Here is a 453,442-nt window from a genome sequence, read left to right as displayed (position 1 = left end):
TGAACAGGCAACGGAATATGATTCACCTTAATAAAACCCCCACCCTTTTCTTGATTGGGGAGGGGGTTTTCGTTTTTAAGATAATATTAATCTTCCTATGCTAATTCCATCAGCCCGCAACTCCTAGTTAGGGGCATATGGGGGGGAATATCTGATGGCTCGCTACACACATCAGCCATTATAATATTTCAATGTAGCCTTCTGTTCCATGAACACGAATTCGTTGCCCGTCTTTTATCAGTCGGGTAGCATTTTCAACTCCAACAACTGCTGGTAAGCCATATTCACGCGCGATAACTGCTCCATGAGTCATCAATCCACCAACTTCGGTGACTAGGCCTTTTATGGATACAAACAATGGTGTCCAGCTAGGATCAGTAAAGGAGGTCACTAAGATATCTCCCTCTTCTAGAACAGCATCTTCCATGTTTAAGATGACACGTGCTCGTCCCTCTATAACTCCGGACGAAACGGGTAGACCTACAATGGCTTCGGATGGGAGATTTTCTCGTTTGTACTGACCTACAATGATTTCACCTTCAGACGTGATAACACGTGGTGGTGTTAGTTTTTCGTATAACTTGTACTCGTCTTTTCGTTTGCTGATGATCTGGTAATCCAGTTGATTTGTGCGTACGGCTTCGTGAAGTTCTTCAAACGTAAGATCGAATATATCTTCTTTTTCATGAATAACGCCCGCTTGTACGAGTCGTTCGGCTTCTTTCAGTAAAGCCTGCTTATAAACGAAGTAGCGATGAACCATGCCGTATTTTGGATATTCCCGGTAACCGCTGAAATTCCGGATCAGGTCGATCATCCGTTTTGTTTCTTTGGCTTTTTGATCACCATCCGGTAATTGCTTCAATCGATCTAATAACTCTAGCTCTTTTTGTAAAGCTTCCTGTCGCCCTTGCTCAAATTTCCGATGGCTGGCATTAGGCTTAAAGTTTTTGATGTTACCCAGAATCAACGGGAGAAGTGTAATAGGTTTCTCGCTCCAACGAATTCTAGAAATATCGATTTCCCCGACACATCGCATTCCGTATTTGCTGAGATAATCATAGATAGCGTATCGGGTTTCCTGTCCACCATGCAACTTAAGCAGTTCATCTAAAAAATGATCATCTTTTACATGTTGTAAATAATCAATGACTTCCGGATAAGGACGAATCACATCTGCGACATCTAATAGCGCCAGACCCATTTCCGAAGTAATATTGTTGGGGACAGATTGAGAAAGCGTATCTGCTGCGTTTTTTTCACCCAACCATTCGTTCATTTTTTCATTGATCCATGTTGAAGCATTCATAGCAGCCATAATCACAGCCGAACTTTGCGGGTCAAACAAAATCTTCTTTAATTGCTGGATATCTTCCAAGATAAAATCAAATAAATCGGATCCTGATTTAATTTGGATGTCTTGTTTTAACTCTTCTATCGATATTTGACTGCGCTTAATCAGATCAGAAACGATGGTGGGGTCGTTTTCGATTAGTACTTGAGATCCCGCAGACGACATACTTTTATTACTTTTACCGAGACTCTGTTCTCTTTGATCATTTGGTAATGATTTTATAAAGTCTCGTTCTACGATGGTCATAAGTGCGTCTTTTAAGAGCGGATCGTGTTGTCCCATGCCATTTAATAAAAATTTTCTGCTCTCAGGTGATGCCAGATTATGCGTGACATCAACAAATAACCTTCCACCAGCTTTACGCATAGGTGCAGAAGTCGTCAACAGAAAAAAAGACAATCCCAGTGGTTTTATGGGATCCGTCATCATTTGTTGATGACCGACAGAGATATAGACGTGATTTTCCTGATCATCCGCTTCAGGGATCGGATATAAAGTCGTGATGGGCCGACTCTGGACAATATAAAAAGTATCGTCTACCAAACACCATTCGATATCTTGCGGCTGGCCGAAATGAGCTTCGATCTGTCTTCCGATGCATGCCAATTGTAAAATTTGTTCATCAGTCAGTGTTTGGGTCTTTTGCTGGTCAGGATCGATCTGCTGTGTTTCTGTTCCGCCTTCTTTTCGTCCATAGATAGCCAATTTTTTGGCTGCTACCCTCTTATCGACGATTTGCCCATCCTGTACTTTATAACAATCGGCAGATACCAAGCCAGAGACCAGTGCTTCACCAAGTCCAAAACTGGCATCGATGGATAACACCTTTCGGTTGCAAGTAATTGGATCAGCGGTAAATAAAATCCCCGAAGTCTGCGGGAAAACCATCCTTTGAACGATAACGGATAAATAAACCTGGCTGTGGTCAAATCCATTTTGCATACGGTAGATCACCGCGCGATCCGTAAATAGGGAAGCCCAGCATTTGCTGATATGCTGCAAGATGGCATCAACGCCGATGATATTTAAATAGGTATCTTGTTGACCGGCAAAAGAGGCATGTGGTAAATCTTCAGCAGTCGCACTAGAACGCACTGCATAAGCATGTTCTTCCCCAAACCGGGAGATATTGTAAGCAACTGCTTTCACAACATCGGAAGGAATTTCCGCTTTTATAAGGATTTCCCGAATCTTCCCGCTGATTTCAGCGATTTGATCTCGATCTTCTACTTTTAACATGGTTAGCTGATCCAACAAAGCATGATACGTTTCGTTTTGTTCGATGGCTTTTTGAAACCCCACGGTTGTAACACAAAATCCTTCGGGTACTTGGATCCCTTCAATTTTTGATAATTCTCCTAAATGTAACCCTTTTCCGCCAACAACCATCAGCTGTGTTTTTTCCATTTCCTGAAAACCGAGAACCAATGAACTCATTCTACATCTCCCCTTCGAAAAAAATTGACAAGAGCTTCCCAGCATGATATAATTAAAATATAAAATGGATATCTATGTACTTTTATAAGGAAACAGACGTAGTCTGATTATATCAGCGTGTCTGTTTTTGTGCAATACAAAAAGAACCTGAGTAATTTTACCAGGTTCTTTCTTAATTTTTTGAACTAACTTGCTTTGTTAGTTGAGTCCTTATTTATAAATTAATATTCCGACTTAGTTTTTGTATACGGAACTTTGAGTTATTTGAGACTCATAATGATTAAAATATATAGCCTGGATAAGCTTATTACGAGTAATAAGTTCCGATCCCTTACAGGAACTTTATTCTAAAGAAAGAGCAATAAAAGTAATCAAGAAAAAGATGATCAATAAACAAAGCAACACCCAACTTTTATACTAGGTGTTGTTTTCGCTTCGTTTCGCAACAACCTATTATCTTTGTTAACCATGCCTAAGTTGTAAGCTTTTTTGATAGTATCTAATACCTGCGAATCCATTACAGAAAGGCTGCCTCCATCATTCAATCTCGATTTCCAATAATCTAAAGACTTATTTAGGTAGTGAGCTTTTTTATTCTCGGGTTCAACTACCTCATTTTTTTAAGTTTTTCACAGAATTCACTAAAACCAATGGATCTACTAGGAGCTGTGTTATTTCCCCTAGCCAAGCTGCAAAATGCTAAGAATTTTGGATCTTTAGTGATATCATAATTAGCTGTGCTAATCACCTTGTTCACTCTCTTTCAAGACGTCTGCAAACGGCTACTTTGTTTGTACTTAATATGTTTCGTGATATATTAAAGAAAACCATACAAGTGAGGATGTATCATGACAAAACATCAGATCTATACAATGAGTGTCGCAAGGGTCTATCCCCTTTATGTTACGAAGGTGGAGAAAAAAGGACGTACGAAAACAGAAGTCGATGAAATCATACGTTGGTTGACAGGACATAGCCAGGAAGAGTTAGAAGCGCAACTGGAAAAACAGGCAGACTTTGAGACATTCTTTGCGGAAGCCCCCCAACTGAATCCTTCACGAGCTTTGATCAAAGGTATGGTCTGCGGTGTCCGAGTGGAAGACATCGAAGAACCAACTATGCAGGAAATTCGTTATTTGGATAAACTGATCGATGAGTTAGCAAAGGGAAAAGCGATGGAGAAGATTTTGCGAAAATAATAATTAAAACGAATTCCATATATAAAATATAAAAGAAGGTGTTTTATTGTTGAATCCGCAATAATCTTGAAACTTCAGGCAAGAAGCAGAAAATGATCAAACTTTATTCCAAACCAACATTATTTTGAAATCATTTGTGTATAGTATAATATCCCCTGTATATTAGGTTTGCTCACTCAAGAGAGTCTTGCTCATCCCCTAATGAAAGGGGTGAGCTTATTTCCAGTATTGATGCTAATGCTTGTTTATAATCGCCATACTCGGCCAAAGATATGTAAGTATCAGACATCTTGGCGTCTTCAAATTTTGCAGAAACGCTGCTCAAGAAAGCAATTTTCATATCGATATGGTCAATCCATTGTTCTGTAACACCGATGTGATCATGATAAAATGCTTTGATGTTGTCAGCACCCTTGCCTGAGAACTCACTGTCATCCAGGTCAGCTACAGCTTTAAATGCTTTTCTGACGTAACCATTTGTGACCTTAGTTCCTTATACTCTTTGGTTCTTTTATCCGCTTCAGAGAGTAAAGATTCAGCTTCAAATACCTTCATATCATTCTCCTTCCAGCCTATTCTATGTAAATTTTACCACAATCAACTATTTCAATAACAGAAAAGACAGCCAAATCTGACTGTCTTATACACCGCATTATCTTGTTCTATAATAATTTTCTGCGGTATAATAGCGCCATTCCCAAAAAGTTGCCCCATTGGATTCTATATACCGATCTAGAAATATCTCAAAATTTAAATTTAATGGTGTATACTCTCCTATTTCTAATATAAAAAGATAGTTGGGATCCCCTTTATCCAATTTATCTTTGTCGATCATCAAATGACACCCTTCTAATAAGTGACCAATTGGGATACCATTGATGCCTTCAAACAAATCCTCATATTTCAATTCTTCTTCAATCTCTTCAAGGCTAAATAAATAAAGTCCTCCACCTATATTCTCCCCATCAGCAAGTATCTGAAAAATTTTCGCACCGTTATGCAGTGTAATAAACTTCTGATAATCATCTGGAAAGGTAAGCTGGTGTTTAGCCTCAAAGCTTTGAATGTCATTCAGGGTTGCTTTGTCCTGTGAAAATGTAACAAGGAACTCCATGATATATCCTTCAGAACAAAACAATTTAATGGCTCCTTTTTCATCTAAGAGACTTTTCAAACCGTTTACTGTCTTATGAACAAAGTTAGTCAAATACATCACCCCATTATTGTTCTTGTAACGAGAATAAATGTCCCTTTTGGCATACAAATTCCAAAAGATATGAACAGATCGTGATAGACGCCCTTTTCATTGAATATAATGCAATAAATTCAAAAAAGAGGTGCCTCCCAAAAGTGAATTCTCTAATGAATGAAGACATGATGAAGATTATTAGAAATGGCCTTAGCGCATCGCATCATTCAAAGCATATTATTGTTGTGGGAGCTGGATTGGCCGGGCTTGTATCAGCATCTTTGCTAAAAAATGCCGGTCACAGAGTGACGATTCTTGAAGCGAGCGGCAGAGCTGGCGGCCGTGTCTGCACTTTGAGATCTCCCTTTAGTGATGGTTTGTACTTGAACGTTGGTCCGATGCGCATACCGAATAACCATTTGCTAACCTTAGAATATATAAAAAAATTCAGGCTGCCAACAAATGTATTTATCAACAGAACCCCAATGGACATCATTTATACGAATGGAATCCTAACACGTCTCCATATTTTTGAACGAAATCCTCAAATATTAAGATACCCTGTTGCACCGAACGAACAAGGGAAAACGGCTGAAGAGCTAATGCTTTCTGTATTGCAGCCAATATTAAATTTTATTAATCAAGATCCTGCAAGAAATTGGCGGATTGTTGAAAAACAATACAAGAATGAATCGTTAAGCTCATTCTTAAACACTTTCTTTTCATATGGAGCAATCGATATGATTGGTGTACTTTTGGATATGGAAGCGTATATGGGTATGTCCCTTGTTGAAGCGTTACGGGAATCAATCTTTTTTACATCGCCATCTCACTTCTATGAGATAACAGGCGGCATGGATCGACTTCCTCATGCGTTTCTTCCTCAATTAAAAACAAATATTCTATACCATCAAAAAATGATGAAAATTTCTCAAAATGAGAACAGCGTTACGATCCATTGTCAGCATCAACAAACAGCAGAACATGTAGCGTTCACAGCTGATCTTGCTATTATAACTATTCCTTTTTCAACATTGCGATTTGTAAAAGTGGAACCATACCATTCTTTTTCTTACTATAAACGGAGGGCAATCCGCGAACTAAACTATATAAGCGCAACAAAAATCGGCATAGAGTTTAAAAGCCGATTTTGGGAAAAAGCCGGGCAACGCGGCGGCAAATCAATTACTGATCTTCCGATTCGATTTTCGTATTATCCAAGCACTGGTATTGGAGCAAATGGACATGCTGTTGTTCTGGCGAGTTATACATGGGCAGATGAGGCACTGATGTGGGACAGTCTTTCAGAAGATGAGCGTATTCAGTATACTTTACTCAATTTATCTGAAATATATGGCGATATTGTATGGTCTGAATTTGTGTCCGGCGCCTCTTTTAGCTGGAGTCAGAACCCTTATTCTTCGGGGGCCTTTACAGCTTTCGAACCAGGACAAGAATTAGAGCTTTATCCTTATATCCCTGTCCCTGAGGGAAGAATTCATTTCGCTGGAGAACATGTCTCACTCACTCATGCGTGGATGCAAGGCGCGATTGAATCAGGAATACGTGCCGCTTATGAAGTCAATCGTTTATCTTAGATCCTAAATCCTGCGCACATCTAGTGTTAACGCTGGGTGACATAAAAAAATGTTGCTTTTTATACTATACCTGTTCTTCTCTATTTTTCTCTGACTTACATTTCTTGAAAACCAGTATAAATCCAAAAGGAATTTTGTAACAAATACAGAATTGGAAGTATAAGCGCAAAAAAGATGTCTAACCCCTTATCTCAAAGACAAAAACTGCGCTTATATTAAAAGAAAGAGGTGTCTTTAGAATGGTTCATTTTAAAAACTGCCCTGATCCTTCTCTAAACGCCAATTCTCAGTCTCACCCCGAATTTTCATCTGAATTAGAACATATTAAGGCAAGAATGCAAAACTTTATTAAGCATTCCGTTACAGATCAAAATATCGAAGTTACTGACGCGAGGGTGACGGCTGAAGGAGAGATCACCTCTCTTTTAAAAGAACGTCTCGACAAGGAATACTTTAAACTTTTATCTAAGATCACCCGGGAAGTAAATGTGGAAGATTTTGGCGCTGTTCCAGATGGAAGAGATAATACGGAAGCTTTTCGAAAGGCAATCGGGAATGGTCGCGTCAAAGTGAACGTTCCCGCCGGAGAATACCTCGTTCAGGGGATTAAACTTCCATCCTGGACAACAATTGTCGGACAAGGTAAAGGGATTACTGTAATTAAATTGCATGAAGACACTCCAGCACATGAATGGGTGATTACTAATGATGATTATCAAAATGGGAATCGCAATATTTTCGTCCAAGGAATGTCATTAGACTGGAATCCAAGTAGACAATGCGGAGTGAGAAATCCTGGGGGACAATTCTCCAGTTGTTTAACTTTTGCTAAGGTTGAATATGGATGGATCAAAGATGTGGAAGCTATTAACGCAGGTCTTCATGGTATTGATATCACATCGCCTACGTATGATCATTTGCCTGATACCGATTGGACAAAAGACGGATCAAGATATATTTGGATTGATAACTGTGTGACATACGGTTCAGGAGACGACGGCATTACCACCCATTACAGCGAATACATCTTTATTTCAAACTGCCATTCAGGAAATCCGCGAGGAACAGAGTTTGTAGAAGGTGTTTCTAACTCCAACGGAATAGAAGTTGACGACGGCTCTAGGCATGTGTGGCTTTTGAATAACTTTACAAGCGGAAACATCCGCGGAGTAGAAGTAAAAGCCCATGAACTGTGGCCGGCCTCTCAAAACGTCCATATCATAGGCCATGTTTCTTATCGCGATGTTCGTGCATTTGATCTTCGCCATATTGGTCACCATCAAATTACAGATCCTGAAAGCACAACGGCATACGATGTCACACTCATTGATTGCTCAGCAATTGAACCAGTTTTCAACTCACTTTATGATGCTGTGACACCTAGAGCGCTGGTTATTTCAGCATATAAAAACGTTAATGTAAGCGGATTCACAGCAATTGGTGATCCAGATTATGATTATAAAGGAAATCCTGTCGTGGCTTTGCAATATCGTAGTCAAAATATAACCATTAATGGTATTAAAATTCGCGGGTTTAAAAAAGCTGGTGTTGATATTAATTTATCAGGCGGATCAAATAAAACTGATTATATTAAAATTTCGAACTTCGATATTTATAAATCTGCTCCAAAAGGAATTTCAATCGGTGGCGGTCTCTATAATGTGAATATACTAAATGGAACGATGATTACTGATAACGGGATAGTTGGAATCCAGTCGCCCAATAATCAGGCCACAATTCTCGGTGTACAGTCAGAAGGTTATAGTGTAGCAGCCTCAATCAAAGGCCAAACATACCAACAAATCCCAATCAATTTGAAAGGAGGCATACAGCTTGCAACAACCTCTGGCTTTGCCGTTAACCAAACAAGTGCAGTTATAGCAGGTACCGGTGGTATTACGGCGCGCGGAGAAAGAAATGCGGTCATTAGCTCTTCTGGTGGCTCCAGCACAGAAGGCTCTCGCGCATTAATCGTTTCTTCAAACAATGCACATATTACACATATTAAAGGAAATCATGTATCAAGAACAATACTGTCTTCTGAAAATATTATACTTGAAGAACCATACACCGTGGCAGGAGGTCATCAATCAATGAAATGGCTTCTTGACTCTGTTAGGGGAAACGGGACGTTTGCCGGGGCGATCAGTTCTTCTTTAGGTGGATATGGAGAGTATTTTGAGAGTTCAACTGGACAATTAATCCATACTGGTACAATCGTGACTTTAAGAGGTGAAAAAATAGCACCCGCAGATGTAGGAGATTATATGCTTGGCGTTATTTCAGAAACTTCAGCTTTCATTTCAGGAGCATCCAGTTTCGTCTGGCAGGGACGTTATTTGACAAATGAGTTTGGCGGATTCATTTATGAGATGGTGACTGACGAGGAAAGCGGTGAACTCATACGTGTTCCCAAACAAAATCCAGACTATGATACAGCGCTGGAGGCAAATTATCATTCACGGGCAGCAAGAGACGAATGGCATGTAGTAGGGTTGGTAGGCAAACATTATGTGCGTATTGACGAAACTGTCAGTCAAGGAAATTATCTTACGGCACATAATGGGATAGGAACAAAAGCAGCTGAAGGAAGCTGGAAAGTAATGAAAATAACCTCTGCTTATACGTCAGAAAAAGGGTATGGTATCGCTCTGACCGTCATCAAATAGTGGATACTAGGACCAGTTCAATATATCCAAATGTTTAATCTATATCTAAGTGTTTTTCATTCCTTGTATGTTAATAACAAGTTTTTTCAATCTATCTTCATAACCTAAAAATTCGTTCATTTTCTGAATCTAAGACTTGTAATAAATCAACTTTAATATTATGGATCAAAAAGTTGAGAAAACTTCCCCTTAGCGCTATTCATAAAACCACCACCTATTGAAATTTAGCAAATGGATAAATAATATTATATTTTAGTGATAATACCTTTGTATGTTTAATAAAATTATTTTTTTAAAGATATGAAGGGGCAAGGTATAGAGTGTGCTAAGCTTTATCTTCGTAAAGTTTGTGAAATCCCAGCTGAACCTTTCTCAACTATGAATGGAAGAGCATACTAACTTATAACACTTTAAGAAATGCCTTAGCACACAATAACAGTATTTTTGATAAATCTAATTTAATACTGAACCTCCAGGACTCACACTTGCAAAGCCCTCCCGTAAAAAGGACAGCATATTATACTCAATCGAATTAAAAAGAGATTTTCTTGATGAAGTCTTTAAAACAATGAAGGAGATCCGAAATAAACTGGAGCAGCAGTGAGATATTTCTTGCTGCTTTCTTTATTTCTTCAGGATGTAGACAATATAACACTAACAGTTTGGTTAGTTAGTTAATCCCAAATCAGCTCCATCAAACTTAAATTCAATTTCTTTATTGCTTCCTAAAGTTGAATCTAAATTGTTTTCATGTAGCACCTTCATTAAATCCTGAAATAATTTAACGTTGTTCAATTAATTGCCCTCCCCTAATTCAGCCGCAGTATCAATAACCATCTGTTCAAATTCATCAGCTTAATCAGTCCCAATTAATCAAATAATGATTGCAGCCTTTCTACTACAGTTTTCACTTTTTCCAATGACTCTTTTGGGAACTCATAGATGATCGGATAAAGGAAGGCGGAAGTCGATATTCCTGAGCTCAGATTAAAACTCAATCTGTTTCTTAATATCTTTATGAATGTCTAGATCACAGAATTCCTTCACAATATTTAAACTAAGCAAGTCAAACTGTACTGATCTTACTCATATCAATGCCTTTTTCTTGTGCTTCTATTGGCCCTTTTAGGAAAATCTCAAACATCTTTTGCAGTTTGAGTAAAACCAAAGTGAGGATAGATATATACATAGTACTCATCATTCAGCCCTTTTGTTTCTTATCAATATTCCTTGATAGTGTTTTAACTCCTGATGCATTTAATTTTTTGAGATGCTATTTTTAAAACCAAAATAAAAACACCTATTAAGATGGACTCACGTTCCCAAATCAACACTGACATTAATGAATGGTTTATCATAACTTCTACCTGTAATTTCGTCATACTCAGCAGGAGTAATATGCCCCCGCGATAAATGCTTCTCCTTCTCCGACCTCAGTGCCTGAATCGTGAAAGGTGAAGGGTGTAACTTCGGGTTCAATTTTCGAGGCAATTTCTTATAGTCGCAATCTGACATTATACGCTCTACTTACATAAATCTGATTAAAACTTATACTTTATTTAAAATATATTATTTTATATAGTTTCTTAAAAACGTTTTCGCTATATGGATATTGAAGACCGAAAATGGAGGAATGGGGGAGACCTTCAAAGAGCACTTCATTTTTCAAAAAAAGAATGGAGACCAAAGGCTGCCGATAATTAGTCGACAGCCTTAATGATTAGGACTCTTATTTTATATATATTACTCAGTAAAATCTATAACCATACGGCCGGTAACTTTGCCTTGTTCCATTTCATCAAATATATCATTAACATCTTGGATTGGACGCTTTGTCACTTTAGGTACAACCTTACCGTCTGTAGCAAATTGGAAAGCTTCCTTCAGGTCTTCTCTAGTACCTACTAAAGAACCTACTACTTGAATCTGCAGCTAGAGTATTGAGACTAAGAGGTGCATTAAATTGTTAGATGAAGAAGGATTATGTGAAGATGTCTGTTGAGAGCAAGCGCTGACTACAAAAAATACCGCTATTAAACAAAAAATTGATAGCATTCTCATTTTATAGGGTAAGTTTTAAAACCTGATGGAGAATACCCTACCTCCAGCAATGCCAAGGCCGTTCGCCTAGTAGAAAACGACCTTTAACCATTACTAACGATTTTAATAATCATTTACTATACCCGAGGCATATATTGGGATTCCAACTAAAAGACCGTCGCCTCTTAGTAACTCACAATAACAATGATTATAAAATTTCTCAAGGAACGATCAGCAGCCCGTTAGCTATTCTCCTGATTATAGATGAGCTGTTACCACACTGTTACGTTAGAACTTCCACTACTTTGATATCCCTCTGTCGCTAAGACTTGGTAAGACCAATTACTACCTAGATTCATTCCATGACTCTTCCATGCGTTAACATGATTGCTGAAAGTGATTGTAGCGTTGCTTCCAGTTGGTCTCTTTGACTGGCGAACACTCCAGTACTGCGTAAAAGTAGTGCTTGGGCCATCAATGGAAGGTGCGTTATAACGTGTAGTTGTATATATGTCATATGTACCCCCATCACTGTTTACAGTACCTTTATACGTTCCAGTAGGTCTATAAGTACCCCATGAATCCACTACGTAATATTCTATGAGAGGAGATCTCGTCCAACCATATAAAGTCAAATATCCATTGCCATTCGGCGCCCAAACTCCGGCATTATAGTTTATTGTCCTAAATGGCGAACCTGTAGTCCAACCTTTACCAACAACGAAATTTCCGGTATTAGACCAATTAACACTGTAATTCCCGCCAGACCCATTGACAGCGTTTACTATTCCGCCCCCATCAGTCCAATTTTGCCAGTAGTCTGTGCTAGCTGCAGAGGCGGTTGACGAAAACAAGCTAATACTCAATAAAGCTGCCGTTAATCCAACTAAGAATTTCTTTTTAAAGTTAAACATATGTTACCTCCCATAATATTTTTTCTGACTTTGACATGAGGTAGCACTCGTATATATTTAAAACATTCTTAATTACTAACGCCAAAGCTTTTGATCGTCCCCTTCAAAATAATACCACGAATTCATAAGTGAATATTAATAATATTTGTAATTTAATTACAAATACCTAAAAATTTCATTATAAATGGTCTTGTTCCACCATAGCCTTATCCTTTTTTTCATAGAATCACAATTCTTGTTTCTAAATCTGATGGCGTAATATCTGTAATTAATCCGCATTCGAACCATTTCGTATAAAGGAGATATCCATTAGAGATTGTGAAGTCATTGTAGCTGCTTCAGGTTTTGCTACTGACTTTGAAACGTTTCATGTCCAAAAAATCAGCTCATAAGATTGTTTACTGTGTCTTCGATGTTATCTACAAAGACGGTCAGTCAATTGCTTCTAAGCCGCTCACTGTGCGTAAGACTGTTCTGAACTCACTTGAACTGAATCATCCAAATGTTTGTGTTATCGAAGGAATACAAGGTAACGGACTCGCTTACTTCAATCTGGTCAAAGAAATGAACTTAGAGGGAATCGTACTCAAGAAACCTGACTCCTCTTTTGAAACTAATAAACGTTCAAATAATTGGCTGAAAGTGATCAATTATGATTACACTGAAGTTCTCATAACCGACTATACCAAAAAGGATAATCTGTCTTATCCTGATGGAACTGCAGCTGGGTTTATGGAATTTATGCCACAAGCAGAACGAGGCAAGTTTTATTCTATGAAACAAGTAAAGTCTGAATCTGACGAATATGTATTTATTGAACCTATCTTATGTAAGGTTAAGCACAGATTTAAGACCAAGCGCGGTAAACTCCGCATCCCTTCCTTCGAAGCCTGAAGAGTATAATCTCTCCGTTACATAACTCTTTAGTGCAAAACCCTTTAAAGTTGTATGAAAATCTAGTACATGGATCAATTAGTTTTCATCCATTCATCGAAGCTATAGGGATAATCGACAGTCTTTATAAACCTATTTCTTTTGCCTTCTGACGGGTTTTCATACATCCCTCATAGCTGTAAGCCCAAATTTCTTTATAAACTCTTAATTCACCGGTTTTTGAAATGTATGTCTAAAGCTATTGATTAGCTCCCGCATATTACCGCCATGTGAAAACCCATTTGCTCTATAGCCTAATTGGTATGGCTAAACGCCTTCCCCTGTGTAATTATCAACGAAGAACAGCTTTGTTTTAAATCTGAAATAAGCTACACGATCCTTTGACTTACAAAAGAAAATACGTCTATCAATGCTTCCGATAAGCTTTATCAGGTCGTTAATATCATTCATGCGTTTTATTTGCTCTTGATTTGGTAATATAGTTTTTATAACTATTTCACTCACAATTAAAAAGTTACCCTTGCATTCCTTCAGCCGCCATGCTATATTCATATAGCGATGAGCTGAATTGTGTAAGCCGATGTACATGCCCTTTGCGGCACACACGAATGTGGCGTGTGGTGCATCGCCTCAATACGCAAAGACGTTTGCCTAAGGCAAACGTCTTTTTTATGTTATCCGATTTTTGTACCGTTTGGGACGGATTGTCCCGGCTGCAGCAGGACGACATCGCCCTGGCCGGGAATGCCCCCGAGGACCAAAACTTCCGATTTAAATCCCGCGATCCGACGCGGCGGAAAGTTGACGACTGCTATGATTTGCTTGTTGATGAGATCTTCCGGCTGATAACGTTTCGTGATTTGCGCGCTCGATTGTTTCATGCCGATTTCTGCTCCAAAGTCAATCAAAAGCTTAATGGCCGGGACTCTTGCTTCAGGAAATTCCTCCGCTTTTACAATAGTGCCTGTCCTGATATCCAATTTCTCAAAGTCTTCAATGACTGCCATATCAATAACTCCTTTTTCTCCTATTATAAAAGAGGTGTATGAGGTTTGTTTAACAGAAGGACCATCATTTTTTATCCGAATATAAGGTATTTCGATATAGCCGGGGCGGCATGCCTGTACTTTTCGTAAACCATCTTGTAAATGAAGAAAGATTTTGAAAGCCCAGCGCCTCGCTCACGTTAGTAAGGGGTTCCTTTTTCTCTATCAGCATTCGTTTCGCTTCCTCGAGACGAAGATTGGCAATATAGCTCTGCGGAGACTTCCCGGTCTGCTTCTTGAACCAGCTTGAATAGTAAGCTGGATGGTAATGCTCGATTTCAGCCAGCTTTTTAATCGTCAGCCGCTCAGATAAATGGCTGTGAATATAGGCAATTGAGGCGCAGGTATGGGATTGCAGCTTTTCTTTTATGTATTGAACAAGCATATGCAGCGAGTTTGCTGTGCCGGCCTTTGCTTCCTCCGTCAGCAAATACCTGATTGATGACCAGAAAGGATCAAGTACAGCTTCAATTCCCGATCCTGCATGATACTCATCAATTTTCATCGCATAAAGCGGAACATCCAGTACAAGACATTCATTTCTGCCGATTGAACGGAAACGATGCTCGCACTCAGGCGGAATATATAAAATCCGATCCGGCTTTAATGTCACCTCGCGCCCCTCCGTCTCAAGATCAATACTCCCTTCAAGCGGAAAAAGAAATTGGCTGTACGCGTGCTTATGTGAATGATAAAGGCGTGTATATGTCCGTTTTTCGCAAATAATCTCTTGAAGCGAGTCCATCAGCAAGCTCCTTCCTTTGGTCATTTTTTGATCCGGTAATGGTGTTCCGATATAGGCGAAAATCCGATTTTTTCATATAAAGAAACTGCCGCAAGGTTTTCTTTCAGCACTTGCAGATACATGTGCTTTGCCCCGTTGCTGATTGCCCATTCAGTCAACACCCTGATTACTTGAGTTCCCGCCCCTTTTCCTCTATGCTCCTTGGCTACAACGATGTTACTGAGTCCGCCATAGCCACCAATGACAGAAGCCGTTCCAACCGCTGTCAGGCTCCCTTGGTCATACATCGTGAAAAAGGTTTTACACGGCGGCATTCGTTCGAAAATGTATGCATAACCTCGATGCCGCTCAGGTGAAAATTCTTCCAATTGAATAAAATTATCAATCCAAACAGAAGACGGTACCTGTTCCCACTTGTATGTAAATCGGCGATTGTCTTCTGTACGGTTCATAATGTCCCGGCACAATGCAGTCATTTGAAAACACTCGTCTGCCTTTTCATAGCCCCTGTCTGCCAATACGTCATCAAGCCCTTTCGGAGATGCATTACTGATATGAAAACAAACAGGCAAGCCTAAGCTTTTATAAAAATGCTCGGCCTCTTGCTGGAATTCTCCTTCAGGCATATCCGCAGAAGTCCATACGCTGTTCGCCCTTTTGGTTACGCCAAAGTTGGCTCTGAGAAGCCACTGTCCCATGCTTTTCTGAATATAAGACGGCCATGAAGCTGCCGCTAACTGCTCAATTTTATGAATATCATCCATAGCATAATGTCTCTCCCCTATGTATACTACCATGACATTATACAATATTCAGAAATATAAGACATCTATTTATTAGTTTACATAATATTTTTATTGTTAATAGATAATCCTGACAAAAACATCCGAATTGAAAATGACAGACTTTCTGAAATATCCTCTTCACGTTCAAATGCTTCTTTTGCGATTAAAGCAGTAAAGCCATGAAGCAAACTTCTGAGCCCCCTTGTCGCGTGAATGGCAGTCTTTTCGCATGCATATCTATTTTCAATGAGCAGATTCGTCACAAGCTGGACAATTTGGTCTGACACGATTTCCGCCCTTTTGTCCTGAACCTTAAGCAAAGCCGCCTCATAATATCCGGGATTTCCAACTGCAAAATCAACATATGCATGAGCTAAATAAAGCAGAGCGGCATCTCCCTTTTGTTCGGTTACAGAGGCTGCCATTTGATCAAAAAGCTTTGTCAGCCCGTTGACAGCAAGCTCTGTTCTGATTGCTTGCAGCCCGTTGACATGATTATACAGCGATGGAGGGCGAACATTCATTTTTTTAGACAGTGCGGCAAGCGTGACACTATTCAAGCCTTCCTGATCGGCAATCTCCGCTGCCGCGTCTACAATCATTTTTTGGTTCAATCCTATTCTGGGTGACATGCTATCATCCTTTCTTTGCTTTTTGTATCGCCTTTCGCATCCGCTCTGAGGGTAATCTCAGAAAATTCCCATGTCCGACAGCGAGACAGGAAGGCGCCTTGTCGGCGAGCAATTGTGCGCTTTTGATGGCCTCCTCCTTATTCCATGTGGCGAAGGCAGGAAAAGGAAACGTCCATTTTACCTGGCCTGATACAGCAATTCCTCCGCGTAATTGAAATGCATCTCCTGCTATTATAATGCCGTTTCTTGTATCAAGAAATGACATGCTGCCCGGTGTATGGCCCGGTGTTGGAATTGCAAGCAGAGAACCAATTGTTTCACCGCCCGTCAGCAGCTGGTGAGGCTTTGTTTGCACGTGTTTCGGAATACCCCCTTTTATAGGTGTCTGCGGCTCATCATGACGCAAGGATGTATCACCTTGCAGCAGAAAAGAATCCCGTTCTGAGATCATCACCTTTGCATGAGGAAACGCTTGTGTCAATGTATCCAGTGATCCGACATGATCCCCATGTGCATGGGTCAATAAAATATGCTGAAGCGGTTTTCCCAGCTGATTTACAGCTTGAATAATTCCTTTATAGCTGCTTGGAATTGCAGCATCAACAAGGGTGACTTCGTTTTCTTCCTCTACTAAATAGCAATTGACCGGAAACAAAACTGGAAAAAAAGTCAGCTGCCAAACCGTTTGATTCTGGGTAACTCTCATCTTTTTATTCCCCCTAACAAAAAACTAATGGCATTAGTTTCATTATAACTAACACCATTAGTTTTTCAAGAGTTTATTAATTTTTTATGGCGACATAAATATTAACTTTCGCCCGTTGAGGTACTGCTGCACTTTGGTCATACATCTCAAAGTCACCTGTATATGTACGCAGATGACGCTTATCCCAAGTCCAAATTTCCTTCCATGTTTCAAGCACAATCTCTTCAATAGGGCCGATTCTGGAAGTGAAAACGGCATAAGCGGAAGCCGGCAAATCAATGTTTTCATACGGTTCCGGAAGAGTCCCGCTGTCCTCCTGAAACGCTCCGACTGAAAATGTGTAAAACCCATTCGTCTCCTGTTCGTAATTGGAATATAAGGCGATAATGCTTTGATCTTTTTCAGCCTGTGAGAAAAGAACGCTCATATCCTGCTGCCAGAATTGGTCCCATAGGGCCGGGATCCGCCTTTTTTCTGTCATTTCCAATGCGTTGCTTGTCCGCTGTGATAGTCCGGCAAACCGTTTCTGTTTTAAGTGTGTTTTATGTGAAAAACTCATATGTTCCCTCCTTTTTACCTAGATTATAAAAAAAGAAACCTGACAGCAGTGTGTCAGGTTTCATATACTTTTTGCATTTGATGAATGGTATCTTTTACTTTATCCCGTATATGAAGGGGTTCTAAAACCTCAATATCCTTCCCGAACTGCAGCAAAAAACCGATCAGCCATTGATCTTCAGGAAGAGAAATCACTGCCCGGCAGTTTTCATGTTCATCACAATGAAGAACTTCAGATCCGAACCATTCACATATGCGCTGACGTGCTGGCTGCTGAACAAGAATAACCAGTTCAGTTAAACGGTCCTTTTCGTACCAATTCCTATCCCACGGCAAGATATCCAGCTGAATGTCTTTTCTGATAAAGGAATTTTGTAAAATGGCCATATCTTTCATCCGGTTAAGTTTAAAAAAGCGAAAATCGTTTCTAACCAGACAATAGGCGTATAAATACCAGTGCCCCGCCTTGCAAACCAATGTGTAGGGTTCTGTTTCACGAAGAAGTGTTTCCCCGCTTGCGTTCGTATATGTAAATGATATCGTTGACAATCGGTCGATGGCGGCACTGATTTTCTCACGAAGTGCCTTTTGATCCTCAGTATGGCCCCAAGCCGTCATGTCGATAAACCATTTTTCTGTTTGATGCTTAAATGCTTCAGCAGATTGCTCCGGTACGAGGTGCTTAATTTTTTGATAAGCTGTGCTGTGAGAAGCAGGTTCACACATGGAAGAGACACTCTGCAAAGCGGACGCAATCGCAAACAGCTCCTCCTCTTTCAGCCACTCTCTCTCAAGCCGATACGTTTCCATAATACCAATTCCGCCCCCGGAGCCCTGTGAAGTCACAATCGGAATACCAGCTCTATTAATCGTATCAATATCACGGTAAATTGTTCTGACGGATACTTCAAACAGCTCAGCAAGTTCAGCAGCCTGCACTTGTTTTTTGCTGATTAATAACACAACAATCGCTAACAAACGTTCCAGTTTCATTCTGTGCACCTTTTCTTCTTTTCATTTCCAACAAATTCAATCATAACATTTTTATAAAGCTTGGGCATATCTATTATGCGGCCCAAAGACACTTCGCATATGTTATGAAAACAGGGGTTTCCCCTTCTTTTTTATGTTCAGTATTTGATTTCAACTACTATTTCGAACCGGATAAGCATACACTTCTCAACGGAGGGGATTTCACATCATGCATTTTACACTTCAGAGCGTTTATCCTGCCATGATTATTATCTTTTTTCTGTATAAAAAAATTAAAAGGTCCATCGGATATCAGCCGCTGAAGCCTCACTGGCTGTTCACCCGTATGATTCTTTTCTCGCTGTTTGCTTTTGGTCTTTCGGTCTTCAGTATCACTCACCCTTTTTTATATGGATCTCTCATTTTGGGCATTCTTGGCGGATGGCTCCTTGTCTTTTTCGCTAAGAAAAACATCTCCTTTGAAAAACGCAGAGGAAAAATCTATTTTCGGACTCATATTTGGGTAGAAATGATTCTCTTAACTTTATTTCTATCAAGATTTCTGTATCGAGTGACAGAGCTTTATCTTACCTCGCCTAATCTTAACAGCCTTGTATCTTACAGTCAGTCAATCGGAACTGATCCTCTGACAATTGGCGTCTTTTTTCTGATAGCCGTTTATTATATCGGGTTTTCTTCTTTTGTCATCAAATTCAGCAGAAACGAACTCGATCAGAACGGACACGATAAAGAAAAAGACATCCTTGCCCGCTAGCAGCGATTAAGCAAGGATGTCTTTTTTAATCGTGTTGTGTATGATGGATCATTTGCTGAAGAACATCTAAAACGTGTTCATCCTCCGGAGAGTAATAAATAGATGTTCCTTCTCTGCGCGATTTTACAAGCCGGAGATTTTTTAAGAATCTAAGCTGGTGGGAAACTGTGGATTGCAGTAAATTCAGCTTTTCTGCAATTCCGTTTACAGCATGTTCACCCTGGGATAATAAATGGAGAATTCTGATTCTGGTAGGATCAGAAAGCGCTTTGAATGTTTGCGCGACGAGAAACAGCGTCTCCTCGTCCAGATCAGCAGCCGTCCGTTCCGTTTCTCTAAATTCAGTCATAAGTATCACCTTTCTTTATTCATAGTTTTATCTTATAACAAATGTGCTTGAGTGCAAACCAGCTTGCTCGTGTTCCAATTCAATCTCATAGTTTAAATTTATGTTTCAAATCAGGTTTTTACTTGGTCTGATATACCGTTCTGTGTCATAATAAAAAGGTCATACTGCTCCAAACATTGAGGGTGAAACACAGTGAAGAAAAAGAGAAAAGGCTGTTTCGCTGCTGCGGGTTTTATGATGATTTTTGTCTTTGTCATCGCCTCTTTTTTATTGGTCTTGCTTTTTTTCAACCGGGATTTAATCAAAAAACTTCCGATCGATACAAAAACGATTGTTTTGGAACGTTTAACCGATTATAAACCGTTGGTGGAAGACGAGCTTGAAAACAAAGGACTCTCTAATTATACATCACTCATACTTGGCATGATGTATCAGGAGTCAAAAGGAAAAGGCAATGATCCCATGCAGTCCTCTGAATCTCTGGGGTTAAAACGCAATGAGATAACAGACCCTCAACTCAGTGTTAAACAAGGCATCAAGCAATTTACCCTCATGTACAAGACCGGTAAGGAAAAAGGTGTAGATTTGGATACAATCATTCAAAGCTACAACATGGGGGCAGGTTATATTGATTTTGTAGCTGAACATGGAGGAACGCATACTGAGGAATTGGCAAAACAATACTCCGAGCAGCAAGTCAAAAAAAATCCCGAGCTGTATACTTGCGGGGGAAATGCAAATAATTTCCGCTATCCGTATTGCTACGGTGATTACACGTATGCAGAAAAAGTAAAAGAAAAAACAAAAACTGTTGAAGAATCTTTGCAGGTTGCAACACTTGAAACCATGGAATCAAAGGCTCATGAATAGGAGTCTATCAATTTACTGACAGAAGCCCAAAAACTGATTTGGGCTTTTGTCATGTTTACAAGCTCAAAAAAAAGCCATACTCAGTATGGCTTTTAATAATACGGTGATATCATCAGATATACAATAACGCCTGTAAGACTTACATACAGCCATAGAGGCATTGTCCATCTGGCAATTTTTTTATGGCGCTTCACCTGCATGCTGAAGCCTCTGATCAGCGTAAACAGCGCAAGCGGCACAATGATTGCAGAAAGGCAGATATGCGTAATTAAAATAAAGAAGTAAATCGGGCGCATAATACCTTCTCCGCCATAAAGCGTATTCTCCGCAATCGAATGGTAAGTAACATAGCAAATCAAAAATAGTAATGTTGTTGTGAAAGCGGCTAAAATAAAGCGTTTATGAGCTTTGATATTTTTCTGTTTAATCATAATCAGCGCGGCCAATAAGAAGATAAATGTAAAGCTGTTGAATATCGCATTCAGCATTGGCAAAATGTGAATATTCGCATGGCTGAACTGATCTAATTTAGGCATAAAAAACAGCACTGCGATTAAACCGTTAATCAGAACTGTCAGCGTAAGGACAATCCCCGTATAATTTTTCGGTTTATTTTCTGTTTGATTCATTTGATGACCTCTCCTAATTTGTACTGGCTATCCAAATCGTATGCAAATTCAAAGAAGATGTCAACGTTTTCGATTGCTTCGTCAGAAATTAGACACACTTCAAAGGCCGGCGGCTTTTAGCCCCGGCCCTGTTAGATTTATGCCTCTTTGATCAAATGCTCAACGACCTTATGTTCATTTTCATTCAGCAGGTTCTTTTGGATTTTTGAATGAATCGGTTTATTCATATGCTGATCCAAGATATCGGCCGTTTCTTTATCGCCGGCGATGACCATTCGTTCCCACCTTTTTGCGGCAGCTTTTTGATCAAGGTTGGCAGCCAGCCGCTTATACAGTCTCGTTTGATTCTCCGTTACATGTTCCCTCATTTGGTTCTCTTCAAATGGTGCCGCTTTGTTTACAGAGGAATGGCAATTCTCCCAAGACTCATTGATGATATCATACTCATAATGCTCCACCGCCTCAATTTTACCTAAAATGGTTTCAATAATTTTCACTTCATGCTGCTGAGTTAAAATAAACGCCGTACTTGGGTACGTTTGGCGCAAATCCTTCAGCTGATCCAGAACAGCTGTTTCTTCCCAGTAAAATCTTGTTTCTACAGGGATTTGAAGTTTAATTGGTTCCCATATGCCGCTGTCAGAAACAAAAAATACGAGACTGCGGGGCATGTCTTTTCCCATTTCATTGAGGTATTGGTCAATTTTCGTTCTGATTCCATCCAGACACTTCTCTTCCTCTGGATCACTTGCTGCCAAATACTCTTTCAATCTGCCGAATCCCGACTTTAAGGCAATTTTCCATTCTCCCCCCTGCTGATCTGGATCCCTCATGTCTGTATTGAGATATAGGGAGAGAATTTTATCCGGCGGTTCCAATCGGACATACTGTAATTTCTTAATCAATGAATCAATCGCCATTCCGATTCCTCCTTTTTCACAGGTTAGTTTTCTTTTTCCTCTCTTAAAAACGATCAAACCTTACTTTGCGCTAAATTCTAGTAATAATGGATTTGTTGTTTACAATGCCCTTCTCATCTAATACAATTGATAACTGTGTTTCTAAGCTGATTTTGAAAGGAGTTTGATCTTGTTTACTGCTGAAGAAAAAAATCGTCAAGAACTTGAAGAAGAACTAAATGATTTAGAATTTCAAATTTACCGCATGCAGGAGAATATGAAGGATCTATCTAAAGATGCCAAAGTGCTTGGTATTGATCAATCGAAACATGATGAGTGGATGATCGTTTCCTCGATTGATGATGGCCAAACATGCAAAATTATGCTTACCGATTGTAAAACGGCTTATAGAGGAAAAGGCTGTTTTTCACTTGTAGCGTCTTACAAGGACGATGTCATTCATATCGGCGACATAAAAGGCCCTCCGAATCACGGGTTTGGTTCCATTTGCATGAAATATTTAAAAGATATCGCCAGAGACCACAATATTCCGAAAGTCACCGGCGACATTGCCAAGCGGGACTGGAATCATGTAGACCGGCTGATTCATTTTTATGAAAAACATCAATTCAAAGTATGCGTTGATCATGATACACAATCAGGCAGCATTAAGTGGGTTGATTTGTAAAAAAAGTCTGGAAGAATGAGTCAAGTTGTGCTGTAATGGTGTAAAACCATTGATGGAGGATTCTATGTACGCCTCAAAACTGAAAAAGGGAGACGAAATCCGGATCGTGTCTCCCGCGACCAGCATGTCTATATTATCAAATGAAGCAAAAATTCAAGCAAAAACGGCGTTAGAACGCTTAGGTTATCGGGTGACTATCGCCGAACATGCAAATGAATGTAACGAATTTGATTCCTCTTCTATCGAATCAAGAGTTCATGATCTGCATGAAGCCTTTTTCGACCCAGATGTTAAAGCGATTTTAACGACACTCGGCGGCTTCAATTCAAATCAGCTGCTTCGCTATCTTGATTACGAGAAAATCAAAAAGCATCCAAAAATTCTGTGCGGCTATTCCGATATAACGGCTCTTTGCAACGCCATTTATCAAAAAACGGGTCTTGTTACTTATTCAGGTCCCCACTTTTCAACATTTGCAATGAAAAAAGGGCTCGATTATACAAAAGAGTATTTTCTTTCTTGCTGCGCTTCGGACGATCCGTTTGAGATTCACCCTTCAAGCGAGTGGAGCGATGACCGCTGGTTTTCGGATCAAGAAAACAGGCGATTTTATCCTAATAACGGCCCTATTGTAATCCAAGAGGGTTATGCAGAAGGCACTTTGATAGGCGGAAACCTTTGCACACTTAATTTGCTGCAGGGTACGGAGTATTTTCCCGAAACAGAACATACCATTTTATTGATTGAAGATGATTATATGTCAGACATCCACATGTTTGACCGCGATCTGCAATCACTCATCCATCTTCCCTCCTTCTCAAATGTTAAGGCAATTATGATCGGCAGATTTCAAAAAGCATCAAACGTATCAATAGATCTTGTGAAAGCCATGATTGGAACAAAAAAAGAATTATCCGGCCTCCCAATCATCGCAAATATAAATGCCGGACACACCTCACCAATTGCCACGTTTCCTATAGGAGGAACATGCAGGATTGAAGCTGTTTCTGGTACATCACGAATATGGATCGATAAACATTAATCAGCTTGTAAATTTCTTTTTTACAAGCTTTTTCAGCGTAAACATTTATGCAGACGCACGAGGACATGACAAATGTCATATATGATGCATGATGTGTGCTACTACAAAGGACTTCTCTCATTCGCGTATACTGAACTGAGACACACAATGAGAGGATACTTACTATGACTGAACAAACCATTGCACATAAACAAAAACAGCTTACAAAGCAAGTCGCCGCTTTTGCTAAGCCCGAAACAAAAAACAGCCTGATTCAGCTTTTGAACACGTTTATTCCTTTCTTCGGATTGTGGTTTCTGGCTTATTTCAGCCTCAACGTCTCCTATCTCCTTACGTTAGCATTAACAGTAATTGCCGCAGGATTTTTGACAAGAATTTTTATCATCTTCCATGACTGCTGCCATCAATCATTTTTCAAACAAAAGCGCTATAACCATATTCTCGGTTTTCTGACAGGTGTTCTGACTTTATTCCCCTATCTTCAATGGCAGCACAGCCATTCGATTCATCACGCGACAAGCAGCAACCTGGATAAACGCGGAACGGGTGACATCTGGATGTTAACAGTAAACGAATATAAAGCTGCATCCAGACGAACAAAGCTTGCATACAGACTTTATAGAAATCCGTTTATCATGTTTATTCTCGGACCGATTTATGTTTTTCTAATCACCAACCGTTTTAACAAAAAAGGCGCAAGACGTAAGGAGCGTGTAAACACATACCTTACGAATCTGGCCATTGCGGCGTTGGCTGCTGCTTGCTGTCTGATCTTTGGCTGGCAATCGTTTTTGCTGGTGCAAGGCCCAATTTTTCTGATCTCAGGTTCAATCGGTGTGTGGCTGTTTTATGTTCAGCATACATTTGAAGATTCTTATTTTGAAGCAGATGAAAACTGGAGTTACGTTCAGGCTGCTGTGGAAGGCAGTTCGTTTTATAAACTCCCGAAACTGCTTCAATGGCTGACAGGCAATATCGGTTACCACCACGTTCATCATTTAAGTCCAAAAGTGCCTAATTATAAGCTTGAAGTTGCTCATGAACATCACGAACCATTAAAAAATGTACCGACAATTACCTTAAAAACAAGCCTGCAATCACTTGCATTCCGCCTTTGGGATGAAGATAAAAAACAATTTGTGTCATTTCGGGATATCAAACATATACCTTTCAGCCTTCCGCCTGATTCAACAGAAAAACAGAAACTGCGGAAGAACGCCTGACAATGAAGGAGGTCTTCTCTTATACACAAGAAGGCTTCCTTTTTATTGTTCGAGGGTGCATTCTGGCTTTCGCAATGATAAAGTTACATGTAAGATGAAAAGTTGAAAATGAGGTAATATTATGATTAAAAAGCATTTTACATTTCAAAAACTAAGCGGGATTACGCCCTATATATGGACGATATTTTTCATCCTCCCCTTCTACTTTATATGGAAATCATCATCTACATTTGTTATTATTGTCGGCATCATTTTGACGCTTTTATTTTTTTTGGTATATCGATTTGCTTTTGTCTCTAAAGGCTGGGCCATTTATTTGTGGGCGTTTTTGTTAATTGGCATTTCAACTGCCTCTATTACGCTGTTCAGTTATATTTATTTTGCTTTTTTTATCGCGTATTTTATTGGAAACATAAAGGACCGCGTTCCCTTTCATATTTTATATTACGTCCATTTAATAAGCGCAGCCGTCGCAGCTAATTTCAGCCTCGTATTAAAAAAGGAATTCTTTCTGACTCAAATTCCTTTCGTCGTTATTACTCTCATCAGCGCGATTTTATTGCCCTTTAGTATAAGAATCCGCAAGGAGCGCGAACGGCTGGAAGAAAAACTCGAGGATGCAAATGAACGGATTGCCGAGTTGGTGAAATTAGAAGAGCGGCAGCGAATTGCCCGCGACCTCCACGATACACTTGGGCAAAAGCTTTCTCTAATTGGTTTAAAAAGCGACTTGGCAAGAAAATTGATATACAAAGATCCCGAACAAGCAGCACGTGAACTGAAAAGTGTACAGCAAACAGCGAGAACTTCTTTAAATGAAGTAAGAAAGATCGTATCCTCTATGAAAGGCATCCGGCTCAAGGATGAACTGATCAACATCAAACAAATTCTCGAAGCAGCTGACATTACGTTTATCTATGAAGAAGAGAAATGGCCCGAAAATATCTCATTGCTTAATGAAAACATTTTGAGCATGTGCTTAAAGGAAGCTGTCACAAATGTCGTCAAACACAGTCAGGCTAAAACTTGCCGAGTTGACATTCAGCAGCTATGGAAGGAAGTTGTCATTACAGTTTCTGACGATGGAACATTCCAAGGAGAAGAAAAATTCTATTCAAAAGGTCATGGCTTACTCGGTATGAGAGAACGGCTTGAATTTGCAAACGGGAGCCTTCACATCGATACCAAAAACGGCACCAAGCTTACCATGGCAATTCCTAATAACTCAAAATAAACAAAAAGGATGGCTTACATGATTAGTATATTTATTGCGGAAGATCAGCAAATGCTGCTGGGCGCTTTAGGATCACTTCTAAACTTAGAAGACGATATGGAAGTCGTAGGCAAAGGTACAACCGGTCAAGATGCTGTTGATTTTGTCAAAAAACATCAGCCTGATGTATGCATTATGGACATTGAAATGCCTGGAAAAACGGGGCTTGAAGCTGCTGAGGAGTTAAAGGATACAGGCTGCAAAATTATTATCTTAACCACCTTTGCCAGACCTGGCTACTTTCAGAGAGCCATTAAAGCAGGCGTTAAAGGCTATTTGTTAAAAGACAGTCCGAGCGAAGAGCTCGCAAGCGCCATTCGAAGCGTCATGAACGGAAAACGCATCTATGCACCTGAGCTGATGGAGGACATGTACAGCGAAGCTAACCCTCTTACAGATAGGGAAAAAGAAGTGCTTGAACTTGTGGCTGACGGTAAAAACACAAAAGAAATCGCTCAGGAACTCAGCATCAAAAGCGGGACGGTGCGAAATTATATCTCAATAATTCTAGAAAAGCTTGAAGTGAAAAACCGAATTGAAGCCATTACTCGGTCAAAGGAAAAAGGCTGGTTTAAATAAAAAGGATCTTGGCGATGCCAAGGTCCTTTTTGTAACCCCAGCTTTACGTGTTTCAAGGTGTTAGATTCTCTTGCGGATTGTGATCGAGTTTATATTCTGTCAGAAGCTAACAGCCACTAAAAATGGAAAAAGTACGGCAAGGATGTACAGAAAATAAATGTGTTAAATAGATTTTTGATAAGCCGTATAAAACAATATGGTCTGGTATCGTTTGCAGCTAAAGCCGCACTTTTTTTGTAAGAAACCGATGACGACTGCTGCTAATATCGGCACTTTTAAAAGGATGTATAGCCCCTTTGGCGTATAAAAAAATGGTGCGGTGACCATCGATACAATCCCAAGAACTGCAACGAAAAGCCGCCCTGTTTTGATGAGACAAGTTCATCTGCATGTTACATATACCGAGTTGTATGTGTCCAGAGTAAACATGCTAATGGTAATAGCTTAATATCGCGGTGAATACATTATGGCAATAAATCGGCAATCGGCGGAGGCTATACACTGAAAGCGCTCTCAATTCCGCCCCATATAATTGAAAGGCAAGCACTCCGAGGACGACTAAAACCGCCGAGGAGTTTAAAGAAACCCTATAAAAGAGCGCCCTTTTGTCCTTCAGCTAAATTTTTTCGCTCCTAATGCCTGCTGAACGATCGCTTGGTTAACAGCCCTATAAATTGATTAATAGCCCTATAATCGTCGGCCACTGCACACCTTCCGAATTACTGATATCAATTGAATTGAGTTTTTCAGTATGGAAAGCCGTCCGTTGAGCAACTCCGCACCCAAAGCGACGAGCTTCCGATATAGTCCTTCCTCCAATAAAACCTATTTATCACACGTGAAAACATCGGGACCACTTTTCTTTTATCAGCATATGATATAAACATCTCTAAACAGAACGAAAAAAGACACAAGCTAAAAGCTCGCGTCTTTTCTCACAATCTATATGATTAGTTTAAGATTTTTACATTTACAGTTTTGACGCCCCAATTAGATGCATCACTTTTATTTGGTACAAATACGTCGATTTTATTTCCTTTAATAGCGCCGCCAGTGTCTGCTGCTGTTGCTTCACCGTAGCCTTCAACATAGACTTTAGAACCTAGTGGAATCACATTAGGATCAACCGCGATGACTTTCGCGTTCGGGTTCTTATTTAAGTCGATGCCTGTTGCCGTAACGCCGGAAATGCCGCCGTCGTTAGCAGTGTAAGCAGTAGCAGTAACTGTTAGTTCTTTTGAAGCTTCTTGATTATTTGTATTTGATTGAACAGCCTTCTCTTCTGTGTTAACAGAAGTTTCTGCCTCAGCCTTTGTTTCTTGTTTAGGTTGCTGTTGTACAGCTTCTTGTTTTGGTTGCTCTTTTTGCACAGCCTCTTGTTTTGGTGCAGTTTGAGGTGCGCTTGTTTGCGCATTCTCAGTAACTGTGTTTGCTGCTGTTGCCTGACCTTTTACTGAAAGTGTAGATCCAGCATAGATCATATCAGAGCTTAGGTTATTCCAAACTTTCAGGTTGTTGACTGTCGTACCGAATTTTTGAGCAATCTTAGAAAGCGTATCTCCCGCTTTAATTGTATATTGCCCAGAAGTGGTTGTTTCTTCTGAAGAAATGGTCAGTTTTTCTCCTGCAAAGATTTTATCAGAAGTTAACTTGTTCCATTCTTTTAAGTCCTTTAGGTTCACTCCGTTTTTCTGAGAGATTCCCCAGAGCGTATCACCCTTTTGCACCGTGATTTCTTTTGCAGAAGCGTGAGCTCCGAATGCAGTTGTTGAAAGTGCAGCAACTGCTACAAAGGACATAATCGTCTTCTTCATAAGTAAATCCTCCCTTGTTAGCTTTTTATTGGCGGCTAACAGGTGATATCGTAACACACGTAAATGTCAAATCAATAACAAAAAGATATGATTTAGATTACAGTTCCTTTACATGAAGGATTTCTCTGTGTTGGAAAGACTTGCTGAACCCTTGATATAATAGGCTTCGCAAGTCTTTTTGATTTGAACCAAAAAAGAGAAAATAAAATGTGTTTTTTATAGAAAAAAAAGTTGATTTTCTGTTTTTTTAGTCTGTCATCCCTGCATAAGCTTGTATTTCTTGTAAAAAAAGCCGGCCGTATTTTGCTCTTTTTTGTTCTCCGACGCCTTTTATAGACAAAAGTTCCTCGTCATTTACTGGCTGTTTGCCTGACATTTCTTTTAACGTTTGGTCAGAAAATACGACAAAAGGCGGAACCCCCTGCTCTGCCGCAATTTCTTTGCGAACCATGCGCAATCGTTCAAACAGCTCGTCATTTTCAGTAATCGCAACCGCTTTTAATGCTTCTTTTCTCGTTACTGATAATTCTCCTTTCAGCACATTCCTTCCTTTACTGCTGACAAAAAGAGTCGGAAATGTTCCGTCTGACATCCTGATGAAATCGTCAGAAATAAGAAATTCAATAAAATCACTGATTTCCCCTACTGATTGGTGTTTTAATATCCCGTATGTTGAGAGGTCGGAAAAGCCGTTTTCAAGAACTTTTTTATTTTTAGAGCCGGCGAGCACCTGGGCAACCATCGTCTTGCCAAACCGTTCTTTCATGCGAATGATACAAGATAAGACCATTTGCGCCTCCCGTGTCACATCATGGGCCGTCCTTGTATCAGTGCAGTTTCCGCACTGTCCGCACGCATCAGGCTCCTTTTCTCCGAAATACATAAGGATAAAACGCTGCAGACAATCTTCCGTGTGACAATAGTCGACCATTTGTCTCAGCTTTTTTAAATCCTGCTTTTGTTTTTCTTCATGTTCTGATTGTTCAATTAAAAAACGCTGCACCATAATATCCTGCGGTGAAAACAGGAGAACACATTCACTGTCAAGACCGTCCCGCCCAGCTCGTCCAGCCTCTTGATAGTAGCTTTCCATATCTTTCGGAATTTGTGCATGCAGAACAAATCTGATATTTGATTTATCAATGCCCATTCCAAAAGCAGACGTTGCCACCATCACTTGCAGCTCATCATTAAGAAACCTTTCCTGCTGCTCTTTTCTGACATCATCAGCCAAGCCTCCGTGATACCGGCCTGCACTGATCTGATTTCGTTTCAATCTCTCATAAATCCGATCAGCTTCTTTTCTGGTCGCTGTATAGACAATGCCCGCTTCATGTTTGTTCTTTTGCACATATTCATCAATAAAACGATCCTTATTTTCTCCTTTTGCTACTTTAAAGGTTAAATTATCACGGGAAAATCCGGTATATACCGTGTTTTCTTTTTGAATATGCAGCTGTTTGCAAATATCCTCATGAACCTCGGGTGTTGCTGTTGCTGTTAATGCCATCATGACAGGTTTGTCATGTAATTCTCGGAACAAAATTTCAATATTTCTGTAGCTGGGCCTAAAATCGTGGCCCCATTGAGAAATACAGTGCGCCTCGTCTATTGCGACCAAAGGAACATCAATGCCCTGCAAAATCCGAATAAAATCCATGGACGTTAATCGCTCCGGTGTAATGTAAAAAAGCTTATAAGCCCCTTCTTTGAGCCCGTTCAGCCTCTCATATATTTCCTGATTGGATTGTGTGCTGTTAATGTAGGCGGCGTTAATCCCCGCTTCTTCTAACGCATCTACTTGATCCTTCATCAAGGAAATCAAAGGCGAAATGACGATCGTTGTCCCTTCAAACATCAGTGCCGGGATTTGATAGCAAATCGATTTGCCTCCTCCCGTCGGCATAATGCAGACCGTGTTTTGCCTTTCTTCCGTCACCGAGCGGATCGCTTCCTCCTGGCCGATGCGGAGCTTTTCATAACCGAAATAATGGGCCAGAAGGGATTGGGCTCTATGTAACATAACGTGTAAACCTCGCTTTTCCTTGAATTTCTCCCATCATATCATAAAAAAGCGGCCTTCATTTCTTTCACACAGAAATTGAATTTTCACTATACCTACCTTTTTTAGATAAAATAAAAAGCCATTTCCAAAAAGGAAATGGCTTTCGCTACGTCTTGCCGTATGCAAGTAAGAAAGTTTTAAACCACCACTCCTCAAAGTGGGTGTTTGCAGAAACGTTCCTGTCGTCCTCTGCAATGGAGGCATGACATTCCGGCTTCGATATAAAACTCCCTATTACAGCTTAAAGGTTAAAACTTAATTAACAATACGCACAAAGTAGCTTCTTTTATATAGTACATCATCAGTCGTTTTTTATCAAGGGGTCAGAACAATTGTTTAGAAAAACTTTTTTCAGCCATTAAAACTGTTATTTCGCTATTATATCTGATAATTCGACAAATAAAAAATATATCAAAATAGAAAAACAGCCATCATAGCGAAAAGGAATGATCACTTTCTTCTATATAATATGTATACAAAAAACTCCTATCTCATGGATAGGAGTTTTGACTTGATTAGAATTTTGCAGCAAGATCTTTTGCTTCTTGTAAACCTTTTTCAATGATGTCTTGTGCTTGATCAGGCGCTGCATTATGTCCTTCGATGACAACTGTTTGCAAGTCTTGAACACCCCAGAAACCAATAACAGTTTTCATGAAGTTTAATGACATTTCAAGTGCAGCCATTGGTCCTTCAGAGTAAACGCCGCCGCGAGCGTTAAGAAGCACAACTTTTTTGCCGCCCATTAAACCAACTGGACCTTCTTGTGTGTATTTGAAAGTAACGCCTGCGCGAGACAGGTAATCAACATAAGTATGAAGCACTGCCGGCACTGTGAAGTTCCAAAGCGGGAATGCGAAAACAACTTTGTCAGCTTTTACAAACTGATTCAGATATTTGTCAGCAATTGCAGCTTGTTTTTTCTCTTCTTCTGTCATTTCCATTCCTTGACCAGCTTTAAATGTTCCGTTAATCATATCTCTTCCAAGGTAAGGAAGGTTTTCTTTATGAAGATCTAATTCAACCACTTCATCATTAGGGTTGTTTTCTTTATAAGCAGCTAAGAAAGCTTCGTAAAGTTTAGTTGAAACGCCTTCTTCAGCTGTACGGTCGCTTGATTTTACAAATAATACTGTAGACATTTGTATTCCTCCCGGTAAACTTTTTATATTTACTTACAAATAGTATGTTACTTTCTTTTTTACTCGAAGTCAATCACTTTATTTTGAATATGAGATTTTTTTTCAAAAAAAAGCAAGTACACCTAATATCGGTGTACTTGCTTATCATTTTTACTTTGAATCTTGTTCACGATCCAAAATCTCATACGTCTGTGAGCTTTTTTGGTCAACTGTTTCTTTATTGGATAGATCCTTTACCTGTTCATGAAACTCTCTTTCAAATGACGGAGCATCTGTCTCTAATTCATCCTCCATATCAGCTTGAGCTCCAACTGTCATTCTTGCATAAGGAACAGCTTCGAGCCTTTCGTAGGGAATGTCTTGGCCGGTTTTTTCACACACTCCGTAAGTTCCGTCTTTCATCTTTTGTAATGCATGGTTGACCTCCTCTAACAGCTCCCGGTCTATTTCTCTCACCGTTTGGTCTGTCATCCGGTCTGTGACGAGCGTTCCGTGATCTGCCATGTGGTTGTCAACCCCATTTGAAAGCTCCCCCACTTCTTCCGTCATTGATTCTGTTTCCTTTTTCTCGCCAGACAATTCTTTTTGCATATCGAGCAATTTATGGTAGAGATGCTGTGTTTGTTCTTTTGTCAGTGACATGTGTATCCTCTCCTTTCTATCCTGTTTCCCGTTTCGCCCTCTGTCAAACATGGGAACTTTGATGGAAAGTTGAGCTACTGTCTTTTTGAACGGATTGTGACCGCCGGCGATGATGGTGTGGGATTTCTTTGGCACATTTTGTCCTGCTTAGTTGTGTTAACAGAACGAGCATGTGCGCATTGCTCTGTATGTATATAAAAAAAAGCCTAACCATTTTTTGAACGGCTGGCTCGTCAAATATTCAGCTGCACAAATGCTTTGTCAGCACCGCTTGAACTTCGCTTAAATCGGTGTCTTTTGCAAATTCTAATTCAAAAGTTTTGCTTCTTGTCATCAGTAAAAGCCCAGTGTCTGGATCAAACATGCCCGCTTCTTGGATCGCAAAGCTTTCAATTGTTTTATATGGAAGAAATACACGAACCTTCTTTTTAGAAAACATTTTATTGTCAAAGAAAATGATCCGTTTATTTGTAAAGCAAATTTGGTCAACCCGGAGCTTATAAATCGATTCTATTCTTTCCCCTTCAACGAGCAAAGCTTCAAGCTTCTTTGCGTCCGTTGATCTGCTAACAGAAAAAATACCCAATGAAGAACCCCTCTTTCTGCGTTTATCTATTTGTTTTATCATTCATTACATAAAAATAAGTCCTTTATCCCTATATAAGAATACGACATAGAAGACATTTAAACCATTACGAACAGATTACATTTTTCAAATTTTTGATTTGTTTTTCGTCTTTTAAGCTGTTGTCATCAAGTAATACGCACGTATAGAGAAAAAAGTTTCAATATTCAGCAATATTTTTTTAAAAAGGTTTTAAAGTTTCATTGATTTTGTTTTATTTTTCCTGTTTTAACCATAAAAAAACGCAGCTGAGCTGCGGTTTTTTATATCCTCGGCTTTATTCAGGCATTAAACCTCTTCGAAGTATTCTTTATAATAGCCTCCGACTTTATTCGTATTGTCGATCACAAATAGAAACTCCTCTGTTTCATTTTTCACTTCATATTCTTTTCCCGGAGTTAAAACGCGGTTCACGATATATTTTTTTGCGTTTGTCTGCACACATTTTACCTTTTTGATTGTTTCTTTTTCAAGCCAATTGTTATGAATCATGATGAAATCTCCTTTACTTATCTATAAGCTTATTGTAGCTTTTTTCTTTTGTAAATTGCAATATCGGTTATTCATTGATTTTGCCTTGTTTTCTATTATAGAATGTTTGTATACGCTTACTCTTACTGCAAATAACACAGCTTATTTCTGCTATTCAATCAAGGAATTAATGTGCTATCACCAAGAATCTCAAAACAGACCATAAAAATTGACTGGAGGTTTGTTACGGATGAGTTCTTTAACGATGCAAGTGACGAAAAGGCTGGAGACATTTTTACAGGGAACAAAGAAGCTTTATATTGATGGAAAGTTTGTTCCGAGTGCCTCAGGGGCAACCTTTGATACTCCCAACCCGGCAACCGGCGAAACCTTGATGACGCTGTATGAAGCCCAGGCTGCGGATGTGGACAAAGCGGTTAAAGCTGCCCGGAAAGCCTTTGACCAAGGCGAATGGAGAACAATGTCTCCAGCTTCGAGAAGCAGACTGATGTATAAACTGGCAGACTTAATGGAAGAGCATAAAACTGAGCTTGCTCAGCTTGAAACGCTCGATAACGGAAAACCGATAAATGAAACGACTAATGGAGATATTCCGCTGGCTATTGAGCATATGCGCTATTACGCTGGCTGGTGCACAAAAATAACAGGACAGACGATCCCGGTTTCCGGCGCCTATTTTAATTATACGCGCCATGAGCCTGTCGGCGTCGTCGGCCAGATCATTCCATGGAATTTCCCGCTCCTGATGGCGATGTGGAAAATGGGTGCGGCTCTTGCAACAGGCTGTACTATCGTGCTCAAACCGGCTGAACAAACGCCGCTTTCAGCTCTTTATTTAGCAGAATTAATTGACCAAGCCGGTTTCCCTGACGGTGTAATCAATATCATTCCGGGATTCGGTGAAGATGCGGGAGAAGCGCTGACGAACCACGAAGCGGTTGATAAAATTGCCTTTACCGGTTCCACTGAAATCGGAAAGAAAATCATGTCTACCGCTGCGAAAAGCATTAAGCGTGTTACATTGGAGCTGGGCGGAAAATCACCTAATATTCTTCTGCCGGATGCGAATTTGAAAAAAGCGATCCCAGGCGCTTTAAACGGTGTGATGTTCAACCAAGGCCAAGTCTGCTGTGCGGGCTCGCGCGTTTTCATTCATAAAGACCAATACGATGAAGTTGTTAATGAGATGGTGTCCTATGCTGAATCACTCCGCCAAGGAGCGGGCCTTCATAAAGATACACAAATCGGGCCTCTCGTGAGCAAGGAACAGCACGAACGCGTTCTTTCCTATATTCAAAAAGGAAAAGATGAAGGAGCAAAAGCAGTGACTGGCGGAAGCTGTCCTTTTGAAGAAGGGTATTTTGTCGCACCGACTGTGTTTGCGAATGTTGAAGACGAGATGACCATCGCAAAAGAAGAAATTTTTGGTCCGGTGCTGACTGCCATTCCGTACGAAACTGTCGATGAAGTCATTGAACGAGCAAATCATTCAGAATATGGACTCGCGGCCGGACTATGGACAGAGAACGTCAAGCAGGCCCACTATATCGCGGACCGTCTTCAAGCGGGAACCATCTGGGTGAACTGCTATAATGTGTTTGACGCGGCGTCTCCGTTCGGCGGTTATAAACAGTCGGGACTCGGAAGAGAAATGGGATCCTATGCCTTAGATAACTACACAGAAGTCAAAAGTGTATGGATTAATCTCGAAGACTAACATGCATGTCAAAAAAACTGCTGCCTGCCAGCAGTTTTTTTCTTTCTGTAATGGCGGTAAAAGACGCTGAATATATATGCTTCTGAAGGAGTTGAGCGTGATGGGCACACTTCAGGAGAAAGTGAGGCGTTATCAAAAGAAAACCATTGCAGAGTTAAGAGACAGGCAAAACGCTGACGGTTCGTGGACATTTTGCTTTGAAGGACCAATCATGACAAATTCCTTTTTTATTTTGCTCCTCACCTCACTTGATGATGGGGAGAATGAAAAAGAACTGATATCAGCGCTGGCAGCGGGCATTCGCGAAAAACAGCAGTCCGACGGCACATTTATCAATTATCCCGATGAAACGAGCGGAAATATAACGGCTACCGTCCAAGGATATGTCGGGATGCTGGCCTCAGGATGTTTTCACGGATCTGACCCGCACATGAGGAAAGCTGAACAATTTATCATTTCACATGGCGGCCTGAAACATGTTCATTTCATGACAAAATGGATGCTTGCTGCGAACGGGCTGTACCCTTGGCCTGTTTTGTATTTACCATTATCACTCATGGCGCTCCCCCCAACATTACCGGTTCATTTCTATCAGTTCAGCGCATATGCCCGAATTCATTTTGCTCCTATGGCTGTAACACTCAACCAGCGATTTGTTCTTAAAAACCGCAATATTCCATCTCTTCATCATCTCGATCCGCACATGACAAAAAACCCTTTCACTTGGCTTCGATCCGATGCTTTTGAAGAAAGAGATCTCACGTCTTTATTGTCACATTGGAAACGGATTTTTCATGCACCATTTGCTTTTCAGCAGCTGGGCTTACAGACAGCTAAAACGTATATGCTGGACCGGATTGAAAAAGACGGAACATTATATAGCTATGCGAGCGCAACCATATTTATGGTTTACAGCCTTCTATCACTTGGCGTGTCGCGCCACTCTTCTATCATTAGGAGGGCAATTAAAGGCATCAAATCGCTAGTGACAGAGTGCAGCCGGATTCCTTATCTTGAAAACTCTACTTCAACTGTTTGGGATACTGCTCTGATCAGCTATGCCCTTCAAAAAAACGACGTGACCGAAACAGACAGCTCTATTACAAAAGCATCCGCCTTTTTGCTAGAACGACAGCATACCAAAATAGCAGATTGGTCTGTCAAAAATCCGGACGTACCTCCCGGCGGCTGGGGATTTTCAAACATCAATACAAATAACCCTGACTGTGATGACACTGCAGCCGTATTAAAAGCGATACCCCGAAGTTATTCTCCTTCAGCTTGGGAGCGAGGATTGTCTTGGCTTTTATCAATGCAAAACAATGACGGCGGATTTTCTGCTTTTGAAAAAAATGTGAACCATCCTCTGATCCGCCTTCTCCCGCTTGAATCCGCCGAGGACGCGGCAGTTGACCCTTCAACCGCCGACCTCACCGGACGTGTGTTGCACTTTTTAGGCGAGAAAGCCGGTTTTACAGAGAAACATCAACATATTCAGCGCGCTGTGAACTGGCTTTTCGAACATCAAGAACAAAATGGGTCTTGGTACGGGAGATGGGGGGTTTGCTACATTTACGGCACATGGGCTGCTCTTACAGGTATGCATGCCTGCGGGGTTAACCGAAAGCACCCTGCTATACAAAAGGCCCTGCGCTGGCTCAAGTCCATACAGCTTGATGACGGCAGCTGGGGAGAATCCTGCAAAAGCGCCGAAATCAAAACGTATGTACCGCTGCATAGAGGAACCATTGTACAAACGTCTTGGGCTTTAGACGCTTTGCTCACTTACGAAAATCCCGAACACCCATCAATTGTGAAAGGTATGCAATACCTTACTGACAGCAGTTCTCATGGCGCCGATAGTCTGGCCTATCCAGCAGGAATCGGATTGCCAAAGCAATTTTATATCCGCTATCACAGCTATCCATATGTATTCTCTTTGCTGGCTGTCGGGAAGTATTTGAATGCTATTGAAAAGGAGACAGCAAATGAAACGTGAATCTTATCAAACGGAGATGTTCAATTGGTGTGAAGCCCTGAAGGATCAGATTCAAAAACGAGGACAGCTTGATCAGTTTGAAGATCAAATCGACAAGATGATTGAAGCACTAGAAGATGATCAAACAACAGAAGAAGATTGGTATAATCAGGCTGCTGCCCTTTATCGGGATATTACAGAATCAGAGGATACAAGTGAAAGACGCGCTTATGTCCCTATAGGGAAACATGTGCTGCCAAAGCTTCCGTACAAATATTCCGCCTTAGAGCCTTATATTTCACGCGAGATTATGGTCCTTCATCATACGAAGCATCATCAAAGCTATGTTGACGGTCTGAACAAAGCAGAATTAGAGCTTAAGAAAGCGAGAGCATCAAAGAATTTTGATTTGGTCACTCATTGGGAAAGAGAGCTTGCATTCCATGGAGCAGGCCATTATTTGCACAGTATTTTCTGGTTTTCAATGCATCCAAACGGAAAAAGGCGTCCTACGGGCGCATTGTTCCAAATGATTGATCTTTCATTTGGAAGCTATTCCGCTTTTAAAGAACATTTCACGCAGGCCGCTAAAAAAGTAGAAGGTGTCGGCTGGGCCATTTTGGTCTGGGCACCTCGATCGGGACGGTTGGAGATCTTAACGGCAGAAAAGCACCAGCATTTCAGCCAATGGGATGTGATCCCTCTTTTACCGCTTGACGTATGGGAACATGCCTACTATTTGCAATATAAAAATGACCGGGCGAGCTACGTTGATCATTGGTGGAATGTCGTGGATTGGCGTGAGGCAGAAAAACGTTTTGAGCAAGCAAAAGAAGTTGTTTGGAAACTCTATTAAAAAAAGCCCCCTTTTCCCGGGGGCTTCTTGTTTTAAAAAATGCCTAACACATGTAAAAATACGATGATGATGGCAACAGGTGAAAGATAACGAATGAGCAGGAGCCAAACCGCAAACCACTTTCGTTTGAGGCTGGAACCGCTTTTCAGCTCGTCGAACAAATCCTGTTTCGGTATTTTTAACGGAACAAAAATAGAAATCAATAACGCGCCTAACGGCATTAAAATATTGCTTACAAGATAGTCTGCCGCATCAAAAATGGACAAGTGAAATATAGAGACGTCACTTAAGACACCGTATGATAATGCAGATGGCACTCCGACAATAAAAATAGCAATACCGCCTAACCAAGCGAATCGTTTTCTTTTATTGACATCGCCTTTTGAAAGCACTGCGACCAAAATTTCCAGCATTGAAAAAGCGGATGTTAGTGCCGCAAATAAAAATAGAAGTAAAAATGCTAATAAAAAGATAATTCCGAACGGCATTTGATTAAATACAGTCGGCAGCACGTTAAATAACAGGACCGGCCCTTGGTCTGGTTTGAGGCCGAATGAAAAGACAGCTGGAAAAATCGCAATTCCGGCCATTACAGCAACAAGCACGTTCAATACCGTTACAGATACAGCGGATTGCACCAGATTTTCCTGTTTCTCTAAATAAGAGCTATACGTTACCATGACAGATACACCAACACTTAGTAAGAAAAAGGATTGTCCCATCGCATATAAAATCGTATTGGCATCAATTGCGGTTAAATCAGGCATCAGGAAAAACTTAAGGCCTTCCATTGCGCCATCAAGTGTAATGGAACGCACCATTAATATGACAAATAATATAAAAAGCGCCGGCATTAATACTTGGCTTGCTTTTTCAATTCCGCTGCTTACCCCTTTTGCAACAACTAAAATTGTCACCACCATAAAGAGCAGCTGGCCTCCTACAGCCAAATAAGGATTTGAAATCGTACTTGCAAATATCGTATCAAAACCAGATGTTTGCGATAAACCGCCAGTAAAGCCTTTGATAATATAAACTAAAATCCACCCGCCAACGACACTGTAGAAAGATAAAAGAATAAAGCACGTCGCCATGCCTAAATAACCGATCCAATGCCACTTCGTTCCTGGAGCAAGTGTTTTATAGGACTGAACGGCATCTTTCTGTGTTTTTCTGCCTATGATGAATTCACCTAACAATAAAGGCAGTCCGATTAAAACTGTAAATAAAATAAAAATAAGTAAAAATGCGCCTCCTCCGCTGGTGCCTGCTACATACGGAAATTTCCATATCGCGCCAAGCCCGATAGCTGATCCTGCCGCGGCTAAAATAAAGCCGAGCTTCGAAGACCATTGATTCGCTTCCTTCACCCTATCACTCCTATTTTATCTAACCATTATAAAGATTCATTGTAAGAATATCTTCCTATATAGTCAAGAACATTTTGATTAGTTTACATAATATATCTACTGTCATCTATTTAAACCAATCCGCCTATTGATATTGAATTATTCAGAAAATTAATTATAATAAGAGAATGTTTAAAATTTTGCGAGAATTTCTGCTGAAGTTCTTGATAAATGTGTAAGGAGTGTTTTTATGGACATCATTAGAAAAATAAGTCATTTCGCGGGACAAACCTTCGGCATATGGGTCATTGTGTTTGCCGTACTGGGTTTTTCTTTCCCGTCTTTATTTACGTGGATCAGTTCTTATATTACGATTTTTCTTGGCATTATCATGTTTGGAATGGGTCTTACATTGCAAGCCGGTGATTTCAAAGAGCTGCTCAGAAAGCCTTGGCACGTCATTATTGGAGTGATTGCTCAGTATACCATCATGCCGCTCGTTGCTTTTGGATTGGCATTTGGGCTGCATCTCCCAGCTGAAATTGCAGTGGGTGTTATTCTTGTGGGGTGTTGCCCTGGGGGAACTGCATCTAATGTCATGACATTTTTAGCAAAAGGAAATACGGCGCTTTCTGTTGCTGTTACAACAATTTCTACCTTGTTGGCACCTGTTTTAACTCCGGTTTTGATTATGCTGTTTGCAAATGAATGGCTTCCAGTCTCGCCGGGGTCTTTGTTTATTTCAATCTTACAGGCTGTTTTATTTCCGATCATTGCAGGCCTGATCGTCAAAATGTTTTTCAGAAAACAAGTCGCAAAAGCCGTGCATGCCCTTCCGCTTGTTTCTGTCATTGGCATCGTTGCAATTGTCTCAGCTGTTGTCAGCGGCAACCGGGAAAATCTGCTTCAATCAGGGTTGCTCATTTTTTCTGTTGTCATCCTGCATAACGGTATCGGTTATTTGCTTGGATTTCTTTGCGCAAAGCTTTTAAAAATGGATTATCCGTCTCAAAAAGCGATTGCAATCGAAGTCGGCATGCAAAATTCAGGACTTGGGGCGGCACTAGCCACGGCTCATTTCTCACCGCTATCTGCCGTACCAAGCGCGATATTCAGTGTGTGGCATAACCTTTCAGGTTCCATGCTTGCAACATATTGGTCAAAAAAAGCGAAAAAGAAACAAACAGCATCAACCAGCACTAATCTATCTCTTTAAATCGGCATACAAAAAAGGTACATCACTTTATCGTGATGTACCTTTTTTTATTAGCCCTCTAATAAAAGCTGTTCAGGATCTTCCAGTAAATTTTTGATTGTCACTAGGAAACCAACCGCTTCTTTACCGTCTACAATCCGGTGATCATAAGATAAAGCGATATACATCATCGGACGGTTTTCGAAGCGCTCTTCATCAATTGCCACAGGGCGCAGCTGAATCTTATGCATGCCCAGTATACCGACTTGAGGACTGTTTAAAATCGGAGTCGACATCAGTGAACCAAAAGTCCCTCCGTTTGTAATGGTGAAAGAGCCCCCCTGTAGCTCACTAAGGGTTAATTTATTGTTTCTTGCTTTTTTCGCAAGCTCGCCAATTTCTTTTTCGATTCCTGCAAATGTCAGGCGGTCCGCATCCCGTACAACCGGAACGACAAGGCCTTCATCAGCCGCAACAGCGATCCCAATATCGTAGAATTTCTTAACGATCAGCTCATCGCCTTGAATTTCCGCATTCAGCAGCGGATATTTTTTCAACGCAGCTACGACCGCTTTCGTAAAGAAAGACATGAAGCCGAGCTTCACTTCGTTTTGCTCAAAGAATTGATCTTTGCGGCGTTTTCTGAGATTCATGACAGCCGTCATGTCTACTTCATTAAATGTAGTCAGCATCGCCGATGTTTGCTGTACCTCTACAAGGCGTTTTGCAATCGTTTGTCTGCGGCGTGACATTTTTTGCACTTCAACAGGTTTCTCAAAGCTTTGCTGTGCTTTTTGAGCCTGAGGCTGCTGCTGTTTTTGCTGAGGAGCCGGTTTTGACGATGGTTTTTCGTACGCTTCGACATCATGCTTGCGCACTCTTCCTAACGGATCTCCCGTTGGAACCTGAGACAAGTCAATTCCTTTCTCTCTTGCCAGCTTACGGGCTGAAGGAGAAGCGATCGTTCTTGATTTTGCTTCGGCTTGCGTTTCCTCGCTCACCTCTTGTGCCGCTGGTTCAGCTTGCTTCTCTACTTTTTCGCTTTCCTTGCTTTCAGCTTTCTCTGAAGGAGCAGGGGCAGAACTTTCACCCGCGCCTTCTGAAATCGTACCGATAATTTCTCCAACCTGGACGGTATCACCCGAATCTTTCAATACCTCTTGAAGTACACCCGATTCTTCTGCTGTCAATTCAACATTTACTTTATCCGTTTCTAGTTCAAGCAGATATTCACCCTGTTCTACATAATCACCAGGCTGCTTTAACCATTGGGCTATTGTTCCTTCTGAGATTGATTCTGCTAATTCAGGTACCTTAATTTCCGCCATTTTTTCATTTCCCCCTTAGTTTTTGCGAGTCAAGCTATCAGATACAATACGTTCCTGTTCTTTTTTATGAACTGTCGGATCTCCCTCTGCAGGGCTGGATCGTCTTCTTCGTCCAATATATTGAACGCTTACTCCCTGTGGTGCAATTTCTGTCAAATACGGGCTGATATAACTCCAAGCCCCCATGTTCTGCGGCTCTTCCTGCACCCAAACGATTTCTTTCAGGTTCGGAAGTTTTGCAAATAATTCTTTGACTCCTTTTGCCGGGAATGGATACAGCTGTTCAATTCTCGCAATGTGAAGCCACTCTTTACCGTCTTCTAATTTATTGAAATGATCACTGATGTCTATGGACACTTTACCGCTGGATAATACAAGTCTGGTTACTTTTTCATAGTCATGAGAAAGTCCGGACTGTTCGTAAACAGGCTGGAAGCGGCTTTCGCTGAGCTCCTGCACTTCCGAAACCGTATTCGGATTACGAAGAAGGCTCTTCGGCGTCATAATGACGAGCGGTCTGATCTCTTCACGAAGCAGCATTTTCGCCTGTCTTCTTAAAATATGGAAATACTGTGCAGCGCTTGTCAGGTTGGCAACCGTCCAGTTGTTCTCCGCGGCAAGCTGCAGGAACCGCTCGATTCTTCCGCTTGAGTGCTCAGGCCCCTGTCCCTCGTAACCGTGCGGAAGCAGCATAACTAATCCAGATTTTTGGCCCCATTTCGCACGTCCGGCAGAAATGAATTGGTCAAAATACACTTGAGCAGCGTTGGCAAAATCTCCGTACTGCGCTTCCCACATGACAAGCGTTTCCGGTGAATGCACGTTATAGCCGTATTCAAAGCCGAGAACCGATCCTTCAGACAGCGGGCTGTTATGAACAGCAAAAGATGTACCGCAGTCAGATAAGTGATGAAGCGGCACAAATTCTTCACCCGTCTCACTGTCATGAAGCACAAGGTTTCTTTGGGCGAACGTTCCGCGCTCGGAATCCTGTCCTGTTAAACGAATCGGTGTTCCGTCTTTCAAAATAGAAGCAAACGCAAGTGATTCAGCCAAAGACCATTCCACTTTTCTGTCATCATCAAACGCCTTTGCGCGTCTTTCTAATATGCGCTTTAACTTGCCGAAAACGTTAAATGACTCCGGCCAGTTGACCAATTCGCCATTTAGCTTGCGGAGCACATCAAAATCAATGGATGTGTCCACATCAGGGAAACCGTTTGAAACAGGCTCTGGAAGTTCAATTTCACAGGCGGTATGTTCCTTTTTAGCCGGCACTTTCTGATAAGCATCCTCAATGCGCTTCGTTACCGATTTTTCGATGTTTTGAACAACTTCCTCGGCAAGCACGCCTTCTTTCACAAGCTTTTCGGCGAAAATTTGTTTGACGGTCGGATGCTTTCTGACAGCATCATACAGCATTGGCTGAGTGGTTGACGGCTCATCCATTTCGTTGTGTCCGTAGCGTCTGTACCCGATCAAGTCAATTAGAAAGTCCTTGTTGAATGTTTTTCGGTATTCGACGGCAAACTTAACAGCTGAAAGACAGGCTTCAGGATCGTCCGCATTTACGTGAACAATCGGAATTTCATAACCCTTCGCCAGGTCACTGGCATAGTTTGTCGATCTTGATTCAGCGCTTTCTGTTGTGAATCCGATCATGTTATTGGCGATAATATGAATCGCACCGCCTACTTGATACCCTTTTAAAGAGCTTAAATTCAATGTTTCAGCAACAATTCCTTCCCCAGGGAATGCAGCGTCTCCATGAATTAAAATGGCAAGCGATTTTGTTTCATCCTGCACCGGGTATCCGCTTTGTGTTCTTGTTTCTTGTGCAGCTCTTGTACTGCCTTCAACAATTGGATTGATAAATTCCAAGTGGCTCGGGTTGTTTGCTAACGTAATGCGTGCTGATTTTGTTTCAGCGTCTTGAAGCTCCCGATTCGCCCCCAGATGGTATTTCACATCCCCTGTCCATCCGTAGCTGATTCCGATTGATCCCTCAGACGGGACAAGATCTTTGTTCGGCGCATGCTGGAATTCAGAGAAAATGATTTCATACGGTTTGCCGAGCACGTGTGCCAAGACATTCAGGCGCCCCCTGTGCGCCATCCCGATGTTGACACTCGTCGTGCCAGATTTGACAGATTGTGCAATAATGTCATCCAGCACTGGTACAAGAGCGTCCAGACCCTCAATGGAAAAGCGCTTCTGTCCGACGAATGTGCGGTGCAAAAACTGCTCGAAGCCCTCTACTTCTGTCAGTCTCTCCAGCACAGCCGACAGTTTTTCAGCTGAGTTCTTCTGGAACAGCTCGCCAGATTCAATCTTTCTCGTCAGCCACTCACGCTCATTGAAGTCATGCACATGGTCAAATTCAAATGAGATCGTTCTTTTATAGGTATTTCGTAAATACTGAATGGCTTCTAGACCGTTCGTAATGTTTTTAGGAGCGTCTTTACAAATTACTGACGCAGGTATTGCTTTTATTTCCTCTTCTGTTAGCCCGTAATCGGATAATGGAAAGAGTTCGCTCTTTTTCCCATCCTTTCTGAGCGGATTGACGGAAGCGTTTAAATGGCCATAGGTTCGGATATCTTCTGCAAGTCTGACTGCGGATGCGATCTTTTGAATCAGATCGGCTGTAACACGTCCCTTTTCTTTTGTTCCCGAGGCCTCTTTTATATCGCTTGGCGGAGCACCGAGCTCGTCGAACATGTCCTTTAGATCCGAATCAATGCTGTTCGGATCCTGGGTATACTGATCGTAAAGCTCCAGCGCATAGCCGAGGTTCGGACCGTAAAAATCTTCCCAATTCATTCGTTGTTTCATACTATTTTGAAACATTTGAATATTACCCCCAACTTAGATAATCAAGTGAATGATTCACTATCTTAAAATAACTTTCGAACGCTGTGTCCAAAATTATGTAATAAAAACGCTTCCAACGATATTTTACCACTGTTTGCAATTTGATTCTACCTTGATTGTTCACAAAATAGTAAAAAACCTTTATAAAAAACAAAAAATTTAATCATTTGAAAAAAGAAACGCCAAAAAGCATAGGATAATGGGCTATCCTATGCTTTTATGGAGCAGTTTTTTCAGCAGCGGATACAGAACATCCGGGAGCTGATCAACATCCGGGACAAATATACTGAATTTTCCGTACATATCCTGAATGGTCTTCATTTGCGATTCTTCTATTTCTGAGTTGGAGAGAAAAACATTTATCACTTCAATTCCTCTTTTTCGAGCTTCAATAACCGCTTCACTTGTATCGACAATCCCGTTTTGTTCATAGCCAAACGCGGCCGGCTCTCCATCTGAGAAAACGATTAAGAACTTTTGTGCCTCGCTGCGCTGCAGCAATTTTTTCGTCATCTGCCGGATCGCATAGCCGTCACGGTTATCTTCCTCAGGCTCAAGCTGCATAATGGCAGGCCCAGCATCTTGTCTTAATGACGATTGGAAAGGAATAACCGTATTGAAATAGTTTGGCTGGCTTGTTTCGGTTGCATCGTTTGTGTCCTCCCAGAAGCCGACAATCTGATGCGGAACCGCTACCGACTTCAACGCTTCGTGAAACAACACGATTCCCCGTTTTGTTTCGTCCATTTTGTCGAACATGCTGGCTGAACAGTCGACCAGCAATGTAAAAACTGCGTCAATTTCTGAAGATGGTTCTTGCTTTTTGTAGAATAGACGCGGATTTCGCTCAGTGAAGTAGCGCAGAAGCTTATTGTTCAGCCGTCCGGCATGAAGGTCTGTTCTCGGCAATGTTTTTTTATGCTCCAGCGTTTTTTGAATCATTTGTTTTAAACGCTTTTGATACGATTCAATCGTTTTTGCCTGCTGTTTATAGAAAAGCTCCTCTTCACTGGTTGCCGGCTGAGGTTCTTTGTAAATCGGAAATGCGTATTTATTTTCTTTGCCGTCAGCCATACCCGCTCCGTTCGGCTGGTCTTTTTGGGACTCCAGCGCTTCCAGCTTGGAATAGTCTTTCCGTTTTGTTTGTCTGGCTGATCCTTGGACAGAACCAAGGGCTTGATCTCCATCGTCGCCTTCCCTTGAAGCGTCTTTACCTAAATCTGATTTTGCGCCGTGCTCAATATCGAATTGAAGGAAGCTTTTAGCCGGTGCTTCTGTTTCCCGGTGCCACGTCGGCATTTCTTCTTCATGAATATCCTCATCACCGTCTGATTTTTTCGGAAGCGTGATGTCATCACTTAGCTTAGGCGCTTTTTTCTCTTCTTCAAATAACGGGTGTTCCGCAGCTTTTGCGTAATCAAGCTCAGGCAAAAAGAAGTAGGTGTTGAGCATATCCTTATCGAGCACCTCTTCAAGCCCGTCCATGAGGTCTTCAACAATTTTCAGAACCTGCCGTGTCGAATCTGCTTCATACACGCGAAGGAGCTGCTGCTCAATAAACGGGCGCATCAGATCAATATCTTCACGCATAGACGGAAGGGTTTCGAGCGGCGATTCCGTTGTTAGCTTGACATAGATCGCACAAAAGAGCGCATCCGTAAAAATGCTTCGTTCTAAATTTAAGGTCAGCTGGGTAGAGAAGTGTTTTCTGTACATGTCTTTTCGCTTCGCAAATACATGTTTAGTACCCGGACGCTCGTGTTTGATGCATTCTTCAATTCTGATGTCCTCAAGCAGCATAAACAGCTGCTTGGCAAAGCTTTTGAACGTAAGATGCCGATGGATATCATCCAAAAAGTTCGCAAACTCTTGCAGCGAGCTATATCTCGTTCCGACCGAACGCAGGTAGACGTCGCTTTTCAGACCCGCCTCCATGTCCTCAGCTGCTCTGTCTTTCCAAAAGTGGCTCATATAGATTTTCTTTTCAAATGGATTGTAATAGGACTGAACGCCATACTCCACTTCTACCGCTTCACTCTTGGTAAGTGTTTTGGCCAAATCAGTCAGCATCATAAATAAAAACGAATCAATTGTGCTGTCGTTAAATTTGATAAATTTCATCGCAGCTCCCTCATTCAAACAGAGTTTCTGCAATATTTCGAACGGCCGCCTTTTCCCGGTCATCATCAAGCTTCTCTACAATTCCCCGTTCGATGGCACGACGCGGCGGAATATAAGCGGCTAAATCACATGTATCGATTAAAGCCCTGATGGATGCCGCTTCTTCAGACACCTGTCCGTTATTGGCCTGAACAATCAGGTCAGAGGAAAGCGTGATAAACCGGTCAATCAATTTCTCATCTTGCAGAGCTGACTGAGACATAAGCACTTGTTTCAGCAGCTCGCCTTTAATATAAGGCACATCGATGATGACAAAACGGTTTTTCAATGCTTCATTCAGCGGAACAGTTCCAACATAGCCTTCATTGATGGCTGCAATGACTCCGAATCCGCCTTTAGCCCGAATGACCTCGCCTGTAAACGGATTTGTCATCATTTTTCTGTAATCTAATACACCGTTTAAAATGGGCAGTGTTTCCGGCTTTGCCATATTGATTTCATCTATATAAAGAAAATGGCCTTCCTTCATGGCTTTTGTGACAGGCCCTGAAACAAACTCGATCGTCGCCTGGCCAGATTGATTTTCAATCGTTTTATAGCCGACCAAGGCTTCTGCATCCAAGTCAACTGAACAGTTGACACTGTGCATCGGTTTATGAAAATAGCTGGACAATGTTTCTGCCAGCTTTGTTTTTCCTGAGCCTGTAGGCCCTTTCAGCAAGACATTTTTTCCCATGGCTAATGCGATAATGGCGTCGAATAAAATGGCTTCATCCTCCGCCTCATAGCCTGACGTCCCTATGAGTGACTGAAACTCTGGGGAAATTGGCTGATCTTTATATGATACAAGTTTTTTTTGTATATCTTCCGGCAATGTTAAGTGCTGTAATTGAGTTGTCATAGACAGGTTCCCTTTCCTATTCGTATTCCATTAACGAGTATACTAAAAAAGCCCCTGTATGCTCAATACAAAAGGGCTTGGATGATATTACTGCTTCTCGTTATTGCCTGAAAGGGCTCCGCAGACGATACGCGCACCTGAATTCCCGCTTGGATTCGTCAAATAATCGTCGGCATGTTCATGAATAATAAACGCACTCCCGTCCTGGTCGAGAATATTTAGTTTACTTCCTTTTTTCAGTGAGGTGTCCGGCGCATTCATAATGACATCTACTTTTCCATCAGCACCGACTTCAAGGTTCGGCAGATCTCCGGCATGATGCCCCATCGGATTGTTGAAGCCGTGTTCTTTGTTCAGCGGATTAAAGTGACCTCCCGCGGATTCAAAATCCGGCCTGACACATGAACCTTTCTCATGGATATGAAAACCGAGTGAAGCGCCGGGCCGCAGGCTGTTTGCGGAAATATGAATGTCGAGTCCTTCGTCTTCTGATTCTTTCAGTTCTATAAAACCGACTGCTTTGCCTTCACGATTAACCAGCTGGACATGATGACCAAACGCTGACGTTTCAACCGCTTCTTTTTCCGGTACCCGCTTAGGAGGGTCAGGAGGGTTTTGTCCGCATCCCGCAGCTCCCAGTGCCGTCACCATCATCAACAGCAAGAGACGGTACATACTGTCTCCCCCTTGTTTTTTCTAACAGTGTGGTCAATCATTGTCTGATATAAACAAAAAAGCCTATAAAAAGGCTTTTTGTACTCATTTTTAAAAATAACTTCTTGCGCCCAAGTAGCGCTGTTTCCAATACGAATTGCTGAGATTGGAAATGTCTACGCCCGATGAGCTTGCATGAATAAAATCTCCTCCGCCTAGGTAAATCCCCATGTGAGACGGGCCGGATTTATATGTGGTAAAGAAGACAAAATCCCCGACTGACGGCTGGCTGACTTTTTGCATGACATTCCAATACCCTGCCGTACTCAATCTTGATATCGATGATACATTATTAATGAGGTAATAAATGAAGCCGCTGCAATCAAAACCGGCAGGCGTGTTTCCTCCCCAGCGGTACGGCACTCCGACATATTTTTTCGCTTCTGTTATCATTCTGTCAATCTTCGAGCCTATTTGAATGTTTGACCCTGAGTTATCTTTTGGCTTTGTCTGATTTGAATTGTTAGACTTTGTTGTTCCCGAAATAGTCAGAACCTGTCCGATTTGCAGCACATCAGATGACAAATTGTTTTTATCACGGATGCTTTGCACAGTGACTCCGAGCTGATTCGCGATTTTCCACAGCGAATCGCCTGCTTTCACCTTGTATGTAGTTGTTTTGGAGGAATTGGAGTTTGACGGCTTCTTGGAACCGCTGTTTCCGCTCTTGGGCGAGCTGCTTCCTTTTATTTTGAGTACCTGTTTAGGATAAAGCGTATCTGATGTTAAGCCATTTAATGTTTTCAATTCAGCTACTGTCATATTTAAGCTGTTTGCAATTTTCCACAGTGAGTCACCAAGCTTAACTGTATATGTACTTTTTGAAGAGCCTGAAGAATTGGAACCGCTGTTTTTCTTTGATCCATTTGAGCCGCTTGAACTGCTTGTCCCTTTGATCTTAAGCTTTTGCCCTGGACGAATCAGGTCACTGCTCAGGCTGTTTAAGCTTTTAAGCTCAGAAACACTCATTTTATGATTTTTAGCAATCATCCATAGCGAGTCACCATATGCAACAGTGTACGTTGACGTTTTGCTTGAGTTTGATGAAGATGTCGTGCTTTTTTTGCTGTTTTCAGGAATCTTAAGGCTTTGTCCGACATAAAGCACCGACGATTTCAATTTGTTTTCGGATTTCAGTTTGGATATTGTCGTATCATATTGGCGGGAAAGTTTCCAAAGAGAATCACCGCTTTTTACTTTTATCGTTTTTGCTTCCGCGGGCGCTGCTGCCATCGATGACCCAACAACTGCGGAAACAGCCAAGCCGGCTACAATCTTCTTTTTCATTCATTCAACCTCCTAAACTGTTTATTGCTCAAAAAACAGATAGTATTTTATTTCCAAAAATGGCGCACATCAGTTTTATCGTCACTTCTTCAAAAAGTTAAATCCTTTTCAAACATTCGGCAGCAAATTCAGCATCGTTCGACCTTTAAATCTTCAAATAAATACCTAACATTTTACATAACCTGCATCTATTTTTCGAAAGTCTAAGGAACTATTTTAGCGGGGCAAAAATGATGGTTTTCTATTGATGAACGAAGCAGATTTTCCTCCTTTCTTGTCTGTTTTTCTTATCAATTCTCTATTGGCGTGTCAAATCCCTTCCTCTGCTTTCTTACGAAAATTCCAAAATGCCTGTTCTTTTGATAAGAACAGGCATTTATATTATGCGTTGGCTGATTGAGTTTTGTGCTTCACAACTTCAAGAATGCTGTCGGCCGCTTTTTTAGAACCGCCTGCTGCTTTCAGTGATTGTCCAATTTCTTTTGCCTTTTCAGCATACACAGGATTGTTCATCACTTCTTGAATCGTTTCTTTCAGAAGGCTTTTAGATAGTTGATCTTTTTTCAGAACTTTCCCTGCGCCGATTTTTTCCACTTGATTTCCGACGGCAAATTGGTCAGCTCCCATGGGAATAACAACAAGCGGAGTTTCAAAATACAAACCTTCACTTGTGCTGTTCATTCCGCCGTGGGTCACAAATAAACTGGCCCTTTTCAGGATCTCAAGCTGAGGGACATACGGGCGTACAATGAAATTCTCCGGAATGTCGTTTAACTCATTTGCTTTGATATGCTTGCCGATGGAAAGCACAACCTTACCGTCAAAGTCTTTACAAACCTCAAGACATTGATTAAAAAACTGCTTTTGATTGTTAAAAATGGTTCCCATCGAAATAAACAGCACGTTTTCATTGTCAATCCGCTCAAATGGGAAATCATTGTTTCCGGCTCTTTCCGTAATTGAAGGACCAACAAATACGTACTGATCGCCGAATTGCTCAGCCATTGGCTGAAATTCCCTTGATGTAAAGACAATCGTCAAGTCCCCCTCTGAAGAAAAAACGTCAAATGGCTTTTTGATCCCTGCCTGAAAATCAGTATTTAATGTTTCTGCAAGCTGCTTGTAAGATTCATAATGAGGCGAATCTTCAAATGATCCTCTCATGTAAGCACCCATCATTTCCTTTAGAAATTCCTCATTCATCGCAAAGGTTGTACACAGTGAAAATCTCGGCAGCTTCAACAGGTTAGCAATGATTTTACCGGCCAGTAGGTGGTGATCATATATGACATAATCATACGACTCATGTTTGACTTCATCATAAATATGAGACGCGATATCCTTACAGCCTTTCAAAAAAGCGCAGATCATTTCTGTGAAATCTCTTTCTTCATCTCCGGTTGCATTCTTTCCGAAGTAATCTTCCCGGAAATCATGATACTCACGAAACTCAATATCAAGAGCTGCAATTTTTTCTTTGTATTCCTTCACTGCGTAGTAGGTAATATGTTCTCCCCGTGATTTCAACTCCTTCATTACACCGATAGACGGATTAATATGCCCTTCACCGGGAAAACCGATCATTAATACATTAGCCATGCGGCAGCACCCTTCCTTTAAAAATTTATGTAATATTTTATACGGTACTATAAATACATAATCAGGTAAAGTATTTAACTTAATTAATATTCATTAGATATAACTTTTCTACCAGTTTATATTTCCTGCCTTCAAGACAAAAAGCATTCAGCTTGAAGTGAATGCTTTAAAAAAGATCCGAATTCAGTCATTTTGTCTCATGATAGGATTCATTATCAGGCCCTTATATTTATTTTTACGTTCTTGGCGAAATTAACGGATATAATACACCGTCTTTTGCAAACGACATCTTCCCTGTCTCCTCTGAAACAACGAGCACAAGCGCGTCCGTATACCCCGACATTCCAAGAGCCGCGCGGTGCCGTGTTCCCAGATGGATATCCACTTCCTTTGTTGTCAGCGGGAGTACATTAGCTGCTGACACGAGTTTATTTTCCCTTACCAATAAAGCGCCGTCATGAAGAGGATTTCCGGGGAAAAAGATGCTCTCAATTAATGAAGCGCTGATCTCCGCATGAAGGGATGTTCCTTTTTGAATAAAATGTTCAACAGGGTCCGCTCTTTCAATCACAATTAAAGCACCATGCTTATGTTCCGATAAGGCTTTAATCGCCTTGGCCAGCTCAATAAATGCCGGCGTAAATTCCTCAATGTATGATTGCAAATAAAAGGATGATGCGATCCCCTGCATGTCCTGAAAAATATGCCCCAATTCATCTAATTCACAAAGGAGGCACTGGTCTTTTTCATGAAGCGCCTTCAAGATTAGCGATGCATCACCTAATATTTGCTCTAAGTACACTTGTATTTTCCCCTTGAATGCATTTTCTGACATCTGCTCATAACGCATAGACCTTCATCTCCTTTTCAAAATTCCAACTTTTCACGCATGCTTATCTTATTGATGCACATTCTATTGGTAAAGGAGGGATGTAAAGAATGGAAATCGAAAGAATCATTCAGTATATTTGCACCTTTTTAGGCGTGATTTCGCTTTCTTTTATTTATGCCCAAATGTTTAGAAAAACGAAACCGACAAAAAAAGAATAGGCCTGGCGTTCATTGCTTTTTATACATAAAATGTTATAATTTCTCTCGTTATGAAAAAGAAACGGAGATCAATGTATGAAAGAAACTCGAAACGCCCGGCAGAAGATCAAACAGCTTTTGCACATTTTAATTCCGATATTAATTACCCAGGCGGGGCTATCTCTTATGACTTTTTTAGATACTGTAATGTCAGGGAAAGTCAGCCCCGCTGATTTAGCCGGTGTCGCCATTGGCTCAAGTCTTTGGACCCCTGTTTATACAGGACTTGCAGGCATATTAATGGCGGTCACCCCGATTGTCGCTCAGCTTTTAGGCGCTGGAAAAAAACAGAAGATTCCCTTTACTGTTTTACAGGCTGTATACGTGGCCGCGCTTCTTAGCATCGCCGTTTTAGCGATTGGATATGCTGCGGTTGACCTTATTCTTGGCCGATTAGACCTTGAGGCTCATGTGCATCAGATTGCCAAACACTTTTTAGGGTTTTTATCGCTGGGAATTTTCCCTTTATTTGTTTACACTGTTTTGAGATCATTCATTGACTCATTAGGGAAAACGAGAGTCACAATGATGATTACACTCAGTTCTCTTCCGATCAATTTTGTATTGAATTACGTACTCATCTTTGGGAAATTCGGAATGCCTGCCCTTGGCGGCGTCGGCGCCGGGCTAGCGTCCGCGCTTACATATTGGTGTATCTGCATCATCAGTTTTTTCATTATTCATAAAGCCGCGCCATTTTCCGAATACGGGATTTTCCTTACAATGTATAAGTTCTCTTGGAAAGCATGTAAAAATATGCTCAAAATCGGGCTGCCTATTGGGTTCGCCGTGTTTTTTGAAACGAGCATTTTCGCAGCTGTCACGCTTCTGATGAGCCATTTTGATACAGTGACCATCGCGTCCCACCAGGCGGCCATGAACTTTGCTTCGCTTTTATATATGCTGCCGCTTAGCGTGTCCATGGCTTTAACAATTGTTGTCGGTTTTGAAGCCGGTGCAGCCCGATTTAAGGATGCACGCTCATATAGCTTGATCGGCATCATGATGGCGATTGGCTTTTCTTTGTTAACTGCAGCCTGTATCCTGTCATTTAGAGCGCAAATTGCCGGCATGTACACTTCTGACCCCGATGTGCTCCTGCTGACACAGCACTTTTTAATTTATGCGCTGTTTTTTCAGCTTTCCGATGCTGTGGCCGCACCTATCCAGGGAGCGCTCAGAGGATACAAAGATGTGAACTATACGCTTGCGGCCGCATTTGTCTCTTACTGGGTCATTGGCCTTCCTGTCGGTTATGCGGTCGGTACGTTTACAAGCCTTGGCGCGTTCGGTTATTGGATCGGGTTAATTGCAGGACTCGCCGCCGGGGCAGTTGGGCTGTTTTTCAGGCTGGCTAAACTGCAAAAACGTTATTCGCAAAAACAATACAGTTAAAAGAGGTGATCATACATGGCAAAAAATAAAAAATTATACGAATATCTTTCTCAGCATGCGGAGACCATCAGTTCAACATGGTATGAAACAATTGAGGAGACTGATCCGAATTCCATATATGCATCAACAGACACTGCTGTCATTCACAATTTAAAGAGCCAGAATCTTGCCTTCAACTATAAAATAAACCGTATTTTTATAGATGATGAAGATGTGTACCTGCCTATACTGAAAGAATGGGCCTTTGAAGTCACACAGGATCAAGAGCATTTAAAGACTCCTATCCACTATATTATCCGGGAGTTTGTTAGAGTGAGAGATTTATATGTTTCCTATGTGAAAGAATTTGTCCATATCAATCAGGACACTGTGAAAGGCGAAGAAGCCGAAGACCTTTATCACGCCCTTATAAAAGCGTTTGATCTTGTGATTCATATTTTTATAGAAAAAATGTACAAAAACACAAGTCTTCAGCTTCAAGCCCAAAAAGATATGATTACTGAATTAAGCGCGCCGGTCATCGTGCTGTTTCACAGCGTCGGGCTGCTGCCTTTAATCGGAGATATTGATACAGTCCGCGCCAAACTGATTATGGAAAACACACTGCATCAATGTGCGGAGAAAAAGGTGACACAGCTGTATATTGATTTGTCAGGAGTAGCTGTTATTGATACGATGGTTGCCCACCAGCTGTTCAGTCTGATTGAGGCGCTTCGTTTAATCGGCGTTTCATCAACTTTGTCGGGAATCCGACCTGAAATAGCGCAAACAGCGGTTCAGCTTGGTTTGTCTTTCGAAGATATTTCCCTGAGATCCACCCTCGCTTCAGCGATTGCATCTGACTTGAAATTAAAAAAGGTATAAGGCTAAAGGCCTTATACCTTTTTGATTAATCATTCCATTGATACGTCCAATATACTTCTTCTTCAAACCATGTTGCCATAACAGGTTCATTGTTTTTCAATTTTTCTTCAAGCTCTCTGAGCATGCCTTCTGTTTGAGTGCGGTGAGCTCTTAACGCATTCATTTTAATATCAGCTACTTCTTTGATATCAAGTACGACATCTGCTTCGCCGAGAACTTCTTCTCTATTGCGTGTAATCGCCATGCAGAGCGTGCGCGGACGATCTTCTTTCTTTTTGCGGTACAATGCACGGATTACCGCTTCTCCGCATGCATCATGGTCAGGGTGCACGCCGTGTCCAGGATAAAATGTGACAATTAAACTTGGTTTTACATCATCTATGATTTCTTCCATAATATCAGCCAAATACTCATCGTCTTCAAATTCGAGCGTTTTGTCACGGAGCCCAAGCATCCGAAGGTCATTGATATCCATTTCTTTGCATGCGTTAATAAGCTCTTGTTTTCTTAATAGCGGCAACGTTTCCCGATTCGCAAAAAATGGATCGCCCATATTTCTGCCCATTTCACCTAAAGTGGCGCAGGCGTACGTAACCGGAATGTCTTTTTTTCTGTTTAAGGCAATCAGGCCTGCCACTCCATATGATTCGTCATCAGGGTGAGGCAGGATTACAAGTACATGTTCTTTCATTATTTTTCACCCTTTTCTTTAAACTGTGAACGGTTTTTCACTGATTTGCAGAGAAATAGCCAGTTTACCGCCCGGCAGGTGTCCTGCCATTAATAAACGGTTGTCTTCATCTACCGTGTATTCAGTCAAGCCTTCAGCATAAATCCAGCCGTCTTCTGTTTTTAAACCAACCCGAAAAGGGCCGTTTCCTTTAATTTTCGCCTGATGATAGGTAACTTTTGCATTGCGGATGTATGCAACAACCGTCATGTTTTTTTCATTTAAGTGCGCTGAATAAGAACCGGTTGTGGTTTCTAAATGAATATATACAGGGCGGTCCGCATATCGTTCTAAAGATGCTTGCACATCTTCTTTTATGATTGCTTTCATGATTGCTCCCCTCTTTCTTCTTTTAAATGCTCTGCGCGTTCTGTATGTAATTTGACCAGCTGATATTTCACAGCCGGTTCGAGCTGTGAATTCACAATGCGCTGGATCGCAGCAAAATATTTTTCCAGCATCGGTTTCCGGAGTCTCGGATGTGTACGTTTATCCAAGAGCTCTAGATCAATCGCCTCTGCTACCGCTTCTGCGTCATCACTAGCGAAAGATCGGTTGTTCCAAAGTGAAGCGTAGGCTTTCACTATCTCTTTATCATTGTCCATCGTCTTGCTCCTTTATGTCTTACATACATGAAATGATTATACATAATATATGGTTCAGCTGAAAAGCCAAAGGCCTCAGTGGCTTTTTGACGCCCGTTTCCACTTTATTTGTGAAAACGTAAACAAGAGCAGCGCAGCCCATATACAGCTGAATGTAAAAGCCTTCGAGCTTGAAAATGGCTCATGATAAACAAACAGCCCGATCAGCAAAGTAATGGTCGGTGCAATATATTGTAAGATACCGACTTGGTACAGCGGCAGCCGTTTCGCTCCTTCCGCAAACAATAATAGCGGCAGCGCCGTAAATACACCGGCAAAAAAGAGAAGCATCCACGCCCCCCTGCTTTCTGCACCCACGGGCTGGATATGGCCGCTCAGCAGCAAATATCCCAAAGCAATCGGCATAATCATGAATGTTTCCAGCGTTAAACCAATGGCGCTCGACAGGCTTGTTCTTTTTTTGCTTAACCCGTACAGCCCAAAGCTGAATGCAAGCAGAAGCGCAACATAAGGAATGGAGCCGTATTGGAACGCCGAGATAATAACGCCGGCCGCCGCAATCGAAACCGCCACCAATTGCAGGCGATTCAGTTTTTCCTTTAGAAATAAAATTCCAAGGAGCACTGATACAAGCGGATTAATGTAATAGCCAAGACTAGCCTCAAGCAAAAAGCCATGGTTGACAGCCCATATGTATACAAACCAGTTAATCGAAATCAGGATAGAAGCGAGAAATAATGAAAGGATGCCGCCTTTCTTTTTCAAAGAGCGCAGCTCCTGCCACCCTGTTTTCCATTGCCGCAAGAAAAAAAGCACGATACACATAAAAACAAAAGACCATATAATACGGTGAGCCAAAATATCAAGGGCCGGCAGCTGTTCGAGAAGCTTCCAATAGAGCGGAAAGAGCCCCCACATGAGAAAGGAAACGGCTGTGTAAAGAACGCCTTTTTTTGTTTCTGAGTATTGCATTTATATCCCCACCTTTCTTTAGAGTATCTTATATTATATCACGTGAAAGATCAGGCGGGCATATACTATTTTGTCCGTAAAGAAAGGGTGTGATGACGATGTTTGAGTGGAACAAGTACTTTCCTTTCCACAATCAATTTTCCAAGGAAGCATTAAAAAAAGCAGATCCAAAAGAAGTTGAAACGTATGTAAATCGTGTAATGGAAAGTGTGTTCGGCAGTGATTATGCGGCTCAATTTCCTTTCCGCGATCCTCTCCCCCAAAAAGAACAGCCCGCCAAATCTGCTAAACCTGATATAGATATATTTGAAACAACAGACCATGTGTTTGTAAAGGTGCCAATCAGCGAAAGCCAGCTGGAACAGTTGAAAATCAAACACACTTCTCACGCATTAATGATAGAAAATTTTCCGAATTTGGATCATCCGAAAAAAATAAGCCTGCCTTGTTTAGTCAAACGCAAAGGAACAAAAGCCGTCTATAAGGATGGCCTTCTGGAAGTCATGTTTCAAAAGCAGCAAGACTACAATATGTCCGAGGTAGAAATCATCCGATAAAAAACGGCCTGCACCGATGCAGGCCGTTTTTGTTAATAGAAACCGGGATATCCGCCGTATGGCACGCCGGCACCAAAACCGTACGGTGCGCCTCCGTAACCATACGGGACAGGCGGATAAGCATAGGGACGAGGTGCGTTAAACAGAGCACTCCCGAGAAAACCGCCTAATAAACCGCCGACTAAAGGAGCGCCAAACAAGAAAGGATTGCGCGCCGGATATCCGGCAGGATCTGGGTTCCCGCGATAATATGAATGATGAGGGTACATGATTTTTCCTCCTTTATATCTGCCTATACGTAAAGTATTCAACAAGGAAGAAAAACGATTGGGCTATGGACTGAATCTGGGTATTGTTACATCACAAGCCCTGCCAATAACACACAACCGAGCCCTGTTACTGAGAGAACTGTTGTAAGCAGCGTCCAGGTTTGAAAGGTTTCTTTCATGCTCAAACCGAAAAATTCCTTTACCATCCAAAATCCTGCATCATTTACATGACATGCGATGACACTTCCCGCTCCGGTTGCCAGTACCATCAATGCCGGGTTTACACTGCCTGCCTCCATAAGCGGAGCTGCCATTCCCGCAGTGGTAAGCGCAGCCACAGTAGCAGAGCCCAAACACAGGCGCAGAACCGCAGCGATGATCCATGCAACGAGCAGCGGCGACATGTTTGTTTGACTGAAAAGATCAGCAACATAATCACCGACCCCGCCGTCAATCAGAACCTGTTTAAACGCCCCTCCCCCTCCTATGATAAGCAGCATCATCGCGATTTGTGAAATCGATTCGGATAACGATTTGCTAATCTCCTTCATAGGTATTTTACGCGCATATCCCATCGTATAGAGCGCAAGCAAAAGTGAAATGAGCATTGCCGTCCCCGGAGTGCCGATAAATTCTATGATGTCTTTTTCTCTTGAATGTTCTTTGAGTAATAAAGAAAAAACAGTCGCAATGGCCATAAAGATAACTGGAAATAAAGATGTGACAACACTGATCCCAAAGCTTGGTGTTTCATCCAGCTGAAATTCTTTCCGCGGCCCTAACGCCGATAAATTTCCGCGCTTTTGATACGCACCGGGAAACCGCTTCATCGCAAATTTATTAAATAAGGGCCCGGCAATCACAGTCGTCGGAACTGCGATGATGATTCCAAAAAGCAACACTTGACCAATATGGGCGCCGTATGCGACTGAGATGGCAGTTGGCGCAGGATGCGGGGGCAAAAATCCGTGAGTGACATTTAAGGCGGCTGCCATCGGGATTCCCAGATAGAGAAAAGGCATTTTTAATTCTTTGGCAATCGCATAAACAATCGGAATCAACAGAACAAGACCCACTTCAAAAAACAGGGCTATGCCGATGATAAACGAGGCAATGACCACCGCCGCCTGTATTCGTTTCCTCCCAAATTTGTCAATCAGCGTAATGGCAATGCGATAGCCGCCCCCAGCATCTGAGACGAGCCTTCCGAGCATCGCACCAAGCCCAAACACTAAAGCTAAATGTCCGAGCTGCCCGCCTATACCCGCTTCAATTGAAAGAACGATTTTATTGATATCCATCCCAAGTCCGATGGCTACTAAAAATGAAACGACAATAAGTGAGACAAAAGTATTTAATTTTACTTTAATAATGAGAAATAACAGAATCAGCACTCCGACAGCAACGATTAAAATCGGCATGGTACCCCTCCAAATGTGTTTTAAAAATGAATTCGGCACTATTTAAGCCCAGCAAACAGAAAACGCTTTCACTAATAACTAAAAAAATGTTGGTTATATGATTGTTATATTTTGATCAACTAGTGTATTCATACTAATCTCCTAATCAATGACTGTCAATTGTTTTTATGAGTTTTTCTCAATTATCTAACGCCTATCCTATCGATTTGTTAGTTATATGTTGATTAACTTTTGGTTATATGTTATGTTTTTTATCAAGCTAGCAGCCAGTTTTCATATCTATCCATTGTCTGGAAGCAAATCGAACAATATGAAAACAGACTTCACAAGAGGAGGAATTCACATGCCATTATTACGTTTTGATGTAATTGAAGGGCGTGACGAAAAATCACTGCAATTGTTATTAGATAATGCTCACAAAGCGATGGTCGAAGCGTTTGGTGTTCCGGAAAGAGACCGTTATCAAATTGTCCATCAGCATCCGGCAAACGAGCTTATGATCCAGGATACAGGATTAGGATTTCAAAGAACTAAGGATCTGGTCATCATCAGTATAACGAGCAAAACAAGAACAGAAAGCCAAAAGGAAAAATTGTATGCCCTGCTGGCTGAAAAGCTAGAAGCAGAATGCGGTATTTCCCCAGAAGACCTAATGGTTTCCATTACCGAGAATGGTGACGCAGACTGGAGTTTCGGTCTTGGTGAGGCGCAATTTTTGAATGGAAAACTATAAAATAATGAAACATAGTAAAAAAGAGAGCCTCATCAGAAGCTCTCTTTTATAATTCTCTCATTTCTTTTTAATAAAAGCGGAAATCCCAAATTTGGTGGATAGAACCTGGATCTCCTTTTTCAAATCCAGTTTCGATGCCAATGTAATTCCAATGGAAGCTGACTGGGTTTTGGCAGTAAATATAAAATCTAGGCAGATAGAGTTCCGTTTTGACGATTTGCAAAACGAGATAAATGATGATCCCCATTTACAAGAGGTTAGCTGCTAATCATTTTTTCACAGATTGGAACATTCCCTATTTTTGTATATCCACTTCATATTCACATTACTTTGTAAACCTGTAAAAGCCATTTTGACAAATATAAAAAGTCATGTAAACGGTATGAACCACCACCCCTTACATGACTTTATTATTGAAATAAAGACTCTTTCCCGGACGCCTCTTTCCTTATTTCTCTTCTTCACACACTGTTTCACCGGGCTCGCAAAATTGATCGGCCCAAGCCTGCATCTCTTGGAATACAGCTTGAAGCGCTGTTCCTTTTTCAGTCAGCGTGTAGATGACTTTGACCGGCGTTTCAGGGAGAACCTGCCGCTGGACGATCTCGTTTTGTTCAAGCTCCTTAAGGCGTTCTGCAAGCATTTTTTGGCTGATCATCGGTATTGTTTCCGTTATCTCTTTAAACCGTTTCGGCCCATCCATTAGCACATGGATGATCAGACCGTTCCATCGTTTTCCCAGCAATGAAAAAGCGGATTCCATTTTAGGGCACATTGTATTTCCCACAAGTCTTCATCCCTTCATCTATTGATTGACATGTATTCAATGATCCATTACAATAATCTTTCAAGTTACATTTAGTAAGCTTCTAACTTTTCTATTATCATACCACGTTTATCCGAAGGAGGAAACACTATGACGAATACTCTGGATGTTTTAAAAGCACGTGCATCTGTAAAGGAATATGATACAAATGCCCCGATCTCTAAGGAAGAGCTGACTGAGCTATTGGACCTTGCCGCTAAAGCGCCTTCAGCTTGGAACCTTCAGCATTGGCATTTCACAGTATTCCACAGCGATGAATCAAAAGCGGCGCTTCTTCCTGTAGCGTATAATCAAAAACAAATCGTTGAGTCTTCTGCTGTTGTCGCTATTTTAGGCGATTTAAAGGCAAATGAAAACGGAGAAGAAGTTTACGCTGAATTGGCAAGCCAAGGCTATATTACAGATGAAATCAAACAAACATTGCTCGGCCAAATTAACGGCGCCTACCAAAGCGAACAATTCGCACGTGATTCTGCTTTCTTAAATGCTTCTTTAGCCGCTATGCAGCTTATGATTGCCGCAAAAGCAAAGGGTTATGACACTTGCGCAATCGGCGGATTTAACAAAGAGCAGTTCCAAAAGCAATTTGATATCAGTGAGCGCTATGTTCCGGTTATGCTTATTTCAATCGGAAAAGCATTGAAACCTGCCCATCAAAGCAACCGCTTATCGCTTTCAAAAGTGTCAACTTGGCTGTAAGGATATGAAAAACCTTAGTCCGAAATACGGACTAAGGTTTTTTTATACAATCGCATTTTTGTACCATTCACGAGCCTGTTCAGCTTCATGCTGCGTCAGCTGATGGCCCCCATCCTGCCAGAATACGGAGGCTGATGCCCCGCTGTCACGTAAATAGCTGTGAAGCTCTTCTGATTCTTCCTTCGTGCAGAGAGGATCGTATTTCCCGGCACCGATAAAAACTGGGAGTCCCGTCATATCAGGCAGCGTGATACCGCGAACCGGAACCATCGGATGATGCAGAATAGCCCCTTTTAAGACATCTTTATAATGGAAAAGCAGGCTTGCTGCAATATTTGCGCCGTTTGAATAACCGACTGCAATCACTCGGCCGCGGTCAAATTGATGCATTTCTGCAGCCTCGTCGATAAAATCTTTCAATTCTCTTGTCCGCTCCACGAGGTCCTTTTCATCAAAGACACCTTCACTCAGGCGTTTGAAAAATCGCGGCATTCCATTTTCAAGCACCGATCCTCTGACACCAAGCAAATGGGCATGAGGGTCTATAAACCGTCCCAATGAAAGCAGATCGTGTTCATTACCGCCTGTTCCATGCAGCAGCAGCAGTACGTTGTCAGATGTGCCTTTTTCGTAAATATGCTTCATCGTAAATTCCCCCTTTTAAAGTTCAGGCAACATGTCTGTTATTTGTTGTCTATGTTTCTCCAGCCATACAGGCAATTTTAATGAGGTCCCCAGCTCATCAAACGTTTCATCTGTCATAAAGCCCGGTTCATCTGTGGCGATTTCAAATAAGATACCGCCTTTCTCCCTGAAATAAACGGATGTAAAGTATTCTCTGTCAAGGATTTCTGACGAAGGAAGGTGGTTTTCCGCAATAATCGGCAGCCATTTCGCCTGTTCCTCTTTCGTTGTCCGAAACGCCACATGGTGGACCGTGCCATAACCTCCCACCCCTCTTTTTTCAGGGTGTAAATGTACGTCAATGACGCCCCCGATGGCCGCTGAGGATATCAGTCTGACAATCTGGTCTTCTTCAGCCGCTTTGGAGTATCCGAGACTTTCCGTTAACAATTGAATGGTCGCATGCGGGTCGTAGGAATACAGCAGCACGCCTTTCATTCCCGTAATCGCCTCATATTCTGAAATGCCGTCAGGTGTCCACTCACTTTTATCGCTTTCCTCATCCTCTATGATCGCTAATGGAAGGTCTTCTGTATCATGAAAAACAAGCGCCTTTTCACCGAATATCGTTTTTTCCTCCAGTTTCAGCCCGTTTTTCTCAAGACGTTCCTTCCAAAAAGACAAGGAGCCTTTTGGAACTGAAAAGTACACCCGGCCCGCTTGGCCTTTGCCTACCGTTCCCTGTCCGCTTCCTTGGAACGGGAAAAAGGTCATAATTGTACCGGGATCTCCATTTTGGTTCCCGAAGTAAAAATGATACGTTGCGGGATCATCGAAGTTTACTGTTTTTTTGACAAGCCGAAGCCCGAGCACTTCTGTATAAAATCGCAAGTTTTCTTGCGGATCTCTGGCGAATGCTGTGACATGGTGCAATCCTTCTGTTTTCATTTTCCCACTCCTATTTATCTCGATTTCAAGATATTTATTATTTTAAACCTTTATTAAGCAGGATGCAAACGATGTGTTTTGATTAAATAATTGAAAAAATCATTTTTTTCTAATAATTATCTTGTGATCTTATCTTACAACTGCTATTATAGTGAGCATTATCATGTTTCAGGAGGAAAGTAAATGGTTAAAAAAGCACTTATTGTTATTCTCATTCTTTTGCCATTCGCCCAACTTGCGCTATTGCCGCTTGTGAATCGAATTGAACCGATTATGTTCGGCCTTCCGTTTTTCCACCTTTGGCTGCTGTTGTGGATTATCATTACGCCGTTATGCTCGTTTGGCATTTACCAGATGCAAAAAAAAGATGGAGGGCTTGAATAATGCAAGGGAATCTCACTGCACTTCTCATTACAGCTGTTATCGTTTTAACCGTTGTCTGTATCGGATTTCTCGCCGGAAGAGACAAATCTTCACGCACCTCAGTGGAAGAATGGTCTGTCGGAGGCAGACGCTTTGGCGGCCTTCTCGTCTGGTTTTTAGTAGGCGCTGACCTCTATACGGCATATACTTTCTTAGGGTTAACCAGTACTGCTTATACGGGCGGAAGTGTTGCATTTTTCGCCATTCCTTATTCTGTATTGGCCTACTTTATCGCCTACTTCTTCCTGCCGAAACTTTGGAAAGTTGCGAAAATTCATAAATTAACGACACTTGCGGATTACGCCCGGGAACGTTTTGACAGTAAGCTTTTAGCAAGCCTTGTTGCCATCGTCGGTGTGCTGATGCTTATTCCGTACATATGCCTTCAGCTGAGCGGCATTCAAGATACCCTCCAGGTTGCCGGCACCGGATATATTAATGTAAAATTCGTTGTCATCATCTCATTTATTCTTGTTGCTCTTTACACATTCTTCAGCGGGATTAAAGGTCCTACATTTACAGCTATTATTAAAGACATTTTAGTATGGGTTATTATGCTGTTTATGGTGGTGTCCCTTCCTCTCATTCATTTTAACGGCTGGACGCCAATGATTGACACGTTAGTAAAGGAAGCGCCTCAAATGCTGACGATACCGGCTGATGGACCAAAAGGCATTCCTTGGTTTATCACAGCATCTATTGTTTCCGCTCTGGCACTTTTTATGTGGGCACATGCCGCTACAGGAGTTTTCACAGCGAAAAGCGCCGATGCAGTAAGAAAAAACAGCATGTTTTTACCGCTTTATAATATTGTTTTAATTTTGGTCATATTTCTTGGTTTTATCGCATTTCTTGTTCTGCCGGAAGATACAAATCCAAGACTGGCGCTGCTGCATTTGATTCAAACATCTTACGGCGGCGTGGCACAAGGTTTTGCATATTCCACTATCGCTCTTGCTTCATTGATTCCTTGTTCCATCATGGCAATCGGGGCATCAAACTTATTTGCAAATAACCTATATCGGGATTTGATTCATCCGAATGTGTCTCAAAGCAAGCTGACACTTGTCACACGTTCAATGGTGTTTGTTGTCATCGGCCTTGCGCTTCTGTTTGGAATGCTGTTCCCGACTGCCTTAGTGACACTCCAGTTATTAGGCGTATCCGGCATGGTGCAAATCTTCCCGGCGATTGCTGTCAGCCTATTCTGGAAAAACCAAACGAAAGAAGCGACAGTTATAGGATTATTGGTCGGTCTTGCGGTTACGTTTATTGTGTATACCACTCAATCCGCACATGGCATTTATGAAGGGTTCTGGGGATTGGCCGCCAATATCATCGCTGTGGTTATTCTCAACCCGCTGTTCGTCAAAAAAGCAGGGTCCAATCTTGTTATTGAAGGTTTATTTGGTAATAAACAAGACCAAAACCCGAATCAAAAGGGGGCATAAAAAAACCCATACGCGGCAGCCGCGTATGGGTTTTTTACATTTCTTTTTTCAGTGTTTCAATTGCTTTTTCCATTTGCGTATCATTATTTGACAGCTTCTTTTGAAGTTCCGTCATTAATTTCGTTGTTGTATCGCCAGTCAGTACGCCAGTTTCTTTCAGCTTCTCTTTTTTCTGGAACTGTTTGACCACAGATGCAAAATCCTGATCATACGTACTGTTCACTTTCACCTGATAGCCAAGCGCTTTGAACATTTGCTGAGCTACTTTGACGTTGGTGCCTGAATCACCTGACTTGTACGTTTTATCCGCATCCAAATACGGCAGTTTCGCGTAATCAGGCAGCTCTGCTTTCACTTGAGGCTTGATACCTTTTTTGTGAATCCATTCACCGTCGGCAGTCAGCCATTTGGCGACTGTCAGTTTGACGGTAGAGCCATCATCATATTCTTTTGCTGTCTGCACTGTGCCCTTGCCAAATGTCGTTTCACCGATTAATGGTATGCCTGACGATTCGTGAAGGGCAGCGGCCATAATTTCGGCGGCGCTGGCTGTGCCGTCATTCACTAAAACGACGGTCGGTTTGGTCACTGTTCGTTCTTTTTCAGCCTTCATGACTTCTTTAGAACCGTTTTTGTATTCAACCTGCATGATGTTTTTCCCTTTATCAATAAACAGGTTGCTCATTGTAATCGCTTGGTCCATTAAGCCGCCCGGGTTGCCCCTTAAGTCTAAAATATAGCCTTTGGCGCCTTTTTTCTCTAAACTGTCAATCGCACTCGTCAGCTCTTTAGCAGTTGTTTCAGAGAAAGAAGTGATTTGGATTTCGCCGATGTTGTTGTCTTTCATCTCAGAATAGACGGTCTCTACAGGAATGGTATCGCGCTTAATGGAAAGATCGATATTTCCGACTCCCGCTCTGTTCAGCTCAAGCTTCACTTTTGTGCCCTTTTTGCCGCGGATTAAAGCGACAGCTTGATTTACATTCATGCCTTTGACGCTTTTTCCGTTCACCTTAAGGATTTGGTCCCTCGGTTTGATTCCGGCTTTTTCAGCAGGTGAACCTTTAATCGGCGATACAATAAGGATTTCACCGTCTTTCTCCTCTACTTGGGCTCCGATGCCTTCAAAGGATGCGGAAATCGTCTCATCGAATGATTTTGCTTCCTCTTGATCCATATATGTGGAATACGGATCATCCAGAGATTCAATCATTCCTTTAATTGCTCCGTCTACTAATTTGTCATCATCTGTCTTTTGGTAGTAATCACTTTTGATTTGCTCATACGCTTTATTTAATTTGTCGAACTCGCTGTCTCCCATGCTTGCTGATTTCTGGCCCAGGATGCTGGAATTGCCCGTAATAAATAAAGTAAGCGCTGAAGCGACAACCGCAGTGATCAGCACAATAAAAAACAGTTTTAATTGCCGTTTCAATTAAACACCACCTTTTTCTTCTTACATTATTATCATGGACGAATTCTTATTCGTCAACTCGGAGCAGAAATGAAAGAGAAAACGCCCTTCTTTCGCTTTTCATAAACCTATGTCTTTATACGACATATGATAAAGAAAAAGGAGGATTCGATATTGAGCCGATATTTAGAAATGCTGTCCTTATTCGGTGTCGCAGGGGCGCATCCAGGCGGGCTGGCTTTTTCAAAAGCGGTCTTGCAAAAAGCTGCCCCCTCCCCAGATCAGCCGATTCTTGATGCCGGATGCGGAACAGGCCAAACAGCGGCTTACTTAGGACATTTACTGTATCCTGTAACAGTCGTTGATAAAGACCCTATCATGCTTGAGAAAGCGAAAAAAAGATTTGCAAATGAAGGGCTTGCCATCACTGCATATCAGGCAGAGCTGGAACATCTCCCGTTCTCTTCTGAGTCCTTTTCCTGCGTCCTGTCAGAATCGGTCCTCAGTTTTTCTGATTTGACGCCCTCTCTCCAAGAAATTTCAAGAGTATTGAAGCCCGGCGGGATGCTGATTGGTATTGAAGCAGCTTTAAAAAAATCGATGCCGCCTGCAGAAAAAAAGCGAATGATGGATTTCTACGGTTTTACTTGTTTACATGAAGAAACCGAGTGGCATAAAACTCTTAGGTCTTATGGTTTTCAAAAAACGGAAGCGATAACACTTCTTCCAGATGACATGGAATTTGAACCGACCACAGAAATGGATTTATCGCAAACGATCGCTCCTATCTACTACGATACGCTTCAAACACATTATGAACTCATGCAGATATATAGCGAGTTCATGGGACATTGTATCTTTGTCGCGCATAAGTAAAACGGCGTATCGCCCCCTGTTTTCGTCCAACCTTTTTATCCTATCTATCATATGCTGATAGAAAGTCAGTATAGGAGGGAAACAATATTGGAGAGATATTACCATCTTTGCAGAAACCATCAAGGTAAAGTCGTCAGAATTACAGAGAGAGGCGGAAGAGTTCACGTCGGCAGAATTACACGTGTAACAAGAGACAAAGTTTTTATAGCTCCGACCGGCGGAGGGCCAAGAGGTTTTGGTTACGGATATTGGGGCGGTTATTGGGGATACGGAGCGGCTTACGGTATTTCCCTCGGTTTAATTGCAGGAGTGGCTCTGGCTGGTTTATTCTTCTGGTAAGCATAGAATAAATGTATGAACAAATGCTAGATTCACCAAACACAATAAAGCCCGCTTATCAATTGTAAGCGGGCTTTTACTGTTAGATTTTCTTCACTTTTTCAAAGTACTCTTCTAGCGTTAAATCATTATCATGGATGACCTTTGCGGCCTTTTTGCCTACATAGCGCAGGTGCCATGGCTCATATTCGTATTTGGTGATATCTTCTTTATTTTTTGGATAGCGAATGATAAAGCCATATTTATAAGCATTGTCCTGCACCCATTTTCCGTCTGCCGTGTTGCCGAACGCTTCATTTATCTGAAAACCGTTGCTTCGGCTCGAGATGTCCATCGCAAGGCCTGTTTGGTGCTCGCTTTCACCCGGATAAGCGACCGCTTCCCTTGCCTTCTTTTCCCCTTTTAGGCTGACTTCATTGTTAAAAATGACTTGCTGTCTGTCATACGAACGGTATCCTGAAACAGCTGCCAGTTCATAGCCTTCCTTTTTCGCAGCATCGAACATCGTTTTTAATGCGTCGGCCGCTTCCTTTCTGATGTAACGTTTTTGAATCTTTTCTTCAAAAGAGAACTCTACATCAGGTATGACTAGATCACTAGGTTCATAGTTTCCGGGCAGTGCGTATTCTTTATTGACAAGCGCGAGTATGTTTTCTGGATTTTGAATGGTTTCCAGACCGTCCACTTCTTTAATATTATTGAAATATTTGCTTTCCAATGAAAACGCACTGTCCTGAGTGTTTGCTTTTTTGCTGTCAGCTGTTTTTTGTTCAGTTTGCTTTGTTTCTGCTGTGGTTTTCGTATCCTTTTGAGCATCTCCGTTTGACATGCTGCAGCCGGCTCCGACTATTGCCGTTACACTCAGAGCGGCAGCCAGTGAAAACCATTTACCGGACTTTTTCATATTACATTACCTTCCTTTTATCAATCGTTTCCGCATTCATAAAGAAGAGGCTGCCGGCACCCAGCACGCCTCTTGATTTATTTTATTGTGATACGGAATGTAAAGCCACTTCTATCATATCATGAAATGTCGTTTGACGCTCTTCCGCTGTCGTTTCTTCTCCTGTTAATACGTGATCGCTCACGGTGAGAATTGACAGCGCTTTTCTTCCGTGCTTCGCTGCTAATGTATACAATGCAGTCGTTTCCATCTCTACGCCCAGGACACCGTATTTTGCAAGCTTTTCGATTTGCGAATCGTCGTTGTAGAATTGGTCAGCTGTAAATACGCTTCCTACAGTGACCGGCACGCCTTTATCCTTTGCGGCATCATAGGCATTTTTTAAAAGCTCAAAATCTGCGCAAGGCGCAAAATCAATGCTTCCGAAAGCGACTCTGTTCATTTGTGAATCAGTTGAAGAGGTCATAGCCAAAATGACGTCTCGCACTTTGACATCTTTACGAATAGCGCCGCAAGAACCTACTCTTATTAAATTTTGCACATCGTAGCTTTGAATTAATTCATTCACATAAATTGAAATCGACGGAACGCCCATTCCCGTGCCTTGCACGGAGATTTTTTTGCCTTTATATGTACCCGTAAATCCATACATGCCTCTAACTTCATTGTAGCATTCTACATTTTCAAGATACGTTTCAGCAATAAATTTTGCTCTGAGAGGATCTCCCGGCAAAAGCACTGTGTCCGCAATCTGTCCTTTTTCAGCACCTATATGTACACTCATCTCATATCCTCCTGTAAATCTAAATTATCATCCAGTCCGTTCATTTTACAACGAATGTCATGATGAGACAAACTTCAGCATTGATTATAAAGGAATATGGCAAAAAAAGAAATGTTCCGGGACCGTTTGGGCACTTCCGGAGAAAAACGGGATAATTGAGGTGTTTATTTGAAAACCTAACCGCAGGAAGGAGGGATGGGACATGGGTAAAAAACAGCGTAACCGGATCACCGGCCAAAAAAAGAACAACCACATACCTGCAAAAGACGTGATTGCAGCTGAAGAGGCGCACGAGAAAGAGTATTCCGCTGCCAAACGCAAGCCTTAAACTGCAGAAAACTGCGGAAATCCGCAGTTTTCTTTTCATTTTGTCGTTTGTACAATCAGACGATTGATTTTCCTCCATCCGGCGGGAAGCAGTTTATAATATGTTTTCCCTTTTCTTCCTTCATCAATCAGAATCACGTCCCCTGTGGCCATAAATCTCGCATCATAATCACTTGGAACAGTGTCAAATACATTAAACAAAGAGAATGCTCTTTTCAGCACGTCTTGATGATCGCTCCCGTTCAGTTCAGTTCGATAGACGGGTCTGTAGCCCTTTTTTTCGCCAAACCGGGGTGTTTGAAATATTGTCACGTCATAGGAACAAGACTTCTTTTTAAACACGGATAACATCATCAAGATCCCCTCCCTTTTATTTCTTTAACATATTAGCGTTTTTGTCCGGTTTTCCTCTCTCTATTTTTGTCGAAACCGCTTAATCTTTTCGTCAAAACCTTTTACGAGGAAAAACAGAAGCAGGCCGAGACTAAAGCCCCCTAACACGTCGGTTACAAAATGCACACCCAGATAGACTCTGCTTATGCCGACCAAAACCGTGATCACGCCGGCTATGGTGTATACCATTTTTTTATGTTTGGACAAAAACGGGAGGTGTTTTACTAAAAAGTAGGCAACGACAGGATAGACATAGGCAGCGTTCATAGCGTGGCCGCTCGGAAAGCTGAAGGATGATTCATGAACCAGCGGTGAAAAATCAGGCCTCACTCGCTCGATCCATTCTTTTAACACTTTGTTTAACAGCCGATCTGCACCGAATACCAAAAGCATCAAAAGCCCGTCCCATGTTTTTCTGTAAAAAAACAGGCCCACTCCAATGATCAAGATAAGAGGGAACAGGAAAGAAGAAGCTCCCAGATGCGTGATCCCTGTCATGGCATCATTAAGCCATGGCTGGCGAATCAAAACAGCTGCCTTGCTTATCATTTCATCTGCAGATTGAACAGCATTTGTATGAATGACCGTAGCTAGAAAAAGAAAGAAAAGAAACAGACTAACGGGCTTGTACAACATTTTAACCACCTCGATTTTCACAGAAGTCATAGAACATGAATAATAAAACCGGAGCTGGCCGCTCCGGTTTCATGCCTCAATCATCTTCGTCCAGCTCTTCATCTATCATACATTTTTCTATCAAATAATCAAAGGTAATATCAGCAATTTCAAACAGCTCATCCTCACTCGGTATGTAGCCCCGTCTTGCAAGCTCTCTGTAAAAAAATTCAGCGATTTCTTCCGTATCAATCACAAGATCTATTTCTTTCATCTCCGTACCGCCTCCTTTTTTATGTTTTATGAAAAAACAGGCTGAATTATACCCGGTGTTCTAAACAATTCTTTCGGTCATATATATTGAATAAAAAAACAAGCCATAGGAGGCTGACTATATGATCGCTAAAATGATGGAAGCACTGGACGGAGAAAGATTTGATATCATAATGGAAAAAACGCTCAGAGGAATGACGCAAGTGATGATTTGGGGCTGTCTGCCTTATTTTTTATATGTTTTGATCCGTATGTTCATAAACTAACTGAAGTGCTCTTTTAAACTTTCCAGAACAAACATCATCATATCTTTATATTCTTCATCTTGAAACATTTCGTACAGAATTTTGTAGTCATTATAAATATCCAGAAGCTCATCAACAATTGATACAGCAAGGATGTGAAGGGTATCTTGATCTTCATCATCACCTTCAAACTGAAGAAGAGCAGACGATGCGATATCTTCGCCGATCTCTTGGGCAGTTTCTCCGACATAGTGGACAAACAAAAGCTGATGTACAAACTGGTCCATTTCATATTTTCTTAGCACCAGCGTGAGATCCTCTTCCTCCGTTTCAAGCCACTCTCCATCCTTTAAACGGGTCAGCTCATAAATGATATCTTCCCAGCCATCTTCTAAATATCTCCAAATTTCTGTTCTGTGGCCAATAATGCGAAAGAGTTCTTTTCCATAATCTTTTACATAAACGACGTCCCCAATAAGGAATTCATACTCGATATCAAGCTTTTCCATGTCGACAATGACACCCTCATAATCTTTGTAAAGCTGAATGGACGACTCAAAGTATAAGACTTCATTATGATTGACTTCATATAGATAGTGTTTATCAATTTGGTGTACTTTTGTGATGGTGCCGACTGTTCCATACATAATGACGACTACGATATCCCCTACTTGGAATTTCGGTTTATTTTGCTTCACGGTGTCTCCCCCTCGCCGCAACATTTCTCATACGCTATCGTATGCCGGGTGACGCCAATTCGCATGGGCATGAAAACCAAAGGAAATATCCAATTCTGGTATGGGTGAGGACATAAAAAAATCCGCAGTGATCTGCGGATGAAACAGCTATTATCTGCCGTGCACTTCAGCCTCGTATTGATCCCAAGCTTCATCAAACGTAGCCATCGTGTGAAGGTAATCAGCGTTCAGCTCTAAATATGAACTGATTTCATGATAATCGGTTGAGGTTTTCGGAAAGCTGTGATCCTCATACGCCTGATTGGCAAATTCACTGATGCTGTCCTTCGGCTTAGGGTGTCTGTATTTCAATAAATAGTGATAAAAGGATTTCATGGGTTTCCCCTCCTGGTGTCTGTCTTTTGTTGTTCTATTATACAGTTCAAGTGTAAAATTACAACAAAAGAATACCGAAACATCATTCAGGAGAAATCAAAATAGTTGCGTTTCAGAATCCTTTCTGTCTCCATGAGCTGTTGATACGTCAGACTTTCAGGCAGTTTTTTTGTTTGAATCAAAAGCAGCTGATCCTCAATCTCCTTAATCGTGTTTTCCTCTTGATAGGTCATTCCGCAGGAAGCACACACCATGGCGGGGGTGTCTGTCAGTTCTATGGCTCTTGTTCCGTCAGGGAGCTCCCAGTACACCGTGTTCCTGCCGGGTACTGCTTCAAGCTCGCCGCACCATTCGCATGTTTTCATGAAGAATCCCCTCCGATTTCAGCCTCTTTCTGTTTTTTCTGCTGCGCCAAAAATTTCTTTTCTTTTAGCTGGTCTCTTTTCTCACGCCGGTCTTTTAATGTTTCATGCTCGGGATTCGCTGTGTATGCCTCTCTCCTTTTGATTCTGGCTACATTTTCCGGTGTAAAAGAAACCTCTTTGTCGGCAAAAATGGCACTCAGCCCGATCGGCTCCTTTTTGTCAGCGATTTCAGGGAAAACGGACTCAAAATAGGCGTCAGCCTGGTTAGGGATATAATTCTCCGGTTCCGGATATGATGTAATGACGCCTTCAAAATTTCTTAAGATGACTTTGTCAGGGCTTTGCGACAGTACATAGTTTGGCTGCAGGGCGATTTTCCCCCCGCCGCCTGGAGCGTCAACGACAAAGGTAGGAACCGCATAGCCTGAGGTATGGCCTCTCAGCCCTTCAATGATCTCCAAACCTTTGGAAACGGGGGCTCTGAAATGTCCGATACCTTCTGACAGATCACATTGATAAATATAATACGGACGGACTCTGATTTTTACCAAGTCGTGCATGAGCTTTTTCATGATTGGAACTGAATCATTAATACCGGCTAACACGACTGCCTGATTTCCGACCGGCACTCCTGCGTTCACCAGCTTTTCACAGGCCTCAACGGATTCCTCTGTCATTTCGATGCTTGTGTTGAAATGAGTGTTCAGCCAGACCGGATGATATTTTTTCAAAATCTCGCACAGTTGATCGGTAATGCGCTGTGGAAAGACGACCGGCGCCCTTGTTCCGATTCTGATCACTTCCAGATGCGGAATACTGCGGAGCTCTTTTAAAATGTATTCTAAAATTTGATCATTGATTAGCAACCCGTCACCGCCTGAAATTAAACAATCGCGGATTTCGGGTGTTTCCCGGATATAAGCAATCGCAGCATCAAGCTGTTTTTTGGGGACTCCCATTCCGATTTGTCCGGAAAAACGCCTTCTCGTGCAGTAGCGACAGTACATGGAACATTGATTAGTGACAAGAAACAGCACACGGTCGGGATAGCGGTGCGTCAGACCGGGTACCGGTGAATCTTCATCCTCATGGAGCGGGTCTTCCAGATCGTATTTTGTTTTGTGCATTTCTTCAGAAAGCGGTACAGACTGCATGCGGATCGGGCATCTCGGATTATCGGGATCCATTAATGAAGCATAGTAAGGTGTAATATTTAGGGGGATCGTTTTGGTCGAAATTCTAACGCCTTCCTCTTCATCCTCGGTCAGATTAATGACTTTTTTTAAATCATCTACCGTTCTTACCGTATGTGTCAGCTGCCAAAGCCAATCGTTCCATTTCTCTTCCGGGACATCCTTCCATAACTCGATCCCCTTCCAATGCCGTTTCGGTTTATGCCATTTGTTTGCCAAATGAATTCCTCCTTACAGGTGCTTGCACCAAATATTCATGTTTTCAAGACCTTCGGCTATATAGCAATTGTTGATCAGTCTTCCGCCGTACTGATAGCCGGAATGGTACAATACAGCATTCATCCCAAAAGACGCAGCACGGGCGAGAGAAAATACATGAAAGATATCCTTCTCGGCCATTTCTTTTTCTAAAGCCTCGATTAAAAGGCTTGTCAGAGAACGTCCCCGATATTCCGGAAGCACAGCGCAGTCGGTTATTTCCGCATGCCCCAGCCCTGGATTGCTATCTGCGCTTGCTGCACTGATCAGACGATCATGATCAAACATGAGATAATACATCGTATTTTCATTCATCGTCTTTTCAATATAAGCAGGATCAAATACGGGGGTCGGGTACGTACGGAATACTTTTTTATACAGCATGGATAGCTGGTACATGTCGTTTGTTTCTGCTTTTCTCATCGTAAAAACGGGGATAGTTTCGCTGTGGTGGTGAGGTGCTGTGCGATATAAGGCTTCGATGGTCTCCTGTTCTTCTATATAAGAATCTGTTTGTCTCCGTTTCTCTGTGAGGTAACGGACCATGAGGCAAGCCGAGTGGCCGAGATAATAGCCCTTGAGAAAACCCTCCGGCACAAATAAGTGTTTGGCAAGCACTGCCTCATCATGCTGTTTCGTATAGACGATGATTTTTTCCGCATCCTCTTCTTTTGCCGCTGCCACGATATCAGGCAGCGCCTTCTCAATGGCTCCGTCATAACGAACTACTCTGATTCGTTTGTTAAAGTCGTCATGGTCCAAAACCGCTGTCACACCGTTACTCTTTATTGACTTGAGCATCCGCATCCTCCCCGTCTGTATGAAGCCCGCACCAATCCATAACAAAAAGTGCAATAATTTTAGCAGATTCTATCATGGCTTCAACCTCAATGTATTCGTTTGCCTGATGAGCTGTTTTTGTTTCTCCAGGCCCGAAGACGATCACTGGCGTATCTCCTGCATGGTATAAAAGCCCTCCGTCTGTTCCCCACGGCGAGGCTTCGATCATTGGCTCTGTCTGTTTCATTTTTTGATAGGCTGATTGCAGCACTGAGATTAAAGGATGGTCATCTGGTAAATCATTCGGCAGCCATTGAGCGCCGAACCATTCTACTTTAATCGGATGGCGTTTAAACCATTCGTCACGGTATTCTAAATCCCTCAGCCAGTTTTCCAATTCCATTTTTACAGCTTCAGGCTTTTCATGGGGAGCAATTCCGCATCTCCCTTCTATGACGACACGGTCTGCAACTGAAGATGGCCACGCACCGCCTGAGATGGTGCCGATATTCACCGGTACCGGTATTGGGACATTGTCATACAGCGGATCTGAAATTCTCGCATTGCGGACTTTCTCCAGCTCTTGTATGGCTGTGATCACGTGCATGCTTTTTTCAATTGCGCTCACACCTTCATAGCGTGTGCCCCCATGTGCCGCTAATCCTTTCACTGTGATCCGAAACCACATTGAGCCCTGCTGCTTTATAAAAAGTTTCATATTCGTCGGTTCCGGAATCAGCGCGCCGTCAGCACGGTAGCCTCTCATGATGGCAGACAGTGTTCCAGCGCCGCCGCACTCTTCATCTACAACACTTTGAAACAATACATCTCCCTTCAATTTGACATCGCAGGCGTGCAGGGCTTCTAAAGCAAAAAGAAGGGCTGTATTGCCTCCCTTCATATCCGTTGAGCCGCGGCCGTATATTTTACCGTTTTCTTCGACAGCTTGAAACGGTTCATACTTCCAATCCTTTACGCTTCCTTCAGGCACAACATCGATATGACCGTTTAAAATCAGCGACCGGCCCCCGCCCGCTCCCGTTTTTTTTGCAACGATGTTCGGGCTCTCATGAAAATCGGAACGGTCTGATTTAAAGTAGGGATGCTGTTTTAATTGCTTTAGGCTTGGCTCCCACACGTCTATGTCCATATGAAATTGCCGCAGTTTTTCAAGCACAACAGCTTGGGCGTTAAATTCTGAGCCTAATGTGCTTTTTTCTCCAATCAGCCTTTTGAGAAGGCGAATGGCTTTGGCCGAATGCTGATCAAGCCACTCGATTACTTTTCTCTCAATACCCTGCATCCTCATTCCCCCTTTAAGACAAAGGCGTATCTATTTTGATTTCAGCTTCAGTCAACCTCGTCACCTCGTCGATTGTCGAGCCATTCATCAGCTCTTTTAATATGAAATGATGGCCGTCGACCTCAAGAACGGCTTTTTCAGTAATGATCATATCTACACAGCCTGCTGCAGTTAATGGAAGCGTGCATGTTTCTGTTAATTTAGGCCTTCCCTTTTGATCTGTATGACTCATGACGACAACCACTTTTTTCGCTTTTTGGGCCAGTTCCATCGCACCGCCCATGCCCGGCACCTTTTTTCCCGGGACAAGCCAATTTGCCAAATCGCCTGACTGGCTCACCTGCAGGGCGCCTAAAATCGTAATGTCAATTTTGCCTCTTCTGATCATCGCAAAAGACATCGTTGTATCAAAATAAGACGCTCCTTTTACAGCCCGGACCGGAAATCCCGCTGCGTTGCATAAATTTTCATCCTCATCTCCCTTTTGGGGGCTTTCGCCAATGCCGAGCACACCGTTTTCCGCCTGCAGCATGACCTGCATGTCAAGCGGCAAAAAGTTCGGCACCAAGGATGGAATGCCGATACCGAGATTCACAATCATGCCCGGCTTGATTTCAGAGGCGGCCCGTTTTGCGATCTGTTCTCTCTCTGCTACTCCCAAGCCCATTTCCACTTCACTCCTTCGCTTCTCACAACCCCCTCGACAAAAACCCCCGGTGTAACAATCATTTCTTCAGAAATCTCTCCCATCGGGACGATCTGCTCAGCTTCGGCAAAGGTTCTACTGGCCGCCATTGCCATAAGCGGATTCATATTGCGCGCTGTTTTGTCATACGTTAAATTGCCGAATTCATCTGCAATGCGCGCATTGATGAAAGCAAAATCAGCCGTCAGCGCCTCTTCAACCAAATATCGCTTTCCAGCCACAGACACGATGCCCTTTTCCTCACAAACCATTTGATTATCAATACCGACGTCGGTTAAAATTCCACCGAGTCCCGCTCCGCCGGCACGAATCCGTTCTGCAAGCGTTCCCTGTGGTGAAAATTGAACCTCTAACGTCCCGTCAGTCATCTGTTTACCTGCTACAGGATTGGAACCGATATGCGATGCGATCAGGGTTTTGACTCGTTGATTGACAATAAGCGGACCGATCCCTATTTCCGGAAACCCGGCATCGTTGCATATGACAGTTAAATCCGTTACACCGCTGTCCAATATAGCTTCAATCAATGATGGAGGCGATCCGACTCCGCCAAAACCGCCGAACATGAGGACCGATCCGTCCTGAATATCTGCAATTGCTGTTTCGATGCTGATTGTTTTTTGAAATGGCGACATTTGATTTCAATCCTTTTTCAGTATTTTTTCGACCGCTACAACTGTTTCTGAAAAAATAGATATGAGCTCTTTAGCCTCACCGTCTGAAATGGTAAAAGGAGGAGCAATAATGACAGCATCTCCTTCCCCGCTGTCTATTCCCGCTTTGGCAGGATAAACAATCAGCCCGCGTTTTTTCGCCTCGCCGATCATGCGCTGGGTAACCGCCTGCTCTGGCGGAAAAACGTTCTTCGTTTTCTTGTCAGATACAAATTCAACGCCTAATAGCAGTCCTTTTCCGCGCACATCACCAATGATCTCGCTTTGAGATGCTGTCTCAACAAGCTGCTTTTTCAGCGCCGCCCCCTTTTTTTCTGATTGCTTGATCAAGTCATGCTTTAACACATATCGCAAAACTTCAAGAGCAGCTTTGGCAGAATAGGGGTGTGCACTATATGTGTGGCCGCTCATAATCACACCTGAACCTTGTTTTATCGTCTCAATAATAGAGTCAGATACAACGGCAGCGGCAATTGGCGCATACCCGGCACCGAGGCCCTTCCCCAGTACAGCAATATCTGGAACGGTGTGCCAATGTTCCGTCGCAAGCATCCTTCCTGTTCTTCCAAGCCCTGTCATCACTTCGTCTGCAATAAAGAGCACTTCGTGTGTGCGGCATACCTCACTTAATCTTTCATAATATCCCGGAGGTGGGGTGATCGCTGCTCCTGCGGCTCCGATGATAGGCTCAGCCACAAAGCCGGCGATAAATTGGCTTCCGATTCTTTTGATGGCCGTTTCGAGTTCATCAGCGGCAGCCTGAACAAAATCCTCTTCCGTCTTATGATTCTGCCGATAAACATGAGGAGCTGAGATAGCGGGATATCGCTCAACTAGATGGGTGAACCGGTATCTCCTTTCATAAAAACCAGATAATGAAAGCGCTCCCAAAGTTATTCCGTGGTAACTGCTCCATCGCGACAAAAAGATGGATTTTTGCGTTTGTTTTTTTTCCTGCCAATATTGAATGGCGATTTTCATAGCGGTTTCTATTGCTTCTGAACCGCTGTTGACAAAAAAAGACCAATTCACATCTCCCGGAAGCTCCTGCGCCAAGAGAGCGGCTAATTGCTCGGCAGGCTCACTCGTAAACTGTGAGCGGTAAGCAAAAGACACCTGATCAAGCTGTTCTTTCAGCTTCTCAGTCACATCACGAACCCCGTGGCCGATGTTGCATGTCACCGCACCTGATGAGCCGTCTAGATATCTTTTTCCAGTTTGATCATAAACATATGAACCCTTCGCATAGCTGACAACCGGATAGGCCGAACTAAGCTCCGGCTTAATCAAATAACTGCTCATGCTCCCACCTCAAAAACCCATTTGCTATATTGTATGAGTGTCCAAATTGCGTCATGACGTTCCCCGCAAAAACTTTTTCACACAAAAAAGAGCCTTCCTGAACGGAAAGGCTCTTTTTGAATTTCACCTTCTAGCAAATAAAAGCGGCTCCGACAATAATTAATAAAATGAACAAGACAACAATCAATACAAACGTATTTTTCTCGCAGCCAAATCCGTAACCGTATCCAGGGTATCTATGCATGCTGTTTTCATCCTTTCTTATCACGATATACGGCATTTTATGCGGGCCAAGTCCCAAATGGTTTGTGCGAACGCCTATTTCATGTAAGGAAATAATGAAAAACAGTATGCACCCGCTCATATTTTTTAAACGTCAGCTTTTCGTAAAAATGGGTTGCGCCGTCAATGCTTGTAGCCACTAAATAGGCCGCTTCCATTCCTAGTGATTTGGCGATGGACAGCATTTCTTTCACTAAGATACTGCCATAGCCCTTCCTTTGAAACTGATCCAAAATTGCCACTTCTTCGATTTTGGCCGTTTTCTCTTGCGGATGAATGAACAGCTCCCCGCATCCAATGGGAATCTTCTGTTCCTGGTCGCTGTAACAAACAACAAGGATAATCGTACCCGCTTTGTAAAAGGGATATTTTCTTTTTAGTTTTTGTTCAGCGATCGCTTCTCCAATATAAATGGAATCGTAAATTTTCATGATAGAAGATCCGTCGCTAAGGCTTTTTGCCGTCCCCCATGCCGTTAACGGATGTCCCGTCTGCCCCTTCCAGTCATCAAGCTTCATGTCATAAAACAGCTCATCCTCGACAACAAACCCGCTTTTTACAAGCGATTGCTTCAAACCGAGCGGAAAAACATGCTGCGGCGACGCTTTTAAATGAAGATAATTCGCATCAAGAAGCTTTGGTACGGATGGCAAAAAATCCAGTAACCGCTCCAATGGAAACGTATCATGGAGCTGAACAAAGTTATGAGAAAAAATTTGCGGAAGCTCCGGATCTCTATATACGCTGTAATGATCAAACGATGCTGATTCAGACGTTAACAATATATATTGATGTTCCGTTTTTGAATAATGTCCTGTCATGAACGTCTCCTTTTTATGACCTATACCTTTACTCAGTTGCAATATTCAATTTCTTTATAATCTCATCGTACACCGGATAAAACGGCTTTCCAATTGGAAATTGCTGAATATTTCGGAAAGAAGCGGATATTGGCTTCTGATGTAAAAAGAATTTCCTTGCTACTTGCTCACTAATCGGGTGAAAGACGCCGTTTAGAAACAAAAACGGCTCGCGTTCTATAAAAAACAGCCTTCGCCCAGGCGGATTTTCGATCCATCCAGATCGTTCCCGCGTAATTGGCAGCCCTTCCGGCAGCGCCTCCAGTTCTTCTTTTTCAATTGTCAATATGTCTTTTCTTTTAAATTGATAAAACTGAAAAGCATACTGGCCCTCAATCCGTCTTTTTTTTCCGGCTTCGATATAAAATATTGCTGGATGGTCAGCTTCCTTTACTAATATATAGTTCGGAATGTTTAAAATCTTTCCAATGCTATATTGGAATAAATACGGGTCCGGAACAGCCACAGTCCGATTTAGATACAAAGAACCCCACCTTTCCCCGACAGGATGCCTTACACCCTGATCAAGAAAATACACGTTTTGATCTGAACCTTTTACAAAAGAACCGTCAATCAAATCAGCGGGCAGAAACCGATATGCATTTTGAAATGAATCGGGGGTTTTATAGGTTGTATCTAATACTTCATTTATCGGCAAAAATGGGGCAAAGTTGTTGATCCTGGCCCAAAAAATTGAGTCGCCATGATTCCAATGCTTCATATCATCATCCCAATAGCTTCCATATTTATGTTGAATACGATCAAGTAGCGAACGGCGATGCATAACTGAACAATGATCAACTTGAAAAGCGGCCTGATCAAGCACTGCATTGGCATTTCTATAGAAATGGGAAATTTCCTCTCCCCTTTCGTTTACATGTACAACTTTTTGTTTTGAATAGACAGCTTGTGCCTCAGGCTTATGTGAAAACGTCTGCACCATACGGCTCAGCCGCTCAGGGTGATAAACAGTGTCATCGGTGAGATAGGAAATGTAATCGCCGTCGGCATATGGGAGCGCGCTGTTAATTAATGTGGCATAACGGGTTGTTTTTAGTCGTTCTGCGGGATGTACGAAACTGTTTTGATAACGAATGCGCTGGTCATGAAGGTACTTTTGAATCACCGCAGTTGTTTCTTCATTAGAATGATCATCCATGATAAATAGCTCCCAGTGATCATATGTTTGCTTCATGACGCTTTCAATCGCTTTTTGCAGATAATTAGGTTTGTTGTAACTCGTTAAAATAATGGACACTTTCTCTCCCATCTATACAGCCCCCTATCGTCAAACATAAAAACGGCTCCGCAGCAAGCAGAGCCTCTGTCATCATTTAAAAAGCACCCCAGCTTACAATACTTGAGAGTGCGACATGAGATCTCGTATTATTTAACGGGTTTTGAAAAATAACCAAATCAGTCAGAACTTCTTTTACGATGACGTTTTGAAGCGTATTTCCATTCAACAGATGAACTGTTGAAACCGGTACGCCAAGCTCTTTTGCAAATACGAGCTGACGTCTGAGATCAGATGGATTTCCTTCAGAAGATGATTGACGTATGAGCAAAATTAACAAAAGCAGAATAAAATGCAGTTCATCTTGGTTTTCTTCATGATTCACGTGTTTCTCTAAATCCAAACAATCCCTCTCCTTTATCCTTATACTCTATTTCACAATATGAACTGACTTCGATTTATGGTATAGGCGATATACGCTCATTTAAAAAATCAGCTTTTTCCTTAAAATATATGAAAAATAGATCAGGTACGGCGTTCGACTCATACCAAATGGCAGTCAAAAGAATATGATTAACGTGAGTTCACTATTGAATAGGAGGTGTGTGTAATGAGCTCTGAAAATGCACAGTTAAAAAAGGATTTGATTAAAACCCTTTTAAGCCCTTTATTTCCAACTGCAACAGAAGGAGGAGAAAACGTGGATAATAATCTTAAAGCCTTGCTTGATGCTGCCATCGATCAAAAAGTAGATGAAAGTGAAACCGTTACGGCTGAATCTCTTTTAGATCCTTCCCTTCCGGCAAGATGGATTTTTGCCAGAGTTACGCCAGGCACTACAATCAGTATTGTGACTGATTCCGGTGACATGATCGGCCCGGTTGTCTTCGTTGCTTTCGATCAAGTTCACGGTATCGTATTTGTAACACAGGAAAGCTCCGTCACTCCGGCAGGTCAAGCTACAACATTAATTGATGTAGACAAAGTAGAAAGCGTTACGTTCTTTTCATAACATCTGATGAAAGTCTTGTATATCCAGTCGGGATACGGAGAAATATACAGTTATTTTGACCGCTGGGCTGAAGAATGTTTTCGGAACACTCATACAGAGTATATGTCTGCAGATACACCGGAGGCAGAATCTCTGGTGAAGATCGAAACGTTTCAGCCTGACTTCGCACTTATGATGGTAGGAGACCGCGTTCCTCACGACTGGCTGACCTGGTTAAAGGGTAAGGGTATCCCCGTGTATGTTTGGCTGACCGAAGACCCATTTTATATTGATATCAGTCTTCAGGTGATTAAGCACGCTGACGCCATATTAACGATTGAACAAAATGCCGCTCTCTATTACCGGGAGCTTGGCTGCCAGCACGTCTATTATGTTCCGATTCCAGTTAATCATCGGCTGTTTAAAAAAATGGACACAGAACATTCTTTTCATTCAAATCTGCTTATCATCGGCTATCCTTACCCTAATCGGGTTCAGCTTATGAAAGAAGCGGTACATCTGCCTTTCACGGTTCGAGTAATCGGAAAGGAATGGAGAAAATATCTGCCTAAAAAAGTGCTCAAACAGCCGCATATCGATGTCGTCAGCACGTGGGTTCCGCCCGAACAGGCCGTTCATTATTACAATGGGGCAGACATCGTGATCAATGCGCATCGGCCCTATCATTTTGCTTTCAACAAAAATCATATCCGCATCAAAAATGCCAGTTTTAATAACCGAACGTTTGATATCGCTGCATGCGAAGCGTTTCAATTAACAGATTTACCCGCGGCACATCCTTTTTCATCCTTTATTTCTTATCACAGCATCAACGACTTTAAGGAAAAAGCCGCTTTCTATATCAACCATCCTGAGGAACGGCATAAAGCAGCAGCAGCCAATTACAAAGAGACCGTACCCGCAAATACGTATGATGAGCTTCCTGCAAAACTAAAGGCGATTCATCTGGCGCTTTCTTGAAAAATCGTTCATTGATATGAACGATTTTTTGATCTGCAGAAAAAAGCAGCTTACTCAGCTGCTTTCTTTTTTAGCCGTCAGAACGGTCCTTCAGCTTCCTCGGATTCACCTGTTTATGAGGATCAGGCTTTCCGCCGAGATGCTTTGCAATCTGTTCCCACGACACAATTTTGAAGTTTTGATTGACGGCTTGTCCATTTTCAATATTTTCGCCGTCCTGCGCCACAAAAATCCCGTACGGATATTTTGGGCCAAGCCCGAAGCCAAGAACATCAATACCATCTGTATCACTAGTACCGTCTATCTTCTCGCCATCTTTAATGTCAAAGTTGGCTACATAGCGATTGCTTCCCTGCCGTTCATACATTGCATAGCTGTTACTTCCTTGACTTGAAGCCATGAGATATCCTTTGCCGTCTGGCGCATAATAGATCGTCAGTCCCTCAATATCAGCTGTCAAATGTTCTCCTGTCGCAACGTCGACAACCTGCCCCTTTGATCCTCCGCCAGGCTCAGCATTAAATTTCCAGATGGCTTCATCTTCCTCTGCTATGTACAGGTTCCCGTACTCATCATCCGCAACAAGGCCTTCGGTCTGAGAATTCAATTTAAATTCACGCACTTTTTTCCCTGTCACATAACCCTTTCCATTATCAACAATTTCATACTGCTCAAATTCTCCTTGTTTGCCTGTCACTAATGCGTAAAATGCTCCTGTTTTCTGGCTGTGATACAGGCTGAATCCGTAAACCTCAGAAATATCAGTGGCTATAGGATGGTTCGGGTCTGTAATGCTTTTCAATATTCCTTTATCCCCGTCAATTGCATATACTTCAATTGTATTCTTTCCTTCAGACCGGTTGGAGGCGGCAGCAATATCAATTTTTTCGCCGCTAAATGGAAAATCATAGCGCAGATCGACATTATTGAGTTTGCCAAACTCGAAAGAATGAATCTGTTTGCCGTCCAAATCATACACGACTAGACCTGATTTCTTATTTGTCGTGATCAACTTGCTGTTTTCCGGATGCTTTTCATTGACCCAAATGGCCGGGTCATCCGCTGCGTCATCACCAGAAGCGACTGGATCTGTCTCCGTTTGCGCCGTCACTTTAAAATGCTGTTCCTCATTCACATGATGTGCCGACACCGAGTTTGCTGTCAGGCTAAGAAATAAACCCGCGGCAGTGCTTAGCAGCATTTTTTTTGAAACCTTCATTTGAATACCCTCCTTTTTATCACCATCACTCTCTATTGTAAAATATATACAGGTCTTTAACTGTGAGGAAAATGAACCCTTTTTTTATAGTGTTTCTGACTCATAAATCGCTTTTCCTTACGATGTACGTGAAAATGACTCCGTCAGATTTGCTTTTGCGGCGCGAAACAAACCAAAATGAATATTTAGTACATTGTTTATTTAGTTAGAACATTCTCTGTTACGTCTATTTTCATTTTCTATTTAAAAAAGTACTTTGCGACATGATCATTCCCCTAAATTTTTTATTGGTTGCTTTCATTAACTCGAGCATCGATGAGCCCCTTCTCGTAAATCCTGGATTTGCTGTTGAATGATTTCAGTTAAAGTTGAATAAAAATAAAATTGGAATCATCCAACAATTAACATTTAAATTATTGCGGCTAAATGCGGTTTATACTATTCCATAAGAAGGAAGGAATCGTTGATGACTAAGCTTTGCCGAGAAGTTTGTATTGAAGTCAATCTTGACGCCATTAAAAAAAATTTGCGAGCCATACGCCATCATATACCAAAAAAGAGCAAAATTATGGCGGTCGTAAAAGCGAACGGTTATGGTCATGGGTCTGTAGAAGTAGCGCGCCATGCACTGGAACACGGGGCGAGTGAGCTCGCTGTTGCCAGCGTGGAGGAAGGAATCGTTTTACGAAAAGCAGGGATTACAGCACCTATTCTTGTGCTTGGTTTTACATCCCTTAGTTGTGTGAAAAAGTCAGCAGCTTGGAATATAGAGTTATCCGCATTTCAGGTTGATTGGATTAAAAAAGCTAGCGAAATATTGGAAAGTGAAGCAAGTACTAACCGATTGGGTATACATATTAATGTGGATACTGGTATGGGCCGATTAGGTGTACGTACAAAAGAAGAACTTTTAGCAGTAGTGAAAGCACTAACAGCAAGTAAATTCCTAAGATGGGCAGGTATTTTTACACATTTCTCAACAGCTGATGAACCAGACACCACACTAACCAAGCTGCAGCACGATAAATTTGTCAGTTTTCTCAGCTTTTTAAAGAAGCAAGGCATTGAGCTGCCCACCGTGCATATGAGCAATACGGCTGCCGCTATCGCTTTCCCTGAATTTAGTGCTGATATGATTCGTTTAGGTATAGGCTTATATGGTTTATATCCTTCAGCATATATAAAAGAACTTAATCTCGTTAGGCTTACACCTGCATTAAGTTTAAAGGCGCGTATCGCTTATGTGAAAACCATGCGAACAGAACCGCGGACCATTAGTTATGGTGCTACATACATCGCGGAGCCTGGGGAAGTAATCGCTACACTCCCGGTCGGCTATGCTGACGGTTATTCCCGTGCACTTTCCAATCGCGGGTTTGTTCTTCATCGCGGAAGACGAGTGCCGGTAGTGGGAAGAGTGACAATGGATATGATAATGGTTAGTTTAGGAGAGAGCGGTGAAGGTAAACAAGGAGAGGAAGTCGTGATTTATGGTCAGCAAAAGGGAGCTGAGATACCCGTTGATGAAGTTGCTGAAATGCTCAACACAATTAACTATGAAGTGGTGTCTACATTAAGCCGCCGCGTCCCTCGTTTTTATATAAGAGATGGCGAGATTTTTAAGGTATCTACTCCAGTATTGTACGTGTAGATGTTCACTTATTTTTATACAAACACGAGGTTGTTCATCTTAAAATCTTCTTTTATGCAAAATCAAGGTTCCTCATCTGAGGGATTTTTCTGATGTATAGAAATCTTCGACAAATTTCGAAATCTCTCCATTGTCATCCAACTTGCCTGACAATTGGACTAGACAGGGAGTTGGATGCTGGTGGAAAGCCAGAAAAGAAGAACTTACAAGGTCAAATTAAAAAACCCGAAATCATTGTTTATACAACAGAACCGTAAACAATTAACATCCCCTCATGAAATTGAATCACTGCCAATCCTATGTGACCCTTCCAGTTCGCAAAGTCAATCTGCCTGGGTATCAATCAGATCAAGCCCCACTTATTACAAAAGACAGAATTGCCCAGATATTGAAGATTTGCATCAAGAAAAAAAGGCATAAAAACAAGCCTGTCTATTCATTAGGCAGGCCTGTTTTTATGATTTATTTATCAAAGAGATGCAGATAGCTTTCGTACCCTTCTTCTTTCAGTTTATCCTTCGGCACAAAACGCAGCGCCGCTGAATTTATGCAGTAACGCAGCCCGCTTGGCCCCGGTCCGTCATTAAATACATGGCCAAGATGAGAATCAGCAGTGCGGCTTCTCACTTCTGTGCGAATCATGCCGTGGCTCGTATCTAGTTTTTCTTCCACTTCTTCTTCTTCAATCGGCTTTGTAAAGCTTGGCCAGCCGCAGTGGGAATCAAATTTATCCTTGGATGTAAACAATGGCTTGCCTGACACAATGTCTACATACAGCCCTTCCTCTTTATGATCCCAATATTCATTTTGAAACGGCGGCTCCGTGCCGTTATTTTGCGTCACCTCATATTGCATGCGATTTAGTGACTTCATTTTTTCTTCTTTATTGTACGCCATTTATTTCGCCCCCCAATGCTCGCTGATAAATCCGGCTCGTCCAGAACCTGTCCGGTAGCGCTGATAATGTCCTGGATTCTTTTTATAAAAATGCTGATGATAGTCTTCCGCTTCATAGAAAAGTTCAGCTTTTAAAATGTCCGTTACAATCGGGTCTTTAAAGACGCCGCTTTCTGCCAGGCGCTGCTTGGAAGCTTCCGCAAGCTCCTTTTGTTTTTCATTATGATAAAAAATGGCTGCACGGTAGGAACTGCCGCGATCTGCAAACTGGCCGCCGGCATCTGTCGGGTCGATTTGCTGCCAAAATAATTCAAGCAGTTTTTCATAAGGGAACACATCAGGTTGAAACGTGATTTGAACCGCTTCACGATGACCTGTCGTTTCACTGCACACCTCTTCATACGTAGGGTTTTCAGTATGGCCGCCTGTATACCCGGACACCACTTTTTCAATTCCTGGCTGTTCGTCAAAAGGTTTAACCATACACCAAAAACAGCCTCCTGCAAATGTGGCGATTTCTTTTTTTTCAGACATACTGGTGCCTCCTTTGTTAATACGTGGTATTATTATATTATAGCATGTAATAATAGAATGAAAATGATTCTGCTTTTCAATAAAATCTATAGGTTTTAAGCAATATGCTTATGTAATGGAGGTTCACAAATTTGAAAGTAAGAACACAGATGATGTACGATATGGAAACTTTACTCCGTAAAGTCTTTAAACAAATACGCAACGAAATCAATGAAATTCTAGATAAAGAGCTGTCACGGAATGAATTTACGATTCTGCGGATCCTCAGTGAACAAGGGCCCAAAAAAGTCACTGAATTCGCGCCTATTTTAGAGGTATCGGCAAGCCACATTACGGCTGTGACTGATGCGCTGGTAGAAAAGGAATGGATTACGAGAATCAGATCGAAGGAAGACAGACGCATCATCCGCATTCATATCACTGAAGCGGGTGAAAAAGTCCTTCAGCATTTCAACGAGAAAAAAACGGAATATTTCTTTAAACGCTTTGACTGCTACAGTGATGCCGAACTTGCCTCATTAATCGAGCTCTTCAGCAAACTTGATAAAAAACGGTGAAAAAAAGCACATACCGCTATATATGGGTATGTGCTTTTCACAGCGCTCACTTATTTTGCAGTGAACAGTTTCATTGTTTTCCAGCGGCCGTATCTGTAATACAAAAAAGCCGCACAGCTGCTTAATAAAAAACTCATTCCGATTCCGAGCCCGATTCCTTTCTGTCCAAGCCAAGCTGAAAATAGAGCTGTGAAAGGATATCTCAAAACCCAAAACGATATCAAATTTAAAACCAGCACCTGCAGCATCGCTCCCGCTGCCCTGACGATTCCGTTCAGTACGAAATTAATTCCGATAAAAGGATAGAAAAACGCGATCCAGCGCAAATATTGTTCACCAAACGCGACCGCATCAGGCTCGCTGATAAATAACCTCATGAGATATTTGCCAAATACCCAAAGTATCACTGCAATCACCAGCATACAAGAAATAACAGCCATCACACCAAGCCTCGCAATGGTTCCCACTCTTTTAAAGTTTCCGACTCCGATATTTTGCCCTGCCATACTGTTGACCGCCGTACCGGCAGCCATAGCCGGAAGCGTGATGAGGCTGTCGAGCCGCTGCACCGCGCCGAAGCCTGACACAACGTGCTCTCCGTATGAGTTGACAACACTCATAATCGCCATCATGCCGCCTGTAATCACCATCATCTGCAGACCGGCTGGAATCCCGAGTTTTAAAATCAGCGCGGACTCTTCCCATTTGGGCATGCGCGGAATAGAGAACGGCACAAGCTTATGTTTGATGACATAAAACAACCCATACAGAAACGCAATGCCCTGTGACAAAATCGTCGAATAAGCAGCTCCCGCTATTCCCATGCGGAACACAGAAATAAAGAGCGGTGCCAACACTGTATTCAGCACAACGGCAAACGCAATAAACCGGAGAGGTGTTTTGCTGTCGCCAAGCGCCCGAAGCACAGTACTGATAAAGTTATATCCAAACAAAAATAAAATGCCGATAAATTGAATCTGTAAATAGGTCTCAGCAAGCGGAATCATCGACTCCGGCGTTTTTAGAAGACGAAGCAAAAGCTCTGACAGAAAAAAACCGGCCGCGCCGAATCCGATGCTTAGGCCTGTTAATAAAACAACAAATGCGTTAATATACGACGCCATTCCTTTTTCATCATCTTTTCCCTTTTGCTGTGACAAAATCGTTAACGTCGCATTGTTAAGGCCCAAAATAAAAGACAGCACGGTTAATACAATCGTGCTTGATACCGCGGCTGCCCCAAGGGCCTTTGCCCCCAGTAAATTTCCGATCCACAAACTGTCTATAAATTGAAAGGAAACCTGCAATGCGTTTCCGAGCATAATAGGCATTGAAAACAGCACAAGCTGTTTCAGCACGTTCCCCTGTGTAAAATCGTATGCTTTCATTTTTTCTCCTCGTGTTCTCAAGTTTTCTTCAGGCGAACGAAAAAAGAGACGTTGTTTCATGTCTCTTTTTTCATGATTTATCGGTTTTTTTCCGGTCTCTCATACCAAATGTAAACACCATCACACTTAGGAACAAGGCACAATAGGAAACGTTCAAATACATTTGATCCATATCTTCAGTGGCCAGATGATGATAAGCAAGCCAGCCGAAATACAGGGAAAATATAAAGGATAATAAACTGAAATACTGGTAAATCCGTTTCATTTTCAGTCACCTCTATTGTTTAGGATGGTAATAGGAAAACTCAATTTCATCTTTTTCTAAATTTATTTTATCCGCTTTGACATACATTCCATTCGTTAAAGGCATTTCTGACAGACGCACTTCAATGCTTTTATCGCCGGGATGAACGTGGACAAATGACGGCAATTCGTAAAAGCTGTCCATATAATTTAACACAAAGCTAATCGGTATACTCAATTTCCCTAACGAAAATTTCGTGACATTCAACTCCACATCGCCATTTTTTTTCACAGTCGGTTCAAAAGCGACAAACGCATCAATGGTCGTGGAATAAGCCTTGATTTTCCCTGCGACATGAACATCATTATCTATCTCTACTTTATAATCAAGCTTGTTTGATGCTTTGTCGTTTAAATATGAGTTGACAAACGCAGCTAATGATTCTTTTGTGCTTGTCACTTGAAATCCATACTCGCTCTGAGATGAATCCTTCACCTGAGCTTGTTCTCCCGGCAGCATAACAAGTGTCACAAACCCAGCGGCGAGGACAATATTGATTGCAAGCAATATAAAAAACAGTCGTTTCCACTTATTCATGATGTCACCCTACTCTTTCGGTAATCCTTCTTTTTTAATGGCTTGATAGACCCGCTTCGCGATAAGGGAATAGCCCGTACCATTAGGATGAAAATCATCTTCCTCAGAAATTCGGTTGCTGTCACTTTTTTGATTGAACAAGTCTTCAATTTGAATGATTTTTGCATGTTTATCTTTTTTCAGCTCTTTTTCAGCAATATGGTTCCAATCAGTGACGACTCCGTTTATTTCATTTAATTCAGATAACGTGAACGTAAACGGATTATACATGCTAACATAAATCAGCTCAGCGTGATCATTCAGCTCCCGGATTTCAGAAATGATTTTTTCAAAACGCTTTTCATACGGCTTTTCCGCTTCCTGAAACGGTTCAACGGTTAATTGCAGAAAGTTTTGGCGAAGGACTTTCATCAAATCATTACCGCCAATGGTAAAAAAGACATAATCTGCGTCCTTTATGCCTTTTTGAACCTTTTTATCTTTTAGTTTCTCTAACAAATCATCCGAACGGTTCCCTTTCACGGCATAATTCTTTACGTCTACCGTTTTGACTTGTTTATCTGACCGGATAGAATCCGCCACCTTGCCGACGTATCCCTTTCCGTCAGGATCTCCGACACCTTCTGTCAGCGAATCTCCGACAGCCGCAATGACAATGTGCTCTTTCGTTTTCGTTTCATGGGCTTTTTGTTTTCCCTCAGATGCTGTACGTATGCTCGTACAAGCAGTAAGAAGCAAAATCAAACTGGCCATGAGTGAAAAAATGCGCAGCTTCAATCTTGTTGCTCCTTCCCATTCTACTAGTGGAAAGTGTATCATGTTTTAGAAGATTTGCAAATGCCCAGTCTCCTAGCTTACTTGAGTGTACTGGCTGTCTTCACATCCGCGATGATATCATCGTACGGTGTATTTTCCACTCCATTGTAATCTTTCAGCACCTTACCGTTGGGGCCTACCAAATAAAAAGAAGATTGATGAATGACTTGGTCCTCTCCCTCCGGTTTCTTCACAATTGCTTTAAAGCTCTTAAGCGCGAACGCTTCAATGTCACTCTGGCTGTATCCCGTGAGGAAATCCCAGTTATCAAAAGATAATGGATAATTTGCGACAAATTTCTTCAGCTGTTTTGGCTTATCGTTTTCTGGGTCAACACTAAAGGATACGATGCGGACATCTATATTCTCGGCTTTCAGTTTTTTTTGCAGCTCGGTCATATGAGCGGTCATTGGCGGGCATATAGTTTCACAATTGGTAAAAATAAAATCCGCCAGCCATACTTCTCCTTTTAAACTCTCTAACGAAACGTTCTTGCCGTCTTGGTTCTGAAATGTAAAAGGCTCCACCTCGTAATTGAGCGGATCTTTAATCTGTTGTCCTCCGCAGGCACACAAAAGCAGAAAAAACAGCCCTGCCGTTAAACCCTTGATAACCTTCATGACTTTCACCCTTTCCAGCCAGCATAAAAAACGCTTTCCAAAACAGTCCTTACCTGCTGCGTCCCATGTTTGTATTCGATACCGGTCAAAAAAAATCCTGCATGCCTCCCAATCTATAAATACAAAGGGGGACACACAGGTATAAACGCCATATCACGCGTTGTGCTTTAACACCTCTTGATGAAAAACAGCCTGATAATCTGCCCATTTCATCCGGCGCTTCATATAATGTCGGAAAGAATACACTTTTGCCCTGCTGTTTGATGAAAACACTTCTTTTAAGTAGAACTGCAAATGGTGATGTAACATAAAGAAATAGTGCTCATCTTCCTTTAAAACAGGTATTTCTGTCACTTTCACCTGAATCCCGTCACTGCGTTTGAACTCTAGGCTTTTGAGTAACAAGCTATCAATCCTCTTTTTTTGTTTTTCTTCTATTATATACAATGCCAGCCAGGCTGTCTGTCATTTTGCGCGGTTGTGTGAAAAAATTAGATCAGTAAATGAAACAAGTCCTCATCCTTATTCACCTCTACATAATGAAACGCTTTTCTATTCATCCGTTCAATCAGCGGTCCATAGTCTGCCTTGTTCTGCAGCTCGATGCCGACAAGAGCAGGTCCGTTGCTTTTATTATTTTTCTTCGTATATTCAAACCTTGTAATGTCATCATTAGGCCCGAGGACTTCGTCAAGAAACTCGCGGAGCGCCCCCGCTCTTTGCGGAAAATTGACGATAAAATAATGCTGAAGTCCCTCAAAAATCAAAGACCGCTCCTTCATTTCCTGCATTCTTCCGATATCGTTATTGCCCCCGCTGACCACACACACTACATTTTTGCCTTTAATTTCATCCTTGTACAAATCAAGCGCGGCAACAGAAAGAGCTCCAGCCGGTTCAGCAACAATCGCACATTCGTTATATAATTCAAGAATGGATGTACATACTTTCCCTTCAGGCACAAGGAGGATGTCATCCACGACCGCTTCCAGCGTCTGGAACGTTTCCTCCCCAATTTTTTTAACAGCTGCTCCATCTACAAATTTATCAATTTTATCAAGTGTGATGACATGCCCGGCTTTGTTTGATTCAAAATAGGATCCCGCACCCGCCGGCTCAACAGCAATTACCTTTGTATCAGGAGACACATTTTTCAAATATGTACCTACCCCTGAGAGAAGGCCGCCGCCTCCGACACTTGCAAACAGAAAATGCGGTTCTGTATCAATGTCGTTTAAAATCTCGACTGCCAGCGTTCCCTGTCCGGCCATTACATCCGGATCATCGAACGGATGGATAAACGTCCGGGATTCCGCCTCACAGCACTCAACAGCGCTTTTATACGCATCGTCAAACGTATCACCTGTCAAAATAATATCGATAAATCCTTTTCCGAACAGTTCAACTTGAGACACTTTTTGTCTCGGTGTTGTAGACGGCATAAAAATTTTCCCGTGAATGCCGAGATGTTTACATGAGAACGCCACACCTTGAGCATGGTTTCCGGCACTTGCACACACAACTCCGTTCTCAGTCTGCTCGCTGGAAAGCTGTTTCATTTTATGATAAGCCCCTCTGAGCTTAAAAGATCTGACAACTTGCAAGTCTTCACGTTTCAAATAGATATTGCATTCATATCTCTCAGAAAGTCTGTCATTCCTTTGCAAAGGTGTGTGAATCACAACATCCTTCACGTTTTGATGAGCCTTTAAAATGTCTTTCACTTGGATGAGAGAGTTTTCTTTAAGCAACGGTTTCATGTACAGATTCCTTTCTTGTTTTAAATCCCTATTTAATATGCCATTATAACACGAATATTCAAAAAATAAGACAATTATTTTTATTTAATAATTAAAAAAATACAGACTATATTTACCACATCCTGTTGTAACATCTGCGTCATCAGTATCCTGCTGATCCAAGAAAAAAGATGATCGTAAATAATAGGTGTTTTCAGCCAAAAGGCATGATATAATAAAACCAATTAGAACCAAAAGGAGCCAATTGATGAATACCGCACCAACACTCAACACATTTCATAACCTAATCGGAGAACATCAAACATTTTTGGAAGCGAAGCGAATCGCTAAGCAGTTCTCATTATCGGAGCTTCCCGTCCTGATCACAGGAAAAATCGGAACAGGGAAAGATCATTTCGCACAAGCCATACACCAGAGATCTTCGAGAAACAACGAACCTTTTATTAGCGTCAATTGCAGCGCCCACTCGGAAGAAAGCCTTATGCATGAGCTTTTTGGTCCTAACGGAAACTCAGGAGCGTTTCAAAAAACGGCACGAGGAACCCTTTTTATTGATGAAGTATGGCGTATGCCTGCTTCTGTACAAGCTCAGCTGCTAAAAGCGCTTGATTCAGACACGGAAAAACCGCGAATGATCTGTGCTTCCGCAGACGGATGCGCGGAACATACATTCAGACAAGACTTATTTTACAGACTGAATATTTTAACGCTCACACTTCCCGAATTGTCTGAACGAAAAAGCGATATACCGCTTTTGACACAGTATTTTCTCTCAAATTCAGGTCAGCAATTGTTAATTGATCCCTCAGTCTTTCCGATGCTTGAGCAGCACACATTTGAAGGCAATGTCAGAGAATTAAAAAACGCCGCAGATTATATGGCAGCAGTGTCAAGCGGAGGAACAATTCATTCATATGACGTCCCGCCATACATTAGGGGCGCAATAGACGGAAAAGCGTCGAAGAAAAAAGCGAAGCTGCTGACTTTAATGGAAAAAGCGGAGTTTTTGTTTATTTTGGAAACAATAAAAACGTTAAACGAAAAAGGAGAGCCAGCCAGCAGACGGATCATTTCCGAACACAGCAAAAACACCCAAACGTCGTTAACTCCTCAGCAGGTCAGAAGCCGACTCGACTATTTGGAGAAAAAAGATTATGTCACAAAAAGCCGTGGACGCGCCGGCACTAAAATTACGTTAGAGGGCTTGAGCTTTTTAGAAACGCTGAAAAATCAAATGATCTAGCGATCGAAAGGAGAATGCACTTGTTTACAATCAAAGAAGAGATCGCCAATGCAATTACACATGGCATCGGTGTACTCTTATCCATACCCGCACTAGTTTTTCTGATCATATTTGCAGCTAATTACGGCTCCGCATGGGATATTGTCAGCTTTACGATATTCGGTGTCTCTATGTTGCTGCTTTATCTAAGCTCCACACTGCTTCACAGCATCACACATAAAAAAACGAAGGATATTTTGGAGATTATTGATCATAGCGCCATTTACGTTCTGATCGCCGGAACCTATACGCCTTTTTTGCTGGGCCCGCTGAAAGGCACGCTCGGCTTCACCCTGCTGGTTATCGTATGGTCACTTGCCCTAGGCGGAATCGTTTTTAAAATTTTCTTCGTGAAACGCTTTATCTTATTGTCAACCTTAGTGTATTTGATCATGGGGTGGCTGATGATTATCGCGGTTAAACCTTTATATGCTTCGCTGAGCGGAGCGGGATTCAGCCTTCTTTTTCTCGGCGGCATTTTATACTCTGTCGGAACCATCTTTTACATTTGGAAAAAGATCCCCTTCCATCACGCCATTTGGCACAGCTTTGTATTAGGCGGAAGCGCTGCGATGTTCTTCTGCGTGCTGCTTTATTGTGTGAAGGTGCCGTTCATGTAGTAACAGAAAAGCGCAGTCTTAAAGACTGCGCTTTTTTATGCACGTAATTGCTTTTCATTTGCAGGTATATAAGCTTTTGAAAATGACAATTCAATGTCTGCCGGTTTTAAACGTTTAAAAATCGATCCCTTTTGCAGGTCATCTGTCCCTTTCGTTTCCACCATCACCAACGGAAGATGATAGCGGGCTGCAAGTTCAACAGGATCTATAGAACCATCTAATGAAAGAATCAGGCTTTGTCCTTTTTCAAGCTGTTTCGTCACATCTTCATATACCTTTTCTGAACTGCCGTCTGCAATCACATCCATCCGATTAAGCCATTGCCCAATAAAAGGCAAGCGAAATACTTTTGGATTAGCGATAAAGCCGGCCGGTTCCTCAATATATCCAGCAATTAAAGCCAGTTCAGCCAAACGCAAATGGGGATGCACATACAAAACAGGACCGCGCGGTATTGATTCAAGCTGATGGATCGTCACAACTGAACCGGTGATGCCGATGCAGCCTTCCATAAACGCCTTTGGCTGTTCATAGACAAGAGTCATCTGTTTTTTGTATGACAGTCGGGGGTCAAGCATCGTTTGATTAAATAATTGTTTCATATTTTTTAACAGCATATACACAATATAAACCACTAGCAAGCTGTAACGAACCAATTAAAATCCTCCCGCTTCAGAAGAATTCTTTTTTTCATACATTAGAAATTCGTAATCGTACGGGTTTTTTTCGTCCTTGATCCCCTGTTCAGAAGAAACCAGCTTCCAATTGGTTTCATCAAATTCAGGGAAGTGACGGTCACCCTCAAACTCGTGATGAATTTTGGTCATATACAGTCTGTCAGCATAAGGGAACAGCTCTGTATAGAGCTGAGCCCCTCCGATCACAAAGCATTCCTCAGAGCCTGAACAAATGTCCAGCACATCCTTTAATGAACTGACAACCGTGCATCCCGGAAATTCTGAAGCCGGTGCTGATGTGACAACAATATTTTTCCGGTTTGGAAGCGGACGTCCAATCGATTCATATGTTTTTCGGCCCATAATGATTGAATGGCCCGATGTTACTTTTTTAAAGTACGCAAGATCATTGGGCAAATGCCACGGCAAATCATTGTCTTTGCCGATCAGCCTGTTGGCATCCATCGCAAAAATGAACGAAATCATACGCTTACCGCTCCTTTGATATGAGGATGCGGATCATAATCCTCGATGATAAAGTCCTCAAATGCAAAGTTGAAAATAGAATCAATCTCCCTGGCGAAACGAAGCTTCGGAAGCGGACGAATGTCTCTTGTCAGTTGCAAATTGACTTGTTCAATATGGTTTTGATAAATATGGACATCGCCAAATGTATGAATAAACTCTCCCGGTTCAAGCCCAGTCACATGAGCAATCATCATGGTTAGCAGGGCATAAGAAGCAATGTTAAACGGCACACCGAGGAAAACATCGGCAGAGCGCTGATACAGCTGACAGGATAGCTTGCCGTCAGACACGTAGAATTGGAACAGGCAATGGCACGGCGGCAACGCCATTTTATCAATTTCAGCAACATTCCAGGCGCTGACGATTAAGCGTCTGGAATTCGAATTTGTCTTAATATCTTCAATAAGACGGGAAATTTGATCAACGGTTTCGCCGTCAGCTCCCCGCCAAGAACGCCATTGCGAACCGTATACAGGCCCGAGTTCACCGTTTTCATCAGCCCACTCATTCCAGATCCGCACTCCATTTTCCTGCAGATAGCGTACATTGGTATCCCCTTTTAAAAACCAAAGCAATTCATGTGCAATTGATTTAAAGTGGAGTTTTTTAGTGGTCAGCATCGGAAAGCCTTCCTGTAAATTAAATCTCATTTGATACCCGAAAGTGCTGATTGTTCCGGTCCCTGTCCGGTCTCCCTTTTTTTCGCCATGCTCTAAAACATGCCTGCATAAATCCTTATACTGTTTCATTTTTTTCATCCTTTAAAAGTAGTCTTCTAGTAGTGTAACACAATAAAAAATCATTTCTGAACCCAGAAATGATTTTTTTATAGTCAGCTGACGACAGGCTTTTCATCCTGTTCTTTTTCTTCATCTTGCAGATCCTGATGCGTATGGGCAATCCTGCTCGCCGCTGCTGCTGCAAGTGCTGCCACAATATCATCCAAAAAGGTATGGATACCGTCTGGGCTTTCATCAAGTTCCTTAATAATTCCAATCTTTTCTTTATCCAAATAACCGAAGTTGGTCAAACCGATCGACCCGTACACATTGACGATTGAAAGCGGGATAATTTCATCTATGCCGTAAAGCGGTTCATCCGTTTCAACAAGGTGCTGCAGCGGTTCAGGAAGCAATTTCTGCTCAGCAAGCTGATCAAGCGCAAGTCCTGTTAATACAGCATGAATAATTTCACGTTTATTCAGCACTTTTTCTACATTCTCCATACATACACTGAGCGGCAGATTTGGATTATATTTTTCCTGAAGCTTTTGAACAATCTGCGCAATATCTTCTATCATAACGCCCCGTTTGTTCAGCATATCTTTTGTTATATCGACCATTTCATTCATTGTGTACTTTTTCATGTCTAATGGCATCTCCTTTACGCACTCATCCAGTTGGGAGGCGTGTTGCGGTCCCAGTAAATACTCCCAAGCTCATGATGTGATTGAAATCCATCTTCTGCTGTATGAAAGTGAAAATTAAACCAGTAGCCGTCATGAGGCGGGTGGTCTCTGCGCACATGGAATCTGAGGAGATCTTCTCCAGTCGTCCGATTGTAAACGTTGAAAATTTTTTCCGTTTTGCCTGCTGAAGGCTTGCTTGAGATCACAACATCCTGATATGCCTCATCATCTTGCAATGTCGCTAAAAAATCGCTAATCACATTTTCGATTTTCGGCAGGATCTCATTCCGATAGTCATCCTCAATGACAGGAGCGATTTTGCTGCCGAATTTCAAAAAGGATTGATCCTCAGCGCTGTCAAGGAGCTGTTCCTTGTACGATTGAAAAAGCAGTTCAGGATCTCGCCTGTCTTCCGACTCATAATCATCATACAGGTCATGCTCATCATAAAAAGCGGTGTAATCATTCTGCTCAAGACTGCTCGGCTGTCCGGAGGGCTTGTCCGCCATAAGAGCAGCCGGAGGAGATACGAGCCCGAACGTTACGATGGTAAATAAAACCACAAGGGTCTTTCTCATCCACAATTTCATGACTGCTTATTCCTCTCTATTTTATTGTCATGTTTCTCTTATTTTAGCACACCCGAAACATGCAAGTCATGTACTATATGAAACTGATATGGAAATTAGGAGATTCGTTGCTTTGCCACATGTGTAAAAACGCTTACAATATACTATGAAAGGAGGCTTTCCGCATGATTGACGCTTTGTTTGCCACAGTTTCACTCTTAACTTTGTTATACTTTGTCGTCATGGAAGTCACCGATTAACAGAAAGCCCGTGAGAGTAATCACGGGCTTGTTTTACTTGCAGTTTGAATAACACCATAATGAAACAGTGCTGTTTTTCTTTTCATGACGTAAAAACCAAACTGTTCAAATCGCGGGCTTTTCCAGTGGTCTTTAAGCACTACGCTTTTTCTGGCAGCGCGCACCGCTTCTTCGATACACCCTTCATGCAAAACTGAATCCTCTGCCAAATCCCGTAAAGGTGCGATGCCGTCAGACGTATCTACAGGCTCATGAAACATTGGATCGAAATAAATTACATCAACAGAGTCGTCAGGAAGCTGCTTGATATATTCAAAGCAATCCCCATTCTTCACTTGGATTCTTCTCATTGCAGCTTGAAGCTCTTCTATGTCCGTTTCCCATGAATGCAGTCCCGTCCTCACCAAAACGGATACAAGATGGTTTTTTTCGATCCCAATCACAGAGCCCGTTTCGCCTACTGCCATACTTGCGATAATGGCATCTGAACCCAGTCCGAGTGTGCAATCTAAAAACGTATCCCCTTCCGATAAACCAGCTGCCCGAAGCATCGGCTCTTGCTCCCCCCGTAAGAAGCGTTTGGCTCTAAACATCGCTGTATTAGGATGAAAAAAGAATTTGGCACCTTGTTTCGTATAAAGTTCAAACCGCTCTTTGCCAATCACAAGCAAATCACGTTCAGCTGACTTCAGAAGGTTTTCAACGGTTTGTTTATTTCGGCCGCAATATGGCATGCCCAGCTCTTTAGAAAGCTGCTTTGCGGTTTTTATGGTGTGTTCAGTCGGTCTATAGCTTGTTGTTATCATCTTCTGTACTCCCAAAAAGAAAATGCCCGGAAAACGGGCATTTAGCAGTGTGCATCGAAGGCAGAGGTCAGATTTTTCATGATCTCTTCCATATCGTGTCCTTCAATTTCATGACGCGGAATAAAATGTACGACTTCTTTGCCTTTCAAAAGAGCCATTGACGGTGAAGAAGGCTCCTGGCCAGTAAAATACTCACGCATTTTTGCAGTAGCTTCTTTATCTTGGCCCGCAAATACAGTCACCGTATTGTCAGGTGTTTTATCGTGCTGGAGGACTGCCTGTGTTGCCGCAGGACGCGCAAGGCCTGCCGCACAGCCGCACACAGAGTTAACCACTACAAGAGTTGTGCCCTCTGCCTTTTCCATAAAGTTTTCTACTTCTTCCGCTGTTGTTAATTCTTCAAAACCTGCTCCAGTCAGCTCGCGGCGCATCGGTACGACAAGCTGGCGCATGTATTCTTCATAAGCCATTGACATAAAAAAAGCCCCCTCTATTATCCTTCATCTGAAGTAAAGGATACTATAGAGAGGGCTGGATTTCAAATGTTCACGACTTAAAATAGGAGAAAGTGATTCCGGCTGTCTAGATTTTCATGATACCGCCGGTGTTGGCACTTGTCACCAGTTTAGAATAACGGGCCAAGTAGCCGGTTTTGACCTTAGGTTCAAAACCTTTCCAGTTCGCTTTCCGTTTTTCCCATTCTTCCTCTGGCACTTGTACATCCAAGATACGTTTTTCAATATCAACGATGATATGATCTCCGTTTTCAACAAAGGCAAGCGGTCCTCCCTCTGCGGCCTCTGGTGAAACGTGGCCGATCGAGAGGCCTCGAGAGGCTCCGGAAAAACGTCCGTCCGTAATCAATGCCACTTTTGGCCCGAGTCCCATCCCAACGATCTGGGAAGTAGGCGCCAGCATTTCCGGCATTCCAGGTCCGCCTTTTGGCCCCTCGTATCGGATGATGACGACGTCGCCTTCTTTTACTTTCCGGTTGATTATGCCGTCAAGCGCCTCATCCTGAGAATCAAATACGACAGCCGGACCTTCGTGTCTCGTAATTCCGTTCTGTACGCCGCCCGTTTTAATGATAGCGCCGTCTGGAGCCAGATTGCCGAATAAAACAGCAAGGCCGCCCTTTTCAGTGAATGGTTTATCCAGCGGATGGATGACGTCATAATCCTTCACTTCATGTCCGGCAATGGTTTCTCCAAGTGTTTTTCCTGTAACAGTCAGCGCGTCTAAATGAAGCGCTCCTTCTTTCTTGGAAAGCTCATTCAGCGCCGCTGACACGCCGCCCGCTTCATGAAGATCTTCAATAAACACATCTGATGCAGGAGCCAGCTTGGCCAAATGCGGCACACGCTCAGCGACTTCGTTAATGCGTTCTAAAGAGTATTCAACGCCGGCTTCGTTTGCTAGAGCAAGCGTATGAAGAACGGTATTTGTTGAACCGCCGAGCGCCATATCCAGTGCAAAGGCGTTATCAATCGCTTTTACTGTGACGATATCACGCGGTTTGATATCCTTTCGAATCGTTTCCATTAATTGCGCAGCCGATTTTCTGACAAACTCTTTTCGTTCCGGTGATGTCGCGAGAATGGTTCCATTACCCGGCAAAGCTAGTCCAAGTGCTTCGGACAGACAGTTCATTGAGTTTGCTGTAAACATTCCAGAGCAAGACCCGCACGTTGGGCATCCGAACTGCTCTAGTTCTTGAAGCTCATTTTCATTGATTTTTCCGGCTTGGTAAGCGCCTACCCCTTCGAATACTGAGGAAAGGGAGATTTTGCGCCCGTCACTTGTTCTTCCTGCCGCCATCGGCCCGCCGCTGACAAAAATCGTTGGAATATTGATGCGCATTGCCGCCATAAGCATTCCCGGCGTGATTTTGTCACAGTTCGGAATACAGACCATTCCGTCAAACCAGTGCGCGGATACGACCGTTTCCACAGAGTCGGCAATGATTTCACGGCTCGGCAGCGAATACCTCATACCGATATGCCCCATCGCGATGCCGTCATCTACTCCGATGGTATTAAATTCAAACGGTACGCCCCCGGCTTCTCTGATTGCTTCTTTTACGATTTTCCCAAACTCCTGCAAGTGAACATGACCGGGAACGATATCAATGTATGAATTACAAACCGCAATAAACGGTTTGCCGAAATCCTCCTCTTTTACACCTGCTGCACGAAGCAAACTGCGGTGCGGTGCTCTATCGATTCCTTGTGTGATCATGTTACTGCGTAATTCTGCCATGGTGATCCTCCTAAATACTTTCAATTGTTAGACTGGATTTTATTTTAACAATTTTCAGTTTATTTGTGGGCTGTTTTTGCAAAAAGATAAAATACAGGCCGCCCTCGCCTTAATTGTTTCCTTCATGTTTTTATATTCATATAGTTTTCTGTCGATGCGAACCCTCCAACTATTAATATTGTTACTTACTATAAATAGTTTTCGGGCATTTTTCAACAATATTCGAAATAATTTTTATAAAAAGTGAATTCACAAAAAAAGGTGCATGATCTGCACCTTTTTCTTTCTATTCTCCTTTTTTTCTGCTCTCTGTCATTTGTTTCCAAACTGAACCTTTTGCTTCTTCTCCATGCTCAATACGCTCAAGCGCCATTTTCACTTGAAGGCTGACCTCGAATTCGGGATCATCTTCGGCAGCGCGCAAAGCTTCAATTGCACTTTCATCGCCGACTTCGTATAGGAACATAGCCGCACGCCAGCGAACAAGCTTGCTGGAGTCGCTTAACGATTTGATCATAGCAGGAATGGCTTGAGGGTCGCCGATATCAGACAGGCAGTCTCCGGCCGTTCTTCTCACTGAGACAGCTTTGTCTTCAAGTGCCTTATACAATAAAGGAAGAACATCAGGTGTTTCAACCATCCCTAAATACACAACAGCCTGTCTTCTGATGGACACCTTGGGATCATCCAATGCTTTCTGTAAAACCGGGATATCCTCCTCTTTCGGATCCATCTGCTCGAGATGTGCATAACGCTTTTTCCAGTCCTCATCATCCAGCATATCAAGCGTTACTTTATACGATTTGCGCTGTACAGCTTGTTTTGCTTCGCCCTTTCCCTGAGCGGCTGCTTCTGTCAGCCGTTTCAGCCGTTCATCACTGTATGCGGCCTGAAGCTCTTCTGTCACGTCATGACCGATTTCATTAAAGTCGCCGAATCTGACGCCTTGTTCTTTCCAGGCCCGCTCAAACACAACATTTGAAGCTTCAGATCTGAGTTTTAAGATCGCCTGCTGAAAGCGTTCAGGTAACCCGAAGCGCTCTTCCCGCTCCCCATCCGTCAATTTGACCTGCATAGGAATGCCGCTGAACATCTGCACAAAAACTTTCACCTCTCCAAAAGACTCTTGATCAGAGCGGTTTTCTTCTGCACTTTCAGTACTTTCCATCCCAAATGCTGAACGGACTTTCGGTAAAATGTCTTTCCAGTCGTATCTTGCGTTCCGTTCAACAGCAAGAAAATCAGCGACGTGGTAGACACCTTTAACCCCTTCTATGTTAAGGATTTCCGCTATAACAGGCGGTGCGCCTTCTGCTTGATCCGGTTTATAGTTATTGCTTTTGCCCGCCGGAAGCTCTTCCGTTAAGATGACCTTCATTGTATTCGGGCTTGGCGTAGGTTCAATTGATTTTATCTTCATGATCGTCCTCCTATAGCATATCTGTGACTTATTCTATCATAGTCACAGCAAGCCTTCTATTACGACGTTTTGGCATCAATCTCGGGTATGTCTTTTTCTAATTGGCGGACAAAATGGATCATAAAATCATGTCTTTCTTCTGCCAGTTCCCGTGCAGTGTCTGTATTCATCATATCTTTCAGCCGCAGCAGCTTATGAAAAAAATGAGCGTAGGCGCTTTGATCATCTCCATAAAGGCTGTGGCCTTTTGCGCCCGCAAACATAAAAGTTCTCGCAATACCGACAGCACCGATCGCATCAAGCCTGTCAGCGTCCTGTACGGCTTTCCCCTCAATTGAGAGCGGCTCTTCCGCCAGCTTTTCCCTGTCCCGAAAGGACATCCTTCTGATAATATCAATCACTCTGTCAGCAGCCTCTTTTCCAACTCCGAAAAAAACGAGCTGTTCATAAACTTCACTCACTGAAAGCCTGACCGTGTCAGGCAGCTTGACATCAATTAAATCATGAACCAAAGCCGCCGTTTCAACAATGAACAAATCCGCATTTTCCTTTTCTCCAATATACACAGCAAGATCTGCAACTCTTGATACATGATGCCAATCATGTCCAGAGCTTTCACCGGTAAGGACAGATTGAACCCATGTCCTGATTTGCTCTGTCTGCTTCAATTCCTTCACAAAAACACCCTCTTTATTGCCCTAATAGCTTCACGATAACGTCTTCCAGCTCTTTCGGATTTGTATTGGGAGAATATCGGCCAACGATTTCTCCATTTCTGTCCACTACAAATTTTGTGAAATTCCACTTGATCGCCTTAGTTCCCAGCATCCCTTTCGCATGCTCTGTCAAATACACAAACAGCGGGTGGGCATTTTTCCCGTTTACTTCCACTTTTGAAAACATAGGAAATGTAACACCGTAATTTGTTTCGCAAAAATCCTGTATGTCTGCCTCGTCACCAGGCTCTTGGTTCATAAATTGATTGCAGGGGAACCCTAAGATCTCCAGGCCCTCCTGCTGATATGTATCATATAACTCCTGAAGCTGCTTCAATTGCGGAGTAAAACCGCATTTACTCGCTGTATTCACGATCATCAATACCTTTCCGGCAAAAGGCTGAAGTGTCATGTCTTTCCCTTTTATTGTACGTACCTTCATATGATATATAGACATGTAAGTCCCTCCTATCTCTGGTGCTGATTATTTTACCTTTTTTATATCTCAATTCAAAATGCAAACATCATTTATCAGAACTCTTAAGAAAAGAGTCAAATGAACCTTAAATTCATGTGGCTCATTTTTTATCTTAATCATTCTATAAAACATTACATTTACCTTCTGAGATACATCATGGAAAATCATTTTACAGTGAAACCAAAAGGCGTATCTATGCGTTTTATTTAAAGAGTTTTCCGTTGTTTCCCCATCACCCCTTATAGATAGATTGAAAATTGGCGTGAAAATTCCTATAATGAAGAAAATTAAACGGGGAAATGATGGAGGTGGCACGTTGCCTATTAATATACCAACACACCTGCCGGCAAAACAGGTGCTTGAGAGTGAACATATATTTGTAATGGATGAAAGCAGAGCATTTCATCAGGATATCCGGCCGCAAAAAATTATCATATTGAATTTGATGCCGAAAAAAATCCAAACAGAGACTCAGCTTCTCAGATTGCTTGGAAATTCGCCTTTACAGGTTCATTTTACATTTTTAATCCCAAGCACACACACGCCGAAAAATACTGCAAGAGAACACCTTGACGAATTTTACACGACTTTTTCCAATATCCGTCACAAGAAGTTTGACGGCATGATTATCACCGGTGCGCCGATCGAGCATTTGGCGTTTGAAGAGGTTTCTTATTGGGAAGAGCTCAAAGAGATCATGGAGTGGAGCAAAACGAATGTCACTTCAACCTTGCATATTTGCTGGGGCGCTCAAGCAGGTTTGTACTACCATTACGGTGTGGAAAAAATTCACATGTCGAAAAAGATCTTCGGTGTGTTCGAACATACCGTTCTTTCAAAACACGAAAGATTGGTAAGAGGTTTTGACGAGCTATACTACGTGCCGCATTCCCGGCATACAGATATAAATATGGAACAGCTTCAAGCAGTGCCCGAGTTAAATATTCTATCCGCATCAAAGGAAGCTGGGGTTTGCTTAATTGTGTCAAAAGACGAAAAACAAGTCTTTTTAACAGGGCACCCCGAATATGATACAAATACGCTTCTTCAAGAGTATGAAAGAGATCTGGAACGAAGCCTTTCTACTGTCGAGGCGCCTAAACATTATTTTGCAAAAGACAGCGAAGAGCCAGTGAATCGCTGGAAAGCGCATGCGACATTATTGTTTATGAACTGGCTGAATTATTACGTTTACCAAGAAACTCCTTACGAATGGGACTAATTTTTCTTTTTTTAGTGATACGCTGAGCAAAAAATATGATAAAATACATCTGATTCAGTCTGCGTATAACAAAAATTTAAAATACTGGAATCCAAATCATTTAAAATTAGCTTAATTTTTTCACTGCATTAATAATTCAATTATGTATTTGTGTTATGTTTATGTATAGACAATAACTCCTTACGATGCATGAAGCTTGCTTGTTGTTGATTACATTGAGGTGAATTTACTTGAATACCAATAAAAGAGTATTAATTTTGACTGCAAATTACGGAAATGGACATGTGCAGGTAGCCAAAACGCTTTACGAGCAATGTGTACGTCTCGGCTTTCAGCATGTAACAGTTTCTAATTTGTACCAAGAGTCAAATCCGATTGTTTCAGAGGTAACTCAGTACCTTTATTTAAAAAGCTTCTCAATCGGGAAACAGTTTTATCGTTTGTTTTATTACGGAGTTGACAAAATCTATAATAAACGTAAATTTAATATTTACTTTAAAATGGGTAATAAACGATTGGGCGAACTTGTCGAGGAACATCAGCCCGATATTATTATTAATACATTTCCGATGATCGTCGTGCCCGAATACAGACGCCGAACAGGAAGAGTCATCCCTACCTTCAACGTTATGACTGATTTTTGCCTTCATAAAATTTGGGTTCACGAAAACGTGGATAAATATTATGTGGCGACAGATTATGTGAAGGAAAAACTGCTGGAGATCGGCACTCATCCAAACAACGTGAAGATCACCGGAATTCCAATCAGGCCGCAATTTGAAGAATCCCTGCCGGTGGAGCCGATCTATAAAAAGTACAATCTTTCACCAAACAAAAAAGTGCTTCTTATTATGGCAGGCGCCCACGGTGTTCTAAAGAACGTAAAAGAGCTGTGCGAAAATCTTGTCAAAGATGATCATGTGCAAGTGGTTGTCGTGTGCGGGAAAAATACAGCTTTAAAGGAATCTTTAAGTGAGCTTGAAGCAGAAAACGGTGACAAATTAAAAGTTCTTGGCTATGTGGAGCGCATCGATGAGCTGTTTCGAATCACAGATTGCATGATTACAAAACCTGGGGGCATTACTTTGACAGAAGCAACTGCCATCGGTGTGCCTGTCATTCTGTACAAACCCGTGCCTGGACAGGAAAAAGAAAATGCAAACTTCTTTGAAGATCGCGGAGCTGCGATTGTCGTGAACCGTCATGAAGAGATTCTCGAGTCAGTCACTTCCCTTCTTGCAGATGAAGATACCTTACAGCGCATGAAGAAAAACATTAAGGAGCTTCATTTAGCAAACTCCTCTGAAGTGATCTTAGAGGATATCCTGAAGGAATCAGAAATGATGACATCCAAACAAAAAGCCAAAGCGCTATCTTAATGATGTTCATAGAGAGCACACGAAAATCGTGTGCTCTTTTTATTTATATTCACCCATCTATAAAAGCGGTTACATTTTTTTGTGAAACTTGCCCTTCTTTTGAAAAATAAGCAGTTTCGCAACTTGACGGGTGCTCCCAGATGGTGTATAGTTGAACCATCATTTAACAATGAATCAACGTTAAATGATGACAAAATTTTTTTTAGCACACGGGTGCTACAGTACTAGGAGGAATTAAGCAATATGCAAAACGGTAAAGTAAAATGGTTCAACAACGAAAAAGGATTCGGCTTCATTGAAGTTGAAGGCGGAGACGATGTATTTGTTCACTTCACAGCTATCGAAGGAGAAGGATACAAATCATTAGAAGAAGGACAAGAAGTTTCTTTTGAAATTGTCGAAGGTAATCGTGGACCTCAAGCTTCTAATGTTGTAAAACTCTAAACTCAATACATGACGACAAATAGAGGAGAGGCATTTGCCTCTCCTATTTGATTTTCATCTGAATTTCAATAGCCAAAATATTTTGTTTGCACCTCTGTTCAATCTCTGCAACATGCTTTTCCATTGACGGCTTCCCTTTTTTCGCGATATCCGCCAGTTCTTCTAAATCACTGTATATTTCTATAAATGTTTTGTGAAGGATCGACTTCAAGTCTTTATCATCCATAGCTGCGTTCCCCTTCTCTGCCAAGATACCTCAAATAGTAAAGCAGACCTATTTATTCTGGTTCAATAGTTATATCGGCTTATTTTTATTTTATTTTCTATTTTGGTACATAAATTTCAAAAAAACTCTGCAAAATAGTTGCGGAGGTGTTTTTTGTGACATCAGAATTTCATAAAGAGGATCAGACTGGATTTACTGATAAGCGGCAGCTGGAACTAGCGGTGGAAACAGCGCAAAAAACGACAGGAGCTGCGACGAGAGGTCAAAGCACAACATTAGTCGATTCCGCATACCAAGCTATTGAAGATGCAAGAGAACTGTCACAATCTGAAGAGCTGGCAGCTCTCGATGATCCTGAATTTGTTCAGCAGCAACAGCAGCTGCTGGATGATAGCCAGCATCAGCTTGATGAATTCAAAGAATAAAAACCGCAGCTTCTGCGGTTTTTATTCTTTAGTGATTGGTTAAGACATCGCCGTATGCTTTCAGCTTTTCACCAACCGTACATTTATTAATACAAAATGAATGCGCATAGGTTTTGCCAAATTCCTTGCGAAACTGCTTCTTAATAAAACAATCCTTGCAGTATTCATCGTGCAGTTCTGTCAGTTCTTTAAAAATCATTTTCTTATCCAATATCGTCATCTCCGTTACGGTCTAATTTCGTGTGGCTTTCTACGAATTGATGGGATAGAATCTTTTTAGCGAGGCCGTCAGCTTCCTGGTTGTCTTTCCGCTGTATGGTTTCGTAGGTTGGAGTAAGCTTCAGCGATTCAAGGAGTGCTTCTATTTTGTCCAGCCATTCATTATGCGACGGATCATAGCAAGGCCAGCTGCCGTCAAGCTGATTCAGCACAACGAGTGAGTCCCCTTTGATCGTAATTGAATTTCTGCTTGCCCCAAGCTCTCTTACTTCTCTTATTGCTTCATATAGCGCCGCGTATTCAGCTTCATTATTGGTTTTCAGCCGGAAGCTTTTATTTTTTCTCAAGCGATGCCGGATTCCTCCCAATGAATAATAAATGACGATTCCGAGTCCGGCCAGTTCGCTCTCCTTATCGAAACTGCCGTCAAAATAAACAGTAATATCATCAGGCTCTTGAGCAAGCTCCTCGGTCAGCTTTTCCAATTCCTTCAGCGTCCAGCTGCCGCCTTTCTCGTCTTCAAACTCGAGCTCTTTCATGTATGGAAAACGGCCGAGTTCTCTGGCTAGCATACGTGCTTGCTGAGCAGTCAGCCAGTTTTCACCCAAAAATGAGACGGATCCCGTCCCTTTTGCTTCTATTTTTATATGCGGTCTGAGCTTCATTACGATCACCTTACCATTCATTAGTTGCCGGGCTTGTGCTATAATCAAACCAATCTAATCCCGGAAAGGAAGCTTTTTCATTTTGTTTAATAATTCGTTTTGGATCATTTTTGCGATCATTCATTTTATCATTGTTCTTTTATTTTATAAAGGATTTGGCAAAATGGGACTGTTTGTTTGGATCGGTTTTGCGACAGTCTGCGCCAACCTTCAAGTCGTCAAGACAGTCGAACTGTTTGGCTTAACAGCAACGCTCGGGAATGTGATGTACGGCACAATCTTTTTTGCGACAGATGTGCTGAATGAAAAATACGGACCGGCTGAAGCCAAAAAAGCGGTATGGCTCGGATTCTCAACGCTCCTGACGCTGACATTTGTCATGCAGGGCGTACTGCTTTTCGAACCGGCTTCCAGTGACATATCACAAACAGCGCTGGAAACGATTTTTGGCTTTCTTCCACGAGTTGCGTTAGGAAGTCTGCTTGCCTTTATCTTCAGCCAAACGCTGGATGTTTATGTATATTCGGCAATTAGAAGGATATTTCCTTCTGATCGGCTTTTATGGCTCAGAAACGGCGGCAGTACAGCAGTCAGCCAGCTGTTTGATACACTGATATTTACTGGTGTCGCTTTTTTCGGCATTTATCCGGCAGGCGTTTGGCTTCAAATTTTTATTTCTACATATTTGATTAAGTTTGCGGTATCTTTGATTTCATTGCCTTATGCTTATGCAGCGAAAAAAATGATACCGAATGATGAAAGGAGTTCATAATGCCTACAGAAATTTATGTAGACGGCGCAAGCGCCGGTAATCCCGGGCCTTCCGGTGTCGGCATTTTTATCAAACATGAAGGAAAAGCAGAATCTTTCTCTATTCCAGTCGGAATGCATACAAACCAGGAAGCGGAATTTCTTGCATTAATTGAAGGGATGAAGTTATGTGCAGAGCGCGGGTATCAATCTGTTTCCTTTCGAACCGATTCAGATATTGTGGAACGGGCCGCTGAGTTTGAAATGGTCAAAAATAAAACATATCACCCGTATGTAGAAGAAATCATCCGATTAAAAGCGGCCTTCCCTCTTTTTTTCATCAAATGGATACCGGGCAAGCAAAACCAAAAAGCCGACCAGCTGGCAAAAGAAGCGATTCGGCTGAATGATAAGAATTAAATCTCGATCAATGGTCATCCTAATGACGAGGTGAACAAACATGAAAAAGAAAGATAAAGGCCGGCTGACCGGCGGTGTGACTCCGCAAGGCGACCTGGAAGGCAATACACATGACGACCCTAAAACAGAGCTTGAGGAAAGAGCCAAAAAAAGCAATACAAAACGCTAGAGAAGATCTTACACGATCTCTCTAGCGTTCAGCTTTTCGAGCATACGCTCAATTCCTTTGATTTGGTGGCGGCGAAGCATGTCAGCCGCCTGCTCCATTTGCAGTGTAAATAGAGCGTCTTTCAGTGTGCAGACCAGCGGCACAGAGCAATGAATTTCCGCAAGCTTCCTCGACATCTCCAAATCGCTCAAACCTTGCTGAATTTTCCCCTGCTGTCCCTTCGGAAGAAAAGAAAGATTTTCTAATAAACGGTCAATCGTTTCGTATTCACGAATCAGTTTGTAGGCTGTTTTTTCTCCAATCCCTTTGACGCCAGGATAGTTATCACTGGAATCACCCATAAGCGCTTTAATATCAATCAAAGCTTTCGGCAGGACGCCTGTTTCTTCATAAAAAGTCTCTTTTGTATAGACTTTATAATTTCCGATTCCTTTTTGGAGCAAGGCCACACTCACTTCATCCGTTAACAGCTGAAGTAAATCTCTGTCCCCTGTTACGATTGTAATGTCAGCTTCATTTGCAAATAAATCGGCAAGAGTTCCGATACAATCATCCGCTTCATACCCGGCAAAGCCGATGTTCATGATCCCAAGCTCAGCGGCCGCTTCCTTTGCCAAATCAAACTGCGGAATAAGCTCTACAGGCGGTGCGCTGCGGTTCGCCTTATAATCTTGGAACAGGTCATTTCGATACGTTTTGCTCCCCATGTCCCAGCAGCAGACGACATGTGTAGGCTGGAATGTTTCCACAGCTGTGATCAAATGCTTTAAAAACCCGTTGACGCCGTTCGTCGGCACCCCGCTGTCATTTATCATAAAGTTGCGATGCACGGCCGTGGCAAAAAACGCCCGGAATAAAAGAGCCATGCCGTCAACTAGCAATAGTTTATTATTATTCATAAGATAACTCCCTTTTCTTTCATTCTTTCTATTTTACCATAAAGCAGCCCAAAAATAAAAAACAGCATCTCTTCGATTAGAGATACTGTTTTAATAACATCAGTCGTTGTGTCTTTTGTTGCTGGCGATCAGCTTTTCAGCTTCGCGTCCTGCGTAAGAGTCAAAATGGGTTTGAAATCCGTTTTTCTTTTTGGCATTGTTATTCGCCTGTGCATTTCTGTTTCCCAGCTTTGTTCTGCCCAACATGAATCCCCCCTTACGTCGGATACACATAGTATATGCTTCCGGCAGGAGATTCACTCGCGACAGGATCATCCAGCTTACATACGGCTTACGTATTCTCTGACCATTTCCGTTGATACAAGGCGCCTTGTCGGTACGATCCCTTTTTTGGCGAGCTGATTGATCTGCTCGGTAATTTCATTAATCGCATCTGTAGTAAAAGGCTCATCGTTTTTGCATTTTGAAACCGCTTCTTCAATGGCCAGTTCACGCATGTTTTCAAGACGCATAAATGCTTTGACATGCTCGTGCTGTTTTGATGAATGTGCTGAAATTGCTTTATGTACCTCTGACATGAATCGTTCATCTCGCTTTCTATCATGACTTGAAATACAAGCCAACTGAATTTTACATTTTTATTGTATTGTCTGATCTTTGCCAAGAGATGCATGCTTGGTATGCCTTTTCTATTTCTTTCGCATGTTCCCCTTCCGCATATCCTCCTAAATACGTATCTTTTTGATCCTTTATTTGTGTCATTGCTTTTTCAGCCATATCTTCCTGCAAGCGTCTGAGGTGATCTGTGTAATGAGAGATAAGGCTTTCTTCTTCATTTTTCACCCAATCCTCTGTGATTTTCGTGAGTTTCAACCGTACAGCTTCGATGAAGGCCGCTTTTCCTTTTTGTTCAAAAAAGTGCTTCGGTGATTTGACCTCTTTTTGTTCCTGCTCGAAGGCACGTACATCTATTTTCGGTTCAACTTCCTTCAGCTGTATGCCAGTCGAATGCAGATCACCCGCATAAATGGAAAAATAACCGTCCGCGTTTAATGTTTTTTGAAAGCTTTCCAGCCACTCTTCGGTGATATGCCGCTCGATGAAACCGCTCATACGAACATCAAGTGTTTTGATTTCCTGAACATATTCAAACTGATACTCATGTAAGGCGGTTTTCATTGCCTTCCCGACGTTCTTTTTCCAATCCCCGTTCTGAAGCCCCGGATGAAATGCTGATTTTAGTAAATCATTCGCAAAAAAAGATAATCGCTGTGTTATGTGATAAAGCTGCTCTCTTGTATCTTTTTTTACCTTCTCAATGATGGTTTCTGAGTTCCGCCGTTTCTCGATTTCGGCTGCTGTCCGCTCAAATGACAGCATAAGGCGCTGTTTCTGCGCTTCCTTTTCTTCCTTGGACTGATGCTGTGATTGGTGAAGCTGGAAAACAGTTTCGCATAGTTTGTCTGCTTCCGAACTGAGTTGTGCAACTGCGGCTTTTTTTACATCAACTTCGATAAAACGGTCTAAGTGCGTTCTTACTTTCGGGAACTGGTTATAAAATAATTCCGATTTTCCCAGCAGTTCCTCCTTACTTGATACGGTAAAGAGCTGCGGACTATGAATCCCTTCTTTTACAAGCTCTGTGCTGACATAATCGGTCACTGTTTCCAGCTCTGATTTATCTTTCGCAAGGTCTGCTGCATTAATGACGAAAAACATTTTATCCATGCTGAGCGATTCTTTCACCAGCCCGAGCTTGCGCAAAAACGAACGGTCTCCTTTCGAGAAGGAGTGCTGATAATAGGTCATATAAAAAAACGCATCTGCATCTTTAATATATTGGAACGCCAGCTCTGTATGCCGTTTATTCATGCTGCTCGCGCCGGGCGTATCGACTATTGTAATCCCTTTTTCAGTCAGCGGGCAAGTATAATAGACCGTTACCTCTTTCACAGCGCAGGCCGTTGCCTCCTCTGCTACATACGGCTTTAATTCAGACAGCGGAATCGTTAATTTCTTTTGTTCCTGTATATATTGCTGATACTTTTCGTATGCAAGCAGGAAGTTGCTGATTAATTTATTGTGATCTTCCTGCATCCGGCTTTTTTTGACTGCCTTTTCCCACTTCTCTGTGAAAGAATGGCCTGTCGGTTCTTCTTGTATCCCGGTGAGCTGCAAAATGTCGGCCGTTATGTCATCCTCCGTCTTAAACACCACATCCGCTGTTTTGTTGATGTTGCCATTGGCTGGTTTTGTGATTTTGTTAATTGTGGCTGTGGTTGGCGTTGGTGAGGACGGCAGCACCCTTTCGCCGACAAGCGCATTGGCAAATGATGATTTCCCCGAGCTGAATCCTCCAAAGAGCGCAAGTGTAAATTTCCGTTCCTCAAGCCTTTTAATCCTTTCCCGAAAGGCTGAGGTTTGCTTTGACAGCATGCTGTACTCGCCTAAACGGTCAGATAATGTGTAAAAACGTTTGATCTGGTCTTGAAGCGGCAGTTCTTGCTCCATTTTGATTTCTGGTTTCTGTATTGTCTGCTGTGTCTGCTGGCCTTGACTTCGTTTCTGTTCTGGAGCCGCCACTGTTTTTTTCTTCGTTTTAAACCAGTCAGTGTCTATGTGCATTGGGCATGCTGACTCTTCTTCCCAAATGGCCCATAAGCGATCGGCTTTCTCGCGGGCATTATTCTCTAAACGGGCCTGTTCTTGGAGAAGGATAAGTTTTTCTGATTCCTGAATGAGCCGGCTATTGATCGTTTGCACGTCTTCGGAAACACGCTCTTTCACCATCGCGGCCAGCGCCTTTATGATGTCTGCCGCTTCTCTCTTCGCCTCTTTGCGGATAAGCTCTGCCAAGTCTTTTGTATATTGCAATACATATTCAGAAGAAAAAGCTGCACCATGCTTGACCGCGCGTTCAATGATGTCAATTTCAAGCGGAGTGCGATAGGCCTGAATCAGCTTTTCACTTTCAGCTGCATGAACATCAAATGCCTTAGCGAGTTTATGGAACGTGTCTATCATATGCCAATCCGCTTCGGCCTCTGTTCGTTTTGTCACATCAGAGAATAAAGCATTCCGTCTTCTATCTCTTTCCTGTGCAGTTTTTGCTTTAGAAAAGAAAAAGCCGGTTTTAAAAGAAGGCTCTCGCGATTCTAGAAATGCAGCTGCCAATTCACGCATTTCAAAAGGCGTCAGGTTGGCGTTTTTTAAAATGCGATTGATTTCTTCCTGCATCCTGTTTTCTGCCTCAGTCGCTTGTTTTGCTGCCTCATCCAATTGATTACCCAGCGATTGGACCAGATCAGTTTGTGTATTAAGCTGTTCAGCAAAGCTTGGACCGTCTGGTTCGTCTTTCAAAAGCATTTCGGTATGTTCCTTCAGCAGATTGCGGACTTTTTGTTCTGTTAAAGCCTGCAAATTGCTTTTTGATTGTTGTTTTATTCTTTTTAATTCTTCTCTCAGGCTCCCAATCTGATTGAATGGGTGATTTGGTTCTGTTACTGACGTAAAATAAAGTGATTCCTTTGAAATGCCTTCATTGCAAAGCATCTCCTCTACCTGTGTTTTATAGTCTTCAAAGTGTGTCTCCTTCTCATCATGCCGGTCAATTTGATTAACGATAAAATACACATTCGGAATGCTTTCTTTTATCGACCTGAGAAACTTAACATTTTCCTCAGCGTGCACGTGATTATAGTGAACGACGTAAAACAGCGCATCCGCCTGATGGAGTATAGACGCCGCCGACAGAAAATGCGCATCATCTGTTGAGTCAATCCCAGGGGTGTCAATATACGCAATTCCGGAGTCGATCTCAGTATACCGGTCAAAAATTTCAACGCTTTCAATTTGCTCGCCGTCTTTGCAATATTGCTGCACCTTGTCTTTCTGATAAGCCCCCTTCAGCTCTGCGCATGCTCCGTCTGTTGTATGAAGCCGAACACGCTTTTCCCCGTTTCTGATCACAACAAGGTTAGCACTTGTCGGAATCGGGCTTGTCGGCAAAATATTTTCCATTAACAGGCAGTTCAGCAGTGAAGATTTCCCCGCTGAATAATGCCCGGTAAATGCGATATAAATCTCTTCATCAGCCGCTTTTTTCATGACTGCTGCCAGTTTAGCAGCCCTTTGTTCATCTTGATTCTCGATGAATTGCTTATAAATTTCACCTGTTTTGTGCAAAAGCTCTTTTCTGTTATGTTCTGTCATAAATCTGAACCCCTTTGTGCCGTTTCAATTGTGAATCTTTTTCGAAAGATCTGAATACATTCCCTTTCATTTTACACAAGAATGAGCCAAATTTCTTTAAGAGAATAGAAAAAAGCCGCCATTACGGCAGCTTCTATAAAAGAAAATCTGCAACTTTGACAAGTTCCAGATTCATTAAACAGATTTATTAGAGATTCCTTTTAATACAAAACCAATTAATACACTATATGTACAAACCGCCCCAAGCAAAAACAGCATTGTCATTTGCTTCACCATCCTGATTGAGAATCTTTTTCAAATTCATTTTAACATGGGTGAGAATGATTTTCAATCGCTATTTTATGCTGTATTCCTCTAATGCTTTGTCTTCTGCACGAATTCTGACGGTTAACAAAACGGCATTTAAAATGGAAAACAGACACATGGTGACGTACGCTTGATATAGCAGCGGAATCAATAAGATTTCTAGTATAACAACGGTATAGTTTGGATGCCTCATCCATTTATAAGGGCCTTTTTTTACAAGCTCCGCACCTGGAACGACAAGGATTTTCGTATTCCAATATGCTCCTAAGGAACAAAGCGCCCAATACCGCACTGCCTGCACGATTAAAATAACCGCAGCGATACCGATCCACCAGCTTGACGGCTGTTTGTTCATCAGCAGCACCTCCACAATTAAAGACAGGAAAAAAAGGATGTGCATGATGATGATATACGGATAGTGGCTCTCGCCGAATTCGATCGCCCCTTGCTTCTTTACCTTTTGTTCATTTTGTCTGGCCACTGCCATTTCAGCTGCTCTTTGAGCAATGAGAATGGCGATCAACAACCAAAACATAAATCAAGCCCCCTTTTCCCAGCTGAATAACAGCAGCTCTGATGAAAATCCCGGCCCTAATGCGCCAATCAGTCCCCGTTCTGCTTCCTTTTTATGTCCGTTCAGCAGATGGTCTTTGATCACATACAATATTGTGGCTGAAGACATATTTCCGTGCTTTTGCAATATGCTTTGTGCAGATGAAAGCTTTTCCGGTGAAAGCTCGAGACTTTTGATGTATGCTTCAATCACTTTTTTTCCGCCAGGATGTGCCAAAAAAACACTGATATCAGTGAATGACAGCTGATGTTTGTCCAAAAAAACCTGTACATTTGTTTTGAGCCATTTTTCCACCAAAGTCGGAATATCTCTTGAGAAAATGACTTTGAATCCTTGACCTGTAAAATCCCAGCCCATGACATCTTCTGATTGTTTCATCAAAACAGATTGGGAATCTGTTACCTTTGGCGCAAGCTTCAGTTTTGACATCCTGCGGTCTGCCTTCTCCCCGCATAATAAGGCTGCAGCAATGCCATCGCCAAAAAGTGAGGTGCCGATAAGATTGCTTTTCGTTTTATCTTCCGGCTGGAATGTCAGGCTGCATAGCTCAGCAGCAATGACAAGCACGAAAGACTCAGGATGCGCTTTGCAGTATTCGGCAGCGCGCGCAAGTCCGCTGGCCCCTCCTGCACAGCCTAGGCCCCAAATCGGAATCCGCTTCGTATATGGAGAAAATGAAAGTTCGTTCATGAGCCGCGCCTCAATGCTCGGTGTGGAAAGGCCCGTGCTGGAGACGAAAAAAACAGCATCCACTTTCTCATAAGGGATGGCTTCTTGAAAAAATTCAGGATGAGAGAGGCACTCCCGAACAGCCTCTATGCTGTGCTTAAGTGTTTCTTCTATGTATATTTGATTTTTTTCTTCGAAGCTGTGACCCTCTTTATACCATTCAATCGGCTTGACAAATTGTCTCGATTGAATTTGCCCGTTTTTAAAGGAGGTTAACAGCCGGTCAATATCTTTAAAGGAATGCTGAAACATATACCGGGCAAACTCAGCCGCTTTCTCTTGGTTTACATCGTACGCAGGAAGACTTGTTCCGATGGATAAAATAAACGCCATGCGATCACCTCTTTGCATATATTGTTCCGCAACGATCTTTTTTATATGCAAAAAACTCCGCCGCGGCGGAGTTTAGACTGCTGTTTTTTGCTCAGTGATGTCAGCTGTTTGTTCTGTTTTTTTGGCTTTAGAAAATACGTTATATACAATATTTAGAACTACTGCAGTGAAGCTGCCGGCAACAATGCCGTTTGTTGTAAGGAGCGTTAAGGCGCTCGGAAGCTGCTTAAAAATATCCGGCACAACTGTCACACCGAGACCCAGTCCCACTGAGCAGGCAACGATGAGCAGATTTTCCTGTTTCGCAAAATCAATGCGGCTGAGCATTTTGATTCCATAAGCGATCACCATTCCAAACATCGCCACCATTGCCCCACCCAAAACAGCAGATGGAATAATGGTTGTGAAAGCAGCGATCTTCGGAAACAGCCCAAATGCCATTAAGATCACACCCGTGACAACAATTACGGCATTTTTCTTGATTCCTGTGAGCTGTACGAGCCCGACATTTTGAGAGAATGCCGTATAAGGAAAAGCGTTAAAAATACCGCCCAGCAGCACAGCCATCCCTTCAGCGCGATAGCCTTTTGATAAATCTTTCTCTGTCAGACGGCGGTTCGTCAGGTCACCTAAGGCAAAGTAAACACCAGTTGATTCTACAAGGCTGACAATTGCAACAATGGACATCGTAATGATAGGCGCTGCGTGAAAAGACGGCGCTCCGAAGTAAAACGGCTGAATCATTTGAACAACTGCCGCGTCCGAAACGTTATCAAATTGAACTTTTCCCATAAAATAAGCAATGAAGGTGCCGATCAATATACCGATCAAAATCGAGATGGATTTGATAAAGCCCGTCGTAAAACGGTATAGAAGCACAATAATACTCAAAACGATAAAAGCGAGAGCAAGATTGGAGAGATCTCCGAAATCTGCACTTCCTTCTCCGCCGGCCATGTTATTCATGGCTACCGGCATAAGTGTAATTCCGATAATCGTAACAACTGAGCCTGTCACGACGGGCGGGAAAAAAGATACAAGCTTCCCAAAGAAAAATGAAATGAGAATGACAAGAATACCTGACGAGATAATACTTCCGTAAACCGCTGAAACCCCGTACTCAGACCCAATCGCAATCATCGGCGATACTGCTGTAAATGTACAGCCAAGCACAACCGGAAGCCCGATCCCGAAAAATCGGTTGCTCCACACTTGCAAAAGTGTAGCCACGCCGCACATAAAAATATCAATCGATACTAAGTAGGTCAGCTGTTCGACAGTCAGGCCCATTGCTTTTCCGACAATCAGAGGAACGACAATGGCACCGGCATACATGGCGAGCACATGCTGTATCCCTAAAGACAGCGTTTTGCCAAATCCGTTTTTCATGAATGAACCTCCTGTACGAAGGACACTTTTCCTTCTTCTAATGATTGAATTCTTGCCAAAGATTCCACCCGGTAGCCTAGCTTCACAAGTTCATCTCTTCCCGGCTGAAATGACTTTTCGATGACAATACCAAGTCCCGCAATAGAGGCTCCCGCCTGCTTCACAATCGACACAAGCCCGTGCGCTGCTTGTCCATTTGCCAAAAAATCATCGATAATCAGAACATGATCCTGATCCGACAGGTGGGTTCCTGAGACCGCAATTTGGCTTTCTGTTTGCTTCGTAAAGGAATAAACAGACGCTGTCAGCAAGTTGTCGGTGAGTGTTAAAGATTTATGTTTTCTCGCGAAGACAACCGGCACACCCAACTGCAAACCCGTCATCACAGCAGGAGCGATTCCAGATGATTCGATTGTCACAATTTTAGTAATACCGTCTTTTGCAAATCTGGCGGCAAATTCGTCACCGATTTTCTGCATAAGCAGCGGATCAATTTGGTGATTTAAAAAAGAATCCACTTTCAATACCTGATCAGATAATACGACGCCTTCTTCCTCTATTTTCCGTTTCAGTGCTTCCATCCTGTCTTACCTCCGTTATGAGAATAAAAAAAGCATTGCCGCTCAAAAAAGAGCAAGCAATGCTGATATAACAAAAAACCGTACACATGCGGTCTCATTGCTCACTCATAGTCGAACATTTACGGTGTCCGGTAGAAACTTGCGTGCCATATCCACGCGATTATATGAGTGTTCCTATGATATTGTAATAAATTATATCAAGATTCTAATCTCTTGCATAGACAAAATAACAAAATTTCCGAACTTTATTTTTATTTTCTTGATAATCATTCGTCTTTTATGTATTTTGATTCTAAAAAAGCCTGACGGCCGCACCGGCAGGCTTTTGATTACGACAGATAGAGATTTGAATATTTGTTTGACAAATATTCAATCAAATAACGTACATTCAGCTCTTCTCCTGTTGCATCTTTAATAATGTCTAACGGCTTTTTCCGTTTTCCGTGAATGTGCACCTTTTCCGTCAGCCATTGTTTTATCGGATGAAATTCCCCTTTTTCCAAAAGAGTGTCAAACTCAGGCAGATCCTCGAGCATTTTTTGTTTCAGCTGAGCCGCATACATGTAGCCAAGCGCATAGGATGGGAAGTAGCCGAAATCTCCTCCTGCCCAATGGACGTCCTGTAAAATCCCCTCTGCGTCCGTCTGTGGTGTAATCCCTAAGTAATCCTGGTATTTTTGATTCCAAAGCGACGGCAGTTCTTCTACAGACACTTCATTGCTGAAAATTGCTTTTTCAATTTCATATCGGATGATAATATGAAGAGGATACGTTAATTCATCCGCTTCAACCCTGATGAAGGAAGGTTTTGATTCATTGATTGCACGGACAAAATCATCCAGCGAGATGTCCTTGAACTGTTTAGGTGATGCTTCTTGAATCTTCTTATAGTACGGTGTCCAAAAATGCTTGTTGCGGCCGATAAAATTCTCGTAAAATAATGATTGAGATTCATGGATTCCCATTGATGCACCGTCTGACAAGTTCGTGCCGCTCAGTGCTTCGTCAATATTTTGCTCGTATATCGCGTGACCGCACTCATGAATGGTGCCAAAGATCGCCGTACGGAAATCTTTTTCATCATATCTCGTCGTGACCCTAACGTCTCCGCGGTTCATCGTGGTCGCAAACGGATGAACCGTTTCATCTAGCCGTCCGCCATCAAAATCGTAGCCAAGCTCCTGTAAAAAATACAGGCTGAGCTCTTTTTGCTTTCCTTTAGGGAACTCTCTTGTGATAAAGCTTGTATCTGGTTTATTTCCGGAAGCTGTCACCTGCGCAACAAGAGGAATAATTGCTTCCTTGAGCTCGGAAAACAGCTGATCAAGCACCTTTACCGTGACACCCGGCTCAAACAAATCAAGCAATGCATCATAAGGATGCTCTTGATAACCCCAATATGTAATAAAACGTTTATTGAATTCAATCAGCTGCTCTAAATATGGGGAAAACAAGCTGAAATCAGATTTCCCTTTCGCTTCTTCCCACGCGGTTTCTGCCTTTGAACACAGAATTACGTATTCCTTGTATTCAGCCTCAGGGATTTTTTTATTCTCTTCATACTCTTTTTTCGCCAGCTCCACTGCCTTTTTCGTATCTTCAGATAAGTCATCAAATCGTTCATACAGGGCATCAATAAGCTCTTTCATCCGATCTGATGTTTGGATATTGAATATATCTGTTGAAAGCTGTCCGATGCTTTCGGCACGGTCCTCTGAGCCGTTTTTGGGCGCACCTGTTCTGGAGTCCCAGTGCATTAACGCAACTGCTTCGCTGTAATGTGAGATTCTTTTTAAAAGATCAAAAAATTCCTTTTCATATGTATGTATCTCCATATCCATTCCCTCCCTGTTCTAGCCGTTCCATTACAGGCTAATGGAAGGGGGTATGAAAGTCAAATTGTTTGTATAAGAGGCTGCCGGTATTTTTGGCGGCAGCCTTCTTTGTTCAGTTGATCGTCATTTGATTTTTTGGCGGCGGTGTTTTCCGCTTTTTCTCATTGATTTTTTTATCAACCCACACTGTTGCCAGCGGGGTTAGCAACGAGGTGACAATAACGCTTGTCGCAATGATTGCCGTTGCTGATTCAGCAACTGGCGCAAACGAAGCATTCGCTTCGGCTAATGCGTATGGCACGGCTACAGCCGCCCCCGCTGTAGAAGAAGCTGCCACTCCCGCGACGCCGTCTCCCCGCGCGACAAAACGATCAAGCAAAAACAAGGAGCCGCCCGATAAAATAACGACAGAAACACCGATAAAAATGCCGAGCAACCCTGATTGGATCAGCATTCCAAAATTCAGGGTGTTGCCGAGCGAAAAGGCGAAAAACGGGATGATCGCCGGTACAACCTTGCTGAATAAGTCTCTGAGATCATGATCAAGATTTCCAAGTATACAGCCGAGTAAAAACGGGATGACTGTCGCTGCCAGCGTTTCCCACGGAAATGCCGCAAGTCCCGTCACACCAAACGTCACCATGGTCATAAAAGGCCCTGATTCTGTACTGATAAACGCGAAAGCACCCGCATCCTCTTTTCTTCCCATATGGTTCATAAGCGCCAAATACAGGCCGCCGTTCGTTTCATTCATTACCGCGACAATTGCTAAAACAGAAAGACCTGCAAAAAAGCCGGATTGTATGCCTTCATCAGGTATAAATTGCGCTGCGATCACGCCGAGCAGCGCCGCAAATCCGACCTTTCCCAATAATAATGTGATTCCTTTCCTTGCGATATAGCCTGAAGAACGAAAATCAATCGTCGCTCCTACGCAAAAAATAAAAACACCCAGTATCGGCAGCGTTCCGGTAATCAAAGCACCCGTAAACCCTCCAAAGAACTCCGCTGTTCCAGGCGCAAACGTATTGAGCGCCGCTCCCAGAAACAGCGGAATAATCATCATTCCGCCAGGTACCCGTTCAATTGTCGCTTTGATTTTCATATGTGGATTCTCCCATCCTCCGGTTATGAAAAAACAATACCCCTTACACTTGGAAAACAGCCTGCAAATCTTCTTTTGAACAGCTGCCCAGCTGGCTGCCGACACCGACGGCGCCAGCTCCGGCTTTGAGCCAATCCGGCACTTCAGACGGATGTATCCCGCCTGTCGGAATAAAGGTCACCTGCGGGAAAGGGCCCGCTAAATTTTTCATAAACGGGATGCCAAACACACCGCTAGGGAACAGCTTCAATGTAGTAAAACCGCATGTCAGCGCTTCCATAATTTCGCTCGGAGTCAATACGCCGGGGATATAATGTGTCTTTAAAAAAGAAAGATGTTCAGCAAGGTCTGCTGAAAAACCCGGACTGACAATAAACTGCGCGCCAGCCTCAGCAGCTTCTCCCGCTTGCTGCGCAGTGATGACCGTGCCCGCCCCGATTAAAATATCTTCTCTATTACGGAAGGATTCGATAATATCTGATGCCCCAGGCGTCGTATAAGTCACTTCAACCGCACGAACCCCTTTATCAAGTAAACTCTCAATCTGCTGACAGGCCTCCTGTTTATCCTTTGAGCGAATGACTGCAATCAGCCTTGCTTCTTTCAGACGGTTTTCAACGATTTTGGAATCCATATTAATAATCCCCTTTCTTTTGGTAAACCGTTCTTTGAGCAGATAAAAATGCAGCTAATTTTTCCCTGGTAGGCAGTCCGTCCATATCCCCCGGTGCCTGAACTTGCAAAGCGCCAATCGCATTTCCCCTTTGCACCGCATCCTTGTATGACAAACCGTCAAGGATGCCGCTGATCACACCGACTGCAAATCCGTCTCCGGCACCGACTGTATCAACCACCCGATCGACCCGGAAGCCTTCTGCAAATCCTTCACTTTCCCTCGTTTTAAAGTAAGCGCCTTCTTTTCCGAGTTTAATAGCGACAAAGCTGACCCCTTTTTTCAGATAATAGTCGGCAATGCCTTCAGGTGTTTTTTCTCCGGTCAATAGCTCCCCCTCTGCGATCCCCGGGAAAAACCAATCTGCAAGACCAGCCAGATCATTAATGGTATGGGCCATCGTTGCTTGATCAGGCCAAAGCGAAGGCCTTAAATTGGGATCTAACGATACCGTTTTCCCAGTATGTTTCATATCCTTCATTACGTGGTAGGTAAAATCTTTCATTTCAGCAGATAAGGCCGGCGGAATCCCTGTCACATGCAAATGGCCTGCGCCTTGAAAATACTCTCTTGGATATTCAGCAGAAGTTAGTGTGCTTGCAGCTGAGTTTTTCCTGTAATAGGTAACTTGCGGATCGCCTTCTTTCACTTTTGACTTCAGCAGAAGACCGGTGGGATTTCCGTCCTGCGATCGGATCACGCGAGACACATCCACTCCCTCTTTTTTAAGCGCCTCTAAAATAAATGTTCCGAGCTGATCATTGCCGACCTTGCTCATCCATCCCATCTGAAATCCGAGTCTGGCCAGGCCGCAAGCAACATTGCTTTCTGCCCCGGCCAGCCCTTTAGAAAAAGTGGATGCTTCATGAAGGCCCCCGTACTCATTTGCGTAAAACATGGCCATCGATTCCCCGAATGTCACCGTATCGAGCTTCATCTTTTCCCAACCTCCTCTTAGTTGAGGGCACCTAGGATTAAAGTGACTTTCTCATGATGACTTCTGCCTCTAATTCAATGGTTTGAGGCGCTCCCTTGTCACCTTCAATCCTTTTTAATACACGTTCCATCGCCGTCCTGCCCATATCATGTGACGGCTGGGCGATCGTTGTAATGCCCGGACCGATCAGTTTGTACCATTCCGTATCGTCGAACCCTGCAATCCCTATATCTTGGGGGATGTGCAGTCCAAGCTCTTCCATACAGCTGATGATTTTCAGCATAATTAAGCCGTTCAAAGCCAGAATCGCTTTTTTTTGCTCTGGCATATCCTTGTAAAAAGAACGAAGCGCCGCCTTAAGCTGCTCCTTGTTTTTCACGTCAATTTCATACATTCTGACAAGCCCGTTCACATTTTGAGCCGAAGCCATTTCTTGATACACAACTGCTCTTTCTGCACGAGGGCTGATAGATGAAATCGGTTCGGTAAACAGCGCGACATCAGTGTACCCTTTGCTGTAAATCTTCTGAAGAATCTCTTTTGTGATCATTCTATTGTCAGTCGTTACCGTATCCAGTTTCAGATCTGGAAGTTTCCGGTCAATTAATATCGTTGGAATGTGCTGTTCGGCAAAGGCGTTCAGTAGATCCTTATTTTCTCCGGTTGTGTTTAAGATTAGCCCCTCAACCGAATGGGCTTCAAGCTTTAAGAGCATTTCCCGCTCTTTTTCAGGACTGTTATCTGTGTTGCACACCATAATGCTGTAGCCATATTGATCACAAACCTCTTCGACTCCCCTGAAAGCCGCGACCGAAAAAGGATTTGTAATGTCAGCTACAACAAATCCGATTAATTTGCTTTTTTTTATTTTCAAACCTTGCGCCATTTTACTTGGCCGATAATTCAATTCTGCAATTGCCTTTTTAATATTTTTCACTTTTTCAGGAGAAATCGCATCAATTTTTCCGTTGATATAGCGGGAAACTGTCGATTTCGAAACTCCTGCACATTCAGCTACGTCTTTGATGGTCGTATGGCCTGTTGTTTTCTTTTTCATTCAAGTGCTCCTGTATCTCATATATTTGAAACCGATTTCAAAACCGTTACAACAAAAGAATACCATATTTTTAAAATTTGGAAAGAGTTTTTTTAATAATGTGCTTATTCACAATTTTTCCGTTGACTCTTTTCACTATTTATCCTAAAATTTTCTTTGAAACCGTTACCAAAATATTTTCATTCAAGTGAGCCGAAATCCTAACCAAGGGGGAAATATAATGGAAAATCGTTATTCTGTACACCCTGAACAAGTTAAACGCTTTACAACAGAGGAGCTTCGCAGCCATTTCTTAATGGATACTTTATTTACGGAAAATAAATTAACGATGTATTACTCACATGAAGACCGGGTTGTCATCGGAGGAGCAGCTCCGGGGCAAAGTGAACTGAAGCTTGATGCCGGGGATTTCCTTAAAACTGACTTCTTCTTGGAACGGCGTGAAATTGGGATTATTAATGTTGGCCAGCCTGGTGCTGTCAGAGTCGGCGATGATGAGTATGTACTTCAAACAAAGGATTTTCTCTATATTGGAATGGGCAATCAGGATGTAGCGTTTACAAGCCTGAACGGAGAAAAAGCTAAGTTTTACTTTATCTCCGCTTGTGCTCATCAAAGCTATCCGACGCAAAAAGCCGCTCTTTCTGAACTGACACCGGACCGCCTTGGTGATGATGCAGCGTCTAATGTCAGAAGCCTGTACAAAGTCATTCATCAAGATGGCATTAAAAGCTGTCAGCTTATGATGGGAATTACGATGCTTGATCAAAACAACAACTGGAACACCATGCCGGCACACGTCCATGATCGCCGGATGGAGGCTTATCTTTACCTTGATCTTGAGAAGGATTCGAAGGTGTTTCACTTCATGGGCCAGCCGGACGAAACACGCCATCTTGTTGTCGGAAATGAGCAGGCTGTCCTTTCTCCTGCCTGGTCTATTCACTCTGGCGCAGGAACATCAAACTACAGCTTTGTGTGGGCAATGGCCGGAGAAAACTACACATTCACGGACATGGATGTCGTTCCGATGGATGGGCTGAAATAAGATGAGTTATCTACATGATGCCTTTTCATTAGAAGGAAAAACAGCGCTGGTAACGGGACCGGGAACGGGAATCGGTCAAGGAATTGCCAAAGCACTTGCTGGGGCTGGCGCTGATATTATCGGCACATCACATAAAAGCAGTCTGTCTGAAACACAGCAGCTTGTCGAACAGGAAGGCCGAACGTTTACGTCTTTTACAATGGATATGAGCAAGCCGGAAGCGATAAAGGGTACTGCAGCTGAGCTGTTCGAAAACCGGCAGGTCGACATCCTTGTCAATAATGCCGGCATTATTCACCGGGAAAAAGCGGAACATTTCCCAGAAGAGAACTGGCATCACGTACTGAATGTCAACCTAAACAGCTTGTTTATTCTGACACAGCTGGCAGGCGGACACATGCTGAAAAGAGGTTATGGAAAGATTATTAATATCGCCTCTCTTCTGTCTTTTCAAGGCGGTATCCTTGTTCCCGCATATACAGCGAGCAAACACGCTGTTGCCGGTTTGACTAAATCATTTGCAAATGAGTGGGCAGCGTCCGGCGTTCAGGTGAACGCAATCGCCCCGGGCTATATTTCTACAGCCAATACAAAGCCTATTCAGGACGATGAAAAGCGAAATGAAGACATTTTAAAGAGAATCCCTGCCGGACGGTGGGGCAAATCGGATGATATCAGCGGGACTGCAGTCTTTTTGGCATCACGTGCTTCAGATTATGTAAATGGACATATTTTAGCAGTAGACGGCGGATGGCTATCCCGCTGACAAATAAAAAAGCTGACGAACACGATCGTCAGCTTTTTTCTATTACATCATATGCGGTTCAACAGGAAGTACCTTTTTGACCTCATCAATAATGCGTTGATTTTCTCCGCCAGCGTAAATGTGAATCGAGCCGCTGTCTTGATTCGAACGAATCAGACGCCCGATGCCCTGCCGCACGCGTAATAACATATATGGCAGATCAACTTCTTCGAACGGATCTTTTTTCGCCCCGTTGCGTTTCGCTGTAAATACAGGATCATGAGGCGGGAAGGGCAATGACCAAATGGTAACATTCTTCAATGCGTCACCAGGAATATCGAGTCCTTCCCATAAGTGAACCGAACAGAGTACTGTTTCCTCTTCCTCTTGGAATTTCTCCACTAAGCTGCTGATTTCTTCATCACCTTCAAAGAAAATCGGATACGGCAGCTCCCAGGCCGCCGACAGCTGCTTAAACTCCTTTAATTCCTCAAAAGAAGGGAAAAGTACCAGCGTTCTGCCTTTATAACGCTTGATCGTTTCAATCGTTTCAGCCGTTTTTTGTTCAGCGGCCATCTCTGTTTTTGCATATAGATTAACGGTCATTTGCTCGTCATAATCATAAGGAGAATCAACGGTTAACGACAAATAATCATGAATCCCGAGACTGTCGGCTATATAATCAAACGAACCGCCTTCTGACAGCGTAGCAGACGAGAAGATGTAAGGAATTTTCTTTGAAAATACTTTTTCGCCTAGCACTTCTGCTACCGTTCTTGGCATTACAACAAAGGTTGATTCTGCTTCCTTTTTCTCCAGCCAGCTGATCGCATCCTTTTGATATAGAGATAATGAATACGCCATTTGTTCAACATATTCTTCCACAACTGACAGCTCGTATTGATCAATCGTGTACATCTCAGACTCGAACACGAGAGCCTCCCCGATTTTATCGAGCAAACGGCAAAGCTCGTCCGCCGCCTTTTTGACACGCTGGTCATTTTTTATTTCTAGACGGTGTGAACCGGCTACTTCTTTTGATTCTTCAGAAAGAACATAGAAAAATTCGTCGTTCGCAGCAAGCGCATCTTCAATCAGTTCAGCAAACTCTTCTCTGATGTCATTTTGAAGCAAACGTTCTAAAAACAATTCTAGAGTAGACTGCTTCACTCTGTAGGTTAACGCTTTTTGTGCGGCAAACTCTAACAGATGCCCTTCATCAAATACAACCGCACTATGATCAGGCAGCAGCGGCAGCTGGCCCTCTCGTTTGCGTGACTCTTCCGTCCACACATGCTCCATATAAAAATCATGGGAACAAATGATCAAGTCTGTAGACTTTCGGTAATAATCTCTGGAAAGCGTCAAACCGCATCTGTGTCTCATATCACAAGTCAGACAATCCTGAAACGAGTCGTAGCTTACTTCAGACCATTGTTCATTCGATAGATTTGCGTACTGCTTACGGTCGCCATACGGATAAAAGCGCTGCATCGCCTGTGATTCATGGACAAATGACGGTAATGACTCATAAAGATCCAGCCATTTATCATCATCAGAGCGCTGCATTGTTTTTTCAAGCTTCTTCAAGCATAAATATTGCTCATGTGACTTCGAAAGCCTTGTATCTATTTTCAGATCCAAATGTTCCGCCAGCTTCGAAATATCGCCCTCTTTTTTCACAAGCTGTTCGATTAATGTTTCATCAGCACAAGCAATAATGGCTGGTTTGCCGACATATCTTGCATAGCTGATCGCGAAAAGAAGATAAACCAGCGTTTTCCCCGTTCCCACTCCAGCTTCGGCAAACATGACTTTTTTCTCTTTAAACGCCCGCTCCAGCTGAAAAGCCATAAATACTTGCTCATCCCGAAGATCAAACCCTTTTTCGGGAAGGATATCGTAAAACACGTCACCAATCCAATTGTTCAATTCTTCATAAAAATTCTTTGTTTTCGTTAAAGAAAAAGGTAAACGTGATGTTGTCACCTAGTTCCAACCCCCAACTATTCGACATTCAGACCATCAATAATATCATTTCCTACTGATGAATACAATAAAAAAACTTGGCAATGCCAAGTTTTTTTGCAGCTTACTTTCGATTGATCACATGCGACGATAAAAAAGGATGGTCTGTTGAATAAATATGTTCCACCGCTTTTTCTAAATCATTTTGCGCATGCGACATCACAGACGGAGACGAATCAGCCCCGAGCTCCTTCAGCTCGTTTGCTGTTGCGTCAAGCGCCCTTTGGATAAGATTAAAATGTTCGCTGTTTAGCATGAGATCACCTCTGATGGAAATAATCATCATTGTATGCGAACTTTTCATTTTATATACATGCTTTCCGCATGTTATTACCGAAACATGCACAAACTACATTCGATATTCCGTACCCGGATTATCCGTCTTATCAACAATATTCTATCAGGGAGTGATGTTGACATGAGTTATAGAAATCGATTAGATCAGCATTCTGAACTGTTTCATCACAATTGGACGCGGCCTAAACGTTCTAAGTCTCAAGTAAACGGTCACACTGAAATGTCCCAAACCAACATTATATTGAGAAGCAACGCGAAAGCTCACCGTTGGTAACGATAGAATATGGCTGAAAGATGAAAGAAGACGCATGCAGAGCGTCTTCTTTTTTATGCGTTTTCTGTTTTCTTGCGCTGCGGTCTTACTTTTGACCAGTATTGATAATAATCCGTTTTAATAAATCCGTTAAAGAGCTTTCGTTTCTTCGTCGCTTTTCTGCCGTAAGCTTCCTCAAAATTCTCGTTTGATGTCAGCATATACACAGACCAGGTATCAAGCGGTTCGAACGCCTGTCCCATTTCTTTGTACATCTGCTCAACGGCTTTTTTCTCACCGAGACGCTCTCCGTATGGCGGGTTGCCGACAATTACGCCAAACTCCAGATTTGTCGTAAAGTCCTTGACCTGCATCTGCTTAAATTCGATTAAATCTCCCAAGCCTGCTTCCTCTGCATTCTCTTTTGCGATTTGAACCATGCGGTGGTCTATGTCGCTTGCGAAAATCGTAAGCGGCTGGTCATAGTTGGCCTTTTCTTCGACTTCAAGCCGTGCTTTGTCCCACAGATCTTTACCGATCCATTCCCAATCCTCTGAGACAAAATCGCGGTTAAATCCAGGGGCGATGTTTTGGCCGATTAACGCGGCTTCAATCGCGATCGTTCCGGAACCGCAGAAAGGATCGGCAAATGGACGGTCCGGGGTCCAATTGGTTAATTGCACTAAAGCGGCAGCAAGTGTTTCTTTAATCGGCGCGCCGCCCTGATCGACACGATATCCTCGTTTGTGGAGGCCTGTCCCCGACGAATCCAGTGTAATAATTGCTTGATCTTTTAATAAAGAAATTTCCACCTTATACTCGGCACCTGTTTCTTCAATCCAGTCATTGGCTTTGCCTGACTGGAGCTTGAGCTTTTCGACAATTGCTTTTTTGACGATCCGCTGACAGTCAGGAACGCTTGCTAGTGTTGATTTCACCGATTTCCCGATGACAGGGAATTTCCCGTTTTCAGGTATAAATGAGCGCCAGTTAATCGCTTTCGTTTTTTCAAATAGTTCATCAAATGTTTTCGCTTTAAAAGAAGCAACCTGTACCTTTATGCGGTCGGCTGTTCTAAGCCAAAGGTTCGCGCGGCAAATGGCAAGCGCGTCACCTTCAAAAATAACTTTTCCGTTATCAACCTTGCATTCGTATCCTAAATCTCGTACTTCCTTTGCGACAACAGCTTCAATACCCATTGGCGCCGTTGCAATTAGTGTATACTTCTTCATCGTATCACCCTGTCTTTTAAAACTTTTCTTTTCTCAAGATAAAAGCTCTCCTTATACGGGAGAGCTTGTTTTCATCGTTTTAAATGTAAGTGGTCTAACGTTCTGTAAGCCATGTTTTGTTCCGTCGTACTGCAAACGGCTCATCACCTCGTACTCAGGCGGCAATCATCTATCTACAGAAAGCATTCTGTCCTTCTCTCCGTTGAATTCCGTCAAGAAGGTTCCCCTACCAAAATTTGGGTTTCTCGCTCGAGGGGTTTACCGCGTTCCACCCTCACCATTTCTAGTGAGACTTCGTCACTGTGGCACTTTCAAGGATACTCAGCCATATCCAAAGGACGTAGGCTTTTTTCCTGCCGTCAGCCTATCAAGGCTGCCCTAGCTTATGACTTCGCTAGGCACGAACACTACGGGCATCTCAGCACCGTGCGAGCATGGACTTTCCTCTACAGATTCAAGATCTGCAGCGATTACCCGAACGTTAAGAACATGAATTATTATATAACAACTGATTGCAATTTACAAGCGCCATTTTTTTCAAGCGCGATCAATCATAAAGCTTGCTGCCAAACACGTGTTTTTCTAAGTTAGACAGCCGTTTTAAAATATCAAAGTTGGTTGTGTTAGATTGCACAGGCTGTTTTTTGCTGGCTTCTTCAAGCTGCTTTTTCAGCTGCAGATTTTCCTGCTGCAGTTCTTCGATTTCTTGATGGAAGGTTTCATAATCCTTAATAATCATATCTAAAAATTTGTCAACGTCTTCTTGCTTGTAGCCTCTAACGCCTGTTTTAAATTCTTTTTCCAAAATTTCTTTCGCAGAAAGCTTTACTTTATCAGCAAGCATCTTTTTCACCTCGTATCGTGAATCATCACCTTATATTTTTTCAGAAATCTGTACGGTTGTCAAATTTCTCTTTCTTTGTTACAAGTAGCTGTCTTCCTCTACTGTCACTCTCAGATCATCCATTGTAATAAAGTAGATGGGATAGCCATCCTGTTCTCGCCTTTTTACCGCTGTCCCAAGCATATACTTAGGGGAGCCTTCCTTTTCCGGATCATATAAAAGCAGAAGCCCGTCGGACTTATCAATGAAGAACTGATTTTTTTGTTTAAATTGAAGCGGGCTTTCATACGGACGGTGAGTCAGGCTTGCTTCATAGTCTGCCTGAGCCAGAACTGCTTCATACAGTTCCTTATTCGGTTCTTTCCAGTTCTTTTCCTGCTCGTAAAATGGCGTGATGACAGCTACCTTTAAATCAGGGTATTCTTCCTGCAAATCATATGCAGCTTCGGCCGCCCATAGTTCCGCCCCAAGCTGACCTGAAATTAAAATCCATTCTAATCCTTCATCCAAAAAAGCAATCAGCCGGTTCTTAATGGCTTTTTTTATGTAATACAGCGCCTTGTCATCCTGTTTAAATATCCCGAGTTCAAACGGTTTATAGCCCGTTATTGCCAATACTTTCATCATTTCACCTGCTTTAAAAAATGGGGCTCCCGTTGGGCCCCATTTGATGTGCTGCATTGTTTACACCATCAAGCTGCACGTTTTCCATACTAGTAGTCGCAGCAAGGTTTTCCTGCTTGAAAATGCTGATGCGTAGCCGGATCAACATTTGAGAAAGTGTGTGGAAAGTAGTGAACGTGCTGAAAATGCTGGTGGTTTACGTTTGTTGTATGCTGTGGATGAATGTGCGGCACGATAGTCTTCGAAAACGTATGGTGTTCACAGCAATGAGTAGGATGGACAATTGGCGCCACCATATGCGGTCTGCAGTGATGCATGATAAAATCCCCTTTCCATAAACTTTATTACAATACTAAGCTATGAAAAATTAGGGGTACATGTTCTAATACAAAGACCTATTTTAAAAGTGTGCAATTAAGCTGTCTTTAAAGTTTGAAAACACAAAAGCAATCAAAAATACCACAACAAAGAACAAGTAAAAAACACCCTTATACATACCAACTCTCCCTTTAAAAATAACTAACGTCATTTTACAGGATTCGCCGCTATTCTACAACAAAATCGATGTGAATTCAGCAAAAAAAATTCATGGCGAAACAAGTCGTCTTTTGCGCTTTCCCGGGGAATATTTAAGAGGAATATTTCCTCTTCAGCCGGGCGATTCTCACATGCAGTTTTTCTGTTTCTTTTTCTGATAAGAATGCCACATCGCTAAGTAACTGTTCAGTTATATGCAATGCTTTCCCGAACGCTTTTTCCTTATGCTCAAAATATTTCGCAAGCTCTATCACAGCATCATATCTGCACTTCTGGTTTTGGGAGCGGGACAGCTTTTCCCAAAGCGGCACTGCTTCTGCCAACCGGTTTTGTTTCTTGTACAGGAGCGATAAATCGAGCAGCGCTCTGTCCTGATCCTCAAACGGCTTTTCTTTAAGCGTTTCAAGCTGTTTGACCGCCTGATCCGTTTCTTTATGGGCCATAAACCATTTCGCCATTGCATAAGCTTCTCTGTGCTCTTTTGGCGCATGTGATTCTGAAAGAATTTTTTTAGACATATGAATGTACAATGAAATGAGCGATAGCACATCCATTTCATTATGATGCAGGACACCTTTTAGAAGATCCGGCTCTTGCGCCTTGATAAAATGAAAGTAAAGCATTGGCGCCAAATAGCCCGGTGTATCTTCTTGTCTGCGGATGCCGAGCTCCTCTTTTTCAACCGTGCCAAGTGATACACGGTCCATTTTGTGTTTCCACAGGCGTCTTGCCCCATGCAGAAGGTCAAAGTGGCCGAACTCCGGGAGCTTAGGAAGTCTGTCGCGGATCAATGTGTGCCTTGTTTTCACCTGCGGCCAATCGAAGGCTTTTCCGTTGTACGTAACAAGTGATGTAATGTCAACCTCGCTTAAAAAGCTTTGATACAAGGCGACTTCATTCCCCGGTTTGGGCAATAGATGCTGTTTGACTGTCACTCGGTCTTCATATACTCTCGCATGACCAAGCAAAAAAATAGTATTTCCGGCTCCGCCTCCAAGACCGGTTGTTTCTGTATCAAAGAAAAAGAGGCTGTTTTTCTTATACCCTTTTGCTGACAACGTATGCGACAGGCTGCTTTGATTCCACAATGTGATCACTTCATCAAGCTCAGAAAAACTGTACAACCCATGGCGGTGAGGAAGCGGATATTCTACTTCCCTGATGAGGCAGTATTCATCTTCGAAGAAAAAAGGCTTCATGCCAAAAGCCTCCCACTCTTCTAAAAACGGAATTTCAGCAAGGTTTTCAACGGGTTTGTTTTCTTGTTTACATGCTTCTATTTTATGTTCCCCTTCATCAAGCACCATATGCTTTTTCATTCGCTGGAGCTTCCCTTTTAATGACATATCTGACCTCCCTCCTTACGACATTTGATCCAACAGCTGCAAAATTCTTTCCTTTGCTTTTATCCCGTCTATTTCGGTACCTATACAAGACGGACAGCCGTCATGGCAGGGACATTGTTTAATCAGCTGTTTCGCAGCTTCATTAATATCTGCAAACCGTTTGAAGACTTCCTCCACCAAACCGATACCGCCCGGATAATGATCATATAAAAATATGGTCGGCAATCCGGTATGGGCTGCTTTGATTTGAGAAACGACATGCACATCGTTTCGGTCACACATGATATACACAGGGACAATATGCTGCAGCACATTCGAAATGCCAAGAAGCAGCTGTTCCAGCGTCTTTTCCCCGATGTCTTCGTCTGCTGTTTTGATTTCGAGCCAAGCTGCACTTGTATGCAGTTCTTCTTCCGGCAAATGAATAGGACCAGAGCCAATATTTTCGAAAGTGGTCATTTTTATTTTTTTAAAAATGGTCGGCAGGGCATTGACAGTGACGTCACCATAGTGCAGTGACGTACGGCTGTTTTCTGTCGTTTTATCAACTTCTAATACTTTTAGCTGAACTGCCAGGTTGGCATCCGTGTAATATTCGACATCGACTTTCCTGACATAAGCCTTTTTATGGTCCCAATCGAGCTTCTCTACTTGGTATTGAACCCCTTCATGCAAATAAATCGCTTCATCATGCAAAAGCGTCATCGCGCTAAATCGATCCATTTCACCGATAATCTTTACATTTGCAATATCTGACTGATCAACAATGACGACATTTTCTTGTGATGCTGAGCGCAAACTGATATTTGAAGCAGGGAACGATTCACTTGCCCAATGATACCGTTCGCCATTGCGGTGAAGAACAGCCTCTTCCTGAAGGTACTCAAGAATGTCACTGACATCCATCGGTCCAAACTCTTCATCAGCTCTAAAAGGAAGCTCATAAGCCGCACACTTTAAGTGGTCTACTAAAATAATCAAATTCTCAGGATTGATTCTTGCAGATTCCGGCGAACGGTTAAAGAAGTATTCAGGATGGCGCACAATATATTGGTCAATCGGCGTTGAATTGGCGACCATGATAATCAAAGACTCACCGTGTCTTCTGCCGGCTCGTCCCGCCTGCTGCCATGCACTTGCCACACTTCCAGGATAACCCGTCATCACACATACTTGCAGCTGTCCGATATCAACACCAAGCTCTAAGGCATTCGTACTGACAACTCCTAAAATCTCGCCTTCTCTTAACCCTCTTTCGATTTCTCTCCGCTCTTTCGGAAGATAGCCTCCCCGATAGCCTCTGATTGACTTTGTCCCGATCTCTTTTTTCACAAGCTCTTGAATATGGCTTAAAATAATTTCCACCCGGACTCTGCTTCTGGCAAAAACAATGGTCTGCACTTTGTTTTTCAGAAACTCTTTCGCCAGTTCATTCACTTCTGCTGTTGCACTCTTTCTGATATTCAGCGGTTTGTTCACAATTGGCGGATTATAAAACACAAAGTGCTTCCGTCCGCTCGGGGCACCGTTGTCATCGACCAGCCGCATCGGTTTGCCCGTCAGCTGCTCCCCCAATTCCTTCGGGTTGGCAATCGTAGCGGAAGTGCAAATAAAAATTGGATCACTTCCGTAAAACCGGCAGATACGCTTCAGCCGCCGGATCACATTCGCCACATGGCTCCCGAAAACACCGCGATACGTATGAAGCTCATCGATGACGATATACTTAAGGTTTTCAAACAAACTGACCCATTTCGTATGATGCGGAAGAATGGCAGAATGCAGCATATCGGGGTTTGTAATGACAATATGACCTGCTTTTCTCACTTTTTGTCTGATTGCCGGAGACGTATCCCCGTCATATGTAAAGCTTTTAATATCAATGCCCATTTCATCAATGATTTCATTTAGCTCGCTCTTTTGGTCCTGTGCCAGCGCTTTAGTCGGAAATAAATATAGCGCCCGGTTTGTTTCGTCTTGGGCGATGGACTGCAGGACTGGGAGGTTATAGCATAACGTTTTTCCTGATGCGGTTGGCGTTACGGTAACGATGCTCTCTCCTTTTTGCACACATTGAAAAGCGGAATATTGGTGGGTATATAGTTCATCAATGCCCCTATTCGAAAGGGCTTTCTTTATTCTCTCGTCTATACTTTCAGGCATCGGCCTTGTTCTTGCTTCACGAGGCTCAATTTCATGCCAATTCACAACGTTTTCATTTCCTTTCAACTCAGAAATGAGCTCAGTTAGTGATTTCTTTTTCATACTTTACACCTCTTTGTCAAATACAGTTTACCGAATATTTGTTTGCATGGCTAGGTGCAAATTTTATACAATCAAACAAAAAAGCAAGGCATACGCCCTGCTTATTTCGCTTTTATTGTGAGGAGCTTTGTTTTACCTTTATGCGCAGCTTTTTCGCCTGCCGGCACAATTGATCCTACAGCTTCACCATTCATTATAACGATCGGGATGACTGTACTGCTCGCTTTTTCTTTTATTAATTCCAAATCACACGTAATCAGCGGGTCACCGACCTTCACTTTGTCCCCTTCTTTAATGTGGGCAGTAAACCCTTCTCCGTTCATATTGACCGTTTCCAGCCCGACATGAATTAACAGTTCTATTCCCGAGCGAGTCCGAATGCCAACGGCGTGTTTGGTGTGGAAAATCTGAATCACTTCACCTTCAGCAGGTGAAACGATTTCCCCGTTTGAGGGTTCCACCGCTATTCCTTCACCCATCATTTTCTGTGAAAAAACAGGGTCCGGCACATCCGTCAAGTCCATTACCGTACCGTCTGCCGGAGAATAAATAACCTCTTCTGTCACTTTTTCCTGAGTTTTGCCCATTCCGAATAATTTTTTCAGCAATGTGTTTTCTCCCTTCTCATTCACTTCAACCGCTATCCCTTCATTCATCACTATTTAACCACACTTTCAATTTTGCTTCAATTTATAACAACATCTGGCACAGGCGCATAATCTGGTTAAAAAAGGCGGTGGCAGATTTGGAATTCTTTGATGACAAAAAGAACGAACTGCAAAAGAAAGAAGAAATCATTACACAGGCAATAGACCATCTTTTTCAATCCTCAGCGTTCGGCAACCTTTTAAACGGATTTCAGAACCTGATCAACTCGAGTTTAAAGGATGTGCAGACGACCATACAGCTTAGAGAAAGAGATACAGGGCTGTATGTCGATATCACGATTCCGTCGACGTTTCGAGACGGCGACATCGTGGTTGATATTAAATCTAGGTATCTTCATGTCACACTTCAAGAAAAACAGCAACAGCAATATGAGGCCACTTTGACAACCATGACGAGAACGGTGCAGCTGCCTTATGAAGTTCGCCAAGAAGATATGGAAACATCTTGGAACGAGCAGACAATGACGCTTTTCTTTCCAAAAAATAAGCATGAATGAGCGATTCATTCATGCTTCTATCATTTGAAAAAGCTAGTAAATCCCTTTATTAAAGATCCGACCTGATTCATTGCACTCATCACTTGACCTGTCGTATCCATCATTTTATTAAAATCAAACTGCCCATTGGCTTTTTTGAATTGCGACATAATACTTTGAAATTGTGAGGGCTGCTGCTGATTAGGCCTTGGGATTGGATAAGGATTGGAAAATACAGGCGGCTGCATTGGCATAGAATGGATCGGAGCATACGGCTGATAATAATCCTGCTGCCCATAATGCTGCTGCGGCAAGTATTGCCCAGGTGCAGCCTGCTGATAATATCCCTGCATTTGTTGAGGATAATAATAGCCCATTTGCCGAGGATAGCTTTGAGAACTCCAGTTCATTGCGATTCCCCCCAAACTCAACATGTTTCTCTTCTATATATGTATGAATGAAGTCTATTGTTTGTGTCACAGGTCCTGATCCGTGTTTGTCAAATTGTGTCGAAAGTTTAAATTTTTTAAAAACAGAAAAAAGTCGAATCATTATGGTACCATTTCTTCAATACAGATGAGAGGGGATGCACCATAATGAACGTATCATACTTAAGCAAACGTTTTGCAGAAATGAAGAAATATGAAACAGACTGTATGAATAAACTGATGGACTTTGCCAAGTTCCTCTATATTCAAGGACATCTCAGCACAACTGAGTTTCGTAACAGTATGAAGGTTCTCGAAGCAAATGGAGCAGAAAGCCCGGCATATGAGCTGAATTAACGTCTGGCCCCCTATAACAAACGAAAAGAAGACAGCCTTTACCGGCTGTCTTCTCTTGCAATTTCATCCTTTACTGCGTGCAACGTGTAAAGGACTGACTCAGTGATATCCTTGAATCGTTTTTTATGAATATGATGAACATATGATTGAAGGACCAATTCCTGAAAATTATCCTTTGCGGTCTCGATCTGCTCTCTATGCACATATTTCGGGCGGCGGGCTTTTATCAGTTCAAGCGCCCCTTGCGCCCAGCGAGCTGCCAGAACATCATTCTCTTCAACTGCAGGCTTTATCGTCTCAAAAAAATCATAAGAAAGATCACTGTCTTTTCCTTCCTGATATCGATCAGCGCCTTTTTCAGCAGCTTCAATCATCTGCTCGGTCATTTCCAGCAATGTTTGTGATTGCAACACCCTTCACCTCAATGCATATCGTACCAAATTTTGCTCGCAAATTCAGCCGATGCGGTATACCTTTTCAAATGCATACCTGTGTTCAGGCGAGTGATACAGCTCATTTATACAAATATGAAGGTCCATGATTTCTTCTTCCAGCACACTCAGGCGCTCGTTTTCCGTTTCCCGCATCTCAGCCTCAAATGCGTTTAAAGAATAATTCAGGCTCTGCTCAGCTCGGGTTAATTCGTCTTCTATATCAGAAAGCATACGGAGAATATCTGTCTTGCTTACGTAACCGGACATTCGTGTACCTCCCTTTCCTCGTCTCTCCTGGTTAACATTCTTTGCTCTTCAGGCTCTTTCCTTCCTCATGACAAAACTAGAAGCAAATCGCCAAACAAACACGTATTCCACGAAAAGCTGAAGTTTTCGACAAAAACACCCGCAAAAATTGTATGATCCTCTCCCTTAATGCAAACGATACTTGTGAGGAGGTGCCGTATGAAAACAAGACCGAAAAAAGCCGGCCAGCAAAAAAAGACTGAATCAAAAGCAATCGATTCTTTAGATAAAAAACTAGGCGGCCCGAACCGCCCTTCTACGTAAGAAGCAAGGATATCCCTTGCTTCTTTATTTTTTCAGCCAATGCTGCACCGCAAAAAGCGCATGAAGCTGGCGTTTTTTATGTAAATACCATTCTGTTAATTCAATCTGCTTCGGTAATTCCTCCCGCCTAAAGAACGTTTTCTTTATCTTTCCATGAAACCAATCTGTTTTCTTTCCGTCTAATGAGTGGATTAACTCAGGGTAGCATGTCCTTAGCATAGGAGATGTTCTTTTTGTAATCCCGATCATTTTTTCCATATCAAAACGGGAGCCTGTATGCGGCACTGTGTGCAGAAAGTGATAAAAAGAGGAGAACAATTCCGGACTAAACAGCAATTGAGACAGCTGCTTTCCCAGTCTTATCCTTTCCTCTGTCTTTGAAAAACGTTTCACTGAAATGCCGTAAAGAAACCCGTCTGCAGCTGGAAAAATAACGGTGTTGAAATGAAACCAGTCACTTAAATAAAAAGGAATCGTGTCAAAAACGTTCTTTTTAAACGAAGGATTTTGTATAATAGGTGTTTGGATAGTGTTTTGTTCATTTATAATGAGGGCATACATCAGCCGCTCCGTGTTTCGCTCATGCCAAAAACGGGCCCATTCTTCCGTCATAAATTGTGAGACGCCAAACACATGCAGATGATGAAACAGCGGTTTCCCGATTTTTTTTGACCAGTGATACAAAAGAAGCTGCGGATAGGCATCGGAAAAAATGAGCCAGTTCGCTCTTTCATAGGCTAAAAAGAACCACCTTTGCTGTCTCTCACGGAGTCCAAGCTGAAACAGACTGCCTTTTAAGTCAGTCATTGACCAGCCGGCATTGCGAGAAACGAAAGATGCCAAGAGCGACCATTTGATTTCCGGATGACGGTCATAAAATGCTTTATACGCATTCGTTCTTGAAATGTTATCTGCGTTTGTTGCTTTTGTCTGCCGCTCAATCCGGCTCAAAAGCTTTCTGATGGTCTGTTGTTCTTGCACGTTCATTCACTTCCGTCATGAATAGTTTAATAAGGAGGATGAGAAAGTGATTCGGTATCCTAACGGAAAAACGTTTCAGCCGAAACATTCGGTTTCATCCCAAAACAGTCAGAAAAGGGCCCCGTCTTACAGTAATCGCGGAATGACCCTCGAAGATGACTTAAACGAAACGAATAAGTATTATCTGACAAACCAAATTGCCGTCATACACAAAAAGCCGACACCTGTTCAAATTGTAAATGTCCATTATCCAAAAAGAAGCGCCGCAGTGATTAAAGAAGCTTACTTTAAACAATCATCGACAACAGATTATAACGGGATTTACAAAGGGCGGTATATTGATTTTGAGGCGAAAGAAACGAAAAACAAGACCTCTTTCCCCCTGCAGAATTTCCATGACCATCAAATCGAGCATATGAAGCAGGTAAAGGCTCAAGACGGTATTTGTTTTGTTATTATATCCGCTTTCGACCAGGTTTATTTCTTGGAAGCCGATAAGCTGTTTTATTTCTGGGACAGAAAAGAAAAAAACGGCAGAAAATCAATTCGAAAAGATGAGTTAGAGGAAGCGGCGTATCCGATTTCTCTTGGATACGCACCTAGAATTGATTATATTAGTATTATTGAACAGCTTTATTTTTCGCCATCATCTAGTGCGAAAGGTTGATTAACGAAAGGTTGAGATGTTATGTCAGATCAATTTAACAGCCGTGAAGCTCGACGAAAAGCGAACAGCAAATCGAGTCCTTCACCGAAAAAAGGCAAGAAACGAAAAAAAGGTGGATTGTTTAAAAAGACTCTTTTCACTTTACTCATTCTGTTTGTTTTAGGCGTAGTCGGCGGTGCCGTTACATTTGCCGTTATGGTTTCAGATGCGCCTTCACTAGACGAAAGCAAATTGAAGACGCCTTATTCATCAACAATTTACGATAAAAATGGAAAAGAAATCGCTGAAGTCGGTGCCGAAAAACGGACCTACGTCTCGATAGATGAAATTCCCGATGTTGTAAAAGAAGCCTTTATCGCGACAGAGGACGCGCGTTTTTATGAGCACCACGGGATTGACCCTGTCCGTATTGGAGGCGCCTTAGTTGCCAACTTTAAAGACGGCTTCGGAGCTGAAGGCGGAAGTACGATCACCCAGCAGGTCGTCAAGAACTCCCTTCTTTCTCATCAGAAGACACTGAAACGGAAGGTGCAGGAAGTATGGCTTTCAATTCAGCTGGAGCGCAATTACTCTAAAGATGAAATTTTAGAAATGTATTTAAACCGGATTTATTTTTCTCCTAGAGCATACGGAATCGGAAAAGCGGCGGAAGAATTTTTCGGCGTCACAGATTTAAGCAAATTGACTGTAGAACAAGCTGCGACACTTGCGGGTATGCCGCAAAGCCCGACAGCGTACAATCCCGTTAAAAACCCGGATAAAGCGGAAAAAAGACGGAACATCGTACTCAGTCTGATGAAAAAGCAAGGATTTATTTCTGATTCTCAATATAACAAAGCGAAAAATGTAGCAATGAAAGACGAAGGCGTTGTGTCACAGAAGGAATATGAAAAAGCAAGTTCAAACAAATACAGCGCGTTTGTTGAAGAAGTCATGAAAGAAATTGATGAAAAATCTGATGTCGATCCATCTGCTGACGGATTAAAGATTTATACGACATTAGATACAAAAGCACAAGACAAACTAGATGAATTAATGGACGGAGACACTGCCGGATTTACTGAAGGCATGCAGGGCGGCGTGACGCTTCTCGATACAAAAACCGGAGAAGTCCGTGCGATTGGTGCCGGAAGAGATTCTGCGGTTGGCGGCTTCAACTATGCTACTCAAGGAAAAACTCAGCCTGGTTCTACTATTAAACCAATTTTAGATTACGGGCCAGTTATTGAAAACAAAAAATGGTCTACTTACGAGCAAATAGACGACTCGGCTTACACGTATTCAGATGGAACACCTATCCGTGACTTTGACCGCTCGTATAAAGGACTCATGTCTATGCGTGAAGCACTTGCCCAATCTCGTAACATTCCGGCTTTAAAAGCATTCCAAGCAGTTGGAAAAGATACGGCAGTAGACTTTGCTAATGGATTGGGGCTCGGATTAAATAAAGAAAAAGTGTATGAATCGTATTCTATCGGAGGATTCGGCGACGACAACCCAGGTGTCTCTTCACTGACTATGGCAGGAGCATACAGTGCATTCGGAAATAACGGAACTTATAATGAACCGCATTTTGTGAAGTCAATTGAATTCAACGATGGAACAAAGCTTGATTTAACACCTAAGTCAAAGTCAGCGATGAGTGACTATACAGCCTTTATGATTACAGATATGCTGAAAACAGCTGTTAAGACCGGTACTGGACAGCTTGCTCAAGTACCAGGAGTAGAAGTCGCAGGTAAAACAGGTACAACAAACTTTGATGAAGCGACTATACAAAAATACAATATCGCATCAGGCGGTGTACCAGATTCTTGGTTTGTGGGATATACACCTCAATATACCGCTGCTGTATGGACAGGTGTAGATTCTCAAAATAAGATAGGAAAAAAATCTTTAAATCATACAGAACAGCAAGTTGCAAAACGTCTGTTCGCCCAACTCATCGCCGATGTCGATGACGGAAGCGGATCATTCGAGAAGCCTGACAGCGTAGTGGAAGCCACTGTAGAAAAAGGCTCTAACCCTGCAAAACTGGCAGGACCTAATACGCCAAGCGATAAAAAGCTCACAGAGTACTTTGTAAAAGGCACAGCTCCTTCTACTGTTTCTAAAACATATGAGAAAGAAGAAAAAGAAGAAACAGAAAAACTGTCTGGTTTAAGTGTGAAATATGATAAAGACAATCAATCATTGACATTAAGCTGGAATTACGACGGAGATGCGACCTTTGCTGTTAAGCAATCTGTTGATGGCGGCAGCTACTCAGAAATTCAAAACAGCTCTGCAAAAGAGGCAGTCATTTCGGGCGTGCAGCCAGGATCTGTATACAAATTCGAAGTGACAGCCGTCAGTGATGATGGCAAAAGTACAGCTTCCACATCCTATGAAGTGCCGAAAGCTGAAGACGACGAAGATAAAGAAGATCAGCAACAAACGGATGATGAAAATCAAGATGATGAGAAGACTCAGGATGACACACAAACTGACGATTCTCAAACAGATGACAGCCAGACGGATCAAGATCAGACAGATGATTCAACAAACGATCAAGACAAAAAACAAGACAACACGAACACCAATCCGTCCGACAACAGTAACCAAGACCAATCTAACAATAACAGCAACAACAATAGCAACAATCAGGATGCGTCGGATGATAATTCGAACCCAGATACAAATGATTCATCTGGTTCTGATCCAAATAAAAACAAAACAGACACTACCGACAAAACACAAACGAACTCATCATCAACAACTGAAAAAACAAATTAAACAAAAAGCCATCACCTTTAGGGTGATGGCTTTTTTCTTTTAGAAAAAACCTCCCCTTTCAAGGGTAGGTTTTTATCGATTCATCGCATGAAATTTATAAAAATGCTTTTTCATTTCAGTAAACAGCTCATCAAGCTGAATAAAGCAATGGTATTGAGTTGGCTTTAGGAGAATAAACTCCACTCGTTCAGCCCAATTGATCGGCTTTGCGGGAAATGATTTCTTCGTCAGTTCTAACCAATCGAGCGACTTCACCCGCTCGCCTGCTGTCCAGTGAAACGAAGCCAGCAAACACACAATGCCCTTTAGCATTTCGTTTTGGTCACATCTCGATTTTCGTGTTTGAAAGACTGGGAGAAGTGATGCTTTGATGTCATCCCACACTTCAAATAAATGCGGAACGTACTTGCCGCTGTCCTCCCATGGCAAAACGCCTTTAAATTCCGTGCAGAGATCAATATACACGGGGTTGATCCGCAAGGCTTCTTTCATATCCGAGGAGCTCATCTGGCCAAGACTGCACAAGTATTGCTCATAGGAAGCCAACACTTCTTTTGCTTGCGTCATCGTTTCACCAGTCCTTTTTTATCTCTCTTCTGCCCCTCTCTGCACAGAGAAAGCAGCGGACATTCCGCACAGCGGGGAGACTGCGCCTTACAATGATATCTGCCGAAGAAAATAAGCCGGTGATGCGTAACGGACCAGTCTTCTTTTGGCACTTTGCGCATCAGCGTCTTTTCAACTTCCAGCACCGAGTCCTTCCACCGGCAGATTCCCAAACGCTTGCTGACTCTCTCCACATGGGTATCCACGGCGATGGCCGGCACGCCAAAGGCAACGGATACCACGACGTTGGCGGTCTTTCTTCCGACACCTGGCAGTTTGACAAGCTCATCACGGTCTCTCGGCACTTCTCCGCCGTAATCTTCAATAATCATTTTGCTCAGTTTTTGGATATTTTTCGCTTTATTACGGTACAAACCGATTGATTTAATATCTTGCTGAAGCTCTTCCAGTGAAACAGCCAAATAGTCTTCCGGCCGTTTATATTTTTGAAATAATGTTTTGGTCACTCTGTTTACAAGTGCATCTGTACATTGCGCAGATAAAGCGACTGCCACCACTAATTCAAAAGGATTGGAATGAACCAGTTCACACTCCGCGTGGGGAAACATGTCGCCTATTTTGTCTAAACAGAATTCAATTTGTTTTAGATTTAACACGATTGTCACCTTTTCACTTTATTGTTCAAGCCAATTGTAAAAAGGAACCTGCCTTTTATACTCTTTTTGCGGTTCATTCTGCTTTGCTTGTACCCGCCGGAATTTTTGGCTGTGGATTTTTGCCTGCTCCACAGTTTTCAGCCCGTTTTTCTTCCACTCAAACAAAATCCGGTCAATGTAGCGGAAACTGAGTTTTCCTGATAGTACAGCCTCTTTTAATGCGTGTTTAATTAGCTGTGCGTCATGCTGGTCCTGGTCCTGCCAGATAGCCAGTGTTTCACACTCCAAAGGTGATAGTGGTCTGGCGAACTCTTCCTCAAAAATGGTATAAAGGCTTTTTTGTTCCCCTTCTGCTTTTCTTTCCTGTGTTTGATTCTGTGCAAGCTGTATAAACTCGTACAGCTTCCCCCATAAAGGCTGAAGCGAATACTTCTCAAATTTGATGCCGTTTTGGTCTTCGCATTCTTCAATGAACAGAAAACCTTTTTGAATAAACATCCGTAATCTGTTTGTGCATTCCTCAACAGAAATTGACATACCTTCCTGCAGCTGATTCGGTGTAGGAAAATAAGATCCTTTTTCTAAATGCATTTTAATTTTTAGCAGCAGAATAAGTTCTGTTTCATTAAGCCCGAGCTGTTTATAATGCGTGAGCAGAAGATTGGGAATTGTTGACGTCCCCTGTTCCTGCATATCAATAAATTGATGTTTTTTCATCGTTACACCTCTTACTGTAAAGGATCGTGATATCCCCTTTACTGTAAAAAGTCTCCCTTGCAGGAGACTCTTTTTTTGTTTCATTTGAATGTATTACGGATACAGACGGTTTAATAGTCTTGGGAACGGAATGGTTTCACGAACGTGAGGCGCTCCGCTGATCCAAGCTACTGTCCGCTCTAATCCAAGGCCGAAGCCGGAATGAGGAACTGATCCATATTTTCTAAGTTCAGCATACCATTTATACGCGTCAGAATCCAGTCCATGTTCTTTAAGACGCGCTTCCAAAAGTTCCATATCGTGAATCCGTTCAGATCCACCGATAATTTCCCCATAGCCTTCCGGCGCAATAAGGTCAGCACAAAGCACGACATCCTCGCGGTCAGAAGCCGGCTGCATATAAAACGGTTTTAAGGAAGTCGGATAGCGAGTGATGAAAACCGGTTTGTCATAGTGTTCGGCAATCGCTGTTTCATGAGGTGCTCCGAAGTCGTCCCCCCACTCGATATCGTCAAAGCCTTTTTCTTTCAGAAAATCAATCGCTTCATCATACGTAATTCTTGGGAACGGAGCTTTGATTTGCTCAAGTTTTGACGTGTCTCTTCCTAATGTGTTTAATTCAATTTTGCAATTCTTAAGAACAGATTGCACAATGAAAGAAACGTAATTTTCTTGTACTTGAAGGTTTTCTTCAAATTCTACAAACGCCATTTCCGGTTCGATCATCCAGAATTCGATCAAGTGGCGCTTTGTTTTAGACTTTTCCGCTCTGAATGTCGGCCCGAAGGAGAATACTTTTCCTAAAGCCATTGCCGCTGCTTCCATGTAGAGCTGACCGCTTTGAGACAGGTAAGCATCTTCATCAAAATATTTTGTCGCAAAGAGCTCTGTTGTTCCTTCAGGTGCGCTTCCAGTCAGAATCGGCGGATCCACTTTTACGAAGCCTTCGTTATTAAAGAATTCGTAAGTCGCGCGAATGATTTCATTACGGATTTTCATGATCGCATGCTGGCGTTTTGAACGCAGCCATAAATGTCTATGATCCATCAAGAATTCCGTACCGTGTTCTTTTGGCGTAATTGGATAATCAGTAGCTTCGTGAATGACTTCAATACCTGTCACAGCTAGTTCATAACCAAGCGGAGAACGCTCGTCCTCTTTGACAATCCCTTTTATATAGAGTGACGTTTCCTGCGTCACTGATTTAGCTGTTTGGAAAATGCTTTCTTCCACTTCCGCTTTTACAACGACACCTTGAATAAAGCCGGTACCGTCCCGCAGCTGTAAAAATGCGATTTTCCCGCTTGAACGCTTATTAGCGACCCAAGCTCCGATCGTTACTTCCTCACCTACGTGCTTGTACACCTGGTTGATTGTTGTTTTCAACATATTTCCCTCCAAAACAAGAAAGACATTCGGAAGCTCATTGCCCCGAACTCTATTATCATCACTTTATTATACCCGCTCTTAACTAACCGGGTCAATGCAGATAAAAAGCGGCTTTTCTGTCAGCCGCTTTTTGATCTGTTAGCTATGTTTTTTTACAAATCGTTTGATTCTTTCAACTGCTTTTTCAAGAAGTTCTAACGATGTTGCGTAAGAAAGACGGACATTATCAGGAGAGCCGAATCCGGATCCAGGAACAATCGCAACTTTTTCCTCCTCAAGAAGCGCTTTAACAAATTCATCTACATCTTTGAAACCGCAAGATTGAGCTGCTTCTTTTGCATTCGGGAACAAGTAAAAAGCGCCTTCCGGCTTCACACAGCTGAACCCAGGGATTTCTATGAGCTTTGCATAGATTGTGTTTAATCTATGTTCAAATGCTTCTCTCATTTCTTCCAGCGGCTCAGAAGGCCCGTTATAAGCAGCAATTGCTCCGTACTGGGCGATTGATGTCGGGTTTGATGTGCTGTGGCTTGCTAGGTTAGTCATCGCTTTAATAATGTCTTCAGACCCAGCCGCATAACCGATTCTCCAGCCCGTCATACTGTGTGACTTCGACACGCCGTTAATAATAACCGTTTGCTCTTTCAGTCTGTCAGACAGCTGTGCTATGGAAACGTGTTTCTTTCCGCCGTATGTAAGTTTTTCATAAATTTCGTCAGACACAATCAGGATGTCATGTTCAAGGCACACTTCACCAAGCGCAGACAGCTCTTCTTCCGTATACATGACACCAGTCGGGTTGCTTGGAGAGTTAATGACGATCGCTTTTGTTTTTTCTGTAATCGCATTTTTCAGCTGTTCAGGAGAAATTTTGAAATGATTTTCCTCAAGCCCTTCTACATAAACAGGATTTCCGCCAGCGAGTTTCACCTGCTCTGGATAGCTTACCCAGTAAGGCGTTGGAATAATGACTTCATCTCCTTCATCCAAAATCACTTGGAAAAGGGTGTACAGAGCATGTTTGGCACCAGTGCAGACAATAATTTGAGACGGTTTGTATTCAATATTCTGGTCACGTTTAAATTTCTCAGCAATGCTGTTTTTTAGTTCAGCCAGACCACCTGATGGCGTGTACTTCGTATGGCCTTCGTTCATTGAACGCACAGCCGCATCAATAATGTGCTGCGGTGTATTGAAGTCTGGTTCGCCGGCCCCTAGGCCGATGACATCATGGCCTGCCGCTTTTAGTTCTTTCGCTTTTGCTGTGATTGCCAGTGTGGTAGATGGTGTTAATGCGGATACTCTTTTTGCCAGTTTCAACTTGAACTCCCCCTAATTCGTCTTAAGGCGTGATATTTTTGAGAATCTTTCCAGTTGTAAAGTCCACATAACTTAAACTGTATTGACCTTCTTTGTCTAAGTACGTTACTTCCCAAAGCAGGACATTTCCTTCTCTTGCCAGGTGAACCTCTTTTTGCTTTGAAACCAGCCCTTCATCCTGTATGATTTTCGCCGCTTTGTCTTCCGAGATTCCCTCTTTTGCTTCTTTTGAGAGAATTTTTGCTTTTTTATCAGCAGGAACCCAGACATATAATTTGCTGCCTTTTTTGTCCGTTCCCTTTACGACATAATATTTTTCTTTTCCGACAAATGTTTCGACTTGATCAACGCTGGTGAGATCGGTTTCTTTTTTAGCTTCAGCAGCTGCTGCTTCGTGCCCCTCTTCCTTTTGTGCCATGGCCGATTTATAAATGCTTGCCGAGACAAGAAGTACTGCTAAAAAAATAATACCAAAAATGACGGTAAATATTAATGCTTTTTTTCTCATCTTCTCACCTACGTACGATAAATGGTAAAAACGGCTTGGTTTTTGTTTTCTTCATCCAGCGCAAGGCCGAACATCAGATTGTCTCTTTTCAGTGTCCGATTCAGTGTGTCTACAATTTTATACAGGTCATCAGAATGCTCTACATTAATTGTTGAAAGAATTTCGATTTTGCTTTCCATTATTTCATCCTCCAGTTTGAACAAATATTGTTAGTCATACTCCATTTCAGGACACGCCATACTAGTATCACAGAGCGGCAAAACCGCTTTTAAATAAAACACCATCCTACTCCCACACCGGAAAGCCGCTTTATGCGGCTTTTATTCATTTTTCCCTGCAACATAAGCCTCAAGCTCGCTGTCTGTCATTTCAGATACGGAGGTTGTCGGCAGGGCATCAAGAAACAGCCGCCCGTAACCAGCCGTTTTAATCCGTCTGTCCAATATGACAATCGTCCCTTTGTCCCCCGCTGTCCGCAGCAAACGGCCGATTCCTTGCCTAAAGGTCAGCACAGCTTCCGGAAGTGATACTGTTTGAAACGGATTCAGCCCTTTTTTGCGGGCAAGCTCACATTTCGCAGCATGAAGCGGATGATCAGGGGACCGGAATGGAAGCTTCACGATCATTACTGTTGTCAGCTCATCACCAGGGAAATCAACGCCTTCCCAAAAGTGATTTGTGCCAAGCAGGATCGCCTGATTGGATGTTTTAAAAGTTTTCATCAGCTTGCCGGGACTTCCGCCTGTAATTCCTTGTGCCAAGAGCTGAATTCCGGAAGCACTTATCGCTTGCTTAAGCACCTGATGAACCTTTTTCAGCATATCATGGGATGTAAACAGCACAAGGATTTTGGGCTGTTTTTCCTTTGCCATTAATTCGATATAACGGGCCGTATCCTGTATAAATTCAGTTTGCCCCGTATCTTGAATTGATTTCATTTCTTTTGGAATCATCACACGCATGCGCTCATCGTAAGAAAAAGGCGACTCAATTCTCATGGTCCGCGGGAAAAAGTCACCCAGTCCCAGTCGTTCAATCATAAATTGAAAAGAATCTTCGACAGTAAGAGTTGCAGATGTTAACACCACACTATTTTTGCGCGCGAAAAACTGATCAGCCAGAAGTTCACCAGGTTCAAGCGGCTGTGCGTAAATGGCCACCGCATTTTTTGCTCCCTTTGCGTCTATTTCAATCCAAACCGCTTCATCATCATCAGACTCAAAGAACAGCTTCTGCAACGTTTGACAGTAACGCTGCAAACCTTTCATGCTTCTTTGATATTCATCAGCTAAAAAGACGGTTTTGTTCTTCATACTAGTGAGGTGTTTTTCCATCAGGGCAGACTGTGCCTCAAAAAGCTGCTGCAGATGTGTCAGCATGGAACAAAGCCTCTCCGCTCCATCCGTTAAAATCGGCCAGCTTTTATCTTGGCTTTCTTTGTTCACCTTAAAGACTAGACGGTTTAAGTCTTCTTTAGGTTTTCTTCGTTTGACAAAAGAATGCACAGAGCTGAAGAAAGCATCACTTTCTGCTTGAATGTGCTGAATCCACTCTTCCAATTCGAAAAATGAATCAACCGGCAGGCTGTTTCGCTGAAATAGCTGTCTCATCTTTTTTAGAAGTCCCTGCTCCTTCAGAGTGCCGATTCTGCTCAATTTAGAATGCAATTCTATGTACGTGGCTCTTTTCCCTAAATGTTCGCTTGCAGCCCGTTCAAAATGATGTGCTTCATCGATAATAAATGTACCGCTTTCCGGTAGCCTTTTTTTCTGGCTGCCTTCATCGGTCAGCAAAAGGGAGTGGTTGGTGATCACCAAATCGGAACGCATGGCAATCTGTTTGGCCCGCTCATAAAAGCCGGTTACACTCTCATTGCGACTTCTTTTGTAGGAGTCATCGTCATAAGCCAATCTGTCCCACAGCAATTTTCCGCCTGAAGGCAAATTCAGCTCCGCTACATCTCCTGTGTTTGTCTCTGTCAGCCAAACGAGGAGCTGTGCCTTTGTCAATACGGCATCATAGTTATCATCGTCTTCATGAAGGACCTGCTCGAATTTAGACAGGCATAAATAATGCGATTGCCCTTTTAAAATTGCCGCTGTTACCGGAAATGGAAACAGGTCTTGGACAATCGGCAAATCCTTTGTCAAAATCTGCTGCTGCAAAAGAGTTGAATACGTGCTGATAATAACCGGCTTTTTTGATTTCTTGGCAAAAAGCGCAGCCGGAATAAGGTAGCCAATCGTTTTTCCAATTCCCGGAGGAGCTTCAATCAGCGCATGCTCACGATTAGCAAACGCTTCAGCCACCTCTTTTATCATCATCATTTGGCCGTCTCTTTTTTCATACCCAGGCATTAACTCAGACAGCGCTTTTTCATTTCCCGCTTCCCAATTTTCGATCTCAAATGAGAAGTTCCCGTCTTCATTGACACGTCCATCGATAGATTCAGGTTCTCTGACAGAAAAGGAAGAAAAGCGCACATAACCCGTTATTTCGGTATGTCTGTTTTCATAAATGAACATATCCAACAAATGCGTCAGATCACTGATAAAATGCTGCGAAAGCCTTCTTAACTGTTTTAATGTCGGATAAGGAAGCTGCCGCAACTTTTCAAGGATTTCCAAAAAAATAAGCCCTGTAACTTCAGCGTCGCTGTCAGCCCGATGCGGCTGATCGTGCCGCAGCTGAAGCTCCTCGCTTAATTCGGTCAGCTTATATCCCTCAAACCCCGGAAAAACAATCCGGGAGAGCTCGACAGTATCCAGCACTTCACAATCCGGAAGCTGAAAGCCCGCCTTATGTAACTCATACTTGACAAATCCAAGGTCGAAATGGATATTGTGGGCGACAAAATAAGCGCCGTCAAGCAAATGGAACACTTCTTCAGCCACAGCTTCAAACGGCTGTTCATGCTCTACCATTTGATTGGAGATTCCAGTAAGCTGCTCAATAAAAGCAGGAATGGATTTATTTGGATTAATGTATTTTGAAAACCGCTCAGTAATTTGTCCATTTTCGATTACAACCGCTGCGATTTGTATGATTTTATCGCCTTTCTTCGGCGAATTCCCTGTTGTTTCTACATCTATAACAACGAACCGTTGCTTATTCATTAAAATGGACACCTCAATTCTTGCATACGACAAAAGTGTAACACGTTTTGTACGGAAATGGAGCGGCAAAACCGTTTTACTCTCAAAATCTTAAAAGAAAACCCCCGATAAAGGGGGCTTTTCTTCTACAAAATTGTGTGGGCTGGTTCATTCCCCAGCATTTGTTCAATTTTGTTTTGATCATTCAGAACAGCCACTTTCGGCTGGTGGCTTGCCGCTTCTTGATCAGACATCATTTTGTAGGAAATAATAATAACCTTATCGCCTTCCTGCACAAGGCGTGCGGCTGCACCGTTTAAGCAGATGACGCCGCTTCCGCGTTTACCAGGAATAATATACGTTTCCAGACGTGCTCCATTATTATTATTTACAATTTGCACTTTTTCATTAGGAAGCATTCCCACTGCATCAATGAGGTCTTCATCAATTGTAATGCTTCCCACATAGTTTAGGTTTGCTTCCGTAACGGTTGCCCTGTGAAGCTTTCCGCTCATCATCGTGCGATACATATTATATTCTCTCCATTTCTCGAATATCAATAATGATATTATCTATTAAACGCGCTTTTGAAAAAGCAACTGCAACAGCCAAAATCATCTTTCCTTCAATGTTGTTCACAGGCTCGAGTTCCGGATAGGAATAAAGCTCTACATAGTCAATGGTGCCGCTTGTCGTTTCAATGATTTCTTTCGCAGCATTTATCACCGCTTCAGGATCTCTTTCACCCGCTCTGATCAGCTCCGCACTTGTTTGAAGTGCCTGATAGAGCTTAGGCGCTTCTTTTCTTTCCTCAGCTGTTAAGTATACATTGCGGGAGCTTTTGGCTAAGCCGTCTTCCTCTCTGACCGTATCGACAGCAACCAATTCAATATTCATGAAGAAATCGCTGATTAAGCCATCAACAACAGCCACCTGCTGTGCATCCTTTAAACCGAAATAGGCGCGGGTCGGCTGCACAAGGTTGAACAGCTTCGTCAGTACGATTGCAACCCCGTCAAAATGGCCTTCTCTTGAACGACCGCATAAAACGTCTGTGCGTCTTTCAACGTGAATTGTGACATTCTTTTCACCAGGATACATGTCATGAGCATCAGGCGTAAAAAGAATATCGACTCCGGCGTTTTCTGCAAGGGCCGCATCCCGCTCAATATTGCGCGGATATGCTGCAAAATCTTCATTAGGACCGAATTGCGCAGGATTCACAAAGATACTCATAACCACGGCGTCATTTTCTTGTCTTGCTTTGTCTGCCAAGGTTAAATGCCCCTCATGCAAAAACCCCATCGTCGGAACAAATCCGACTGACTTCCCCTCTGATTGATATTGTCTTATGGCTTCTTTCAGCTGTGAAATATCTGTAATCTGTCTCATCTTATTTTCCTCCATACAAGCCGTCAAGCACTGTCTGGTTCATTTGAAAGGAATGCTTTTGTTCAGGGAAAGCACGATGTCTTACATCATGGACATATCCGCTGATTGCTGTTTCGATTGTTTCGTCAATTCGCGTATATTGTTTTACAAATTTAGGTGTTCTTTCAACACCGTGGCCGATAATATCATGATAAACAAGAACTTGTCCGTCCGCTTTCACACCAGCCCCGATTCCGATGACCGGTATGCTTAGCATTTCGGCAATTTTGGCTGTGAGTTCTGCAGGAACACATTCCAGTACAAGCATCATAGCTCCTGCTTCTTCGCATTTTATACTGTCTTCTATTAATTTTTTAGCGCTTTGTTCGTCTTTGCCCTGTACTTTATATCCGCCCAATACACCGACTGACTGCGGTGTCAGGCCTAAGTGACTGACTACCGGAATGCCTCCGAGCGTCAATGCGCGAATGGATTCAAACACGCCTTCTCCGCCCTCAAGCTTCAGCGCGTCAGCTCCGCTTTCCTGAACGATCGCAGCCGCATTTTTCAGCGTATCTTCCTTAGACAGGTGATAAGACATAAACGGCATATCCGTTACGATAAATGTATTCGGCGCGCCCCTTTTAACCGCTTTTGTATGATGGATCATGTCCGCAACTGTCACACCGACAGTTGAATCAAGGCCGAGGACGACCATTCCGAGTGAATCACCGACTAAAATCATGTCGACTCCCGCTTGTTCAGCCAGCTTAGCCGCTGGATAATCATAAGCGGTCAGCATCACAATCGGTTCTTCAGACTCCTTCATTTTTAGAAAATCCAATTTTGTTTTCATGTTTTCTCCTCCTCATGTTTAGAGGAGATGAGCTGCCGTTTTCTTTTACAAGCCAAAAAACCTTCCGTTACAACGAGAAGGATTCTTCACTTTCTAAAGTTCGGCGAGTTTCATCCCTCTGTCCCAGTCCTTTTTTGGATCAAGGCAGACTGCTGCAATGTCTATCTATTTTTATAATAGGTGCAGTTCGCAGGCGATACTGCCCAATGGAAGTATACCAAAATCAACGGGCTTGTACCAACACATTAACCCAATTCTATATCGGCAGAATAGATTTTTTTAATGCCTTCCTTCGTTTCTAATAGAAGAACACCTTCATCATCTATACCTAGTGCCTTCCCGTAAAATGTTCCGTTTAACGTTCTGGCCCTCATATTAGTGCCGATTCCCAGCGCATAGCTTTCCCATAAAAGCTTAATCGGTGTAAAACCGTGATTCATATAATCCCGGTACCGTTTTTCAAAGCAAAGTAAAATATGCTGGATGACGCCGGCCCGGTCAATTTTTTCTCCGGCAGCTTGGCTGAGGCTTGTCGCGATGTCCTTCAGTTCATCTGGAAAATCGTCCGGCTGCTGGTTAACATTAATGCCCATCCCGATGATGACTGAACGTACGCGGTCTTCCTCGGCCTGCATTTCTGTTAAGATGCCGACTGTTTTTTTTCCGTTAATTAAAATATCATTAGGCCATTTAATGTCCGTCTGGATGCCTGCTGCCTCTTCTATTCCCTGCACAACAGCTATTGCAGCAAGCAGTGTGAGCTGCGGTGTTTTTTGGAGCGGAATGTCTGGCCGCAAAATCAGGCTCATCCAAATGCCGTTTCCCTCTTGAGAATGCCACACCCTAGACATTCGACCCCTTCCGGCTGTTTGTTTGTCAGCCACCACGAGGGTGCCTTCCGGTGCGTTATCATTCGCAAGCTCATGCGCCGTTTTTTGCGTGCTCGAAAGAACGTCATGATAAATAAGATGCTGGCCCATCACATCCGTTTTCAGTCCGAAGCGAATTTCGCTTTCACTGAGTTTCCCGGGCTTTTTGATGAGCCGATATCCTTTTCTTCTGACGGCTTCTACTTCATAGCCCTCTTTCCGAAGCTCTTCAATATGCTTCCACACAGCAGTTCTGGAACAGCCGAGGGCATCACTGATTTTTTGGCCGGAAATAAATTCATTTCCGGCCTGAGAAAATAATTCAATAAGATCTTTTCTTAATGTTGACCGCATGTCTTCAGCCACTCCTCTATGTGGTTCTTTTGATTGGAGAGCTTTCCCGTCACAACTGCCTGCTCGATCTGCTGTAATTCTTCCGACACCCATTTTCCGGCAGGCCGGTTTCGAAGCGCAAGCAAATCCTTACCCGTGAAATCAAGATCCTTGAGGCTTTTGATCGGCAGGCTTTGATAAGCGTTTTGAATGTCTTTCAGTTTTTCTTCATCCAGTTTTTCATTTTCCCGAAGCTGCGCTATTTTGGCTGCTGAAAGCAGTGCCTTTTCCCCAGCCTTGTACATTGACATAGCGTCAAGGTTCTGGCCAAACGTATGGGCAATGTGAATGGCTTCCTTCATCACCTTTCCCGGGAGCTTCCAGGCTTTCAGGAAAAGCGGCGCATCTTTCAAGTCTATGTCAAGGTCAATTAAAAGCGCAGCCCAAAGCTCCTCACGGGATGTTAAAAAGAAAAATGGAAAGTTACTCGCCGCAATCAGGTTCTCTCGTTTATGGTAAAAACCAGGAAGTTCCTCATACAGCCCCGTTTGAATGAGCGTTTGAAGCGCTTGGCGGGACGCTCTTCCCTGCAGCAACTTTTCGAACTCTATAGTTTTTCGCTCGACTGAAACATGGGATAGGAGTGTTTTTTCCTTCGTGATCGCTTCTTCTGTTTCAAGTGAAAGCGTAAAGCCAAGCTGACTCATAAAGCGTACGGCTCTCAGCATACGAAGCGCATCTTCTTGAAATCTGTCCTCAGGCTTTCCGACGGTTCGAATCAGCCTCTGATCAATATCTTTCTTACCGCCAAAATAATCAAGCACCTGCCCGTCAGCTGTCATGGCCATCGCATTAATCGTCAAATCTCTGCGTTTTAAATCCTCTTCTAAAGATGTGATAAATTGCACATCTGATGGCCTTCTATAATCTTCATACTCTGATTCAGTCCGGAATGTAGTGACTTCATAGGTTTCACCTTCCCAGAGCACAATAATGGTCCCGTGCTCTTTTCCTACATCAACTGTTCGCTGAAACAGCCGTTCTACTTGATCCGGAGCCGCATCAGTCGCGATATCGACATCTCCGATCGTTCGTTTCATATAGCTGTCACGAACTGCGCCACCGACAAAATAAGCCTGGTGGCCCGCTTCGATTAAAGTGCGGAGCACGGGAAGCGCTTTGATAAAAACTTGTTCCATGTGATCACTCCGGTTCTGCTAAATCGGCATAAATCTGTTCATATTGGCTGACAATTTTTTGTGAAGAAAATTCATTTTTAAGCATTTCCATTGCCGCCTCTGTAAACCGCTTGCTTAGCTGTTCATCTTCTAAAATACGCATCGCGCTGGCTGTTGCGGCTGCAACATCGCCGACATCCACCAAAAATCCGCTCACATTATTCTTAATAACCTCCGGGATACCGCCAATGTTTGTTCCGATACAAGGCACTCCGCAAGCCATCGCTTCAAGCAGGACAAGCCCGAAACTTTCTTTTTCAGACAGCAGCAGCTTCAAATCGCTAATGGAATAAAGCTCCTCAACACGATCTTGATTTCCAAGCATTAAGACTTGGTTTTCCAATCCATATTTTCTGACAAGCTCACAGGCTGTCGATTTCTCCGGACCGTCTCCGACTAAAAGTAATTTTGCTTTCGTTTTGCCGGCGATATTCCGGAACACTCGGATGACATCCTGCACACGTTTAACCTTTCTGAAGTTAGACACGTGGATGACGACTTTTTCGTCTGGTAAAATACCATGTTTCTCTTTAATCACCGCTGTGTTTTTCTTCAGATACACGCGCTCATCTATAAAGTTATAAATCGTTTCGATTTTTTTCTCCGGTTTAATTAAATCGTATGTTTCAGCTGCAAGCGCTGAGGAGACAGCTGTCACCCTGTCTGATGCCTCAATGGCAAAACGGATCAGATCTTTTAGAGACGGGTCATACCCTAACACCGTGATATCCGTACCGTGCAAAGTGGTCACAATGCCGATATTGCGTTTCAGCATCTGCTTTGCAAGATAGGCGCAAACCGCATGCGGGAGAGCGTAGTGAGCATGGATAATGTCTAAATTCTCCCGTTCCGCCACCTCGGCGATTTTGCTTGCCAATGTCAAGTCATACGGCGGATACTTAAAAACAGCATATTGATTAACCTCAACTTCATGAAAATGAATATTGGGATGATATGTATTCAGTCTAAACGGAATGCTTGACGTGATAAAATGGATTTCATGTCCTTTTTCAGCAAGCTGCTTCCCCAGTTCTGTCGCAATGATACCTGAGCCTCCGACGCTCGGATAGCATGTGATCCCTATTTTTAGTTTTTTCATTGTTCTCCCCCAAGCACATCATGATCAAGCATCAGCATCCGTTTGGAAAAGAAACCTTCGGCATACCCCACTCCCGCTTCTTTACCGTAAAGCTTTTCTCTCGCTTCAACGATCTCGATATAGCCATTTGTCAGAGGTGTTGAAACTGAATCCTTTGACGGTATAAACTGGCTTTTGTAGGCATTAAGGCTTTGTTTCTTGGCCTCTATTGTATCCGAGATATCAATGACAAAATCCGGCTGATGAAAACCATTTATCATATAATAGTAAATCTTGCTTACTTTATGCGCGGGAAGGCTTTTTTCATCTTTATATTTATGGATTCCGGCGGAAAAGATTGCTTCTTCCACCAGTGCTGCCGCATTGCCGTGATCGGGATGTCGATCCTTTTTATACGGCATAAAGACTGCTTTTGGCCGGCAGGTTCTGATGACACTGACTATCGCCCGAATTGCCTGATCACTCATCATCAGGCCGCGGTCTGGAAGCGTCAGCTGAATTCTTTTTTCTGCACCTAATATTCGGGCTGCTTCCGCTGCTTCCTCTTTACGTAAGCTAACCGTTCCGTTTGAAGAGAGTTCCGCTTCGGTCAAGTCGCATATAATAACTTTTTTCCCCTGTTTGCCAAACTTCGCTATAGTGCCGCCCATTCCGATCTCGACATCATCACTGTGGGCGCCAAAAGCAAGAACGTCAGCATTATACATTCGGCTCTTCTCCCCGAAGAAGATTGCGGAATTCAAAAACACCTTCATCAAGTGTGCGGACAAGAATTTCCGCAGTACCCATATTTGTGGCGAGCGGAATGGAATACACATCACATAAACGGATTAATGCCGAGACATCCGGTTCATGCGGCTGCGCGGTCAGCGGGTCGCGCAAAAAGATGACAAGATCGAGTGCATTGGCTGCGATCAGCGCACCGATTTGCTGGTCTCCCCCTAAAGGGCCGGATTGGAAACGTTCAATGTGAAGACCTGTCGCCTCTTGAATTTTCAACCCTGTTGTTCCGGTTGCGTATAGATCATGATGACTCAAAATATCCCGATAGGCAGTCGTGAATTGAACCATATCCTGTTTTTTCTTGTCATGCGCGATCAAAGCAATTTTCATCATTTCTCCCCCTGTCTAATCAATGATATTTTCCAGTCCGTACACAAGCTGATCAATCTTCATGACTTGTTCGACTGACAATTTAACACCTGACATGAAAGAAGCGCGGTTATAGGAATCGTGGCGGATCTGAAGCGTTTGGCCAGCCATGCCGAACATGACTTCCTGGTGTGCAATCAGTCCCGGAAGACGGACGCTGTGCAAGCGGATACCGTTTTGCTCCGCTCCTCTTGCTCCTGGGAGAATTTCTTTTTCATCCGGATGTCCTTGCTGCTTTTCTTTACGAACCTCTGAAATCATTTCTGCTGTTTTAAGCGCAGTTCCACTTGGTGCGTCAAGCTTCCGGTCATGGTGAAGCTCAATAATCTCAACATCCTCAAAGTAGTTTGCAGCCATTTTCGAAAATTTCATCATCAGTACCGCACCAAGCGCAAAATTTGGAGCGATGATGGCTCCAATTCCCTTCTCTTCTGTTAAAGACGTGAGCTCTTTTAAATCAGCCTCTGAGAAACCGGTTGTTCCGACTACCGGACGGACTCCGTGCTCTAATGCAATTTTTGTATGTACTTTTCCGATTTCAGGCGTAGTCAAATCAATTAAGACATCCGGCTGTGTTTCTGTAAAACAGGCATGGATATCTGTGTAAATCAGGGCATCTGACTCAACAGACATCACATCAGATAATTTTTGCTGGTCGTATGTATGATCTACGGCCCCGACAAGGTCAAAATGAGGTGTTCGTTCCGCCAATTTAACAGCTTCCTGCCCCATTCTTCCACGCGGTCCTGCAATGACTACTTTAATTGTTTCGTTTGACATCTTGATCTCCTCTACTTTCCTTCTTCTTTTCTGGTCCAGCGATCTTTATCTCTCGTATTAAATTTATGCATGACTCGGTCGTGGGCTTCCTCTAAAGAGATATCTAAAGAGTTGGCTAAACAAACCAATACAAACAGCACATCGCCCATTTCCTCTTCCATGCTTTTATCATCTTCAGTCGCTTTTTTTGGTTTTTCTCCATAACGATGATTGACTTCTCTGGCAAGCTCGCCCAGTTCTTCAGTCAGCCTCGCCATCATGGCAAGCGGACTGAAATATCCTTCTTTAAATTGGCCGATGTAACGGTCCACTTCAGCCTGTATGTCTTTCATTGTTTTATCACTCACTGCACGAAACCTCCTATCATCCTCTTACATGTTAGCTAATTCAGATACGTTTGACAAATGTTTAAGCACGTTTGCTGTTTTCTTTTTCATCCACTATAATATAAACGCTATCTAATGGAAGGAAAAGGGGTTTTGTGTGATGCTTGGAGAAATTAGATTAAAAAACATATTTTTTATTTTAATCGGAGCGGCGATTTTTTCATTTGGCTTGGTTCATTTCAATATGCAGAACAATCTGGCTGAGGGCGGTTTTACAGGTATTACACTTTTGCTTTATGCTCTTTTCCACATTAGTCCCTCTATCTCGAATCTGGTTTTGAACATTCCGATCTTTTTTATCGGCTGGCGTTTGCTTGGCAGAACAATGTTTGTTTACACCCTTGTGGGCACTGTAGCCTTGTCTCTGTTCCTCAGCATTTTTCAGCGATATGAAATACATATGCCTCTTCAGCATGACTTAGCGCTCGCTGCTTTATTTGCCGGCGTGTTTATCGGAGCCGGATTAGGCATTATTTTTAAGTTCGGCGGTACGACAGGCGGAGTTGATATCATTGCCCGTTTGGTCAATAAGTATTTTGGGATTCCGATGGGCAGAACGATGTTCGCTTTCGATGCCTGCGTCATCATTTTGTCTTTGCTTACTTACCTCTCCTATAAAGAAGCGATGTATACCCTGGTGGCTGTATTTGTAGCGGCAAGATTAATTGATTTTATTCAGGAAGGCGGATACGCTGCTAAAGGGGCGACCATCATCTCTTCGAAAAACGACCTGATCCAGAAAAAGATTCTTGAAGAAATGGAACGGGGCGTCACCATTTTGAAAGGACAAGGTTCCTATACAAAAGAGAATATAGATGTACTTTATTGTGTGGTGCCGAAAAACGAATTGGTGATGCTGAAAAGTGTGATTAACTCCGTTGATCCTCATGCCTTTGTGGCAGTAAGTGATGTCCACGATGTACTCGGAGAAGGATTTACGCTTGATGAAAATAAAAATCCGCTTCCCCGCTGACATTTAATAGAAAAAAGGCGGCCGCCGCCGCCCCTCATGCTCATTTAGGGTAGTCCCGTTTTTTCAGCTTGTTTTTCTCCGCTTTGTACTTTCTGTAGCCGACATAGGTGAGAGCCGTAATGATAATACTGCCGGTTGTGATGATCACCCAGAGTAAAGACGGATCGGCATCATCCTCCTCCACCCTGTCAAATACATTTTTCAGATCATGCTGAAGAAGAGAAAGCCGTTCAAGCTTCGTGCTCTCAGTCATTTGCTGAAATTCCTCTTGCTCAATGACGTCTATATGTTTTCCCACTGTTTCAAGCTGATCCTCTGATACATCGATTGTAAGACTTGGATAAATCAAATCATATAAACTGATAAATTCATTCCATTTTTCATGAAAGCTCGTACTTTCATTCTTTTGGACATCCTGCTTCAGTTCAGCAAAGGCTTCCATAATCGGTTTTTCCAGTGATCCCCAAAGCGGATCAGACCGATTCTCCACCGCATCCATCAGCATTCTGAACTGCGCGGCTGCTCTGAGTTTTTGTGTATCTGATGTATCAGCCTGCTTTAAACTCCGTACCATATCGTTATAGCCCAGTGTGATTTGACGGATTTGGGCTCCGGTTAGCATGGGGTCTTGCTGTTTTTTTTCAGCGGATTTTAAAGTTCTTTCAAAGTAAGCAAGGACTTGCAGCGCCTCTTCATATTTCGACTGGCGGGTCATTTGAAAGACCGTATCGGATAAATCGTTCAATTCTTCGAGGCTTCCCCGCTCTGCAGCCTTGGCATTTCCATTATAAAAAATAAGAGCAAGCAACAAACAGATCGTCAGCTTTCGTTTCATGCAGGTCCCTCCCACTCTCTCTCCTTACAGAATATGAAGAAAGGGACAAGGATAGACCAACATTGTCTTTACATCAGCTCAAGCTTTGATTGCTTTTTCGAGACCACAAGAAAGTAAGCCAGCCCGATTGAAAAGATGCTCAGCCAAAATGTTCCGTACCCTATATCAGTCATATAATCAGAAAGCATAGAGTACTTCGGCATCATTTCAAACAAGTAATCAATGACATCGTTATGCAGCGTCCAGACGGCAGCAATTGCAAGATGCCAAATAGAAAAACGAAAATACGGACTGTACAATACGCCTTGGACTGCCATTGCAAAATGCGAGGCAATCAGCATATATCCCTCCCACGGCAAGTCACCTGTTACAGCCAGCACAAGAAAATTCATAACGACCGCCCATAGGCCATACTTTACGAGGGTGACTAGCGCAAGCGCCTCAAAGAGCGGGGCGTTCCGTTTCATGATAAAGGCGAGCAGCACAAACAGAAAGAAAAACGTTGCTGTCGGACTGTCCGGAACAAAAACGAGGAAACGGGCCGGTGTCTCCAGAAGCTGCGGCAAATACCAGTAGTATCCGTAAACCGTTCCCAGAAAATTGATGGCTAAGACCAGAATAAGCACCGTCCGCTGTCCTAATACATATTGAAACCATTTCACATCATATCAACTCTCAGTCTGTAAAAAATAATGTGTCCATATAAAAAAGCTGACGCCGGGTCAGCTTTTGATAATAAAAGTATATCCTTCCATTTCGCAATTCACAATACGTTATTTTGCGGTTGTTTCAGAAATGAATTTCGCAAGTTCTTCGAGCTGCTTATCATTCCCTTTAAACACACCCGCCGGCATTTTGCCTTTCCCTTCAACAGCGATTTTTTTGATTTCTTCCGGTTTCAGTCCGCTGTCAACCAATGAAGGGCCGGCCGCTCCCCCTTGGAGGTTATCGCCATGGCAAGAAATACAGCCCTGCTCCTTAAATACCTTATATCCCTCTGCATTGGTGTCAATGTCAGCTTCTTTTGTGATTTTCCCCTGTTCTTCTGCCTTGGCCCAGTCATGAGTAGCAACTGACTGCCACGTCAAAAACACAGCAGCCGAAATGGCCAGAAGCATCATACCGACAGCAACAGGGCGCTTCCACGGCCTTCTTTCTGTTCCTCTGTCAAGGAATGGCGCCAAAAGCAGGGCGCCAAAAGCGAGTCCCGGCATAATCATGGCGCCGACGACTGTAAAACTCCCGGCGGCGTATTCATACTTCAACAGCTGGTATAAGAAAAGAAAATACCAATCCGGCAGCGGAATATAACCTGTATCAGTCGGGTCCGCCATCCGCTCCAAAGGCGGCTGATGCACAATCGTCAAAACAAGAAAACCGATCAGAAAGACAGCTCCAACCATCCATTCCTTCAACAAGAAATTCGGCCAGAAAGCCTCTGTTTTACCGGGATACTCCGAATAATCCTTCGGTATATTCGGCTTTTTTTCAGCCGGTATCCTTGAGTCGCCTACAAATTTCATCCCTTTGCCCCGGTGCATGTCATCCCCTCCCTTTTATTCGCAGATCAAGAGTTTAAAGCGGTCCTGAAATCCCCTGCTTCCGGATCATAATAAAATGTGCAGCCATCAGCCCGAACAATGCGGCAGGAAGAAAGAATACATGGATCGCAAAAAACCTAGTCAGCGTTTGGGCGCCTACAATATCCGGGTGCCCCGCAAGGAGTGTTTTGACTTGCGTCCCGATCAAAGGCGTGGCTTCAGCGATCTGCAGCCCGACTTTTGTTGCAAACAGAGCCTTCATGTCCCAAGGCAGCAAGTAGCCTGTAAAGCCAAGCCCGAGCATGACAAAAAAGATCAGCACACCGACAATCCAGTTCAGCTCGCGCGGCTTTTTATACGCCCCTTGGAAAAAGACCCTCAGTGTATGTAAAAACATCATCACAATGACCAGGCTCGCACCCCAGTGGTGCATTCCCCTGACGATCTGGCCGAATGCCACTTCATTTTGCAAATAATATACCGATTCCCAGGCATTTTTGATATCAGGCACATAGTACATCGTTAAAAACATTCCAGATAACACTTGGATAACGGTTACAAAAAACGTCAGTCCCCCAAAGCAATACACAAACGCAGAGAAATGATGGGCGGGATTCACATGTTCCGGTACTTCGTGATCGGCAATATCCCTCCACATCGGTGTAATATCAAGCCGCTCATCTACCCAGTCATAAATTTTGTTCAGCATGTCACCCTTCCCCCTTAGGCTTTGCTTTTCCAAGATACAGGAAGCCGTCTTTTACTTCTTGCTCATAATGATCAAGAGGCGAAAGCGGCGGCGTGCCCGGGACATTGGTGCCGTCCTTTTCATAGAGTCCGTAATGGCATGGACAAAAGAATTTATTCGGGTTTTTAGGATCACTATTCCAGTTCACCGTACACCCTAAATGCTTACAAATCGGCGAAAGTGCTACAATTTCATCTCCGTTTTTGAAGACCCAGGCTGATCTTGACTCTTCTGACTCATACCAGGCATCGACTTGATTAATTTTGAAATCAAAACGCTGCGGCTCTTTTGTCAGCTCATCTACGCTGACAACCTGAACCATGTCCTGCTTTCCTGTCGATTTTAATACCGGGTCGAGTGCAAAGCGAACCATAGGCATGAGCATACTAGCCGCCATAAAACCCCCTACGCCTGTGAGCGTATAATTCAAAAATTGACGTCTGGATATATCATGTTTTCCGCCCATCTCTTCTCCCCCCTCTAGGTCACCCCTGCAAACTGACTAAAATAGAAAATATTGCAATAACTCTAGACACCCTCATAATATATGAATCTCTCAGCAAGGTCAATATAGCCAAAATATTGTTCATAAGGAAATGTAAGTGTTTTTACGAGGTGCTCCACAACTGTAACAAAACGTTCAAAATTTCAGCAGTGCGTTCATCTAATATTTTTCTTTTTAAAGAGTCATTTAAATGCTCTAACGGAACAGACGGTGTCACAATGATTTTGCCTAACGCATCCTTACTATTCCAATTTTCGTCAGACGTGAGCAGTACAACATGCGGAAATTCTGATATAAGCTCTTCCCGCAGGTCCTTAAGTCCTTGAACGGTTTTTTCATTTCTATCAACATATGTATAAGGGGGCAGTAAATATACCCGTCCCTTTAACTGCCTTTCTAGTTCATCTGACAGAAGCTGTGTGAATTCTCCTTTCTCTGCCGTTATTTTGAAATGCACACCTACTTTTATGTTAATTAGCGGAATGACAGCGGTATCAATGTAATCTTTAGCTTGTAAATAGTCCTTGGCATCAGTGATTCTCCACCTCATCGTTCTCCCCCTTTACAACAACAAGCCTTGCAATACGCTGCAAGGCTGGTCATATTATGTGAGCTGATTCAATTGGCGCGATAATTGTTCAAATGCTTCTTTATCATGACGATCTAGCGCGTCGTCAATGTCTTTTAATAATTTTTCTCTTTGGAATGTGGAAATAGCGTGCTCTAAAATTTGTTCAGCCAACCCCTGATCTTTTTTGTTCTCAAACAGATCCTTCGGAATATGAGGGTTAGACTCCAGCACCGCCGCATACTCAGGTGAGCTGTAAGCTGAACGGAAATTAAGCTGGATAAACAAATCCTGCTGTTTATTTAATCTAATATCATGAAAAGATTTTTCCGCGTCGGTTGTCATGACATTCTCTTTATAGAACCGAAACGGAACTTCTTCAACACAATGTGTTGACATTATAATGCCTCTCGGGCAAAATTCTGCCTGCTCCACAAAATGAACCTTCTCCATGAGAGAATCATGGCTCATTAAGTAGTTCAAGATCCAAACGCACTCTCGGCGCTTTAACTGATAATGGTTTAAAAACCAACGGATAAAATCCTTTTTCTCATTGACAGAAACAGGGGTCTGCATGTAATTCCCTCCTCTATCGTTCGTATAATCTATATACTTATATGTTCCACACGAATGGTGAATATTCCTTCTTATCTAGAAAATTCATCCTCGATTCGCAAAATCGTTTCTTCCAGCTCTTCATTGGCTCCGTCAATTTCGAGAACCTTTTTCAAAAGCGGCAGTGCTTCTTTTTGAAGTCCTTCTTCTAATAGGAAGCTTGCGTATTCATATAAGAAATCTCTGTCCTCACGGTAGTGAAGAAAGGCAGCCTCAAAGGATTGTTTTGCTTCCTCGTATTGCTCTAATTCGGTATATGCGCTCGCAAGATACCAATTGTATTTCGGATCTTCTTCCCCGTAGCCGCGCACCTCTTGAATAAGATCAATGATCTGTTCATAATCCTCTTCTTTATGATACACGGCAAGAAGTGTATGAAGTGCCTCAACGAAGCCCGGATCAAGCGCAAGCGCCTCCTGAAGCAGCTTTTTCCCATCTTCTGACTTCCCGATTTTCAAGGCCATTTTTGCGGCATAGAGGAAAAGCTCTTTGTTATATTCATCATATCTGATACCCTCTTTTGCCGTTTTTAATGCCTCTTCATACATTCCTTCAGCTTCATAACTTTCCGATAGCGGCATATAAAGTGAAGAATAAGATGGATCAAGCTCCTTTAAATCAGACAGCTGCTTAATAGCTGTTTTAACAAGCCCCGCCTGTAGGGCTGTAAACCCATAGCCGAAAATCGTATTAGGATCAGGATTCTCATCAACAGCTTTCTCGTACCACGGAATGGCATCCTCAAATTCACCTGAGGCACTTAACGATTCTGCCAGTCTTTGATGGACATTAACGCCTCCGATCTCACTCTGCTCCTCAGCCGTTGTTTTAAAATATTGAACCGCTTTTGCATAAGCTCCCTGAGTAAAATAAAGTTCGCCCAGCGCAAAATCAATAACGGGTTCATTGTCCAGAATGGACTTTGCCTGTAAAAGCTTTTGCTCACTGACTTCGAATAACCCCTGCATTTGATAAAGATCCGCCATAAGCAGCAAACTTTCCGGGTATGATGGATCTGTTTCCGGAATGGTTTCCAGCACAGCAAGGGCTTTTTCTTCTTCGTCAATATCTATTAAAAGTTCAGCGTAAAAATTCGTCAGTTCTGTTTCATTTGGATATAAATCATGTAAATCACTGATCAGTGAAATTGCTTTTTCTACATTGCCCCACTCGTAATAAAGCTGGGCAGCGATGGCTTTATCTTCATCATGGAGCTGTTTTTCAGCCTTCGAGAGAGTGTTGAGGCCTTTTTCTGTTTCACCTGCTTCAACTAATTTTATGGCTTCTTGAATCAATGTATTCAAATCGGACCGGTCCTTTCTTTTCCTATACAACATCAACCATACAAAAAAGCTTTATTTGTTCGGGTTAATCTTATCATAATTCAGACGAATGTCCCCGGCAAATAAGATGCTTGCTGTACGGCAGGGAATTATTGAGTCTTATTAGTTTACCAAAAGATCTTGAGATAGAAAATGAAAAAAGGAAGATCGCCCTCTGTACAGTAAAGCAGCTCTATGACCTGCCGGCTTGTAAGTAAAGCGCATCCCCCCTTTTCGTTTTTCTTTTCCCTCTTAAGACAAGCTATGTTTTTTTCCCTTGAATTATGATTCTTACAGTCAATCTGCACAACAAATCCTGAAGCAAGAACTTCAGGATTTGTTTGAAAGCTTATTTAAATGCTCGAAGAAGGTTGGATAAGAAACATGAATGGCATCTGTCTGCTCGATTTCAATTGGCTCCTCCGTTATACAGGAAGCGATACCAAGCATCATTCCGATCCGATGATCTCCATGGCTGGACACTGTTGCGCCGCCTTTCAGTGTTTGTTTGCCATAAACCTTCATTCCATCTGCTGTCGGTTCAATCTCAGCACCCAGCTTACGAAGCTCGGAAACCACGGTGTCAATGCGGTTTGTTTCTTTTACTTTAAGCTCTGCCGCATCCTTAATAACGGTAGTTCCTTCCGCCTGAGTTGCAAGAAGCGCGATGATAGGGATTTCATCAATTAAACGCGGAATGATATCTCCTCCGATTTCAACCGCTTTTAGAGATGACGTTTCTATGACCAAATCTCCATAAGGCTCTGCACTGTCGGCAGCAGACGGTTTGATTTCAAGTTTTGCCCCCATGTTTTGAAGGACGTCAATGATACCTGTCCGAGTCGGATTTAAACCTACGTTTTTCAATACAATCTTGCTGTTTGGAACAATTGCGCCCGCAGCAAGGAAAAAAGCCGCTGAAGAAATGTCTCCAGGAACAAAAACATCTGCAGCTTCCAGTTTCTGGCCTCCTGCAATGGAAACACTCGTTTGATCTTCAGAAAGTTTAACGCCAAATGCAGAAAGCATCCGCTCAGTATGGTTCCGAGATTTATGAGGCTCTGTGACGGTTGTTGTGCCCTCAGCCTGTAATCCGGCCAGTAAAACAGCAGATTTAATTTGCGCGCTTGCAACAGGTGATACATAATCAATTCCTTTTAATGAAGAGCCGCTCACTGACAGCGGTGTAAATTCTCCGCCGGCTCTGCCGTCGATTTTAGCCCCCATTTGTTTCAAAGGCTCAGTGACACGTTTCATCGGGCGCTTCGCAATGCTCTCATCTCCAGCTACCGCGCTGTAAAATGGACGGCCCGCCAAAATGCCGAGCATCAGGCGAATCGTTGTACCTGAATTTCCGACATCTAAAAGGCTTTCTGGCTCGCTCAAGGAATCGATTCCTTTTCCGTGAATCACTACATCGCTGCCGTTTTGCTCAATTTCAACACCCATTTTTCTAAAGCAATCAATCGTGCTCAGACAATCCGCACCCGGCAGAAAGTTTTTAACAGTTGTTGTGCCTTTCGCTAGTGCACCGAACATGACGGAGCGGTGTGAAATGGATTTATCACCAGGAATGTGTATTTCTCCGTTTAAGGCCTGCACCTTTTCTCTTTTCATTATTTTCCACCTCAATCAGCATAAAAAGTTTCATATTCCGCCCGGGCTTCAATGCATTGTTCAGCCCGTTTGCGGTCGTCATCAGACTGAAAACTGATTCTTAGAATCCCGTTAATATCTTCTCGTGTTTCAATAATGCGGATATTCGTGATACTGATGCGCTCCGCAGCTAAGATAGCCGTTATCTCGGAAATCACACCCGGATGATCGGGAACATCCACGTATAAATCATAAAATGCAGGTATCGCGCCCTTCTGCCGAAGCGGCAGCCCGTCGCGATAATCCTTGGCCGTTTTAAAATAACGAAATAGATTTTCCGCATCTTCTTGTTCTACATATGTCCTAATCTTCTCGATTTCACGAATCCACTCATCAAAACGGTCCAAAATTTTATCTTTATTATGTAATAGAATATCCCGCCACATTGCCGGGCTGCTTGATGCAATCCTTGTAATATCCCTGAACCCGCCGGCAGCAAAACGCTTAACAAGCGGATAAAGCTCTTCCGAATGATGGGTTTGGTGAACAAGGCTTGCTGCGACAATATGCGGAAAATGACTGATCACGCTTGTAACGCCATCATGCTCTTCTGGTGACATTTCCACAAAATGGGCATTCGTCCCCTCCAGCAGGCTTTTTAACTGCTCTACCGCTTGTCTGTCCGTTTTATGGCCTGGCGTTAAAATATAAAATGCATTTTCAAACAGGAACTCCTTCGCAGCGGCCACTCCTGATTTGTGTGAACCTGCCATCGGATGCCCTCCGACAAATTGATAGCGGCTAGGCAGCACTTTGTCTGCGTAATGAACCACTTTTTGCTTTGTGCTTCCTACGTCGGTAATCAAAAGCTTATGTTCAATTCCTGAATGAGCCAGCTCATCAAGCATAAGCAGCGTTTGTGCGACAGGCGTCGCAATGATCACTGTAGCCGCCTCTTTCGCACCGCTAATAAACGAATCAGCACGCTCGTCTATCACACCTAATTTTAAAGCGGCAACCACCTGTTCATCAGAGATGTCGATTCCGATAATCCGTTTGCCGGGATGCTTTTTTTTGATCGCTAACGCAATCGAACCGCCTATCAATCCGAGACCGGCGAGCAATATTGTATCTTTGATTTGGTTCATATGTCATCACCTGATTTATAGACTAAAGAGGTGATATTTGATCACCTCTTACAAAATTTCAGCTAAAATTGCAAGAATTTCTTCATTTTGCTCTTTTGTTCCGATCGTAATCCGGAGTGATGTCGGGAAACCTAATGCATTTCCCGACCGGACAATATAGCCTTTTTCCAGCAGAGCCTGAAACAGTTCATCGGCCGGACGATTAAAGTCAATTAACACAAAGTTTGTCTGTGAAGGGTAGCACTTTAAACCATGAGTCTTCGCAAAATCATAATATTGCTGAAGGCCTGCTTTATTTTGCTCGACGCAGGAAGCAATAAACGCTTGATCATCAAGCGCTGCGATCGCAGCAGCCTGGCCTAGACGGCTCGTGTTAAACGGCTCTCTTGCCGGCTCAATCTGGCGAATCAGGTTCTCGTCAGCAATTCCGTATCCGACTCTGAGCGCAGCCAGACCGTAAGCCTTTGAAAATGTCCGTAATATCATCAAATTGGAATACTTGTTTAAGAGCGGCACAGTCTCCGGGTAATCCTCTGCTGTTACATATTCATAATATGCTTCGTCTAGAACAACGAGGACACGAGATGGAACGCGCTCCAGAAATGCGAGTAATTCCCCTTCTGATGTATAAGTGCCTGTCGGGTTATTTGGGCTGCATATCCAAACGACTTGTGTCTGTTCGTCAATCGCTTCAAGCATGGCGTCTAAATTATGTGAGCCGTCGGGCCGAAGTGCGATTTCACGAACTTCAGCACCTTCAATGACCGCATTATGTTTATATTGCGGAAAAGTCGGAGCAGCAGTAATCGTGTTCGTTTTATCGTTTAAAAATGCCCGGCAGATGATCTGAATGATTTCATCTGAACCATTTCCGAAAATAAGTGATGTTTCGCTGACATTGAGGTGCTCACTGAGCCTTGTGCGCAAAGCGGCGCTATATCCGTCTGGATAAAGCGCAAGCTGTTGAATCTCATGATGAAGCGCCTCTTTTGCAGCTTCTGAACAGCCGTATGGATTCTCGTTTGAAGCAAGCTTCACAACTTTATCCAAGCCATATTCTGATTTCACTGCTTCAATTGGCTTTCCAGGCTGATAAGGCTTCAGCTGTTTTAAATGTTCTTTGATACGCAAATCCAGTCACCTCATTTTAAACTGTACAAGCCGCCAAACGCCGTTGCGTAATCTTCAAACTCCTGCAGCGCTTGATCTCTCGTTTCAGCACTGATGAGCCGGTCCTTTAATTCTTCTATTTTTCTGACGAGCGCACTTCCCACTACGACACCGTCACAAATTTCATTCATCTTCATGACCTGTTCGCGGTTTGATATACCGAACCCTACAGCAACCGGCACAGCGCTAAGATCCTTCACTGTCCGGATGAACGGATACACGGATGAATTGAACTCATTGCGGACACCGGTCACACCTAGAGAAGATACACAGTAGACGAAGCCCTCGGCTTGTTCAATAATGGTTTTCAAACGGCTTTCGCTTGTCGGCGCAACCAAAGAAATATACGTCACCTCATGGTTTTTGCATTCGGCTTGAAGGCTGGCGCTTTCTTCTAATGGCAGATCCGGAACAAGCAGACCGTCAATATGATTTTTCCGCAGTAAAGCGAAAAAGTATTCTTTGTTTAATTGTAACACAGGATTATAATACGTAAAGAGGATAATCGGAATATTCACTCCGTTTTTTTTCATTTCTCCGCCTAATTCGATTGCCTTTACGATATTCATTCCATTATTAAGCGCCCGCTTCGAAGCCCGTTGGATCACCGGACCGTCTGCAAGCGGGTCTGAGTATGCAACACCCAGCTCCAGTGCCGTGGCACCCGCTTTTTGGAGAGACTTCGCCAGTTCAACTGAAACCTCAGGCAATGGATCGCCCGCCGTAATAAACGGGACAAACAATTTTTCTGACGCTTGAAGGTCTAATTTAAACATGCGCTTTCACCTCTTCTTCCAATACATTCATTAATGTGTTGACATCCTTATCTCCCCGTCCTGATAAACAGACGAGAATCATTTGATCGCGATCCATCTCTTTAGCAAGTTGGAATGCTTTCGCTAACGCATGGGCAGATTCGATTGCCGGCAAAATCCCCTCTTTTTCTGACAAGAGTTTTAATGCATCCACCGCTTCTTCATCTGTGATACTGTCATAAGTGACTCGGCCGCTCTTATGCAAATAAGCGTGCTCTGGACCGATTCCTGGATAGTCAAGTCCTGCTGAAATGGAGTAAGGCTCAATAATTTGCCCGAACTCATCTTGAATGAGATAAGTCAATGAACCGTGAATGACACCTACGGTTCCTTTCGAAATAGTAGCGGCATGAAGAGGGGTATCAATTCCTTTTCCCGCTGCTTCAGCACCGATGAGTTCAACATCTTCATCTAAAAACGCCTGAAACATGCCCATCGCATTGCTTCCTCCGCCTACACACGCCACCACCTTATCTGGCAGAGCGCCTTCAAAGCGTTTCAGCTGATTCTTCGCCTCCTCACCGATCATTTTTTGAAATTCACGGACGACCTGCGGATAAGGGTGCGGTCCGACAACTGATCCGATCATGTAAAAATGATCCTCACAATGCTGAACCCAGTATCGGATCGCCTCATTTGTGGCATCCTTCAATGTGCCGTTTCCGCTTGTTACAGGCACAACCTCCGCTCCAAGAAGCTTCATTCGGAAAACGTTAAGAGACTGGCGGGCAACGTCTTCCTCGCCCATAAATACAGTGCAGGAAAAGCCGAATTTAGCTGCGACTGTCGCAGCGGCAACGCCGTGCTGCCCGGCGCCAGTTTCAGCAATGATTTTCGTTTTGCCCATTTTTTTAGCAAGCAGCGCTTGGCCTAGTGCATTATTGATTTTATGAGAACCTGTGTGGTTTAAATCTTCTCGTTTCAAATAGATTTTTGCACCGCCTAAGTATTCAGTGACTCGATCAGCGTATGTTAATGCAGTAGGTCTGCCGGAATAGTCATTTAACAGCTTGTAATATTCGTCACGAAAAGCGGGATCATCCTTGATCTCTTTAAATGCAGTTTCAATTTCTTCTAATGGCTGCATGAGTGTTTCCGGAACAAATTTTCCGCCAAAATCGCCGTATCTTCCTATTTCATTCGGGTATGGATACATATCGGTTCATCCTTTCTTCTAAAAGCCTCATCAGATTTTGATCTTTTTGTCCGTTTTTTTCGATTCCGCTGGCAAGGTCAATTCCTATCGGCTGCCATTTCAATAGGTCTGTGATGGTGTCCGGATTCACGCCGCCTGCGATAAAGCAGCGTTTGCCCGCAGCCGCCTGCTGATATTCCGGCACACAGTCCCAAGAAAAAGCAACACCAGTGCCGCCTCTTTGCCCTTTTACAGATGAATCAATCACAAAGCCGTCCACATCATCTTTAAAACGGGCTATTTCTTGAATTGTGTTCTCATGATGGTGAAGCGCCTTCCATATTTCGCAACCTGTCATGCGAAGAGCATCGGCATCTGCCGGTACCTCATCTCCGTGAAGCTGAATGACGTCGAGATTCAAGTCTTCGGCAATGCGTGACATTGTCTCTATCGATTCATTAACAAAAACACCCGCAACCTGTTTTTCGACATGAACTTGACTCAGCCACTTTTTCACATTTTGCGGAGATACTTTCCGTTTGCTTTCAGCAAAAATAAAGCCCAGATAATCAGCCTGTGAATCCGCTGCAAGCTGCAAATCCTGCAGTGACCGTATGCCGCAATATTTTAATGCCGGTTTCTTCACATCCTCACTCCCCAAACAAAGCATGGATTGCTTTTTGCTGTGACGTTTGTCTCATCAATGATTCACCGATAAGCACAGCTCGTGCACCCTGTTCTTTGACAAATGTTAAATGTTCTAAAGAACCGATTCCGCTTTCGCTGACAAGCAGGGATTCTTTCGGAACGAGAGATGCGATTTGTTCTGTCTGCTTAATAGATGTTTCAAATGTTTTTAGGTTTCGGTTGTTTATGCCGAGAATATCAGGCGTGAACACTTTCAATATTTGTTCTAGCGTGGATGCATCGTGAACTTCCACTAACACATCCATCTCCTTTTCGCCTGCTTCAAGATATAATTCATGAAGATGTAAGGGATCAAGCACCTCGCCGATTAACAGTATGGCATCCGCTCCGATTCTTTTCGATTCCTCCACTTGAAGAGAATCAATAATAAAATCTTTTCTGAGTACAGGAATTGATACAGCACGTTTTACGTCTGATAAATAGCTGTTTTTCCCTTGAAAAAACGGGGTGTCTGTTAATACGGAAAGCGCATCTGCCTGCGCAGTTTCATAGTCTTTTGCAATCTGTACAGGGACAAAATCCTCTTTAATAAGCCCTTTTGACGGTGACGCTTTCTTTACTTCGGCAATCAATCCGATAAACCGATTCGGACTTGCCAGCGCCTTTTTAAATGAACGTTTTTCGAAAGGCTGCTCTTCCGGCAGTACCAGTGTTTTTACTTCTTCTTTCTTTTGTTTGATGATATTTTCAAGCATAGATCTCTTCCTCTTTCTGCTTTAGTCGTTCAAGCTGCGCGGCAGCGCCTCCGCTTGTAATCGTCTCTAACGCGAGCTCCGTACCTTCCTTCAGTGAGGCGGTTATCCCCGCCGTATATATCGCAGCCCCTGCATTAAAAGCAGTAATAGATAAAGCGGAACTGCTACTTTTATTTTCAAAAATATTCTGAATGAGACAGGCACTCTCTTTCGGTGACTGCACTTGTAAATCTTCAATTCTGCCATTTGTAAAACCGAAATCTTCGGGTGAAACGGTGTATTCCCGGCGCTCTCCGTCCTTTAATTCAATCACATCAGTCGGTGCCGTAATTGAAAGCTCATCTAAACCGTCGCGGCTGGATACGAACAGGACGTGCTTCGGCTGAAACATCTCCAGTGCACTTGCCATCAGTCCCGCTTTTTCAGCGGAATAGACCCCGATTACCTGACGCTTCGCCTGCAAAGGATTGCTGAGCGGTCCGAGCAGATTAAATACCGTTCTGAAACCTAGATCTTTTCTAGTACCCGCTACATGTTTCATAGACGAATGATAAAGCGGCGCAAAAAGAAATCCCATGTTGTTTGTTTCAATGCTGCTTTTGACCTTTTCGGGAGTAGTTTGAATTGGAACCTCTAGCTCCTCTAAAACATCAGCGCTTCCGCTTTTAGAAGAGACAGAGCGATTGCCGTGCTTAGCAATTTTCGCACCGGCTGCTGAGGCAACAATTGCAGATGCCGTTGAGATATTAAAAGTGGAAATACCGTCTCCTCCGGTTCCGCATGTATCTACAACATCAGGAAGTCCATCTACTGTAAGAGCGTGCGCCCGCATCGCCTTCACAAAGCCCGAAAGCTCTTCTGGCGTCTCTCCCCGATGAGCAAGAATAGACAATATACCGCCCATTTCAGAAGGAGTCATTTCCGCTGTCATCATCATATTCATCAGCGCTTCTGCCTCACTGGCTGTGAGTGTTTTTCCATCAACGCACAATTGTAGAAATTTGTTCATCAGCTTTATCCTCCTTGCTATGGAACATGTCTTCTGCAATATGAATCGTTTTCAGCAGCGCACCGGCTTTATTACAGCTTTCTTCGTATTCGGCTTCCGGAACAGAATCCGCAACAATACCAGCACCTGCTTGTATCGACGCAACACCGTCCTTCACGCTCATAGTGCGAATCGTAATACAAGAGTCGATATTACCGTCAAATCCGATGTAGGCGATGCAGCCTCCGTATGTCTCTCTCGGTGTTGGCTCCAGCTCTTGCAAAAGCTGCATGGCACGGATTTTTGGTGCGCCTGTTAACGTTCCCGCCGGGAAAGCAGACATCAGTGCATCGACAGGATGAACCTCTTCTTTCAATCGGCCTGTAACCACCGAGATAATGTGCATGACATGCGAAAAGGAGACGATTTTTGTGAACTCCGGCACAGATACAGATCCATACTCTGCTACTCTGCCGATATCGTTCCGGGCAAGGTCAACGAGCATGTAGTGCTCTGCTTTTTCTTTTTCATCCTTCATTAGCTCAACTTTGAGTTTTTCATCTTCCTCTTTGTCTGCGCCCCGTTTTCTCGTTCCGGCAATCGGATGGATTTCCAAGTGCCCGTCCTGAACGTGGATTAACCGTTCCGGAGAGCTGCCGACTATTTCTCTGTCTTGGAGTTTCATATAGTACATATACGGAGAAGGATTGACGATCCGCAGCACTCGGTATAACTCAAAGGCATCTGCTGTTATCGGAATCTCAAATTTTTGTGACAAAACGCCTTGGAAGATATCGCCCGCTTTTATATATTCTTTGATTTTTTCTACATCAGCCATAAAAGCCGATTTTTCATAATTAGAAGAGACAGTCTCAAAGCTGGGCGTCTTATATGAATCAGCAGAGAGAAACAGCTCTTTTATGTTTTTTTGATCCATCATTTTTTCAATGAGATCTTGGAGCTCTTGATGATTTTGATGAAACACATCGACTTTTTCGTTTTCAGTTTCCTGTCCATTGAGTCTTGCATATTGGATAAAGTGGACATTTTTGGTTTCATGATCATACGCAATTATCGTCCGGCAAACAAACAGCATACACTTTTCCATTCCCGTTTCTTTTGTATGCGGAGGAACAGTAGGCTCAATCAGCGGGATCATATCATAGCTTAAATACCCAACAGCTCCGCCGACAAAAGGAATGCCAAGCTTTGGCGTTTTGATTTTGCATGTGGAATTCATCCAGTTCAGAACTTCTTTGAGTTCATCTCCTGTGTAAAGAGCTCTGCCGTCCTGATCTGCAGCTGTAAAACGACCCTGCTCTTCTTTAATCGTGAGAAATGGATTCAAGCCGACAAACGAATATCTCGACCAATTAGAAGTATCATCCTTGCTTTCAAGAAGATACGTAATCTCCCTGTCGAGCTTCTCTATCATTTGAATGGGTGTCAGCGTATCGACTGTGAAGGTCTCCACAATCGGGATGGTGTGGTTGGACAAGCTGTCCTGTAAAAATGCAGAAATGTTTGATTGGAAATTCATTGCTCTCACTCCTTATGGCAAGGAGAATGAGAAGATGGCATGAGAGGATAAACTATTATATAACAAATAAACCCAAAAGAAAGGCTTCCTTTGGGTAGAATAAACATACATGTCTCAGCTCAACTAAACTCATTCTCTGCTACCCTATTCTCTAACTCAACTCATTCAATGCTTTATACACACTCTTGTGTATTTCTAAGCTGTTCCTATCGTATTACAATTCAGTATTTTTTGTCAATGATAAATCGGGTCTTAATACGACGGCTTTTTCTAAATATACATGTCTGATCTGATCCTGAGGAACATCTGTCTGGACGGTCATCATGACTCTTATGCACTTTTTTAGACCGCCGGTTACGTCCATTTCCTGCATACAAGTTACCGGCACGTACTGCCATCCTGAAAGCTCACGAACAGCTTTTGCCGGGAAAACGGAGTGCAAATCAGGTGTCGCCGAAAGAAGCATTTGAACAACATCTTCGGGCTTTGTTTTGTTTTCTTCTATGATTTTCTCTAACAGCTGTTTTGTTTTTTGTAAAATTTCTTCTTCAGTATCCCATTCAACTGTAGTTGCTCCGCGAATTCCGCGAATCATCATGATGTCTCCTCCAATCGCCATTTGTTCAGCCAGCTCTCAAGTTCATTTCTGGAAAATGTGTGATCAGCAACTTTTCCTAATTCGTTGAGCACGATAAACTGAATCTTCCCGCCGCGGGTCTTCTTATCATTCATCATACGGTCTAAAAGAACCGAAGTTTCCGTCTCTTTTTTGATTTGACTTGGATAGCCCAGGCTTTTTAGCCAGCTGACCAAACGTTTTCTGTCCATTTCACAGCCCACTGTCTTTTCGCTTACATATAAAGCAAACTGCATTCCGAGGGCTACGGCATCACCGTGAGTGATCTGTCCGTATCCATATTCCGCCTCAACGGCATGGCCGAGCGTATGTCCAAAGTTTAAGTAGGCTCTAATCCCCTCTTCTTTTTCATCCTGCTGAACGACAGACGCTTTAATTGAAATGCCTTTAAAAATCATGTCATTCAGCTGATCACTTGTGATATCGTGCAGTGAGCGGATACTCAGCAGCTCTTGCAGAAACGCTCTGTCATAGATAAAAGCGTGTTTAATCACTTCTGCCATTCCGGACCGAAGCTCTTTTTCGGGGAGAGAACGCAGAAAGTCTGTATCGTAGAGCACGGCTTTCGGCTGATAAAACGCACCGATTAGATTTTTTCCGAGCGGATGATTCACGGCTACTTTTCCTCCGACTGCGCTGTCATGCGCCAAAAGCGTCGTAGGCATTTGAATGAAATCAATGCCGCGCATAAAAGTAGCAGCCACAAAACCGGCAAGATCTCCTACAACACCGCCACCGAATGCGATGATGCATGAGGAGCGATCCATATGAAAACGAATCGCTTCACTCTGCAGTTTTGTGTACATGTCCATGGATTTCGCCTGCTCTCCGCTCGGCACCGTCACTTTTTTCACAGGCCATTTTTCTTGCAGCAAATGAAGCATTTCATCACCATACAGGCGATCCACCTCTTCATCCGTGACAAGCATAATCCGTGTTAAAGGCCTGTTTAGAGAGGTTAATAGTTCGCAAGCCTCTTGTCTGATGCCTTGCCCGATAAAAACAGGATACGACGAGGAAGCAGTTTGAACATGCAGTGTTCTCATTAAAATTCCCTCGACAGTTTTCTCATATTCTCCACATTTTCTCTAATGCGGTCGATTTGATCTAAACCGAATTGTTCAACGACTGCGTTCGCAATTTCCCATGCAACAGCAGCTTCAGCTACTACACTTGCCGCAGGCACTGCACAGCTGTCTGAACGTTCAATACTGGCAGAAAACGGTTCTTTCGTTTCAATATCCACACTCTTCAACGGTTTATATAAAGTCGGGATAGGCTTCATAACTCCGCGGACGACAATCGGCATTCCTGTCGTCATGCCGCCTTCCAGTCCTCCAAGTCTATTTGTAGCGCGAGTATAGCCCTTTTCCTCGTCCCAAATGATCTCGTCATGGACTTCGCTTCCATTTCTGCCGGCCGCTTCAAAGCCGATGCCGAATTCCACACCTTTAAATGCGTTAATTGACAGCACTGCAGCAGCAAGCTTACTGTCCAGCTTGCGGTCATAATGGACGTAGCTGCCCACGCCTACCGGCATTCCCTCGACAATGACTTCTACAATTCCGCCGATGGAATCCCCGTTTGCCTTCGCTTCATCAATGGCAGCCATCATTTTTTTGCCTGCTTCTTCATCGTAGCATCTGACCGGAGACTCCTCCGTTACACGCTGCAGGTCTTCAATTGACGTATATTCCGTTTTTTCAGCTTTAACTGCACCAATCTGCAATACGTGGCCCGCTACCTTAATGCCAAGCTCAGAAAGAATTTTTTTAGCGACAGCCCCTGCTGCCACTCTGACAGTTGTTTCCCTTGCTGAAGAGCGCTCAAGCACATTTCTCATATCACGATGATTATATTTAATCGCACCGTTTAAATCAGCGTGACCAGGTCTCGGTCTGGAAATTTGGCGTTTCATTTCCTTTTCTTCATCTTCTGTAATCGGAGCTGCGCCCATGATTTTTGTCCAATGTTTCCAATCGTTGTTTTCTACAACGAGAGCAATTGGCGAACCGAGTGTGCGGGCATGGCGCACCCCGCTCATAATTTTGGCCTGATCTTTTTCGATTTGCATGCGGCGGCCGCGGCCGTGGCCTTTTTGGCGTCTGGCAAGCTCAAAATTGATATCTTCCTCCGTTATGTAAAGCCCGGCAGGCACACCTTCAATAATGGTTGTCAGTTGGGGGCCGTGTGATTCTCCGGCTGTTAAATATCTCATGACTTCTTCTCCCTTCATCGCATTAACGCTTTTAAGTAAAACTACTATAACATATTTTTCAGCAAAAAGTCAGTCTATCTTTTTTGATAAAAGAATGTATCGGCTGGAGCCAGGCCAAATTTCTCAGGATTAAAGATTTGCTCAGTGCTGCCGACAAAGAGAACTCCATTCTTTTTCAGGCTATGTGCCATTTTCAAATAAAGTTCTTCCTTCGCGCTTTCTGTAAAATAAATAAATACATTGCGGCACACGATTAAGTCAAAGTCTTGTTCATAACGATCAGCCAGCAGATTATGCTTTTTGAATGTAATATTTTTTTTGATTTCTGCTTTTACTTCATAGCTTCTATTTGCGTTTTGAGTAAAATAACGATCCTTCACAGATGATGGAACTTCCTGTAAAGACCGCTCCTGATAGATGCCATTTTTCGCTTTCTCCAATGCTTTTTCATCAATATCAGTCGCCAGAATCTGAAAGCCGGGAAGACTTTTTTGCTGATCCAAAAGCACGGCAAGCGTATAAGGCTCCTCACCCGTTGAGCAGGCGGCACTCCATATCTTTAAAGGCTTAGAGTGCTTGATTAACGGCAGAATAGCCGTCTCAAGAACTTCCCATCTTTTATAATTACGATAAAATTCTGAAACATTGATCGTCATTCTGTCCAATGTTTCATTTAAGAGAGCTTGATCCTTTTCCAATGCCGCCGCAAACTCCTTAAAGCTCTGATACCCCTTTTTCTCATAAAGCGACGTCAGCCTTCTTTTCATTTGTGCTTCTTTATATAATGTCAAATCGACTCCGGTTAATTGCTTCCATTTGGTTGTAAATACGCTGTATGTATCCATCTCTACTCTCCCAGTCTCGCTGTCTTTTTGTCCTAGTATAGCTTGTTTTATCAGGAAATTGTATTGTTTCAATAAAAAAATCAGCTTTTCAGCTGATTTTAGATTGTTGGGAAAGGCAGGAGTCTGATGCACACTGCCGTTTCACCCTTTATTCACTTTAATGTAAACCTTTACAAAACAGAATGAAAACCGGCGGCATTACATGGTGCCGGCTCTGTTACTTATTTTCATAATGATTAATAGATCCAGCCTGCCATGAGCTGTTGATATGATACTAATTCTTCATTCTTAAAGAAAATGTTAATCTCGCGTTCAGCACTTTCGAGAGAATCAGAGCCGTGGATGATGTTTTTCCCGACAAACATGCCATAATCTCCCCGAATCGTACCAGGCAAAGCTTCTTTTGGATTTGTCTTTCCGATCAGCTGTCTCGTCACTTCAATGACATTTTCGCCTTCCCAAACCATTGCGAATATAGGTCCTGAAGTAATAAACTCAACGAGCTCTCCGAAGAAAGGCTTCCCTTGATGTTCGGCGTAGTGTTTCTCAGCCATTTGTTCTGTCACTCTCATTAACTTGGCGCCAGCTAATTGTAAGCCCTTACGCTCGAATCTGGATAAAATATCACCAATGAGCTGACGTTGTACACCGTCTGGTTTCACCATGATAAAAGTCTTTTCCATCACATTCTCCACCCCATCATTATGTATGTATAGGCTTTCACACTGCACACCGAAATCGTAACATCTTTCTGATAATTAATCAATCCGGGGCGGAGAAATTTCTTAATATCTACAAAAATTAAAATTTTCTTTTACCGATATATTTTGCGATGGCCGCAAGAGACGAACGTGCACGTCCTCTCGGAAGCGTGTTTAATTTCTGGAAAGCTTTCTGCAGATACATTTCGCTTACTGCCATAGATGCTTCAATTGCATCTGTTTTTTTGATTTCTTCAATGATTGGTTCAAGCTGTTCCTGCGTAGTCTCGCTGTTAATCAATTTAAGCTGGTTTCTTAATGCTGGATTTTTCAGGGCATACAGGACTGGCAATGTGACATTCCCTTGAAGCAAATCTCCTCCAACAGGTTTGCCCAGCTCTTCTTCAGTTGAAGTAAAATCAAGAATATCATCAATAATTTGATAAGACATGCCGACGTAATACCCAAACCAATACAGCGCCTTATGAATCTTTTCATCAGCTCCGGACGCAATGGCACCGAGCTGGCAGCTGACTGCGATCAGGAGCGCCGTTTTTCTTTTGATGCGGCGGAGATACGTTCTGAGATTTTGTTCCATGTTGTATTTGTCTTTGATCTGCTCGATTTCCCCAAGACAAACTTCAACAATAGTCTGTGACAAAATCCTATGGGCTTTCGGTTCGTTAATTCTCGTCATCATTTCAAGTGATCCCGCAAGCATATAATCGCCTGTGTACATCGCAATGCGATTGTCCCACTTTGCTTTGATTGTCGGCTTCCCTCTGCGAAGCTCGGCATCGTCAATAACATCATCATGAACCAAAGATGCCATGTGAATCATTTCCAGAGTGACGGCGACATATTTAATCTTATTAATATCGTAATCGCCAAACATGCCGGAAAGCAGCACGAAAACAGGCCGAATGCGCTTCCCTCCTGCCTGCAGCAGATGAAGACCCGCCTCGCTTAAAAGCGGGTAATCGGAACGTACGGTTTGTTCAAGTTCTCTTTCGATTACATCAATATCGTCATTTAAAAAAGAGTAGGCCATTTTAAATTTCATATCATTCACCCAAACATCTGTGTTTTCATTTCCATCCGATATGCGTGGCAGCGACTCCGCCAGTAAACGAATGATATTTGACATTTTTCAAGCCCGCCTCTTCAAACAGGCCTGCCAGTTCCTTCATTCCAGGGAATTCTCTGGCTGATTCTTGAAGCCAAGAATATTCTTTATAGCTCTTCGCAAACAGTTTCCCGAAAAACGGCATAATATACTTAAAGTACATAAAGTAGGCCTGTCTGAATCCGAACATTTCCGGCTGGGACGTTTCCAGACATACGACCTGTCCGCCCGGCTTCACCACACGTCTCATCTCTTTCAGTACAGTCAAGTAATCAGGGACATTGCGGAGTCCGAAGCCAATCGTGACATAATCAAACGTATCATCATCAAAAGGAAGCTCCATCGCATTTCCGTGCAGCAGTTCAATTTGGCTGAATCCGCCGTTTTTTACTTTCTGCTGGCCGACACTCAGCATATTTTTACTGAAATCCAAGCCCTTGATCTCGCCGTTTTTGCCGGCTGCTTTTGCAAGAGCGATCGTCCAGTCAGCCGTTCCGCAGCAAACATCAAGTGCCTTGGCACCTTCTTTCACATCCATGATGCGCATCGTTTTTTCGCGCCATTTTTTATGCTGCTGAAAACTGATGACAGAGTTCATTTGGTCGTAGTTTTTAGATATTTTTTCAAATACTCCATGAACGCGCTGTTCTTTTGATTCCTGCATAATGGTTTACCCTTCTTCCACTTTCTGATGATAGGTTTGATCTTGGCTGATTGTCTTCAGACGGTTTAATAAAGCATGCTGAATAGGTGAATTTAGAGGCAAAAGTGACTCAATGCTGTTTTTCGCTTTTTTAAAACAATCTTCTAATATCTCTTCTTTTGTTTTTCCCAGCTGTATAAAACTGCCGATCACATCCAGAAATGTATCATTTCCGTTTATAAGCCGCTTAAATACAAAAAAATCACTCGACAGCTTTTTCCAGCGCGGGAGGTTGAAGTGTTCCGCCACCCGATGGAATAAAGCTGATTCAACGATGCCGACACTTTCGAAAAAATCGTGTTCATCCTTGAAAGAACGGTCATAGAGACGAATTTTATGTTCATTGATTTCTTTGATGGCTGTAGCAAGCGTCCGAATCATGTAGATATCCTTCATTTCAGATAACAAAGAGTAGTACAGCCCGCTGAAATAATCGCCTGCGAGAACAGTCAATTGGCGGTTTTTGTTTTCGTCTCGTTTTATGACTCTGGCTGTCGTCACTTCATCATGGGTATCAAGGGCGCTTTGTACAAGCATCGCTGTTACAATATAATTTTCTCTGTCGTTGTTTTTTATGTCGGCTTCCTCAAATAAAGCATGAAAAAGAAGAAGCTTATCCTCATCAATCTTTGGCGCAGAAATATGCTTCGCTAAATAAGGATGAGACAGCTTTTGTTTTAATTTCGTGTTCAGATTGGCTAAAGTTCCGTAGATGTCTTGCAAAAATATCACCCTTGTCCCCAAATTCACATTTATTTCTTAATCTATGTATGAGTTTTATCTTTTCATTCGCTTACGCAGGTATCATTATAGCATAAAAAAAAGAAATTGGCTGTATCCACCCGCTGTTTGCGAGCATTTGCGTTGAACAGCGGGAACAGCCAGCTTATTTTTTTTCGCTTTTCATTTCTCCGTATGCGGTTTGAATGAGTGCCTCTCCTCTGACTTTAATGGCAGAAGTATGCTCTGTAAACTGAGCGATGATTACTTCTCCCTTGTCGAGTTTTTCGGAATGGTGAAACTTTGTGTCTGTTCCTCTTGTCAGGCCGATCACATTCACTCCGTCCTCAACCGCTTTAATGACGACAAAATCACTTGAATGCTTTTCGTTCATTTATAGCACCCTCTATCTTTATTAGTCCTGGCGTTTAATATGTTCCAATACTTCAGCACGGGCAGCAGCATCATCTTTAAAAACGCCTCTGACTGCTGAAGTAACAGTTTTTGCACCCGGTTTTCTTACACCGCGCATCGTCATGCACATGTGTTCTGCTTCAACCACTACCATTACGCCGTGCGGGTCAAGCGTTTCTACGATGCTTTCCGCAATAGTAGAAGTGATGCGTTCCTGAAGCTGCGGGCGCTTTGCAACAGCTTCAACGGCACGTGCCAGTTTGCTGAGGCCTGTGACCTTTCCGCCTCGCGGTATATATGCAACGTGCGCTTTTCCATAAAAAGGAACAAGGTGATGCTCACACATAGAATGAAACGCGATATCTTTTACAAGAACAAGCTCCTCATGGTTTTCACCGAAGATAGTCTGGAAATGTTCTTTCGGATCTTCATTCAAGCCGGAGAATACTTCGGCGTACATCTTTGCGACTCTTTTCGGAGTATCAAGAAGCCCTTCTCTATTCGGGTCTTCTCCGATCGCTTCTAAAATTTGACGAACAGCTTGTTCGATTTGCTCTTTATTAACTTCTTTCATGTTCTATGTCCTCCACCAATGAATACATTTAATTTCGATTCTAGCACACATGCCCCGCTAAAAGCAAAGTGAATGCCCTGCCAGGAAGCCCATGCTCTTGAAATATGAAAAGCCCCTTAGAAAGGGGCTTTTCTGTGAAGAAATAAAGTGTATGTAAGCTAGATGCATACACGATCTATATTCACAATTATTTTCCGGCAACTGCGTCTTTAAGCGCTTTACCTGGTTTGAAAGCAGGTACTTTACTTGCTGGAATTTCGATTTCTTCACCTGTTTGAGGATTGCGTCCTTTACGTGCAGAACGTTCACGCACCTCGAAGTTACCAAAACCGATCAGTTGAATTTTATCACCGTTTTTAAGTGCATCTAAGATCGTATCAAAAACAGAGTCAACTGCTTTTGTAGCGTCTTTTTTAGACAATTCGCTTGCTTCTGCAACCGCATTGATAAGTTCTGTTTTGTTCATGCCTTTCACCTCCTCCCAAAAGGAATACATTCAGTTCGTTTATTATCATTTCTTCACAGTTCAGTCTGATTCTAAACCTGTCTCAGAAAAAAATCAGAGCAGGCAAGAAAGACAATTAAACGGCTTTTTACGAAAAACTGCACTCTGAGGAATGTTTGTCCAACAAAGTGAAGAATTTCTGTATGTAGAGTAACACATATAAAAAGCCATATCAAGCATTTTAAAGCGTCAATCCCTTGCTCGTCAAGGATTTAACGTGATTTACCGAACAAATATTCCTTTTTTTACTTTTTTCATCCTATTCTTTGATCCTTTTCCATTATTAAGAGCAAAGAAAAAAGACCTCCCATTCTATAAAGAGGTCTTGCGGTATTACAGGATGATGGCGATTAAGCCGCCTGAGCCTTCGTTTATAATTCTTTCTAACGTTTCTTTTAATTTGTACCGTGCGTTTTCAGGCATTAATGACAGCTTTGCCTGAATCCCTTCTCTCACAATTGAGCTCAGTGATCTTCCGAAGATATCGGAGTTCCAGATGGAGAGCGGATCATCCTCAAAGTCTTGCATCAAATAGCGTACAAGCTCTTCGCTTTGTTTTTCCGTTCCGATAATCGGCGCGAACTCGCTTTCGACGTCTACTTTGATCATATGGATCGACGGAGCGACAGCTTTCAGCCTCACACCGAATCGTGAGCCCTGCCGTATAATTTCCGGCTCATCGAGACTCATATCTGTTAAAGCAGGCGCTGCAATGCCGTATCCCGTCTGTTTCACCATTTTTAAGGCATCGGACACTTGATCATATTCTGTTTTCGCATGGGCGAAGTCCTGCATGAGCTCAAGCAGATGGTCTCTTCCTCTGATTTCAACGCCCACTACTTCTTTCAGGATTTGATCATATAATTGGTCCGGCGCGTACAAATCAATTTCAGCCACCCCTTGGCCCAGCTCGATTCCGGCTAACCCGGCACTTTCAATGAACTCAAACTCGCTGAATTGGCCGACAACCCTGTCTACATCCCTGAGACGCTTAATGTCCTTAACGGTTTCCTTCACGGATTCCTGATAGCTTTCACGCAGCCAATGGTTTTCTTTCAGCACCATTACCCAGCTTGGGAGATTGACATTCACTTCAAGCACCGGAAACTCGTAGAGGGCCTCTCTGAGCACATTCAGCACATCTGTTTCCCGCATGCTTTCCACGCTCATTGCCAATACCGGGATATCATATTTTTCGCTTAAATCCTGGCGCATGGCTTCTGTTTCCGGGTGATACGGCCTCACTGAGTTGATGACCATAATAAAGGGTTTGCCAACCTCTTTCAGCTCTTCAATAACTCTTTCTTCAGCCTCTATATAGTCACTTCTGGCGATATCCCCAATGGTGCCGTCTGTCGTAATGACAACTCCGATGGTCGAGTGTTCCTGAATGACTTTTCGTGTGCCGATTTCAGCAGCCTCATGAAATGGGATCGGTTCTTCGTACCAAGGCGTATTAATCATCCGCGGCCCGTTTTCATCTTCATATCCTTTTGCACCGGGAACTGTGTAACCTACACAATCTACTAATCTTATATTGACATCGAGTCCGTCTGACACATGAACAGACATCGCCTGATTCGGAACAAATTTAGGCTCTGTAGTCATAATCGTTTTGCCGGCTGCGCTTTGCGGCAGTTCATCCTGCGCACGTGCCCGGTCTGCTTCGTTACTGATATTCGGGAGCACCACAAGCTCCATAAATTTCTTAATAAACGTGGATTTTCCTGTACGGACAGCACCTACGACTCCTAAGTATATATCGCCTCCTGTTCGTTCAGCGATATCCTTGAAAATATCGACCTTTTCCAAGTGATCCCCTCCCGGACTTCCTATCCTTCTCAATTTTATTAAGCTCTTTCAATCAAACACAGGACACTATATGTGTATGACGTTGTCCTATTTCAATATGACATCTTTAGAAAATTTCCCATCCACAATCTATTAAAGTATAAAAAAACCTTTCTCCCTATTTGTATGCAAGGGAGAAAGGTTCATTCCTTTTTCATATCATTTTCTAAAAAAACAGGTTCCTGTTTGTCATTTACCGTATATTTCACAGAAAACGCGGGGACAAAGGGGGTTTCTTGCCAAATCATATCCTGGATTTCAGAACCGGGTTGAAACGTTTTTTTGCTTTTTTTGAGGCAAGAAGCCAGCTCATTCCGGTAATCGGCATATATTTCTCCGTCTCCATCAATCATAAGCGGCAAGGAATCCCCTGAGATTGGGCTTGTCACTGTAAGAGAGCTTCCATCCCCAAGCTTCTTCCCATCGAGTGTAAATAAATCACGTGATAGCACATCCTTGTAAGGCGGATATTGATGCTCCTGGCGATACATTTGGACGCGCAATTTCACATCGCGGATTTTTTCAGCCATCTTTAGATCAATCAATTTAACAGTCGGATCGTTCTCTACGTCAACAAGCACATATTGATAGTCTCCTCCGCTTTCATATGCCGTGCTTGGAGGTTCGGCTATATATCTCGGCGCTAAACGGTTAAAGTCTATCGGATACTTTTGATATAGCGGTGTCGACATATCTTTTGTTTGAATGGGAAGCAGCCCTCCATTAGCCTTTTGAAATTCATCAACAGCAGACTGAACTTGCTTTAGCTGGTCCTGATAAGGAATGGCATGTATACTGCTTTTCCGCTCATTCGGATATAAACACCCCGATAAAAACACGACTGCCGCAAAAATTATAGCGCACTTCAGTTTACCCATACAGCACTTCCTTTTACAGCTTTATTCATTGACAGGGCCGCTGAATACCACGAAAAACACAATAATTCCAGATATGAGCATACATATGTAAGCAAAAGACGATACCGCAATCTTCAGAAACCGATTTTGAAACTTAAACCGGCTTAAATAGATGGAAGCTACAGCCAGAAACATCAGACCCATGGACCCCAGTGCAAACCACATTTTCATCAATGCCAGACTCAATGACCTGCGCCTCCCCGATATGTATGATGTAAGCGTTATATTTTAATTTTAATATACAGCCCCGGAAAAGATCAACCAGATTTTCCATCCTTTGATAGAACAAAAAAACTGAAGCAAAGAGGGGGACCTTCACTTCAGTCAAATTGACTATATTCACCTGCACGTTTAAGAAACACTCTCTTGGACTTCGATGCTATAGTATGCGACTTGACACACAGATGCATCCTCTATTGCCTAAATCGGCAAAATGTTTCAGGAGATCCCAAGACTTGGGTGTTCTTCTGTTTTTCGAGCTTTCGTTCAATTAAGATATGCGGTCTTCAATACGATTGACACTTTTACTTCACTTGATTTTCAAACGTATTGACCAGATCCTCCATCTCGTGGGTTTTGCCCCTCGCCATTAAAGATTCAACAGCAGTTTCCACTTTTTGTCCGTTAAATAGAACTTGATGGAGTGCTTCTGTAATCGGCATTTTCACATCATATTTCTTCGAAAGCTGGTAAGCCGCTTTTGTCGTGCGGACGCCTTCGACTACCATTCCCATCTCTTCGAGAACGTCTTCAAGCTTGTAGCCCTTTCCAAGCAAATTGCCGGCACGCCAGTTTCTGGAATGTACACTTGTGCACGTAACAATCAGATCGCCTACTCCTGTCAATCCAGAAAACGTCAGGGGATTCCCGCCCATTTTCGTTCCGAGTCTCGCGATTTCGGCAAGTCCGCGTGTAATCAAAGCCGCTTTGGCATTGTCGCCATACCCTAAACCGTCTGTAATTCCTGCGGCGAGGGCAATAATATTTTTTAAAGCCCCCCCGATTTCAACTCCGATAATGTCAGGGTTTGTGTACACCCGGAAATTGTGATTAATAAATAAATCCTGCACCTCTTCTGCTGCCCGCATGCTCTTTGAAGATGCAGTAACGGTCGTCGGATGCCGCAGCCCCACTTCTTCCGCATGGCTCGGTCCGGAAAGAACAACAATATCCTTTCTGGCATCGCTCGGGAGCTCAATTTCCATAATCTCAGAAATGCGCAGGAGCGAATCAGGTTCTATGCCTTTGCTGACATGAACAAAGACTGCCTTTTTCGTTATAAAAGGCACAGCCTGTCTCAGCACTTCCCGAATCGCTTTTGTCGGAACCGCAACGATAATGAAATCTGCATCCGAAACAGCTTCATTCATATCTGTTGTTCCTTTAATGGTTGTAGGCAGCTTAACATTCGGCAGATAATCTTTGTTTTCATGCAACTCATTAATTTGATGAATTAATTCTGAACGGTGAGCCCACACACACACTTTATTTCCGTTATCAGCTAGAACTAAAGCTAGCGCCGTTCCCCAACTCCCCGCTCCAAGCATTGTGACTTTTTTCATTTTTGCTTCACACCTTTTTATTTTCTAGCTCTTGCAAATATTTTGATTGGTGTCCCTTCAAAACCGAACGCATCTCTGATTCGGTTTTCTAAAAAGCGTTCGTACGAAAAATGCATCAATTCCGGATCGTTAACAAACACAACGAAACTCGGCGGCTTCACCGACACTTGAGTCGCATAATAAATCTTCAAACGAGAACCGTTATGAGTCGGTGTCGGATTCATTGCCACAGCATCCATGATGACATCATTTAAGACATTCGTTTGAACTCGAAGTGAATGGTTTTCGCTTGCTTTAATAATCGCAGGCATCAGCGTATGGATCCGTTTTGTCGTTAAGGCTGACATGAATAGGATTGGCGCATAATCAAGAAATTGAAAATGATCACGGATATTTTCTTCAAATTCTTTCATCGTGCTTTCATCTTTGTCAACAGCATCCCATTTGTTTACGACGATTACGACGGCCTTGCCCGCTTCGTGTGCATAACCGGCGATGCGCTTGTCCTGTTCAATAATGCCTTCTTCGCCGTCCAGCACAACCGCAACGACTTCTGAGCGGTCGATTGCTTTCAGCGCGCGCAGCACACTGTACTTTTCAGTCGTTTCATAGACTTTCCCTTTTTTTCGCATACCGGCAGTATCGACAATGACAAACTCCTGCTGGTTGTACGTAAATGCCGTATCAACAGCATCTCTTGTCGTTCCCGCCACGTTGCTCACAATGACACGCTCTTCGCCGAGCATCGCATTCACAAGTGAGGACTTTCCGACATTCGGGCGCCCGATCAGGCAAAATTGAACAACTTCTTCATCATATTTCGTTTCAGGAATGTTTTTAAAATGCTCTGCAACGGCATCCAGTAAATCACCCAGTCCGAGTCCGTGTGTTCCCGAAATTGGATACGGCTCGCCAAAGCCAAGCGAATAAAAATCATAAATATTCGCTCTCATTTCTGTGTTATCCAGTTTATTAACTGCCAAAACAACAGGCTTTTTCGTGCGGTACAAAATTTTTGCTACTTCTTCATCAGCAGCTGTTACGCCTTCACGGCCATTCACCATAAAAATAATGACGTCCGCTTCATCCATGGCGATTTCAGCCTGCTGGCGAATTTGCGCTAAGAACGGCTCATCACCGATATCAATACCGCCAGTATCAATCAAATTAAAATCATAATTCAGCCATTCAGCCGAGCTGTATATCCGATCCCTTGTCACTCCAGGGGTATCTTCTACTATTGAAATTCTTTCTCCCGCAATCCGGTTAAAGATTGTGGATTTTCCTACATTTGGTCTCCCGACAATGGCTACGACAGGTTTACCCATAGTACCCTTCCTTTCGATCCAGCCGCTTTCATTTTTACATAAATTTTCAACCGGTTATTAAAATCATTTCATTCACTTTTATGAAAAGAAACCCTTCACAGGAAGGGCTTAACTCATTTATTATATCAGTTTTTACTGGGATCACAACTATTCTTAGAAATGTTTCACGATCAAATACACGTCATCTCCAATTCTATGCGCTATTCCATCAAGGATCGCCTCAAGATTTTTAGCGAATAGCTCCATCTCCTTTTGGTCATTGCAAAAAAAGACAGGCGCTCCCCCCGCAGCCCGGTTTCGGTTAGTCGTGATCACAGACAAAATCACTTTCGTGAGAGATTCGCTCATCCTATCACCTTATCCTGCTTTTTGATAAATTCCGTCGGCATTCTGATCGCGTTTTCCAAGGTTGGAACATTGCTGATGATCTGAACAGCCGTTTCGGGGTGGTTAATTTGCGGCAGAACAAAGACTGCCACTCTCCCGTCATTTAAATCCCGTTTTGCAATAGGCGTCAGAGACGGCTCGCCTGAGTCCCGATAAACCCCGAGCACATTGGAAACATCAAATAAAATCGCCTGGCGCTGCCCTAAGTTGGCAATCGTCGCTGCTGAATTAAAGTTTTTCGGCGTTAAAATAAAGCCCATGCCATGCTTTAAAATCAGCTCCTGTTTCTCCGGAAGCCCGATATTCATCATATAAATATTATCAACAAACAGTCCCGGACCGTCAAAGTGAGGCTTTATGTACTCGATGTCTACAATATCCTTCAATACACTGCCCGACATAAATTTCATTGCCAGCAAAAAACAAACAATAGCCGCTATAATTGCAGCCCAAATGGATAAAAACACATACGCAGAGGTTGTCAATAGCGCTGTAAAGATCACAATATAATTTCTGCTTTCAAACGCAATGGCAATTCCCTCAATATATGTGCTTCCCCTTGAGACAAGTTCATACGAATCCATTTGCGTCAGCGTGTTCCGTTCCATGTTTCGGACATCTCTAAATTGCGTCGCGGCTAACGTTAAAAATGTGATGGCCGTAAATTCCTCCTGCAAAAGCGCCGGCATAATAATTGCCCCTAAACCAGCCGCGATCAGCCCTAGTGCAATATGAATGACTTTCCCATGAATATAGGTCGGATACTGGCGGTAATCCGTTTTCAGCATATAAAGCCGTGTTGCTACTCCGGCAATGACCCCAGCAATAATCGGATAGATGTAATCACTCATGACATTTTGGTAGCTCCTTTGTTTGATCTTTTGCTTTTTTGACCAATCTGGCTTGCGAGCTGTTCGTATTTGGATATGCCAAACAGCAATATCATTCCCGCAGAACACGCATTCAGCCATTGAAAGCCGCCGACAGCCAAAGCCCCAGCCAACTTCTGAATCACAAACGAATACACCAGTTCGCCTTGGCACATCCCTAGGACAAATAAGGTAAGCTGCTTCTCGAAATCCCTTTCAACTGAAGCTGTCAAAAGCACTAATAATATAACGGCAACCCACTCAGGGTTTATGATGAACCAAACCGGATCATATAATGCAAAAAGATAGACAAACGCATACCCGCCAACAAGCGTCAGAAAGACCATGAGATAACGAAAACGATACATTCCCAAATACCCGGCATAGACACACCCGCAGACGAAAAACATCATATAAGCAGCATTCAGGGAAAAATATAAAGTAATGTCATGTATGCTTAGGATTATATTAGTCAAAATAAAGACAGAGACGGCAAATCGTCTTTTCGTCTTTTCAAAAATAAATGTTGTCAGGACCCACAGAAACCACATTGACCAATAGTAATAAAATTGTTCCATATTGCTTCCTCCATACTCCCAGTATGGAACCCAAGCGCTTTTTTTAAACAATCCATCTCACATTAAGGAGCATGATCATGGGAAAAGACAGACAGGAGAAAAAACTCAAAGCTTCTGGCAGAGTCGAATCAGACCGAGACCAGTCCATTCACTATGACGGAGCGACAAGCCTTGAACAAAACGGAAGCTTCAAAAAGCGAAAATCATAAAACAAAAAGCCCAAAACTCATAAGTTTTGGGCTTTAATATTTATCACACACTATAGCTGGACGTATCGATCCCTCTCTCTGTAAGCCAATGATGGGTTTCACCTTTGATCACAAGAGGCGCCTTTTGCAAATCAGAAATCGTTCTGGCGCCCAGCACGGTCATAATCATTTTCAATTCCTCAAGGATCAGCTGAATCTCCTCAAGCAGTCCTTCCTCGCCGCTGTCAGTCAGCGCTTTTAAAAAATGTCCTGCCATTCCGGTGCAAGAGGCCCCAAGCGCAATTGCCTTCGCCACATCAAGCGCATCCTGCAGGCCGCCGGACGCAATCATTGTGCTTGCGGGAAACGAAGAGCGGATTTCCGCCAAACTTGCGGCTGTCGAAATGCCCCACGAGTCAAAAAAGGTAATTTGCCGCTGTCTTCGGAGATTTTCGATTTTCGAAAAATTTGTACCCCCGTAACCGCCAATATCAACAGCTACCGCTCCAGCTTCATACAGCTTCCCTGCTGATTCTTTGCTCATACCGAAGCCGACTTCTTTCACAATGACTGGTACACTGACCTGGCTGCAAATTTGTTCAATGCGGTTCAGAGCGCCGCTAAAGCTTCGGTCTCCTTCAGGCATCACAATTTCCTGAATCACATTCAAGTGAATCTGCAGCGCATCCGCTCCAATCATATCAACTGCTTCCTTTGCATGATTAGCTGTCGCCTCGCTCCCCAGGTTGGCAAAAATCAGCCCGTTTGGGTTTTCCTTTCGAACGATTTCATACGAAACACGCTCTGAGGGATCTTTTAATGCGGACATTTGCGATCCGACAGCAAGAGGTATTCCAGCCTGACGAGCCGCTCGTGCAAGCGATTTATTTATTTCATATGTAAGTTGTCCGCCGCCGCCAGTCATTGCATTGATAAAAATCGGCGAACTGCTTGAAAGTTCGCCGATTTTTGTGGAAATATCTACTTGTTCTAATGCAAGATCGGGCAGACTGACATGAACAAACGTAATATCATCAAGACCCGTTTCCCGCTTTTGGCCGGTGGACAGGGCATGATTGATGTGTTGTCTTTTCCGTTCTGCTCGAGTCACGTTTATCACCAATTATTTTAGTTTATTCAGCTTATCTCCGATCAGATCTCCAAGCTGGAAGCCAGTGCTTGTTTCTTCCTTCGCCTGATATTGACGGTAATCTTCCTGATCGGCTTTAGGCGCTTCTTCAAGTTCACGCATGCTTAATGAAATGCGCTCCTCATTTTCATTCACATCAAGAACCTTCACTTTTACAGTCTGTCCTTCTTCAAGGACTTCATGCGGCGTGCCGATGTGTTTATTGGAAATTTGAGAAATATGAACGAGACCTTCAACACCTGGAAGGATTTCAACAAAGGCACCGAAGCTTACTAGACGCTGCACAGTTCCTTCAAGCACATCACCAGGTTTCACTTTCTCGCCGATTTGGCTCCAAGGTCCGGGCAGTGTATCTTTGATAGATAAAGAAATACGTTCATTATCACGGTCAACCGATAATACTTTCACTTTTACTTCCTGTCCCTCTTCGACAACGTCAGACGGCTTCTCTACATGGGAGTGGGAAAGCTGTGAAATGTGTACAAGTCCGTCGATACCGCCGATATCAACAAACGCGCCAAAGTCAGTCAGGCGCTGTACTTTTCCATCCAGTACACTTCCAACTTCAAGAGACTGAAGAAGTTCTTGTTTTTTATTCGCTTGTTCACTTTCAACAACGGCACGGTGTGAAAGGATCACGCGGTTTTTATCACGGTCAAGCTCTACAACGAGCAGAGACAGTGTTTTCCCTTTATAGTCAGTAAAATCTTCAACGAAATGCGCTTCAACAAGTGATGCCGGGATAAAACCTCGAACGCCGATATCAACGACAAGGCCGCCTTTTACAACATCTTTTACTTCAGCTTCAAACACTTCTTTTGTTTCAAATTTTTTCTCAAGGTCTTCCCAAGCGCGGTCTGCATCAACAGCACGTTTAGATAAAATCAAAGCATCGTCTTCCACTTTTGTTACTTTCAGGTCAAGCTCGTCGTCTACTTTTACAACATCCGATGCTTTCTCTACATGAAGACTTGATAATTCACTGATTGGAATAATGCCGGACTGTTTGACATTGATAATTTCTACATCCACATGCTTGTCCTCTACCTTTGTCACAATCCCTTTAACTACATCTCCAACCTCTGGCACTTGAACATCAATTTGATTCATTTCCTCTGTCATTTGAATAACCTCCTTGGTCCAAACCTACACAGCTTAATTAAAACGGTTTGAAAGCTGAACATATAAACATGCCCGCTTTTAGCCGAATATGTATTAAAGAATCATCCAAAAAAGTTTTTTGAATGATCAATAAAAAGTTTTATTAGTATTAACTTCTAATAAAAGGACAGGTTTGTCAAGCAATAACATTCTTTCTTCGTTGAAAAATTCAAAAAAAGTGGCATTCGCCTTAATCAGCGGGACTTTTGCTCCACTGCCTCAAGGATTTTATCAGCTACTTCTTGAATAGAAAGAGATGTCGTGTCGATTTCAAGAGCGTCTTCTGCTTTGCGCAGGGGAGATACTTCGCGCTCTGAATCAAGCTTGTCTCTTCTTGCAATTTCCTCAATTAATGTTTCGTAGTTGACATCGAAGCCTTTTTTCATATTTTCTTCATAACGGCGTTTCGCTCTCTCTTCAACAGATGCCAAAAGAAAAATCTTCACTTCTGCATTCGGCAGCACGTGAGTCCCGATATCACGTCCATCCATGACGACGCCGCCTTTTTCCCCAAGCTGCTGCTGGCGCTTCACCATTTCTTCTCTGACGCTTCTATGCTTGGCCGCAATTGAAACTTGGTTGCTGACTTCATCTGTTCTGATCGCCTCAGTTACATCGGTGCCGTTAACGAGTACTTTTTGTCCTTCTTTTGTTGTAATCAGTTCAATGTTTGTCCGCTTTAGCAGCTCAGCCAGTTTTTCTTCATCTGTCAGATCAACGTTTTCCTGTAAAGCCGCGTACGTAATCGCCCGATACATCGCTCCTGTATCAATATATATGTACGATTTTTTCTCAGCCACAATTTTGGCAACGGTGCTTTTCCCCGCAGCTGCCGGGCCGTCGATTGCAATCGATAATTTCTTTTCCATAATTCCTCTCCTTGCTCTTTTCTCCTCTATGGATTGTATCACGAACTTTATGAAAAAGGGTGAAAAATTGATGAATAATTAATGTTTGAAGGTTTCAATCTTATTGTCCCCCTCCATGTTATCCACCCCTTCATATTGAATCACTTTTGATACATAAGGTTCAATATGCTGATAGTGAAAAAGAAATTGGATACTAAGTAAAATGATGGACTGAATAAACAATATTTTAATTAGCAGCCGTTCAAATGTTTTCATCGGAGCACCTCCATCACAAATAGTATGGAAGTGTTTGCCGATGTTTATTCCATCCGGGCCTTTCTTCTCTTATTTAACTGGCGCCGGATGCAATATTGAAGCAGGAACTGCTGGTCACTTACTGCGATTCCCGTATACTCAATGGTCATTTTACGTTTCCTGGATTTTGGATCATCAAAGATTCGCCTGACAACGGCTGCTGTTTCTATTTGACGTGTGTTCTCCTCTTCTGAAAGACTGATGATAAGGCGCAATGATTCTCCGGACTGAAAAGAACGGCCATCAGCTAAAATCACGGCGATGCCGCCTGCACTGATATTATAGGAAAGTGTGTGGAACCCTTCTTTTTCATCTACCGGCTTAATTTGCACATCCAATACCGCATCAGACCTTACATACTGGCGGCGCTGGATTCGTTTCATTTTTTCACGGGGAGGCACTTCAAGACAGATCATTTGAAGTTTGTCTTTCACTTTACCTTTTATGCGGCTTGTAAAGCGGTAAGGAACTTCGTCTTTGCCCACAAACTCTACCATTACTTCCATATCGTTATGTAAAATCACAGTTCGCCCTGTAACTACATCAACAGGGTACGCAATCAAAAGCTCATTGTTTTCGATGCTTACTGCCTTGCTCTTTGCCTTTTTCAATTCATTTTCTTCTATATATTCTAAATGTACATTTTCCCCAATCTCTATCATCATTGACTTCACTCTTTCGTATTCAAATATACTCACTTTTTATTAAAGCATGTAATGAAAAAAAGGAAAAGACATTTAGTCCTTTCCTCCTATTTTTTATAGGTCTTTATATATAGGTTCGGCATTTTTTAGTTTTTCAACCTTTTCTTCCGATCCGTCTTTAGCATTAATATACATCCTGAATGTGTCGTTTTCAATGGTTCCGAGCATTTCATAGCACAACACTTCTTGCCCAACTTCATTTGTAATCAAAGCGAGCCTTGTTTCCCTCACTTGTACATTTTTATTTAATTTGGATTTTGCTTCTTCTTCAGTAATGGCTGGCTTAGCTATGTTTCTTTTTCTGTGGGATGTTAAGAAGTCTCTTGCTGAAAAGCCGACAACCTCACCGTCATCCAAGGCCACTTTCATGCGAATCGCTTCTGGGTACATCCGGACTTTATTTTCAACAGGAACATATGAAAATACGCCGATTTTATCATATTGGGCACTTTCATCAATTTCCAAATCATCTGTTTCAAATCCGTTTTTCTTTAAAAAGGCGAGCGCGCGGTTCGATCCGTCATTTAAACTGATTTTCTGATTTTTCACTTCTCTGTTTTGGATCAAATATACCGGATGCCCGCCCTTTTTCGTAATATCCATATAAATCGCTGCTTTATGGTCTGGGTCTTTCATGCTGATGCTATATACGTCGCGATTTGTTTTTTTCCCGCTCTTTACCACTTTAATTGAATAATTATCATCCGGGGCAAAGCGCTCAGCAATTTGTTTTGCTTCCTGTTCGGAAATTTGTTTTCCTTTCAGATGGCCAAAGCCTTTCTCTTCTTTTTTTGTGCTTGTGAAACTCGGGCCTAAATCAGTTCCAGTGGAAAATGCACCGACATTTTTTTCGACAGTTTTAAAGCTGTTGATAATCGTATTATCACTTTGTTTTTCGTCAGAAGCCAGCGCCATCTCTACGTCCATCCAGCGAAGGTTTTTGCTCATGACAAGGTGCTGAACATGACGCAGTTCATTTTGTATATCTTCGGATTGCTGATATAGCTTATTTAGTGATGTATACTCCTTTTTATCAAGCGGCTTTTGGTCCAAATCTCTGACTGACGTTTTATAACTGAAATCGCCGATCTTTGATAATAGCTCTTCTGTTTTGTTAAACGGCATTAATGTAAGCGGCAGCTGACTGACACTGTTATGTGCTTCAGATGTAATCCTCCACACATCTACCAATGCAGGTGACAGTGATTTTTGGCTGTTCATGGCAAGTGTTGTTCCGATTTTATCATGAAGCTGATCCATCTGATAGGTAAGTTCATGAAACGCCCGCTGATAGTTATTTTCAGCATGAAGAAGAACTGCGTCTTTTTCCTGGTGCTCTTTGTATCCCCAGTAGCTTGTACCGACAATTGCAATACCGAGCACGGCGATTAAAATTCCTCTGATCATTTATCACACCTCTTTTTATGCTTTCTCATGTCCTGCTACTCACAGAAAATGTGTTTACCGATTCTTTTAATCTGCGGACGCCCCCAAATCCACGGACTTGTAGCTGTATCCGGGTTAAAGTAGTACAGCGCTTCCTCTGATGGGTCCCAGCCATTGATGGCATCCAATACTGCTTCTCGGGCCGTTTCATTAGGCTGCATGTAAATTTGCCCGTCGGCTACTGCTGTGAAGGCAAGCGGCTCAAAAATAACCCCGGCCACAGAATTCGGAAATAACGGGCTGTTCAATCGGTTCAAAATGACTGCTGCAATGGCAACCTGCCCCTCGTACGGCTCGCCCCGGGCTTCCCCATAAACTGCCTGAGACAGCAGCCTGATATCATTGTTGGAAAATCCGCCAGGCATGTTGGCAGCGACCGCATCCTGTTTTCTTGCTTTTGCAGGTGTATTGTTTTGCTGTTTATTCGCTTTAGGCTGCTGCGTTGTTTTTTCCGCAGGCTGTTTCTGCCGCGCCTCTGCTTGCTGTCTTGCTTTTTGTGTTGCTGCTTTTGATGGTTTCGTCTGGTATTTCAGCGGAATTTTTCCGTAATGCGTGAATGTATTCCCTTTTTGAAGCTGCTGCATGACATATTCACGATAGTATTTAGATTTAGATATTAGAGTTTGCTTTGTTTTAGCTCCGACAAGGCCGTCAACCTCTTTTAACCCGAATTGATCCTGAAAATTTCGAACTGCCCAGTACGTTCCCCATCCATAAACCCCGTCAATTTTTCCGTTATAGTATCCATTGTATTGAAGGCGCGCCTGGAGTTCGACCACATCGTCTCCTGTTGCCCCTCTTTGAATGACCTGATTCGAAAAGGCAGCGATGGTTTCAGTATTGATAAACGTCGTTATTGTAAAGGAAAAAAGGATGAGACATGCCATAATCGATCCTTTGGACTTCATCTTTTTCAAGCCTCCTACAGCAAATTTTTAAGTGTAATCGTATTTTCTGTAACGAGGTTATTTTTATACACTCTTTCCTTGTTATCCCTCAAAACATAAAATCTCATTTGATAAATCGGCACATAAAAAAGCCGCACGGTTTCTGTGCGGCTTCTATATTTGCATCATATTGACGGAACGGGCTTTTTTCGCTTTGCGTAAACCAAACCACCATAAAAATAACATAAATGGGAGCATATAATAAATCCAATTACTGAGTGCTGTGAGGATAAAATCATACGATCCATGCAAAAGTGACGGGACTGCTAAAGAAAGAATAAGCCACTTCACACGCGTCTTATCAGCGGAAAAACGGGCTTTCCCAAGGTAAAATCCCATAATAACGCCTATCAAGGCATGGCATGAAACGGGCAGCAGCGCCCTGACGAACGCATGCTCCACGCCGTGACCGATTAAGTATAGAATATTTTCGAGGGTTGCAAAACCGAGCGATACACTGGCCCCGTACACAATCCCGTCATAATGCTCATCAAAGTGGGCATGCGGGTAAACACTGACCATCAAAATAAACCATTTTAATGATTCCTCCAAAAACCCCGAAGATAAAAAAGAAACGAAAAAGCTTCCGCCTCCCACATTCTCTTTTTCAAGCACGTACTGGATAAACATCGTGGGAAATACAAGAACAACCCCTAGAAAAAACGACCGAAGCACCATATGTACAGGTTCATTATCATACTGATCTTTTAAATAAAAATAACTTAACAGCGCGATGCCAGGGGCAATTCCTGCAGAGATGATTGCAAACATCAGGCAACCTCTTTCCTTTATATTCCTAAGTCTATCCTACCATGTTGTTTATGATTTTACATCTGTCTACACTTAAAAAAACAAAAAGAGCATACGAATTCATCATATGCTCCCTTTCTTTAATGATTTTCTCTTTTTGCGATTTCCTCTGCGATATGTCCCCCATGAAACCTGCCGTTTTCAATAAATATTTCATTTGCATTGTTCCCCGCAGCAATAACCCCGGCAATAAAAATACCTTCAACGTTTGTTTCCATCGTTTCTTCATTGAAAAACGGACGTCCTGTTTCTTTATCAATTTCAACACCCATTTTTTCAAGAAATTGATGGTCGGGATGATAGCCTGTCATGGCAAATACAAAATCATTTTTAATGGTAATGAGTTCCTTCTCGCCGGAGCGGAATACAACTTCATCCTCGGTGATTTTTTCTACACAAGCGCCAAATTCCATACGGATTGTTCCGTTTCTGACTAGCGATTCAAACTCAGGCAGAATCCAAGGCTTAATGCTTGGCGAATACTCATTGCCCCTGTATAAAACTGTGACACGCGCTCCAGATTTCACGAGTTCAAGCGCAGCGTCTACACTTGAATTTTTCCCGCCGATGACGACGACATCTTTGTCAAAGTACGGATGGCCTTCTTTAAAATAATGGAATACTTTCGGCAAATCCTCACCGGGTACGTTCATATAGTTTGGATGATCATAATAGCCTGTTGCAATAATACAATATGGTGTCGTGTAAGTTCCTTTTGACGTCTCTATCACGAATGTATTGTTTTCCGCCTTCGTTACTTTATGAACCATTTCAAACGCATTTACACGGATGTTTTTCCGCTTGACCACTTCCCGATAATACGACAAAGCCTGAATTCTGACAGGCTTTCTGTTTTCCGTAATAAATGCCACGTCTCCGATTTCAAGCTTTTCACTTGAGCTGAAAAAGGTTTGATGCGTCGGGTAATTGTAAATGCTGTTAACGACATTGCCTTTTTCGATGACGAGGGCATCAATGCCAATTTGTTTTAGGTGAATGGCAGCAGATAATCCGCAAGGTCCTCCGCCTATAATTATTGCTTTTTCTTGAATCATTTCCGTCAACTCCTGCGATTGGCATTTCATCATATTTTTCTATTTCCGAATAAAAAAATCTCCTATTTTATCATAGGAGATTTTTTATTTTTATGCAAATCATCAACTTATATCCAGCCTCTAAAACGCGAAGCTTCAGCCATTTTGCGAACGCCGACCATATAAGCAGCGAGTCTCATGTCAATTCTTCGGTTTTTAGCCATTTCATAAATATTGTTAAATGATTTGACCATCATTTTTTCTAATTTTTCTTCTACTTCTTCTTCACTCCAGTAGAAGCCTTGATTATTCTGAACCCACTCAAAATAAGAAACCGTTACGCCGCCGGCACTTGCCAGCACATCTGGTACAAGCAGAATGTCCCGGTCTGAAAGAATTTTTGTTCCTTCAAGCGTCGTTGGCCCGTTTGCCGCTTCAACGACAATTTCAGCCCGGATATTATGGGCATTTTCTTCTGTAATTTGATTTTCAATCGCAGCAGGAACGAGGATATCACAATCCAGCTCCAGCAGCTCTTGGTTCGTAATGGTATCGTTGAAAAGCTTTGTTACGGTACCGAAGCTGTCGCGGCGGTCGAGTAAGTAATCGATATCGAGTCCTTCTGGATCGTAAAGTCCGCCATATGCATCTGAGATGCCGACAACCTTTGCCCCTGCATCGTGCATAAATTTCGACAAATAGCTTCCCGCGTTTCCGAAGCCTTGGACAACGACACGCGCACCTTTAATATCGATGCCTTTTTTCTTAGCCGCTTCTTTAATACAGATGGTTACACCCTTTGCTGTCGCAGATTCTCTCCCGTGAGATCCGCCAAGCACAAGCGGCTTGCCTGTAATAAATCCAGGCGAATTAAATTCATCAATTCTTGAATACTCATCCATCATCCAAGCCATGATTTGTGAGTTTGTAAATACATCCGGCGCCGGCACGTCTTTCGTCGGACCGACAATTTGGCTGATTGCTCTGACATACCCTCTGCTCAGACGCTCCAGCTCTCTAAACGACATATCCCTTGGATCACAAACAATTCCGCCTTTACCACCGCCATATGGAAGATCAATTATGCCGCATTTTAAACTCATCCAAATAGAAAGCGCCTTCACCTCTTTTTCTGTTACGTTCGGGTGAAAACGTATCCCGCCTTTCGTCGGACCGACAGAGTCATTGTGCTGCGCACGATAACCTGTGAAAATTTTTACTGAACCGTCGTCCATGCGAACAGGTATTTTTACCGTTAATAATCTCATCGGCTCCTTTAACAGTTCGTATACTTCTTCAGGATATCCCAATTTCTCCAGAGCCTTATGTATTACGGTTTGGGTTGATTTTAATACATCAAGTTTGTCCTCTTCTGTATGACCGGTGTTTCGATCGGCTGCCATTTGAGTTAACCTCCTAGAATCTTCTGTTTCTCACATGCTCCCTTTCAGAGAATAGTATACACCTTCATATGATCTGTGCATAGAATAAACGTTATGTTTTTCCATGTTTTTTAACAAAAAAAACTGCTGTGAAATCAGCAGTTTTTCGTGCGTTCTTATGAAAAATGAGTCTGTATCGTCTCGACGGCATTACCGTCCATAATGAGCTTACCATACTCTTGCAAGCGATAAATCGTTAAAGTTGTCGGATTGCCGTATTCAGCCAGAACCGCCACAACCCCCTCAGCCGTATGTGATCCCAGGTCTTCAAGGCTTAAAAAGTACTGTCCGTCATAGTGGTAGACAGTTCCCCCTGTGATACCGATTCGCTGTAAGCTTTCTGAAAGCTGAATGATATCTTCGAAGGAATGGAATTGATAAATGATGTCCGCGCTTTCATCAAGCTTGACTTGCATTTCGATGTAATCATCATCATACTCATCGTCTTCTGAATCGGCGTCTTGGTTTTTTGTTACGATCACTACCATCCCTTGTGCTTGGAGAGAATACACTTCCACTGCAATCGGTCCATTCGCTTCAAAGCCGAGCTCTGTATTAGCTTCATTCATCATATCTTTAAATAACTGGTGGACTTTAAATGAGTCCTTCCAGAGGTCTTCTTTTGTCAATCCCCGGTCTGTCAAATCATCGAGGGTTAAAAAGATTTTGATCTTATTATAATTCAGACGCTCAAGCCGCATAACGTTCCCTCCTGCCTCTACTTGCACACAAATCATATAACACATTATATGAGATGATGAGTCATAGGTTCTTAATTGTTATCAGTTTACACTGAGTTCACTAGTAAGACAAGCACAATGCAGTTTTTATTGCCTTATGGATTTTTGCTTTTGAGAAGTTATTCTGGCGCGCAAAGAGTCACAATGTGCGTTTCCGGCTCAGCACCTAAACGAAGAGGCACTTTTGTTGTGCCATATCCATTGCTGATCAGGTACGCCGCATTTTTAATCATGCCTGTTTTTCCAAGTTCATACGGGCCGAATTTTCCAAACCTGATCTGACCGCCATGGGTATGTCCGCTGAATATCGCATCAATACCATCAGCTTCATTGATTTGTTCATGGATCTCCGGGTTATGGCAAACCAGAATATTCAGCTGGCTTTTATCGAGTTCTTTAATGGCTTCCTCATAATGATCCATCTCCATCCTGATATCATCAACTCCGGCAATGCCAATCGTATGGCCGTTGTACGAAAACGGAACTGACTCATTCCTCAGAGTGATGACACCGTGCGCTTTGAATATAGAATACAGTTCATGCTGCCTGACTTCATAATCATTATTCCCCCACACAAATACGACAGGGACCCCGAAAACCGCGAGCCTTTTGATGTTTTCCTCGATTCTCGTACTAGACACTCCGCCCTCAGCTAAATCACCGCCGATGATAACAAGGTGAGGGGCATGGCTTCGCGCTTTTTCTAAAAGATCTTGATCGATGAGACGCTTGTGAATGTCTGAAATAAAAAAGATTGTAAGAGGCGACTTGCCCTTCATTTTTGATAAAGGAAACGTATGTGTTTTCAGATGGTTGCCTTTTGCTGTTGAGTACATTTTTGCCGTCATTGCCGCTGCCGCCACAGTTAGCACACCGGCAATTTTCACTGATAGCTTCATAAAAACTCTCCATTCTTTTAGAACTTATCAATAAGACGGACAATAAAAAAAGACGTTTCTATCGTTTGAGAAAACGCCCCATTTTATTTACTTTCAAAATATAGATTTATGTCATATTTGTGCTTCATCATTTGAAAGACAGACTCTCTCGCCTTCCATTTATCCGGCTGCGGCCAAAGGTCAGTGCTTTTCTGAATAATTTCGCATCTCAGTTTATGGAAATCACCCTCAGCTTTTTCTTCCTTTTTCTTAAAATAATATGAAGTGCAGTATGCAAAAGCGGTTGCCATCATCCAAAATAAATAAAAAGTATGGCTAAGCATTTCTTGAAGAACGAGCTGAGGCGCCGGGCTTTTGATCATGATCATCAGACATAATAAACCCAGGCAAATGAGTGAAGTCCATCGCCACCTGCGGCACTGTGCTGCATAATTTTCAAATTTTCGTTTTCGTTTCACCAGTGCTTGGAGCATCTGTTTGGTCGGCGCGTCTGTAAACTGATCCAGCTGATTCCATAAAGATTCCATACGCTTCACACCTTGTCCATTTTCATTGCTACAATATATGTGCGTAAAATAAAAAAATGCCCTTTAATCCACCAAGGGGATGTCCAATACTTGTCCGGTGTAGACATCATTTCCATTTAGATGGTTATACGCGCGAATTTTTTCTTCTCCTGACCTGCTTTTATAATACTTCATGGAAATGCGGTACAGCGTTTCTTTTTTCTGGACGGTGTGCTTGACAACGCGTTTCGGCTCGGGTTGAACTGGTTCAGCCGGCTGTTGTTCTTGCCGGGCTGCTGTTTGTTGGGAAGAGGAAGCAGCCGCGGCGGTTGCTTCCTCCTTATTTGCTGAGTCTTCTTTTTCCGCTACAGCAGGCTGTTTCTGATCAGTTGTTGTTTTTGCCGGCTCTTTTGCCCTTGTATCCTCAGACTTTTTTTTTGACTCTTGCTGCAGTGCAGTCTCTTTGGTCTCTTTGGTCACTTTGGTGTCTTCGTTATCCTTTTTTTCCTCCGATTTCGGCACAACCTCATATTTGCTTTGGCTGCTGTCGATAAAAACATCTTCATAATCATCATGATTATCCGGGTGGCTTTTGAGATAAAATAAGGTCACTAAAACGATAACCGGCACAAATACAAATAATACAGCGAGTACAGTGAATAATGGCGTTTTTGTTTTGCCTTGCTTTTTTTTCTGTTCTTTTTGATTTTTTACAGATTGTCTTGTCGGAAGGCTTTCTCCATCATCATCGACATAATCGTCCGCCAATGCGGCGGCGTTTTGATCTTCATAAAGATTCTGGGCTTTTCTTCTCTCTACTCTCGACATGTTCGTCATGTATATCCCTCCTCACATGTTCAAAACGAATCTGACAGGCAAACACAGCATCAATGATAAAATGTGCCGTCACCGGAACAAATAAGTTACCGGTCCATTCATATATCAGACCGAGCAAAAAGCTGATTGCTGTCACCATGATAAATAACAGCCATTTTGACAAATATCGAAAGTGCAGAACGGCAAATACAATGCTGGCAGCCCATAAACCGATATGAGTCTGAAGCACTCCTCTGAATAACATTTCTTCCGCGAAAGCAATCAGAAGCGTTAAAAATATAATATGAGGGATTGACCTCTTACTGAATATTTTTTTATTGATTCCGCCGTCATCATATAAATGAGGCGGACACCATTTCATTACTGCCATATCGGCTAAAATAACAATAACCGCAACAGAAACACCATACCATATGATTCGCATATCGCGAATATCCCAGAGCTTTAGTACGTCCCTTGCATCCGTAAAAAAGAACAATCCAGCTCCAGCTGCGACGATGATGATCAAAAGCTGCGTCAAATATAACTGCTTCAGCATATCACGGTCAGACATATACTGAATGAAATCCTTTTGCTGTTTCAGTTCAGCTCACCTACAGTCTGCAAGCTGAATATCCGTTGCAATTCCGAACTCCAGCTGTCTAATGGCACCTTTTTACTCCGTTCTCCTTTTTGTTCATACAAGGATAGATCAAAACCGCAATGTGAACAGCATGGGAGGTTTCCGTCATCAGGCTCGTATGATTCATCAAAATAGGTTAACATAGATTGCCTTAAACAGCCATCACGCTGAAGCAGAAAAGATACACGGCGCATTTTTTCCAGCTTCAGCTCCATGCGATATGAAATCTCCCGCTTTATCAGTTCAATTGATGTTTTCCCCTGCATAAAGAGATGAATCATCATACGGGCTTGTGTCTCTCCGACACCATACTGCATTAATACATCACGCAGCCTTCTCTCATCCCGCTCCTCCGTCTCCTCAAGCACACGGATCACATTGGCGATTTCTTCATCTGTAACACTCTCCATTTGGATAATCTGCTCCTGCAATTCAAAATCCCCTGGCGCCCGCAGCAAAATGCTGACACTAGGTTTTCCATCGCGTCCCGCTCTGCCGATTTCCTGCATAAAAGCTTCAGCCGTCTGCGGGAGGTGAAAATGAATCACATATCTGATATCAGGTTTATCGACACCCATTCCAAACGCATTCGTACAACATATCACATCAAGCTGATTATGAATAAACTGCTGCTGAATTAAAATCCTGTCGCCAGACTCCATACCGCCATGGTAAAAGTCGGCTCTGCTGCTCGTTTTGCTTTTAATTTCACCCGCTAATTCCTCAGCCCATTTCCGTGTCGGGCAATAAACAATTCCCGGACCTTGCAGGTTTTCAACCAGCTGAATGACCCTATTTATTTTTTCGGCAGTATCCGCCGCATTTTCCACCCTGAGCGCGATGTTTGGTCGATTGACTGAGTTGAGATGCCGTTCGGCATGCTGCAGTTCTAGCAGGTTCATGACATCTTGCAGCGTATCCTTTGTAGCTGTAGCGGTCAATGCCAGAACGGGCGGGTGCCCAAGTTTTTTTCTCAGCTGTCCGAGCTTTGAATAGTCAGGTCTGAAGTCGTGTCCCCATTCAGATATACAATGCGCTTCATCAATTACGAATAAGCTGATCGGGACACTTTTCAATTTTTCCGATACATATGGCGACTGCAAAGCCTCAGGAGACAAGTACAAAAATTTATAGCGATGAATATGCTCCAAAACGAATTGTCTTTCCTGCCTGCTAAGCATGCTGTTCAAAGCGGCCGCACGCTTTTCACCACGTGCTTTCAGCTGCTGTACCTGATCCTCCATTAAAGAAAGCAATGGAGAAACGATTAATACCATGCCGTCAAGCATATAGCCAGGCAGCTGGTAGCAAAGCGATTTTCCTCCCCCAGTCGGAAGCATCGCAATGGTATCCTTCCCGCTAAGTATGCTTCTAATAATGTCCTCCTGCCCTTTTTTAAAGGAAGTAAAACCAAAAAACTGATATAACGTTTGCTGTAATTTAGTCATATTGCTGCACCTGCTTTGTCAATGCCAGTCTGATTTGAAAGTAGCTGAATTGCTGCTCCAGGCCGTCGCGAATTTGTTTGATTTTGTTCGTACGCATCCGTTTGGCAAACGCTGCAATGTGGAGCTGGTCTTCCGCTGATACATAGTCATCAATCATAAACGCAGGCTCATGGAGAGAAATCTCGACAATATGGTCTTCGATTGTCGCTGTTTTCAGCTTTCTGATTTCGGCAATTCGCTGTATCGGGATCCCTTGTTTGACCATCTGCCATGTTTTCCTCGTTGACTCTGTCAGGGCATTCTCTAAATACACATCAGAGAGGAGATCCTTTAACAGAGAATGTTCACACTCCGGAAGAGAATGAATAAAATAATGTACTGAAGCCCAAAACATGACATAAACATACCATTCATCTTCTTTCAGCGTGTCAGCAAGCTGCCTGCTCGTATAACCGATCCTATCGTGCGAGGTTAAGGAGTAGACAAGAATTTGCGCTGCTTTGTCATCAATCTTATGCAAATTCTCCTCCAGCATAGCAAAAAGGCTGTTTGCCATCTCTATATGATCCGTATGCCGGGACAGGTATTTCTTTACCCAGTGAATTGTCTTATAATCGTTTGTGACAGGGATATACTGCCTGCTCCCTCGCTGTTTATGAGATAAGACTTGCACAAGCAGCGAAAGCCTTTTCCAAAGTACGCCGGCAGCCTGCTGGTAATAAGCGCCGTGGCAGTGAGCGGGCCAGGGGCGTTCACTGAGAACATGCCTCAATGCTGCTTCGCCGCTGGCTGTCACCTTGTATGTATCTGTTTCAGGCATTGGTTCGAGATATGAATGCTGTTCAAGATTGGTGAGTGACGCTGAAATATCGCTTCTCGAACATTGCTGAGCCATTCCAAAGTATTTTGCAGTCTGAAATAAGCCGGCATCTTGAATGGTTTGTGACGATCTTTTGCCTTTGAATAGGTGAAAAACAGCACTTCCCGACCGTTCTCCGTTTATTTTGCAAAGGCAATCGAGAACCATAATATCGAAATAATTTAATGACAACTTATCCACCCACATTCTTCCTGACAAAAATCGTTGATTTGCTCTTTTTATTTTAACAGATTTTAAACAGAAATCGACGTTTAAAGTCATCATTAAGGGGGATGTTATGTAGATAACCCCTTATGTGATAAGCATTCTCAATCATTTTTCTGTTGAAATGTGGCAGCAACATCATTACAATAAGTAAGAGGAATAGGTGTTAAATTGATTAAATATAAAGATTGATCCATTTGTTCCACCAAGAACAATCTGGGAGGTTTTATTCATGGCAAAGTATACAATCGTAGACAAAGATACATGTATTGCATGTGGCGCTTGCGGAGCTGCTGCACCAGACATTTACGATTACGATGATGAAGGCATCGCGTTCGTAACGCTTGATGAAAACAAAGGCGTTGTCGAAGTTCCTGAGGTACTGGAAGAAGATATGATTGACGCATTTGAAGGATGCCCTACTGATTCCATCAAAGTGGCGGATGAGCCATTTGAAGGCGACCCGCTTAAATTTGAATAGAAGTAACAAAAAAGCTCCCCTGCGGGAGCTTTTTTCATTTAATGGATATGCGCGCTTCGCTGCTGTTCAATCCATGGCTTAAGCTTGATGAAAATCAGTGAGAATACTATTGTAATCACAATCCCTTTTATGATGTTAAACGGCAGGATACCTGCGACGACCGCTGTTTTCAGCGCGCTGTCAGATAATGCCGGTGAATGTAAAAACCACGTGTACGCCGGGAGAATCAGAACATAATTTAAAATACTCATTAAAATTGTCATCGCTGCAGTTCCTAAAAGCAGACTGACAGCCAAGCCCTTTGCTGAATTCAGCTTTTTAAATAGGAAAGCAGTCGGCAATATAAAGAGTGTTCCTGCGATAAAATTCGCAATTTGCCCTACAGGAACTCCGGCCATGCTTCCTTGAATGATATATTGAAGAACGTTTTTTATCGCTTCTACGGCAATACCCGCCAAAGGTCCGTAAATCAGAATGGCAATAATAGCGGGCACATCGCTAAAATCAATTTTTAAATAATCCGGAAGACCCGGAAACGGGAAATTTAACAGCATCAAAACAAATGCAATGCTGCTCAGCATACTAATCACAACTAATTTTTTTACTTTCACTTTACTCTCTCCTTTTCGATCACATCTTACTCGAAAACGGAAAGGTTCTTTTCCAGCCAATAAAAAAACCGCTTCATATATAAAAGCGGGGTTTCGAAAATTAGGCTAGGCAAAGAAACGTTTGAAAATCTAATTTCAAAACGCTTATGAACCTCCATCTTCTCCCATCCAGACTATACTGTCGGCTCCGGAATTTCACCGAATCCTGCTGTAAAAACAGCTCGCGGGCTTAGAGCCATCGGCTCATCACCGCCGGTAGGGAATTTCACCCTGCCCCGAAGATTGATCATATGAATTTAGTTCCATTATAAACGATAACTGGTTGGCTGTATAGAGAATTGCTTCAAATTATATATAATACTTGAAAGCTGTAAAAACATTGATTTTCAAGCTTTGCTTTTATCCTTTACTGCGTCAATACACGTTGACACTCTATTGAGAATATGTTAAATTATCAGATATTTAGTTTGTCAATTTAGGAGGAAATCTAACGATGTTTCGAGTATTGGTCTCAGACAAAATGAGCAACGACGGCTTACAACCACTTATTGAATCAGACTTTATTGAAATCGTTCAAAAAAACGTAGCAGATGCAGAGAATGAATTACATACTTTTGATGCTCTTTTGGTGCGGAGCGCGACAAAAGTAACAGAAGACCTTTTCAAAAAAATGACTTCTTTAAAAATTGTCGGAAGAGCCGGTGTCGGTGTAGATAATATCGACATTGACGAAGCGACTAAACACGGGGTAATCGTGATTAACGCTCCAAACGGCAACACCATTTCGACAGCTGAGCATACATTTGCGATGATCTCTTCTTTAATGAGACACATTCCTCAGGCTAATATCTCAGTGAAATCCAGAGAGTGGAACCGCACAGCTTATGTCGGTTCAGAGCTTTACGGAAAAACGCTTGGGATTGTCGGATTAGGCCGAATCGGAAGCGAAATTGCACAGCGTGCGAGAGCGTTCGGTATGACCGTTCACGTGTTTGATCCTTTCTTAACTGAAGAAAGAGCAAAAAAAATCGGCGTAAACAGCCGTACCTTTGAAGAAGTGCTTGAAAGCGCGGATATTATTACCGTTCACACGCCTTTAACAAAAGAAACAAAAGGATTATTGAATAAAGAAACGATTGCAAAAACGAAAAAAGGTGTTCGCTTAATTAACTGTGCGCGAGGCGGTATTATCGATGAAGCAGCACTTCTCGAAGCTTTGGAAAACGGGCATGTTGCCGGAGCGGCGCTTGACGTTTTTGAAGTTGAACCGCCAGTTGACAATAAACTCGTTGATCATCCATTAGTCATTGCCACTCCTCACTTGGGAGCATCAACTAAAGAAGCTCAGCTGAATGTCGCGGCTCAAGTGTCAGAAGAAGTTCTGCAGTTCGCAAAAGGTCTTCCTGTGATGTCAGCTATCAACCTTCCTGCCATGACAAAAGATGAATTCGCTAAGATTAAGCCTTACCATCAAATCGCAGGAAAAATTGGCAGCCTCGTATCCCAATGCATGAAAGAGCCGGTACAGGATGTTGCCATTCAATACGAAGGCACAATTGCCAAACTTGAAACATCGTTTATTACAAAAAGCCTACTGTCAGGCTTTTTAAAACCGCGCGTTGACTCAACTGTTAACGAAGTCAATGCCGGGGGTGTCGCAAAAGAACGCGGCATCAGCTTCAGTGAAAAAATTTCCTCTTCTGAATCTGGATACGATAACTGCATCAGCGTAAAAGTGACAGGAGACCGCAGCACCTTTACTGTGACGGCTACGTATATTCCTCATTTCGGAGAGCGTATTGTCGAGATCAACGGATTTAATATCGATTTTTATCCGACGGGTCACTTGGTATATATCCAGCATCGGGATACAACAGGTGTCATCGGCCGAGTAGGACGTATTCTCGGAGATAACGATATTAACATTGCAACCATGCAGGTTGGCCGTAAAGAAAAAGGCGGAGAAGCCATCATGATGCTTTCCTTTGACAGACATCTGGAAGATAAAATTGTGAAAGAACTAACAGATGTTCCTGATATTGTGTCTGTAAAGCTCATTGACCTTCCATAATCAAAAAAACTCAAGCTATATAGCTTGAGTTTTTTTATTGTTCTATACTCGTATGTTTTTGTGCAAAATGTCTAAGACACTCCTCAGCTCAGAAACAGGTATCTGACCAGGTGCCGACGCCTCTTCTCCCGCACCAAAAGTGCAAGCTGATCCAAAAACCTCACCGCTCAGCCTGCTGATCAGTCCTGTTGCAGCCATTGACATTGTAATGATTGGACGGTCTGCATATTTTGTATTCATTGTATACGTCGCATCAAGCAGCGTTAAGAGATCTCCTGTATCATTCGGCATGACAGCCATTTTTGGAATATGCGCCCCTAAATCCTGCATTTTCCGAAGTCTCGAAAGAATCTCATCTTTCGCAGGCGTTTTCTCAAAATCATGATTTGACATCACTACATAGACATTGTTTTCTTCCGCCAAGGATACTACCGCTTTCACATTTGTATCTCCTGAAAATAATTCAATGTCTATCAGATCGATCTCTTTTGTTTGGACTGCCGCCTCCAGCAAAGCAAGATAGGAGCTTTCGTCCATTTCCATGCTCCCTCCTTCTTTATGGGTTCTGAATGTAAATAGAAACAGCTTGTCCGCTAAAGACTCCCGAAGCTTAGAAATCATTTTTGTGACGGTTTCTACGTCATTTGCTTTTTCAAAAACGTCGACTCGCCACTCCACTATGTCCGGATTCAGCAATTTTACAGCTTCTGCTTCGTTCAAAATTTGTTTTTCCGTTTTTCCCATCAGCGGAACGATAATTTTCGGCATCCCTTCTCCGATGGAAACTCCTTTGATTGTTAACACGTTCACTCGTCTCAAATCCTTTCAATCGTTACCTTGTTTTATTATACACGCACAACTATTTTTTGAAAATTTCTATAAACTAAAAAAAGAGCCTTAAAGGGCCCTTTTTTAGTTTATGGAAATCGGATTTGGAGCAGCTGGTACCGGAATAGCATCTGATACGTCATATCTGCCGATTTTTTTTGTTCTGGTTTCCGTAAAGGTCACTTCTGTAAAACCAAACTCCTTTGCTGTTAAAAGTAGTCCCTCAAGCATTAAAATACCGGCAATAGAATCCTCAACTTCTGAGTCTTTTGAGAAGTGGATATATAAGTGTTTCTGTTTCTTCGTTACAGATTGGACAGTACCCTCCTGAATAAGAGGTGTTGTATCTTTTTGGCTACTCGATTCCATTTCCTTAACCGCTTCTTTTACTGTACCAAACGTTTTTTCTGACGGAACGAGAAAGTCTTGTCCTTGTTTATTTTGGTACAAGTAGTAGGCTCTTTTCGACTGTTTTGGAATAGGAATTTCCGTAAAAGTGCCATAAGAACCAATAACGGCCCCGTCCTCATTTTTTTGATCCAATAAAAATTTTATTTTTTCATAAGGACTCCACTTTAAGGATTCTTTCAGCAGTTTTTTTAACAGTGTATCATCTTTTACAGAAAAAGCCGTAATGAGCTGATGGACTCGTATACTTAATTCCTTTTGCTTTGGTTTTTCCTTTACCTCTACTTCATCTATGAAGGATGGAATCGTAATAGGATGATCAAGGATATCCAATTCACTACTTTTAGACAACATATCCTGTATCGTTTGGTCTGCGTTTGTTTTTTTGATGCTGATGGGTATAATTGCGGATGTTTCGGCATCAGCAATCGCTACAGTGGTGTAATTGTTCTGTTCCTTTTCAGGAACAACAAACGATGTCTGATCCAGGGATGATGCAGCTTTTGGGCTGTCTGCTGTCTCAGTTTTCGTCACAGCGTTCTCTTGGGACGCATCTTTTTGTTGAGGTTGTGCCTGATCAAAGAAATGAGGAGAAATAATGAAGGCGATATAAACCGCAATTGCAGTGGCACACGCGGGGCCAATCCACTTAACAGCGGGCTTTTTTTTGCTTTTAGCCATCGTCAGCAGCTTGTAAATATCCTGAGGCGAACGATGGTCTTTAACTGCCGGAAGTTGACTTAACAACTCCTTTATCTGTTCTTCGTTCCAATCTGACTTCATCATCCATTAGCTCCTCCCTCAAAAGCTCCATATGTTTCCGAAGTACTTTGAGCCCTCTATGTTGGGTCGTTTTTACTTTGCTTTCCGAGAAGCGCAGAGCATTGGCTGTTTCCTGAATTGAATATCCCTGAATAAACCGCAAGATAATCACAGCTCTTTGATCGATCGTGCATTGATCAAGCGCAGCATAAATTTCCCGGACATTTTCATGTTGAACCGCAAGTTCGTCCGGAAGCAATTGCTGATCTCTGACATCCTGTGTATCCCAATCAAACGTGCCGAGGATACGCTGTCTGATCGTCTGCTGTTTACGGAACCAGTCTATCGCAACATGGCGTGCGATCGACAAAAGCCATGTTTTTTCACTGCTTCTTCCTTCAAACGTATGGTAAGAATTTAATACCCGGATATAAACCTCCTGAAGAAGATCTTCTGCCTGGCTTTTATCCTTTACCATATAAAATAAAAATTGATACAAATCTTGATGATATGTTTCATATAACAATTGAAAGGTTTCTTCCATTTGAAACCCCTCCGTTCACTTTTTTGTCGTATTAATAGCTTGAAAAGTTACATTACAACTATATTACGAGAAACTGGAATTTGGAAGGGAATTTATATTAACATATCCTTAAATTTTATTAATATTGGCTTTTAAAAAAACACCCGCTTTATCAGCGGGTGTTTCTTATGGAACAAGATTCTTCGGCAAATTCAGACCGAATTTTATGGTTTTGTCGGAATATAAAATGTAAATGTCGTTCCTTTATCCATTCGGCTGTGCACCGTAATCGATCCGTTGTGGGCTTCTACGATATTTTTAACGATAGCCAGCCCAAGCCCGGTTCCTGCTCTGCCTCTTGTCCGCGCTTTATCTGCCTTATAGAACCGCTCAAAGATAAATGGCAGGTCTTCTTCCGGTATGCCGGATCCAGAGTCTTTGATATCAATTTTCAATCCATCCTTCACAGAATGGACTGCAATGGAAACGCTGCCCCCGGATGAAGTATGCCGCAGCGCGTTATCGATCAAATTGGTAAATACCTGCTCCATCTTGTCTTCATCAAACATAAACTCCTCTTCTGTGAGAGAAATGTCTTGATGTAAAGCAATATTTTTTTCTTTAGCAACGCCCGAAAATTTCCGAATGATTTTCTCTAAAAATTCATTGACGTTGATATTTTCATAATGCAAGCCTGTATGGCCTGATTCCATTCGGGCTAAATCAAGCAAATCATTGACTAAGCGGCCCATTCGCAGCGATTCGTCATAAATGATTTGGGCAATTTCTTTCCGGTCTTCTTCGGAGCTTGCAATGTCATCGACAATTGCTTCACTGTATCCCTGAAGCATGGAAATCGGTGTTCTCAGCTCATGGCTGACATTTGCGATAAAATCTTCACGCAGCTTATCAAGGCGGCGTTCTTCAGTCATGTCGCGCAGCACGGCAACCGCTCCTCTGACATGCGATTCCGCATAAAGGGGCGACATCAAGAGCACCCATGATCTGCCTTGCAGCGTCATCTCAATCATTTGTTCTTTTTCAGTGCTGACAGCGTTTTGGAACAGCTCTTTTGCTTCAGGCGGAAGGTTATCGCCTTCTTTGATATTCATATTCTGCTCATAATACCAAGCCTGAAGAAAACGTTCAGCCGGCGGGTTTGTCACAAGAATCGTACCGTCAATATTAATGGTAATAACCCCGTCAGCCATACTGCTCAAAATGTTAGAAAGCTGTTCTTTTTCTTGATTGAGCGCATTAATATGAAAGTTAAGCTGCCGGCCCATTTGATTAAAAGCGGTTGCCAGTTCACCGATTTCATCCTGAGTTAAAATCGGGATTTTTGTATCGAACTTGCCTTTCGCCAAGTCTTGTGCGCCCTCTCTCATTTTTCGAAGCGGATACGTGACCCTGCTTGATAAAAAGAAAGCGAAAAACGTTGTCAGTACAATTGCAATCCCCGCGGCCAGAAAGATATAGCGGGTCGTGTGTTTTGTTGTATCTTTAACGGCAAGCAAAGACTGGGATAAAAAGACCATGCCTTTCTTTCCGTCTTTTTCATACGGGACACCTACAATCAGGCGTTCATTATCCGTGTCTGTATTGCTCAGCACCGTTCGTTTGCTTACTTTTTTATGATCTTGGAGAGCATTATTTAAGTCTTTGTCATGCTGTATTTGCTCAACCGTAATGGACGACAGGCGATTTTTATCATTCGGAGAATACCAATACTTTTTCTCATCCTGAATGATGGCAATGCTTGTTAGATTATCAGCGAGCTCCCAAGTGATTGATCTTGCCAGTGCCTGGTCCTCGTGATTTTCTATGATGACAGCAACTTTATTCGCAAGCTGTGTTAAATCATTCTCGGCTTCTTCCACATGGTAATTTTCAATAAATTCGAGCAAAAGAACCGTCAAAATGAATAATACGATCAAGACGAGTGAAAGGATCGTAAACCACAGCTTGCCTACTACGCTTTTCCAAAATTTCATTCAGCGCCTACCTCAAATTTATAGCCTACACCCCATACGGTGACAATTTTTTTCGCAGCTTCCGGAGATACCTTATTCAGTTTTTCTCTCAAGCGTTTGACGTGAGTGTCTACTGTCCGCAGATCACCAAAAAACTCATATTGCCACACTTCTTTCAGCAGCTTTTCCCGATCATACACTTTATCAGGTGTTTTCGCTAAGAAGTATAGAAGCTCATACTCTTTCGGCGTCAGACTTACTTCTGTTCCATCAGCCGTTACACGGTGAGCATCATGGTCAATGGACAGATGTGAAAACACGAGCACATTTTTCGTCGGTGTATTGGCATTGAAATAAGAGGTTTGGGATGCTCTTCTCAAAAGGGCCTTTACCCGCAACACGACTTCTCTCGGGCTGAACGGCTTGACAATATAATCATCTGTTCCCGCTTCAAACCCCTGCACCCGGTTTGCTTCTTCTCCTTTTGCGGTCAACATGATAATTGGTGTCGCTTTTTTTTCACGAACTTGCCGGCACACTTCAATTCCGTCAGTCCCCGGCATCATCAGATCAAGCAAAATTAAGTCATAATTGGCTTCAAGCCCTTTGGCAATGGCTTCATCACCATTTTCCGCTTCGTCTATGACATAATTTTCACGTTCAAGATACATTCTTAAAAGGCGGCGAATTCTGGCTTCGTCATCAACTACTAATATTTTGGTTTCGTTCGTTTGGTCCATCGTTTTCCCCCTGCTTTCCTTCTGTTACTTTCATTTTATCAAATCGTGAGAAAGTTTGAGAACTGTGTCGCTTTCTTAGGACTATGCATAAGAATGAAGTCCGGCAAGCACTAGATTTACGAATATTAAATTAAACATAATAATAGCAAAACCGATTACGGCCAGCCATGCTGACTTCTCACCGTGCCAGCCTCTTGACAGTCTTAAATGCAAGTAAGCGGCATAGAACAAAAACGTGATCAGCGCCCATACTTCCTTCGGGTCCCAGCCCCAAAATCTGGTCCACGCGAGCTGAGCCCAAATCATCGCAAAGATCAGCGCCCCTAGCGTAAAGATTGGAAATCCGATCGAAACGGCCCTGTAGCCAACTTCATCAACCAGATCAAGATTGACGTTTTTCACCAGCGGATGTAATAGAGCGCTGATTCTTTTTCTGATGATCAGACGAAGAACTCCGTACAAAACAAAGCCTGCTCCAAATGACCAAATGACGGTGTTCACCTTTCTGCCTGAGAAAAGGGCGGGAAGCTCAGCAAGCGGCTCCATTCTCCCCTCGGTCAAAAGCTCTCCCTGATGCGGGCCGACAAGTGCAGGCATTTCGTACACCATCACACTTTTTTCTTTAGTTTTATCCACCCAGTTAAACTCCGCTTCATAGCCTGCAAGACGAAATGCCGATGTGATCGCAATAAAGGCGACGGTTGTGACCAGGATAAACATAATCACTTCAAGCCAGAACGTTTTTTTGCTTGGTTTTGTCTGGTCTACATGCTTCAAAAGAAAGATGACACCTGCGACAAAGCTGATAGCAAGTATAGCTTGCCCAAGCGCTGCTGTCGTTACGTGAATATACAGCCAATTGCTCTGCAGCGACGGAATTAAGGGCGAGATATCCGTCGGAAACATGCTGGCGTAAGCAATCAGCAATAAAGCGATTGACAGCGTAAACAGACCTAATGAAGGCAATCTGTAGATAAAATAAAGAATAATAAACGCCAAAACAAGCATCATGCCAAAGGCGGTGGTGAATTCAAACATATTGCTGACTGGTGCATGGCCGCTGGCAGCCCACCTTGTGATGAAATATCCCAGATGGCAGAGAAAACCGATAATAGAAAGGGTGATTCCAATGTTGGCCCATCGGTTAGGCTTGCCCTTTTTACCTTTATTTCCGCGTATGGCCCCGCCGAAAATCGGGACAGCGATTAAATACACAAGAAAGGCCGCATAAAGAAAATTTCCGCTCAGCTCCGCCATGACATCACTCCCTTTTCGCCTATTTCTGTGTTTTGATTAATTCTTTTTGGTCCTCCGGTTCAGTCAGTCCGGAATCAGCCAATACAAAGGCTAAATCCTTCTTCAGGCCATACCAGTTTTTATTCGTATGCCCTGCCACCATGACTGCGCCATCCTGTGAGTGAAGCCAGATTCTTCGGTGCTGCCAGTACATACCTTGAATGACACCGATCATAAAAATGGCTCCGCCGACAGCAAGCACCCAGAGTGTCAGATCCTTTCTGACTGTGAGACCGGTAATGTTTTTCGTTTCGACATGGTCAAATTTCAGCTTATATTTATTGCTGTCTGAGCCTTCGATTGTTTCTTGGATGGCGACAAAGCTTTTCTCACCCTTCGGTTTGTCCGGCGTTATGATATTAAAGACAAAAGCCGGATTGTTAGGGATCTTTGTTTTCGTGCTAGGCTCTCCGTCCTGATTAAAATAGAAGTCTGGCAGGTAGCTGGCGATTTCCACTTTGTAACCGTTGCCAAGATCATAAACCGAATCTGGATCCAGAAGGTTGACCTTTAAGCTCCCAAAGGATTTTTTTGTTTTTTTGTCTATCAGCTGAAACACCATTTGATCAAGCTGATTCTCTTTATAATCCACCTGGTAAACGGAAAAAGAATCAAAACGCAGCGGCTGATTGACACGAATGTCCTCTTCTGTTACTTTTTTCAGCTTCGGCTTCTCACCATAAACAATTTTTCCTTCTCTCTTGTAGAGTACGGCATCTGTTTGAAAGTTCTTTGCCACTTTCCCGTCCCCGACTCTGTCAATCGCATCTGCGAATACCTTTTTTTCCGTTTTGCTGTTATAGGTCTCTACGCTGAATTGATTGTTTTTCAAATAATATTTTCCGTCTGTTCCTGGAATGGCTGCGGTTTCGCCTTCTCTGACCCAAAGCGTCTCATCGACGTACATGCCAGGCACAAATCTCAGCATCGCACCAATCAGAAAGATAATCAATCCAATGTGGTTGACATACGGGCCCCAGCGGGAAAAACGCCCTTTTTCGGCAAGAATGCTGCCCTCTTTTTCTCTGATTCTATAATGCTTTTTCTTTAATAGAGCAACAATCTGTTCTTTTGCTTCTCCGTTCAGTACAGTATCCGTTTCACTGAACAAGCGCTGCCTTCTTAAAAAAGCAGGACTCCTGCGGACACCTTGGTTTTTTAACGCTCTGTACAACGGAATGACCCGGTCGAGGCTGCAAATCACGAGTGAAATGCCGATCGAGGCAATGAGCAGCAAATACCACCAGGAGCCATATAAATGATGAAATCCGAGCAAATAATAAAGCTGGCCGAACGTGCCGTACTGCTCTTTGTAATAGGTATCAGCCTGTGCGCCCGGAGGCAAATAGGCTTCTTGGGGAAAAATGGTGCCGAACGCTGATGCGGCAAGGGTTATGACGATAAGCCATATTCCCACTTTAACCGAAGAAAAGAAATTCCAAATTTTATCAATGATCGTTTTGTTATAGGTTTGTGAACGCCTTGCGCTTCCGTCATATCTCATATCAGCAAGCGGAGGCTGGGTTTCCTGGAGAGCTCTTCCGCACGATTCACATAGAACAGTTCCGACCGGGTTTACATGTCCGCATTCACATTTGACTTGCTTCATCCCGAAGTCTCTCCGGGTTTTATCAGATTCATATAATCATGGATCATGCTTTCTGTCATAGTGCCGGTCACCACCTTGACAACTTTTCCTTCCGGATTGATTAAAAAGGTTGTCGGAAGCGGAGATACGTCATAGGCATCAAGCACTTGGCGATCTGTATCCAGAACAACCGGAAAATTGACTCCGTAGGATTTCATAAAATTATGTACTGCTATCTTTGACTCCCCAACATTTACCGCGACAACTTCAATACCTTGGTCTTTAAAATGCTTATATTGGTTCGCCATATAAGGAAATTCTTTCTTGCACGGTTCACACCATGTACCCCAGAAATTCAAAAAAACACCTTTCCCTTTTAAGTCACTGAGCTCGATACGTTTCCCATTCGTATCTTCAAGGACAAAATTCGGTGCGTCGGACCCTTCGGATATACTCTCTTTGCCGGCAAATACAGCGTTGTAAATTGTATAGCCAAGTGCACAGATTAAAACGAGAAGGATGCCGGTCCGAATGAATAAACGCCTTTTTTTCTTCATTGTCCACTGCCCCCTTCCCCCTATTGCAGATCCATTCAATTATATCATTGCACGTTCATTTCACATTTCTTACTTTTTGAAGGTTATGTGAAATTTAGAAAGCGTTTTTACCGTGCTCCGCCAGCGCTCTAAGTCTTTTAACTTCATGCGGCGTCAGCTCTCTGGCATCTCCCGTGTGTAAGCCTCGCAGGTTTAAAAACGCGTATTCTTCACGCTTCAGCTTGATTACCTCATGCCCGATCGCTTCGAACATGCGGCGCACCTGTCTGTTACGTCCTTCATGGATGGTCAGCTGAATAATGCTTGTTTGCTTTTTCTTATCCAAAGACAGCAGCTTCGCTTTAGCAGGCGCCGTTTTGCCTTCTTCCAGCCTAATTCCGCGCTCCAGCTTTCTGAGCAGCTCTTTAGGCGGGATGCCTTTCACCTTCGCCACGTATGTTTTATCTATTTCATACTTAGGGTGCATCAGTTTATTGGCAAACTCGCCGTCATTGGTTAACAGCAAAAGACCGCTCGTATCATAATCCAGACGCCCAATCGGGTAAATGCGCTGCGGGATTTCTTTAAAAAAGTCCGTCACGACTTTGCGCCCTTTGTCATCTTGGGCTGCAGAAATAACGCCTCTTGGTTTATATAAGAGAAAGTAAACCGGCTCTTCGCGTTCAACCTTTAACCCGTTTACCTCAATCTGATCAGAACCGGTAACCTTAACACCAAGCTCTGTTACTACTTTGCCGTTCACCTTTACTTTTCCTTCTTTAATCAGCTCTTCTGCCTTTCTGCGCGATGCAACTCCGGCATGAGCAATTACTTTTTGCAGTCTTTCCATGTCTTTCACCTCAAGTATTATCTTACTTTTTTCAACCTTAACAAACAAGCTTTTTCAAATTTCTGTGCCAAATCCAAAAAAACGCCGTTTTCAGGCGCTCCCAAATAATAACGTAACGATGATGATAGATGCAACTACACCGATTAAATCAGCAAGAAGTCCCACCTTTAACGCATCACCCATTTTTTTAATGCCGACCGCTCCGAAATACACAGTCAGTACGTAAAGCGTGGTATCTGTTGATCCCTGCATGACAGAAGCCAGCCTGCCGATAAAGGAATCGGGCCCGTATACTGCAATTAAATCTGTCGTCATGCCGAGTGCTGCCGTACCAGAGATCGGGCGGATCAGCGCAAGCGGAACCACCTCAGCAGGGATGCCGATAGCGGAGAAAACCGGTTTTAAAAGGTCCATTATAAAATCAAGCGCGCCTGATGATCTGAAAACTGTAATGGCGACAAGCATTCCGACTAAGTAGGGGATAATGGAAAAAGCGATTTCTATCCCTTCTTTTCCGCCTTCAACAAACGACTCATATGTGGGAACCTTTTTGATTGTTCCATAAAGAAGAATTCCGGCAATAATGATCGGAATCATGGCTAAAGACAGCCAGTTGATGATTTCCATCCGCTCACCTTCCCTTCTTTTTGCGGCGGTAATAAAAATACCGGTCAATGATAATGGCGCCGATTCCAGAAATGAGTGTCGCTAAAATGCTCGGTCCGACAATATCTGTCGGCGTTTTGGAGGAATAGGCCATTCGAACAGCAATCACCGTTGTCGGAATGAGCGTGATGCAGGACGTATTGACAGCTAAAAAAGTAATCATCGACCGGCTTGCTTCCGATCGGTTTCCATTCAGCTTTTTCATTTGCTCCATTGCTTTAATGCCAAGCGGAGTTGCCGCATTCCCGAGGCCGAAGAAGTTCGCCATGAGATTAGATAAAATGTAGCCCATCGCCGGGTGATCCGGCGGTATATCAGGAAAAAGCTTAGATATAAAAGGCCTGCACATCCGGCTGAAAATATCCAAAAGCCCCGCCTGCTCAGCTATTTTCATTAAGCCAAGCCAGAAAACAAGCACGCTCATCAGTCCAAATGAGATTGTAACGGCTTCCTTCGCACCCTTAAACACGGCTTCATTTACATCTTGCAGAGTTCCGTTGCACATCGCAAAAACAAGTCCGATCACAGTTAAGCTGACCCAGATTATATTGACCATTTTGCCCCGCCAGCCGCATTCAGAAAGATGGATTTAAACGTTTCAAAAAATTGTTTTTTCGGTTTTTGGTGTCGTTCATTCTCATAATAGATCGGCACTTTTGCGATGGTTTCATCGTTGAACATGATCTTCATGTGTCCTACGATGTCGGGAATTTTTGATGCATCTTTCTCCCATACTTTTTTCGGCTTAAGCAACGTGGTTCTAATTTCGACATCTTCTTTTTCTTCTTCGGTTAGCAAATAGGTGATGTCACGTTTGATAAAAGCCTTAGATTCATAAAATGTGCCTTTCAGCTTTGGAATGTCCCCTTTTTTCACGATTAAATAGGGTTGATAATGATCAAACACATAGTTAAACATATTCATATGATCATCCCAATCGTCAGGGTCATTTATGGTAACGGCGATCAGGTCAATGCCGTCCTTTGAGGCTGTTGAGACCAGTGTCCGTTTTGCAAGTTTTGTATAGCCTGTTTTTCCTCCTGTGCTGTATCGATAAAGCATGGTCAGCAGTTTATTTTTGTTTTTCCAGACACTTTCCATCGTTTCTGCTTTGTATATTTTTGTGCCTGAAATTTTTTGATAGTCTTTCAACTTCATAGCGTATTTTGTTAAGATGGCCATGTCATAGGCTGTTGAATAATGGCTTTCATGGTCGTCCAATCCGTGCGGGTTTTGAAAACGGGTATTCTCCATACCAAGCTGCTCGGCTTTTTGATTCATCATATAAACAAATCCATCGAGGCTGCCCCCGACATGCTCGGCAATCGCAACAGCGGCGTCGTTTCCTGATCTCAGCATCAGGCCATACACAAGATCTTTTAATTTCACTTTTTGCCCTTCTGTTAAATAAATGGCAGAGCCTTCTGTTCTGACAGCATTTGCCGAAACCGTCACAGTTTCCTCCATTTTGCCGGATTCAATGGCAAGAACGGCCGTCATGATTTTTGTGATGCTTGCAATCCGCCTTTTTTCATGCTCACCCTTGGCAAATAAGACTCTGCCTGAATCTCCATCAATCACTATCGCGCTTTTTGCACTAACATCTATAGCCGCATATGCTGTGTTCACATTTACATTTGCAAATAGAAAAAAAATCATGACCATGAAGACTGCTTTTTTGAAAATGCGCATGTTTGCTCACGTCCTTGTGGTGGTTTGTACAAGTTTATGCGCATGTCCATCAGTTATGAATAACAATTATATAACGGCGGACAAACATAAAAAAACTCTCCCTGAAAAAGGGAGAGTAAACGTTATCTGATTGGCGCCATGCTTGATCCAGACGCTTCGTAATGAGCCAGCTCTTCTCTCATCTTCAGAAAGGCTGCGCTCAACGGCAATAATAATTGCTCAAGCGACGCAGGAACAGCATGGTAAAACTCAATTGCGCTGACCCCTGTATAAGACGCCCGGCTATTTTCACACCACGTGTCTTTTTTCGGCATAAAGAACTCTTCAATGCATTGGTGATACACATTGTACAGTGTTTTTTCCGCTCTGGCTTCCTGAAAAGGCTCCTGCATCAAGAGACGGCGGCACGCTTCTGCGCCTCCTTCACAAAATACTGTCATTCTTCTCAGAGTGCTCAGCACATCACAGCAGTATCCTTTCTCAATAGGCAATTCAGCCTGCAAGGACTCCAGCGTCGTTTGATTTAGGTAATCGTTAACGGTATTGACAACCATTGATAAGAATTCGCCTGTTTTTTGAGTCTGCACTCGCACAATCGAATGTCCCATTTCGTTTGGTATCTTCCCCTCATGTCTTTGTCTCTCACATTTTGCTTCTTTCATGATAGCTTCTTCCTTATATCTTATGATGATGAAAAAGCGCGATTCATTAAACTTCTATTTTATATCTTCGAAGGTTTGGTTAAAGTTTTCAAAAAATAAATCTGCTTCTTCTTGAAGAACGTCTTCTTCCGCATTTTCAGGAAGCGGCGGAAGCTCGTCCAGCGTTTTCAGACCAAATTGCTCAAGAAAAGTCGGCGTTGTGCCGTATAAAATAGCCCTTCCCGGACCGTCAGCCCGCCCGACTTCACACAATAGCGCCTTCGCAACGAGGCTGTGTAAAATCCGCTCTGATTTCACGCCTCTGATTTCTTCAATTTCTGCTCTTGTAATCGGCTGTTTATATGAAACGATGGCCAGCACTTCTAAAGATGCTTGAGAAAGGCCTTTTGACGGCACTTCAATCAGTTTTTTCAAGTACGGGGCAAAGTCTTTTTTGGTAGAGAGCATATACGTATCTGCATATTCAATAAGTTCAATGCCCCTTGTATCCCCGCGGTATTCATCTGCTACATCCGCCATAATGGTGTTCAGTTCAGGCTCTTCGATTTCAAGCACTGTTAACAGCTGCTTTTTTGTAAGCCCTTCATCGCCTGCCGCGTAAAGAAGGGCTTCCACTATAGCTTTCCAATTCACGATATCAAGCCCCATGAATGGATTCACTCCCCGTAATGTAAATATGTGAAAAATTGTGCTCCTGTTCAATGAGAACCAGCTGATTTTTCATCAGCTCGAGAACGGCTAGAAAGGTCACTACCAAATGTTCTTTTTGCTCATACGGAAACAGATCCATAAAGTTGATTCTCGTTCCTCTTGATTTCAGGCTGTGCACAATTTCGTTCATTCTGTCTTCGATTGGTATTTCCTGTCTTGTAATTGTTGTTTCCATCGGCCTTGTTATTTTTTTGCGTTTGAGCACTTTTTGAAAAGCCCCGATCATATCATAGACCGTGACAGAGAGCTTTGGCTCAGACTGCTTTACTTCTTTTGCATATTCGCTCAAATCACTCGGCGGTTTCGTGAACGATTTTTGTCTTTCTTCTTCCCGTTCTTTTAAATCCTTCGCCGCATCTTTATATTTTCTATACTCAATCAGCTTTTCAATCAATTCTTCCCGCGGATCCTCTTCTTCAAGTAATTCATCTTCAAAAAGCTCCTCCTCTTGCTTCGGGAGCAGCATTCTGCTTTTAATGCTGAGCAGCGTGGCAGCCATGACCAAATACTCGCTGGCAATATCGAGCTCAAGCACACGCATCGTATGTACATATAATAAATATTGTTCAGTGATCTTCGCCACAGGTATATCATATATGTCAATTTCAAGACGATTGATTAAATGAAGCAGCAGGTCCAATGGGCCCTCAAACGTATCAATTTTCACTTGATATTCTTCCATCATCTCACCATTTTCAAGTATCACTCTCATTGCCGGATAAACTGGCTACCCTTTAGTATAAGCCACCAAAAAGCTCTCGTCCAATACTATTTCATTTCCTGTTTTGAAGCGGTTTGTACAGAATATTCAAAACAGGAAATGCATTCGCTCAGACCATAGCAAAGAAGGTAGGAGAAAAAAGACTTAGCGGCGGTTTCCCTTGCATTGTCGTGCTAAAACAAAGAAGCAGCCAGGGCTGGGCGTTCTTTTTCCTTTTAACCTTCCTGTGTTACACTAAAGGCAGATTAAAGGAGGAAGCATCTTGTACCCGAAAGCTTATATTGATTATCTCGTTGAATTTCATGCGTCGCGGGATTACTTTGAATGCCATGAAATATTAGAAGAATATTGGAAGGAAGATCCTCCAAACCAACGAAAAATGTATTGGGTCGGTTTCATCCAGCTTGCGGTCGCTTTGTATCATCACAGAAGGAAGAATACTGCCGGGGCAAAAAGACTGATGGCGAACAGCATCCGGATTCTTCAAGCGGAAAAACAAGCGGTCGAATGCTTGGGGCTTGATCATAGCCGTTTACTCGAGCTTATGCAGTCGGTTTACGAACAAATCGAAACGGGCTTTTCCTATAAAAGCATCATGCTGCCGATCAAAGATGAGAAGCTTGAGGAAGCATGCCGCGTTGAATGCAAGAAAAAAGAGTACACATGGGGGCAGCCCAGCACACTCACTGATACATTTCTTATCGACAAGCACCGTTTGCGGGATCGGACTGACGTCATCCTTGAACGTGAAAAAGAAATAGAACGGAGAAAAAAAAGCAGAGGCTGATTACAGCCTCTGCTTAATTATTGTATGAAATGTCTTGACCCTGCTGACCTTGACAACGTTCGAAAAAGCTCTGCGTTAATTCATTCGGAACCAGTACCTGCGTTTTGAATAAATGCTTTAGAGCATCCATCATCTGTTTTCCGATTCCTTGATGGCGATGAGAAGGATTCACACTGATATGCCGGATCTCAACCTCAGAATCCTTTTTTTCGACTCCGATTGCTCCGACGATATCCTCGTCCTCTTTCCAAAGAAAGAGCTGGCGGTCTGTATCCGTTTCGTAGTCCTTAATTGTCTGCTGAAGCTGCTTAAGGTCTTTTTCATTCGGCATGAACGAAAGAAGTCCCATCGCAATCTTTTCAAACGATTTTTTATAACGAATTAACATAAAAACCCCTCTATATCCAAAATGTCCAGTCTGCTATTAACGGATACGAATAGGTGATCCGTTTTCTCACATTATATCATTTTCGCCATATTTTTAAACTGTTTTCAGCAAATTATTCAAATGAACGGTTTAAATTTGCCATTTCTATGGCAGAAACAGCACAATCTACACCTTTGTTGCCCGCTTTTGTGCCGGCACGCTCAATTGCCTGTTCGATGTTTTCAGTTGTCACAATTCCAAAGATGACAGGCACGCCTGTAGTGTTTGCTGCTTGCGCGATGCCTTTGGCAGCTTCATTGCAGACATAATCGTAATGTGTTGTCGCGCCTCTGATGACAGTGCCCAATGTGATGATGGCGTCATATTTTTTTGTTTCCGCCATTTTTTTCGCAGCAAACGGAATTTCAAATGCGCCTGGAACCCAAGCCACATCGATATCATTTGTGTCTACGCCATGTCTGAGTAACGCATCTTCTGCACCGCTCAGCAGCTTGCTTGTAATAAAATCATTAAATCTTCCTACTACGATTCCGATTTTAAGACCTGTACCAACTAAATTTCCTTGTATGATATTCATATGATTCCCATCCTTTTTTGTGATATTTGTGATTAGAAATGAAGTAAATGACCCAGCTTGTTCATTTTGGTTTGCAAATATTTTTTATTGTGTTCTTTTGCCTCCATTTGAAGCGGCACTCTTTCTGAAATACTGAGTCCGTAGCCTTCAAGGCCGGCAATTTTGCGCGGATTATTCGTCAAAAGCTTCATATTTCGCACACCGAGGTCGCGTAAAATTTGTGCACCGATGCCATAGTTGCGAAGGTCAGGCAAGAATCCGAGCGCTTCGTTGGCTTCTACGGTGTCATAGCCTTGTTCCTGAAGCTTATAAGCTTTTAATTTATTGATTAAACCGATGCCTCGGCCTTCTTGGCGCAAGTACAAGAGCACCCCCCGGCCTTCTGCGGCAATTTGCGTCAGCGCGGCGTGCAGCTGCGGGCCGCAGTCACAGCGATGAGACCCAAACACGTCACCTGTGAGACATTCTGAATGCACCCGGACCAATACCGGTTCTTCTCCGAACGGCACATCTCCCATCACAAATGCGACATGCTCTTTTCCGTCTACCTCATTTGTGTAACCGTAAACCTTAAAAGTGCCAAAATCAGTAGGGAGTGTAATGTCGACTTCACGTTCGACTAGTGTTGTTAGATTGTAACGGTATTGAATCAAATCTTTAATGGTGATCATTTTTAATTGATGCTTTTTCGCAATTTCAATAAGCTCAGGCACTCTTGCCATTGTTCCGTCTTCATTCATAATTTCACAAATGACACCGGCTCCTTGAGATCCGCAGGCTTCGGCAAGGTCAACAGCAGCTTCTGTATGGCCCGCTCTTTTCAGGACACCTCCTTTTTTCGCAATCAGCGGAAAAATGTGCCCAGGACGCTGAAAATCAGACGGCACGGATTTACTGTCCAGCAATGCTTGAACGGTAAAAGATCTTTCTTGAGCACTGATACCCGTTTTCGTATTACGGTGGTCAATACTTACCGTAAATGCAGTATGGTGAGAATCTGTATTATGCTCAACCATGGGGTGAAGATCCAGCTTGTCTGCGATTTCCTCACTAAGCGGCGTGCAAATCAGCCCTCTTCCGTGTGTCGCCATAAAGTTAATGACTTCTGGAGTTGTATGCTCAGCAAGAGCCACAAAGTCTCCTTCATTTTCTCTGTCTTCATCATCTACAACTATGATGACTTCGCCTTTTTTTAAAGCGTCTAGTGCTTCTTCTATCGGATGAAACATGCAAATCTTCCTCTCTAAAAGCCGTTTTCGCTTAAGAAGGCTTTTGTAATGGTTTGTTGGGTCTTATTTTCATTGGCTTTATGCAAAAATCGATACATATATTTTCCGATCATATCGCATTCGATATTCACTTTAGAGCCGATCGTTTTTTCTGAAAAAATCGTTTCGCTGATGGTATGCGGTATTAGAGAAATTGTCACTGTATCTTCTGTCAGGCCGAATATTGTTAAGCTCACGCCATCAACGGTAATTGATCCTTTTAAGACCAATGTTTTTGTTAAAGATGGATCCATCTTTAAATCATAGTAAACAGCGTTGCTTTTCTCTTCAATACGTGTAATTTCAGCAGTTCCGTCGACATGGCCTGAGACAAAATGGCCTCCGAAACGGCCGTTTGCCGCCATCGCTCTTTCCAGATTTACTTTGCTTCCTTTAGATAGATCATTCAGTGACGTAGCTTTGACTGTTTCAGGCATAACATCCACTGTGAATTGATTCTTTGTAAAATCAGTGACAGTCAGACAAATGCCGTTAACTGCAATGCTGTCACCCAGATGAACATCCTCTAAAATCTTTGAGCATTTGATTGTTAAGGCCATTGAATGCCCTGCTTTTTTCATGGATTCGATTGTGCCTGTTTCTTCAATTATTCCTGTAAACATGGTCACCATCCTACTCGTTTATCGGTTTTGCCGTCAGTTTGATATCACGGCCGATTTGGGTTATATCAGTGAATTGTAATAAGGGGACATCTTTCATTGATTGAAAACCTTCACCGGAGATTAAGCTGGGAGCATGCAATCCTCCGATTAGTTTAGGGGCAAAATAGAAGATGATTTCTTGAAAACAGCCTTCTTTGACAAAGCTTCCGTGAACAGCTGATCCGCCTTCCACATACACAGACATGATACCTTCTTTCGCAAGGATTTTCAGAACATCGGGAACTTGAATGCGTTCAGTTTCAAGCGTAAATATGTTCACACCGAAAGCTGAAAGCCGTTTTTTCTTTTCCTCGTCTGCTCGTGCCGTTGTAAAAATCCATGTCGGCGCTGCTTGATCGCAAATCACTTGAGTGTCCTCAGGAATCGAGAGTACGGTATCAAGTATTACCCGAACCGGCTGTTTTGTCACATTAGGCAGCCTGCAGGTTAAACTTGGATTGTCAGCTATCACCGTGCCAACTCCGACTAGAATGCTTTGGTGTGTTTTCCTGTACTGCTGAGCATCCTGTCTCGCGGCCTCTGAGGTGATCCATTTGCTGTCGCCCGTGCTGGTAGCTGTCTTTCCGTCAAGGCTTGCAGCAGCTTTTAGAGTGACGTAAGGGAGGCCTGTCCTCATGAAGTGCAGAAATTTTTCATTCAGCTTCTCCGCCTGATCTGCGAGGATGCCTTCCTTTACTTCAATACCGGCTTCTTCAATCATGCTGATCCCTCTTCCAGCCACAAGCGGGTTAGGATCTCTCATCGCCACAAACACTCTTTTGATGCCAGAGTTGATAATCAGTTCTGCGCATGGCGGTGTTTTTCCATAATGGCTGCACGGTTCGAGTGTAACGTAAATATCAGCACCCTTTGCATGGGATCCGGCCATATGGATGGCATGAACTTCTGCATGAGCTTCGCCGTATTTTAAATGGGCGCCCATACCGACAATTTGTCCGTCCTTTACCACAACAGCGCCAACGAGCGGATTGGATTCGGTCTGTCCTTCGCCCTGCTTCGCAAGATCTAATGCCAGCTTCATATAATACTCTTCCATTTGTTTCCCTCCCCTCTTTTGTTATTTACCGTCAAAAAAGCCCCGAATTTATGAAAAATCCGGGGCTTTAGGTATTTTACGCAATAGGAAATAACACTATGCATATTTAAACTTTTTGCATAGCGGCTCATCATCCTTCTCCCATCCAGACTTTCACTGTCGGCTTCAGCTTAAACTGAATCCACCGCGCGCTTATACACACGGGTCACGGGCTCTAAAGCGCATTCGCTTTACTACCGCCGGTCGGGATTTCCACCCTGCCCCGAAGGATACAATCTTTATTCATTTGTCCTTAATGGCTATTATAGCGATCCTTCTTAAAGTACGCAATGAAATAAACTTACAATTTGAGAAAACAAAAAAACACCCTTCGATCCGAAAGGTGTTTTTTGTTAATCATTCACTTTGGCAACCTTGATTAACCCGTCGATTCGCTTTGATTTGCTGAAGTATGCTTTAATCTTGTCGCCTTCTTTTATATCAGACAAATCCTGATTTAATTTTTTTCCGTTGAAGATGATTTTCGTGCCGTTTTCTGCTTCTCCATGATACTCTGAACCGTCAATTTCCGTCACTTTATATTCCTCGATGGTGTATTCCTCTTCTTCCGAGGACAAGGTTTGTCCAATTGCTGTCGGAACATCCTTCAGCTCAAGATCATTTATGTACATATAACCGCCTGCAAGTAAAAGCAAAAGCACTAACAGAATGGTAATCTTGGTTTTTATTCTTCCCATTTTTAAACCTCCAGCCAATATGAATCTATTCATTCATATGAGTTATTCCTTTTTTTCATGAATAAAAAACCGTAAATTCTCGTAAATTATTAATATAACGATGCATAACGGGAATATGTTTCACATTTCTGCAAAAATTTCTTTTCTATAGATATACGAATTTATGTTCTTGTTTTGGGGGATGAACGTAAAAAAGATATAAAAAAGCAGCCTCCTATTCAGGAAGCTGCTAGATCCTAATTCGTTTTTCTCATTTCGTTAAACGGGAAGAAAACAAACTTTGACGTACCCGCAATTTGTTTTTTCGTGAAGAGGCCAAGCCCGTTTCGGCTGTCCATTGAATTCCGGCGGTTATCACCCATCACAAAATACTTGTCATCAGGCACTTTAACCGGGCCGAAATCATCGGTCAAACGGTCATAGCCATCCTGCTTCGCTCTCTTTTTATTAGCTGCCAAATAAGGCTCGTCCACCTTTTTCCCATTGATATAGAGCTGGTCGTTTTTCATTTCAACCGTATCTCCAGGCAGGCCGATAATACGTTTGACATAGTGAACATCATCCCCGTTTAAAACGACGATGTCTCCTCTATCAAACTCGCCGATATATTTGACTGTCATATTGACAAAGACCCTTTCCCTGTTATGAAGTGTAGGATACATAGAGTCACCATCAACGACATACGGCGCAAAAATAAAATTGCGAATGAGCAAAGCGAGAACGACAGCAATCACAATTGCTTTTGCCCATTCTAACATTGATTTTTTCTTCGAAACATTTTCTGATTTCAACTGATTTCCTCCAATAAACAACGGTCTTCAATTTATGTTATCACGAATCGAAAAGAAATCCCATCAGGACCATTGAAGTGATTTTACAATCTATTAATCCTCATCTTCCATCCAAATCATGCCTATCTTTTTCTTGTCGATCACAGCCAGCTCCGCATCAAAAGTCGCTTGAGAAATTGGACTCCAGCAATCGTATAATATACAGAGGCATACGAAAAGTAATGAAAGAAATAATCACATAATTTCAGCAGAGATGGGCTTAGAAGAAAGACAGCTCGTATGCTAAATCTTTAGATAATATATAAAAGGTTACGAGCAGGTCTTTTCATCTACTGCATTCCATTGATCGCCCAGTCCCATGGTGCTTGACAAAATGATTCACATCATGAAGGTTACTGCAATGTTTGCGGCAGCCCATTTGTACAGGTGACATATCCGGCATCCCGTTTTGCTTTCAAGATATTTTTAAAATCATTGAAGCTCGAAAGCATGGATCAGCCTCCAAAAAACAAATCCAATATATTGCCGGCAGTTGAAGATTCTTTATTATAAAACTCTGAATATCCACAATTCTTACAGTAAACCACGAGAAAACGGTTATGCTGAACATCAAACAACTTCGATAATCCCGTACCGGTTGTAGCTATTTCTTTTTGGCCCGCTTCAGTGCTTCCGCATTTTATACAGCCTTTATTGTTCATAACGTCAAGCTCCCTTTCACAACATCACGTTTGTTTTGATTTATTTTACTACAAAATACCATTTTGATGAACCATGCAACTTTAAAGTTTTCTTAATTTTATATATGAAATCCACAGAAATAAAAGCCGATTTTGCCTGCTTAACTCGAAGTGGATACACGTGACTGGCTAAAAAAGATGCAATGATTGAAGAATCCCCCCTTTTCGCGACATCATAAAAAACATAAGTATTTTTACCAATAAGTTTACGCTTATTGACTCTGGCAATAATACATATAAAAAATAGAGAATTCGAAAGGAGACTCCGTGAATGATTGATTATCCTATTAATATAAACAACGTTTCCGGGAACAGTGTATTAAACGTAGGCGGCGCTTTTACGATCAGACCATTAACTGTGTCCAAATCTGTGTTTGGTTCCGGCGGCTTGAATACTGGAATTGTCATTGAAAACAATTTTGTAAGCCAGTCCAAAATGATTAACAGTCAATTTTCCGATCAGAATGTGACCAAAACATTGTAATTTCTGCCTGCTTTAAGCGATACAAAACTCCTCTTTAACCGGATAAACGTCTTTTTGTTCACCGCCTCGAGCACTCAGGCGGTTTTCTATTGGATCATTTTTTTGCAAATAAAAAAGCTCCCCCGAGATGAGGAAGCCTTCTGCTGCCTATTAGCCTTCTACGCGAACTTCTTTCATAACGTCGCCGTTAGACATGTTTTTCGCGAATTCTAGTCCGCTTGTTACTTTACCGAATACAGTGTGAACACCGTTCAAATGTGGCTGCGGCTCATGAACGATGAAAAATTGGCTGCCGCCAGTGTCTTTTCCTGCGTGTGCCATAGAAAGTGCACCCGCTTCATGTGTATGCGGGTTTCCTTCTGTTTCACATTTGATTGTGTATCCTGGGCCACCTGTGCCAGTTCCGTGAGGACATCCGCCTTGGCTGACGAAGCCTGGAATCACTCGGTGGAATGTAAGCCCGTCATAAAAGCCTTCGTTCGCAAGCTTTTCAAAGTTTGCGACAGTGCCCGGTGCAGCTTCAGGGTAAAGTTCAAATTCAATTTTGTTACCGTCTTCTAATAAAAAGTAACCTGTTTTCAATTGTATGCCTACTTTCTTTATTTTAATTTTCAAAGGAGATTATGTATGATAGGTTATAGCCTGTCTCTCCTTGTCGCGGCTATTATACCACACCTTTCGGGGGAAAACGAATCTCCCGGCTTTACAAAAAATAAAAATGAAACCTGGATCTCTTTATCTCCGTCTAACCTAACGGAACTGTATTTTCATCATGATCACAGGTCCTCGCAAAGCAGCTCTATCCAGCTGCTTGTGAAATTGAAGGAGGTCAAACTGCTTTGAAAAAAATATGGATTGGAATGCTGGCAGCGGCCGTTTTGCTGCTGATGATTCCGAAAGTCAGTCTCGCGGATGCCGCAGTTGGAGATGTCATTGTAACTCTGGGTGCTGATTTATCAGAATCTGATAAACAAAAAGTGCTTGATGAGATGAATGTCCCTGATAATGCCACAACGGTAACCGTGACCAATAAGGAAGAACATGAATATTTAGGAAAATATATACCGAGCGCTCAAATCGGATCAAGAGCCATTTCTTCATCGTCAATAACCATTGCCAAAAAAGGCTCTGGACTGAATGTTGAGACGCATAATATCAGCGGCATTACAGATGAAATGTACCTAAATGCCCTGATGACAGCAGGTGTTAAAGATGCGAAGGTGTATGTTACAGCACCATTTGAAGTATCTGGGACTGCGGCTTTAACTGGATTGATTAAGGCGTATGAAGTTTCTTCTGATGAAGCGATCTCGGAGGATGTGAAGCAAGTAGCTAACCAAGAGCTTGTCACGACATCAGAGCTTGGGGACAAAATCGGTAACGAAAATGCAGCTGCGCTGATTGCAAAAATCAAAGAAGAGTTTGCTAAAAACGGTGTGCCTGACAATAAAGCTGACATTGAAAAACAAGTGGACGACGCAGCTTCTGATTTAAACGTCACACTTACAGACAGCCAAAAGGATCAGCTTGTATCCTTATTCAATAAAATGAAAAATGTTGACATCGACTGGGGACAGGTCGGTGACCAGCTTGATAAAGCGAAAGATAAGATTACGAAATTCATAGAATCAGATGAAGGCAAAAACTTCATCCAGAAAGTCATTGATTTCTTCGTATCTATCTGGAATGCAATTGTTTCTATATTTAAATAAAAAAGCGCCGAGAAATCGGCGCTTTTTTATTGCTTTACACTCGTTTTAAAGGGCAGGTCAAGTTTGACAATATCCTCGTAAGTTTCTCTTTTCACGACTAAATGAGCTTCGCCGTTTTCTACAAATACAACGGCAGGTCTCGGGATTCGATTGTAATTGTTGGCCATGCTGTATCCGTATGCGCCTGTACAAAAAACAGCAAGAAGATCGCCTTCTTTTACTTCCGGCAGGTCAATATCCCAAATTAGCATATCCCCGCTTTCACAGCATTTTCCGGCAATCGATACCGTCTTATTATGCGCTTCTCCGATACGGTTGGCTGTTGCAGCTTCATATTTAGCCTGGTAGAGTGCAGGACGAATATTGTCGTTCATGCCTCCGTCTACCGCGACATACTGGCGGACACCCGGCACTTCTTTTTGAGAGCCAACCGTATAAAGGGTTGTGCCTGCATCTCCCACGAGAGAACGGCCCGGTTCGATCCAAATTTCCGGAATGCCAAAACCGTAACGGGCAGCATTTGCTTTCACAGCTTCGATAATTTTTTCAACGTATTCAGTAGCGTGAAGCGGTTCATCTTCCTCCGTATAACGGATGCCGAAACCTCCTCCAAGATTCAAAACCTTGGATACAAACGAGTATGAATCTCTCCACTCGTCTAGTTTTTTGAAGATTTTTTCCGCTGCTAACACAAAACCGGCCGTATCAAAAATCTGTGAGCCAATATGGCAATGGACACCCAGCAGCTGGATGTGTTCTGATTGTAATACTTGCTCAATCGCCCGTTCAGTTTGCCCGTTATGAAGGTCGAAACCAAACTTTGAATCCTCTTGACCAGTTGTAATATAGTCATGCGTGTGCGCTTCTACTCCGGGTGTGATCCGAAGAAGAACATCGATGGAGTGTCCCGTTTCTTTACATAAGTCTTCCAAAAGCGAAATTTCATAGAAATTATCCACCACAATGCAGCCGATGTGATGCTCAAGTGCCATTCGCAGTTCTTCCCTGCTCTTGTTATTCCCATGAAAGTGGATGCGTTCTGCCGGAAAGCCTGCGGCAACAGCTGTATAAAGCTCTCCCCCGGACACGACATCTAAAGAAAGTCCCTCTTCTTCAGCAAGCTGAATCATTGCAACTGATGAGAACGCTTTGCTCGCATATGCCACCTGTGCTTTCAGCCCTGCAGTAATAAGTGCCTGCTTAAAGCTTTTAGCACGCTCACGTATTAAAGCCACATCATATACGTAAAGAGGTGTGCCATACTTTTCTGCTAAATAGAGAGCGTCCACACCTCCAATTTCTAAATGCCCATGTTGATTTTGTCTGCTTGTGCCATGTAAGAACAATGTCATTCCCTCTTTCTCCGCTTATGGGTGAAAAGGACAGTTTTATCGACTGTCCCTTCATAATTAAGACATACATTATCATACTCTTCAGTCAGTTTCAATGCGATTATGAATTGGTAGGTTGTCTTAAGCGATTTCTTGGGTGAACGATACTAGGTCTTACTTTTGCGCCAGGTTTCGTTGTGCGGACCAGTACCTGCCACAGCGCCTTGCCATTAAAGGGCATCAGCGGCCATAAGTACGGTGTTTGGAGGGATTTGATGCTGGCCATGGCAATAATTAGCACTGTAAATCCGATAACGAGCCCTTTTACATGAAATAAAGCAACGAGTATCATCAGGGCAAGCCGGCTCATTTTGTTTGCCAAGCTTAATTCATAACTAGGCGTCGTAAAGGTTCCGATTGCTGCAAGTGAGACGTACAGAATCACTTCAGGCGAAAACAGGCCGACTTCAATGGCAATCTGTCCGATCAGCACAGCGGCAATTAATCCCATTGCCGTCGATAAAGCTGTCGGGGTATGAATGGCAGCCATTCTGAGAAACTCGATCCCTAAGTCAGCTAAGAATATCTGCAGGATGATCGGGATATGCGTATCTTTATTTAAGCCGATAAATTTCATATTCTCGGGCAGCAGGTCCGGCTGCAGCACAAATAGAAACCAGATCGGAAGAAATATAGTAGAAGCAATGATACCGAAAAACCTGACCCATCTTAAAAAAGTACCGACTGCAGGCGCCTGTCTGTATTCTTCAGCATGCTGGACATGGTGGAACAAAGTCGTCGGGGTGATAATCACACTCGGCGATGTATCAACCATAATGATGACATGGCCTTCAAGTACATGATTAGCAGCCACATCCGGCCTTTCTGTATAGCGGACGAGCGGATACGGGTTGTAACCTTGTTTAATGATGAATTCCTCTACTGTTTTGTCTGCCATTGTTAATCCGTCAACATCAATAGCGGCAATTTCTTTTTCGACGATGTCAACCAGATCCGGATCTGCAATATCTTCTATATAACAAATGCTTAGATCCGTTTTTGATCGCTCACCGACCTTTGTCATCTTGATGCGAAGACGTTCGTCTCTGATCCGCCGTCTGAGAAGAGCCGTATTGACGACGATATTTTCTACAAATCCGTCTCTGGCTCCCCTGACGACCTTTTCCGTATCGGGCTCTTCAGGGTTTCTGCCCGGATAGCTTCTAACGTCAATAATAAATGCGAAGCCTGCGTCTTCAACAATGACTGCGACTAGCCCCGACAACACTTGGTCAGTCGTTTCATCCAGCGTTTTTACTTTTTCAACCTGGGCGTTAAGCAGCCTGTTTTCGACGATATCGACCAGGTTATCAGCGTCCTCTTTCCGATTGTTAATGGCAACAAGCTCTCTCATTAAATGAATGATATAGGCGGTATCAGATAGTCCATTTAAATAGTAAAGCTGTATTTCCTTGTCTAAAATGTTGAGCTTGCGAACCCCTACATCATAGCTGGTTCCCATTCCGACCCGATTTTTAAAATACGCTTCATTTTTGGCTGGATTCCGATAAACCCGGATTTTCTCTTCCTTGTGACCCGGCATGATACCCGCTCCTTTCTAAAATAAACTCGACCGCTTTCATGGTGATGGGCGACCCTTTTGAGATATCGTCTTTTCTCCCCATTTTGCCGATATCCCCGATGCCGACAATAAGCGGAAGATCAAGTTTATCAAGGCAATAGACTGTGTCTCCACTCATTCTATGTTCATCAAACTCCCTTTCTCCGCCTTTATCGACGCCGTATTCTGTTATTTCTCCATTGCGGTCAATGCTTACGTCAACTCTGGTCCATTCAGCTTGATGGGTTTTTGACGCGACCGCTATCACACCGAGCACTTCAATTGACGGATGGGTGGCGACATAGGTAAGAGCGGCTTCTCCCGGACCCTCTCCTTGAAGGCCGGAGTCGTCAAACATGACAAATACGGGATCATACTGCGCTGAGGTGATTAGCTTGACAAGCTCCGCGCCGCTACGGATGGAGGGGTTCCCTTTTGATTGTGAAATACATCGCCCCCCCACTTGGCTTGCGGCGTATTCAATTGTTTTAGCGGCATACACGTCCCCGTCTGTTACCAGTATGACCTTTCGCTTTGTCGTCATGTTGACATTATCCTTTCGGTTTGAAAATAACAGCTACGAGAAAGGCGAAGAGAATGGCGGCTGAGATACCGGCAGATGTCAGCTCAAAAATCCCCATGCCGATCCCGATAAATCCGTGTATATGCGCCTGATGCATGGCACCATGCAGAAGACTGTGGCCAAAGCTGACGATCGGAACAGTGGCGCCCCCTCCGGCAAATTCAATAAATTTATCGTAAATGCCGAAACCATCTAAAATCGCTCCTATAACGACAAAGGACGTCATGACGTGGGCTGGCGTCAATTTAAATACGTCTAACAGCAGCTGGCCAACAATACAAATAGCTCCGCCGCATACAAAAGCCAAAAGGTAGTCCATGTTAAGATGCACCTCCTGCACGCTCAAATACAACCCCGTGGGCGATGGTCGGGATGGTTTCTTTTTGCTGGACCATTGTCGGGCTTAACAGCGCCCCGGTCGCCACGACAAATACACGGTTTAATTTTCCTTCTCTCAGCTGCTTAAAAATGTGAGAGTAGGTAACGACCGCTGAACATGCGCAGCCGCTCCCTCCGGCAAAGACCTGCTGATCCGGCGTATAAACCAGAAGCCCGCAATCATCATGCTTTGTGCCGACCGGATAGCCATCTTCTTTTAAGATGTCTTTTACGATGGGAGATCCGACGCCGGATAGGTCACCTGTCAGGATCAGATCATAGTCATCCGCTGTCCGGTTGAGGTCTTTAAAGTGCTGTTTAATCGTATCAGCTGCAGCCGGAGCCATGGCCGATCCCATATCAAACGGATCTGTAATTCCTAAGTCAGAAACCTTTCCGACAGTCGCGCTTGTGATTTGGATATCACCCGGTGTCTGACTGATGACAACAGCTCCGCTTCCAGTTACAGTAGACGTTGCAGTGTCCGGTTTTTGGCCGCCGTATTCCGTCGGATAGCGAAACTGTCTTTCCGCTGTGGCATTATGACTGCTGGTGGCAGCGAGAGCCCTCTTGGCAAACCCGCCGTCAACTAAGGCTGATGCGACAGCCACCGTTTCCATTGATGTTGAACAAGCGCCAAACATACAAAGAAACGGAATTTTCAAGTGCCTTGCCACATAATTGGCCGTCACGTTTTGATTCAGCAAGTCGCCTGCCAGCAATAGATCAATATCATCTTTTTTTAGATTACTTTTTTGAAGCGCCGCGTTTACAGCGTCTTCCATCAGCTGGCGTTCAGCCATTTCCCAGCTTTTTTGATTACAGTGCATTTCGTCATAGGTTTTATCATATAAGGAGCCGAGCGGTCCGTCTTTTTCCTTTGGCCCAGCTGCTGTTCCCGCTGAGTTGACAAATAAGGGATTTTCAAATACCCAGGTTTGCTTTCCTGTTAATTTCATTTTCTTCTCCTCCTACGACATCAGTTTCTCAAAAGCAAACCGAATCATTCCGACGATGTAAGCAGCCACAACACCAAAAACGATGACATTTCCCGCCAGTTTAAACATGTTTGTCGCTACTCCGAGCACAAACCCTTCGCTTTTATATTCAAGAGCCGCGCTTGCCATGCTGTTGGCGAAACCTGTGACCGGTACGGCTGAACCGGCGCCTGCAAACTGCCCGATTCTGTCATAGATGCCGAACCCGGTAAGCAGGGCTGATAATAATATCAGCGTTGCCGCCGTTGGATTTCCCGCTGTTTTTTCATTAAAATCAAAAAAATGGATATAAAAATTCTGCAGACCTTGCCCGATCATACAGATCAGACCGCCTACCAGAAAGGCTTTTACACAGTTCCAGACGTAAGGCGGCTTAGGCTGATACGTTTTTACTTTTGATTTGTAGTTTTCTTTTATGTTTGTCATCTTGAAACCTCCTTATGAATGATCAATAAAATATAGCCAGTGGAATAAAGATCCCGCGATTTTCCCAATCACGATGGCCATTAACAGAATAATGATTTTACTTCTGAGCCCGATTCGTTTTGCCAAAATCGGCAGGACATTTAAAACCTCTGTAAGGGCAGCCGCAAGCATTCCGACAAACACACCTGCCAGCAGCCCGACCGGTACGGCAATCCATTTTGTTAAAAAAAGATGGTTCATATGAAGCGTCTCCCATCCCCCGCAAACAGCGCCAAGAATAACAGCCGCTTCATAAGCCTGAACGAATCTCATCGTTTTGGTGAGCTGCATCAGCCGCGGAATGATCCCCATTACGGTTAAAAAAGCAACGAAGCCAGCCCCCACCGTGATGCCTCCGCCGAGCCCGACAAAAATAATGAACAATACACTAGCGATCATGCAGGTCCTTTATTGTTTCTTGATTCTCATGCATGGCCACATATTGGTCGAGATCAAGCTGATAGTTAAACATCTCAACCTCCAGCGGGCTGGGCTCTTCGTTAAGGCGCTTTTTAAATATGTGGTTAAAAAACACGATCATCCCAAGTCCCAAACCGATGCTGTATGGGATTTGCAGCAAATATGGATAGTCATTCCTCTCTCCAGTTATGATTTCATAAAGTGCAATATGAACATCTCTCATGCTTACATCCTCATGAAAGTTCATGATGGCAAGACACGATCCGATAAACAAAAGCAGCCAGACACCAATAAACAGAACCGTTGATATTTGCCGTTTCCGGTACTGAATTTCAACAATGGTTTCTGCTCCGCCTACCGTTTGAACATCAAGTGTCGGATCTTGTAAATGAATGGCTTTGAGGACTTGTATGATATCCAGAATTACGATATTTTTATCTTTTTCGCTCACCTGATAGAGTGGCATAGCCGAAAGTTTCTTTTTCAGCTGAAGCTGTCCTTCAATTTGCGCGGCATCTCCAACCGTGATGATATCCCCCGGATGTGCCAACACCCTGTGGCGAAGTCGGATAAATATACGTCGTTCCATCTTTGATCACCATCTTTCGGTGGTTATATATGTAGTATGTGGTTCGATTTTGTTCTCATTCATCCGCTTGAAAAGACCATAAATTACCACGCTTTTGCACACAAAAAAGCCAGCCTGCATCGCAGACTAGCTATCCGTATGATCCATTTGAACCTTGATCTGTTTTAATATTTTCTTTTCAAGCCTGGAAACCTGAACTTGAGAGATCCCGAGCCGCTCAGCAACCTCGGACTGCGTCTGGTCTTTATAATATCTGAGATAGACGATTAGTTTTTCCCTTTCCTCCAAATCGCTGATCGCTTCTTTCAGCGCAATCTTTTCAAACCACTTTTCTTCAGAATTGTCAGCGATTTGATCAAGCAGGGTAATCGGATCTCCGTCATTCTCATAAACGGTTTCGTGAATCGAAGACGGAGCCCTTACTGCCTCTTGAGCGAGTACGACATCTTCTGCTTCAATCTCCAAATGATCGGCGATCTCCTGCACTGTCGGTACTCTGCCCAATGTTTTTGAAAGTTCATCCTTCGCGCGCCTGATTTTGTTTCCAAGTTCTTTTAATGATCTTGACACCTTTACGGTTCCGTCATCACGGATAAAACGCTGGATTTCACCAATAATCATCGGCACTGCATACGTTGAAAAACGCACATCATAGGTTAAATCAAATTTGTCAACAGATTTTAACAGCCCGATGCAGCCGATCTGGAAGAGATCGTCAGGCTCATAGCCTCTGTTTAAAAACCGCTGTACGACTGACCAAACAAGACGCATGTTTTTTTCTATGAGGAGGTCTCTTGCCTGCTGGTCGCCATTTTGGCTTTGCTTGATTAATTCCTTTACTTCATGATCCTTCAGCTGAGCGTTTTTGCCGTTCTTCTTAACCTCCACATCCATAACAAATCTCCTTAATTACAAAGCGCTTTGCTTTTTGATAAGTGCTTTGTTAAGCGAATCGTCGTTCCCATCTCAGGCGATGAATCGATACTGACATCATCCATGAAATTTTCCATAATGGTAAAGCCCATTCCAGAGCGCTCAAGCTCAGGCTTCGTCGTAAATAAAGGCTGGCGGGCTTCTTCAAGATCTGTAATGCCCATGCCTTCATCACGAATGGTCAAATATACGACATGATCTTCCAGCGTCACTGAAATGTAAACTTTCCCGTCACAGTTCTCTTCATATCCATGGATAATGGCATTCGTCACAGCCTCTGACACGACTGTTTTGATTTCGGTCAGTTCGTCCATTGTCGGGTCTAGCTGGGCAATAAATGAAGCAACTGTCACACGGGCGAATGATTCATTCTGGCTGAGGGCAGAGAACTCGAGATGCATTTCATTTTTCATGATGCCACCCCCAGCGTCAGCAGCGCCTGCTGCTCGGATTGTTCAAATCGGATAATTTTAAACAGACCCGACATATCAAACAGCCGTTTCACCGCAGGAGAGATAGCGCAAACGACCATTTCCCCGCCAATTTGCTTAATTTGCTTGTATCTTCCTAAAATAACGCCAAGCCCCGAGCTGTCCATAAAGGAAAGGTCCTCCAGATTCAGCACGATATGGCGAATATCATCCTTCTCCAATGATTGAGTCACTTTTTGTTTCAGGGTTTCAGCCGTATGGTGATCGAGTTCGCCTGTTAATCGAATACAAAGCACAGATTCTTTGACATGCATGTCAATTCCAAGGCTCATGCTCATTCCTCCTTGATATGATCGGATAATGAGTGTTTCGATTTCGACGGAATGAATTCCTTCACCGTGACAAAACTAGTGGTCATTCGGCATAATTACTTAAATTTTGTCCAGTCTCCCATCGTCCGCTTCAAGAATGTTATGAACCCGGCTTTCTTCATATCTTCTTTAGCAGCAACAGGACTTTCAGCGAGCACTTCTCCATCCTTTTTCAGAACGAGAGTGCCAAGCTCTTGGCCTTTTTGAATCGGAGCACTTACATTGTCATTCATTTTGATTTCTTTTTTCACATTTTTCATATCCTCGCCTTTTTTCGTCAATATTGAAATCGGCTCAGATGTAGTGAGTTCGACAAATTTTTGTTTTCCTTTTTTGACCTTTACTTTTGCTACTGTTTCATTTCGTTTATATAAAGGATGCGTTTCATATTGACTAAAAGCGAAATCAAGCATCTTTGTCACTTGCGCGTTTCTATCTTTAGGTGTGCTCGCTCCGAACACAACCGCAATGGCCCGCATGTTTCCTTTTTTAGCTGAAGCTGTCAGACAATATTTGGCCTCTCCTGTATAGCCTGTTTTTACACCGTCTACTCCAGGATAAAATTTGATAAGCCGATTCGTATTAACAAGCCAAAACTTTTTATCTGTATTTTCGCGCAGATAATCCTCATACGTACCGGTAAACTTCGTGATTGATTCGTATTTCAATAATTCCTTAGCCATGATTGCCATGTCATAAGCAGAGCTGTAATGCCCTTCCTCGGTCAGTCCGGTCGGGTTTTTGAAGGATGTGTTTTTCAAGCCAAGCTCTTTGGCTTTTTTATTCATTTTCCTAACAAATTCTTCTTCAGAGCCGGAAATGAATTCAGCCATTGCTACGGAAGCGTCATTCCCTGAAGCGATTGCGATGCCTTTCAGCATTTCTTCAACAGTCATTTCCTCACCGGGTTCAAGGAAAACCTGTGAGCCGCCCATTGAAGCCGCATGCTCGCTCGTACGGACCTTATCACTCATTTTGATTTTGCCTTCATCTAAAGCTTCCATAATCAAAAGCATCGTCATAATTTTCGTCATGCTTGCAGGCGCCAGTCTCTCATTGCTGTTCTTGTTGTAAAGCACTTTTCCTGTGTCACGTTCTATCAGCACCGCAGACTTCGCTTCATGAGCAAGCTCCGATGTACGTTTTCCGTCTTGTTTTGCAAATGCAGACGGTGCAAATGTAAGCAGCATTATACCAATCAACAAAGTGGATAAAAGACGTTTCATCTCAAAAGCCCTCCATTTCATAATCCTTTTTATTTTTTCCAAGCGGGATGGTTTTATACCCCACTGATGGAAAATGTTTCGTATCTTTTTTGGCATAAAAAAAGAGAGCTGCGTCCATGGGACACAGCTCTCTTTTGATCTTGCTCTGATTCAATTTTTATTCGTACTGAGCGACGACCGCTTTCACAAGCTGCAAGAATCCAGCTTTTACTTTTTCCGTCACTTCCATTACTTCATCGTGGCTTAAAGGCTGATCCAAAATTCCGGCTGCCGCATTAGAGATGCAGGAAATGCCAAGGACACGCATTCCCGCATGATTCGCTACAATGACTTCCGGAACAGTAGACATACCGACAGCGTCAGAGCCCATTGTTCTTAAGAAACGGACTTCTGCCGGTGTTTCGTAAGAAGGTCCTGTCACAGCGGTATACACGCCTTTTTGAATTGGAATGTTAAGGTCTTCCGCAATCTTTTCAGCCAGTCCGGATAGGTCTTTGTCATAGGCTGACGACATATCTGGAAATCTGGCGCCGAAATCGGCTTCGTTTGGCCCGATCAGCGGGTTCGTTCCCATAAAGTTAATATGATCGGTAATGATCATTAAGTCTCCCGCACGGAATTCTGTGTTGACGCCGCCAGCAGCATTAGTTACGATCAACGCTTCCACACCGAGCGCTTTCATCACGCGTACAGGGAAAGTGACTTTCTCCATTGAATAGCCTTCATAAAAATGAAAACGGCCTTGCATCGCAATGACGGAAACTCCTTCAAGAGTCCCAAGCACAAGCTGTCCGGCATGTCCTTCAACAGTGGATACCGGGAATTCAGGTATGTCCTCATATTTCAGCTTGACCGGATTTTCGATTTCGTCTGCCAAAATGCCAAGACCTGAGCCTAAAATAAGGCCGATCTTCGGAGATTCCGGCAGGTTTTGTTTAATAAAAGCGGCTGCACGTTCGATTCTGTCTTTCAAGAAACAGTCCCCCTATTGTAATAAAGATAAAAAGCTTTTTCCGTATTTCGGTTTAGTCGTTTGGAAATTATCAGCGATCGTTGCACCGATATCAGCAAATGTATCTGCAAGCGGCAGCATTTGCGCTTTCTTATGTTTTTTGCTGTAAGCGAGAATCGGCACGTACTCGCGTGTATGGTCAGTTCCATGATGAATCGGATCATTGCCGTGGTCGGCTGTAATGATTAACAGATCGTCTTCTTTCATTTTCTCAAACACTTCCGGAAGCCGCCCATCAAATTCTTCAAGCGCGCGTCCGTATCCTTCCGGGTCACGTCGGTGTCCGAATAAAGCATCAAAATCAACAAGGTTCGCAAAGCTCAGACCTGTAAAGTCTTCTCCCAGCGTATCAATCACCTTGTCCATTCCGTCCATATTGGAAACCGTTCTCCGTGAAGAAGTAATGCCTTCTCCGTCATAAATATCAGAAATTTTTCCGATTGAGATCACATCTAAGCCGCTGTCTTTCAATTCATTCATAACAGTGCGGTCAAACGGCTTAAGCGCATAGTCATGGCGGTTTGGCGTCCGTTTGAATTGTCCGGGCTCTCCGACGAACGGCCGTGCGATAATGCGGCCTACCATATACTTCGGATCAAGCGTCAGCTCTCTCGCCGTTTCACAAATGCGGTACAGCTCTTCAAGCGGCACAACCTCTTCGTGAGCGGCAATTTGCAGAACAGAGTCAGCAGATGTGTATACAATTAAAGCCCCTGTCTCCATGTGCTCTTGCCCAAGTTCATCCAAAATCGCTGTGCCGGAGGCCGGCTTGTTTCCGATAATTTTGCGACCAGATCTCTTTTCCAGCTCCTGAAGCAGTTCATCTGGAAAGCCTTCCGGGAACACTTTAAACGGTTTATCAATGTACAAGCCCATGATCTCCCAATGGCCGGTCATCGTATCTTTGCCGTTTGACGCTTCTTGCATTTTTCCATAATACGCTAGCGGATGTTCCGTTTTTTCTACACCTTTGATATCTCCAATGAGACCAAGGCCGAGTTTTGCCATATTCGGCATATGTAATCCATTCATATGCTCGGCAATATGCCCGAGCGTATTTGCGCCTTCGTCATTAAAGTCAGCGGCATCCGGCGCTTCGCCGATTCCGACTGAATCCATTACAATTAAAAACACACGATTATATTTGTATGCAGGCATCTTGAAAGCCTCCTTTTTTTCTATACGTCTATTGTATCGCTAAGAGGTCTGACAACTCAAGTATAAACCGTTTTCATTCCCGTTGACAATGCATTCAGAAATAATGAAAAACTTCAGTATTTTCTGTCGCTCTAAACAAAAAAGCCGCAGCCACCTGCGGCTAGGCGCGCGGATGAAACTGCTTGTACACATCCTTCAGCCTTGTTTTCGTCACATGCGTATAAATTTGCGTCGTGGATATATCCGCATGGCCGAGCATTTCCTGCACCGCTCTTAAATCAGCCCCGTTCTCAAGCAGATGCGTCGCAAAGGAATGCCTGAGCGTATGCGGGGTCAGCTCTTTTTTGATCCCGGCTTCCAGCGCGATTTTCTTCAGGTTTTTCCAAAATCCCTGGCGGCTGATTTGTTTGCCGTGATGATTTAAAAAGAGAGCGTCAGACACATTGTTCTTCAGCAGTTTCCCCCTGGCTTTTGTCATATATTCCTCAATGGCGGAAGCGGCGGCTTCACCGATTGGCACAATCCGTTCTTTTCTTCCTTTCCCGAAGCAGCGGACAAAACCCATAGATAAATGAACATCTGCCGTTTTCAATTCAATCATTTCACTGACTCGTATGCCTGTCGCATAAAGCAGCTCCAGCATCGCTTTATCCCGATAGCCGAAAGGGCTTGTCAGCTTAGGCGTGTCTAATAATCGCTCGACCTCATTGAGCGCGAGCACCTTCGGAAGCGCCCGCTCGGTCTTTTGTGTTTCGATATGAACGGAAGGATCCTTGTCCGTCACCTTTTCCCTGAGCAGAAATTGGTGAAAAGAGCGAATGGATGCCAAATGCCGTGCTGAAGTCTTGCCGGATTTCCCCGAGTCCTTCAAGTGCTTTAAATATTGAATAATATGTATACGGGTTACATGATTCCAATCCGTAACATGAAGGGTTTCTGTTAAATAAAGAGAATAGCTTTTCAAGTCACGTTCATAGGATACCACCGTGTTTTGGGAAAGCCCTCTCTCTACCATAACGTAGTGGATGAAATCCTTTATTTGATCTTTCACTCTTGATCTACTCCCCGTTTTGGTAAAAAAAGATCAACCGGTCGAACCATCCGCCTTTTTCATCCTGATCCATTTCAACAACTTTTACAGCGGAGCCTTCCGGTTTATCGTACCGATGATAGTTTTCATATTCTTGATTTACCCATATCATAGCATAATAGAACAGAGCGGTAAAACCGGTAAACAGGATGAAAACCTTTAATGCATCGAGAGTTGTTTTTAGGAATCTTCCCATGTCCTAATCGATCCTTTCCCTATGGTTCCAGTTATTTAACCATATGCCAAATCAGAAAGGTTTTATACATGGAAACAGCAAAAAACCCTTTCCCCAGGAGAAAAGGTTCGCGCTCGGCACCGTCTATTCAGCATCTTTTCCGTTACAGCGGTGGCAAATACCGTGAAACGTCAATCTATGATCTTTAATCTTAAATTTCCAATCACGTTCAATGATTTCTTCCACGTCTTCTAGTAAATCTTCTTCAATTTCATCAACGGCTCCGCACTCCATGCACACTAAGTGGTGATGAAAGTGAGCTGCACCCTCTTTACGAAGATCGTAACGGGACACGCCGTCTCCAAAGTTAATTTTATCAACGACTTTTAATTCAGTTAATAATTCAAGCGTACGGTATACTGTTGCGAGACCGATCTCAGGAGATTTCTCTTTTACGAGGAGGTATACATCTTCTGCGCTTAAATGGTCTTCTTCATTTTCAAGCAGCACTCTTACTGTCGCTTCACGCTGAGGCGTAAGTTTGTAGCTGGATGAGTGCAACTGTTTCTTAATTCGATCAATACGGTTTTCCATGTCTTTCCCTCCTACGCCGCATTCCATGACTCATTATAACAAAATACGCGCAGAGTTCCAACTATAATTATTATAAACTGATAAATAAAACGATTTTTTTATAATAATTATTTTAAAAAAGTCTCAATGTAAGCTTTTCCATTAATACAGGAGATAAATATGCTTCAAAGAGGGATGAGATCAGCGCTAAAAACAGAATGACCAGAAGCACAAAGGCATACCGTCCGAACCACTGAATCGGCGCGTCATGCAGGCTTCGTTTAACGAACAGCTGCCTGATTAACTTTAAAGAAAACGCAATCGCACACGTGCCCATAATGAGATAAGCCGGAATAAGCAGTACATTTTGCGGTAAAACGGAGACAAAGGATAAGAAAAAACCGCTGATTCCCATCTGATTGACGAGAAATCCGACAGTAAAGCCGACGACGATTCCTTTTAGAAAGATCATGATAAAAATAATCGGCATCCCAATGACGGAAATCCCCAATATCCACATCAGCCCTAAATACTTTACATTATGAAAGATACTTTGCCCAAACATATCAGATGAACTTGCCTGTTTTCCATCCGAAAGCTGTCCAAAAAATTGGCTTAAATAGTAATATAAATCTTCCTTCTGGCTGATGGTCATGCTGTTGACAATAATTGCGCCAAAAATGACACCCATGAAAAACAGCACTGAGACAAATATATAAAGAGAGAGATGATCTTTGACATGTCTGAGAAACATGTCTTTATAAGAGATTTTTCGCATACCGTTTCCTCCCGCCCGTTCTAGTGATTTGATTTAATAGATTGTATGAAAGAAACGGAAAAACATGCTCTTTTTCAAAAAGAAACGATAGAGAAGGATGCTAGGCGGCTTTTGTGGGCACAAAAAAATCCTTATCATCAAATGCTGTATGATCATAAGGATTCCTATGCTTTTTCTTATTTAAAATCTCTTTTTTGCTTTTTGTCATTCTTTCATGCGTGCTGAACGATGGTGCGCTTCCTCTTGATAATAAAACATCACGTCCGCCATTTCTCAGCAGATGCTCCCGCTTCTTTTTCGCTCGGCTTTTTGCCATGCTGATCACTCCCTTATTTATTTTCACAGCAATTATAGCAAAAATGAACACATGATGAGAAAAAAACAGCACCTGTTATGCCAGGTGCTGTTTGACTTCATTTATTTAACTGCTGTAAGAGCTGCGTGCTCGACCGCAGCTGCTACCTCATGATGGACTTTTGAATCAAGCGGCTGAGGGACTACATCGCCTTGTTTTGTGCAGGCTGCGATGGCCTCTGCTGCTGCGACAAGCATATCATGATTGATCTCCTTGCTTTTTGCGTTGAGCGCTCCTCTGAAAATACCCGGGAAGCCAAGCACATTATTAACAGAACGTCCGTCCGCTGCATATGCGGCGCCAGCCTGCAGCGCGGCCTCCGGTTCAATTTCCGGCTTCGGATTTGATAAAGCCAAAATCACCTGGCCAGAGCGTACAAATGCTGGTTTTATTAACCCTGGAACTCCCGTTGTTGCAACGACAATGTCACATACTTCCATGAGCTCCTCGATGCTGGAAACTGCCTGTCCGCCGTATTGTTCGAGACGGTCCATTGCTGCCTCTGATTTGTCTGTGCCGTAAACAGCTTTCACGCCATAGGCCATAAACATCCGGCAGATGGCAACGCCTGCTGCGCCCAGACCGATTTGCCCCACTTTCGCTTCTTTCAGGTCAACACCCGCACTCCTGCATGCCGAGATGGCAGCTGCCAGCGTCACAACAGCTGTACCATGCTGATCATCGTGCATAACAGGGATGTTCAGCTCCTCTTTTAGGCGGTCCTCGATTTCGAAGCAATGCGGCGAGCCGATATCCTCAAGCAGGATGCCGTTAAAACCTGGAGAAATATGCTTTACCGTTTTGATGATTTCTTCAGGGTCACTCGTATCAAGCAATATCGGAATGCCGCTAATACCCGCCAGCTGATCAAATAAAGCAGCCTTTCCTTCCATGACAGGCATGCCTGCGACAGAGCCGATATTCCCAAGACCGAGAATTGCCGTTCCATCTGTCACAATCGCAACAGAGTTGCTGATCGTTGTATAAATAGAAGCTTTTTCAGGTTCTTTTTCAATCAGACGGCACACGTCTGCAACACCTGGTGTATAGACACGCCCGAGCTCTGCCAATGAGCGGATCGGCATTTTGCTTTTCATTTGGATTTTTCCGCCTTCATGTGCGGACAGGACTTCATCAGATACGGTGTGAAGCCTTATCCCTTCTCCCAGGGCCTGTACAGCCGCGATCACTTCCTGAAGCTGTTCTTCATTCTCCACTTGAACGGTAATATTCCGCATTGTGTAATTGGGTCCGACTTTTACCGTCTCCACTTCACCAATATCCCCGCCCAGAAGGCCGATTGCCGTAGCCACCCTTCCAAGATTTCCGGGAACCGAAGGCGTTTCGATCATCAGTGTCCGAATCATGTGTTTCGCTATCATTCAGTGATCCTCCCCTATTAGCCTAGTTTTTCGGCTTTAACTGTATTGTTTTTCGTATACCATATAAATTTTCCTGTATAACCATAGATAATTGCAAGACCTATTGCAACAAAACTGAGCCACATAAACGGCAGATAAGAGAAGGTAGAAACACCTAAAATACCAGCCATGTAAATACCGTTATCAGACCAAGGAACCATACCTGAAGTCAATGTTCCCCCGACCTCTGCATTACGCGACAACACTCTTCTGTCCAGATGTAATCGATCATAGCTGTCTTCCATAATCTTCGGAGTCAAAATAAGGGATACATACATCGCACAGCCGAAGATGTTCGCTAAAAACGCTACAATCAGCGTAGACAAAGTGACATTGCCCGGTGATGTTAATTTCTTTTCAAACATAGAGACAATGACTTTTAGCACGCCGAGTTTCTCAAGCAGTCCGCCAAAACCAAGGCCAAAAATAATCACGACAAGGGAACTGAGCATTCCGACAATTCCGCCGCGGTTTAACAGGCCGTTCAAAAATTCAACATCTGTTTTAATAGAAAATCCGTTGTACGCTGTAGCAATCGCATCGGCAATATTCATGCCTTGGAAAACAGCTGCCCAGATTGCGCCAAGCAAAGCACCGATTACGATAACCGGCATAGACGGCTTTTTCATCGCCAATAAGACAATAACGACGACAGCCGGGATTAGCATCCAAATATGAATGTCAAACGTATTTTGCAAAGATGATTTCAAGAATTCAACTTTGTCAAGATCAATATTTTTCCCGCCGTACATAAATCCAACAACTGTAAAGAGAATAGCTGTAATCACATATGCAGGTATTGATAAATAAAGCATCGCTCTCACGTGAGCCAATACATCGACTTTTGATAGTGAAGAAGCCAGAACTGTACTGTCAGAGAGAGGAGACAGCTTGTCCCCGAAATAAGCGCCTGAAAGGATAGCTCCCGCTACAAGAGGAAGCGGAATTCCCAATCCTTCTCCAATTGCGATCATGGCGATGCCGGCAGTTCCGACTGTTCCCCAAGACGTTCCTGTAGCTACAGACATAATTGAACAAATAATTAACGTGGCCAGTAAAAAGATGCTAGGGTGAATAAATTCTAATCCGTAATAAATCAGTGTCGGCACAACGCCTCCGGCAATCCATGTTCCAATGAGCGCCCCCACTGAAACGAGAATCAGAACGGCTTCAAGGCCGTTTGATATTCCATGCAGAATTGCATTTTGCATATCTTTATAAGAATAACCGAGTCTGATACCGAGAATCATTGCAATAAACCAGGAAATGAAGAGCGCAAGCTGTATCGGCAAGTCTAAAAAGACTGTAAACGACATGACAAGTGCTAAAAATGATCCTAGTACAATAATAATTTCGAATAGTGTTGGCAGTCTTACATCCTTCAAAAGAAGTCCCCCTTCATGTAAAAAGCTAAAACGCTTTCAATAAATAGTACAACACGTATACTATACTTCCTCATCCCTATGTTGTAAACAGCTTATTCATCCGACTATCCGGAGATGAATAAGCTGTATTTTGTTCAAATTTTATTTTTCTAATAGTTCTTTCCCTGCAATCCCTGGTTTTGTCATCTCATATGGATTTAAAATAATATCCAATTCTTCTTCTGTCAGCACATCATGCTGCAGGCAAAGATCACGGACTGATTGGCCTGTCATAATCGCTTCCCTTGCGATTCGGGCAGCCGCTTCATATCCAAGATGCGGATTGACTGCAGTGATTACTCCTGCGCTTTTTTCCACGTATTGCTTCAAGCGTTTTTCGTTGGCCTCGATGCCTTTTAAGCAATAGTCAGTAAACGAACGGAAGCCGTTGTTCATGATGCTGATGGATTGAAGCAAATTAAAGACAAGCACTGGCTCCATGACGTTCAATTCAAGCTGGCCGGCTTCAGAAGCAAGGCAGATAGTATTGTCATTTCCAATGACCTGGAACGCAATTTGGTTGATCAGCTCCGCCATCACCGGATTGACTTTGCCCGGCATAATGGATGATCCCGGCTGACGTGCTGGCAGAGTAATTTCCGCAAGTCCGGCGCGCGGGCCTGATGCCATTAAGCGAAGGTCGTTTGCGATCTTCGACATGTTCATCATACAGACTTTTAATGCTGCTGATACCTCTGTATAGGCATCCGTATTTTGTGTGGCATCAACAAGGTGATCAGCGCCGACAAGAGGAAGCCCGCTGATATCAGCAAGGTGCTTCACAACCTGTTTGATATATTCAGGATCTGCGTTCAGGCCTGTACCGACAGCAGTTGCGCCCATGTTGACTTCATACAGGTGCTGGCGCGATTGCTTGATCCGTTTAATATCACGCTCGAGAACACGGCTGTACGCTTCGAATTCCTGGCCAAGACGAATCGGAACAGCGTCTTGAAGGTGTGTCCGTCCCATTTTTATAACAGAATCAAACTCCTGTGCTTTTTGTTTGAACACACTATGCATGTCTTCCATTGTTTTCAGCAGTTTTTCCAAGAGATTCAATGTGGAAATATGAATCGCAGTCGGGAACACATCGTTTGTCGACTGTGACATATTCACATGTGTGTTTGGGCTTAAATGGATATACTCTCCCTTTTTATGCCCCATGATTTCAAGCGCCCGGTTTCCGATAACCTCATTCGCATTCATGTTCATAGAAGTTCCGGCACCGCCCTGAATCGGATCGACGATAAACTGATCGTGCCATTTGCCTTCCAGAATCTCGTCAGCGGCTTGTACGATAGCTTGGCCAATTCCTTCATACAGTCGTTTCACGTCCATGTTGGCAAGAGCCGCAGCTTTTTTTACAATCGCCAGCGCGTTAATCATTTCTTCATGGATCTTGTATCCCGTAATCGGGAAGTTTTCGGAAGCACGGAGCGTCTGGATTCCGTAATAAACATCTGCTTCAATTTGTTTTTCCCCAAGGAAGTCTTTTTCCACGCGGTATTCTTTTTGGCCGTTTAACATAATCTTTAACCTACTTTCTCTTTGTTGGTTATCGTTTCTGACATTTTACAGGACAACGTCATCAGCAATCGGCGTTTCCATAATTCTCTTGACGACAGGAAGATCCGAAGACTGGCCGAGTGCCCACATCAATTTTGGCACGATTGCTTCTGTGTTCATATTTCTGGATCGGATAATTAAGTCTTGGTTGACTCTGCGGCCGACCTCGTAAATGCTCATGTCTTCCCCTTCTTCCAGACATTGAGTCGTGATCACGACGACGATGCCGCTTTCAATCAGCTCATTCACTTTTGACAAAATGTCTCTGCCTTCAAACGGCACGCCTCCGCTGCCATAACTCTCAATGACAACTCCTTTGTACATGCTTTTCAGAGCATCAAACATTTCAGGCTTTAAGCCCGGATGCAGCTTCAGCAGACATACATCTGTGCATAGTGAAGTATCAACTGTGAAGGTGTCATTCTCAGGTTCCGTTACTTGTTTGTTGTATTCGATCCCGTCTTCATTGATAAAAGCGATATATGGGTAATTGATGCTTTCAAATGCGTCGTAGCTTTTCGTTCTTAATTTGATCGCACGCGTTCCTTGAATGACTCTGCCGTCAAACACAACATATACGCCGCCCACGCCTTCACAGGCAAAGCGAATGGCGTCTGTGATATTTTTTTTGGCGTCCGTTTTTTGGAACGTGATCGGGATCTGCGAGCCAGTGATGACAATTGGTTTTTTGGCATGCTGCAGCATATACGATAATGCGGCAGATGTGTAGGCCATTGTATCTGTACCGTGAGTAATAACAAATCCGTCATAGGCATCATAATTTTCCTTAACAGCTTCTGCTATTTCCACCCAGTATTCAGGCTGCATATTGGTGCTGTCTATATTCATAAGCGACTGAGTTTCCATCGTGTAATCGTTATCAAGTTTTGATACGTAACTTAATAATTCATCAGCCTTAACTCCGGGAGCCAGCCCATTTTCCCCTTCAACTGAAGCAATCGTTCCCCCAGTTGTCAACATCAATAATTTTTTCATACCATGCACCTCTTCACTGTATCTAAAGATGGGTTGCGAGAAGGTATTCGCTTTTCGCATACTTTTAATGCAATTATAGACACGGAAAATAAAATACGCAAGACATTATTATTCAATTCGCGTACACTTCCTAATACCTATATGATATAATCAGCTCAAGGTGAAAAAGGAGCGGAAGTTCATGAATCTAGATCGTTTAACTGAATTGAGAAAAAAGAAAAATTGGTCGCTTCAATATACAGCTGACCTTCTGGGTATCGCAAAAAGCACATATGCCGGCTACGAGTCAGGCTACCGCCGGCCTTCGCTTGAGGCACTTGCCATGCTGGCTGACCTCTTTGACACAACGTGTGATGAACTTTTGGGCCGCGAGAAACAAAAGCAGACTGCCCCTCAGACCATTGAATTGACCACGTGGAGCAGTCTTGACTTTCACATTTCTGTTGATGGCAAACCGCTGAGTGAAGACGAAATCATCCAACTGATCACCTTTATCCGGACAAAAAGAAAAGTACAGGAGGAACTGAGTTAATTTTTAACTCACGGTATAATTTTTCCGTAAGTTCCTCCTCCTCCGGCTTTCAATTCCAGCTTTCCGGATCTCGCTTTTACAATAAGCGCCGCGGTTTTCGGCGGGACAACGCGAGCCAAATCTTCTTCTGCAGCCTCATGAAGAACAGCCATTTCTGTTCCGAAGGCTTTTTTTAGTTTGTCCAGCGTTTTCGGACCGACACCCGGAACAAATTGCAGCGGGATCTGATGAACATATCGCGGACGCGATACGCGAACTTCAGCCTGATCACTCAATTCACGCAATCTTTCGCTGACTCCCTTGGTAAATCTGGCATTTCCGCAATTCGCGCACGCCGTTTCCCCGCTCACCGCAGGTTCTCCGCACGCTTCACAAGCCGTCTGATAATATTTCCCCAGTAACGGGTCCAAGCCGTAATTTGCGGCAATTGTTCTGTCACCCTGTCCTCTTAATGCAAGAGCAAATTCAGTAAAATCAGCTGACTGTACATATAGTTCATTATATTCTCTGCCGATTTTCCCTAACGAATGCGCATCAGAATTTGTTAAAAAAGGATACTGATTCAATTCAGATACGTAGGAAGCCATGTCTGTATCACAGCTTAACCCAAGCTCCACCGCATCTATCATAGTGGGATCAAAAACCTCGGTTAAGCTTGATTTAACCCCTTTTCCATATAAGCTTTTATGCGGTGTAAAGATATGGGCGGGGATAAACAGCCCGCCCATTTCCTTCACTTTTTTTTGCAGGTTCAAGCCCGTTTCATATATCCGCTGCGAGCTTAAATGAATATTTTTCAGCCGCGCTGACAGCCAGTTTGAAAATTGTTTCATATCAGCCAGCATCGGCAAAAAGACGAGCACATGGATTGGCCCGCTGCAGGCTTCATCATAGATCTCCAGCTCGCTCCCCAACAAAAGAGTCGTGCTGCGGTAGCGAATCCCACCGCCGTCAAGCTCGCTATATTTTCCGGATGAAATGCCTTCCTCAAGCTCCAGGATGACTTCCGGAGAATGACAGTCGATAATACCAAGAAGTTCAATCCCTTTATGTTCACTGGCTTCAACCAAAATTCGGTCCAGCGTCAGTGTTTTGGCGCCTGTTATTTTGACAGCCCTTCCCGTAAAGGTCCGGCCGATATGAATGTGCAAGTCCGCGTAAATCTTTTTCATTTTTGTGCTTGGAGCGCTTCTTTCAGTTGAAGATACTGAATCGCATAGGCTGTTTTAGCATCATATACTTCACGCGATTCAACCAGCTTCAGCGCCTCTTCAAGCGTCACCTCCATCACTTCAACAAACTCGTCCTCATCAAGCTCCCGTTTTTCTTCGAGTGCAGAAAGCTCTTCAGCAAGAAACACGTGAACAATTTCATCAGCAAAGCCAGGCGATGTATAAAACGCAGTGATTTTTGTCAGTTTTTTCGCTGTATAACCCGTTTCCTCTTCAAGCTCCCGAAGTGCCGTATACTCCGGCTCCTCCCCTTTTTCAAGCTTGCCGGCTGGAATTTCAACGATCGTCCGCTCAAGCGGCTTACGGAATTGTTTCACCATGACGATTTTCCCTTCATCCGTGACAGCTAATATCGCTACAGCTCCAGGGTGTTTCACAATTTCACGTTTACTCGCTTTGCCGTTTGGCAATTCTACGTCCTCTACATAAAGATCAATGACTTTACCTGAAAAAATTTGTTCTTTGGCAATTGTTTTTTCTTCTAATGGTTTCATTTCTCCATCTCCCGTTCTGTCTCTATATGATGCCCCATACATTTTATCATACTAGAGAAAAGGGGGCTTCTTCTTGAAAGTGTACCGCCTGCCAAAAGGTGTTGTCTTAGTCGGAAAAGCATGGGAGATTCGGGCGAAGTTAAAGGAGTACGGACGCACATTCCAATATGTGAAAGATTGGGTCTCTAAGCCGTAAAAGTTGAAACTTAAGCTCCTTTATATTACGGTCAATACAAAGCCTAAAAAAAGGAGTGTGCACATGAGAAAGCGCAAACTGGGTACATCTGATTTAGAAATAAGCGAAGTCGGACTCGGCTGTATGTCTCTTGGAACTGACAAAAACAAAGCCTTGTCCATCCTGGATGAAGCCATCGAGCTTGGGATCAACTATTTGGACACAGCAGATTTGTATGACCGCGGACGCAACGAAGAAATCGTCGGTGATGCGATCCAAAACAGACGCCAGGATATTATTTTGGCAACGAAAGCGGGAAACCGCTGGAATGACGAAAGCGAAGGCTGGTATTGGGACCCTTCAAAAGCTTACATAAAAGAAGCAGTAAAAAAGAGCCTTGAGCGGCTGAAAACGGATTATATCGACCTTTATCAGCTTCACGGCGGTACGATAGAGGACAACATTGATGAAACAATTGAAGCGTTTGAGGAATTAAAACAAGAAGGCGTGATCCGTTACTACGGCATTTCTTCTATCCGCCCGAATGTGATCAAAGAATATGTAAAAAAATCAAACATCGTCAGTATTATGATGCAATACAGCCTGTTTGACAGACGCCCTGAGGAATGGCTCCCGCTTTTAGAGGAACATCACATCAGCGTTGTCGCCAGAGGTCCGGTTGCCAAAGGGCTCTTAACTGAAAAACCGCTTGAACAAGCGGCGGACAGCATTAAACAAAAGGGATACCTGTCCTATTCGTTTGAGGAATTAACACATGCCCTCAAGGCGATGGAGAATGTTGCTCCCGATCTTTCCATGACAGAAAAATCACTGCAGTATCTATTAGCACAGCCGGCTGTCGCCTCAGTAATTACAGGCGCCAGTAAGATTGAGCAGTTACGTGAAAACGTTCAGGCAGCAAACGCACGGCGTTTAAGCGAAGAGGAAATCAAAGCGCTCCAATCTCATACGAAACAAGACGTTTACGAAGCGCACCGCTCATAACAGAAAAACCAGCACCCTGTATGAGTGCTGGTTTATTTATATTGATGCCAATCCATTTGGCTTTCATTAAGGAGTTCTTCAAAGCTTTTGTTTTTTTCGATCTCTTTTTTCTTTCTGATCTGTTCTGCTTTTTCTCTTTCCTGCCTCTTTTCATCCTCTTCCTTCAATTGGCTCTTCATCTCCATAAGCTTTGCTTTGATGTCGGATTGAAGGTCGTCTTTTAACTGGTGTTTGTCAGCGGATTTTTGTTTTTTCATGTACGCTTCCCCCGTATTTTGTTTTGAGGCCAGTTTATCACGGAGCATACAGACTGAACAAGCGGACTCTCTTCTGAAAACTTTTTTGATCAGCACAGCACTGTTTAGGTATAATGATTTCAAATATAAATTTCCTGTATTTAGTTGAAAGGTGCTGTGACTTTTGAAGAAAATCCTTTTGGCCATTGGCGCTCTCTTAACCGCTGTTATTGCAATCGGAGTTGTTTTTTCAAATATAATTCTGTTTATCAGGAAAAAGACAGATGAAGACATTATCAAAAGAGAGACAGACGACGGACATGATGTGTTTGAATCATTTGAACGAATGGAGAAAACCGCTTTTGTGATACCATCCGCTTACGGGTATGATATAAAAGGATACCATGTCGCACCGCATGACACACCAAACACCATCATCATCTGTCACGGGGTGACGATGAATGTGCTGAATTCTCTTAAATATATGCATTTATTTCTTGATCTTGGCTGGAATGTGATTGTTTATGACCATCGCCGGCACGGACAAAGCGGCGGAAAGACGACTAGCTACGGGTTTTATGAAAAGGATGATCTCAGCGAGGTTGTCAGCTGGGTCAAGAACAAAACAGATCATCGCGGATTGATCGGAATTCACGGTGAATCAATGGGAGCTGCGACTGCCCTGCTTTACGCTGGTGAACACTGTGATGATGGCGCTGATTTTTATATTGCCGATTGCCCATTCGCACGTTTTGATGAACAGCTTGCCTATCGGCTGAAAGCGGAATACAGGCTCCCGGCTTGGCCGCTGCTCCCCATCACCGACTTCTTTTTAAAGCTGAGGGGCGGCTATCGCGCACGCGAAGTTTCTCCGCTTGCTGTCATTGATAAAATTGAAAAACCGGTCCTCTTTATTCACAGTAAGGATGATGACTATATTCCGGTTTCTTCAACCGAACGTTTGTATGAAAAGAAACCCGGACTGAAGACGCTGTATATTGCCGAGAACGGTGAACACGCCATGTCGTATACAAAAAACCGGGACACATACCGAAAAACGGTGAAGGAGTTTTTAGATAAAATGAAAGATTCAACAGAATAAAAAAGCGAAAGGCCCCTTCGGCTCTTTCGCTTTTTCCATTTCATAAAACGTCGGTAATGCCATCCATATTTTCTCTGATCCATTCAATCGCAAGATCTATCGTTGTAAACTCCTGCGTTTCGAATGTCATTTCATCCTGCAATAGCCAAACATCTTTCTTGATGGATTCTGCTCCTCCGATTGACCAGTGGAGCAAGGTATAGGGATGGTTTTGATTCAGGAAGGATACCCACGTTTTATTCTGTGCTGTGTTCTTCATTGACTTCAGCTTTTGTTCCACGTTTCGTGTCTCCCTACTTTACTAATATGCTCATTCTGGGGCTGAGCATTTCAGCCGGGCTTTTCAGCGCCAGCGTTTTGGCTTTTTCATTGTAATCGATCGTCATTTGATCGTCAAAAAACACTTTTTGCGACGATTGGATATAAAGCGGGATGCCGTTCGTTTCCAGCTGCTCGCACTGTCCTGTTAATTCTTCTGCCAGCCAGATTGTCGGTACACCGCTTACCGCGCAGCCGCATCCTTCTGCATCGTAACGAAGCTGGGCTTTTTTTCCCGGGTTGGCGTCAAACGCCTGCTGCAGTGCCTGTTTTGCTGCATCTGTCACATGTATGTTCATAAGGTGAGACCCCCGTTTTCATCATTTTCGCTATTGTAGCATACAACGCTTCCATTCGCATTGTTTCTGCCCTCTTTCCAGCGCTTTGCATTTTCTTCTGCAGTCTTGATCCAATCGTCTTTCCCTTGTATGTACTGATGGATGCTGTCCGGATGCTGGGCCGCCAGCCGTTTTTTGAGAACGGCGTATTCTTTCGCTACTTCTGGATGAGCCCGGAGATAATCTCTGAATAACAGATGCCTTTTTATTGCAGGATTCCCTTTTTCGTACATATGGACATGATGAGTGCGTTTATTTCCGCCCTTTTGGAAATAACGCCTGCCATCTATGCCGTTTTCTCCTTTCGGTGTATAGCCGATTGACTTCATTTGTGTATCATATTGGCTCACAGCTTCAATGCTTCTGACTTCAATTAACATATCAATGATTGGCTTTGCCGCCATATCCGGTATCGATGTGCTTCCGATATGATGAACAGCAATGATCTCCGGTCCAAACACAAGCTTCAGCCGCTCCTTTTCTTCACTGAAAAGTTCCGCCCATTTTTCATTGTAGTGAACGACTTTAACATTTCTTTTCGGATACAAATAAAAGACAGACAGCAAAAGATCCTCCGTCGCTTTCACAGTTTCGACCTTTTGAAATCCCGCCTGTGTATAGAGCGACACGGCTGGTTTATTTTTCTCGGCTGTGACTACCTCGATTTTCTCAGCGTCTTCGTTTTGAGCAATGACAAATTGCAGAAGTGCTCGTCCAATCCCTTTTCTGAAACCATCGGGATGCACAACAAGCCTGCAAATCGTTAGATCATGCATGTTTTTCTCATATGAAATGACACCGATCAGTCTGCCGTCTTTCCGATATCCCGCAAACTGTTCATGGGATGCTTGAATATCTTTTGCCTTCTCTTGTAAGGTGGGAATACCGTCAAAACCGATTAGCTCTGCTTCTTTTATGTAGGCGGGCTGCTGTACGGCAATAATCTCACGCGCTGTGATGTCTTCCTTATGCTGAAGAAATTCAATCATTCGTGATCTCCTGAAAACAGCCGCTGCCTCTCGACTTTTGTGACGCGGACTGCATACGACTCGTACCAAACGCTTTTTCCTTTTTCTTTTGCCGCTTGATGTTCAGTGTGATGCTTCCAGTGGTTAATTGCGTTCATACTGTCCCAGTAGGAAACCGTTATGCCTCTTCCATCCGCTTCACGAACGCTTTCGACGCCTAAAAATCCGGGCTGACCCGCCGCAAGTGATACCATCCGTTCCGCTGTTTCTCCATATCCTGTATCATTTTCACTTTTGACAGAAGAAAAAATGACCGCATAGTAAGGAGGCTCAGGTGTTTTTGATAAAAAATCCATCATATTTCTCCCCTCATATGTTTTTGACAAACAGTACCCTGTCTTGGCCCGGGCCATCGTAGTTTGCAAACACTGAGATACCATTTACCGTTTTGGTGCCCTTTTCAATGTCAAAACCCAATTTTGTGTGATACGCGATTGATACCTTATTCACCGGTGAAGTGACACACTTTACCCGGGTGCAGCCTCTTTGTTTTACTGTTTCAATAAATACATCGTATAATTGTTTACCAATTTGCATTTTTCTGAAATCCGGATGCACACCGGAAAAATGGATGTATGCCGTTCCAGGGTCCGATTGCGATTGAAATCCGATTAAAAATCCGGTCATGCTGTTATGTTCAGATGTGATAAAGCTTGTATCCTGAAAATGCTCAAAAAATAATCTCGGCAATTTTTCTTTCAGCTGTCTGCCGCCCCACCATTCATTCATTACAGACGTTACCATTTCATAATCTGAAGACGTGATTGTTCGAATATCCATTACGATTTGATCTCCCTCCGTCTGGCAAAACGAATGTCAGCTCTTTTTTTCTCACAATATAAAAATTATATTTTGCCTGACTGGAATTGTAAATGCCTTCTTTCCTGTATCATACGTTTCCAGACTGCCGAGGGAACAATGTTTGATATTTTTACACATATTTCTCCCCCCAGTGCAGGAGGGAGAGACTTCACAGCACAATATCAAGCACTTGATCAAGCTTCAGCTTATACAGCTGATCCTCGTCTCCTTTTATCCATACTGTTTTTTCAAACTCTTCATACCGGCAGATTTTTCCGGTGCAGCGGACAATTTCACCGTCCTGAAAGCAGCTGACAGTGATATCCTGAGCAAACTCCATCGCGGCGCAAAGCGTTTGATTCATCTCCTCCAGCTTATCAGGATCAAGGATCGGCTTTGGCAGCTTCTGTTTATGGCGCTTTCTCTCAAGCAGGCTTTGTTTATGTTCCGGCAGAAACATTCTGCTTCCTTCCCACAGCAGGTTGCCTCTTTTTAAATGGTCGTTCATTTATAGTGACCTCCTATTTTAGCCGCACGTTCAAATGCCTGGCCTGCCGCTGTCAGTGACGCCGCCCGGATGATGGCTGTGTCGCCGAACCGGTTCTTAATGCCGTCCATCACATAGCCGAGGCTCATTTTCTTTGCATAATCCTGAAATAAATTGAGCTGCCATATGTCATCAGATGAGAGCTGAGACAGATTGACCCCGAGGCGGCGGACAGGCTTCCCGTCCCAAAACGTAAGAAACAGCCGGCATACAGCCTCATATACATCCTGCGTAGAATTAGTCGGCTCCGCCAGCTTCACTTGCCGGTTGAAGCCCGTCGGCCAATCAAAATCAGCCCCCCGGCAGCTCACTGACACCGTCTGCCCCATTACTCCGGCGTTTCGGCTTCTCCTGCACACTTCTTCACTCAGCTCCAGCAGCACGACTTTGATTTCTTTGTCAAAGTGTTCGTAGTCTTTTGGGAGAGTCATTCCATGGCCAATCGCCTTTTGCCCGTCCAGAGATGAAGTTGATACAGGGGAATAGTCGATCCCGTTCGCCGTCATCCACAGCACGTGGCCGTTAATGCCCCATTTCTTTTTTAAAAGATCGAGCGGAAAAGCCGCGAGCCCGCCGATCGTACTGATGCCCATTCGGTTTAAATGATGCTTCATGCGGCTCCCGACGCCAAACATGCTGCCCACCGGGAGCGGCCACATATCAGTTTTCATATTTTCTTTCGTTAAAGTAAAAATACCGTTCTTATTCTTTTTGGCAAAATTGTCGCATGCGATTTTGGCTAGCGCTTTATTAGGACCGATTCCGACCCGCGCATAAACGCCGATCTCCCGCATGATTCTGCCCTGAATGCTTGTCGCGATCTCCTCCGGCGTCCCAAACAGCTTCTGGCTGCCTGTAATGTCCATGAATTGTTCATCGATGGAATACGGCTCCACAAGGTCTGTATATTCCTCTAGAATGGCCGTGATTTGTAGTGATACATCAATATACCGCTGCATACGGGGCCGGAGCACAACAGCTTCAGGACACTTTTCCTGCGCCTCCCACAGCCGTGAAGCATTCGCCACCCCCTTTTGTTTCGCCAGCGGGCAGGCAGCCAATACGACTCCGCCTCTTCTTTCAGGATCACCCGAAACAATGACGGGCCTATTTTTCAAATGTGGATTTTCCGCTTTCTCTACAGATGCATAAAACGATTGCATGTCAACGAGAAAAATCACTTTTTCTTTCATCATACACACCTCTAAAAAAGAACTTATGTTCGCTTTTTCTATTATATGCGAAAATATGTTCGTTTTATACTGGTAAATGATTCTTGTCTGACAGAAAATATGATCCAAGGGTGTGAGAGAAGAAAAACATTTAGTAGAATAAAAGCGAAGCATAAAGATAGGAGAGTCATAATGGAGAAATTTGTTGAAAAAATGATGGGGCAGGCACTGCGTCAATACGGCAGAAATGTTGCCATAGATCCGTTAAGCCCATACGAAAAACAAAGCCTGAAAGCCGCCTTAGAAGAGAGACGGAATGAAGAACCCGATGAGGATCTGCATGCACATATAGAAGATATCATTTATGACTATGTCACAAATCAAGGACTGTTCTCTTAAACGCTGGCCAAAAGAAAACAGAGGCGCACAGCGCCTCAATCAGACTGTCAGTTCTTTCAGCCGCTGATGCGGCTTCCCTTTGAAAACACCGCCGTGATAACAAATAACAGTCTCAAGCGTGTCATACTGCAGAAAAGCTTGTAGAGAAAGAAAAGCAGGCTTTTCTCACGCTCCATAGATTGATATGGCCTGACAATCCCGGCGTAAAAATCACCCGAATGCCCCTCAAAATAAGGAAGCCGCTCCAGTTCGCGTAAATCTTAATCTCATGTCCGGCATCAATGAACATTTTCGGAACTTGATCCACATCATGATGGGTTAAAATCACTGCCTTTAATGTTTCAAACGGACCTCCGTATTCTTCCATGCCCTGCCGAATCGCTTTAAAATGTCTCGGCATTCCAGCATCAATTAATATTGTGCTTTTACCCCAGATAAGCGTCAGACATATCGTCATTTTCCTTCCGAATGCTTTAACCTCAATTTCAATAATGTCCACACATGGTAAAATGTCAATAACAAAATATTTTGAATTATCCATTGGAGAAGGGAATTTTTTCATATATGATAGAAAAAGATTCTTACATACGGGAGAGAATACGATTTATGAAGAAATGGAAAAATATCCACCCGATCAGCTGGACAATTATAATCGGAACCATTTTCGGCAGAATGGCCACATCGATGAGTATCCCTTTTTTAGCGATTTATTTAACAGCCGTCCAAGGCGCATCAGCGTCCTATGCAGGGCTGGTCATTGCCGCAAGCTCATCAGTCGGCATCCTTGCAAGCTTTTACGGCGGATATATCTCGGACAAATTTGGCAGAAAAAACATGATGCTTGTGTCCATTTTCGGCTGGATGCTGGTATTTGCAGGATTTGCAGCGGCATCTCATCTCTGGGTGTTTTTTGTGGTAAACGCATTAAACGGTCTTTGCAAATCACTGTTTGAGCCAGCTTCAAAGGCTTTGCTGTCTGATATGGCAGAAGAAAAAAACAGACTGCTTGTTTTCAATTTACGCTATGCAGCTATTAATATCGGCGTTGTCTTCGGACCGGTACTCGGCCTGTATTTCGGCTCATCGCAATCGACCGCACCCTTTTTGGTGCCCGCAGTCATTTACGGACTATACGGACTCGTGCTTGCCATCCAATTTAAAAAACATCCATCCTCATCAGCATCAGGCCAATCCCGAAATATGAGCGTGCGGGAAGCATTTATGGTGACGCAAAAGGATCATCTTTTTACAATTGCTTTGGTCGGCATTACGCTATGCACCTTCGGCTACTCACAATTCAGTTCAACATTTCCGCAGTATATGGCGCAGAACCCCTTGATCGGCAATGGAACGAAGCTGTACGGGTTGATGCTGACATTAAACGCAATCGTTGTGTTGGCAACGCAGTTTCCCATCGTCCATTTTGCAAAACATTTTTCGCCGCTTCGCTCCCTGATGCTCGGTAATGTGATGGTTAGTATCAGCATGGCCATTTTCACCATATCACACGGTGTTTCATCACTTGTTATAATCGTGGTTACATTTACAATCGGCGAAGTGCTTTTATTCTCTATGATGGATTTGTTTGTAGACCAGATTGCAAAACCAGGATTAAAAGGCACTTATTTCGGGGCAATCGGTTTTTCACAGCTCGGAAATGTCATCGGCCCCTGGGTCGGGGGTATATGTATAGACCTATTTGGCGCTGGCCGGCCGATTTTTATTTTTTCTGTCCTGAGCGGCATCACCCTGCTCGGTCTGCCATTTTTAGCGTTTGCCTATCGGCAGATGAAAACGGAAATGACAAAACACCGGTCCGCGCTGGAAAAGCCGCTTTAAACAAAAAAACGGGAGAGAACCAATCTCTCCCGCAAAAATGAAGTGATGAACATGAATATAGGTGATGTGATGTTTCAGCTTTTCGTATTTATCGTGTTTGCCGCTGTCATCTTTGCAGCTGTTACAGGCTTCAAGTATGCGAAGAACCGAAAAGCGCAGCTGAATCGCATTGAGAAAAAGCTTAACAGCAGCCTATCCGAAGATCACGACTAACCGCTTGGGGCAACGAGCTCTATCTTAATCCGGTCAGGATCCTCACAATAAACTGCATAATGCCCGTCTCCTCCGGCAAAAGGATGCCGATCTCGGTACAACACACGATAGCCTTTTGTCGTCAGTTTTTCGGTCATCAGGTCGACTTGAAGCTTGGATTCAGCGTGAAATGCGAGATGATTCAGCCCGACACGGCATCTATGGTATTCAGGCTCCAGAAATTGCTCTTTTGCCTGCACAATCACAAGGTAAAAACGATCTTTCTTCCAGCTGATGCCTGAGCTCCATTTTTGATACTCTTTATAGCCAAGTTCTGTTAAGAACCATCCCCAAAACCGGCCAGACGCCTCCAAATCAGAGACATACAGTTCAATATGATGCACGATATCACACCCGCCTTACCAGCACTTCTTCAACCTTATGCCCGTCTCCCTTACGCAAAATGAGATCTGACCTGAATTTAGTCGGCAAGATATTTTCATATAAATTCGGCCGGTTGACACTCTCCCAAATCGAGGTCGCCATCTCGTCAGCCTCCTGATCAGACAAGTCTTTAAATTTATGAAAATAAGAATCGGGATTTTGAAAAGCTGTTTCCCGAAGCAGACGAAAACGCTCTAAATACCAAGTGAAAATCCGGCTTTCTTCCGCATCCACATAAATCGAAAAATCAAAGAAATCGGAAACAAATATACGCGGATTTTCCCGGTCATCCTCCAAGGTGGGCGACTGAAGAACATTAATACCTTCAATAATCACAATATCGGCCTGTTCTACAACCTCGAACACACCTTCCTCGCGGTCATAGGTGAGATGGGAATATACCGGAGCCTTTACTCTGTCTTTTCCTGATTTTAAGTCATTCAAAAATTCGAGCAGCGCCTTTACGTCATAGCTTTCGGGAAACCCTTTTCGTGACATCATATTTTTCTTTTTCAGCTCGGCAGTAGGAAATAAAAAACCATCTGTCGTGATAAGGCTCACTTTAGGACGGTCCGGCAAACGCGAAAGCAGCTTCTGCAATATCCGCGCCGTCGTGCTTTTCCCGACTGCCACACTGCCGGCGATGCCGATAATAAACGGAATTTTGGCTGAATGAGGGTGCTTTAAAAAAACATTGACATGCTTATTGCGTTCGGCCGCAGACTTAACATGCAAATGAAGCAGGCGAACAAGCGGAATATAAATCGTTTCCACTTCTTCAACAGATAGATAATCATTCAGCCCTTCCACGGCTTTTGCCTCTTCTTCAGAAACGGCAATCGACAAATGCCCCCCAAAACCAGACCAAGACTCACGATTGTGCTTTGTATATAAAGTATGTAAGTTAAGCTCTTTATTTTTCACTGTTTACACCTGACTCTCTGAAGGTTAAAACCCTTACAAAGATTGTAACGGAAAACCCTTTCACTGTCTGCTTATTTTTTCAGCAAATCCGCACCGATTCGGTTATACGCGGCCATTTCTTCTTTTGGAACCATGCTTCCTCCCGTTCCCCAGACGACATGTACGGCATGTTCCATGTTATATTTCTGACTATAACGCCTTCCCTCTTCTGTCGAAAAAAGCTGAATCAGCCCGAACATGCCGGCAAGACCAGAGGGCTCTAAATATTTATTTTCAGATACAGCCAGCATATGAAGGAAGGTATAAAGCGTATTGTCCTTTACCGTATAACAGCCGCTCAGAAGAGGTTCGATCAGCTTGCCGACAAATCCTGACGGCCTCCCTACGGCAAGCCCGTCAGCAGCCGTCCGATTATCCAGGCCGATATCCTGGACAGAAATCTTCTCGTGAAGGCCGGAATAAAGCCCCAACAGCATACACGGTGAATGAGTCGGCTCCCCGAAAAACACATGAACATGGTCTCCATATAAAAGCTTCAGCCCGAATGCCACACCACCCGGCCCTCCGCCGACGCCGCACGGCAGATACACAAACAGCGGCGTCTCAAGACTCGGTTGTATATTCATACAGTCAAGCTGGGTTTTTAATCGGCTTGCAGCAACAGCATATCCTAAGAACAGCTGACGGGAATGTTCATCATCAATGAAATAACAGAATGGATCTTGTTCCGCCTGTCGTCTCCCTTCTTTCACCGCTTCACTGTAATCTGATTCATACTCCATGACGGTGACACCCTTTTGGCGAAGGAGATCCTTTTTCCACTGCTTAGCATCGGCGGACATATGCACTGTCACACGAAACCCGAGTTTGGCACCGATGATGCCGATGCTTAACCCCAGATTTCCTGTCGAACCCACAGCAATCGAATAGCGCGAGAAAAACGCGGCAAACCGCTCTTCATGTAAGATGCGGTAATCATCGGTTTCCTGAAGCATTCCTTCTTGAAGTGCCAGCTTTTCAGCATGCTTCAGTACTTCATAAATCCCGCCCCGCGCTTTAATCGACCCTGAAATCGGAAGCTCATGGTCGCACTTTAAAAGCCATCTTCCCGGAAATGGCTGCTTGTATGCCGCTTCCAGATTTTCCTTCATATGCTGCATCTCAAAAAGCGGAGACTCGATCATTCCTTTGGCATCTTTCGTCTCAGGAAACACCTCAGCAATATAAGGAGCAAACCGCCGCAGCCTTTTTTCCGCCTCTGCTATCTCACTTTCCCACTCATCTGCATCGAATAACGGGCCCTCTTTCTTGCCCGGATTTGCCCAGAATACAGGCTCTGCATCAATCAGTTTCTGAATAAACGGATCTTTGAGCAGAACATGAAGGGCTTCTTGATTGATTGACATCCAATGGTTTCTCCCTTCCTCTATAAAAACTGCCTGTGACTATGCCAACAAACCAACTCGCTACAGGCAGTTCCATCGTTATTTTTTCATAAGTACCCGTCCTGCCAGCTTTTCAACGAGAGCTGGAAACAACTGATACAGCTTGGTGCCGGCATTCATTAAACGCGGAAGATTGATCTCCCGTTTGTTGGTTAAAATAGCAGCTGTAATTTGAGCTGCCACGTCATCAGGATCAAGCATCCACCGGCCTACATTTTTGACGTAGTCCCCGTCTTTATCAGCAATGGAAAAAAAGTCCGTCTGAATCGGTCCCGGATTGACTGTTGTCACATAAATGCCGGTTCCCGCCAGCTCCATCCGCAAAGCGTTTGAGTAGCCGAGCACGGCATGTTTTGTCGCAGAGTAAAGGCTCGACTTCGGTGTTGCAATTTTCCCTGCTTGAGAAGCGATGTTGATGATATGGCCCTTTTTTTGCTCAAGCATATGCGGAAGCACCGCTTTTGTACAGGCGATCAAGCCGAAGACATTCACATCAAACATCGCTTTCATGTCATCCAGTGTCGAGTCTAAAACCGTTTCAAATATACCGAAACCCGCATTGTTGATCAGTACATCAACCGAGCCGATCTGATTGCGGACACGGTCGATATCCTCTAGGCGGCCGACATCCAGAGGAAAAATCTCACACTGTCCGCTCCATTCCTCGGTTATTTTCCTTTTGATTTCAATCAAACGATCCTCACGTCTTGCCGACAGCAGGACATGGGCTCCTTCAGCAGCGCATAAATATGCAATTCTTTCACCAAGCCCTCCTGAAGCGCCGGTTATCCAAATCCGCTTTCCCGCTATATGTTTCATCCATTTCACCTCTTCATTGTTCTAAAGTATGCAGCATTTCCTTCCCAATATGACGTGATGGCTTCTTCAGCCGCCAACACATCAAGATGCCCTGCTGTTTCTGACATCGTTAAAAATAATTCCTTTTCATACACAGCAGGAAAAAGCTGCTGGCAGACCTGAAAAGCAGTCATCGGCTTTTCATCCAGCATGCCCCGCACATCCTCCGTCCTGTTCCTCTGTTTGTCAAAACGCTTCTCAATCAGCGCCTGAACGCTGGTGATTGTCTCGCCGTGACCGGGAAACACGATTGTTGGATCAAGTTCAGACAGCCTTCCCAACGACCGCTGATAATCGACTAAAGGCTTTGACCTTATGTCTCCCGCTTTCGGCGCTTCCAGAATCGGGTTAGACGAGCTGTTGGCCAGCAGAAGATCGCCGCCAAGCATTCTCCCGCTTTTTTCATGGAAAAGAACGATATGCGATTCAGCATGTCCAGGCATCTCCAAAACCGACCAGCCCTCAAGCCCATCAATACTCATACCTTCTCTGACTGTTTTCGTCAGGGATCTCGTACAGGAAAATGCGTACGCGGACCGAATGAGCTTTTCCGCCTTCCCCGTATCAAAAGGAACGCCTAATTCTGGCAGCAGCTTTTGAAAAAAACGTTTTTGCCAATCCATAAAAGCCTGATCTCGACTGATATAAGGTTCGTTAAACGGATGTCCGATCACTTCGATTTCATCAGAAAAGACATCAAGCAGGCCTGCATGATCAGCGTGATGGTGAGTCAGTACAACCTGCTCGATATCTGACATTTTCACATTTACAGCGCCAAGCTGCTCTTGAAGGGCTCTGACAGCCTCCTTTGTATTCGGCCCGGCATCGATAAGTGTCAGCGCATCACCTTTTATTAGGTAAACGAGAACATCGCCGACAGCAAATGGCGTCGGGACGCGGATCGCAATTACATCTGCAGTTGTCATCCTTTTGCTCCTTGTCTTCATTCATTATTCATATTTTAGCTTTTTCTCGGTCTTGTGTCATTATTGCCGAATGAGAACGGCCCTTTTTGAAAAAGCTATTGACATTAGCTTGTCCGCCATTGCATAATGAACAACAAACTAAAACGAGAACCATTGGAACGCTATGACGAGGAATAGTATACAAGACAATGGCCAAAGAGAGCGATATCCCCGGCTGAAAGGTATTGCGGCCCGCTTGTTTGTAGAACCTGCCCTCAGAGCGGTTAGGAAAACCTAAACGTTTCCCGCGTTACGGGATTTGAGCTGAGCACAATCTGTGCTAATGAGGGTGGTACCGCGAACCTTTTCGTCCTTTACGTGATGAAAAGGTTTTTTGTTGTTCTGATAGAAGGAGGATATCAATGAAAAAGATAGGATTTGTCGGCGCCGGGTCCATGGCAGAAGCAATGATCAACGGTATTTTGCAAAGCGGCATCACAAAACCAGAACATATCTATATCACAAACCGCTCAAATGATGAGCGTCTGATTGAATTAAAGGAAACGTACGGCGTGCGTCCATGCAGAGATAAAAATGAGTTTTTCACTCAAACCGATCTCATCATCCTCGCTTTTAAACCGAAGGACGCGGCGGAAAGCATTGACAGCATCCGTTCGTATCTCAAGGACCAGCTTGTGATTTCAGTGCTTGCAGGCCTTACCATCGAAGCCATTCAGCACTATTTTGGCAGAAAGCTCGCGGTCATTCGCGTCATGCCTAATACATCAGCAGCCATCAGAAAATCAGCAACCGGATTTTCTGTAAGCGCTGAAGCAAGCCAGGATGATATCACCGCAGCAAAGGCTTTATTGGAAACAATCGGTCATGCCACACTGGTTGAGGAACGGCATCTTGATGCTGTCACAGCGATCGCCGGCAGCGGTCCGGCCTACGTGTACCGTTATATTGAGGCAATGGAAAAAGCGGCGCAGAAAGTAGGATTGGATGAGGAAACAGCAAAAGCACTCATTTTGCAGACAATGGCAGGGGCAACAGATATGCTCCTTCAAAGCGGCAAACAGCCCGCACAGCTCCGCAAGGAAATTACAAGCCCGGGAGGCACAACAGAGGCAGGTCTTCGTGCTTTACAGAACTCCCGCTTTGAAGAAGCAATTATTCACTGTATTGAAGAAACCGCTAAACGCAGCGCGGAGCTCAAAGAGCAGTTCGCCGGTGCTGCCTTAGAGAGGCATTCATAGATGTAAGCAAGACAGAAGGCACAATGCCATCTGTCTTTTGTTTTTCCTAAAACAGCTTGCCGGCAGTTTCTGATTGTTTTAATAGCGCGGAGATCGTAAACGAAAGCAGGTCGGGAAGCACTTCAAAGGAATAAGGCAAATACAGTCTTTCCGTCCATTTGTGCGGGTCTTTTCCAGCCGGGCCGACATTTAAAACCGGTACATATAAAGCCTGGTCTTTGCCGCTTGGCAGCGAATATCCTCTGTTAAAGAGCGGCATATTGCTTGTGTATGCATCAACCTCCTGCTTTCCGAGCTGCAGATAGCTTAAGTCTGAAAGTCCTGGGAAGTACTGAACCTCCCGTAATGCAATGCCGTATCTGTCAGCCGCATAATGCATAAGCTGGTCAGCTGTATTCCTGATCAATTGATCGTCCTTTGAAGAAACAGCCGGATAAAACGGCGGACTGTAAAAAAGAACAATAAGCGGCGCATCCTCCTTACAAAGCGCAGCAAGCTCAGATACAATTTTCGTCGAAAAATCCCTGTCTCCAAGATCTCCCCTGTTGGCAAAGGCATAATTCAGAACCCGCTCGGTTTCAGAATTTCCAGCACGCTTTTTCGCACGCGCGATCAGCTCATCAAATGTCAAAACAGAGACAGCGCGTTCCATCGGCGTAAATGACTCAAATTGCTGAAAATCCTGTGTTTTCTTTCGAATGTTCGCAGTTATTTCCTCCGCCGCCTGTTCGGCGGTTTTAAGCAGCATCTGATGCAGTGCACTGGCCGATCGTTTCATTGACAGCACATTAAATAACGTGACAGCTGTATGCGGTGTCTGAACAGAATACGCCTCTTTCAAGTCCTTTTGCATTAAGTTTACCGGCGGCGGAGTGACTTCACCATCAACCTTTTCGCAATAATCCGCATTCAGCTCAAGCAAGCGGTTAATCTCAGATACCATTAAATTTGCATTTATGCCTGAAAACGGCTCTCCGACATGAGTTTCAATCCCCTTGCAGAAAAATCCCGCAAGCACCTTGCCAATGCTTCCTGAGTAAAAATATTGCTGCTGGTCGCCGGGAAATTTTTCAAACATCGGTTCAGCATTCAGGCAAGCTGTTAATGTAATATCATACTTTTTCTCCATTTCCTTCAGTACAGGAACCGCTTCAATCATGCCTCTTGAATTAACTTCCTCGTCAGGAACCGTAATCAAAAGCAGATTGCCTTCAAATTGGCCGTTCATTGCCCGCTCCAGCATCGACAGCTGAACCGCAAGCCCCGCTTTCATATCCATCGTCCCTCTTCCGAACAGCCAGTCACCGCTTTCAGCGTCTGTTCTGACACGCTCCGGAAGCAGCTCTTTTTTCTCTAAAAAGGAGCTCAACAGCTCAGCAGGCTTACATGCCATATGTTTGAATTCTCCGTAATCCTCTATGTCCACGACATCAAAATGACTCAGCAAAAGCACTGTCTTTTTGACATTCTTCTTTTTGACAAGAGCCGTAAGAAAGGATCTGCCGTCGTCCATCGTATGAAGTGTTACATCATCTGGATGTTTTTGAAAATAAGGCATGTCCTTCAAAATAAAATAAAGATATTCTGCAAGCGCTGCCTCTCCCTTCGAACCGGTGATGCTTTCGTATTGCACAAGAGAAGTTAAAAGGGTCAGCAATTCGTCCTTCGTCTGCCAATTCATCGATTTCCGCCCCTCCTATGTATAAAAACGCTTCTAGCTTGAAAAATAAGATGATTCCCTGTCTATTATACAGAAATGTTTGACAAAAACGGATCTTTTGAGCAGTTTATATGACGGGAAAGAAATGACTTGATATAATCAATCTCTAAAAACCTTACGGGAGGCGAAAGAAATGGCCAGAAAATTATTCACACCTATTACAATTAAAGATATGACGTTAAAAAACCGCATCGTCATGTCGCCAATGTGCATGTATTCTTCTTATGAAAAGGATGGAAAATTAACGCCGTTCCACATGGCACATTACATATCTCGCGCAATCGGCCAGGTCGGGCTGATTATTGTGGAGGCATCAGCGGTTAATCCTCAAGGACGAATTACAGACCAAGACTTAGGGATTTGGAGCGACGAGCATATCGAAGGCTTTGCCAAATTGACTGATCAGGTCAAAGAACAGGGGTCAAAAATCGGCATTCAGCTTGCCCATGCCGGACGTAAAGCAGAGCTTGAAGGAGATATTTTCGCTCCATCTGCGATTGCGTTTGACGAACAATCAGCAACACCTGTAGAAATGTCAGCAGAAAAAGTAAAAGAAACGATCCAGGAATTCAAACAAGCGGCAGCCCGCGCAAAAGAAGCCGGCTTTGATGTGATTGAAATTCATGCGGCGCACGGATACTTAATTCACGAATTTTTATCTCCGCTATCCAACCATCGTACAGATGAATACGGCGGCTCACCAGAAAACCGCTATCGTTTCTTACGAGAAATCATCGATGAAGTCAAACAAGTATGGGACGGCCCTTTATTTGTCCGTGTATCTGCTTCTGACTATACAGACAAAGGCTTAGACATCGCCGATCACATCGGTTTTGCAAAATGGATGAAGGAGCAAGGTGTTGACTTAATTGACTGCAGCTCAGGCGCCCTTGTTCATGCAGACATTAATGTATTCCCAGGCTATCAGGTCAGCTTCGCTGAGAAAATCCGTGAACAGGCTGACATGGCAACTGGTGCTGTCGGCATGATTACAGACGGTTCAATGGCTGAAGAAATTCTGCAAAACGGACGTGCCGACCTTATCTTTATCGGCAGAGAGCTTCTGCGAGATCCATTCTTTGCAAGAACTGCTGCAAAACAGCTTAATACAGAGATTCCGGCCCCTGTTCAATACGAAAGAGGCTGGTAATGTCCAAAAGAGATATCCTCAACCGGATATCTCTTTTTTTATTTTTTAGAGAAACGATCAGCTCAGGTTCTCCGTCTCCCTAGTAGAACCAATTAGAGGAGATGACTCCAATGAACTTAGCTTGGATGGAAAAGACATATACAATTGACGGATGTGCGTTTCATACACAACACCGGAGAGGATCAAGCGGTGTAACGATTGTCTTTGAGGCCGGCTACGGTACTTCTTCTGAGACGTGGGAACCATTAATGGCGGACATTGATGATGAATTTGGCATTTTCACATATGATCGGGCAGGAATAGGGAAAAGCGGACAAAGCAGCGCTAAACGAACAGCTGAACAACAGGTGAAAGAATTGGAGAGTTTGCTTAAAGCAGCAGATGTAAAACCTCCTTATTTGGCTGTTTCTCACTCATACGGGGCTGTGATCACCGGTTTATGGGCCAGCAAAAACAGGCGCGATATTATCGGCATGGTCCTCCTTGATCCAGCTTTAGGAGATTGCACAAGCTTCTCCTTTATTCCTGAAGAAATGCACAAAGCATACACAAGAAAGATGATGCTTGAGGGCACACATGCAGAATTTTCAAAAAGCCTGCAGGTTCTCAAACAACAGCAAGTCCATTTAGGAAACATGCCTCTCCTTGTGTTGTCATCGGGTGAACGGACTGAGAAATTCGCTGCTGAACAGGAGTGGCAAAACCTGCACAGCAGCATATTGTCTCTATCTAATCAAAGCGGCTGGATTCAAGCTAAAAACAGCTCGCACAACATCCATCATGATGAACCTCATATCGTGCATTTGGCTATTTATGACGTATGGTGCGCAGCGTGCCAGCAGGCCGCGCCTCTTTACCAGGCAGTCAATTAACATAAAAAAAGACCGGGCTGTAAGACGCCCGGTCTTTTTTGTTATTTTGTTTCACGATGAAGGGTATATTTCTTTAAACGCGGTGAATATTTTTTCAGCTCTAAACGGTCTGGGTTGGTGCGTTTATTTTTTGTTGTGATGTAATTTCGGTCTCCCGTTTCAGTGCAGGCTAAAGTAACATTTACTCTCATATTAACATCTCCTTATAAAGCGTAATGATTACGTTTTATTATACAATGTAATCTCAGATTGTCAAATAAGAGTTTTTTTCAGCCACGTGGGACGTTTACCTCTAAGAAATCATACGCCGCCACGCTGTTTGGGAAAACGTCTGCCGCTTCTTTTTGAAGCTCCAGAGAGGCATCTCCCTGATATCTGGCGCTGATATGGGTTAAAATGAGCTGCTTCGCCCCGGCTTCTTTCGCTGTTACAGCTGCTTGTTCCGTTGTACTGTGGAAATAATCATAAGCAAGTTTCCTATCTTCCTTAGCAAATGTCGCTTCATGAACAAGCACATCACAATCCCTTGCAAGCTCTTTTAACTTGTCACTTACTCTCGTATCTCCGGAAAACACCACAGCCCTGCCCTTTTTAGGAGGCTCCAGAAAATCATTTCCATTGATGATGCGCCCGTCTTCCAGCGTTACCGTTTCGCCTTTTTTGATTTTTTGATACACAGGTCCGGGCGGGATGTTCATTTCCTTTAATAAATCCGCCTTTAAGGAACCAGGCACGTCTTTTTCCTGTACGCGGTATCCGAAGGCTTCCACTCCATGAATAACTGATACTGCCGTGACAATAAACTGATCGTCTTCAAACACGATTCCTTCTTCGATTTCCTTGATCACAAGCGGATATGTCAAATGGGTTTTCGTGACGGCAAGGCTTGTTTCAATAAAAGCCTTGATGCCTTTTGGCCCGTACACTGTCAGCTCGTCTTCACCACCTTGAAAGGAACGGCTCCCCAGAAGCCCTGGAAGCCCGTAAACATGATCGCCGTGCATGTGGGTAATGAAGATTTTTTCTATTTTACGAGGTTTAATCGTTGTATGTAAAATTTGATGCTGTGTGGCTTCCCCGCAGTCAAACAGCCATATCGAACGCCTTTCTTCAAGCAATTTTAATGCCACCGACGTTACGTTTCTCGCCTTGGCGGGAATGCCTGCTCCTGTCCCTAAAAAAAGTAATTCCACATTTCCTTCCTCCTACTAGAACTAGTTACCTACAAGAATACAGGATCATGCGACAAATGTGAATCTTGCCTCTGAAAGGAACAATCCTTTCGTTCTAGAAACATTTTTACGGCATTCAGCAAAAAATGGGCTGAAATGTTTGCTTTCGTTGAATTTTAGATTTAAAATGAAGGAAATATACGGGGTGTACTAAAATAAAGCTTCGAATAAAGTGAGGTACTTTTAGTGAATACAAACCAACAACCAAAAGCAGTAATTGTCATATTCGGTGCAACGGGAGATTTAGCAAAACGAAAACTGTATCCGTCTATTCACCGTTTATATCAAAACGGACAAATCGGAGAAGAGTTTGCAGTTGTAGGAGTTGGAAGAAGACCTTGGTCTAATGAAGATCTTCGCCAAACCGTTAAAACATCCATATCCTCATCTGCAGATAAACATATAGATGATTTCACGTCTCATTTTTACTATCACCCGTTTGACGTGACAAATCCTGGATCTTATCAAGAGCTTAACGTATTGCTTAACCAGCTGGAAGATACATATCAAATTCCGAACAACAGAATGTTCTACTTGGCAATGGCTCCTGAATTCTTCGGGACAATTGCAAAAACATTAAAATCAGAAGGTGTTACAGCAACAACAGGCTGGTCCCGCCTTGTCATTGAAAAGCCGTTCGGCCATGATCTGCCAAGCGCACAGGCACTGAACAAAGAAATCCGCGAAGCGTTTACAGAAGATCAAATTTACAGAATCGACCATTATTTAGGCAAACAAATGGTTCAGAACATTGAAGTCATTCGATTTGCCAATGCGATTTTCGAACCGCTTTGGACCAACCGCTATATCTCAAATATTCAAATTACATCAAGCGAATCACTTGGCGTTGAAGACCGTGCAAGATATTACGAAAAATCAGGCGCCCTGCGCGACATGGTGCAAAACCATATTATGCAAATGGTTGCCCTTCTTGCAATGGAGCCGCCGATCAAATTGAACACAGAAGAAATCCGAAGCGAAAAAGTGAAGGTTCTGAGAGCTCTGCGCCCTATTGCAAAAGACGAAGTGGATGAGTACTTTGTGCGCGGACAATATCAAGCCGGTGAAATTGACGGTGTATCGGTTCCTGCTTATACAGATGAGGATAATGTCGCTCCTGACTCAAATACAGAAACGTTTGTTTCAGGCAAGCTCTTGATCGACAACTTCAGATGGGCTGGTGTTCCATTCTATATCCGCACCGGAAAACGAATGAAAGAAAAGTCCACAAAAATCGTTGTTCAATTTAAGGACATTCCGATGAACCTGTACTACGGCAATGAAAACAATATGAATCCGAACTTGCTCGTCATCCATATTCAGCCTGACGAAGGCATTACGCTTTACTTAAACGCTAAAAAGCTTGGCGGGGCAGCACACGCGCAGCCAATCAAACTGGATTACTGCAGCAATTGCAATGACGAGATGAACACCCCTGAAGCATATGAAAAATTAATTCACGACTGTCTTCTTGGCGATGCAACAAACTTTGCTCACTGGGATGAAGTTGCCCTATCTTGGAGCTTTGTCGATTCCATTTCTGAAACATGGGCAGCAAACAAAACCTTGTCTCCTAACTACGAATCAGGCTCTATGGGACCGAAAGAATCAGATGATCTTTTGGCGAAAGACGGCTTGCACTGGTGGAATATATAAAACGAGAAAAGCCGAAAATGCTTGTGAGCATTTTCGGCTTTTTTTGCAGCTGTCAAGACTGCCATATCCCTTAAGACATTCTTTAATAACAAAAACCCCCGAAGCTTAAAGACTTCGGGGGTTTCTATTGATCACTTCATCCATTCAGTATGGAAGATACCTTCTTTATCAGTACGCTCATAAGTATGGGCGCCAAAGTAGTCACGCTGTGCTTGGATTAGGTTTGCAGGCAGTACGGCTGTACGGTAGCTGTCATAGTAAGCTAATGCGCTTGAGAATGACGGCACCGGCACACCTTGGGCAACTGCAAGTGAAATCACTTGGCGAAGCGCTCCTTGGTAGCTTTCCACAATATTTTTGAAGTAGCTGTCTAGAAGCAGGTTATCAAGCTCAGGTTCGCGATCGTAAGCTTCTTTAATCTTTTGAAGGAATGCTGCGCGAATGATGCAGCCGCCGCGGAAGATCATAGCGATTTCGCCATATTTCAGATCCCAGTTATATTCTTCAGAAGCAGCTTTCATTTGGGCAAATCCTTGCGCGTAAGAACAAATTTTACTCATGAACAGCGCTTTTCTGACTGCTTCAATCAGCTCTTCTTTATTTTCCGTAACAGGCTTCACTTCTGGCCCTGAAAGAATGCCGCTCGCTTTCACACGTTCTTCCTTCATAGCTGAGATAAAACGCGCGAATACAGACTCAGTAATAATCGGAAGCGGAACACCTAAGTCAAGCGCGCTTTGGCTTGTCCATTTTCCTGTTCCTTTTTGGCCTGCTTTATCAAGAATCACATCAACAAGCGGTTTGCCTGTTTCTTCGTCTTTTTTCGTAAAGATATCAGCTGTAATCTCAATCAGGTAGCTGTCAAGCTCACCTTTATTCCATTCAGCGAAAACTTCGTGAAGCTCATCAGCTGAAAGACCGAGCACCTGTTTCAGAATGAAGTAAGATTCAGAAATCAGCTGCATATCTCCGTATTCAATACCGTTGTGGACCATTTTCACATAATGGCCGGCACCGTCTGGACCGATATATGTGGTACAAGGTTCTCCGTCAACTTTTGCAGAAATCGCTTCAAGAATCGGCTTCACAAGCTCATGTGCTTCTTTTTGTCCGCCAGGCATGATAGAAGGCCCTTTAAGCGCTCCTTCTTCTCCGCCGGAAACGCCTGTTCCGATAAAATGAATGCCGCTTTCAGCGAGCTCTTTGTTACGGCGCTGTGTATCTTTATAGTATGTATTACCGCCGTCAATTAAAATATCATCCTTTTCTAGATGAGGAAGAAGAGATTGAATTGTCGCATCTGTTGCAGTTCCCGCTTTAACCATTAATAAGATTTTGCGCGGTGTTTCCAAGGATTGGACAAACTCTTCAATGCTGTATGTGCCAACAACATTTTTGCCTTTTGCCTCCTGCAGAAACTCCTCAGTTTTACTGCTTGATCTGTTGTAAACAGAAACAGAAAATCCCCGGCTTTCGATATTTAAAGCCAGATTTTTACCCATGACCGCAAGACCGATAACTCCGATTTGTTGTTTTGACATATTCTAACGTCCCTTCTGCAAACGTTTAATCATTTTAAAATTTAAATTAAAATAAAATGATATTTATAATAAAGAAATTACCATACTTCCACCCTTTTTTTCAAGCTATTCAACTTTTCTTTTCATCCTGAAAAAAATCTTTATTAAAGCTTGTTCCCTTCGTTTTGCTCTCCTCTTTTTTTATCCTTGCCCCTTTTCTGATCAGTTTGGAGCCGTACTTATCATTCAGCTTTTCCATCATCTGCTGAATTGGCTCATCCTTCGCTTCTTCATTAAAACTGAACAAATCGAGCTGCTTATAGGCCTGCTCTTTTTCTACTAAATCAGTTCCGGTAATGCCAAGCAGCCTGACAGGATTTTTATTCCAATGTTTAAAAAAGAGGTGCTCCGCTTCTTTCATAATTTCATTTTTTTGATCGATCGGATTTTTCAGCGTGATACTTCTCGTGATGGTTTTCCAATCTGCATATCTAATCATAATAAAAAGCTTCGAAGCCATGACTTCCTTGCGCTGTAAGCGGTCACTAACGGAAGCGGCCAGTTTTCTGAAAACGCCTAACAGCTCTTCTTCATCACTGGAATCATGTGATAGTGTCGATGAGTTGCCGACGCTTTTAAATTCGTAAATGCGCTCCGGGTCAACTGGCGCATGGTGAATGCCGTTTGCTTTATTTTTAAGGCGCGGCCCATTGATGCCCAGCAGACGTTTCAGCGAGTGCTCATCAGCTGCCGCTAGCTCTCCAATCGTATGAATGCCGAGTCCCTTCAGCTTTTCCGCTGTCTTTTTGCCAACTCCGTGCATCTCTCCAACAGGAAGCGGCCAAAGGATATCAGGCACTTGTCTTTTTCTTAAAACCGTGATGCCTAGCGGCTTTTTCATATCAGACGCCATCTTAGCAAGAAATTTATTCGGCGCGATTCCTATGCTTGACGGAAGCAGCAGCTCTTTTTGCAGCCTGCTTTGGATTTCTATTGCCGTCTCCAGAGCGCGGCTGCTGTATGGTGTATCAGTCATGTCCATATAGCCTTCGTCGATGGAGACAGGCTCCACCAAGTCAGTATATTCACGAAGGATGTTAAACATCGCTCTTGAAGAGCTTCTATAGCGGTCAAAATTCGGCGGAAGAACGATAAGTTCAGGGCAATTGCGCTTCGCTTCCCAAACCGGCATCGTTGTTTTGACGCCGCGCGCTCTTGCTTCGTAGCTGCATGTCACCACGATGCCCTTTCGCTCCTTTACGTTTCCGGCAACTGCAACCGGCTTCCCTCGGAGGGCCGGGTCATATGCCATTTCCACCGATGCGTAAAAACTATTCATATCAATATGGAAAATAATTCGGCCCTTTCCAAGCATAAATAAATCTCCTTTCCGTTCATTAGACAACGGCTTGTACATATAGTAAAATGAAGGTATTGAATGGATGTGATTACAATGTTTGTGGAATCGATAAATGACGTTTTATTCTTAGTCGATTTTTTCACAATTATTCTTCCGACTCTGACGGCAATCGGGATTGCATTCCTCTTACGAGAGTGCCGTGCCGGCGAGCAATGGAAATCAAAACGAACAGATGAACATCAGACGGTCTTTCAAATTAACCGAACAGACTTTCTTATTATTATATATCATCGCATTACAACTTGGATACGTAAAGTCTTCCGCATGAATTCGCCTGTGAACGATGATGAAGACGCCAGTTCTCTTCTTTTATAAACCGCATTTATAAAAAGGAGGAGAACAAATTGTTAAAAACATATCAAAAACTTTTGGCTATGGGTATCTTTTTGATCGTATTATGCTCGGGAAATGCTGCTTTCGCGGCGACTAATCAGGTGGGAGGCCTCAGCAACGTCGGTTTTTTCCACGACTATTTAATCGAACCGTTTTCTGCTCTGCTTAAGGGTGTTGCCGGGCTGTTTCACGGAGAATACGGACTGTCTATTATTCTCGTCACCATTATTGTGCGTGTCGTTGTACTGCCTTTGTTTGTCAATCAGTTCAAGAAACAGCGCATGTTCCAAGAGAAAATGGCCGTTATTAAACCTCAGGTTGACAGCATTCAGGCCAAATTGAAAAAGACGAAGGAGCCGGAAAAGCAAAAAGAACTGCAAATGGAAATGATGAAGCTGTACCAAGAGCACAATATTAATCCGCTTGCCATGGGATGTCTCCCAATGCTGATTCAGTTTCCTATTGTGATTGGGTTTTATTACGCGATTCGCTCTACACCTGAAATTGCGTCACACTCGTTTTTATGGTTCAGTTTAGGACAATCTGACATTCTCGTGTCTCTTAGTGCGGGAGCTATGTACTTTATCCAAGCCTATGTCGCTCAAAAACTGAGCGCGAAATATTCCGCTGTCCCGCAAAACCCGGCGGCGCAGCAATCTGCAAAACTGATGGTGTTCATCTTCCCTGTGATGATGACGATTTTCTCGCTTAATGTTCCGGCAGCCCTTCCGCTGTACTGGTTCACAAGCGGGCTGTTCCTGACAGTGCAAAACATCGTCCTTCAGATGACGCATCATAAAAGTAAAAAGACAGCCGGTCTTACTGAGCCGGTCAAATAATGAAACAACCCCGAGCAAAAAGCCGGGGTTGTTTTTTTGTATCTTACCACTGTCATGGCTGACGCGAAAATGGTCATCCTAAAAAACAGCCGTATCGTTTAAAAAGTAACAAATCGGGAATACCTTTACTCACATCTAAATGAAAGGAGTATAAACGTGACAGATCGCGCTGAGCAAAAAAATAGTTCTGTGCCTGAAGGAATCTGGATTATGAGGCAAACTTGGAATGATGTCTTATTTGCCCACTGGCCTGTTGATGCTTCTAACCTTCGGGCTATGATTCCGCCGGTTTTAGAGTTAGATACATATAACGGACAAGCTTGGATCAGCATGCTTCCCTTTATGCTCACGAACCTGAGGGCGCGTTTTCTTCCTTCCATTCCCGGTGCGCGTGCATTTCCTGAGCTTAACCTCCGCACCTATGTCACTTATAAAGGCAAGCCCGGCATTTATTTTTTCAGCTTAGATGCTGATCATCGGCTGGCAGTCCTGGGCGCTCGCACGTTCTTTCATTTACCTTATTTTTACGCGGATATGAAAGCTGAAAAAAACGGTGATGGCATTGACTATGTCAGCAAGCGGAGAGACGACGGAGAAGCAGCATTCCGCGCCGCATACCGGCCCATTTCAGCTCCTTTTACAGCGGAAGAGGATTCCCTCGATTATTGGCTGACGGAACGATACAGACTCTATACCACTTATCGCAACAAGCTCTATTACGAAGACATTCATCATCATCCTTGGCTTCTCCAAAATGCTAAGGCCGAGTTTTCGGTCAATACGATGGCTGATGCTCACAACATCGCATTGCCAGCGTCAGATCCATTGCTTCATTATGCCAAAAAACAGGACGTGTTATTTTGGCCGCTTAGGCAATGGCGCTGAATGCAAGAAAAAACCCGATGCGGGCAAGCGCACTCGGGTTTTCCTTTTTTATTTCGCTGCCTCTTCAATAATGGCAACAACCATTTCTGCCGTTTTAACGAGTTCTTCGACTGGCATTTTTTCATTCTTTGTATGAATTTGCTCATAACCGACAGCAAGGTTGACCGTTGGGATGCCATGGCCTGCAATCACGTTCGCGTCGCTTCCGCCGCCGCTTGTTTGCAGCTCGCTTGGCCGTCCGATTTTAGCAGCCGCTTTTTTCGCAATTTCAACCACTTGGTCGCCGTCTTGATATTTGAAGCCCGGATACATGACTTCAATTTCGACTTCTGCCCGTCCGCCCATATCATTAGCCGCCTCTTCAAATGCAGCTTTCATTTTTTGAACCTGAGCTTCCATTTTCTCTGGAACTAAAGAGCGTGCTTCAGCAAGAATATGGACTTCGTCGCACACAATGTTTGTCTGTGTGCCGCCTTCAAACCGGCCGATGTTTGCTGTTGTTTCTTCATCAATACGGCCCAATGGCATTTTTGAAATGGCTTTGCTAGCGATTGTAATCGCTGAAATGCCTTTTTCAGGTTCAACCCCGGCGTGTGCGGTTTTCCCGTATATTGCCGCTCTTACCTTCGCTTGTGTCGGCGCGGCCACAATAATATTTCCGACTTTTCCGTCTGAGTCAAGGGCATAGCCGTAGGATGCCGTGATCATAGAACGGTCAAGCGCCTTTGCTCCGATCAGGCCTGATTCCTCACCTACAGTGATGATGAATTCAATCGTGCCGTGCTCAATGTTTTCTTCTTTCAGCACTTTAATCGCTTCAAACATAGCAGCCAGCCCCGCTTTATCATCAGCGCCTAAAATCGTAGTGCCGTCTGTTTTGACATAGCCTTCCTCAACAACCGGTTTTACGCCGTTTCCGGGTACAACTGTGTCCATATGAGATGTAAAATAGATCGTATCTGCTTGGTTTGTCCCTTTTAATGTGCAGATCAGGTTTCCCGCTCCGTGGCCAGTGATATCCATTGTATCGTCTTCTTTAACGTCCACACCTAAATCAGAAAATTTTTGTTTCAGCACTTTGCAGATGTCTGCTTCGTGTTTTGTTTCTGAGTCAATTTGGACAAGCTCTAAAAATTCTTCCAGCAGGCGTTTTTCATTCACCATGTGTAAGTCCCTCCATGTTAAAGCGGTATGTTACCGTGCTTTTTTTTCGGTCTCTCTTCTGTCTTATGTGCAAGCATGTAAAAAGCTTGGATCAGTCTTTTCCTTGATTCTTCTGGCAAAATGATGTCATCAACCATTCCGTAGGCCGCCGCTTTGTATGGACCGGCGTTTTGCTTTTTGTATTCAGCAGTTTTTTCGCGTTTTGTCTTTTGCGGGTCGGCTGAAGCTTTTATTTCTTTTTCATACAAAATCGATGCCGCACCTTCTGAACCCATCACTGCGATTTCAGCATTCGGCCATGCAAACACAAGGTCCGCTCCGATTGCTTTGCTGTTCATAGCGACATAGGCGCCGCCGTACGCTTTTCTGATAATGAGCGTGACTTTTGGGACGGTCGCTTCTGCATAGGCAAACAATAATTTTGCTCCGTGCCTGATAATTCCGTTATGCTCCTGCTGAACACCGGGCAGAAACCCCGGAACATCCTCGACAGTTAACAGCGGTATGTCAAAGGCGTCGCAAAAACGGATGAACCTCGCTGCTTTATCTGCAGCGTCAATCGTCAGGCTTCCCGCCAGATGCTTCGGCTGGCTCGCAACGATGCCGATCGTTTTTTCACCCAGCCTTGCAAACCCGATAACAATGTTTTTCGCAAAAAACGGCTGAATTTCAAAAAAAGACTGCGGATCAGCCAGCTCCTTAATTACCGTCCGCACATCATACGGTTTTGTCGTGTCAGCGGGCACGAGACGGTTTAATAACGGTCTGGAGGCCTCTTTCTCAGGTAGCGGCGCTGCTGTCTGACCATTCAGCGGCAAATAAGACAGCAGTTTTTTCACTCCTGTCAGAACCTCCTTCTCCGTATGTCCGGAAAAGTGGGCGTTTCCGCTGACGGCATTATGTATTCCCGCTCCACCTAAGCTCTCCGCATCAACCTGTTCTCCTGTCACTTTTTCAATTACCTTCGGCCCGGTAATAAACATCCGGCCGGTCTGTTCAGCCATAAATATAAAATCTGTGAGTGCCGGAGAATACACAGCGCCTCCAGCGCACGGCCCTAAAATAACCGATATTTGCGGAATGACTCCGGAGTATAAGACATTTCGGTAAAATATGTGACCGTATCCATCTAATGATACCACACCCTCTTGAATTCTCGCACCACCTGAGTCATTCAGCCCGATAATCGGTGCCTTATTTTTCGCAGCCAGATCCATCAGTGCGCAGATTTTTTTGGCGTGGGTTTCGCCAAGCGCCCCTCCGAACACTGTGAAGTCTTGCGCAAATACATATACAGAGCGGCCATCAATTGTGCCGTACCCTGTCACGACTCCATCCCCTAACATACGCTGTTCTCTTGTTAACACTTGACTTTCCATGAAGGGATTCAACTCGATAAAGCTGTCCTGATCAAGAAGAAACGTGATCCTTTCCCGAGCGGTGAGCTTTCCCTTTTGCCGCTGCTGAGCCAGCTTTTCATGTCCTCCGCCTTGTTCTGCCTGCCTGCGTCTCGTGTATAAATGATCAATATGCTCATTCATGTTCAACGGTTTGGACTCCTTTCGGCTCGCATAGCTCTACAAGAACGCCGTTTGTTTCCCGCGGAGAAAGAAATGCGATCTTTTTCCCGTTAGCTCCCTGTCTTGGATACCTGTCAATCAATTGAACTTGCCGGTCAGACAATGCTTGCAGCTGTTCAGATAAGCCGGTGCACAAAAACGCAACATGATGCAGCCCCTGCCCTTTCTTCTCCAAAAATAAACGGACGGGGCTGTCAGGTGTCAACGGTTCTATCAGCTCCAGCTTGACGCTTCCCGCTTGAAAAAAAGCAACATTCACCTTTTGCTCTTCAACCGTTTCTTGATGAAGAAACGCAAGCCCCAATATATCTTCATAAAAGCTTCTCGCTTCTTCTATCGAAAAAACAGCTATCCCAATATGGTCAAGCCTGTTCATTTTCATCCCTGCCTTCCGTCAATAGATATCGCTTGTCCGCCCAGTCAAAACACGCTAAAATATAGACAGATTGTCTAAGGAGTGAAATCATGTCTCAAAAACTGATGAAAAGCGTTTTAATCGTGATTTTGGGAGTTTTTATTCTTTCAACTGTACTCTCAGGAATCGTCATGTTTTTCTAACGATAAAAAAGCAGGCGGCCTTATTGATTAGGAACATCCTGCTTTTTTATCAGAGCTTTATGCTTGATAGCAATCTCTTCAAAAGAGCGGGAGTCGTCCGTAATCAGCACTCTCGTACCCACCGGAATCGTTCGAAACAGATGAACGACCTCATCGTTATGCATACGTATACAGCCGTTAGACACAAATTTCCCTATTGATTCTTCCCGGTTTGTCCCATGAATTCCGTAAATCCGCCCGTCTGTTCCTTTCGCGTCAAATCCGATCCATCTTGCCCCAAGCGGGTTGTCAGGAGATCCTCCTTCTATATTTTTCTTTCTGTAGTAAGGATTCGCCGCTTTTACTGTTACCGAAAATTCCCCTTCAGGCGTCAGATCGTCTGTTTTTCCGGTCGCCACGCTGTACACCCCTTCTACTTTGTTGTCGAGGATGACAGCCAGTTTGTTTGTTCTCTTGTTGACAATGACATAAGGATCCCCCGGCAGCGGGTTTTCGCCAAGCGGCCAAATCGGTGAAATCATCATCATAAAAATTGAACATAAGAAAAAACGCATAAGCTCCTCCTTTTTCATTAGGTTGACCAATGAAGGAAGAGCTCATGCGAATCATGCGAGTGATTTTTGCGCTTTTATTCCTTTAAAATAGCTTTTGATCACTAAATATTGTTCCATTTCGCCGAGTAGATGGAAGAGAGCGGCTCGTGCTTCAAATTCCTCTCTTGTCGCCGGAAGCGGCATCTCCTCAAATTCTTTTCTCATGTCAGCAAGTCTTTTCAGAAATTTGTGCGCCGTATTTCCCGGGTGTATCGCTTCCCGCAAATCATGAATAAATTCAGCGATCATTTTTCCCTGATCTACTGTAATGGAGATGGAAGTCACTTTAGGGAGAAGGCGTTCAATAATTTCAAATTGCTTTTCTCTCATTTTAAAATAATGATAATGCAGATTTTCGTAGCGCAGAATGTGGTTTTGCACATCTCGGTACGCCAGGTTTTTCGCCTCCGTGATGAGCTGGTGTGTTTCCGGAATTTCCTTTCCAGTCCAATCTTGCTCACCAGTTAACAAATACCGCTCTATTTCTGCAAAAATAACAGCAAAGTTATCCTCTATCTTTTTGCGATAGGCAATCAGCTTCCGGTCAAGGCTCGGCATATACAAGTTCATCAAAAGAGCGACACCGATACCAACCGTAATTAACTGAACTTCATTCCAAATGAAAGCAAGCGTAATGCCGCCGGACATGTATAAATGAAGGATAATAACGGAACTGGTAACGATCCCCTCGTTAATTTTTAACAGGACCGTTATCGGAATGAATATCAAGAGAAGCGCTCCGATAACAAACGGATGATAGCCAATCAGCTCGAAAAAGAGATAAGAAAAAAGAATTGCCAGACAGCATGCGGCAAAGCGGGCCCACGACGCCTGAAGCGACCGTTTTTGTGTGATTTGAATGCACAAAATGGTGATGATTCCTGCTGATGCGAAGTTTTGCAAATGCAATAGCTGGCTTATATAAATAGCCAAAGCTGTTCCAAGCGCGGTCTTTATTGTGCGGTAACCAATTTTAAACATGTCGGACTCCATTTCTATTTGTTTCTTCAATAAAAAAGAAGAAGCGATCAGCCTTCTTCTTTTTTTCTATATTCTATAATATTTTCTCTAAAAAGTCCTGCGCTCTTTTGGATTTTGGCGAAAGAAAAAATTCTTTCGGATTGCCGTCCTCGACAATCATTCCTTGGTCCATAAACAGCACTCGGTCTGCCACTTCTTTTGCGAATCCCATTTCATGTGTGACGATCACCATAGTCATGCCGGTTTCGACCAGCTCTTTCATAACCTGGAGCACTTCCTTAACCATCTCAGGATCAAGTGCAGAGGTCGGTTCGTCAAACAGCATGATTTCCGGATTCATCGCAAGTGCCCGGGCGATGGCGACACGCTGTTTTTGTCCGCCAGACAAGCGGTTTGGATAGTCATTTCTCTTTTCAAACAAACCGACTTTGCGGAGCAGCTCTTCAGCTTTTTCCTGTGCAGCCTGTTTTGATTCTTTTTTGACATTAACAGGCGCGTACATGATATTTTCGAGAACCGTCTTGTGCGGAAAGAGATGAAAATGCTGAAAAACCATCCCGATGTTTTCCCGCACCTTTAATGTGTTGGTTTTCGGCTTCGTGATCTCGTTGTCTTTGATTGTTATGGTTCCGCCGTTAGGTTTTTCCAACAGGTTTAAACAGCGAAGGAACGTTGATTTGCCTGAGCCTGAAGGGCCGATTACGGCAACAACCTCTCCTTCAGCGATTGTTGTTGAAATGTTTTTTAATACTTCGTGTTTCCCAAATGATTTTGACAGCTTTTCAACCTTAATCATTGGATTTCAGCTTCCTTTCTACAGCCTTGCCGATAAACGTTAAAATCAGGACAAGCACATAATAAATCAATCCGGCGATAATGAGCGGCTCAAGGTAATTGTAAGTGGCGGCGCCAGCTTGATAAGCGCGTCTCATGACATCACCAAGCCCGATGACGGTGACGATCGCCGATTCTTTTGTTAACGTAATTAATTCATTCACAATTGCAGGTGATATATTTTTGAAGGCCTGCGGCAACAGCAGATCCTTCATCATTTTGCCGTACGGGACACCCAGTGCGACAGCCGCCTCTTTTTGCCCTTTATCAATGGCGTTGATTCCGGCTCTGATAATTTCCGATACATAAGCGGCGGAATTCAATGACAATGCGACAACCGCAGCCCAAAACTGGTCAATTTGAAAGCCGAGCAGCTGAGGAAGCCCGAAATAGACAATCATAAGCTGCAGCACTAAAGGCGTACCACGGAACACTGATGTATAAAAATCAGCGATCCAGACCAGAGGGCGGAACGTGCTGATCTTGCATAAGCTTAGCACAATACCCAGTATAAGTCCGATAATGGCTGATACGATGACAATTTTCAAAGTAATTGCCAAGCCTTCTAATATAAAAGGAATTTGGGGGATCGTTGCTGAAAAATCCAAATTCATAGTCTTTGTCTCCTTTTCTTACAGGAAAAAAGATTTCCTATTCAATAAAAAGGCTCAACGAAAAGTTGAGCCGCTTTTTTTACTTCTCGCCAGTGAACCATTTCTTCTTCAATTTCTCGAGCTCTCCGTTATCTTCCATTTCCTTGAGGGCTTTATTGAATTTGTCTGTCAGTTCACTGTCCTTTCTGAAAGCAATCGCTGAACCGGCTTCCTCTGCTTTCGCATCAGGAATCACGAAGCCTTGCAGGTCGTCATTTGATTTGAAATACCCTTCTGCTACCATGTCTTCGATAATCGCGGCATCAAAGCGGTCAGATTTGATTTCCTGCACCAAATCAGAAATTCTGTTGCGGTCTTCTGTTTTAAAAGCATATTCCGGAGAAAGCTCTTTCCCCTTCTCTTCCTGAATAGAGCCAAGCTGAACGCCGACTGTTTTTCCTTTCAGATCTTTCAAAGATGTAATGCCGCTGTCTTTTTTGCTGACAATCATATGGTTCGCTGTGTAGTACACATCGGAAAAATCAACTTGTTTTTTACGATCAGGCGTCGGTGTCATTCCGGACAAAACCAAATCAACTTGTTTTGATTTCAGTGCTGTGATTAAACTGTTGAAGTCCATATCCTGCACTTGAATTTCGTAGCCAGTCTTCTTCGCAAGCGCTTTTGCCAAATCTACATCAAAGCCGACAATATTATCGCCTTCCTTATATTCAAACGGTTTATAATCCGCCGAAGTGCCCATAATTAACTTTTTCTTGCCGCCTTCAGAACCTGAATTGCTTGAGCCGCAAGCCGATAATGCTAAAGTGATGCAGGCAGCTATAAGTAATAAGAGCCATTTTTTCATGATCCATTTCCCCCATATTCATTACTTTTAGTGTATTTGAATATTTATTCGTTAATTTGTATTTTAAACAGTTTCTTATCTTTATGCAATACTATTTTTAAAATTATCTTTAAGCTTATTTTCCCAGCAATCTCTTTTTGATATTACTAGATAAAAATAGATTCATTGTTCAACTGCATTGAATAAACTTTTAATATTTATTCATATCCCTTTGGAATTTTATGCACAAAAAACCGGGGCCTCCTAGGCACCCGGGATGTTTGTCTTATAGTTCTTCACAATATTCTTCAAAGGCTTCCTGCAGCTTTGCCACAACTGCCATCGGCTCATGGCCTTCAATTTCATGGCGTTCCACCATTTTCATAATTTTTCCGTCTTTCAAAATCGCAAAGGACGGAGAAGATGGCGGATATCCTTCAAAATAATCACGCGCTCGCGCTGTCGCTTCTTTATCCTGTCCGGCAAAGACGGTAACGAGCTGATCAGGTCTTTTATCATAGTGAACGGAATGGTATGCGGCCGGTCTTGCAATTCCTCCGGCGCATCCGCAAACAGAGTTTACCATGACTAGCGTCGTTCCTTTTTTCGTAAGTGCCTCATCCACCTCTTCAGCTGTTTTCAGCTCAGTGTATCCGGCAGCTGTAATTTCTTGTCTCGCTTGGCGGACAATGTCATTCATAAATAAATTAAAGTCCATGTTCAATGAAGACCTCTCCTTTTTCATCATCTGTTCTTATGATAGCAAGGAAACGTCCATATCGGCAAATGACATTGCTTGGCCGCACACTTTTTTGCTCTCCGTTTACAGCTTACAGAAAAAGGGGATTATATAACCAGATGTAAAATAAAGGAGCAGTTTTGTATGAGCCACCGGAAAGCATTACTGATTCATAACGGAAATGCCGGCAACAAAAATATAGAAAAAGCTTTAGGGGCTGTGGTGCCGGTTTTATCACAATCTTTAGATGAGGTGATCATTAGACAAACAAAGAAAAAGGATGATGCGTATCATTTTTGCCAATCCATTGATGATTCTGTCGACACCGTCTTTATTCTCGGCGGCGACGGCACGGTCCACCAATGCATAAACGGCATCAGTGCTTTAGAAAGAAAGCCCGCGGTCGGAATTTTGCCCGGCGGCACGTGCAATGACTTTTCAAGAGTGCTGGGCATCCCTCAAAATCTCGCAAAGGCGGCGGAAGCGCTTGTATCAGGAAAAAAAACAAGCGTAGATGTATGTCAGATGAACGAGCGCTATTTTTTAAATTTCTGGGGGATTGGCCTGATTACAGAAACATCGAATCAAATTAACGAAACGGAAAAAGCATTATTGGGAAAAATCAGCTATTTTACAAGTGCATTGCGTACCGTCTCATCTGCCGGATCGTTTCCGATGACCTTAAAAATTGATGGAAAAGAAATTAAAGAAGAAGCCGTTATGCTGCTTGTCATGAACGGACAATATATTGGTACAAACCGAATTCCCCTGCCGGATGCCAGTATAGAAGACGGCTTACTCGATATCCTCATTTGCCGCAACACCAACCTCTCCGCATTGCGGGAGCTGATGAGCATGGAACAGGGCACAATTGATCGTTTTACCGGAGAGCTGTCCTATATTCAGGCCTCCCGTATCGAAATTGAAACAGACACTGTCAAAAAAGCTGATACAGATGGAGAAGTCTATACTCATACGCCTGCGGTGATTCAAGTGCTGCCACAGCACATTGATATGCTTGTCCCGTCCAATGAATAACGATAAGGATCGAACACTGTTAGAAAGATTTTGCAAATCCGTTGACTCTCCCCTAAGAGGAGGGCTTACAGTATAAGAGATACACTTTCGAAAAAGGGGAAGTCACATGGAGAAACAAAATATCACTTTAATGATATTATTAACAAATTTATTTATTGCTTTTTTAGGAATCGGGCTTGTGATTCCGGTAACGCCCACCATTATGAATGAATTGCATTTATCGGGTACGGCGGTCGGCTATATGGTTGCCTGCTTTGCTGTTACACAGCTTATTGTATCACCAATAGGCGGACGATGGGTTGACCGCTTCGGACGTAAAATCATGATCGTGATCGGTCTGTTGTTCTTTAGTGTTTCGGAGTTTTTATTCGGCATCGGAAAAACAGTTGAGATTTTATTTATATCCCGTATGCTTGGCGGAATCAGCGCAGCCTTCATTATGCCCGGGGTAACGGCTTTTATTGCAGATATCACGACCATTAAAACACGTCCGAAAGCGCTCGGTTATATGTCAGCTGCTATTTCTACAGGCTTTATTATCGGCCCAGGCATCGGGGGATTTTTAGCGGAAATCCATTCCCGCCTGCCATTTTTCTTTGCGGCAGCCTTTGCATTGTTAGCAGCCATTTTATCAATGCTCACGCTGCGCGAGCCGGAACGAAACCCTGAAAATCAGGACATAAAAGGGCAGAAGACAGGCTTCAAACGGATTTTTGCCCCTATGTATTTCATTGCTTTTCTCATTATCTTGATTTCATCTTTTGGTTTAGCGTCATTTGAATCGTTATTTGCGTTATTCGTTGACCATAAATACGGATTTACAGCCAGCGACATTGCCGTCATGATTACAGGAGGAGCGATTGTTGGCGCCATTACGCAAGTCGTCTTATTCGACCGCTTTACAAGATGGTTTGGCGAAATCCACTTAATTCGGTATAGCTTAATTCTCTCGACGAGTCTTGTATTCTTGATGACAATCGTGAATTCTTATGTTTCAATTCTGCTGGTTACAGTCACCGTATTTGTCGGATTTGATCTCATGCGGCCGGCGGTAACGACTTATCTGTCAAAGATTGCGGGAAATGAACAGGGGTTTGCCGGCGGTATGAATTCAATGTTTACAAGTATCGGCAATGTTTTCGGGCCTATTATCGGCGGAATGCTGTTCGATATCGATGTAAACTATCCATTCTACTTTGCAACGGTAGCTTTAGCCATAGGCATTGCACTGACCATTGCTTGGAAAGCGCCTGCACATCTTAAAGCCAGCACGTGATAAAAAGCGTATTCTTTGTGTACTGCAAAGAATGCGCTTCTTTATTATACTGATCATATAAGGAGTGATGGCATGAAGGAGTCGTATTACTCAATTGGAGAAGTTTCAAAACTGGCAAACGTGTCGATTAAAGCGCTCCGTTATTACGATAAAATTGATTTATTTAAACCCGCCTATGTCGATCCGGATACAAGCTACCGCTATTATACAGATTCCCAGCTCATTCATCTGGATTTGATCAAATCATTGAAATATATCGGCACACCTTTAGAAGAGATGAAAAAGGCACAGGACTTAGAGATGGAAGAACTGTTTGCTTTTTATACAGAGCAGGAGAAGCAAATCAGGGAGAAATTAGACTTTTTATCAGCATTGGAGCAAACCATTTCGTTGGTGAAAAAGCGGATGAAACGGCAGATGGAATATCCCGCGCTCGGCGAGGTGTTTGTTTTAGATGAAGAAGAAACCCGCATCATTCAGACAGAGGCAGAGGGAATCGGGCCTGAAAACGTGCTCAATGCCTCCTACAGCAAATTAAAAAAATTTATCGAATCAGCAGATGGATTTACGAACAATAGCTACGGCGCTACTTTCTCGTTTCAGCCGTACACCAGCATTGATGAAATGACTTACCGTCATATCTTTACGCCTGTATTGACGAATAAACAAATTTCTGCCATTACGCCAGATATGGAAATCACAACGATCCCTAAAGGCAGATATGTTTGTATCGCATATAACTTTTCACCTGAGCATTATTTTCTCAACTTACAGAAGCTTATCAAGTATATCACAGACCGCCAATTAACAGTTGTCAGTGATGTTTACGAGTTAATCATACCGATTCATTACTCACCGAAAAAACAAGAAGAATACCGGGTCGAAATGAAAATTCGAATCTCTGAATAATGTTGCATAGAAAAAGAGCATTTTTTGAAGATATGTGTCAAAAAATGCTCTTTTTGCTTATTTAGTAAACAGATGTTTTTTCGTCAATCGATTCTAAAATTTGTTTCACTCGTCCCAGGAATCGCCCGCACACAAGGCCGTCAAGCACTCTGTGATCCAAGGACAGGCACAGATTGACCATGTCTCTGACAGCAATCATGCCATGATCCATGACAACCGGGCGTTTGACGATGGATTCCACTTGAAGAATCGCAGCCTGAGGGTAGTTGATGATGCCCATCGACTGTACAGATCCGAACGAACCTGTATTGTTGACGGTAAACGTTCCTCCCTGCATGTCGTCTGCTGAGAGTTTTCCGTCTCTTACTTTTTTGGCAAGGTCAGTAATTTCTCTCGCAATGCCTTTAATTGTTTTTTCATCAGCGTTTTTAATCACCGGAACAAATAAAGAATCCTCTGTCGCAACCGCTATTGAAATATTGATATCCTTTTTCTGAATAATCTTGTCGCCCGCCCACATACTATTCATTTGCGGGAATTCTTTTAACGCCTGAGCGACCGCTTTGACGAAAAAGGCGAAGAACGTTAAATTAAACCCTTCTGTCTTCTTGAATGAATCTTTTATACTGTTGCGGTATGCCACCATATTTGTGACGTCGACTTCCATCATCGTCCAAGCATGCGGAATTTCTGTTTTGCTTCGTTTCATATTGGAAGCAATTGCTTTTCTTACGCCTGTGACAGGGATTTCTTTATCTCCGGCTGCAGACGCAGGATATGAAATCTCTTCCTTCGGCTCTGGTTTTGGTGCAGACTCAGGTGCAGGAGCTGCTGTTTTCGGCTTCTCAGGCCGTTCTTGCACGCCGCCTGTCTCAATGATACGCTGAATATCTTTTCGCGTAATGCGGCCGCCGGCACCAGTTCCTGTCACTTGATCAAGATCAATGCCGTGCTCTCCGGCTAAACGGAGTACAGCTGGCGAGTAGCGCTTTTTATTTGGCTGACTGGCTGCTTCGGCGCTTTCTGCAGCAGGCGTCTCAGCAGCTTCTGATGCCACTGGCTGCTCTTGTTTTTGTTCAGCCGGATTCGCGCCTTCTGTTTCGATTTTGCAAATCACTTCTCCGACTTGCAGGGTCTGGCCTTCTTCACCCACAAGCTCTGTTATCGTCCCGGTAAAAGAAGACGGAACCTCTGCATTTACTTTATCTGTCATGACTTCCGCTATCGGATCGTACTTGTTCACTTTATCACCGGGGGAGACAAGCCATTTGCTGATCGTCCCCTCTGTCACGCTTTCTCCAAGCTGCGGCATCGTCATTTGTTCAATTGCCATGATTGTATCCTCCTTACGTCTTTAAAACTCCGCTAGTTCTCTCATCGCCGCTTCCACTTTATCAGGGTTGACCATAAAGTATTTTTCCATTGTCGGCGCATAAGGCATAGCCGGAATATCAGGACCTGCAAGCCGTTTGATCGGCGCGTCTAAGTCGAAGAGACAATGCTCGGATATAATCGCAGCTACCTCACTCATGATGCTGCCTTCTTTTGTATCTTCTGTGACCAAAAGGACCTTTCCAGTTTTGGATGCGGCTTCGATGATTGCTTCTTTATCAAGCGGGTAAACCGTTCTTAAATCCACCACATGTACTGAGATGCCATCTTTTTCGAGACGTTCTGCAGCCTGTAACGCGAAGTGGACACACAGGCCATATGTGATTACCGTGATGTCGTCGCCTTCCCGTTTTACATCAGCCTTGCCGATTGGCAGGACATAATCATCTGCCGGAACCTCTCCTTTTATCAGGCGGTAGGCGCGCTTGTGCTCAAAAAACAGCACCGGATCTTCATCACGAACTGCGGCTTTTAAGAGTCCTTTCGCGTCATATGGCGTTGAAGGCATGACAATTTTCAGTCCGGGCTGATTGGCGAAAATCGCCTCGACTGATTGAGAATGATAAAGGGCCCCGTGTACGCCTCCGCCGTATGGCGCTCTGACAACAATCGGACAGCTCCAGTCATTGTTGCTGCGGTAGCGGATTTTAGCCGCTTCAGAAATGATTTGGTTGACCGCTGGCATAATAAAATCAGCAAATTGCATTTCGGCAATCGGTCTCATGCCGTACATAGCCGCTCCGATACCGACTCCGGCGATCGCTGATTCAGCAAGCGGCGTATCCATAACACGCTCTTCCCCGAATTGTTCGTACAGGCCGGCTGTGGCTTTAAATACACCGCCTTTTTTTCCTACATCTTCCCCAAGAACGAAAACGCGAGGATCTCGTTCCATTTCCTCTTTCATCGCCAAATTGATCGAATCAATATATGACATTACTGACATTTGTTCTTCCTCCCTACTTCGCATACACATAATCAAGCGCTGACTCAGGAGCTGCATAAGGGGCGTTCTCCGCTTCATCCGTCGCTTCGTTGATGATTGCCATGATCTCATCCAGCATGGTTTGTTCTGTCTCATCGGACAGCAGGCCTGTTTCCTTTAAGTAAGCTTGGTAAGTAAGCAGGGGATCACTTTTTTTCGCTTCCTCTACTTCTTCACGGCCTCTGTAGCTGCTGTCATCGTCATCACTGGAATGCGGTGTAAGGCGGTAAGAAATGGTTTCAATTAATGTCGGGCCTTCTCCTCTTCGCGCCCGTTCGCGTGCTTCTTTAACCGCTTGATAAACTTCCAGCGGATCATTTCCATTCACAGTTACGCCAGGCATCCCATAGCCTACGGCACGGTCGGAAATGTTCTCACATGCAACTTGCTTATCGTAAGGCACTGAGATTGCGTATTTGTTGTTTTCACACATGAAAATAACCGGCAGCTTATGGACAGCGGCAAAGTTTGCCCCTTCATGGAAATCGCCTTGGTTTGAAGAGCCTTCACCAAATGTAACAAAGGCTGCGATATCCTTTTTCTCCATACGTCCCGCCAGCGCAATGCCGACTGCGTGCGGCACTTGCGTTGTTACTGGAGATGATCCCGTCACGATGCGGTTTTTCTTTTGTCCAAAATGCCCCGGCATCTGGCGGCCTCCTGAGTTCGGATCTGATGCTTTGGCAAACCCGGACATCATTAAGTCCTTTGCTGTCATACCAAACGCCAGCACGACACCCATATCTCTGTAGTACGGCAGTACATAATCCATTTCACGGTCAAGAGCGAAAGCCGCTCCTACCTGTGCTGCTTCCTGTCCTTGACAAGAGATCACGAATGGAATTTTGCCAGAGCGGTTTAACAGCCACATTCTTTCATCAATTTTTCTTGCTAACAGCATGGTTCTATACATATCAACGGCTTCCTGATCAGTCAGCCCTAGTGCTTGATGTCGGTTTGTACTCATTCAAGCCCCTCCTTTATGCTTTTAAAAATGAATGGCTTTGCCGTCTGCGGCAAGCGCTGCTTCTCCAATCGCTTCAGAAAGCGTCGGATGCGGGTGAATCGTTTGTCCGACCTCCCACGGCGTCGCATCCAGCACTTTGGCAAGACCAGCTTCTGAAATCATGTCGGTGACATGCGGGCCGATCATATGCACGCCGAGAATATCATCCGTATCACGATCCGCCACGATTTTTACAAATCCGTCGCTTTCTCCGTATACAAGCGCTTTTCCAATTGCCATAAATGGGAATTTGCCGATCTTGACATTATGCCCATTCTCCTTTGCCTCTTCTTCGGTTAAGCCGACACTGGCAGCTTCCGGGCTAGAGTAGATGCACTTCGGTACAAGCGTTGGATCAAGCGGATGCGGATTGAGACCTGCAAAATGCTCAACGGCAATGATTCCTTCATGTGATGCAACATGGGCTAATTGAAGGCCCCCGATCACGTCTCCGATTGCATAAATATGAGATTCCTTCGTTTGGCAGTTTTCATTGACTGAAATGACGCCATTTTCAGTGACAATATCGGTGTTTTCTATGCCGATGCCTTCGATATTTGCCTGTCTGCCGATGGAAACGAGCATTTTTTCAGCAGAGTAGGTAACGGTTTCTCCGTCTTTTTCCGCTTGTATGCTGATGTCGTCTGATGTTTTTGCCATTGTGTCAGGCAGCACTTTTGTGCCTGTAACGAACTGAATGCCTTTTTTCTTAAGAAGACTTTCCATTTCTTTTGAAATGTCTTGATCTTCAGTCGGCAATATGCGGTCCGCGTATTCAATAACCGTTACCTTCACGCCAAAATCATGAAGCATAGATGCCCATTCGATACCGATAACGCCTCCGCCGACGATGATGATCGATTTTGGCAGCTCTTCCAATTGGAGAGCCTCATCTGAAGTCAATACATACTTGCCGTCCGCTTCAAGGCCCGGAAGCATTCTCGGTCTTGATCCTGTTGCAATGATGACTTGTTTCGGGATCAGCATGTCATTTTCTTCGCCATTTCCCCGCTCAACAGAAATCGTTCCAGGCATCGGAGAGAAGATTGACGGTCCGAGGATACGGCCATATCCGTTATACACGTCGATTTTTCCTTTTTTCATTAAATGATTCACACCGGCTGCAAGCTTATCAACAACAGCTTGCTTACGCTGCTGCACTTTTTCAAAGTTGAGGGACACGCCTTCCGTTTCCACTCCGAATTGGTCGGCTTCACGAGCAGTCCGATATACCTCTGCACTTCTAAGCAGCGCTTTACTCGGGATACAGCCTTTATGGAGACATGTTCCCCCGAGCTTTTCCTTTTCAACAACGGCTGTTTTTAAGCCGAGCTGAGCGGCCCTGATCGCCGCAACATAACCGCCGGTACCGCCGCCCAGAATGACTATGTCATACTCAGTTGCCATGGTGACTCACTCCTGTCTGTCTATTCAATACGATATTGTTTGGATTGCTCTTCGCCCAGCAATACCCTGAGCGCCCCTTGGGCCAGAGACTGCAGTTCATTTTCTCCCGGATAGACTAAAACGTCTGAAATCCAATCTATGTATGATCTGATATTGGAAACAAAGCTTTTGCCGTACGCAAGGCCTCCCGTCAGCACAATCGCTTCAACTTCGCCTTTTAATGCCGCGCTGGCTGCTCCGATTTCCTTTGCTACCTGATACGCCATGGCATCAAAAATGAAGCGGGCTTTTTCATCGCCACCCTGAATCATCTGTTCCACTTTTACTGCGTCATTCGTACCGAGATAGCCTAAAAGCCCGCCGGTGCCCACCAGTTTTTTCATGATTTCTTCTTTTGTATACTGTCCTGAAAAACATAAATCCACAAGATCTCCCGCAGGCACTGTTCCTGCGCGTTCAGGACTGAATGGCCCCTCTCCGTGAAGACCGTTATTGACATCGACCACTCGCCCGTGGTCATGGACGCCAATTGTAATACCGCCGCCCATATGGGTAATAATCATTTTCATGTTCTCATATCGTTTGCCAAGAGAGGCTGCCGCCTTACGGGCGACAGCTTTTTGGTTTAACGCATGAAAAATGCTTTTCCGTTCAATCTCAGGCATGCCTGAGATTTTTGCGAGCACTGACATTTCGTCTACGACAACAGGGTCGACGATATATGAAGGAATATTCAGGCCGTCAGCGATTTCACGCGCGATAATGCCGCCTAGATTAGAAGCATGCTGGCCGGCGTAGCCGCTTTTCAAGTCCATAATCATGTCATCGTTCACTTCGTAAGTTCCGCCTTCAATCGGCCGGAGAAGGCCGCCTCTGGCGCAGACTGCATCAAACTTTGAGATATTAATTCCCTGTTCATGAAGCGTTTCGAGAATATGGTGTTTGCGAAATTCATACTGATCAATAATATGGTCAAATCGCTGCAGCTCTTCTATGTTGTGTCTCAATGTTTTTTCAAAAATGCTTCGTTCGTTATGAAAAACACCGATTTTCGTTGAAGTTGAGCCTGGATTAATTGTGAGAATGCGTTTTTCATCATGTAGCACTTTCATAACCTCCAGATCAATTTCTTAACGTCTGCTTAATACACTGTGGCCGTTTTGCAAAAACTGGCTTCTTGAGCGGCGCATGCGTTCAATCCGTTCCTCTGCCAAGCGGTCAGCCGCTAAATACGTCGGAATGCCGTCACGCTGAGAAATTTCAAGTACACGCTCAATATTGCCGTAAATGCCTTCAACTTTCTTCAATGCGCGTTCCGCATTATAGCCGTAAAGCTCATCTGCAACGTTGATGACGCCGCCAGCGTTAATGACATAATCCGGCGCGTAAACGATGCCCATTTCATGAATTTGATCGCCATGACGTGTTTCTTTTAATTGGTTGTTCGCTGCACCCGCGATGACTTTCGCCTTCAGCTGTTTAATAGTGTCGTCGTTGATTGTCGCACCAAGGGCACACGGCGCATAAATATCACAGTCTTGTGAATAAATCTCTTCCGGATCAACCGCACGGGCGCCAAAATCTTCAACTGCGCGCTGTACTGATTGTTTGTTGATATCCGTAACGATTAAGTTTGCCGCTTCTTCATGCAGGTGGCGGCATAGGTTGTAGGCTACGTTCCCTACACCCTGCACAGCGATCGTTTTCCCTTCAAGAGAGTCAGTTCCGAAAGCAGCTTTAGCGGCTGCTTTCATTCCTCTGTACACCCCGTACGCTGTAACTGGAGATGGATTTCCAGAAGAGCCGAAAGCAGGAGAAATCCCTGTGACATAGTCTGTTTCATCATGAATGATGTCCATATCCTCAACTGTTGTGCCCACATCTTCAGCTGTAATGTATCTGCCGTTCAGTCCTTGAATATAGCGGCCAAACGCGCGGAACATTTCTTCATTTTTGTCTTTTCGCGGATCGCCGATAATCACTGTTTTTCCGCCGCCAAGGTTTAAGCCTGCTGCCGCGTTTTTATAGGTCATGCCTCTTGCCAGTCTGAGCGCGTCTTCAATCGCCGCTTCTTCATTCTCATATGTCCACATTCTCGTTCCGCCAAGCGCCGGACCGAGCGTTGTATCATGAATCGCGATAATCGCTTTTAAGCCTGATTGTTCATCTTGGCAGAACACCAATTGTTCGTAATCGTATTTCTCCATATATTTAAAAAGTTCCATGTTCGTTCCTCCTAATGTGTGTATTCTTCAGATGCGCATATTGCCAGCGCAATGGAATACAGTTTATTTTCAGCGGAGTCCGCTCTGCTCGTTAAGGCAATCGGCGCTTTTGCTCCTATAATGACAGCCGCCACGCTGGCCTTCGCAAAATAAATCAGTGATTTATATAAAATATTGCCGGCCTCAATTGTTGGGACGAGAAGGATATCAGCGCTGCCCGCTACATCTCCCGAAATCTTTTTCTGGGCTGCGGCAATTTGTGATACTGCGTTATCCAAAGCAAGCGGTCCATCAACAATGCAGCCTTTGATTTGGCCTCTTTTGTACATTTGAGCAAGAGCAGCTGCATTCACTGTCGCTTCCATTTTCGGGTTCACCGTTTCGACTGCTGCCAGAGCTGCTGCTTTTGGCATATTGTTCCCTACTGCGTGGGCCACATGAACGGCATTTTGCAAAATCTGCCGAAGCTCTTCCAGCGAAGGGGCAATATTCATTGCCGAATCTGTCACAAACATCAATCTGTCAAAGTCCGGTATATCAAACACAGCCACGTGGGAAAGGACACTGGATGACCGAAGCCCCTCCTGTCTGTTCAACACCGCTTTAAGCAAAACAGAAGTCGGCACATTGCCTTTCATTAAAATATCCGCTGATTTGTGATGCACAGCACGAACCGCTAATTTTGCCGATTCCTCAGGCGTATCGGCATGAACGATTTCCACTTGATGCCCTTGCATAGATGCTGTCAGATCGTTCAGTTTTTTGCTGTCGCCCGTTAACAAAAAACGGGCGGATAGATGCTCGGCTGCCAGCTTTACTGCCCGGATCACTTCCTCATCCTCAGCATGGGCAACCGCAATGGTCTTGTTTTTGTACATCGACGCTTTGCCGATTAAATCTTTCAGCTTCATCTGTTACCACCTTTCTTATTTCGACTCCGCCTTTTATTATGCAAGTTCCATGCCAGCTCCTCACCTTGCTGTCATACCAGATATATTGAAAAATCCGTGCAGATGTTTGCGTTTATTCTGCAAATTATTGCATGCCTTCATTTGCAAGGCCGTATTTATCCATTTTGTAATATAAATTCCGTATGCTGACACCGAGGGCTTTCGCTGTTTTTGTCCGGTTAAAATGATGCTTTTCGAGCGTTTGCTGGATTAAATGCGCTTCAAATTTTTCTACTGCGACAGACAGCTTTTCGCCTTCAATATCCGGAAAATCAAAACCTGTCCCCTGCTCTGTATCACTTTCTTTTTGTTCAAGTTCGAAAACAGGCAAGTGATCTTTTTCAATCCATTCCATATGCGGATTTAGAAAAATCATGGCTCGTCCAAGGACATTTTCCAGCTCGCGGACATTTCCAGGCCAATGGTACGCGGATAAGGCACGCACGGCTTGCTGTGAGAGCCCCTTTACATTCCTGCCGTAATCCCGGTTGATCTTTTGGATAAGCCTGACGCTTAATGCCTCAATGTCTTCCAGCCGCTGCCGTAAAGGCGGGATGGAGATGGGATAGCGGTTGATCCTGTAATACAGGTCTTCGCGGAACGTTCCATCCGCCATCGCCTTTTCGATATTTACATTTGTCGCCGCGATTACTCTAACATTGACAGGGATCGCTTTTGTGCCGCCCACTCTGACGATTTCTTTCTCTTGAAGGACGCGGAGCAATTTCGCCTGCATATTTTGTGTCAGCTCACCGATTTCATCTAAGAAAATACTGCCGTTATTGGCTTCTTCAAATAAGCCCTTTTTACCGCCTCGCTTCGCTCCTGAAAACGCACCATCCTCATAGCCGAACAATTCAGATTCGAGCAGGTTTTCAGAAAGGGCTGCGCAATTCACGCGAATAAATTTATTGAATTTCCGGTCGCTTTCGTTATGGATGGCATGGGCGAACAGTTCTTTTCCTGTTCCTGATTCCCCACGCAGCAAAATGGTAGCCGGCGTTTTCGCCCCGAGCTTCGCCTGCTCAAGCGCAACCAGCATTTGCTCGCTTGTGCCGATAATGTCGTCGAAAGTGTATTTCGCTTCAAGCGTGCGAATGATTTGTCTGGCCCGATTAAGCTCCGCAGTCAGCATTTTAATTTCAGACACATCATGAATCACACCGACGCTGCCTTTCAAAATCCCGTCTACAATCACCGGCGCTACATTGACGATGACTTCTTTTTCATTGGGGCCGACCTTCATTCTGACACCGCGGACAGGGCGTCTTGTTTCAAGCACCTTTAAGTGCATGCTTTCGCCTTCAGAAATATCAGTGTTTGCAGGCTTGCCGATGACTTCTTTTTCAGAAAGCCCCGTCATTTTCGTATATGCTTTATTGATCAAAAGGCCAATACCGTTTTCATCAACGACAGAAATCGCCTCATCGGAGGATTGAATAATCGCCTCCAGCATCGTACGGACCTGCTTTAAATTTGTCACTTCCTCTGCCAGCTCGACAGCATCGGTGATATCTTTAAACACACAAAGCGCCCCGAGCAGACGTCCGCCTTCATCAATAATCGGCAGCCTAGTGGTCACAATTTGCAAATGATCGCCTAAAAGCTGCTTCTGGTTATATTCAGGCTCTCTCGTTTTTAAAATCCGCGGCATCTTTGTGCTCGGAATGACTTCTTTTATCGGTCGCCCGATGACTTCCTCGCGTTTTTTCCCGACCATTTTTTCGGCCATATGGTTAAAGAGAATGATTTCTTCATTGATATCAATGAAAATCATTCCGTCATGAGTGGAATTAAAAATTCTATCGTGTTTATATGTTTGCTCTTTCAGCATTTGAATCAGCTGCTGCTTCTCTTCCATCAGCTGAAAAACGATGTACGCCATTTTTCCCGGCATGACAATGGTCTCTTCATGCTTTTCCTGAAGGAGTTCGTCAAACACGGCTTGATCGCCGGTGGTATGAATGACGATATCCGGTTTTTGTTGTATGTAAGGTTTCCAATCAGATGAAACGGCAATTCCATACCGTTCTGCTTCTTTCAATCCCGGCGCCTCGGGGTCTTTGTCAACCACGGCAATGATATCTATGACGGCTGTTTTGATCAAAATATGTAATAACGCCGTTCCCCTTTTGCCGGCACCTACAATCAGTACCTTTTGCATCCCGTTACCCCTTTGTATGAAAAAATTTGCACACCTATTTATTCCGTTGCAATAATTTGCACAACCCTATGTTACCACGTTTTCTTCTCTTGACAAAATATTTTTTCCGCTGGACAATAAAGGAAATGAAAAGATAAAGGGGTTTTCTGAGGATGAGCCGACTTCTTGCGCTTTTGATATTAGTCCTCCCCGGCGCCATTTCCGCTTTAGGCATTAAACTGATGAGGGATACACTTTTCGGCAATACGCTAAAGCCATTTGCAGCTCTTTGGCTCCAAGGTTTGTCAGGATTCATCTTTTTTGCGTTCGGACTTTATGTGCTGGCCGGGTTCATTTTATACAGAGACAGAAAACGCAATCAAGTCAGCCCGCGATTCAGAAAACGATAGCTGCAAAAAAGCCGGAGAACGCCCCGGCTTTTTTGATCAAAACTATTCGTCAGGCAAAACGGTTTTGGCAATCGTTTTATCTAACGCTTCATAGTCATAGTAAGAAATCGTATCGTACAGTTCTTTTCGTGTCTGCATATCATGCAGGCCTTCTTTTTGCGAGCCGTGCTCCTTAATCAAACCAAACATCCGCTCATAAGCTTTTGCCGCCGCTCGAAGCGATGTGACAGGATAAATCACCATGTGAAACCCCATATCTTCGAATTCATCGGCACGATAATACGGCGTTTTCCCAAACTCGGTCATATTCGCAAGGAGCGGAACGGAGATGCGCTCAGCAAACTGGCGGAATTCGTTCTCCTCCTGAAGCGCTTCCGGGAAAATCGCGTCCGCTCCAGCCTCAATGTAAGCCGCTGACCGTTTCATCGCGGCATCAAGCCCTTCCTGCGCCCTGGCATCAGTACGGGCAACAACGACAAGGGAGGGCGCCGCTTGTTTGATCGCTTTTATTTTTTGCGCCATCTCCTTTATCGGAACAAGCTGTTTGCCATTTAAATGCCCGCATTTTTTCGGAAGCTGCTGGTCCTCTATTTGAACAGCGGCTACTCTGGCTTCTAGCATCTCACGGGCGGTTCGGGCGGCATTTAACACACCGCCAAATCCCGTATCGATATCCACAAGCAGAGGCAGATCAGCTGCGCGCACAAGATCCTTGGCCCGATCAGCCATCTCTGCCGACGTGATGATCCCTAAATCAGGAAGCCCCCTGCTGGCTGTATATGCCGCACCAGACAAATAAATAGCAGAAAAACCGGCCTCCTTCGCAAGCAAGGCGGCCATTCCGTCATGGGCGCCGGGAATTTGCAGAATGTCCGGTGCTGACATCAGCTTGCGGAAACGTCCGGCAAGCTCCTCTTGTGACGATTGCTTATTGACGATCCACGACATGACACAAGTCCTCCTTTTACATGCAGAACATATCTACGAATTCATTTACGCGCATCGTTTGTAATGTCTCATAGTTAGTACAGTGCTCATAAATGTGTTTGTACTGTTTATCAGAAAAATGGGTTTTGAGATTGGCAGAAAACTTTTCCAGCAGTTTCGGCACTGCCTCGTCTCTTCGAAAACGGTGGCCGAGCGGAAATTCACATTCCACCATCTCCGTGCTCGTTCCGTCTTTAAAATGAATTTGTACGGCGTTTGAAATGGAACGCTTGTCGGGTTTCAGGTAATCCTCGGTATATACTTTATTTTCAGTCACTTCCATTTTACCCCGAAGTTTATCTATTCTCGGATCAATCGCTGTTTCAGCCTCATAATGCTGCGCTGTGATATCACCAAAAAGCAAACCGATTGCTGTGATGTATTGAAGGCAGTGATCACGATCTGCCGGATTGTGAAGCGGGCCTTTTTTATCAATGATTCGGATAGCGGATTCATGCGTTCTGATGACAACACGGTCAATCTCATCAATCCGGTCCTTTACCTGCGGATGAAGAATGACAGCACACTCCGCCGCTGTCTGAGCGTGAAATTCCGCAGGATAAGACACTTTAAATAACACATTTTCCATGACATAAGCATCTAGCGAGCGGGCGAGTTTGATCTCTTGCTTATTGAATAAAACGTCTTGGAAGCCCCATCCCGGTGCGCTCAAAGCTGTCGGATAACCCATTTCCCCTTTTAACGCCATCAGCGCCAAATGAACACCTCTGCTCGTTGCGTCTCCTGCCGCCCACGATTTGCGCGAGCCGGTATTCGGTGAATGCCGGTATGTCCTCAAGGCTGCATTGTCAATCCATGCATTCGAAAGCGCATTTTTGATTTCTTCTCTTCCGCCGCCCAAAAGCTTAGTTGCAACAGCAGCTGTCGCAACTTTAACGAACAGAACATGATCAAGGCCAACTCGGTTTAAGCTGTTTTCTAATGCAAGCACGCCTTGAATCTCGTGTGCTTTGATCATCATTTCAAGTACGTCTCGTACCGTTAAAGGCTCTTTTCCTTCAGACAGCCTCACTCTCGATACATAATCGGCAACGGCAAGGATTCCTCCCAGATTATCGGACGGATGCCCCCACTCCGCCGCCAGCCACGTATCGTTGTAATCGAGCCAGCGGATCATGCAGCCGATATTAAACGCTGCCTTTACAGGATCGAGAACATATGACGTTCCCGGTACTTTGCTTCCATTCGGCACAATCGTTCCGGGAACAATCGGGCCGAGCAGCTTTGTGCATTCGGGATACCGGAGTGCTAAAATCCCGCAGCCCAGCGTATCCAGCAACACATGCCCTGCTGTTGTATACGCCTCGGAGCTTGTAATCTCTTTCTCAAGCACATAGTCTGTGATTTCTTCAATGACATGATCCGTTTTCAGCATTCTACCAGTTCCTTTCATCATTTATGATTCGCCTGATGGCGCGGGCCCATATAGCTGACACGAGGACGGAAAAGGCGGTTATTGGAATGCTGCTCAATTACATGGGCGCATAAACCGGACGTTCTCGCGCTGAAAAAGACAGGCGTATACAAAGGAATCGGTATGCCGAGCATCCAGTACACCGGGGCAGCGTAGTAATCCAAATTCGGGTAAAGCCCTTTTTCCTTCTCCATCAGCTGCTCGCCTGCTTCACACATCTCGTATAAACGATAGTCTCCGGCTTTATCGCATAATTGCTGCAGCGCTTCTTTCATTATGAGTGCTCTCGGGTCCATTTTTTTCATATACACCCGGTGGCCGAATCCCATAATTTTTTCTTTTCTTTTCAGTTTCGTTTGCAGAAGCTGCTCAAACTCGGACGGTGTTTTCGCATCCAAAAGCATATACATCACGGCTTCGTTTGCTCCTCCGTGAAGATTCCCTTTCAGGGAGGCAACAGCTCCTGTCAAAGCGCCATAAAGATCTGAATGTGTAGAAGCGATGACCCTTGCCGCAAATGTTGAATTCGGCATCTCATGCTCACTGTACAAGACGAGGGACCGATCAAAAATCTGCTCTTCCAGTGAGGACGGCAATTTCCCTGTCATCATGTATAGAAAATTTGCACTGTAGGATAGGGTTTGAAGCGGAAGAATCGGCTCTTTCTTATTGATGATCCTGTAGCTGGCAGCAGTGAGGGCAGGCATTTTCCCCAGAAGCTGATAGGCGCGTTCTTTGTTTGCAGAAGGAGACCGATCATCAATTTGCCGATCATAGCCGGCAAGTGCTGACAGTCCTGTCCGCAGGCTATCCATTGGATGAGTGTGCTCAGGGAGCAGCTCAAGCAGGCGGAGATGATCAGCCGGCAAGCTTGATGCGCTGTTTATTTTTCTTTCCAGCGTTTCCGTTTCACTTTCTTCCGGCAGCCTGCCCTCCAGCAATAAATGGACAAGCTCCAGGTAGCTTTTTGTTTTAGAAAGATCAATTAAATCATAGCCTCGTATCAAAATCTGGCTGAACTGCGTGTCAAGATAAGAAATATGAGTTTCTGCCGCGATCACACCGTCCAAACCTGGAGAATAATGCTGTTTCTCCTCCATATCCTCAACCTCCGTTTTGCGTTTTTGTCTATCAGATTCCGCCAAGCAAATGCTTGGAAATAATCAGTCTTTGAATCTCGTTCGTCCCTTCATAGATCTGCGTCACCTTTGCATCGCGAAGCAGACGCTCGACCGGATAATCCTTCATATAGCCGTATCCCCCGTAAATTTGGACGGCGTCTAACGCCGCCTTTACCGCGGAATCGGATGCAAATTGTTTAGCCATAGATGCTTCTTTTCCGCAGGCCAAGCCGCGGTTATGAAGGTCTGCCGCGTGATAAACAAGATGCCTTGCCGCCTCAGCCCTTGTCGCCATGTCAGCCAGCTTAAACGATATGCCTTGATTGGCTGCGATAGGCCTTCCAAATTGCATTCTCTGTTTCGCGTAATGAACGGCATGCTCAAGCGCCGCCTCTGCAATCCCAAGCGCCTGTGCCCCAATGCCGATGCGGCCGACATTTAAATTCGCCATGGCAATGTGAAATCCATCACCCTCTTTGCCAAGCAAATTTTCTTCAGGCACTTCTGCATTGTCAAAAATCAGTTCCGTCGTATTGGAGCCATAGAGCCCTAGCTTTTTTTCTTTTTTTCCAACGGTAAAACCAGGGGTGTTTTTTTCAACGATAAAAGCCGAAATCCCGTGCCTGCCTTGATCTGGAGCTGTTAAAGCAAACGTGATATAGATATCGGCGGCTCCGCCGTTTGTAATAAATATTTTCGATCCGTTTAATAGGTATTTGCCGTTCTTTTTGATTGCTGTTGTGCGAAGGCTTCCGGCATCCGACCCCGAGTGAGGCTCCGTCAGCGCAAATGCGCCCAAATGGTCTCCGGAAGCGAGCTTCGGTATATATTTCATCTTCTGTTCTTCGTTGCCGAAGTACAGAATCGGATTTGTGCCGACTGAGGTATGAACGGAAAGAATGACACCGACAGCCGCGCTGATTTTAGAAATCTCATGAATCGCAAAAATATAAGAAACAATATCCGCCCCAGCGCCGCCGTATTGCTCCGGCACCGGTATTCCCATCAAGCCATGTTCACCCATTTTTTTGATCAGCTGAGACGGAAATTCGTCCGTTTTCTCCATGATTTCCGCAGCGGGAGTAATTTCTTTTCGGGCAAAATCACGCACCATTTTTCGCATCATGACCTGCTCTTGGGTTATATGCAACTCGGCCACCCCCGGATGGAATTGACTTCAGGAAGTCCTCTCCTCATATTGATAAAAACCGCGTCCGCTCTTTTTGCCAAGCCAGCCCGCTTTGACATATTTGCGAAGCAGCGGGCAAGGACGGTATTTGGAATCGCCAAGGCCGGAATGAAGAACTTCCATAATCGATAAACACGTATCAAGCCCGATAAAATCCGCTAATGTAAGCGGCCCCATCGGATGGTTCATGCCCAGCTTCATCACCTCGTCTATTGCCTCCGGCTTCGCTACTCCCTCATACACACAATAGATGGCTTCATTAATCATCGGAAGAAGCACGCGGTTGGAAACAAACCCCGGAAAATCATTGACTTCTACCGGTGTTTTCCCCATCTTTTCCGCTAATCCCATAACATCTAAGGCTGTTTCTTCTGACGTAGCCAAGCCGCGTATCACTTCTACCAGCTTCATCACAGGAACGGGATTCATAAAGTGCATGCCAATGACTCGGTCAGGCCGGTTTGTCACCGCAGCGATTTCTGTAATAGGCAAGGAGGATGTATTGCTGGCCAAAATCGTATGAGGCGGGCAAATGTGATCAAGTGTTTTAAACATCTCGGTTTTCGCTGTCATGTTTTCTGCGATAGCCTCAATCACAATGTCCGCATGCTTTGCCTCCTCAAGCGTTTGAGAGAGCGAAATGCGGCTGATCACACTCTTAACTTCCGCTTCGGTCTTCCTTCCTTTCTCAGCATCACGGGTCAACTTTTTCTTCAACCGCTTCAATCCTGCCTCCGCAGCCTCCGGGTTCACATCGTACATTCGCACATAAAAGCCTGCGTCAGCAGCTGTTTGAGCAATTCCGCTTCCCATCTGTCCTGCGCCAGCTACCATGATTTGTTTCATTTCCATTCAAATCCCCTTTTTCGTCATGTTTTAATGAACCTGCACTAAGACGGCGTCCCCCTGAGCCGCACCGCTGCAAATGGCGGCAACGCCCAGTCCCCCTCCCCGGCGCTTTAATTCGTAAACAAGCGTCATGAGAATTCTCGCCCCGCTTGCGCCAATCGGGTGGCCGAGCGCGATCGCACCGCCGTTCACATTTACTTTTTCAAGATCGAAACCGACGATTTTTTTGCATGTCAAAACAACAGAAGCAAACGCTTCATTTACTTCAAACAAATCAATATCTCGAACGGTTAAACCAGTCTTTTTTAGCAGCTTGTTGATTGCAAACCCCGGTGCTGCCGCTAGCTCGTGCGCTTGCATTCCCATAGTGGAAAAACCAAGAATTGTAGCCAGAGGCCGTTTGCCAAGCGCAGCAGCTTTGTCCTCAGACATCAGCACGAACGCACCGGCTCCGTCATTGACTCCGGGAGCATTGCCGGCTGTGACGGAACCGTCACTTGTATAAATCGGGGAAAGTTTTGCAAGCTGATCCAGATTTGTGTCACGCCGAATCGCTTCATCTTTGTCGACAATGTTTGTTTTTCCTTTTCGTCCGATCCAGCTGACAGGAACAATTTCATTCTGAAGCTTTCCTTCATCAGCTGCCTTAGCTGCCCGCGCATGACTTCTTATCGCCCATTCATCCTGCTCCCTGCGTGAGATTCCATATTCCTTGGCCGCTGTATTTCCGTGAACAGCCATATGCACCTCGTCAAACGCGCACGTTAACCCGTCATAAACCATTAAATCTCTAAGCTCCCCATCTCCCATCCGCGCTCCCCAGCGCCCGGCGGGAACGGCATACGGAATATTGCTCATGCTTTCCATTCCCCCGGCAACAAGAATGTCCGCATCTTGCGCCCGGATCATTTGATCACATAGGGTGACCGCTCGAAGTCCGGATGCACAGACTTTATTCAGCGTTTCTGACGGCACACTCCAAGGCATTCCAGCCAGACGGGCAGCTTGCCGGGAAGGTATCTGCCCTGAGCCGGCTTGAACAACCATGCCCATGACAGTTCCTTCCGCATCGTCTCCAGAGACTCCAGCGCGATGTAACGCCTCCTTCATCGCAACGCCCCCAAGCTCAGCAGCTTTCACCTCTTTCAACGCCCCGCCGAATTTGCCAAATGGTGTTCTTGCGGCACTTACAATGACTGTTTTCCTCATGGTTTCACCTCATTCAGAAGATAGACAGCGCTTACAATTTCTAGTTGTCTTCTATGAATGTATGCTTTGAAACGGGCATGAATGAATGAAAAAAGAAGGCTGCGCCTCCTTCTAAAACAACTATTTATTTTTTAACAATGCCAAAGCCTTTGCAGGAAAATCGGTGAAAATGCCGTCTGCCCCCGCTTCAATGAGATGCTTCATATCTTCCGGCCGATTAACTGTATACGGCCTTACCTTGATCGAACTGTTCCTCATTTTCTTCAGTACTTTATCCGCTGTTGCCGGGCTGTTCAGCTTCGGGTGATAGCCGGAAGCCGGAATTGATGTGATATACCGGTCAGCCTGATAAAGCACATCTGAAGTCAATGCCGCCCGTTCGATATGGGGAGCAAGCCGGGCGCATAGCGCCAAGCTTTCATGGTTAAATGTGGATAGGATGATTCTCTCCTCTATATTGAATCGCTTCACTGCCTCCAGCACTTTTTCTTCCATTCCCTCATAACGGATCACGCTGTTTTTTAATTCAATGTTGATGAGAAAATTCTTTTTTTCTGCCCATGAGAGCACGTCTTCAAGCAGCGGCACTTTGATATCACTGTCCGTTTGATTGTGATTTGCCGCCGCATTTGCCGTTTTTATCACATCATACACTGTATCCTTCACGAATCCTTTGAGCGATGTCGTCCGGTCGAGTCTTTCATCATGGATCACAACAATGCGTCCGTCTTTTGTCAGCTGTACATCAAGCTCTATTCCGTCTGCTCCCGCCTCAATTCCTTTTTCAAATGCAAGCATTGTATTTTCGGGAAATTGACCTGATGCCCCCCGATGGGCAAAAATCTCTGTCATCGTTTCACCTCAAGCCCTAACGTTTTCTCCATTATACTGATTTTGGCGTTTCCACTCTAGGATTAAGGCTGTATCAATCTACTGATCGTAATAAGAATCAATACCGTTGACAATCGCATCCGCGGCCTTTTGCTGGTATTCTTCGCTTCCGAGCTTGTCCGCGTCAGAGCTGTTTGTGATAAATCCAAGCTCCGCCAGTACACTCGGCATTTGTGAATATGTAATGACGTAAAAGTCTGATTCCTTCACACCTCTGTCTCTTGTCTGTAAGGATGAGAGGAGCTGTGATTGAATATCGGTGGCCAGACGCCGGCTGTTTTCCCCTTCATAATCAGATTGAAAATACGTTTCTGTTCCTGAAGCTGAAGCAACCCCGGAATTCACATGAATGCTGACAAAAAGATCGGCGTGATTGGCACTTGCCTTTGCCACTCTGTCCTCCAAGGTCAGAAAATGATCGTCTGACCTAGACGCAACAGGATTGGCTCCCTCCGCTTTTAGCTTGTCCGTCACATGCTCGGAAACTGCTAAATTAATATCCTTTTCAAAGAGCCCGTTCCCGACTGCTCCGCTGTCTTCACCGCCGTGTCCGGCATCAATGTATACTGTTTTCCCTTCTATCGGCTCTGCCGCCTGTGCGCAAGGCGCGAGCGTCAAAGCCAATCCGCATAGCGCCAAGCTCCTCCATAACTTTCTCAACTTTCTCCCTCCGGTCTTTTATCACGAATTCTTCTGCAGCTGAATGTCTTCCAGCTGTAAGGTTCCATTATCCTTTTTTATATATTTCACCTGGATATTTGTGTGATCTGGCAGTGATTCACATTCATCACGTTTATCCTTCGGAACTTGTATCATGGTTTCTTCTCCGTTAAGGGAAACCGCGATCGTATGAGGGTCAGCCGAGCCAATGTATTTTCCCTCTTCGGTAAACCTTGGGGCTGAGTCATCCGCACTTGCAATACTGCACCCTGAGAGAAAGAGCACAGTAAACAGCAAAAGAGCCGTTTGTTTCACATGATCACCTCTTCCTGATGTTTGGCTTTTATCTTTGACCAGAATGGCAGATTTGTAAAGATGTTGTGAAAGCAGGCGATGAAGTTCCATGATTTTCAAAAGGGCTATCCGACCTGATCATTTCCTGTTGTTAGAAAGAAAGCAATCGCATTTATCTATGAGGATGGCTCTAATTGAGGCACATATTAGAAAAAATTAACGAAAAGAAGCAACTTTTTATTCATTTTGAAAAAATGTGAGGAATGAGGTGAGCAAATCGTTTGACGGCTGAATCAGCCAGGCGTAACCTTTTAAAGGATATTCACTTTACAGAAAGAAGTTACAGCCATGAAAAAATTCGTTCTGCTGGTCGCTGCAGCAGTCATCACTTGCACCATCGGCCACCAAATCAGCGGCGGCTACAAAGCCCCCGAAAAAGAACGCAGAAAACATCACTCTGTACTCAAGATATTCAGCCGGTAAAGCAGATCAATTGCATTAATTTTTACATATAGGCTAGAATATGTCCGAATCCAAACGAAAGAAGATGATTAAATGAACCCTAAGTATAAACCGCTGTTTGAACCATTTACGTTTAAAAGCGGCGTTACAATTGACAACCGGATCGCAGTAGCACCAATGACTCATTACGCTTCTAACGATGACGGTACAATATCTGATGCAGAGCTTGATTACATCATCCCCCGTTCAAAAGAAATGGGAATGGTGATTACAGCCTGTGCAAATGTCACACCGGATGGAAAAGCATTTCCCGGGCAGCCGGCCATCCATGATGATGCCAACATTCCAGGTTTAAAAAAATTAGCGCAAGCCATTCAGGCGCAAGGCGCTATAGCCGTTGTGCAAATTCATCACGGCGGTATTGAATGTCCGTCTGAACTCGTTCCGCAACAAGATGTTGTAGCGCCAAGTGACGTATTTGATAACGGCAAGCAAATTGCCCGCGCCTTAACAGAAGAAGAAACGGAAAACATTGTGAAGGCATTTGGAGAAGCGACAAGACGCGCCATTGAAGCCGGCTTTGACGGTGTCGAAATTCACGGCGCAAACGGCTACTTGATTCAGCAGTTTTATTCTCCGAAAACCAATCAGCGCACAGACCGCTGGGGAGGTAGCGACGAAAAACGATTAGCCTTCCCGCTTGCTATTGTCGATGAAGTGAAAAAAGCCGCTGCAGAACATGCGAAGGGTGCGTTCTTAGTCGGCTACCGCCTGTCTCCGGAAGAACCTGAGACACCAGGATTGACAATGACTGAAACCTTTACGCTTGTTGACGCTTTAGGGGATAAAGAATTGGATTACCTTCATATCTCACTGATGGACGTGAACTCAAATGCGCGCCGCGGTGCAGATCCGACTCGTACACGCATGGACTTGTTGAATGAACGTGTCGGAAACAAAGTGCCGCTTATCGCCGTCGGTTCCATTCATTCCGCAGATGACGCGCTGGCTGTAATCGAAAACGGCATTCCGCTAGTCGCGATGGGACGCGAAATTCTAGTTGACCCCGACTGGACGGTGAAAGTAAAAGAAGGCCGGGAAAAACAAATCGAAACAGTGATCAAAGGCACAGATAAAGAAAAATATCACTTGCCTGAACCGCTATGGCAAGCAATTGTGAACACGCCTGGCTGGGTACCTTATAAAGATTAATGTGTGGAGACCGCCGAAACGATATTTTTAAAAAAGCCCCTTGTATAAGGGGCTTTTTCTCTAATCAAACAGTTTGTGTAAAAACCTAAACGGCAGGAACAGCAATAGGTCTGCCGCTTCAGAAAGCAAATCCAACAGCAACCCGTCACGTTTTCCGGCTTTTTTCTTTTTCATTCATACGTCTCCTTTGTTCATGAATACGTCCTTATCTTACGAGTTTGCAGGGGAAAGGTTTCAATTTGATCCTGATTGTTTGTTTTTGATAATCCAAGCAGCGAAAACACATGAAACCATGACTGTAAATGAGATGAAGTCGATCAGGGTGCCTGCCATGTGTGATTCTGTAATGATGTTCGAATTGACGCAAAGCGCAAGAATAAATAACGCAATCAGCAGTCCGTACTTTTCAAACACATTATCACTCCCTCAGGAAAATGTGCTTCCTATTCATCATCCATTATAATAAATGTCCCTAAAACAAAACGCCTCCTATTTATCAGCGCGAACTAATAAATAAAAGACGTTTGATTTAATCATCGCTTAATATACTCATGCTTAAGAAGCCTTATGCTCTAATCTCAGCTTATCCGCAACCATTGCAATGAACTCTGAGTTTGTCGGTTTAGCTTTTGTCATGCTGACTGTATAGCCGAACAATGAGGAAATGGAATCAATGTTTCCTCTGCTCCACGCCACTTCAATTGCATGGCGGATCGCTCTTTCTACACGGCTTGCGGTTGTGTTGAATTTTTTGGCGATGTCCGGATAGAGGACTTTTGTAATACTGCCGAGCAATTCGATGTCATTGTATACCATTGAGATTGCTTCGCGCAGATAGAGATAGCCTTTAATATGCGCCGGGACGCCGATTTCATGGATAATGCTTGTGATGCTCGCGTCGAGATTTTTCTTTTTTGGTTCAGGCTGGCTGCTGCGTATAATGCTGCTTTGCGATGATGGCGCACGGTGCGTCACGCTGCTGGCATTTCCGCTGACCTGACGGATATGTCCGACAAGGTTTTCCATATCAAACGGTTTGAGAATAAAGTAGGACGCGCCTAAATCGACGGCCTTTTTCGTGACATCTTCCTGTCCAAAGGCTGTCAGCATAATGACATTCGGCTGTTTTTTCAGATCTGATTCCCTCAGCCGCTCTAAAACCGCAAGTCCGTCCAAATGCGGCATAATAATATCCAATACGAGCACATCGGGATCTTTTTCTTTAAACAACGACAGGCATTCCTGTCCGTTATAAGCTACACCGATCACTTCCATGTCTTCCTGTCCTTCTATATATTCACTCAACAGGCTTACCAGCTCTCGATTATCATCAGCAACACAAACTTTAATTTTCTCCACGTTTCTTCCTCCCCAAATGTAGTTAACAGGATTCACCCTTGCTACATGTTTACATTCGACAAAACCGCTATATACCCTCTAAAAAAATCATAATCACCAATATTAGTGGCATATCTTTGTTATTCTATGTTTTTCTCCGTTTTTCGACTAAAAATGAAATTTGACAAACAAGGAAACGTGAATTTGTCGAAAAATCTTCTTTTGTACATTTTACCGTATGTATTCTGAGAAGTGAAGAGGAATAAAAACAAAAAAACTGCCGGAAATTCCGGCAGTCAGCTTGCTTTTTCTTTTCCGTAAATATCGATTCCTGCTTCTGACAGCATCCATTCAATATGAACGCCGTAGCCGCTTGTCGGATCATTTACAAACACATGGGTGACAGCGCCGATCACTTTTCCATTTTGAATGATCGGGCTTCCGCTCATCCCCTGTACGATGCCCCCTGTTTCTTTCAACAGCCTCGGATCGGTTATTTTTAAGACCATTCCTTTTGTCGCCGGGAATTTTTGCGGCGTCGTGCTGACGATTTCAATATCAAATTTTTCTACCTTGTCATCATCAATGACCGTTAAAATTTCAGCCGGCCCTTTTTTGACTTCATTAGAAAACGCAACCGGCAATGCTTGATCTGAAATATTGTTTTGAATTGGCTGATGCAGTGTGCCGAAAATCCCAAATGGGCTGTTTCTGTTAATATCCCCGATCGTTTTGCGTTCTGAGGAAAATCGCGCCAATTTTTCTCCCGGATTTCCGCCTGTCCCTTTTTCAATTGATGTTACAGTGGATTTGACGATTTCTCCATTCTCCACTACGATTGGTTTCTTTGTGTCCATATCGGAAATCACGTGGCCAAGTGCTCCGTATTTTTTTGTTTTCGGTTCATAAAAGGTCATGGTGCCGATGCCAGCAGCCGAATCCCTGATATATAATCCGATTCTGTACTTGCCTTCTACTTCATCTTTTTCAGGAATGAGCTTTGTTTTGATTTTTTGCTTATCACGTTTAATCAGCAAATCTAACGATTCTCCGGTTTTACCTGCCTTCTGGATAAATGGGGCTACATCATTCATTTTTTCAATTTTCTGTCCATTCATCTCAATAATGATGTCACCCGCTTCAATGCCGGCCGTTTCTCCCGGAGATTTTTTGCCTTCACTTGTGTTGATTTGATGAAATCCGACGACAAGAACACCGACGGAATGAAGTTTAACACCGATTGATTGTCCGCCAGGTATGACTTTTAAATCAGGAAGAACTTGCACTTTTGTTTTTTTGATTGGAAATCCGGCAAGATCGTATACTAATTCTGATTCACCTGATTTTTTGCCTGTCACCTTGATTTCATGCGGGTCTTTTTTTACTGTAAACGCTTCTGACGATTCTTGTGCATGAGCGTTTACCGATAAGCTCGTTTCAATCGCTTGTGTTTGGGTTTCAAATACTCTCATTTGCGTTGGAATCAGTAAATACTCTTTTAGCGGTTTGCATAAACCTACACTTAATAACGAAACAAGGAGAATTAAACCTACTGCTTTTCTGATGTTATCGGGCATTCACTACTTCACTCTCCTCGCTCCTATCCCACACCTTCTTTATGACTTGCTGCTACATCATTTAATTTTGCCTTCTGACGCCTTATTTATAACTGTCATATAAAGAAAAACATTGGATATACTGATGAACGAATGGATGTGTGCGAAAAAAATAAGCTGCGCTTCTCGCGCAGCTTACCCAGTTGTTTTGACTTGATCGGCTTGTATTAAAAGTTCTTTCGCATGGCGTTTCGTCAAGTCTGTTACTTCGACTCCTGCAATCATGCGCCCGATTTCCACTACCTTTTCCTGCTTAGACAGCGGCTTGACATGTGTCGTCGTTCTGCCGTCTTTTAACTCCTTCGCAATATAAAGGTGCGTATCGGCCATGGCAGCCACCTGAGGCAAGTGTGTAATACACAGCACTTGTGATCCTTTTGACACTTTATGGATCTTCTCAGCGATTGCCTGGGCGACTCTGCCGCTTACACCGGTATCGACCTCATCGAATATAATCGACGTCACATCCTGCTGAGAGGAAAAAATGCTTTTTATGGCAAGCATTACCCGAGACAGTTCTCCCCCGGAAGCGACTTTCGAAAGAGATTTTAGCGGTTCACCTGTATTGGTTGAAATTAAAAACTTCACCAGATCTATCCCTTGTTCAGTCAGCTGAACAGGCTGGCCGTTTACAATCGGCGCCTCCTCATTGCGGGACGCTGTTCTGACCTTAAATTCCGTATCAAACGTTGACTTTTCCATGTACAGGCTTTTTAATTCCCGATGAATCTCATCGGCCAGCTTTTTCGCCCATGCTTTCCTGATTTGTGAAACATTTGCCGCTTCCACTGCGACATCTTTGCCGACTGAGTCAAGCTCCTTCTTCACGCTTTGAAGGTGGCTGTCTCTGTTTTCAATTTGGTCAATCTCTTCTTCAATTTTAGAAGCGTATTCTAAAATATCCTCAACAGATGCACCATATTTTCGTTTCAGCTGTTTGATTTCATTAAGACGTGTTTCAATATAATTCAGGCGTTCCGGATCATACTCAAGCTCGTCCAGCATATTTCTCATCTGAAATGTAGCGTCCTCCAGAAGATAGTAGGAGTTCGAAACACTTTCAGACAGTTTTTTCAGCGGTTCATTAATATCGGATATATCTTCAAGCTGCGCTGATGCCATTCCGACCCAGTCCAGTCCGCCTTGCTCACTGCGAAGCGCGTTATACGCATTTTGCAGCGATTCATATATCTTCTCAAAGTTTGAAATTTGCTGGCGTTCTTCTTGGAGCTGTTCATCTTCATTAAGCTCAAGCTTTGCCGATTCGATTTCTTCGAGCTGAAATTGAATGAGATCAAGGCGGTGTGCCATTTCCTGTTCGCTTTCAGAAAGCTGTTTTAGCTTTTTAAGCAGCTTCATGTAACGCTGGTATCCTTCCTGATATGCTTGGAGCGCGCTTTCCACTTCGGCTCCGGCAAACTTGTCCAAAAGCTGGAGATGATTTTCGTCCTCCATTAACAGCTGGTTATCGTGCTGCCCGTGAATATCTAATAAAAGCCTGCCGATCTCTCTTAACGAGGCAATCGTGACAAGCTTGCCATTAACCCGGCAAACGCTTTTTCCACTCGTGCTGATATCCCTTCTCATAACGATCATTTCGTCTGAAACGTCGATTCCCTGCTCAGCGCATATATCAAAAACGGGATGGCCGCTCTCCAACAGAAACAGCCCTTCAAGCTCGGCTTTTGCTTCTCCATATCTGACAAATTCAGATGATCCTCGGCCTCCGACTAAAAGAGAAATGGCATCTATGATGATGGATTTGCCGGCTCCGGTTTCTCCTGTTAAAACCGTGAGCCCGCGTTCAAAAGAAACCGTCAGTTCCTCAATAATGGCAAAGTTTTTAATCGATAGTTCAGCTAACAAACAGCATTACACCTCTTATCTTTGTTAGATTTCTGTTACAGCAGCTCAAGCAGTCTGTTTTTTACGCCGTCTGTATCTTCAGGAGTCCGGCAAATAATTAAAATCGTGTCATCTCCGCAAATGGTCCCCATAATTTCATCCCAGTCCAAATTGTCCATCAGCGCCCCGATTGCCTGGGCGTTGCCCGGCATCGTTTTCAGCACAATCATATGGCTTGCAGAGTCTACTTTCACAAATGCGTCCATCAGTGCCCGCTTCAGCTTGGACAGCGGATTGAAACGCTGGTCTGCCGGAAGACTGTATTTGTAAGAGCCGTTATTCGTAGGCACTTTTACAAGGTGAAGTTCTTTAATATCCCGTGAAACCGTGGCTTGCGTTACTTTGTATCCATCCTGTTTCAGCATGTCGACCAATTCATCTTGCGTTTCGATTTCATTGCTTGTAATGATCTCTCTGATTTTAATATGCCTCTGGCCTTTGTTCATGTAAGCACCTCTATTTCCAGCTTATCTGTTCTTTTATGTTATATGATTCTCTGCAAATTGTACATGAATGCAGAAAAAAGGAATAATAGTCGCCCTATTATTCCGGTACATCTGCTTTTTTTTCTTTTAACGTCTTATGTGCCTCTTCTACAATGCGGATGATCTCTTCTTCCGGCAGCTCCTGTCCTTCCTGTCCCTCTCCCGGCCAATGCAAATGAAGGAGAAATTCAATATTTCCGTCTCCTCCCGTGATAGGAGAAAATGACAGGCCTTTGCAGATATAGCCTTCAGCCGCAGAAAAACTGATCATTCGCTTGAGAACATCAGCATGCACTTTAGGATCTCTGACAATCCCTTTTTTGCCGACGGATTCCCGTCCCGCTTCAAACTGCGGCTTAACAAGAGCCATGCAGTCACTGCCCGGTACAAGCAATGTTTTGAGAACAGGCAGGATGAGCCGCAGTGAAATAAAGGATACATCAATCGTAGCAAACTCCGGCATGCCCTTTGTAAAGTCTGCCGGTGTTGCGTAACGGAAGTTGGTCCGTTCCATTACGACGACCCGTTCATCTTGTCTGAGCTTCCACGCAAGCTGATTGTAGCCTACATCCACCGCGTATGACTGTTTAGCTCCGTTTTGCAGAGCGCAGTCCGTAAAACCGCCGGTGGAGGAGCCAATATCAATCATGATTTTATCCTTAACAGAGACGGGAAACTCCTTCAGCGCTTTTTCAAGCTTTAAGCCGCCTCTGCTCACATATTTTAGCGGGTTTCCTTTGACGGTTAACGGTAAGTCACGGTCAATTTTTTCCCCGGGCTTGTCCAAGCGGTTTTCGTTTGAATAGACGATCCCCGCCATAATAGCTCTCTTGGCTTTTTCCCGCGTTTCCGCCAGCCCTCTGTCCACTAGTAATACATCTAAACGTTCTTTCTTTGACGTCATGATCCAATTCCTTTATGTGTCTTCGGCGGCATCAGTAATCTAATCCGGTCTGCCACCTGCTGTTTTGTTAGTCCAATTTCTTCAAGAAGCGCCGTTACGCTTCCGTGTTCAATAAAACGATCCGGGATACCCATTCTGTCAATTGGTGTAAGATATTCACCTTGATCATGAGCGAATTCTAAAATCGAGCTTCCGAAACCGCCTTCTAAGACCGCTTCTTCAATCGTTAAAATCGGCAAGCCTTCTTTTAGGATATCCTTCATCATCTTTTCATCAATCGGCTTAATAAAGCGCGCATTCACAACGCGCACGGAAAGCCCCTCTTTTTGCAGCTCTTCAGCTGCTTCAAGCGCCATTTCGATTGTTGTTCCAAACGTTAAGATGACAGCGTCGTTCCCCGGACGCAGCACCTCCCACGTGCCGATCGGAATCGTTTTCAGCTGTTCATCCATTTTTACGCCGAGTCCGTTTCCGCGCGGAAAACGCATCGCAATCGGGCCTTCATTATAGCTGAGTGCTGTATGAACCATGTGCTGTCCTTCATTTTCATCTTTTGGCATCATTAAGACGATGTTTGGAATGTGACGCATAAACGCAATATCAAACACGCCTTGATGTGTCTCTCCGTCAGCGCCGACGAGCCCTGCACGGTCAATGCCAATAAACACATTGGCGTTTTGACGGCAGATGTCATGAACAACTTGGTCATATGCCCTTTGCAGGAAGGTTGAATAAATCGCCAAAAACGGCTTCATCCCCTGCATTGCCATAGCTGCTGCCATCGTAGCGGCATGCTGTTCTGCGATTCCTACGTCGAACATGCGGTCAGGGAATTCCTTTGCAAAGCCTTCAAGCTTAGAGCCGACAGGCATAGCCGGCGTAATGGCTACAATGCGTCCGTCCTCGCGCGCCATTCGCTGCACAGTGCCGCTGACTAGGCCACTCCATGAAGGAGCTGCGGCTTTCGGTTTTACAAAGTCACCGGTATTAATTTTATATGGTCCAGTACCATGCCATGTTCCAACCGTATCGGTTTCAGCCGGTTTGTACCCCTTCCCTTTTTTCGTAATGACATGCAGGAGAACAGGGCCTTTCGTTTTTTTGGCGTATTGAAGATTCTCAATCAGCTCATGATAAGAATGTCCGTCCACCGGGCCTAAATACGTAAAACCAAGCTCTTCAAAAAACATTCCCGAGACGAGCATGTATTTCAGGCTGTCTTTGACTCGTTCCGCCGTGGCGGCAAGTTTTCCCCCGACTGCCGGAATCTTTTTAAACAAGTATTCGAGCTCGTCTTTTACCCACTGGTATTTCCCGGCAGTGCGCAGGCGTCCGAGCATAGAATGAATGGCGCCGACATTCGGTGCAATACTCATTTCATTATCATTCAGGATGACAATCATATCTTTTTTCTCGTCGCCGATGTGGTTTAGCGCTTCGAGCGCCATTCCGCCAGTCAGCGCGCCGTCACCGATGATCGGAATAATAAATTCATCCGTACCTTTAATATCACGCGCAGCAGCCATTCCCATCGCACCTGACAGAGAAGTTGAGCTGTGCCCGGTTTCCCAAACATCATGCTCGCTTTCACTCCGCTTTGGGAATCCGCAAAGCCCTTTGTACTGGCGAAGCGTCGAAAATTCTTTTCCGCGTCCTGTCAGCAGCTTGTGGACGTAAGACTGGTGGCCTACATCCCACAAAAATTTGTCTTTCGGGCTGTTAAATTCCTTATGCAGCGCAACAGTAAGCTCTACGACACCTAAGTTGGGTCCGATGTGGCCGCCGGAAGCGGATAAAGTTGTAATTAAAAATTGACGGATTTCATCACTTAATTTCTCTAATTCATCAATGGACATGTTTTTTAAAAACGACGGGTCCTGTATTGATAAAAGATCCAAAGCGGATCAACTCACTTTCAGCATGAATTTCTGCAATGATACATGTCTTCTACAAGCCGAGCTGGACAATGGCCAGTTCTCAGACATAAAAAAAGACAAACACGCTTTTCCTTTTCATTTTTCATATAAACTGCTTACATTTTACCATATCTCGTGCAGCCGCTTCAAATTAGGATCGTTTTAGTGATCTCTTGCCGCAATTAAATCACAAAGCTCAAATAAAAGATCTTTTTGAAGAGAGAGTCCGCCGATTAAACGCTTCGCCTCATTGATGTGAACATCCAATTTATGTTTGGCCCCTTCCAGTGAAAGAAGTGACGGGTAAGTCGATTTGTCGTTTGTTGTATCCGAGCCGACACGTTTGCCGATTTTCTCTTCACTGCCTTCTAAATCTAAAATATCGTCTCTGATTTGAAAACCGATTCCAATGTGACTGCTGAAGGTACGCAGCGTTTCAATGTCTTCCTCAGGCGCATCCGCCAAAATAGCACCGGCAATTACGCAAAAACCGAGGAGCTTGGCGGTTTTCCGTTCATGAATGGATTCGAGCTCTTCAAGCGTGACTTGGCGGTTTTCTGCTTCCATATCAGCTACTTGCCCCCCGACCATGCCTTCAGTGCCTGCCGCTGAAATCAGTTCATTCACAAGCCGAAGGCGCTTTTCTGCTGACACCTCGTCTGACACGTGGGAGGTGATCAGCTTAAAGCTTTCCGTAAGGAGCCCGTCACCTGCTAATACTGCTGTCGCTTCACCGAATACTTTATGGTTTGTCGGCTTCCCGCGGCGCAAATCGTCATCATCCATACAAGGAAGGTCATCATGAATTAACGAATATGTGTGAATCATTTCGACAGCACACCCAACTGGAATGCCGTCCTTTTCACTTTTCCCATAGGCGTTTAATACAGCCAGTACAATGAGAGGACGCAACCGCTTTCCGCCAGCCTCTAGGGAATACAGCATAGACTTTTTTAATGAGTCCGGCATATCAAGCTTCTCTGTATAGACAGAAAGCTGATTTTCAATCGTTTTTTTCCGCTCCGCCAGAAAGCTCGTTAATTTATTTGTCACCTTCGTCTTCCTCCTGAACACTAAAAGGTGCCAGTTCGCCGTCTTCTTTTAAAATGAAATCCATTTGTTTTTCGACTTTTTGCAGCTTTTCGTGGCACATTTTTGAAAGAGCCATGCCTTCTTGGAAATAGTTAATCGCTTGCTCTAAAGGCACATCGCCCTCTTCAAGCTTTGACACAATGCTTTCAAGCCCTTTCATCGCTTCTTCAAATGTCATGTTTTCATTTTTTTTCACGTCTGTCATTTTTCTTCCCCTCTCTTTTCTAATACTTCACAGGTCAGCACGCCATCCTTCAGCTTGACCTCAACCTGGTCCTTCTCTTCTATCTGACTGACACTTTTAATGAGTTCGTCTTCTTTATAAGCCAAGCTGTATCCTCTTTCCATCACTTGAAGAGGACTTAACGCATTCAGCTTGCCAAGAACAGTTTGAAATTGGGAATGCAGCTGCTTCATATGAATATTCATATTTTTTCTCAGCTGATTTGTTTGGTCCTCGTATCGTGTTCTCGCTTGCTTCAGCTGTTCATGAGGATGCAGCGCCTCTAATCTGTACGTTTCACGCTCAAGCTGTCTGCTTTTTCGATCTAAAAGAGCGGTAAGCTGTGCTTGAAACTGATGATAGGCAAGGTCAAACTGCTGCTCTTTTTGCGCATACAAACGCTTTGGAAAACGAAAGGCATACGAGGCTTGCAGCGTTTGAATCCGCTCTTTTTTCTGGCCGAGATGCTGCTGCATCGCTCTTGTCATTCTGACTTCCGCTGTTTTTGTCCGTTCGATTAAATCAGTGGTATGCGGTACGGCAATCTCAGCTGCTCCTGTCGGCGTTGCGGCTCTGATATCAGCGACAAAATCACTGATCGTAAAGTCCGTCTCATGCCCGACTGCCGATATAATCGGAATGTTAGAAGCGAAGATCGCGCGTGCTACAATTTCTTCATTAAATGCCCACAGTTCTTCAATCGAACCGCCGCCTCTCCCAACAATTAATACGTCGCAAACCTCTTTTTCATTTGCCTCTTCAATGCGCTGAACGATGGATCTGCTCGCATTTTCGCCTTGTACGAGCGCTGGAAGAACAATGACTTTTACAAGGGGATATCTTCTTTTTAGAGTTGTAATGACGTCTCTGACAGCGGCACCCGTTGGAGATGTCACAACCCCGATTGTGGCTGGAAATGCGGGGATTTGTTTTTTGTAGCGGTTATCAAATAAACCTTCTCCGGCAAGCTTCTTTTTTAGCTCTTCGTACGCTAAATAAAGCGCTCCGACCCCGTCAGGCTGCATTTCTTTGGCATATAGTTGGTAGTTTCCGCTCGGTTCATATACGGAAATTCCGCCTCTGACCAGCACCTTCATGCCGTTTTCAGGTTTAAAAGGCAGACGCTCGCTCTGTCTCGCGAACATCACCGACTGCATTCTGGCATTTTCGTCTTTCAATGTGAAATAAATGTGGCCTCTTGTGTGTATTTTAACATTCGATAATTCGCCTTTAATCCAAATATTTTCAAGGTGAGGATCTACATCGAATTTTCGTTTTATATACTTTGTCAGCGCTGAGACAGTAACATACGCTGTTTCGCCCATGTCTCAAACTCCTCTCATAAGCATTCCTGCACCATAACTAAAGAAAACCCGCCCTGGCTTTAGGAGCCTGAAGAAGCGGGTATCGTGCTCATATTCACAGCGGGCAAAACATCCCGCCTGTGAATATCTCCAATTATCTATGATAACGTACGTTTCGCAGATTTAACAGTATTATGCGCAAGCATCGTGATGGTCATCGGACCTACTCCGCCAGGAACCGGCGTGATGAAGGACGCTTTTTCCTTTGCCCCTTCAAATTCAACGTCTCCGCAAAGCTTTCCGCTTTCCAGACGGTTAACACCGACGTCAATGACAACAGCGCCCTCTTTGATCTGGTCTGCACTGATGAAGTTAGCTCTGCCGACTGCCACCACCAAGATGTCCGCTTTTTTCGTATGTTCGGTAATATTTTCCGTTCTTGAATGACAGTAAGTAACCGTCGCGTTTTCATTTAATAAAAGCTGGCCGACAGGTTTGCCGACAATATTGCTTCGGCCGACTACAACAACCTCTTTACCGGAAAGGTCGATATTGGTTTTCTTCAAAAGCTCAACAATTCCGTGAGGCGTACAAGGTAGAAACGTATCTTCGCCAAGGAGCATTTTCCCTACGTTTAATGGATGAAAACCGTCTACATCTTTATCAGGAGAGATACGTTCGATCACAGCTTTTTCAGAAATATGGTCTGGAAGCGGGAGCTGAACGAGAATGCCGTGAAACTCAGGGTCTTGATTGTATTGATCGATTATGGAAAGCAGTTCAGCTTCTGTGAGGCTGCTGTCAAATTGATCGAGCTTGAAATTCATTCCCATTGTTTCAGCCGCTTTTTTCTTTCCTCGCACGTAAGAGTGAGAAGCAGGATCATCTCCAATCAAAATAACCGCCAGTCCAGGAGTGACGCCTTGCTTTTTAAGCTCTTCTACCTCTTTTGCCAATTGCTCGCGTTTTTCTCTAGCCGTTTCTTTTCCGTCGATGATTGTTGCAGTCATTTTCTTTCCTCCTATGATTGTTCAATATCAGATTTAATGTTAGAAAGAACCCCGTTTACAAACTTTGTCGCTTTGTCATCACCAAACCGTTTTGCCAGCTCAATCGCTTCGTTCATGGAGACATTCACCGGAATGTCTTCGGCATATGCCATTTCGTATGCTGCCAGACGCAAAATCGCGCGGTCAACATTGGCAATCCGATCGAGCTTCCAATTCACCAGATGCTTGGAGATCATTTCATCCAGCTGGACTTGGTGTTCCAATACCCCGTGTACAAGCTGTTCAAAAAAAGGATCTGTGTTTTCTTCATCCAATGCGTGTTCAATGGCTTCATTTACTGCAATATCGCTGACATCAATTTGAAATAGTGCCTGCAAAGCTTTTTCTCTTGCTGTTCTTCTTTTCATTTTCTTTCTCCTTTGATCCTCTTTATCCGCTTGTCGTTAAGCCACAAAGAGATCATAACATATTTTTTTCGTATCCGCATATTGAAATCAAGGTTTTTTACCCTATTGCCGAATATTTTCACACACCTTGATATGATCATTCGGATTTCACGTTCATGAAGAAACTCGGCTGCCTTAAGCCGGCTTTCTTCATGCTTTGAAATAATGGGTAACGTGTAAAAAAACCAAAGGGCCGCCCTCCCCTTGGTTTTTTGTTAAGCCATTTACATTTCTTCGTCGATTTGGACTTCCTGGGCTTTTGTGTCAAATTGAATGCCGACGATGTGAATATTGATCTCATTAATCGAAAGAGACGTCATATTTAATAAGGTTTGACGAATGTTTTCCTGAACGGACGCTGCAACTTTCGGAATCGAAACGCCGAATGTAACAACGCAGTATACATCGATCGTAATTCCGTCATCCGCCAGGTCGACTTTGACACCTTTGCCATGATTCACTTTACCGAAGCGCTCGACGACGCCTGTCGCAAAGTTTCCGCGCATTTCGGCAACACCGTCAACTTCTGAAGCTGCTATGCCGGCAATGACCTCAATGACTTCCGGTGCAATCTCAACCTTACCTAAATGCGTATCTTCTTGATCCATTTTAAGCAAGCTGTTGTCTTTCATTCAATTCACCTCCGTAAAAATTATGAGCCCATTACATCATATGTTTCTAAAAATTTCGTATTAAACTCTCCGCTAACAAATGTTTCGTGTTCAAGCAGTTTTAAATGGAACGGGATTGTTGTCTCAATGCCTTCGATCACGAATTCGCTCAATGCGCGCTTCATTCGGGCAATCGCTTCATCTCTCGTTTTTCCGTATGTGATCACTTTTGCAATCATGCTGTCATAGTACGGAGGGATGGAATAGCCCGGATACGCAGCTGAATCTACACGGACACCAAGACCGCCAGGAGGCAGGTACATTTTAATTTCACCAGGTGACGGCATGAAATTTTTACTTGGGTTTTCTGCGTTGATTCGGCATTCGATAGCCCAGCCTTCAAATTCGACATCTTCCTGCTTGAGGCTCAGTTCCATTCCTGATGCAACTTTGATCTGTTCCTTAATCAGGTCTGTTCCCGTTACCATTTCTGTGACTGGGTGCTCTACCTGGATTCTCGTGTTCATTTCCATGAAGTAGTAGCGTTGTTCTTTGTAGTCATAAATAAATTCAACAGTTCCCGCGCCTGTATAGCCAACTGCTGTTGCAGCCTTAACCGCTGCATCTCCCATCTGCTCCCTGATTTCTGAATCAAGCGCCGGTGATGGCGTTTCTTCCAAAAGCTTTTGCAGGCGTCTTTGAATCGAGCAGTCGCGTTCGCCCAAATGGATCGTATTTCCGTAGTTATCGGCAAGCACTTGGATCTCAACATGACGAAAATCTTCTATGTATTTTTCGATGTAAACACCTGGATTTCCGAATGCTGTTGCAGCTTCCTGCTGTGTAATCTTAATGCCTTTGACCAATTCCTCTTCGGTGCGGGCAACCCTGATTCCTTTTCCGCCTCCGCCTGCGGTGGCTTTTATAATTACAGGATACCCAATTTCATTAGCAAGCGAAACCGCTTCTTCCACATTTTCTATAATTCCTTGTGAACCCGGTACGATCGGCACGCCGGCCTGTTTCATCGTTTCCCGCGCAACATCTTTTGTTCCCATTTTTGAAATGGCGTCAGCGCTCGGGCCGACAAACGTGACGTTAACTTCTTCACATAATTCCGCAAAATCAGCATTCTCAGCTAAAAATCCATATCCCGGATGAATAGCGTCCGTGCCTGTCAGCTTTGCAACACTCACTATATTTGTAACGTTTAAGTAGCTGTCTTTTGATGCTTTCGGTCCGATACAAAAAGCTTCATCGGCCATTTGAACATGAAGGGCATCTTTATCAGCTTCTGAATAAACAGCGACAGTCTCAATTCCGAGCTCTTTGCAGGCTCTGATGATTCTGACAGCAATTTCTCCTCGGTTGGCGATCAATAGCTTTTTAATCATGTTAAGTCTCCTTACTCTGCTTTTACAAGAAATAGAGGTTGTCCGTATTCGACCAGCTGGCCGTTTTCTACTAATACTTCAACGATTTCACCTTTTACTTCCGCTTCGATTTCGTTGAATAGCTTCATTGCTTCTACAATGCAGACAACTGTGTTTTCATTTACTTTTGAACCAGCCGTTACATAAGGGCCCGCTTCCGGTGATGAAGATGCATAAAACGTTCCTACCATTGGCGAAGTGATTTTATGCAGATTTTCATCTTGCTTCGGTGCTTCTTGGGCAGGTGCCGGCGCTGCTTGCTGCGCTTGCGGCTGAACTGCCTGCGGAGCCTGAGCTTGTACAGGTGCTGCCGGCGCCTGCTGCATCACTTGAACAGTGCCTGCTTCATGTTTTTTCAGTTTTAAGGATACACCTTCATTTTCATATACGAATTCGTCAATTGTAGACTCGTCAATTGCTTTAATCAGCTCGTGGATTTCTTTAATATTTAACATTCAATCGCACTCCTATGTATGAAATTTCTTTTTTATAGGTTACTACTAAAAGTACATACTATGTTTATCTTACAGGAGCGGACTTTTGAATTCAACTCTTATATGATTGGCACGCAAAAAGCCCGCTGCTTAAGCGGGCGTGATTTTCCTCTTTTTCACTTGGATGGCTCAAATGTGACAGCGACATCTTTCATTGTTTTGATTTCTTTTGCCACAAGGTCTATGATGGCTGTCGCCTTCGATTTGGAGTGTTTGTCTGATTTGACAGTAATGTTGATTTTATCTCCTTCAGCATTGACGAGCGCGTCTTCGTAGCCTTGTGTTTTAATAAGGGTTTCCAGCTGTTTTTCTGTTCCTTCTACTTCACTGAGAGCCGTCATTTTATCATATGCTTCGCTCTTTTCCTTTGCTGTTGCATCATCGCTTGACACAATGGCATTCAGCTCTTCTCTTTCTTTGCTTCTGGCATCTTCTAAATCAAGACGGTACGTCGTAAACAGATCATCATCAGCTGTTTCAGTTACAACAGTTCCTTTTTCACTGGCTTCAGCTGATGTTTCCTTGTCTCCAGATGAATCTTTCGTGCCCTTTGTTCCATCTTCTTTTTCCGTTTCTGTTTCAGTTTCTGTACCGTTTTTTTCCTTCGTGTCTTGCTTGGCAGGCGCTTTTTCAGTTGCAACTTCTCCGCTGTCAGACGCGCTTTTTTCACTTTGAATTTGCACGGCATTTTTACTTTCCGGCGACATGATATAGTAGACGCTTAACACCACGACAAGACTGAGCATTGTTAATAGCCAAACGGTTTGTTTTTTAAGCATTTATGAATCCTCCTTTATTTTTTTAGGGGCAACCGCAACCCGGTGGCTTGGTACATCCAGGACCCGTGTCACCGCTTCAATAATGGTTTGTTTTATTTGAACGTTGTCCACTCCTTGAGCAACAACGAGTACACCGCGTATATCAGGCTTTTTCGTTTGGACGACGACGGGCGTTTCCTTATCGCCGTTTTTGATCATGACAATTTCTTCTTCTGACGTCTGGTCTGTAACGCTTCTTGTTCCGCCTTCTTTGTCTGTTTCTTCAGTGGTTGTATTTTTGTTTGATTTGTTTTTTTCGTATACTTTCAGCGACGTTGCATCAACATTCACGACAACAGAGACATCGTCCACACCTATGATCGTTTCAAGAATTTCTTTCAGCTGATTTTCGTATTCTTTTTCATAATCATCGATCGAGTCTTTAGGTTCATCAGATTTTGAGGCTTTAAATACTTCGGCTGTTTTCTCTTTGCTGTCTTTGGTATCTTGTGATGGTACTGCCGTTATCGTTTTGGCGTTTTCTGTTTTCTCAGGTGAAGAAAACAGCTGGCTGACAAGCATAAAGGAAACTCCGAGAACAAAAACGAACAGAAAGTAATGATATTTGGTCAGCTTCGGCTTTTCACCGTCCTTCGTTTGCCCCGGAAGAAACTGCTTTTTCAATACATTCCATAATCCGTTTTTATTCATTGCCGACACTCTCCCCGCCTTCCATATGAACCATAATTTTCTCACTTCCGATTTCCCAAATGTCCGCAAGCTGTGACTGGATCTGTTTGGCTTCTTTTTGTTCGGCTGCTTCTTTCGTTACGTATGCATGATCTGTATCAATGTTGACCGGCGCGACCGTTTGGACCGTTTTTTCAGAAGACGGGGCCATATACACGCTGATTGTTTTAATATCCTCTTCTGAATCTACCTTTTCTCCTGCCGTGAGTTTGATGTTGTCTACTTTGTATTCATCATGACTGAATCTCTCCTCCGCTTTCTTTTTTAGTTGGACAGCCATTTCTTCTAAAATATATGCGCGCTGGGAAGCTTGTATTTCTATTTTTTTTGAATTGATTTGATTTTTTATGTCGGCAGACTCTGACTGCCCGTTTTTTGTGAGGTATTCAAAGATGACTGCAGGGTCTGTGTTGAAAAGCTTAAAAATCGGGGTGAGCATGACGACAATCAAGAGCAGGCTGACTACCATTTTTGCGTACTTTTGCATGCTGGAGCTCGGCAGCAGCATATCAATTACAATTGCAAATAGGATAAACAACACAATGGTGGTCAGCCATTCAGTTAAAAAACTCATCCGCCAGCCTCCTTTATTTCATCATCATCGTGAGGTTTCCGGCTGTGATTATGACGGTAAGGCTTAAAAAAAACATGAGAGATACAATGGCGAGAGCTGCAAAAATATAAATGACGCTTTTGCTGATGACATCGAGGCAAGTAATGACGGGCCCGCCTCCAAGCGGCTGAAGAATCGCGGCTGCCAGCTTATAAATAAAAGCGAGGGAAAGCACTTTGATTGCCGGAAAGGCCGCAATACAGATCAAAATAGCGACACCGAGAATCCCTACTGTATTTTTTAGCAATAAGGAAGCACTGATCACTGTATCTGTCGCGTCTGTAAACATCCGGCCAAGCACAGGAATAAAGTTTCCGGTTATAAATTTTGCCGTCCTGAGCGTAATGCCGTCTGTCACTGCAGCTGAGGCTCCCTGAACAGAGATGACGCCGAGAAAGATGGTGAGAAAGACGGCCAGTGCGCCGATGGCGATATTTCTAAGCAGGTTGGCCAGCTGCGTTACTTTGTATTGTTCGGTCATTGTACTGACAATGCTCAGAATCGCTGATAAGAAAATCAGCGGCATGACAATATTCTGAATCAAGAGACCGCTTGTATTCATCAGAAAGAGGATAACAGGATGAAAGAAGGCTGCAGATACAGCTCCGCCTGAGGAAGCCAAAAGCGCCAAGAGGAGCGGAATGAGCGCCAATATAAAGCTGGTCATCGTCTGAATGGCCTCTGTCGCATAATTGATTGCCACATGAAAACTGTTTAGCGCAAGGATAATCAACACCATGTACACAATTGAGTAAGCGACTTTGCTGACGGTGCTTTGCTGAAACGCATTTTGCAGAAGCTGCAGGATGACGCAAAATATCGTGAGCAAAATCAATGTGCCCAGCAGTTTTCCGTTGGCAAGCACTTCATGAAATAAATAAGAAAAAAGAGCTTTCAGCCATTCTTGCGGTGAAAATGATTTATCGCCGTTGATAAACTCCATTAAGCTGCCTTTTTGGCTTTCCGGCAGCAGTCCGCCGTACTCTGTCATAATGTCATTCCAAAATTCACCGATCTTGTCTGTTTCAAGCGAGTCCGCTGTCCTTTCCGCTAATTGTTCAGCCGTTTCAGCATGGTCTTCCGTTTGTTCGGCGTCACCGGCTGCTTGTACCATTTCTGCACGGCCTGCTATGAGCAGCACGGCCAGAAGCAAAGCCCATTGAAAACGCTTCAATCTACCGCCTCCTTTCGGTTATGACATAGAAGGTATAAGTCCGAGAATCGTTTCGATAATGACTGTTAAAATAGGCACAGCCATAACGAGAATTAAAATTTTCCCCGCCAATTCTATTTTCGAGGCGATGGCCCCTTGACCGGCATCCTTGGTGAGCTGCGCCCCGAATTCAGCAATATAGGCGATTCCGATAATCTTTAAAATGGTTTCAACATAAACCATGTTGACGTTTGCATTAATCGCGATTTTTTCTATCATTCGAATAATGTCGTAGATTTGATCTACTAAATAAAGAAAAATGGCACAGCCGGCAAACACGACGATTAAAAACGCAAAAGTCGGCTTTTGTTCTTTTACTATCAAAGAAAGGAAGGTGGCGATCAGCCCTAAACCTACAATTTGAACAATGTCAATCTGCAAGCCCCCCTATCCTTGGAATAAAAACACAGCTTTTATCTTTTTAAAAAGGTCATCTACGATCGTGGCGACCATAAATAAAATATAGATAAAACCTAACAGCGTCACCCACTGGGCATATTCTTTTTTGCCCATCTGATCCAAAATCGTGTGTAAAAAAGCGACCACGATTCCCACTCCGGCGATTTGAAATATGACATTCACGTCTACTCCCATTTTATTTTTGCTCCCCTCACGTTTACATCAATAGAAGAATGAGTAACAAGCCCGCTAAAAAGCCCAAACTTTTTATCATCTTTTCATTTTTTGCTTGTGCCTGCTCAGCATCCGCTTCAGAGGCTTCCAAGTGTGTCAGCGCCAGCTTGATGTGCTTTTGCTGCGAGATTCGATCATGAATCCCGAGCGTCTCACCAAATTGCTTCAGCACTTCATATTCGCTTTTTTTCAAAGACATGCTGTCCCACACTTTCTTTAAGCTTTGCTCCCACGCCGTTTTCGCGGAATCACTGCCCTTGTTCAGCTGATCACTGAACGTGATAAAAAGAGCCGAAACAGGCTGTGCCAGCTGCTTGGCAATCTGCTGTGAAGCGGTATGAAGCGGTGTATGGCCGTACATGATTTCTGCCTCGAGAGATTGGAGCGCCGCACGCAGCTGGCGGATTTGCCGCGGACGTTCTGTATAAATCTTCGCCATCTCAAAACCTGTCCATGTTGTCGCTACCACAATGAATACAGCGCCCAGCAGCTTCAGCATGTCTTCACGCCCATCGTCCCAGACAGCACATTTCCGTCTTCATCATAAATCCGGCTTACTGTGCCCGGCCCCTTCGCTCTCGATAATTCCAAATAGCGGTCAAAGGCTCTTTCTTCCCACAAACGCTTCAATGAAGGCCGCTTCATCAGGTCGGATATGCTCCAGCCATGCGCCGAGACGATTACTGAAACACCGGCATGCAAGGCCTCAAGAAGTGCATCTGTATCTTCCACGCGCCCGATTTCATCGACAATGATCACCTCAGGGCTCATCGATCGAATCATCATCATCAGACCCTCAGCCTTTGGACAGGCGTCTAATACGTCAATCCTCTGTCCAAATTGGTGCTGCGGAATGCCGCGCAGGCACCCGGCAATTTCTGATCGTTCATCGACGATTCCTGTCTTTACGGGCAACATGAGATTTTTGCCAGTGCTCGAGAGTCTCGCAAGATCCCGGAGAAGTGTTGTTTTGCCGGTTTGCGGCGGACCGATAATCAGCGTATTCAGCCAGCTGTCTTGATACAAGTATGGAAGCAGCGGCTCCGCAATCCCCAGCTTTTGCCGGGCAATTCGTATATTAAAAGATGTGATGTCACGGAGGCCTTTCACACCTCCGTTTTCCGTAATGACTCTGCCTGCCAGTCCGACTCTGTGGCCGCCTCTGATCGTGACATACCCTTTCTTCAGCTCTTCTTCGAGCGTATACATACTATAGTTGCTGAGCCGGCTAAGGATCAGATGGGCATCCTCGGCCGTGCCCGTATAGGACAAAAAAACAGGTTGTCCTTTTCGAATTAATTCAACAGGGCGGTTGACCCGAATTCTGACTTCTTCGATTTCCAGCCATTGATGTTCCGGTATTTCAGAAAGGGCGTTTTTCATGGATTCAGGGAGAACCTCAGCGATTTCATTCAACAGAGCCTCCTCCTTTCTACCGATTGGCTTCTTTAAAATGTATGATGTGAGGCAGACTTTATGACAAGCCTCTCTTTATTTATGAACACCCGCTAAAATCAAAACAACACCCGTAAAAATCAGTATCAGCTTTGCATACGACAGCTGCCCGGCAATTTGATAGATTCCGACAGTCATGGTAATGATAAATATCAGCGGACCGACAATAGCGAGAATGCTGTTAACCACAACCGCCTTCCGGACATCATTTGTCACAAGCATGATAATCGCTGCCGTCAGCTCAATCATTGAGGATAAAACTCGCAATCCGGCCATTGTTAAAACAGTAGAATTGATATTTCCAAGTAAAAATTTCATAGCATTCTCCCAACCTCCCATTTTTTTATATGATATGCTCTAGCTTGCAGAAGTAGTCTTGTCATTTTCGTATAAAAGAAAGATTCTGTTTTTGGGCAAAAAAAAAGCCTGCTCCCATTCGGGAACAGACTTCTTATTTCTTTCTACGCTCTTGAAACGTAAGAACCGTCTGATGTATTGACAACAAGTGTGTCGCCTTCATTCACAAAAAACGGCACATTGACAACAAGGCCGGTTTCAGTTTTCGCAGGTTTTGTACCGCCTGACGCTGTATCACCTTTAATACCAGGTTCAGTCTCAACAACTTTCAGCTCAACTGTGTTTGGAAGTTCGATACCGAGCGTTTCATCTTGGTACATCATGATATGCACAGACATGTTTTCAAGCAGGTATTTTAATTCCTCTTCGATTTGAGCCGCGCCCAGTTCAAGCTGCTCATAAGAAGAAGTATCCATAAATACGTGCTGATCTCCGTTTGCATATAGGTATTGCATTGTTTTTGTTTCGATTTGCGCTTTTGCTACTTTTTCACCAGCGCGGAAAGTTTTTTCCTGAATCGCGCCCGTACGAAGGTTGCGGAGTTTAGAGCGGACAAACGCCGCGCCTTTACCAGGTTTTACGTGCTGGAAGTCAACGACGCGCCAAATGCCGCCGTCTACTTCGATTGTTAATCCTGTACGGAAATCGTTAACTGAAATCATGTTTAATGTCCTCCTATATTCCAATCACAAAATAATAAGTTCTTTTGGGGAATGGGTGATTGTCCGGTTGCCGTTTTCTGTAATCACGATGTCATCTTCTATGCGGACACCGCCTGTTTCTGGTATGTAAATGCCCGGCTCCACTGTGACCACCATGCCCGGTTCAAGGATAGCTGAAGATCTGACGGACAATCCCGGCGATTCATGAACTTCCATACCGAGCCCGTGCCCGGTTGAATGGCCGAAATATTCACCGTAGCCTTTTGCAGCAATGTGATCCCTTGTGAGGGCGTCAGCCTCTTTTCCTGTCATGCCCGGCTTAATATGTGCGACGCCGAGTGCCTGAGCATCAAATACGACCTGATAAATCTCCTTCAATCGATCACTGGGCTGACCGACAGCGACCGTACGGGTAATATCAGAACAGTATCCTTTATAATAAGCGCCAAAATCAAGTGTAACAAGGTCTCCGCTTTCAATCAGCTTGTCACTGGCCACACCGTGCGGAAGGCTTGACCGAAGGCCCGAGGCGACAATCATATCAAAAGAAGAGCTATCAGCTCCCTGGCTTCTCATATAAAACTCCAGCTCATTGGCAACAGCTATTTCAGAAATGCCGGGTTTCATAAACGTCAAGATATGTTTGAAGGCATCATCTGCAATCTTCGCAGCTTCCTCTAATATCTTAATCTCTTCACTAGACTTAATCAAGCGCAACTTTTCTACAGATTCAGCCACAGGCACTAATTCAGCCTCACTGATAACCGCGCTGTATGATGCATATGTGCCGTATGTCATGCTGTTCTGCTCAAAGCCGAGACGCTTGATGCCGAACGCTTCAACCGTGTCGGCTGTAGTCTGAATCAAGCTGCCGCCATGTTCAATGATCTCAAAGCCCTTTACCTGAACCTTCGCCTGCTCTGTATAACGAAAATCGGTAATAAACGCTGCCCTGTCACCTGATATAACAGCCAGGCCAGCTGAACCTGTAAATCCTGTCATATAGCGTACATTTGTGCTGCTTGTAATCAGCATTCCGTCAATCCCCAGCTGTCCAAACAGGTTTCTTAACTTCTCTAGCTTCATCTCTATTCTCCCCCTTGCTGGCTTATTAAGTAGCGGAGAGCAAGCTTGTAGCCTTCAGATCCAAGACCGACAATCTGCCCTTTCGCAACCGGAGCGATGACCGACTGATGCCTGAATTCCTCCCTGGCGTATAAATTTGATAAATGCACCTCAATCACTGGAAGATTAATGCTTGAAACAGCATCCCTGATCGCATAGCTGTAATGGCTCAAGGCGCCAGGGTTTAGAACAATCCCGTCGTATTGCTCCTCAGCCTCATGTATCGCATCTATCAAATCACCTTCGTGGTTAGACTGGAAGAAAGTGAGTTGGATATGTAAGGCTTCAGCAAAATGAAAAAGGTCTGTTTCGATATCAGTCAGTGTCCGGCGGCCGAATACCTCCGGCTCACACTTCCCCAGCCGATTGACATTCGGCCCGTTCAAAATCAAAAAATGAGGCACATGAATCTCTCCTTTTCGCGAGGGTTTCTCATGTAAAAAATGTTCACTTCTCGTGAACATTTTATCATACTGGAAATAGATAATACACTATTCTCTATGCGTTCCCAGCGCACGTGCCAGCTTTTCCGAATTCAGCTCATTGTATTCAAATGAAATGGAATAACCGACAAACAGCCCGTAAAGCAAATAGATGCAAATGGTTGTAATAATTGTATCTGGTTTCAGTTCGGTCACCGCGCGCACATCAGGAAAAATCGGATTAAAAACAAAAAACACGAGTAGCCAAAGCAGCAAGCCGTATAAAATACCCGGCCACATTGTTTTTAAACGTTTCAATAGAAGAAAATAAAGAAATGCTGCGCCAATTGAAATAATTCCGATCAAAATAATGCTGATTATGGTTCCAAGTCCATGTTTTTTCCACTCTCCGAGCACAAACGGCTGCAAAATCATATTCGGACTGACTTCGGAAAAATGAAACAAATACGCAATATAAGCGATAAAACTCCATAACACGCCGCCGCAAAAACCTGTTGCCGCCACCCTGCCGGCCATCGGAACAGGCGGTCCTTGCTTCTCAGTCGATTCTTGATTTTGTTCTGTATTTTTTTCGCTTGTCATCATGGCACCTCCAGTTAAAGTGTGCCCAAAAAATGAAATGTCAATAAAAAAGCTCACACTTTTTGGCAGCTGCGAGTAAAATTTGAAAATAACGGGTATAATGCATGAAGAAAAAGCAAGGCTATGGCAACTTTTCAGCCTGTCAATCTAGAGGTTTAGCGCTGTTTCCTGTACAATAGAGTGAAAGGAAATGGTTAGCAATCCTAAAGAAATAGGCAGGTTGATAATATGTCAAAACATAAAATTCCGCCCGCTTACGGCGGGCAGGCAGTTGTGGAAGGCGTTATGTTTGGCGGAAAGCATCATTACGTTACGGCGATCAGAAGAACGGATGGGAGCATTGACTTTTTTAAGCTTCCCCGCAAATACAATCCGAAACTGAACATCGTAAAAAAGATACCGTTTTTACGAGGAATCGCGGCCATTATTGAAGCGAGCGCAAACGGCACCAAGCATTTGAATTTTTCAAGCGAACGTTACGGGCTCGATCCATCGGAAGACGAGACACTTGAGCAGGAAGAAAAAAAATCCTCCGGTCTGTCTATGTATCTCAGCCTCGCGGTAATCGGCGTCTTATCATTTTTGTTCAGTAAATTCGTATTTACATTGGTTCCTGTTTTCTTAGCTGAACTGACAAGGCCGATTTTTTCATCGGACATAGCGCAAATCGCGGTTGAAAGCCTGTTTAAGTTGATTTTGCTGCTCGGCTATATTTATTTTTTGTCCATGACACCGCTCATTAAAAGAGTGTTTCAATATCATGGAGCCGAACATAAAGTCATAAACTGTTATGAACAGAATTTGCCAATTACAGTGCAGAATGTTCAAAACCAATCTCGGCTTCATTACCGCTGCGGATCAAGCTTTATATTATTTACGATTATTGTCGGCATGTTTGTCTATTTGCTCGTTCCGACAGATCCGCTTTGGCTGCGTGTTATAGATCGTGTCGCGCTAATACCAGTCGTACTCGGCATATCCTTTGAAGTTCTCCAGCTGACGAACAAAGTGCGTGATATTCCCGGACTGAAATTTCTTGGATACCCGGGCCTCTGGCTTCAGCTGTTAACAACAAAAGAACCTAAGGATGACCAGGTTCAAGTTGCCATCGAAAGCTTTAACGAGCTTCTCAGACTCGAAGAAATGTCTGAACAAAATCAGAAGCCTTCTCACAACGTCATCTAAAATCCGTTGCCCTGCTATTACTTTCGGAGGTGGACAGTTATGAATCATCGTGTACAACCTATTATTGCTGTATTAATCGCGCTGGGAGCGTTCGGTTTCCTTTATGTGCTGGTAACCAATCCCGGAGAAATGGCAAAAATGGCGGTAACCGTCATCGTGGCAGGTATCATTATTTATTTTATTGTGAAATATGTAATGAATCGAAATGCGGGCAGCGAAGGAGCAGCCTTCAAAAAAGCGGCGAAACAGTCGCGGCGCCGGATGAAAGAACAAAAAGCAAAGCATCGCGCCGGACATAAGGGACGTGTGAGCCACCTGCGAAGCGTTCCGAGCGCCAGCAAGCCTAAGCCGATGATTCTCAAGAAAAAAAGCCAGACTCAGCTGACTGTTATAGAAGGGAAAAAAAATAAAAAGAAAAACAGAGCGCTTTTTTAATAGGTCCATTGTTTTAAAAACAGCTCTGTCCGTCTTTTACCTAGCTCTATCAGGGCTAGTTTTTTTTGTTGTGTTAATTGAAAATCAGTTGCCATTACGTCATCAACCGGCAGAAAAATGATGTTTTGTTCATAGCGTGACGCAATATGCCTTGCGTCATGTGCATCCTTCATCGTTTCAAATAGGGCGCCAAACAGTTCGAAAGCGTTGCGGATATTTTTTTTCGGGCGCTCCCTTTCACGCGGCGCAAGCGTCACACCGATCACAGGGCGTTTTCTTTCCTTTGAAAACAGCCATATTGGAAAATTACTTAACACGCCTCCGTCAACCACCGTGGCAGTGCCTGTGTCCGTTTTTAATTTTATCGGTTCAAAGAAATACGGAATGCTGCAGCTCATTCTCACCGCCCTGGCAACCGGAAACATATCGGGATTTAACCCGTAACGGACCAAATCGTCCGGCAAAACAATCATGGTGCCGTTTGTCAGATCAGAAGCGATAAGGCGCAGAGACCCTTTCTGCAAATCACCGAAAACCCTTATGCCTTTCGCTCTTAACAGGTCAGCAATCCATTTTTCTATCGTGTCGCCTTTGTATAAGCCAAGACGCCAGTAGATGGACACCCACTGGAGCATTTTTAAGGGGAGAAATGAGTACCGCTGGTCCAGCAATTTCTCTCCATCCACTTCTTCAATTAAAGCGTGGATTTCCTTACTGGTGTAACCTGACGCAATGAAAGCGGCAATAATTGCGCCCGCGCTTGTACCCGCAAGCCTTTTAAAGCGGAAGCCTTTTTCCTCAAGCGCTTCATAAGCGCCTGCAAGCGCAATGCCTTTTACTCCTCCGCCGGAAAACACACCGTCAATATACATCTCATTCCCTCCCCCTCGATCCGATCGTTTACTATCATTTTAAGAAAACACGTGAAGAAATAGACCAACGAATGACACGCAGCCCGACGCATCAAAAAAGACGGCCTCCTTCGAGGCCGCCTTTTTACTGATTATGATGTTCTGTTTTCTTTTGGATTGATTTCAGATCTTTTTTACGAGCATCATCTTCTTCAAAATATTGAACAAGATCCCCGATGCGATCAATGCTGTTCCAGCTTAAATGATGTTCGATTCCTTCGACATCGTTATATATTTTCTCTTCATCAACACCAATGATTCTTAAAAACTGCTCAAGCAATTCATGTCTGTATACCAGCCGTTTGCCTATTTTTTTCCCTTTAGACGTTAACACGAGACCGCGATATTTTTCATAAATTAAATATTCGTCTTTATCTAGTTTTTGAACCATTTTCGTTACAGAGGAGGGATGGACTGCCAATGCTTCCGCGATATCGGAAACCCGTGCATATCCTTTTTCTTCAATCAGCATATAAATCTGTTCAATATAATCTTCCATACTTGGTGTTGTCATCGAAACCCTCCCAAAAAGCACCTTAACTTTATAAACCATTACAAGTTTACACTAATGAACTTGAAAAAACAAGGATGCTCCGCAGGCCAAAAGCCCTTTTTACCGCTTATAATTCCATTCATCTGAAGCATATTTTGTTTCTGCCAAATGATGAACAAAATCAAGCTCTTCCTGAGTTAGTTCGTACGGCTCTAAATGAATGTTAAGACCAGTTTCAAATCCTTCTTTAAAGGCTTTACGGGCCTCATCCATCGTCACCCGCTTATCGGTGAGTTCATTAATGGCAACCGCTTTATTTTTGAAATTGCGCTGCATCCGCTCTCTGACTCTTTCACTCGGATACAAGAACAGATCGAACAGCTTGTCCTCATCCAAATCAAGCAGAATGGAACCATGCTGAAGAATCACGCCTTTTTGTCTCGTTTGCGCGCTTCCCGCCACCTTGCGTCCCTCGACCACCAGCTCATACCACGAAGGCGCGTCAAAACAAACGGATGACCGCGGATTTTTTAAGCTTTCTTTTTCTTTTTCGGTTCTCGGGATGGCAAAGTATGCGTCCAGTCCGAGATTTCTAAAGCCTTGGAGTATGCCTTCTGAAATGATCCGGTATGCCTCAGTAACAGTCGCCGGCATTTCGGGGTGCTCTTCCGAAACAATCACGCTGTATGTCAATTCCTGATCGTGCAGCACACCTCTCCCGCCGGTAGGGCGTCTGACAAATCCGAGATTATACTTATGTACTGCTTCAAAATTGATTTCCTTTTTAATATTTTGAAAATAGCCTACAGAAAGAGTCGCCGGATTCCAACCGTAAAAACGGATAACCGGAGGAATTTTCTTTTCGCTGTGCCAATATAAAAGCGCTTCATCAAGCGCCATATTGAATGCAGGACTTGCATTGCCTGAGTCTATAAACCGCCAAGTTTCTTTTTCCATTTTGAGACCTTCCTTACCGTTTTAATAGAATCAGTTTATCAAACTGCAGGGAAAATGAAAAATATTTTAGTTCCATTATGGATGACAATCGCGCCGTGCTTTACTATAATAGTATTTGTCGAAAACGGCTCTATGGCCTTGTTTTATGAAGCAGGGTTTTGATTTTATATGCTAAAGGAGTAGAATCACATTGTCTAATATGATCGTCTTAATTATTTTTGCTGCGTTTCTCGTCTATATGATTGCTTCATATGTCTATCAGCAGCGAATTATGAAAACACTTACGGAAGAAGAGTTCCGCGCAGGTTACCGAAAAGCGCAGCTCATTGACGTTCGTGAACCGAATGAGTTTGAGGGCGGACATATTTTAGGTGCCCGCAACATCCCGCTTTCCCAGCTGAAACAGAGAAAAAATGAAATCCGTCCGGACAAGCCTGTCTATCTGTACTGCCAAAACAGTGTCCGCAGCGGACGCGCGGCACAAACTCTGCGCAAAAACGGCTGCACTGAGATTTACAACCTAAAGGGCGGCTTTAAAAAATGGGGCGGAAAGATTAAAGCGAAGTAATAAAGAAAAACAGCTGTCGTATAGACAGCTGTTTTTTTTACCTCTCTTCCGCCTCGTACCTGAGCACCGGGTGTCTCGCCGCTTTTGTTTCATCCATTCTTTTTACAATCGTCGTATGCGGCGCCTCTTGGACGAGCTCCGGATTCTCCTCCGCTTCTCTCGCGATTTGAATCATAGCGTCAATAAACGCATCCAGTGTTTCCTTGGATTCCGTCTCTGTCGGCTCGATCATGATGCATTCTTCAACATTAAGCGGGAAATAAATCGTAGGCGGATGATATCCAAAATCGAGCAGCCGTTTTGCTATATCAAGCGTACGCACTCCCAGCTTTTTCTGGCGCTTCCCTGACAATACAAATTCATGCTTGCAATGACGGTCAAACGGAAGATCGTAATAAGGCGCGAGCTTTCTCATCATATAGTTGGCGTTTAACACTGCGTTCTCAGTAACAGCCTTTAACCCGTCAGGCCCCATAGAGCGGATATACGTATACGCTCTGACATTGATGCCGAAGTTGCCGTAATACGGCTTCACGCGGCCGATCGCATGAGGGCGATCATAATCAAACGTAAAGCGTCCTTCTTTTTGGATTAAAACTGGTTTTGGCAAATAAGGAATCAGATCTTTTTTTACGCCTACAGGGCCTGATCCGGGGCCTCCGCCGCCATGAGGGCCAGTGAAAGTTTTATGCAAGTTGAGGTGCACCACGTCAAAACCCATATCTCCCGGTCGTGCTTTGCTTAAAACGGCATTTAAATTAGCGCCGTCATAGTACAGTTTCCCCCCCGCTTGGTGAACAATTTCCGCCATCTCGGTAATCTGTTCCTCAAACAAGCCGAGCGTGTTCGGATTCGTCAGCATAAGAGCCGCCGTTTCTTCATTCACTGCTCTTTTTAAATCCTCCAGATCGACGAGCCCCTTTTCATTCGATTTCACCGTTACTGTTTCAAAGCCTGCTACTGTCGCTGAAGCAGGGTTCGTACCGTGCGCGGAATCAGGTACAATGACCTTCGTCCGTTTGAAATCCCCGCGCGCTTCATGATAGGCGCGGATCATCATCAGCCCCGTCCACTCGCCATGCGCCCCGGCAGCGGGCTGAAGCGTAACCTCATCCATTCCCGTAATTTCCTCAAGGTGCTTGCTTAAATCATATAAAAGCTCTAAAGCGCCTTGAACCGTGTCTTCATCCTGAAGAGGATGAATCGCAGCAAAACCGGGAATTCGCGCAATTTTTTCATTTATTTTCGGATTGTATTTCATTGTGCAAGAACCGAGCGGGTAAAAGCCGGAATCCACTCCGTGATTACGTTTAGACAGCGCTGTATAATGGCGCATGATATCCAGCTCGGACACCTCTGGCAGCTCTGCATCCTCGTCACGAATATAGGTGTCTGACAAGAGGTTCTCCAATTCGATTTCCGGTACATCGAGCTCCGGCAGACTGTAGCCGATACGGCCTTCTCTGGAAAGCTCAAAAATAAGTGCCTGATCCTGATTACTCATGGCGATCCCCCAATTCCTGAATGAGTGCGTCAATTTCTTCTTTTGTTCTCAGCTCCGTTACAGCAATCAGCATATGACAGTCCAGCTCCGGATACGTCAGCCCAAGATCATATCCGCCGATGATGCCTTTTGCCAGCAAACGCCGATTCACTGCTTTTACCGGCTCATCCAGTTTGATGACAAATTCATTAAACATCGGTCCGTCAAACATGACGGTGAGGCCCGCTTTTTTTGCTTCTTGCTTTGCATAATTGGCTTTTAGGAGATTTTGGCGGGCGATTTCTTTTACGCCGTTTTTCCCGAGAGCTGTCATGGCGACAGAAGCTGCCAGCGCATTTAAAGCTTGGTTCGAGCATATATTTGATGTCGCTTTATCCCGGCGGATATGCTGCTCCCTGGCTTGCAAAGTAAGCACAAAGCCTCTTTTTCCGTTTTCATCTTCCGTTTGTCCGACGAGACGGCCCGGCACCTTTCTCATTAATTTTTTGGTGACCGCAAAAAAGCCGCAATGCGGGCCGCCGTATGCTGAAGGAATGCCGAAAGGCTGCGCATCGCCGACGACGATATCAGACTGAAACTCGCCCGGCGGAGTGAGGAGACCTAACGCAAGCGGATTGGCTGACACAATAAACATGGATTTCCCTTGATGAGCGATAGGCTCAATATCCTTTAACGGCTCAACCCGGCCAAAAAAATTAGGGTACTGAACGATCACTGCGGCTGTGTCCTCGCAAACGGTTTGGCGCAAAGCATCAAGATCGGTAATTCCATCTGCAGCGGGGACTTCAACGACTTCAATATACTGACCTTTTGCGTACGTTTTCAGCACTTCTCTTGATTCAGGATGCACAGTTTTGGACACAACAATTTTTTTCTTTTTCGTATGGCCGGAAGCAAGCATTGCCGCTTCCGCCAAGGCTGTTCCACCATCATACATAGAGGAGTTGGCGATATCCATTCCTGTCAGTTCACAGATCATCGTTTGGAATTCGAAAATGGCCTGTAGCTCCCCTTGTGAGATTTCCGGCTGATAAGGCGTATACGCCGTATAAAACTCAGAGCGCGAAATGACATGATCCACAATAACAGGCTGATAGTGGTCATATACACCCGCTCCTAAGAAAGACGCGTGTTGTACGGTATCACGATTTTTAGAGGCCAGCTTTGCCAGTTCTCTTGTTAATTCCGTTTCTGATTTCGCTTTTTTGATTTGATACTCTTTTTGATATCTGACGTTTTCCGGTATATCAGCAAATAATTCATCAATGCCGCTTACGCCGATAGTGGCAAGCATTTCCTGTTTATCCTTTTCTGTTGCGGGCAAATAACGGTGCTTCATGTGTTGACTCCTCTCCCCAAGAAAAAATATTAGCGTTTATAAAATGGTGTTTTGACAACCTTTGCTTTCACTAATTTTTTGCGAATCTCCACCTCTACAACAGTCCCGATTTCACTCGCTTCCGCAGCAACTAGGGCAAGGCCGACGTTTTTCCCTAATGTCGGTGACTGCGTGCCGGTTGTGACCTTTCCGACGGACTTGCCATGTTGGAATACTTCATATCCGTGCCGCGGTATCCCTTTTTCGATCATTTCGAGACCGACAAGCTTTCGCTTTGCTCCGTTTTCTTTCTGTTCACTCAATACAGACTTACCGAAAAAGTCAGACTCTTTTTTGTGTTTTACGGCAAAGCCAATACCTGCTTCAATCGGTGTAATATCCCGGGTCAGCTCCTGGCCGTAAAGCGGGAGTTTCGCTTCAAACCGGAGCGTATCACGTGCGCCAAGACCGCATGGAATCAGTCCGTATTCCTCACCCGCATCAATAATTTGCTTCCACAAATATACGGCATCATGCGCACGGCAGTAAATTTCAAATCCGTCTTCACCCGTATAGCCGGTGCGCGAAATGAGTGCTCTGCAGCCGCTGATATCAGCTTCATCAATAAACGCAAACGGCTTTAATGCAGACACATCTGAAGCTGCCAGTTTTTTTATGATTGCTTCTGCTTTCGGCCCCTGCACAGCCAGGAGCGCAATTTGATCTGACTGATTGTCAATCTGCACATCACCTGTCGCATGTTCTTTCATCCAAGCCAGGTCTTTATCTATATTAGAAGCATTAATGACTAACAGATAGCGGTTCTCTCCTTTTTGATAGACAAGCAAATCATCGACGGTTCCGCCATCCGGATAGCACATCGCTGTATATTGCGCACGTCCTGGTGTCAACGCGGAAACATCATTTGTCATCAGCCTTTGCAAAAAAGACAGACTGTCGCTTCCTGACACTTCAATTTCTCCCATATGGGATACATCAAAGAGCCCGGCTGCAGTTCGAACAGCCTCGTGTTCCTTTTTTATAGAAGAGAATTGAACAGGAAGCTCCCAGCCTCCGAAATCAATCGTTTTTCCTCCATATTCCTTATACAGGTCAAATAACGGCGTTCTTTTCAGCATCAAATTCCTCCCCTTTTTCAACGGCGCAGCTAAAAAATTATACAAAAAAGGACAGAGAAACACCTCATGTAAAATGAAGGTTCTCTGTCCTGGCACCTGAAAGTTTACTTTGCATACGCAAAGACGTCCCCTTTGGTGGCTTGCACATCCGCGCAAACACTCTCCAGAGTTGCGTCGAGCAAGAGTTCTTTTGCCTGAGAGATTCACTCCGCAGTTTGCTCCTTCGGCGCCTGTATCCCGAGGTTCTCGGTCAGGTCTCTCCCCTTGCTGTCATTCGCTCATATTTTCATGCTGTTATGGACATACTATAGCAATATCTTACATCAAATACATACTCATATCCTACCACCATCACTATATGCTGGGCAACAGCAATTTGGGCAGATTTTTCTTATATTGTTCATTTTAAGAATCGAAGAATAAGAAGGGCGGTTTCAAAGCAATGAACGCAGAAATGATCTACGATGCAAAATGGCCGGAAGAATTCGCTGAAAGGCTGAAAAATGATGGCCCATGGGCGAACTGGGAACTGTACAAGCTATCTGCAGAAATCCAGAAAACATTAGCAATTCCTGAATTTGAAGGCTTACGGGCCCCTTTATATCTGCCTTCCTTTACGCCGCTCCCTCACCAGCTTGAGGTAGCGCAAAAAGTGGTTGAAAAAATGAACGGGAAAGCGATTTTAGCAGATGAGGTGGGTCTCGGGAAAACGGTTGAAGCCGGGCTGATTCTAAAAGAATATATGATTCGCGGTTTAGCCAAAAAAATTTTAATCCTTGTGCCCGCTTCCCTTGTGTCACAGTGGGTCAAAGAGCTACAGGAAAAATTTTTGATCCCGGCTGTTGAACAAAAGAAAAGCTATGTGTGGGAGCAATACGATATTGTCGTCTCATCAATCGACACCGCGAAGCGCTCGCCTCATCGTGAAATTGTGCTGTCAATCCCATATGATCTCGTCATTATTGATGAGGCACATAAACTAAAAAATAGCAAAACGAAGAACTATGAATTTGTCCGGAATCTCGTAAAAAAATATTGCCTGCTTCTTACCGCGACGCCAATTCAAAACCGTATCGAAGAAATTTTCAATTTGGTGTCCTTATTAAAGCCTGGCCATTTAGGCAGTCAAAATCACTTTCAGGAAGAGTTCGCTAAGAAGAAATCCAGTTTAGAAGCGCACGAGCATTTAAAAGATCTTGTGAATAAAGTCATGATCCGTAACAGGCGGCATGACACAGGGCTGAATTGGAAACAGCGCTATGTTGAAACAGTGCCGATTGAATTTTCTCCATCTGAGCAGGCGCTTTATGATGAAATTTCCCGCCTGAAGGAAGGCATCAACAAGCCGGCCAGCATGTTCTCGATTATGACTTTGCAAAGAGAGTGCTGTTCGAGCAGAGAAGCGGTGTATATGACGCTGAAAAAGATGCTAGATCAAAAAGAGAAACAAGCACCGGCCATTGATGAGCACACCATTTCAGTTTTAATAGATCGCATCAACCAAGTGACACAAAACTCCAAAGCGCTTCAAGTCGTTGATCTGATCAAAAAGATAGACGATAAGGTCATCATTTTTACAGAATACCGGGCAACCCAGATTTACCTGCAATGGTTTCTTCAGCAAAACGGCATCAGTTCTGTGCCGTTCAGAGGCGGATTTAAACGCGGGAAAAAAGACTGGATGAAGGATCTTTTCCGCGGAAAGGTCCAAGTCCTGATTGCAACTGAAGCAGGCGGTGAAGGGATTAACCTGCAATTTTGCAATCACATGATCAACTATGACCTGCCATGGAATCCGATGCGTCTCGAGCAAAGAATCGGAAGAATTCACAGGCTCGGGCAGGAGCGTGACGTGCACATATACAACATGGCGACGAAACATACTGTAGAAGAGCATATTTTAAAGCTGCTATATGAAAAAATTCATTTGTTTGAAAAAGTGGTCGGCGAACTTGATGACATTTTAACGAAAATTCAAGTGAACAATTTTGAAGAGCACCTGCATGACATTTTGTACCATTCAGCTACAGAAGAAGAAATGAAAATAAAAATGGATAATTTAACCTCATTTTTGTCTTATAAAAAACAGCAGCCTGCTGAAAAAAGAGGATCTTAGCCTGTAAGGAGGTTTTACAAGTGAGACAGCAAGAGGTTCACGATTTTCTGCTTCGTTTTTTCCAGGCAAACAGCTGCCAAATCGTCGATCAAGGTTCCGGCTATATGACTGTGCAGCTTACAGTTGAAATGGACAAACAGATCATGAACCGCCCTTTCTACTGGCACTGGCGCGAGAAGACAGGCGGTGATCCGAATCCGATGAAAATCACTTTTATTACAGATAAGGAGACTGCTCCAAAAGACCTAGACGGCGAATTTATTTATTTTGGAGCGCCCCGCCTTTTTCAAATATTTAAAGCTGTTAAACAAAATGGGAGATTTACCAGAATGTATGAGAAAATTGAATCAGCCGGAGCTAAAGTCCCACTCCAGCCTTGGCTTGGTATAAATATCACGATTTCATACCAGTCCGACATGAAAAAGGACAAGCTATTGTCACTAGGTCTTCACCTAGTCTCTGGAACCATGATTGAAGATTTTCAAAGCAAGCTGACACAGCTTTCGCTGACGTCTCAAATATGTGACTATTGCTTCACCATATCGCCTATGATCAAACCAGAAAGCGGCCTCAAGCGCATGGAAAACTATATTGCTAAATCCGCCATGCAGGAGCCGTCAGACTGGGCAGAACAGGCTGTAAACAGGTGGAAAAAAGATATGGAATTGCTTGACAAATTTTATGAGCATACAGAAGAAAAACCAGAAGAGTATTATCTAGAAAAAAAGGCCCTGAAAGCCTTGTATCAACCAAAGATATCAGTTGAAATTGAAAATGGCGGATTATTTTATCTACAAAATAATATTTCAAGCTAACTTTTTTACCATTCGACATCGTTCTCGTTTTTTTTGAAAAAATGCGACTATAATAAAGATATATTGGAAAAAAATTCTGGCAATTTCAATGACAAATGACTTCCAGAGACCAATGAAGGCATACAATGAGTCATGGCCGGACTGGCTGAAATACATAAACAAGTATTTTAGGAGGAGAAACTGCATGAAAAATGCAAAACAAGAGCACTTCGAATTAGATCAAGAATGGGTTGAATTAATGATGAAAGCCAAAGAGGCAAATATCAGCCCGGAAGAAATACGAAAATATTTACTTTTAAACAAAAAGTCTGCTCATCCTGGTCCGGCAGCCAGAAGTCATACCGTAAATCCTTTCTGAATGTGCTATAATATCACAAGGAAGGTGATGACATTGATTGGCCAGCGTATTAAACAATACCGTAAAGAAAAAGGCTACTCACTATCAGAACTAGCTGAAAAAGCTGGGGTAGCGAAGTCTTATTTAAGCTCAATAGAACGAAATCTACAAACGAACCCCTCCATTCAATTTCTCGAAAAAGTCTCCGCTGTTCTGGACGTCTCGGTTCATACTTTGCTCGATGAGAAACATGAAACCGAATACGATGGTCAATTAGATAGTGAATGGGAGAAATTGGTTCGCGATGCAATGACATCCGGGGTATCGAAAAAACAATTTCGTGAATTTTTAGATTATCAAAAATGGAGAAAATCCCAAAAAGAGGAGTAGTGCCTGAGCAGAGGCACTTACTCCTCTTTTGTTAATAAACGTAGAGATGGCCCGGTATATCATATACCGGGCCATCTCTTTTTTATTGCTGCTATTAATTTTTATCCTCACTGTGCGCTTTTTCATTTTCTTTCACGTAACCGTCTTTATCAGTGTGTTCCTTTTTAATTGTCAAACCATTCCATTGTGTTGCTTCAAACGAGAACTGAAGCTGAATGGAGTTGCCTTGGTATTTATTTTGAACCATTAGCCCGTTTTCATCTTTTGTTTTATCGTCTTTAAATTGGATTTCCATTTGAACTTGGTCGAAATCAGTCGGTGTTTTTGGAACACCATCATATTCAGGAGCGGTTTTACCGTCAATTGTTGCTACATTGACTTTGCCGCTTGCGTTTAAGAATTTAGGGTCAATTTGTTTTTTGATTTTTTCAGCAGCCGCTGCATCATTCTTTGAGGACATCAAATACAAGTCTTTGAGGTTGGCATCATCTAAAATAATGTTTTTCGGGTAACCATTGCCGCCCTCTTTTCCGACTGTCAATAACGTCACTTCAAACTGGCTGAGAAAATCTTCTGGAGATGTATTGCTGCCGCCGTTTGCTTTAAATTCTCCGTAATTCAGCGCCATTAATACCTCTTTGATTGCAAGTGAGCCGTTATTTTCAAAATGGAAATCTTTCGTCAATTTGTCTCCCGGCTTTAGATTTGACAGGTTGACACTTGCTGAATTTTCTTTAGCTGATAAATCAAGCGTACCTGATGCAAAAGTAGCATCCGTTGATTTAATGTCGTTAAATGCTGCCCATGTTCCTCCTCCAACTAAAGCTAATCCTAGTGCCGCAGAAGCGACTCCTAAACTCAATTTCTTTTTCATACCCATGGCAAACTCCCCTTTTATTGAATGATATTATATCGAAACCTGTTGCCAGGTTTACAACTGATGTTAAGTGGACATAGTATTGTCCTTTGAATCTGTTTCCAAAGCTTTTGTCTTTCTTTCTATTTCTCTAATGGCGCTTGTGATCGTCACAAAAGCGTACACCAGCAGCATCACGCCGGGAACAATCAGTAAAACAGCAGTTCCGATCGGCTGACTGGCAAAATGAAGTATGTAGCCGGCATACGGAAGCTGAAAACCTGTATATTGCGCGCGGACATTTTCATCCGATACAAGCGCTGAATCAGGTGCGGCGTTATTGTCCCCTTTTGTTTTAAATAACAAATGGTCTCCTTGCTTCGTCATGTCAATAATTCTGTGAGTCACCGCCGTATTTGCATCCTGCATAAATGTAATGACGTCACCCTTTTGGAGCTCTTTCACATCAGTAACTTCTTTGACCAATATTAAGGAACCTGTGTTGAACTCCGGCTCCATTGAACCTGACAGAACTGATTTCAGCGTGTATCCAAACACTGCCGGCTCTCCCCCGGATGAACGTGTTGATATCACGACAAGCGTCAGCACAATAATGAGAGTAAAGATGATCACGTAGAGAATATTACTGATCAGCCTCATTGCTTTTTTCATCCTCTTCCCCGCTTTCCTTCTGAACTGATTGAGTTTCTTTTTCTTTTGTTACAGCTTCTTGAGTTGCATCTTCGTTATTTGATTTTTCTTGTATATCCTTTTGTGAGTTTTCCTTCTCCTTTTTGAAGGCTGGCTTCGTTTCTTTTTTCGGAACTGTCGGTTTTTCATCGCACTTTGCAAGCGTCATAGGCTCCGACCACTCAAATGTACTGCCTTCTGCCGGATAGCCAGCAGGTTTGTATACTTTAAATGCATAAATGCCGGGTTTCATTTTTTTCTTCGTCTCAATTTTATAAAGTGAATCGCCGATTTGATTGGAAACAAATCCTTTTTCGATCACATTCCCATCCTTTAATGGTTTGCGGGCATTTTTCAGCTTATGAAGCTCCCACTTCCACTTTGATTTTTTAAGTTTCTCGCCTGTATTTTCGAGCTCAGCAAATAAAGCGACAGGTGAGCATACAGTGCCTTTCGTATCCGTTTGATCTGATAAGTGCAAATCACTTTGATCCCAGCGTTTATCATAATGGCAGTTTTTATCTGTATGCTGAAAATCTGTACACGTTTGAAGCGAAACATCCAATGTTTCAATATCATGAAAAGCAGCGCTTGTATCATCGGAAAATTGTAAGCATATCGCGGCAGTCAGACTGAAAATGACTGAAAGCTGAAAAATAAGCAGAACTTTCAGGTTCGTCTTCGCCTTTTGCTGATTGCGGAACAATCGAAACATATCTTACCTCCTGTAAAACACTGTAACTTGATATGACAATCGTTCTTTTTAAAGAACTGCACAAATAGAGTATAATCAACGTTTAATGGATTGAAAAACATCAAAATCGACCGTTTTGTTCGTTTAAAAGAATGTTTTCATCATATTACAAAGTCTTACTCAGTATTGCTCATCTTTTTGAATTTTTTTGAAATTTTTGGGATTATTATGTGAGAAATTAAATGCATACCCAATCATGATTTGGTAATAATAAACAAAGAAAGGGTGACAGCATGATGATCAAACAATGTGTGATTTGTCTTTCTCTTCTCTTTTTCGGCACTGTTGCCGCTCACGCAGAAGAACCACCGCTTGTGACCGCCCGCCACATGTCCAAATGGGAAGAGCTTGCTGTAAAAGAAGCAAAAAAAAGGTACCCGCTCGCACAGGTACTGTTCAAACAAAAAGTATGGGACCGAAAAAGAAAAGATGAAGCAGTAAAGCAATACCACCTAACCCTGAGGGAAGGATCAAAGGAATTCGGCGTATTTGTAACGATTTCATTCGATCCCTACAGCCAAAAGGTCAATAAAATTGCCATATTAGAAGAATATCAATAAGGTCCTCTTTATTTGAAGGACCTTATTCTTTGTATATGTGATTATTTTTTCCGTTTAAGCCATAGCCTGAAACCATAGGGTAAAATACCGAACCAATGCTGTGAAGCGGGTGTTTTAGTTTCTTTCCGGACCTCTTTTCGTTCTTTTCGCTCATCTTTCGGAGTATCTATATATTTGACAAATTGCTGAGTCATATATTTGACATAATCATTCGTTTTCACGTGATCACCTCATCATTCAATTATTATGAGTGTTGGCTCACATGACTTTTTTTATACCCTTTTCTCTGCTTTATTCTGTCCAGCGCAGCAGTTTTTTCTGTTTTTGATCGAACACTAGCTGTGCAGTTCTTTCTGCTCCCGACTCCGTAATGGCTTTTAAGCTGATTTGTTTTTGCTCTTTTATCGATGTATTGTGAATGTGATAAGAAACCTGCCCATATGTAAACTGCTGTGAACCCTTTTGGCCTTTCCGCTGCTCAAGAACATGCCGAATTGAAAGAAGTGCGCCATTCTGAAGCAAATTTTCTCCTGTGTAAAACGCTTTTGTTTCCTTTTCAAACATGCAGCGTGAAATATATTGAGCAGCAGTAAAGTTTACGATCAGCAGCACAAGCGCGGAGACAAATAGAACAGCGGGATAAATAAACCCTTTCGAACGGTACATTCATCCTCCTCCTAAAGCCGTATAAACCGGAAAAGCAGTTTGATACACTTTTTCATCCTTGCTCTTAATATTTAACAACACAATCCCATTTTCAATATCAGCTTTCATGGCAGTAATATGATCGAGAATCGGCACATGCCCTTTGCCATCCACCCTTTTTCTGATCATTGAATGATAGGTTTCAAAACGGATGTCTTGCCCGGAAAGATTGTTGCAGATCAATACTTTCCCATGCTCGGCTGTCTTGACTGTTTGAGACTTCTTGCACTCGTTCATCATCTGCTCCATTGAAATCATCCATTCTTGCTGTGTGAAACCGTCATACTCCTGCTGTCGTGACAAAAACAGATGGAAGATCATAGCTAACGATCCTGATATGAGCAAAAAGACGGAGAGCGAAAATAATACGTTAAGAAGCGTATAGCCAGTCTGTCCGCAGAATGCTGAGGCAAAATGGTTTTTCTTTATATGCTGCTGCTGAGATGCATACGTTTTGATATTCTCCCTCCTCCTCCCACTTCAGCGTATAGATATTATTGTTCTTTGTAACCGTTTTTGACGCAGATCCTTCACCAGTCATCATATATTTGCTAATACTTTCATTCATTAACTGGTAGCCGATTTCTCGTGATTCCGCCATATTTTCATCAGCTATCAGCTTGTCCCACAAGGGAACGACTGTCAGCATCAGAAACAGCCACAGGCTTAGCGCAGACATTGTTTCTATTGTAGAAAAACCTTTATTTTCTCTCCACATTGACTCTCCCGCTTCCTAAATAAACTGTGATGTCATAGGCGGCATGTCCTTTTACTCGTATTTTTCCGCCTGTATTCGGGTGCCCTTTCTCATTAAATTCCAAACGGTCTTTTAATGTCAGCGGTTCTATAGAAAGTCCCGTTGTATACGGACGTTCAATCACAATATCACCCATGACTAATTGATATTCTTTTTTCTGAAAGAGAATTTTTGTTCTTTGATGACTGGAAATAGCAGTCTGCTGTGCAAGCATAATATCGTTTTTCAGCTGCCAAGCCGCCTGACGGACAGCTGTATTGTCATAAGCAGGAGGAAGTGTGGTAAACACGGCAATCAAGAGGATAGAGGCGAGACTTAACACAAGTAAGCTTTCTAAAAGGGTAAATCCCTCCTCCTCGTTTAATTTAATGTTCAACCTTAACTTCTCCGCCACTGATAATAATGTGCTTCCCATTTGGGCAAACTGCATCCTTTTTCACATAGCCCTCTGACTGTAAATCGGCAAGGCTCGGTGTCTGTCCTTCATGGTCGAGCTCAAATGCAGTCATTTGTGCCTTAATCATGTTTTGCAGGCCTTCACAGCCCTTTTTCTGAATGGTTTGATTATGTTTCGTGACGTTCGGTATTGTAATTAAAAGCAAGATTGAGATAATAAAGAGCACAATTAACATTTCAACAAGTGTGAAACCTTTCTCATTCATCAGCCTCTTCCTTTCACATTTGATTCATCATCTGATACATAGGCAAGAGCATAGATAAATACACGATTAAGATCATCGCTGCAACAAATCCATAAATCATAGGCTGAAGGATGCCTGTCCATTTTTGCGCCTTGTGTTCCATGCGCTGCAGTATGAACTGGCTGTATGTGAAAAGCTCCCGATCCAGGCGGCCGCTTAGCTGGCCGTGAGATATGACTTTTGAAAAATCAGTTTCATAAAAAGGGCTTTCACAAATAGCGGCTTCAATTGATTCACCAGCTTTTAACCGTTCAATCACTTGTTCAGCCTCGCAGCGGTAGAAAGGGAGAAACGTTTGGTGTTTAAATGCGTTAAGGCTGTCATAAATTGAGAGGCCTGATTTTAAAAGGCTGCTTAGCTGCAAAGAAAAAAAGTAGCTGTTAAACAGCCTGACAAGGTTTCCAACCAAAGGAATCCTGACACAAATAAGCATTTGCCTAGCAGGTGATTTTTTCTTAAACACAAGCCAATAATAAAGGCCGATACCTGCTACAAAAAGAGCCACTAGAATGATCACAAGATCAATATGCTGAAAAAAAGCAAAAAGCATGTCTGTTGAACGTGAGGTTTCCATATTCATCGATTGATAGATACCGGAAAACTGAGGAATGATGATGGCCTGTAACATATAAAACATGACAGCGACTGTGAAGATGAGGAAAAGCGGATATCGCAGCACCCTTTTCAGCTGGTCTGCCTGTGCGATTTTTCGTTCCAGCAGCTCTCCGCTCTGGATCATGGAAGCAGGCAGTTCACCATGTGTTTCAGCAAAATAACAAATACCTACGGCTTCCTTATGAAATGACAAACTCTTTAATACATGATAAAACGGCGCCCCTTCCCTCAAACGAATGACCGTGTCAGTCAAGTCAGCCGCCTGCCTCTTAGTCATCTGGAGTTCCATCAGGCGTAATCCATCCAGAAGCGTATACCCGCCCGCCGTCATTTCTCCGAGCCGCTTCAATAACTGGGCTTGATCCTTTAACGGCCAAGTTTTCCTAATCTGTTTCATGATAAACCCACCGGTCATAATTGTTTGTCGTCAAGTAGCCAAGCGCAATTCCTTTTCTGATAATTTGACGAAGCGTTTGATACTGGTAATTTGCATGATTTCCTTTTGCCTCCTGGATACATTGCTGAAGATTTTTCCCGTAAAGAAGCTCATAAACGCTTGCTCTCCTGGTGCTTCGTGACTGGCGGCAATACACCGATGAACATCCGTTTTCACAAAACGGGCAAGCCAAATCAACCAAGCGCTGAGCCGCTATTGCAATGACGGTCTGTTGGATTTCATTCATATTGATGCCGAATTCAAGCAGCCTGTAAATCGCGCCCTTCGCATCTCTCGTGTGAAGGCTCGTCAGCACCAAATGCCCCGTCATCGCTGCCCGCACCGCAATTTTGGCTGTTTCCGCGTCTCTGATCTCACCTAAAATAATCATATCCGGGTCATGGCGCAAAATAGCCTTCAGCCCTGTAGAATATGTCACACCCGCTTTTTCATTCACCTGTACCTGAAGAACATCCTCGTCCCTTGTTTCAACAGGGTCCTCCAGTGTGACAATATTTCGATTAAAGTGTTTTTTTGCATATTGAACAAGAGAATATAGTGTAGTAGTCTTCCCTGAACCAGTCGGCCCGGTAAAAATGAGCATGCCGTGGGAATGCTTTAAAAATGACAGCAAGGTGGCTCCTGTCTTCGGAAATAATGACAGTTTATCAATCGAAGGGATATTATATTGAGGCATCACTCTGATCACGAGGCTTTCTTCATTAATTGTGGGGAGCGTTGACATTCTTAAATGAACATGTCCCTCTTCAAGCTTTAACGTAAGCGAACCATTTTGCGGCTTTCGTCTTTCCCCTATGTCCATCGCTGAGAGAAATTTAAAATGTGAAATCAGTCTTACACACTCTTCTTTTTTCATGTTCCTTTTTTTCAACAATGCATGATCAACCCGAAAATGAATGATGGCATCACGCTCCCTCGGCACAATGTGAATATCAGAAGCCTTTGTTATATATGCCTCTTCAATCAAGGTTCTGCTTATCTTTTCTATTGAATCCAATTTGATTCCCTCTCCTTTCAATGCGTATTGTAGTAAAATAAGAACCGGTAATCAAACGGGAAAAAAGTGATTTCCTGAAGGTTTTATATACTAAAAAATCAATTCCTGAAGGTTTTATATACTAAAAAATCAATTCCTGCTGGCAGAAAAAATGGTTTCAGCTGAATGTACCTGCTTGATTTCACTATTTTCTCAATAAAAAACAGGCATGATGATCATCATGCCTGCTTCACTCCATCTTTCATTATGCTGATTTAGAAATTTCACTTAATGCTTCTCCGGCTTTTTGATCTGTATCTTTCTCAACGGAAAGATCGCCTAACGCAACAATACCGGCAATTCGTTCGTTTTCAAGAATCGGTAAACGGCGGATTTGGTGCTCGGACATAAGCTGACCCGCTTCTTCAGCAGACATTTCAGGATGGCCGGATACGATGTCAGCGCTCATGATATCACTTGCTTTTGCATCCATCTGATTTTCAGCTAAGCATCTCGTCACAATATCTCGATCAGAAACAATCCCCTGAAGTGTGCCATTTTCACAGATTGGAATAGAACCGACATTGGAGTCTCTCATCTTCTTCGCTAGTTCAGTCATTGAAGCGGTTAGTTCACTGCATTCTACATTCTTCGTCATGATGTCTCTTATTTTCATTTCCATTCCTCCTTTACCGTGTTCTATTTATCCTTTATCCGCTGCACAGAAAATGAAACATCCTACAGTGTTCGCCTTTTCTTTTTCTTCTTACGTTCCTGCAGCATATCTCCCGTCCAGCCCTTTTTCTTCAGATACAGGTAGATCAGGACCGTAGAGGTGATAATCAATAAGAGGGAAAAGAGATATCCGTATTTCCAATTCAGCTCAGGCATCACTGAAAAGTTCATCCCCCAGAGGGCGCCCAGTGCTGTAATCGGCGTAAAAAGCGTCGTAAAAATGGTCAGTGCTTTTACAATTTCATTTCCCCTGTGAGAAGTAATGACTTCCTCTGAATGCAGCAGATTGTTAAGCTCCCCTTCAAATTCGCTGATGTATGTAAACCCCCTGTCAATTTTGAGGTGTGTCCGCTGATAATCCTTTTTTCCTTCATTTTGCGGCAAAAAGGTTTCATTCAACGCCATTTCAATTTTTTTGGCGCTTAGGATTAAGTTTTTCCAGATCATCAGCTCATGGCGCAGGAGATGGACGCGGTTTAAAATGCTTTTGCTATTGTCGTCTTTGATTTGCCATCTGAGCTTTCTCAGCTTTACTTCAAATTCATCAACACCGATTAAATACGCATTCATTAATTCGCCGAGAAGAATCAAAAATCCCTCTATAGCATTGTCCGCCCTTTCCATTTGTTGGACAACTTGTTTTCCCTTAATCCCTTTCAAAATCGAAAAATCAAAGTTAATTGTAAAGAAATATTGCCTGGTAATATAAAAGTGAAAAACGGTATGGTCTTTTTCCTCACCCAGCCCTTGATCATATACTATCGAGCCAAATACCGCTTCATTTTCTGTTTCAGTCGTGTCTACGCGCAAAAAATTAATATGATGATTATTTTCAAACCACTTTTCACATTGAGGCCAGTGAGAAAAATGGATCAGATCTCTTGCCTTATTTCTTTCCTGAGGCCCCATTTGGTACCAAAACCAATCCTTTCCCGTATGTGCCTTCATGTCAAGCTCCTCCAAACTTTTGTTCTTTTATTCTTTAATTGCCCAAGAAAGGCATCGCTAAACCAGTTGGCCGCTTCAACTCATGTTTGATGAGCATTTTCCGGTGGTATGGAATGTAGAAAGACATCGGAAAAGGGAGGTGCATGCCTTCCTTGGAGAAGGCAGTTGTTTTGGAATTTATCAATTTACTAGCAGTCGCTATTCTCATTTTGCTAACAGGATTTTTTGTCGCCGTAGAATTTTCAATCGTAAAAGTGCGGCGATCCAGAATTGATCAGCTTGTCGCAAAGGGAAAGAAAGGTGCTAAAGCGGCAAAGCATGTCATCACTCACCTTGATGAATATTTATCAGCCTGTCAGCTGGGCATTACAGTTGCAGCTTTAGGACTGGGCTGGCTTGGGGAACCGACCGTGCAAACCCTGCTTCGGCCGCTTTTTCATAAAGCAGGCTTAAATGAATCGCTTACCCATCTTCTTTCACTTGTCATCGCCTTTTTAACGGTGACGTATTTAAATGTCGTCATCGGGGAGCTGGCGCCAAAGAGTTTCGCCATTCAAAAAGCAGAAAGCATTACCTTGTTGCTTGCCAAACCGCTTATCTGGTTTTATAAAATCATGTTTCCATTCATTTGGCTGCTGAACCACTCTGCCCGATTGATTACAGGGTTGTTTGGGCTGAAGCCGGCGTCAGAGCATGAGCTGGCGTATACGGAGGAAGAGCTGCGGGTTCTTTTGGCAGAAAGCTATAAAAGCGGTGAAATCAGAAAAAGCGAATTAAAATACATGAATAATATCTTTACCTTTGATAAACGAATGGCGAAGGAAATCATGGTGCCGCGAAATGAAATGGTCAGTTTGTCACTTGATGAAGACTCCATTCCAAATCTGCAGGACACAGTGAAGCAAACAAAATATACACGGTACCCAGTTGTCAGAGAAGATAAAGATAATGTCATTGGCGTAATCAATATGAAAGAAGTGCTGTTTTCAATGCTGACGAAAGATTTCTCACTCAAAAAGCAGCAAATTGAACCTTTCATTCAGCCTGTTATCCACGTTATTGAAACAATTCCTATTTATAAATTACTGCTGAAGATGCAAAAGGAACGCACTCATATGGCGATCCTCATTGATGAATATGGCGGGACGTCCGGTTTGGTTACTGTCGAGGATATTATCGAAGAAATTGTAGGAGAAATCCGTGATGAATTTGATGCCGATGAAGTGCCTCATATCCGCGAGCTCGGAAAGAATCACTACTTATTAAATGCAAAATTATTAATCAGCGATGTGAACAACCTACTTGGAACAGATTTATCAGACGCAGAAGTGGACACCTTGGGCGGCTGGTTTCTGACACAAAACATAGACGCCGAGCCTGAAAGTGTCATTGAATATGATGGTTACTCTTTTAAGGTAAAGGACATCGACAGCCATCATATTTTATTTATTGAAGTTAAAAAAGCTGAATAGCCCGATGGTGGCTGTTCAGCTTTTCCCAGAATAATGGCTGATTATTAAACGGTATATCATGACTCTTCTATCTTAAATCCTTTATTGGCCAGGGCTTTAGCAAGACTTTGCTCAGTTTTTACATTCGAAAAATCCAGACCCAGTTTCACCACAGTTTGGGCAATTTCCGGCCTGATTCCTGAAATAATCGTCTCAATTCCGAGCAGCTTGGTGCTGTCAATCACTTTAAAAATTTGATAGGCCACCATTGTATCGACGATGGGAACGCCCGAAATATCTAAAAATAAATACGAGAGCTTTAACGCTGAGCACTGTTGCAGCACCGACTCCAAAATTGTCCTTGCTCTGTACGTATCAATTTCACCAACAAGCGGTAGAATCCCTATCCCGTCAGAAATCGGCATAATCGGCGCACTCAATTCATTAATCATTTCCTTTTGCGCGTTTAATTGGATCATGGTGACCTGGTGATATTCTTCAGTAAACACTTCGATGATCTCATCAATGGTTTGATTCAAAATCTGGCTCCACTCATAAATGTCCTGAATACTGATTTCTTGAGAAGAGGCTTCGCTGAATTTCTGAAGCCATTCAAAAATGATGTGTCTAAAAGCGTTAAACTGGCCGACACTTTCTGTTACACTCACTTCATGAACGGCACGGTCTCTGGCGCATTGAAGAGACCATTGATTGAGCTCATCCTTTACATCTTCTGCTTTACTAAGGGATTTCGCCACGATGGTCACTAATGATTCATGCTGGTCTTTTAACTTTTGTTCTAATTTTTGCTGATCTTTAACGGAATACAGCCAGCTTCCCTTTGACGAGCAAGTTTCCAGCCATTGTTTGATAATATCTTCTTTGTGCTCTGTTACATGCTGATCAAGAGCTATCATCTTAATGAGCTACCTCCTATTTTTTCAAAAAATATATGCTTCATATGTATAACGCGTCTGCCTTTACACATACTATGTTTACATTCAATGGGCTATAGCCAAGCGGTAAGGCAATGGACTTTGACTCCGTGATCGTTGGTTCGAATCCAGCTAGCCCAGTTTCTGAACAGGTGAAAAACCGAAGATAAGCTGATTCATATAATCAGCGGATCTTCGGTTTTTCATCATGCAGATTGATGAACCGTTTTCTTCTTCGATAACTTCAACAGTTCTCCCGGATTATAACCAATCACCAGCTTTTTGTTGTCCACAAGAATCGGACGCCGCAAAAGCTTCGGCTTCTCGACTAAAAGTTCAAGCACTTCATTTACCGTCATCTCTTCGATGTTTAAATTTAAATTTTTGAAGGTCTGGCTTCTTGTCGCTAAAATTTCATCAATTCCTTCTGTCGTTAACGATAAAATGTACTTTAATTCTTCTACTGTCGGGGTCTCTCTAAATAAGTGCCGTTCGTTAAATTCAATTTGATGCGCTTTGAGCCAATGTTTTGTTTTTCGGCATGACGTGCAGCTTGGATATGAGTAAAAAATTAATTGTTCCATTCGTTTTTTTCCTCCTCAGTTAACCATCTCTTTGTAGAATAACTACCCGGATCATTTTTTCTTTAAACCATTTACAGAACTTTTTTTTGGATTATTTTTAAAAACCATTCATATAATAGAAAACGCAATCAAAGGAACAAATTCCATTTGTATAACAATAATGAAAATGTTTACATTTATAGGTGTGATCTATTATAATAACAGTCAGAGGGACTCTCGGGAGGGGATAAAAATGAATCGCATGTTCCGGGTGTTAGGATTTTGGACGGGAATTTTTGCAGTCATGTTTTATTTGGGTGATATGAAAGATGCTTCCCTTTTATTTTTTGGACAGACGATCTTATTTGTTTTTCTATCGTATTTGAATTTGACTGAACGCACGTATATTTATATTTTTGGCGCTTATTTAACGATTTTCTTCGCCGGCTTTACATATTACTCGATTTTCATTATGGTGCCCGGCGGCGGAGGCCATTAAATGCAAAAAGAGACAAACCTTATCGGTTTGTCTCTTTTTTTACAATGAAAACCCATTTAAAAACGGATTTTGATCCTGCTCAGTCCGTACGTCTGTTTCAGGACCGTGGCCGCTTAACACCAGCGTGTGCTCCGGCAGCGTAAGCAGTTTTTCATGGATGGACGTCAGCAGCGTTTCTTGATCGCCGCCTATTAAATCCGTACGCCCTATGCCGCCTTGAAACAGGACATCTCCGGAGATCACCAAGTCTGCATCCTTCACGTAGTACGAAACACTGCCTGGCGAATGTCCCGGCGTAAATAATGTTTCCAAATGAAACGGCCCGATATTCAGTTCACCGTCTCCTTCAATCAGATGATCTGCAGGCTTAGCTGTGACTTCTATCCCCCGCAGCATGCCGGAGCCGTTTAAAGAGGCATCCGTAAGCCAATTCTTTTCATTCTGATGCAGGTAAACAGGGATATCCCATTTTTCCCTCACTTCATCTAGCGCCCCTATATGGTCAAAATGGGCATGTGTAAGCAAAATGGCTAAAGGCGTCAGCCCTTTTTCTTTTATGTATTGATTGATTTTATTTCCTTCGCCGCCCGGATCAAAAACCAGGCATTGATCACCATTGATGAGAAAATATGCGTTCGCTTGAATCGGCCCTACTGGCATCCGTCTCCATTTCACTTGTATCACCTCTTTCTTTTCTATGCTCCTATTATGAAGGTTTTTGAAAAAAGATTCAAACAATCGCAATGAAAACGCTATCGACAAACATATAAAAAACAGGTAGAATAAAAATGGAAAGAATTGCAGGTTTTTCAATGTAAAGGGGGCTGCGTAATGTTACTTGTCGTGATTTTCGGCCTTGTCGCTCTTTTCGCTTTATGGGGAGTCTTGCGTTCTGTTAAAAATAAAAATATACTTGGCTTTTTATTAGCCGGCGCCACCTTATTTGTCTTTGGCTGGTTTACAGTGATGACAGTAATAAACAGCGGCTATCCAACCGCACATTAAAACCTGTATCCGATCGGATACAGGTTTATTTTTATTGCTATAAATGTTTATTGACACTTTCTATTTTGCTTTCAAGCGTTGTTTTTTTGTCACGCCTGTCATCGATACGGATGTTCGTTGCCACTCTGTGCAGCCCTTTTTGAAACGGTGCTTCGTGAATTGCCTGAATGACTGTGAAAAGGTCACTGAGTTCTCCCTCGATCAGCGTATTCATCGGTGTCAGCTGATATTTGATTTTTCCTTCAGCTTGATATCCTTCTAAAATCTTTTGCACATCGGCCACGTAAGCACTCACACTAGGAGTTTCCGTACCGATTGGGATAATGGTTACATCTGCAATAGCCATTGTTATTTCATCTCCTTTTGATCAATGATGAGTTGCTTCATTTCATGTGATTTCAATAAAATGATCTGCTCAAAATGAAAGCCGTATAATGCATATTTCCCGTTCGGAGATATTTGAATCGGCTCAATTTCCGGCAAAGTGAAAAGATCTTTTGCCTTTCCCGATGCCACATTGACAGCTGCGAGCTTATATGCATCGCCGCTTTCTTTAAACGTATAAAACAGGCCTTTTGCTTCATCATAGTCATACTCCATCGGGGCCAAACTTGTATATTTCGTTTGGAGCGGCCATTCCGCTGTAACAGGCGATTTTGTTTGCGGCGTTTTAAACTGATACGTCCCTTTTTCTCCGGCAGCTGATTTGACAGTAAAACTCATTTGATGGAAAGAATCAAAGAAGAGAACGTCATCCTCGAGCTTCTGCTCCGTTTTAGAGACTGTATCGAACGTATATAATGGCCCTGACTTATCATCTCTTCCCTCTTTTACATAATTAAATGTGTTTTTGGAGGTCCAATGAATAAACGGAACCTGTACCGGACTTAAGGAAGATTCGTCTTTTTTGGCATCCACCTGATATGTATGAAAGTCCCATTTTTCAGAGAATACCGTAACCATCATTTGATAAGGATCATACTGATTCCAAGCAGCCTCGAGCTCATACGTTTCGTATTCTTTTTGGTAAAGCGTCTCTCCTTTTGCATTAAGCAAAACCACTGCTGTCTTTTGGCTGTGCGTGACTTGCAGCAAAACCATCTGCTTCCTCGGGTTGATTTGAACATCAACGATTTGGCCATCCGTCCGATAGAGCTTTTTTGCTTTGCCTGTAAAGATGCGGTATGCAAAAAGCTCCGTTTTCGTAGGATCGGACGCTGTATATAAAATTGTGCTGTTAGTAAGCCAGCCTTCCGCTCCCTCTGCTTTTTCCGCAGAAAGCGGAATGATGTCTTTTTCCTCATCTTTTGCCGCCGATGCCTGTTTTTGCTGCTGATGAGATGGTTCGCATGCCGATAAACTAAACAGCAATGCTGACAGCAGAATGAAACAAACTGATCTCATCAGCCTTCCCCTCCGATCATCTTTATTGTCGCATATTTTCTGCGGCATAAAAAAGAAAAAGTTTCAGTTACTCATGAAAAAATAACGCCCTCCATAAAATGCCGTTTGTCGCGTTATAAATATGTGTAAACTGCTTAAACGGCAAAGGGTTTTGACCTTTTCCAAGTTCCACCGTATACCCTTCTTTAAAATAATGGTGAATAAACCAATCGCGAAATCCCGCATAGCTGTCAATATCCCTTACTCCTTTATAAATGTTCCCGCTTAACTTCTCAAAATCCTTTATGACAGCAGCAGATTCTTCAGGCTCAAGGCCTTTATAGCCCCAATAAATTTCTTCCCCCTGTGTATGGAGGGCCAGCAGTCTGTCAGGCGGATTCACCGTTATCAGCCGGTACATCGCAATGGATTCCGGCTCCGTAAGCGGAGAGATTCCCGGAAAATCACGGTAGCTGGGTGCTGCCGGTTTGCGGTATTTTTCAATTTCCCATAACGACGGAAATTGTTTATTTAAATCGACCCCGTTTATGTTTGCCTTCCATTCATTAAAATTCGGACGATGATCATTTAGCCTTTCAAGCTCTTCTTTCCAGGCTCCCATGCCTTCTGATCCGTTCAAGACAAGATCAACGCCATCCGGATTGACAAGAGGAACGAGAGACAAGGATGTGCTGCTGAACAGCTTCATGGGAGAAAAGCCGAAGAAAGGCGAGTTGCAGCATAATGACATACAGTATTCCTTAAACCATTTTAGCAGGACAGATGTTGTAATCCACTCATTCGCATGAAATGAGGCGTTCATATGGACCTTTTTTGCGGTATGCTCTCCACCAGCCTTCAGCTCCCAGATCGGCCTGCCGAGTACAGAACGGCCGATTTCCCGGCATGAGACAAATGGAAACACATCAATGATCTTCTTTACTTCCTTTTCTACAGCTGAAAAATCATAGACTTTTTCTTGCTCCACCCAGTTATCAGAAAGGTCCAGCCGGCGAGGCTGTAAAAAGCTCTTTATGTCCTGAATGGTTTGAAGCTCCTTATCGTTATGTTCTTCTATAACATAACCAGGACAAAACAATTGATGTTTTTGTGCGGAGCGATTTGCACTTCTAAGCAGCTCCTCATCTATCTTCAGCTCTCTCGCCACTCTGGCCAAATTGTGCTTGATCTCAGGCTTCACCGTAATAAACGCCATCATCATCCCCCTTTTTTGTTACTATATGACAGCGTGTTTAAAAAAAGAAAGCCTCCCGCTACTTTGATGCGGGAGGCTTTGTGATTACGATGCCTGATCAAGCATTTGTTTTTCATTTCGTTTTGACGAATTGTCCAGCCTTTTCTGATCATAAAATCGTAACAAATCTCCATATATGATTTCATCAGAAAGTAATAGCTCCTGTTTCGCTTTATCAGCAAATGCTTCACATTGTTTTGCCTCTTTTAACGGCTGTCCGGTCTCTTTATCATAACAAGCACCGTCAGTATATACGACCTGATCAGTGATAAAGCTCCCGTCCCGGAGCACCGTAAAGTCAAGTTTTTCATCTGAAAGTAGATCGTTTCCGAATTGAATTTGATCTTTCGTATCAATCCCTAAAAGGTTCATCAGCGTCGGCCTGATGTCAATTTGCCCGCCTACTGTTTCAAAGGTTTGAGGTTTTTTATCGGTAATACCGGGAATATGAATGACAAGCGGCACTTTTTGGAGCTGAACTTCTTCAAATGGTGTAATCTCTTTTCCTAAAAATTGCCCCATCGCTTCATTATGGTTTTCCGATATACCATAATGGTCACCGTATAATACGATAATAGAGTTGTCGTATAACCCGTCTTCTTTCAGCTTTTCGATAAACCGTTTCAGCGCCTCATCCTGATAGCGCACTGTCGGGAAATATTTGTTTAGTGTCTGGCTGCTTGAATCGTATTCATCAATCAATTTATCCTCTTCATCAAGATCAAACGGGAAGTGGTTCGTAAGAGTGATCAGCCTCGAATAAAACGGCTGAGGCAGATTTTTCATCAGCTCTGAAGATTGCTCAAAAAATTCTTTATCCTTCAGTCCCCAGCCGACTGAATTTTTGTCAGTTACTTCATAGGAGTTAATATCAAAAAACGAATCATATCCAAAAGAGTCGTACATTAAATCCCGATTCCAAAAACTTTTATTATTAGCATGAAGCACAGCTGAATAGTAACCGTTGTTTTTCAAAATCTCGGGTGTCGCCATGTATTGGTTGCCCGCATTTGTAAAAAACACGGCGCCTCGTCCAAGCGGATACAGTGAATTGTCCACGATAAATTCAGAATCTGATGTTTTCCCCTGGCCGGTTTGGTGGTAAACATTATTAAAGTTGTAGCTCTTTTTTATAAAGTCATTCAGAAAAGGCGTGATTTCTTCTCCATTCACCTTTTCATTGACCACAAAGCTTTGCGTTGATTCTAAGGATACGAGTATGACGTTCCTTCCTTTTGCAGCGCCGAATAAGCTTTTGTTGGCATCTTTCGCATTAGCGGTTACGTAGTTTTCAATTTCCGTCAGGCTGTTGCTGTCAGCCAATGCCCTTTGTGCGGACTGCTTTGACTGAAGAACACCGTCGTAAATATGAAAATTAAACAGGCTGATATTTTTAACAAGCATTTCCCTGTCAAATGAGCGTGTCAATAGCTGAGGTCTTTCCGCCTCAGACAAGCCCAGGTTGAAGAAATAAACAGAAGCAACGAACAGAAAATATGCCGCCCGTTCATTTTTCGTGGAAGGAATGTCCGATTGGAAAGCTTTTTGCCGGATGTGAAGCCATAGTAATACCGCAATATCTACAGCCAATAGGAGGTCTGTCGGCTCAAGAAGTGTTCCTATGCTGCTGCCTAGATCACCCATATTGCTCGTTTGAAAAAGAACAGGGATCGTTAAGAAATCATTGTAAAAACGGTAAAAAACCATATTAGCCAGCAATACAAACGTGACAAGACAGCTCATCGCGATAATGTAGCGATTTCTGTTTTTGCCTTTTAAAAACAGGCTGAAGCCAAAGATGAGCAGCAAAAAGCTCAATGGGTTGATAAACAAAATAAATTCCTGCGTTAGATTGTCAATTTTAATATGAAAACTGGTTTTATAAACAGCATACGTTTTCAGCCACATCAATAAAATCGCAATCAGCATAAATGAAATCTTCGAAAAAAACGTTTTTCGCATTTCAACCTCCTATGCAGCACGCTCAAAAAATCAGTCTATTCCCAACATTCTCATTAACACATCAAATTAAATCTTAACCTGAACATAACAAAAAATCAATTTCATTTACACAATTTTAACAATTTTGGTGTTTCAGCCATTCGTTTTTAGCGATCCAAGCGCCTCCGATAACGCCGGCATCATTTCCAAGTGCTGCAATTGAAATATCAGCAGCTTCGGCTGCCCGCGGAAACGCGCATTTGCGGAATGTTTTCTCGACTTTTGATCTCAGCAGTTCGCCGGCTTTCGATACGCCGCCGCCAATAACGATTTTTGACGGGTTAAGCGAGCTTGCCAAATTTCCGAGCACCAAACCAAGGTGCTTGGCTACATAATCCACCACTTCAAGGGCCATTTCGTCATTTTCACCCGCTGCTTCAAATACATCCCGTGCTGACAATTGTTCAGTTGCTTTTAAACGTGTCGTCTGCCTAGCATTTGCTATTTTCTCTTTTGCAATTCTTACAATTCCGGTTGCCGACGCAATCGTTTCGATACAGCCCGTTTTGCCGCAGTTGCACGGTGCCCCGCCTTCAGGAATGCTGCAAATATGGCCGATTTCCCCGCCGGCGCCATTTATGCCATGTACAATTTCACCATTTACAATAATGCCGCCGCCAACTCCTGTGCCAAGCGTCACGAGAATGACGTCTTTCGCGCCGTCACCCGCTCCCTTCCACATTTCACCGAGCGCAGCAATATTCGCGTCGTTTTCTATAACAGCCGGGATGCCGGTTTCTGTCTCCAGATGGTTCTTTAAAGCATAGTTTTTCCACCCCAGATTTACCGTTTCATAAACGACTCCTGCCGCCATATCTACAGGGCCTGGTGCGCCCATTCCGATGTATTTGATGATATGCTTCGGTTTTTGCAGCTCATCCAGCTTGCTGTCAATTGTTTTTGCAATTGTAACGGTAATGGTGTCGCCGGTTTTATCAGTCGGGACTTCCCACTTATGCTGAATTTCACCATATTGATTAATAAAAGCGAGTTTAATCGTCGTTCCTCCCAGATCAATGCCCGCAAACCATATCTCGTCCATTTTTATCACCCTAGCCTTTACATATATCTCTTCCGTTTTTTTGTTTGTTCCAATTCTTTTCGAAGGACAGCTGCCGCTTTGGCCCACTGCTCCTTCTCAATCATGTGGTTCATGTATAATTCCTTTAATTCATCGAGCATAAACTCAATTTCAAGTTCTCTGTCTCCAAAGTAAACAATGTGGCCAAACGTTTTTAACAGCTGCTGCACATCATATAATGTATTCATTTTCCTCACCATTCTTAATCTTAACTATTTAAGCGTATTCATATGGAAGCGGCCAGTCAAGAAGAAAACGCTGACAAAAAAGCCAGCCTCCCTCCTTAGGCATATTCCGCTTCCTATGATTCTTTATTATTTCCAATCTGCTGCTGAAGCTCTTTGTACCGCTGCTCCTTCGGCTTAAGTTTTACAGCCGACTTGATAGCCTCTTCTGCTTGACCAAGCTCATTTTTTTCCGCATACAGCAAGGCTAAATAGTAATATGAGGCATGGTCTTTAGGTTCTTTTTCCACAGCTCTTTCCAAAAGGGAAATCGCCTGATCATATTCACCGATTTGAATATCAGAGACAGCCAGGATTTTCAAAAGATCGGCTGAGGCATCTTTTTGCTCCGCTTCTCCGTTCAGCAATTCCGTTACTTCTTCATACTTTCCTTCCTGATACAGCTCGTTTGCCTGCTGAATCAGCGCTGACTCCTGGCGGGAAGGCGAATGCAATCCGTAATATAAAAACCCGGCTGCCAAAGCAATCAGCAAAACCGCTGACAACAATCTTTTTCCAAAGGCTCCGGTTTTGGGCAATCCAAGTGCGGCAGCTGCGAAAAAGCCGCCAATCAAGCCGCCAATATGTCCAGAGTTATCAATATTCGAAACCGCAAAACCGAAGCCAAGATTAATGATAATAATGACAATAATATTGGTTCCAATGGTTCTTAAAAACATTTTCCGATTTGACAAAGCTACATACAGCAATGCGCCTAAGCATCCAAATATGGCTCCTGAAGCGCCCGCTGAAGGATACGGGCTGAACACAAAGCTCGCGATTGAACCCGTAATGCCAGCCGCCAGATAAATCAGCAGAAATCTGCCCGAGCCGTACATCCGCTCAACTGCTGTACCAACCGACCATAAAGCAAGCGTATTAAAAGCTAAATGCGCTATGCCAATGTGAAGCACGATCGGAGTCAGGAGCCGCCACCATTCTCCGGCTGCAATCAGACTGTTTTCCTTTGCCCCAAAAGCGACCAGCGTCTGCGTATTTGTGCTGCCCCCGTTTAGTTCAAGCAAGAAAAACATTAAGACCTGAAGCGCGATGAATACATATGTAAAAATTGGTTTTCCGTTTTGAAAAACCGCCGCTTCATTTTTTCTCTGTTCTTCTTGTTTTAGTACAAGCGAAAGGAAGCGTTCTCTCGCCATTTGCGCGTCTTCAAACGAATCGCGGGCTTCTGTACATTCTTCTGCACGAAATGATGGGAAAACAGCTTGAAGGTCATCACGAAGCATCGTTCCCCTCACGATCGCCGGCTCAACTGAGACCGGTCCCTTCTCAAAAGGCTTTTCGGCGATCTCTTCCCAGTCATCAACAGGGGCTTCCGCTGAAAAAAATACATTGAGCAGCTTCATCTTGCGTCTGCCAAGTTGCTTTCTGACTTGTTCTACTCGTTCAGCCTGCTCTTCGATATCTCTTGCCATTTCTTGCCGGAAATCAATATCATGTTTATAAAGGCGAACCAGATCATAAGAAGACTTGTCCGGTGCTTCCAGCCATATCTCACCTGACTCACCGGCTTGTATGACGCCATACCCGCTATTCACTAGGTGCGCCGCAGTTTTCCAATATGTATACTCCAACAAATACATGTTTACCGCTCCAATGGTTTTTTTTCATTATAACAGCTGGCGCTCCGAACGCCTACTGAAAGCAAAAAATCCCGTTTTTCACGGGATTTTAGAAAGCTTGCTGTATAAACTTATTACGGATAAACGGAATTCTTAAAAAGAAATGGATAAAAGACCTCCTGATACCCGGCTGGCTGAGTACGGTATTCATAAGACGGTAGCGATTTTGATAAAACATGACGGCAGAAACAGCAAAAATGGCATAAATCATAAGTTTTTTCATCTTATCCCTCCTGCCAATAGGGTTTGTCATTCTTTCTTATTTATTCTTAAATAATGAGCAGGAGTTATGAAAAACAAGACATGATCCGATCCTCTGTTATCAGCTTATGTACTGGGATGTCATGCGGCAGACGGGGCACGTGTGCGAACAGCTGGCACTCCAAAAGCAAAGAGACTGTCTTCCCTTTATAATCGCTTAAATAACGGTCATAATAGCCGCCGCCAAAGCCGATCCTAAACCCATCAGTATCAAAACAAACACCCGGAACGATCATCAAGTCAATTTGCGATCGTTTCACTTCTTTTGTTTTTTCAATCACCGGTTCAAGAAGTCCGGCGTAAACGGTTTCGAGCTGATCATCCGTCTGATAGGTGCGAAATTGCATTTTCTTCGTGTCCGGGTCACATTTTGGAATACAAACTTGTTTCCCTTCTTCCCAAGCCTGCTCAATGACGGGGCGCGTCGGTATTTCCAGCCCTCTGGAGATGGTGACGGCAATGGAGCTGGCATTTTGCCACTCCGGCAGTGAAAACAAATGCTTGTACATACGTGCTGTTTTTTGAAGAAGATCTTCACTTGATACAGCAGATAGTGCCTCCATCGTCTTTTTTCTTAATTGTGATTTCATCTCTCATCCCCCTCGGAATAGAAAAAAAGCCAGAACCTTTTTCAAAGCTCTGGCTTTTTTCTTACACCTCAAACAGCTAGGCTGTTATTTTGTTTCACGGTGTAACGTAGATTTTTTATCACGTGGGCAATATTTTTTAAATTCAACGCGGTCTGGATTGTTGCGTTTGTTCTTTTTAGAAATATAGTTACGCTCACCACATTCAGTGCAAGCCAAAGTAATATTAACGCGCATTATTTTCCCTCCAAACTAAAATCATTTACTTATTCAGACTTATATATAATACCACTATAATGGACGGAAAGCTAGGCTGTTTTTCAATGAATTACTGAATTATTGATGATACGCTTATAAAGCTTCAAATATGATTCCGTAATGAGCCGGGGATGGTGAAGTTTGATCACTTGTTGTCTGCCGGCATCTTTTATCCGGCATGCTTTTTCCCGGTCTTTTAATAACCTGTCCAGCAGAACAGCTGCTTCCTCTGCACGCGTAAAATCAACGGTGATTGCCGTTTTGTCATGAACCGCATAGTCACAAAAACCGCCCGATGGAGAGACAGCAGTCAGCACACCTTGTTCCATGCTTTCTTGCGCGGCAAGCCCAAACGGCTCATAAAAACTAGGGAATACAGCCATTTCACAGTGAGACAGAAACGCTCTGATGTCTCTTCTGTGCAAAAACGGCAGGAACATGATACATTCCTTCAAGTTCAATGCCTCAGCCAATTTCTCGTAGGAGGACAAAGACGGCCCTTCCCCAGCCAGCACCAAATGCAGGTCAGGCTGACGCTGCCTCAAGATAGCAAATACCTTTAACAGCTGAGAAAACCCTTTTTCCGGAACAAACCTTCCAAACGAAAATAGGAACCTTCTATTCATTCCCCTCGGTATTTTCCCCTTTTCTTCTTCCATAGATGCAGGGCTCGGGATAACGGATATTTTTTTACCTGCTGTCTTATCAAGAGACCGTTTCATAAAAGTGCTTAATACAATCAGTTCATCAGCGGATTCTATAAGGAGCCGTTCGGTCTGCAGTCGGTATGGATGCGGTGCTTCTTGGCACGCCTTCTTCCTTTCGCTTTCAAGACCATGGATTGTCGCAGCAAGCGGAAGACCAAGCTGTTGTTTCAAATAATAAGCAGCAGGGGCTGTCATGTCGTCATGGACATGAATCAGATCAAAGCGTTCATTGCAGGATAACATATGCTGAACCATTGCAAAGTTGGCATCAGCTATGAAATCTTCAAACTGCGCATATGAAAACAGCTTCCTGCTTGGAGTGCAAACCGTTATGTTGATATGCAGTTTTAAATAGGAAATGAGACGGTTTAAATGGACCCCGAGCCCGCTTTTCGGCTCATGAGGATGTTCGAGAGTCAGCATGAGAACGTTCATCGTTCTTTTTCCCCTCTCCCATAACAGGTGTAAGCAGAAAATTGCTTCTCCCATCTGGTGTGCCCGCCCTCAACCTGAAAGCTGTTTATATCGCTAACCCCATTTTCCGCAAGATAGATGTCCTCTGTACCGGCGAGCTTGAGCGTCACATTCATAGAATTAACGATTCTGTACTCAGCCCGATAGACAGCATCACCAGCCGCCTGTCCAATCGTCCATTCCCCTTTATCATATGTTGTGCGTTTCATCCTGACAGCTTCGATGCCTTTTCTTTTAATGACAATGCGCAATTCTTTTATCATATCCTGCGTTTTTTCGAAAAGCACCGCTTCAGCCAGCCGCATTGTTTCTTCTGAGATCTCCCAGCGTACGGTCAAGGTGTGAGCGTTTTGAATAATCATGTCGAATGTGTCCCTAAAAAAAGAAAGCCTATGTCGTATATTATAGAGAAATGGGTGTTTATCCATAGACTCCTACCATTCTCCTTTCCTATCGTTCACTCGGTGTCCCTATTAAACCATTACATAGAGAGGAAGCAAAGAAAGATTTCTCGACAAAATCTCGTTTTTTTCGCGAATTCCTTTAGAATCCATTGGTTTTATGGTATAAAAAAGAAGGATAAAAAAAGAATAGAAGGTGATGAAACGTGGAAATTGCTATTATTGCGTTGTTTATCGTCAGTATAGCGCTAATTGCATTCTCATATTCTCAAAGAGATCCGATGAAAGATGTAGAACAGGAGCTCGAAACACTGCAGCTTTCTGCGATGCAGGAAATTTACAAGCTCAAAAAGAAAATGACAGTGCTTGAAGAAGAATTGCTGGAAACAAACCTTGTCATCCGCAAATCAAAGCATAGCGACATCAATCAAAAGATCGCCAAACAAATACTTTCTAAATATAATAACGGCATGTCCGCTGAAGCGATTGCTAAAGCTGAGCATGTATCAGTAGAAGACGTAAATACGATTATCAAAGATAACGAGAAGGTGCTCGTATGACAAAACGGGGCATTCAGGCATTTGCTGGCGGCATTATTTTAGCAACGGCCGTTCTCGCAGCTGTTTTTTATCTGACAGACGAAGATCAGGCCGCTGCTGTAAAAGAAAGTAAAACAGTAACCGAACAAGACGTGAACAATTACCTTGATTCTAAAAAAATGGTTTCTGTTAACCGTGATGAATATCAAAAACTTCTAGACTCAAAAGAGAAATCCTTGAGCAATGACAACAGCTCAGGCACGAAAACAGACAAAGTAAAAACGTACAAGCTCACCATTAAAGATGGCATGAGCACTGCAGATGTATCAGATATTCTTGAAAAAGAAGGCATCATCTCCTCGGCTCAAGACTTTAACGACTATGTCATTGATGCCGGCTATCACAAAGAAATCCGCGCCGGCGAGTTTAAAGTAAAATCAGACATGAGCTTCAAAAAGATCGTAAAAACGTTAACACGATAAAAAACAGGCTGACTGTCAGCCTGTTTTTATTTACCCAAACTTTCCTGTAATGTAATCGAGAGTTCTTTGATCCTGCGGGTTTGAGAACATTTTATTGGTATTGTCGCATTCAACAAGCTCGCCCATGTAGAAAAAGGCGGTTTGATCAGAAACCCTTGCTGCCTGCTGCATGTTATGCGTGACGATTACAATGGTATATTTATTTTTCAGCTCAAGAATGAGTTCTTCAATTTTTCTCGTTGAGATTGGATCCAGTGCAGATGTCGGTTCATCCATCAGCAAAATATCAGGATTTGTCGCTAGCGCTCTGGCGATACAAAGACGCTGCTGCTGGCCGCCTGATAACGAAAGGGCGGATGAATGCAAACGATCCTTCACTTCATCCCATAACGCCACATCTTTTAATGACTTTTCCACAATGTCTTGAAGCTTCTTTTTATTTTTGGTGCCGTGGACTCTCGGTCCGTAAGCGACATTATCAAAAATGGATTGCGGAAACGGGTTCCCTTTTTGGAATACCATGCCGATATTTTTTCGTAAATCCACGATATCCACTTTATCCTTTAAAATGTTGCTGCCGTTATAGTTCAGCTCACCTGCAAGCTTTACATTTGGCGTCATTTGAATCATTAAATTCAATGTTTTGATGAAGGTTGATTTCCCGCATCCTGATGGCCCGATGATTGCCGTGACCTCGTTTTCATGAATGCTCAAATTGATATTTTTTAAGGCATGATGCTGGCCATACCATAAGTTCATTCCATTGACTTGATAAACTTCCTGTTTCATTACAGCTTCGGTAGCAATACTCATTGCCGCCCTCCTATCCGAATTTCCCGTTAATATAATCCTCTGTTTTTTGCTGCTTCGGACTTGTAAAAATCTGTTCAGTCTGTCCGTATTCTACAAGCTCGCCGTTTAAAAAGAACGCCGTCCGGTCAGAAACCCGCAGAGCCTGCTGCATATTGTGCGTGACAATAATAATCGAGTATTCGCTTTTCAATTCTGTAATTAATTCTTCTATTTTTGCATTTGAAATCGGATCAAGCGCTGAAGCTGGTTCATCCAGCAGAAGAACAGCCGGCTTCATCGCAAGCGTTCTCGCGATGCATAAACGCTGCTGCTGGCCGCCTGATAATGAGAGTGCAGATGAATGCAAACGGTCCTTCACCTCATCCCAGAGCGCTGCTTTTGTTAAGCTTTCTTCCACAATCTCATCTAAAACGGCTTTATTCCGCTCTCCGGCATATTTCAATGCATGTGTGATATTGGCATAGATCGATTTCGGAAATGGATTCGGTTTTTGGAAAACCATTCCGATTTCTCTTCTTAAGCTGACAACGTTAATATTGCTGCCCAGTATATTTAGTCCTTCATAAAGGATTTCACCTTCAGCTCTTGCAGAAGGAATTAAATCATTCATTCGGTTAATGTTTCTCAAAAAAGTAGATTTTCCGCATCCTGACGGCCCAATCAAAGCGGTCACCGCGTTCTTTTCAATATCCATATTCACGTGATGAACCGCTTGTTTATTTCCGTAAAATATAGACAGATCTTTCACTTCAAGCACGTGGTGCTGCTTCGGAACGAAAACAGCACGCTCAGGCTTTTCTTTTACCATTTGTTCAGACATGTTTTTCGCCTCTTTCCGTTCTAATTTGCCGTAAGCTTTTTGTAGATCATCGTGCCAAGCCATCTCGCTGCAAGATTAAACACAAGAACAGAAATCACCAGCACCGCAGAACCTCCGTTGGCAATCGCTTCAGCATCCGGAATCATTCCTTGCGTATTTACGTTCCAAATGTGCACCGCCAGTGTTTCAGCGGGCCTGAAAATATTAAGCGGCGATGTTTCAGAAAACGGGTTCCACTCTGTAAAATTAAGACGTGGCGTTGTCAGACCGGCTGTAAATAATAGTGCCGCCGCTTCCCCGAACACCCTTCCTGACGCCAAAATTGCTCCTGTGATGATAGAAGGGATCGCACTTGGAATTAAAACTGTTTTTACGGTATGCCAGCGTGAAACACCTAAAGCGAGAGATGCTTCCTTCAGATCTTTAGGGACTGTACGGATCGCGTCTTCTGTCACACGCACCATGACAGGAAGGTTAAAAACAGTTAACGCAAGCGCACCGCCTATGATCGTATATCCCCAGCCTGTTAAGTTGACAAACATCAGTAATCCAAACATCCCAATGACAATAGACGGAAGAGACGAAAGCACCTCTATACATGTTCTGATGAAATCAGTCACTTTGTTATTAGGCGCGTACTCAGCCATGAACACTCCGCCACCCACACCGAGCGGGATTGTAATCAGCATGGTAATAAACAAGATATAAAAGGAATTAAACAGCTGGTCACGTATTCCTCCTCCAGCTGCAATGGCACTCGATTTTGTTGAAATAAAGTCGAAGCTGAGCTGAGAAACACCGTTGATAATAATATAGGAAAACAAGCCTACTAGAATTGCAGCGATAATGGCTGCACACAAACCAAACATTCCAGTCGCCAGTTTATCTGTTATTTTGCGGTTCATTACACTTTCCTCCTAGATGACAAGTAGCGAATAAGCAGGATGAACAAGAATGACATCACCAGAAGCACTAGCCCCATTGACCAAAGCGTATTATTTTCAACGCTGCCGTATGTGGTGTGGCCCATATTCAGTGTGATGATCGTTGTCAGTGTTCCAGCAGTGTCAAACAGGCTTTCCGGCAATACTCTTGTATTTCCAATGACCATCTGAACAGCCAAAGCTTCACCAAACGCCCGTGCCATACCAAGTACAACAGCTGTCATTAATGTTGGAAAAGCTGCAGGCACAAGTACTTTTCTGATCGTCTGCCATCTTGTCGCACCAAGCGCGTAAGAACCTTCTCTTAAACTCTTCGGAAGAGAAGCCATTGCATCTGCAGAGATCGATGTGATGGTCGGCAGAATCATGACGGAAAGGACAATCGTTCCCGCCAATAAACTGTGCCCTGTCCCGCTCGATTTGAAATGGGCGATAAACGGCACCAATACTGTAAGACCTATGAATCCATAAACAACAGATGGAATGCCGACTAAAAGCTCAATCACCGGCTGCAGCACTTTCTTTCCCCAATTCGGCGCAATTTCTGTCATAAAAATCGCACCTGCAATGCCAAGCGGCGCAGCAATGAGGGCAGAAAGAATCGTTACTGCAAATGATCCAAAAATAAATGGCAGCACACCATATTTCGGATCAGCATCTGTAGGGTTCCAATTTAGACTCGTTAAGAATTCAATTGGGCTTACACCATTTACAAGAAAAGATTGCAGCCCCTTAACGCCGAGGAAAATGGTGATCGCAACAGATGCCGCAATCATAATAAGCGCACAAGCTGTCACAATCATTCTTCCCCGAACTTCATCCAATTGCCGATTTTGCCTTGAGCTGATTAAACGCTCGCTCACAGACATATTTTCTCTATTGTTTATCATTGTTTTACACTCCTATGAATGTGTTAAGAGGAGAAACGGTTGTCCCCGCACTCCTCTTTTTATTAAGATCAGCTTTGCTTCCCGTTGGCATCGCGTGTCACTTTCATATCAGTAACCGGAATGTAGCCTTGGTCAGTAACAATGCTTTTTTGAATGTCTTCACTCTTTAGATAATCTAGAAATTCTTTAGCTAAATCTGTCGCTTCACCTTTTGTATAAGAATGTTGATAAGCCCAGATCGGATACTCGCCAGTTGTCACATTTTTTGCTTCAGGTTTTACACCATCAATAGATAGAGCAGTTACTTTGTCATCTGTTAAATATGAGAATGCAAGATATCCAATCGCTCCCGGAGTATCAGCAATGATTTTTTTCACAGTGTTGGAGGAATCTTCAGTAATGCCTTCTGCAGGTTCTTCTCCGTCAAGCGCATATTTCACAAATGTAGCACGTGTGCCAGAAGAATCAGGACGGTTTACAAGTGTAATCTTATGGTCTTTGCCGCCAAGCTCTTTCCAGTTTTTGATTTTACCAGTGAAGATTTTTTCCAATTCATCTTTAGAAATATCCTTCACACCAGCATCAGGGTTTACAGCTGCTGCCATACCAACGACTGCGACTTGATGATCGACAAGCGCTTTTGCATCGATACCTTCTTTTTCTTCAGCAAAAACGTCTGAATTCCCGATCTGAACAGCTCCTTCAGAGACTTGAGAAAGCCCTGTTCCAGAACCGCCAGCTTGCACCTGTATATCAGCATCAGGGTTTTCTTCCATAAATTTTTCTGCGGCTGCAAGTACTAATGGCTGCATAGCCGATGAACCAGAAATGGTTAAAGAACCTGATGCCTTTCCTTCTCCTTTTGCAGAATCGCTATTCGATTTTTCACTTTCTCCTGCATTTCCGCATGCAGCTGCAATGATCATAAAAGCAGCCATCAGAAGCATAAGCACCAATTTGTTTTTTTTCATTTCCTGAATTCCCCCTGCGTATAATGTGTAATTTGTCCTACACGTATAGAGTAAAGGTTCTATGTAAAAAGGGTTTGAATCGAATGTTAAGGTTTTGTAAATCAGTGCATTTTTTTGTATAAAAAAAACGCCCACATGATGTGGGCTTTTCTTTTTAGTTATCAGAAGACGTTGCGTTTTCTGCATTTTCTTCGATTTTGTCTTTATTCTTTTGCTGAGTATCTTCTTTGTCCTGCTTCGATTTCAGCTCAAAATATTTATCCAATACCTCTCTGCCGATTTCGTTTGTAATAGTATATTTAGCGCTGTAATCAACATAAGCCCAAGGAACTACAACAGAGATAGCGATCTCAGGATTATCTGCCGGCGCATAAGCGACAAGTGTCGTATTATAAGCCGCAGTTCCTGTTTTTGATTTATCTGGCCCGTCATAGAATGATTGCGCTGTCCCTGTTTTAGCCGCTGGTTGATAAGACGCTGAAGCAAGTTGGCTGGCAGCTGTCCCCTTCGTCGCCACTCGTCTAAATCCGGCTTGAACTTCTTTGATATACTCACTTTTCATGTCGACTTTATTCAGCACTTCCGGCTGAACGGATTGCACGACAGCACCGATTCCTTTTTCAGGATCAGAATCCCTGACTTCTTTCACAAGCTGAGGCTTCAAGCGGTAGCCTCCGTTTGCAATCGTTGATACATATTGTGCCAGTTCCAGCGGTGTATACGTATCGTACTGGCCGATCGCATAGTCAAGCAAGAATCCCGTCAATCTGCTTGTTCCTTTATAGCCTGTCATTTCATTCGGAAGATCAATTCCCGTTTTTACACCCAATCCAAATTGGCTGAAGTAATTCCGGAATGTATCAAAGGCCGTTGTATCAATCGGTAAAGCTTGATGCGGTTTATATTCACCTTTTCCGATTGCGATCGCAGTTTTAAACATAAATACGTTGGAAGACTGCTCTAAGGCTCTTTGAATATTAACAGGTCCTAAAGTTGTCCACGATTTTTTACCGTTTTTATCCTGGCTACCAATATACAATGGTTCATCCTGAAAAACTGTATTCAGGTTGATGGCGCCGGTTTGCAAGCCTGTCAGAACGGTTGCACCTTTGACAGCCGATCCCATGGCATAAGATGACGTCATATTTCCTAACGCGTAATCATCAACTTTATATTTTCCATTTTCTTGTTTAATCTGCTTCCCTGCCATTGTCAGTACTTCACCGTTTCTTGGGTCCATCATGACAACAAATGCCCGGTCTAACAATTCAGTGCTTGGTCTTGCTTTAGCAGATTTGAGATTCTTCTCAATAATTTTTTCCACTGATTTTTGCAAATCAATATCAATCGTAAGCACGAGATCTTTACCGGCTTTCCCTTCAGAAACGGTTTTCGTTCCCGTGACATTGCCGTTGGAATCTGTGATATTTTCCACCTTTGCTTTTTGCCCCTGCAGAAGGCTTTCATATTGGTATTCCAGATAACTTTTTCCGACCCTGTCATTTCGGCTGTAGCCAAGCGACAGATAATGCTCGAGCAAGTTGGACGGCAATCCTTCATCAGAGCTGGAAACACTTCCGAGCACTGAGCGAAGAAGGTTTTTATACGGATATTCACGTTCCCAATCGGACGTGACATCAACACCCGGCAGTTCGTCTAAATGTTCACTTACGACTGCCATTTCCTTCGCAGATACATCTTCATTTTTGATATATTGAGGGGTCAATGCATATCCTGAATCCATCTGTCTTTTGATGGCAAGGATCTGCATGTCTTTATCCGTCAGTTCATTCAGCTGCTTATCAGTAATTCGTTTTAGCTGGAGCTGATATAAATCGTCATCGGATAATGTTTTGTCTTCAACCTGCTTTCTTTCTTTAGCGGTAATCAACTTTTTGGCTTCTTTCGGCCTAGTTAAAATCCAATAATCCTTTTTATCCCGTTCTGTTACTTTTTTTGTATCAACTTTAATCATATCAGACAGCTTTTTTGCGATCTTTAAACGCTGGTCTTGCGTGGTCGATTTAGATCTGGTGTATGTGATTGCATTTAAAGCCTTATTTGTCACGATGGCATTAAAGTTTCGATCATAGATTTTTCCGCGCGGCACCGCCGAGCTGACTTCACTTTGTTCCTGCTGATTGGCTTGGTTTTTGTAATCATCGCCTTGTACGATCTGCTTGATGCCTAATTCCACAATGATCCAGGTGAATATGACAAAGGCAGCCAAGAATAAAATATTCAGCCGGATCGGAAGCGACTTCTTTTTCTCTTTATGATTTTGCTTTTTTGGTTTATTTCTCCTCATAACATCACCTTTTTCTATTTACAGAAAGAAAAGACACTCAAGTAAGAGTGCCAGTTTTCATTCTAAAGGTTTTTTCGACTTTTTTCTACAGATAACCCCTTTTTGACAAAAAATTATCTTTCGCCTTTTAAAAGATTCGGTTCAGTTACCCGTTTTTGGCCGTCTTCTTCCATGGTTTCATTTTCCTCTTCTTTCTCCTTAAAACGGATATCCTTGACAAAGTAATAAATCAGCGGATGTCCTATGCCCAATATAGCGAGTGACAAAGGAATTCCCACATCCTCTTTCAGAAGGGCCACAATCAAGAGAAAGCATAAAATGGAGACAATCCTGCCGGCGTTTAAAAACAATTCCCTCAGCACGATATATTCAATTCTTGCTTTTCTGGCATGCCGCGCCCGGCCTATCACATCATATGTAAGTGATACATATGGCACGAGCAAAAGAGGATAGCCGATAGCAATAAAAACGCCGTACGTCAATAATGTCGTAAAGCTCATATGAAACAGAATCAAAAACAGCGCGCCATACAGAATAAGGCCGCCCAACAAGATTGATTTTTTTCTGGCCTTTTTCTTAATCAGCCTGGATGCAAAGTAGTAGGCAAAGAAGGAAACAGCTGAGTTGACAAGGCCGAATGTGCCGAGGGCCAGTTCGCTGTTTGTCTCAATAAATACAAATACACTGATTAAGAAGACAAAAATCCCTTCTCTCAAGCCTTGAAAAAAATGCGCATTCGTAATTCTCCGCCAATTCATATTGCTATGGCGCTCTCCAAATACCTTGCTCAGCATAAAACGGCCCTTTGATTCTCTCCGTTTTAAAAAAAAGCTCATCACGACAGCCAAGGCAAATAAACTGAGGGAGAGACTGAAAATTACTGTGTAACCCGTATTATTTTCAAGCCTTGAGATAACAAATCCCGCTACAATCGGACCGATCATCCCTGCAGAGGAAGACAGAATGCCCATAAATCCGTTGAAAAAGTCTCGCGTCTCCGGCTCTGTTATTTCAAAGGTCAGCACGTTAAACGCTAGCCAATAAAAGCCATAGCCCACTCCGAGCACCGCGCCGATCAGCACGAGTCGGCTGGCCGCCGTTTCTCCTGCTAAAAGTACACTTAAATAAAAAGCAGCTAAAAAAATGACGCCGAACCTTAAAATGAACACCCTGTCTATTTTTTTGGCTAACCGTCCAGCCAAATAAAAGGTTAACGGCTGCATTGTCACAATGGATAAATTATATACCGCTAAATCAATAAATTTCCCTGACTGCTTCCAAAGGTACACATTAACAAATGTATTGGACAATGCAATTCCCAGCGAATAAAGCCCACCAATGGTCAGCAGAAAGAGTAACCCTTTGTTTACGTCTACATCGCCAATTACTTTTTTTAGTTTGCTCATTACTGACTCCCCTTTACTATCCCTTAGTCTGTCTCACTCAAACCGAGATATGTAAAAAGAAGACAGAAAAAAACAAGGCCCCCCTATTGAGGACCTTGCTTGTGTCATTATTTTGCTTCGCTGTATAGACGAGCCACTTCGTCCCAGTTCACAACTTTCCAGAAAGCTGAAATGTAATCAGGACGGCGGTTTTGGTAGTTAAGGTAGTAAGCATGCTCCCAAACGTCAAGTCCTAAGATAGGCGTTTTGCCTTCAGAAAGCGGAGAATCTTGGTTTGGTGTGCTTGTGATTTCAAGTTTACCGTTGTTCACAACAAGCCATGCCCAGCCAGAACCGAAGCGTCCAGCTGCTGCAGCTGCGAATTGCTCTTTGAATTTGTCAAAGCTTCCAAATACACTGTTGATCTCTTCAGCAAGCGCGCCAGTCGGCTCGCCTCCGCCGTTTGGAGATAAAAGTGTCCAGAACAATTTGTGGTTCGCGTGTCCGCCGCCATTGTTGCGGACTGCAGTGCGGATGTTTTCAGGAACAGAATTAAGATCTGCAACAAGCTCTTCAACTGATTTGTTTGCAAGAGCCGTGTTTCCTTCAACCGCTTTGTTTAAATTTGTAACGTATGTGTTGTGGTGTTTCGTATGGTGAATAGTCATAGTTTCCTTATCAATATGCGGTTCTAAAGCATCGTACGCATAAGGTAATTCTGGAAGTTCGTAAGCCATGATAAATTCCTCCTTAATATATATGTACTGAAATGCCGCTTCACAGCGAGCCTTTCTTCATTCAATGTAACAAAAGAACGCTGTGTAATCAATGAAAATGCTCACATTTTGGCTCATTTCAGCGGACATATTTCACTTTAACCGATAATCCGCCCCATTAAACCTGCCGCCCGCAATTCTTATAGGACCGTCCATAAAAAATATCCGATCATCAAAAGCTGTATGATGCCCTTTGCAATCACCCCTGTTAAAAAGCCGATGAGTGAGCCGAGACCAATTTTAAACGCTGACTTTAAGTCCTTTTGATGAACGATAAGTTCTGCACAAACAGCCCCGATAAACGGCCCTAATATGATCCCCGCAACCGGAATGACGAAAGGCCCGATTAATAAACCGATCGTGCTTCCCCATATGGCGGCTTTGCTTCCGCCAAACCTTTTTACTCCAAGCAGATTAGACACGTAATCCGCGGCGAATAATACTGCGGCAAAAACAGCTTCAACGAGCCAGAACATATATGAATACGGACTGAACGAAAACAAAAATCCGTACAACACAAAGCCGGCAACGATAAATACTACGCTCGGAATAACGGGATACACCAGCCCTATAAAAGCGATGATAAATACCGCCGCAATCACCAGCCAATACAACATATCCATAAAATCCATCCTCCCTTTTTACATCTATCTTCTTCATGTCTTCCTTGTATTCACACGCAGGCAACGATACAATAAGCAACATATATTAGTATAGCTAGGAAGTGAAGATAGTGAATGTATTTCAGCTTTTCATCAAAAGTACATACTCTCCCCGTGATATTGCAAAAACAAGATTTCAAGGAATCGGAAAAGCGATTCTTTATGTATTTTTGCTCTCTGTCCTTTTTGCAATTCCTACCGCTTATTATGTAAGCTCAGGGACCGTCAAATCAATGAACGGCTTTAAAACTGTTTTACACAAAGATTTCCCTGATTTCAAAATTTCAAACGGCAAACTTCAAACCGATGAAAAAAAAGCCACGGAATCACAGGCAAATGGCTTCGTTATCGTGTTTGATCCGACAGACGCCTACGGCACTAAACAAATCGAAGCAAAGCAAAACGCGATCGGCATCCTTCAGGACAAATTTGTTTTGGCCATTGACGGACAAGCCCAAGAAATGCCTTACTCAATGATGCCGTCAGATTTAACAAAAAAAGATGTGATTGCGGGTTTAAACCAAAATAAAACGATGATCACAACTGTTCTTTCATTTCTCATTTTTCTCGTAACAGCCGCAGGAAAATTTATTGAAGTATCATTCTTAGCGCTTATCGGGGTAATCATTAAGAATGCACAGAAAAAGCATCTGTCCTACCATCAGCTTTGGAAGCTTTCTGCCTATTCGATCACCCTTTCGACTGTGTTCTTTACGATCATGCGGGCATTAGAAGCAACAGTTCCAAGTGAATTTTTACTGAACTGGTTCGTCAACTTTGTCATCCTGTTTCTTGTTTTGAAAGAGATCCCGTCCAAAAAAGCTGCTGCATAATCTGAGACTGCCTTCGCAGTCTCTTTTCTTTTGTCATGAATCGAAATGGACAAGCATACTATAGTATAAAATTTCGTATGCGGGAGGAAAAGCGATGAAGCGTCTCACTTTTGTATGCAGCATTGTTTTTATTCTTTTTATTCTTTTTTATGATCTTAAAATTGGAACGATCCCCATCCAGGACCTCCCTGTCTATGAAGCATCAGCAAAAACGGCTGTACAGGAACCTGCGTATAAAACGGTGAAGGTAAAGCCGGGTGACACCGTTATGTCAATTGTTGGACCAGCAGGTTCTCCTGACGACATTGTAAAGGATTTTGAAGCACTGAATCCGAATGTGAAAGCCAACGCCATTCAATCGGGAACAACGTACAAATTCCCGGTCTACCCTTAATTAACGTTAATTTCTTGTCAGTTCGGCGAAGACACTGTTACAATGTAATTTGTAAAATAAATTCACATAAACCATACTAGAATTGTTATATCTAGAAGCGGCAACTACAATTAAGGAGCGATTGCAAGTGAGTGAAATCACACATCGTACAAAAACGCGTCCCGTCAAAGTGGGACCTTTAACAATAGGCGGCAACAATGAAGTTGTCATCCAAAGCATGACAACAACAAAAACACATGATGTAGAAGCAACGGTTGCGGAAATTAACCGTCTGGCTGAAGCCGGATGCCAAATCGTCCGGGTAGCATGTCCTGATGAACGGGCGGCAAATGCCATTGCGGATATTAAAAAACGCATTTCCATTCCGCTCGTTGTTGACATACATTTCGATTATAAACTTGCGTTAAAAGCCATTGAAGGCGGCGCAGATAAAATCCGAATTAACCCAGGCAACATCGGCCGCCGTGAAAAAGTCGAAGCGGTCGTTAAAGCAGCGAAAGAAAAAGGGATTCCGATCAGAATCGGAGTAAACGCTGGTTCCCTTGAAAAACGGATTTTAGAAAAATACGGTTATCCGACAGCCGACGGAATGGTAGAGAGCGCACTTCATCACATTAAAATTCTTGAAGATCTTGATTTTCACGATATTATTGTCAGCATGAAGGCATCTGACGTCAACCTTGCGATCGAGGCTTATGAAAAAGCAGCGAAAGCATTTGACTACCCTCTGCATCTTGGGATCACTGAGTCAGGAACACTGTTTGCCGGCACAGTAAAGAGCGCAGCAGGACTCGGCGCGATTTTAAGCAAGGGCATCGGGAACACCATGCGTATTTCATTAAGTGCAGATCCTGTGGAAGAAGTAAAAGTAGCAAGGGAGCTTCTGAAATCTTTCGGCTTAGCCTCCAATGCTGCCACACTCATCTCATGTCCGACTTGCGGCCGTATTGAGATTGATTTGATCAGCATCGCCAATGAAGTGGAAGAATACATTTCTAAGGTGAAAGCGCCGATTAAAGTCGCTGTTCTCGGCTGTGCAGTAAACGGACCTGGTGAAGCGAGAGAAGCTGATATCGGAATCGCCGGAGCACGTGGTGAAGGACTGTTGTTCCGGAAAGGGAAAATTGTCCGTAAGGTTCCAGAGGAAACAATGGTAGAGGAACTCAAGAAAGAAATCGACATTCTTGCTGAGGAACACTACGCAAAGCTTGAAGCTGAAAAAGCAAAACTAAAAGAAGAAACACAAAAAGCTTGACGGGAACCCGTCAAGCTTTTTTGTGTTAGAAAAATGGAATAATAAATATTCCAAGCACTAATGAGACGACACCGATACCCATCGCCCAAGCTCCTAGGCCTTGGGCACCTCTTCTTCTTGCGATATAGCCGACAATAATACCGGCAGCTCCCAATAAAACAGGCAGTACAAACAATGAAATAATGGACAAGGCTAATGCAATATAGCCTATTCCCCGCCCTTCATTGACATTGCCGTCGCTGCGGTCATTGTCTCGGTCATTGCTGCGGTCAGTAGCACGGTAAGGCTCTGCGATTTCAGCAGCCGTTTCCTCAAAAAAACCATCGTTGTCGCGGGTAATATTTGATCCTTCAGAACCATGATCTACATAGTAGCTGTTGTTATCACGTTTTTCGTAATCGTTTGCCACCTTCAATTCCCCCTTCTGTTTTTATTAAAGGAGCTTTTATAGTTTGATCTATTTTGCCTGATTCATGTTTGCTAAACTTTTCTGTTAATGTCAATTGTTTATGTTACACTTGAAGGGATGAAACTGAAGGAGTGTGGGCATGTTACGCTTAGGAATAGATATTGACGGCACAATCACGGCTCAGGATACATTCGTCCCTTATTTGAACCGCTCGTTTAATCTTTCCATTTCATTAAACGATATGACGGATTATGATTTGACAAAGCTGTTAAACATTACGCAGGAAGAATTTTGGGATTGGATGAATCAAAATGAAGCCATCATATATAAGGAAGCATTGCTTGCGCAGCATGCAAAACAGTCACTTGACCTCCTCAAAGAGGAGCACAAGCTTATTTATATTACAGCGAGACGGACTCATTTAACTGATATTACCTATGAATGGTTTGACAGACAAAATATTCATTACGACCACATCGAACTTGTTGGCGGTCATCATAAAGTTGAGGCAGTCAAAAAATATAACATTGACTTGTTTTTTGAGGATCATCACGGAAACGCAATGATGATTGCGAAAGAAGCCGATATACCGGTGATTTTATTCAATTCCCCTTATAATCAGCTTCCGATTGATTCAAACATCATCAGAGTCAGCAACTGGCTTGAAGCCGTTCAGTGGATTAACAAAAATAAACATCATATCATACGTGTCAATAACTGAAAAAGGAGCCCAAACCGGGGCTCCTTTTTCTCATATAAGCAATTACGCAGTAGTGTTTTCTTGGTTTTCCGCTGTACAATCAGGGCATGTGCCGTAAATCTCAAATTTATGTCCGCTGATCTGATAGCCATCCAAATCATCACAAAGCTTGTCCATCGGGCATGATTCAATTTCTTTTGTTTTGCCGCAGGCAAGACAAATAAAGTGATGGTGATGATGGGTAAATGAACACTTAAATCGGAAGAGTTTTTCACCGGATAGCTCAGTTGTTTCCAAAATACCAAGTTCTTCATATAAAGAAAGGTTTCTGTAGATTGTATCAAAGCTTAAGCCGGGATAATCATCATTTAATGCAGACAGTACGTTTTTAGCGGTAAGATACCTGTCTGAATCAGCAAAAAGCTGCAGCATATCCTCACGTTTATTTGTATATTTATATCCGTTTTCTTTCAGTAGGTTCAGCGCTTCTTGTACGTTCATGAAGGGTCCCCCTTTTCGCTTTGCTTAAGAACGTATCACATGTATGAAAAAGAAAATGGCAGCTGTCTGACCAGCAAGCCATTTTCTTTACTGCAGATAAAATTATACCCATAAAATGAATAAAAGTAAATGAAAGCCTAGTGGATTGCGTTTTTGAATTTTCCGCCTCTCGTTTCATGCGTATTCATAATCGTAATGAATGCATTTTGATCGACTTCAAACACGATCGATTTTAGCTTAGTCACTTCCAGCCTTGTGACAACCGCGTAAATCACGTCCTTTTCTTCGTCCGTATATCCGCCTTTCCCCTTCAGCTTGGTTGTTCCGCGACCGAGACGGTGCAAAATCGCGTCGGAAATCTCATCATACTGATCAGACACAATAATGACAGCTTTTGTTTCATCAAGCCCCTGGATTACGGCATCAATGGTTTTCATCGCAATATAATAAGTCATGAAAGAGTACATCGCTTGCTCAGGACCGAACACAAAACCAGCCCAAATGAAAATGAATACATTGATGAGCATGACGAACTCACCAACTGAAAATGGCAGCTTTTTCGTCAGCAAAATACCGAGAATTTCTGTACCATCCATTGAACCTCCGTTTCGAATAACGAGCCCGACGCCAAAGCCGAGCAAAAGACCTCCGAACACAGTGGCCAAAATAGGCTGAGTTGTAATGGCTTCTACATGGTGAAGCGAGGATTCAATAACGGCAAGCCCGACAATTCCAATCATCGTAGAGACAAGGAAGGTCTTACCGATATATTTATATCCGAAGATCATAAAAGGAATATTTAAAATGACAACGAATAAAGCGAAATTCAAAAAGGGGTTTGACATAAAGAGGTGGTCTAAAATAAGTGATACACCGATAATCCCACCATCAATAAAATCGTTGGGGATTAAAAATAATTCAATACTTACAGCCGCAGATGCAGCTCCTGCCAGAATCATGAAGACCCTGAAAATAAAATGGGAAAATGTTTCTCTCTTATGTTGTTTTGTTGGGGTCATAAAATCTCCTTTCCTGCAATAACTATTTTAAATACATTATAAATCTATTTTACCATTAAACACTGACACATTTTACTGATTTGCCCATACATTAAGTCTGGAGGTGGAATGGTCGATGATTTTATTTCAAAGAATTATTTTGCAGCGGCTTAATCAGGCTACTGCTGACGATTTGCTGAAGTACTCAAAACAATACGGAATCAGCCTAACAAGACCGCAGGCCGTTGAAGTAGCAAACCTGCTGTACGGGAAAAATGTGAACATCTTTAATGAGAGTGAACGAATGCGGCTGCTGAAACAAGTAGAGGCAATTACATCGAAAGACACAGCCCAAACCGTTAATGAACTATTCAAACAATTTACAAGCTGAAAAAAAGGGGGATAAGTCCCCCTTTTTTTATTGCTGTAAAATCTTTTCAAGCAATGTGTCATCAAATTGTTTTTCTTTCAGCATTTCAATCTCAAAACGGTATGGCGGTTTTTTATTCTTTTTATCTTCACCGACATACGGCGTTTCAAGGATTTTCGGAATGTCTTTTAACTGCTCATGGTGAACAACATACTGCAGTGCGTCAAATCCGATTTCACCAAAGCCGATGTTTTCATGGCGGTCTTTTCTTGCGCCTTTGACATTTTTGCTGTCATTAATATGAAGCACTTTAATACGGTCAATACCGACGATTTTATCAAACTCAGTCAACACTCCATCAAAGTCTTCGACAATGTTATATCCGGCATCATGTGTATGACACGTGTCAAAGCATACTGACAGATGCTCATTGTGTGTAACACCATCGATAATCTGCGCAAGCTCCTCAAAGCTTCTGCCGCATTCAGATCCTTTTCCTGCCATTGTTTCTAATGCAATCTGGACATTTTGATTTGGATCAATCACTTCATTTAAGCCTTCAATAATTTTCTTGATGCCTGCTTCAGCTCCCGCTCCTACGTGAGCGCCTGGGTGAAGGACAATTTGCTTCGCTCCGATGGCAGCTGTCCGTTCAATTTCAGAACGAAGAAAATCGACACCAAGCTCAAAAGTGGACGGATTTGTCGTGTTGCCAATATTAATAATATAAGGCGCGTGTACGATAATCTCGTCAATACCGTTTTCTTGCATGTGTGCCCGGCCAGCTTCTATATTCAAGTCTTCAATTTTCTTTCGGCGCGTATTTTGCGGTGCGCCTGTATAGATCATAAACGTATTCGCCCCATAAGAAACTGCCTCCTGGCTTGCTGCCAGAAGCATATGTTTTCCGCTCATAGAGACGTGTGAGCCTATTCTCAACAACAGGTTCCCCTACTTTCTTTTTTTAGATTGGTTTCTTCTCTGTTTTTTCTTGATTTTCTCCATCTCGTAGCTCATTTTCTTTTTATATCCAGGCTTAACCTTCTTCGGCTTTTTCACGAGACGATGCGCAATTTCATCCGCTTCGTTCGACGTTTTTTTACGCTTTTTGCGGCGCTGGCGGTCATCGCCTTTTTTCCACTCGCCCTTTTCAAGCTCCAAGTAATCAAATTCAATGCCCATTTTCTCAAGTCTGACTAATGAATCCTCATCAGAAAGCTCATAAATGGTCATCGCTTGTCCTGATGAGCCGGCGCGAGCCGTTCTGCCCACACGGTGAACATAAAAATCGAGATCATCCGGCAGCTCATAGTTGATAACATGGCTGACACCTTTAATATCAATGCCTCTTGCGGCAAGGTCAGTCGCAATGACATAAGTGAATTCCAAATCATTGATCTGCTTCATGACTTTTTTCCGCTCACGAGGCGTTAACCCGCCGTGCAGCAGCCCGATTTTCATGCCTTTTCCAGTCAGATATTGAGCGATATGGTCAGCCGTGTTTTTCGTATTGGCAAACACAATGCCCAGGTATGGATTCAGATGAGACATGATGTCAAAAAGGAGCTTGTCCTTGTCACGATGTTTCGAAGGAATGAGGATATGCTCGATCTTCGCAGCAGTCACCTGTTTTGGCTCTACGTGGGCGTATTTCGGATTTTCCATATATTTTTTCAAAAATGGTTTCAGCTTTTCCGGAATGGTCGCTGAGAACACAAGCATTTGCAGATCCTCAGGCATGCGTGAACCGATGTAATCTACATCTGCAAGGAATCCCATATCCAGCATTAAATCCGCTTCATCAATGACGAGAGATTCCGCTTTATAAACACTTAGCGCCTGTTCTTTGATTAAATCGGCAATACGTCCTGGCGTACCGACGACAAGATGCGGCTGTGTTTTCAATTTATCAATCGATTTTTGTTTATCTGTGCCTCCGATAAAACATTTCGAGCGAATCTGACTGCCTTCTTCACCTTGTGTGATTTTAAGTGCTTCCTGATGAATCTGGTTGGCAAGCTCTCTTGTCGGAGCCGTGATGACAACCTGAACGACATCCTTAGCAGGATCGATTTTGTTTAATAAAGGCAGTAAATAAGCGTGAGTCTTTCCGGTTCCCGTCTGAGACTGGCCGATGACGCTTTCTTTTTTTAACACTGCAGGAATCAGCCTTTTCTGAATATCAGTCGGTTCATAAAAACCAAGGCGGTGCACTGCATCTATAATAAACGGTTTCAATTCATAAAGTTCAAATTTAGTTTCTTTCATTTTTCCCAGCTCCTTAAAGCGGCACATTATGTGTCCATCATCACATTATACCCGATTTTGCTTAAAAACACCACGTTTGGAAGGCGTTTGTTTTATTCAGTTATGTAAAGCAAATACCGCAGCCCATGCATATTCTAATAGCAGAGAGAGCTGAAAGGAGGTACAAGTATGTTTTCACCACAGCAGCCGATGAGAAATTATCCGCAGCCCGGACCGCCCCGCCCCATGCCAAATCAGCGAATGATGGGCAGAAGACCGCCTAATTTGCAAAGACCTTCATTTGGACCGCAGCAGCAAGGTTTTCAGCAATCCGGACAATTTCTTCCTCAGGCAAATGCCGGAGCGAGAAATGGTGCGGGCGGAGGCTTAAAAGGAATGCTGTCAAAGTTCTTACCCGGAGGAGGAGGCGCTGGCGGCGCCGGAGTTCCAGGAGCAGGCACAGCAGCGAGCGGAGGAGCAGGTCTGCAAGGCATTCAAAATATCGCCAATCCTGCATCTTTATCCAGCATGCTTGGGAATGTGCAAAAAGTGCTTGGCATGGCGCAGCAAGTCACCCCCATGATCCAGCAGTACGGCCCATTAGTCCGCAATCTGCCAGCAATGATAAAGCTGTACAGCCAGTTAAGTAAAAGTGATGATACAGAGAGCAATGAGGAAAATGATAAGCAAACAGAGTCAGAAGAAACCTCGGAAACCGAGAACGAAGCTGAAGCAAAAACATCAGATGGGAACAAAAAATCAAAACCAAAAAGTTCTTCTCCACCGAAGAAATCAAAAACATCTGACAGTAAAGAACAAGAATCAAAAACATCTGCCCCGAAGAAAAAAGAAGCTGTCTCTCCTGCTTCGAAAAGAACATCAGGCAGATCAAAGCCGAGATTATATATTTAACATTCTTTGATATCTGAAGTGAGATTGGCTATAATGAGATCAGAAGAATGCAAGAATAGAGCCGTTTGATTACGGCTTTTTATATTGCCTTTACTCACTTCAGTATTGGAGGACTACCGAAATGGACGTAATTAAAATTTCACCGCGCGGCTATTGCTATGGCGTGGTTGATGCTATGGTCATTGCCAAGAACGCGTCACTTGATAAAAGCTTACCAAGACCCATCTATATACTCGGGATGATTGTTCATAATAAACACGTTACTGATGCGTTTGAAGAGGAAGGAATCTTTACTTTGGACGGCGCTAATCGTCTGGACATCCTGAAGCAGGTTGACAAGGGAACTGTCATTTTCACTGCGCACGGCGTTTCTCCCGAAGTCAGAAAAATCGCTGAAGAAAAAGGATTAGTCGCAATTGATGCCACATGTCCGGACGTGACGAAAACTCACGATTTAATTCTAGAGATGAAAGAAAAAGGATATCACGTGATCTATATCGGCAAAAAAGGTCATCCGGAGCCAGAAGGAGCCGTTGGCGTAGCGCCTGAGATCGTTCACTTAGTTGAAACGGAAGAAGATGTGAAAAACCTTGATATCCAAGCAGAGAAATTAATTGTAACCAATCAAACAACGATGTCTCAATGGGATGTTTACGACATCATGGAGCTTGTAAAAGAGAAATATCCGCATGTCGAATACCACCAAGAGATTTGCCTGGCTACTCAGGTACGGCAGGAAGCTGTATCAGAACAGGCGAAAAAAGCGGACTTAACGATCGTTGTCGGTGACCCTAAAAGCAACAATTCAAATAGGCTTGCTCAAGTGTCAGAGGAAATAGCCGGCACAAAAGCATACCGAATCGGCGACCTAAGCGAATTAAAGCTCGAATGGCTTAAAGGCGTGAATACTGTTGCCGTTACTGCGGGGGCTTCAACACCAACGCCGATCACAAAAGAAGTCATTCGCTTTTTGGAGCAGTATGATCATGAAGATCCATCAACTTGGACAATTGAACACAATGTACCGCTCAAAAAAATACTCCCGAAAGTAAAAGCAAAAAACTGAGGCTGTTAAAGCCTCAGTTTTTTTATAGAAATGTAAATGGATTTGTATCTGTCTCAGAAATAAAGATATTTACGTCCAGCTTTTTATCTTTGCACATTGCCGTCAGTTTTCTCGTGACGCCTTTTTTCATGATTTTTTCCGCATAATGGCCCGGATCAACAACATTCAGGCCAAGCATCATCGCATCGTGGGCCACATGGAAGTATAAATCTCCTGTGACGTAAACATCGGCGCCCTTCCGTTTCGCATGATGAATATACTTGTTTCCATCTCCGCCAAGAACAGCTACCTTCTTCACTATGCTGTCAGCCTCACCCACCATTCTAACGCCATTTACTTCAAGCTTGTCTTTCACAAATAAAGCGAATTCCTTGAGCGTCATCTCATTTTTAAGTGTTCCGACACGGCCGAGCCCTTTTTCGGCAGGAGACTGCTCAACAGGATAAATGTCATAAGCGACTTCTTCATATGGATGGCTTTTTATCATTGCTCTTATAACAGCTTTTTCGATGCTTTTAGAAAACACAGTCTCAAGCCTTACTTCATGAACAAGCTCAAGCTCTCCCACTTCACCAATAAAAGGCTTGGCGCCGTCTAATGGCTTAAAGCTGCCGATTCCTTCAGAAGAAAACGCGCAATGGCTGTATTCGCCGATATGGCCGGCTCCTGCATTTCCGAGCGCCGCTCTGACCTGCTCTTCATATTCCTTCGGCACATATACGGCCAGCTTTTTCAGAGGATCAGTATAAGTAGGCGCCAGCACTTCCGTCTCACTTAGCTCTAATGCTTCAGCAAGCAAATCATTCACGCCGCCGTCCGCAACGTCTAAATTTGTATGAGCTGCATAAACTGCGATATCATGCTTCAAACACTTTTCAATTAACCTTCCGGCAGGCTGATCTGTTGAAATATGCTTTAGCGGCCTGAAAATAGGCGGATGGTGTGCAATGATCAAATCAACCTCTTTTTCAATCGCTTCATCGATAACGCTCTCCAACACATCAAGTGTAACCATCACATTTTTAATCGGTTTGTTTAAGGTGCCGATTTGCAGTCCGATTTTATCGCCTTCGACCGCATAGGCTTTCGGGGAAAATTGTTCAAACAGCTGAATGATCTGCTGCCCATTTACTGTTTTAGCCATGATCGATAACCTCCTTTAGCAGCTCCATTCGATCGGCGAGCTCCTTTAATTTTTGTTTATTTTGCTCTGTAGTTGCAGCTCGGCTGATCTGTTCATAAATGCTTTGTGTGTGCTCAAGCTCTTGTGTCCATTTTTTCAAAAAGACAGCATTCTTTTCTTTTGCCAAGAAAGGGCCGACGAGCATTCCGGCTGATAAAGAAATACCGGCATAAGCCGCATCTCTGTCTCCCGCTTCGGCGACAAGCACCTCATAGCACTTTCCGTCCTCTTCAAGGATCACCTCGTCTATCAACGCATATCCTTCTTTATAAAGCCACTCTCTGATATGAACAGCATGAATATTCGGCTGTAAAATAAGCCGTTCCTTTCCCGTTAATTTGTCTTTACCCGCTTCTAAAATGTGAGCGATCAAAGATCCGCCCATCCCGGCAATCGTAATGGCACCGGCTTCACCTTTTTTAATGACTTCCAGGCCGTCTCCCTGCCTTACAGAAATGTGCGAGCTTAAGCCTGATTTTTCAACCTGCCGCTTGGCAGACAAAAATGGGCCGTCTGTTATTTCTCCGGCAATTGCTTTGCTTGCTTTATGATTCAGCACGGCATAACAAGGAAGGTAAGCGTGGTCAGACCCGATATCGGCCATCACCGCTCCATTCGGTATGTACTCAGCTACTGTTTGCAATCGTTTAGATAATTTTAATTCGTTCACTTGTCATCACAACTTTTCTCAATCATTTTTTCCTTTTCTATCATATAAAAAATCAGCTAGGAATCCAAGCTGAGCGAATGATTTTAAGATTATTTCTTTTGATGCGGCTCTACTAAGCGGCAGACAAAAATAAAAGGCTGTCGAGAACATCTCGGCGGCCTGAGAACGTATAAGGAGAAAGATAGATCTTTTATTTAATTTTTGATACCCATTCTGCCATATCATCCAGCTTATCGGCCGGAACAAGACCGGAAGGCATTCCATTACCGCCTTTTTCGATCTTTGTTTTAATTTCAGCGACATCTTTCTTATCCCCTACACCTTTTAAGCTAGGACCCGAAACACCTTCATAATTTTCACCGTGGCACGCGATACAGTTTGCCTTGTATATATCCTCCGGTGAAGCGTTTGCATCATCTTTTTCAGCAGATTTGCTTTCTCCGCCGCTTGCAATCTCCCGAGAGTCATCAAGCCCCTTTACTGATAAAAAGAAAGTCAGACCAATACCTAAAACAGCGATCAGTAAAAATGGAATAAGCGGATTCCATTTCATTTCCCTTCCCCCTTTTTGATCCTTCCCCCTATGTAAACACTTCTAATTCTAACTTATTTTTACAAAAAGTAAATGGATTGATATACAAAAGTTTTTTATTCACACTTTATACAAAATTGAATAGAAACATGCTTATTTCTCTGATATCCTTTTTATTCTATTGTATAATGTATTGTATACGCTTACAATAGAAAATATGGATTCAGTTTTGAAATTTTTCGCCACAATGTTCATTTGCAAATGACATCATTTTTCAGTAAAATAAAGACATATTATCCATATATCTTTTTGAAAAAAAGAAGAACGGATCTGCAAGACCCGTTCCATCTTATTCGAGGAAATCTTTCAAACGTTTACTTCTGCTAGGATGTCTTAGTTTCCGCAACGCTTTAGCTTCGATTTGTCGAATACGCTCTCTCGTTACTCCAAATACCTTGCCGACCTCTTCTAATGTTCTTGTACGGCCGTCATCAAGACCGAATCGAAGACGCAATACATTTTCTTCACGATCAGTTAACGTATCAAGCACATCTTCCAGCTGCTCTTTCAATAGCTCATATGCGGCGTGGTCTGAAGGTGAAGTTGCTTCTTGGTCTTCAATGAAATCACCAAGATGCGAGTCATCCTCTTCACCAATCGGTGTTTCCAGCGATACCGGCTCTTGTGCAATCTTTAAGATTTCGCGTACTTTTTCAGGTGTTAAATCCATATCTTCCGCAATTTCTTCAGGTGTTGGTTCTCTGCCTAAATCTTGCAGTAATTGACGCTGCACACGGATTAATTTATTAATGGTTTCAACCATATGAACGGGAATCCGGATCGTTCTCGCCTGATCGGCAATGGCGCGAGTAATCGCCTGTCTGATCCACCACGTAGCATACGTACTGAATTTATAACCTTTGCGGTAATCAAATTTTTCAACGGCTTTCATCAGACCCATGTTGCCTTCCTGAATCAGGTCAAGGAACAGCATTCCGCGTCCGACATACCGTTTTGCGATACTGACAACAAGCCGCAGGTTCGCTTCAGCCAATCTGCGTTTAGATTCTTCGTCACCTTCTTCAATCTTCTGAGCGTAGGCGATTTCTTCTTTTGCAGAAAGAAGGTTAACCCGGCCGATTTCCTTTAGATACATACGAACTGGGTCATTGATTTTGACACCAGGCGGTACACTTAGGTCATTAAGGTCAAATTCTTCTTCGGCTTTGGCAAGCTGCTGAATATTAGGATCTTCTGTTTCTTCATTCTCACTAATTAATTCAACACCTTGTTCACCTAAAAATTCATAATACTCATCCATTTGGTCTGATTCAATTTCAAAGCTGGACATACGCTCGGCAATTTCTTCATATGTCAAAACGCCACGTTTTTTACCAGACTCTGTTAATTGCTCTTTTACTTGGTCGAATGTTAATTCTGTCTCGTGGGTTTGTTTATCAGCCATTATGGATCCCTCCTTCCAAAGCTTGCAACGAATTCTATAAGCGGTATGATTCTTATTCGGTCCATTCAGGCGTTTTCTATGTGAACTGCCTTTAACAATGTGCGAATAATGAAATGACAATTCATGATGAGGTCAAGCGATCTATTTGCTCCTCCGCAAGGAATCATTGCCAATAAATGCTTCTCACCAGTTTATCTAGTTATTTTAAAGATCGGTTCAATGTAACGATTTCTTGAGCCAGAGAAGCAGCTCTTAAAAAATCTTTTTGCCTTTCGGCTTCGGCTCTTTCCGCCTCTTTTTCTTTTATCATTGACCAATTTCTGTGATTCAACACTTTTTTTACATAATCTGATAACTCGGCTTCGCTGAGCTCTTGATTGACCTGGAGCATTAAAATATCAGACAAGAGCTGGCTTATATGATCATCCGTCACTCTGGCCATCAGATGCTGAGGCGTCAGCTCGGCTCCCTCCTCATAAAAAGCGTAAAGATAGGCGGCTAATGCGCGGTGCTCATCAATATTAAATTGAAAGCCTACCCGGTCAATCACTTTTTTGATGACGCTTCGATCTCGAAGCATGTGGGCGAGTAACAGCCTTTCCGCATTTTCATACGCCGGACGCAGACGTTTTTGCCTTGCTTTTGTCGTCAGATGCGCTCGCCGTGTTTTCGTTTCACCGCTACCATTGTCAGCAGGTTTGTTTTGCTTGCTGAAAACAGTCAGCTGCTCAGTTAAAGACTCCTGTGAAAGCGAAAACTCTGAAGCAAGCTGTTTTACATAGACTTCCTGCTCAAGAGACCCTGAAAGCGTGCTGATTTCTTTCAGTACGTCTTTAATGTAAGCTAAGCGATCGCCTTCATCGGACAGGTTCTTTCCTTTTCGGAAATATTGCATTTTGAACGCCATCACGGTGACACTAGCGTCGATAATGTCGTTTTTAAATTTTTCCCCGCCGAACTTTTTGATGTAATCGTCGGGGTCCAATCCGTCAGGAATCATTGCAACTCTGACTTTGCAGCCTTTATTTTGCAGAAGCTCAGAAGCTTTTAAGGTGGCTTCATAACCGGCTTTATCAGAGTCATAGCAAAGAATGATTTCTTCGACATTTCTTCTCAGTATCTTGACATGATCATCTGTCAGAGACGTTCCCATCGTGGCTATGCTCTCTTTTACACCCGAGCTTACGGCCGATATAACATCGGCAAACCCTTCAAATAAGACTGCTCTTTCCTGCTTTCTGATATGAAGGCGGGCCTTGTAAAAATTGTAAAGCAGTTTACTTTTATGAAAGAGCGGTGTTTCAGGACTATTCATATACTTAGGCTGCTGGCTGCCAAGAGCCCTGCCTGAGAATGCAACAACAGCCCCGTGATGATCATGGATCGGAAACATGACGCGGTTTCTGAAACGGTCAAAATATCCGCTTCCGTCTTCGCGTCTGATCAGGAGTCCCGCTTTTTCCATTTGCGCCTCACTAAAGCCCCTCTTCACGAGAAATTTCGTGATGAAGTCCCAAGAATCAAGAGCGTAGCCGATCTGAAATTCATCAATCAGCTCTTTTGTAAAACCCCTGGAAAGCAGATAATCCAATGCCTCTTGGCCTTCTTTTGTATTTATTAACAAATGATGGTAAAATTTCTTCAGGAGCTCATGAGCCTCAGCCATTTTTTGATCTCCAGAAGATTCTGGCCGAGCTCCGGAATGGACTGTTATATCATCTGGAAAATCAATTTGGTATTTGTCAGCAAGGTGAGAAACAGACTCAGCAAATGAATAGCCTTCCATCTGCCTTAAAAAAGAGAAAACATTGCCGCCCGCTCCGCAGCCAAAGCAATGAAAAATCTGTTTGTCGGGCGATACGGAAAACGAAGGTGTGCTTTCTCCATGAAAAGGACAGAGTCCAAAGTAGTTTCGGCCTTGCTTCTTTAATTGAACATAATCACCTATGACTTCAACGATATCTGCCGACTTTTGTACCTGATCCACAATTTCATCTGGTATCCGATTTCCCATCTTATAACACTCCGTCGTACATTATTCGATGCTTTAGTGCAAAATCCCTTCATCGTTCGACAGGATTTTTTGCAGCAGGGTAATAAATCGTTCTCGATCTTCATTATTCAATTTTTTAGGCCCTTTGGCGTATATGCCTTTTCTCCTCTGTTTGCCGGAAAAATGACGGCTCTCAAGAGCAAAATCAATCGTGTCTTCTTTGTAAAGACGCCCTCTTTCCGACATGACGGAGACATTTCTGTTCAACAGCAGGGATGCTAATCCGATGTCCTGCGTCACAACGATATCTCCCGGTTTTACGTGATTTGCGATATATAAATCAGCAGCTTCTTTATGAGGATCAACATACTTCCATTTTTCTTCCTTGCTTCTGGAAAGCTGATAATGTTCAAATGAAGCGACAAAAAGAACTTGGACTTCATAATCGGATGCTGTTTGTAAAATTTCATCTTTTACCGGACAGGCATCAGCATCGACAAAAATCGTCTTTTCTTGTTCATTAAGAAGAGTAATTCTCCATCCCTCCATTAAACTCCTGCATAAAAGCAAGCAAAATCGCACATCCTTTATCATTGCGGATGTACATAAATTTGTCGAAAAATTTTCGGGAGAAATTCTTGACATCTTACCCATAATAGTTTATTCGTATCACACGAACCTTAAACCTAAAATTAATCATTTTATCACAATTTTTTATTATAATACAAACTTCACAAAGATGCTATTGTTTTTCATTATTCCCTTTTGGCATAGGCAAAAACCCAGGATAGAGCGTCCTGAGTTACATGTTTTTTGTTTTGAGATGATGGATGATATTCGCTGTTTCTTCAACCGCTTTATTTGAAACATCAACAACCTGGCACCCGATCCGATCCACAATCTTTTCGAAATATTCCAGTTCCTCTTTGATTCTGTTGATATTTGCATAGATCGCTTTGTCATTAAGCCCGAGTGATTTTAACCGTTCTTTTCTGATATGATTCAGTTTATCCGGGCTAATCTTTAAGCCGATGCATTTTTTCGGATCAACGTTAAAAAGTTCTTCCGGCGGGTCAACCTCGGGAACAATCGGAACATTGGCAACCTTCAGGCGCTTGTGGGCGAGATATTGAGACAGCGGTGTTTTAGACGTTCTTGATACGCCGATCAAAACGATATCAGCTTTTAAAATCCCTCTTGGATCACGTCCATCATCGTATTTAACTGCAAACTCGATGGCCTCCACTTTTTTGAAATAGTCTTCATCAAGCTGGCGCACCCGCCCCGGTTCGTATTTCGCTGTTAAACCGTAGGCTGTTTCCATTTTATCAATTAACGGGCCGATAATATCATAATATAAAACATTTGCTTTTTCCGCTTCGGCAATCAAATATTCTCTGATTTCCGGCACCACAAGTGTAAAACAGATAATGCCGCCGTCTGCCTTTGCAAGTGAAATCACTTCATTGATAGTGCCTATATCTTCAACATAAGGAATTCTTCTTACATGTGTATCGTCCGCTGAACCGTTAAATTGGCTGAGCGCTGCTTTTACTACCAATTCAGCCGTTTCACCGACTGAATCCGATACGACATAGATGATGCGGTTATTCATATTATCCCCCCGTTAGTTTGCGATCTTATAGGATTTCATTTTCAGATAAACTGACAAGTATTTTTGTCATATTCGTTTTTGTCACTCTGCCGATCACTTCAAAGCCTTTATCGGTATCTTTGATGACAGGCAGTGCATCAATTTGTTTTTCTATTAAGTGCTTTGCAATGTCCATCACATAATCCTCGCGCCTGCACACCGTAATGTTCGGCATCCTTGTCATAATGATGTGAACAGGGACTGATGTAAGCTCCTGCTGGCCAATGCTCGCTCTCAGCAAGTCTTTTCGTGAAAGCACCCCGACTAAAACAGCATCGCGGTCCACCACAAACAGAGTACCTACATCTTCTAAAAACATGGTGCAAATCGCATCGTACACAGAAACGTTTTCGTGAATCACAACGGGGATAGATTGAAAGTCTTTCACCTGAAGCTTTTTGAGTTTATCTGCCAAAAGCTGTGTGCCGGTTTTTCCAGTGTAGAAATAACCGACTCTCGGGCGCGCCTCGAGGAATCCTGACATGGTGAGTATGGCTAAATCCGGACGCAATGTTGCCCTGGTTAGGTTCAGCTTTTCTGCAATATGCTCCCCTGTAATCGGCCCGTTTTCTTTTACAATCTGCAAAATATGTTCTTGCCGTTTATTTAGTTCGATCGTACTCACCACCTTTTCACTTCATATCTATGTAAAGAAATAATAATCCATATTATATCGTAAATATCTTGTAATCAAACAAAAAAAACTTATAAATGGGGAAAAGACGATTACCGATCACACAGCAACCGCCTTTTCTCTCTTTATTTTACAATAAGGGCATTCATATTCGCAAAGGACTTGATCTCATCCGCCAAATTTACCATTTGCGCTAATCGGTTTGCCTTTAATGTCTCGTTATCCGCTATAACCATTGTATGATCGAAGTATGCATCGATCGGTTCTTTTAAGGCTGAAAGTGAAGCAAGGGCCGCCTCGTAATCTTTTTTGCTGAAGCTTTCCTGCAGATTTTGCTTCGCTGTTTGGTAGGCATCAAACAGTTTTGCTTCGTATTCATTTTCAAATAGATCAGGCTGAATGTCTCCGCGGACTCCTTTTTTGCTGATAGAAATCACTCGGCCTAAAGCTTCCGCTGTTTCCTTAAAGCCCGGCGCACCAAGTTTTTGTTCCAGTACTTGTGCTTTATGCAGCGCTGAGTATGGCTCAAGCTCAGAGCTTTCCAGCACGGCATCGATAACATCGTGTCTGATCTGTTCAGCATTCAAGACATATTTCAGGCGCTGAGTGAAGAAATCCAGCAATTCATTTTCTTTATCGGTTTGTACGAAAGTAAGCAGCTCTTCAAACGAAATTCCCCAGTTGCGGTCAAGAAGAATTGCAACAATACCGCTCGCTTGGCGGCGCAGCCCGTAAGGATCCTGAGAACCGGTCGGAATAACACCAATAGAGAAGAATGAAGTGATTGTGTCAAGCTTATCCGCCATTGCTACAACTGCTCCGATGAAAGTAGAAGGCGTTTCTCCGCCTGCTGATCTAGGCATATAGTGTTCGTTGACTGCCGTAGCCACTGCTTCATCTTCACCAAGCATTCTCGCATACTTTTCACCCATAATTCCTTGAAGCTCAGGGAATTCGTATATCATATGAGTGACAAGGTCGAATTTAGAAATTTCAGCAGCTCGCTTCACATGTTTTAATGTATCTTCATCTGCTTGAAGACGAACGGCAAGCTTCTCTGCGATTGAAGTGACTCTTCTAACCTTATCAGCAAGAGAACCAAGCTCTTCATGGAAAACAATGTTTTCAAGCTTCTTCACGTTTGCATCAATGTTTAGTTTCTGATCTTCCTTGTAGAAGAATGAAGCATCAGATAAACGCGCGCGCAGCACTTTTTCATTGCCTCGGGCCACATTTTCGATCGCGTGGCTGTTGCCGTTTCGGACTGTGATAAAGTGAGGCAGCAAATCACCGTTCTTGTCTTTGACAGGGAAGTAGCGCTGATGCTCTTTCATTGTCGTGACAAGCACTTCCTCAGGAATTGACAGAAACTCAGATTCAAATGAACCGTAAAGAGCTGTCGGATATTCTACTAAATGATTCACTTCATCAAGAAGGTCTTCGTCAACTGGAATGCTCCAATTGTTTTCTGCAGCCATCGCTTCCAGCTGAGATTGAATCATTTGTTTCCGGACGTTAGGATCAGCAATAACGTGCTGTTCTTTCAGCTGCTCTTCATAAGCCGAAGGTGATTCAATTGACACTTCATGTCCAAGGAAACGGTGTCCCTGTGTTGTCCGTCCAGACTCAACGTTTGTGATCGAAAATGGAATGACATCCTGTCCAAATAAAGCGACAATCCATTTGATTGGCCGGATATAACGCAAATCTTCATTTCCCCAGCGCATGTTCTTCGGGAAATGCAAGCTCGTAACTAAGCCGCTCAGTTCCGGAAGAAGCGATTTCGTTTCTTGGCCGGCTTGGAACTTTTGCACGAATACATACTCTGTGCCTTTCACTTCTTTAATGTACAGGTCTTCCACATTTGCGCCTTGGCCTTTTGAAAAGCCGATCGCCGCTTTTGTCCAGTTGCCGTCTGCATCAAGAGCAATTTTTTTCGCAGGCCCTTTCGCTTCTTCTTTTATATCAGCCTGCTTTTCTGCTACATCTTTTACAAAGACAGCGAGACGTCTCGGTGTATTGAAGAGCTTTACTTCACCGTGATTAATATTTTTTTCTGTAAGCCAGCCTGTCAGCTTCTCACCAAGCTGAACCATGCTTTCATTCAAAAAGCGCGCCGGCATTTCCTCTAATCCGATCTCTAAAAGTAAATCCTGTTTACTCATGAGAAGAACCCTCCCCTTTAAGCATTGGGAACCCTAGTTTTTCTCGTTCCTCATAATAGGTTTTTGCTACTTTTCTCGCTAAATTCCGCACTCTTGCGATATAGCCTGTCCGTTCGGTAACAGAGATCGCACCTTTGGCATCAAGCAGGTTGAAGGTGTGCGAGCATTTCAGCACATAGTCATATGCAGGGTGAACAAGTCCGTTGTCCATTTGCTTAATCGCTTCTTTTTCATACGTGCTGAACAATTGGAACAGCATATCGACATCTGACGTTTCAAACGTATAAACGGAATGCTCGTACTCCGCCATCATGAATAAATCTTTCACTGTAAAGCCGGACGTCCATTCCAAGTCGAAAACATTTTCTTTATCCTGGATATAAGACGCAAGACGCTCAATTCCGTACGTAATTTCTACAGAAACCGGTTTACATTCAAGTCCTCCGACCTGCTGGAAATACGTAAATTGTGTAATTTCCATTCCGTCAAGCCATACTTCCCAGCCTAGACCCGCGCAGCCTAAAGACGGATTCTCCCAGTTGTCTTCAACAAAGCGGATATCATGCTCAAGCGGATCAATTCCAAGAGCGCGCAATGAATCTAAATACAGCTCTTGAATGTTATCAGGAGACGGTTTAATAATGACCTGAAATTGATGATGCTGATACAGTCTGTTCGGGTTCTCCCCGTATCGTCCGTCAGCAGGGCGTCTGGAAGGCTCTACATAAGCCACTTTCCACGGCTCAGGCCCAATACTGCGCAAAAATGTATACGGGCTCATCGTGCCGGCCCCTTTTTCTACATCGTAAGCCTGCATAAGCACACAGCCCTGACTGGACCAATGCTTTTGCAAGGTTAGAATCATGTCTTGAATGTTCATTTCAAGCACCTCCACTTTTCCTTCATAAGATGACTGCGGCAGCAACCAAAAAACTCCCGTCTCTATGCTTGCCAGCCGCAAACATAGGGACGAGAGTTCTCCCGCGGTTCCACCCTAGTTGCTGAGATCAAAATCCCAGCCTCTTTTTTTAAAATTGCTCAAGAATGCCTTTCGTTGCGCGCTCATCCTTAGCTTACACCGCCCTAAGGTCGCTTTCATGAGGTAAACGCAAGTACTTCTTTCTCTCACTGCAACATATTTTATAATAAATGATCATATAAAAAGATGGACCAGATGTCAACTTTTGTTTTCACCCATAAGATGTTTCATGCTTTCCATTTGATCTAAAAAGCGCTTTGATTTTAAATATAACCCTGAATATTCCTCATAATATAAATCAATCACTTGCTTCAATTCAACTTTTGTTTCCTGTTTTAAGGACACATTGCCCAGCCTCGACAGATCGAAGTAATAAAACAGCCTCAACAGCCTTGCCGTTTGCGGTTTAATCGGAATCCTGTAAGGATCTTTTTCAAAACAGCGATGGCAAATAAACCCGTTATCACGGACAGAGAAATGAAATGTCCCGTCCTGGCTTTTACAATGCACACAGTGATTCAGCTCGGGATACAGCCCCATGACACCGAGCATCTTCATTTGAACAATGAAGGTGATGACATCCGGATCTGTTCCTTCATTCAGCTGTTTAAACGATTCTAAAATGAATTCAAACAAGAAAGGGTTTGGCTTTTTTTCTTCTGTGCCTCTGTCGACTAGCTCAGCAATATACGCAGCATATGCTGTTAAAAACAAATCTTCCCTGATGCCTCTCATGCTGAGGATCATTTCACCCTGCTGAAGCGTTCCGAGGCCCGTTGTTTTTTGCATTAAGAATGAACCATACAAAAAGGGCTGGCTGACTGCTGATAAACGGCTGTTCGGTTTTTTGGCGCCTCTTGCCATAACACCTATTTTTCCGTGTTCTCTTGTCAGTAAAGTAACGATTTTATTCGTCTCTCCGTAATCGTTTGTGCGAAGAACGATTCCTTCACATTTTGTCAGCATTTCCGCACCTTCCTAAAGCAGGAGCGGCCAAGAGGTTTATAAAATTGGATAATCAAATCGGGCTAGCTCATCTTCTAGTTCTTCGGGTCTTTCCATGTTCTCTTTTTCCAGCTCTTTAAAAAGAAGATACGTATCAACATTTCCTGTTTGAGAAAATACGTTCCAGGTAAAATTCAACACAAGAAACCCACCTTTCTGTAGTTAAACTAGCTTACCTAAACTCCAAATTCTTACCTTTATCTTGACCAGATGTCCTCCATTTCATGTTAAACAAAATTTGCTAATGCTTCCCTGTTCCTGTGAGATAATGACACAGCAAGAGATTAATATTCGTCCTCTTTGAAGCCAAAATCGCGAAGCTGGGACATTTTATTGCGCCAGTCTTTCTGCACTTTGACCCACAATTCAAGGTAGACACGGGAGCCTAACAGTGCTTCAATATCCGCTCTCGCTCTTTTTCCGACCTCTTTCAGCAGACTTCCTTTTTTCCCGATCACAATGCCTTTTTGAGAATCACGTTCGACCACAATCGTTGCCGCTACATGCACAGAACCGTTGTCCTGTCCTTTTATGGATTCGATGGCCACCGCAATGCTGTGCGGGATTTCTTCTCTCGTCAGATGCAGCACCTTTTCTCTGATTAATTCAGAAATGATAAAGCGCTCCGGGTGGTCAGTTACCTGGTCACTTGGATAGAATTGCGGCCCTTCCGGCAAATATGCTTCAATCTGGGCGAGCAATGTTTCGATATTGTTTCCTTCTAAAGCAGAAATCGGAACAATTTCCTTAAAAGGATAACGTCCGCGGTATTCGTCAATTAACAGAAGCAATTGATCAGGATGAATTTTGTCAATTTTGTTTACGATTAAAAATACAGGCGTAGACATCTTCTGCAATTTCTCAATGATGAATTCGTCGCCCTTCCCGTAGCCTTCCTCTGCATTGATCATAAACAAGATCAGATCGACTTCTTTTAATGTATTTTGCGCCACTTTCATCATAAAGTCCCCAAGTTTATGCTTAGGCTTATGAATCCCTGGTGTGTCAATAAAAATCGTTTGTGATGTGCCTGTCGTCAGAACTCCTTGCACCTTGTTTCTCGTCGTTTGGGGCTTATCGCTCATGATCGCGATTTTTTGTCCAATGACTCTGTTCAAAAATGTAGACTTTCCTACGTTTGGTCTTCCAATAATGGATACAAATCCTGATTTAAAACTTTCGTTCGTCATGTAAATCCTCCGATGAAAATGCGCCTGGCAATAATTCTTCCACAGTCATTTCTTTTATTTGTCCTTGTAAATTAGTCAGTACGACAATAACGTCCTTTGTGCAAAGCTCAGAAATCACCTGGCGGCAGGCTCCGCACGGAGATACCGGTCCAGGGGTGTCAGCCGCAACTGCCAGCATCTGAAACTCTGTATCCCCTTCAGAAACAGCTTTAAATAAAGCGGTACGCTCAGCGCAATTGCACATGCTGTATGCCGCGTTCTCGATGTTGCAGCCTTTGTACACTTTTCCATCCTTGGTAAGAAGAGCGGCTCCTACTTGAAACTTGGAATACGGCGCATATGCCATATCACGCGCTTTTAAAGCTTCTGTTATTAATTCTTGTTTGTTCATGTGTACATGTTCCTCTCTTACCTATATTGGTACCGCTATCACTTTATATTTTACATAATCGCGCGCTTTTTTTCACGCCCATTTCTAAAAATGTAAAATAAATGTAAGAATTTTAAGCCATTACAGCTTTGGCAAAAAAATAAGTAAACCAATGATACACGAAATGACAGCAAAAACGCAAACAGCCCCGGCGGCAGCGTCCTTAGCCGCTTTAGCAAGAGGGTGATGTTTGTCTGTTATTAAATCAACCGTATGTTCAATGGCTGTATTTAAAAGCTCAAGCGAAAACATTCCGCCGATCAAAAGGAAAATAATTGCCCACTCAATCGGGCTGAGCTCCACAAGGAAGCCGCAAATGAGAACAGCGCAGGCGGCTGCGGTATGAAATTGGAAATTTCGCTCCGTCCGCGCTGTTTCCCATATGCCCCGGCCTGCATGCACGAAGCTTTTGAAGAATCGCTTCAGCTCATTTCTATGATCTCTTGAGTCCATAGGCGTCCAGCAAATCCTTTTGCTTAGTAAACATCTCCTCTTCTTCCTCTTTCGTCATATGGTCATATCCTAAAAGATGCAGAAATCCGTGCACGGCAAGAAACCCGAGCTCTCTCTTAAAAGAATGATTATACTCTTCGGCCTGCTCCCTTGTGCGATCTGCACTGATGATAATATCACCTAAAACCGGCGGCATTTCCGCGCCTACGATTTCAACCTCGCCTTCTCCCTCTTCTTCAAGAGCAAATGAGATGACATCTGTCGGCGCATCCTTTCCGCGATAGTCTTTATTAATCTGCTGTATGTCTTCATTGGTAACAATCGTGACAGAAACTTCAGCCTGATCCTGAACACCTTCACGCTCAGCGGCAAATTGAAGCAGATTTTCTACTTCTTTGAGCATCTCTTCTGAGACACTCCCCGTTTCATCAACGATATCAATCAGTAAACTCATCTATTTCACCTTCTTAGTAGCCTCCGGATATTCGATCCGGGAGTGGAAAATTCCTTTTAATGTTGCACAGAGCGTTTTTGCGATTGTATCAAGCTCTTTAAATGTCAAATCGCATTCGCTGAACTGTCCGTCCTGCAGCTTATCGGATATAATACCCCGGACAAGCTTTTCAATTCGTTCAGGGTTTGGGTTATGCATGGATCTGACAGCCGCTTCAACACTGTCAGCCACTGATATAATCGCGGCTTCCTTTGACTGCGGCTTTGGTCCCGGATAACGGAACTCTTCTTCTGTAATCTGATCGCCTTTTTCCTTCGCTTTATAATAAAAGAACTTTAAAAGCGAGGTTCCATGATGCTGCTCAGCAATGTCGACAAGCTCTTTCGGAAATTTATAGCTTCTCAGCATGTTCGCACCGTCAGTGGTATGCGAAATGATGATATTTTTACTTAGCTGAGGAGACAGCTTGTCATGCGGATTATCAATATTCATTTGGTTCTCAATAAAATATTGCGGCCGCTTTGTTTTTCCGAGATCGTGGTAATACGCGCCGACTCTTGCAAGTAAGCCATTAGCCCCAACCGCCTCACAGGCTGCCTCTGACAAATTGGCGACCATTACACTGTGATGATATGTACCTGGTGTTTCTGTTAATATTTTACGCAGCAGCGGATGGTTAGGATTAGACAGCTCGATCAGCCTCATAGTGGATAAAATGCCAAAGCCTGTCTCAAAAAACGGCATCAGCCCGATGATCAATACAGACGAAGCAAATCCCGATACAACCCCCATCAGCATTAACGTACCGATTTCAAGACCCGACAGCGCAGTGTTTTGGATCAATAATAAGGAAAGAACGACAACCATATTGATAAACGCCACGAAAAGCCCGGTCTGCAAAATCTTTGATCTGGCATTGTGTTTTCCTAAAAATAAAACACCTGAAATCCCGCTGATCAAATAATAAATTCCGATAACATAATTGAATGTTCCTGTCACACCCTGATTAAACATCATACTTCCACAAATCGCAAGAATGATACTTCCCAAAATGGCGATGCGTTCATTCATCAGCAGTTTGATTAAGATCGCGCCGGCCGCAATAGGAACAAGATAACCGATATTATTATATTCCATCTTCTGAAATAAACTGACGACCTCCATGATCACAAGCAAAAGCGTTGTGATAATGGAGAAAAGCAGGATGGATTGGTTTTTAACCTTCAGGTTTTGTTTCTGTTTTTCAAAATAATATACAAGTGTTGCAATGAAAAGTCCGATCATAATCAATAGGCCGCTGATCGGCTTAAAGAGATTTGAGTTATTTAACAACCCGGTCAGCTCGAGTTTTCTGTACACTTCCCGATCAATGAGGTCATTTTCTTCCACGAGCACCTGGCCCTGTTTGATCTGAACTTGCTGGACATTGTCTGACGCTTCCTGACGCTTTGCCTCTGTCGCTTTCGGATCGAAGACGTAATTCGGAATAATAGCAAAACGCCCGATTTCTGTCGCAGCTCCTAAGTATTTAGACGGAATAGAATTGCTCTTTAGCTCTTTTTCTACTTTATCCTTTGCATCAGATAGTTTATCCGACGGGATTTCACTACTCATGACCGTATTCACTGCCGTAATGACCGTATCTCTGACGAAAGAAAAGTCTTCACTGTCTGCTTTCAGCAATGTCTTGATGGAATCCTCTGAAATAGAATCATTCACATCTGACGTCAGTTTGTTCTTCACAGACTTAACCATTGATTTTTCCGACGGTGATTTGCTGTCTTCTTCCGCTGATTTTTTCACTTCGCTGATACTGTCGAATATAGATGACACAAGGTCAATCCGATTGTCTGTATATTCTTTTTTCAAAGTATATTGATCTTCAACCGCGTCCTCAGCGGCTTGCTTTTTTTCCTCTGTGGCTTTTTGATCTTCCACGGTTGCCGGAGCATAAATGGTCTTGTCGCTGACTGAAAACAGGTCTAAATCAAGTGTTTCCGGCTTAACATGTACAAAGAGCAAAGCAAACATAATGGCAGCCAGCAGAAGATACAGCAGGACATGCATGGAGCGGGCATTTTTAAAGCTGCTCCATTTGTTTGGTCTGCTTTTGGTCTTCCCCTTCTTTTTCAACACAAGAACCTCCTCTTGAAACATCAAGCCCATAAGCAATCATAAAAATGACCCGATAACGCGCGATCGGGTCATTCAGCATTAATTTTGCTTATCGTATGCTTCAATAATTTTCGCAACAAGCGGATGTCTGACCACGTCTGTCTGGTCTAGCTCAATCATAGAAATGCCGTCTATTCCTCTCAGCATCTCCTTCGCTACTGCAAGTCCCGATTTGACGCCTTTCGGCAGATCAATTTGGCTAACGTCACCTGTAATGATCATTTTAGAGCCAAAGCCCAGTCTCGTCAAAAACATTTTCATTTGAGCAGGCGTGGTATTCTGTGCTTCATCAAGTATAACATAAGCATCATCAAGCGTCCGTCCCCTCATATATGCAAGCGGAGCAATTTCAATAATGCCTCTTTCCATCAGACGTTCTGTATGATCTGCCCCAAGCACATCATGAAGAGCGTCATACAGCGGGCGCAAATAAGGATCTACTTTTTCTTTGAGGTCACCTGGGAGAAAACCGAGGCTTTCACCGGCTTCTACGGCAGGTCTTGTTAAAATGATTTTTTTGATATGTCCGTTTTTTAAAGCATGGACTGCTTTTACGACAGCCAGGTACGTTTTCCCGGTTCCCGCCGGGCCGATGCCGAATACAAGGTCATTCCGCTTCATAGCGGCCACGTACTCCCGCTGTCCCATCGTTTTTACACGGATTGGTTTGCCTTTTGCGGTTTTTGTAATTTCTTCTTCATACATGCTTTCAAAGTATTCAAGTTCATTCTTCTTTGCCATTTTGACGGCGTAAATCACATCACGTTCAGAGATCTCTATCCCCTTGCGAATTAAAGCGAGGAGCGATCCCAGCAGCCTGTCTGCAATCTGAAACGATTCTTCATCGCCTGAAACATAAATCGTTTCGCCGCGCGTAATGATATTTACATTCAGATCTTTCTCCATCAATTTCAAAAAAGAATCTTGGTTCCCGAACAGTGAAAGCGCCTCGTCCGGGCTTTTCAGTTTTTGATTCATCGCAAGTAAATGTTCTGTCATTCTTCAGTCTCCCTGACAATAGGTGTGGTTTGAACGATATCTTCTATAACTTGGTAGAGAATAATCAACTTTACTTTACCATTCTCAACAGTCTGGTGCAAAACTTTTTCACTTTTCACCTCGCCGTTTTCCCCTATTTTATCCTCTACATCCAGTTTACCCATTTTAATGCCTTCCTGAACTGCTTCTTCTTTCGTATATTTTCGCAAAGCTTCTTCACTTTCTCTCGTTTGCTCTTTGATATAGGATATAGGGAGCTTAAATCCGAGAAAATTCAGCGAATGCTTTTCTTGTTCTGTTTTTGGGTGCTTCAATTCCTCTTTTTTAAACGTCATACCCCAGATCGGGATGGCCAAAGAGCCAAAAGAAAGCTTGTGCTTTGTCCTTACTTTGCCCGTATAGACGTTAAATAATGTTTCAAGCGGGACTGTCACTTCAGATTTGTACCAGGTTTCTCCGTAAATTTCTGCTTTTGAGGCGACTTCCTGCTGTTGCTCTTCGCTGCCGATGAGTCCCGAAACAAGCAGCTGTCCCTTTTCCACATGATCGTGGATTGCGGCCATCGGCTGTCCTTTTTGCACAAACATTCTTGTAATGGTTGCTTTCTTTTTGGCGACAATATCGCGCGGGCTTACATACTTTTCTTTTTCGGGCTCATTTTTCTCCACGACTTTCATATGAATGGTCGTCCCCTTTAGATCAACACCGACCCAGGTGATATTGTCTATTCCATTGGTTAACGATTTTTGTATTTTTTCGGGCGACATCATTAGAAACTGCAGACGTCCCTTTTTGACGCCGATTTCATTAAGATGCTGCATCATTTGATGTTCCGTTTCAGGCTTAGCGCCTGTCACATCAATTTTCCACACCATATTGGAAAGCAAAAACAAAAGGATGAAAAACATTGCAAAACCGATCGTAAACCCTATATTCAGCTTTGATTTCAGCAACAGGAAAGGGAATCCCTTCCTATTAATAAATCGGGCTTTACATTTAAATTTTCTTCTCACCCGCCGAAAGGCATGTACATCCTGAAGCTGTATATAAAACGATACGGCTTCTTTCTTTTTTTTGACATGAAAGACCGGAATCCCCTGTCTTGTGCATTCATTAAGAAGCCGTTCAATCCCTCTTCCCGTCAATTCAAGCTGGACCTTACCCGAAAAAAAAGACAGCCATTTATTTTTCACAACATTTCCCCCTCGGCTTTATGACTCAACATATCGAACGACATCAATCGTACCCTCCAAAAGAATTTCTTCCGGAAGAATCGCCTTGATGACAAAGTTTTTTCCTGATATGATGCACTGGCCCTGCTTCAGCATCAGCCTCACTTCATTCTCACTGAAAAGCAAAAGGCCTCTGTGGTTTTCTATGTAGATATGAAGTCTGCCAACCATTGTAATCCGCGGCAGATCCATCATAACGTCCGGGGGAATTTCCAATGCTCTTGTCAGCCAAGCTTTCATACGATTCTTTCTTTGCCCCATACAAAAAGAACCCCCTTTCATCTCATATGTATGATTTGAAAGGAGGTTCTAACACTTTAATTTTTACGTGCCGAGCGCATCGTATGGTGAGGTTTTTTCGCCCTTGGAGGCCCAAATACCTCTCCTAAGACGATCCCCTGTACCACAGTGTCTTTATTAACCTGAAGCATTTTTTGTTTTGTGTATACTGCTTTTTGTTTACCTGCAGTAAGATCACGTTCTAGCCCTTTCAGGTTTCTTTCTGTTTCCCTGCGTCTTTCTTCCGCTTCCCGTCTTACCTGTTCCATGCGGTTAGGAATAGGGGCAGATATTTCTTCTGCCTGCTTCTTTTGAGGAGAAGCAGTTTGCATCTGCTGAGGCTTTTTTCTGTTTTGGCTGCTTTTCTTTTCTTCTTTGTTCTTTTTGCCGAAAATCGCAGAAATGATTCCGATAATCGCTGCAATAATAAGCGGATTGGTCAGTATATCTTCCATCAGAGTTCTCCCTTCTTAGAGAGATTATGATTTGCGGTCTTCATCAGACGAATCTTTCGTCAGTTTGCCGAATGAATCACGCATTTCTGTGTCAGCATCGATGTTTTTGATATTCATGTAGTCCATGACGCCAATATTCCCTTCACGTAAAGCTTCTGCCATCGCAAGCGGCACTTCCGCTTCGGCTTCTACCACTTTCGCGCGCATTTCTTCTACGCGGGCGCGCATTTCCTGTTCCTGAGCGACAGCCATCGCACGGCGTTCTTCCGCTTTTGCCTGCGCAATGTTTTTATCAGCCTCGGCCTGATCGGTTTGTAAAATCGCTCCGATGTTTTTGCCAATGTCAACATCAGCAATATCAATCGAGAGAATTTCAAACGCAGTTCCTGAGTCCAATCCTTTTCCAAGTACCGTCTGAGAAATCATGTCAGGGTTTTCAAGCACTTTTTTGTGATTTTCGGATGAACCGATTGTAGAGACGATCCCTTCGCCAACACGGGCCACAATGGTTTCTTCCCCTGCTCCCCCAACGAGACGGTCGATATTCGCTCTTACTGTAATTCGCGCTTTCGCTTTTACTTCAATCCCGTCCATAGCAACACCGGCAATGAACGGCGTTTCAATTACCTTAGGATTGACGCTCATTTGAACGGCTTCCAATACGTCACGGCCGGCAAGATCAATAGCAGCACAGCGTTCGAATGTGAGTTCAATGTTTGCTCGCTGAGCAGCGATCAGCGCGTTGACAACTCTGTCAACGTTCCCTCCGGCAAGATAATGGCTTTCAAGCTGATTAGTAGTAACATTAAGCCCAGCCTTATGTGCTTTAATCAATGGGTTCACAACTCGGTTTGGTATAACGCGGCGAAGCCTCATTCCGATTAAAGTGAATATGCTAATTCTCACTCCGGCTGCTAATGCTGAAATCCAGAGCATAACAGGCACAAATGTAAAAAATACAGCTAAAACAATGATCCCTACTACGATAATAGCCAGAATCATGAGTGTTGATGGATCCATATTTATTCTCCTCGTTTCTGTTTAAATTTCTCGCACGACAATGCGTGAGCCTTCTACTTTAATCACTTTTACTTTCTTATCTTTTTCTGTAAACGATCCCTCTGAAACGACGTCAAGACGTTCATCATCAATAATGACGGTACCGGCGGGACGCAGCGGTGTAAAGGTTACACCCACTTTGCCTATTAAGTCCGTGCGCGTTTGATTTGATACGTAGCCGCTCTCCGTATTTGTAGAATCATTTAATATCAATTTCTTAAAGAATTTCATACGCTTTCCCAACACCCTTGTCAGTAAAATGAAAGCTGTAATAGAAACAGCTGAGGCGATCAAGAGAGAAACCGCCATGACAGTAAAGCTTCCCGCAGCTAAAAACAGGCTCGCAATAATCGCTCCTAAGCCCAGTAATCCAATGATTCCCCCAGGAAGGAAAATCTCAAGCAAGATGAGGATCACCCCTGCTATAAAGAGGAGAACCGTTTCGTATCCTGCAAGGCCGGCTGCGAGATGTCCGTAAAAGAACAGCAGCAAAGCAATGAATCCAATCGTTCCAGGGATGCCGACACCCGGAGAAAAAAGCTCCACCGTCAGACCTAAAAAAGCGATTGTCAGCAGAATAGGAACAATGACCGGGTTCGTCAGCCATCTTGCTGTCTTTTCCGCTAAGCTTTCCTTTGCATAGCTGATGTGTGCTTTTTCAAACCCAAGCTTCTTTACGAGCACGGATAAATTGTCAGCATTGCCTTCTGAATAACCAACATCAATCGCCTTATCAGCATTAAGTGTCAGCAGATCACCCTTCGGCGCGCCGACTTCCTTGGCATCTATATCCGGGTCAGCCATTGCGAGCGCATATTTTGGATCGCGATTATTTTTCACTGCGGCATCTTCCATCTCTGCAAGCCAAAGCGATTCAGCTTTTTGGTCAGCGGCATTGCCTTTACCATCAATAATCGCGGCCGCTCCCATTTTTCCGCCGGGCGCCATATAAATGTTATCGGCTTGCAGGGCAATATATGCACCAGCTGACAACGCGCGTTTGTTTACATATGCAGTTACAGGGATCTCGCTTTCGGTTATCAAATCCGCTATATCAATAGCTGATTTGACCAATCCTCCCGGCGTATTGATATCAAGAATAATATGATCTGCATGGGCTTCTTTTGCATCCTGTAATGAACGGGACAAAAACGAGGCGAGACCCTGTTCGACATTTTTTTCAATCGGTATCACATAAACCGTTTGTTTTTCTGCTTTTGCGTTCAGCTGTACGCCTAATAAAGAAAGTAAAAATATGCTCAATAGAGCAACACGGAATCCTTTGATGTGAAGCAAGGGCGGTGTATCCCTCCTTCCTTTTATAATAAGTGCCTTCTCTTCATACGTAACAAATGTATCAAAGGTTTCATTTTTTTATGTATAAAAAAAGACATCTCTCTTAGAAAGATGTCCTTTTCTTTGCCATTTAAGACAGTTGACTGCTCACAAGTTTATTAATTAAACTTCCGTCAGCTTTACCTTTTACTTTAGGCATAATTGCCCCCATCACTTTGCCCATGTCCGCTTTTGAGCTCGCACCGACCTCCGCGATGGTTTCATTTACGATTGTACGCAGCTCTTCTTCTGACAGCTGCTCAGGTAAATAAACTTCTAAAATGTCCAGCTCTTTTTGAACTTTATCTACTAAATCTAAACGATTAGCGTTTGAAAATTCCTGGAGGGAGTCTTTACGTTGCTTAAGTTCACGAGAAAGGACAGTGAGTTCCTCATCCTCGGTCAAACTGTCTTTCTTAAGCTTAATTGCTTCATTTTGAAGTGAAGCCTTAACCATTCGAACGACAGTCAGTTTGTCTTTCTCACGGTTTTTCATATATAGCTTCATATCCTGGTTAAGACGCTCAAGAAGACTCATAAATCCACCCTCTTTTAGAATTTGCGTTTTCTAGCAGCTTCAGACTTTTTCTTGCGCTTTACGCTAGGTTTTTCATAAAATTCACGCTTTCTTGCTTCTTGCAAAGTACCTGTCTTTGATACACTGCGTTTGAAGCGACGAAGAGCATCTTCAAGCGATTCGTTTTTTCTAACGACCGTTTTTGACATTCTCTTTCCCTCCCTCCGAATACACCAATCGACTACCTTTAAGTTACACATATAAACATGTACTTTGACATTATAATATAAGCCATCAGTCAGGTCAACTAAGTGAGTTCACTTTTCCGTCATGAGCGCGACTGCCTGTCTATATAATGATGGAAAGGGGTTGGTGAATAAGATGTTGATTCTGATCAGTTTTACTGCTCTTATATTATTCTTTCTCGCAGGCATGAACATGCTTCGAAAAGGCTTAATTTCAATGGCGTACTCAAAAATTGAAGAACGTTTGCTTTTATTTACGAACCATCCGTTAAAAGCGTTTCTTATCAGTATTGTATTTACGGGGATTCTTCAGAGCAGTTCAGCCTTTATGGTTATTGTCATTGGCTTTGTAAGTGCAGGCGTTCTTTCTTTTAAGAGAACGATACCGATGATTCTGGGAACAAATGTCGGGTCGACTTTTACAACTGAATTTATTGCCATCAAAATGGATGTGTTGATTTGGATTCTTTTGATAGGCGGTTTATTGTTTTTTCTGACTGGCAGGTATCCCTTAAGACAGCTGGGAACAAGCTTCCTCGGACTGGGCATCATCTTTTTTTGCATCAGCGGGTTTAGCCACCTGGCAGGACCGCTTACAAAGCTGAAAACGGGAGCCGACGTTCTATACCACGTTAACGATTCAAACTGGTCCGCATTGCTCATCGGTATGGTGTTAACTGCCATCATTCACTCAAGCTCCGTCTGCATCGGCATTTTGATGAGCTTTATGAATGAAGGCATTATCGGACTGACACAGGCGATGAGCGTCGTGCTCGGATCAAATATCGGGACATGCATTACAGCTGTCATGGCTGCTGTATCCGGCGGATATGCGGCGAAACAGACAGCGTATGCCCATGTGGTGTTTAACGTGCTGGGCGTGGCTATTGTATTTCCTTTTCTGACAGCAGCGACCGGCTTTGTAGAACAGTTATCACCTGATCCCGCACAAAGGATCGCGCATTTCAGCCTTTTATTTAATGTGGTAACAGCTCTTTTATTTCTTCCGCTTACAAACTTGTTTTACCGCTTGATTCACTTCCTTATTCCAGCTAAATAAAAAACCAGTGCATGTAAATGCACCAGTTTTTAAATTAAGAAGACAAACGCATATGTTCAGTTATTTCGTCCTCAACAACACGGACAAATTGCCCTTCGTTGTATGGATAACCTACTTTTTGGATTTTGACCTTCACGATTTTGCCGATCATATCTTCCGTTCCTTTGAAAACAACCTTCATATAGTTGTCTGTGTAACCGACAAACATGTTCTCTTCTTCTGTTTCCTTATACGCTTCCTCAGGGATAATCTCAAGCACTTCATTTTCATACTGAGAAGCGTATTCCTTCGCAAGTTGATCAGAAAGAGCAATCAGGCGGTGTACACGTTCATTTTTCACGTTTTCATCCACTTGGTCTTCCATTCGCGCAGCTGGCGTTCCTGTGCGCTTACTGTAAGGGAAAACATGCAGTTCAGAGAATTTATGTTCTTTAATAAAGTTATAGGTTTCCATAAATTCTTCTTCTGTTTCGCCAGGGAACCCTACAATAACGTCAGAAGTTACAGCTAAGCCTGGCAATGCTTTTTTCAATTTGTTTAAACGGTCTGCAAAAAACTCCATCGTATATTTACGTCTCATCCGTTTAAGCACTGTGTTTGATCCGGATTGGATAGGAATATGCAAATGATTCACAATCTTATCTGAGCGGTCTAAGACCTCGATCACTTCGTCTGTGATCTGGCTAGCCTCGATCGAAGAAATTCTGATCCTTTTAACGCCTTCAACACGAGTGTCTAATTCTCTCAAGAGTTTAGCGAAGTTGTAATCTTTCATATCTTCGCCGTAGCCGCCTGTATGAATACCGGTTAGAACAATTTCTTTATATCCGGCATCGACAAGCTGCTGCGCCTGTTTAATGACTTCTTCAGGATCCCGGGAACGAAGCAGGCCGCGGGCCCACGGAATGATACAGAATGTGCAGAAATTATTGCAGCCTTCCTGTATTTTCAATGACGCTCTTGTCCGGTCCGTGAAAGCAGGTACATCAAGCTCTTCATATACTCTTGCTTTCATGATATTGCTGACACCGTTAATCGGCTGGCGTTCTTCTCGGTATTGGTCGATGTAGCCGAGCATTTTTTCCCGGTCCTGTGTTCCGACTACAATATCGACACCAGGGATCGCCATAATCTCAGCAGGCGAGGTTTGCGCATAGCAGCCTGTGACACAGATGACACCGTCAGGATTTTGACGAATGGCGCGTCTGATCACTTGGCGGCTTTTTTTATCTCCCGTATTTGTTACCGTACATGTATTGATGACATATACATCAGCTGTTTGTTCAAAGTCTCTTCTTTCATAGCCCGCTTCTTTGAAAAGCTGCCAGATTGCTTCTGTTTCATAATGGTTGACTTTACAGCCAAGCGTATGGAAAGCAACAGTTGCCATTATTGATCACCTCTTAATAACTCTGTTTGATAAGAAATCGCACTCAACGCGTATAGCGGAGCGGTTTCTGTCCTTAAAATTCTCGGTCCAAGGCCGCACGAAACACCGTCTTTCTCTGTGAGCCGTTTAACCTCCGCTTCTGTTAAACCGCCTTCGGGACCAAAAACGATCAAAAGGGATGATCCTTTCGGAAGGCTGCTTACAACCGCGCTGAATGCACTTATTTCCCCTTGCTTCGATGACTCCTCGTATGCAACGACACATTTATCGAAATCCTGCATCCTTTGAAGAAGCTGCTGAAAAGAATGGACATCCATCACTTGCGGCACTTCGTTACGGTACGATTGTTCAGCCGCTTCCTTCGCGATTTTCGTCCATCTTTCCCGCTTTTTCTTTGCCTTTTTATCATCCAGCTTAACAACTGAACGAGCGGCTTGGAAAGGAATAAAGGCATGAGCTCCGAGCTCAGTCCCCTTTTGGATAATCCATTCAAGCTTATCTCCTTTCGGGAGGCCGCTCGCAATATAAACCTTTATCGGAAGCTCTCTGTTTTCATTCGTCCATTCTACCACAAGACAGGACACATTATCTTTGGAAACAGATTGAAGCTCACATTTTGCCTCGAAGCCGTCCTGAGAGCAGCAGATAATCTGATCTCCCTCATTCATTCTCATCACGTTCACAATATGATGAACATCTTCGCCGGTGATCGAAAAAGCCGGCGCTTCCTCCATTTGCTGCTTCGTGAGCTCGATAAAATATCGTTGCATACGCTGTGACACCTACTAACTGTTATTTTTTCGCAATAATGCTGACCCAATCTTCCATTGAAAGGATTTCTACAATGGTAAAGCCAGCTTGTTCCAGTGCTTCTTTTACTTCTTGTTTTTTATGGCCGATGATTCCTGACGTAATAAAATGGCCGCCTTCTTTTAACAGGCTGTACGCTTGTGAAGTAAAGCGAAGAATGACCTCAGCCAAAATGTTGGCAACAATCACATCATGTTCCCCTTCAATCCCGTCTAACAAATTATTTTGCTTCACTTGAGCAGTATCGCTCACTTTATTCAGCTTGAGATTGAGGCGTGCACTTTCTACAGCTACGGGATCAAGATCGTAGGCATGAACCGATTCCGCCTCAAGCATTGCAGCCGCAATACTTAAAATTCCGGAACCTGTACCGACATCAATCACCTTATCGCCCTTTTGCACAAAGCGTTCAAGCGCCTGAATGCACAGTACGGTTGTTGGGTGTGTTCCTGTACCGAATGCCATTCCCGGGTCCATCTCAATAATCAGTTCATCTGTATGGACCGGCGTATATTCCTCCCACGTCGGCACAATTGTAAACTTTTCAGAAATTTTCACAGGATGATAATACTTTTTCCAGGCAGTGGCCCACTCTTCTTCATTCACTTCAGAAATCGTGATGTGATTTCTGCCCAAATCAATATTGTAAAGAAGCAGATTATTAATCGTTTCTTTAATGCCATCCACCGTTTCGCCTAGAAAACTGTTAACCGGCAGGTATGCTTTAACAATGACACCCTCGTCTGGATAATCATTGGGGTCGAGCTGGTAGATTTCCCCGTACACATTCTCACGTTCTTTAATTAAATCAAGCGGGTCCTCTATCACAACCCCACTTGCACCAGCTTCATGCAATATATTTGAGATAGGTTCGACCGCTTCATGTGTTGTGTGAATGCTTAATTCGGACCATTTCAAAACTACCAACTCCTCATCCAATAATTAATCGCCTTTAAACGCGCGTTTTACCTTGTCAAAGAAACTCATTTCCTGTTCGTCAGGCAGGTTTCCGCTGACCTCGGCAAATTCGCGGATAATGTCTTTTTGTTTATCTGTCAGGTTTGTCGGCGTAACGACGCGGACGACGATATGCTGGTCACCCTGTCCATAGCCTCTGACATTTTGAACGCCTTTGCCTCTTAATCTGAATTTAGTTCCTGTTTGTGTACCGGCTGGAATTTTCAATTTCACTTTTCCATGCAGCGTCGGAACTTCCACTTCATCACCGAGAGCAGCCTGAGCAAACGTTAACGGCATTTCACAGTAAATATCATCGCCGTCACGCTCGAAGAACTCGTGGGCGCGCACGTGGAACACGACAAATAAATCCCCGGCAGGGCCGCCGTTTACTCCTGGTTCACCCTGTCCCGCGAGACGAAGCTGCTGCCCGTCATCTACACCGGCTGGAATTGTCACGTTAATTTTTTTGCGTTTTTTGATTTTTCCTTTGCCGCCGCAATCCGCACATTTGTCTTTAATAATTTTGCCCGTACCTTCACAGTGGTGGCAGACACGTCTGTTAACAACTTTTCCAAACGGCGTATTTTGCTCCACGTTTAACTGGCCGGAGCCTCCGCAGTGGGAGCACGTTTCAGGGGTTGTTCCAGGTTTCGCACCTGAACCTTTACATGTGTCGCACGTTTCCTCACGCGGAATTTCGATGGTCGTTTCTTTACCGAAAGCGGCATCCTCAAACGATAAGGTCATCGTATACTGTAAATCGGCACCTTGGCGCGGTGCGTTAGGATCTCTTCGTCTTGTGCCTCCGCCGAAAATACTTGAGAAAATATCATCGAAACCAAAACCGCCGAAATCGCCGCCGCCAAAACCTCCGCCGCCGAAGCCCTGATTAGGGTCAGTATGCCCAAATTGGTCGTAATGCGCACGTTTTTGGTCATCTGACAGGGTTTCGTACGCTTCTTTTACCTCTTTAAATTTTTCATCCGATCCAGCTTCTTTGTTAATATCAGGATGATATTTTTTTGACAGCTTCCGATAAGCTTTTTTAATTTCATCCTTTGAAGCGCTCTTACTTACTCCCAGCACTTCATAGTGATCACGCTTACTCATCTCGCTTCACTCTCCCGAATTTCTCACATAAATTAGATTGTATCATTTTGAATTATGATTTTTCAATTCCTTTTATCCCGGGCAAGAAAAAAAGTCAAAGCCAAGAGATGCCTGACTTTGACTTTCTAATCATTGAATCAGATTATGAAATGTGTTCTTTTCGGTCAGCCCCAGAAGCGGGACTGACTCGGAAAGGAACTTATTTTTTGTTTTGGTCGTCGTTTACTTCTTCGTATTCAGCGTCGACAACGTTGTCATCCGCTTTGCCTTCAGCGTTTGCTCCGCCTTGAGCTTGCTGTGCTTTAGCAGCTTCTTCATAAAGCTTCATAGAAAGCTCTTGAACGATTGTTTGAAGCTCATCTTTTTTCGCTTTGATTTCTTCAAATTCGTTTTTCTCAATCGCTGCTTTTAAAGCGTCTTTGGCATCGTTGGCTTTTTTCACTTGTTCTTCGTCCACTTTGCCTTCTAGATCTTTTAATGTTTTCTCAGTTTGGAAAACAAGCTGATCTGCTTCGTTGCGGACTTCAATTTCTTCTTTTTTCTTCGCATCAGCATCAGCATTTTCTTCCGCTTCTTTTACCATGCGTTCGATCTCATCATCAGAAAGACCTGAAGAAGATTTGATAGTAATGTTTTGTTCTTTTCCTGTGCCTAAGTCTTTTGCTCTTACGTTTACGATACCGTTTTTGTCAATATCGAAAGAAACTTCGATTTGAGGCACGCCGCGCGGTGCTGGCGGGATATCAGTAAGCTGGAAGCGGCCGAGTGTTTTGTTGTCGGCAGACATTGGGCGCTCACCTTGAAGAACATGGATATCAACAGCTGTTTGGTTATCAGCAGCAGTTGAGAACACTTGAGATTTGCTTGTCGGGATCGTCGTGTTGCGGTCGATCAGTTTTGTGAACACGCCGCCCATTGTTTCGATACCGAGAGAAAGCGGTGTAACGTCAAGAAGAACTACGTCTTTTACGTCACCAGTGATAACGCCGCCCTGAATCGCAGCACCGAGCGCTACAACTTCATCTGGGTTTACGCCTTTATGCGCTTCTTTTCCAGTTTCTTTTTTGATTGCTTCTTGTACAGCAGGGATACGAGTTGATCCGCCGACAAGGATGACTTTGTCGATTTCGCTTGCAGAAAGTCCTGCATCTTGAAGCGCTTGACGGACAGGACCCATTGTGCGCTCTACTAAATGAGAAGAAAGCTCTTCGAATTTAGCGCGGGTTAATGTAAGTTCAAGGTGAAGCGGTCCTGCTTCTCCAGCTGTGATAAATGGTAAAGAAATTTGCGTAGAAGATACGCCGGAAAGATCTTTTTTCGCTTTTTCAGCTGCGTCTTTCAAACGCTGAAGCGCCATTTTGTCTTTTGAAAGATCAATGCCGTTTTCTTTTTTGAATTCAGACACAAGATGATCGATGATGACTTGGTCAAAATCGTCCCCGCCAAGACGGTTGTCGCCGGCAGTTGAACGAACTTCAAATACACCGTCGCCAAGCTCAAGGATTGAAACGTCGAATGTACCGCCGCCTAGGTCATATACTAGGATCGTTTGATCTTCATCTGTTTTATCAAGTCCGTATGCAAGCGCTGCTGCAGTCGGCTCGTTGATGATACGTTCTACTTCAAGACCTGCAATTTTACCAGCGTCTTTTGTTGCTTGACGCTCAGCATCGTTAAAGTATGCAGGAACTGTGATAACTGCTTTTGATACTGTTTCGCCAAGGTAGCTCTCAGCGTATGATTTAAGATGTTGAAGGATGATAGCAGACACTTCTTGAGGAGTGTAATCTTTTCCTTCAATGTCAACTTTATAATCTGTACCCATATGGCGTTTAACAGACATGATTGTGTTAGGGTTTGTGATAGATTGGCGTTTAGCCACTTCCCCTACTTGGCGTTCGCCGTTTTTGAACGCAACAACTGATGGCGTTGTGCGGTTTCCTTCAGCGTTAGCAATAACTTTAGGCTCTCCGCCTTCAAGCACTGCCACACATGAGTTTGTTGTACCTAAGTCGATTCCGATAACTTTACTCACTTGAATAACCTCCTGCTATGTAATTATTGATTCACTTTGACCATGGAAGGGCGAATGACGCGATCCTTCAGCTTATAGCCTTTTTGCATTTCCTCAACAACAATGTTGGAGCCGTAGTTTTCATCTTCAGCCTGCATAACAGCTTGGTGCAGATTAGGATCAAATTCCTGCCCTACAGCTTCAATGGCTTCCACGCCTTCTTTTTTCAAGGCTTCTACGAGCTGACGGTGGACCATTTCCATTCCTTGGAGCAAACTTTTCGTCTGTTCATTGTCGGCTTCAACCTGAAGTGCTCTTTCAAAGCTGTCAAGAGCCGGCAGCAAATCAGCCACGATGTTTTGAGAACGGTATTTTTGGGACGCTTCCATCTCTAAGCGGCTGCGTCGTTTATAGTTTTCAAAGTCTGCTTGAACACGCAAAAGTTTGTTTTCTTTTTCCTCAAGCATACCTTGCAATTCGTTAATTTGGTTTTGAAGAAGTTCGCTTTCGTTTGTTTCTTCCTGCTGTTCTTCAGCGGCAGCTTGTTCTTCAATCACTTCTTGCTCTTCTGTTTCGTTTTGTTCAACGGTTTGTTTTTCTTCTGACATTGTGTTCACCTCCCTCAAAGTGTAAGGCGAAGGGCTGGTTCCGCCCTTCGATAAAATTTGCCAAAATTCCCTTATTCATCATACAAACTTGTTAATGCTTTTGACAAGTCTGAAGTCACATGCTGAAGCAGGCTGACAACCCTGGAATAATTCATGCGGGTCGGGCCGATGATCGCAATTGAGCCGATCTGCTTCTGATCAACAGTATAAGAAGCCGTGATCAGACTGCAGTTTTCCATCTCTTCATAGTCGTTTTCTTTCCCGATTTTAATCGAAATTCCCGTGTGTGGGGATTGAACAAGCTTTAAAACATCCTGTTCTTTTTCGATTAACGAGAGCAGCGACCGAACTCTGGTAATATCATGGAACTCCGGCTGGTTCAGCATGTTGATTTTTCCGCCGAAAAACAATTTTTCGACGTGGCTTGTGGAATGAAAGGTAGAACGAAGCGCGTCAAGAATATTGTCATAGTTCGTAATGTGCTGTCTTAGGTACATGACGACTTCCTTAAATATGCGCTCATTCAGTTCATCCATTGGAACGCCGCTTAAACGGTCGTTGAGTATATTTACCAGTTTTTCAATATCAGACAGATCCATTTTGGCTGGAAAATTAATCGTTTTGTTTTCCACATGTCCCGTATTGGTAACGAGAATCGCTACTGCCATATCGGGCTGAATCGGTATGATTTGAATCTGTTTAAGGTAATTCTCACTCAGCTTCGGCCCGAGTACGATGGATGTATAATTCGTCAGATCGGACAAAATTTGCGCTGATTTTTGAACTGTCTTCTCCAGCTCGAAAATTTTCTCTTTGAAGATCGAGTGGATTTGGTCCAGATCGCTTTTTGTCAGTTTGACGGGTGACAGCAAATGGTCAACATAGTACCGGTACCCTTTTTCTGACGGAACACGTCCTGAGGATGAATGGGTTTTTTCAATGAAGCCCAATTCTTCCAAGTCAGCCATCTCGTTTCTTATTGTTGCAGAGCTAAATGTGATTTCATCTTTTTTCGAAAGAGTTCTTGACCCTACCGGCTGCGCCGATTTAATAAAATCGTTGATTATGACCTGAAGGATCAGCAGCTGACGATTTGTTAACATCATCATCACCTCTGTTAGCACTCTCTATAAGCGAGTGCTAATTCTATAACAAAAGTATCAAACCACAAGAAAAATGTCAATTATAACTCACCCAAAAAAGCGCCAAAAACTTCATTACCTAATAATTTTCCCTGATGAGTTAAACAAACGGCAGACTCCGAATTGTGAATCAGTCCTTTTTCAGCGAGGTCTTTTAATACACTTGGGAAAAGTTCATCCAGGGAGCGACCGTATTTTTCTGCAAATCGTTTTTTACTGACACCGGCTATTTTTCTCATGCCTAAAAACATTTCTTCTTCAATTTGTTCTTCTGTTGTCACTTCATGTGTATCTCTGTACGGAAAGCCTTTTTCTGCTATCAGGTCGATATAATGTTTGACAGGTCCGACGTTTACTGTCCGTGTACCGCTGATATATCCGTGGGCTCCTGCTCCGAAACCGAAATATTCCTCGTTGCTCCAATACGTCAGATTGTGCTTAGATTCCATGCCTGCCTTGGCAAAGTTGCTGATTTCATATTGATGAATGCCGTGAGCTTCCATCCGGCTCATCACCATTTCATACATTTCAGCTTCCTGCTCCTGTGGCGGCAGATGCAGACGACCTTTTTGCATCAGATTATAAAATACCGTTTTCGGTTCTACAATGAGTGAGTACACGGAATAATGCTCGGCGTCCAGCGATAAAGCAGTATTTAAAGAATGATCCAGATGCTTGAGGGTTTGTCCCGGAAGTCCGAACATTAAATCAAGACTGATATTGTCAAATCCGATTTCCCGCGCCCTTTCAAAAGAGGCAAATACATCTTTTTGTTTGTGCACTCGGCCGATTTTTTCTAACAGATCGTCTTCGAATGTTTGGACACCGAAGCTGAGGCGATTTACGCCTGCTTCTTTTAAAATTTTTAATTTCCCTGCGGACAAGTCGTCCGGATTTGCTTCAACCGCAAATTCCGACAAGGCGCTTGAGGGCTTCAGCACTCGGATGATCGTGTCCATCAGCTTTTTGAGCTGTTCCTCAGACAGGGAGGTCGGCGTGCCTCCTCCGATAAAGATCGTTTTGAGGTCAGGCTGCCCTGTTTTTGCTATTGTATTTATCATTTCCTGTTCGAGCGCGTTTAAATACTCATCGACAGGCTGGCTTTGAATAAAATATTTATTGAAATCGCAGTAGTGGCAAATGTGCTCACAAAATGGGATATGGATATAAGCTGATTTCAACGAATTCACCTTCTTTACAGAAAGAAGCCGCAGTACAGGACTGCGGCGGCTTCTATTGTTTTTTCGGACTGTCGTCCATTTTCAGAACTGCCATGAATGCTTCTTGCGGCACTTCAACTGAGCCGACCTGCTTCATTCGGCGTTTTCCTTCTTTTTGTTTTTCAAGAAGTTTCCGTTTACGCGAGATGTCCCCTCCGTAACATTTAGCCAATACGTTTTTACGCATTGCTTTTATGGTAGAGCGGGCCACGATTTTCTGGCCGATTGCGGCTTGGACCGGAACCTCGAACTGCTGGCGCGGAATGAGCTCTTTCAGTTTTTCAACGATCACTTTTCCGCGTTCATATGCGTAATCACGATGCACGATAAAGGAAAGAGCATCGATTTTTTCACCGTTCAGCATAATGTCCATTTTCACAAGCTTAGACGGTTTGTAGCCGATCAGTTCATAATCAAAGGACGCATAGCCTTTTGTGCTTGATTTCAGCTGGTCAAAAAACTCGTATACGATTTCCGCTAACGGCATGTCATAAATGATGCTGACACGGTTTGCGTCCAAATATTGCATATCAATGAAATTGCCGCGCTTGCCTTGGCAAAGCTCCATTACAGCGCCGACGTAGTCATTCGGCACCATCATTGTCGCTTTTACGTACGGCTCCTCAATCCGTTCGATCTTTTGAGGGTCCGGCATGTTGGACGGGTTGTCGACAACGACCTTTTCGCCGTCTGTCATATACACGTCATAGATAACGCTTGGCGCTGTCGTAATCAGGTCGATGTTAAACTCACGCTCAATGCGCTCCTGAATGATCTCCATGTGGAGCATACCTAAAAATCCGCAGCGGAACCCGAATCCAAGCGCTTGTGAAGTTTCCGCTTCATATTGAAGCGCGGAATCATTCAGCTCAAGTTTTTCAAGGGCTTCCCTTAAATCATTATATTTTGCTGTATCAATTGGGTACAATCCGCAGTACACCATCGGGTTGAGCTTTCGGTATCCCGGCAGCGCTTCATCTGCAGGATTGGCAGCACTCGTTATTGTATCACCGACTCGCGTGTCACCGACATTTTTAATTGAGGCAGTCAAGAAGCCTACATCACCGACCGTCAGTTCATTTGTCGGAGTCGCTTTCGGCGTGAATACGCCGACTTCTGTTACTTCGAATTCTTTGCCGGTTGCCATCATTTTGATTTTTTGTCCCGGTTTTACCGTTCCTTCAACGACTCTGATATACGCCACGACACCGCGGTAGGCATCATAAAGCGAGTCGAAGATCAGTGCTTTGAGCGGCGCCTCTGGATCTCCGGTCGGAGCGGGCACCTTTTCTACGATCTGTTCTAAAATCTCCTCAATCCCGATACCGGCTTTTGCTGACGCAAGCACGGCTTCTGATGCGTCAAGGCCGATAACATCCTCTACCTCTTGGCGCACACGTTCCGGCTCGGCGCTCGGTAGATCGATTTTATTGATGACTGGAAGTATTTCAAGATCGTTATCAAGCGCTAAGTAGACATTGGCGAGCGTCTGCGCTTCAATTCCCTGTGCTGCATCCACGACAAGAATCGCTCCTTCGCAGGCAGCAAGGCTTCGGGATACTTCGTACGTGAAGTCGACGTGTCCCGGCGTATCAATCAGATGGAAAATATATTCCTCTCCGTCTTTTGCTTTGTATTTAAGCTGAACAGAGTTTAACTTAATCGTTATGCCCCGTTCACGTTCAAGATCCATAGAATCGAGCAATTGTTCTTTCATTTCTCGTTGAGTGATTGCCGACGTTTTTTCTAAAATACGATCCGCTAAGGTCGATTTTCCGTGGTCAATATGGGCAATGATAGAGAAATTCCGTATTCTCGACTGCCTCTCTAAACGCTTTTCTTTATCTGTCACAATCTATCACTCCTACTATTAAACGCAAAATACACTAGCTTAGATTATATCAATAGGATTGTAAAGATTCAATGTAAAACAAGAAAGAGAAAAGTTCCCTGTTAAACCTGGGCTGCTTTTCTCTTTCACGCACTATTGATTCAGATCCCGTATCCATTCATACATCGACTGGGCAGTGTTGGTTACGGTGTCCGAAAGCGCTTTTCCGGCTTTAGAGAACATATTGAACGTTTCGACCTGTTCCAGCTCTTTTTGTTTTTCTTCTAAATCTTTCGCCGTAACTGTTTCTCCTAAAATCGAGGCTTCTTTTTCATTATTTTTTCCGTCGGTGAGCGTAAACGCTCCCTTAAGTGAAGGGTCATGATAGCCTTTCATACTCAGCATCCCGTTATTCGCCTGCTGCATGCCGAAGAGTACGCCTAAAAACATGATCGTGACAAGCAGGAAGCATTTGCCAAAGTATGCAATCAAATCAACCACCTATTTCTTATTGTTTTTTCGTCTCGCCGCTCTCTGCGTTGACCTTTTCAGCATCCCAGTATATTTCGCTGAATACGTCTGCGGCTGCGTCAGCTGCACGCTGCAGCTCCTCGAGATTATTATCTACTCCGCCAAATTCGAGCAAAAGCGCTCTGTCGGTTAAGTCCTGATTGTAAACACCGTTATCGCCTGGCGAGCCTTTTGAAAAGACACCTGTGCTGAGTCCGGGGTATTTTTTCTCCATCAGCTTATGAAGCTCGCTTGCAATTTTATAGTTTTCTTCGAAATTCTTGCTTTTTTTGCCGACGACAAAGGCTACCCGAGCATAGCTTTTCCCATTAATCGTTGCTGTCGTATCTTTTTTGCGCCGTGAGTCTCTGTGGATGTCAATGATATATTGCAGATTTTTGTTTGAGGTGAGCGCATCTTTGACAACCGGCCTTGATTCATCATAGGATCTGGCATAGTTTAAGCCTTTTTTGTTCAGTTTTGCCTGTATATCGGTTTTATTCACTGTGGCTCCGATGCCTTGGGATTCAAGCGCTTTTCCGAACATATCTCCTACGAGCGTGACGTTGGCTTTAGAATGGCGCGCCATATCAGGATCGGTCTCGCCTTTTAATAGAGGGAGATATGATTCCGTATTGTGTGTGTGATAGATAAAGACGACCTTTTTATCACCGGTTGTTTGTTTCGGCGGATCTTTTTGCGCATGATCTGATTGTGTTTGCTGTTTTTCAATCTCTGCCAAATTCGCTTCTCTTTCTTCCTCCATCACCTTTGACGGCGGCGGCGATTCCGCCGGCATATTCGTATAATCCGTGCCTTGTCCAGCTAACAGGATCTCAGTATCAAATTGTGCAAACCCCGGCAGCTCCCGGCCGAGAAAACTCCGCGGATCTTCGAGGTTAATGCTAGTCGCCAGCTTCAAAGAAAGACGTGAAAGATGGAATGAGCTGTCGGTTTGAGAAAGGTCAGAAGCGAAATAATGGTTTTCCATCCGCAGCAAGTGTGCAAACATGTCTCCCGGCAATTCTTCAGCAATCCCGTAAAAAGAGTCAGACGACGGCCTGAGTTCCGGCCGGAGAGACGTCAGCACACCGGATAGAACAAAAATCACGATAAGGCTTGCGATAAATAGAAAGATGGCTTTTACCGCTTTCCCGCCATTTACCGCAACAACAATTTGTCTGTTTCTGCGTTTATTTCTCATTGAATCCCTCCAGCGCTTGTCTAGTAATTACTCTATGAACAAGCTAGAGGAAGTAGAACCGTTTAGTGATTGTAGGAGCCTTTGTTTTCTTGTGACACCTTTTCATGAAGCGCTGTGTTTAATCCGTTCGCCAGCACATTAGCCATATCGTCGATAAAAGAATCAACTTCCTTCGGCGTGACCATTAAATTGTGGCCTAAAGGCGACAGCACCTCGTGAATGAGCTGCCGTTTTTCATCTTCTTGAAGGGTTCCGACGATGCCGAGGAACGATTGACGCTGCTTTTGATCAGGAAGATCTTCTTCAGTGAGCACTTTCTTTTTCCCAAACGTCATGCCAGCCGGAACAAGTGATCTTGACGGCCTGTCATCCTTCATTTCTCTGCCAAAATGTTTTAATATGTAGTCCACCGTGTCGCTGGCAATCGTCACCGCGTCAACGACCGTCGGAACTCCGATGGCGATCACCGGTACGCCAAGCGTGTCTTTGCTTAAATCTTTTCGTTTATTTCCCACACCTGATCCCGGGTGAATGCCTGTATCCGATATTTGAATGGTTGTGTTGACCCTTTCCACGGCCCGCGCCGCCAGTGCATCAATGGCAATGACAAAATCAGGCTTCGATTGCTCTATCACGCCTTTAATAATGTCGCTTGTTTCGATTCCCGTAATCCCCATCACACCAGGTGCAAACGCACTGACGGGCCTGTACCCTTCCTGCACGTTTTCCGGCTGAAGCTTGAACAAGTGCCTTGTTACCAATAGATTTTCTACAGCCATCGGTCCCAGCGCGTCAGGTGTCACGTTCCAGTTGCCGAGCCCGACGATCAAACAGCTCGCATCTTTTGAGATATTAAGGCTATCAAGAAAAGCCGAGAATTCCTCCGCAAAGACAGCAGAGACTTTTTCCTGCATTTCCGAATCATTCTCTCTGATTCCTTGCGCCTCAAGCGTTAAATAGCGCCCTTCTTTTTTTCCCGATAGTTCCGCGCCTTCCTTTGTAATATCAACAGTGCGGATTTTAATGCCGCCGCGATCTCGTTCTTTTTCGATAAAACCTTTAATTTCTTTTGTCGGCACAGCCTGCTGATTGGCCATTGCTTCCTTCGTTTCCACTGCTAAATCGGTACGTATCAAATACTGATTAACATCCAGTTCACTCTTTTTCATCAGGGGCCTCCTTCACATTCAGTACCTATATTGTTGCCATTTGGTGTATGAATCATGCTAAAAAGAGATCCTTCAATGAAAAATACTTTACATTTATATTGCAATCTAAAGATGTGTTTGATAGAATACAATTTGTTCTATTGTGAAGAAGATTTAACCTTAAGACACTGTGCTACAGGTTGTATCTTAGGAGGTGAAACACATGCCAAACATTAAATCAGCGATTAAACGTACAAAAACAAACAACGAACGCCGCGTTCATAACGCGACAATCAAATCTGCTATGCGTACTGCAATCAAACAAGTTGAAGCTTCTGTTGCCAACAACGAAGCTGACAAAGCGAAAACTGCTCTTACTGAAGCAGCTAAACGTATTGATAAAGCAGTGAAAACAGGTCTTGTACACAAAAATACCGCAGCTCGATACAAATCAAGACTAGCGAAAAAAGTGAACGGACTTTCTGCATAATATAAAAACGATCCTCAATGATGGGGATCGTTTTTTTCATTTCTTTTTAACAGCTGTAAAAGGAACAGTTCGAGCAGGAGCTGCTTGTCCTTTTTCCCTGTTTTCATCTCATAATCCATAACGGCAAGCTGTTCAATAATTGACCGGAGCTCCACCTCTGAAAAAAGCCTTGCTTGATCCATCGCCAGCTTTACCCGAAATGGGTGAACTTTTAAATTAGAAGCGATTTGTTTTTGTCCGTATCCTTGCTCCGCGAAGTATTTTGTCTGCAGAATCAGCCGGAACTGGTTCGAAATAAGCGCCATGATTTTGATCGGTTCTTCGTTTTGTTTGAGCAAATCATAAAAAATTTGCAGGCTCTCCGTTCGTTTGCGGTTGACGATTTTATTGATCAGCTCAAAAATATTTTGCTCCAGGCTTCTCGCAACAAGCATTTTCACATCATCAAGCGTAATTTCTTCACGATCTCCAATAAACGTGCAGAGCTTTTGAATCTCCTGAAAAATCGATGACAGATGTCCATTCACAAGCAGAACCAAATGTTCCGCCGCTTCAGTGCCGATTGTTTTCTGCTCGGTTTTTGCAAGGTTAACAGTAAAGTCTGTGGTCTCCTTTGCGTTTAATTCCTTCGCCTCCATCATAAACGCGTGCTTCTTTAGCGCTTTCGTCAGTTTTTTCCGCTCATCCAGCTTTTCATACGGGGCAAGCAGGACAAAGACCGTGTAAGGCGCAGGCGATTGTATATATGTTTCAAGCGCACTGACGTTATGCTCAATTTTTTCTTTTTTCTTCTCACCTGTTAAAAAATATGGATTTTTCACAATGACAAGACGCCGCTCCCCCATAAACGGAAACGTTTCAGCATCTGCAATCGCTTGATCCAGCGGGTCCTCTTCCAGATCAAAAACGGATAGATTGAAATCCTTTGTCTCCTGATCAACGACCGTCTGTCTGATCCTGCTGACGGTTTCTTGCAGCAGATACGTCTCTTTTCCGTATAAACAATAAACCGGATGGACATCTCCTTTTTTCAGGCTTTTCCACACATCAAATACCATTGTTGTACGACTTCCTCTCTTTCGTCATCCCCTTCTATCCTAAATTGAGTTTGCAAAATAGTAAAGAGGAAGCCTGACTGCTGCTTCCCCATTTATATTAAACGCCTGTTCGCAAGCCCCCGGGACAGCTTGTAAAAAGGCGATAATCACCAGAACAGAAAACGTTACCTTCGCTTCTAGATTTTTCAAAACGATTCCATTATACTTAAAGCAGTCAGGAGGGATAAAGTTGAATGATTTTGAAAAAAACGTTCAAAGCAAACGAAATGATGCTGTAGATTCAGCTGTTGGTTTTGTTGTGTCCTTCGGATTTTTCGCCTTCTTGTTTGTTATGGCAACGGTTATTCACCTGGTTGGTTCATAACAGCGACTGCCCGGGCTGCTGATTTCTCGGCAGTCTTTTTTTAGTTCGTCTCTGTTATATCTGATGTATCATATGGAGGATAGACAGAAAAGGTTCCAACTCTGTTTTTATATCGATATTGGATCGTTCCGCTTTGATCGGTACGCAGCACACGGATGGAATGTCTCTGTAATATTTGCAGAACCTCTTGATGGGGATGATGGTACCGATTGTTTTCTCCCGCTGAGATAATGGCCGTTTTCGGCTGAAGCTGTTTGATGAATTCTTCACCGGTAGAGCCTTTGCTTCCATGGTGCCCTACCTTTAACACGTCTGCTTTTATATTCGGAAACACGTTCATCACCTCCTGTTCTCCTTCTTTCTCCAGATCACCCGTCAAGATCCAGCTCATACCGCCTGTTTTCATCCACAGAACGAGAGAAGAATTATTTTTTCTTGCCGGATCAGGTGTTTCCGGTGACAGTACTTGAAACTGCAAATCCTTTATTTGCAATACATCGCCTCGCTTCACCTCCTCTATTGTCACGCCCTCTTCTCTGGCTGCCCGCAGCACTTTCTCGTCTTTAGGTTCAGAAACGAACCCTTTCGGAATCACAAGGCGCTTCACTTTGTGGTGCTTCAGAAGAGTCTCCGCCTCTCCGATATGATCTTGGTCAGCGTGCGTCAGAATTAAAGCATCAACCTGTTTGATTCCCTTGGCGGTTAAAAACGGAATCAGCACCTTTTCCCCGAGTGAAAACGGGTGCTGTTTTTCACGCCAAGGCTCTGACGAGTAAGACAAAGTGCCGCCTGTATCAATTAAGACACGTCCCTGCTGATGCGGAGCACCGACATACATGCTGTCACCCTGCCCAATATCAATCATATCGACTTCTCCCTCGGAGCTAAGACGCGGATAAATGAGAAGAAGACAGAGCACCGCGCAGCAAAGACCCCCAGTAATCGCCAGCTGCGAAAAGGAACGTTTTTCAATCATCATAAGCAATAGGATGATCGTAACCGTGAATAAAAAGAGCAGAGCAGGTGCGGGGCGTGCAATGATGATCGTGAATACATCAATATCTGCAATTCTTGTGATCAGCCTGTTGGTCCAGCTCATCAAGAAATCAAACCAGCAGAAGAAAAATCGACCAGCCGAAGCGGAGAAGCTTAATAGAAAAACACCTGCTACAGCCCCCGGCAAAACACAGAATGTATAAAAAGGAACCATCAACATGTTCATCGGTATGCTGATTATCGAAAACTGCTGGAAATGATACAAGAGAATAGGAAGTGAGCCCAGCTGAGCGATTATAGATACCATTGTCAGCTGGCCCAGTGAGGTTTTGAGTTGTTGAAAAATAGAAGAGGATAGAATTAAAGTAAAACTGACGGCGAATGACAGCTGAAAACCAACTTCAAAGAGATGGTAAGGATTGAAGAGCAAGAGTACGATGTATGAAAGGCAGATTGCACCGGCAGAATGTACCCGCCATTTAACGAGACTCCCAGCTAAGTAAATACCCGACATCAGAGCGGCGCGAAGCACTGAAGGAGCAGCCCCTGTCAAAATTACATAGAGCGGCAGAAATAACAGCAACAGGAGTGACGCCTTTTCTCTTGTTATGCCTAGACGAATCATGATATAAAACAACCCGGCTGTCAAAATGCCGACATGGAGTCCTGAAATCGCCAAGAGATGGACAACACCAAGCTTTTGATACGCATTAAGCACTTCGTCTCCCACATAAAATCTGTCACCGACTGTAAGTGCTTGTACGATTCCTGTCGAATCAGGAGGCAGCAGGCCGTTTGTGAATGATACAATATATTTTCTCAAACTGAGCAGTTTATCCTTGAAATTTGCAGGTTCACTGCAATTTTGGATAGATGTGACAGAATAGTTCCAGTGAATATGCTGCCGGTAAAGATACTCGTTATAATCAAATGTGCCCGGCACAGTTGCGTGTTTGGGCTCTTCCAGTGCACCCGTCAACTCACATGACATTCCTGGTTCTATGTATGACAGCTGATCTTTTTCATCAGCAGACTGAATGCGATATGAAGCGGCCCATTTTTCGCTATCAGGTGTCTTAATCACCATAGACATACGGTCTCCGTCAATTTTAGGAATACTGTCAATCACTGCCTTGGATTTATAAGTGCCCTGCTGATATGAAGAAACATTCCGGGAATCTGTGACCGTATACAGTGCAAAAAACAATATAAAAGAGAAGAAACAAACAAAAATAAGAAAAGCGTGTCTCGTTTTGATGAAAATGATGAGGAGAAAGAGGAAGAAAAGAAAAACAGCGGAGAAATAAGCGGCGGCAGTAATTCCAGCCGTTGCCGAAGCTGCCGCCAAAGGCAATAACAAACGCGAATTACGCATCAATCACACGTAGCTCGTAAAAAGTGTATTCGCCTGTTCATGTATTTTCTTCAAATCTTCCTCTGCAAGACCAGCATCCGCTAGTTTCTCTAAAAGACCAGCTACAAATGAAAGCTTTTCCCTATTTTTCAGATCAACGATCATTTCATCGAGTTCAACCTGTTCAACAGTTACACCCGCCTGTTCAAATAATTCCTGTGCATACGGATTTGTTTTGTAGTCCTCAGCATAATAAACCGTTTTGATACCAGCTTGAATGATAGATTTACAGCATTGAATGCACGGATAATGCGTCACATAAATCTCCGCTCCATCAGTCGGCACCCCGAACTTAGAGCATTGGAGAATTGCATTCATTTCAGCGTGAATCGTTCTTGCGCAATGGTCATCTATCATCAGGCATCCTTCGTCTGCACAATGCACGCCGCCCGCGATTGACCCGTTATAGCCTCCTGCAATCATGCGTTTGTCTCTGACTATAGTAGCGCCGACAGACAGTCTCGGGCAGGTGCTGCGCAGCGCCAGTAAATGGCTTTGAGCCATAAAGTATTGATTCCACGAAATTCGTTCCACGTTGTTCCCTCCAAATGTTGTGTTGCCTGACCTTTAGTTTACCTATCATTATGCATGACCGTCAAATCACTTTACTGTAATGGAAGACTTTATTTTCTCAAATGACTTTTCACCTATTCCTGAAACCTTAGTGATATCTTCAATTGTCTGGAAACGCCCGTTTTCCTCCCGGTATGCAATAATAGCTTCAGCTTTTGACGGTCCCACCCCTGAGATGCCTTGTAATTCCTCTAAGGTGGCTGTATTGATATTTACGAGCGCTCCCTTCCCTCCATCGCTTTGAACAGCGCCTCCGGCTCCTTGCTGCACCGCCGTCTCCTCTCCCTTTTTCGGGATGTACACCACTGTCCCGTCCTGAAGCAGCTCCGCCAAGTTCACTTGCATTTCGTCTGCTTGTTCACTGCTCCCGCCCGCTTTCTCAATTGCCTGAGATACTCTGTCTCCTGTTCGCATTTCATAAACGCCAGGATGCTGAACAGCACCTTTAATGTCAATCACAATTGTTTCGTTTGACTCGTCTTTTACTGTTTCCTGCTTTACCTCCGCATTTTCTGTCTCAGTTGATACAGCCTGCTTCACCGGCTCTTTGTTTTTTCCGCTGGAAAAGATGAAAAATAACGCTATGAAAACAGCCGCAGAAGCCGCTAAAATAATTGTTTTTTTATGCTGATTCAACCAATTCATCGCGCATGTTCCCCGCTTTCGTCATATTTTAGTTCGATAACACATATGGTTTAGAGGATAATAGCTCAAAGGAGGGGAAATCATTGAAGATAGGCTTTATCGGCACAGGAAATATGGGTACGATCCTTATAGAATCATTTATTGAATCAAAAGCAGCCGATCCCTCAAACATAACAATCACAAACCGAACAATTGAAAAAGCGTTGCACATAAAAAACCGATACAACAGCATAAACGTAACAGAAAGTCTGGAAAAGCTTGTTTCTGAAAACGAGATGATTTTTATTTGTGTTAAGCCGCTTGATATATATCCTTTACTGGCAAGAGCGGTGCCTTATTTAAGAAAGGACCATATTCTCATTTCAATTACAAGCCCAGTTCAAACTGAACAGCTCGAACAGTATGTGCCGTGTCAAGTGGCGCGAGTGATCCCAAGTATTACGAACAGGGCGCTGGCAGGCGTTTCTCTCGTTACTTTCGGCACAAGCTGCGGAGAATCTGCAAAAACGGAAATCAATGAGCTGATGGAGCACATCTCTCAACCGCTGCAAATTGAAAGTGACATCACGAGGGTGGCATCAGATATTGTAAGCTGCGGTCCCGCTTTTATGAGCTATCTGATTCAGCGGTTTATAGATGCAGCCGTTTCGGAAACGTCAGTGTCTAAACAGGACGCTATTCTGATGTGTAAGGAAATGCTTGTCGGAATGGGAAAACTGTTAGAAACCGAATTGTATACCCTGCCTGCGTTACAGGAAAAGGTTTGCGTTAAAGGCGGTGTGACAGGAGAAGGCATTAAAGCGCTGGAAAGCGGTGTGCAGGATATGTTTCACCGGGTATTTCAAAATACTCATTTGAAATACGAGGAGGATATTTCCGCCGTGAAGAAGCAGTTTCATGTGTAAACGAGTATGTCATGCTTCTGTCTGTAATGCAAAAGCTTAAAAAAGCATTTTAAAAAACCATCGTTTTAGGAAACGATGGTTTTTGACTTCTGCGCCTTGAAAAATAGGCGTTCTGATTGTCCTGATGGCTCTGAATCCGTAAAGTCAGCTGTCACATGGTGAAGCTGAAAGCCGCAGCTCTTCAGCATTTCTTCGTATTCATCCACTGGGAACGTTCTTTGCTCGTGCGTCTCATCAAAACGGTCATACGCTTCTCCGTTCCACACAAAAAACGACATGTCATGAATGACAGAAAGCTCTTCACTTCCGGCAAAGCTCTGCCAAATATAGCTGATATCTTCGTCCTGGTCAGCAAATGTGCTATCCGGAAAGACTTCGGCAATTTTATAAGATGAATGAACATCAAACAGCAAAATGCCTTCAGGCTTCAACACCCGAAATACACTTTTAAAGGTTTCGATCACATCATTTTTCGTTTTTAAATAATTTAATGAGTCACAGCATATCGCAACAGCGTCAAACTGGCCGTCAAAGCCAGCAATCTCTCTCATATCCTGCTGAAGAAAAAGAATCGGCTGGTTACTAGAGACCTTTTGCTGGGCGTAAGAAAGCATTTCCTCACTGAGATCAATGCCCGTGACCTCGAAGCCTTTTGCGGCAAGCCGGATTGAGATTTCTCCCGTACCGCATGCCAGATCAAGGATACGGCCTTTTTCCGGGAGAGATGCTTCAATCCACTTTGTCCATTGATCGTAAGGTGCGTGAGACATTAACTCGTCATACACGCTTGCAAAGCCTTGGTAAATCATTGGTTCATTCCAAGCTCAAGATCCGCGAGCGGAGCGTCTCCCCACAGCTTTTCTAGGTTGTAGTAGCTTCTTTCATCCTTGTGGAAGACATGGACAATCACATCGCCAAGGTCAACGAGCACCCATCTTGCTTCATCGAAGCCTTCCATCTTTTTGACTTGAATGCCGTTTTCTTCAGCCTGATCCTTGATTTCACGGGCAATCGCCTGCACCTGTTTATCTGAATTTCCGTGGCAGATCAGAAAATAATCAGCAACCAGAGATATGCCTTCCATATCCAATGCTAAAATATCCTCTGCCCGTTTATCATCGCAAGCCGCAGCTGCGATCTTTAAAATGGACTTTTGGTTCATTCACAAATTCCTCCTGTTCAGTTGCCAGACACAAGCCAGTTATACGTTAAAAATGTGTCTGGAAAAACCGGTTGATTTTTTTTCATAAGAAAAACCATTGTATTTTTGATGGATTGAATCAGCGCTTGATTCAAATCTGTCTCAGCAAGCTTACGCACCTCATCGACACCGGGAAATGCCCGGTTGGGCTCAATGTAATCGGCAACGTAAATGACTTTTTCTAAAAGTGTCATGCCAGGCCGTCCAGAGGTATGATACCTGATGGCGTCAAGAATGTCTTCATCTTGTATCCCCGCTTCTCTTTGGACCAAATAAGCGCCGACCGGAGCGTGCCACAGCTCCGGATTATGGTCCAATAATTGCGAAGGCATTTTTTCCCGTGCAATAATTTGTTTCATTTCTTCTTTCGGGCGGAATTTAGCGTAATCATGAAAGATAGCCGCTGTTTCCGCTTTTTTAGAGTCGGCTCCAAAACGCTCCGCAAGTTCGATCGCCGTGTTCATCACGCCAATTGTGTGGATATATCGGTGTTCGGTCAATTGCTGCTTAACGCAGGCAAGTGCCTCCTCACGATTCATACAAACCATTCTCCTCTACATACTTCTTCACTTTATCAGGGATTAAGTAGTCAGTGGGCTTCTTGCTTTTAAACCGTTCCCTTATCATAGTTGATGATACCTCAAATTCCGGAACGTCTGCAAAGAGAAGCGGATAAGGGGTTTCAACATGAAAACCGGGGCGCTTTACTCCAATAAATTGAATGAGGTTCAGCAGCTCGTCCAGCTTATACCATTTCGGCAAATATTCAATCATATCAGCACCGATAATAAAGAACAGCTGATCATTCGGATAACGCTGCTTCAGTAAAGAAACGGTATCAAAGGTATATGAAGGCCCTTCTCTTTCCATTTCAGCCAGCTCCAGCTTAAAGGACGGATTAGACTGAATCGCAAGCTTCAGCATCTCCACTCGGTGAAAGCTGTCCGTATAGTCTTCATCCTGTTTATGGGGCGGAATTTGATTAGGCATAAACCAAATTTCATCAAGCCCCGCCTGATACAGCACCTCATTCGCCATTAAGAGGTGACCGTTATGCGGAGGATCAAACGTGCCTCCAAAAATTCCGATTTTCTTCATTTCAACCACCTTTAAGGAAGCTCGATTTGTTTATTTTCCTTTGATTCCTTATATAACACAATTGTATTGCCGATTGTCTGCACCAATTGAGATCGGCTTCCTTTTACGAGAGCTTCCGCAACATCGTTTTTATCCTCTTCACAATTCTGAAGAACACTGACTTTAATCAACTCTCTCGCTTCAAGCGCCTCGGCAATTTGTTTAATCATGTTGTCGTTTACTCCGCCTTTACCTACTTGAAAAATCGGCGTTAAATGATGCGCTTTTGAACGCAAAAAACGTTTTTGTTTACCTGTTAACATTCTTTTCCTCCTAATTTTCCTATTACAATTGATCTCATTTTTTCAATATCAGGCTCTCGCCCAGTCCACAATTGAAAAGACAATGCCGCCTGTTCAACAAACATGCCCACTCCATCGAGTGTTTTCAGGCCTTTTTGGTTTGCTTGTTTTAAAAGGGCCGTCTGAATTGGATTATACACGATATCACAAACAACGGCACTGCTTGCAGCACGCTGTAATGAAAGCGGCACATCGTCCACGTTTGGGTACATGCCCACAGACGTTGTATGGATAATAACATCATACTGTTCAAGCCGCTCTTCTGCTTCTTTTATGCTTAACACTTCTTTATTATGGAACGAGGGAGTGGATTCTGTAAGCTGCTTTGCTTTTTCTAACGTCCGATTGCAAATGTCAAACTTTTTTGGGATATCACGGGCGATTGTTGTAAAGATGGCTCTTGCCGCTCCGCCCGCACCGATCATTAAGAATGACAGTTCAGAGATGGGCTTGTCCAATACCTTCATTAATGACTTTACAAAGCCTTCCCCGTCGGTATTGTATCCGACAAGCTTGTCTCCCTCTCTTCTGACCGTGTTTACGGCACCGATCACTTTTGCACTTTCATCAATATGATCCAGATAATCCATAATGGAAACCTTATGCGGAACAGTCACATTGATTCCTTGTATACCAAGTGCTCTTATTCCTTTTACCGCATCTTCCAGATCATCTTCTTCTACTTTGAAGGCATGGTAATGTCCGTCTAAAGCGAGATCTTTCAATGATGCGTTATGAATATCAGGTGACATGGAATGGCCAATCGGATTTCCGATAACCCCGTACAGCTTTTTCATACTCCTCTCCCCTTTTCATTAAATTAATGAGCGCCGAACAAATACGTGAACGCCTTTTGGCGCGTAAGCAGTTACTTTTTTATCGGCATCATGCACTGTTACCCAGCCTAACCCAGAGAAAACGATATCTGTCTTTTTGTCTTTGATCGTAAACGTATGGGCCACTAATTCCGGAAACTCATCCATTTCGTCTTTTCCCGGAGGTGTGAGCAATTCCCCTGCATGCTTTTCATAAAGCGCGTCTGCATTTTCCAGCTTTGTTCTATGAATCATCAGCTCATTTGGCATATAGCAAATAAAAGGAGATCTTTCCCCGGACACATAATCAAACCTTGCAAGTCCGCCAAAATACAGTGTTTGCTGATCATTAAGCTGGAATGTGCGAGGCTTCAGCTCCTTTTTAGGAGATAATATTTTTAAATCCTTTTTATTAACATAATGCGCCATTTGATGGTGGTTGATAATTCCCGGCGTATCATAAAGCGCTGAGCCGTCGTCCAGCGGGATCTCAATTGCATCAAGGGTTGTACCCGGAAATTGGGATGTCGTAATAATATCTTCTTCACCTGACACTTCTTTAATAATCCGGTTAATAAAGGTTGACTTCCCTACATTGGTACACCCGACAACATAGACGTCTTTGCCGTTGCGGTAATGCTCAATCGCATCAATGACTTCTTTGATCCCCTGGCCGCGTCCAGCACTGACTAAGAATACGTCAACCGGTTTTAAGCCAAGCTCTTTCGCTTCACGCTTCATCCACTGGATCAGACGTTCTCTTTTCAGTGACTTAGGCAAAATATCGGCTTTATTGCCAACCAATAAGATAGGGTTTCCTCCCACCAAACGCTGCAGCCCATTAATCCAGCTGCCGTTAAAATCAAAAATATCAACAATTTTAACAACGAGAGAATCTGTTTCCCCAATTCCATGAAGAATGTTTAAAAAATCATCATCCGTTAAGGAGACGTCTTGTATTTCATTATAGTTTTTCAGTCTGAAACAGCGCTGGCAAATCACATTTTCTTTCGTAAGCGATGCAGGCGGCGCGTATCCCAGACCTGTTTTGTCCTCGGTTTGGATTGCAACTCCGCAGCCGATACAAACAACCTTTTCCATTTCTTACTCCTCCCACTGAATGTGCCCTTTTCGTTTGAGGGCACTCAGTATTCTGCGTTCGACCTGGCGGTTAAAGCGCGTAATGAATCCGTCAGAGGAAGCGACAGGCACGACCAAAATCGTATGGTAGCCGTTTCGGTTTCCCCCGAGTACATCGGTCAGCAGCTGGTCTCCGATGACAACGCAGTCCTCTTTTTTCAGCTCCATATTGCGCACCGCTCTGTTAAAGGCTTTGCCCATCGGTTTTCTTGCTTTATAGATGAATGGGATTCCAAGCGGTTCTGAGAAAAGTTTTACTCTTCTTTCATTATTATTAGAGACAATCGTCACTTTAATGCCGTGCTCCTTCATTTCTTCGAACCACTCGATCAAACGCGGCGTCGCATTCGGTCTGTCCCACTCAACAAGCGTATTATCCAGGTCAGTAATAATTCCTTTTACATTTCGTTCCTTTAATTTCTCAGGTGTAATATGAAAAATATTTTTTACAAACTCGTCAGGTAAAAAAAACTTTTTTAACAAAACCCGCACCCTTCCCTTTTCTTTCTCTTAAAAATGATTGTCGAAAAAAATCGAACTTGCGCCTAAAGAAAAACTGAGCAAAAAAATTTCGACAAAAATTGGGTTTCTTCACCAGGTGTGGATAAAATTACACACACTATCCACTCTTATTACATCACTCTTTAGACAAATTATAAACACGATACTCACAAGTTATCCACTTTCTGGTGTGGATAACAGAACGATTGTTCTTATATGAAATTCATGGTAGATTAAAGATAACTTCAGCCTCAGATGAACGCAACTTATCAATGTATGCGTTAAAATCATGAATGATTCCAACTTTTAAGGAGGTGTCTCTCCCATTAATTGGGTTCCTAGCATGAGAAAACTGTCTGATGAATTACTAATAGAGTCTTATTTCAAAGCCACCGAAATGAATTTAAACCGTGACTTTATCGAGTTAATTGAAAACGAAATAAAAAGAAGATCGCTCGGACATATTATTTCCGTATCTTCTTAATAGGAATTTGTCTATTTTTTCCGGGCGTATTTCCTTTTTTTACTCAGATGACTGATATTATATCACTTCGGTTACGCGCTTTACTACTGTTTTCAGCAAAAAACACCCCTAAAAAGAGGTGTTTTAAAGGGACGGTTACTATGCTAACCAATATATGCCGCCCACAACCAGGAGAACAACAACTAAAACAACGATAAAAGCGTATCCATATGCCCGACTGGCGTATGGCCAGCTGCCGAAAGGATACGAATAGGAATAACCGCTGCACAAGTGAAGCGCCTCCTTTAATAAGGTTTTCTAACAGCCTATGTAGGTGAAATAAAACGGCTTAGGCCGTTGTCCGGCTCAGCGCTTCAGAACCTGCCCATCTTGTATTCCTTCATATATAATCCTTGCCCCTTTAGGTGTCATATGATTACCTGAAGGATCTATCAGACCGGATTGGATAAGCGCTTCATCAGTTGCTTTTCCGCCGTCTGCTTCTACAAAATGCTGCCAGTTGTCTACAAGAGGGACGTCCAGGCGCTTCGACACATCTCTTGTAATATCATTGTATGAGTTGTGCCATTTCCTCGCCCCGCCTTTCGGTTCAAAAGCAGCTGCTTTATATCTGGAATAGTAAAACAGGTGGTGCTTCCCGTTTCCTTCAATAATTGGGATACACGTCATCAAGATTGGCTTGATACCGTGTTTTCTGCTTTCTTTAATAAAATAAACCAGATTTTCTCTAAAACGCTGCTTCGACACTCTCGGTTTCCCCTCAGTCAGTATCGCTGCGTCATTCGTGCCGAACATAATAAACAAATACTTCGGTTTTTGATCCAGCACATCTGTCTGAAACCGCAAACGGGCATCCTCTGTCGTCTGTCCGCCAATTCCCGCATTGAGTATATCAAGCTTTCCGCGTTCAGCCGTTTTTAATATATTGACCCACTGCTGTGCTTTTGGATAATCGCGATAATCCCAATTTGAGCCTCGCGTGTTGCTGTCTCCAAATGCTACAACGTCTTCGTATCCCTTTCCATCGCATCCTGCTGTAACGAACAGCAGAAGGAAAAGGATGAAAAAATGCTTCATCTTTACACCCCCAAAAGCCTCATCTTAATGTTATACCTCTGTTCCCCTTCGTTCAACGAAGAGTTTTTTCGTTATCACTGTTTTTTTCCTATTGTTAACGTGTCCCCCTTAGTGAAAATCATTCTGCTTTCATTCCTGCATATCAGGTGATTCTTTTAAAATTCCCTTCTTCTCAATCGAAAAAACCCGCAAGCAATAGGAAAGAAAATAACCTGTATCCGCACTGGAAACAGGTTATCCTTACCCCTGCATTCACTTTAACTTCGATTTGAGCTTGGCCTTTGTTTTTGGTCCATAGATGCCGTCAGCAGTTAATCCGTTCATGAGCTGAAAACGCTTGACGGCATTTGCTGTTTTCGGTCCGTAAACTCCGTCTATCCCATTATTTTTGGCACCTTTATCAGGATAAAAATGAAGCGCGGCTAAAGCCTTTTGCAGCTGCAAAACTTTCGTGCCCTTTCGATAAGGCGAAGTGAGTTTGATAATCCCTGACGGCAGCGGATATGTTGGAGACGACTCTTTTGGAGGTGTATCGGAAGAAGAAATTCCGTTTATAAAAGAATTCCAGCGATCCAAGAGTTTGCGCGGACATTCTTTTCCGGACCATTTTTTGTGGGGAACAACATGTTTCAGCGGAATATTGTTTTCCTTCATTAGTTTCCGGATCAGCCACTGGGCATTTGCTGTTGCTTTCTCAAAATCGCCGTCAGCATTTTCGCAAATTTCAATCCCGATTGATTTGCGGTTCCCTGTCCCATTTGTGCCGTCGCCCGCATGCCAGCCGTTTTCATCTATCGGAAGATGCTGATAGATGACTGAATCATCAACTGTAAAATGCCAGCTGACAGATGTGCTTGGATTTTTCACATAATTGGCATGCATTTTCGCATTCGCGCCTTTTTCGGTATTTGCTGTATTATGCACCGTAATGTAAGCAGGAGTCATCGCATAGCCAGGACGATTATCGTTCGATGCCGGTATAAAATCCTTTTTTATCGTTACCATTTCCATCCCTCCCTACTATTAAAAAATGCAGAAAACAGAAAGATGGACAGCCTATTTTACAAGATAAAAAAGAATTGTGTTCCCAGCCTAAACATGGTTTTCAGTTGAACCGCTGAAATGACACCAGTTATACTAACTCTAGATGACGGAGATTTTGGCTCCTGACATCACCATAGTTGGGAGTGACCATAGAAATGTTAAAAAAGATACTAGGTATCATCATAATTATTACTATCATTGCGGTCGGTTTTTTTCAGAAAGAAGCTTGGCTTGATGCGATCAAAGCAGGAGGGATGTTATCTGTTTTATTCAGTATGCTGCTGATTGCTGCCGATGTTTTTTTCCCAATTGTGCCGTTTGCTTTGGTTGCCGCTTTAAATGGCGCTGTGTTCGGAATGGCAAATGGGATCTGGATTACACTGACCGGCTCAATGCTTGGTACGATGATGCTGTTTTTTATCGCCAGGTACAGCCTTAGAGATTGGGCCCGAAAAAAAGTTCAGGCCTATCCTGCCATCAAAAGCTACGAGGCTTCCTTTCACAAAAATGCTTTTACCGCTGTTTTATTAGGAAGGCTCATCCCGGTCATTCCTTCTCTTGTAATGAATGTGATATGCGGGCTGAGTCAGGTTCGCTGGCATGTTTTTTTCTTCGCGTCTTTCATAGGGAAAATCCCGAATATTGTCGTTGTCACCATTGCAGGTGCCAATTTCACCAGCAATAAATTACTGTCTTTCAGCATTTACGGAGCCTACATTCTGATCATTATGCTGATCATTTATAAAAAGTTCCCTCATCTGCTGAACGTGCAAAAAAAATAAGGTGGCCTGTTCGCCCCCTTACTTTTTTTCTGTCGCATGGCCTCCAAATTCATTTCGAAGCGCAGCGACAACCTTTCCTGTAAACGTATCGTCTGTTAAAGAACGGTATCTCATCAGTAACGACATGGCGATTATCGGAGTTGCGGTCTGCAGATCAAGCGCTGTTTCCACTGTCCATTTTCCTTCACCTGAGGAATGCATAATGCCTTTGATCTGATCCAGCTTCGCATCTTTAGAGAAAGCACGCTCAGTCAGCCCCATAAGCCAAGATCGAATGACAGAGCCATGATTCCACACTCTGGCAACCTTTTCGTAGTCAAAATCAAATTGGCTGTTTTCAAGCACTTCGAATCCTTCACCGATTGCCGCCATCATTCCGTACTCAATGCCATTATGAATCATTTTCAAGAAATGTCCGCTCCCCGCTTCACCAGCGTAAAGATATCCGTTTTCAACGGCAGTATCCCGAAATAGCGGCTCCGCAATCTCCCATGCTTCAGGATCGCCTCCCACCATAAAACAAGCTCCATGGCGCGCGCCTTCCATCCCGCCCGACGTTCCCGCATCGAGATAATGGATACCCGCTTCTTTCATTTGATTGTAGCGACGAATCGATTCTTTATAATGAGAGTTTCCGGCTTCAATGATAATATCGCCTTTGCTTAATAAAGGTGCCACATCACGCAAAACAGCATCGACAACGCCATGCGGTACCATAACCCATAGTATACGCGGCGTGTCTAATGAAGAAATCAACTCTTTTAGAATCGTTGTCCCCTCGGCTCCATATGCTTTCAGTTCATCGACAGCCGCTTGATTTACATCATACCCGACCGCTTGATGATTGCGGTCAATGAATTGCTTTCCTATGTTTATGCCCATTTTCCCTAAGCCGATTAATCCGATTTTCATGTCTGTTCCTCCCGGTTGTTTAAAAAGCCTTTATTCTTTATGTTCCCTGTGAACTGTATTGTGATACGTAAAAACCAAATGAGGCTTACAGGATTTCACTGCAAAATCAGGTGTGTTTCTTGTGTAGCCTTTGTTTTTGATTTCCCGATACCGTCTGCGCCTCTCATCTCCGTTTCTGAGCCCTCCTTTTATAAAACCATTAATTTATCCTTGATTTTCCAATCAATTAAGTTAAAATATGGGAAGAGAATTAGAGTTTTTCAGTAAAAGAAGGTGACATGTTGAAGGATCAAACTCACACTCTCATTGGGGTTACAAAAACCGCTGCATACTTTTTATATGCTGCCCTTGGAATAATCGGCCTTACAATCGGGTATTTTATTCCGCAGATTGCAAAGTGGGCTTTATCCCTCCCGTGGATTCCTTTTGAAGGGCCGCTCCGACTCATCACCTCTTTTCAGGGCTCACCAGCAGCTGTATTTATCACTGCACTGCTCGGGATGTCCGGAGGGATTTGGTTCGCTCATTCTGTTATTGCAATGCTGCTGTCTGTAAAAATTACAGATGACACAGTGGAATTAATCAAAGGAAAGAAAGTGCAAACGATTCGTTCCGACGACATCGCTCTTGTGTTTATCGATCACAAACGGCTTGTCCTCCTAGGAACAGCCGGATATGAATTGGCACGAGAAGAAATTGATGAAAAACCTGAAAAGGTCGAGAAGGCCTTTAGAAAACACAATTACGATTGGGCAGCAGATGGTGATCCGTTTAAAGATCAATTTCGCCGGTGGATACCTGATGCACCAGAACTCTCGCCAGGTGCCCATGCATTATTGAAAGCTCGTCACAAAGCACTGAAAGACGAGGAAACAGACGATGTGGAAGAATTCCGTCTCGAGCTTGCACAGTTGGGCATCGTTGTTCGAGACGAAGGCACACGCCAGTGTTGGCGAAAAGCAGAAACCTATCCTCCGAACATTCAGCATCGCGAAGGATCGTAACAATAGAGGCTCAAGAAAGAGCCTCTTCTTGATTACTGCACAATAAACAGCACTCTGGTGCCGTCAGGATAACCGCTCATTTGATTTCCTACCCACGAGCCGGCCCCGCGATTATCAGAAGGCGTCACATATCGGACGTCAGCTCCTGCGCCGCCTTCCTCGCAAACCGCCATTGGCCACTCATCCCGGTCATATCCCGGCTTCGTCGGAATTCCTTTTAATGATTCCTCTCGCCTTTTGTCCGCTCCATCCCTGTCGATGGTACAAATATCAGAAAGTCCCTCTGCAATCGCATCTCTAATATGATCCCCTGTTTCCGGATAACGAGACAGCGGAAAATACAACACTTTGTCATACAAAGAAGCGCTCTTGATCGGCTGCGGAACCACTAAACAAAGAAAAACTGCTGCAGCAAGCAGCAGGCCTGCCATCCATTTTTTCATTCCCATCCCCCCATACATCGTTCATTTCAATGTATGGGCGCATGATAAAGATTATTTTCAAAATTTGAAGTTGGCCTGCTTCTCACGAAAGCCAAGCTCCCCTGCGAGAAATTTCCCGGTACAGACACAGACAGCCTCCTGCTCACATACATTTACATATAGGCTTTTGCCTACATACTTTTGTGGAGGTGACGATGGTGACAGGTGTTTTCGCAGCGTTCGGCTTTGTTGTTAAAGAGCTTGTCTTTTTAGTATCTTACGTGAAAAACAATGCCTTTCCACAACCGCTCTCAAGCAGCGAGGAAAAAAAATACTTAGAGCTCATGGCTAAAGGAGATGAACATGCCAGAAACATGCTGATTGAGCATAATCTTCGCTTGGTCGCCCATATTGTGAAAAAGTTCGAAAATACAGGTGAGGATGCAGAGGACTTAATCTCCATCGGAACAATCGGGCTGATCAAAGGAATTGAAAGCTATTCCGCCGGAAAAGGGACAAAGCTGGCGACGTATGCTGCGCGGTGTATTGAAAATGAGATTGTAATTACAAAAGGGGGGTGCTTACACCCCTCTTTAATACGTTTCAATATATACGGTGTCAGAATCCACAACGGTAACTTCTTTCACGATAAAGTTAACAATTGTTTTTTTATCTTCAAGAGTTAAGTTATCTGCACCGATTGATTGAAAATAGTCGATGGCTCTCTTTAGAGCATTTTCGCTTGAGCTTGTATCATCTAATACTTTCATTTTTGATTGAATTTCGTTACACTTTTCAGTAAGCTGGTTTTGTTTTTTTTGCAGCTCAATAATCTGTACTTTGATTTCATCAATATCTAAATCATCGTCATCACTTAGGCTGATTAGCGTTAAAAGACGCTTGCGGCCTTTTTTTGTTTTCTCTATCTCTTTTTGAATAAGTTCTAATTCATCAGACAAGTGATTTGATTGTTCAATCTCTTTAAAAGAAGCATACTTTTGAGGATTTGTGATAAATTTAAAAATTTCACCCCATACATGCCGGTTCAATTTATTCTCAGACATTTCTTTTCCGCAGCCGCGGTCCTTCGCTCCAGAATAATTTTTCCGGCAAGTATACACATAATAGTCTTTACCATGTGATTTTCTTTTCTTACCTGTCATGGTATTTCCGCATTTCCCGCATCTAACCAAACCCGATAACAAGTAATTGTGAGGGCTAATACTCAAGTGTTTTCTTTTACTTTGACCTAAGAGTTCTTGAGCATAATCCCATTGTTCAGCTGGAACAATTGCTGGAATTGCCACTGTTATTTGCTCTTCTTCAGGTCTAATTTTAATTATAGATTTGTTTCCTGCCTGTTTTGAAACATAAGAACCCTCAGTGTCATATTTATACTGCTTATGTTCACCCTTATAAGAAGAGTTCATTAATATCTGTCGAACAACCTGCCTGTGCCATACTTTGGCGCCTTTTTTTGTTTTAACCCCCATCTGAGTTAAATGTAGAGCAATACCATTTACTCTGCCGAAAAAAGGGCTTTTATGATCGGTGAAATAGTTAAAAATCATTCGAATAATTTTGGCTTCCTCTTCAAATATCTCAAGAGTTCTTCTCTCTTTAACAAATTTATAGCCATATAGTTTGGAATCTTTAATAATCATGCCTTTTTTCATTTTTTGAAGTCGGCCGCTTGAAGTCCGTTCTTTGATTTTGGCTTTTTCAAATTCTGAAATTGCCCCGCGCATTGCGAAAAACAATTGACCCTCTGGAGAATTGGCATACTCGCCATTTACAAAAATCAAGGGTATGTTTCGCTTTCGCAGTTCATCATCAATGATAAGCTGATTCATTAATTTCCGAGAAAGACGGTCAGGATCATAACAAATAACTTGACTTATAAGTCCTTTGCTTGCATCCTCCCTCAGGCGATTCAAAGCCGGACGTTCTAAAAGCTCTCCAGAAAATCCTTCATCGGCATACTTCAGCACATCCTTAGTCCCTGCTTTCTTTATGCAGGCCTCGATCTGGCTGTCGATGCTCGATCCCTTGATCGCTTGTTCCTCGGTCGATACCCTTACATATATTGCTATCACCCTGGATCTCCTTTCTATAAAGTTTTATTAAATAATGATAGCAATCGTTAATGCATTTGTCAGCTTGCGATCCCTCGATGATTATCACCTTCATTAAATGCATCACCCCTTGGGTAATGCTATGTAACAGCTGTTTGTCCAAATGAGGTCATTTTCAAAGAATATGAAAACAAATAAAAAAAACCGAGGTTTAAGGGACTGACCCCCGTTTTTGAGACAGGGATCAAAACACCTTTTAAACAGCCAATTGCCGATAGTTTATCGGTGATTGGTTGTTTAGTTTCGTTTGAATACGAATATTGTTATAATAATGAATGTATT

General features: G+C 43.3%; 507 protein-coding genes, 1 tRNA gene, 2 other RNA genes, 11 pseudogenes, 4 riboswitches and 2 other annotated features. Of the genes and pseudogenes, 105 read left to right on the top strand and 416 right to left on the bottom strand.

What is annotated here, in order from left to right; all coding sequences use genetic code 11:
* Positions 1-178: 178 nt before the first annotated feature.
* Positions 179-2,791, bottom strand: coding sequence for a phosphoenolpyruvate synthase (ppsA, locus tag CVV77_RS02610; RefSeq protein WP_100274565.1), 2,613 nt, complete (start codon positions 2,789-2,791; stop codon positions 179-181).
* A 386-nt stretch (positions 2,792-3,177) separates the two neighbouring features.
* A pseudogene (locus tag CVV77_RS22270) lies at positions 3,178-3,539 on the bottom strand (hypothetical protein).
* 100 nt (positions 3,540-3,639) lie between these two features.
* Between CVV77_RS22270 and CVV77_RS02600 the strand changes: the two are divergent.
* Positions 3,640-3,990 carry a DUF2200 domain-containing protein gene (locus tag CVV77_RS02600; protein ID WP_100274564.1) on the top strand — a complete coding sequence of 117 codons (351 nt, stop codon included), beginning with the start codon at positions 3,640-3,642 and terminating at the stop codon, positions 3,988-3,990.
* A 271-nt stretch (positions 3,991-4,261) separates the two neighbouring features.
* Here the strand turns inward: CVV77_RS02600 and CVV77_RS02595 are convergent.
* Both CVV77_RS02595 and CVV77_RS02590 read right to left on the bottom strand, forming a co-directional pair.
* Positions 4,262-4,545 (bottom strand): annotated as a pseudogene (locus CVV77_RS02595) (T7SS effector LXG polymorphic toxin); the annotation flags it as partial.
* 97 nt (positions 4,546-4,642) lie between these two features.
* Entirely contained in the window at positions 4,643-5,197 is a 555-nt protein-coding gene (locus CVV77_RS02590; protein ID WP_019258625.1) for an SMI1/KNR4 family protein, read from the bottom strand.
* A 143-nt stretch (positions 5,198-5,340) separates the two neighbouring features.
* Here CVV77_RS02590 and CVV77_RS02585 point away from each other — a divergent pair, with 143 nt between their 5' ends.
* Positions 5,341-6,777, top strand: coding sequence for a flavin monoamine oxidase family protein (locus tag CVV77_RS02585; RefSeq protein ID WP_142397312.1), 1,437 nt, complete (start codon positions 5,341-5,343; stop codon positions 6,775-6,777).
* Positions 6,778-7,016: 239 nt separating this feature from the next.
* Positions 7,017-9,446: a peptidase G2 autoproteolytic cleavage domain-containing protein gene (locus tag CVV77_RS02580; protein ID WP_100274563.1), complete on the top strand. Its 2,430-nt coding sequence runs from the start codon at positions 7,017-7,019 to the stop codon at positions 9,444-9,446.
* 666 nt (positions 9,447-10,112) lie between these two features.
* Here the strand turns inward: CVV77_RS02580 and CVV77_RS22265 are convergent.
* The 4 genes and pseudogenes from CVV77_RS22265 to xynA all read right to left on the bottom strand — a co-directional run bounded on the left by CVV77_RS22265 (position 10,113) and on the right by xynA (position 12,400).
* Positions 10,113-10,241, bottom strand: a complete 129-nt coding sequence (locus CVV77_RS22265; RefSeq protein WP_258459135.1) for a hypothetical protein — start codon at positions 10,239-10,241, stop codon at positions 10,113-10,115.
* A gap of 519 nt (positions 10,242-10,760) precedes the next feature.
* A pseudogene (locus tag CVV77_RS22610) lies at positions 10,761-10,850 on the bottom strand (XkdX family protein); the annotation flags it as partial.
* A 339-nt stretch (positions 10,851-11,189) separates the two neighbouring features.
* Positions 11,190-11,372 (bottom strand): annotated as a pseudogene (adhP, locus tag CVV77_RS02560) (alcohol dehydrogenase AdhP); the annotation flags it as partial.
* Positions 11,373-11,758: 386 nt separating this feature from the next.
* Positions 11,759-12,400: an endo-1,4-beta-xylanase XynA gene (gene xynA, locus CVV77_RS02555; RefSeq protein ID WP_100274562.1), complete on the bottom strand. Its 642-nt coding sequence runs from the start codon at positions 12,398-12,400 to the stop codon at positions 11,759-11,761.
* 314 nt (positions 12,401-12,714) lie between these two features.
* Here xynA and CVV77_RS02550 point away from each other — a divergent pair.
* Positions 12,715-13,294: pseudogene (locus tag CVV77_RS02550) on the top strand (ATP-dependent DNA ligase); the annotation flags it as partial.
* Between the two features lie 74 nt (positions 13,295-13,368).
* Here the strand turns inward: CVV77_RS02550 and CVV77_RS02545 are convergent.
* The 8 genes and pseudogenes from CVV77_RS02545 to CVV77_RS02510 form a co-directional block, all read right to left on the bottom strand.
* A pseudogene (locus tag CVV77_RS02545) lies at positions 13,369-13,744 on the bottom strand (hypothetical protein).
* A gap of 224 nt (positions 13,745-13,968) precedes the next feature.
* Complete coding sequence (csaA, locus tag CVV77_RS02540; RefSeq protein WP_100274561.1) at positions 13,969-14,301, bottom strand: chaperone CsaA; 333 nt, start codon at positions 14,299-14,301, stop codon at positions 13,969-13,971.
* Positions 14,302-14,365: 64 nt separating this feature from the next.
* Positions 14,366-15,091: an AraC family transcriptional regulator gene (locus tag CVV77_RS02535; RefSeq protein WP_100274560.1), complete on the bottom strand. Its 726-nt coding sequence runs from the start codon at positions 15,089-15,091 to the stop codon at positions 14,366-14,368.
* 14 nt (positions 15,092-15,105) lie between these two features.
* On the bottom strand, positions 15,106-15,849 hold the full coding sequence (locus CVV77_RS02530) for a GNAT family N-acetyltransferase (RefSeq protein ID WP_100274559.1): 744 nt from the start codon (positions 15,847-15,849) through the stop codon (positions 15,106-15,108).
* Positions 15,850-15,926: 77 nt separating this feature from the next.
* Positions 15,927-16,502, bottom strand: coding sequence for a TetR/AcrR family transcriptional regulator (locus CVV77_RS02525; protein WP_100274558.1), 576 nt, complete (start codon positions 16,500-16,502; stop codon positions 15,927-15,929).
* A gap of 4 nt (positions 16,503-16,506) precedes the next feature.
* Entirely contained in the window at positions 16,507-17,208 is a 702-nt protein-coding gene (locus CVV77_RS02520) for an MBL fold metallo-hydrolase (RefSeq protein WP_100274557.1), read from the bottom strand.
* Positions 17,209-17,284: 76 nt separating this feature from the next.
* Positions 17,285-17,767 carry a GyrI-like domain-containing protein gene (locus CVV77_RS02515; protein ID WP_100274556.1) on the bottom strand — a complete coding sequence of 161 codons (483 nt, stop codon included), beginning with the start codon at positions 17,765-17,767 and terminating at the stop codon, positions 17,285-17,287.
* A 53-nt stretch (positions 17,768-17,820) separates the two neighbouring features.
* The gene (locus tag CVV77_RS02510) at positions 17,821-18,759 is read right to left on the bottom strand and encodes a helix-turn-helix transcriptional regulator (RefSeq protein WP_100274555.1); all 939 of its coding nucleotides are present in this window, start codon (positions 18,757-18,759) and stop codon (positions 17,821-17,823) included.
* A 208-nt stretch (positions 18,760-18,967) separates the two neighbouring features.
* On the opposite strand from CVV77_RS02510, the gene csk22 reads away from it, so the two are divergent.
* On the top strand, positions 18,968-19,513 hold the full coding sequence (gene csk22 / locus CVV77_RS02505) for a mother cell-specific sporulation protein Csk22 (RefSeq protein WP_100274554.1): 546 nt from the start codon (positions 18,968-18,970) through the stop codon (positions 19,511-19,513).
* A 25-nt stretch (positions 19,514-19,538) separates the two neighbouring features.
* Here the strand turns inward: csk22 and czrA are convergent, their stop codons facing one another.
* On the bottom strand, positions 19,539-19,862 hold the full coding sequence (czrA, locus tag CVV77_RS02500; protein WP_019258638.1) for a Zn(II)-responsive metalloregulatory transcriptional repressor CzrA: 324 nt from the start codon (positions 19,860-19,862) through the stop codon (positions 19,539-19,541).
* Positions 19,863-20,054: 192 nt separating this feature from the next.
* Between czrA and CVV77_RS02495 the strand changes: the two genes are divergently transcribed.
* A complete protein-coding gene (locus CVV77_RS02495) occupies positions 20,055-20,732 on the top strand; it encodes a lysozyme family protein (RefSeq protein WP_019258639.1) in 678 nt (225 codons plus the stop codon).
* Positions 20,733-20,824: 92 nt separating this feature from the next.
* On the opposite strand, the gene CVV77_RS02490 is transcribed toward CVV77_RS02495, so the two are convergent.
* Together CVV77_RS02490 and CVV77_RS02485 are read right to left on the bottom strand one after the other, a co-directional pair.
* Complete coding sequence (locus tag CVV77_RS02490) at positions 20,825-21,361, bottom strand: DUF420 domain-containing protein (protein WP_100274553.1); 537 nt, start codon at positions 21,359-21,361, stop codon at positions 20,825-20,827.
* 137 nt (positions 21,362-21,498) lie between these two features.
* Positions 21,499-22,281, bottom strand: coding sequence for a VLRF1 family aeRF1-type release factor (locus CVV77_RS02485; RefSeq protein WP_088110767.1), 783 nt, complete (start codon positions 22,279-22,281; stop codon positions 21,499-21,501).
* Between the two features lie 169 nt (positions 22,282-22,450).
* On the opposite strand from CVV77_RS02485, the gene CVV77_RS02480 reads away from it, so the two are divergent.
* The 5 genes from CVV77_RS02480 to desR all read left to right on the top strand — a co-directional run bounded on the left by CVV77_RS02480 (position 22,451) and on the right by desR (position 27,065).
* A complete protein-coding gene (locus tag CVV77_RS02480) occupies positions 22,451-22,948 on the top strand; it encodes an N-acetyltransferase (protein WP_003241676.1) in 498 nt (165 codons plus the stop codon).
* Positions 22,949-23,012: 64 nt separating this feature from the next.
* Positions 23,013-23,990, top strand: a complete 978-nt coding sequence (locus tag CVV77_RS02475) for a S66 family peptidase (protein WP_100274552.1) — start codon at positions 23,013-23,015, stop codon at positions 23,988-23,990.
* 164 nt (positions 23,991-24,154) lie between these two features.
* The gene (gene desA / locus CVV77_RS02470; protein WP_003241672.1) at positions 24,155-25,213 is read left to right on the top strand and encodes a Delta(5) desaturase DesA; all 1,059 of its coding nucleotides are present in this window, start codon (positions 24,155-24,157) and stop codon (positions 25,211-25,213) included.
* 121 nt (positions 25,214-25,334) lie between these two features.
* Positions 25,335-26,447 carry a two-component sensor histidine kinase DesK gene (gene desK, locus CVV77_RS02465; RefSeq protein WP_100274551.1) on the top strand — a complete coding sequence of 371 codons (1,113 nt, stop codon included), beginning with the start codon at positions 25,335-25,337 and terminating at the stop codon, positions 26,445-26,447.
* Positions 26,448-26,465: 18 nt separating this feature from the next.
* Positions 26,466-27,065: a two-component system response regulator DesR gene (desR, locus tag CVV77_RS02460; protein WP_019258645.1), complete on the top strand. Its 600-nt coding sequence runs from the start codon at positions 26,466-26,468 to the stop codon at positions 27,063-27,065.
* Between the two features lie 950 nt (positions 27,066-28,015).
* Here the strand turns inward: desR and CVV77_RS02455 are convergent.
* The 7 genes from CVV77_RS02455 to CVV77_RS02425 form a co-directional block, all read right to left on the bottom strand.
* The gene (locus CVV77_RS02455; RefSeq protein WP_003241667.1) at positions 28,016-28,879 is read right to left on the bottom strand and encodes a LysM peptidoglycan-binding and 3D domain-containing protein; all 864 of its coding nucleotides are present in this window, start codon (positions 28,877-28,879) and stop codon (positions 28,016-28,018) included.
* Between the two features lie 247 nt (positions 28,880-29,126).
* A complete protein-coding gene (gene recQ, locus CVV77_RS02450) occupies positions 29,127-30,902 on the bottom strand; it encodes a DNA helicase RecQ (protein ID WP_100274550.1) in 1,776 nt (591 codons plus the stop codon).
* Between the two features lie 141 nt (positions 30,903-31,043).
* Positions 31,044-31,230, bottom strand: a non-coding RNA gene (ssrS, locus tag CVV77_RS02445) — 6S RNA.
* 229 nt (positions 31,231-31,459) lie between these two features.
* Positions 31,460-32,086 (bottom strand): FMN-dependent NADH-azoreductase AzoJ, encoded by a 627-nt coding sequence (gene azoJ, locus CVV77_RS02440; protein WP_100274549.1) that lies wholly within the window; start codon positions 32,084-32,086, stop codon positions 31,460-31,462.
* 150 nt (positions 32,087-32,236) lie between these two features.
* Entirely contained in the window at positions 32,237-32,728 is a 492-nt protein-coding gene (locus CVV77_RS02435) for a TraR/DksA family transcriptional regulator (protein WP_100274548.1), read from the bottom strand.
* Between the two features lie 241 nt (positions 32,729-32,969).
* Positions 32,970-33,314, bottom strand: a complete 345-nt coding sequence (locus CVV77_RS02430) for a PH domain-containing protein (RefSeq protein WP_003220141.1) — start codon at positions 33,312-33,314, stop codon at positions 32,970-32,972.
* Positions 33,315-33,641: 327 nt separating this feature from the next.
* Complete coding sequence (locus CVV77_RS02425) at positions 33,642-33,845, bottom strand: DUF6501 family protein (protein ID WP_003241656.1); 204 nt, start codon at positions 33,843-33,845, stop codon at positions 33,642-33,644.
* A 229-nt stretch (positions 33,846-34,074) separates the two neighbouring features.
* Here CVV77_RS02425 and dhaS point away from each other — a divergent pair, with 229 nt between their 5' ends.
* The 3 genes from dhaS (at position 34,075) to CVV77_RS02410 (ending at position 38,396) form a co-directional block, all read left to right on the top strand.
* The gene (gene dhaS, locus CVV77_RS02420) at positions 34,075-35,562 is read left to right on the top strand and encodes an aldehyde dehydrogenase DhaS (RefSeq protein ID WP_003241654.1); all 1,488 of its coding nucleotides are present in this window, start codon (positions 34,075-34,077) and stop codon (positions 35,560-35,562) included.
* A gap of 100 nt (positions 35,563-35,662) precedes the next feature.
* The gene (locus CVV77_RS02415; RefSeq protein ID WP_100274547.1) at positions 35,663-37,561 is read left to right on the top strand and encodes a terpene cyclase/mutase family protein; all 1,899 of its coding nucleotides are present in this window, start codon (positions 35,663-35,665) and stop codon (positions 37,559-37,561) included.
* Positions 37,551-38,396: a superoxide dismutase gene (locus CVV77_RS02410; RefSeq protein ID WP_060398825.1), complete on the top strand. Its 846-nt coding sequence runs from the start codon at positions 37,551-37,553 to the stop codon at positions 38,394-38,396. Before CVV77_RS02415 ends, CVV77_RS02410 begins: the two co-directional genes overlap by 11 nt.
* Positions 38,397-38,428: 32 nt before the next feature.
* Here CVV77_RS02410 and CVV77_RS02405 read toward each other — a convergent pair whose 3' ends face one another.
* Entirely contained in the window at positions 38,429-39,766 is a 1,338-nt protein-coding gene (locus CVV77_RS02405) for a sodium-dependent transporter (RefSeq protein ID WP_088110760.1), read from the bottom strand.
* Between the two features lie 229 nt (positions 39,767-39,995).
* Between CVV77_RS02405 and CVV77_RS02400 the strand changes: the two genes are divergently transcribed.
* Positions 39,996-40,961 carry a bile acid:sodium symporter family transporter gene (locus tag CVV77_RS02400; RefSeq protein ID WP_100274546.1) on the top strand — a complete coding sequence of 322 codons (966 nt, stop codon included), beginning with the start codon at positions 39,996-39,998 and terminating at the stop codon, positions 40,959-40,961.
* Positions 40,962-41,011: 50 nt separating this feature from the next.
* Here the strand turns inward: CVV77_RS02400 and odhB are convergent, their stop codons facing one another.
* From odhB to cdaS, 8 genes are all read right to left on the bottom strand, one after another.
* A complete protein-coding gene (gene odhB / locus CVV77_RS02395; protein ID WP_100274545.1) occupies positions 41,012-42,268 on the bottom strand; it encodes a 2-oxoglutarate dehydrogenase complex dihydrolipoyllysine-residue succinyltransferase in 1,257 nt (418 codons plus the stop codon).
* Positions 42,269-42,283: 15 nt separating this feature from the next.
* A complete protein-coding gene (sucA, locus tag CVV77_RS02390) occupies positions 42,284-45,118 on the bottom strand; it encodes a 2-oxoglutarate dehydrogenase E1 component (RefSeq protein WP_100274544.1) in 2,835 nt (944 codons plus the stop codon).
* 228 nt (positions 45,119-45,346) lie between these two features.
* Positions 45,347-47,263, bottom strand: coding sequence for a vWA domain-containing protein (locus CVV77_RS02385; RefSeq protein ID WP_100274543.1), 1,917 nt, complete (start codon positions 47,261-47,263; stop codon positions 45,347-45,349).
* 10 nt (positions 47,264-47,273) lie between these two features.
* Positions 47,274-48,164: an AAA family ATPase gene (locus CVV77_RS02380; protein WP_019258657.1), complete on the bottom strand. Its 891-nt coding sequence runs from the start codon at positions 48,162-48,164 to the stop codon at positions 47,274-47,276.
* Positions 48,165-48,251: 87 nt separating this feature from the next.
* Positions 48,252-48,839, bottom strand: coding sequence for a superoxide dismutase family protein (locus tag CVV77_RS02375; protein WP_100274542.1), 588 nt, complete (start codon positions 48,837-48,839; stop codon positions 48,252-48,254).
* A 90-nt stretch (positions 48,840-48,929) separates the two neighbouring features.
* A complete protein-coding gene (cwlS, locus tag CVV77_RS02370) occupies positions 48,930-50,165 on the bottom strand; it encodes a D-gamma-glutamyl-meso-diaminopimelic acid endopeptidase CwlS (protein WP_019258659.1) in 1,236 nt (411 codons plus the stop codon).
* 381 nt (positions 50,166-50,546) lie between these two features.
* Positions 50,547-51,764 (bottom strand): macrolide family glycosyltransferase, encoded by a 1,218-nt coding sequence (locus CVV77_RS02365; RefSeq protein WP_100274541.1) that lies wholly within the window; start codon positions 51,762-51,764, stop codon positions 50,547-50,549.
* A 235-nt stretch (positions 51,765-51,999) separates the two neighbouring features.
* Positions 52,000-52,614, bottom strand: coding sequence for a cyclic di-AMP synthase CdaS (gene cdaS / locus CVV77_RS02360; RefSeq protein ID WP_100274540.1), 615 nt, complete (start codon positions 52,612-52,614; stop codon positions 52,000-52,002).
* 275 nt (positions 52,615-52,889) lie between these two features.
* Here cdaS and CVV77_RS02355 point away from each other — a divergent pair, with 275 nt between their 5' ends.
* Both CVV77_RS02355 and rsbRC read left to right on the top strand, forming a co-directional pair.
* Positions 52,890-54,248: an MATE family efflux transporter gene (locus tag CVV77_RS02355; RefSeq protein ID WP_100274539.1), complete on the top strand. Its 1,359-nt coding sequence runs from the start codon at positions 52,890-52,892 to the stop codon at positions 54,246-54,248.
* 15 nt (positions 54,249-54,263) lie between these two features.
* On the top strand, positions 54,264-55,112 hold the full coding sequence (gene rsbRC, locus CVV77_RS02350) for an RsbT co-antagonist RsbRC (RefSeq protein ID WP_100274538.1): 849 nt from the start codon (positions 54,264-54,266) through the stop codon (positions 55,110-55,112).
* 25 nt (positions 55,113-55,137) lie between these two features.
* Here rsbRC and bshB2 read toward each other — a convergent pair whose 3' ends face one another.
* The 4 genes from bshB2 to rarD form a co-directional block, all read right to left on the bottom strand.
* Entirely contained in the window at positions 55,138-55,803 is a 666-nt protein-coding gene (gene bshB2 / locus CVV77_RS02345; protein WP_003220099.1) for a bacillithiol biosynthesis deacetylase BshB2, read from the bottom strand.
* Between the two features lie 18 nt (positions 55,804-55,821).
* A complete protein-coding gene (locus CVV77_RS02340; RefSeq protein ID WP_019258663.1) occupies positions 55,822-56,172 on the bottom strand; it encodes a YojF family protein in 351 nt (116 codons plus the stop codon).
* The gene (locus CVV77_RS02335) at positions 56,169-56,447 is read right to left on the bottom strand and encodes a hypothetical protein (protein ID WP_060398833.1); all 279 of its coding nucleotides are present in this window, start codon (positions 56,445-56,447) and stop codon (positions 56,169-56,171) included. Before CVV77_RS02335 ends, CVV77_RS02340 begins: the two co-directional genes overlap by 4 nt.
* Positions 56,448-56,522: 75 nt before the next feature.
* Positions 56,523-57,419, bottom strand: coding sequence for an EamA family transporter RarD (rarD, locus tag CVV77_RS02330; protein ID WP_100274537.1), 897 nt, complete (start codon positions 57,417-57,419; stop codon positions 56,523-56,525).
* Positions 57,420-57,517: 98 nt separating this feature from the next.
* Between rarD and CVV77_RS02325 the strand changes: the two genes are divergently transcribed.
* Complete coding sequence (locus tag CVV77_RS02325) at positions 57,518-57,976, top strand: Hsp20/alpha crystallin family protein (RefSeq protein WP_003241616.1); 459 nt, start codon at positions 57,518-57,520, stop codon at positions 57,974-57,976.
* A 32-nt stretch (positions 57,977-58,008) separates the two neighbouring features.
* Here CVV77_RS02325 and CVV77_RS02320 read toward each other — a convergent pair whose 3' ends face one another.
* Together CVV77_RS02320 and CVV77_RS02315 are read right to left on the bottom strand one after the other, a co-directional pair.
* On the bottom strand, positions 58,009-58,245 hold the full coding sequence (locus CVV77_RS02320) for a hypothetical protein (protein WP_003241613.1): 237 nt from the start codon (positions 58,243-58,245) through the stop codon (positions 58,009-58,011).
* Between the two features lie 86 nt (positions 58,246-58,331).
* Positions 58,332-59,666 (bottom strand): gluconate:H+ symporter, encoded by a 1,335-nt coding sequence (locus tag CVV77_RS02315; protein ID WP_084991918.1) that lies wholly within the window; start codon positions 59,664-59,666, stop codon positions 58,332-58,334.
* A 343-nt stretch (positions 59,667-60,009) separates the two neighbouring features.
* On the opposite strand from CVV77_RS02315, the gene CVV77_RS02310 reads away from it, so the two are divergent.
* On the top strand, positions 60,010-60,399 hold the full coding sequence (locus CVV77_RS02310; protein ID WP_100274536.1) for a tautomerase family protein: 390 nt from the start codon (positions 60,010-60,012) through the stop codon (positions 60,397-60,399).
* A gap of 448 nt (positions 60,400-60,847) precedes the next feature.
* Here the strand turns inward: CVV77_RS02310 and yodB are convergent, their stop codons facing one another.
* Positions 60,848-61,186 (bottom strand): transcriptional regulator YodB, encoded by a 339-nt coding sequence (gene yodB, locus CVV77_RS02300; RefSeq protein ID WP_019258668.1) that lies wholly within the window; start codon positions 61,184-61,186, stop codon positions 60,848-60,850.
* 129 nt (positions 61,187-61,315) lie between these two features.
* Here yodB and CVV77_RS02295 point away from each other — a divergent pair, with 129 nt between their 5' ends.
* Positions 61,316-61,924 (top strand): nitroreductase family protein, encoded by a 609-nt coding sequence (locus tag CVV77_RS02295; RefSeq protein ID WP_003241606.1) that lies wholly within the window; start codon positions 61,316-61,318, stop codon positions 61,922-61,924.
* 42 nt (positions 61,925-61,966) lie between these two features.
* Here CVV77_RS02295 and CVV77_RS02290 read toward each other — a convergent pair whose 3' ends face one another.
* Positions 61,967-62,569, bottom strand: a complete 603-nt coding sequence (locus tag CVV77_RS02290) for an alpha/beta hydrolase (RefSeq protein WP_100274535.1) — start codon at positions 62,567-62,569, stop codon at positions 61,967-61,969.
* Between the two features lie 15 nt (positions 62,570-62,584).
* The gene (locus tag CVV77_RS02285) at positions 62,585-63,496 is read right to left on the bottom strand and encodes a ring-cleaving dioxygenase (RefSeq protein ID WP_100274534.1); all 912 of its coding nucleotides are present in this window, start codon (positions 63,494-63,496) and stop codon (positions 62,585-62,587) included.
* A gap of 183 nt (positions 63,497-63,679) precedes the next feature.
* Here CVV77_RS02285 and CVV77_RS02280 point away from each other — a divergent pair, with 183 nt between their 5' ends.
* Positions 63,680-63,880 carry a DUF3311 domain-containing protein gene (locus CVV77_RS02280; RefSeq protein ID WP_003241600.1) on the top strand — a complete coding sequence of 67 codons (201 nt, stop codon included), beginning with the start codon at positions 63,680-63,682 and terminating at the stop codon, positions 63,878-63,880.
* On the top strand, positions 63,880-65,370 hold the full coding sequence (locus tag CVV77_RS02275; protein ID WP_088110745.1) for a sodium:solute symporter family protein: 1,491 nt from the start codon (positions 63,880-63,882) through the stop codon (positions 65,368-65,370). The genes CVV77_RS02280 and CVV77_RS02275 overlap by 1 nt, the downstream gene beginning before the upstream one ends.
* A 34-nt stretch (positions 65,371-65,404) precedes the next feature.
* Here the strand turns inward: CVV77_RS02275 and ctpA are convergent, their stop codons facing one another.
* Entirely contained in the window at positions 65,405-66,805 is a 1,401-nt protein-coding gene (gene ctpA / locus CVV77_RS02270; RefSeq protein ID WP_003241597.1) for a carboxy-terminal processing protease CtpA, read from the bottom strand.
* A 153-nt stretch (positions 66,806-66,958) separates the two neighbouring features.
* Between ctpA and CVV77_RS02265 the strand changes: the two genes are divergently transcribed.
* Positions 66,959-67,660 carry a class I SAM-dependent methyltransferase gene (locus tag CVV77_RS02265; protein ID WP_100274533.1) on the top strand — a complete coding sequence of 234 codons (702 nt, stop codon included), beginning with the start codon at positions 66,959-66,961 and terminating at the stop codon, positions 67,658-67,660.
* A gap of 87 nt (positions 67,661-67,747) precedes the next feature.
* Positions 67,748-67,999 carry a hypothetical protein gene (locus CVV77_RS02260; RefSeq protein ID WP_019258673.1) on the top strand — a complete coding sequence of 84 codons (252 nt, stop codon included), beginning with the start codon at positions 67,748-67,750 and terminating at the stop codon, positions 67,997-67,999.
* Between the two features lie 82 nt (positions 68,000-68,081).
* On the opposite strand, the gene ldcB is transcribed toward CVV77_RS02260, so the two are convergent.
* Complete coding sequence (ldcB, locus tag CVV77_RS02255; RefSeq protein ID WP_100274532.1) at positions 68,082-68,903, bottom strand: LD-carboxypeptidase LdcB; 822 nt, start codon at positions 68,901-68,903, stop codon at positions 68,082-68,084.
* Between the two features lie 82 nt (positions 68,904-68,985).
* Positions 68,986-69,687, bottom strand: coding sequence for a purine-nucleoside phosphorylase (gene deoD, locus CVV77_RS02250; protein ID WP_003241589.1), 702 nt, complete (start codon positions 69,685-69,687; stop codon positions 68,986-68,988).
* A gap of 202 nt (positions 69,688-69,889) precedes the next feature.
* Here deoD and CVV77_RS02245 point away from each other — a divergent pair, with 202 nt between their 5' ends.
* A complete protein-coding gene (locus tag CVV77_RS02245) occupies positions 69,890-70,015 on the top strand; it encodes a hypothetical protein (protein WP_003241588.1) in 126 nt (41 codons plus the stop codon).
* Positions 70,016-70,050: 35 nt separating this feature from the next.
* Here the strand turns inward: CVV77_RS02245 and yodL are convergent, their stop codons facing one another.
* From yodL to CVV77_RS02230, 3 genes are all read right to left on the bottom strand, one after another.
* Positions 70,051-70,368, bottom strand: coding sequence for a shape determination protein YodL (yodL, locus tag CVV77_RS02240; protein WP_003241586.1), 318 nt, complete (start codon positions 70,366-70,368; stop codon positions 70,051-70,053).
* 60 nt (positions 70,369-70,428) lie between these two features.
* Positions 70,429-71,040: a phosphatase PAP2 family protein gene (locus tag CVV77_RS02235; protein WP_100275126.1), complete on the bottom strand. Its 612-nt coding sequence runs from the start codon at positions 71,038-71,040 to the stop codon at positions 70,429-70,431.
* 79 nt (positions 71,041-71,119) lie between these two features.
* Positions 71,120-71,296, bottom strand: a complete 177-nt coding sequence (locus CVV77_RS02230; protein ID WP_003241581.1) for a YozD family protein — start codon at positions 71,294-71,296, stop codon at positions 71,120-71,122.
* 121 nt (positions 71,297-71,417) lie between these two features.
* Here CVV77_RS02230 and CVV77_RS02225 point away from each other — a divergent pair, with 121 nt between their 5' ends.
* Positions 71,418-71,561 carry a hypothetical protein gene (locus CVV77_RS02225; protein WP_084991932.1) on the top strand — a complete coding sequence of 48 codons (144 nt, stop codon included), beginning with the start codon at positions 71,418-71,420 and terminating at the stop codon, positions 71,559-71,561.
* Here the strand turns inward: CVV77_RS02225 and CVV77_RS02220 are convergent.
* The 14 genes and pseudogenes from CVV77_RS02220 to cgeC all read right to left on the bottom strand — a co-directional run bounded on the left by CVV77_RS02220 (position 71,558) and on the right by cgeC (position 81,976).
* Positions 71,558-72,238, bottom strand: a complete 681-nt coding sequence (locus CVV77_RS02220) for a hypothetical protein (RefSeq protein ID WP_003241576.1) — start codon at positions 72,236-72,238, stop codon at positions 71,558-71,560. The genes CVV77_RS02225 and CVV77_RS02220 overlap by 4 nt on opposite strands.
* Positions 72,239-72,388: 150 nt before the next feature.
* Positions 72,389-72,613, bottom strand: coding sequence for a YozE family protein (locus CVV77_RS02210; protein WP_003241575.1), 225 nt, complete (start codon positions 72,611-72,613; stop codon positions 72,389-72,391).
* A gap of 86 nt (positions 72,614-72,699) precedes the next feature.
* Positions 72,700-72,978 (bottom strand): YokU family protein, encoded by a 279-nt coding sequence (locus CVV77_RS02205; RefSeq protein WP_019258677.1) that lies wholly within the window; start codon positions 72,976-72,978, stop codon positions 72,700-72,702.
* Positions 72,975-74,390 (bottom strand): lysine 2,3-aminomutase, encoded by a 1,416-nt coding sequence (gene kamA / locus CVV77_RS02200; protein WP_100274531.1) that lies wholly within the window; start codon positions 74,388-74,390, stop codon positions 72,975-72,977. The genes CVV77_RS02205 and kamA overlap by 4 nt, the downstream gene beginning before the upstream one ends.
* A 12-nt stretch (positions 74,391-74,402) precedes the next feature.
* Positions 74,403-75,230 (bottom strand): putative beta-lysine N-acetyltransferase, encoded by an 828-nt coding sequence (gene ablB / locus CVV77_RS02195; RefSeq protein WP_100274530.1) that lies wholly within the window; start codon positions 75,228-75,230, stop codon positions 74,403-74,405.
* Positions 75,208-76,518: a peptidase gene (locus CVV77_RS02190; protein WP_100274529.1), complete on the bottom strand. Its 1,311-nt coding sequence runs from the start codon at positions 76,516-76,518 to the stop codon at positions 75,208-75,210. The genes ablB and CVV77_RS02190 overlap by 23 nt, the downstream gene beginning before the upstream one ends.
* A gap of 7 nt (positions 76,519-76,525) precedes the next feature.
* A complete protein-coding gene (locus CVV77_RS02185; RefSeq protein ID WP_100274528.1) occupies positions 76,526-77,179 on the bottom strand; it encodes a 3-oxoacid CoA-transferase subunit B in 654 nt (217 codons plus the stop codon).
* Positions 77,164-77,853, bottom strand: coding sequence for a CoA transferase subunit A (locus CVV77_RS02180; protein ID WP_019258682.1), 690 nt, complete (start codon positions 77,851-77,853; stop codon positions 77,164-77,166). The genes CVV77_RS02185 and CVV77_RS02180 overlap by 16 nt, the downstream gene beginning before the upstream one ends.
* A 6-nt stretch (positions 77,854-77,859) precedes the next feature.
* Positions 77,860-79,194: an aspartate aminotransferase family protein gene (locus tag CVV77_RS02175; protein WP_100274527.1), complete on the bottom strand. Its 1,335-nt coding sequence runs from the start codon at positions 79,192-79,194 to the stop codon at positions 77,860-77,862.
* Positions 79,175-79,331, bottom strand: a pseudogene (locus CVV77_RS21950) (hypothetical protein). The gene CVV77_RS02175 and the pseudogene CVV77_RS21950 overlap by 20 nt, the downstream one beginning before the upstream one ends.
* The gene (locus CVV77_RS22605; protein WP_032732322.1) at positions 79,325-79,438 is read right to left on the bottom strand and encodes a YjcZ family sporulation protein; all 114 of its coding nucleotides are present in this window, start codon (positions 79,436-79,438) and stop codon (positions 79,325-79,327) included. The pseudogene CVV77_RS21950 and the gene CVV77_RS22605 overlap by 7 nt, the downstream one beginning before the upstream one ends.
* Before the next feature lie 79 nt (positions 79,439-79,517).
* The gene (cgeE, locus tag CVV77_RS02165) at positions 79,518-80,297 is read right to left on the bottom strand and encodes a spore maturation N-acetyltransferase CgeE (RefSeq protein ID WP_100274526.1); all 780 of its coding nucleotides are present in this window, start codon (positions 80,295-80,297) and stop codon (positions 79,518-79,520) included.
* Between the two features lie 28 nt (positions 80,298-80,325).
* A complete protein-coding gene (gene cgeD / locus CVV77_RS02160) occupies positions 80,326-81,606 on the bottom strand; it encodes a spore maturation glycosyltransferase CgeD (protein WP_019258685.1) in 1,281 nt (426 codons plus the stop codon).
* A 64-nt stretch (positions 81,607-81,670) separates the two neighbouring features.
* Positions 81,671-81,976, bottom strand: a complete 306-nt coding sequence (gene cgeC / locus CVV77_RS02155) for a spore maturation protein CgeC (RefSeq protein ID WP_019258686.1) — start codon at positions 81,974-81,976, stop codon at positions 81,671-81,673.
* Positions 81,977-82,183: 207 nt separating this feature from the next.
* On the opposite strand from cgeC, the gene cgeA reads away from it, so the two are divergent.
* Entirely contained in the window at positions 82,184-82,585 is a 402-nt protein-coding gene (gene cgeA, locus CVV77_RS02150) for a spore crust protein CgeA (protein ID WP_019258687.1), read from the top strand.
* A gap of 6 nt (positions 82,586-82,591) precedes the next feature.
* A complete protein-coding gene (gene cgeB, locus CVV77_RS02145) occupies positions 82,592-83,545 on the top strand; it encodes a spore maturation protein CgeB (RefSeq protein WP_100274525.1) in 954 nt (317 codons plus the stop codon).
* 70 nt (positions 83,546-83,615) lie between these two features.
* Here cgeB and CVV77_RS02140 read toward each other — a convergent pair whose 3' ends face one another.
* Positions 83,616-84,764 carry a phytase gene (locus tag CVV77_RS02140; protein WP_100274524.1) on the bottom strand — a complete coding sequence of 383 codons (1,149 nt, stop codon included), beginning with the start codon at positions 84,762-84,764 and terminating at the stop codon, positions 83,616-83,618.
* Between the two features lie 466 nt (positions 84,765-85,230).
* Between CVV77_RS02140 and alr the strand changes: the two genes are divergently transcribed.
* Positions 85,231-86,415, top strand: coding sequence for an alanine racemase (gene alr, locus CVV77_RS02135; protein WP_100274523.1), 1,185 nt, complete (start codon positions 85,231-85,233; stop codon positions 86,413-86,415).
* Positions 86,416-86,877: 462 nt separating this feature from the next.
* Here alr and msrB read toward each other — a convergent pair whose 3' ends face one another.
* Both msrB and msrA read right to left on the bottom strand, forming a co-directional pair.
* A complete protein-coding gene (gene msrB / locus CVV77_RS02125) occupies positions 86,878-87,312 on the bottom strand; it encodes a peptide-methionine (R)-S-oxide reductase MsrB (RefSeq protein WP_019258693.1) in 435 nt (144 codons plus the stop codon).
* A complete protein-coding gene (gene msrA / locus CVV77_RS02120) occupies positions 87,313-87,846 on the bottom strand; it encodes a peptide-methionine (S)-S-oxide reductase MsrA (protein ID WP_100274522.1) in 534 nt (177 codons plus the stop codon). It abuts the gene before it with no gap.
* A gap of 131 nt (positions 87,847-87,977) precedes the next feature.
* Here msrA and CVV77_RS02115 point away from each other — a divergent pair, with 131 nt between their 5' ends.
* The gene (locus CVV77_RS02115) at positions 87,978-88,403 is read left to right on the top strand and encodes a MarR family transcriptional regulator (protein WP_003241533.1); all 426 of its coding nucleotides are present in this window, start codon (positions 87,978-87,980) and stop codon (positions 88,401-88,403) included.
* A gap of 50 nt (positions 88,404-88,453) precedes the next feature.
* Here the strand turns inward: CVV77_RS02115 and CVV77_RS02110 are convergent, their stop codons facing one another.
* The 7 genes from CVV77_RS02110 to ilvA all read right to left on the bottom strand — a co-directional run bounded on the left by CVV77_RS02110 (position 88,454) and on the right by ilvA (position 93,828).
* Positions 88,454-89,791 (bottom strand): MATE family efflux transporter, encoded by a 1,338-nt coding sequence (locus tag CVV77_RS02110; RefSeq protein ID WP_003241531.1) that lies wholly within the window; start codon positions 89,789-89,791, stop codon positions 88,454-88,456.
* Positions 89,792-89,861: 70 nt separating this feature from the next.
* Positions 89,862-90,056: a protein YpmT gene (gene ypmT, locus CVV77_RS02105; RefSeq protein WP_003241529.1), complete on the bottom strand. Its 195-nt coding sequence runs from the start codon at positions 90,054-90,056 to the stop codon at positions 89,862-89,864.
* A gap of 12 nt (positions 90,057-90,068) precedes the next feature.
* Complete coding sequence (locus CVV77_RS02100) at positions 90,069-90,632, bottom strand: YpmS family protein (protein ID WP_100274521.1); 564 nt, start codon at positions 90,630-90,632, stop codon at positions 90,069-90,071.
* Positions 90,633-90,641: 9 nt separating this feature from the next.
* On the bottom strand, positions 90,642-91,409 hold the full coding sequence (locus CVV77_RS02095) for an SGNH/GDSL hydrolase family protein (RefSeq protein WP_100274520.1): 768 nt from the start codon (positions 91,407-91,409) through the stop codon (positions 90,642-90,644).
* A gap of 77 nt (positions 91,410-91,486) precedes the next feature.
* Entirely contained in the window at positions 91,487-92,068 is a 582-nt protein-coding gene (gene scuA / locus CVV77_RS02090) for a cytochrome c oxidase assembly accessory protein ScuA (protein ID WP_100274519.1), read from the bottom strand.
* Positions 92,069-92,221: 153 nt separating this feature from the next.
* Positions 92,222-92,473, bottom strand: coding sequence for a YpmP family protein (locus CVV77_RS02085; RefSeq protein WP_003218212.1), 252 nt, complete (start codon positions 92,471-92,473; stop codon positions 92,222-92,224).
* An 86-nt stretch (positions 92,474-92,559) separates the two neighbouring features.
* The gene (gene ilvA, locus CVV77_RS02080; protein WP_003241521.1) at positions 92,560-93,828 is read right to left on the bottom strand and encodes a threonine ammonia-lyase IlvA; all 1,269 of its coding nucleotides are present in this window, start codon (positions 93,826-93,828) and stop codon (positions 92,560-92,562) included.
* Between the two features lie 247 nt (positions 93,829-94,075).
* Between ilvA and CVV77_RS02075 the strand changes: the two genes are divergently transcribed.
* Together CVV77_RS02075 and trhA are read left to right on the top strand one after the other, a co-directional pair.
* Positions 94,076-95,071, top strand: a complete 996-nt coding sequence (locus tag CVV77_RS02075; protein WP_100274518.1) for a sigma 54-interacting transcriptional regulator — start codon at positions 94,076-94,078, stop codon at positions 95,069-95,071.
* Positions 95,072-95,091: 20 nt separating this feature from the next.
* On the top strand, positions 95,092-95,730 hold the full coding sequence (trhA, locus tag CVV77_RS02070) for a PAQR family membrane homeostasis protein TrhA (RefSeq protein ID WP_100274517.1): 639 nt from the start codon (positions 95,092-95,094) through the stop codon (positions 95,728-95,730).
* 35 nt (positions 95,731-95,765) lie between these two features.
* On the opposite strand, the gene CVV77_RS02065 is transcribed toward trhA, so the two are convergent.
* The 11 genes from CVV77_RS02065 to CVV77_RS02015 all read right to left on the bottom strand — a co-directional run bounded on the left by CVV77_RS02065 (position 95,766) and on the right by CVV77_RS02015 (position 104,830).
* Positions 95,766-96,386, bottom strand: coding sequence for a lysophospholipid acyltransferase family protein (locus CVV77_RS02065; RefSeq protein ID WP_100274516.1), 621 nt, complete (start codon positions 96,384-96,386; stop codon positions 95,766-95,768).
* A complete protein-coding gene (gene dfrA / locus CVV77_RS02060) occupies positions 96,387-96,893 on the bottom strand; it encodes a dihydrofolate reductase DfrA (protein ID WP_100274515.1) in 507 nt (168 codons plus the stop codon).
* Complete coding sequence (locus tag CVV77_RS02055) at positions 96,890-97,684, bottom strand: thymidylate synthase (protein WP_100274514.1); 795 nt, start codon at positions 97,682-97,684, stop codon at positions 96,890-96,892. Before CVV77_RS02055 ends, dfrA begins: the two co-directional genes overlap by 4 nt.
* An 83-nt stretch (positions 97,685-97,767) precedes the next feature.
* Positions 97,768-98,301 carry a phosphatidylglycerophosphatase A family protein gene (locus tag CVV77_RS02050; protein WP_019258702.1) on the bottom strand — a complete coding sequence of 178 codons (534 nt, stop codon included), beginning with the start codon at positions 98,299-98,301 and terminating at the stop codon, positions 97,768-97,770.
* 17 nt (positions 98,302-98,318) lie between these two features.
* Positions 98,319-98,933: a YpjP family protein gene (locus CVV77_RS02045; RefSeq protein WP_100274513.1), complete on the bottom strand. Its 615-nt coding sequence runs from the start codon at positions 98,931-98,933 to the stop codon at positions 98,319-98,321.
* A 259-nt stretch (positions 98,934-99,192) separates the two neighbouring features.
* The gene (locus tag CVV77_RS02040; RefSeq protein ID WP_019258704.1) at positions 99,193-99,978 is read right to left on the bottom strand and encodes a class I SAM-dependent methyltransferase; all 786 of its coding nucleotides are present in this window, start codon (positions 99,976-99,978) and stop codon (positions 99,193-99,195) included.
* Positions 99,979-100,019: 41 nt separating this feature from the next.
* Positions 100,020-100,454, bottom strand: a complete 435-nt coding sequence (gene brxA / locus CVV77_RS02035) for a bacilliredoxin BrxA (protein WP_004397896.1) — start codon at positions 100,452-100,454, stop codon at positions 100,020-100,022.
* A gap of 106 nt (positions 100,455-100,560) precedes the next feature.
* Positions 100,561-102,237, bottom strand: a complete 1,677-nt coding sequence (gene ilvD / locus CVV77_RS02030; protein ID WP_019258705.1) for a dihydroxy-acid dehydratase — start codon at positions 102,235-102,237, stop codon at positions 100,561-100,563.
* 286 nt (positions 102,238-102,523) lie between these two features.
* Positions 102,524-103,657 (bottom strand): conserved virulence factor C family protein, encoded by a 1,134-nt coding sequence (locus CVV77_RS02025; RefSeq protein ID WP_100274512.1) that lies wholly within the window; start codon positions 103,655-103,657, stop codon positions 102,524-102,526.
* Positions 103,658-103,716: 59 nt separating this feature from the next.
* Positions 103,717-104,334: an HD domain-containing protein gene (locus CVV77_RS02020; protein WP_100274511.1), complete on the bottom strand. Its 618-nt coding sequence runs from the start codon at positions 104,332-104,334 to the stop codon at positions 103,717-103,719.
* Between the two features lie 13 nt (positions 104,335-104,347).
* Positions 104,348-104,830, bottom strand: a complete 483-nt coding sequence (locus CVV77_RS02015; protein ID WP_019258708.1) for a glutathione peroxidase — start codon at positions 104,828-104,830, stop codon at positions 104,348-104,350.
* Between the two features lie 337 nt (positions 104,831-105,167).
* Between CVV77_RS02015 and metA the strand changes: the two genes are divergently transcribed.
* From metA to cspD, 4 genes are all read left to right on the top strand, one after another.
* Positions 105,168-106,073 (top strand): homoserine O-acetyltransferase MetA, encoded by a 906-nt coding sequence (metA, locus tag CVV77_RS02010; protein WP_100274510.1) that lies wholly within the window; start codon positions 105,168-105,170, stop codon positions 106,071-106,073.
* A 230-nt stretch (positions 106,074-106,303) separates the two neighbouring features.
* A complete protein-coding gene (locus tag CVV77_RS02005; RefSeq protein ID WP_100274509.1) occupies positions 106,304-107,452 on the top strand; it encodes a diglucosyl diacylglycerol synthase in 1,149 nt (382 codons plus the stop codon).
* Between the two features lie 81 nt (positions 107,453-107,533).
* Positions 107,534-107,680 (top strand): hypothetical protein, encoded by a 147-nt coding sequence (locus tag CVV77_RS21940; protein ID WP_133487171.1) that lies wholly within the window; start codon positions 107,534-107,536, stop codon positions 107,678-107,680.
* Between the two features lie 15 nt (positions 107,681-107,695).
* Positions 107,696-107,896, top strand: a complete 201-nt coding sequence (cspD, locus tag CVV77_RS02000; protein ID WP_003153604.1) for a cold-shock protein CspD — start codon at positions 107,696-107,698, stop codon at positions 107,894-107,896.
* Positions 107,897-107,939: 43 nt separating this feature from the next.
* On the opposite strand, the gene degR is transcribed toward cspD, so the two are convergent.
* On the bottom strand, positions 107,940-108,122 hold the full coding sequence (degR, locus tag CVV77_RS01995) for a transcriptional regulator DegR (protein WP_004397939.1): 183 nt from the start codon (positions 108,120-108,122) through the stop codon (positions 107,940-107,942).
* Between the two features lie 155 nt (positions 108,123-108,277).
* Between degR and CVV77_RS01990 the strand changes: the two genes are divergently transcribed.
* On the top strand, positions 108,278-108,547 hold the full coding sequence (locus CVV77_RS01990) for a DUF2564 family protein (RefSeq protein ID WP_019258711.1): 270 nt from the start codon (positions 108,278-108,280) through the stop codon (positions 108,545-108,547).
* A gap of 28 nt (positions 108,548-108,575) precedes the next feature.
* Here CVV77_RS01990 and CVV77_RS01985 read toward each other — a convergent pair whose 3' ends face one another.
* Complete coding sequence (locus CVV77_RS01985) at positions 108,576-108,758, bottom strand: zinc-finger domain-containing protein (protein WP_004397944.1); 183 nt, start codon at positions 108,756-108,758, stop codon at positions 108,576-108,578.
* A complete protein-coding gene (locus CVV77_RS01980; protein WP_100274508.1) occupies positions 108,751-109,431 on the bottom strand; it encodes a ribonuclease H family protein in 681 nt (226 codons plus the stop codon). The genes CVV77_RS01985 and CVV77_RS01980 overlap by 8 nt, the downstream gene beginning before the upstream one ends.
* Before the next feature lie 82 nt (positions 109,432-109,513).
* On the opposite strand from CVV77_RS01980, the gene CVV77_RS01975 reads away from it, so the two are divergent.
* The 3 genes from CVV77_RS01975 to sspL are packed head-to-tail and all read left to right on the top strand — an operon-like array spanning position 109,514 to position 110,770.
* Positions 109,514-110,203: a queuosine precursor transporter gene (locus CVV77_RS01975; RefSeq protein WP_100274507.1), complete on the top strand. Its 690-nt coding sequence runs from the start codon at positions 109,514-109,516 to the stop codon at positions 110,201-110,203.
* Complete coding sequence (locus CVV77_RS01970) at positions 110,203-110,601, top strand: reverse transcriptase-like protein (protein WP_004397948.1); 399 nt, start codon at positions 110,203-110,205, stop codon at positions 110,599-110,601. Before CVV77_RS01975 ends, CVV77_RS01970 begins: the two co-directional genes overlap by 1 nt.
* 40 nt (positions 110,602-110,641) lie before the next feature.
* A complete protein-coding gene (sspL, locus tag CVV77_RS01965) occupies positions 110,642-110,770 on the top strand; it encodes a small, acid-soluble spore protein L (RefSeq protein ID WP_004397949.1) in 129 nt (42 codons plus the stop codon).
* A gap of 8 nt (positions 110,771-110,778) precedes the next feature.
* Here sspL and exnP read toward each other — a convergent pair whose 3' ends face one another.
* The 14 genes from exnP to kdgR form a co-directional block, all read right to left on the bottom strand.
* A complete protein-coding gene (exnP, locus tag CVV77_RS01960) occupies positions 110,779-111,669 on the bottom strand; it encodes a 5'-3' exonuclease ExnP (RefSeq protein WP_019258714.1) in 891 nt (296 codons plus the stop codon).
* A 99-nt stretch (positions 111,670-111,768) separates the two neighbouring features.
* The gene (locus tag CVV77_RS01955; RefSeq protein ID WP_003230761.1) at positions 111,769-111,915 is read right to left on the bottom strand and encodes a hypothetical protein; all 147 of its coding nucleotides are present in this window, start codon (positions 111,913-111,915) and stop codon (positions 111,769-111,771) included.
* Between the two features lie 74 nt (positions 111,916-111,989).
* The gene (locus tag CVV77_RS01950; protein WP_100274506.1) at positions 111,990-112,247 is read right to left on the bottom strand and encodes a YpbS family protein; all 258 of its coding nucleotides are present in this window, start codon (positions 112,245-112,247) and stop codon (positions 111,990-111,992) included.
* Positions 112,248-112,299: 52 nt separating this feature from the next.
* Positions 112,300-115,881 carry a dynamin GTPase gene (dynA, locus tag CVV77_RS01945; RefSeq protein WP_100274505.1) on the bottom strand — a complete coding sequence of 1,194 codons (3,582 nt, stop codon included), beginning with the start codon at positions 115,879-115,881 and terminating at the stop codon, positions 112,300-112,302.
* Between the two features lie 174 nt (positions 115,882-116,055).
* Positions 116,056-116,145 carry a Fur-regulated basic protein FbpC gene (gene fbpC / locus CVV77_RS01940; protein ID WP_100069434.1) on the bottom strand — a complete coding sequence of 30 codons (90 nt, stop codon included), beginning with the start codon at positions 116,143-116,145 and terminating at the stop codon, positions 116,056-116,058.
* A gap of 70 nt (positions 116,146-116,215) precedes the next feature.
* Positions 116,216-116,722 carry an isoprenylcysteine carboxyl methyltransferase family protein gene (locus tag CVV77_RS01935; RefSeq protein WP_100274504.1) on the bottom strand — a complete coding sequence of 169 codons (507 nt, stop codon included), beginning with the start codon at positions 116,720-116,722 and terminating at the stop codon, positions 116,216-116,218.
* Between the two features lie 3 nt (positions 116,723-116,725).
* A complete protein-coding gene (locus tag CVV77_RS01930; protein ID WP_019258716.1) occupies positions 116,726-117,823 on the bottom strand; it encodes a type III polyketide synthase in 1,098 nt (365 codons plus the stop codon).
* Positions 117,824-117,895: 72 nt separating this feature from the next.
* Positions 117,896-119,212 carry a xanthine permease PbuX gene (gene pbuX / locus CVV77_RS01925; protein WP_100274503.1) on the bottom strand — a complete coding sequence of 439 codons (1,317 nt, stop codon included), beginning with the start codon at positions 119,210-119,212 and terminating at the stop codon, positions 117,896-117,898.
* Positions 119,209-119,793, bottom strand: coding sequence for a xanthine phosphoribosyltransferase (gene xpt / locus CVV77_RS01920; RefSeq protein WP_004397964.1), 585 nt, complete (start codon positions 119,791-119,793; stop codon positions 119,209-119,211). Before xpt ends, pbuX begins: the two co-directional genes overlap by 4 nt.
* Before the next feature lie 88 nt (positions 119,794-119,881).
* Positions 119,882-119,981: riboswitch (purine riboswitch) on the bottom strand.
* 141 nt (positions 119,982-120,122) lie between these two features.
* Positions 120,123-121,628, bottom strand: a complete 1,506-nt coding sequence (ypwA, locus tag CVV77_RS01915; protein WP_100274502.1) for a carboxypeptidase — start codon at positions 121,626-121,628, stop codon at positions 120,123-120,125.
* 112 nt (positions 121,629-121,740) lie between these two features.
* Positions 121,741-122,733, bottom strand: a complete 993-nt coding sequence (kdgT, locus tag CVV77_RS01910; RefSeq protein WP_060398876.1) for a 2-keto-3-deoxygluconate transporter — start codon at positions 122,731-122,733, stop codon at positions 121,741-121,743.
* 43 nt (positions 122,734-122,776) lie between these two features.
* The gene (gene eda, locus CVV77_RS01905) at positions 122,777-123,367 is read right to left on the bottom strand and encodes a bifunctional 4-hydroxy-2-oxoglutarate aldolase/2-dehydro-3-deoxy-phosphogluconate aldolase (protein WP_100274501.1); all 591 of its coding nucleotides are present in this window, start codon (positions 123,365-123,367) and stop codon (positions 122,777-122,779) included.
* Between the two features lies 1 nt (position 123,368).
* Positions 123,369-124,343: a 2-dehydro-3-deoxygluconokinase gene (kdgK, locus tag CVV77_RS01900; protein WP_100274500.1), complete on the bottom strand. Its 975-nt coding sequence runs from the start codon at positions 124,341-124,343 to the stop codon at positions 123,369-123,371.
* 37 nt (positions 124,344-124,380) lie between these two features.
* The gene (gene kdgR / locus CVV77_RS01895; RefSeq protein WP_100274499.1) at positions 124,381-125,400 is read right to left on the bottom strand and encodes a pectin utilization transcriptional regulator KdgR; all 1,020 of its coding nucleotides are present in this window, start codon (positions 125,398-125,400) and stop codon (positions 124,381-124,383) included.
* A gap of 220 nt (positions 125,401-125,620) precedes the next feature.
* On the opposite strand from kdgR, the gene kduI reads away from it, so the two are divergent.
* Positions 125,621-126,448, top strand: a complete 828-nt coding sequence (gene kduI / locus CVV77_RS01890) for a 5-dehydro-4-deoxy-D-glucuronate isomerase (RefSeq protein ID WP_004397970.1) — start codon at positions 125,621-125,623, stop codon at positions 126,446-126,448.
* A gap of 1 nt (position 126,449) precedes the next feature.
* Complete coding sequence (gene kduD / locus CVV77_RS01885) at positions 126,450-127,214, top strand: 2-dehydro-3-deoxy-D-gluconate 5-dehydrogenase KduD (protein ID WP_100274498.1); 765 nt, start codon at positions 126,450-126,452, stop codon at positions 127,212-127,214.
* A gap of 42 nt (positions 127,215-127,256) precedes the next feature.
* Here the strand turns inward: kduD and CVV77_RS01880 are convergent, their stop codons facing one another.
* Both CVV77_RS01880 and CVV77_RS01875 read right to left on the bottom strand, forming a co-directional pair.
* Entirely contained in the window at positions 127,257-129,182 is a 1,926-nt protein-coding gene (locus tag CVV77_RS01880) for an ATP-dependent DNA helicase (RefSeq protein WP_100274497.1), read from the bottom strand.
* A 103-nt stretch (positions 129,183-129,285) separates the two neighbouring features.
* Positions 129,286-129,477: a hypothetical protein gene (locus CVV77_RS01875; protein ID WP_004397973.1), complete on the bottom strand. Its 192-nt coding sequence runs from the start codon at positions 129,475-129,477 to the stop codon at positions 129,286-129,288.
* A 162-nt stretch (positions 129,478-129,639) separates the two neighbouring features.
* On the opposite strand from CVV77_RS01875, the gene CVV77_RS01870 reads away from it, so the two are divergent.
* Complete coding sequence (locus CVV77_RS01870; RefSeq protein WP_010327933.1) at positions 129,640-129,792, top strand: YpzG family protein; 153 nt, start codon at positions 129,640-129,642, stop codon at positions 129,790-129,792.
* Positions 129,793-129,845: 53 nt separating this feature from the next.
* On the opposite strand, the gene CVV77_RS01865 is transcribed toward CVV77_RS01870, so the two are convergent.
* From CVV77_RS01865 to CVV77_RS01830, 9 genes are all read right to left on the bottom strand, one after another.
* Positions 129,846-131,003, bottom strand: a complete 1,158-nt coding sequence (locus CVV77_RS01865; RefSeq protein ID WP_100274496.1) for a THUMP domain-containing class I SAM-dependent RNA methyltransferase — start codon at positions 131,001-131,003, stop codon at positions 129,846-129,848.
* 100 nt (positions 131,004-131,103) lie between these two features.
* Positions 131,104-131,485, bottom strand: an RNA gene (rnpB, locus tag CVV77_RS01860) — RNase P RNA component class B.
* A gap of 65 nt (positions 131,486-131,550) precedes the next feature.
* The gene (gene gpsB / locus CVV77_RS01855) at positions 131,551-131,847 is read right to left on the bottom strand and encodes a cell division regulator GpsB (protein WP_003225629.1); all 297 of its coding nucleotides are present in this window, start codon (positions 131,845-131,847) and stop codon (positions 131,551-131,553) included.
* Positions 131,848-131,925: 78 nt separating this feature from the next.
* Positions 131,926-132,471: an SLOG family protein gene (locus tag CVV77_RS01850; RefSeq protein ID WP_100275125.1), complete on the bottom strand. Its 546-nt coding sequence runs from the start codon at positions 132,469-132,471 to the stop codon at positions 131,926-131,928.
* Positions 132,472-132,560: 89 nt separating this feature from the next.
* Positions 132,561-132,788, bottom strand: a complete 228-nt coding sequence (cotD, locus tag CVV77_RS01845; RefSeq protein WP_080010830.1) for a spore coat protein CotD — start codon at positions 132,786-132,788, stop codon at positions 132,561-132,563.
* Between the two features lie 83 nt (positions 132,789-132,871).
* Entirely contained in the window at positions 132,872-133,000 is a 129-nt protein-coding gene (locus CVV77_RS21935; RefSeq protein WP_003230707.1) for a hypothetical protein, read from the bottom strand.
* Positions 133,001-133,100: 100 nt separating this feature from the next.
* A complete protein-coding gene (locus CVV77_RS01840) occupies positions 133,101-134,354 on the bottom strand; it encodes a ribonuclease H-like domain-containing protein (RefSeq protein ID WP_100274495.1) in 1,254 nt (417 codons plus the stop codon).
* Positions 134,355-134,369: 15 nt separating this feature from the next.
* On the bottom strand, positions 134,370-136,619 hold the full coding sequence (mrfA, locus tag CVV77_RS01835) for an ATP-dependent helicase MrfA (protein ID WP_100274494.1): 2,250 nt from the start codon (positions 136,617-136,619) through the stop codon (positions 134,370-134,372).
* Positions 136,620-136,720: 101 nt separating this feature from the next.
* Positions 136,721-137,227: a PTS sugar transporter subunit IIA gene (locus CVV77_RS01830; protein WP_100275124.1), complete on the bottom strand. Its 507-nt coding sequence runs from the start codon at positions 137,225-137,227 to the stop codon at positions 136,721-136,723.
* 137 nt (positions 137,228-137,364) lie between these two features.
* On the opposite strand from CVV77_RS01830, the gene CVV77_RS01825 reads away from it, so the two are divergent.
* On the top strand, positions 137,365-137,784 hold the full coding sequence (locus tag CVV77_RS01825) for an Hsp20/alpha crystallin family protein (RefSeq protein ID WP_019258729.1): 420 nt from the start codon (positions 137,365-137,367) through the stop codon (positions 137,782-137,784).
* A gap of 20 nt (positions 137,785-137,804) precedes the next feature.
* On the opposite strand, the gene CVV77_RS01820 is transcribed toward CVV77_RS01825, so the two are convergent.
* Positions 137,805-138,173, bottom strand: a complete 369-nt coding sequence (locus tag CVV77_RS01820) for a YppG family protein (RefSeq protein ID WP_019258730.1) — start codon at positions 138,171-138,173, stop codon at positions 137,805-137,807.
* A 186-nt stretch (positions 138,174-138,359) separates the two neighbouring features.
* On the opposite strand from CVV77_RS01820, the gene CVV77_RS01815 reads away from it, so the two are divergent.
* Positions 138,360-138,548, top strand: coding sequence for a YppF family protein (locus tag CVV77_RS01815; protein ID WP_003225611.1), 189 nt, complete (start codon positions 138,360-138,362; stop codon positions 138,546-138,548).
* Between the two features lie 38 nt (positions 138,549-138,586).
* On the opposite strand, the gene CVV77_RS01810 is transcribed toward CVV77_RS01815, so the two are convergent.
* Together CVV77_RS01810 and CVV77_RS01805 are read right to left on the bottom strand one after the other, a co-directional pair.
* Positions 138,587-138,958, bottom strand: coding sequence for a YppE family protein (locus CVV77_RS01810; RefSeq protein ID WP_060398888.1), 372 nt, complete (start codon positions 138,956-138,958; stop codon positions 138,587-138,589).
* A gap of 45 nt (positions 138,959-139,003) precedes the next feature.
* A complete protein-coding gene (locus CVV77_RS01805; protein ID WP_004398004.1) occupies positions 139,004-139,249 on the bottom strand; it encodes a DUF5446 family protein in 246 nt (81 codons plus the stop codon).
* Positions 139,250-139,447: 198 nt separating this feature from the next.
* Here CVV77_RS01805 and sspM point away from each other — a divergent pair, with 198 nt between their 5' ends.
* A complete protein-coding gene (gene sspM, locus CVV77_RS01800; RefSeq protein WP_003225606.1) occupies positions 139,448-139,552 on the top strand; it encodes an acid-soluble spore protein SspM in 105 nt (34 codons plus the stop codon).
* A gap of 24 nt (positions 139,553-139,576) precedes the next feature.
* On the opposite strand, the gene CVV77_RS01795 is transcribed toward sspM, so the two are convergent.
* Positions 139,577-140,539 carry a DUF2515 domain-containing protein gene (locus CVV77_RS01795; protein ID WP_100274493.1) on the bottom strand — a complete coding sequence of 321 codons (963 nt, stop codon included), beginning with the start codon at positions 140,537-140,539 and terminating at the stop codon, positions 139,577-139,579.
* A 40-nt stretch (positions 140,540-140,579) separates the two neighbouring features.
* Here CVV77_RS01795 and recU point away from each other — a divergent pair, with 40 nt between their 5' ends.
* Positions 140,580-141,200, top strand: a complete 621-nt coding sequence (gene recU / locus CVV77_RS01790; RefSeq protein WP_004398007.1) for a Holliday junction resolvase RecU — start codon at positions 140,580-140,582, stop codon at positions 141,198-141,200.
* A 21-nt stretch (positions 141,201-141,221) separates the two neighbouring features.
* Complete coding sequence (locus CVV77_RS01785) at positions 141,222-143,975, top strand: transglycosylase domain-containing protein (RefSeq protein ID WP_100274492.1); 2,754 nt, start codon at positions 141,222-141,224, stop codon at positions 143,973-143,975.
* A gap of 72 nt (positions 143,976-144,047) precedes the next feature.
* Here CVV77_RS01785 and CVV77_RS01780 read toward each other — a convergent pair whose 3' ends face one another.
* The 18 genes from CVV77_RS01780 to CVV77_RS01695 all read right to left on the bottom strand — a co-directional run bounded on the left by CVV77_RS01780 (position 144,048) and on the right by CVV77_RS01695 (position 160,272).
* On the bottom strand, positions 144,048-144,542 hold the full coding sequence (locus tag CVV77_RS01780; RefSeq protein ID WP_100274491.1) for a YpoC family protein: 495 nt from the start codon (positions 144,540-144,542) through the stop codon (positions 144,048-144,050).
* Complete coding sequence (gene nth / locus CVV77_RS01775; protein WP_003225594.1) at positions 144,539-145,198, bottom strand: endonuclease III; 660 nt, start codon at positions 145,196-145,198, stop codon at positions 144,539-144,541. Before nth ends, CVV77_RS01780 begins: the two co-directional genes overlap by 4 nt.
* A gap of 18 nt (positions 145,199-145,216) precedes the next feature.
* Positions 145,217-145,915, bottom strand: coding sequence for a DNA replication protein DnaD (gene dnaD, locus CVV77_RS01770; protein WP_004398016.1), 699 nt, complete (start codon positions 145,913-145,915; stop codon positions 145,217-145,219).
* A gap of 93 nt (positions 145,916-146,008) precedes the next feature.
* Positions 146,009-147,301, bottom strand: a complete 1,293-nt coding sequence (gene asnS, locus CVV77_RS01765) for an asparagine--tRNA ligase (protein ID WP_029316846.1) — start codon at positions 147,299-147,301, stop codon at positions 146,009-146,011.
* Positions 147,302-147,442: 141 nt separating this feature from the next.
* A complete protein-coding gene (aspB, locus tag CVV77_RS01760; protein WP_019258734.1) occupies positions 147,443-148,624 on the bottom strand; it encodes an aspartate transaminase AspB in 1,182 nt (393 codons plus the stop codon).
* 22 nt (positions 148,625-148,646) lie between these two features.
* Entirely contained in the window at positions 148,647-149,132 is a 486-nt protein-coding gene (gene tseB, locus CVV77_RS01755; protein WP_019258735.1) for a cell wall elongation/penicillin-binding protein regulator TseB, read from the bottom strand.
* An 8-nt stretch (positions 149,133-149,140) separates the two neighbouring features.
* Positions 149,141-149,311 (bottom strand): YpmA family protein, encoded by a 171-nt coding sequence (locus CVV77_RS01750; protein ID WP_003225588.1) that lies wholly within the window; start codon positions 149,309-149,311, stop codon positions 149,141-149,143.
* A gap of 141 nt (positions 149,312-149,452) precedes the next feature.
* Complete coding sequence (gene dinG / locus CVV77_RS01745) at positions 149,453-152,248, bottom strand: ATP-dependent DNA helicase DinG (RefSeq protein ID WP_100274490.1); 2,796 nt, start codon at positions 152,246-152,248, stop codon at positions 149,453-149,455.
* A gap of 125 nt (positions 152,249-152,373) precedes the next feature.
* Positions 152,374-152,757, bottom strand: coding sequence for an aspartate 1-decarboxylase (panD, locus tag CVV77_RS01740; RefSeq protein ID WP_019258737.1), 384 nt, complete (start codon positions 152,755-152,757; stop codon positions 152,374-152,376).
* A gap of 1 nt (position 152,758) precedes the next feature.
* Positions 152,759-153,619, bottom strand: coding sequence for a pantoate--beta-alanine ligase (gene panC / locus CVV77_RS01735; RefSeq protein WP_100274489.1), 861 nt, complete (start codon positions 153,617-153,619; stop codon positions 152,759-152,761).
* Between the two features lies 1 nt (position 153,620).
* On the bottom strand, positions 153,621-154,454 hold the full coding sequence (gene panB / locus CVV77_RS01730) for a 3-methyl-2-oxobutanoate hydroxymethyltransferase (RefSeq protein ID WP_060398893.1): 834 nt from the start codon (positions 154,452-154,454) through the stop codon (positions 153,621-153,623).
* A gap of 245 nt (positions 154,455-154,699) precedes the next feature.
* Positions 154,700-155,677 carry a biotin--[acetyl-CoA-carboxylase] ligase gene (locus CVV77_RS01725; RefSeq protein WP_060398894.1) on the bottom strand — a complete coding sequence of 326 codons (978 nt, stop codon included), beginning with the start codon at positions 155,675-155,677 and terminating at the stop codon, positions 154,700-154,702.
* On the bottom strand, positions 155,662-156,855 hold the full coding sequence (locus CVV77_RS01720; RefSeq protein WP_100274488.1) for a CCA tRNA nucleotidyltransferase: 1,194 nt from the start codon (positions 156,853-156,855) through the stop codon (positions 155,662-155,664). The genes CVV77_RS01725 and CVV77_RS01720 overlap by 16 nt, the downstream gene beginning before the upstream one ends.
* Before the next feature lie 4 nt (positions 156,856-156,859).
* The gene (gene bshA, locus CVV77_RS01715) at positions 156,860-157,993 is read right to left on the bottom strand and encodes an N-acetyl-alpha-D-glucosaminyl L-malate synthase BshA (RefSeq protein ID WP_019258741.1); all 1,134 of its coding nucleotides are present in this window, start codon (positions 157,991-157,993) and stop codon (positions 156,860-156,862) included.
* Complete coding sequence (gene bshB1, locus CVV77_RS01710) at positions 157,990-158,700, bottom strand: bacillithiol biosynthesis deacetylase BshB1 (RefSeq protein WP_084992022.1); 711 nt, start codon at positions 158,698-158,700, stop codon at positions 157,990-157,992. Before bshB1 ends, bshA begins: the two co-directional genes overlap by 4 nt.
* Entirely contained in the window at positions 158,693-159,106 is a 414-nt protein-coding gene (gene mgsA / locus CVV77_RS01705) for a methylglyoxal synthase (protein ID WP_019258743.1), read from the bottom strand. The genes bshB1 and mgsA overlap by 8 nt, the downstream gene beginning before the upstream one ends.
* A 15-nt stretch (positions 159,107-159,121) precedes the next feature.
* On the bottom strand, positions 159,122-159,925 hold the full coding sequence (gene dapB, locus CVV77_RS01700) for a 4-hydroxy-tetrahydrodipicolinate reductase (RefSeq protein ID WP_100274487.1): 804 nt from the start codon (positions 159,923-159,925) through the stop codon (positions 159,122-159,124).
* A gap of 11 nt (positions 159,926-159,936) precedes the next feature.
* Positions 159,937-160,272 (bottom strand): nucleotide pyrophosphohydrolase, encoded by a 336-nt coding sequence (locus CVV77_RS01695; RefSeq protein ID WP_004398044.1) that lies wholly within the window; start codon positions 160,270-160,272, stop codon positions 159,937-159,939.
* A gap of 139 nt (positions 160,273-160,411) precedes the next feature.
* Between CVV77_RS01695 and CVV77_RS01690 the strand changes: the two genes are divergently transcribed.
* A complete protein-coding gene (locus tag CVV77_RS01690) occupies positions 160,412-161,284 on the top strand; it encodes a YitT family protein (RefSeq protein WP_100274486.1) in 873 nt (290 codons plus the stop codon).
* A 40-nt stretch (positions 161,285-161,324) separates the two neighbouring features.
* On the opposite strand, the gene ypjB is transcribed toward CVV77_RS01690, so the two are convergent.
* The 36 genes from ypjB to CVV77_RS01510 all read right to left on the bottom strand — a co-directional run bounded on the left by ypjB (position 161,325) and on the right by CVV77_RS01510 (position 193,148).
* Entirely contained in the window at positions 161,325-162,119 is a 795-nt protein-coding gene (gene ypjB / locus CVV77_RS01685; RefSeq protein ID WP_100274485.1) for a sporulation protein YpjB, read from the bottom strand.
* Between the two features lie 68 nt (positions 162,120-162,187).
* Positions 162,188-162,781: a lipoprotein heptaprenylglyceryl N-acetyltransferase LhaT gene (gene lhaT, locus CVV77_RS01680; protein WP_181280832.1), complete on the bottom strand. Its 594-nt coding sequence runs from the start codon at positions 162,779-162,781 to the stop codon at positions 162,188-162,190.
* 111 nt (positions 162,782-162,892) lie between these two features.
* Entirely contained in the window at positions 162,893-163,660 is a 768-nt protein-coding gene (locus CVV77_RS01675) for a menaquinol-cytochrome c reductase cytochrome b/c subunit (RefSeq protein WP_004398051.1), read from the bottom strand.
* Between the two features lie 34 nt (positions 163,661-163,694).
* A complete protein-coding gene (gene qcrB / locus CVV77_RS01670; protein ID WP_003225560.1) occupies positions 163,695-164,369 on the bottom strand; it encodes a menaquinol-cytochrome c reductase cytochrome b subunit in 675 nt (224 codons plus the stop codon).
* A gap of 1 nt (position 164,370) precedes the next feature.
* Complete coding sequence (locus CVV77_RS01665) at positions 164,371-164,874, bottom strand: Rieske (2Fe-2S) protein (protein WP_004398062.1); 504 nt, start codon at positions 164,872-164,874, stop codon at positions 164,371-164,373.
* Between the two features lie 142 nt (positions 164,875-165,016).
* Positions 165,017-165,463: a YpiF family protein gene (locus CVV77_RS01660; protein WP_100274484.1), complete on the bottom strand. Its 447-nt coding sequence runs from the start codon at positions 165,461-165,463 to the stop codon at positions 165,017-165,019.
* A gap of 54 nt (positions 165,464-165,517) precedes the next feature.
* Positions 165,518-166,057 carry a ReoY family proteolytic degradation factor gene (locus CVV77_RS01655; RefSeq protein ID WP_003225551.1) on the bottom strand — a complete coding sequence of 180 codons (540 nt, stop codon included), beginning with the start codon at positions 166,055-166,057 and terminating at the stop codon, positions 165,518-165,520.
* Between the two features lie 71 nt (positions 166,058-166,128).
* Positions 166,129-167,400, bottom strand: a complete 1,272-nt coding sequence (locus CVV77_RS01650) for a tetratricopeptide repeat protein (protein WP_100274483.1) — start codon at positions 167,398-167,400, stop codon at positions 166,129-166,131.
* Between the two features lie 348 nt (positions 167,401-167,748).
* Entirely contained in the window at positions 167,749-169,035 is a 1,287-nt protein-coding gene (gene aroA, locus CVV77_RS01645; RefSeq protein ID WP_100274482.1) for a 3-phosphoshikimate 1-carboxyvinyltransferase, read from the bottom strand.
* 11 nt (positions 169,036-169,046) lie between these two features.
* Positions 169,047-170,162 carry a prephenate dehydrogenase gene (locus CVV77_RS01640; RefSeq protein ID WP_004398071.1) on the bottom strand — a complete coding sequence of 372 codons (1,116 nt, stop codon included), beginning with the start codon at positions 170,160-170,162 and terminating at the stop codon, positions 169,047-169,049.
* Positions 170,163-170,210: 48 nt separating this feature from the next.
* Positions 170,211-171,293, bottom strand: coding sequence for a histidinol-phosphate transaminase (hisC, locus tag CVV77_RS01635; RefSeq protein ID WP_100274481.1), 1,083 nt, complete (start codon positions 171,291-171,293; stop codon positions 170,211-170,213).
* 11 nt (positions 171,294-171,304) lie between these two features.
* Positions 171,305-172,108 (bottom strand): tryptophan synthase subunit alpha, encoded by an 804-nt coding sequence (gene trpA / locus CVV77_RS01630; RefSeq protein ID WP_084992036.1) that lies wholly within the window; start codon positions 172,106-172,108, stop codon positions 171,305-171,307.
* Positions 172,101-173,303, bottom strand: coding sequence for a tryptophan synthase subunit beta (gene trpB / locus CVV77_RS01625; RefSeq protein ID WP_100274480.1), 1,203 nt, complete (start codon positions 173,301-173,303; stop codon positions 172,101-172,103). Before trpB ends, trpA begins: the two co-directional genes overlap by 8 nt.
* A complete protein-coding gene (locus CVV77_RS01620) occupies positions 173,284-173,928 on the bottom strand; it encodes a phosphoribosylanthranilate isomerase (protein ID WP_100274479.1) in 645 nt (214 codons plus the stop codon). The genes trpB and CVV77_RS01620 overlap by 20 nt, the downstream gene beginning before the upstream one ends.
* Before the next feature lie 4 nt (positions 173,929-173,932).
* Positions 173,933-174,685: an indole-3-glycerol phosphate synthase TrpC gene (trpC, locus tag CVV77_RS01615; RefSeq protein ID WP_100274478.1), complete on the bottom strand. Its 753-nt coding sequence runs from the start codon at positions 174,683-174,685 to the stop codon at positions 173,933-173,935.
* Complete coding sequence (gene trpD, locus CVV77_RS01610; RefSeq protein ID WP_100274477.1) at positions 174,678-175,694, bottom strand: anthranilate phosphoribosyltransferase; 1,017 nt, start codon at positions 175,692-175,694, stop codon at positions 174,678-174,680. The genes trpC and trpD overlap by 8 nt, the downstream gene beginning before the upstream one ends.
* Complete coding sequence (trpE, locus tag CVV77_RS01605) at positions 175,666-177,213, bottom strand: anthranilate synthase component I (RefSeq protein WP_100274476.1); 1,548 nt, start codon at positions 177,211-177,213, stop codon at positions 175,666-175,668. Before trpE ends, trpD begins: the two co-directional genes overlap by 29 nt.
* Positions 177,214-177,427: 214 nt before the next feature.
* Positions 177,428-177,811, bottom strand: a complete 384-nt coding sequence (aroH, locus tag CVV77_RS01600) for a chorismate mutase (protein WP_100274475.1) — start codon at positions 177,809-177,811, stop codon at positions 177,428-177,430.
* Positions 177,808-178,896, bottom strand: a complete 1,089-nt coding sequence (aroB, locus tag CVV77_RS01595; RefSeq protein ID WP_100274474.1) for a 3-dehydroquinate synthase — start codon at positions 178,894-178,896, stop codon at positions 177,808-177,810. The genes aroH and aroB overlap by 4 nt, the downstream gene beginning before the upstream one ends.
* Entirely contained in the window at positions 178,896-180,068 is a 1,173-nt protein-coding gene (gene aroC / locus CVV77_RS01590; protein WP_004398727.1) for a chorismate synthase, read from the bottom strand. Before aroC ends, aroB begins: the two co-directional genes overlap by 1 nt.
* Positions 180,069-180,142: 74 nt before the next feature.
* Positions 180,143-180,913 (bottom strand): protein-glutamate O-methyltransferase CheR, encoded by a 771-nt coding sequence (gene cheR / locus CVV77_RS01585; protein WP_100274473.1) that lies wholly within the window; start codon positions 180,911-180,913, stop codon positions 180,143-180,145.
* A gap of 236 nt (positions 180,914-181,149) precedes the next feature.
* Positions 181,150-181,599 (bottom strand): nucleoside-diphosphate kinase, encoded by a 450-nt coding sequence (ndk, locus tag CVV77_RS01580; protein WP_100274472.1) that lies wholly within the window; start codon positions 181,597-181,599, stop codon positions 181,150-181,152.
* 115 nt (positions 181,600-181,714) lie between these two features.
* Positions 181,715-182,677, bottom strand: a complete 963-nt coding sequence (gene hepT / locus CVV77_RS01575; protein ID WP_004398107.1) for a heptaprenyl diphosphate synthase component II — start codon at positions 182,675-182,677, stop codon at positions 181,715-181,717.
* 25 nt (positions 182,678-182,702) lie between these two features.
* A complete protein-coding gene (gene menG, locus CVV77_RS01570; RefSeq protein WP_004398109.1) occupies positions 182,703-183,404 on the bottom strand; it encodes a demethylmenaquinone methyltransferase in 702 nt (233 codons plus the stop codon).
* Between the two features lie 6 nt (positions 183,405-183,410).
* The gene (hepS, locus tag CVV77_RS01565) at positions 183,411-184,166 is read right to left on the bottom strand and encodes a heptaprenyl diphosphate synthase component 1 (RefSeq protein ID WP_004398111.1); all 756 of its coding nucleotides are present in this window, start codon (positions 184,164-184,166) and stop codon (positions 183,411-183,413) included.
* 163 nt (positions 184,167-184,329) lie between these two features.
* Positions 184,330-184,557 carry a trp RNA-binding attenuation protein MtrB gene (gene mtrB / locus CVV77_RS01560; protein ID WP_003225517.1) on the bottom strand — a complete coding sequence of 76 codons (228 nt, stop codon included), beginning with the start codon at positions 184,555-184,557 and terminating at the stop codon, positions 184,330-184,332.
* A gap of 21 nt (positions 184,558-184,578) precedes the next feature.
* Complete coding sequence (gene folE, locus CVV77_RS01555; RefSeq protein WP_003225516.1) at positions 184,579-185,151, bottom strand: GTP cyclohydrolase I FolE; 573 nt, start codon at positions 185,149-185,151, stop codon at positions 184,579-184,581.
* Between the two features lie 187 nt (positions 185,152-185,338).
* Positions 185,339-185,617, bottom strand: a complete 279-nt coding sequence (hbs, locus tag CVV77_RS01550) for a non-specific DNA-binding protein Hbs (RefSeq protein WP_003153447.1) — start codon at positions 185,615-185,617, stop codon at positions 185,339-185,341.
* 372 nt (positions 185,618-185,989) lie between these two features.
* The gene (spoIVA, locus tag CVV77_RS01545) at positions 185,990-187,468 is read right to left on the bottom strand and encodes a stage IV sporulation protein A (RefSeq protein ID WP_004398133.1); all 1,479 of its coding nucleotides are present in this window, start codon (positions 187,466-187,468) and stop codon (positions 185,990-185,992) included.
* Between the two features lie 182 nt (positions 187,469-187,650).
* Positions 187,651-188,385 carry a hypothetical protein gene (locus CVV77_RS01540; RefSeq protein WP_100274471.1) on the bottom strand — a complete coding sequence of 245 codons (735 nt, stop codon included), beginning with the start codon at positions 188,383-188,385 and terminating at the stop codon, positions 187,651-187,653.
* Positions 188,386-188,406: 21 nt separating this feature from the next.
* On the bottom strand, positions 188,407-188,610 hold the full coding sequence (locus tag CVV77_RS01535) for a DUF2768 domain-containing protein (RefSeq protein WP_100274470.1): 204 nt from the start codon (positions 188,608-188,610) through the stop codon (positions 188,407-188,409).
* Positions 188,611-188,948: 338 nt separating this feature from the next.
* Positions 188,949-189,986, bottom strand: coding sequence for an NAD(P)H-dependent glycerol-3-phosphate dehydrogenase (locus CVV77_RS01530; RefSeq protein WP_100274469.1), 1,038 nt, complete (start codon positions 189,984-189,986; stop codon positions 188,949-188,951).
* 17 nt (positions 189,987-190,003) lie between these two features.
* On the bottom strand, positions 190,004-191,314 hold the full coding sequence (der, locus tag CVV77_RS01525) for a ribosome biogenesis GTPase Der (protein ID WP_003225506.1): 1,311 nt from the start codon (positions 191,312-191,314) through the stop codon (positions 190,004-190,006).
* Positions 191,315-191,467: 153 nt separating this feature from the next.
* The gene (locus tag CVV77_RS01520; protein WP_004398137.1) at positions 191,468-191,662 is read right to left on the bottom strand and encodes a capping complex subunit for YIEGIA; all 195 of its coding nucleotides are present in this window, start codon (positions 191,660-191,662) and stop codon (positions 191,468-191,470) included.
* Positions 191,659-192,552, bottom strand: a complete 894-nt coding sequence (locus CVV77_RS01515) for a YIEGIA family protein (RefSeq protein ID WP_060398911.1) — start codon at positions 192,550-192,552, stop codon at positions 191,659-191,661. Before CVV77_RS01515 ends, CVV77_RS01520 begins: the two co-directional genes overlap by 4 nt.
* Complete coding sequence (locus CVV77_RS01510; RefSeq protein ID WP_100274468.1) at positions 192,549-193,148, bottom strand: YphA family membrane protein; 600 nt, start codon at positions 193,146-193,148, stop codon at positions 192,549-192,551. The genes CVV77_RS01515 and CVV77_RS01510 overlap by 4 nt, the downstream gene beginning before the upstream one ends.
* Positions 193,149-193,225: 77 nt before the next feature.
* Between CVV77_RS01510 and CVV77_RS01505 the strand changes: the two genes are divergently transcribed.
* On the top strand, positions 193,226-193,357 hold the full coding sequence (locus tag CVV77_RS01505; protein WP_004398140.1) for a YpzI family protein: 132 nt from the start codon (positions 193,226-193,228) through the stop codon (positions 193,355-193,357).
* Between the two features lie 43 nt (positions 193,358-193,400).
* On the opposite strand, the gene fni is transcribed toward CVV77_RS01505, so the two are convergent.
* The 17 genes from fni to CVV77_RS01420 all read right to left on the bottom strand — a co-directional run bounded on the left by fni (position 193,401) and on the right by CVV77_RS01420 (position 209,296).
* Complete coding sequence (gene fni / locus CVV77_RS01500; RefSeq protein WP_100275122.1) at positions 193,401-194,447, bottom strand: type 2 isopentenyl-diphosphate Delta-isomerase; 1,047 nt, start codon at positions 194,445-194,447, stop codon at positions 193,401-193,403.
* Between the two features lie 12 nt (positions 194,448-194,459).
* Complete coding sequence (gene rpsA, locus CVV77_RS01495) at positions 194,460-195,608, bottom strand: 30S ribosomal protein S1 (protein WP_003225495.1); 1,149 nt, start codon at positions 195,606-195,608, stop codon at positions 194,460-194,462.
* A gap of 233 nt (positions 195,609-195,841) precedes the next feature.
* Positions 195,842-196,516: a (d)CMP kinase gene (gene cmk, locus CVV77_RS01490; RefSeq protein ID WP_019258767.1), complete on the bottom strand. Its 675-nt coding sequence runs from the start codon at positions 196,514-196,516 to the stop codon at positions 195,842-195,844.
* Between the two features lie 78 nt (positions 196,517-196,594).
* On the bottom strand, positions 196,595-196,771 hold the full coding sequence (locus CVV77_RS01485; protein ID WP_100274467.1) for a YpfB family protein: 177 nt from the start codon (positions 196,769-196,771) through the stop codon (positions 196,595-196,597).
* A gap of 44 nt (positions 196,772-196,815) precedes the next feature.
* Positions 196,816-197,472, bottom strand: coding sequence for a cyclic di-GMP receptor DgrA (dgrA, locus tag CVV77_RS01480; RefSeq protein ID WP_100275121.1), 657 nt, complete (start codon positions 197,470-197,472; stop codon positions 196,816-196,818).
* Between the two features lie 96 nt (positions 197,473-197,568).
* Positions 197,569-198,921 carry a germination protein YpeB gene (gene ypeB / locus CVV77_RS01475; RefSeq protein WP_004398151.1) on the bottom strand — a complete coding sequence of 451 codons (1,353 nt, stop codon included), beginning with the start codon at positions 198,919-198,921 and terminating at the stop codon, positions 197,569-197,571.
* A gap of 35 nt (positions 198,922-198,956) precedes the next feature.
* Entirely contained in the window at positions 198,957-199,868 is a 912-nt protein-coding gene (gene sleB, locus CVV77_RS01470; protein WP_004398152.1) for a spore cortex-lytic enzyme, read from the bottom strand.
* A 153-nt stretch (positions 199,869-200,021) separates the two neighbouring features.
* Positions 200,022-200,678, bottom strand: coding sequence for a glutamic-type intramembrane protease PrsW (prsW, locus tag CVV77_RS01465; RefSeq protein ID WP_004398155.1), 657 nt, complete (start codon positions 200,676-200,678; stop codon positions 200,022-200,024).
* A 119-nt stretch (positions 200,679-200,797) separates the two neighbouring features.
* Complete coding sequence (locus CVV77_RS01460) at positions 200,798-201,772, bottom strand: YpdA family putative bacillithiol disulfide reductase (protein ID WP_100274466.1); 975 nt, start codon at positions 201,770-201,772, stop codon at positions 200,798-200,800.
* Positions 201,773-201,879: 107 nt separating this feature from the next.
* Complete coding sequence (gudB, locus tag CVV77_RS01455) at positions 201,880-203,154, bottom strand: NAD-specific glutamate dehydrogenase (protein ID WP_004398159.1); 1,275 nt, start codon at positions 203,152-203,154, stop codon at positions 201,880-201,882.
* 155 nt (positions 203,155-203,309) lie between these two features.
* Positions 203,310-203,894, bottom strand: coding sequence for a genetic competence negative regulator (locus tag CVV77_RS01450; RefSeq protein ID WP_003230533.1), 585 nt, complete (start codon positions 203,892-203,894; stop codon positions 203,310-203,312).
* A gap of 158 nt (positions 203,895-204,052) precedes the next feature.
* On the bottom strand, positions 204,053-204,832 hold the full coding sequence (locus CVV77_RS01445) for a metallophosphoesterase (RefSeq protein ID WP_100274465.1): 780 nt from the start codon (positions 204,830-204,832) through the stop codon (positions 204,053-204,055).
* An 83-nt stretch (positions 204,833-204,915) separates the two neighbouring features.
* The gene (locus CVV77_RS01440) at positions 204,916-205,359 is read right to left on the bottom strand and encodes a YpbF family protein (protein WP_004398163.1); all 444 of its coding nucleotides are present in this window, start codon (positions 205,357-205,359) and stop codon (positions 204,916-204,918) included.
* Positions 205,360-205,422: 63 nt separating this feature from the next.
* A complete protein-coding gene (locus tag CVV77_RS01435) occupies positions 205,423-206,175 on the bottom strand; it encodes a LysM peptidoglycan-binding domain-containing protein (RefSeq protein ID WP_100274464.1) in 753 nt (250 codons plus the stop codon).
* On the bottom strand, positions 206,126-206,728 hold the full coding sequence (locus CVV77_RS01430; protein ID WP_181280833.1) for a CPBP family intramembrane glutamic endopeptidase: 603 nt from the start codon (positions 206,726-206,728) through the stop codon (positions 206,126-206,128). Before CVV77_RS01430 ends, CVV77_RS01435 begins: the two co-directional genes overlap by 50 nt.
* A 26-nt stretch (positions 206,729-206,754) precedes the next feature.
* Positions 206,755-208,245: a RecQ family ATP-dependent DNA helicase gene (locus CVV77_RS01425; RefSeq protein WP_100274463.1), complete on the bottom strand. Its 1,491-nt coding sequence runs from the start codon at positions 208,243-208,245 to the stop codon at positions 206,755-206,757.
* Positions 208,238-209,296, bottom strand: coding sequence for a YpbB family protein (locus tag CVV77_RS01420; RefSeq protein WP_100275119.1), 1,059 nt, complete (start codon positions 209,294-209,296; stop codon positions 208,238-208,240). The genes CVV77_RS01425 and CVV77_RS01420 overlap by 8 nt, the downstream gene beginning before the upstream one ends.
* A gap of 265 nt (positions 209,297-209,561) precedes the next feature.
* Here CVV77_RS01420 and CVV77_RS01415 point away from each other — a divergent pair, with 265 nt between their 5' ends.
* Entirely contained in the window at positions 209,562-209,810 is a 249-nt protein-coding gene (locus tag CVV77_RS01415) for a ferredoxin (RefSeq protein ID WP_003225461.1), read from the top strand.
* Between the two features lie 38 nt (positions 209,811-209,848).
* On the opposite strand, the gene fmnP is transcribed toward CVV77_RS01415, so the two are convergent.
* Complete coding sequence (fmnP, locus tag CVV77_RS01410; RefSeq protein ID WP_004398177.1) at positions 209,849-210,421, bottom strand: riboflavin transporter FmnP; 573 nt, start codon at positions 210,419-210,421, stop codon at positions 209,849-209,851.
* 152 nt (positions 210,422-210,573) lie between these two features.
* Positions 210,574-210,708: riboswitch (FMN riboswitch) on the bottom strand.
* 206 nt (positions 210,709-210,914) lie between these two features.
* Here fmnP and serA point away from each other — a divergent pair.
* On the top strand, positions 210,915-212,492 hold the full coding sequence (gene serA / locus CVV77_RS01405; protein WP_004398181.1) for a phosphoglycerate dehydrogenase: 1,578 nt from the start codon (positions 210,915-210,917) through the stop codon (positions 212,490-212,492).
* A gap of 42 nt (positions 212,493-212,534) precedes the next feature.
* Here serA and aroD read toward each other — a convergent pair whose 3' ends face one another.
* The 15 genes from aroD to scpA all read right to left on the bottom strand — a co-directional run bounded on the left by aroD (position 212,535) and on the right by scpA (position 226,409).
* Entirely contained in the window at positions 212,535-213,302 is a 768-nt protein-coding gene (aroD, locus tag CVV77_RS01400) for a type I 3-dehydroquinate dehydratase (protein WP_100274462.1), read from the bottom strand.
* A 102-nt stretch (positions 213,303-213,404) separates the two neighbouring features.
* Positions 213,405-214,514 carry a GerMN domain-containing protein gene (locus tag CVV77_RS01395; RefSeq protein WP_100274461.1) on the bottom strand — a complete coding sequence of 370 codons (1,110 nt, stop codon included), beginning with the start codon at positions 214,512-214,514 and terminating at the stop codon, positions 213,405-213,407.
* The gene (gene sigX, locus CVV77_RS01390) at positions 214,450-215,034 is read right to left on the bottom strand and encodes an RNA polymerase sigma factor SigX (RefSeq protein WP_004398184.1); all 585 of its coding nucleotides are present in this window, start codon (positions 215,032-215,034) and stop codon (positions 214,450-214,452) included. Before sigX ends, CVV77_RS01395 begins: the two co-directional genes overlap by 65 nt.
* Positions 215,035-215,237: 203 nt before the next feature.
* The gene (gene resE, locus CVV77_RS01385) at positions 215,238-217,007 is read right to left on the bottom strand and encodes a sensor histidine kinase ResE (protein WP_019258782.1); all 1,770 of its coding nucleotides are present in this window, start codon (positions 217,005-217,007) and stop codon (positions 215,238-215,240) included.
* A complete protein-coding gene (gene resD / locus CVV77_RS01380) occupies positions 217,004-217,726 on the bottom strand; it encodes a DNA-binding response regulator ResD (RefSeq protein ID WP_004398187.1) in 723 nt (240 codons plus the stop codon). The genes resE and resD overlap by 4 nt, the downstream gene beginning before the upstream one ends.
* A gap of 81 nt (positions 217,727-217,807) precedes the next feature.
* The gene (resC, locus tag CVV77_RS01375; RefSeq protein ID WP_100274460.1) at positions 217,808-218,983 is read right to left on the bottom strand and encodes a cytochrome c biogenesis protein ResC; all 1,176 of its coding nucleotides are present in this window, start codon (positions 218,981-218,983) and stop codon (positions 217,808-217,810) included.
* A gap of 19 nt (positions 218,984-219,002) precedes the next feature.
* Complete coding sequence (gene resB / locus CVV77_RS01370) at positions 219,003-220,631, bottom strand: cytochrome c biogenesis protein ResB (RefSeq protein ID WP_019258784.1); 1,629 nt, start codon at positions 220,629-220,631, stop codon at positions 219,003-219,005.
* Complete coding sequence (gene resA / locus CVV77_RS01365) at positions 220,628-221,167, bottom strand: thiol-disulfide oxidoreductase ResA (protein WP_019258785.1); 540 nt, start codon at positions 221,165-221,167, stop codon at positions 220,628-220,630. The genes resB and resA overlap by 4 nt, the downstream gene beginning before the upstream one ends.
* Before the next feature lie 94 nt (positions 221,168-221,261).
* Entirely contained in the window at positions 221,262-221,996 is a 735-nt protein-coding gene (gene rluB, locus CVV77_RS01360) for a 23S rRNA pseudouridine(2605) synthase RluB (RefSeq protein WP_019258786.1), read from the bottom strand.
* 90 nt (positions 221,997-222,086) lie between these two features.
* Positions 222,087-222,623 carry a spore maturation protein SpmB gene (gene spmB / locus CVV77_RS01355; RefSeq protein WP_003223896.1) on the bottom strand — a complete coding sequence of 179 codons (537 nt, stop codon included), beginning with the start codon at positions 222,621-222,623 and terminating at the stop codon, positions 222,087-222,089.
* Between the two features lie 4 nt (positions 222,624-222,627).
* A complete protein-coding gene (gene spmA / locus CVV77_RS01350) occupies positions 222,628-223,218 on the bottom strand; it encodes a spore maturation protein SpmA (RefSeq protein WP_004398197.1) in 591 nt (196 codons plus the stop codon).
* Positions 223,206-224,354, bottom strand: a complete 1,149-nt coding sequence (locus CVV77_RS01345) for a D-alanyl-D-alanine carboxypeptidase family protein (RefSeq protein WP_100274459.1) — start codon at positions 224,352-224,354, stop codon at positions 223,206-223,208. The genes spmA and CVV77_RS01345 overlap by 13 nt, the downstream gene beginning before the upstream one ends.
* A gap of 122 nt (positions 224,355-224,476) precedes the next feature.
* Positions 224,477-225,016 (bottom strand): YpuI family protein, encoded by a 540-nt coding sequence (locus CVV77_RS01340; protein WP_019258788.1) that lies wholly within the window; start codon positions 225,014-225,016, stop codon positions 224,477-224,479.
* A gap of 54 nt (positions 225,017-225,070) precedes the next feature.
* On the bottom strand, positions 225,071-225,664 hold the full coding sequence (gene scpB / locus CVV77_RS01335; protein WP_003223904.1) for an SMC-Scp complex subunit ScpB: 594 nt from the start codon (positions 225,662-225,664) through the stop codon (positions 225,071-225,073).
* Positions 225,654-226,409 carry a segregation/condensation protein A gene (scpA, locus tag CVV77_RS01330; RefSeq protein WP_100275118.1) on the bottom strand — a complete coding sequence of 252 codons (756 nt, stop codon included), beginning with the start codon at positions 226,407-226,409 and terminating at the stop codon, positions 225,654-225,656. The genes scpB and scpA overlap by 11 nt, the downstream gene beginning before the upstream one ends.
* A 301-nt stretch (positions 226,410-226,710) precedes the next feature.
* Between scpA and CVV77_RS01325 the strand changes: the two genes are divergently transcribed.
* Positions 226,711-227,235: a DUF309 domain-containing protein gene (locus tag CVV77_RS01325; RefSeq protein WP_100274458.1), complete on the top strand. Its 525-nt coding sequence runs from the start codon at positions 226,711-226,713 to the stop codon at positions 227,233-227,235.
* 13 nt (positions 227,236-227,248) lie between these two features.
* Here the strand turns inward: CVV77_RS01325 and ribT are convergent, their stop codons facing one another.
* From ribT to CVV77_RS01285, 8 genes are all read right to left on the bottom strand, one after another.
* Positions 227,249-227,623, bottom strand: a complete 375-nt coding sequence (ribT, locus tag CVV77_RS01320) for a GNAT family N-acetyltransferase RibT (RefSeq protein ID WP_100274457.1) — start codon at positions 227,621-227,623, stop codon at positions 227,249-227,251.
* A gap of 112 nt (positions 227,624-227,735) precedes the next feature.
* Complete coding sequence (ribH, locus tag CVV77_RS01315; RefSeq protein WP_003223915.1) at positions 227,736-228,200, bottom strand: 6,7-dimethyl-8-ribityllumazine synthase; 465 nt, start codon at positions 228,198-228,200, stop codon at positions 227,736-227,738.
* A 32-nt stretch (positions 228,201-228,232) separates the two neighbouring features.
* A complete protein-coding gene (locus tag CVV77_RS01310) occupies positions 228,233-229,429 on the bottom strand; it encodes a bifunctional 3,4-dihydroxy-2-butanone-4-phosphate synthase/GTP cyclohydrolase II (protein ID WP_004398206.1) in 1,197 nt (398 codons plus the stop codon).
* A gap of 14 nt (positions 229,430-229,443) precedes the next feature.
* The gene (gene ribE / locus CVV77_RS01305) at positions 229,444-230,091 is read right to left on the bottom strand and encodes a riboflavin synthase subunit alpha (RefSeq protein WP_019258793.1); all 648 of its coding nucleotides are present in this window, start codon (positions 230,089-230,091) and stop codon (positions 229,444-229,446) included.
* Between the two features lie 10 nt (positions 230,092-230,101).
* Positions 230,102-231,187 (bottom strand): bifunctional diaminohydroxyphosphoribosylaminopyrimidine deaminase/5-amino-6-(5-phosphoribosylamino)uracil reductase RibD, encoded by a 1,086-nt coding sequence (gene ribD, locus CVV77_RS01300; RefSeq protein ID WP_100274456.1) that lies wholly within the window; start codon positions 231,185-231,187, stop codon positions 230,102-230,104.
* Positions 231,188-231,316: 129 nt separating this feature from the next.
* Positions 231,317-231,461: riboswitch (FMN riboswitch) on the bottom strand.
* Positions 231,462-231,579: 118 nt separating this feature from the next.
* Entirely contained in the window at positions 231,580-231,924 is a 345-nt protein-coding gene (locus tag CVV77_RS01295) for a hypothetical protein (protein WP_003236697.1), read from the bottom strand.
* A gap of 236 nt (positions 231,925-232,160) precedes the next feature.
* Complete coding sequence (gene sipS, locus CVV77_RS01290; protein WP_019258796.1) at positions 232,161-232,715, bottom strand: signal peptidase I sipS; 555 nt, start codon at positions 232,713-232,715, stop codon at positions 232,161-232,163.
* 494 nt (positions 232,716-233,209) lie between these two features.
* Positions 233,210-233,416, bottom strand: coding sequence for a zinc ribbon domain-containing protein (locus CVV77_RS01285; protein ID WP_003223929.1), 207 nt, complete (start codon positions 233,414-233,416; stop codon positions 233,210-233,212).
* A gap of 310 nt (positions 233,417-233,726) precedes the next feature.
* Between CVV77_RS01285 and CVV77_RS01280 the strand changes: the two genes are divergently transcribed.
* On the top strand, positions 233,727-233,939 hold the full coding sequence (locus CVV77_RS01280) for a spore germination protein (RefSeq protein ID WP_100274455.1): 213 nt from the start codon (positions 233,727-233,729) through the stop codon (positions 233,937-233,939).
* Between the two features lie 150 nt (positions 233,940-234,089).
* Here the strand turns inward: CVV77_RS01280 and CVV77_RS01275 are convergent, their stop codons facing one another.
* On the bottom strand, positions 234,090-234,521 hold the full coding sequence (locus tag CVV77_RS01275) for a peptidylprolyl isomerase (RefSeq protein ID WP_003223931.1): 432 nt from the start codon (positions 234,519-234,521) through the stop codon (positions 234,090-234,092).
* Positions 234,522-234,778: 257 nt separating this feature from the next.
* Here CVV77_RS01275 and CVV77_RS01265 point away from each other — a divergent pair, with 257 nt between their 5' ends.
* Positions 234,779-235,651 (top strand): DUF1002 domain-containing protein, encoded by an 873-nt coding sequence (locus CVV77_RS01265; RefSeq protein WP_019258801.1) that lies wholly within the window; start codon positions 234,779-234,781, stop codon positions 235,649-235,651.
* A gap of 26 nt (positions 235,652-235,677) precedes the next feature.
* Here the strand turns inward: CVV77_RS01265 and lysA are convergent, their stop codons facing one another.
* The 23 genes from lysA to ansA all read right to left on the bottom strand — a co-directional run bounded on the left by lysA (position 235,678) and on the right by ansA (position 255,548).
* Positions 235,678-236,997: a diaminopimelate decarboxylase gene (gene lysA, locus CVV77_RS01260; RefSeq protein ID WP_100275117.1), complete on the bottom strand. Its 1,320-nt coding sequence runs from the start codon at positions 236,995-236,997 to the stop codon at positions 235,678-235,680.
* Positions 236,998-237,103: 106 nt separating this feature from the next.
* Positions 237,104-238,585 (bottom strand): spore germination protein SpoVAF, encoded by a 1,482-nt coding sequence (gene spoVAF / locus CVV77_RS01255; RefSeq protein ID WP_088110669.1) that lies wholly within the window; start codon positions 238,583-238,585, stop codon positions 237,104-237,106.
* On the bottom strand, positions 238,530-239,147 hold the full coding sequence (spoVAEA, locus tag CVV77_RS01250; RefSeq protein WP_100274454.1) for a stage V sporulation protein SpoVABEA: 618 nt from the start codon (positions 239,145-239,147) through the stop codon (positions 238,530-238,532). Before spoVAEA ends, spoVAF begins: the two co-directional genes overlap by 56 nt.
* Before the next feature lie 7 nt (positions 239,148-239,154).
* Positions 239,155-239,505 carry a stage V sporulation protein AE gene (gene spoVAE / locus CVV77_RS01245; RefSeq protein WP_003236718.1) on the bottom strand — a complete coding sequence of 117 codons (351 nt, stop codon included), beginning with the start codon at positions 239,503-239,505 and terminating at the stop codon, positions 239,155-239,157.
* Position 239,506: 1 nt separating this feature from the next.
* Positions 239,507-240,523: a stage V sporulation protein AD gene (gene spoVAD, locus CVV77_RS01240; protein WP_003236720.1), complete on the bottom strand. Its 1,017-nt coding sequence runs from the start codon at positions 240,521-240,523 to the stop codon at positions 239,507-239,509.
* A gap of 12 nt (positions 240,524-240,535) precedes the next feature.
* Positions 240,536-240,988: a stage V sporulation protein AC gene (spoVAC, locus tag CVV77_RS01235; RefSeq protein WP_003236723.1), complete on the bottom strand. Its 453-nt coding sequence runs from the start codon at positions 240,986-240,988 to the stop codon at positions 240,536-240,538.
* A gap of 12 nt (positions 240,989-241,000) precedes the next feature.
* A complete protein-coding gene (gene spoVAB, locus CVV77_RS01230) occupies positions 241,001-241,426 on the bottom strand; it encodes a stage V sporulation protein SpoVAB (protein WP_003236725.1) in 426 nt (141 codons plus the stop codon).
* Positions 241,416-242,036: a stage V sporulation protein SpoVAA gene (gene spoVAA / locus CVV77_RS01225; RefSeq protein ID WP_019258805.1), complete on the bottom strand. Its 621-nt coding sequence runs from the start codon at positions 242,034-242,036 to the stop codon at positions 241,416-241,418. Before spoVAA ends, spoVAB begins: the two co-directional genes overlap by 11 nt.
* A 126-nt stretch (positions 242,037-242,162) precedes the next feature.
* Positions 242,163-242,930: an RNA polymerase sporulation sigma factor SigF gene (gene sigF / locus CVV77_RS01220; protein ID WP_003236728.1), complete on the bottom strand. Its 768-nt coding sequence runs from the start codon at positions 242,928-242,930 to the stop codon at positions 242,163-242,165.
* A gap of 11 nt (positions 242,931-242,941) precedes the next feature.
* Positions 242,942-243,382, bottom strand: coding sequence for an anti-sigma F factor (gene spoIIAB, locus CVV77_RS01215; protein ID WP_003236730.1), 441 nt, complete (start codon positions 243,380-243,382; stop codon positions 242,942-242,944).
* Positions 243,379-243,732, bottom strand: a complete 354-nt coding sequence (gene spoIIAA / locus CVV77_RS01210) for an anti-sigma F factor antagonist (protein WP_003223957.1) — start codon at positions 243,730-243,732, stop codon at positions 243,379-243,381. The genes spoIIAB and spoIIAA overlap by 4 nt, the downstream gene beginning before the upstream one ends.
* Positions 243,733-243,827: 95 nt before the next feature.
* Positions 243,828-244,997 carry a D-alanyl-D-alanine carboxypeptidase DacF gene (dacF, locus tag CVV77_RS01205; RefSeq protein WP_088110667.1) on the bottom strand — a complete coding sequence of 390 codons (1,170 nt, stop codon included), beginning with the start codon at positions 244,995-244,997 and terminating at the stop codon, positions 243,828-243,830.
* Between the two features lie 157 nt (positions 244,998-245,154).
* Positions 245,155-245,970 (bottom strand): purine nucleoside phosphorylase I, inosine and guanosine-specific, encoded by an 816-nt coding sequence (locus tag CVV77_RS01200; protein WP_084993842.1) that lies wholly within the window; start codon positions 245,968-245,970, stop codon positions 245,155-245,157.
* Positions 245,971-245,982: 12 nt separating this feature from the next.
* Positions 245,983-247,167, bottom strand: a complete 1,185-nt coding sequence (gene deoB, locus CVV77_RS01195; RefSeq protein WP_100274453.1) for a phosphopentomutase — start codon at positions 247,165-247,167, stop codon at positions 245,983-245,985.
* A gap of 160 nt (positions 247,168-247,327) precedes the next feature.
* The gene (gene xerD / locus CVV77_RS01190) at positions 247,328-248,218 is read right to left on the bottom strand and encodes a site-specific tyrosine recombinase XerD (protein ID WP_003236743.1); all 891 of its coding nucleotides are present in this window, start codon (positions 248,216-248,218) and stop codon (positions 247,328-247,330) included.
* Between the two features lie 7 nt (positions 248,219-248,225).
* On the bottom strand, positions 248,226-248,453 hold the full coding sequence (locus CVV77_RS01185) for a YqzK family protein (RefSeq protein WP_003236745.1): 228 nt from the start codon (positions 248,451-248,453) through the stop codon (positions 248,226-248,228).
* Between the two features lie 123 nt (positions 248,454-248,576).
* Positions 248,577-249,026 (bottom strand): ferric iron uptake transcriptional regulator, encoded by a 450-nt coding sequence (gene fur, locus CVV77_RS01180; protein WP_003236746.1) that lies wholly within the window; start codon positions 249,024-249,026, stop codon positions 248,577-248,579.
* 112 nt (positions 249,027-249,138) lie between these two features.
* Positions 249,139-249,783, bottom strand: a complete 645-nt coding sequence (gene spoIIM / locus CVV77_RS01175; RefSeq protein ID WP_019258808.1) for a stage II sporulation protein M — start codon at positions 249,781-249,783, stop codon at positions 249,139-249,141.
* 100 nt (positions 249,784-249,883) lie between these two features.
* Positions 249,884-250,099, bottom strand: coding sequence for a hypothetical protein (locus CVV77_RS01170; protein WP_019258809.1), 216 nt, complete (start codon positions 250,097-250,099; stop codon positions 249,884-249,886).
* A 101-nt stretch (positions 250,100-250,200) separates the two neighbouring features.
* Positions 250,201-251,520 carry an NAD-dependent malic enzyme gene (locus CVV77_RS01165; RefSeq protein WP_003236751.1) on the bottom strand — a complete coding sequence of 440 codons (1,320 nt, stop codon included), beginning with the start codon at positions 251,518-251,520 and terminating at the stop codon, positions 250,201-250,203.
* Positions 251,521-251,537: 17 nt separating this feature from the next.
* Complete coding sequence (gene mleN / locus CVV77_RS01160) at positions 251,538-252,944, bottom strand: malate-H+/Na+-lactate antiporter MleN (RefSeq protein WP_100274452.1); 1,407 nt, start codon at positions 252,942-252,944, stop codon at positions 251,538-251,540.
* Between the two features lie 141 nt (positions 252,945-253,085).
* The gene (gene aspA / locus CVV77_RS01155; RefSeq protein WP_100274451.1) at positions 253,086-254,513 is read right to left on the bottom strand and encodes an aspartate ammonia-lyase; all 1,428 of its coding nucleotides are present in this window, start codon (positions 254,511-254,513) and stop codon (positions 253,086-253,088) included.
* Positions 254,514-254,558: 45 nt separating this feature from the next.
* Positions 254,559-255,548, bottom strand: coding sequence for an asparaginase (ansA, locus tag CVV77_RS01150; RefSeq protein WP_088110663.1), 990 nt, complete (start codon positions 255,546-255,548; stop codon positions 254,559-254,561).
* Between the two features lie 181 nt (positions 255,549-255,729).
* On the opposite strand from ansA, the gene ansR reads away from it, so the two are divergent.
* Positions 255,730-256,080 (top strand): HTH-type transcriptional regulator AnsR, encoded by a 351-nt coding sequence (gene ansR, locus CVV77_RS01145; protein ID WP_003236759.1) that lies wholly within the window; start codon positions 255,730-255,732, stop codon positions 256,078-256,080.
* Positions 256,081-256,088: 8 nt separating this feature from the next.
* On the opposite strand, the gene CVV77_RS01140 is transcribed toward ansR, so the two are convergent.
* Both CVV77_RS01140 and nudF read right to left on the bottom strand, forming a co-directional pair.
* Positions 256,089-257,252, bottom strand: a complete 1,164-nt coding sequence (locus CVV77_RS01140; protein WP_100274450.1) for a TIGR00375 family protein — start codon at positions 257,250-257,252, stop codon at positions 256,089-256,091.
* The gene (nudF, locus tag CVV77_RS01135; RefSeq protein ID WP_003236762.1) at positions 257,249-257,806 is read right to left on the bottom strand and encodes an ADP-ribose pyrophosphatase; all 558 of its coding nucleotides are present in this window, start codon (positions 257,804-257,806) and stop codon (positions 257,249-257,251) included. The genes CVV77_RS01140 and nudF overlap by 4 nt, the downstream gene beginning before the upstream one ends.
* 73 nt (positions 257,807-257,879) lie before the next feature.
* Between nudF and mciZ the strand changes: the two genes are divergently transcribed.
* Together mciZ and CVV77_RS01125 are read left to right on the top strand one after the other, a co-directional pair.
* Positions 257,880-258,002 (top strand): Z-ring formation inhibitor MciZ, encoded by a 123-nt coding sequence (gene mciZ / locus CVV77_RS01130; RefSeq protein WP_019258812.1) that lies wholly within the window; start codon positions 257,880-257,882, stop codon positions 258,000-258,002.
* Between the two features lie 63 nt (positions 258,003-258,065).
* Entirely contained in the window at positions 258,066-258,986 is a 921-nt protein-coding gene (locus CVV77_RS01125) for an aldo/keto reductase (RefSeq protein WP_088110660.1), read from the top strand.
* A 32-nt stretch (positions 258,987-259,018) separates the two neighbouring features.
* On the opposite strand, the gene CVV77_RS01120 is transcribed toward CVV77_RS01125, so the two are convergent.
* Positions 259,019-259,243 (bottom strand): YqkE family protein, encoded by a 225-nt coding sequence (locus CVV77_RS01120; RefSeq protein WP_003236765.1) that lies wholly within the window; start codon positions 259,241-259,243, stop codon positions 259,019-259,021.
* A gap of 163 nt (positions 259,244-259,406) precedes the next feature.
* On the opposite strand from CVV77_RS01120, the gene CVV77_RS01115 reads away from it, so the two are divergent.
* Positions 259,407-260,324, top strand: a complete 918-nt coding sequence (locus CVV77_RS01115) for an alpha/beta hydrolase (protein WP_003236766.1) — start codon at positions 259,407-259,409, stop codon at positions 260,322-260,324.
* 40 nt (positions 260,325-260,364) lie between these two features.
* Here CVV77_RS01115 and CVV77_RS01110 read toward each other — a convergent pair whose 3' ends face one another.
* The 7 genes and pseudogenes from CVV77_RS01110 to CVV77_RS01080 all read right to left on the bottom strand — a co-directional run bounded on the left by CVV77_RS01110 (position 260,365) and on the right by CVV77_RS01080 (position 264,552).
* Positions 260,365-260,604 (bottom strand): YqkC family protein, encoded by a 240-nt coding sequence (locus tag CVV77_RS01110; RefSeq protein WP_003236767.1) that lies wholly within the window; start codon positions 260,602-260,604, stop codon positions 260,365-260,367.
* A 13-nt stretch (positions 260,605-260,617) separates the two neighbouring features.
* The gene (locus CVV77_RS01105; protein WP_003226552.1) at positions 260,618-260,941 is read right to left on the bottom strand and encodes an iron-sulfur cluster biosynthesis family protein; all 324 of its coding nucleotides are present in this window, start codon (positions 260,939-260,941) and stop codon (positions 260,618-260,620) included.
* Complete coding sequence (locus CVV77_RS01100; protein WP_100274449.1) at positions 260,938-261,969, bottom strand: GNAT family N-acetyltransferase; 1,032 nt, start codon at positions 261,967-261,969, stop codon at positions 260,938-260,940. Before CVV77_RS01100 ends, CVV77_RS01105 begins: the two co-directional genes overlap by 4 nt.
* Positions 261,962-262,307 (bottom strand): annotated as a pseudogene (locus CVV77_RS01095) (antibiotic biosynthesis monooxygenase family protein). Before CVV77_RS01095 ends, CVV77_RS01100 begins: the two are co-directional and overlap by 8 nt.
* A gap of 10 nt (positions 262,308-262,317) precedes the next feature.
* Positions 262,318-262,788: a GNAT family N-acetyltransferase gene (locus tag CVV77_RS01090; RefSeq protein WP_019258817.1), complete on the bottom strand. Its 471-nt coding sequence runs from the start codon at positions 262,786-262,788 to the stop codon at positions 262,318-262,320.
* A gap of 190 nt (positions 262,789-262,978) precedes the next feature.
* Positions 262,979-263,317 (bottom strand): YolD-like family protein, encoded by a 339-nt coding sequence (locus tag CVV77_RS01085; protein ID WP_003236771.1) that lies wholly within the window; start codon positions 263,315-263,317, stop codon positions 262,979-262,981.
* On the bottom strand, positions 263,314-264,552 hold the full coding sequence (locus tag CVV77_RS01080) for a DNA polymerase IV (RefSeq protein ID WP_084993820.1): 1,239 nt from the start codon (positions 264,550-264,552) through the stop codon (positions 263,314-263,316). The genes CVV77_RS01085 and CVV77_RS01080 overlap by 4 nt, the downstream gene beginning before the upstream one ends.
* Before the next feature lie 168 nt (positions 264,553-264,720).
* Here CVV77_RS01080 and CVV77_RS01075 point away from each other — a divergent pair, with 168 nt between their 5' ends.
* Complete coding sequence (locus CVV77_RS01075; protein ID WP_003226541.1) at positions 264,721-264,927, top strand: YqzH family protein; 207 nt, start codon at positions 264,721-264,723, stop codon at positions 264,925-264,927.
* A gap of 121 nt (positions 264,928-265,048) precedes the next feature.
* Here CVV77_RS01075 and CVV77_RS21930 read toward each other — a convergent pair whose 3' ends face one another.
* Positions 265,049-265,384, bottom strand: a complete 336-nt coding sequence (locus CVV77_RS21930) for an MBL fold metallo-hydrolase (RefSeq protein WP_142397313.1) — start codon at positions 265,382-265,384, stop codon at positions 265,049-265,051.
* Between the two features lie 149 nt (positions 265,385-265,533).
* Between CVV77_RS21930 and CVV77_RS01065 the strand changes: the two genes are divergently transcribed.
* A complete protein-coding gene (locus CVV77_RS01065; protein WP_100274448.1) occupies positions 265,534-266,766 on the top strand; it encodes an MDR family MFS transporter in 1,233 nt (410 codons plus the stop codon).
* A gap of 51 nt (positions 266,767-266,817) precedes the next feature.
* Positions 266,818-266,979, top strand: coding sequence for a hypothetical protein (locus CVV77_RS22110; RefSeq protein ID WP_019258821.1), 162 nt, complete (start codon positions 266,818-266,820; stop codon positions 266,977-266,979).
* Here the strand turns inward: CVV77_RS22110 and CVV77_RS01055 are convergent.
* The 5 genes from CVV77_RS01055 to CVV77_RS01035 all read right to left on the bottom strand — a co-directional run bounded on the left by CVV77_RS01055 (position 266,976) and on the right by CVV77_RS01035 (position 271,555).
* A complete protein-coding gene (locus tag CVV77_RS01055; protein WP_100274447.1) occupies positions 266,976-267,362 on the bottom strand; it encodes a VOC family protein in 387 nt (128 codons plus the stop codon). The genes CVV77_RS22110 and CVV77_RS01055 overlap by 4 nt on opposite strands.
* 4 nt (positions 267,363-267,366) lie before the next feature.
* Positions 267,367-268,326, bottom strand: coding sequence for a type I pantothenate kinase (gene coaA, locus CVV77_RS01050; RefSeq protein WP_100274446.1), 960 nt, complete (start codon positions 268,324-268,326; stop codon positions 267,367-267,369).
* Between the two features lie 71 nt (positions 268,327-268,397).
* Positions 268,398-269,732 carry a D-serine ammonia-lyase gene (dsdA, locus tag CVV77_RS01045; RefSeq protein ID WP_100274445.1) on the bottom strand — a complete coding sequence of 445 codons (1,335 nt, stop codon included), beginning with the start codon at positions 269,730-269,732 and terminating at the stop codon, positions 268,398-268,400.
* Between the two features lie 78 nt (positions 269,733-269,810).
* Positions 269,811-270,590 carry an SDR family NAD(P)-dependent oxidoreductase gene (locus tag CVV77_RS01040; RefSeq protein ID WP_019258824.1) on the bottom strand — a complete coding sequence of 260 codons (780 nt, stop codon included), beginning with the start codon at positions 270,588-270,590 and terminating at the stop codon, positions 269,811-269,813.
* Positions 270,591-270,595: 5 nt separating this feature from the next.
* Positions 270,596-271,555 (bottom strand): MBL fold metallo-hydrolase, encoded by a 960-nt coding sequence (locus CVV77_RS01035; protein ID WP_100274444.1) that lies wholly within the window; start codon positions 271,553-271,555, stop codon positions 270,596-270,598.
* Positions 271,556-271,709: 154 nt separating this feature from the next.
* Positions 271,710-271,912 (top strand) — a binding site (T-box leader).
* 44 nt (positions 271,913-271,956) lie between these two features.
* Here CVV77_RS01035 and proC point away from each other — a divergent pair.
* Entirely contained in the window at positions 271,957-272,793 is an 837-nt protein-coding gene (proC, locus tag CVV77_RS01030; RefSeq protein WP_100274443.1) for a pyrroline-5-carboxylate reductase, read from the top strand.
* Between the two features lie 46 nt (positions 272,794-272,839).
* Here proC and CVV77_RS01025 read toward each other — a convergent pair whose 3' ends face one another.
* Positions 272,840-274,474, bottom strand: a complete 1,635-nt coding sequence (locus tag CVV77_RS01025; RefSeq protein WP_100274442.1) for a M20/M25/M40 family metallo-hydrolase — start codon at positions 274,472-274,474, stop codon at positions 272,840-272,842.
* 172 nt (positions 274,475-274,646) lie between these two features.
* On the opposite strand from CVV77_RS01025, the gene namA reads away from it, so the two are divergent.
* Positions 274,647-275,663, top strand: a complete 1,017-nt coding sequence (namA, locus tag CVV77_RS01020) for an NADPH dehydrogenase NamA (protein ID WP_019258828.1) — start codon at positions 274,647-274,649, stop codon at positions 275,661-275,663.
* A 110-nt stretch (positions 275,664-275,773) separates the two neighbouring features.
* Positions 275,774-276,535 carry an alpha/beta fold hydrolase gene (locus tag CVV77_RS01015; protein WP_100274441.1) on the top strand — a complete coding sequence of 254 codons (762 nt, stop codon included), beginning with the start codon at positions 275,774-275,776 and terminating at the stop codon, positions 276,533-276,535.
* 41 nt (positions 276,536-276,576) lie between these two features.
* Here the strand turns inward: CVV77_RS01015 and rpmG (CVV77_RS01010) are convergent, their stop codons facing one another.
* Both rpmG (CVV77_RS01010) and rnz read right to left on the bottom strand, forming a co-directional pair.
* Positions 276,577-276,726, bottom strand: coding sequence for a 50S ribosomal protein L33 (gene rpmG / locus CVV77_RS01010; RefSeq protein WP_003226511.1), 150 nt, complete (start codon positions 276,724-276,726; stop codon positions 276,577-276,579).
* A 78-nt stretch (positions 276,727-276,804) separates the two neighbouring features.
* Positions 276,805-277,728, bottom strand: a complete 924-nt coding sequence (rnz, locus tag CVV77_RS01005; protein WP_100274440.1) for a ribonuclease Z — start codon at positions 277,726-277,728, stop codon at positions 276,805-276,807.
* Between the two features lie 225 nt (positions 277,729-277,953).
* Between rnz and zwf the strand changes: the two genes are divergently transcribed.
* A complete protein-coding gene (zwf, locus tag CVV77_RS01000) occupies positions 277,954-279,423 on the top strand; it encodes a glucose-6-phosphate dehydrogenase (protein WP_100274439.1) in 1,470 nt (489 codons plus the stop codon).
* A gap of 131 nt (positions 279,424-279,554) precedes the next feature.
* Here the strand turns inward: zwf and gndA are convergent, their stop codons facing one another.
* Entirely contained in the window at positions 279,555-280,964 is a 1,410-nt protein-coding gene (gndA, locus tag CVV77_RS00995; protein ID WP_100274438.1) for an NADP-dependent phosphogluconate dehydrogenase, read from the bottom strand.
* A 109-nt stretch (positions 280,965-281,073) separates the two neighbouring features.
* Positions 281,074-282,318, bottom strand: a complete 1,245-nt coding sequence (locus tag CVV77_RS00990) for a DNA polymerase IV (protein ID WP_100274437.1) — start codon at positions 282,316-282,318, stop codon at positions 281,074-281,076.
* A 72-nt stretch (positions 282,319-282,390) separates the two neighbouring features.
* Between CVV77_RS00990 and mifM the strand changes: the two genes are divergently transcribed.
* The 3 genes from mifM (at position 282,391) to CVV77_RS00975 (ending at position 284,420) form a co-directional block, all read left to right on the top strand.
* Positions 282,391-282,678, top strand: a complete 288-nt coding sequence (gene mifM, locus CVV77_RS00985; RefSeq protein WP_080010842.1) for a membrane protein insertion/folding monitor MifM — start codon at positions 282,391-282,393, stop codon at positions 282,676-282,678.
* Between the two features lie 29 nt (positions 282,679-282,707).
* Complete coding sequence (locus CVV77_RS00980; RefSeq protein ID WP_100274436.1) at positions 282,708-283,535, top strand: membrane protein insertase YidC; 828 nt, start codon at positions 282,708-282,710, stop codon at positions 283,533-283,535.
* Positions 283,536-283,691: 156 nt separating this feature from the next.
* Positions 283,692-284,420, top strand: a complete 729-nt coding sequence (locus CVV77_RS00975) for a YqjF family protein (protein ID WP_100274435.1) — start codon at positions 283,692-283,694, stop codon at positions 284,418-284,420.
* 48 nt (positions 284,421-284,468) lie between these two features.
* Here the strand turns inward: CVV77_RS00975 and CVV77_RS00970 are convergent, their stop codons facing one another.
* The 3 genes from CVV77_RS00970 to mce are packed head-to-tail and all read right to left on the bottom strand — an operon-like array spanning position 284,469 to position 287,540.
* On the bottom strand, positions 284,469-285,584 hold the full coding sequence (locus CVV77_RS00970; RefSeq protein WP_100274434.1) for a tripeptidase T: 1,116 nt from the start codon (positions 285,582-285,584) through the stop codon (positions 284,469-284,471).
* A 17-nt stretch (positions 285,585-285,601) separates the two neighbouring features.
* Positions 285,602-287,125, bottom strand: coding sequence for an acyl-CoA carboxylase subunit beta (locus CVV77_RS00965; RefSeq protein WP_100275116.1), 1,524 nt, complete (start codon positions 287,123-287,125; stop codon positions 285,602-285,604).
* Positions 287,118-287,540, bottom strand: a complete 423-nt coding sequence (gene mce / locus CVV77_RS00960; RefSeq protein WP_029316855.1) for a methylmalonyl-CoA epimerase — start codon at positions 287,538-287,540, stop codon at positions 287,118-287,120. The genes CVV77_RS00965 and mce overlap by 8 nt, the downstream gene beginning before the upstream one ends.
* An 89-nt stretch (positions 287,541-287,629) precedes the next feature.
* Here mce and prli42 point away from each other — a divergent pair, with 89 nt between their 5' ends.
* Positions 287,630-287,722, top strand: coding sequence for a stressosome-associated protein Prli42 (prli42, locus tag CVV77_RS21925; protein ID WP_019258837.1), 93 nt, complete (start codon positions 287,630-287,632; stop codon positions 287,720-287,722).
* Between the two features lie 20 nt (positions 287,723-287,742).
* On the opposite strand, the gene CVV77_RS00955 is transcribed toward prli42, so the two are convergent.
* From CVV77_RS00955 to brxB, 6 genes are all read right to left on the bottom strand, one after another.
* Positions 287,743-288,276, bottom strand: coding sequence for a L,D-transpeptidase (locus CVV77_RS00955; RefSeq protein ID WP_100274433.1), 534 nt, complete (start codon positions 288,274-288,276; stop codon positions 287,743-287,745).
* Between the two features lie 51 nt (positions 288,277-288,327).
* Positions 288,328-289,296, bottom strand: a complete 969-nt coding sequence (locus CVV77_RS00950; protein WP_003236825.1) for an aromatic acid exporter family protein — start codon at positions 289,294-289,296, stop codon at positions 288,328-288,330.
* 73 nt (positions 289,297-289,369) lie between these two features.
* Positions 289,370-290,092 (bottom strand): arginine ABC transporter ATP-binding protein ArtM, encoded by a 723-nt coding sequence (artM, locus tag CVV77_RS00945; protein ID WP_019258840.1) that lies wholly within the window; start codon positions 290,090-290,092, stop codon positions 289,370-289,372.
* Positions 290,085-290,744 carry an arginine ABC transporter permease ArtQ gene (gene artQ, locus CVV77_RS00940; RefSeq protein WP_100274432.1) on the bottom strand — a complete coding sequence of 220 codons (660 nt, stop codon included), beginning with the start codon at positions 290,742-290,744 and terminating at the stop codon, positions 290,085-290,087. The genes artM and artQ overlap by 8 nt, the downstream gene beginning before the upstream one ends.
* Positions 290,745-290,823: 79 nt before the next feature.
* Positions 290,824-291,591, bottom strand: coding sequence for an arginine ABC transporter substrate-binding protein ArtP (gene artP / locus CVV77_RS00935; protein WP_100274431.1), 768 nt, complete (start codon positions 291,589-291,591; stop codon positions 290,824-290,826).
* Positions 291,592-291,856: 265 nt separating this feature from the next.
* Positions 291,857-292,294 carry a bacilliredoxin BrxB gene (brxB, locus tag CVV77_RS00930; RefSeq protein WP_100274430.1) on the bottom strand — a complete coding sequence of 146 codons (438 nt, stop codon included), beginning with the start codon at positions 292,292-292,294 and terminating at the stop codon, positions 291,857-291,859.
* A gap of 159 nt (positions 292,295-292,453) precedes the next feature.
* Here brxB and CVV77_RS00925 point away from each other — a divergent pair, with 159 nt between their 5' ends.
* From CVV77_RS00925 to bmrR, 3 genes are all read left to right on the top strand, one after another.
* A complete protein-coding gene (locus tag CVV77_RS00925; protein ID WP_019258843.1) occupies positions 292,454-293,347 on the top strand; it encodes a YegS/Rv2252/BmrU family lipid kinase in 894 nt (297 codons plus the stop codon).
* Positions 293,348-293,453: 106 nt separating this feature from the next.
* Entirely contained in the window at positions 293,454-294,623 is a 1,170-nt protein-coding gene (gene bmr, locus CVV77_RS00920) for a multidrug efflux MFS transporter Bmr (protein WP_003236835.1), read from the top strand.
* Between the two features lie 72 nt (positions 294,624-294,695).
* Positions 294,696-295,532: a multidrug efflux transcriptional regulator BmrR gene (bmrR, locus tag CVV77_RS00915; RefSeq protein ID WP_100274429.1), complete on the top strand. Its 837-nt coding sequence runs from the start codon at positions 294,696-294,698 to the stop codon at positions 295,530-295,532.
* Positions 295,533-295,593: 61 nt separating this feature from the next.
* On the opposite strand, the gene bfmBB is transcribed toward bmrR, so the two are convergent.
* The 8 genes from bfmBB to CVV77_RS00875 form a co-directional block, all read right to left on the bottom strand.
* Entirely contained in the window at positions 295,594-296,865 is a 1,272-nt protein-coding gene (gene bfmBB, locus CVV77_RS00910; protein WP_100274428.1) for a branched-chain alpha-keto dehydrogenase complex dihydrolipoyllysine-residue (2-methylpropanoyl)transferase, read from the bottom strand.
* Between the two features lie 21 nt (positions 296,866-296,886).
* Positions 296,887-297,870 carry a 3-methyl-2-oxobutanoate dehydrogenase subunit beta gene (bfmBAB, locus tag CVV77_RS00905; protein WP_003236844.1) on the bottom strand — a complete coding sequence of 328 codons (984 nt, stop codon included), beginning with the start codon at positions 297,868-297,870 and terminating at the stop codon, positions 296,887-296,889.
* Between the two features lie 13 nt (positions 297,871-297,883).
* Positions 297,884-298,876 (bottom strand): 3-methyl-2-oxobutanoate dehydrogenase subunit alpha, encoded by a 993-nt coding sequence (bfmBAA, locus tag CVV77_RS00900; protein ID WP_100274427.1) that lies wholly within the window; start codon positions 298,874-298,876, stop codon positions 297,884-297,886.
* Between the two features lie 21 nt (positions 298,877-298,897).
* Positions 298,898-300,322 carry a dihydrolipoyl dehydrogenase gene (gene lpdA / locus CVV77_RS00895; RefSeq protein WP_100274426.1) on the bottom strand — a complete coding sequence of 475 codons (1,425 nt, stop codon included), beginning with the start codon at positions 300,320-300,322 and terminating at the stop codon, positions 298,898-298,900.
* A gap of 20 nt (positions 300,323-300,342) precedes the next feature.
* Positions 300,343-301,434 (bottom strand): butyrate kinase, encoded by a 1,092-nt coding sequence (buk, locus tag CVV77_RS00890; protein ID WP_100274425.1) that lies wholly within the window; start codon positions 301,432-301,434, stop codon positions 300,343-300,345.
* 18 nt (positions 301,435-301,452) lie between these two features.
* The gene (gene bcd / locus CVV77_RS00885; RefSeq protein WP_100274424.1) at positions 301,453-302,547 is read right to left on the bottom strand and encodes a branched-chain amino acid dehydrogenase; all 1,095 of its coding nucleotides are present in this window, start codon (positions 302,545-302,547) and stop codon (positions 301,453-301,455) included.
* Positions 302,548-302,558: 11 nt separating this feature from the next.
* Positions 302,559-303,458, bottom strand: coding sequence for a phosphate butyryltransferase (gene yqiS / locus CVV77_RS00880; protein WP_100274423.1), 900 nt, complete (start codon positions 303,456-303,458; stop codon positions 302,559-302,561).
* 124 nt (positions 303,459-303,582) lie between these two features.
* Entirely contained in the window at positions 303,583-305,661 is a 2,079-nt protein-coding gene (locus CVV77_RS00875) for a sigma-54 interaction domain-containing protein (RefSeq protein WP_019258851.1), read from the bottom strand.
* A gap of 152 nt (positions 305,662-305,813) precedes the next feature.
* On the opposite strand from CVV77_RS00875, the gene CVV77_RS00870 reads away from it, so the two are divergent.
* The gene (locus tag CVV77_RS00870; RefSeq protein ID WP_019258852.1) at positions 305,814-306,050 is read left to right on the top strand and encodes a DUF2627 domain-containing protein; all 237 of its coding nucleotides are present in this window, start codon (positions 305,814-305,816) and stop codon (positions 306,048-306,050) included.
* A 42-nt stretch (positions 306,051-306,092) separates the two neighbouring features.
* Here CVV77_RS00870 and prpB read toward each other — a convergent pair whose 3' ends face one another.
* From prpB to CVV77_RS00825, 9 genes are all read right to left on the bottom strand, one after another.
* Positions 306,093-306,998, bottom strand: coding sequence for a methylisocitrate lyase (prpB, locus tag CVV77_RS00865; protein WP_019258853.1), 906 nt, complete (start codon positions 306,996-306,998; stop codon positions 306,093-306,095).
* A 16-nt stretch (positions 306,999-307,014) separates the two neighbouring features.
* A complete protein-coding gene (locus CVV77_RS00860) occupies positions 307,015-308,433 on the bottom strand; it encodes a bifunctional 2-methylcitrate dehydratase/aconitate hydratase (protein WP_100275115.1) in 1,419 nt (472 codons plus the stop codon).
* A 17-nt stretch (positions 308,434-308,450) separates the two neighbouring features.
* Positions 308,451-309,572, bottom strand: a complete 1,122-nt coding sequence (gene mmgD / locus CVV77_RS00855; protein ID WP_100274422.1) for a citrate synthase — start codon at positions 309,570-309,572, stop codon at positions 308,451-308,453.
* A 31-nt stretch (positions 309,573-309,603) separates the two neighbouring features.
* The gene (locus CVV77_RS00850; protein ID WP_100274421.1) at positions 309,604-310,743 is read right to left on the bottom strand and encodes an acyl-CoA dehydrogenase; all 1,140 of its coding nucleotides are present in this window, start codon (positions 310,741-310,743) and stop codon (positions 309,604-309,606) included.
* A gap of 27 nt (positions 310,744-310,770) precedes the next feature.
* Positions 310,771-311,634 carry a 3-hydroxybutyryl-CoA dehydrogenase gene (locus CVV77_RS00845; protein ID WP_100274420.1) on the bottom strand — a complete coding sequence of 288 codons (864 nt, stop codon included), beginning with the start codon at positions 311,632-311,634 and terminating at the stop codon, positions 310,771-310,773.
* Positions 311,635-311,658: 24 nt separating this feature from the next.
* Complete coding sequence (locus CVV77_RS00840) at positions 311,659-312,840, bottom strand: acetyl-CoA C-acetyltransferase (protein ID WP_100274419.1); 1,182 nt, start codon at positions 312,838-312,840, stop codon at positions 311,659-311,661.
* A 120-nt stretch (positions 312,841-312,960) separates the two neighbouring features.
* The gene (locus tag CVV77_RS00835) at positions 312,961-313,692 is read right to left on the bottom strand and encodes a glycerophosphodiester phosphodiesterase (protein ID WP_100274418.1); all 732 of its coding nucleotides are present in this window, start codon (positions 313,690-313,692) and stop codon (positions 312,961-312,963) included.
* A 78-nt stretch (positions 313,693-313,770) separates the two neighbouring features.
* Positions 313,771-314,391 carry an N-acetylmuramoyl-L-alanine amidase family protein gene (locus CVV77_RS00830; RefSeq protein WP_088110630.1) on the bottom strand — a complete coding sequence of 207 codons (621 nt, stop codon included), beginning with the start codon at positions 314,389-314,391 and terminating at the stop codon, positions 313,771-313,773.
* Positions 314,392-314,412: 21 nt separating this feature from the next.
* Complete coding sequence (locus tag CVV77_RS00825; RefSeq protein WP_088112464.1) at positions 314,413-314,706, bottom strand: hypothetical protein; 294 nt, start codon at positions 314,704-314,706, stop codon at positions 314,413-314,415.
* A 327-nt stretch (positions 314,707-315,033) separates the two neighbouring features.
* On the opposite strand from CVV77_RS00825, the gene CVV77_RS21920 reads away from it, so the two are divergent.
* Together CVV77_RS21920 and CVV77_RS00820 are read left to right on the top strand one after the other, a co-directional pair.
* Positions 315,034-315,168 carry a hypothetical protein gene (locus CVV77_RS21920; RefSeq protein ID WP_142397314.1) on the top strand — a complete coding sequence of 45 codons (135 nt, stop codon included), beginning with the start codon at positions 315,034-315,036 and terminating at the stop codon, positions 315,166-315,168.
* 72 nt (positions 315,169-315,240) lie between these two features.
* A complete protein-coding gene (locus CVV77_RS00820) occupies positions 315,241-316,359 on the top strand; it encodes an NADH-dependent flavin oxidoreductase (RefSeq protein WP_100274417.1) in 1,119 nt (372 codons plus the stop codon).
* Between the two features lie 234 nt (positions 316,360-316,593).
* Here CVV77_RS00820 and CVV77_RS00815 read toward each other — a convergent pair whose 3' ends face one another.
* From CVV77_RS00815 to CVV77_RS00675, 28 genes are all read right to left on the bottom strand, one after another.
* Positions 316,594-316,773, bottom strand: a complete 180-nt coding sequence (locus CVV77_RS00815) for a hypothetical protein (protein WP_003236884.1) — start codon at positions 316,771-316,773, stop codon at positions 316,594-316,596.
* A gap of 141 nt (positions 316,774-316,914) precedes the next feature.
* Positions 316,915-317,718, bottom strand: coding sequence for a sporulation transcription factor Spo0A (gene spo0A / locus CVV77_RS00810; RefSeq protein ID WP_003226427.1), 804 nt, complete (start codon positions 317,716-317,718; stop codon positions 316,915-316,917).
* Between the two features lie 275 nt (positions 317,719-317,993).
* Positions 317,994-319,274 carry a SpoIVB peptidase gene (gene spoIVB, locus CVV77_RS00800; protein ID WP_100274416.1) on the bottom strand — a complete coding sequence of 427 codons (1,281 nt, stop codon included), beginning with the start codon at positions 319,272-319,274 and terminating at the stop codon, positions 317,994-317,996.
* Between the two features lie 174 nt (positions 319,275-319,448).
* Complete coding sequence (recN, locus tag CVV77_RS00795) at positions 319,449-321,179, bottom strand: DNA repair protein RecN (protein WP_100274415.1); 1,731 nt, start codon at positions 321,177-321,179, stop codon at positions 319,449-319,451.
* 35 nt (positions 321,180-321,214) lie between these two features.
* Positions 321,215-321,664 carry an arginine repressor ArgR gene (argR, locus tag CVV77_RS00790; RefSeq protein WP_003236889.1) on the bottom strand — a complete coding sequence of 150 codons (450 nt, stop codon included), beginning with the start codon at positions 321,662-321,664 and terminating at the stop codon, positions 321,215-321,217.
* A gap of 97 nt (positions 321,665-321,761) precedes the next feature.
* Positions 321,762-322,607 (bottom strand): TlyA family RNA methyltransferase, encoded by an 846-nt coding sequence (locus CVV77_RS00785; protein ID WP_100274414.1) that lies wholly within the window; start codon positions 322,605-322,607, stop codon positions 321,762-321,764.
* Positions 322,604-324,505 carry a 1-deoxy-D-xylulose-5-phosphate synthase gene (gene dxs / locus CVV77_RS00780; protein WP_100274413.1) on the bottom strand — a complete coding sequence of 634 codons (1,902 nt, stop codon included), beginning with the start codon at positions 324,503-324,505 and terminating at the stop codon, positions 322,604-322,606. The genes CVV77_RS00785 and dxs overlap by 4 nt, the downstream gene beginning before the upstream one ends.
* A 180-nt stretch (positions 324,506-324,685) precedes the next feature.
* Positions 324,686-325,576: a polyprenyl synthetase family protein gene (locus CVV77_RS00775; protein WP_003236893.1), complete on the bottom strand. Its 891-nt coding sequence runs from the start codon at positions 325,574-325,576 to the stop codon at positions 324,686-324,688.
* A complete protein-coding gene (locus CVV77_RS00770) occupies positions 325,566-325,820 on the bottom strand; it encodes an exodeoxyribonuclease VII small subunit (RefSeq protein WP_003226409.1) in 255 nt (84 codons plus the stop codon). The genes CVV77_RS00775 and CVV77_RS00770 overlap by 11 nt, the downstream gene beginning before the upstream one ends.
* A complete protein-coding gene (xseA, locus tag CVV77_RS00765; protein ID WP_100274412.1) occupies positions 325,817-327,163 on the bottom strand; it encodes an exodeoxyribonuclease VII large subunit in 1,347 nt (448 codons plus the stop codon). Before xseA ends, CVV77_RS00770 begins: the two co-directional genes overlap by 4 nt.
* A 137-nt stretch (positions 327,164-327,300) precedes the next feature.
* Positions 327,301-328,152 carry a bifunctional methylenetetrahydrofolate dehydrogenase/methenyltetrahydrofolate cyclohydrolase FolD gene (folD, locus tag CVV77_RS00760; protein WP_003226403.1) on the bottom strand — a complete coding sequence of 284 codons (852 nt, stop codon included), beginning with the start codon at positions 328,150-328,152 and terminating at the stop codon, positions 327,301-327,303.
* Between the two features lie 11 nt (positions 328,153-328,163).
* Positions 328,164-328,559: a transcription antitermination factor NusB gene (gene nusB, locus CVV77_RS00755; protein WP_100274411.1), complete on the bottom strand. Its 396-nt coding sequence runs from the start codon at positions 328,557-328,559 to the stop codon at positions 328,164-328,166.
* 263 nt (positions 328,560-328,822) lie between these two features.
* Complete coding sequence (gene yqhY / locus CVV77_RS00750; protein WP_003236896.1) at positions 328,823-329,230, bottom strand: fatty acid biosynthesis protein YqhY; 408 nt, start codon at positions 329,228-329,230, stop codon at positions 328,823-328,825.
* A 20-nt stretch (positions 329,231-329,250) separates the two neighbouring features.
* Positions 329,251-330,603 (bottom strand): acetyl-CoA carboxylase biotin carboxylase subunit, encoded by a 1,353-nt coding sequence (gene accC / locus CVV77_RS00745; RefSeq protein ID WP_003236897.1) that lies wholly within the window; start codon positions 330,601-330,603, stop codon positions 329,251-329,253.
* A gap of 11 nt (positions 330,604-330,614) precedes the next feature.
* Positions 330,615-331,097 carry an acetyl-CoA carboxylase biotin carboxyl carrier protein gene (accB, locus tag CVV77_RS00740; protein ID WP_003236898.1) on the bottom strand — a complete coding sequence of 161 codons (483 nt, stop codon included), beginning with the start codon at positions 331,095-331,097 and terminating at the stop codon, positions 330,615-330,617.
* A 155-nt stretch (positions 331,098-331,252) separates the two neighbouring features.
* Positions 331,253-331,915, bottom strand: coding sequence for a stage III sporulation ratchet engulfment protein SpoIIIAH (gene spoIIIAH, locus CVV77_RS00735; protein ID WP_100274410.1), 663 nt, complete (start codon positions 331,913-331,915; stop codon positions 331,253-331,255).
* Complete coding sequence (spoIIIAG, locus tag CVV77_RS00730; protein WP_019258869.1) at positions 331,916-332,605, bottom strand: stage III sporulation protein AG; 690 nt, start codon at positions 332,603-332,605, stop codon at positions 331,916-331,918.
* Positions 332,598-333,218 carry a stage III sporulation protein AF gene (gene spoIIIAF / locus CVV77_RS00725; protein WP_100274409.1) on the bottom strand — a complete coding sequence of 207 codons (621 nt, stop codon included), beginning with the start codon at positions 333,216-333,218 and terminating at the stop codon, positions 332,598-332,600. Before spoIIIAF ends, spoIIIAG begins: the two co-directional genes overlap by 8 nt.
* Positions 333,219-333,231: 13 nt before the next feature.
* The gene (gene spoIIIAE / locus CVV77_RS00720) at positions 333,232-334,431 is read right to left on the bottom strand and encodes a stage III sporulation protein AE (RefSeq protein ID WP_003236902.1); all 1,200 of its coding nucleotides are present in this window, start codon (positions 334,429-334,431) and stop codon (positions 333,232-333,234) included.
* An 18-nt stretch (positions 334,432-334,449) separates the two neighbouring features.
* Positions 334,450-334,851, bottom strand: a complete 402-nt coding sequence (gene spoIIIAD, locus CVV77_RS00715) for a stage III sporulation protein AD (protein ID WP_003230228.1) — start codon at positions 334,849-334,851, stop codon at positions 334,450-334,452.
* A gap of 6 nt (positions 334,852-334,857) precedes the next feature.
* On the bottom strand, positions 334,858-335,064 hold the full coding sequence (spoIIIAC, locus tag CVV77_RS00710; RefSeq protein ID WP_003153142.1) for a stage III sporulation protein AC: 207 nt from the start codon (positions 335,062-335,064) through the stop codon (positions 334,858-334,860).
* Between the two features lie 22 nt (positions 335,065-335,086).
* Positions 335,087-335,602, bottom strand: a complete 516-nt coding sequence (gene spoIIIAB / locus CVV77_RS00705) for a stage III sporulation protein SpoIIIAB (protein ID WP_019258870.1) — start codon at positions 335,600-335,602, stop codon at positions 335,087-335,089.
* Positions 335,596-336,519: a stage III sporulation protein AA gene (spoIIIAA, locus tag CVV77_RS00700; RefSeq protein WP_100274408.1), complete on the bottom strand. Its 924-nt coding sequence runs from the start codon at positions 336,517-336,519 to the stop codon at positions 335,596-335,598. The genes spoIIIAB and spoIIIAA overlap by 7 nt, the downstream gene beginning before the upstream one ends.
* Positions 336,520-336,594: 75 nt before the next feature.
* A complete protein-coding gene (locus CVV77_RS00695; RefSeq protein WP_003226379.1) occupies positions 336,595-336,876 on the bottom strand; it encodes a YqhV family protein in 282 nt (93 codons plus the stop codon).
* A 143-nt stretch (positions 336,877-337,019) separates the two neighbouring features.
* Complete coding sequence (gene efp, locus CVV77_RS00690; protein ID WP_024715090.1) at positions 337,020-337,577, bottom strand: elongation factor P; 558 nt, start codon at positions 337,575-337,577, stop codon at positions 337,020-337,022.
* A 24-nt stretch (positions 337,578-337,601) separates the two neighbouring features.
* The gene (papA, locus tag CVV77_RS00685) at positions 337,602-338,663 is read right to left on the bottom strand and encodes an aminopeptidase PapA (protein WP_019258873.1); all 1,062 of its coding nucleotides are present in this window, start codon (positions 338,661-338,663) and stop codon (positions 337,602-337,604) included.
* Positions 338,664-338,665: 2 nt separating this feature from the next.
* Positions 338,666-339,106: a type II 3-dehydroquinate dehydratase gene (aroQ, locus tag CVV77_RS00680; protein ID WP_100274407.1), complete on the bottom strand. Its 441-nt coding sequence runs from the start codon at positions 339,104-339,106 to the stop codon at positions 338,666-338,668.
* Between the two features lie 87 nt (positions 339,107-339,193).
* Positions 339,194-339,730 (bottom strand): YqhR family membrane protein, encoded by a 537-nt coding sequence (locus tag CVV77_RS00675; protein ID WP_080010833.1) that lies wholly within the window; start codon positions 339,728-339,730, stop codon positions 339,194-339,196.
* A gap of 225 nt (positions 339,731-339,955) precedes the next feature.
* Here CVV77_RS00675 and CVV77_RS00670 point away from each other — a divergent pair, with 225 nt between their 5' ends.
* Together CVV77_RS00670 and CVV77_RS00665 are read left to right on the top strand one after the other, a co-directional pair.
* Complete coding sequence (locus tag CVV77_RS00670) at positions 339,956-340,912, top strand: DUF1385 domain-containing protein (RefSeq protein ID WP_100274406.1); 957 nt, start codon at positions 339,956-339,958, stop codon at positions 340,910-340,912.
* A 39-nt stretch (positions 340,913-340,951) separates the two neighbouring features.
* Entirely contained in the window at positions 340,952-341,347 is a 396-nt protein-coding gene (locus CVV77_RS00665; RefSeq protein ID WP_003226367.1) for an SA1362 family protein, read from the top strand.
* Here CVV77_RS00665 and CVV77_RS00660 read toward each other — a convergent pair.
* The 3 genes from CVV77_RS00660 to lipM all read right to left on the bottom strand — a co-directional run bounded on the left by CVV77_RS00660 (position 341,344) and on the right by lipM (position 343,708).
* Positions 341,344-342,219, bottom strand: a complete 876-nt coding sequence (locus CVV77_RS00660; protein WP_003236918.1) for a patatin-like phospholipase family protein — start codon at positions 342,217-342,219, stop codon at positions 341,344-341,346. The two genes, CVV77_RS00665 and CVV77_RS00660, sit on opposite strands and share 4 nt — an antisense overlap.
* A gap of 124 nt (positions 342,220-342,343) precedes the next feature.
* On the bottom strand, positions 342,344-342,772 hold the full coding sequence (gene mntR / locus CVV77_RS00655) for a transcriptional regulator MntR (RefSeq protein ID WP_003236923.1): 429 nt from the start codon (positions 342,770-342,772) through the stop codon (positions 342,344-342,346).
* Positions 342,773-342,871: 99 nt separating this feature from the next.
* A complete protein-coding gene (lipM, locus tag CVV77_RS00650; protein WP_100274405.1) occupies positions 342,872-343,708 on the bottom strand; it encodes an octanoyltransferase LipM in 837 nt (278 codons plus the stop codon).
* 190 nt (positions 343,709-343,898) lie between these two features.
* Between lipM and CVV77_RS00645 the strand changes: the two genes are divergently transcribed.
* Positions 343,899-344,276 (top strand): rhodanese-like domain-containing protein, encoded by a 378-nt coding sequence (locus CVV77_RS00645; RefSeq protein ID WP_003236926.1) that lies wholly within the window; start codon positions 343,899-343,901, stop codon positions 344,274-344,276.
* A 37-nt stretch (positions 344,277-344,313) separates the two neighbouring features.
* Here the strand turns inward: CVV77_RS00645 and gcvPB are convergent, their stop codons facing one another.
* The 3 genes from gcvPB to gcvT are packed head-to-tail and all read right to left on the bottom strand — an operon-like array spanning position 344,314 to position 348,237.
* Positions 344,314-345,780 (bottom strand): aminomethyl-transferring glycine dehydrogenase subunit GcvPB, encoded by a 1,467-nt coding sequence (gene gcvPB / locus CVV77_RS00640; RefSeq protein WP_100274404.1) that lies wholly within the window; start codon positions 345,778-345,780, stop codon positions 344,314-344,316.
* Positions 345,773-347,119, bottom strand: coding sequence for an aminomethyl-transferring glycine dehydrogenase subunit GcvPA (gcvPA, locus tag CVV77_RS00635; protein WP_100274403.1), 1,347 nt, complete (start codon positions 347,117-347,119; stop codon positions 345,773-345,775). The genes gcvPB and gcvPA overlap by 8 nt, the downstream gene beginning before the upstream one ends.
* A gap of 29 nt (positions 347,120-347,148) precedes the next feature.
* On the bottom strand, positions 347,149-348,237 hold the full coding sequence (gcvT, locus tag CVV77_RS00630) for a glycine cleavage system aminomethyltransferase GcvT (protein WP_100274402.1): 1,089 nt from the start codon (positions 348,235-348,237) through the stop codon (positions 347,149-347,151).
* A 172-nt stretch (positions 348,238-348,409) separates the two neighbouring features.
* A riboswitch (glycine riboswitch) is annotated at positions 348,410-348,511 on the bottom strand.
* A gap of 168 nt (positions 348,512-348,679) precedes the next feature.
* Here gcvT and CVV77_RS00625 point away from each other — a divergent pair.
* From CVV77_RS00625 to sinR, 4 genes are all read left to right on the top strand, one after another.
* Entirely contained in the window at positions 348,680-350,353 is a 1,674-nt protein-coding gene (locus CVV77_RS00625; RefSeq protein ID WP_003236934.1) for a DEAD/DEAH box helicase, read from the top strand.
* Between the two features lie 20 nt (positions 350,354-350,373).
* Positions 350,374-351,168, top strand: coding sequence for a YqhG family protein (locus CVV77_RS00620; protein WP_019258881.1), 795 nt, complete (start codon positions 350,374-350,376; stop codon positions 351,166-351,168).
* A 184-nt stretch (positions 351,169-351,352) separates the two neighbouring features.
* Positions 351,353-351,526 (top strand): anti-repressor SinI, encoded by a 174-nt coding sequence (gene sinI, locus CVV77_RS00615; RefSeq protein ID WP_003226347.1) that lies wholly within the window; start codon positions 351,353-351,355, stop codon positions 351,524-351,526.
* Between the two features lie 33 nt (positions 351,527-351,559).
* The gene (gene sinR / locus CVV77_RS00610; RefSeq protein ID WP_003226345.1) at positions 351,560-351,895 is read left to right on the top strand and encodes a transcriptional regulator SinR; all 336 of its coding nucleotides are present in this window, start codon (positions 351,560-351,562) and stop codon (positions 351,893-351,895) included.
* A gap of 94 nt (positions 351,896-351,989) precedes the next feature.
* Here sinR and tasA read toward each other — a convergent pair whose 3' ends face one another.
* From tasA to tapA, 3 genes are all read right to left on the bottom strand, one after another.
* Positions 351,990-352,775 carry a biofilm matrix protein TasA gene (gene tasA / locus CVV77_RS00605; protein ID WP_003236939.1) on the bottom strand — a complete coding sequence of 262 codons (786 nt, stop codon included), beginning with the start codon at positions 352,773-352,775 and terminating at the stop codon, positions 351,990-351,992.
* A 63-nt stretch (positions 352,776-352,838) separates the two neighbouring features.
* Positions 352,839-353,411 carry a signal peptidase I SipW gene (sipW, locus tag CVV77_RS00600; protein WP_100274401.1) on the bottom strand — a complete coding sequence of 191 codons (573 nt, stop codon included), beginning with the start codon at positions 353,409-353,411 and terminating at the stop codon, positions 352,839-352,841.
* A complete protein-coding gene (gene tapA / locus CVV77_RS00595; RefSeq protein WP_100274400.1) occupies positions 353,395-354,156 on the bottom strand; it encodes an amyloid fiber anchoring/assembly protein TapA in 762 nt (253 codons plus the stop codon). Before tapA ends, sipW begins: the two co-directional genes overlap by 17 nt.
* 272 nt (positions 354,157-354,428) lie before the next feature.
* Between tapA and CVV77_RS00590 the strand changes: the two genes are divergently transcribed.
* Positions 354,429-354,755 carry a YqzG/YhdC family protein gene (locus CVV77_RS00590; RefSeq protein WP_100274399.1) on the top strand — a complete coding sequence of 109 codons (327 nt, stop codon included), beginning with the start codon at positions 354,429-354,431 and terminating at the stop codon, positions 354,753-354,755.
* 41 nt (positions 354,756-354,796) lie between these two features.
* Here the strand turns inward: CVV77_RS00590 and CVV77_RS00585 are convergent, their stop codons facing one another.
* The 10 genes from CVV77_RS00585 to corA form a co-directional block, all read right to left on the bottom strand.
* On the bottom strand, positions 354,797-354,976 hold the full coding sequence (locus tag CVV77_RS00585) for a YqzE family protein (protein ID WP_003236949.1): 180 nt from the start codon (positions 354,974-354,976) through the stop codon (positions 354,797-354,799).
* Between the two features lie 70 nt (positions 354,977-355,046).
* Positions 355,047-355,421: a competence type IV pilus minor pilin ComGG gene (comGG, locus tag CVV77_RS00580; RefSeq protein WP_060399015.1), complete on the bottom strand. Its 375-nt coding sequence runs from the start codon at positions 355,419-355,421 to the stop codon at positions 355,047-355,049.
* A complete protein-coding gene (gene comGF, locus CVV77_RS00575) occupies positions 355,422-355,805 on the bottom strand; it encodes a competence type IV pilus minor pilin ComGF (RefSeq protein WP_100274398.1) in 384 nt (127 codons plus the stop codon).
* A 25-nt stretch (positions 355,806-355,830) separates the two neighbouring features.
* On the bottom strand, positions 355,831-356,178 hold the full coding sequence (gene comGE / locus CVV77_RS00570; RefSeq protein WP_100274397.1) for a competence type IV pilus minor pilin ComGE: 348 nt from the start codon (positions 356,176-356,178) through the stop codon (positions 355,831-355,833).
* Positions 356,162-356,593: a competence type IV pilus minor pilin ComGD gene (gene comGD, locus CVV77_RS00565; protein WP_100274396.1), complete on the bottom strand. Its 432-nt coding sequence runs from the start codon at positions 356,591-356,593 to the stop codon at positions 356,162-356,164. Before comGD ends, comGE begins: the two co-directional genes overlap by 17 nt.
* On the bottom strand, positions 356,583-356,879 hold the full coding sequence (gene comGC, locus CVV77_RS00560; RefSeq protein ID WP_019258890.1) for a comG operon protein ComGC: 297 nt from the start codon (positions 356,877-356,879) through the stop codon (positions 356,583-356,585). The genes comGD and comGC overlap by 11 nt, the downstream gene beginning before the upstream one ends.
* Positions 356,880-356,892: 13 nt before the next feature.
* Positions 356,893-357,930 (bottom strand): competence type IV pilus assembly protein ComGB, encoded by a 1,038-nt coding sequence (gene comGB / locus CVV77_RS00555; RefSeq protein WP_100274395.1) that lies wholly within the window; start codon positions 357,928-357,930, stop codon positions 356,893-356,895.
* Positions 357,917-358,987, bottom strand: coding sequence for a competence protein ComGA (gene comGA / locus CVV77_RS00550; protein ID WP_003236962.1), 1,071 nt, complete (start codon positions 358,985-358,987; stop codon positions 357,917-357,919). The genes comGB and comGA overlap by 14 nt, the downstream gene beginning before the upstream one ends.
* Positions 358,988-359,231: 244 nt before the next feature.
* Positions 359,232-359,642, bottom strand: coding sequence for a CBS domain-containing protein (locus CVV77_RS00540; protein ID WP_003236965.1), 411 nt, complete (start codon positions 359,640-359,642; stop codon positions 359,232-359,234).
* A 62-nt stretch (positions 359,643-359,704) separates the two neighbouring features.
* Positions 359,705-360,649, bottom strand: coding sequence for a magnesium transporter CorA (gene corA / locus CVV77_RS00535; RefSeq protein WP_003236968.1), 945 nt, complete (start codon positions 360,647-360,649; stop codon positions 359,705-359,707).
* Positions 360,650-360,792: 143 nt separating this feature from the next.
* On the opposite strand from corA, the gene CVV77_RS00530 reads away from it, so the two are divergent.
* Entirely contained in the window at positions 360,793-362,121 is a 1,329-nt protein-coding gene (locus tag CVV77_RS00530) for a hemolysin family protein (protein WP_100274394.1), read from the top strand.
* A 56-nt stretch (positions 362,122-362,177) separates the two neighbouring features.
* On the opposite strand, the gene CVV77_RS00525 is transcribed toward CVV77_RS00530, so the two are convergent.
* Complete coding sequence (locus CVV77_RS00525) at positions 362,178-363,017, bottom strand: STAS domain-containing protein (protein WP_003236972.1); 840 nt, start codon at positions 363,015-363,017, stop codon at positions 362,178-362,180.
* An 88-nt stretch (positions 363,018-363,105) separates the two neighbouring features.
* On the opposite strand from CVV77_RS00525, the gene CVV77_RS00520 reads away from it, so the two are divergent.
* Positions 363,106-363,176: transfer RNA gene (locus tag CVV77_RS00520), tRNA-Gln, on the top strand.
* Between the two features lie 65 nt (positions 363,177-363,241).
* Here the strand turns inward: CVV77_RS00520 and mgsR are convergent.
* Positions 363,242-363,619: a transcriptional regulator MgsR gene (gene mgsR / locus CVV77_RS00515; protein ID WP_019258896.1), complete on the bottom strand. Its 378-nt coding sequence runs from the start codon at positions 363,617-363,619 to the stop codon at positions 363,242-363,244.
* A gap of 232 nt (positions 363,620-363,851) precedes the next feature.
* On the opposite strand from mgsR, the gene CVV77_RS00510 reads away from it, so the two are divergent.
* Complete coding sequence (locus tag CVV77_RS00510) at positions 363,852-364,097, top strand: DUF2626 domain-containing protein (RefSeq protein ID WP_003236976.1); 246 nt, start codon at positions 363,852-363,854, stop codon at positions 364,095-364,097.
* Between the two features lie 39 nt (positions 364,098-364,136).
* Here CVV77_RS00510 and CVV77_RS00505 read toward each other — a convergent pair whose 3' ends face one another.
* A complete protein-coding gene (locus tag CVV77_RS00505) occupies positions 364,137-364,772 on the bottom strand; it encodes an MBL fold metallo-hydrolase (RefSeq protein WP_100274393.1) in 636 nt (211 codons plus the stop codon).
* 156 nt (positions 364,773-364,928) lie between these two features.
* Between CVV77_RS00505 and CVV77_RS00500 the strand changes: the two genes are divergently transcribed.
* The gene (locus tag CVV77_RS00500) at positions 364,929-365,102 is read left to right on the top strand and encodes a DUF2759 domain-containing protein (protein WP_003236980.1); all 174 of its coding nucleotides are present in this window, start codon (positions 364,929-364,931) and stop codon (positions 365,100-365,102) included.
* 37 nt (positions 365,103-365,139) lie between these two features.
* On the opposite strand, the gene CVV77_RS00495 is transcribed toward CVV77_RS00500, so the two are convergent.
* The 12 genes and pseudogenes from CVV77_RS00495 to CVV77_RS00440 form a co-directional block, all read right to left on the bottom strand.
* On the bottom strand, positions 365,140-365,448 hold the full coding sequence (locus CVV77_RS00495; RefSeq protein WP_003236982.1) for an MTH1187 family thiamine-binding protein: 309 nt from the start codon (positions 365,446-365,448) through the stop codon (positions 365,140-365,142).
* Between the two features lie 2 nt (positions 365,449-365,450).
* A complete protein-coding gene (locus tag CVV77_RS00490) occupies positions 365,451-366,506 on the bottom strand; it encodes a YqgU-like beta propeller domain-containing protein (RefSeq protein ID WP_100274392.1) in 1,056 nt (351 codons plus the stop codon).
* A gap of 67 nt (positions 366,507-366,573) precedes the next feature.
* The gene (locus tag CVV77_RS00485) at positions 366,574-367,704 is read right to left on the bottom strand and encodes a M14 family metallopeptidase (RefSeq protein WP_100274391.1); all 1,131 of its coding nucleotides are present in this window, start codon (positions 367,702-367,704) and stop codon (positions 366,574-366,576) included.
* Between the two features lie 81 nt (positions 367,705-367,785).
* Positions 367,786-369,702 carry an LTA synthase family protein gene (locus tag CVV77_RS00480; RefSeq protein WP_100274390.1) on the bottom strand — a complete coding sequence of 639 codons (1,917 nt, stop codon included), beginning with the start codon at positions 369,700-369,702 and terminating at the stop codon, positions 367,786-367,788.
* Between the two features lie 115 nt (positions 369,703-369,817).
* Positions 369,818-370,783, bottom strand: a complete 966-nt coding sequence (glcK, locus tag CVV77_RS00475) for a glucose kinase GlcK (RefSeq protein ID WP_003236990.1) — start codon at positions 370,781-370,783, stop codon at positions 369,818-369,820.
* Between the two features lie 10 nt (positions 370,784-370,793).
* A pseudogene (locus CVV77_RS00470) lies at positions 370,794-371,010 on the bottom strand (YqgQ family protein).
* Positions 371,011-371,123: 113 nt separating this feature from the next.
* Positions 371,124-372,647 (bottom strand): rhomboid protease YqgP, encoded by a 1,524-nt coding sequence (gene yqgP / locus CVV77_RS00465; protein ID WP_100274389.1) that lies wholly within the window; start codon positions 372,645-372,647, stop codon positions 371,124-371,126.
* An 88-nt stretch (positions 372,648-372,735) separates the two neighbouring features.
* Positions 372,736-372,909 carry a hypothetical protein gene (locus CVV77_RS00460; RefSeq protein WP_003236997.1) on the bottom strand — a complete coding sequence of 58 codons (174 nt, stop codon included), beginning with the start codon at positions 372,907-372,909 and terminating at the stop codon, positions 372,736-372,738.
* 64 nt (positions 372,910-372,973) lie between these two features.
* On the bottom strand, positions 372,974-373,537 hold the full coding sequence (locus tag CVV77_RS00455) for a 5-formyltetrahydrofolate cyclo-ligase (RefSeq protein ID WP_019258902.1): 564 nt from the start codon (positions 373,535-373,537) through the stop codon (positions 372,974-372,976).
* Between the two features lie 84 nt (positions 373,538-373,621).
* Positions 373,622-373,771 carry a 50S ribosomal protein L33 gene (gene rpmG, locus CVV77_RS00450; RefSeq protein ID WP_003153056.1) on the bottom strand — a complete coding sequence of 50 codons (150 nt, stop codon included), beginning with the start codon at positions 373,769-373,771 and terminating at the stop codon, positions 373,622-373,624.
* 83 nt (positions 373,772-373,854) lie between these two features.
* A complete protein-coding gene (locus CVV77_RS00445; RefSeq protein ID WP_100274388.1) occupies positions 373,855-374,934 on the bottom strand; it encodes a glycosyltransferase family 4 protein in 1,080 nt (359 codons plus the stop codon).
* A complete protein-coding gene (locus CVV77_RS00440) occupies positions 374,931-375,401 on the bottom strand; it encodes a hypothetical protein (RefSeq protein WP_100274387.1) in 471 nt (156 codons plus the stop codon). Before CVV77_RS00440 ends, CVV77_RS00445 begins: the two co-directional genes overlap by 4 nt.
* Positions 375,402-375,580: 179 nt before the next feature.
* Here CVV77_RS00440 and CVV77_RS00435 point away from each other — a divergent pair, with 179 nt between their 5' ends.
* On the top strand, positions 375,581-375,934 hold the full coding sequence (locus tag CVV77_RS00435) for a hypothetical protein (RefSeq protein WP_003226272.1): 354 nt from the start codon (positions 375,581-375,583) through the stop codon (positions 375,932-375,934).
* Positions 375,931-376,395, top strand: a complete 465-nt coding sequence (locus CVV77_RS00430) for an endolytic transglycosylase MltG (protein ID WP_100274386.1) — start codon at positions 375,931-375,933, stop codon at positions 376,393-376,395. The genes CVV77_RS00435 and CVV77_RS00430 overlap by 4 nt, the downstream gene beginning before the upstream one ends.
* Before the next feature lie 30 nt (positions 376,396-376,425).
* Here CVV77_RS00430 and pstB (CVV77_RS00425) read toward each other — a convergent pair whose 3' ends face one another.
* The 9 genes from pstB (CVV77_RS00425) to CVV77_RS00385 form a co-directional block, all read right to left on the bottom strand.
* Complete coding sequence (gene pstB / locus CVV77_RS00425; protein WP_060399032.1) at positions 376,426-377,208, bottom strand: phosphate ABC transporter ATP-binding protein PstB; 783 nt, start codon at positions 377,206-377,208, stop codon at positions 376,426-376,428.
* Between the two features lie 10 nt (positions 377,209-377,218).
* The gene (gene pstB, locus CVV77_RS00420; protein WP_060399033.1) at positions 377,219-378,028 is read right to left on the bottom strand and encodes a phosphate ABC transporter ATP-binding protein PstB; all 810 of its coding nucleotides are present in this window, start codon (positions 378,026-378,028) and stop codon (positions 377,219-377,221) included.
* A 20-nt stretch (positions 378,029-378,048) separates the two neighbouring features.
* Positions 378,049-378,933 (bottom strand): phosphate ABC transporter permease PstA, encoded by an 885-nt coding sequence (gene pstA, locus CVV77_RS00415; RefSeq protein ID WP_003237008.1) that lies wholly within the window; start codon positions 378,931-378,933, stop codon positions 378,049-378,051.
* Positions 378,933-379,862, bottom strand: coding sequence for a phosphate ABC transporter permease subunit PstC (gene pstC / locus CVV77_RS00410; RefSeq protein WP_019258908.1), 930 nt, complete (start codon positions 379,860-379,862; stop codon positions 378,933-378,935). The genes pstA and pstC overlap by 1 nt, the downstream gene beginning before the upstream one ends.
* Positions 379,863-379,930: 68 nt before the next feature.
* Positions 379,931-380,833, bottom strand: coding sequence for a phosphate ABC transporter substrate-binding protein (locus CVV77_RS00405; protein ID WP_100274385.1), 903 nt, complete (start codon positions 380,831-380,833; stop codon positions 379,931-379,933).
* Positions 380,834-380,987: 154 nt separating this feature from the next.
* Entirely contained in the window at positions 380,988-383,141 is a 2,154-nt protein-coding gene (gene pbpA, locus CVV77_RS00400; RefSeq protein ID WP_100274384.1) for a penicillin-binding protein 2A, read from the bottom strand.
* A 113-nt stretch (positions 383,142-383,254) separates the two neighbouring features.
* Entirely contained in the window at positions 383,255-384,547 is a 1,293-nt protein-coding gene (locus CVV77_RS00395; RefSeq protein WP_100274383.1) for an MFS transporter, read from the bottom strand.
* Between the two features lie 107 nt (positions 384,548-384,654).
* A complete protein-coding gene (sodA, locus tag CVV77_RS00390; RefSeq protein ID WP_003237019.1) occupies positions 384,655-385,263 on the bottom strand; it encodes a superoxide dismutase SodA in 609 nt (202 codons plus the stop codon).
* Positions 385,264-385,442: 179 nt separating this feature from the next.
* Positions 385,443-385,925, bottom strand: a complete 483-nt coding sequence (locus CVV77_RS00385; protein WP_003237020.1) for a DUF456 domain-containing protein — start codon at positions 385,923-385,925, stop codon at positions 385,443-385,445.
* Positions 385,926-386,035: 110 nt separating this feature from the next.
* Between CVV77_RS00385 and CVV77_RS00380 the strand changes: the two genes are divergently transcribed.
* From CVV77_RS00380 to ispG, 3 genes are all read left to right on the top strand, one after another.
* A complete protein-coding gene (locus CVV77_RS00380) occupies positions 386,036-386,797 on the top strand; it encodes a DUF1189 domain-containing protein (RefSeq protein WP_019258910.1) in 762 nt (253 codons plus the stop codon).
* A 94-nt stretch (positions 386,798-386,891) separates the two neighbouring features.
* A complete protein-coding gene (locus tag CVV77_RS00375) occupies positions 386,892-387,191 on the top strand; it encodes a LysM peptidoglycan-binding domain-containing protein (RefSeq protein WP_100274382.1) in 300 nt (99 codons plus the stop codon).
* Positions 387,192-387,312: 121 nt separating this feature from the next.
* Positions 387,313-388,446, top strand: coding sequence for a flavodoxin-dependent (E)-4-hydroxy-3-methylbut-2-enyl-diphosphate synthase (ispG, locus tag CVV77_RS00370; RefSeq protein ID WP_080010835.1), 1,134 nt, complete (start codon positions 387,313-387,315; stop codon positions 388,444-388,446).
* Positions 388,447-388,471: 25 nt separating this feature from the next.
* Here the strand turns inward: ispG and CVV77_RS00365 are convergent, their stop codons facing one another.
* Positions 388,472-388,861 carry a DUF308 domain-containing protein gene (locus CVV77_RS00365; RefSeq protein ID WP_080010836.1) on the bottom strand — a complete coding sequence of 130 codons (390 nt, stop codon included), beginning with the start codon at positions 388,859-388,861 and terminating at the stop codon, positions 388,472-388,474.
* Positions 388,862-388,994: 133 nt separating this feature from the next.
* Between CVV77_RS00365 and CVV77_RS00360 the strand changes: the two genes are divergently transcribed.
* Positions 388,995-389,576, top strand: coding sequence for a nucleotidase (locus tag CVV77_RS00360; RefSeq protein WP_019258913.1), 582 nt, complete (start codon positions 388,995-388,997; stop codon positions 389,574-389,576).
* Between the two features lie 42 nt (positions 389,577-389,618).
* On the opposite strand, the gene zur is transcribed toward CVV77_RS00360, so the two are convergent.
* The gene (gene zur / locus CVV77_RS00355; RefSeq protein ID WP_003237031.1) at positions 389,619-390,056 is read right to left on the bottom strand and encodes a zinc uptake transcriptional repressor Zur; all 438 of its coding nucleotides are present in this window, start codon (positions 390,054-390,056) and stop codon (positions 389,619-389,621) included.
* 137 nt (positions 390,057-390,193) lie between these two features.
* Positions 390,194-391,075, bottom strand: a complete 882-nt coding sequence (locus tag CVV77_RS00350; protein WP_003237036.1) for a YitT family protein — start codon at positions 391,073-391,075, stop codon at positions 390,194-390,196.
* 115 nt (positions 391,076-391,190) lie between these two features.
* Here CVV77_RS00350 and CVV77_RS00345 point away from each other — a divergent pair, with 115 nt between their 5' ends.
* On the top strand, positions 391,191-391,445 hold the full coding sequence (locus CVV77_RS00345; protein ID WP_088112423.1) for a DUF2624 domain-containing protein: 255 nt from the start codon (positions 391,191-391,193) through the stop codon (positions 391,443-391,445).
* A gap of 27 nt (positions 391,446-391,472) precedes the next feature.
* Here CVV77_RS00345 and CVV77_RS00340 read toward each other — a convergent pair whose 3' ends face one another.
* Entirely contained in the window at positions 391,473-392,366 is an 894-nt protein-coding gene (locus CVV77_RS00340; protein ID WP_019258915.1) for a deoxyribonuclease IV, read from the bottom strand.
* Between the two features lie 9 nt (positions 392,367-392,375).
* Positions 392,376-393,692, bottom strand: coding sequence for a DEAD-box ATP-dependent RNA helicase CshB (gene cshB / locus CVV77_RS00335; RefSeq protein WP_019258916.1), 1,317 nt, complete (start codon positions 393,690-393,692; stop codon positions 392,376-392,378).
* Between the two features lie 168 nt (positions 393,693-393,860).
* Between cshB and vrrA the strand changes: the two genes are divergently transcribed.
* Together vrrA and CVV77_RS00325 are read left to right on the top strand one after the other, a co-directional pair.
* The gene (gene vrrA, locus CVV77_RS00330) at positions 393,861-394,583 is read left to right on the top strand and encodes a VrrA/YqfQ family protein (RefSeq protein ID WP_100274381.1); all 723 of its coding nucleotides are present in this window, start codon (positions 393,861-393,863) and stop codon (positions 394,581-394,583) included.
* A gap of 121 nt (positions 394,584-394,704) precedes the next feature.
* Positions 394,705-395,649 carry a 4-hydroxy-3-methylbut-2-enyl diphosphate reductase gene (locus CVV77_RS00325; protein WP_019258918.1) on the top strand — a complete coding sequence of 315 codons (945 nt, stop codon included), beginning with the start codon at positions 394,705-394,707 and terminating at the stop codon, positions 395,647-395,649.
* A gap of 22 nt (positions 395,650-395,671) precedes the next feature.
* Here CVV77_RS00325 and CVV77_RS00320 read toward each other — a convergent pair whose 3' ends face one another.
* The 25 genes from CVV77_RS00320 to rpsU all read right to left on the bottom strand — a co-directional run bounded on the left by CVV77_RS00320 (position 395,672) and on the right by rpsU (position 418,716).
* Entirely contained in the window at positions 395,672-396,793 is a 1,122-nt protein-coding gene (locus CVV77_RS00320; protein ID WP_100274380.1) for a Nif3-like dinuclear metal center hexameric protein, read from the bottom strand.
* Complete coding sequence (trmK, locus tag CVV77_RS00315) at positions 396,786-397,436, bottom strand: tRNA (adenine(22)-N(1))-methyltransferase TrmK (protein ID WP_250622076.1); 651 nt, start codon at positions 397,434-397,436, stop codon at positions 396,786-396,788. Before trmK ends, CVV77_RS00320 begins: the two co-directional genes overlap by 8 nt.
* 256 nt (positions 397,437-397,692) lie before the next feature.
* Complete coding sequence (gene cccA, locus CVV77_RS00310; protein ID WP_003237051.1) at positions 397,693-398,055, bottom strand: cytochrome c550; 363 nt, start codon at positions 398,053-398,055, stop codon at positions 397,693-397,695.
* 328 nt (positions 398,056-398,383) lie between these two features.
* Positions 398,384-399,499, bottom strand: a complete 1,116-nt coding sequence (gene rpoD / locus CVV77_RS00305) for an RNA polymerase sigma factor RpoD (RefSeq protein ID WP_003226225.1) — start codon at positions 399,497-399,499, stop codon at positions 398,384-398,386.
* Positions 399,500-399,698: 199 nt separating this feature from the next.
* Positions 399,699-401,513: a DNA primase gene (gene dnaG / locus CVV77_RS00300; RefSeq protein ID WP_100274379.1), complete on the bottom strand. Its 1,815-nt coding sequence runs from the start codon at positions 401,511-401,513 to the stop codon at positions 399,699-399,701.
* A gap of 33 nt (positions 401,514-401,546) precedes the next feature.
* A complete protein-coding gene (locus CVV77_RS00295) occupies positions 401,547-402,041 on the bottom strand; it encodes a YaiI/YqxD family protein (RefSeq protein ID WP_003237054.1) in 495 nt (164 codons plus the stop codon).
* Positions 402,042-402,294: 253 nt separating this feature from the next.
* A complete protein-coding gene (locus CVV77_RS00290; protein ID WP_003237056.1) occupies positions 402,295-403,107 on the bottom strand; it encodes a pyruvate, water dikinase regulatory protein in 813 nt (270 codons plus the stop codon).
* Positions 403,108-403,132: 25 nt separating this feature from the next.
* Entirely contained in the window at positions 403,133-403,771 is a 639-nt protein-coding gene (gene ccpN, locus CVV77_RS00285; protein WP_003237058.1) for a transcriptional regulator CcpN, read from the bottom strand.
* Positions 403,772-403,905: 134 nt separating this feature from the next.
* Positions 403,906-405,945 (bottom strand): glycine--tRNA ligase subunit beta, encoded by a 2,040-nt coding sequence (gene glyS / locus CVV77_RS00280; RefSeq protein WP_100274378.1) that lies wholly within the window; start codon positions 405,943-405,945, stop codon positions 403,906-403,908.
* Positions 405,938-406,825 carry a glycine--tRNA ligase subunit alpha gene (gene glyQ, locus CVV77_RS00275; protein ID WP_003226213.1) on the bottom strand — a complete coding sequence of 296 codons (888 nt, stop codon included), beginning with the start codon at positions 406,823-406,825 and terminating at the stop codon, positions 405,938-405,940. The genes glyS and glyQ overlap by 8 nt, the downstream gene beginning before the upstream one ends.
* A gap of 82 nt (positions 406,826-406,907) precedes the next feature.
* Positions 406,908-407,083: a binding site (T-box leader), on the bottom strand.
* A gap of 39 nt (positions 407,084-407,122) precedes the next feature.
* A complete protein-coding gene (gene recO / locus CVV77_RS00270; RefSeq protein ID WP_100274377.1) occupies positions 407,123-407,890 on the bottom strand; it encodes a DNA repair protein RecO in 768 nt (255 codons plus the stop codon).
* 36 nt (positions 407,891-407,926) lie between these two features.
* Entirely contained in the window at positions 407,927-408,070 is a 144-nt protein-coding gene (locus CVV77_RS00265) for a YqzL family protein (protein ID WP_003230053.1), read from the bottom strand.
* A gap of 143 nt (positions 408,071-408,213) precedes the next feature.
* Positions 408,214-409,119 (bottom strand): GTPase Era, encoded by a 906-nt coding sequence (gene era, locus CVV77_RS00260; RefSeq protein ID WP_003226207.1) that lies wholly within the window; start codon positions 409,117-409,119, stop codon positions 408,214-408,216.
* A complete protein-coding gene (locus CVV77_RS00255; RefSeq protein WP_003237067.1) occupies positions 409,100-409,510 on the bottom strand; it encodes a cytidine deaminase in 411 nt (136 codons plus the stop codon). Before CVV77_RS00255 ends, era begins: the two co-directional genes overlap by 20 nt.
* Positions 409,511-409,630: 120 nt before the next feature.
* Complete coding sequence (locus CVV77_RS00250) at positions 409,631-410,002, bottom strand: diacylglycerol kinase family protein (protein WP_100274376.1); 372 nt, start codon at positions 410,000-410,002, stop codon at positions 409,631-409,633.
* Positions 409,983-410,456 carry an rRNA maturation RNase YbeY gene (ybeY, locus tag CVV77_RS00245; protein ID WP_003237071.1) on the bottom strand — a complete coding sequence of 158 codons (474 nt, stop codon included), beginning with the start codon at positions 410,454-410,456 and terminating at the stop codon, positions 409,983-409,985. The genes CVV77_RS00250 and ybeY overlap by 20 nt, the downstream gene beginning before the upstream one ends.
* Positions 410,457-412,592 carry a cyclic-di-AMP phosphodiesterase PgpH gene (pgpH, locus tag CVV77_RS00240; protein ID WP_080010837.1) on the bottom strand — a complete coding sequence of 712 codons (2,136 nt, stop codon included), beginning with the start codon at positions 412,590-412,592 and terminating at the stop codon, positions 410,457-410,459.
* A 78-nt stretch (positions 412,593-412,670) separates the two neighbouring features.
* On the bottom strand, positions 412,671-413,630 hold the full coding sequence (locus CVV77_RS00235; RefSeq protein WP_003226195.1) for a PhoH family protein: 960 nt from the start codon (positions 413,628-413,630) through the stop codon (positions 412,671-412,673).
* Complete coding sequence (yqfD, locus tag CVV77_RS00230) at positions 413,627-414,823, bottom strand: sporulation protein YqfD (RefSeq protein WP_100274375.1); 1,197 nt, start codon at positions 414,821-414,823, stop codon at positions 413,627-413,629. Before yqfD ends, CVV77_RS00235 begins: the two co-directional genes overlap by 4 nt.
* An 18-nt stretch (positions 414,824-414,841) precedes the next feature.
* Positions 414,842-415,123, bottom strand: coding sequence for a sporulation protein YqfC (gene yqfC, locus CVV77_RS00225; protein WP_003226191.1), 282 nt, complete (start codon positions 415,121-415,123; stop codon positions 414,842-414,844).
* 56 nt (positions 415,124-415,179) lie between these two features.
* Positions 415,180-415,596: a hypothetical protein gene (locus CVV77_RS00220; protein ID WP_088112418.1), complete on the bottom strand. Its 417-nt coding sequence runs from the start codon at positions 415,594-415,596 to the stop codon at positions 415,180-415,182.
* A 24-nt stretch (positions 415,597-415,620) separates the two neighbouring features.
* Entirely contained in the window at positions 415,621-416,616 is a 996-nt protein-coding gene (gene floA / locus CVV77_RS00215) for a flotillin-like protein FloA (protein WP_019258926.1), read from the bottom strand.
* 21 nt (positions 416,617-416,637) lie between these two features.
* Positions 416,638-417,951 carry an NfeD family protein gene (locus CVV77_RS00210; protein ID WP_019258927.1) on the bottom strand — a complete coding sequence of 438 codons (1,314 nt, stop codon included), beginning with the start codon at positions 417,949-417,951 and terminating at the stop codon, positions 416,638-416,640.
* Between the two features lie 130 nt (positions 417,952-418,081).
* Positions 418,082-418,528, bottom strand: coding sequence for a GatB/YqeY domain-containing protein (locus CVV77_RS00205; RefSeq protein ID WP_003230022.1), 447 nt, complete (start codon positions 418,526-418,528; stop codon positions 418,082-418,084).
* Positions 418,529-418,542: 14 nt separating this feature from the next.
* A complete protein-coding gene (rpsU, locus tag CVV77_RS00200; protein WP_003152957.1) occupies positions 418,543-418,716 on the bottom strand; it encodes a 30S ribosomal protein S21 in 174 nt (57 codons plus the stop codon).
* A gap of 172 nt (positions 418,717-418,888) precedes the next feature.
* On the opposite strand from rpsU, the gene CVV77_RS00195 reads away from it, so the two are divergent.
* A complete protein-coding gene (locus CVV77_RS00195) occupies positions 418,889-419,812 on the top strand; it encodes a Na/Pi symporter (protein WP_003237089.1) in 924 nt (307 codons plus the stop codon).
* Positions 419,813-419,846: 34 nt separating this feature from the next.
* Here the strand turns inward: CVV77_RS00195 and mtaB are convergent, their stop codons facing one another.
* From mtaB to gpr, 12 genes are all read right to left on the bottom strand, one after another.
* On the bottom strand, positions 419,847-421,202 hold the full coding sequence (mtaB, locus tag CVV77_RS00190) for a tRNA (N(6)-L-threonylcarbamoyladenosine(37)-C(2))-methylthiotransferase MtaB (protein ID WP_100274374.1): 1,356 nt from the start codon (positions 421,200-421,202) through the stop codon (positions 419,847-419,849).
* Positions 421,202-421,972 (bottom strand): 16S rRNA (uracil(1498)-N(3))-methyltransferase, encoded by a 771-nt coding sequence (locus tag CVV77_RS00185; protein WP_100274373.1) that lies wholly within the window; start codon positions 421,970-421,972, stop codon positions 421,202-421,204. Before CVV77_RS00185 ends, mtaB begins: the two co-directional genes overlap by 1 nt.
* Before the next feature lie 22 nt (positions 421,973-421,994).
* Complete coding sequence (prmA, locus tag CVV77_RS00180; RefSeq protein ID WP_019258930.1) at positions 421,995-422,930, bottom strand: 50S ribosomal protein L11 methyltransferase; 936 nt, start codon at positions 422,928-422,930, stop codon at positions 421,995-421,997.
* A 24-nt stretch (positions 422,931-422,954) separates the two neighbouring features.
* The gene (gene dnaJ / locus CVV77_RS00175) at positions 422,955-424,082 is read right to left on the bottom strand and encodes a molecular chaperone DnaJ (protein WP_003237095.1); all 1,128 of its coding nucleotides are present in this window, start codon (positions 424,080-424,082) and stop codon (positions 422,955-422,957) included.
* A 199-nt stretch (positions 424,083-424,281) separates the two neighbouring features.
* Positions 424,282-426,117, bottom strand: coding sequence for a molecular chaperone DnaK (gene dnaK / locus CVV77_RS00170; RefSeq protein ID WP_088112414.1), 1,836 nt, complete (start codon positions 426,115-426,117; stop codon positions 424,282-424,284).
* 23 nt (positions 426,118-426,140) lie between these two features.
* A complete protein-coding gene (grpE, locus tag CVV77_RS00165) occupies positions 426,141-426,704 on the bottom strand; it encodes a nucleotide exchange factor GrpE (protein ID WP_100274372.1) in 564 nt (187 codons plus the stop codon).
* A gap of 71 nt (positions 426,705-426,775) precedes the next feature.
* The gene (hrcA, locus tag CVV77_RS00160) at positions 426,776-427,807 is read right to left on the bottom strand and encodes a heat-inducible transcriptional repressor HrcA (protein WP_019258932.1); all 1,032 of its coding nucleotides are present in this window, start codon (positions 427,805-427,807) and stop codon (positions 426,776-426,778) included.
* Between the two features lie 80 nt (positions 427,808-427,887).
* Entirely contained in the window at positions 427,888-429,027 is a 1,140-nt protein-coding gene (gene hemW, locus CVV77_RS00155; protein WP_100274371.1) for a radical SAM family heme chaperone HemW, read from the bottom strand.
* Between the two features lie 52 nt (positions 429,028-429,079).
* Positions 429,080-430,918, bottom strand: a complete 1,839-nt coding sequence (gene lepA, locus CVV77_RS00150; protein WP_003237100.1) for a translation elongation factor 4 — start codon at positions 430,916-430,918, stop codon at positions 429,080-429,082.
* Positions 430,919-431,050: 132 nt separating this feature from the next.
* Positions 431,051-431,389: a YqxA family protein gene (locus CVV77_RS00145; RefSeq protein WP_100274370.1), complete on the bottom strand. Its 339-nt coding sequence runs from the start codon at positions 431,387-431,389 to the stop codon at positions 431,051-431,053.
* Positions 431,390-431,405: 16 nt separating this feature from the next.
* Positions 431,406-432,611 carry a spore autolysin SpoIIP gene (gene spoIIP, locus CVV77_RS00140; protein ID WP_003237102.1) on the bottom strand — a complete coding sequence of 402 codons (1,206 nt, stop codon included), beginning with the start codon at positions 432,609-432,611 and terminating at the stop codon, positions 431,406-431,408.
* A gap of 62 nt (positions 432,612-432,673) precedes the next feature.
* On the bottom strand, positions 432,674-433,780 hold the full coding sequence (gene gpr, locus CVV77_RS00135) for a GPR endopeptidase (RefSeq protein ID WP_100274369.1): 1,107 nt from the start codon (positions 433,778-433,780) through the stop codon (positions 432,674-432,676).
* 202 nt (positions 433,781-433,982) lie between these two features.
* Here gpr and rpsT point away from each other — a divergent pair, with 202 nt between their 5' ends.
* Positions 433,983-434,249 carry a 30S ribosomal protein S20 gene (rpsT, locus tag CVV77_RS00130; protein ID WP_003229989.1) on the top strand — a complete coding sequence of 89 codons (267 nt, stop codon included), beginning with the start codon at positions 433,983-433,985 and terminating at the stop codon, positions 434,247-434,249.
* Between the two features lie 14 nt (positions 434,250-434,263).
* Here the strand turns inward: rpsT and holA are convergent, their stop codons facing one another.
* Both holA and CVV77_RS21915 read right to left on the bottom strand, forming a co-directional pair.
* Entirely contained in the window at positions 434,264-435,307 is a 1,044-nt protein-coding gene (gene holA, locus CVV77_RS00125; RefSeq protein WP_100274368.1) for a DNA polymerase III subunit delta, read from the bottom strand.
* A 39-nt stretch (positions 435,308-435,346) separates the two neighbouring features.
* Positions 435,347-435,496, bottom strand: a complete 150-nt coding sequence (locus CVV77_RS21915; RefSeq protein WP_003229985.1) for a hypothetical protein — start codon at positions 435,494-435,496, stop codon at positions 435,347-435,349.
* 40 nt (positions 435,497-435,536) lie between these two features.
* Here CVV77_RS21915 and CVV77_RS00120 point away from each other — a divergent pair, with 40 nt between their 5' ends.
* On the top strand, positions 435,537-435,671 hold the full coding sequence (locus CVV77_RS00120) for a YqzM family protein (protein ID WP_003229983.1): 135 nt from the start codon (positions 435,537-435,539) through the stop codon (positions 435,669-435,671).
* 40 nt (positions 435,672-435,711) lie between these two features.
* On the opposite strand, the gene CVV77_RS00115 is transcribed toward CVV77_RS00120, so the two are convergent.
* The 3 genes from CVV77_RS00115 to CVV77_RS00105 all read right to left on the bottom strand — a co-directional run bounded on the left by CVV77_RS00115 (position 435,712) and on the right by CVV77_RS00105 (position 439,299).
* A complete protein-coding gene (locus CVV77_RS00115) occupies positions 435,712-438,042 on the bottom strand; it encodes a DNA internalization-related competence protein ComEC/Rec2 (RefSeq protein WP_100275114.1) in 2,331 nt (776 codons plus the stop codon).
* Between the two features lie 3 nt (positions 438,043-438,045).
* Complete coding sequence (locus CVV77_RS00110; RefSeq protein WP_003237106.1) at positions 438,046-438,615, bottom strand: ComE operon protein 2; 570 nt, start codon at positions 438,613-438,615, stop codon at positions 438,046-438,048.
* A 66-nt stretch (positions 438,616-438,681) separates the two neighbouring features.
* Entirely contained in the window at positions 438,682-439,299 is a 618-nt protein-coding gene (locus tag CVV77_RS00105) for a helix-hairpin-helix domain-containing protein (protein WP_100274367.1), read from the bottom strand.
* 83 nt (positions 439,300-439,382) lie between these two features.
* Between CVV77_RS00105 and comER the strand changes: the two genes are divergently transcribed.
* Positions 439,383-440,204, top strand: coding sequence for a late competence protein ComER (gene comER / locus CVV77_RS00100; protein ID WP_084993649.1), 822 nt, complete (start codon positions 439,383-439,385; stop codon positions 440,202-440,204).
* A 65-nt stretch (positions 440,205-440,269) separates the two neighbouring features.
* Here the strand turns inward: comER and CVV77_RS00095 are convergent, their stop codons facing one another.
* From CVV77_RS00095 to CVV77_RS00060, 8 genes are read right to left on the bottom strand one after another with little or no spacing between them, the layout of a single operon-like run.
* Positions 440,270-441,013 (bottom strand): class I SAM-dependent DNA methyltransferase, encoded by a 744-nt coding sequence (locus CVV77_RS00095; protein WP_003237111.1) that lies wholly within the window; start codon positions 441,011-441,013, stop codon positions 440,270-440,272.
* Positions 441,010-441,366, bottom strand: a complete 357-nt coding sequence (gene rsfS / locus CVV77_RS00090) for a ribosome silencing factor (RefSeq protein WP_003237112.1) — start codon at positions 441,364-441,366, stop codon at positions 441,010-441,012. Before rsfS ends, CVV77_RS00095 begins: the two co-directional genes overlap by 4 nt.
* A gap of 17 nt (positions 441,367-441,383) precedes the next feature.
* The gene (gene yqeK, locus CVV77_RS00085) at positions 441,384-441,944 is read right to left on the bottom strand and encodes a bis(5'-nucleosyl)-tetraphosphatase (symmetrical) YqeK (protein ID WP_003237115.1); all 561 of its coding nucleotides are present in this window, start codon (positions 441,942-441,944) and stop codon (positions 441,384-441,386) included.
* The gene (locus tag CVV77_RS00080) at positions 441,934-442,503 is read right to left on the bottom strand and encodes a nicotinate-nucleotide adenylyltransferase (protein ID WP_019258940.1); all 570 of its coding nucleotides are present in this window, start codon (positions 442,501-442,503) and stop codon (positions 441,934-441,936) included. The genes yqeK and CVV77_RS00080 overlap by 11 nt, the downstream gene beginning before the upstream one ends.
* Before the next feature lie 11 nt (positions 442,504-442,514).
* On the bottom strand, positions 442,515-442,805 hold the full coding sequence (gene yhbY / locus CVV77_RS00075; protein WP_003226133.1) for a ribosome assembly RNA-binding protein YhbY: 291 nt from the start codon (positions 442,803-442,805) through the stop codon (positions 442,515-442,517).
* Positions 442,799-443,641 carry a shikimate dehydrogenase gene (gene aroE, locus CVV77_RS00070; RefSeq protein ID WP_100274366.1) on the bottom strand — a complete coding sequence of 281 codons (843 nt, stop codon included), beginning with the start codon at positions 443,639-443,641 and terminating at the stop codon, positions 442,799-442,801. Before aroE ends, yhbY begins: the two co-directional genes overlap by 7 nt.
* An 18-nt stretch (positions 443,642-443,659) precedes the next feature.
* On the bottom strand, positions 443,660-444,760 hold the full coding sequence (yqeH, locus tag CVV77_RS00065; protein ID WP_003237122.1) for a ribosome biogenesis GTPase YqeH: 1,101 nt from the start codon (positions 444,758-444,760) through the stop codon (positions 443,660-443,662).
* Positions 444,761-444,763: 3 nt separating this feature from the next.
* Positions 444,764-445,282, bottom strand: coding sequence for a YqeG family HAD IIIA-type phosphatase (locus CVV77_RS00060; RefSeq protein ID WP_003226126.1), 519 nt, complete (start codon positions 445,280-445,282; stop codon positions 444,764-444,766).
* A gap of 361 nt (positions 445,283-445,643) precedes the next feature.
* Between CVV77_RS00060 and sda the strand changes: the two genes are divergently transcribed.
* A complete protein-coding gene (sda, locus tag CVV77_RS00055; protein WP_003226124.1) occupies positions 445,644-445,784 on the top strand; it encodes a sporulation histidine kinase inhibitor Sda in 141 nt (46 codons plus the stop codon).
* A 345-nt stretch (positions 445,785-446,129) separates the two neighbouring features.
* Here sda and CVV77_RS00050 read toward each other — a convergent pair whose 3' ends face one another.
* Positions 446,130-446,861 (bottom strand): SGNH/GDSL hydrolase family protein, encoded by a 732-nt coding sequence (locus CVV77_RS00050; RefSeq protein ID WP_100274365.1) that lies wholly within the window; start codon positions 446,859-446,861, stop codon positions 446,130-446,132.
* Positions 446,862-447,113: 252 nt separating this feature from the next.
* Complete coding sequence (locus CVV77_RS00040) at positions 447,114-447,866, bottom strand: peptidoglycan recognition protein family protein (protein WP_100274364.1); 753 nt, start codon at positions 447,864-447,866, stop codon at positions 447,114-447,116.
* Between the two features lie 194 nt (positions 447,867-448,060).
* Here CVV77_RS00040 and CVV77_RS00035 point away from each other — a divergent pair, with 194 nt between their 5' ends.
* Positions 448,061-448,687 (top strand): TVP38/TMEM64 family protein, encoded by a 627-nt coding sequence (locus CVV77_RS00035; RefSeq protein WP_100274363.1) that lies wholly within the window; start codon positions 448,061-448,063, stop codon positions 448,685-448,687.
* 18 nt (positions 448,688-448,705) lie between these two features.
* Here the strand turns inward: CVV77_RS00035 and gnd are convergent, their stop codons facing one another.
* A complete protein-coding gene (gene gnd / locus CVV77_RS00030; protein WP_100274362.1) occupies positions 448,706-449,599 on the bottom strand; it encodes a phosphogluconate dehydrogenase (NAD(+)-dependent, decarboxylating) in 894 nt (297 codons plus the stop codon).
* Between the two features lie 278 nt (positions 449,600-449,877).
* On the opposite strand from gnd, the gene CVV77_RS00025 reads away from it, so the two are divergent.
* A complete protein-coding gene (locus CVV77_RS00025) occupies positions 449,878-450,603 on the top strand; it encodes a YqeB family protein (RefSeq protein ID WP_100274361.1) in 726 nt (241 codons plus the stop codon).
* Positions 450,604-450,635: 32 nt separating this feature from the next.
* Here the strand turns inward: CVV77_RS00025 and CVV77_RS00020 are convergent, their stop codons facing one another.
* Positions 450,636-451,046 carry a NucA/NucB deoxyribonuclease domain-containing protein gene (locus CVV77_RS00020; protein WP_088112406.1) on the bottom strand — a complete coding sequence of 137 codons (411 nt, stop codon included), beginning with the start codon at positions 451,044-451,046 and terminating at the stop codon, positions 450,636-450,638.
* Positions 451,047-451,240: 194 nt separating this feature from the next.
* Here CVV77_RS00020 and CVV77_RS00015 point away from each other — a divergent pair.
* Positions 451,241-451,591 (top strand): annotated as a pseudogene (locus CVV77_RS00015) (sigma-70 family RNA polymerase sigma factor); the annotation flags it as partial.
* Positions 451,592-451,618: 27 nt separating this feature from the next.
* Here the strand turns inward: CVV77_RS00015 and spoIVCA are convergent.
* From spoIVCA to CVV77_RS21910, 3 genes and pseudogenes are all read right to left on the bottom strand, one after another.
* Entirely contained in the window at positions 451,619-453,079 is a 1,461-nt protein-coding gene (spoIVCA, locus tag CVV77_RS00010) for a site-specific DNA recombinase SpoIVCA (protein ID WP_234398263.1), read from the bottom strand.
* A pseudogene (locus CVV77_RS22250) lies at positions 453,037-453,215 on the bottom strand (hypothetical protein). The gene spoIVCA and the pseudogene CVV77_RS22250 overlap by 43 nt, the downstream one beginning before the upstream one ends.
* A gap of 141 nt (positions 453,216-453,356) precedes the next feature.
* The coding region (locus CVV77_RS21910) for an IS3 family transposase (protein ID WP_131121716.1) at positions 453,357-453,442 on the bottom strand (86 nt) is incomplete at its 5' end.

The sequence above is a fragment of the Bacillus sp. SN1 genome (genome assembly GCF_002796895.1).
GTDB classification, from domain to species: Bacteria; Bacillota; Bacilli; order Bacillales; family Bacillaceae; genus Bacillus; species Bacillus inaquosorum.
Note: the sequence above shows the minus strand (reverse complement) of the source record. Positions and strands in the feature narration are given on the sequence as shown.

Bases quoted from the DNA above. Each gene is read 5' to 3' on its own strand.
- CVV77_RS02380 (WP_019258657.1), bottom strand. From the start codon at position 48,164: ATGACAACTCAATTACAGCACTTAACATTGCCGGAAGATATACAAAAA.
- CVV77_RS02015 (WP_019258708.1), bottom strand. From the start codon at position 104,830: ATGTCTATATATCATATGAAGGTACGTACAATAAAAGGGAAAGACATG.
- CVV77_RS01725 (WP_060398894.1), bottom strand. From the start codon at position 155,677: ATGCGGTCAACATTAAGAAAAGATCTTATTGAATTATTTTCTCAGGCC.
- ilvA (WP_003241521.1), bottom strand. From the start codon at position 93,828: ATGAAACCGTTGCTTAAAGAAAACTCTCTCATCCAAGTGAAAGACATT.
- CVV77_RS02320 (WP_003241613.1), bottom strand. From the start codon at position 58,245: ATGTACCCTCATCATTCATATTATCGCGGGAACCCAGATCCTGCCGGA.
- CVV77_RS01285 (WP_003223929.1), bottom strand. From the start codon at position 233,416: ATGAACAATAAAGGCTGTATAAAATGCGGAAGCACTGAAGCGGGCCAA.
- exnP (WP_019258714.1), bottom strand. From the start codon at position 111,669: ATGAATAATAATAAACTATTGCTAGTTGACGGCATGGCTCTTTTATTC.
- cgeE (WP_100274526.1), bottom strand. From the start codon at position 80,297: ATGACAGGACATTATTCAAAAACGGAACATCAATATATATTGTTAACG.
- cheR (WP_100274473.1), bottom strand. From the start codon at position 180,913: ATGGATACATACAGCGTATTTACAACCAAATGGAAGCAATTAACCGGA.
- cshB (WP_019258916.1), bottom strand. From the start codon at position 393,692: ATGAAAGAAACTAAATTTGAACTTTATGAATTGAAACCGTTTATTATA.
- mrfA (WP_100274494.1), bottom strand. From the start codon at position 136,619: ATGAAAAAGAAATCACTAACTGAGCTCATTTCTGAGTTGAAAGGAAAT.
- cwlS (WP_019258659.1), bottom strand. From the start codon at position 50,165: ATGAAAAAGAAGATTGTAGCCGGCTTGGCTGTTTCCGCAGTTGTTGGG.
- CVV77_RS01280 (WP_100274455.1), top strand. From the start codon at position 233,727: ATGATTGATTATCCTATTAATATAAACAACGTTTCCGGGAACAGTGTA.
- CVV77_RS01785 (WP_100274492.1), top strand. From the start codon at position 141,222: ATGTCAGATCAATTTAACAGCCGTGAAGCTCGACGAAAAGCGAACAGC.
- CVV77_RS21930 (WP_142397313.1), bottom strand. From the start codon at position 265,384: ATGACGATATGTCTGACGCTTATCTGGGGTAAAAGCACAATATTAATT.
- rpsU (WP_003152957.1), bottom strand. From the start codon at position 418,716: ATGTCAAAAACGGTCGTTAGAAAAAACGAATCGCTTGAAGATGCTCTT.
- era (WP_003226207.1), bottom strand. From the start codon at position 409,119: ATGACGAACGAAAGTTTTAAATCAGGATTTGTATCCATTATTGGAAGA.
- CVV77_RS01780 (WP_100274491.1), bottom strand. From the start codon at position 144,542: ATGACGCAAGCAAAAGAAGTGTTGGCTTCCTATGAGCAATACTTGTGC.
- CVV77_RS01170 (WP_019258809.1), bottom strand. From the start codon at position 250,099: ATGGCAAAAAGCCGAGCGAAAAAGAAGCGGGAGCATCTGCTGAGAAAT.
- CVV77_RS00295 (WP_003237054.1), bottom strand. From the start codon at position 402,041: ATGGAGGGATGGAGAATTACTCTTCTTAATGAACAAGAAAAGACGATT.
- spoIIAA (WP_003223957.1), bottom strand. From the start codon at position 243,732: ATGAGCCTTGGAATTGACATGCATGTCAAAGAATCTGTGCTTTGTATT.
- CVV77_RS00440 (WP_100274387.1), bottom strand. From the start codon at position 375,401: ATGGATAAACACCCATTTCTCTATAATATACGACATAGGCTTTCTTTT.
- comGC (WP_019258890.1), bottom strand. From the start codon at position 356,879: ATGAATGAGAAAGGTTTCACACTTGTTGAAATGTTAATTGTGCTCTTT.
- CVV77_RS02455 (WP_003241667.1), bottom strand. From the start codon at position 28,879: ATGAAGAAGACGATTATGTCCTTTGTAGCAGTTGCTGCACTTTCAACA.
- CVV77_RS00035 (WP_100274363.1), top strand. From the start codon at position 448,061: ATGTTAAAAAAGATACTAGGTATCATCATAATTATTACTATCATTGCG.
- bshA (WP_019258741.1), bottom strand. From the start codon at position 157,993: ATGAAAAAACTAAAAATAGGGATCACATGCTATCCGAGCGTCGGAGGC.
- spoIIIAH (WP_100274410.1), bottom strand. From the start codon at position 331,915: ATGCTTAAAAAACAAACCGTTTGGCTATTAACAATGCTCAGTCTTGTC.
- ypwA (WP_100274502.1), bottom strand. From the start codon at position 121,628: ATGGAGATACATACATATGAAAAGGAATTTTTTGATCTTTTAAAAAGA.
- kdgR (WP_100274499.1), bottom strand. From the start codon at position 125,400: ATGAAAAAGAAAACAACAGGCCATACGACCATCAAAGACGTAGCTGAA.
- CVV77_RS02180 (WP_019258682.1), bottom strand. From the start codon at position 77,853: ATGTCGCCATTTCAAAAAACAATCAGCATCGAAACAGCAATTGCAGAT.
- CVV77_RS01425 (WP_100274463.1), bottom strand. From the start codon at position 208,245: ATGACTAAATTACAGCAAACGTTATATCAGTTTTTTGGTTTTACTTCC.
- yqgP (WP_100274389.1), bottom strand. From the start codon at position 372,647: ATGTATTTGTTGGAGTATACATATTGGAAAACTGCGGCGCACCTAGTG.
- CVV77_RS01105 (WP_003226552.1), bottom strand. From the start codon at position 260,941: ATGAACATACATGTGACAGATGCAGCAAAACAGGCACTGCAGCAGGCG.
- CVV77_RS00325 (WP_019258918.1), top strand. From the start codon at position 394,705: ATGGACGTAATTAAAATTTCACCGCGCGGCTATTGCTATGGCGTGGTT.
- spoVAEA (WP_100274454.1), bottom strand. From the start codon at position 239,147: ATGACGACAAAGCGAAAGGTCATACTGGTAACAGACGGGGACGTGTAT.
- CVV77_RS01980 (WP_100274508.1), bottom strand. From the start codon at position 109,431: ATGAAGCTCAGACCGCATATAAAAATAGAAGCAAAAGGGACGGGATCC.
- ybeY (WP_003237071.1), bottom strand. From the start codon at position 410,456: ATGAGTTTACTGATTGATATCGTTGATGAAACGGGGAGTGTCTCAGAA.
- CVV77_RS01930 (WP_019258716.1), bottom strand. From the start codon at position 117,823: ATGGCGTTTATTTTATCCATCGGAACAAGTCTTCCTGCGTACGATGTA.
- bmrR (WP_100274429.1), top strand. From the start codon at position 294,696: ATGAAGGAGTCGTATTACTCAATTGGAGAAGTTTCAAAACTGGCAAAC.
- bcd (WP_100274424.1), bottom strand. From the start codon at position 302,547: ATGGAACTTTTTAAATATATGGAGAAATACGATTACGAACAATTGGTG.
- CVV77_RS02245 (WP_003241588.1), top strand. From the start codon at position 69,890: ATGGGTAAAAAACAGCGTAACCGGATCACCGGCCAAAAAAAGAACAAC.
- CVV77_RS01345 (WP_100274459.1), bottom strand. From the start codon at position 224,354: ATGCGCATTTTCAAAAAAGCAGTCTTCATGGTCATGATTTTTTTTCTA.
- CVV77_RS00250 (WP_100274376.1), bottom strand. From the start codon at position 410,002: ATGGACTCAAGAGATCATAGAAATGAGCTGAAGCGATTCTTCAAAAGC.
- CVV77_RS02185 (WP_100274528.1), bottom strand. From the start codon at position 77,179: ATGGGCTTGGGAGTAGCAGAGAGAGAACAGATCGCAAAACGGGCCGCC.
- CVV77_RS01690 (WP_100274486.1), top strand. From the start codon at position 160,412: ATGCTTGGAGAAATTAGATTAAAAAACATATTTTTTATTTTAATCGGA.
- aroH (WP_100274475.1), bottom strand. From the start codon at position 177,811: ATGATGATTCGCGGAATTCGCGGAGCAACTACAGTTGAATGGGATACT.
- CVV77_RS00990 (WP_100274437.1), bottom strand. From the start codon at position 282,318: ATGCTTGGAAAGGGCCGAATTATTTTCCATATTGATATGAATAGTTTT.
- cgeB (WP_100274525.1), top strand. From the start codon at position 82,592: ATGAAAGTCTTGTATATCCAGTCGGGATACGGAGAAATATACAGTTAT.
- CVV77_RS02415 (WP_100274547.1), top strand. From the start codon at position 35,663: ATGGGCACACTTCAGGAGAAAGTGAGGCGTTATCAAAAGAAAACCATT.
- CVV77_RS00925 (WP_019258843.1), top strand. From the start codon at position 292,454: ATGAGCCACCGGAAAGCATTACTGATTCATAACGGAAATGCCGGCAAC.
- gudB (WP_004398159.1), bottom strand. From the start codon at position 203,154: ATGGCAGCCGATCGAAACACCGGTCATACAGAAGAGGACAAACTTGAT.
- CVV77_RS02190 (WP_100274529.1), bottom strand. From the start codon at position 76,518: ATGAGGATGCAGGGTATTGAGAGAAAAGTAATCGAGTGGCTTGATCAG.
- gnd (WP_100274362.1), bottom strand. From the start codon at position 449,599: ATGAAAATCGGATTAATCGGCTTAGGGAAAATGGGCATAAACATAGGA.
- folE (WP_003225516.1), bottom strand. From the start codon at position 185,151: ATGAAAGAAGTTAATAAAGAGCAAATCGAACAAGCTGTTCGTCAAATT.
- menG (WP_004398109.1), bottom strand. From the start codon at position 183,404: ATGCAGGAATCAAAAGAACAGCGCGTTCATGGAGTATTTGAAAAAATA.
- scuA (WP_100274519.1), bottom strand. From the start codon at position 92,068: ATGAAGGTTATCAAGGGTTTAACGGCAGGGCTGTTTTTTCTGCTTTTG.
- CVV77_RS00350 (WP_003237036.1), bottom strand. From the start codon at position 391,075: ATGACCCCAACAAAACAACATAAGAGAGAAACATTTTCCCATTTTATT.
- accC (WP_003236897.1), bottom strand. From the start codon at position 330,603: ATGATTAAAAAGCTATTGATCGCCAACCGAGGAGAAATTGCTGTCAGA.
- CVV77_RS00320 (WP_100274380.1), bottom strand. From the start codon at position 396,793: ATGGCTAAAACAGTAAATGGGCAGCAGATCATTCAGCTGTTTGAACAA.
- msrA (WP_100274522.1), bottom strand. From the start codon at position 87,846: ATGTCTGAAAAAAAAGAAATCGCCACATTTGCAGGAGGCTGTTTTTGG.
- glcK (WP_003236990.1), bottom strand. From the start codon at position 370,783: ATGGACGAGATATGGTTTGCGGGCATTGATCTGGGAGGAACGACGATT.
- CVV77_RS00835 (WP_100274418.1), bottom strand. From the start codon at position 313,692: ATGACAGAGATTTTTGCCCATCGGGGGGCATCAGGTCAATTTCCCGAA.
- CVV77_RS00540 (WP_003236965.1), bottom strand. From the start codon at position 359,642: ATGAAAATAAGAGACATCATGACGAAGAATGTAGAATGCAGTGAACTA.
- papA (WP_019258873.1), bottom strand. From the start codon at position 338,663: ATGAAGCTAGAGAAGTTAAGAAACCTGTTTGGACAGCTGGGGATTGAC.
- CVV77_RS02290 (WP_100274535.1), bottom strand. From the start codon at position 62,569: ATGAAGCATATTTACGAAAAAGGCACATCTGACAACGTACTGCTGCTG.
- CVV77_RS02205 (WP_019258677.1), bottom strand. From the start codon at position 72,978: ATGAAAACATGCGAATGGTGCGGCGAGCTTGAAGCAGTACCCGGCAGG.
- rpsT (WP_003229989.1), top strand. From the start codon at position 433,983: ATGCCAAACATTAAATCAGCGATTAAACGTACAAAAACAAACAACGAA.
- CVV77_RS02055 (WP_100274514.1), bottom strand. From the start codon at position 97,684: ATGAAACAGTATAAGGATTTATGCAGGCATGTTTTAGAGCATGGCGAA.
- CVV77_RS01025 (WP_100274442.1), bottom strand. From the start codon at position 274,474: ATGAATTGGCAGACGAAGGACGAATTGCTGACCCTTTTAACTTCTCTT.
- holA (WP_100274368.1), bottom strand. From the start codon at position 435,307: ATGGTATTTGATGTGTGGAAAAGCCTGAAAAAAGGAGATGTCCATCCG.
- trpB (WP_100274480.1), bottom strand. From the start codon at position 173,303: ATGTATCCATACCCGAATGAAATAGGAAGATACGGCGATTTTGGCGGA.
- desK (WP_100274551.1), top strand. From the start codon at position 25,335: ATGATTAAAAAGCATTTTACATTTCAAAAACTAAGCGGGATTACGCCC.
- CVV77_RS00385 (WP_003237020.1), bottom strand. From the start codon at position 385,925: ATGGATATGTTGTATTGGCTGGTGATTGCGGCGGTATTTATCATCGCT.
- gpr (WP_100274369.1), bottom strand. From the start codon at position 433,780: ATGAAAAAGAGTGAACTGGATGTTAATCAGTATTTGATACGTACCGAT.
- CVV77_RS21920 (WP_142397314.1), top strand. From the start codon at position 315,034: ATGAAAAAATTCGTTCTGCTGGTCGCTGCAGCAGTCATCACTTGCACC.
- rpoD (WP_003226225.1), bottom strand. From the start codon at position 399,499: ATGGCTGATAAACAAACCCACGAGACAGAATTAACATTCGACCAAGTA.
- CVV77_RS00530 (WP_100274394.1), top strand. From the start codon at position 360,793: ATGCCTTCCTTGGAGAAGGCAGTTGTTTTGGAATTTATCAATTTACTA.
- CVV77_RS01165 (WP_003236751.1), bottom strand. From the start codon at position 251,520: ATGATAGCGAAACACATGATTCGGACACTGATGATCGAAACGCCTTCG.
- trpC (WP_100274478.1), bottom strand. From the start codon at position 174,685: ATGCTTGAAAATATCATCAAACAAAAGAAAGAAGAAGTAAAAACACTG.
- CVV77_RS01040 (WP_019258824.1), bottom strand. From the start codon at position 270,590: ATGAAACATATAGCGGGAAAGCGGATTTGGATAACCGGCGCTTCAGGA.
- yhbY (WP_003226133.1), bottom strand. From the start codon at position 442,805: ATGTTAACAGGTAAACAAAAACGTTTTTTGCGTTCAAAAGCGCATCAT.
- CVV77_RS00430 (WP_100274386.1), top strand. From the start codon at position 375,931: ATGACAAAACGGGGCATTCAGGCATTTGCTGGCGGCATTATTTTAGCA.
- CVV77_RS00460 (WP_003236997.1), bottom strand. From the start codon at position 372,909: ATGAAAAAACTTATGATTTATGCCATTTTTGCTGTTTCTGCCGTCATG.
- scpB (WP_003223904.1), bottom strand. From the start codon at position 225,664: ATGGGGCTTGATATCGTGAATTGGAAAGCTATAGTGGAAGCCCTTCTT.
- CVV77_RS02275 (WP_088110745.1), top strand. From the start codon at position 63,880: ATGCAAGGGAATCTCACTGCACTTCTCATTACAGCTGTTATCGTTTTA.
- recO (WP_100274377.1), bottom strand. From the start codon at position 407,890: ATGCTGACAAAATGTGAAGGAATCGTTCTTCGCACAAACGATTACGGA.
- kdgT (WP_060398876.1), bottom strand. From the start codon at position 122,733: ATGAAAATCAAAGCGACAATTGAACGGGTACCTGGCGGAATGATGATT.
- grpE (WP_100274372.1), bottom strand. From the start codon at position 426,704: ATGTCAGAAGAAAAACAAACCGTTGAACAAAACGAAACAGAAGAGCAA.
- xpt (WP_004397964.1), bottom strand. From the start codon at position 119,793: ATGGAAGCACTGAAACGGAAAATAGAGGAAGAAGGCGTCGTATTATCT.
- CVV77_RS00455 (WP_019258902.1), bottom strand. From the start codon at position 373,537: ATGAAATCACAATTAAGAAAAAAGACGATGGAGGCACTATCTGCTGTA.
- CVV77_RS01085 (WP_003236771.1), bottom strand. From the start codon at position 263,317: ATGAACGACCATTTAAAAAGAGGCAACCTGCTGTGGGAAGGAAGCAGA.
- CVV77_RS01140 (WP_100274450.1), bottom strand. From the start codon at position 257,252: ATGAAAAAGATTTACGCGGACTTGCACATTCATATCGGCCGGACCTTT.
- CVV77_RS02410 (WP_060398825.1), top strand. From the start codon at position 37,551: ATGAAACGTGAATCTTATCAAACGGAGATGTTCAATTGGTGTGAAGCC.
- mtrB (WP_003225517.1), bottom strand. From the start codon at position 184,557: ATGAACGAAAAGCATTCAAGTGATTTTGTCGTCATTAAAGCGGTTGAG.
- rsbRC (WP_100274538.1), top strand. From the start codon at position 54,264: ATGGCAAAAAATAAAAAATTATACGAATATCTTTCTCAGCATGCGGAG.
- rluB (WP_019258786.1), bottom strand. From the start codon at position 221,996: ATGGAAAGACTGCAAAAAGTAATTGCTCATGCCGGAGTTGCATCGCGC.
- mtaB (WP_100274374.1), bottom strand. From the start codon at position 421,202: ATGGCAACTGTTGCTTTCCATACGCTTGGCTGTAAAGTCAACCATTAT.
- rarD (WP_100274537.1), bottom strand. From the start codon at position 57,419: ATGCAATACTCAGAAACAAAAAAAGGCGTTCTTTACACAGCCGTTTCC.
- sinI (WP_003226347.1), top strand. From the start codon at position 351,353: ATGAAAAATGCAAAACAAGAGCACTTCGAATTAGATCAAGAATGGGTT.
- CVV77_RS00785 (WP_100274414.1), bottom strand. From the start codon at position 322,607: ATGACGTCAAAGAAAGAACGTTTAGATGTATTACTAGTGGACAGAGGG.
- CVV77_RS01395 (WP_100274461.1), bottom strand. From the start codon at position 214,514: ATGATGAAGTCAGATTGGAACGAAGAACAGATAAAGGAGTTGTTAAGT.
- qcrB (WP_003225560.1), bottom strand. From the start codon at position 164,369: ATGCTGAACAAAATTTATGACTGGGTAGATGAGCGGCTTGATATTACA.
- buk (WP_100274425.1), bottom strand. From the start codon at position 301,434: ATGAAAGTGCTACATGATGAAAAACGCATTCTCACAATTAATCCAGGC.
- CVV77_RS02490 (WP_100274553.1), bottom strand. From the start codon at position 21,361: ATGAATCAAACAGAAAATAAACCGAAAAATTATACGGGGATTGTCCTT.
- gpsB (WP_003225629.1), bottom strand. From the start codon at position 131,847: ATGCTTGCTGATAAAGTAAAGCTTTCTGCGAAAGAAATTTTGGAAAAA.
- CVV77_RS01510 (WP_100274468.1), bottom strand. From the start codon at position 193,148: ATGGAACAATTTTATTACTATTGGTCAATGTGGTTTCTGTGGGTCCTG.
- deoB (WP_100274453.1), bottom strand. From the start codon at position 247,167: ATGCCTGCATACAAATATAATCGTGTGTTTTTAATTGTAATGGATTCA.
- trpD (WP_100274477.1), bottom strand. From the start codon at position 175,694: ATGAACAAATTTCTACAATTGTGCGTTGATGGAAAAACACTCACAGCC.
- spoIIIAG (WP_019258869.1), bottom strand. From the start codon at position 332,605: ATGAATAAAAACGGATTATGGAATGTATTGAAAAAGCAGTTTCTTCCG.
- CVV77_RS00195 (WP_003237089.1), top strand. From the start codon at position 418,889: ATGTTGATTCTGATCAGTTTTACTGCTCTTATATTATTCTTTCTCGCA.
- CVV77_RS01430 (WP_181280833.1), bottom strand. From the start codon at position 206,728: ATGTCTGACCGTGATATGCTGAAGCAGTTATATTTGACGCAGCTTTTG.
- cotD (WP_080010830.1), bottom strand. From the start codon at position 132,788: ATGCATCACTGCAGACCGCATATGGTGGCGCCAATTGTCCATCCTACT.
- CVV77_RS02110 (WP_003241531.1), bottom strand. From the start codon at position 89,791: ATGAAAGCATACGATTTTACACAGGGGAACGTGCTGAAACAGCTTGTG.
- namA (WP_019258828.1), top strand. From the start codon at position 274,647: ATGGCCAGAAAATTATTCACACCTATTACAATTAAAGATATGACGTTA.
- tseB (WP_019258735.1), bottom strand. From the start codon at position 149,132: ATGAGAAAAAAAGCATTAATATTTACCGTCATTTTTGGTATTATTTTT.
- csk22 (WP_100274554.1), top strand. From the start codon at position 18,968: ATGCATTTTACACTTCAGAGCGTTTATCCTGCCATGATTATTATCTTT.
- CVV77_RS01090 (WP_019258817.1), bottom strand. From the start codon at position 262,788: ATGGATATTCGAACAATCACGTCTTCAGATTATGAAATGGTAACGTCT.
- mntR (WP_003236923.1), bottom strand. From the start codon at position 342,772: ATGACAACACCAAGTATGGAAGATTATATTGAACAGATTTATATGCTG.
- CVV77_RS01460 (WP_100274466.1), bottom strand. From the start codon at position 201,772: ATGATTCAAGAAAAAGCAATAATTATAGGCGGAGGACCTTGCGGATTA.
- nusB (WP_100274411.1), bottom strand. From the start codon at position 328,559: ATGAAAAGAAGAACAGCAAGAGAAAAAGCTTTGCAGGCACTATTTCAA.
- vrrA (WP_100274381.1), top strand. From the start codon at position 393,861: ATGTTTTCACCACAGCAGCCGATGAGAAATTATCCGCAGCCCGGACCG.
- gndA (WP_100274438.1), bottom strand. From the start codon at position 280,964: ATGTCAAAACAACAAATCGGAGTTATCGGTCTTGCGGTCATGGGTAAA.
- CVV77_RS00255 (WP_003237067.1), bottom strand. From the start codon at position 409,510: ATGAACAAACAAGAATTAATAACAGAAGCTTTAAAAGCGCGTGATATG.
- CVV77_RS01750 (WP_003225588.1), bottom strand. From the start codon at position 149,311: ATGGAAAGCAAAATCGAAATTCTTTCAACAATTAATGTAGAGCATTCT.
- spoIIM (WP_019258808.1), bottom strand. From the start codon at position 249,783: ATGCGAAAAATCTCTTATAAAGACATGTTTCTCAGACATGTCAAAGAT.
- dsdA (WP_100274445.1), bottom strand. From the start codon at position 269,732: ATGTCAATCAATCAAGAAGCCCTTCATGTTCTGCTCAAAGATCCGTTT.
- CVV77_RS00875 (WP_019258851.1), bottom strand. From the start codon at position 305,661: ATGCAAAAGGTACTGATTGTAGGTGCCGGCAAAAGGGGAACGGCGTTA.
- CVV77_RS01520 (WP_004398137.1), bottom strand. From the start codon at position 191,662: ATGAGCGAATCTCTCACGAAAGTGATTTTGTCTGTGATCACGACTAAC.
- CVV77_RS00770 (WP_003226409.1), bottom strand. From the start codon at position 325,820: ATGACAGACGTGAAAAAAAATGAAAACATGACATTTGAAGAAGCGATG.
- CVV77_RS01955 (WP_003230761.1), bottom strand. From the start codon at position 111,915: ATGTTGGGCAGAACAAAGCTGGGAAACAGAAATGCACAGGCGAATAAC.
- CVV77_RS01805 (WP_004398004.1), bottom strand. From the start codon at position 139,249: ATGTCCGGTTACGTAAGCAAGACAGATATTCTCCGTATGCTTTCTGAT.
- CVV77_RS02225 (WP_084991932.1), top strand. From the start codon at position 71,418: ATGATCGCTAAAATGATGGAAGCACTGGACGGAGAAAGATTTGATATC.
- zur (WP_003237031.1), bottom strand. From the start codon at position 390,056: ATGAACGTACAAGAAGCGCTGAACCTACTGAAAGAAAACGGATATAAA.
- czrA (WP_019258638.1), bottom strand. From the start codon at position 19,862: ATGACTGAATTTAGAGAAACGGAACGGACGGCTGCTGATCTGGACGAG.
- ribD (WP_100274456.1), bottom strand. From the start codon at position 231,187: ATGGAAGAGTATTATATGAAGCTGGCATTAGATCTTGCGAAGCAGGGC.
- CVV77_RS01870 (WP_010327933.1), top strand. From the start codon at position 129,640: ATGAGTTATAGAAATCGATTAGATCAGCATTCTGAACTGTTTCATCAC.
- CVV77_RS00480 (WP_100274390.1), bottom strand. From the start codon at position 369,702: ATGCGAAAAACGTTTTTTTCGAAGATTTCATTTATGCTGATTGCGATT.
- CVV77_RS00020 (WP_088112406.1), bottom strand. From the start codon at position 451,046: ATGAAAAAATGGATGGCAGGCCTGCTGCTTGCTGCAGCAGTTTTTCTT.
- deoD (WP_003241589.1), bottom strand. From the start codon at position 69,687: ATGAGTGTACATATAGGTGCTGAAAAAGGACAGATTGCGGACACAGTG.
- csaA (WP_100274561.1), bottom strand. From the start codon at position 14,301: ATGGCAGTCATTGAAGACTTTGAGAAATTGGATATCAGGACAGGCACT.
- CVV77_RS00695 (WP_003226379.1), bottom strand. From the start codon at position 336,876: ATGAAATTTTTACTTGGAAATATCAATTCTACTGTTTTAACAATGGCC.
- ansA (WP_088110663.1), bottom strand. From the start codon at position 255,548: ATGAAAAAATTATTGATGTTGACAACTGGGGGAACGATTGCTTCAGTT.
- CVV77_RS01840 (WP_100274495.1), bottom strand. From the start codon at position 134,354: ATGTCATTAAAAGGGAAGCTCCAGCGAATGAAAAAGCATATGGTGCTT.
- CVV77_RS01540 (WP_100274471.1), bottom strand. From the start codon at position 188,385: ATGGGTAAACTGAAGTGCGCTATAATTTTTGCGGCAGTCGTGTTTTTA.
- CVV77_RS00525 (WP_003236972.1), bottom strand. From the start codon at position 363,017: ATGATAGCTCTTGATCAGCATGTAACAGAGCACAAAGAAGATATTATC.
- scpA (WP_100275118.1), bottom strand. From the start codon at position 226,409: ATGGAAGAATATCAAGTGAAAATTGATACGTTTGAGGGCCCATTGGAC.
- yqfC (WP_003226191.1), bottom strand. From the start codon at position 415,123: ATGGGGCAAAGAAAGAATCGTATGAAAGCTTGGCTGACAAGAGCATTG.
- ilvD (WP_019258705.1), bottom strand. From the start codon at position 102,237: ATGGCAGAATTACGCAGTAACATGATCACACAAGGAATCGATAGAGCA.
- CVV77_RS01120 (WP_003236765.1), bottom strand. From the start codon at position 259,243: ATGAAAAAACAAAAATCCGCTGACAAACACCAGTTAAAAGACGACCTT.
- pbuX (WP_100274503.1), bottom strand. From the start codon at position 119,212: ATGAAAAACGGATTTGGCAAAACGCTGTCTTTAGGGATACAGCATGTG.
- tasA (WP_003236939.1), bottom strand. From the start codon at position 352,775: ATGGGTATGAAAAAGAAATTGAGTTTAGGAGTCGCTTCTGCGGCACTA.
- CVV77_RS01530 (WP_100274469.1), bottom strand. From the start codon at position 189,986: ATGAAAAAAGTCACAATGCTTGGAGCGGGGAGTTGGGGAACGGCGCTA.
- dnaD (WP_004398016.1), bottom strand. From the start codon at position 145,915: ATGAAAAAACATCAATTTATTGATATGCAGGAACAGGGGACGTCAACA.
- dacF (WP_088110667.1), bottom strand. From the start codon at position 244,997: ATGAAACGTCTTTTATCCACTTTGTTGATTGGTATAATGCTGCTTACA.
- proC (WP_100274443.1), top strand. From the start codon at position 271,957: ATGAAAAAGATAGGATTTGTCGGCGCCGGGTCCATGGCAGAAGCAATG.
- ypeB (WP_004398151.1), bottom strand. From the start codon at position 198,921: ATGATCAGAGGAATTTTAATCGCCGTGCTCGGTATTGCAATTGTCGGT.
- CVV77_RS01640 (WP_004398071.1), bottom strand. From the start codon at position 170,162: ATGAACCAAATCAAAGATACAATATTGCTCGCCGGTCTCGGATTGATA.
- ldcB (WP_100274532.1), bottom strand. From the start codon at position 68,903: ATGAAAAAGTCCGGTAAATGGTTTTCACTGGCTGCCGCTCTGAGTGTA.
- CVV77_RS02525 (WP_100274558.1), bottom strand. From the start codon at position 16,502: ATGTCACCCAGAATAGGATTGAACCAAAAAATGATTGTAGACGCGGCA.
- spoIVB (WP_100274416.1), bottom strand. From the start codon at position 319,274: ATGCCCGATAACATCAGAAAAGCAGTAGGTTTAATTCTCCTTGTTTCG.
- CVV77_RS01080 (WP_084993820.1), bottom strand. From the start codon at position 264,552: ATGATGAAAGAAAAAGTGATTTTTCTCGTTGACATGCAATCGTTTTAT.
- CVV77_RS02385 (WP_100274543.1), bottom strand. From the start codon at position 47,263: ATGAAATTTATCAAATTTAACGACAGCACAATTGATTCGTTTTTATTT.
- CVV77_RS01310 (WP_004398206.1), bottom strand. From the start codon at position 229,429: ATGTTTCATCCGATAGAAGAAGCACTAGACGCTTTAAAAAAAGGCGAA.
- panD (WP_019258737.1), bottom strand. From the start codon at position 152,757: ATGTATCGCACGATGATGAGCGGAAAGCTTCACAGGGCAACCGTTACG.
- CVV77_RS02310 (WP_100274536.1), top strand. From the start codon at position 60,010: ATGCCATTATTACGTTTTGATGTAATTGAAGGGCGTGACGAAAAATCA.
- panC (WP_100274489.1), bottom strand. From the start codon at position 153,619: ATGAGACAGATTACAGATATTTCACAGCTGAAAGAAGCCATAAGACAA.
- CVV77_RS00025 (WP_100274361.1), top strand. From the start codon at position 449,878: ATGTTGAAGGATCAAACTCACACTCTCATTGGGGTTACAAAAACCGCT.
- pstC (WP_019258908.1), bottom strand. From the start codon at position 379,862: ATGATAAACAATAGAGAAAATATGTCTGTGAGCGAGCGTTTAATCAGC.
- resC (WP_100274460.1), bottom strand. From the start codon at position 218,983: ATGGCGGAGCTGAGCGGAAATTTTCTTTATGCGGCCTTTCTTGTGTAT.
- pstB (WP_060399032.1), bottom strand. From the start codon at position 377,208: ATGAGTATTGCTACCGAAGCTGTAATGAAACAGGAAGTTTATCAAGTC.
- CVV77_RS02580 (WP_100274563.1), top strand. From the start codon at position 7,017: ATGGTTCATTTTAAAAACTGCCCTGATCCTTCTCTAAACGCCAATTCT.
- CVV77_RS01125 (WP_088110660.1), top strand. From the start codon at position 258,066: ATGAGAAAGCGCAAACTGGGTACATCTGATTTAGAAATAAGCGAAGTC.
- spoIIP (WP_003237102.1), bottom strand. From the start codon at position 432,611: ATGAGAAATAAACGCAGAAACAGACAAATTGTTGTTGCGGTAAATGGC.
- spoVAB (WP_003236725.1), bottom strand. From the start codon at position 241,426: ATGATCGCTAGTGTATTGTTCATTATTTTTGTCGGGCTCGGCGGAGGC.
- mce (WP_029316855.1), bottom strand. From the start codon at position 287,540: ATGAACAGGCTTGACCATATTGGGATAGCTGTTTTTTCGATAGAAGAA.
- resE (WP_019258782.1), bottom strand. From the start codon at position 217,007: ATGAAATTTTGGAAAAGCGTAGTAGGCAAGCTGTGGTTTACGATCCTT.
- CVV77_RS00185 (WP_100274373.1), bottom strand. From the start codon at position 421,972: ATGCAACGATATTTTATCGAGCTCACGAAGCAGCAAATGGAGGAAGCG.
- ribT (WP_100274457.1), bottom strand. From the start codon at position 227,623: ATGTTAATTCGTTATAAAAAATCGTTTGAAAAGATTGCGATGGGACTT.
- CVV77_RS00510 (WP_003236976.1), top strand. From the start codon at position 363,852: ATGAATCGCATGTTCCGGGTGTTAGGATTTTGGACGGGAATTTTTGCA.
- sigX (WP_004398184.1), bottom strand. From the start codon at position 215,034: ATGGAAGAAACCTTTCAATTGTTATATGAAACATATCATCAAGATTTG.
- CVV77_RS02175 (WP_100274527.1), bottom strand. From the start codon at position 79,194: ATGAGCAGTTATTTGATTAAGCCGGAGCTTAGTTCGGCCTATCCGGTT.
- CVV77_RS02475 (WP_100274552.1), top strand. From the start codon at position 23,013: ATGTACGCCTCAAAACTGAAAAAGGGAGACGAAATCCGGATCGTGTCT.
- floA (WP_019258926.1), bottom strand. From the start codon at position 416,616: ATGGATCCATCAACACTCATGATTCTGGCTATTATCGTAGTAGGGATC.
- bshB1 (WP_084992022.1), bottom strand. From the start codon at position 158,700: ATGTATAATGCTGACGTTCTTGCTTTTGGCGCCCACAGTGATGATGTC.
- CVV77_RS02075 (WP_100274518.1), top strand. From the start codon at position 94,076: ATGAATACCGCACCAACACTCAACACATTTCATAACCTAATCGGAGAA.
- cmk (WP_019258767.1), bottom strand. From the start codon at position 196,516: ATGGAAAAGAAATTATCGATTGCAATCGACGGCCCGGCAGCTGCGGGG.
- trpA (WP_084992036.1), bottom strand. From the start codon at position 172,108: ATGTTTAAATTAGACCTTCAAGCGTCAGAAAAATTGTTTGTCCCGTTT.
- CVV77_RS00590 (WP_100274399.1), top strand. From the start codon at position 354,429: ATGATGATCAAACAATGTGTGATTTGTCTTTCTCTTCTCTTTTTCGGC.
- xynA (WP_100274562.1), bottom strand. From the start codon at position 12,400: ATGTTTAACTTTAAAAAGAAATTCTTAGTTGGATTAACGGCAGCTTTA.
- CVV77_RS00870 (WP_019258852.1), top strand. From the start codon at position 305,814: ATGAGCCGACTTCTTGCGCTTTTGATATTAGTCCTCCCCGGCGCCATT.
- CVV77_RS01875 (WP_004397973.1), bottom strand. From the start codon at position 129,477: ATGCTAAACAGCGAACATTTTAATCTTATCCAAAGGGCGCTTGACGCA.
- bshB2 (WP_003220099.1), bottom strand. From the start codon at position 55,803: ATGAAAGAACATGTACTTGTAATCCTGCCTCACCCTGATGACGAATCA.
- spoIIIAF (WP_100274409.1), bottom strand. From the start codon at position 333,218: ATGAGTTTTTTAACTGAATGGCTGACCACCATTGTGTTGTTTATCCTA.
- CVV77_RS01850 (WP_100275125.1), bottom strand. From the start codon at position 132,471: ATGAAAGTATTGGCAATAACGGGCTATAAACCGTTTGAACTCGGGATA.
- rpsA (WP_003225495.1), bottom strand. From the start codon at position 195,608: ATGACAGAGGAAATGAATCAAATTGATGTTCAAGTGCCAGAGGTTGGA.
- sigF (WP_003236728.1), bottom strand. From the start codon at position 242,930: ATGGATGTGGAGGTTAAGAAGAACGGCAAAAACGCTCAGCTGAAGGAT.
- CVV77_RS02140 (WP_100274524.1), bottom strand. From the start codon at position 84,764: ATGAAGGTTTCAAAAAAAATGCTGCTAAGCACTGCCGCGGGTTTATTT.
- trpE (WP_100274476.1), bottom strand. From the start codon at position 177,213: ATGAATTTCCAATCAAACATTTCTGCATTTTTACAGGACAGCTTGTCC.
- rpmG (WP_003226511.1), bottom strand. From the start codon at position 276,726: ATGAGAGTAAATGTTACTTTAGCCTGCACTGAAACGGGAGACCGAAAT.
- ribH (WP_003223915.1), bottom strand. From the start codon at position 228,200: ATGAATATCATACAAGGAAATTTAGTTGGTACAGGTCTTAAAATCGGA.
- aspA (WP_100274451.1), bottom strand. From the start codon at position 254,513: ATGTTAAACGGCCAAAAAGAATACCGCGTGGAAAAAGACTTCCTTGGG.
- CVV77_RS02210 (WP_003241575.1), bottom strand. From the start codon at position 72,613: ATGAAATCCTTTTATCACTATTTATTGAAATACAGACACCCTAAGCCG.
- CVV77_RS01015 (WP_100274441.1), top strand. From the start codon at position 275,774: ATGAACTTAGCTTGGATGGAAAAGACATATACAATTGACGGATGTGCG.
- CVV77_RS01485 (WP_100274467.1), bottom strand. From the start codon at position 196,771: ATGAAAACATTTGAACGGCTGCTAATTAAAATATTGTTTATTCAGTCC.
- CVV77_RS00625 (WP_003236934.1), top strand. From the start codon at position 348,680: ATGAACGCAGAAATGATCTACGATGCAAAATGGCCGGAAGAATTCGCT.
- cdaS (WP_100274540.1), bottom strand. From the start codon at position 52,614: ATGCGTTATGAGCAGATGTCAGAAAATGCATTCAAGGGGAAAATACAA.
- CVV77_RS01100 (WP_100274449.1), bottom strand. From the start codon at position 261,969: ATGATTGAATTTCTTCAGCATAAGGAAGACATCACAGCGCGTGAGATT.
- CVV77_RS02600 (WP_100274564.1), top strand. From the start codon at position 3,640: ATGACAAAACATCAGATCTATACAATGAGTGTCGCAAGGGTCTATCCC.
- CVV77_RS02510 (WP_100274555.1), bottom strand. From the start codon at position 18,759: ATGAAACTGGAACGTTTGTTAGCGATTGTTGTGTTATTAATCAGCAAA.
- CVV77_RS02280 (WP_003241600.1), top strand. From the start codon at position 63,680: ATGGTTAAAAAAGCACTTATTGTTATTCTCATTCTTTTGCCATTCGCC.
- gcvPB (WP_100274404.1), bottom strand. From the start codon at position 345,780: ATGAGTAATCAGGATCAGGCACTTATTTTTGAGCTTTCCAGAGAAGGC.
- mgsA (WP_019258743.1), bottom strand. From the start codon at position 159,106: ATGAAAATTGCTTTGATCGCGCATGACAAGAAAAAACAGGATATGGTT.
- mmgD (WP_100274422.1), bottom strand. From the start codon at position 309,572: ATGGAGGAGAAACAGCATTATTCTCCAGGTTTGGACGGTGTGATCGCG.
- pstA (WP_003237008.1), bottom strand. From the start codon at position 378,933: ATGAACCGCAAAATAACAGATAAACTGGCGACTGGAATGTTTGGTTTG.
- CVV77_RS00495 (WP_003236982.1), bottom strand. From the start codon at position 365,448: ATGGCTATTGCAGATGTAACCATTATCCCAATCGGTACGGAAACTCCT.
- trmK (WP_250622076.1), bottom strand. From the start codon at position 397,436: ATGGCCGATATCGGGTCTGACCACGCTTACCTTCCTTGTTATGCCGTG.
- sleB (WP_004398152.1), bottom strand. From the start codon at position 199,868: ATGAAGTCCAAAGGATCGATTATGGCATGTCTCATCCTTTTTTCCTTT.
- spoIIIAB (WP_019258870.1), bottom strand. From the start codon at position 335,602: ATGCTGAAGCTGCTGGGCGCTGTATTCATTGTGGTAGCGACAACATGG.
- dfrA (WP_100274515.1), bottom strand. From the start codon at position 96,893: ATGATTTCGTTCATTTTTGCGATGGATGCCAACAGGCTGATCGGCAAA.
- CVV77_RS01505 (WP_004398140.1), top strand. From the start codon at position 193,226: ATGGGAAAAGACAGACAGGAGAAAAAACTCAAAGCTTCTGGCAGAGTC.
- CVV77_RS02100 (WP_100274521.1), bottom strand. From the start codon at position 90,632: ATGAATAAGTGGAAACGACTGTTTTTTATATTGCTTGCAATCAATATT.
- xseA (WP_100274412.1), bottom strand. From the start codon at position 327,163: ATGGGCGAAACAGCGTATGTTACTGTCTCAGCGCTGACAAAGTATATA.
- CVV77_RS22110 (WP_019258821.1), top strand. From the start codon at position 266,818: ATGAATATAGGTGATGTGATGTTTCAGCTTTTCGTATTTATCGTGTTT.
- CVV77_RS00845 (WP_100274420.1), bottom strand. From the start codon at position 311,634: ATGGAAATGAAACAAATCATGGTAGCTGGCGCAGGACAGATGGGAAGC.
- CVV77_RS01675 (WP_004398051.1), bottom strand. From the start codon at position 163,660: ATGCACCGGGGCAAAGGGATGAAATTTGTAGGCGACTCAAGGATACCG.
- CVV77_RS02050 (WP_019258702.1), bottom strand. From the start codon at position 98,301: ATGAAAAAGTACACAATGAATGAAATGGTCGATATAACAAAAGATATG.
- CVV77_RS01935 (WP_100274504.1), bottom strand. From the start codon at position 116,722: ATGTTTTGGTTGTTGATCGCCATTCTCATTGCTCAAAGAGCAGCTGAA.
- resA (WP_019258785.1), bottom strand. From the start codon at position 221,167: ATGAAGAAAAAAAGGCGTTTATTCATTCGGACCGGCATCCTTCTCGTT.
- comGE (WP_100274397.1), bottom strand. From the start codon at position 356,178: ATGTGGAGAGAAAATAAAGGTTTTTCTACAATAGAAACAATGTCTGCG.
- CVV77_RS02365 (WP_100274541.1), bottom strand. From the start codon at position 51,764: ATGGCTAATGTATTAATGATCGGTTTTCCCGGTGAAGGGCATATTAAT.
- efp (WP_024715090.1), bottom strand. From the start codon at position 337,577: ATGATTTCAGTTAACGATTTCCGTACAGGATTAACAATCGAAGTAGAC.
- aroB (WP_100274474.1), bottom strand. From the start codon at position 178,896: ATGAGAACACTGCATGTTCAAACTGCTTCCTCGTCGTATCCTGTTTTT.
- cgeD (WP_019258685.1), bottom strand. From the start codon at position 81,606: ATGGGAGAGAAAGTGTCCATTATTTTAACGAGTTACAACAAACCTAAT.
- glyS (WP_100274378.1), bottom strand. From the start codon at position 405,945: ATGAGTAAACAGGATTTACTTTTAGAGATCGGATTAGAGGAAATGCCG.
- aroA (WP_100274482.1), bottom strand. From the start codon at position 169,035: ATGAAAAGAGAAAAGGTGCAGGCCTTAAACGGAGAAATACACATTCCT.
- CVV77_RS00665 (WP_003226367.1), top strand. From the start codon at position 340,952: ATGAATCATCGTGTACAACCTATTATTGCTGTATTAATCGCGCTGGGA.
- lpdA (WP_100274426.1), bottom strand. From the start codon at position 300,322: ATGGCAACTGAGTATGACATAGTCATTCTGGGCGGCGGTACCGGCGGT.
- CVV77_RS00205 (WP_003230022.1), bottom strand. From the start codon at position 418,528: ATGAGTCTTCTTGAGCGTCTTAACCAGGATATGAAGCTATATATGAAA.
- CVV77_RS01075 (WP_003226541.1), top strand. From the start codon at position 264,721: ATGGAGAAATTTGTTGAAAAAATGATGGGGCAGGCACTGCGTCAATAC.
- msrB (WP_019258693.1), bottom strand. From the start codon at position 87,312: ATGGCGTACAATAAAGAAGAAAAAATGAAGTCACTAAATCGCATGCAA.
- spoIIIAC (WP_003153142.1), bottom strand. From the start codon at position 335,064: ATGGGAGTAGACGTGAATGTCATATTTCAAATCGCCGGAGTGGGAATC.
- serA (WP_004398181.1), top strand. From the start codon at position 210,915: ATGTTTCGAGTATTGGTCTCAGACAAAATGAGCAACGACGGCTTACAA.
- sspM (WP_003225606.1), top strand. From the start codon at position 139,448: ATGAAAACAAGACCGAAAAAAGCCGGCCAGCAAAAAAAGACTGAATCA.
- CVV77_RS02425 (WP_003241656.1), bottom strand. From the start codon at position 33,845: ATGATTCATAACAATTGGCTTGAAAAAGAAACAATCAAAAAGGTAAAA.
- dgrA (WP_100275121.1), bottom strand. From the start codon at position 197,472: ATGATAGAGATTGGGGAAAATGTACATTTAGAATATATAGAAGAAAAT.
- der (WP_003225506.1), bottom strand. From the start codon at position 191,314: ATGGGTAAACCTGTCGTAGCCATTGTCGGGAGACCAAATGTAGGAAAA.
- CVV77_RS01815 (WP_003225611.1), top strand. From the start codon at position 138,360: ATGAACGTATCATACTTAAGCAAACGTTTTGCAGAAATGAAGAAATAT.
- CVV77_RS02400 (WP_100274546.1), top strand. From the start codon at position 39,996: ATGGACATCATTAGAAAAATAAGTCATTTCGCGGGACAAACCTTCGGC.
- CVV77_RS02515 (WP_100274556.1), bottom strand. From the start codon at position 17,767: ATGAGTTTTTCACATAAAACACACTTAAAACAGAAACGGTTTGCCGGA.
- CVV77_RS00490 (WP_100274392.1), bottom strand. From the start codon at position 366,506: ATGAGATCAGTTTGTTTCATTCTGCTGTCAGCATTGCTGTTTAGTTTA.
- bmr (WP_003236835.1), top strand. From the start codon at position 293,454: ATGGAGAAACAAAATATCACTTTAATGATATTATTAACAAATTTATTT.
- CVV77_RS01295 (WP_003236697.1), bottom strand. From the start codon at position 231,924: ATGGGAAGAATAAAAACCAAGATTACCATTCTGTTAGTGCTTTTGCTT.
- CVV77_RS00105 (WP_100274367.1), bottom strand. From the start codon at position 439,299: ATGAATTGGTTGAATCAGCATAAAAAAACAATTATTTTAGCGGCTTCT.
- CVV77_RS00670 (WP_100274406.1), top strand. From the start codon at position 339,956: ATGTCAAAACATAAAATTCCGCCCGCTTACGGCGGGCAGGCAGTTGTG.
- spoVAF (WP_088110669.1), bottom strand. From the start codon at position 238,585: ATGCCGGGTCACAAGGAAGAGAAAATCCGGGTTTATCGGAATCCAGCC.
- sspL (WP_004397949.1), top strand. From the start codon at position 110,642: ATGAAAAAGAAAGATAAAGGCCGGCTGACCGGCGGTGTGACTCCGCAA.
- comGG (WP_060399015.1), bottom strand. From the start codon at position 355,421: ATGTACCGTTCGAAAGGGTTTATTTATCCCGCTGTTCTATTTGTCTCC.
- gcvT (WP_100274402.1), bottom strand. From the start codon at position 348,237: ATGCTGAAAAGAACGCCGTTATTTGACCTGTATAAGGAATATGGAGGA.
- spoIIAB (WP_003236730.1), bottom strand. From the start codon at position 243,382: ATGAAAAATGAAATGCATCTCGAGTTCTCTGCCCTCAGCCAGAATGAA.
- alr (WP_100274523.1), top strand. From the start codon at position 85,231: ATGACTAAGCTTTGCCGAGAAGTTTGTATTGAAGTCAATCTTGACGCC.
- CVV77_RS00290 (WP_003237056.1), bottom strand. From the start codon at position 403,107: ATGAATAACCGCATCATCTATGTCGTATCGGATTCAGTCGGTGAAACG.
- CVV77_RS01035 (WP_100274444.1), bottom strand. From the start codon at position 271,555: ATGACAACTGCAGATGTAATTGCGATCCGCGTCCCGACGCCATTTGCT.
- cccA (WP_003237051.1), bottom strand. From the start codon at position 398,055: ATGAAATGGAATCCGCTTATTCCATTTTTACTGATCGCTGTTTTAGGT.
- resB (WP_019258784.1), bottom strand. From the start codon at position 220,631: ATGAAGCAAGTCAAATGTGAATGCGGACATGTAAACCCGGTCGGAACT.
- kdgK (WP_100274500.1), bottom strand. From the start codon at position 124,343: ATGAAGCTCGATACGGTGACATTCGGGGAATCGATGGCCATGTTTTAC.
- ribE (WP_019258793.1), bottom strand. From the start codon at position 230,091: ATGTTTACAGGAATAATTGAAGAAACAGGCACAATCGAATCCATGAAA.
- eda (WP_100274501.1), bottom strand. From the start codon at position 123,367: ATGGATTCCAAAATCGTTGAAAACCGTCTGAAAGAAGCAAGGCTGATT.
- CVV77_RS01655 (WP_003225551.1), bottom strand. From the start codon at position 166,057: ATGCAGACCCCTGTTTCTGTCAATGAGAAAAAGGATTTTATCCGTTGG.
- dnaJ (WP_003237095.1), bottom strand. From the start codon at position 424,082: ATGAGTAAGCGTGATCACTATGAAGTGCTGGGAGTAAGTAAGAGCGCT.
- CVV77_RS00115 (WP_100275114.1), bottom strand. From the start codon at position 438,042: ATGCGTAATTCGCGTTTGTTATTGCCTTTGGCGGCAGCTTCGGCAACG.
- CVV77_RS02040 (WP_019258704.1), bottom strand. From the start codon at position 99,978: ATGATAACAACAAGCTATAGACCGACTGAACACACCATAAAAACCGCA.
- CVV77_RS00050 (WP_100274365.1), bottom strand. From the start codon at position 446,861: ATGAAGCATTTTTTCATCCTTTTCCTTCTGCTGTTCGTTACAGCAGGA.
- argR (WP_003236889.1), bottom strand. From the start codon at position 321,664: ATGAACAAAGGCCAGAGGCATATTAAAATCAGAGAGATCATTACAAGC.
- CVV77_RS00080 (WP_019258940.1), bottom strand. From the start codon at position 442,503: ATGAAGAAAATCGGAATTTTTGGAGGCACGTTTGATCCTCCGCATAAC.
- fbpC (WP_100069434.1), bottom strand. From the start codon at position 116,145: ATGACAATGCTGTTTTTGCTTGGGGCGGTTTGTACATATAGTGTATTA.
- CVV77_RS00860 (WP_100275115.1), bottom strand. From the start codon at position 308,433: ATGCTGAAAACGGATCATGTCATTGAAGAAATCACAGACTATGTGCTT.
- CVV77_RS00345 (WP_088112423.1), top strand. From the start codon at position 391,191: ATGATTTTATTTCAAAGAATTATTTTGCAGCGGCTTAATCAGGCTACT.
- artQ (WP_100274432.1), bottom strand. From the start codon at position 290,744: ATGAATTTGGATTTTTCAGCAACGATCCCCCAAATTCCTTTTATATTA.
- folD (WP_003226403.1), bottom strand. From the start codon at position 328,152: ATGACTGCAACAATCATCGACGGAAAAGAAACGGCTAGAGAAAAACGC.
- CVV77_RS02435 (WP_100274548.1), bottom strand. From the start codon at position 32,728: ATGTCACTGACAAAAGAACAAACACAGCATCTCTACCATAAATTGCTC.
- CVV77_RS00405 (WP_100274385.1), bottom strand. From the start codon at position 380,833: ATGAAAAAAAACAAATTGGTGCTTATGCTTCTGATGGCTGCTTTTATG.
- resD (WP_004398187.1), bottom strand. From the start codon at position 217,726: ATGGACCAAACGAACGAAACCAAAATATTAGTAGTTGATGACGAAGCC.
- CVV77_RS01665 (WP_004398062.1), bottom strand. From the start codon at position 164,874: ATGGGCGGAAAACATGATATATCCAGACGTCAATTTTTGAATTATACG.
- dapB (WP_100274487.1), bottom strand. From the start codon at position 159,925: ATGTCAAACGAAACAATTAAAGTAGTCATTGCAGGACCGCGTGGAAGA.
- CVV77_RS02530 (WP_100274559.1), bottom strand. From the start codon at position 15,849: ATGGATGATATTCATAAAATTGAGCAGTTAGCGGCAGCTTCATGGCCG.
- CVV77_RS00095 (WP_003237111.1), bottom strand. From the start codon at position 441,013: ATGATTTACCAAGGCTTTGCAAGCGTGTATGACGAGTTAATGTCTCAC.
- pbpA (WP_100274384.1), bottom strand. From the start codon at position 383,141: ATGAGGAGAAATAAACCAAAAAAGCAAAATCATAAAGAGAAAAAGAAG.
- artM (WP_019258840.1), bottom strand. From the start codon at position 290,092: ATGATTAAGGTTGAAAAGCTGTCAAAATCATTTGGGAAACACGAAGTA.
- odhB (WP_100274545.1), bottom strand. From the start codon at position 42,268: ATGGCGGAAATTAAGGTACCTGAATTAGCAGAATCAATCTCAGAAGGA.
- CVV77_RS00485 (WP_100274391.1), bottom strand. From the start codon at position 367,704: ATGATGGCGTTTATTACGGTGAAGCCTGAGATCAAGCACAATTTGGCC.
- CVV77_RS01435 (WP_100274464.1), bottom strand. From the start codon at position 206,175: ATGACGAACATGTCGAGAGTAGAGAGAAGAAAAGCCCAGAATCTTTAT.
- CVV77_RS00965 (WP_100275116.1), bottom strand. From the start codon at position 287,125: ATGAATGAGCATATTGATCATTTATACACGAGACGCAGGCAGGCAGAA.
- prpB (WP_019258853.1), bottom strand. From the start codon at position 306,998: ATGTCGTGGATCGTCAATAAGCAATCGTCACAAGAGGAGCTTGCCGGA.
- prsW (WP_004398155.1), bottom strand. From the start codon at position 200,678: ATGTTTGCAATCATCTCTGCAGGAATTGCCCCTGGCATCGCGCTGTTA.
- spoVAA (WP_019258805.1), bottom strand. From the start codon at position 242,036: ATGGAACGACGTATATTTATCCGACTTCGCCACAGGGTGTTGGCACAT.
- CVV77_RS02335 (WP_060398833.1), bottom strand. From the start codon at position 56,447: ATGGACAATGATAAAGAGATAGTGAAAGCCTACGCTTCACTTTGGAAC.
- yqeK (WP_003237115.1), bottom strand. From the start codon at position 441,944: ATGAATCGTGAGGAGGCACTTGCCTGCGTTAAGCAGCAATTGACCGAA.
- CVV77_RS01445 (WP_100274465.1), bottom strand. From the start codon at position 204,832: ATGAAGCTATCAGTGAAAATTGCCGGTGTGCTAACTGTGGCGGCAGCG.
- brxA (WP_004397896.1), bottom strand. From the start codon at position 100,454: ATGTCAATGGCTTATGAAGAATACATGCGCCAGCTTGTCGTACCGATG.
- yqhY (WP_003236896.1), bottom strand. From the start codon at position 329,230: ATGAAAGACAACAGCTTGCTTAAAATGGATCAAGAAGATACGCATTTA.
- mgsR (WP_019258896.1), bottom strand. From the start codon at position 363,619: ATGGAACAATTAATTTTTTACTCATATCCAAGCTGCACGTCATGCCGA.
- gcvPA (WP_100274403.1), bottom strand. From the start codon at position 347,119: ATGAAGCACCGTTATTTGCCCGCAACAGAAAAGGATAAACAGGAAATG.
- CVV77_RS01720 (WP_100274488.1), bottom strand. From the start codon at position 156,855: ATGGAACAAGTTTTTATCAAAGCGCTTCCCGTGCTCCGCACTTTAATC.
- dhaS (WP_003241654.1), top strand. From the start codon at position 34,075: ATGAGTTCTTTAACGATGCAAGTGACGAAAAGGCTGGAGACATTTTTA.
- cgeA (WP_019258687.1), top strand. From the start codon at position 82,184: ATGAGCTCTGAAAATGCACAGTTAAAAAAGGATTTGATTAAAACCCTT.
- dinG (WP_100274490.1), bottom strand. From the start codon at position 152,248: ATGAATAAGCAACGGTTCGTTGTTATAGATGTAGAAACAACAGGGAAT.
- CVV77_RS02025 (WP_100274512.1), bottom strand. From the start codon at position 103,657: ATGAAGATAAAATCAATTGAACCTACGCCAAGCCCGAATACAATGAAG.
- desA (WP_003241672.1), top strand. From the start codon at position 24,155: ATGACTGAACAAACCATTGCACATAAACAAAAACAGCTTACAAAGCAA.
- tapA (WP_100274400.1), bottom strand. From the start codon at position 354,156: ATGTTTCGATTGTTCCGCAATCAGCAAAAGGCGAAGACGAACCTGAAA.
- dynA (WP_100274505.1), bottom strand. From the start codon at position 115,881: ATGACAGAACATAACAGAAAAGAGCTTTTGCACAAAACAGGTGAAATT.
- CVV77_RS01865 (WP_100274496.1), bottom strand. From the start codon at position 131,003: ATGAAGAAGTATACACTAATTGCAACGGCGCCAATGGGTATTGAAGCT.
- hrcA (WP_019258932.1), bottom strand. From the start codon at position 427,807: ATGTTAACAAATCGTCAGCTGCTGATCCTTCAGGTCATAATCAACGAT.
- spoVAC (WP_003236723.1), bottom strand. From the start codon at position 240,988: ATGACAAACATAAAAGAAAACTACAAATCAAAAGTAAAAACGTATCAG.
- spmA (WP_004398197.1), bottom strand. From the start codon at position 223,218: ATGGTCAATATAATCTGGGTCAGCTTAACTGTGATCGGACTTGTTTTT.
- yqiS (WP_100274423.1), bottom strand. From the start codon at position 303,458: ATGAAGCTGAAAGATTTAATCGGCAAAGCGTCGATGTACAAAAACAAG.
- CVV77_RS01515 (WP_060398911.1), bottom strand. From the start codon at position 192,552: ATGAGTGATTACATCTATCCGATTATTGCTGGGGTCATTGCCGGAGTA.
- CVV77_RS02325 (WP_003241616.1), top strand. From the start codon at position 57,518: ATGTTTGAGTGGAACAAGTACTTTCCTTTCCACAATCAATTTTCCAAG.
- pstB (WP_060399033.1), bottom strand. From the start codon at position 378,028: ATGTCTGAACAAATGGTAAAAGAAAAGCCTGAGCGTGCTGTTTTCGTT.
- CVV77_RS01340 (WP_019258788.1), bottom strand. From the start codon at position 225,016: ATGAAAGAAGCAAAATGTGAGAGACAAAGACATGAGGGGAAGATACCA.
- corA (WP_003236968.1), bottom strand. From the start codon at position 360,649: ATGAAGGCACATACGGGAAAGGATTGGTTTTGGTACCAAATGGGGCCT.
- CVV77_RS00675 (WP_080010833.1), bottom strand. From the start codon at position 339,730: ATGATGACAAGCGAAAAAAATACAGAACAAAATCAAGAATCGACTGAG.
- yqeH (WP_003237122.1), bottom strand. From the start codon at position 444,760: ATGGAAAAGGTTGTTTGTATCGGCTGCGGAGTTGCAATCCAAACCGAG.
- yodL (WP_003241586.1), bottom strand. From the start codon at position 70,368: ATGATGTTATCCGTGTTTAAAAAGAAGTCTTGTTCCTATGACGTGACA.
- hbs (WP_003153447.1), bottom strand. From the start codon at position 185,617: ATGAACAAAACAGAACTTATCAATGCGGTTGCAGAAGCAAGCGAATTG.
- CVV77_RS01415 (WP_003225461.1), top strand. From the start codon at position 209,562: ATGGCAAAGTATACAATCGTAGACAAAGATACATGTATTGCATGTGGC.
- panB (WP_060398893.1), bottom strand. From the start codon at position 154,454: ATGAAAACAAAATTGGATTTTCTAAAAATGAAGGAGTCTGAAGAACCG.
- ansR (WP_003236759.1), top strand. From the start codon at position 255,730: ATGAATCTAGATCGTTTAACTGAATTGAGAAAAAAGAAAAATTGGTCG.
- cspD (WP_003153604.1), top strand. From the start codon at position 107,696: ATGCAAAACGGTAAAGTAAAATGGTTCAACAACGAAAAAGGATTCGGC.
- rsfS (WP_003237112.1), bottom strand. From the start codon at position 441,366: ATGAACCAAAAGTCCATTTTAAAGATCGCAGCTGCGGCTTGCGATGAT.
- CVV77_RS02315 (WP_084991918.1), bottom strand. From the start codon at position 59,666: ATGCCGATTTTAATCGTTGCTGTCGGAGTGCTGATTCTGTTATTTCTC.
- CVV77_RS00395 (WP_100274383.1), bottom strand. From the start codon at position 384,547: ATGAGCAAACTAAAAAAAGTAATTGGCGATGTAGACGTAAACAAAGGG.
- hepT (WP_004398107.1), bottom strand. From the start codon at position 182,677: ATGAAATTTAAAATGGCCTACTCTTTTTTAAATGACGATATTGATGTA.
- CVV77_RS00360 (WP_019258913.1), top strand. From the start codon at position 388,995: ATGTTACGCTTAGGAATAGATATTGACGGCACAATCACGGCTCAGGAT.
- bfmBAB (WP_003236844.1), bottom strand. From the start codon at position 297,870: ATGTCAGTAATGTCATATATTGATTCGATCAATTTGGCGATGAAAGAG.
- degR (WP_004397939.1), bottom strand. From the start codon at position 108,122: ATGGATGATAAAGACTTGAAGTCGATCCTTCACAAAACATTTATAGAA.
- CVV77_RS00970 (WP_100274434.1), bottom strand. From the start codon at position 285,584: ATGGTGAATGAAAAACGCCTGCTGGAAGAATTTTTAGAGCTTGTCCAA.
- CVV77_RS00235 (WP_003226195.1), bottom strand. From the start codon at position 413,630: ATGACAGAACATTTACTTGCGATGAATCAAAAACTGAAAAGCCCGGAC.
- dnaG (WP_100274379.1), bottom strand. From the start codon at position 401,513: ATGGGAAATCGGATACCAGATGAAATTGTGGATCAGGTACAAAAGTCG.
- aroE (WP_100274366.1), bottom strand. From the start codon at position 443,641: ATGAAAAAGCTGTACGGGGTTATCGGAAATCCGATTGGCCATTCCATG.
- CVV77_RS02355 (WP_100274539.1), top strand. From the start codon at position 52,890: ATGAAAGAAACTCGAAACGCCCGGCAGAAGATCAAACAGCTTTTGCAC.
- CVV77_RS01440 (WP_004398163.1), bottom strand. From the start codon at position 205,359: ATGGAATCTTTATGGAATCAGCTGGATCAGTTTACAGACGCGCCGACC.
- spmB (WP_003223896.1), bottom strand. From the start codon at position 222,623: ATGGAAATCATCAACTGGCTGTCTTTAGCCATGATTCCGATCATTATT.
- CVV77_RS02230 (WP_003241581.1), bottom strand. From the start codon at position 71,296: ATGAAAGAAATAGATCTTGTGATTGATACGGAAGAAATCGCTGAATTT.
- comGB (WP_100274395.1), bottom strand. From the start codon at position 357,930: ATGAAACAGATTAGGAAAACTTGGCCGTTAAAGGATCAAGCCCAGTTA.
- nudF (WP_003236762.1), bottom strand. From the start codon at position 257,806: ATGAAACCATTAGAAGAAAAAACAATTGCCAAAGAACAAATTTTTTCA.
- sodA (WP_003237019.1), bottom strand. From the start codon at position 385,263: ATGGCTTACGAACTTCCAGAATTACCTTATGCGTACGATGCTTTAGAA.
- bfmBAA (WP_100274427.1), bottom strand. From the start codon at position 298,876: ATGAGTACAAACCGACATCAAGCACTAGGGCTGACTGATCAGGAAGCC.
- CVV77_RS01185 (WP_003236745.1), bottom strand. From the start codon at position 248,453: ATGGGAAGATTCCTAAAAACAACTCTCGATGCATTAAAGGTTTTCATC.
- CVV77_RS22605 (WP_032732322.1), bottom strand. From the start codon at position 79,438: ATGCATAGATACCCTGGATACGGTTACGGATTTGGCTGCGAGAAAAAT.
- bfmBB (WP_100274428.1), bottom strand. From the start codon at position 296,865: ATGGCAATTGAACAAATGACGATGCCGCAGCTTGGAGAAAGCGTGACA.
- fur (WP_003236746.1), bottom strand. From the start codon at position 249,026: ATGGAAAACCGTATTGATCGAATTAAGAAACAGTTGCACTCATCCAGC.
- rpmG (WP_003153056.1), bottom strand. From the start codon at position 373,771: ATGCGCGTTAATATTACTTTGGCTTGCACTGAATGTGGTGAGCGTAAC.
- CVV77_RS00820 (WP_100274417.1), top strand. From the start codon at position 315,241: ATGAACCCTAAGTATAAACCGCTGTTTGAACCATTTACGTTTAAAAGC.
- ypmT (WP_003241529.1), bottom strand. From the start codon at position 90,056: ATGAAACGGATTTACCAGTATTTCAGTTTATTATCCTTTATATTTTCC.
- desR (WP_019258645.1), top strand. From the start codon at position 26,466: ATGATTAGTATATTTATTGCGGAAGATCAGCAAATGCTGCTGGGCGCT.
- kduI (WP_004397970.1), top strand. From the start codon at position 125,621: ATGGAAAATCGTTATTCTGTACACCCTGAACAAGTTAAACGCTTTACA.
- CVV77_RS21935 (WP_003230707.1), bottom strand. From the start codon at position 133,000: ATGACGTTAGTTATTTTTAAAGGGAGAGTTGGTATGTATAAGGGTGTT.
- recQ (WP_100274550.1), bottom strand. From the start codon at position 30,902: ATGTTACATAGAGCCCAATCCCTTCTGGCCCATTATTTCGGTTATGAA.
- ppsA (WP_100274565.1), bottom strand. From the start codon at position 2,791: ATGAGTTCATTGGTTCTCGGTTTTCAGGAAATGGAAAAAACACAGCTG.
- lipM (WP_100274405.1), bottom strand. From the start codon at position 343,708: ATGGAAAAAGAAACTTGGCGGTTTATAGACTCAGGCAATGCAAGTCCT.
- CVV77_RS02285 (WP_100274534.1), bottom strand. From the start codon at position 63,496: ATGAAAACAGAAGGATTGCACCATGTCACAGCATTCGCCAGAGATCCG.
- CVV77_RS02340 (WP_019258663.1), bottom strand. From the start codon at position 56,172: ATGAAAGCAATCATAAAAGAAGATGTGCAAGCATCTTTAGAACGATAT.
- glyQ (WP_003226213.1), bottom strand. From the start codon at position 406,825: ATGAACATTCAAGACATGATTCTAACCTTGCAAAAGCATTGGTCCAGT.
- CVV77_RS02485 (WP_088110767.1), bottom strand. From the start codon at position 22,281: ATGGCGATTGATTCATTGATTAAGAAATTACAGTATGTCCGATTGGAA.
- ablB (WP_100274530.1), bottom strand. From the start codon at position 75,230: ATGCTCAAGTCAATAAAGAGTAACGGTGTGACAGCGGTTTTGGACCAT.
- CVV77_RS02520 (WP_100274557.1), bottom strand. From the start codon at position 17,208: ATGAGAGTTACCCAGAATCAAACGGTTTGGCAGCTGACTTTTTTTCCA.
- accB (WP_003236898.1), bottom strand. From the start codon at position 331,097: ATGTTAAATATTAAAGAAATCCACGAGCTGATTAAAGCAATTGACGAG.
- sipW (WP_100274401.1), bottom strand. From the start codon at position 353,411: ATGAGGCTGATCAGTAATATTCTCTACGTGATCATCTTTACTCTCATT.
- CVV77_RS01660 (WP_100274484.1), bottom strand. From the start codon at position 165,463: ATGAGGTGGAGAATCACTGATGCCAAGGACTATTTACAAGCTAAAGAT.
- spoVAE (WP_003236718.1), bottom strand. From the start codon at position 239,505: ATGGACTACCTTTTGGCTTTTGTATGCGGCGGAGCTATTTGTATTGTT.
- CVV77_RS01065 (WP_100274448.1), top strand. From the start codon at position 265,534: ATGAAGAAATGGAAAAATATCCACCCGATCAGCTGGACAATTATAATC.
- CVV77_RS00840 (WP_100274419.1), bottom strand. From the start codon at position 312,840: ATGAGGAAAACAGTCATTGTAAGTGCCGCAAGAACACCATTTGGCAAA.
- CVV77_RS00040 (WP_100274364.1), bottom strand. From the start codon at position 447,866: ATGGTAACGATAAAAAAGGATTTTATACCGGCATCGAACGATAATCGT.
- spoVAD (WP_003236720.1), bottom strand. From the start codon at position 240,523: ATGAAATTAACAGGAAAGCAAACCTGGGTATTTGAAAATCCCTTATTT.
- CVV77_RS02375 (WP_100274542.1), bottom strand. From the start codon at position 48,839: ATGTACCGTCTCTTGCTGTTGATGATGGTGACGGCACTGGGAGCTGCG.
- CVV77_RS01450 (WP_003230533.1), bottom strand. From the start codon at position 203,894: ATGCGGCTTGAGCGTCTGAATTATAATAAGATCAAAATCTTTTTAACC.
- prli42 (WP_019258837.1), top strand. From the start codon at position 287,630: ATGTCTCAAAAACTGATGAAAAGCGTTTTAATCGTGATTTTGGGAGTT.
- kduD (WP_100274498.1), top strand. From the start codon at position 126,450: ATGAGTTATCTACATGATGCCTTTTCATTAGAAGGAAAAACAGCGCTG.
- aroC (WP_004398727.1), bottom strand. From the start codon at position 180,068: ATGAGATATTTAACAGCCGGAGAATCACACGGCCCCCAACTGACAACC.
- CVV77_RS02295 (WP_003241606.1), top strand. From the start codon at position 61,316: ATGACGAATACTCTGGATGTTTTAAAAGCACGTGCATCTGTAAAGGAA.
- CVV77_RS00955 (WP_100274433.1), bottom strand. From the start codon at position 288,276: ATGCGTTTTTTCTTATGTTCAATTTTTATGATGATGATTTCACCGATT.
- azoJ (WP_100274549.1), bottom strand. From the start codon at position 32,086: ATGTCTACAGTATTATTTGTAAAATCAAGCGACCGTACAGCTGAAGAA.
- ypjB (WP_100274485.1), bottom strand. From the start codon at position 162,119: ATGAAACGAAAGCTGACGATCTGTTTGTTGCTTGCTCTTATTTTTTAT.
- CVV77_RS00375 (WP_100274382.1), top strand. From the start codon at position 386,892: ATGAAGCGTCTCACTTTTGTATGCAGCATTGTTTTTATTCTTTTTATT.
- CVV77_RS01820 (WP_019258730.1), bottom strand. From the start codon at position 138,173: ATGAACTGGAGTTCTCAAAGCTATCCTCGGCAAATGGGCTATTATTAT.
- CVV77_RS01795 (WP_100274493.1), bottom strand. From the start codon at position 140,539: ATGAACGTGCAAGAACAACAGACCATCAGAAAGCTTTTGAGCCGGATT.
- CVV77_RS00500 (WP_003236980.1), top strand. From the start codon at position 364,929: ATGTTACTTGTCGTGATTTTCGGCCTTGTCGCTCTTTTCGCTTTATGG.
- sucA (WP_100274544.1), bottom strand. From the start codon at position 45,118: ATGTTTCAAAATAGTATGAAACAACGAATGAATTGGGAAGATTTTTAC.
- CVV77_RS02045 (WP_100274513.1), bottom strand. From the start codon at position 98,933: ATGAAATTGTGGATGAGAAAGACCCTTGTGGTTTTATTTACCATCGTA.
- CVV77_RS00445 (WP_100274388.1), bottom strand. From the start codon at position 374,934: ATGAACGTTCTCATGCTGACTCTCGAACATCCTCATGAGCCGAAAAGC.
- sda (WP_003226124.1), top strand. From the start codon at position 445,644: ATGAGAAAACTGTCTGATGAATTACTAATAGAGTCTTATTTCAAAGCC.
- CVV77_RS01950 (WP_100274506.1), bottom strand. From the start codon at position 112,247: ATGTCAGAGGTACATAAAGCAATTTCAGCACATTCATCAAAACAGCAC.
- CVV77_RS00220 (WP_088112418.1), bottom strand. From the start codon at position 415,596: ATGGAAGATATACTGACCAATCCGCTTATTATTGCAGCGATTATCGGA.
- CVV77_RS01970 (WP_004397948.1), top strand. From the start codon at position 110,203: ATGCCTACAGAAATTTATGTAGACGGCGCAAGCGCCGGTAATCCCGGG.
- artP (WP_100274431.1), bottom strand. From the start codon at position 291,591: ATGAAAAAATGGCTCTTATTACTTATAGCTGCCTGCATCACTTTAGCA.
- CVV77_RS00660 (WP_003236918.1), bottom strand. From the start codon at position 342,219: ATGTATATTGACGGTGTGTTTTCCGGCGGAGGAGTAAAAGGCATTGCG.
- CVV77_RS00950 (WP_003236825.1), bottom strand. From the start codon at position 289,296: ATGTTTAAAATTGGTTACCGCACAATAAAGACCGCGCTTGGAACAGCT.